Source organism: Salinigranum rubrum (genome assembly GCF_002906575.1).
GTDB classification, from domain to species: domain Archaea; phylum Halobacteriota; class Halobacteria; order Halobacteriales; family Haloferacaceae; genus Salinigranum; species Salinigranum rubrum.
The window spans coordinates 1,984,067-2,438,863 of sequence record NZ_CP026309.1 but is presented as its reverse complement, the minus strand read 5'-3'; the positions used below and the strand labels follow the sequence as shown (position 1 = coordinate 2,438,863).

Genomic DNA, 454,797 nt, shown 5'->3' with positions numbered 1-454,797 from the left:
TCGGAGGTGATGTCGACGTTGTCGAAGTGCCAGCGGTCCTCGCTCGACGACCCCTCCTGTCGGAAGCGGAAGCGGAAGTCCTCGTGCATCGCGTCGGGGTCCGTGATGGTGAAGCTCCGCGTTCCCTCGGTTCCGGGGTCACGCTCGGATTCGCCGAGTCGACGCGGTCGACCTCGACCCACGAGCCGCTCACGTCCCGGTACTCGACGATGAGGTCCTCGTTCTGACTCGACTCGGGCGGTCGGTCGGCGTCCATCTGCCACCAGAACGAGACGTCGATGGAGACCGACCCGCTCGTGTTCATCGTCGGCGAGGTGACCGTCCCGTGCGAGTCGAGGTAGCCCGACTCGGGACCCGGAGCCGTCGTGCCGTCGTGGCTGCCGTCGACGCCCGCCTCGGCGGCGTTTTCGGTCCACGCGCCGAACGACCCGCCCTCGAAGTCGGTGTCGAGTTCCTGCGCCAGCGCGCCCAGGTCCAGTTCGTCTTCGAGCAGCGCGCGCCAGTCGTCCTCCGGGAGGTTGGTCGGAATCGTCAGCGTGACCGGGTCGCCGCCGTCGGTCACCGAGACGGACCGGGTGGAGCCGCTCACGACGTCGAGGTCGACCGACGTCGCCTTCGTCTGCGCCGCCTGGTACGAGCCGTTGACCACGACCACCGTCACCTGCGTCCCGTCGACGAGCACCTGACCGGTCTGTGCGACGGCGTTGTCCTCGCCGTAGCTGTCGTACAGCACGGAGTGTTCGTACCGCGTCGTCGGGGGGTTCTGCAGTTCCGTGTAGCTCGGCTCGTAGACCACGTCGCTCGTGACGAACGAGCGGTTCGTCCCGTTCCAGTAGTCGCCGGTCTCGCCCGCGGCGGTCGCTCCGCCGACGACGACCGGACCGAGCGACGTCGTCCGGAGGCGTCCGCTCGCCGGCGGCGGGCTGACGAACATCGTCCGCTGTGGGTACGCCGTCCCCAGCGTCACCTCCGTCGACCGGTCCGTGTCCGTGAGCGCCGAACTGAGAACGGCGTTCCGAAGCCGCTTCAGTTCGTTCTCGACGTCGGTCTGGTGTTCGAACTCGACCGCCCGGTTCTCCTGTGGGACGACGAACGACTGGTGAAACGACATCGAGACGATTATCATCCCGAAGAGGAGAATCGCCCCCACCTGGACGGTCGCCCCCCGCGTATCCGCACTGAACATACAATCGAGTGTACCGAGGTGTACGTGCGCATATATACGTTAGTCTTACATTCTCTACAACGATAACGAATCGCACGCGGACCGTCGACGGAGACGCGGGACCGAGACGACTACTCGGACGTCCGGGCGTCGAAACGCCGGGCGAGCGCGCCGACGACGTCGCCGAGGTACGCGGTGCCCCAGACGGCGACGAGGACGCCGCCGATCGTGTTGAACACGAGGTCCAAGAGGGTGTCCCCGAGGCCGTACTGGGTGAGGACGGCGTCCCCGCCGACGAGGGAAGCGAGGCCGCCGACGGCGAACTCGATGACCTCCCAGAGGACGCCGAAGGCGACGACGAAAAGCAGGATGAAGACGAAGGTGAACTTCGGGGGGAGGTACACCTGTTCGGTGTGGAGGTCGATGGCGCGGACGGTGGCGTAGCCGGCCGCCGCGACGACCGACGCCGAGAGCGCGTGGGTGAGGTGGTCCCACCACCAGAGCGTCTGGTAGAAGCTGAGTTGCGACCCCGGGAGGCCGACGGTGCCGAGCGCGTGGAGGAACACCGCCGTGGTGATCCACAGCGTCAGGCCGGCGTCCATCGGGATGTGGTAGTCGCGTTCGAGCGTCGCCGGCAGGTACGTCACCCCGAGCGCGATGGCGCTGTTGGCGATGATACCGACGTTCCCGCGGTCGAGGCCGATGAACACCAGGCCGACGAGGACGACCTGCATCGCCCGCGAGAGGCGGCGCTGGGTCGTCACGCCGATGCGAAGTCGGTCGCGGAGTCTCATCCCTCGACCACCTCTTCGAGGGGGGCACGGACGCGCTCTCGCCGGCGGAAGTAGTACTCGAAGAGGACCCCCGCGAACAGTCCGGCGACCGTCGCGGCGACGAAGTCCCACATGAGTTCACGCTCGATGACCGCCTCCGGCCGCCCATCGAGGAGCAGCGACGTCCCGAGGAAGAGGTCGGCCGTCCACTGCGTGACGGCCCAGACGCCCGCGGCGGCCGTCGTCGTGACGACGACGAACAGCAGCGCGAACGCCTCGTTCATTCGGACGGGAGTGAACACGTCGAGTTCGACGGCGATGACGAGCGCCACGGCGGCGACGGCCAGGTACGTCGTCACCCGACCGGTGAGCGTGAACTCGCCGACGCGCTGGCCGACGATGAACGTCCGCCCCACGACTGGAAGCGACGCCAGGAGCAGGACCTCCCACGGCAGCATCGCGGCCGGGTTCCCGTAGCGCACGGCGGGTATCACCGCGAGCACGACGAGCACGGCGGTAAAGCCGGCCCAGACGACGTGCCCCTGGAGGGCGTTGACGGCGACGGCGGCGACGAGCAGGACGACGAGCGCCCACGCGAGCGCCGCGTTCAGCCGCGCGCTCTCGACGACCGGCCGCAGTCCACTGGGTCGCGACATACGTACGACAGGGGAGGAGTGGGACAAACCCCTTTCGACGACGGACGGTCGGCGACGCTCGAACGCGACTGCGGACGAGTCACACGACGAGGTAGGCCACCGCGTACGCCCCCCACGCGACGGTCACGGCCGCCAGCGCCGTGACGAACGCCGTGGTTCGGCTGGGAACGGACACCCGGCGTCGACGCGACTTCCGGAGGTGCAGGTGTGGAATGACGCCGATGGCGCCGACCGAGACGACGCTGAGGACGAACGGGTACGAGAGGTCGAGCGTCGGCGGCGGGATCAAGAAGACGCTCACGGCGTAGCCGACGGCGACGGCGACCCGCGGGGCGATCAGGTCGCGGACGCTCAGTTCGGAGCCGTCGACGAGGACGGAGAGGGCGAACCAGATAGTGAGCAGTTCCAGCGCGCCCGCCGCGAGGAGGTGAAGCGTCGGGTCGCCCGCGAGGGTGACGCGCTCCGAGACGAGTACGACGTCGAACGGGTAGAGGAACGCCGGCGGCGTTCCGGTGAACACGTCGCCGAAGGGGTGTGAGAGGAGGCCGAACGCGGCGGCGACCGCGACAGGACGGACGCCGAGGTCTGTCCGGCGCGCCGTCGCCCACGCCACGCCCACGGCGCTGGCGACGAACAGGGCGGTGACGGCCCCGCCGAGCGCGCCGGTGTCGAGTCCGACGCCGACGACGAGCGCGGTTCCGAGGCCGAGACTTCCGACGAGCGCACCCGTGCCGCGGGACGAGTGTCTCCTCCGGGTCCCGACGAACCACAGGAGGGCGACACAGCCGACGAGGAACGCGACGACGAGCGAGTGGGTCACGCCGCGGTGGACCACCGTGGAGGTCGACCAGAACGCGGAGGCCATCGCGAGCGCGTCGAGTCGCGCGCCGACGAGACCGACCGGTGCGTAGAGCATGTCGACGTCGGGAATCGCCGCGAACGCGGCCGCGACGAGGCCGACGAGGAGCGCCTGGCGGCGCTCGACCCGTCGGGCGGCGAGTCCGGCGACGACCGCGAACGCGAGGGCGGCGTGGCCGACGAACATACCTACTGTTCGCGTCTCCGACGCATAAATCGAGTGTGAGAACGAGTCTCGCGGCGGCGAGCGTTACGCCGACGCCGGCGCCGCCTCGGTCCCGTGGACGACGTCGTACTCCTCGGAGTCGTGGTCGACGCCGATGACCGCCCACTCACACTCCGGCGCCGCGCGCCGGAGGCAGTCGACGAGTTCCCCTGTTCGGTCCGTCCAGGTGACGAAGCACTGGAATCGATAGTCGGCCTCGCGGACGGACCCGCCGTCGGCGACGGCGTGCTCCGCGTCCCCGCCGAGTGCGGTTACGCGGACGGTCCGCCACTTGCGTTCGGCCAGCAGTTCCGGGCCATTCCCCGACACCTCGTACCCGAGACGTCGGAAGATGGCCCGTGCCTCCTCTACAGGCGGCATGGTAACAGGGGCCATGTGGGAATCGATACCACTCACGCCATGATAAATCTTGTCACCCGTCTCACAGGCTGAGAGAGGCCGCTGTCGGTCCGGCAGCGACCGCACGCCGTCGTGTGGGTGAAGCGAGACACGGTGACAGCGGCGCTGCCGGACCTCCGGCCCCGGTCACTCGTGGGCCGCGTCCCACTCCTCGGGTTTGCGGACGTTCCGGCAGTCGTTACACTCGATGCGCCCCATCGTGTCCATCGCGGTGTCGAGCGAGTCGCAGTTGCCACAGCGGTACCCCAGCGCGTCTCGCGGTCCGGCGTGACGTAGACGACGTAGAAGGGTCCCTTCGACCCCCGCTCGGGTTCGTCTTCGGCGACGTACACCGTGTCACCGGTCTTCGTCTGGGCGGCTTCGAGTTGCATACCCATCCACACGGTTCCGGTGGTTTATATCCTGTCGACGCTCAGGCGCGGTCGGTCAGCCGTCGTCGCTCAGCCGTCGTCGGTCACCGGGACGTCGACGAGCGCGGGGCCGTCGTGACCGAGCGCCCGTTCGAGGGTCGCGTCGAGTTCGGCCGGGTCGTCGACGCGCAGGCCCAGCGCGCCGTAGCTCTCGGCGCTCGCGACCAGGTCGGCCGGGGGGTCGAAGTCGACCCCCTCGTACTCGTAGTCGTCCGGTTCGCCCCCCATGAGCAGCGCCGTGTTCTCCTTCAGGATACGGTAGTTGCGGTTGTCGGGCACCACGACCGTGAGGTCGAGACCGTACCGCACCGCGGTGTAGATGGCCTGCGGGTAGTAGAGGTACGAGCCGTCGCCGACGTACGCGACCACCGAGCGGTCGCGGCCGGCCTCGCGTTCTGCGAGGGCGACGCCGGCCGCCGCGCCGACCCCGAAGCCGAGGCTGCCGCCCTTCTCGCCGACGAGTTGCGTCGGCTCGAACGGGAAGGTCGAGTGGAGGGCGGGGCTCGCCGTGATGCCCTCGTCGACGACGACTGCCTCGGGTGCGACGCGGGCGAGCGCCCGTGCGAGTCCGTGTTTCGTCGAGCGGCCGTCGGCGACGTCCGGGGGCTCGTTCCCCTCGGCCCCCCACGCGCGGACGGCGTCGAGTCGCCGGGCGCGTTCGTCCTCGTCGACCGCCTCTCGCACGCTGTCGGCGAGTTCCGAGAGCACCTGCGCGGGGTCGCCGAGCACCGCCACGTCGGCGGGCGCGTGCTTGCCGAGTTCCCAGCCGTCGTTCGTCACGTGGACGCAGGTGGCGTCGTCGGGGACCAGCGGCTCGGTCGGTCGGGAGACGGTCGTGTTCGTCGAACAGCCGACGAAGACGAGCGTGTCGGTGTCCATCGCCGTCGCCGTGTAGCCCGCCCGCGTCGACAGCGGGCCGCGCCACTGCTCGTGTTCGGATGGGAAGTTCACCTCGCCGGCGAGGATTTCGCCGTGAACGCGCGCGCCGGCGGCCTCCGCGAACTCGACTGCGGAGTCGACGCCGCCGCTCCGGGCCACCTCGTCGCCGAGGACGACCACCGGCTCTCTCGCCTCGGCGACGACCCGCGCCGCGTCGTCGATGGCCGCGCTGTCACCCCGCCCGGCGGTCGGAATCGGGCCCAGCCGCTGTGGTCCCTGGTCCGTTTCGGCCTGCTGGACGTCGACCGGCAGCGCGAGGAAGACGGGACCCGTCGGCGGCGTCAGCGCGGTCCGGACCGCCCGGCGAACCATCGTCGGCAGCGCCGCGACGTCCTTGACCTCCGCGGCCCACTTCGTGTACTGCTCGGCGAGCGACACCAGGTCGCCGGAGAGGATGGGCTCTTCCTGCTGGAAGTCGCGGTGGTGGTTGCCGGCGGTCACGAGCAGTGGCGCGCCCGAGAAGTCCGCGTTCAGGAGGTTACCGAGGCCGTGGCCGAGCCCCCCGGCGAGGTGGAGGTTCACGACGCCCAGCGGGAGCACTCCCGACTCTCTGTGGCTGTCGTAGCGGCGGGACGTCGCGTAGCCGCTCGCCGCGGCGACGGCCACGTCCTCGTGGAGGCCGAGGACGTACTCGACGTCGCTGTCGCCGATGGCCTGCATCAGCGGGAGTTCCGTCGTCCCCGGGTTACCGAACAGGCGGGTGACGCCGTACGATTCGAGGGCTTCGACGAAGAGGTCCGCACCCGTGGTCATGTCTGAGCGTCACGGGTGGCCGTGAAATAGGTTGGTCTTCGGGGCGAGAGCGAGCGGAGGTGAGAGGCCTACGTCCGGAACGACTCGCCGCAGCCGCACTCGCTGACGACGTTGGGGTTCTCGACGTGGAAGCCCGCCGCCTGGAGGCCGGCCTCGTAGTCGAGGGTGGAGCCGCCGATGTACTTCTGTGAGGCCGGGTCGACGAAGATTCGGAGGCCGTGGTGCTCGGTGACGGCGTCGTCCGGTTCCGGTTCGTCGTCGAACCGCATCCCGTACGAGAGCCCGGCGCAGCCGCCCTGCTGGACGAACAGTCGAAGGCCCGCGACGTCCGTGTCGAGGCCCTCGCCCTCCAGGAGCGACAGCGCCTCGGAGGCCGCGACCTCCGTCACTCTGACGGGAGCTTCCTCCCCGTTAGCCGCTTCTGCGCTCATACCCTTACTCACTCATCCAGCGAGTTAACGTTGACGCAGGGACCTGTGGTGGCCGGTGTCGTCCCGGTGTCAGGCGTCCGGACGGCCATCGACGGGGGCGACCCCGCCCTCGTTTCGCGTCAGCAGGTACAGCACGAACGACGAGAGCCAGTGCGCCCCGGCGTAGTCGTCGGTGAACGCCCGCTCCAGGCCCTCCACGGCGTGCCGTTCGGCGCTCCGCTCGAACGCCGTCGCGTACCGGTGGTCGCCGAGCGCCGAGCCCACACCCGCCAGACACCACGCCTTCGAGAGGTTCAGGCCGACCAGGTGGAGTTCGCTCCCGTCCGCGGATTCGGGGTCCACCTCGACCGGGTCGAGGGCCCCGTCGTACGGCGGTTCCGTCAGTTCGGGCAGGAACTCGTCGACCCAGGCCACGAACGCCTCACGGTCGAGCACGCGGCGCATCAGGTCCGCCTCCGCGAGCGCCGGCGAGAGGAAGTCGAACCCCATCGGCTCGTACTCGACGGGGTAGTTCCGGTCACCCTCGAAGAACGCCCGTGACCGCTCCCGGGCGGCGACGGCGAGGCCGTCCGCCCCTGTGACCGCCGCGTAGTCGAGAACGCACTGGAGCGCGAACGCGGAGTTGTGGTGCGTGCCGACGCGAATCGGCCGTTGCCGGGAGAGAAACCCGTCCCGCACGAGGTCAACGACCGACTGTTCGAGCGGTCGGAGGACGGCGCGCCACTCGTCCGCACGCTCGTCGTCCCAGAGGTGGAGTTCGGCGGCGAGTCGCAGGAGCCACGCCCAGCCGTACGGTCGCTCGAACGACGGATGGTCGTCGAGGTACTCGACTTCCCGCTCGACGTTCGCCGCGGTGAACCGCCCCGAGATGCTCCGGGTGACGGCGGCTTCGTCGGGGTGGTCCTCGAACAGTCGCAACTGACGGATCAGACACCAGTGGCTGTGGACGGCGGAGTGCCAGTCGAAACAGCCGTAGAAGACCGGGTGCTGTCGCTTCGGAGAGGGTGCCTCGCCCGAACCGCCGACGGCCCCGACGTAGTGGGGGTACTCGGTCTCCAGGCAGTCCAGCGGATGCCGCGAGAGCGCCGCTGCGTGGTCCGAGTCCATCCAGTCGCGTCGGCCCGAGAGGAGGGTCTCACGGTCGACTTCGTCGAACGGCACCATGCTCGCGGTGGACTCTCCGCTCGCGCTTTTAGTTACCGGCTTCGTCGTCCAGACGCGTCCGGACGCTCTCGGCGTGCGCCTCAAGCCCCTCGGCCTCCGCGAGCGTCGTGATGGTCTCCGAGAGCGCTCCGAGCGCCTCCTTCGACAAGCGCTGAACCGTCGACGACCGGAGGAACGTGTCGACCGAGAGCCCCCCGTGGAGGCGTGCGCCGCCTCCCGTGGGCAGGACGTGGTTGGTGCCCGAGGCGTAGTCGCCGGCCGCGACAGGCGTGTACGGGCCGAGGAAGACGCTGCCGGCGTTCGATATCCTGTCGAGGAGGGCCTCGTCGTCCGCTGCCTGAATCGAGAGGTGTTCGGCGGCGTACTCTTCGGCGAAGAGCACGGCCTCGGGCATCGACCGCGCGAGGAACACGCCGGACGCGTCGTTCTCGACGGCCTCCCGTGCGACCTCGCTGCGCTCGCGTGCGGGCAGGTGTTCACGCACCGCCCCGACGACCGCCTCCGCGACCCGCTCGGAGTCGGTGACGCAGACGACGGAGGCGTTCGGGTCGTGTTCGGCCTGGGCGAGCAGGTCCGCGGCGACGTACTCCGCTCGCGCCGAGTCGTCGGCGAGGACGAGAATCTCGGACGGGCCGGCGAGGAAGTCGATTTCCACCTCGCCCCGGACCTCGGCCTTCGCCGCCGTCACCCACCGGTTTCCGGGGCCGACGACCTTCTGGACGCGGTTCACCGTGTCGGTCCCGTACGCGAGGGCGGCGACGGCCTGCGCACCGCCGATGGCGTACACCCGGTCGGCGCCGGCCTCGTGGATGGCTGCGAGCGTGACCGGGTTCATCTCGTCGGCGGGCGGCGTGGCGACGGCGACGTGTTCGACGCCGGCGACGACGGCCGGAACGACGCCCATGATGGCGCTCGACGGATAGGCCGCCGCACCGCCGGGGACGTAGACGCCGACGCGCTCGATGGGGCGGAAGCGTCGCCCGAGTTCGCGGCCCGCTTCTTCCACACGCCAGTCCTCGGGCACCTGACGCTCGTGGAACGACCGGACGTTGTCGATGGCGGTCCGAATCGCTTCGAGGACTCGGTCGTCCACCTCCTCCACGGCACGCTCGGCCTGATCCGTCACGTCGATGTTGCCGACTTCGACGCCGTCGAACTCGCGGGAGAAGTCGCGGACGGCGACGTCGCCCTCGTCGCTGACGCGCGTCACGATGTCGCGGACGTCGCTCCGGATTTCGGCGACGCCGGCGTCGCGCGCGAACAGCGCCTCCCGCTCGGCCGGGCGGAGGTCGCCGACGGCGCGGACGTCGAGGTCGGGATCGAGAGTCATATCGGCGATACAGTCGGCGGGAGAAAAGACGTTCCGACTCGTCGGTCGTCGACGCCGTCGACGGGCACCTCCCGAAGCGTCGAGACGGCCGTCGACAGCGGCCTCCGGGCGGCGCTCCTCGACGACGGCTGCGTGCTGTGCGAGGCGACGGTCGAGACTGGCGACTTCACCAGCCCGGACGACTTCGAGGAGTGAGCCGACTGTCCGTCAGGGCGTGTCAGACGACTCCGCCGACTCCGTCCGGTCCGCGGCGTCGGCCGCGTCGGAGACGAACCCGTCGAACGGGGTCGAGCGGTCCCCGCGGATGAGTTCCTCCTCGCCGATGGTCAAGCCGAGTTCGACGAGTCGGCGGGCCGAATCCGTCAACTCCTCGGCGTCCGCGGCGACGACGGTGACCAGGACGTTCTCGGTCCCGGTGGCTATCTCGCGGACGTCGACCACCCCGGCGACGGTGAGCGCCTCGTCCGCGAGTCGCTCGCGCTCGGGGATCGGCGCGGTGCAGATGAGCACCATGTAGAGCGGGTAGCCGGCCCGCTCGTAGTCGACCGTGGCGTGGTAGCCGGTGATGATTCCCTCCGATTCGAGCCGCTGGATGCGCTTTCGGACGGTCGACGCGGAGACGTCCATTCGCTCTGCGATCTCGCCCGAAGAGGTGTGACGTGCGTCGCGCTGGAGCGCGCCGAGGATCGCTCGGTCCAGATCGTCGAGTCCCTCGAGAGTCATATCCGTCCTACCACGGGCCTGCCGCATGAACGTTACCGTTGCGGTGGTCGGGTCTCCGAGCGAGCACGTGAGGGTCGTGCGAGTTCCCACCCCACCCTGCGGATACGGTCCTGTGACCTGTCGGCGGGTGGACGGTATCGACGACGACCGACGCGGTGTTCGCCATCGGGCACGAGGTTCGCCGCGGCGGGGCGTCCGCGTGCGACGGATCGGCGCTCGTCGAGGTACTGACCGACGCCACCTCGGTGTAAGCCGATTCACGGCACCGTGGGACCCTTCAGCGGGTCGACCCGGCCGGTCGCCCGCTCGCCGAGTTTCGTGACCGACTGCTGGAGGCGGTCGCCGACGTCGAGGGCGCGCTTGGTCACGATGGCCGTCGCCGAGGCGCGCTCGGCAACGGTCTCTGGGATGGTCCCGGACGTGAACGTCTGGAACACGCCCTCCCGGGTCGCGCCGGTCCGCGCGGCGATGGCGCCGGCTGTCGAGAGGCGAGCGGACGAACGAGACGCCGAGACCGACGCGTCGAAACCGAAACGGCGCGCGACGGCGACCGAGACCGCCGCGACGGCGACCGAGACCGCCGCGACGGCGACCGAGACCGCCGCGACGCGGTCGCACCGACGAAATCAAAAGTACCATCACAGCCGGCCACACAGAAACCTCTACTCAGGTGGCTTCCGTGACAGAAAAACGCGAGTACACAGGCGACTATCCGGACAAGACGCTGTACATCCCCGGACCGACCGAAGTGCGAGAAGACGTCATCGAGGCGATGGCCCAGCCGATGTTCGGGCACCGGATGGACCGGATGACGGACCTCTACACGACCATCGTCGAGGACACGAAGACGTTCCTCGGCACCGACAACGACGTCATCGTGCTCACGGCGTCGGGGACGGAGTTCTGGGAGGCGGCGACGCTGAACCTCGTCGACGACGACGTCCTCGTCGCGACGTGCGGCAGTTTCTCCGAACGGTTCGCCAACGTCGCCGAGCGCCTCGGTAAGGACGTCGACCGACTGGAGTACGAGTGGGGGGAGGCGGTCAAGCCCGAGGACGTCCGTGAGGCGCTCGAAGCGAGCGACGAGGGCTACGACGTGGTGGGCTGTGTGATGAACGAGAGTTCGACGGGCGTGAGAAACCCCATCGAGGAGATCGGCGACGTCGTCAGCGAGTACCCCGACACGTACTTCGTCGTCGACGCGGTTTCGTCGCTCGGCGGCGACTACGTCGACATCGACGCACACGGCATCGACGTGCTCTTCGCCTCGTCGCAGAAGGCGTTCGCGATGCCGCCGGGTCTTGCCATCTGTGTCGTGAGCGACGAGGCGTACCAGCGGGAACTCGACAAGGAGTCGGCGTCGTGGTACGGCGGTTTCCAGCGGTGTCTCGACTACTACGACCGGAAGGGTCAGACCCACTCGACGCCGGCGATTCCGATCATGCTCGCCTATCGACAACAGATGAAACACATGCTCGATGAGGGCCACGAGGGGCGGAGCGAACGGCACCGCGAGATGGCCGAGTACACCCGCGAGTGGGCGGACGACCACTTCGACATGTTCCCCGAGGAGGGGTACGAGTCACAGACGGTCGCCTGCATCGAGAACACCCAGGGCATCGACGTGGCCGCGACCATCGAGGAGGTGTCGGAGACGTACGACATGGTCTTCTCGAACGGCTACGGGTCGGCTCTGGGAGAGAAGACGTTCCGCATCGGCCACATGGGCGAACACGACGTCGAGTCGGTCGAGCGACTGACCGACGCCATCGAGGACGTCGCCGGACTGTGAACACGACCGGTCGGTGAACGCCCGGGCACTTCACCTCACGTCGCCTCCGACTATCTCACCTCGCGTCGTCTCCGACCGCCGAACGGACGAGCGGTGGCTCCCGTCCGACACTGTCAACCGAGCGGAGCGTCGGGACATGGAGACGCGGTATGGCAGACGGCCAACCGACGGTCGACGGGTCACGGACCCACTTACCTCGACGAACGTGACGCACGTTCTCGCCGGTTACTATGTCAGAGGTTCGATATAAGTTATCCCCACGCTGGCGGAACGGGAGAACGTGATGTGTGAAGACGCAGAACGCGAGAGACAGTCGAGTCGAGAGGCTCGGTCGGAACCAGTCGGCACCGACAACTCTTTCGAGCGGGTCCGGCCCGCGCGACGTCCAGTCGCCCGCTGGGGAGGTGGCCGGTGAACCGCTCCGACGCGACCCGTTCGGCGGGCCCACGAACCGTGGCGGTTCTCCTGTCGGTCGTCCTCGTGTCCTCGGTACTGACCGGCGTCGTGGCCGCCGCGACGCCCGAAGAACAGGTCATCGGCCGGCCCGACCTCGACGTCTCGGCGCCGGACAACCGACTCGCACCGAGCGAACGCGGCAGCCTGACGGTCGTGCTCTCGAACGGCGGCGAGGTCCGCCAGGGCGGCCCGGCAGCGCTGACCGAACGGGTGACCACCGCGCGGAACGTCCGAGTGTCCGTGCTCGAATCGCGCGTCGACGCGCCCATCGAGTTCAAGAGCGGCGACGTGGTGCTCGGCTCGGTCGGGACCGACCGTCCGGCGACGGCGACGTTCGAGGTCGAGACGGGCGAGGCGTTGCAGCCGGGGACCTACCGGATCCCGATTCGGCTCTCGTACGACTATACGCGACTCGTCACGTACGAACCGACGCAGTCCCCGCCGGGGTACGGGAACCCCGACTTTTCGGACTCGTTCCGCGAGCGCGTTGTGTCCGTCGACGTCGTCGTCGATAGCGAGCCGCGCTTTCGCGTGGAATCGGACGGGGCAGAGAACCTCTTCGCCGGCGACACCGGGTCGGTGACGATGACGGTCACCAACGCGGGGTGGCAGACGGCGCGGGACGCCACGGTCGAACTCTCCTCGAAGTCGCCGTCGGTGTACTTCGGTCCGCAGTCGAACCCACAGCCGTCGGCGACGACGTTCGTCGCCGAACTCGCGCCCGGCGCCTCGACCACGGCGACGTTCGAGGTCGGCGCCACCTCCGAGACGACACCGGGAACGTACCCCATCGAGGCGCGCGTGACGTACGAGAACGACAACGGCGTCCGCACGGTGTCGGACCCGCTCTCGACCGAGGTTACCGTCGGTGCCGAGCGACGGTTCTCGGTAGAGAACCTGCAGACCGAACGGCTCCGCGTCGGCGAGGACGACGTCGTCGTCACGGGCGACGTCGTCAACCACGGCCCCGCGCCGGCGACGAACGCCGTCGTCAGACTGGCCGTCGGGAGCAGTGGCTCCGTGCTCGGCGACTCGCCGGGGGGCGCCGGTGGACAGGCTAGGGGGGCGGGCGCACCAGCGTCGAGCGGCGGCCCCGGACCCGTCGTCGTGACGAGTGCCGAGTCGAGCGTCGGCACCCTCGCGCCCGGTGAGTCGCGGCCGGTGACGTTCAGATTGGCCGTCTCCGAGGACGCCGAACCCGGGTCGCAGACGCTGCGCTTCCTCGTGGAGTACGAGAACGCCGACGGCGACCTCCGCCGGTCGACGACTCCCGTCCGACGCAGCGTCGAGGTCGGCCCGGAGCGAGACGCGTTCGCAGTCGTCGGCGTCGAGACGTCCGTCAGAGCCGGCGGCTCGGCGACGCTGCGGGTGACCGTCGAGAACACCGGCGACAGCCCCGTGACCGACGCGAACGCGAAACTGTTCGTGAACGACCCGCTCAGCGCACCGGACAACGGCGCGTTCGTCGGTCGGCTCGAACCCGGTGAGCGGACGACGCTGACGTTCGGGGTCGCCGCCGCCGACAGTGCTCGGGCGAAGGCGTACGCCGGGAGCGTCGAGATCAGATACGAGGACCAAGACGGCGATACGGCGCTCGCGGACGACCTCCGAATCGGCGTTCCGGTGTCGCCGTCGTCCGGCGGACTGCCGCTGACGTACGTCGGTTTCGGACTCGGTGTTGCGGTCCTCGCCGGCGGCGTCTACATCTGGCGCAGGGACTGACGATGAGCCGACTCGAACCGCCGTTCCGCGCCGTCGGCCGGCAGATTCAGGCGCGGCCGGTCGCGACGCTACTGTTCGCCGTGTTGCTCGTCGGCGCCGCCGTCGTCGGGGCGACGGGGCTACAGACCGTCTCGGGGACGGCGGCGTTCACGCCCGCGGACCGGACGTACGCCGCGTACCAGGACGACTTCCAGCGCGGGTCTCTCGTGGTGTTGATACGCGGCGACGTCACCGACCCGGCGACGATGCGCGCCATCGACCGGTTCGACCGCCGGATGTCCGACGTCAGAGAGGTCACGGACGTCGTGACGCCCGCAGACGAGGTCCGCGCCCGGTACGGGTACGTTCCGGGCTCGAGCGCACGCATCGAAGCGGCGGTCGGCACGCCGGAGTCGACGATCATCACCATCGTCCCGACGACCGACACGAGCCAGGCGGAGGAGACGGTCATCTACGACGCCGCGGTCGAGGCCGTCGCGTGGGCGTCGTTCCCGGCCGGCGTCGACCCGGTCGTCACCGGGTCACCGGCGTTCACGGCCCAACTCACGCGCGTCATCCAGGAGTCGACGCGGACGCTCCTCGGACTGGCGGTCGGGCTGATGGTCGTCGCGTTGCTCGTCCTCTTCCGGGGCGTCCCCCTCCGACTGCTCCCCATCGTCGCCGTCTTCGTCGGCATCGTCTACACGCTGGGGGCGATGGGCTACCTCGGGGTTCCGAACTCCACGCTGACGTCAGCGGTGTTCCCCATCCTCGTCGGTCTCGGTATCGACTACTCCGTCCAGTTCCACCAGCGCTACACGGAGGAACTCGAATCCGCGCCCCCACGCGAGGCGCTCCCGAGGGCGCTCGCCGGTATCGGCCCGGCGGTGACGGTTGCGATGCTCGCGGCGGCGCTCGGCTTCGCCGCCACCTGGCTCACGACCAGCGAGAGTCCGGCGTTCGTCTGGTTCGCCCAAGCGTCCATCGTCGGCGTCCTGCTGACGTTCGCGACAGCGATCCTCGTCCTGCTGCCGCTTCTCACCCTGTACGCCCGGCGGCAGGGGTCGAGCGGTTCGACGAAGGAGTCGACCGCGAACGACCGGCCGCCGCGGGCGGACGCACGTCCCGAGACGGACGACGGACTCATCGCGAGCCTGCTCGGCCCCCTCGCGGTCACCACCGCCAGCAACCCGGCGGCCGTCCTCCTCGTTGCAGGCCTCCTGATGACCGGCGGCCTCTACGCGAGCGAGGACCTCGACGTCCTCGCCGACAGCGAGGAGTTCTCCCCGCCGGACCTGCCCGCGCGGCTCGACCTCGACGCCTTCCGCGCCGAGACCGGCGGCGGTAGCGACGTCCGGTTCAGCGTCTACGTGAGCGGGAGCGACCTCACCCACCCGACGACGCTGCGCTGGATGGAAGAGTTCGATGCGGCCGCCACCGGAATCGACGAGGTTCGGGACGTCCAGACGCCCGCGGAGGCAGTCCGTCGGGCGAACGGGGGCGAACTCCCGCGCACCGAGGCCGGCGTCGAACGCGTGCTCGACCGAGTGCCGGACGAACAGCGGGTACAGTTCTACAACGACGGCGCGGCGAGAATCGTCGTCGTCTCCGAGCGCGACCTCTCGACCGAGCGGCTGCTCGCCTTCGGGGAGAACGTTCAGGAGGCCGTCGCCCTGAGCCGGCCACCACCCGGTGTCGAAGCCGAACTCACCGGCGACGCTGTCCTCTCCCAGCGGCTGACCTACGGGCAGGTGACCAGCCGCGACCGTATCACGGGGCTCGGGCTCGCGTTCGTCTTCGGCCTGCTCCTCGTCTACTACCGGCATCCGGTGAAGGCGACCGCGCCGCTGGTCCCGATGCTGTTCGTCGTCGGCTGGCAGGGACTGTTCATGGCGGGCTTCGACGTCCCCGTCTCACCGCTCGGAGCGTCGCTCGGGGCGCTCACGGTCGGCATCGGCGCGGAGTACACCGTCGTCGTGATGGAGCGGTACTACGAGGAGCGCGAGCGCGGCGCCTCGCCCGTCGAGGCGGCCGACGTCGCCTCGCGACGCGTCGGGTCGGCCATCACCGTCTCCGGACTCACCACCGTGTTCGGCTTCTCCGCGCTCGTGCTCTCGCCGTTCCCGATCCTCAGCGACTTCGGCTACCTGACGGTCGGGGTCATCCTGCTGACGCTCGTCGCGTCGGTGCTCACGCTCCCGCCGACGCTCGTCGTCCTCGACGAGGCGTGGGGTGCGGTCCACGGGCGCTGGGGACGTGACGACCGTGTGAACGCTTCCGCCGGCGGCGACTGACGTCACCACCGCTCGGCGGTCACACATCCGTTCGGTGTGGCCCGATGGTTCCGTTCCGTTCCGTCGGGCCGTGAGATTCGAGCGAGGCCCGCGAAGCGCAGACAAGATATAACCCCGTTCCATCCCTTGTCCCATCGAGGATGAGCAGGGACCGAGAGTTCGTCTTCGACCCAGCGATTCACGGCGACTCCGTCGTCGCGGAGGTCATCGAACTCATCAGTCGCAAGTGGACGCGGGTCATCATCGAGCACCTGCTGTTCCACGACTCGATGCGGTACAGCGAACTGAGCGAGGAAATCGACGGCATCTCCGACAAGATGCTCTCGGAATCGCTGCAGAACCTGGAGGCGTGTCACCTCGTCGACCGCCGCGTCGTCGACGACAGGCCCGTCAGGGTCGAGTACTCCCTGACCGAACCCGGGAGGGAACTGAAGCACGTCATGGACGCCGTCGCCGACTGGACCGAACGGTACGCCGAAGCGGTCGAGACGGCTGAAGACGCCGGGAAGGACCGCTAGCCGAGTGGTCACCGCCGAGCGAGGCGGACAGTCGGTGTGACCGATTCAGCCGGCAGCATCCCGAGTCCGTCCGACCGCAACGAAGTATCCGTTCACTCGGCATCGGTATCGGGCGAATTCTGTGAGATCTGTGCCTAACCTCGGCGAATCCGTATGCCCCGATTGCGCGACGAGACGCCCGTACGAACTCACGTCGACCACCACGAAACCGCTGGTCACCGGCTTGCCGTCCGGCGTCGTCCCGTACGTCGGTATCCTCGGCGCACTCGCATCGACGTCCGTCCCCCTCTCACTGACACCGGTGGTGCTGCAGTTCACCTCCACGCGGGGGACCCCGTTCGTCCTCGCAGGGCTGGGATTCCTCGGTGGAATCGCGGCCTACCTCACGAAGTACTGGCGCCGCGAGTTCTACCTCATCGCCATCCCCTTCGCGCTCGCGACGTGGAGGCATCGCCCGGGACACTACCGGACGGGAATCTACTAGTAGGCTCGGTGGAACTGAAGCCGGTTGGCCTGATCTCTAAACCGTAACACACTAAGTCCGCTGCATTCGATACTCGTCGGCAGAAACCAGTTGCTGGAGACTGGGTTGAGCGAGTGTCAGTACTTCTGTCGAACGATGCTGCCGGTGAGAGTAACTCGACAGACGATACAGCCAAATCGAGGGGTGTGGTCGCCAAACCGATTGGCGTTCAACTGCCGAAGCCAGACGAGTGAGTTCCTGCAACCCGACTCTCCTGCCCGTTCTCTTTCCGACGACTCACCGTCACGCAATCTGGGGAGCAGCACGTTCATTTTAATTCACCACGAACCTCCACTCATGTCTGCCAACGTTCTCGTCGCCTTCGACGGCTCTCCGCTTTCGGAGCGGGCGCTCACATACGCTATCGAGACCTTCCCGGACGCACCCATCACATCGATTTACGTCATCAATCCGGTGGACTCGGTTATCGACGTAGAGGCTGGCGGCTTACCAGTCGCCGACGACTGGTTCGAGAACGCGAAAGAAGAAGCAACCAGAATCCACACGATGGCCACGGACCTCGCGGCGGAACGGAATACCGAACTCCATACCGTCACGGAGGTCGGTAAACCGGCACGAGCGATCCTTGAATACGCCGACGGCCACGACATCCATCAGATCGTCATGGGCAGCCACGGCCGCTCAGGATTCGACCGTACGCTCCTCGGGAGCGTCGCGGAGACAGTCACCCGCCGAGCACGGATTCCGGTGACGATCATCAGTTGAGTCGTTCGACCCGGAGGGACGGGAAGGCGCCCCAGAGTATCGCGGACCCGCTCTCGCATGCAGTCAGACGAGGACACAGTGAGGGACCCACAATGCAAAATCAACACACACGGTACGGAGAGGTCGCGTGACCGTTACTGAATCACCTCCGTTATCGACGTGTACCGTCCAGATCAAACGGCGAGGCGGTCGCGGCGAAGCGGGAGCGCGAGCACTTGAACGACAGCTGCGTGACACACCCGGCGTCCACGACGTCGATGTCTCGTTCCGAACGGGGAGCGTTCGAATCACCTACGACGAGAGCATCACCTCAGAGGAAGGGCTTCGAGACGCGGTCCGCGACCGGAACGTCTCGATCCAAGGCGAGCGCGACACCGATGCCGACGAGGTGACCACCCGCTCGGAACTCAGACGGGAGGTAGTGTTCGTCGGACTGACGCTGGTCGGCATGGTGACCGGCTTGGCGACAGGGTGGCTCAACGGACCGCCGCTCCTCGTGTGGGCCAGCTACGGCGTCGCGTACGTCTTCGGTGGGTGGTACGGGCTCAAGGGGGCCATCCAGACGCTCCGCCACCGTGCGGTCGATATCGACCTGTTGATGATCGTCGCCGCACTCGGCGCGCTCTCGATTGGGGCCCCGTTCGAGGGTGCGATGCTCCTCTTCCTGTTCTCGCTCTCGAACACGCTCCAACACTACGCTATCGGCCGCTCGCGCCGGGCGATCAAGTCCCTCGTCGAGATGCGACCGGACGAAGCGCAGGTGCTTCGTGACGGCGAAGAAGTCACTGTGCCCATCGACGACGTCGCCGTCGGTGACGTGTTCGTCGTCCGCCCCGGTGATCGGATTCCGCTCGACGGCGTCGTTACGTCCGGTGAGGGAACGGTCGATCAGGCTTCGCTCACCGGCGAGTCCGTCCCCGTCCCGAAGGAACCTGGCGACGAGGTGTTCGGCGGCACGATCAACGAGAGCGGAAGTCTCGAAATCGAAGTCACACGGCAGGCCCACGAATCGGCGATTAGCCGCCTCATCCACATGGTCGAACGCGCCCAGAGCGAAAAGGCCCCAACACAGCGACTCATCGACCGGCTCGAACAACCGTACGTCCTCGGCGTGTTCGTACTCACAATCGCAGCCATCGCACTCCCGGTCGCACTCGGGAGCGAATTCACGGGGACGTTCTACCGCGCGATGACACTCATGGTAGCCGCCTCGCCGTGTGCAGTCATCATCTCGACGCCCGCGGCAGTCCTCTCGGCGATCGCCTCCGGGGGCCGGCAGGGCGTGCTGTTCAAAGGCGGCGAACACGTCGAGACCGCAGCACGCATCGACGCGGTCGCCTTCGACAAGACCGGTACACTCACACGGGGCGACACGCAGTTGACCGACGTATTCGTCCGTGACGGGACGGCGGACGACACACTGACCGAGGACGCCCTGCTCTCCATCGCGGCCGCAGTGCAGGCTCGCTCGGAGCATCACCTCGCTCGTGCGACCGTGCGGGCGGCAGCCGCCCGGTCACTCGACGTCGCTGACGCCGAGCGGTTTCAGTCAGTCGCCGGGAAAGGGGTCAAAGCCGACGTCGACGGCCAAACTACCCACATTGGGAACCGTAGTTACTTCCAGACCGTTCTCGGGGACGCGGTAATCGACGGTCTCGAACCGGGCCTTGACCGCCTCGAAACGTTAGAGGAAGACGGGAAAACGAGCGTCCTCGTCGCCAGAGAGCGTCGCGGCGACGTCAGCGTCCTGGGGTGGCTCGCCTTCATCGACACCGTTCGCCCCGACGCCGCCGAGATGATCGACGACCTCCGCTCGCTGGGCGTGAAACACATCGTCATGCTGACGGGCGACAACGAACGCGTCGCACGGCGAATCGCCGACGAAGTCGGCATCGACGAAGTGCAAGCGGAACTGCTGCCGGAGGAAAAGGTGGCGACCATCGAGGAACTGGTCGAGCGACACGAGCACGTGGCGATGGTCGGCGACGGCGTCAACGACGCCCCAGCGCTCGCCACAGCAACCCTCGGCATAGCGATGGGCGGCGCGGGAACCGACGTCGCGCTCGACACTGCTGACGTGGTACTGATGGGCGACGACCTCAGCAAGATTCCCTACGTGCTCGGCCTCGGACGCAGGACCCGCCGGACACTCACGATCAATCTCGCCATCGCTTTCGGCGCGATTGCTCTCATGGTCGGCACAATCCTCCTTCGAGGCATCCCGCTCCCACTCGCGGTGGTCGGCCACGAGGGCTCGACGGTTCTCGTCTCGCTAAACGGCCTACGGTTGCTCGGCTTTCGCGGGTCGTCGACCCACGACTGAAGTCGGGGGCTCGTCCGTGGACTTCCGGCCTGCCGACGAAACGTCGGAGGCGGTGTGAGAATCCACTCCTCTGGATACGAACTGAGGATTCAATTCTGGGTCACGGGCGTGGCGTCACGACTAACCCAGCGGCTACACCTGAAAGTATCCGCAACATCGCAAAAAGGCATGAATGAGAAGTCGAATAATCGTATCAAAAGAGTAGCGTCCGTGTCGCACTTTCCGACTCTTCGGCGAAGCCGTCTGCGTAGAACTGGCCGACTTGCGCCCTGTGTTCAGCACTGACAGCAAACTTAATCGAAAGACAGTGCCCCCGGCAGGAATCAGGTAACCGCACTCACACCGGAAACACTCCCACCACACCGGCTATCGCCAATAACACACCGACAGCTCCGAGGAGCCCGAGATACTTCAGTTCCTCTCGGTAGTACCGGAAGTACGAGAAGAAGCCGAAGAAACCGAAATAGAACAATCAGAGCGGTTCGTTCAGGGCGAAGGCCTGCAGGCCGGTCAGCCGAACAAGCCGAAGAGTCCGATTCGCCAGTCCTGTACTTTCTCTGCCATTATGTACCTTCCAAGAGTTCAGTCAGGCTCAGAACCCTCTCGAATCCGTACGTGAACCCGAAGAACAGTACCACGAATACAACCCACCGAAACACGTCGAACGTGCCCGTGATGGCCAAGACGTTGAAAACGTACGATAACGACGCACCGACAAACGCAGAGACGTAGAGATTCCGCCTGAGGCCCATGGATACGTGTTGTTATCCAGACAGCATTAATCCGTGCCCGAAGCAGGAACTTCCAGTTTGGCCGGTCTGAGAAGGCGATGCGTGGTCACCACGGGTGAGTGATCGTCTCCTCTGTTCGCTGGTGGGGGAGAGAAAGATTTCGAGAGAGGTTACCGTCTCGCCTCGTCGATGGTCCCGACGAGTTCCTCGGTGCGTTGTGACCCGATGAGAACTCCACGCCCGGTCGTCCGCTCGATCCAGACTCCCCGATTACCACTGACGTTGTACGCGATCTTTCCGGGTGCCCAGCGGATGCCCCAGCCACCGAACTCACGAAGTGGTCCGTACCGTTTGGATTCGTAGCGCTCTATCTCGGCCCACGAGATTCGGCGAAACGACCGATGAAAGGGCCACATTTTGAAATAGATGCCGTCGACCCTCACTTCGGTTTCGAGACGGAGACCGTAGAGGAGTGCAGCGGTCGCACCGACGACCACGAGCCCCGGCCATGAGATGGGTCCTAACACGAGCGTGAACAAGGCGATTCCCCCGAGCAGTGCCCAGAGCCACGGCTGACGAAATCGCTGTACTTCACGGAATACGGGGTCTGGCTCCATGAGTGAGTCGTCTGAAATTGTCGCTGCGCAGTAATGGATTCTCCGGACACCGAGATGCGGTCGTGGTAGAGACGCATCGCGTATTCAGTCCGGACGGACTTGACAGAAATACTCCTCCCGACAGATCTCATTCCAGGCTGGTCATCATCGGGTAGTACCGAGATTTCGGTGATAAAGGACCGACTGCGGGTGATTTTACTCCGCGCTCAAAATGTACGCCCGGAACACTACCGAGCGAGTTTCTACTAGTCGGCCCGGTGGAACTGAAATCAAACGAATTGGTCGTAAACGCCGAAGATACGGCACAATAGTCGGAACGTGGCACATACAATCTCCTTCTATTATCATCCCGGTGCGGATGGATTACGAGTCGCTGACGTTGAGGTCCGCTATACACGTCGTCAGAAATCCCCCTGCCGAATACAGAAGTGGAGTTCAGCAACGGCTCGAACTAATCTCTTGTACTCCCCGTACTGATTCGATTTTTCCGGATTACGTTATCACTGCGAGTGCCGCTCCTGAACCTACAATCAATCGAAGGTATCGGCCGACGTGGGCTTACAGCAGGATACGGCTCCCGTATGTGGGTAGGCACCCGGTTTCTGCCTTTCGTCGGGTGAACGGGCGACTCAGCGAAGCTGGACACAAACCGTGTCAGTTAGTGTGACATCCAAAACCGCTGTGGTCATGAGAAACTATTTATTTAGAGGTGTCAAAATATATGTTATGGTGTCTCCAAAATTCGAAGATTGCCTGAAGGCGATATACCGTCTGCAGGACGGAGACACCCCGGCCGCGTCGTCTGAAATTGCGTCCGCGATAGGGGTCAAACCACCAACCGTGACGACGATGTTGCAACGAATGGACGAGGAGAGTCTCGTACACTACGAGAGTTATCAGGGCGCTCGTCTCACCGAGCGTGGTGAGAGGGGGGCACTCAAAGTGCTCCGCAACCACCGACTACTCGAACTCTTCCTGACCGAGGAGCTCGGATACGATTGGGCAGCGGTACACGCTGAAGCAGACGTACTCGAACATCACCTGAGCGAGACGCTAGTCGAACGAATCGAGGTGCTCCTTGGGTTGCCTGCGGTAGACCCACATGGAGAACCGATTCCTACAGCTGACCTCGAAATTCGCGAGTGCGAGACACAGCAGTTGTTAGCGGAATGTCAAGAGGGAACGGTCGCGGTCGTTTCTGAGGTGCGAGAAAGCAGCACAGACGTTCTGTCGTATCTTTCGAACGCTGGGATATCGCTTGGAACGGAACTCGAAGTGGTCGAAATCGCACCATTCGGGATGGTCACGTGCGAAGTGAGGGCGGCAGAGAACCCGCTCTCGCTCCCAACTGGGGTCGCTGCAGAGATCTACGTATCACGGCCTGCTGAACGGGCTGAAAACGAACGCAGACAGCACAACGAGGCGTAACACATGCCTTCACAAGATTACTCACAAGCAGCAAAGTTGTCAGAGAGATTGGAGCAACGGTTAGTTGATTCGATCGAATCGGATTTCAAGACCACTCGACGGGCAGTTCTCGGGGGACTTGGTCTCGCAGGGAGCGCCGTTCTCACTGGGATCGGACGGGCAGATAGCGACGAGTCCCATGGTCCAGGAGATGACTCACACGGGAATTTCGGTGCGGCCGGAGAATATCGCGACACGGACTTCGACCCACACGAGTTCCTCTACCAGTTCAACACGGGCCGTGGCGAACAGGAGAACGTCCCGCAGGACATCTACGAGGAGAACGGTCGAACTGTCCGTGAGTTCACCTTTCAGGCGGTCGATACCACCGTCACTATCGCCCCCGGCATCGAATTCCCGGCATGGGCCTACAACGGTCAAGTACCCGGCCCGACCATTCGTGCCGTCGAGGGGGATCTCATCCGCGTCACGTTCGAGAACCTCGGACGGCACGCCCACACCATCCACCCACACCTCAGGAACCTCAATCCGAACATGGATGGGGTCCCAACCAATGGACCGGGCGTCCTCAACACCGGTGACTCGTTCACCTACGAATGGATCGCCCAACCGGCAGGTAGCCATTTCTACCACTGCCACTCGCTCCCCCTGAAAGAGCACATCCATCGGGGGTTGTACGGAGCTATCGTCATCGACCCCGACCCGGAGCGCGTCGCCGAAAAACCAGAGGAGTACTGTGAGTTCCACCGCTCACAGATCACCGACGAACTCCGTGCAGACCTCGTCGCAGAGGCGAAGAGCCGGAACCACGAGTATCCCGAGAACGACGCCGTCAACGAGATGGTGATGGTGATGAACGGCTTCGACACTAACTTCGACGGCGACAACGAGGTGTACGCCGTCAACACGCGGGCATTCGCCTACGGCGTCGGCCAGACTGACGGGAAGGGCAACTGGCAAGCGGGCGAGACAAAGCGGCCGATTCAGATCGACAAGAACCAACGTCATCGGGTATATCTCATCAACGCCATCGAGTTCGACCTCATCAACTCGTTCCACACCCACTCGCAGTTCTTCGATTATTACGACCACGGGACGACCCTGCTCCCCACGAACAGGACCGTCGACACGGTCATGCAGTGTCAGGCACAGCGCGGCATTATCGAACTCGACTACTCCAACCACGACTCGGGACTCTACATGTTCCACGCCCACCAGTCCGAGTTCGCCGAACTAGGCTGGATGAGCTTCTTCGAGGTGGTCTAAATGAGCAAACCGAACACCGACGGCGGAGCGAACGTCACTCGGACAGAGCGCCCACTCGGACTTCCCAGATGGGTAGCAGCACTCCTCCCGATTCTCCTCTTGGGTCTCATCGTGGGTGGCTTCTTCGCGGCGACGCCGTTCGCGTCGCTCGACACCGGCGGGGAACCACTCCCAGACGTCTCGGTAACGCACACGACATTGCCGAACGACGAGACAGTTATCCTTCACGTCACGAATAACGGACCACGTGAAGTGACGATCTCACAGGTTCTCGTCGCCGACGCCTACTGGAATTTCGAGGTACAGGGAGCAGGGGGTGATAACACCCTTGCACCGCGTGAGAGCGCACGGGTCGTCATCCCGTATCACTGGAACCCCGGCTGGGACCTCGGCGTTGCGCTGATGCTCTCGGATGGCGCTACGGTCCACCACACTATCGTAGCACCGAGCCAGTCACCGGGTCTGACGGGTGACCTCTTGCTGACGATGGCCATCATTGGCCTGTTCGTCGGTGTCATCCCCGTCGCGCTCGGGATGCTGTGGTTCCCGTTCCTGCAGTCGATGAGCGACCGGTGGCTCCACGCTATCCTCGCCTTCTCGGCTGGGATCCTCGCGTTTCTCGCCATCGACGCCGGGTTCGAGGCGTTCGAACTCGGTGAACAGGTGCCGGGCGCGTTCGAGGGAACTGCCCTGGTTGCGCTGGGAATCATCGGTGCACTCCTCGCCGTGCAAGCCGTCAGTGCATGGCGGAAGGGTCGGGCTGCTGCGGGCGACGCTCGCGCACAGAGTGGTCTGTGGATTGCGTACTTGGTTGCACTTGGTATCGGTCTGCACAACCTCGCCGAAGGACTTGCCATCGGGAGTTCGTTCGCACTCGGGCAGGTCTCGCTTGGTGCGTTCCTCGTCATCGGCTTCATGCTCCACAACGTGACCGAGGGACCCGCTGTTGTCGCACCCGTGGCTCGTGGTGAGCGCCCGAGCGTCCTGCACTTCCTCGCGCTCGGCTTCCTCGCCGGCGCACCCGTGATCCTCGGTGGCTGGCTCGGGAGCCTCGCGTTCTCGCCGACGCTCGGAGCGTTCTTCCTCGCTATCGGCGTGGGCGCAATCCTGCAGGTCATCTGGGAACTGTGGGGGATGATGGGCCGGAATGGACGGGCAGCGTCTGCACTGAACCTCGTCATGTTCCTCGTGGGTCTCGTCGTGATGTACGCCACCGACCTCTTCGTCGCACTCTAATCCCCCTCGGCCAACAGTCACGTAACCTATGAACCGACGACAGGTACTCCGACTCTGTGGGGGAACACTCGCAGCGACGGTTTCTGCGGGCTGCTCAGCCACCGGTGAGTCAGGCGCTGTGAAGCGCGTCTCGATGACCGAAGACTTCGAATTCGACCCGAAGCGGTTCACGATCAGCGCTGGCACCACTGTGAGATGGACGAACGACAGTGAAGTCGGACACACAGTGACCGCTTACGACGATCGGATTCCACCCGACGCGACGTACTTCGCCAGTGGTGGTTTCGAGTCGGAGACGGCTGCGCGAAACGGCATCAGTGGTGGACTGCTCGATTCAGGAGACGCGTACGAACACACCTTCGAGGTCCCCGGACCCTACGAGTACGTGTGTGTCCCACACGAGAGTTCAGGGATGACTGGCACGATTGTCGTCGAGTAGTGGGTCCCCCCATACTCCGCGTACGGGGCAGTCATAGGTAATACCACAGTCAAATATCATTAATTCCACATGTTCATCTGCCGAGCGCCTCGGGGAAAGTCCGTCGTCTGTATCTACCACTCAGCACAACCGGTGGTAGCGAGCGATAGCCCATACGCGTCCCTTCAGCACGGTCATCCAGCGCTGACAGATGTCAGTACTCCCGGGAGACTTCATTCCAGGCTCGCCATCATCGACTGTTTCGAAAACTCGGTGGGAAGAGCGGTTACTATGGACGGGGAGAGTTTCAACGGTAGATCGTGTCTGGAATGATGTGTATTATTTATAGACAATTCTAATATCATACTCAAAATGTACGCCCGGAACACTAACGACCGGTCTCATCCCGTGGCGGCGTGCCGCGTCGACCGGGAAACCCTCGTGCCGGGCGGCCCACGTTCGGTCGGGTGACCAGGAGGGGCGGTCCCGTCTGTCCCACACCGGGGTTCTCCGCGCGTCATCGCGCCCTCGTGGGCGTGCTCGGGCGGGGACTGCGGTGTGTACCCGAAGGAGGGGACGGAGGCGTAAACAGATTACGTCCCGCTCGCGGCCCGGAGGCGTCAGGCCGAGCGGTACTCGTCCTCGCGGATCTGAACGTACTTGCCGTTTCGGAACTTGAACTTGCGTTTCTTGTACGTGCCGACGAGCCTGGCTGCGCTCACGCCCGCGCTCATCTTCGAGACGCTCAGGGAACGGTACCCTCCCTCCTCGGTCTGGAGTTTTCGCGCCGTCTTGAACGCCCGGTCCCAGTCGTCGGGGCCGTAGTCGTGGACGATGTCAGCCATCGCCACGTTCCGGAGTATCTCGTCGTTGATCGCCCCCTTCCACGCGCGGTTGTACGTCGAGAGGTCGCCCTCGCCGGCGAGTCGGCCGGCGATGGCGCCCGTCCGAACGGCGACGTGGTCGCCGCCCTCGTGGAACGCCGAGGTTGCACCCATCGCGCCGCCGGCGACGGCGATTCCCGACGAGACCGGCGAGTCGATGGGGCGTGTCGAGGAGATGGGGTACGTCTCGGTCCCCTTCGTCTTGCCCCGCTCTTCGACGAGCGGGAAGTCGGACTCGACGTCGTACTCGTCGCCGTACTCGCGTTCGAGGAGGCGACGGATGTACACCTTCCCCTGGGGAATCCGCTCGTCGTCCGGTTCGAGGAGTTTGTACTTGTCGCGCGCTTTTACCTCCGAGAGATCGAGACCGATGGGCATCGTCAGCCCGACACGGCACACGCGGTCGTCGTTCGGGAAGATCCACGGGTAGGCGGTGTGGCCCGGCATGTACCCCCACCAGAACTTGATGGCGCCGGAGACCTCCTCGTACACCTCCTCGGGGAAGCGGCGGTGTTCCTGGTAGGCGATGTGGTTCGCCCTCGTGGAGGCGAGACGGTCGGTGATGTCGAAGTCGACGAGACGATCGAGCACTCTGTTGGTTACCGTCCGCTGTGGGCCGTCGGCGAGCACGAGGAAGTCCGCGCCGACGGTCGCACCGTCGGCGGTGGTGACGACGTGTCGGGGGTCGGTTTCACCGCCGTTCGCGTCACCATCGGTCTCGACGTTACGGACGGAGACGCCGACGCGGTACTCCGCACCCTCCGCTTCGGCGCGGTCGCGGAGGAAGTCGTCGAAGCGCGCCCGGTTGAAACAGTAGCCGAAGTGGTCGTACGACGACTCGATTCCCGTCGAGCGCATCGTCACCGACTCGTTCGGGCCGATGAACTCCGCGCGGTCGAGGTGATGCAGGAGCACCCCCTCGGGGAACTCGTCGGGATGGATGCCCATGATGTCGACCCAGTAGTCGAGGATGCCCGCGGCGTCCGTCGAGTCCGGTCCCAGCCGCTCGGGGCGGTCCGCCCGCGGCACCCCCTTCTCCAGCACGAGGGCCGACGCCCCGACTTCGGCGGCGGCGTGTGCTGCCGCCGACCCCGCCGGACCACCGCCGACGATAGCCACGTCCACGCGTTCCATACTCGGTTTCGTCGATGCGGCGGTATTAAATTCCATTCTTTACCGACGGTCGGCCGTCCCCGCGGTCAGTCGTCGTCGAGAGGAGCGTCGGGACGGGAGACGGCGACCCCTGCCGCCTCGGACGAACTCTTGGTCACCCCTGTCGAAGCCAGCGTATGACCGACACACCACCCGACGTTGCGGTCCTTCGACAGAAGGTACACGGGATGCCCGCCAGCGAGTACGTCGCGGCGCTCCGCGAACGACTCCCCGACCACGAGGTCGTTCTGGCACGAACGCCCGCGGAAGAACAGGAGGCGTTCGCCGCGCGCGTCGTCACCGGCCACCGCGTCGACCCCGCCCGCGTCGAGGACGGGTTGGAGGTGTTCGCCTGCACCTACGCGGGGACAGACCACCTCCCGACAGACGAACTCGCCGAGGCGGGCGTCGCCGTGACGAACGCGGCCGGCGTCCACGGTCCGAACGTCGCCGAGCACGTGGTCGGCGCGATGCTCGCGTTCACCCGGCGGTTCGACACCGCCTGGCAGCGACAGCAGGCGCGCGAGTGGCGCTCCTTCCAGGCGTCCGAACTCCAGGGCTCGACGGTGACGGTGGTCGGTCTCGGCGCCATCGGCGAGGCCGTCGTCGACCGACTCGAAGGCTTCGGCGTCGACACCATCGGGGTCCGGTACACGCCCGAGAAGGGCGGCCCGACGGACGAAGTAGTCGGCTTCGACGCCGTCCACGACGCGTTCTCGGAGAGCGACTACCTCGTCCTCGCCTGCCCGCTCACCGACACGACCGAGGGACTCGTCGACCACGAGGCGCTCGAAACGCTCCCGCCCGATGCCGTCGTCGTGAACGTCGCGCGCGGTCCCGTCGTCGACACGGACGCGCTCGTCCGGTCGCTCCGGCGCAATCACATCCGGGGTGCGGCCCTCGACGTGACCGATCCCGAACCGCTTCCCGAAGAGCACCCGCTGTGGAACTTCGGGAACGTCCTCATCACCCCGCACAACGCCGGTCACACGCCCCGATACTACGAACGCCTCGCCGACATCGTCGCCGAGAACGTGAGACGGCTCGACGACGGCGACGACGACCTCCGGAATCGCGTGGTCTAACCCCTCTTCCCCGGTCAATCCCGGGAGTCAGGTGGTTCAGTCCCGTCGAACCTGATATGGCAGGTAGTGTCTTTTTTCACATTCACAAATAACAGAGTGTACGTCTGGGAGACACGTCCTCGTGCAGACGGCCGGGGGACCTGGCACCGTGCCAGCTGTCTGTACACTCACGTCGGAGTGACGCGCCGGCGGGAGCGGGTCGTCTCCGACAGCGAACTCGCTACGCTCGAGAAGACCTGCGAACTCTGTCTCGGCGGCGAGTGACGACGGCAGCCGCTCCGGTGGTCGACGGGCGAGCGCCGGCGGGCTACCACTCGCTCGCGTCGACGACTTCGTTGCGGAGCGTCCCGACGCCCTCGTAGGTAATTTCGACGGAATCACCGGGTTCGATGAGCCCCGGATTCGCGGGGCTGCCGAACGCGACCACGTCACCCGGCTGGAGGGTGAACCGCCGGGAGAGGAACGAGACGACTTCGTGCGGACCGAACAGCATCAGTTCGGTGTTCGCGTCCTGCCGGCGCTCGCCCGAGACGTCGGTGTGCATGTCGATGGCCGTCGGGTCGACGTCCGTCTCGACCCACGGCCCGAGCGGTCCCGACCCGCGAAACGCCTTCCGAGCCGTCCGTCCCTGCTGGTCGAGCGCGTCGACGTCGTTCATCACGGTGTAGCCGCGCACGACGTCGGGAACGTCCGCGGGCGCGACGTCGCGACACTCGACGTCGACGACAGCCGCGAGTTCGCCAGCGTAGGTCAGTTCCTCCGTGAACGGCGGGTACGCGACGGGGTCCTCGTGGCCGAGAAGCGACGCCGGCGGCTTGATGAAGAAGTCCGGCTCCTCGGGCCGTTCGTATTCCATCTGCTCCAGCGTCGCCGCGTAGTTCCGCCCGACGCAGTACAGCGCGGTCGGTTCACACGGGGGGAGCAGTTCGTGCTCGTCGACCGCGTACTCGTCGCCGCCGGTCACGAGCGTCCCGTCCCGATACTCGCCCGGGACGACACCGTCGTCCGTCCGTGCCCTCGCCAGTCGCATGCCTCCCTTTCGAGGGTTCCGTGTCGAAAGCCTGTCGCTTCCCGCCGACTGTGCGCGTCGGAGGCCACCCACGGCTCACCGCTTTCGAGAACAGGTGCGAACAGGCGGTACGCCGTCGCTCCGGACGCGGCGTACCGCGCACCCGCGAGACGCGTCCGGCCGGTGAGTCGGGGACACCGGCAGGTGGCCGCGTCATCCGTTTTGAAGCTTCGGACCGGGTGGTCAGTCGAGCGACTCGACGAGTTCGACGACGTGGCCGTCGGGGTCTTCGAAGAAGACGACGCGCGCGCCGGCCTGCTCGACGTCCATCGGTCCGTTCACGATGCCGTGGTGTTCGATCCGTTCGAGTTCGTCGTCCACGGAGTCGACGCCGAGCGCGAGGTGGTCCCACGCGTCGCCGACCTCGACCTCGTCGACCGCGGGGTCGTCTTTTAGCTGGAGTTCGATGCCGTTCTCGTCGGCGACGTAACGGTTCTCCGCCCCGCCGAGTTCGAACGAGCGCGTGTACTCGAAGCCGAACTGTTCGTAGAAGGCCTGGCTCTCGTCGGCGTCCGCCACGTTCAGACACAGGTGGATGAACGGTGCCATGCGGCTACTCTCTGAGAGGGCGGCATAAATCCGCCCGGTATCGTCCGCCCCGTCTACTCCGCCCGATGACTACAGTTCCTCTCCGCCGGTGACGTTGAGTCGCTCGCCCTCCTTGTGCTCGGTGATGCCGAACTCGGTGGTGGCGTCGCCGCGGACCGTCCGGAACTCGTGTCGGTCGCCCGCATCCGTCTCGCGGACGCGGTACAGGAGAACGTACCACTTCTCGTTGTCGTCGTCGTACGCCGCTTCGAGCGGGCTCCAGGTGACGTTGCTCATGGAGAGAAGAACGCGCCGTAGGACGATAAGTTTGTCAGGCACGTGACTCGACGGACGGCACTGGAACGTGTTACCACAGCTTTATCATGAACTACTCTAACGGATTCGTCATGGCTGTCGACGACCCGACATCCGAGCCGCCGCCGGAGACATCGGCGGCGACGCTCGGACACGACCGGCCGGACGTCGAGGAGTATCGCGCCCTCGCGAGCGACCTGCGCGACGCCGTCGACGGGGGCGTCGAGTTCGACGAGTACGCACAGGTGTTGTACGCCACGGACGGGAGTATCTACGGGGCGCGTCCCGCCGGAGTGGTGTTCCCGACGGACGTCGAGGACGTCCAGCGGGCCGTCGACGTGGCCACGAGCCACGGCGTCCCCGTCCTCCCGCGGGGTGCCGGGTCGTCGCTCGCAGGACAGGCGGTCGGTCCGGGCTGTGTCGTGCTCGACCTCTCGCGGCACCTCGATTCGATACTCGACATCGACTCCGAGGCCCGCCGAGCGACGGTCCAGCCGGGTGTCGTGCAGGACCACTTCGACACCGCGCTCGAACCGCACGGGCTGAAGTTCGCACCCGACCCCGCCTCGTCGGCGCGGGCGACCGTCGGCGGCGGCATCGGCAACAACTCCACCGGGGCGCACTCCGTCCGATACGGGATCACCGACGCCTACACCGAGGAACTGAAAGTCGTCCTCGCGGACGGTTCGCTCATCCACACCCGGGAGGTCGTCATCGACTCCGAGGAGTACGAGGACATCGTCGAACAGGGCGGCCTCGAATCACACATCTACCGCATCGTTCGGGGCGTCGTCGAGGACAACGAGGCGGAGATAGAGGAACGCTACCCCACCCTGAAGCGATGCGTCTCGGGGTACAACCTCCACAAGGTCGTCTACGAGAACGACGCCGGCGAGCGCTGTATCAACCTCTCGAAGCTCCTCGTGGGCGCGGAGGGGACGCTGGGCGTGGTCGTCGAGGCGACGGTGAGTCTCGTCACCCGCCCGGAGGAGACGGCGCTCGTGCTCTACTGCTTCGACGACCTCGTCGACGCGATGCGAGCCGTCCCCGAGGCGCTCGACTACGGCGCGTCCGCGGTGGAGTTGATGGACGACGAGGTGTTCAGACTGGCGGCGGAGTCGACCGAGTACGCCCAGTACGTCGAAGGCATCCCCGAGGAGACGAAGGCGGCGCTCATGCTGGAGTTCGACTCGGAGCTCCACGGCGACTTCCAGGACGCAATCGCCGAGACGAACGCACACTTCCTGGAGGAAGAGGCCGACTTGCTCGGCGAGGTGCGGACGCACAGCGGTAAGACCGACGGCGGCGCGACGGCGGGGCAGGCACCGACGCCCGCCGCGGCGACTGCCTTCGCGGCTATCGAGGCGTACACGCCCGAGGCGCAAGAACGGATCTGGAAGCTCCGCAAGGCCGCGATTCCCCTCCTCATGTCGATGGAGGGCGACCCGAAGCCGTACCCGTTCATCGAGGACGCCTCGGTTCCCCCGGAGGAACTCGCCGAGTACGTCCAGCAGTTCGAGCAGGTGCTGGAGGAGAACGGCACGTCGGCGGCGTACTTCGCACACGCGGGCGTCGGCACGCTCCACATCCGGCCCATCCTCTCGCTGAAGGAGGAACAGGGCATCGAGACGATGCACGCCATCGCCGACGCCGTGACGGACCTCGTCTTAGAACACCACGGGGCCTTCTCGGGCGAGCACGGTGACGGCCTCGCGCGGACGGAGTTCAACCCCAAGATGTACGGCGAGGAGCTCTGGACGGCGTTCAAGCAGGTGAAGACGGCGTTCGACCCCGACTGGCTCATGAACCCCGGGAAGGTCGTCTTCCGCGACGACGACCCGACGGACATGCGCGAGCACCTCCGCTACGGCGCGGAGTACGCCTCCCTGGAACCACAGACGGCGCTGGACTTCTCCGACGAGGGCGGCTTCTCGCACCTGGTCGAACTCTGCAACGGCTGTGGCACCTGCCGACAGACCCGTTCGGACGTCATGTGTCCCACCTACCGGGCGTCGAAGGAGGAGATTCAGACGACCCGGGGCAGAGCGAACATGCTCCGGGCGGCCATCAGCGGCGACCTCCCCGAGGAGGAACTGTACTCCGAGCGCTTCCAGGAGGAGATTCTGGACCTCTGTGTCGGCTGTAAGGGCTGCAAGTCCGACTGCCCGACCGGCGTCGACATGGCGAAGCTCAAGACCGAGGTGAAACACCAGTACCACCAGCGGGAGGGGTCGTCGCGGCGGGAACGGCTGTTCGCCGACATCGACTCGTGGTCCCGTCGGGGGAGCGCCCTGGCTCCGGTCTCGAACTGGGCGACGAAGCTGCCCGGTGCGCGAACGGTGATGGAGTCCGTCTTCGGTATCGCAAAGGACCGCGAACTCCCGACGTTCACCCGCGAGACGCTCGTCGACTGGTTCGAGGCGCGCGGGGGCCCGCAGGTCCCCGAGTCCGACGCCGACCACCGCGTCCTCCTCTTCGCAGACACCTACACGAACTACTCGTACCCCGAACCGGGGAAGGCCGCCGTCCGGGTGCTGGAGGCGGCGGGCGTTCACGTACAGGTCCCGACCGACCTCGAACCGTCCGGACGGGCGGCGTACTCGAAGGGCTTTCTCGACACGTCCCGCGAGCGCGCGCAGGCGAACGTCGAGCGTCTCCGAGAGCGAGTCGGCGAGGGCTTTTCGGTCGTGTTCGTCGAACCCTCCGACGCCGTGATGTTCCAGGACGAGTACCGCGACCTGCTCTCTGGACCGGGGGTCGAACAGGTCTCCGACGCCGCCTTCGGCGTGTGCGAGTACCTCGACGTCCACCGCCTGGACGAGGCGCTGGAGACGCCGCCGGCCGAGTCGAGTGAGACGCTCACGTACCACGGCCACTGCAACCAGAAGGCGACCAACAAGGACCACCACGCCGTCGGCCTGCTCAGGAGAGTCGGCTACGCGGTCGACCCGCTCGACTCGGGGTGCTGTGGGATGGCCGGGTCGTTCGGCTACGAGAGCGAACACTTCGCGCTCTCGAAAGCCATCGGTCGCATCCTCTTCGACCAGGTCGACGCCAGCGAGGGGACGCAGGTGACGGCTCCCGGCGCGTCGTGTCGGTCACAACTCGGGGACAGAGACGACGGGTCGGAGCACCCGCCCCACCCCATCGAACTGGTCGCGCGCGCCCTCCGGTGAGATGGCCGACCTCCGAATCACGGTCGGTGACGGCACCCGCGAAATCTGCCTCGCAGCCGACTGGACGGACGACGCGCCGCGAACGAGGGAGAAAATCGCCGACGCCCTCCCCGTCGCGGGCGAGGCGGCGCGGTGGGGCGACGAACTGTACGTCTCGGTTCCCATCGACGCCGGACCCGAGAACGCCCGGTCCGTGGTCGACGTGGGGAGCCTCGCGTACTGGCCGGCGGGCGCGAAACTCTGTCTGTTCTGGGGACCGACGCCGGCCTCTGAAGGTGGGGAACCGCGGGCGGCGTCGCCGGTGAACGTCGTCGCTCGCGTCGCGGACGTGTCGGCGCTCTCGGACGTCGAAGGGGCGGCACACGTCCGGGTCGAACGCGGATAACACAGGGATTCGAGAGTCACCCGCGGACGTAGACGCCGGCGAACGCGCCGACCGTCACGCCGATGAGGTGTGCGTACTCGGCCGAGCCAGTGGTCGAGACGAAGTCGCTGAGGAGCAGCGCGAGCATTCCGATCCCTCCCGCGAGACCGACCGCGTACGCGAGCGTCGAGCGCGTCGAGGGACCGTCGCGGACGGTTCGGACGGCCACGAACGAGACCAGCGCGACGACGCCCGCGCTCGCGCCGACGGCCCCGCCCTCGACGCCCGTGAGGAGGTAGCTCCACACCTGCGCGGCGGTCCCGGCGAGCGCGCTGGTGGCGAAGAGCCAGTACCAGGTCGGCGCCGAGAGGTCGGCCTCCGCGAGCGACCCGAACACGACGAGAAAGAGGAGGTTCCCGAGGAGGTGGCCGACCGACTGGTGGGCGAGCGGGGCGAGAACCCACCCCGGGGAAGGGGTCGCGCTCGCGGCGAACCAGAACGTCATGGTCGGGAAACCGAACAGCCACCAGACGAGCGACTCGACGACGAACGCCGCCGCGAGGACCGCGACGAGCGTTGTCGTCGCCGGCCGCGTCGCTCGCCACGCGTGGAGTCGCGTACGAGCGTCGGTGACGCGTCCGTCCTCGACCATCACTCTCGTCCGAGGCTCGGGACGGCACCGAGAAAAGCGTTCTCTCGACTCAGACCCAGCCCTCTTCGACGAGCAGTTCGCCGTTGAGGAGCGAGGCGCCCGCGGCGCCGCGAATCGTGTTGTGCGCGAGGCAGTTGTACTTCACGCCGTGGGTCGTCTCCTGGATACCGCCGGCACAGACGGCCATTCCGTTCTCGCGGTCGCGGTCGAGCCGTGGCTGCGGACGCGACGGGTCGTCGAAGACGTGGATGAGTTGCTCGGGCGCGCTCGGCAGGTCGATACCGGGGAACTCGCGCATGGCCCGAGCGACCTCGTCGACCGACGGCTCATCGGCGAGGTCGGCGAAGACGCTCTCGAGGTGGCCGTCGAGCGTCGGAATCCGGTTACAGGAGGCGGCGACCTCCATCCCGTGGAGCGTCACCTCGCTTCCGTCGAACGCTCCCAGGAGCTTTCTGGACTCCGTTTCCATCTTCGACTCCTCGCCGCCGATGTGGGGGAGGGCGTTGTCGATTATCTCCATCGAGGTCACGCCGGAGTAGCCCGCGCCCGACACCGCCTGGAGCGTGGTGACGTTGACGCGTTCGAGGCCGAACTCGTCGAGGGCGGCGAGCGTCGGCACCATCGTGATGGTCGAGCAGTTGGGGTTCTTCACGAGGGCGCCGTCCCAGCCGCGCTCCTCGCGCTGGATCTCGATGAGGTCCAGGTGGCCGGGGTTGATCTCGGGGATGGTCAGCGGAACGTCCTCGGCCATCCGGTCGTTCGAGGAGTTCGACGAGACGACGTACCCCTCGTCGAGGAAGAGCGGTTCGACCTCCGCAGCCACCGAGGAGGGAAGCGAGGAGAAGAGCAGGTCGACGTCGTCGGCGACGTCGTCGGGGTGGGTTCGACCGACGGTCATCGACGCCACGTCGTCGGGGATGGGCGTGTTGACGCGCCACTTCGCGGCCTCGCGGTAGGACTTGCCCGCCGACTCCTCGCTCGCGGTCAGCGCCGCGAGTTCGAACGTCGGGTGGTCGTCGAGCAGTTGGATGAATCGTTGGCCGACCGCACCGGTTGCACCGAGGATACCGACTCGCACATTCATTGCCGTGTGCTTGTGTGGCACTCACATAAGACGCTTCGGAATCGGGCTAGATATCACAATCGTTCACTCACGAGCCGGTCGACGCAAAACTACTGGACGTTCGTCGGCTTATTTTCCATATCGGACGATCCTGTTCAGATACTGAGCGGGGGGAGCTGTCAGTCGTTCACTCGTCTCCGAGTGAGCACTCCGGACGCGCGCTCCTCTCGGTCCGGTGATACGAGTGAAGAACCGATAGAAACACGTGGGCCTTCCGAGAAGTACGGCCCAAATGTTCAGCAAGGTACTGGTGGCGAACCGCGGGGAGATCGCGGTCCGGGTGATGCGAGCCTGCGAGGAACTGGGCGTCCGGACGGTCGCCGTCTACAGCGACGCGGACAAACACGCGGGACACGTCCGGTACGCGGACGAGGCGTACAACATCGGCCCGGCGCGGGCGGCGGACTCGTACCTCGACCACGAGGCGGTCATCGACGCGGCGCGCAAGGCGGGCGCGGACGCCATCCACCCCGGTTACGGCTTCCTCGCGGAGAACGCGGAGTTCGCGCGGAAGGTCGAAGAGAGCGAGGTGACGTGGGTCGGCCCCACGAGCGACGCGATGGAGCGACTCGGCGAGAAGACCAAGGCCCGGAAGGTGATGAACGAGGCCGGCGTCCCCATCGTCCCCGGGACGACCGACCCCGTCGACTCACCCGAAGACGTCCACGAGTTCGGCGAGGAGTACGGCTACCCCATCGCGATCAAGGCCGAAGGCGGCGGCGGCGGCCGCGGGATGAAGATCGTCCGCGACCCCGACGAGGCGGAGGAGAAACTACAGAGCGCCAAGCGCGAGGGTGAGGCGTACTTCGACAATCCGTCGGTCTACCTGGAGCGCTATCTGGAAAAGCCCCGGCACATCGAGGTCCAGATCCTCGCCGACCACCACGGCAACGTCCGCCACCTCGGCGAGCGGGACTGTTCGCTCCAGCGCCGACACCAGAAGGTCATCGAGGAGGGCCCCAGCCCCGCACTCACCGACGAACTGCGGGAGAAGATCGGCGAGGCCGCCCGTCGCGGCGCCGACGCCGCCGACTACTACAACGCCGGCACCTTCGAGTTCCTCGTCGAGGAAGAACAGAGGGGAGACGACGAACTTCTCGGATCCGATGCGAACTTCTACTTCCTCGAAGTGAACACCCGCATCCAGGTCGAACACACCGTCACCGAGGAGATCACGGGTATCGACATCGTCAAGTGGCAACTCCGGGTCGCCGCCGACGAGGAACTCGACTTCGCGCAGGACGACGTCGAGATAGACGGTCACGCCGTCGAGTATCGGATCAACGCCGAGAACCCCGCCAACGAGTTCGCCCCGGCGACGGGCGGTTCCTTCGAGACGTACGACCCGCCGGGCGGCATCGGCGTCCGACTCGACGACGCCATCCGGCAGGGCGACGACCTCGTGACGGACTACGACTCGATGGTGGCGAAACTGATCGTCCACGCGAGCGACCGCGAGGAGTGTCTGGCGCGCTCCGAGCGCGCGCTCCGTGAGTACCAGATCGAGGGCTTCCACACCATCATTCCGTTCCATCGACTGATGATCTCCGACGAGGCGTTCCGCGCGGGGACGCACACGACGAAGTACCTCGACGAGGAACTCGACCGCTCGCGCATCGAGGCGGCCGTCGAACGCTGGGGGCCGGCAGAGGGGTCGGCCGAGGAAGACGACGAGGAGGTCACCGAACGCGAGTTCACCGTCGAAGTGAACGGGAAACGGTTCCAGGTGTCGCTCGAAGAGCGCGGCGCGCCCGCCATCGAACTCCCCGCCGGCGGCGGGGGTGGCGGCGGTCGGAGCCGTCCCGACGTCGCCACGGGGGACGACGACGGCGGTGCGGTCGCCGCCGACGGCGCGCGGGTCGAAGCCGAGATGCAGGGGACCATCCTCTCGGTCGAAGTCGAAGCGGGCGACGAGGTCGAGGCGGGCGACGTCGTCTGCGTCCTCGAAGCGATGAAGATGGAGAACGACGTCACCACCGAGGCCGGCGGCACCGTCGCGCAGGTGCTCGTCGGCGAGGGCGACTCGGTCGACATGGGCGACGTCCTCATCGTCATCGAGTAGTCGCCGGTCGGTTCTCTCTCGTCTCGCCACACGCCCTCCGCGTCCGGCGACGACAACCCCAACGTCAACAACGACAGCCTCGACGCCGGCACTGACGACGGTCCCGACGCCGACGCTGGCGGCGGTCCCGATGCCGACGATGCGCGCTACGCGAATGAGGAGGCCGTCGACGACCTCGCGACGGCGGTGAAAACCGTCGTCTGAGGGGTCGTGCTGCCCGTCATCGCGCTGTTCGGAGGCGCGCTCGGACGCGGGGGTGGTCAGGTCGCCCTGTTCCTGTTCGTCGGCGGGGTAGTGCTCGTCGCGCTCGGCTACTGGTCGCTCCCGGAGGTGTGAGCCGTCGCCTTCATACCCGGCTCGCGTCTTCTCCTCGCATGAACGAGACACGGCGCGCGCTGTTGGCAGAGTTGGCGAGCGGTCCCGTCTCCGGACCGGCGCTCGCCGAGCGCCTCGACGTCTCGCGGGCGGCCGTCTGGAAGCAGGTCGAAGCGCTCCGCGACGAGGGGTTCGTGGTCGAGTCGACGGACGCGGGTTACGTCGTCAGCGAGGTGCCGGAGTTCGGCGCGGGAGCCGTCGAGTACGGCCTCGACACCGGCTATCGAATCGAGTACCACGACAGCGTCGGGAGTACGAACGACCGCGGGCGTGAACTGGCGAAGGCGGGCGAGCGCGACATCGTGATTCTCGCCGACGAACAGACCGGGAGCAGGGGGCGACTCCGCCGGGCGTGGAGCGCGCCATCGGGCGGCGTCTGGCTGAGCATCGTCTTCCAGCCCGACTGTCCACCGGCGCACGCGCCCGTCTACACGCTCGCCGCGGCCGTGGCGACGACGCGGGCGGCACGGGAGGCAGGCGTCGATGCGAGCATCAAGTGGCCGAACGACGTCCTCGTGGTCTCCACGGACACCCCCGACGGTGGAACCGACCGCGGGGGCCGCAAACTGGCGGGTATCCTCACCGAGATGGAAGGGGAGGCGAACCGCGTCTCGTGGGTCCTCGTCGGCATCGGCGTCAACGCCAACATCGACGCCTCCGAACTCCCAGCAGGTGCGACGAGCATCCGGGACGAGGCGGGCGACGTCGAGCGACGGCTGTTCGTCCAGCGGCTACTGGAAGTCTTCGACGACCTCCGCGACGACCCCGACGCGATTCTGGACGCGTGGCGCGAGTACGCGGACACGCTCGGTCGTCGGGTGCGGATCGAGACGCCGACCGAGACTATCGAGGGCGAGGCCGTCGACGTCGAGTTCCCCGGCGCCCTCGTGGTTCGAACGTCCGAGGGGGACCGGGTGGTTCACACCGGAGACTGCGAGCACCTGCGGCCGGTGTGAGACGGTCTCTGTTCACGACCCGCTCAGCGGATCACGCGCTTCACGTCCGCCTGCCCGGCCCGCCGAACCACCGCCCGGACGGGGTCGTGCGCGCCGGCGAGGTTGTCGGAGTCGCCGTCGAGGACGAGCAGTTTCGCCGGCTTGCCCTCCCTGACGACGCCGTAGTCCAGTCCCGCGAGGTCGGCGCCGTTGACCGTCGCCATTCGAAGGACTTCCTCGGCCGAGACGTCCGAGAGCTTCGCGGCGAACTCCATCTCGCGGAACATCGACGGGGAGTTCAACATGACGTTGTCCGTCCCGAGCGCGACGGTCGTCGCCTCGGCGAGGCGTCGAATCGGCGGCGCGCCGACGTTCGTGACGAGGTTCGAGCGGGGGCAGACGGCGATGGGAATCTCCCTTTCCCTGACGCGGTCGAGATGCGCGGTGGTCGCGTGGACCATGTGCACCAGGAAGTCGGGGTCGAGGTCGATGGCGGCGTCCACGTCGTCGGCGTCGCGCTCGCCGGCGTGGATGCCGAACAGTTTCGCTGCCTCCCGGGTGGCCTCCCGAACCGCGGCGAAGTCGCCGTCGCGCGCGCCGCTCGCCCCGAAGCCGTCGCTCGCCTGCATCGCCTCTTGTGTCTCCCGACCGAGGAGAACCGCGTCGATGTCGAGGCCCTCTCTCGCCCGTTCGAACGCCTCGACGCCGGGGACGCCCCCCTCGCGGAACTCGACGCAGGCGGCGGTGCCGGTCGCCTCCATGAACCGGAGCGAGCGGCGCATCGCGGCGGCCTTCTCCTCGGCGGAGGCCGCGCGGAGGAGCCGGTGTTTGAGGCCGTCCGGCGGCGCGACGAGGTCGTCGAGCGACAGTCCCGCGCCGGCCTCCTTGGCGATGGAGTCGCCGATGTGCGTGTGAGCGTTGACGAACGCCGGGCAGACGAGGTCCGTTGAGTCGGTCTCCCGCCTTTCGACGGCTTCGATCCGTCCGTCCTCGACGACGACCCGTCCCTCGACGGGTTCGAAGTCGCGGCCGACGAGGATGGTCCCCTCTACGTGCATCGGTTCGCCCTGGGGCTGGCACGTCCTTGAAGCTGTAGGTTCGTCGAACACGAGTACCGGGGTCGCCGCTCACACCGTCGCGACGCCGCGGAACTCGAACCGTGCCCCGCCGCCGTCTGCCTCGGTGAGTCGGACGTCCCACCCGTGCGCCTCCGCGATCTCCCGGACGATGCTCAGCCCGAAGCCGGTCCCATCGGGGTTCGTCGAGTAGCCGGCCTCGAACACCTGGTCGCGCTCTTCGGGGGAACGCCCGGGCCGTCGTCCGCGACGAAGAAGCCGTCCGGCAGGTCGCCGACGGTCACCGTCACCCCGCTCTCGCCGTTCGCGTCGGCGTCGTCCGTCGGTCGACCGTCGGGGGAGACGTGTTCGACCGAATCGCCGGCCTGTGGACGGTTCTCCGTGGGACCGTGTTCCACGCAGTTCCGAAACAGGTTTTCGAGGAGCCGCTGGAGTCGGCTCTCGTCCGCGTGGAGGGTCGCCTCCGTCTCGACGACGAGCCTCGCGCCCGACTGCTCGATCGAGTGCCAGCAGCGCTCGGCGAGCGCCGGGAGCGCCACCGTCGTCAGGTCGAGGGTGCCCTCGCCCTGTCGCGCCAGCGTGAGCAGGTCGTCTATCAGCGACCACATCCGGTCGTGTGCGCGCTCGACGCTCGCGAGGTGCTCGCTGTCGTGTTCTTGTCGCGCCAGTTCGAGCCGGCCCTGCGCGACGTTCAGCGGGTTGCGCAGGTCGTGGCTGACGATGGCCGCGAACTCCTCGAGGCGGTCGTTCTGTCGCTGGAGCCGTCGCTCGCGCTCTGCCCGCTCGGTGACGTCGCGGATTATCCCGACCCGCGAGAACCCGAACCGGTCGTCGCCGACCCGTGTGAACCGAATCTCGGCCGGGAACCGCGCCCCCTCGCCGGTCACGAACTCGTACTCGATGGCTCCGACGTCGCGGGTGCCGGCGTCGAGTTCCCGGCGCAGTTCGTCGGCCCGGTCGACCGTCTCGTCGGCGATCCAGTCGTCCACGTCGGTGCCGAGCAGGTCGTCTCGGGGAACGCCCTTCATCGTCACGTACGCCTCGTTGGCGTACGCGATGGTCCCGTCGGTCTCGATGGCGTAGACGGCGTCCGGAAGCGCTTCGAGGACGGTTCGGTACCAGTCGCGCCCCCGGCCGGAGCGGCCGGCGGCCTCGCGGCCGACGCAGACGACGTATCCGTCGCGCTCGTCGTCCGAGTCGTCCGAGTCGTCCGAACCGTCGGCGTCACCGTGGGTCGTGACGGCGAACTCGTAGTCGAGTCGGTCGCCGTCGGCGGTGAGGACCGTCACGTCGAACGGCCCTTCGCCCGCGTCGGCGTCGGCGATTCGCTGGCGGACGGATGCGGCGTCGACGAACAGGTCGTCGGTCGATAGCGACGACAGCGCCTCGTCCGTGTGACCGGTCGCCTCGGTCACCGCCCGGTTCCACTGCGTGAACTCACCGGCCGCGTCGAAGACGACGAACAGGTCGGAGACGGAGTCGAGGAGGTCACAGGAGAAGGTCGCCGCGACCGGAGAGCTATCGCGGTCCACTCGACCTGTTACTGCCCGGCGGCGCATAAGCGTTGGTGCGGGCGACGCTCACTGGAACTCGTCGAGTGTGGCGTTCAGCCCCGCGCGCACGTCGCTCACGAGCGCCCCCTCGATGTCGAGGCCGAGGACGTCGACGGCCGCGCGGCCGACCCCGTCGGTCTCCGAGCGGGGACAGTAGACGCCCAGCCGCCACTGCTGTTCCTGCGCCGTGCGGAGCGCCGACACCAGCGGCGAGGCCTTCCCCAACTCCCGAATGTCGCCGTTGACGACCACGCGCGACGTCGACTCCGTCATCGACGGCGGGGAGGGGACGTCGACCACGACGTTCTCCGCCGGGAGGTCAGCGCGGTCGGCAATCTCGCGCTCGAACGCCTGCAGTTCCGCGTGCGAGGCGGCCAGGAGGGAGGGGGGAACGTCGCCGTGTTCGGCCCACACCGCGCGCTTGAACAGCCGTCGGGTGTCGAGTCGCTCGGCGTACGTGCTCGTCTCGGGCGTCATCCGGAGCGCCGAGACGAAGTCGTAGTCGTCCATCCGCCGGAGGTCGTCGGCGGAGATGTCGGGCGTCTCCAGCAGCCGTTCTGCGGCCCGCCGGAGCATCGCCTTCGAGATGCGCGCGACGGGGTGTGCGTAGACGGTGGGGTTCATCAGCGCCCGTGCCAGGAGGAGCGACTCCGCCGTCTGGACGTTTCCCTCCCGCAGCACGAGTTCGCCGTCGACGAACGCCAGTTCGCGGACGAGTCGCTCGTGGTCGATGGTGCCGTACGGAACGCCGGTGTGGTGGGCGTCCCGCACGAGGTAGTCCATGCGGTCGACGTCGAGTTCGCCCGAGACGAGTTGGCCGTACCGACCCTCGCCACGGACGAGTCCGGCCACCTCCTTCGGGTCGATGTCGTGGTCGACGAGGACGCGTCCCACCGCTCCGGTGGTGACCAGGTCTTCGACGTCGTCGTGGTACTTGCCGGTGTGACGGTAAACGACGCTCTCGACGTTGTGGCTGAAGGGGCCGTGGCCGACGTCGTGTAAGAGCGCTGCCGCGCGGATTCGCTCGGCCGTGACGCCCTCGACGCCGAGGTTGTCGAGCGCGCGCGTGGCGAGGTGGTAGACGCCGAGCGAGTGCTCGAACCGGGTGTGGTTTGCGGAGGGGTAGACGTACTTCACGGTACCCAGTTGGGTGACGCGGCGGAGTCGCTGGACGGCCGGCGTGTCGATGAGCGCCTCGGCAACGCCCCCGACCTCGATGTGGTCGTGGACGCTGTCCTTGATAGCCAGCATGGCGGGTGGTGGGTCGGCATCGGACAAAAACCGTCGGGTGGGTGGTGCGTCCGGAAGACGTCGTCGTGATCGCTGGAGACGTCGTTCAGCGGGGGTGAGACACGTATCACCGAGTACGGGGCGGTGTCGTCGAAGTCGACGGCGGTCCGAGGGTCGTCGTGACTGATGGTCCGAGGGTCGTCGTGACTGATGGTCCGATGGTCGTCGTGACCGATGGTCCGGGGTTCGTCGTGACCGATGGTCCGAGCGTGAACACCGCGCGACGCACGGGCGCGGTGGACCGCTGCCTCTCGCCTCCCCACCCGGGTGCTCGCGCCCGGAGGCGCGAGCGGCCCCTCGCGCGTTCGCTCGTTTCACTCGCTCTCACGCGCCGACCGCCTCAACGGAGCGGTCGCACGTGGCGTCGCGGCTCCGCGTCCGTTCCCGTGAGTGAAACGAACGGGAGCCGACGAGACCAGCGGGCTCGCCAGACGAGCCGCGCGCGAGGTCTGTCAGTAAAACGAGTGACGGCTCGGTGAAACGACGTTGCTCCGGTGGTGTGGGGTCACCGCGCCCGTGTTCCGCGCCGTCACCGGTCCACTTCCCGACCACCGAGCGGACACTCACGGCACGTCCATCCACAGCCTCTCGCGTCTCTCTGGTCGCGAATCGCAAACGGTCAGAAGCGCGTGAACGCACCGTTCGTCGCCCGAGCCAGCGCGTCCGCCTCGGTCTCAGTCGTCCGTGCTCGCGGGGTCGACGACGTCCCCGTCTTCGATGTCGTCGACGACGTCCCTGTGCGTCAGGTCGGCGTCGCGCCACGTCCCCTGCTTGTACCAGATGACCGCGACGGCGGCGCCGACGATGTTCGAGACGACGAACGACCACCAAATGCCGCTCGGTCCGAACTCCTGGGCGCCGAACCACGCGACGGGCAAGCGCACGACACCGAGCGCGAAGATGGCGACGGCGGCCGATATCATCGTCTTGCCGGCCCCGCGGAAGCTCCCGCTGTACGCCCGCAGGACACCGAGGAGACCGAACGTCGGGGCCACGGTGCGGAGGAAGTTCGCACCCTCCCTGACGACCTCGGGGTCGGTCGTGAAGACGGCGACGATGGGTTCGGTGAAGAAGAAGACGACGACGCCCATCGCCGAGAGGATGACGAACATCGTCTTCGCGGCGAAGTCCGCGGTCGCCTCGGCACGGTCGGGTTTCCCGGCGCCGATGTTCTGGCCCGACATCGTCTCGACCGCCTGTGCGACCGCGATGGCGGGGAGGAAGATGACCGAGAACACGCGGGTGCCGATGCCGAACGCGGCGACGACAGTCGTCGAGAAGAGGCCGACGACCACGAGGAGGAAGTTCACGGAGAGGGCTCTCCCGGTGACCTCCACCGAGGCGGGCCCGCCCAGCGCGGCGATGCGCCGGAAGTAGTCGAGGTCGGGGAACATCTCCCGCGGGCGGATGCGTACGCCGCGGGTCCCCTTGAGCATGATTGCGAGGCCGACGAACAGCGCCAGCGAGCGGGAGAACACCGTCGCGTACGCCGCGCCGGCGACGCCGAGTTCGGGGAACACCCACCAGCCGAAGATGAGGAACGGGTCGAGGACGACGTTGATGCCGACGGAGCCGAACATGACGAGCATCGGGGTGATGGTGTCGCCGTAGCCGCGCATCAGCGAGATGAACACGAGGAAGCCGAAGAGGAAGACGATACCGAGCGAGATGACCTGCATGTACGCCGTCGCGCCCGGGAGCACCTCGGGGAGGCGCCCAGCAGTCGAAGGACGTCCTCGACGAAGAAGTAGCCGCCCGCGCCGAGGACAACGGACGCGAGGACGGCGAACGTCATCGTCTGTGAGGCGGCGTACTCGGCTTCGGCCTCCTCGCCGGCGCCGACGTACTGCGCGACGAGGACGCTCCCGGCGATGGAGATACCGAAGCCGAAGGAGATGAGCAAGAAGACGAGGGGGAAGCCGAACGAGATGGCCGCCAGCGCCTCCGTCGAGTACTGGCCGAGCCAGAAGGTGTCGGCGAGGTTGTACGCGGTCTGGAGGAGGTTCGTGATGACGATGGGGAGCGCCAGGTAAAAGAGGGGCTTGCCGATACCGCCGCTGGTCAGGTCGAACTCCTCCTTGCTCTTGAACAGCCCCGACAGGCGGTCGAGGACGCTCATTCGGCGGCCTCCCGCCGGGGGTCGCCCTCGCCGCCCTCGCGCCCCTGAGCCATGAGGTGGTCGTCGACGTAGGCGTCGAGCAGCGCGCGCGTCTCTTCGAGCGGGTGTCCGACGGCGACGTTCCGGGTGTACGCGCCGACGATGACGTCGACGACGAACGAGGCGGTCGCTTCGGGGTCGACGTCGCGGAAGACGCCCTCCTCGATGCCCGTCTCGATGAGCGTCTCGATACGCGAGCGGACGACGTCGTCGACCGCCGTGAGGCGCTCGCGGTACGCCTCCTCGTAGGGTGCCTGCGCCTTCACTTCGAGCATCGCCGTGTGGAAGGCGGGGTAGTCGGCCTCGTCGTCCTCCGCGGAGAGACACTCGTCGAACAGCGCGTGAAGCCGCTCGGCGGCGTCGGCCCCCGGGAGTTCGTCCAGTCGGCCCTCGTACCACGACGCGAGCGAGTCGAGGAACGTCGTGAGGAGGTCGCGCTTGGTGTCGTAGTGGTAGTGGAGGGCGGCTTTGCTCAGGTCCGTCTCGTCGGCGATGTCCTGCATCGTCAGGTTCGCGTAGCCGTGCGCACAGAGGGCGCGGCACGTCGCGCGAACAACCGTCTCGCGGGGCTCGTCTGACATTCGGTGTTCGAACTGACTAACTGGTCAGTCAAGTATCCACGGATTCGCGCGCGAGGCTGTCGGGGCCTCTCCTGGGACGGCTGCGCACACCCCGGACGGCCGCCGCCGCGCGTCGATGCAGGAAGCTTCAAACCGCCGCTCCACAAAGCAGGGCTCTATGGTGACGTTCCTCGCCGGTGGGACGGGGACGCCCAAACTCCTCGACGGCCTCGGTCCCGATGGGCCCGTCGCGCCGAGCGACGTGACCGTCGTCGGGAACACCGGCGACGACGTCGAACTCGGCGGTCACCTCGTCTGCCCCGACGTCGACACGGTGCTGTTTCACGGCGGCGACGTCCTCGACCGCGACCGGTGGTGGGGCATCGCCGGTGACACCACCGAGACGCACGACGAACTCCACCGACTCGCGGACGCGGCCGGACTCGGCGACGGCCCGCGGTACCTCCCCGACGACGCCCAGGTCGCGGGGAGAGAGATCGCCCGCTGGCGGCGCTTCTCGGGCGTGGCGGAGTTCATGGAGATCGGCGACCGCGACAGGGCCGTGCACCTCACCCGGACGAGCCTCCTCGACGAAGGGAGGTCGCTGACAGAGGTGACGCGGACGCTCGCCGAGGCGTTCGGTCTCGACGTCGACCTCGTGCCGATGAGCGACGACCCCGTCGCGACCATCGTCCACACCGTCGAGGGCGAGATGCATTTTCAGGAGTACTGGGTGAGTCGGCGCGCCGAGCCCCAGGTAGAGGAAGTGGAGTTCCGCGGGGCCGACGACGCCGAACCGACCGCCGAAGTGCTCGACGCCCTCACCGACCCGGTCGTCGTCGGTCCCTCGAACCCCGTGACGAGCATCGGTCCCGTCCTCGCACTGTCGGGCGTCGAGGCGGCGCTGGCCGAGACGCCGGTCGTCGTCGTCTCGCCGTTCGTCGGCCGCGAGGTGTTCTCCGGCCCGGCGGCGCAATTGATGGAGGGCGTCGGCCTCGACCCCTCGACCGCGGGCGTCGCCGACGCGTACCCCTTCGCCGACGCGTTCGTCCTCGACACCGCGGACGGGACAGAACTAGGTCGCCCCGTCGTTCGAACGGACACCCGCATCGACGGCCCCGGTGACGCGGGGCGCGTCCTCGACGCGGTCTGGGAGGCGCTCGACCGAGTCGCCGGACCCGAGGGGCCGAGATGACGCGCGAGTCGTCGCCGCGACTCGTCCTCGCGAGCCTCTCGGGGGAAGCGGACGCCGGGTGGGCGTGCGACGGGAGCCTGTGGGCGGACCTCGCGATGCTCGGCGGCATCTCCCTCGACGGGAAATCGAGAGACGCCGCCCGGGCGCTCGTGGCCCGCGACCGCTCGGAGTTCCTCCCGCCGGACCCGCTCGTCTTCGTCGACTTTCAGCTCGCCGTCCTCGCCGACACGCCCGTCTGCGCGGGGGTGAACGTCCGCAGTGCGACCGTCGCCCCCGTCCGGGAAGTCGCGCGGCTGTGTGCGGCACACGACGCGGCCGTCGAGATAAACGCCCACTGCCGCCAGGCGGAACTGTGTCGCGTCGGCTGCGGCGAGTCGCTTCTCCGGGACACCGACCGGCTCTGTGAGTACGTTACCGCGGCGGCCGAACAGGGAGCGGAGGTGAGCGTGAAGGTCCGCGCGGAGGTCGACGGCGTCGACCTCGCGGAGACGGCCCGTCGGGTCGAGGAGGCGGGGGCGACCGTCTTTCACGTCGACGCCATGGACTCCGAGGACGTCGTCGCGAGCGTGGCCGACGCGGCGCCCGACCTCTACCTCGTCGCCAACAACGGCGTCCGCGACCGCCGGACGGTGAGCGAGTACCTCGATTACGGTGCGGACGCCGTCAGCGTCGGCCGGCCGAGCACCGACCCGCGCGTCCTCCAGCGCGTCCGCGAGGCCATCGACGGCTGGTTCGACGCGCGGGACGGGTCGAGGCCCGTGTCGGATGACCGCCGGACCGCCTCCGACGCCGACGCCCGCTGACTCCCCGACAGCGACCGCCCGGCCGTCGACGGTGACGCCGTCGTCGCCGGCGCGCCCGAGTGCCTCAAGGAGCAGTTCGCACTGGTGATGGACGGCGCTACAGTCGAGGCTCCGAGCAGTGGCGAGGTCGTCGGCCCACGCGTCACTGCCACTGTCGGCCGCGTCGCTGTCGGTTCGGGAACGAGAGAGCACGGGGCAGCGACGTCTCGGTGTGCGCGCCGCGAGTACGGAGAGGGAGGCGGTCGCTCAGGGCCCGGGTCGGTCGTGCGCAGTGTCGGGAGGAGAGTTACGCCGAGGCGGCCTGGCTGCTGGATTTCTTGCGGGTGATGTAGCCGGCGATGCGGTTGCGGACGCCCTTCGACTCGACGTTCGTGAGCTTCATGACGCTGTCCTTGTTCGTCTCGAAGTCCGTGTTGAACGCCTGCGGGTACCGCTCCAGGAGCATGTTCCCGAGCTGTTTGACGTACTTGGGCTTGATGGCCATACCCGACGGTTGCTCGCTGGCGCACAAAAACGATTCGTTACGCGTCGTCGGCCGCCCGGGGAACCCACACGACCGGAGCCGACTCACTCACCGGCGGACGTGCCGACGCACGCCGAGCGCGACGACGACGAGCGCGGCGACGAACGCGCCGACGCCGAAGCCGGGGACGGCCCCGCCGGTCGAGCCGCCGCCTTCGGCAGTGGCGTTGGCGGTGCCGTTCGCGCTCGCGTTCGTTCCTCCGTCGCCGCTCGCGTTCGTTTCGGTCGCGTTCGCGCTCGCGGTTGCGTTCGCGCTCGCGTCCCCTCCAATCGCGCCCCCGACCGTCTCGTTCGCGGCTTCGAGCCCCGCGGTCCCGTTCGCGAGCGCCGCACCGGTCACGTCCTCGACGGTCTCGCGGGCGTCGTCGACCGCGTCCGACTCGGCCGAAACCGGGGTCTCGGCGGGCGTCTCGGTCGGCGTCGTCTCCTCGCTGACGACGATGACGGTCGTCGAGGCGCGCGAGGCACCGTCGGCGGCGAACAGCGTGTACGACCCGGGTTCGACCCCCACGAGGTCGAGGTCGACCTCCCACGTGCCGCTCGCGGCGTCGACGTCGGCCTCGGCGGTCGTGACGGTCCGCCCGCTGGCGTCGGCGAGGTCGACGAAGACGGCCGCTCCGTCGCCGCGGTTCGCCGTCCCCGTCACCGTGACGACGTCGTCCCCGACGAGCGTCCCGTCCGCGGAGACCGGGTCGATGCTGAGCCGTGGCGTCGCCCCGCGGAGCGACAGTTCGATCACCTCGTCGCCGCCGTAGGCCGCTCTCACGAGGTCGACCGCCTGCCGCTGGGTCACGCCCGTGGGGAGGGCGTCGCGGCCGAGCGTCGTCGTCGACGCGAAGCGCCCGTCCGCGCGCGGGCTGACGACGAGGAGCCGGTACGTCCCGCGCCGAGTGAACGACTCGTACGTCGCGGTGAACGCGCCCCCCGAGACGCGTTCGGTCTCCATGTCGCCCGCCGCCCCGTCCTCTCCGAGGAACCGTCCGCGGGGGCCGACGAGGTAGAGGCGGACGTCGCCCGAGTCGAACGTCGTGGCCCCCGTAATCTCGACGCTGTCACCGACGCCCGCGGCGACCGTCCCGGGCGACGCCGTGGCGTTCACCGAGGTGCCGCGTGCGTCTTCGACGTCGGTCAGTGGTTCGGCGGCCGCCGAGGGGGGAGTCGTCGCCCCGGCGACGACGCCCGGCACCGCGGCGCTCACGACGAGCCACCAGACGATCAGTGCGGTCACGACTCGGCGCGCGCTGTGGCTTCGGTGGGGGTTCGGTCGTCGCATCGTCTCTCGTATCGACCGGGACCACTGCGAGCGACGGTATCACTGTTCGGGTCGGGAAATCACGGCTGATACTGGTCGACGCGTCAACGTCGCGTCAGCGCCGCTCGTGCCAGCCGGTTTCGGCCGAGAGCCGCGCGAACGCCTCTCTCTCTCGGGTCCCCCCGCACCGCTCGACCACGCGCTCGAAGTACGCGAGGCGGTCGAGGAGGACGTCGGTGTCGTAGTCAGAGACGTCGAGGCGCGAGGCGGCGACGGTGGCGTCGACGACGGCGTAGAAGCCGCGGTTGACGGTGAACGGGCGCTCGCGTTCGACCCCGCTCTCGCCGGGCGTGAGCCGCCACCGCTCCCAGCGGGTGTCGTCCTCGCGGCCCTCGTCTGTCCGCTCGGCCCGGACGCGGACCCACGCGTCGGCCGAGTCCAGCACCGGCTCTTCCTCCTCGCGAATCGTGAGCGCCGCGTCGACGAAGTCGTGGGCGTCGGCGACGAACTGGACGACGCCCCCGCCCTGTCGGTGGAAGTTCCGGCGCGTTCGCGTGTTCCCCCACGTCACGGCCTCGACCGGGGTTCGCGCCCCGGCGTCGACACCCGCGTCGGGCGCGTGGAGGCCGAGCGCCGCGACGTTCCACAGTCCGTTCGGCCCGAGCGTGGTCACGACTGACTCCGTCACCCCGTCGAGTGCGACCGGCCAGGCGCGCTCGTCCGTCTCGACGTCGTTGATTTCGTCCGACTCGTTCGATTCGTCCGTCCCGTCGACCGCGTTCGACTCGTTCCCCGAGGGCACGGACGTCACACCTCCCAGCCCCGTTCGAGCGCGATGAAGACCGCGGCCGCAGTGAGGTCGGCGGTCGTCCCCGGGTTGATGTCCCGCTCGACGTACTTCTCGGCGAGGGCGGCGGCGGCGTCGAGGTCCGTCCCCACGTCGGTCGCGCTCTCCTGTACCTCGCGGGCGACCCGTTCGCCGTGCTGGGTTCGAACGAGGCTGTCGGGTTCCTCGGCCAGTAGCCGGAGGAACGCCCGGGCGACCCGTTCGGTCGCGGGGCCGTCGTCGTCGAGGATTCCCTCGCTGGCGGCGAACGAGCGCGGGAACCCCTCGACCCACTCGCGGGCGTTCGCGTCTATGGGTGAGGAGCGATCCATGACGTCCCAGAGCGTCAGCCCTCGCTCGCGCACCGTCGGCGTGGCGTCGGCGGCGAGGCCGACGTCGGGGAGGTCGATATCGGAGGGGAGGGCGCCGACGGCGACGTCGACGTACTCGAACGCGCGGTAGAACCCACAGGCGTCTTCCACCGTGGTCGCGGCACACACCCCGCGAACCGACTCGGGGGTGAGCGGTCCGTCGGCGGCCGCCCGCACGAGCGGTACGAGGTCCAACAGACAGCCGAACTGGGTGTTCCCGCCCCGCTGGTGGCGCATGCCCTCGACGCTCTCTTCGAACGCGGCGCCGAGTTCGCCACCGGCCTCGGCGGTGCGGAGTCCCGAACCGGCACCGACCGCCCCCGCGAGGAAGTGCTCGAACCGGAGGTCCTCGTACTCGCGGTGGCGGTCGACGTTCCCCGGTTTCGGGGTTCCGGACGCTTCGAGGAGAAGCGCTAGCAGGGCGTTGTCCGCCGGGGTTCGCATACTCGTCCGTAGTCGAGCGAGTGGTAAAGACGCTGCGCGTCGGCGTCGGACAGTGTGCAGGAAAACAGAGGACCACCCGAGGGGGAGGTGAGGGGGGAGAACTCGGGGCCTCTACTCGATTGAAATAGCCGGACGCACTTCAACTCGTTCACACGTTTCGCCCGTTTCTTTCAGTTGTCGAAGCCGTTCGCGATGGGGGGTCAGAACCGCTCGGCTCTGCTCGCGGCGACCCACGCGTTCGTCGGCGTGCCGTCGGGGACGCGCGTGGTGCGGCCCTGGAGCGCGTCGACGCGGCCGGCGAACGTCCACTTCCTGTCCTGCCACGTCTCCTCCGTGTCGGATGCGGCGGCCGCCGCTGCGACCTCCTGGTCGCGCAGGTGTGCCGAGAGGACGGCCGCGATGGCCGCCGCCTCGTCCTCGCTCGCGTCGTCGGGAATCGAGAGCTCCATGTCAGATGGGGAGGTTGCCGTGTTTCTTGTCGGGCTGGTCGCCGCGTTTCGTCTTCAGCATCTTCAGGTCCTCGACGAGTCTGGCTCTGGTTTCGGCGGGCTCGATGACGTCGTCGACGAAGCCGCGGTCCGCCGCCGTGTAGGGGTTGGCGAACTCCTCGCGGTACTCGTCGATGAGTTCCTGTCTGCGCGCGTCGGGGTCGTCGGCGGCTTCGAGTTCGCTGCTGTAGAGGATGTTCACCGCTCCCTGGGGCCCCATGACCGCGATTTCGGAGGTGGGCCACGCGTAGTTGACGTCGCCGCCGATGTGTTTCGAGGCCATGACGCAGTACGCCCCGCCGTAGGCCTTGCGGGTGATGACCGTCAGCAGCGGGACCGTCGCCTCGGAGTAAGCGTACAGCAGTTTCGCCCCGTGGCGGATGATGCCGCGGTGCTCCTGGTCGGTGCCGGGCATGTACCCCGGAACGTCGACGAAAGTGAGGATGGGGATGTTGAACGCGTCGCAGAAGCGGATGAAGCGCGAGCCCTTCATCGAGGCGTCGACGGTGAGGGTGCCGGCGTTCGAGCGGGGCTGGTTCGCGACGACGCCCACCGAGTGACCGTCGAGGCGGCCGAAGCCGACGACGATGTTGCGCGCCCAGCCGTCGTGGACCTCGAAGAACGAGCCCTCGTCGACGACGCTGTCGACGACGTCGGTCATGTCGTAGGGTTTCTGCGGCTTGTCCGGGACGACGTCCGTGAGTTCGGTCGTCTCACGAGCGGGGTCGTCCCACGGCTCCACCCGCGGTGGGTCCTCGACGTTGTTCTGGGGGACGTACGAGAGTAGCCGCCGAATGTTGTCGAGCGCCTCCTCCTCGCTGTTGAACGCCTTGTGAGCGACCCCCGTCTTCTGGGCGTGGGTCTTCGCGCCGCCCAACTCCTCGAAGCTCACCTCCTCGCCCGTGACCGTCTTGATGACGTCCGGGCCGGTGATGAACATGTGGGAGGTGTCCTGCACCATGAAGATGAAGTCGGTGATGGCGGGCGAGTACACCGCGCCGCCGGCACACGGCCCCATGATGGACGAAATCTGTGGGACCACGCCGGACGCCTGCTGGTTGCGGTGGAAGATGTCCGCGAAACCGGCCAGCGACTTCACGCCCTCTTGAATCCTCGCCCCGGCGGAGTCGTTCAGGCCGACGATGGGTGCGCCGACCTCCATCGCCTTGTCCATCACCTTGCAGATCTTCTGAGCCATCACCTCACCGAGGGAACCGCCGAAGACGGTGAAGTCGTGGGCGAAGACGAACACCGTCCGGCCGTCGACCTCGCCGTAGCCCGTGACGACGCCGTCGCCGGGAAGCTTCTTCTCTTCCATCCCGAACTTCGACGTTCTGTGGGTCCGGAACTTGTCGAACTCGTTGAACGTGTCGTCGTCGAGGAAGTAGTCGATCCGCTCGCGGGCGGTCATCTTCCCCTTGTCGTGCTGCTTGTCGATGCGGTCTTGCCCGCCGCCCAACAGCGCACGCTCGCGCTTCTCGCGGAGTTCGTCGATCCGGTCCTCCATCGTCATGTCGGACCACCCAGTATCATTGGCGGAACGTGTACGACCCGGTGCAAAAGGATTCCGGGATATCGAGGCGCGGGGGTGTGGTCGCTTTCAGAGACGACGTATCGATGCGTCGGGTGCTCGAAGCGCTCGGGGCTGGCGACGGGCGTCGTGGCTGGGCGCGGAGCGTGTAGTTCGTGTGGGGCTAGGGGTGGTCGGGAGATGAGAGCCGTATGCGACCCTCGCGCAGTCGCTCACTCGTCCGAAGCGTTCTCACCGACCAGTTCGTCGAGGCGGTCGAGATACTCCTCCCGCGGGACCTGATACAGGTCCCGGTAGTCGACGCCGCCTCGAACGAATCGGGCGGCGAGGTCAGTCGCCCCGGCGACGGCCTCGGCGCGGGAGTCGTACCGCTCGGCGGGGGCCTCCACTTCGGGCTCTAAGAAGAGCGACACGTGCCAGGTGTCGGTGGGGACCTGTGACGCCCCGGGACGTCGCTTCCGCGACCCGTTCGTGACGTAGATGGTCGGCATGCAGGGGGCGGGGAAGTCCTTCGTGTTGAACACGTCCGGGCGGTACGCGAGGACGCTCCGTCCCTCGTGTTCGTCGGCCCACACCTGCCACCCCGCCGGCAGGTCGTCGTAGCTCATGGGCGAGTGGAGGGCTTCCCGCCTGAAGAGCGCGACGGTCCGGTTCAGTCCCCTCGGGTCGGCGCCGTGCATCGAAAACATGGCGCTCATATCACATTTTAGGGGAAGGTTTATCTGCGTCGGAATCTCACCACTCAAGTAGCCTCGGATATCGGCCCGAGTCGCCGCCCCCGTGCACTGTCAGCTGGCTACGTCGTTCTCGCAGAAACCGCCGAAGACCTGTGTCGCCGCGCGGAACGGGTGGTATGAACACGCATGCCACGAACAGACCCCCCACTCCCACTGACGGTCGCATTCGACGTTTGTCGCGCACAGTCCGTCCCCGTTCTCGGCGCACCCGGTCCAGAAACTCCGACACCGAACAATGAGCAGTGAACTCGAGACACTAGAAGACCTGAGCAAGCATTATCAAGACTCCGTGCCCGCGGACCTCCGCGAGGCGAAGAGCTTCGACTGGTACCTCTCGGAGGTGTACGACGACCCGAAGGTCGCCCGCAACGCCCACCAGCGCGTCGCGGACATGTTCGACCACTACGGGACCACCTACGACGAGGACGCCGGCATCGTGGAGTACCTCATGGCCTCCGAAGACCCGCTGCACGACGGCGAGAACGTCTTCTACGGACGAGAGGTCCACGAGTCCATCCACGAGTTCGTCAACAAGGTGAAGTCGGGCGCTCGCGGACTCGGTCCCGAGAAACGCATCAAACTCCTCTTGGGGCCGGTCGGCTCCGGGAAGTCCCACTTCGACTGGATGGTCCGGCGGTACTTCGAGGACTACACGATGCGCGACGACGGCCGGATGTACACCTTCCGGTGGACCAACCTGGGCGACGTCATCCGCGACCAGGACCCCGCCGACGACACGGTCACCTCGCCGATGCACCAAGACCCCATCGTCCTGCTCCCCCAGGAGCAGCGCGACATCGTCCTCGAACGCCTGAACGGGTCGCTCGACGCGCCGTACACCGTCCGCAACGAGCAGTCGCTCGACCCCGCCAGCGAGTTCTACATGGACAAGCTACTGGCGCACTACGACGACGATCTCCAGTCGGTGATGGAGAACCACATCGAGATTGTTCGACTGGTGGCGTCGGAGAACAAACGCCAGTGCATCGAGACGTTCGAGCCGAAGGACAAGAAGAACCAAGACGAGACCGAACTCACTGGAGACGTCAACTACTCGAAGCTCGCCGTCTACGGCGAGAGCGACCCGAGAGCGTTCGACTACTCCGGCGCGTTCTGCAACGCGAACAGAGGGCTGTTCTCCGGCGAGGAACTGCTCAAACTCCAGCGGGAGTTCCTCTACGACTTCCTGCACGCGTCGCAGGAGCAGACGATCAAGCCGAAGAACAACCCGCGAATCGACATCGACCAGGTCATCGTCGGCCGGACGAACATGCCCGAGTACCGGGACAAGAAGGGCGACGAGAAGATGGAGGCCTTCAACGACCGCACGAAGCGCATCGACTTCCCCTACGTGCTGGAGTACGAGCAGGAGGCCGAAATCTACCGCAAGATGCTCCGGAACGCCGATGTGCCCGACATGCACATCGAGCCACACGCGATGGAGATGGCGGGGCTGTTCGGCGTCCTCACCAGGATAACGGAACCCGACGGTGGCAACGTGACCCTGGTCCAGAAGGCGAAAGCATACAACGGAGAAGTCGACGACGGCGACGACCTCGACGTGAAGAAACTGCGGGAAGAAGGCGAGGCGAAGGCCGACATCGCCGAGGGAATGGACGGCGTCTCGGCGCGGTTCATCGGCGACGAAATCGCCGAGGCCATCATGGACTCCACCCACCGGGGTCGAGACTACCTCTCTCCGCTCACCGTCTTCAACCACTTCGAGCGCAACCTCGAATCGCACGGCTCCATCTTGGAGGAGAACATCGAGCGGTACCACCGCTACCTCGAGATGGTGCGCGAGGAGTACAAAGAGCGCGCCATCGAGGACGTCCGCCACGCGCTCGCGTACGACCTCGACGAGATTCAGCGGCAGGGCGAGAAGTACATGGACCACGTCATGGCGTACATCGACGACGCGACCGTCGAGGACGAACTCACGGGCAGGGAGCAGGAACCCGACGAGAAGTTCCTCCGCTCCGTCGAGGAGAAACTCTCCATCCCCGAGGACAGAAAGGACGACTTCCGACAGGAGGTCTCCAACTGGGTCTCGCGGCGCGCCCGGGAAGGCACCTCGTTCAACCCCCAGGACAACGACCGCCTCCGCCGCGCCTTAGAGCGAAAGCTCTGGGAGGACAAGAAGCACAACATCAACTTCTCGGCGCTGGTGAGCGCGAACGAACTGGACGACGACGAGCGCAACGCGTGGATCGACGCCTTGGTCGACCAGGGGTACTCCCGGGAGGGCGCACGGGAAGTCCTCGAGTTCGCCGGGGCCGAGGTGGCCAAGAGCGAACTCGAGAAGGAGTGATCTGAAGCGAATGCGCCAGAACACGCCGGCCGAGCGGCCCGACTTCATCCGTGCCGCCGACGAGGAACTCCGGGGGACGTACGAGGAGCCGATGAGCCTCGAAACGTACCTCGACCGCGCGTTCGAGCGTCCCTCCATCGCCTCGCACGCCTCGAAGTACCTCTTGGAGGCGATCGAATCGATGGGCACGCGCACCGTGGTCGAGGAGGGCGAAGAGCGCGAGCGCTACCGGTTCTTCGACGACCCCGCGAACGACGGCGAGCACGCCGTCCTCGGGAACACGGAGATCCTGAACGACTTCGTCGACGACCTCCGAACCATCGCCGCCGACAGGGGCAAAGCGGAGAAACTCATCTGGTTCGACGGCCCCACGGCCACGGGAAAATCCGAACTGAAGCGGTGTCTCGTCAACGGCCTCCGCGAGTACTCGAAGACCGACGCCGGTCGCCGGTACACGGTCGAGTGGAACATCGCGAACGTCTCCGACACGCGGGGGCTGTCGTACGGTGACGAACTCGACCACGAGGAGGACTGGTACGAGTCGCCGGTGCAGTCACACCCGCTCACCGTCTTCCCGCTGGAGGTGCGCCGTGACGTGGTCGGGGCGCTCAACGACGCCTCGGGCGACCACATCCCCCTCTCGGTCGACGAGGACCTCGACCCGTTCTGTCGGGAGGCGTACCACCACCTCGAAGAGCAGTACCGCCGCGCGGGCAAGCAGAACCTCTTCAGCGAGGTCACGGACGACAGACACCTGCGGGTGAAGAACTACGTCGTCGACGTGGGACGGGGAATCGGCATCCTCCACTCCGAGGACGACGGCTCGCCGAAAGAACGGCTCGTCGGCTCGTGGATGCCCGGGATGTTGCGCGAACTCGACTCACGGGGGAGAAAGAACCCGCAGGCGTTCTCGTACGACGGGGTGCTCTCGCAGGGCAACAGCCTGTTGACCATCGTCGAGGACGCCACCCAGCACGCCGACCTGCTCCAGAAGCTGCTGAACGTCCCCGACGAGGGGCACGTCAAACTGGACAAGGGAATCGGGATGGACATCGATACGCAGTTGGTGATCATCTCGAACCCCGACCTCGACGCCGAACTCGACAAGTACGCCGACCGTAACGGACGGGACCCGTTGAAGGCGCTCAAACGCAGGCTGAACAAACACGAGTTCCGCTACCTGACGAACTACTCGCTGGAGGCGGAACTCATCCGCCGCGAGTTGACGAACGAGACGTCGGTGTGGGACAGCGAGTCCGACGCGGAGGTCGACGACCGCATTCGCGCGGGTCTCGTCATCGAGGTGCGCGACAGCGCCGGCGAACTCACCGACCGCGAACTCGCCCCGCACGCGGTCGAGGCGGCGGCGATGTACTCCGTCGTCTCCCGGCTGGACGGCGAGGACCTCTCGGCGGGGTTGAGCCTCGTCGACAAGGCGCTCCTGTACGACCAGGGCTACCTCCAGCAGGGCGACGAGCGGGTCGACGCCGACGAGTTCGACTTCGTCGGGACGGGCGACGGCACCCACGGCATCCCGGTCACGTTCACGCGCGACGTCATCGCCGACCTGCTCCACGAGGACACGGGGAGACGACACGAGTCGCTCCCAGTCGAACGCGTCATCACGTCGATGGACGTCCTCGACGCGATGGCGAGCGAACTCGCCGACGCGCCCGTCTTCTCGCGCGCGGAGGTCACGGAGTACGAGTCGCGGCTGGCCATCGTCAAGGACCACGTCTACGAGCGCCAGGAGACGGACGTGCTGGACGCGCTTCTCGCCGAGAAGGGCGTCGAGGCCGAGACGGTCGAGGAGTACATCGAGCACGTGTACGCGTGGGCCAGCGACGACCAACTGGAGACCGAACACGGCCCGGTCGACCCCGACCCGCTCCTGATGCGACTGTTCGAGACCGAACACCTCGGCCGCTTCCGCGAGGACGACTACGCGGGGAACGAACCGAACGAGGACGTGGTGGAGTTCCGACGCGAGCGCGTCATCAGCGCCTTGAACCGCTACGCGTGGGAGAACCGCGACGAGGACTTCTCCATCACGGACGTGGACTTCTCCGACATCCCCGTGATCCGCGCTGTGCTCGACACGCACGACTGGGAGGACGTCCAGCGACTGTTCCCCGACCTCGACCCGAGCCAGTGGGCCGACCCGCCGGCGAACACCGACACGGAGGAGATCAAAGCCCGGACCATCGAACACATGACTGAGAACGGATACACGCCGGCCTCGGCCGAACTGGTGAGCCGCGACGTGATGCGGGAGGTGAGCTACCAATGGGACTGAGAGACGACGTCGAACGCTTTCGAGAAGTCGGCGAGGAGCGCCGCGAGGACCTCAAGGAGTTCATCACCTACGGCGACCTGGGGGGAAGCGGCCCCAACAGTATAAAAATCCCAATCAAGGTCGTCGACCTTCCGTCGTTCGAGTACGACCAACTCGACAAGGGCGGCGTCGGTCAGGGGCAGGGCGGCACGCCCGACGTGGGTCAGCCGGTCGGCCAGCCACAGCCCCAGCCCGGTGACGGCGACGAGGAGGGCGACCCCGGCGAGGAGGGCGCAGAGCACGAGTACTACGAGATGGACCCCGAGGAGTTCGCCGAGGAACTCGACGAGGAACTCGGCCTCGAACTCGAACCCAAGGGGAAGCAGGTCATCGAGGAGATCGAGGGCGACTTCACGGACATCACGCGCTCGGGCCCCAACTCGACGCTGGACTTCGAGAAGCTGTTCAAGGAGGGACTCAAGCGGAAGCTCTCGATGGACTTCGACGAGGAGTTCGTCCGCGAGGCGTGCAAAGTCGCCGGGAAAGACGCCCGCGACGTCTTCCGGTGGTGCCGCGAACAGCACATCCTCGTCAGCCTCCCGTGGGTCGAGGAGGCCTTCGGTGAGATTCCGGAGGACGAACGCGGGACGTGGGCGTCGTTCGAGGAGATGGAAGCGAACGTCGAGCGGACCACCGCGATTCAGCGCATCCGCCGCGACGGGCTCAAAGAGGTGCCTTTCCGACGAGAAGACGAGCGCTACCGCCACCCCGAGATCATCGAGAAGAAGGAGAAGAACGTCGTCGTGGTGAACATCCGCGACGTCTCGGGGTCGATGCGCGAGAAGAAACGCGAACTGGTCGAGCGCACCTTCACGCCGCTCGATTGGTACCTGACCGGAAAGTACGACAACGCGGAGTTCGTCTACATCGCCCACGACGCGGAGGCGTGGCGGGTCGAGCGCGACGAGTTCTTCGGCATCCGCTCGGGCGGCGGGACCAAGATTTCGAGCGCGTACGAACTCGCGAAGGCGGTCTTAGAGGAGGAGTACCCCTGGAACGAGTGGAACCGCTACGTGTTCGCGGCGGGTGACTCGGAGAACTCGTCGAACGACACCACCGAGAACGTCATCCCACTGATGGAGGAGATACCCGCGAACCTCCACGCGTACGTCGAGACCCAGCCGGGAGGGACGGCCATCAACGCGACCCACGCCGAGGAGGTCGACCGCGCGCTCGGCGACACGGGCAACGTCGTCGTCACCTACGTCTCCTCGCCGGCCGACGTCGTCGACGCCATCTACGAGATACTCAGCACGGAGGACGGTCAATGAGCAACTCAGACAGAGTCGACAAGCAGCGAGAGGCCCAGGAACTCGAAGAACCGGTCCGCGAGGCCGGCAACCTCGCCCGGAAGCTCGGCTTGGAGCCCTATCCGGTGAACTACTGGATCGTCGACTACGACGAGATGAACGAGCTCATCGCCTACGGCGGGTTCCAGCGTCGCTACCCCCACTGGCGGTGGGGATGACGTACGACCGCCAGCGCAAGCAGGGGCAGTTCGGGATGGGCAAGGCGTTCGAAATCGTCAACAACGACAACCCCTCCCACGCCTTCCTCCAGCTGTCGAACACGCTCACGGACCAGAAGGCGGTCATCACCCACGTCGAGGCGCACGCGGACTTCTTCGCCAACAACGAGTGGTTCGGCCTCTTCCTCGGCGAGGGGGACGACCCCAACGCGGCGGCGATGCTCGAACGGCACGCCGACGCCATCGCGGCGTACATGAACGACCCCGAAATCGACCGCGAGGAGGTGGAGACGTTCATCGACGCCGTCCTCACCCTGGAGGACACCATCGACCAGCACCGCGCGTTCGAGGAGGCGGGCGAGGGTCGCACCCGGACGCAGCCCGAAGACCTCCGCAAGCGCCTCGATACGATGAACATCTCCGAGGAGGTGCGGCGACAGGTGTTCGACGACGAGTGGCTCGACACGCTCGCCGAAGCGGAAGAGCGCGCCGCGAAGCTCACCGAGCCCCGGAAGGACGTCGCGGCGTACCTCCGCGAACACGGCATGCAGTACGACGCGGAGGAGGGCCGCGCGGTGGAGATGGAGCCGTGGCAGAAGGACGTCCTCGACATGCTCCGGACGGAGTCGTACTACTTCGCCGCCCAGAAGATGACGAAGGTGATGAACGAGGGGTGGGCCGCCTACTGGGAGTCGCTGATGATGGGCGACGAACGGTTCGCCGGCACGGACGAGTTCGTCACCTACGCCGACCACCAGTCTCGGGTCCTCGGCTCGCCCGGGCTGAACCCCTACAAGCTCGGCAAGGAGCTGTGGGAGTACGTCGAGAACACCACCAACCGCCGAGAGGTGGCGGACAAACTCCTGCGCGTCAGGGGCATCACCTGGCGTAACTTCCGCGACGTCGTCGACTTCGACGAGGTTCAGGAACTGCTCCGACCGCACCCCGCCATCGACGCCGTCACGGCCGAGAACCTCGACGCGCTGAAAGAACTCGCCGACGCCGACGACCCGCGCGTCGACAGCGAGGCGGTGGAGAAGGCGCTCGCTGGCGAGATAGACGTCGAGAAGTACCCGTGGAAGGTCCTGACGTACGAGGGAATCGTCGAGCGACACTTCTCGCTCGTCAAACCACAGAACCGCGGGTTCTGCTCGCGGGTCCGCCGGTCGGACCTCGAACAGCTCTCGCGATACATGTTCGACGACGAGAAGTACGACACGGTCGCGGAGGCGCTCGACGACGTCGACCACGGCGCCGGCTGGGCGCGGATGCGCGAGGTGCGCGAGAGCCACAACGACGTGACGTTCCTCGACGAGTTCCTCACCCAGGAGTTCGTCACGGACAACCACTACTTCACGTACGAGTACACCCAGACGAGCGGCGACTTCCGCGTCACCTCGACCGAGTACGAGGACGTCAAGAAGAAGCTCCTCCTGCAGTTCACCAACTTCGGAAAGCCGACTATCGCCGTCTACGACGGCAACTTCGACAACCGGGGTGAACTCCTCTTGGGCCACCAGTACAACGGCATCATGCTCGACGTCCCGCAGGCGAAGTCGGTGCTCGAACGGGTGTATCACCTGTGGGGCCGTCCGGTCAATCTGATGACCATCGTCAAGGAGTACGACGACCACGACGTCGAAGTCGCGCGCCGGCGCAACCGCGAGCCGACGCCGGTCGAGGTGGGCAAGCGCATCCGGTACGACGGTGACGGCTTCCAGACGTACGACCTCGACCCCGAACTCGAAGAGCGCATCCAGGCGACCGACGTCGACTACGACACCAAACCCGAGGAGTGGCTCGCCTGACCGGCTTCGGACGCCACTGAGGAGTCCGGCCGGACTCGACGCGTCGTCTCGTCCGGCTTTCTATCCTGGCTTTATCGCACTCGTCCACCGGTTTCGTCGATTCCCTGTTCTCATGTTTGAGAAGATTCTAGCAGTAGAACGTGGCGGACAATATCGAGTTAGAGAATTACCGACCTAGTTTCATATATCGTCGTCCGTCAGAACCAGTTGGATGAATCCGGGTCCCGCCCAGACGCACCGTGAGTCCTCGCTCGCGGAGACAGAGATACACGACGTCCTTCGGAACGACCGGCGTCGGCTGGTTCTCGAGCGACTCGCCGAGACGGAGGAACGCCAGTCCGTGAGCGATCTCGCGGAGTACATCGCGGGTGTGGAGTCCGGCGAGCAACCGCCACCGCGCAACGTCCGACAGAGCGTCTACGTCTCCCTCCACCAGACGCACCTCCCGAAACTCGACGACCTCGGTATCGTCACGTACGACGCGAACGCGAAGACGGTCGAACGGGCCGAAAACGCCGACGACGTCGCCGTCTACATGGAGGTCGTCCCGAAGAACGCGCTCTCGTGGGCCTCGTACTACTTCACGGTGAGCCTCCTCGGCGTGCTGACGCTCTTCGCACACCGCGTCGGCGTTCCCGTTCTCTCGGAAGCCGACCCCGTGCTGCTCGGCGGGTCCCTCTTTGCGATCATCTGCGTCTCCGCGGCGTACCACCACCTCACCCAGCGCGACGCCGCCAACTGGCTTCGCGACTAACGCGGCGAGCAGGTTCAAGTCACCCCCTTCCCTAGCCCGGCCATGACGACTGCTCTCGTCTGGTTCCGGCGGGACCTCCGGCTTCACGACAACGAGGCGCTCTCGACCGCGGCGGCCGACTCCCTCCTCCCGGTGTACGTCTTCGACCCGCGCGACTACGGCGAGCGCCCCTACGGCGGCCGCGACTCGTTCCGATTCGAGAAGACGGGCGCTCACCGCGTGCGCTTCCGCTGTGAGTCGCTCGCGGACCTGCGCGGGTCGCTCCGCGAGCACGACTCGGACCTCGTCGTCCGCGAAGGCCTCCCCGAAGACGTACTCCCCGCTCTCGCGCGGGCGGTCGACGCCGACCTCGTCTCGATGCACACGTGGCCGACTCCGGAGGAGAGCGGGGCCGAGTCGGCGGTCACGGCTCGACTCCGCGAGGACGGCGTCGAGGTTCGTCGACGGTGGGGCCACACCCTCTACCACATCAACGACCTCCCGACCCCTTACACCGACATCCCGGACACGTACACCTCCTTTCGGAAGGCGGTCGAGCGCGAGGCGAGCGTCCGCGCGCAGGTCGAGACGCCGTCGCTGCCGCCGCTGCCCGAGTCGTTCGAGGGAGTCGAGCCGGGGGCCGTCCCGACACCCGCGGACCTCCTCGGCGACGCCGCGTCCCCGACCGACCCGGACGAGCGCGGCGTCCTCCCGTTCGACGGGGGCGAGTCGGCGGCGCTCGACCGGGTCGACTCCTACATCTGGGACGAAGACAGGTTGCGCGAGTACAAGGAGACGCGGAACGGGATGCTCGGGGAGGGTTACTCCTCGAAGCTCTCGCCGTGGCTCAACGAGGGCTGTCTCTCCCCGCGGTACGTCCACGACGAGGTGCGCCGGTACGAGTCGGAGAGAGTCGAGAACGATTCGACGTACTGGCTCCTCTTCGAGCTTCTGTGGCGGGATTTTTTTCAGTTTCAGGCGGCCAAACACGGCGGAACGATGTTCTCTCGGCCGGGCATACGCGAGCGTCACGACATCGACTGGCGGGAGGATAGTGCGGCGTTCGAGCGGTGGGCGCGGGGCGAGACGGGCGTTCCGTTCGTCGACGCGAACATGCGCGAACTGAACCGGACGGGATTCATGTCCAACCGGGGCAGACAGAACGTGGCCTCCTTTCTCGCGAACAACCTCCGCCTCGACTGGCGGCGGGGGGCGGCGTACTTCGAGACGCGACTCGTCGACTACGACCCCTGCTCGAACTACGGCAACTGGGCGTACATCGCGGGCGTCGGCAACGACTCGCGGGACAGATACTTCAACGTCGTCAAACAGGCCCGCAAGTACGACTCGGCCGCCGAGTACGTCACCCACTGGCTCCCCGCACTCGACCCGCTCCCCCCGAGTACGCCCACGAGCCGTGGACGCTGAGCGACGAGGAACAGGCGGAGTACGGCGTCGAACTGGGCGTCGACTACCCCGAGCCGATGGTCGACCTCGAACGGCCCTACGAGAAACTCCGCTGACCGGTCACAGCCACGGGTTCGCCGACTCCGTCTCCCCGCGTTCGAGCCGAGCGAGTCCTAATCCCAGGAGGGAGACGAGCGTGAACGCGAGCATCGAGAGCCGCGGAATCGTGAGGACGCCGCCGAGCATCGGGTACAACACCGCCGAACAGCCGCCGCCGATACTACACGACCCGGCCGCGGCCGGCGTCACCTGCAGGTAGACGTGGTACGCGGCGACCGCGAGGCCGCCGAGCGAGAGCGGGAGGACCGTTCTCCAGACGCCGACCCGTCGTTCGAGCGCCGCGACGCCGCCGACGACGACGAGCGGGTACATCAGGATTCGCTGGTACCAGCAGAGTTCACACGGGACGAGGCCGAGGCCGAGACTGAAGTAGAGGCTTCCGGCGGTCGCGACGCTCGCGACGAGCGTGAGCGCCGCGAGGAGCGTTCCGGGGAGTGAACGAGCGTCAGTCACGTCGACGGGTCGGTTTCTGGGTCCCAATCGAATCCACCGCGAGGACCAAGACTGGCGGGCCGTGTGCGTTCAGCGGCCATCGTGACTGTTCCCCCCGTCGGACGCGAGGTAGCTGTGGACCCCCGCGACCACGGCGAGGACGACGGAGACGACCCCGGCGATGGCGAGGTGGGGCACGGCCGCCGGCAGCAGGTCGACCGCGGCCAGGAGCGTCGCGACGGTCCCGACCGCGGCGATGGCGAGGTAGACCGAGTGCCACGGCGGTGCGGTCGACCCGTCGGTGTCGGCCGCGAGATACTCGTCGAGCACCGACGCCCGCGCGGTGAGCCTGACCGTCCCGCGGTCCCGGTCGTAGTCGACCACGCCCGCGTCGGCGAGCGCCGGGAGGTGCGTCTGGTGCAGCGAGGTGTACACGCGCTTTCGCTGTTTGTACGTCACCGCCTCTGGCGGGACGTCGTTCTCCCACGCCGCGAGTTGCTGGGAGAGTTCGCGGATGTCCGATCCCTCGTTCTCGTTCTCGTGGAGGTGTCTGAGGACGTGACGCCGTCGCTCGTTGCTCAACACCGAGAAGACGGTGTCCTGTGTCAGCTCGGTGGGCGTCGACTCGTCGTCGAATCGGCTGTGGGTGGCCATCCTGTGAGGCTCCTCCGGAGTACGTTCTGCCTAGGGGGCCGGCCGTATATACAACTATCTCACACTCTCACGAGCGGCGTCCGACGTCGTTCGCACGGGTGATAGCCGGACTCCGACCGGCGGCCACGGCCCTCGTTCACTCGGCAACGTCGCGGTAGCCGACCGCCATCCACGCGGTGATGGCGACGAGCCCCGCGACGACGACGAACGTCCAGAACGCCGTCCACGCGCCGGCGGCGAGGCTCTCGAACCGGAGCGCGACGACCGCTCCCGCGAGGCCCGCGGCGACGAACGGGACGAGAAAGGGGAGGTCCGTCCACCGCCCGCCGGCGTTGTAGTACTCGACGGCGTACCCCCAGACGTTGCCGACGGTGAACTGGAAGACGACGAGTCCGAACAGTCCGGAGAGGAGCGCGAGCGAGGCGGTTCGTGTGGTAAGGGCTCCGTTTCGCGCGAGCGACAGACCCGCGCCGAGGAGGAAGACGGCGAGCATCACGCCGTGCCACGGGCGGAGGCGGTCGTGGAGGACCATGGTCGACGCTCGGGGGACGTGACAAGAGGGTGACGACGAGGGACGAATGGGGATTTGAACGAGTTACTGCGGAGCAGCGCGTTTTCATGAGTTATCGATTGTCACGTCGAGAGGGTGGTTCCGTGTCGTACGTCCAACCCACGTCATGTTTCCACGACACGAGGTATCAATCATCATGTATATTTAATACTATCACGACTGATGTGTCTCAAAATGCGATTGAGAGTAGTCGTATTTGGACTCCTATACCTGACAATCGGTGGAATCGTAGCTCTCACGCGTATTTTTTCGTTCTCCACAGAAGTGACCGCTATTCTCGCTGTACTGGCGACAGCTAGCATTCCCTTCGCAAACCGGATTGAGAATATGTACGACGCGCGAAAGCGACAGAATCAGCGAGAAGATCTCATCCGAAATCTTGCATCACGATTTCGCGGGCGAATGAACGAGTTTGGACTGACACCTGCGGATAACGATGAGTTAGTTTCAGCGGTTCTTGAATCTAACACAGAACCGACCAAGGAAGCAATCTATCAGATAGGTGTATCACTGAGTTTTGATACTCTTCCGCAATCTCGTGAGAATATTATTGTCATCCTTCTATTATGTCGTGAAATATTCATTTCTGGAAAGGCCGTTGAGCAAGCCGAAATGAAGACACAAATAGATGATCTGATGACTAATTTTAATCTTGGAGAAATTGACGATGCGACGACCGAGTTCCTCGGTGCATTTGACGCGGCTCGGAACACAATTGAGGGAGTTGATGGAGAGCCACAGGAATTATTTGGACAAGAACCAGATGAGCCACGCGATCTGGCTCTAGAATTCGCTATCAAATTCGGGACGACACAACAGCTTGCTCTTGTTTTATTCAGTGACCGGGAGCGTTCAAGCGAACTCCGACGTACTCTTGGTCGGCTCGTTGCTCGTGGAAAGTTACATACCAAGACGATTAACCGTGAAACAGCTCAAGAAATTCAAAGAGAGATGGAGCGCATCGGAAATGAAGCTACCAAATTCTTGCTCTTCAGTCAGAAGATGCACTACAATGAGGAGGTAACACAGGCAATTGAGCGGTTCCCGCACACAAGAATAGGAAACAAGTACCCAGATAGAGGGTTCCCAGAGGAAGTCAAATACATGCGAATGTACGTGGTGTACCCTGACCACGACTACAGAACCGCCGAACGGTTTCTTGAGGAGGCAATCCAGCCCTCAATCCCTTCCGACCATGCTCGGGATGGCTTCATCGCTGTGATGCCTCTGGAGTTGGCTGATATGACCATTTATCCAGAAATCGAAGATGTGGACAGTTACCTCTCTGGTACGTATGAGGCCTTGAGCTTCCTCAAAACTGGGACTTCGGAAGATCTTTCAGAGGTGATCTCGGATCGGGTTATCAGTGAAATTGGAGTCTCTGAGCTTCTTTCTACGCTCCCGTTTAACGTGATTGAACCAAATATGAACGAACGAGAGAAAGAACTAGTCATCGATAACTATGATGAAATTAAAGATCGATTCAATATCGACGAATTATTTGATTGGGCTGATGTTGATCCAGAGCAACTTGGTAAGGTCCTTACCGAAATGGACTCCGGCGAGAATGGGGCACGATGGCGAGAATTGAGTGAGAGCATTGTAGAGAAAACTCAGGAATACTCGAAAGCAACCTATGGATAGCCGAGTCTATCTGACTCAGATTTCTCCCAATCTAAGTAGACACGCAGAGCGGTCGCTCGACGATAATTCGACGGAGAATACTCGGTATGGGATTTGAACCGGACCCGGACGTGCTCGCTGACGCTGCGCGCGACCGGCAGGGTTCAAATCCCCGACGCTGCGCGTGGTTCTTTCTCACTTCGTTCGTTCAGAAACATGCTCGGTAGGGGATTTGAACCCCTGTCCTCGGCTCGAAAGGCCAAGATGATTGGCCGGACTACACCAACCGAGCGGCACTCGATTGTGACCACGGGACCGATTTAAGGATTCCGTCTTCGGGTCGTCTCGGGTGCGAGAACTCCCCTCACGGGGACTCCTGTCACTCGCCGGTGAACTCCGGGTCGCGGTCGGAGTCGAACGCCGCGATTCCCTCGCTGGCGTCGTCGGTCCCGAAGACGTGGCCGAACGCCTGCGCTTCGAGTTCGAGCCCCGCGTCGGTGTCGTCGCGGCCGCGGAGCATCACGCGCTTCGTGTACGCCTGCGCGATGGGCGGCCCGGCCGCGAGGTCACGGGCGAGTTCGAGCGCCCGCTCGTCGAGCGAGTCGTTGGCGACCACCCTGTTGACGAAGCCGTAGTCGGCCATCGTCTCGGCGTCGTACCGCTCGGCGGTGAGGATAATCTCCTTCGCGCGACCCTCGCCGACGATGTGGCGGAGGCGCTGGGTGCCGCCCCAGCCGGGCATGATGCCGAGGTTGTGCTCGGGGAGGCCGAACGTCGAGCGCCGGGTGGCGATTCGGAGGTCCGCACAGGCCGCCAGTTCCAGCCCGCCGCCGAGGCAGAACCCGTCGACGGCCGCGACGACCGGGAGCGGCGAGGACTCGAACCGGCCGAACACCCGCTGGCCTTCCCGGGAGACGTCGACCACGGATCGAGAATCCAACTCGGCGGCGACCCGCTGGAAGTCCGCCCCGGCCGAGAACGCCCGGTCGCCCGCACCGGTCAGCAGGACCGTCCGCGTCTCGTCGTCCTCCTCGCACGCGGTGAGGGCGTCGTCGAGGTCGGTCAACAGGTCGACGTCGATACTGTTCAGCCGGTGCGGGCGGTCGATGACGAGGTGGGTCACGCCCCCGTCTCGGTCGACACTGAGCGTGTCGTACCCGACGTCGTCCGCCGCTTCGGCCTTCTCTTCGAGCAATCCTTCCTCGCTCGCGGCGAGGTCACGCAAGTGTTCGACGACCTCGTACCGCGCGGCGCCCGTCTTCGCGTGGCGCTCGTCGAGGCACGCGACGAGGGTATCCAGACCCACGTCGTCGGCCATCTTCGCCGGGCCGTCGGGGAAACCCGCGCCGAGTTGCAGCGCGCGGTCGACCGCCTCGGCGTCGGCGACGTCGTTCGAGACGAGACCGGCAACCTCGTTGGCCATCACCGCCAGGAGGCGTTCGCGGACCTCCTCTCGCACCTCGTCCGTCGGAATCTCGGCTCCTCTCGACTCGTAGTCGTAGAACCCGGCACCCGACTTCGTCCCGAGGTCACCGGCGGCGACTTTCTCTGCGAGGAGGGGACACGGCTCGTAGGCGTCGCCGAGTTGGTCGTGCATGTACTCGAGGACGTGCAGGGCGACGTCGATGCCGACCTGGTCGGCGAGTTCGAAGCTGCCCATCGGGAGTCCGAGGCCGTACTTGGTCGTGGAGTCGACTTCGGCGACGGTGGCCTCGCCGTCGTGGACGGCCCAGGCGGCCTCGTTCAACAGCGGGACGAGCACGCGGTTGACGACGAAGCCCGGGCTGTCCTTGTGGACCCGGACGGGCGTCTTCCCGAGGCGTTCGGCGAGCGCCTCGACGGTCGAGAGCGTCTCCTCCGTCGAGTCGGCCCCGGAAATGACCTCGACCAGTCGCATCCGGACGGGCGGGTTGAAGAAGTGCATCCCGCAGAACCGCTCGGGCCGGTCGGTCTCTCGACCGAGTTCGGTGATAGAGAGCGAGGAGGTGTTCGTCACGAACAACGCCCGGTCGGGGGCGTGTGCTTCGACCTCGGCGTAGACGTCCTTCTTCACCTCCATGCGCTCGGGGACGACTTCGACCACCACGTCGGCGTCGCCGACGGCGGCCGCGAGGTCGACGACCGGCGTGACGCGGTCGAGCGCGGCGTCGGCCTCGTCGTCGGAGATACGGTCCTTCTCGGCGAGTTTCCCGAGGCTCCACTCGATCCGGTCGTAGCCCGCCCGGACGAGGTCGTCGTCGATGTCGCGCAGGAAGACCTCGAAGCCCGCGAGCGCCGCGACCTCGGCGATGCCGTGACCCATGTTCCCCGCGCCGAGGACGGCGATGGTCGAGATGTCGTCGACGGAGCGAACCGCGTCGGTGGCGGTGTCAGGGTCGGCGTCCGTCTCCGCGGTCGTGTCGCTGTCGGCGTCGTCCATACGCGCTCGTCGGTAGGTCGTCGGTTGAAGCTTTCCCCGAGGCGAGTGCGACGGACGAGCCGATTGTCGGGGAGGAAGTCGGGTCGACGGCGGTGAGACCACGAACGCTGTCGTGCGGTGCACGGACGCGGTGAAGCGCGGTCGTGTTTACTACTCACGCAGTCGTGTTTACTACTCACCGCCACTGCATCGCACGGACGGCCGGACCCGACTGGACCGGCCGTCGGTGGACGGCCGGCGAAACCACTATCGCCGCGCGGACGTAGAGGAAAGCGTGACACAGACGGACAGTGACCCCCACGACCACCTCCGCGCCACCGACGAGGTGTTCGCGGCCCTCATCGACGAACACGGCGAACTCGACATCGACCCCGCGCCGGACCTCTTCGAGCGACTCGTCACTTCCATCCTCCGCCAGCAGGTGTCGATGGCGTCGGCCGCGGCGACCCGCGAGCGACTCTTCGACGCCGTCGAGATGACCCCCGAAGGCGTGCTCGCCGCGGACGAGACCACACTCAAGGAAGCGGGGCTCTCCCGGCAGAAGACCCGGTACGTGAAGAACGTCGCCGAGGCGTTCCTGGCGAACGACTACTCCCACGAGACGTTCGCCGGAATGGACGACGAGACGGTAATCGACGAACTCACGTCCATCACCGGCGTCGGGACGTGGACCGCCGAGATGCAGCTGATGTTCGCCCTCGGTCGGCAGGACGTCTTCCCCGTCGGCGACCTGGGTATCCGGAAGGGGATGCGGACGCTGTACGGCGACCTCTCCCGCGAGGAGATGGTGGAGCAGGCCGAGGCGTGGCGACCGTACCGGAGCTACGCGAGCCTCTACCTCTGGCGGGTGAAAGAGGACATCGCCGAGTCGGTGGCCGAAGTCGTCGAGGAGTAGTCGGGGTCGTCAGTCGTCCTCGTCGTCCGACATCACCCGAGCGCCGCACGCCGCACACCGGTACACCTTCCGCCAGCCCCCGCCGGTCTCGCGACGCTCGCGGATGTCGCGCGACCCACAGTGAGGGCATCGAGTCGGCCGTTCGTCGGGTGAGTCAGCCACGTCACTCCAGCCCGAACTCCTCTTCCTCCTCTTCGAGGTTGCGGTCCTCGCTGTCGGAGCGCCGACGGACGTCGACGCGGTAGTGTTCGAGGATGTCCCGCCCGAGGAGCACGGGGTAGTCCATGTGCGAGCGGTCCTCGACGCTCGCGGTGACGGTGTGCTGTCGCCCGCCGATGCCGATGACGAGGTCGACGACCGGGCGTGCTTTCCCACCCTTGACCGACCCGCTCTTCACGCGCGTCATGCTCTTGATGGGGCCGGCTCCGATTTCGGCGGCGAGCGACGTGTCGATGCTGGTCCGGGTCGCGCCCGTGTCGGACTTCGCGAGCGTCTGCGTGGAACCGCTGGTGCCCGAGACGACGACGTCCTCGATGTAGCCGATGATCGGGGTGTCCTCGGCCTTGGTCGCGGCGGAGCGCGGCTTGCACGAGGGCGTCGAGTCGTCGAGCGTCGACGAGAGCTCCTCCACGCGCTCGTCGTCGACCTCGCCGCCGGCGGTTTCGATGGCGAGCTTTGCGATGTAGGGGCCGGCGCTCTTCCCCGTCGCCTCGTGGAGGCCTTTGAACCCCGCCGTCGGGTTCACTTCGAGGACGAACCAGCCGTCCTCGCCCTCGACGAGGTCGACGCCGACGTAGTCGAGCCCCATGACGTCCGCGGCGTACAGCGCCGTCTCGCGCGCCTCGGTCGGCATCTCGTCGGTGGCGTCCTCGACCGCGCCGCCGAGCGCGACGTTCGTCCGCCAGTCGCCGTCGGGGGCGTAGCGGTACATCGCGCCGATGACGTTCCCGTCGACGATGTAGACGCGGAGGTCGCGGTGCCGGGACTCGTCGCGGTCGATGAGGTCCTGTAAGAACGCCTGTCGGTTCCCGACTTTCGGATTGACCGCGTCGGTGAGGTCGACCTTCCACGTTCCCCCGCCGTGCGTGCCGATGGCGGTCTTGTAGACGCCGACGTCGCCGAAGCGCTGGCGGCCCTGGTTGAGTCGCTCGTTCGAGAGCGCCAAGAGGGCGTCGGGCACCTGGATGTTCCAGTTCGCCAGCGTCGCCGCCGTGGCGAACTTGTGGATGGCGGTCAGGACGGCGTCGGGTTCGTTCAGCATCGGGCGGATGCGGTTGAACGTCGTCGCCAGCCCCAGCAGTTCCGCGGGCTCTTCGGTGTTCGAGAGCAGCAGGCGGTTGGCGATGATGTCGATGTCGGGTTCGACGGTCACCTCGCTCCCCTCGATGTTGACGGCGGTGTTCTCGCGGCGGAGCCACACCGGCGTGTGGCCCAGGTCCTCGACGGCGTTGAGAATCGCCTTCGTCTCCTTGCTGTTGTGGAGGCTGAGAACACCGACACGTACGTCGTCCTGTTCAGGCATGGCACTGGATTTCGGAGCGGGCGAAAAAGGGTTGACGGTTGGCCTCTCGCCTGCGTCAGTCTCACAGACACGAGCGGGATTCACACGGGCGACGGGGACCGACAGACCGTCACGAGGACCCCGATATCCGGTGGCTCACGATTTAAATACACGGGGGAACAGTACCGAACAATGACCACTGACGGGGCCTTCACGTACAACGGCGGGCGGGTCGACCCCGGGGAGACCCAGAACATCCGCTACGGGATCTCCGAGACGTATCTCGGCGACCCCGTCCGCATCCCGGTCACCATCATCAACGGCGAGCGGGAGGGACCGACGGTGTTTCTCACCGCCGCCGCCCACGGGGACGAACTCAACGGTATCGAGGTCGTCCGCGAGGTGGCCTTCGAGTGGGACCTCTCCGACCTGGCGGGGACGCTCGTCTGCATGCCCGTGCTGAACGTCCCCGCGTTCCTCGCACAGGAGCGGTACCTCCCCATCTACGACCGCGACCTGAACCGCTCGTTCCCCGGGCACGAGGACTCAACCTCGGCGAAGCGGATGGCGTACCGCATCTTCCAGAACTTCATCGAGCCGTGTGACCTCGGGCTGGATTTCCACACCTCGACGAGAGGGAGGACGAACATGCTCCACGTGCGCGCGGACATGAAGAACAAGCGCGTCGCCCGCCTCGCCCGGGCGTTCGGCTCGAACGTCATCATCGACGGCGAGGGGCCCGAGGGCACGCTCAGGGGCGAGGCGACCGACGCGGGCGTTCCCACCATCACCATCGAGATGGGCGAGGCGCACCGGTTCCAGCGGCGACTCATCGACGACGCGCTGGCGGGCGTCGAGTCGGTGTTCGCCGAGTACAGCCTCCGCGACGCGAGCCTCGTCCGGTGGCCCGGTTGGCGGACAGTCATCACGGACAACCAGGAGAAGACGTGGATTCGCGCCGACGTCGGCGGCATCGTCGACATGCACTACGAGGTGGGGTCGCTCGTCCACATCGGCGACCGCATCTGCACCATCACCAACCCGTTCAAGGACGACAACACCACCGTGAAAGCGCCCTTCACGGGCGTACTCGTCGGCGTCCTGGAGAACCCGGTGGTGTACCCGGGGAACCCGCTCTGTCACCTGGTGGAACTGGACGAGAAGACGCTGGGCGTCGTCGAACAGCAGCAGTCGCCCGCCCGACACACGCACGTGTGAGCCGTCGGTGCAGTCGTTCGATACGCTACGTGCACACGGTGAACGATAAACGGTCACGCGTCGAACAGCACGGAAGCCCCGCGGTCGCTAGGGCGCTGCTCGCTCTCACGCGCCGACCGCACTGAGGCGGTGGCGCGACGGTCGCGGTCTTCGCGTTGCTCACCGGCAGCGTGTGTCGGCTCCCGACGGAGACGGCACCCACCGAATCGACTCCCGCACCCCTTCACTCCCGGACGCAAACGCGTAACTTCTATACCACCCCGGTACCCAGCCACACAGGAGCATGAGTAAGTATCACAGTCGAGGCCTCGTCGAGGACTTCGGCCGGTGGCGGGAGTTCTCCGCCGGGATGTGGGCCTGGGTGTTCCACAAGTTCACGGGCTGGGTGCTCGTGGGATACCTCTTCACCCACATCGCGGTCCTCTCGACCGCGCTATCGGGTGACGCGGCGTACACCAACACCATCCAGGCGCTGGAGAGCCTCCTCGTCGTTCGCATCCTCGAAGTGGGGCTCCTCGCGGTGGCGGTGTTCCACATCCTCAACGGGTTGCGTCTGCTCCTCGTCGACCTCGGCGTCGGGCTGGAGGCACAGGACAAGAGCTTCTACGCGTCGCTCGTTCTGACGGGCGCCATCGTCGTCGCGAGCGTGCCGACGTTCATGGCAGGGGTGTTCTGAGATGGCGGAACGCTACTCCTCGTTCAAGCCGGGCGGTCGGCGGTGGCTCTGGCAGCGCATCACGGCGGCGTTCCTCGTCATCGTGTTGGCCTTCCACTTCTTCCTGCTTCACTTCGTCAACCACGCCGACGAGGTGACGTTCGCCATGTCCTCCGCGCGGATGGAACAGCTCTCGTACTACTCGTTGATGGTCCTGTTCCTCGTGACGGCGACGTTCCACGGGGTCAACGGCGTCTACAACGCGCTCGTGAACCAGGGCCTCACGGGCACGAAACTTCAGGTCGTGAAGGGCGCGCTCGTGCTCGCCAGCGCGGTGCTCGTCATCCAGGGCATCCGCACGGCGAACGCGTGGGCGGGCTTCCCGACGTTCTAACACCATGAGTACGCAAGTCCCAGAGACCCAGGAAGCGGAACCGGAAGCCGAAGAACAGGCACCCTCGAAGGGCGACCAGCGCCGTGCCGAGCGCCGTCGCAAGGCAGCAGCGCGAGAACAGGAGCGGCAGGAGGAGGCGGCCGAGCGCGCGAAGGAGGCCGAGGACACCGTCGAGCTGAAGGTGTTCCGGTACGACCCCGAAGTCCCCGAGAAGGAGAAGCCGCGGTTCGACTCGTTCCACGTCCCCTTCGAGAAGGGGATGACGGTGCTCGACGCGCTGATGTACGCGCGGGACACCTACGACTCCTCGCTCACCTTCCGACACTCCTGCCGGCAGGCCATCTGTGGCTCCGACGCGCTGTTCGTCAACGGTCGACAGCGGCTGGGGTGTAAGACCCAGCTTTCGGACCTGGACGAGCCGGTTCGCGTCGAGCCGCTCCCCCACCAGGAGGTCGTGAAGGACCTCGTCGTGGACATGGAGCACTTCTACGACCAGATGGAGGCCGTCGAGCCGTACTTCCAGACGAACGAACTCCCCGACGGCGAACTGGACGAGCAGCGCCAGACGAGAGAGAACCGCGAGAAGATCAAGATGTCCACGCGGTGTATCTGGTGCGGCGCGTGTATGTCCTCGTGCAACATCGCGGCCGGCGACAACCAGTACCTCGGCCCGGCGGCGATCAACAAGGCGTACCGCTTCGCGATGGACGAACGGGAGGGCGAGGACATCAAACAGCAACGGCTCGAGATAATCGAGCAGGAACACGGCGTCTGGCGGTGTCAGACGCAGTTCTCCTGTACGGAGGTGTGCCCGAAGGACATCCCCCTCACCGAGCACATCCAGGAGCTCAAACGCGAGGCGGTCAAGAACAACCTGAAGTTCTGGTGAAGGCGGGGACGGGGGCGGAAACGCTCAAGTCAACCCAGTCCTAACCGCCATCCACGGACGAGCTTTAAAAAGGAACGCGGACACTCGCGGACACACGGACACTCATACAATGTACGAACACGACGTTATCGTGGTCGGCGCGGGCGGTGCGGGCCTGCGTGCGGCCATCGCAGCACAGGAAGAAGGAGCCGACGTGGCCATCGTCACGAAGCTCCACCCGGTCAGGAGCCACACGGGTGCGGCCGAAGGCGGCATCAACGCCGCCCTCCGCGAGGGCGACTCGTGGAAGGACCACGCCTACGACACGATGAAGGGCTCGGACTACCTGGGGGACGCCCCCGCAGTCGAGACCCTCTGTAAGGAGAGCCCCAGGGAGACGATGCAGCTCGAACACTGGGGGATGGCCTTCTCGCGCGACGAGGACGGCCGCGTCTCCCAGCGACCGTTCGGCGGCCTCTCGTTCCCGCGGACCACCTACGCCGGTGCCGAAACCGGCCACCAGTTGCTCCACACGATGTACGAGCAACTGGTCAAGCGCGGCATCGAGGTGTACGACGAGTGGTACGCCACCCGTCTCGCCGTGAGCGACGAGGAGCGGCCCGAAGACCGGAGGTGTCACGGCGTCGTCGCCTACGACATCCAGTCGGGCGAAATCGCCGGCTTCCGCGCCCGCAAGGGCGTCGTCCTCGCCACCGGCGGACCCGGGCAGGTGTACGACCACACCACCAACGCCGTCTCCAACACGGGGGACGGCGTGGCGATGGCCTACCGCGCCGGCGCACCCATCGAGGACATGGAGTTCATCCAGTTCCACCCCACGACGCTTCCCTCCACGGGCGTGCTCATCTCGGAGGGGGTCCGCGGCGAGGGTGGTATCCTCTACAACGAGAACGGCGAGCGGTTCATGTACGAACACGGCTACGCGAACAACGCCGGCGAACTCGCCTCCCGGGACGTCGTCTCCCGGGCCGAGTTGACCGAGGTGAACCAGGGTCGCGGTATCGAGGACGAGTACGTCCACCTCGACATGCGCCACCTCGGCGAGGAGCGCATCATCGACCGACTGGAGAACATCCTCCACCTCGCGGAGGACTTCGAGGGCGTCGACGGCCTCGAAGAGCCGATGCCGGTCAAGCCCGGCCAGCACTACGCGATGGGCGGGGTCGAGACGGACGAGAACGGCGAGACCTGTATCACGGGCCTGTACGCCGCCGGGGAGTGCGCCTGCGCCTCCGTCCACGGTGCCAACCGACTGGGCGGCAACGCGCTGCCCGAACTCATCGTCTTCGGCAAGCGCGCCGGCCAGCACGCCGCCGGTCGTGACCTCGGTACGGCGCGCATCGAGACTGGCAAGCGCGGCGAGTACGAGGTCGGCGAAGTCGACACGCCGGTCCAGCCGGGCGAGGTCGGCGGGCCGGGCGACGTCGCCGCCGACGGCGGTACCGCTCCGGACGGTGGAGCGACGGCCGAACTCACCCCCGACGAGTGCGTCGAACGGGCGGTCACGGACGAGCGGACCCGCGTCGACGCGCTGATGTCGCGGGAGGGCACGAACCACGCGACCATCCGCGCGAAGGTGCAGAAGTCCATGACGCGGTTCGTCAACGTCTTCCGCGAGGAGGACGGTCTCAAGCAGGCGCTCCGCGACATCCGCGAGGCTCGCGAGGCGTACCAGGACGTCGCCGTCTCCGACCCGTCGCGGACGTTCAACACGGACCTCATCCAGACCATCGAGACGCGGAACATCCTCGATCTGGCCGAAGCCATCACCCTCGGCGCGCTCGTCCGCGACGAGTTCCGCGGCGCTCACTGGCGGGCCGAACACCAAGAGCGCAAGGACGAGAACTGGCTGAAGCACACGATGCTCTCGTGGAACGAGGGCACGCCCGAGGTGTGGTTCCGTCCCGTCATCCTCGAGGGCGAGGACAAGACGTACGAGCCGAAGATCCGGAGCTACTGAACGCGCTCGCGCTCTCGTCCGCGTTCCCCCCGCTTCTTTCTCGCGTCCCGTCGTCACGTCGTCCCCACCGGCCCCGTCGGTCGTTCCCGCGCGCTCGCTACCCTGCCCCGCCGCCCCGCCATCAACGAGTATTTGCTTCCGCCCCGACTACGAGTGGGTGGAAGGGTGGCTCAGTGGTAGAGCACACCGGGTCCGACACCTGTCGCCCGGTGAATTTGGCTTCGCGTGGTTCGACTCCCGCCCCTTCCACTTCTCTCTCGCCGCTCCGCCGCGTGACCGGTCGTTCTTTCCCTTCATTTCGACGATCGTTGAATCAGGGTTTTAGTATCGTCGAATCCTACCGGTCGAGCGATGTCCACGCAGTCGACACCCATCGAGGTTCCACCGGACGTGCAGTCGCCGCGGGCGAAACTCGTCTATCTCGCGCTCGGGTGGGCGGGGCGGCCACCGTCGAAGAACTGCAGGCCGCGCTGTCGATGACGAAGTTGGCGTTGTACGGCGTCCTTCGGACGCTCACCGAACGGGGACTCGTGAGAGAAGTGGAGGGGCGGTACGCGATCAGTTCGTGTTTCTCGGAGAACGGGCCTTCCTGACGTCCGCGCCGTCGCGGACCATGTCTTCACAACTCGGGCAGACGCGAGGGTTCTCGACACCATCGGGGGTGAAGACGCGAGCATACGCGGGGGTGACGAAAGAACCGCAGTTCTGGCACTCCGGCATAACGTGACGGAAATATGAGACACGTATTATAAACTTTTCCCCGGTTGTCAGACGCGGGGCAGACACCGGGGGTGGGCGGACACCCGTGTGTCAGAGGAAACTGAGGACGACGCCCACGAGGATGAGGACGAATACGAGCACCGAGACGACGAGGAAGAACAGGTCTGCACCGTCCATGCGTTGAGTTACGTTCGATGACACATAAATCCCGTCGCCGCTTTCCCTTCGTCGTGCTCCCTCGCGTTCGCTCACACCCCGTCGGCGAGACACGCCCGGACGTGGAGGTACGCCGAGAGCGTCTGAAGCGCCACGGCACACAGGAGCGCGACGATGGCGACGAAGCCGACGGTGACGCCGAGCGTCGAGGGCTCGAACGGGTTCCCGCCGCCGGCGGCGAGGAACGCGCTCAGGAGGTCCCGACCGCCGAACCCCAGGAGGACGAGCGCGTACGTCGAGGCGGTCGCGAGGCCCCCCGTGCCGAACCCGAGCATCGAACAGAGGCTCTCGAACGTCACCAGTTCGCGGGCCTGTCGCTCGTCGAGCGGACCGCGTTCGACTCGGACGTACTCGACGAGCGCGTGGCCGACGCCGGTGCCGGCGACGAAGACGACTGCGACGAGGGCGACGAACGCGAGTTTCGGGCTGCTCGATGCGACCGTCGGGAGGTACGTCCGTCGGACGGCAGTGGGGAGGACGGAGAGGACGGGGAGGAGGCCGGCGAGCGCGAAGAGCAGGTAGCTCTGCCAGGCGAGTTTGCGGTCGATGGGCTGTACGAAGTAGCTGAGCTGTCGGGCGCGGAGCCGTTCGTACGGGGAGTCGCTCAGGAGTTTCTCGGCGATGGGGTCGTCGAACGACACGGGACATCGTCGGCCGTTTTCCCGTATAACGGTATCGTCCCGAGTGTGCAGTTCTGATACCGTGAACTGTCGGACGCGCCAGAGTGTTTGAGGCGACCGGTCACCGGCGCGTCGATGGTCGTGACACGCGGTCTCTCGAATCGTCTCTCGGCGTCGCACGGCCCGCGCCGTTCGTACAACGTTTAAGCCAGCGCCACCCATTCCACCGGACGAGCATGTGTGGTGTCCGTCGCGCCGGCGTCTTTCTCCTCGTCACGCTCGCGGTCGTCGGCGTCGTCGCGGGCGCTGCCGGCGCAACGGAGCACGCACCGGCCCCTGGAGCAGCGCAACTCGGCGACGAGGGAATCGAGCCCGACGGCGTCCTGTTGCGCGCGGATCTGCGCTCGAACGGCGACGCCCGCTGGACGGTCGAGTACCGGGTGCGGTTGAACGACGAGAACACCACGGCGGCGTTCGAGTCGCTCCGGACGGACGTCGAGGCCAACGAGACGGCGTACACGTCGACGTTCGCGGAGCGGATGGGTGCGACGGCCCGGGCGGCCGAGAACGCGACCGGTCGGGAGATGCGGGTGGAGAACGTCTCGGTCCGCGCGACGCGCCAACAGCTCCCGCAGGAGTACGGCGTCGTCACCTACCGGTTCGACTGGACGGGCTTCGCCGTCGCGAGCGGGGAGACCCTCGAAGCCGGGGACGCGCTCGCGGGGCTGTTCCTCGACCGCCAGACCACGTTCGTCGTGGCGTGGCCCGACGGGTACGCGACGACGGCCGTCCAGCCGACCCCGGACGAACGGCGCGACGACGCCGTGGTGTGGATCGGACCGACGGACTTCGCCGACGGGGAGCCGGTCGTCTCCCTGTCGCCGACAGCCTCGGAAGCCGAGGGGGGCGGAAGCGCGACCGGTGCGACCGGCGGCAACGGTGACGGCGGCGACGGGGAGGGCGGAGACGACACCACCGACGGCGGACCGTCGGTGCTCGTCGTCGCTGGCGGGGCGCTTCTCCTCGTGATTGCTGTGCTCGGGGTCGTGCTGTGGCGGCGCTCACAGGAGACGAGTCGCGCAGATAGCGATGCCGACAGTGGCTCCGTCCCCCCGGCCGGGAGCGGGGACGGTTCCGAGGCGGCTGCGGAGGCGACGGCGACCGGTGCCGAGAGCGTCGACGCCGACACGGGAGACGACGGGACCGTCGAAGCCGCCGAGGACGCTGGACCCGCCGAGGCCGAGGCTGACGAGGGCACTCCCGATCCCTGGGAGGACGAACTCCTCAGCAACGAGGAACGGGTGCTGGCGCTTCTCGAACACAACGCTGGTCGGATGAAACAGCAGGCGGTCGCCGCCGAACTCGACTGGTCGGACGCGAAGACGAGTCAGGTCATCGGGAAGCTCCGCGACGCAGAGGAGATCGAAACGTTCCGAATCGGGCGGGAGAACGTGGTCGCCCTCCCCGGAAGCGGCCTCTCGTGACGAGTCGGAACCGCCCGACTGCACGGCGGTGAACCCGCGTGAATCGGGGTTAATTCGGCGTGACGATTGTGGACGTATAAGGAGAGTCCGTTCGAAGAGGAAGAGGAGATGAGACGAATCGGGGCCGTACTCGTGGTCGTCCTCACCGTGCTCGCCGGAGTCGCGCTCCCGGTGGTCGGGACGGGGACGGCGTCGACGGCTGGTGTCGGCGGGGAGACGACCCTGGGGCAGACCGAGTCGCCCGACGCGACCAACGGGACGGCAGCGGCCGCACCCGGCACCCGACTGGCCGGCTCGGTCGGGGTGCAGGGCGCAGAACTCGGCGGCGAACTCGAGACTCGGTCGTTTAACCACCAGTTTAACGGCTCTAGCTCGGACGCGTCGAAGGCACAGGTCGTCGCTCGCCAGGCGAACCAGAGTCGAGACCGACTGGCGGCGCTCCGGACCCAGAAAGCACAACTCGAGACGGCCCGTGAGAACGGGACGATCAGCGAGAGCGAGTACCGAATCCGGGCGGCGCAGTTGAGCGCGCGGACGACCGCCCTCCGGCACGTGACCGACCGGACCGCACAGCGGGCACGAACGCTCCCGGCGGAGACGCTCAGACGGAACGGGGTGAACGTGACCGCGCTCGAGACGCTCCGGACGGAGGCCGACGAACTCACCGGACCGGAGGTCGCCGCCATCGCGCGGACCCTCGCGGGACCGAGCGCGACACGAGGGAGCGGCTTCGGACCGCCGGAGAACACCAGTACGGGTGGCCCCGACTCGTCGGGTCCGCCCGCCGACCCGCCCGGACAGAGCGAGTCCCGCGCGAACGACTCGAACGGATCCCGCGGACAGGGACAAGAACAGGGACAGGGAGCGACTGGCACCGACCAGTCGGGGAACGAAACGTCGACCGCCCCGGGCGAGCGAAACGAGTCCGCCGGCGAGTCGGGACAGAACCCCGGTGAGGGGAACGGCCCTGGTGAGGGGAACGGCCCCGGTGGCAACGACAACGGCAACAACGGCAACGCCGGTGGCAACAGCGGTGAGAACCCCGGTGGCAACGGTTCCACGAACGCGACGGAACCGGGTCGTTCCGGGTCCCGTGGTGGTGGGAACTGAGCCACCCCCGCTCGCGGCCGCTCTGTCAACGGCACGAAACATGTCCAAAATCGTGTCACTCTGCCTCTCAGATACAATTATACCCCCGCCTCCCGTATCAAACACCGATGCAGTCTGCGTTCGCAGTGGTCGCACTCCCCGTTGGACTCGTCCTCGTGGCGGTGAGTGTGGTCACTGCGGCGCTGTACACCCCGTACACGACATCGCGCATCGACACCACCATCACGGCGTTCATCGGCGTGACGCTGCAACTCGGGAGCCTCGTCGCGACGTCGTCGACCGTTCTCTTCGTCTTCGGGACGCTGGAGATAGCCGGCCTCGCCGTTCCGCTGCTCGTCCAGGTCGTCCTCGCGTACGCGGCGAGCCACCTGACGATATACGTCGCCTGCCTCAAGGTCACCGAACTCCAGGAGCGTCCGCTGGATCCGGACGTCGTGTTACAGTCGGGGCCCCTCCGGTTCGTCTCACGGCGCGCTGGCTCCGGTGAAACGACCACCGAGAACTCGTGAACGGGAGACGGCGTCAGACGCACGTCTGTCACAAAGTATTTACTTGCGTCGTCGGTACGTGTGGGTAGACCGAGGAGGTCCAGCGGCAGACTGCGGGTAGGGGTACACGCATCTGACGCTGACTCCCGGCGCATTATCGAGGCACTAACTCCCGAGAGAGCCATCAGACTCCCCGGACGCTCACGACGATAGATACTTCTCGGAATACCTCATAATCGATCATGGGGGAGACACATGAGTACGACACCACTCGTTCACTGCCCAGGCTGTGGCTGGACCGGCGACGCGCTCGAACTGGACGACACTCACGGCGGTCCGAACTGCCCGACCTGCGGCGACCGGGTCAGAATCCGCTGAGACGTCACGTCCTGGAACGACGGCGGTGAACGACGGAGCCGCCGTCGCCGCGCCGCGGACAGCCGCTCGCCTGTCCGGAAGCGCGAACCGCAGAGCCGAGCACACACCGGCCGTCAGCGGCGACGACGTTTTTTCCGGCGCCGCCCTCTAGTCACCGGTATGGTACGTGTCCGCACCCTCCTGACCACCCTCCTCGTCGCCCTCCTCCTCGTGGGAACGGTCGCCGCCGTGTCGAGTCCCCGAACGCAACCGGCCGACACGAGCCCGCCGGTCCGCGTCTTCGTCGGTGAGACGCTCGACGTTTCGGCCGTGCAGTTGACCGGTGGTGGGACCGTCGGTTCGGGGTCCGTGACGCTCGTCGGCGTCGCGGGCGACGCCGAGGGCACGAGCGAGTCGGTCGACGCGACGGACGCCGACTTCGGCGGCTTCGAGACCGGCGGCTACGACGTCGCCGCCGACGGCGACGACCGCGCGGAGTTCGTCGTCGCCGAACCGCGCGTGACGAGCGTCGTCGTCCGGAACCAAAACGGCGCGAACGTGACCAACGGCTGGGAGCCGACGGGTGAAGACCTCACCGTGACCGTCGAGTACAACTTCGCCGATGCCGACCGTCTCGACCTGACCGTCGAGAGCCCGGACGGTCTGGACGTTACGTCGCGGGTCACCGCCATCGACCGTATCACTCGGAGCGGGGGGAGCGTCACCCTGGACCTCTCGGACGAGCCGGTGGGGACGTTCGAGATTACGGTCGAAGGGAGCGACCTCGACCAGGCTACGCGGACGGTGACCGTCCGGACGGGCCCACGCGGGACGGCGACACCGCTCCCGACGGCCACGCCGACGCCCGAGCCGTCGACCCCGACCCCGACCGACACCCCGACGGCGACGGTCACGGGCCCGCTGACCGAGCGACCGACGGAGACACCCACGGAGACGACGTCGCCGCCGACACCCACGGCGACGGAGACGACGACCCCGACCCCGACCGAGTCGCCGACGCCTCCGGAGACGACCGCCACGTCGACACCGGGGTTCGGGCCGGGCGTCGCGCTGGTCGCGCTGGTGGTGTCCTTCGTGGTCCTCGGACGGCGCCGATGAGGTCGTAACCGCCCGCGGCGATGGAGCGCCGGAGACGGGGATCGATCACAGCCGTTCCGCCCGGTGTTCTCGTCGGCGTCCGGTTCGAAACAGCCTGAGACCGCTCGACACACTCGCTACTCGGCAGGGAGGTCGGCCGGCCGCCACCTGCCGGACTGCTTGCACCACCGACGACAGGACAGAAAGCACTTACCACCCTGTCCAAATGGACTGGGTATGAAAGGGTACGAACCCTCCAACCAGCTCTGTCCGGTCTGCCGCGCGACCCTCCTCGCGAGCGTCACCACCGAAGGTGAACTGGTCTGTCCGAACTGCGAAGACTGGCAACGCAAGGCGGCCAGAGTCGAGTAAGCGCGCGTCGTACGCGCCGCTCGAACCGCGAGGACAGGGTGGCGCGCCCGCGTCAGACACGTCCGCGTCCGGCCGTCCCATGGGCCGGCACCGACTCGAAAGACGCCCGCTACCGGCGGGTTCGTTACACTCGTCTGAACTCTCTCGCTCGCGCACCCTGAATTCTCAAGGGACACCCCCGCGGGTTCTCATCCCAGATATCCGGGACCGAGGTATTATGTACGGCGGTGGGTCTGCCCAGCCATACCCGCGCTATGAGAGACGTTCGCAACCCCACCGTCCACGTCCCGCTGTCGACCGACATCGACCCTGTCTTCCACAGCACGGATCGATGCCCCCGGCTTCCGACCGCGACCGAGGTGGTGAGCCGACTGGCCGCCCGACGGCAGGGACTGACGGAGTGTACCGACTGTTACGAACACCGACGCCGGTCACAGGAACGCGCGCTCGCGGTCGACCTCTCGTCGACCCCGACCGCGTCGCTGTCGGCGTCGTCCGAGTCGGGCTTTTCGGGGTTCAGAATCGAGTGACTCATCGGTGAATGAACCTGTTGTATTGTAGTGTCGGTGCTTGTCAGCTAGGAACTCTAAAACATGATAGGCCGGGGACGGGATATCGAACCGGAGCGAGACGGTCACCTCGCTTCGCTCGGTGCTGCGTCTCGCAGGGTTCGAATCCCTCTGTCGGCAATCGGTCCTCGCTGTCGCCCGGACAGAAGAGCCAGGGACGGGATTCGAACCCGTGAAGTCTCGATTACAAGTCGAGTGCATGAACCGCCCATGCTCCCCTGGCGCGGGTGCGACTTACCCGTCCTCCTTTGAGTGTGTATCGCTTTGGGCCGATTTCTCCAGTTCCACGCGGTGGGGTCGGTAGCCGTGTCGCTCGTAGAAGCGCCGCGCGTCGGCGTTGGTCGCCATCGCTTCGAGCGCGAAGGCGTCGGCGCCGAACTCCACCAATCCCTCCTCCGCTCGCACGAGGAGCGCGCTTCCGATGCCCTCCCCACGCCGGTCCGGGGCGACGAAGAGGTCGTGAACGATGCCGCGGGTGACCGTCTGCGCGTAGTCGCCCTGTTCGAGTCCGAACATGGCGAACCCGACGAGGACTCGGTCCTCCTCGTCGTCACCCTCCCCCGTCGCCCGCGCGACGACCACCCCGTCGCCGACGACGTGCTGAGCGAGCGACTCCCGAATCGTGGTCCTGTTCTCGTCGGCAAGCAGGTGCGAGTCGTACGTCCGCTGACCGCGCGCGAGACTGACCCACAGGTCGGCGAGTGCGTCCACGTCCGCGAGGACTGCGGATTCGATGGAGACCTCCGGGTGTTCAGAGGACATAATCGCACATTGAATCCCCGATAGTTGGATATTCCGACGAATACACACAACGTCAAGCCTCGATAATTATCACGGGTTGACAAATTTGGTCCTGGGAAGAAAGGTTTATGCGTGTTTCACGACCGCACACCCATGAGGACAGTTATCATCATGGGCATCGCTGATACCTATTCCCGCGGCCGAAAGATCGCGATCGAGCGCCCCGGAGTGCTCCTGGTCGCGTTGGTCGCCGTTGTGCTGGTCGCCGACCTCGCTCGGCAGTTCAGCACCGGCGACGTACAGGTCCACGACATCGGGTCACTCGTCTGGGACGGCCTGATGCGTGGACTCGTCATCGGTCTCGCCGGAATCGGTCTGTCGATGACGTACAGCATTCTGAACTTCGCGAACTTTTCACACGGTGATTACATCACCGCCGGCGCGTTCTCCGGGTGGGCGACGACGTACCTCATCGCCGGCCTCGCCCGTCCCAACGCCGACCTCGGGTCGCTCCTGTTGGTCGGTGCGGGCGGGTCGGTGTTCGGCGGTGCGCTGGGTATCGGCGTGTTGGGGACGCCGCTGGCCGTGGTTCTCGGCCTCGTGATCGCCGGCGCGTTCACCATCGTGCTCTCGCTCGGCGTCGACCGGTTCATCTACAAACCGATCCGCGACGAGGACGGCATCACGCTCCTCATCACCAGTATCGGCGTCGCGTTCGCGCTCCGGTACCTGATGCAGTTCGTCTTCGGCTCCGACGTTCGGGGGACGACGGCGCAGCCGCCACAGATCGGGCCGTACCTCTGGGACGGCCAGGTGTTCATCTCGGCGCACGACATCGCCTTGGTCGTCGTCGCCGGCGGCCTGATGCTCGGCGTCCACGTCCTCTTGCAGACGACGAAGCTCGGGAAGGCGATGCGTGCGATGGCCGACAACGAGGACCTCGCGCGTATCACGGGCATTCCGACCGAACGGGTCGTCCGCTCGGTGTGGATCATCGGCGGCGGACTCACCGGGGTCGCCGGCTACATGTTCGTCCTCTGGAAGGGGACGCTCGGGTTCAACGACGGCTGGCTCCTCTTACTTCTCATCTTCGCGGCGGTCATCCTCGGCGGCATCGGCTCCATCTACGGCGCCATCGCCGGCGGACTGGTCATCGGCCTCACCGCGTCGCTGTCGGTCATCTGGATCCCCTCCGCGTTCGCACGCGCGGCGGCGTTCCTCGTCATGATCGTCATCCTGCTCGTCAAGCCACAGGGCATCTTCGCCGGGAGGTCCACCGCATGAGCGTCGACGTCGACCGGTTCACCGAGCGCATCCCGGGCGGCGACGCGGGACTCATCGTCCTCCTGCTCGCCGTGCTCTACGCCGCGTACATCGTCAGCGGCGTCATCCTCGGCTTCTCCCTGCGGGGACAGTTGAACTCGCTCGCCGTCTTGACCTTCTTCATCGGCGTCTTCGCCATGCTGGCGCTCGCGCTGAACCTCCACTGGGGGTACACCGGGCTGTTCAACATCGGCATCGTCGGGTTCATGGCGGTCGGTATCTACGTCATGGCGTTGGTCTCGAAGCCCCTCTACGAGCCCGGTAGCGCCGCTCAGGTCGGCGGACTCGGCCTCCCGCTCATCGTCGGTATCATCGCGGGGATGGTCGCCTCCGCCCTCCTGGGCCTGGTCGTCGCGCTTCCCGCGCTCAGACTTCGGGCGGACTACCTCGCCATCGTCACCATCGCGATGTCGGAGATCGTCCGATTCTCGTTCCTCTCCTCGCAGTTCCAGCAGTTCCAGCTCTTCGGCAGACGAGTGGGCTTCGGCGGCGGCTCCGGCGTCATCCTCAACTACACGGACCCGCTCCAGGCGTTCTTCGAGGCGTTCGGCCTCTGGGGTGCCTATCAGGGGCTCATCGAAGCGTCGACGGCGATCATCCCGACCAATCCGAAGCCGGTCATCGACGGCCTCGTCTACGGGGCGATGTTGCTGTTCTTCGTCGCCGTGTACTTCTGGCTCCTGAAGCGCACGGGTGAGTCCCCCTTCGGTCGCGTCCTCAAGGCGATCCGCGAGGACGAGGACGTCGCCAACTCGCTCGGCAAGGACACCAACGGCTTCAAGATCAAGTCGTTCATGCTCGGCTGTGCGCTCATGGGGCTGGCGGGCATCCTCTGGTTCATGACTCAGGGTGCGGTGACGCCGAACACCTTCAGACCGAGGATCACGTTCTTCGTCTGGATCGCGCTCATCATCGGCGGCGCCGGCTCGAACACCGGGAGCATCGTCGGCGGCGCGATGTTCGCGGCCCTCCTCTATCAGGGTCCGCGCTACCTCAAGAACGTCATCGAGGAGATCCTCCCCACCGCGAGCGCGCCGAGTTCGTTCGGGCCGGCCATCTCGCCGCTCCTCTCGGAGGCCGACCCCTTGCCGTTCATCTTCTACACGCTCGACAGCGTCCGCCAGCTCCAACTCGTCATCATGGGACTCGTGCTCGTCTGGCTGATGCACAACCGTCCCGACGGACTGCTCGGCCACCGCAAGGAGACGGCGGCGAGCATCGACCTGACGGCACGGCGGGGCCGTGCCGTCGCGGCGGACGGAGGTGACGAGGATGAGTGAAGCAACCGACACTGGCGGCGGACAGGGTGCGCCCGACGACGTGGAGACGGGCGCGGAGGCGCTCTCGGCGACGAGCGACGTCGGCATCGAACACGAGTACCCGCTCCGGGTCGAGGGGCTGGAGAAGTCCTTCGGCGGCATCACGGCGGTCGACGGGGCGACGTTCCAGGTCGAACAGGGCTCGTTGACGGGGCTCATCGGGCCGAACGGCGCCGGCAAGTCGACCACGTTCAACCTCATCACGGGCATGTACCGCCCCGACGCGGGCAGTGTGACGTTCAACGGCGAGGACATCACCGGCATGGAGCCGTACACCATCGCCAACCGCGGCCTCGTCCGGACGTTCCAGATCGCTCGCGAACTCAAGGACATGACCGTCCTCGAGAACATGATGCTCGCCCCGAAGGGACAGGTCGGCGAGAGCCTCTGGCGCTCTGTCACCCCCGGCGTCCGCGGGCAGGTCATCGAACAGGAGGAGCAGTTGCTCGAACGGGCGTGGGAGACGCTCGAGTTCTTCGAGATCGATCACATCGCCGAGGAGTACGCCGGGAACCTCTCGGGCGGTCAGCGGAAGCTGCTGGAGATGGCGCGCGCGCTCCTCACCGACCCGGACATGCTCCTCCTCGACGAGCCGTTCGCCGGCGTCAACCCCTCGCTGGAGAAACGGCTCCTCGAACACATCCACGAACTCCGCGAGCAGGGGTACACGTTCCTGCTCGTCGAGCACGACATGGACCTCATCATGAACAACTGTGAACACGTCATCGTCCTCCACCAGGGGACGGTGCTCACGGAGGGAACGCCGGCCGATATCAAGTCGAACGAGGAAGTCATCGAGGCGTACCTCGGGGGAACGTATGAGCGCGACGACCGACGCGGAGACGGAACCGGACCGGACGCCGGGGACGAGCCTCCTCGAAGTCGAGAACCTCGACGCGGGCTACGGCGACCTCCAGATCCTCACCGACGTGGACATGTTCGTCGACAGTGGCGAGTACGTCACCATCGTCGGACCCAACGGGGCGGGGAAGTCGACGCTAATGAAGAGCGTCTTCGGGCTCACCAGTCACATGGGAGGGGTCGTGACGTTCGCCGACGAGGACATCACCGGCCTCATCCCCGAGGAGATCATCCACAAGGGCATCGGCTACGTCCCCCAGAACGACAACGTCTTCGCCTCCCTGTCGGTGCAGGAGAACCTCGAGATGGGCGCGTACATCCTCGACGAAGTACCACAGGACGCGCTCGAAGCCGTCTTCGATCGCTTCCCCATCCTCCGCGAGCGGAAAGAGCAGAAGGCCGGCACCATGTCCGGCGGCCAGCAGCAGATGCTCGCGATGGGCCGGGCGCTCATGCTGGAACCGGACCTGCTCCTCCTCGACGAGCCCTCGGCCGGGCTAGCGCCCGACCTCGTCGACGACATGTTCGACCGCATCGACGCCATCAACGACGACGGCACCGCGGTCCTGATGGTCGAGCAGAACGCCAAAGAGGCGCTCCGTCGCTGCAACAGGGGGTACGTCCTCGCCAACGGGAAGAACCGCTACGTCGACACCGGCGACGCCCTCTTGAACGACCCGCAGGTTCGACAGGACTTCCTCGGCGGCTGAGCCCCGCCGGGCCTCGGGGACACCCGTTCGTCGCCACCCTCCCCGTGGAGCGTCTCACGACGAGTCCGAAGCGGCGCGTTCAAGGCCACGCCGTCTTTTCTCCTCGGTATGACCGTCGTCTGCGTGCTCTGCGACCCGCCGCGACCCGGACTGGTGCTCTCCGACCTCGTCGAGAACGGGCCGCTCACGGGCGAGGAAGCCGCCGACCTGTACGCCGCAATGCTGAAGGACACGTTCGTCGCCGTCGAGCGCTCCGGGGGCGACCTCCTCGTCAACTACCGGCCCGAGGAACACCTCCCCGAAGAACATCGACGCGACGAGGGTGATGCGGAGGCGGCGGTCCGCGCGCTCGCGGCCGACGCCCTGTCGGACCTCGACGACGTCCGGTTCGAGGTACAGGTCGGCTCGTCGTACGCTGCCCGCGCCGGGAACACGGCGACGCACCTCCTCCGCGAGGAGGACGCGGATTCCGTCGCTGTCGTCCGCGGGACGGCCCCGTTCCTGACGCGAGCCACGGTCGATTCGGCGGCGATGAAGCTCCGCTCGACGCCGGTCGTCCTCGGCCCCGCACCCGAGGGGAGAGTGTTCTACGCGGCGTTCACCGAGCCCATCGATTTCGCCGACGCCTTCGCCGCGCCGGAGGTCTCGACGCTCGCCGCCCGGGGTGACGAGGCCGACCTCGGCGTCGACTTCCTCCCGATGCAACCGGTGCTCCGGACGCCCGCCGACTTCGACACCGTCCTCCCGCTCCTCGCCGCACGCCGGGACGCCGGACGGATCGTCCCGAGGGAGACGGCACCGCTCATCGCCGAACTGGGACTGCTCGACTGAGGACGGGGAGTTCGCGCGGGTCGCACCGAGGTCGACTGTTCCCCTCGACTCCTCGATGTTGGCGCTGTCCCCGATATTCGACGATTATCCCACCGAAATCGGACGACGATTGAACCGTTCTAACCGGCTATTTTTAAATAATATTGGCTGCAACGAATACCGTGTGACCGGTGGCCGCTCGCGGCGAGTGGCCCCTCGCCGTCCGTGGAACGAGCCAGATGACACCACCCACTACCCCGAACCAGTCGTCCAACGCCGAGCGCGCCGCAGTGGTGAACCGACACGTCACGAAGCGGATCGAGGCGGTGAACGAGTGCGACCCGAGCGACGACCCGGGCGCGTTCGACTTCGTCGTCGAGGGGGACTCCTTCGACGAACCGGCGCTCGGACTTCTCGCGAGCTATCTCGGCGCCGCCGCCACGCACCACTCCACCGCGCTCGACATCGCCGTCGACGTGCGTCGCGTGGTCGTCGAGGTGGAAGGCGGGATGACACGGTTCGACGGTGGCGCCGTCGAACCGCCCGGCGAGAACGACCTCTGGCGTGCCACGCCCACGGAGCAGAGCCGCGTCCGCGCGCTGATCGAGGCACACACCGACGATTCGGCCGACCGCCTCGCGGTGTGGCGCGACCGACTCGTCGGCGACGACGTCCCGTTCTCGATGGTGCCCGGACTCGTCGGCGTCGACCTCCTCGTCACGCCCCGGGCGGCCCTCCGTGACGTGACGGACGACTGAGCCCTGACCCGACTGCCCATAGACTCATATAGTTCGGCAGTATCTTTCGTGATAGAATGTCCTGTACCAATGTGGATTTCTCGTGACTGACCGTTCGTCGGCCCCGGAGCACGCGCCGTCGCCCATGGCTCTCGCCGCGGACACCCATCGGGTCGAAGCGGTGAACGCCGTCGACGCGGCCGCCCGTCGCAGCGAAGACCGTGGAGATGCCGCCGCTCCGGCCCACACGCGCGACTCCTTCGACTTCCGGTTGACTCGTTCGGTGGACGCGCCAACGGCGGCCGGGACGGTACTCGAACTGTTCGCGAGCTACCTCGTCGCGGCGAGTCACAGCCTCGTCGACCCGCTCACAGGACGCGTCGACGTCGTGCGGGTCGTCGTCGACGGGACCGTCCCGACGGACGCGGATGCGGCACCGGGCTTCCGGACGGCGGTAGCGTCGATGTCGGCGACGCTGCACGTCGAGACGCCCGCGGACGACGCGGCCCTCGAAGACTGGCGGCGGACGCTGCGCGACGCCGAGCCGACACAGGAGGCCGTCCCGACCGACGTGACGGTGTCGCTCGCGGTCGTTCGCACGTCTCGCGTGTCGGGCGACACCCGATAGCGACCGACAGCGTAACGGCTTTGAGGTGCCCTCCCAACCGTCCCGTATGGACTGGCCACACGACCCCGACGGAGAACAGGGGAGCGAGGGCCGACGGAAGTACGGCCACGCGATCATCGCCAAGAAGATCGACGAGGAGGAGGACTTCCCGCTCTCGCGCGACGAGTTCGTCGCCGAGTACGGCGACGACCCCGTCCGGATCGACTACGAGCGCGTCGTCTCGCTCCGGGAGGTGTTCGAGGGCGTCGAGGAGGAGGAGTTCGCCGACTTCGTCGAACTCCACCAGGCGCTCGGCCGCGCGATGCGCGCGAACGACCTCTGGTTCTACGAGGGCGCCGACGAGTTCGTCCGCGAGCGCGCCTAGTCGCGGTCGTCGTACTCGGCGTCGAGTTCGAGTTCGACCGGGCTGCGCTCCCACGTCCGGGGTGCGTTGCCGGTGACCTCCGCGCGCACCTTCTCTTCGATGAGGTTCACCGCGACGCTGTTTGCCCCCTCGGGGATGATGAGGTCCGCGTTCCGCTTCGTCGGCTCGATGAACTGCTCGTGCATGGGCTTGACCGTCGAGAGGTACTGCTCGATGACGCCCTCGAGTTCCCGCCCGCGCTCGATGACGTCGCGCCGGATGCGCCGGAGGATGCGGACGTCGGCGTCCGTCTCGACGTACAGCCGCAGGTCCATCATCTCGTTGACCGCGTCGTCGTGCAGCGCCAGAATCCCTTCGAGGATGATGACGTCGGTCGGCTCGACGGTCGTCCGCTCGGGTTTCCGGTTGTGCTCGGAGAAGTCGTACTGGGGCATCTCGACCGCCCGCCCCTCCAAGAGGGCGCTCATCTGCTCGCGGAGGAGGTCCCACTCGAACGCCGAGGGGTGGTCGTAGTTCCGAGCCCTCCGCTCTTCGAAGCCGAGGTGGCTCAGATCCTCGTAGTAGTTGTCGATCGGGATCCGAGTCACCGAGTCGCCGACGTTCTCCGTGATGAGCCGTGCGACCGTCGTCTTCCCGGCGCCGGTCCCCCCGCGATTCCGATGACGAACGACGGGATGGCCATTGGTGTAGAGAGGGCCGGGCAGCCAGTTTCAACGTGTTGGTTTCGACCATCGTCGTCGGGCGAGACACGCCCCGCGGAGCGCGCGGTCTCCCGTGAGACGTCTGTAGCGTTCCTATCCGACCGCGATATATTCATTCATCCGCGAAAAACGTCGAATAAATCATAAAGGACACAACGGAGTAGACATATGTGTTCAGTTCACAAGGGTAGATTTATAAGCGGCTGTACCTATCGACGGAATATGGTCCGTGATATCGACCGACGTAAGTTCCTGAAAGGAGCCGGCGCAGCCGGTGTTGCTGGTCTCGCCGGCTGTATCGGTGGGGGCGGAAACGGTGGCGGCGAATCCGGTGGCGAGTCCGGCGGTGAAAGCACCGAATCCGGCGGTTCGGAGATGACCGAGACCGAGAGCGGTGGTTCGGAGATGACCGAGACCGAGAGCGAGGGCACCAGTTCGAGCGGGAGTATGAGCGGTCCCGACGGCCTCGTCATCATCGGCTATCCGGAGTCCGGTATCCAACTGTTCCGCGACTACTACAGCCAGACTGACGGGAGCCACGCCATCCTCATCCCCGACGGTCTCCGCGACGGGGCGCTCCCCGCACAGGTGGGTAATCCGATGGAGAACGTCACCGGGACGGCCCCGGCCGCCGGCGGCCCGAATCAGGAAGCGTTCACCAGCCTCTTCGAAGAGCAGTACGGCTCCGCGCCCGGCGTGTTCACGTCGCAGTCGTTCGACTCCGCGGCCATCGGCATCCTCGCCAACGCGGCAGCGGGCGAGAACAGCGGTCCCGCCGTCAAGGACCAGATGCGCCGCATCGCCAACCCCGGTGGGATGGAGGTCGGCCCGCAGAACTTCGTCGAGGGCGTCGAAGCCGCGGCGAACGGCGACGACATCAACTACCAGGGTGCCTCCTCGGCGACGAACTTCGACCAGAACGGCGACCCCGCCTCGGCGGCGTACGCCATCTGGGAGTTCGAGGGCGTCGAGTCGCAGTCGACGACCACCCTCGAAACCCAGTCGTTCTCCGGGCAGAACCCCGACGGGAGCGGCCCGTCGGCCGACAGCGGCCCCGGCGGCAGCGACCGGGAGGTCTCGCTCGGAATCCTCCTGCCGGAGACGGGTGACCTCGCGTCGACCGGCCAGCCGATGATTCAGGCCGCACAGATCCCGGGGACGCTCGTCAACGAGAGCAACCCGGCCGGCCTCTCCGTGAGCGCCCAGGTCGAGGACACGCAGACCTCACCCAGCGCGGGCGTCGCGGCCGGTCAGTCGCTCGCCAGCGCCGGCGTCCCGTTCGTCTGTGGCACCGCCTCCTCTGGCGTGAACGTCCCGTTCTCCCAGCAGGTCGCCATCCCGAACGAAATCGTCGGCTGCTCGCCCTCGTCGACGGCGCTGTCGGTGACGAATCTGGAGGACAACGACTTCATCTTCCGGACCGCACCCTCGGACCGCCTGCAGGGTCGTGTGATGGCGCAGGTCATGGCCGAGCGCCTCGGTGCCTCCTCGGTGTCGACGCTGTACGTCAACAACGACTACGGCCAGCAGCTATCGAACCGGTTCTCCAGCGTGTTCGAGGACAGCTTCGACGGCGAGGTCATGACGCAGGTCGCGTTCAACATCGGCGAGTCGTCGTACTCGTCGGTCATCGAGAGCGCGCTCTCGGGCGGCGGCAACTGAGCCCGCGTACGACTTCGACTTCTCCGTTTTTTCACCGGCGAACAGATGCATCGCGACACCGCGGGCACGTCGTTCGAACGTGAGGGTCGTCAGTTCGACAGAGGGAGTACGCTGCTCGCTTCCCGACGGGTCCGTGTCGTCGAGTGTGAGTCACGGTCGGCGCGGTGGCCCGTCGGTGCGGGCGCGGGCCGTCGGCGGTCTCTTCGGCCTCGACTCAGCGACTCCGTCGTCCCTTCGTCTGGCGGTAGTCGCGCCCGAAGACGTTCTCGACGACGTGTTCGACGAACGCGTCGGTGTCGGCGTCGGTCTGGGACTCCAGGGACCGCATCGGGACCAACTCGAACCCTCTCCCGCGGATGGTCGTCGCGTGCGCCGCCTCGATGTCGAAGCTCTCGGGCGGGCGGGTGGTGTACTCCACGGCGAGGGTTCGGAGCGCCCGTTCCCCGACGGGCACGATGATGTGGGGGTTTATCATCCGAATCTCGGCCGTCAGGAACGGGTCGCAGTTCGTCACCTCGGCCTCGGTGGCGGGTCGGTCGGGGTGGCGACACCGCGCCAGGTAGGTGAGAAAGACGTTCTGGAGGTCGGGTTCGGTCGCGTCGGGCGGCGACCGCGAGAAGCCCAGTTCGCCGAGGATGCCCTGGAGTCGCTCGCCGACCCCGTCACCCGTGAAGGGGACGCCCGTGCGGTCGGCCGCCCGGGAGGGGGAGTCGCCGACGAAGAGGAACTCCGCGCCCACGTCGCCGTAGCCGTGGACGACCTGCGTCCGCGTCTCGGGTAACGCGTCGCAGTTCGTACACGCTTCGTCCATGTTGAAGGGGTTCCGGAGGCGGTCTTGTTCTGCGTCCACAGTGGGGTGTCGGGACGAGCGGGGAAAACCTCCGGGGTCTCGTCGGGGGTGTTCAGTGCGGTGAGTCCGTGTGAGCGAGTGGGCGGGGAGCCACGACGGGGGGAGATCAGTGGACTCGGCAGACCGCGCGACACACGGGCGCGGTGAAGCCACGCCCTCCCCAGCCGATTGCGGTACTCGACACTCGCTTTGCTCGTGTCCTGCGTTCCTCATCCACCGGCGCAACAGCGTTGCTCCGAGCCGTTCGTTCGGTTCCCTCCGGTCGCCCGTGGAGACACCGGTTGCGGAGGAACGAGGCTGCGGTTCACCGCACCGTCGCTCTCCCGTCTGTCGTCGATGGGTACGGAGTGAAAGTAAAACAGGGCGACTCCACGACGAGAGCGCTCGAATCGACCACGGGCAGCGAGAGCGACGCGGAGCAGCCGGTGAAAGTGGTTCGCGGGTCGACCCCTGTCAGCTAGCGGCCCAGACCGCCTCGCTCCTTCACTTCGAGGATGAAGCGGATGTTCCGGTAAATCTCCTCGGGCGTCGTCTCCTCCGCCTCGTCGTAGAGGTCGCTCACGCGGTAGAGCACGGCGGCGAGTTGCTGGCTCTCCGACGACTCACCCCGGAGGTCGTCGGCCATCTCGCGGAGGAGTCGCATCCGTTCGGGGTCCGGTCCGAACTCGTCCCCGGCGGGTGAACTCATCGCGAGACGCGCCGTCGGTGGACGATGCCGACGTTGTTCGCGACGTTCTCGGTCATCACCCGGAGCGCGTCGGCGGTTTCGTTCCCCTCTGCTAAGACCATCGGCTTCCCGCTGTCACCGCCCTCCCTGACGGCGGGGTCGAGGGGGACCGACCCGAGGAAGGGGAGTTCGTTCTCGTCGGCGAAGGCGCGGCCACCACCGGCACCGAAGACGTCGTGGAGGGTTCCGCAGTCCGGACAGCGGAAGCCGGCCATGTTCTCGACGATGCCCAGCACGTTGGTGTCGTGCTTGCCGAACATCCGCAGCCCCTTCCGTGCGTCGTCGAGCGCGACCTCCTGGGGCGTGGTGACGATGACGGCTCCGGTGAGGGGGAGCGTCTGAAGGATGGTGAGCTGCGTGTCGCCGGTCCCCGGCGGGAGGTCGAGCACCATGTAGTCCAGCGCGCCCCACTCGACGTCCTCGACCAGTTGTGTCAGGACCTTGTGGACCATCGGGCCGCGCCAGATGACGGGGTCGTCCTCGCCGACGAGGAAGGCCATGCTCATGAGCTTCATCCCGAACTTCTCCGGCGGGACGATGGTCTCCTGTGAGGTGGCCTGGGGGTGTTCGTCCGCGTCGACCATCCGCGGCACGTTCGGGCCGTAGACGTCGGCGTCGAACAGGCCGACGCGAGCGCCGAGCTTCGAGAGGCCGGCCGCGAGGTTGACGGCGATGGTCGACTTGCCCACGCCGCCCTTCCCCGACGCGACGGCGACGATGTTCTTCACGCCGGGGAGCACCTCGTCGCCCGACTGGTCGGGGAGTTTCGCCGTCAGGTCCGCGTCGAGGCCTGCGTCGGCCAGTACTTCCCGAACACGCCGGGCGATGGCCGACTCCTGTGGCGAGTACGGCGCCCCGAGCGCGAGCGACACGCGGGCGGTCTCGCCGTCCAGTTCGACGGCGTTGACGAGTCCCAGCGAGACGATGTCGTCACCGAGTGCCGGGTCGTCGACCCCTGCCAACAGCTCGCGTACGTCCGCTTCGTCCATGCGGTGTCTTCCGTCTGTGCGGCGAATAAGGGTTGTGAAGGGTGAGTGTGCGACACCGCCACTGCGCCGATGGTCACGCCGAGAGCCTCTTGGGAACCGACCGTCGAACTCCCCGCCGACTCGACGACCACCGTTATGTCGGACACGACATTACGTACGGTCACGTTCGTCCGCAGGATGTAATGACAACCGGTTACGCTCGCCCCGAATTGACCCGGCAAGTTAAGACTCCACACACCCACGACTCTCCCATATGCTCGAGGACGACTTCGGTCGGGAGGTGACAGGGGTCCGGGTCTCGCTGACGGACCGGTGTAACTTCGACTGCGTCTACTGTCACAACGAGGGGCTGGGCGACACGCGCGGCCCGATGGAGCCGGGAGACAGCGAGATGTCGACCGACGACGTCGTGCGCTTCCTCGAAGTCGTCGAGGAGTACGACGTCCGCAAGGTGAAGTTCACCGGGGGCGAGCCCATGCTCCGGCAGGACCTCGAAGAGATCATCCGGCGGACCCCCGACTCGATGGAGACCTCCCTCACCACCAACGGGACCTTCCTCCCCGGGCGGGCCGAGGCGCTGAAGGAGGCGGGGCTGGCGCGGGTGAACGTCTCCCAGGACGCGCTCGACCCCCAGGCGTTCGCCGAGATCACGAAGTCGGGCGCGTACGACAAAGTGATGGAGGGCGTCCGGGCCGCCGTCGACGCCGGCCTCACGCCGGTGAAGCTGAACATGGTCGTCTTCGAACACACCGCGGGCTACGTCGAGGAGATGGTCGAGCACGTCGCCGAGAACGAGGGGCTCCAGCTCCAGCTCATCGAGTACATGCCCGAACTCACGGGCAAGCCCGAGTGGAACATCGACATCGACCGCGTCCACACCTGGCTCGCCGACATCGCCGACCGCGTCGAGCGCCGCGAGATGCACGGCCGCCGGCGCTACTTCGTTAACAGCGATGCCGCGTCGGACGGGTCCGACGGCGGCATGGTCGAGATCGTCGACCCCGTCGAGAACGAGTCGTTCTGCGCGAACTGCCACCGCGTGCGCGTCACGCACGAGGGATACCTCAAGGGGTGTCTCAACCGCAACGACGACCTCCGACCGATGGGCGAGATGACCCGCGCGGAGATCCGCGAGGCGTTCGAGGCCACGGTCGCCAACCGAGTGCCCTACTACGGCGAGTACCTCGTCAAGGACGACGGCGAGTGGGTCGTCAACGACGAGTACCTGGGCGTCGACCTCGACCCGGTCACGGCGGACGACTGAACCCGTTCGCTCTTCTCCGAGCCGCCCGATCACCCGGCGTGACGGCCGTGTCGACCTCCTGCACGCGGCGAGCCTTTCGTGACGTTTAAGTGCGCTCTTCGAGTTGTATCGACTGCACACACTGTAGGGGCACCGGGTCCCGAGTCCGCCGGTATGGGCGACAGTGAATCAGAACGCGGGTTGCGGTAGCCAAGCCTGGCCCAAGGCGCAGGGTTGCTAACTCTGTGGCGTCAAGCCTCCGGGGTTCGAATCCCCGCCGCAACGCTCACCAAATTAGTCATGAGTGCAGAAGAACCACAGGACGACTCTGCCGAAGACGACGACCTTCGGTACTTCGTCAGAATCGGTCAGACCGACCTCGACGGGACGAAGAGCGTCGAGCGAAGCCTGTCCGACATGGACGGAATCGGCAAGCGTACAGCGCGAATCGTCGCCGACGCGGCCGACGTCGACCGAATGGCGACGTTCGGCCGCCTCGACGACGACGACATCGACGCCGTGATAGAGGTCGTCGAGAGCCTCGAAGACCACATCCCGGCGTGGATGGCGAACCGCCAGCGCGACTTCTACACCGGGGAGACGAGCCACATCGTCGGCTCGGACCTCGGTCAGAAGCGCACCCACGACATCAACCGGATGAAGATGATCAACTGCTACAAAGGGGTGCGCCACAAGCGCGGGCAGAAGGTCCGCGGACAGCGAACGAAGTCCACCGGTCGCTCCGAGGGCACCATCGGTGTCAACGTCGAAGCGATCAAGGAGGACATGGCTGAGGAAGCAGCGGGTGAAGACGAATGACGACCGGCAAGAACACCAAGTTCTACGAGACGCCGAACCACCCGTTCCAGGGCGAGCGCATCGCCCAGGAGGGAGGTCTGCTCGGCGACTACGGCCTGAAGAACAAGGAGGAGCTCTGGCGCGCCCAGTCGCAGCTTCGTGACATCCGTCGCGAGGCCCGACGCCTCCTCGGTGAGGCACAGGGCGACGTCGAGGACGCAGAGGTCGCCGGTGCGGAGTTCCTGAACCGGCTTCGCCGACTCGGCATCCTCTCCGAGGAGGACGACCTCTCTCAGGTGCTCAGTCTGGACGTCACGGACCTGCTCGAACGGCGTCTGCAGACCGTCGTCTACCGCAAGGGGCTGGCGAACACGCCGAACCAGGCGCGTCAGTTCGTCACCCACGGCCACATCACGGTCGACGGCGCCCGCGTCACGGTGCCGTCGCGGAAGGTCGAGGTCGACGAGGCGGACCTCGTCGCCTTCGACGCGAACAGCCCGCTCGACGACGACCTTCACCCGGCCCGGGCGGAGGCACAGGAGTAACACCATGAGTGAATCAGACGAAGACCGCTGGGGCATCGCCCACATTCACGCGTCGTTCAACAACACGCTGATGACCGTCACCGACCAGACCGGCGCCGAAACCGTCGCCAAGTCCTCTGGCGGGTCGGTCGTGAAGCAGAACCGCGACGAAGCGTCGCCGTACGCCGCCATGCAGATGGCCGACGCCATCGCCGAGGAAGTGAAGGCGGCGGGCATCACGAAGCTGCACGTCCGCATCCGCGGACCCGGCGGCAACCGGACGAAGTCGCCCGGTCCCGGCGCGCAGGCGGCCATCCGCGCGCTCGCCCGCGCCGGCATCGAAATCGGTCGTATCGAGGACGTCACGCCGCTGCCGCACGACGGCACCCGAGCGCCCAAGAACCGACGGTTCTAAGATGACAGCCAATTTCGAAGTCGAGTTCATCGAACGCTCCGACCGGAAGGCGCGCTTCGTCGCGCGCGGACTGACGCCGGCGTTCGCCAACGGCATCCGCCGGGCGATGATCGCCGACGTCCCGACGTTCTCCATCGACGACGTGCGGTTCGTGGAGAACTCCTCGGTGATGTTCGACGAGATGATCGGCCTCCGTCTGGGGCTGGTCCCGCTGACGACGCCGCTCGACGACTTCGAGGTCGGAGAGAGCGTCACGCTGGCGCTCGACGTCGAAGGCCCGGCGACGGCGTACTCCGGCGACATCGAGACGTCGGATGCGCTCGTCGAACCCGCGGACCGGAACGTCCCCATCATCGAACTCAAGAACGGACAGCGGCTCGAACTCGAAGCCGACGCGGTCCTCGAAACGGGGAAGAGCCACGCCAAACAGCAGGGCGGCGTGGCCGTCGGCTACCGACACCTCCAGCGCGTGGAGGTCGTCGGTGACGACCCCGACGCCGAGTTCGACGAGCAGGAGCCCAACATCCTGCGCGGCGTCATCGAGGACGAGGGCGAACTCGTCCCGACAGAGGAGTTCGACAACGACCTCACGAACCGCTACCCCGGCAAGGAAGTCGAGGTCCACGACGTTCCGGGCGCGTTCGTCTTCCACGTGGAGACGGACGGGTCGTTCAGCGTCGAGGAACTGGTGACGCGCGCGGTCGACTCCATCGAATCGCGCGCGGCCGAACTCGAAGAGAAGGTCGCGATCTAACCACAGGACAGCACAGATGCGCCCCCGAAACCCCACACCCACGACGGCTCGCTCGCCCGCCTGGCCAGCAGAGCGGCCCGAGGTTCCAATCGAAAGCGGTTTCAAGGGGCACGCAGTAGCGGAGTATGCACGCAGGGATAGCCAAGTCTGGCCAACGGCGCAGCGTTCAGGGCGCTGTCCCATAGGGGTCCGCAGGTTCGAATCCTGCTCCCTGCATCCTCCGATTTCTCTCCCCGATTACAGACCATGAGTAAGACGAATCCGAGACTCGCAAGTCTCATCGCCGAGCTGAAGGCGGTCTCGCGCGACTCCGGCGCCAACGTCTGGGCCGACGTCGCCGACCGCTTAGAGAAGCCACGGCGCACCCACGCAGAGGTAAACCTCGGACGCATCGAACGGTACGCCCGCGAGGACGAGACCGTCGTCGTCCCCGGCAAGGTGCTGGGCAGTGGTGTGCTGCAGAAGAACGTCACCGTCGCCGCCGTCGACTTCTCGTCGACCGCTCGCACGAAGATCGAGCGGGTCGGCGACGCCGTGACGCTGGAACAGCTAGCCGAACAGAACCCCGACGGGTCGAACGTACGGGTGATTCGATGAGCGTGGCCGAGTTCGACGCGGACGTCGTCGTCGACGCCCGCGACTGTATCCTCGGTCGCGTCGCCAGCGAGGTTGCACAGAAGGCGCTCGCCGGCGAGTCGGTCGCCGTCGTCAACGCCGAAGACGCGGTCATCACCGGCTCCGAAGAGGACGTCATGAGCGTCTACCGCAAGCGCGTCGACGTCGGCTCCGACCGGGGGCCGTACTACCCGAAGCGTCCCGACCGCATCTTCAAGCGCGCCGTCCGCGGCATGCTCCCGTACAAGAAGCCGCGCGGCCGCGAGGCGCTCGAACGCGTCCGCATCTACGTCGGCAACCCGTACGACGACGAGGGCGAAGTGCTCGAAGGGACGTCGCTGGACCGCCTGTCGAACATCAAGTTCATCTCGCTCGGCGAAGTGAGCGAGAATCTGGGGGCTAACGTCACATGGTAACCAACACGTCTGGCAAGAAGAAGACGGCCGTCGCCCGTGCTACGGTCAGGGACGGCGAGGGTCGCGTGCGCATCAACTCCCGACCGGTCGAACTGGTCGAACCGGAGATGGCCCGCCTGAAGATGCTGGAGCCGTTCCGCATCGCCGGCGACGACCTCCGTTCGCAGGTCGACCTCGACATCTCCGTTTCGGGCGGGGGCGTGAGCGGACAGGCCGACGCCGTCCGCACCGCCATCGCGCGCGGTATCGTCCAGCACCTCAACGACGCCGAACTCCGCGACGCGTTCATGGAGTTCGACCGCTCGCTGCTGGTGAACGACGTCCGCCAGTCCGAGCCCAAGAAGTGGGGCGGACCGGGCGCACGAGCACGCTACCAGAAGTCCTACCGCTAGGTGACCGAACCATGATGATTCCCGTCCGGTGCTTCACGTGCGGCAACGTCGTGGGTGAGCACTGGGACGACTTCAAGCGACGCACGGAGGCGGGCGAAGACCCCGCCGAGGTCCTCGACGACCTCGGGGTCACCCGCCACTGCTGCCGTCGGATGATCGTCTCGCACAAGGACCTCGTCGACGTGGTGGCTCCCTACCAATGAAACAGCGCTACAACCGCTACGAGAAGGCACGCATCCTGGGCGCGAGAGCCCTGCAAGTGTCGTACGGCGCGCCGGTGCTCATCGATTCCGAGCAGTCCGAGCCCATCCTCATCGCCGCCGAGGAGTACGACGCGGGCGTGCTGCCGTTCACCGTCAAACGGGAGGGCAACTGACATGACGCTGCCCATCGCAGGTGGAGGTGACGCATGACGCTCATCAGCTCCGTCTCGCTCCGCCGTGTGCTCGACTCGCGTGGAAACCCGACCGTCGAGGCCGACGTCCTCACCGAATCCGGCGGGTTCGGCCGTGCCGCCGCCCCCTCGGGGGCGAGTACCGGCGAGTACGAGGCTATCGAGCTTCCGCCCTCGGAGGCCATCGCGGCCGCCCGCCGACTGGCCATTCCCCGACTGGAGGGCGAGGTACACACCGGCGACCAGCGCGCGGTCGACACGACGCTTCGGGCCGCCGACGGCACGGAGAACTTCTCCGAAATCGGCGCGAACTCGGCAGTCGCCATCTCGATGGCCGCGGCGAAAGCCGGGGCCGACACCCTCGGTCTGCCGCTGTACCAGCACCTCGGAGGAGCGTTCCGCGGCGACAACTTCCCCATCCCCCTCGGCAACGTCATCGGGGGCGGCGAGCACGCCAAGGAGGCGACTCACATCCAAGAGTTCCTCGCCGCACCCGTCGGTGCACCCTCCGTCGCGGAGGCCGTCTTCGCCAACGCGAAGGTCCACGGCCGCGCCTCCGAACTCCTCGACGAGCGGGACGTCCCCGCCGCGAAGGGAGACGAGGGCGCGTGGGCGCCACCCATCTCCGACGCGGAGGCGTTCGAGGTGATGGAAGAGGCCGTCGAGGACGTCGCGGACGACCTCGGCTTCGAGATCAAGTTCGGCCTCGACGTCGCCGCGAGCGAACTCCACTCCGAGGAGGGCTACGACTTCGGCGACGAGGTCAAATCGACGGCGGAGATGATCGCCTACATCGCCGAGATGGTCGACGAGTACGACCTCGCCTACGTCGAGGACCCCCTCGACGAGAACGACTACGAGGGCTTCGCCGAACTCACCGACGAGGTGGGCGACCGGACGCTCATCTGCGGCGACGACCTGTTCGTCACGAACACGTCGCGTCTCCAGGATGGCATCGACGCCGGCGCCGGCAACTCCATCCTCATCAAGCCGAACCAGATCGGCTCCTTGACCGACGCGTTCGACGCCATCGAACTCGCGACCGAGCACGGGTACGACTCGGTCATCTCCCACCGCTCGGGCGAGACCGAGGACACCACCATCGCACACCTCGCCGTCGCCACCGACGCGCCGTTCATCAAGACCGGCACGGTGCAGGGCGAGCGAACCGCCAAGCTGAACGAACTCATCAGAATCGCGGACGACGCAGTCTAACGAATGAGCGACAACGACAACGACGCGGTCGAGGTCGTCGACGAGGAGGAGGCCGCCGAGGCCCCCGACGTCGAGACCGAGGCCGAAAACGACACCGAAGAAGCCGCCGAGGCCCCCAGCGAGGAGGCCGAGGTCGAAGAGACAGCCGCGGCCGACGAGGCCGCCCCGGCGACCGAGGCGGACGTCGAGGTCGCGGAACCCGACGCCGAGGAGGCCGACGACGCGCCGACCTTCGACGAGGACGTCATGCCGGACGAGGAGGCCGACCTCCTCATCCCGGTCGAGGACTACCTCTCCGCTGGGGTCCACATCGGTACCCAGCAGAAGACGAAGGACATGGAGCGGTTCATCCACCGCGTCCGCGACGACGGCCTCTACGTCCTCGACGTGAGCCAGACCGACTCTCGGATCCGGACGGCCGCGGACTTCCTCGCGAACTACGCGCCCGAGCAGATCCTGGTCACCTCGTCCCGGCAGTACGGGCGGTTCCCGGCGAAGAAGTTCGCCGACGCCGTCGGTGCCCGCGCTCGCACCGGGAGATTCATCCCGGGGACGCTGACCAACCCGGACTACGCCGGGTACATCGAACCGGACGTCGTCGTGGTGACCGACCCCATCGGCGACGCTCAGGCGGTGAAGGAGGCAATCACCGTCGGTATCCCGGTCATCGCGATGTGTGACTCGAACAACCAGACGTCGAACGTCGACCTCGTCGTCCCGACGAACAACAAGGGTCGACGCGCCCTGAGCGTGGTGTACTGGCTGCTCGCCAACGAGACGCTCGACCGCCGCGGCACCGATCAGGTGTACGCCCTCGACGAGTTCGAGGAAGTCTAGCGCGAGAGTTTTCGCACAGCGCCTTCGTTTCCCGACCGTCCGACGCCGAGAGCCGACGCCGTGGGTCGGATTCGACGAACGCCGTCCGAGCTACTCCAACGGTCCTCGCTGCTGAGCCAGCGCCATCGAGTTCGTGACGTTCCACACCTCGACTACTTCTCCTCCTCGTCGTGGACGGAGCACTCCGCGAACACGCCACGAATCGTCTCGGCGTGCCCCCGGACGGAGTCACAGTCGTACTCAGATTGTTCCGGCGAGCGGTCGACGGTCGACCGAACTCGGTCCCGTCCACGAGCAGTTTTCGTCGCGGCCGGCGAACCTGCTCCCGATGCTGTTCATGATCATCGAGCGATTCCGCGAAGGGGACGCCGAAGCGGTGTACCGTCGGCTCGACAGCGAGGGCCGGAGGATGCCCGACGAACTCGAATACCTGGGGAGCTGGGTCTCAGCCGACCTCGGTCGGTGTTTCCAACTCGTCGAGTGCGACGACGTCGCCCTCGTCCAGGAGTGGGTGGTCGCGTGGCGGGACTTGGTCGAGTTCGAGGTGGTTCCGGTCACGGAGGGCGCGGCGACGGCGGAGGCGGTGAGTTCGGCGACCGAGCGCGAGTGACAGCGTCACTCGACGATGCCGACGCGCCCCCTGAGGAGGTCGTGGTCGAACCACGCCAGGCGACGGCCGCCCCACTCGACGGTCGGCGTGAGTTCGTACGCCGTGCGCGCCGCACCGAGGTCGTCGGTCCCGAGAAGGACGGCGACGGGGCGCGCGCCGAGGCCGTCGAGTCGTGACTCGCTCGCCGGGACGAACGCGACAGGCGCGCCGGGGACGACGCTCGCGTCGCCGTCGACGGCGCCGGTGTCGATGGGCGTCGGCCCGGCCGTCCGATAGCGGCGGTCGAACAGCGCCGCCGCGTCGTCGGTGCTCCTGACGCCGAGGACGACCGTATCCAGTCCGGTGAGCGCGGTCACGTCCGCTGTTTCCGCGACGCGCCAGTGACGGGGAGTCCGGTCGACGATGGGAAACGGCAGGAGCCACCGGTCCGGCGAATCGACGCGTTCGAACACCTGGTCCCACTCGACGCGGCGGCCGTCGGGGCGGTCCCGGCTGCCGTGGATGGGGCCTTCGATGCAGAATCCCGCGTCGATGGCGCGCTTGGCCTCGCGGACGATATCCTCCACCCGTACACACCACGCGGCCGGTCCCGCCCTCGCGGCGAGCGCCTCGGGCCAAAAGCCCGCGTCGACGGGGTCGGTTCCCTCGGTCGGGGCGATGTATTCGAGGTACGAGCCGTCCGCGAACCCCGTCAGCGCCATGTGTGTCGTCCCGTCGGCGTGCGTCCCGCCGTGGTCGAACGGGAGGCCGACGTGGTCGAGCGCGTCACGGACCGGCGTGAGGTCGTCCCACCCGAAGGCGACGTGGTCGAGTTGCATACGGGTGGGTCGACGCCGGCGGACAAAAGCCACGCGTCTCCGTTCGGGACCGTCGCCGGCAGAACAGGGCAGTACGTCCCTTCGGACCCCGCGCTTGCCGGTCCGAAGGGTTTTGTCGGTACCTCACCCACTGTGTGGTATGAACCTGTACCGGAGCGTCCGGGCGGTCGCCGAGTCCACCGGCGACGGCTCCGGAGCGATCGATTGGGACGCGGTCGCCGAGGCGGCGCAGGCCTCCGTCGAACCGGGGTCGCTCTCTCTGACACCGGCGGAGCGCGAGGGGTACGCCACCGACGTGCGGGACGCCCGACGACGACTTCGCTCGGTCGGCGAAGTCGAGTTCGAGGTCCCCCCGACCATCGAGATTCAGAACCGTCACCACTGGATCGACGCCAACATCGAGACGTTCGAGCGGGTGATGCGCCCCATCGAGGAGCACGGAACGACGGTCCTGCCCGGGGTGACCCGCGTCGTCAACACCGGGACGATGGCGTTCGTCCTCTCGTTCCTCGCGAAGCACGTCCTCGGGCAGTACGACCCGCTCCTCCTCGCCGACGGCGACGAGGACCACGGCCTCTATTTCGTCCACCCGAACATCGTCCGCGTTTCGGAACTCTTAGACGTCGACTACCCTCGCTTCCGCCGGTGGATCGCGTTCCACGAGGTGGCCCACGCCGCCGAGTTCGGCGCCGCGCCGTGGCTCTCCGGGCACCTCGAGAGCCGGATGGAACGCGGTCTCGACGCCCTCGCCGCGGGCGATCTCGACCGGGAGGCGTTCTCGGACCTCGACGTGGCGATGACCGCCGTGGAGGGCTACGCCGAACTCCTGATGGACCGGGCGTTCGACGACGAGTACGCGGACCTTCGCGCCAAACTCGACGCCCGGAGACAGGGCGGCGGCCCGCTCGCCCGACTGGTCCGTCGGCTCCTCGGCCTCGGTCTGAAGCGCCGACAGTACGAGCGCGGTGCCCGATTCTTCCGCGTGGTCGCCGATGCTCGTGGCGTCGGGGCCGCCAGCCGGGTGTGGGACCGCCCCGAGAACCTCCCGACCAGCGCCGAACTCGACGACCCCTCCCGGTGGCTCCGCCGCGTCGACCCGTAGCGCCTCGCAGAACGCCTCCGACTCGTCGTCGACCTCAGACTCATCACCCACATCGAGGACGGACTCGTCGCTCGTTCCCTCTCCGAGTACGCCAGCGCCTCGGGCTGTGACTCCCGGCAGCGTCACGAGATCGATACGGGGGGTTTCAGGACGGTTCGCCGAGGTGACGGCGAGCCTTCCGACATCTTTCCCTCGATAGTGAATCGAACCTGTCAGCGACGCGGTCGACGTCGGTTGGTCTCGCGGCGGAACTGCGCCGACCAGCGCCGGAGCCAGTAGAGCAAAACGCCGCCGAGGACGAGCCCCGCGACGACCGCGGCACCGATCTGAAGGGGCGTGGCGCCGCCCTGTATCGCGACGAGCCCAGCCGAGATGCCGACGAGGACGACGAAGCCGACCTGGAGCCGGGTGTTCGCGACCCGTCGCTCGTCGTCGGTGATGCTCGGACCGACCATTATCGGGCGTCCGTCGCGGGCTGGTGGGGTGCGGAGACGTGCATGGTGGCGAACACCCACTCGCGGGCGTCACCGTCACCGCGGGGTTCGAGCACGCCGCTCCACCGCGTCTCGAACGCGTACGACGTCTCCCGCTCCGTGTCGCGCCACGCGAGGTCCACCCGGTCGGTGAACCATCCCGGTTCGTCTCCCTGGGGCTCTTCCACGCGGAGGTCCTGGCTCTCGACGGTCCACGCCTCCGTCGTTCGGGTCTGTTCGCGGAGGGCTTCGGCAATCGCGTCGAACCCGACGGTTCGTGAGAACACACCCACCTTGACGACGTCCGGCCGCTCCGCGAAGTACGCCTCCAGCGGCTCCCCACGACGGAGTGCCTCGTAGTAGTCGAGGACGGTCTCCCGAGCGCTCATACGCGTCGGAAGGGAGCGGAGGGATTTGAAACCGATGGACGGGGGCAACTAGGCGAACCCGCGTCCGATGTCGTCGTCGTCGATCAGGTCTTCGAGTTCGGCTTCGAGCAGTTCCTCGCTCTCCTCGAACGTCGACGAGAGGTCGTCGAGGCGGTCGGGCCGACCGGTGAACTCGTACTCCATCGGGCCGAACGCCGGGCTCTCGATGGCCTCCATGAGGTCCTCGAAGAAGTCCTCGGGCGACGTCGGCGCCTCGCTGTGGACCCGGAGCGTCTCCTGGAGCCGGGTACCCATCGTCTTCGCGTGCTCTTCGTCGTCCGGCGGTTGCTGAACGGCGAACCGGCCCTGGTCCTCGTTCGAGGGCAAGAGCGGGTCGATGTCGCCGTCGACCTTCCGCGCGACCTGCGTGCCGACGCCCTTCAGTTCGTAGGGGTTCTTCGCGTACGTCTTGAGGTGGTAGACGCCTCTCGACGGGTGGCCGAAGTAGAGGTCCTCACCCACGCCCTCGCGCCGCTGGCCGGCGACCGCACGCCAGCCCGACGGGTCGGTCGACTCCGACGAAACCTCGGCGAGAATGTCCTTCCAATCACGGACGCGCATGGGTAGGTGTAGCGACAGTACACACGTTAGCGTGTCGGTCACGGCTCACAGCATCAACGCCGAGAACGGCGGGGGGAGATTCATATCGGACGACGAGAACGTGTCTCTATGCCAGACATCTCGGTCACGGACGACCAGCGCGAGCGACTCGACCGCGTCCGGGCGCATCTCGCCGAGGACGTCGCGTACGGCCACGTCAGGCCGCGTGACGCCCTCGAATACCTGCTCGACCGGTTCGAGGCGGAGTCGGACACGGACGTGAGCGTCGAACTGCCGGCGTCCGAAACTGCGTCGTCGGACGACGACGGGAGCGACCAGAACGCCGACGCCGAGTTCCAGGTCAGAAACGGCGGGCCGCCGACGAGCGTGGAGGCGACGGACGACGGAGACGCCGACGACGAGACGGCGGACGCGACAGCGACTCCGTCGGGGGACGACTCGGAAGGCGACGCGCGACTGAGTTCGGTGATGAGCCTGCTCGACGACAACGACGACGTGTGGCGCGAGGCCAGCGGCGGCGAGGAGAAGTACGAGGTCGACCTGCCCGACGGCGGGACGGAGCGCGCGCGGACGAAGGACGACGTCCGGGCGGTCCTGTTCAAACACTACCGGTGAGCCACGTGAGAGACAGCACGACGGACCGGGACTCGGGGTGAGGCGAGGGTGTCGTCAGACAGCAACGCACGGGACGAGGCCGTCGACGAGGAACACGGCTTCGTGTGGGGGGCCACGGTCGACGCGGACCGTTCCCCTTCGAAGGCCACGGACGCCGCCGAGCCCCCATCCGAGACGGGTGTGAACTCGACGCGTAATGCGGGCGGCTTCGAGTGGTGTGACCCCGTGGCTGACGCCGACTCGGATTCGGACTCGGACTCGGATGCGGATTCGGACTCAAAGGTGGAACTTCGCCTCGACCCGTCGCTCACGACGGAGACCCGACTCGACGGCACGGACGACGAGGCCGTCGCGCTCCTCGCCTCCCTCCGGCGTGACCCGACGTACGGCCGCTGGCGACAGGTGGAGACGGAACTCGACGAGGAGCCGGATGGGAACTGAGAGCCACCCTAGCGACGGACGAGATACAGTCCGAGCCCGGACGCGACGACGGCGATGGCCGCGAGGACAACGAACAGTTCGGCGGGCGCGGCGTACGTGAGGACGACGCCCGCGACGGTCCCGCCGAGCGCCCCGACGCCGAACACGCCGAGGTAGGTGTAGCCGTACGAGAGGCCGCGGGCGTTCGCCGGGGTGTACTCCGCGACGGTCGCCTGGTAGAACGGCTGGACGAAGAAGAGGAAGAAACCGATGAGCGCGCCGAGGGCGACGAGGGGAGCGATACCCACGGACGCGACGGGGAAGAAGACGAGTGCGAGGAGCGCGAGCGTCCCGAAGCCGACGACGATGCCCTTTTCGACCTCGATCCGATCCGAGAGCTTCCCGCCGGCGTACTGGCCGAAGACGCCGACGACGAGGAGGCCGGCGTAGAAGTACCGCTCGGGGCGGACGAGCTGTGACCCCCCCGCCGATGGCCCGGGCGATATCGGCCGGAAGCACCGTCGAGAGCGGGAACGGCTCGAAGCCGGGCACCGACTCCAGAACGCCGGGGAGGAACGTCAGGAAGCCCCGGTAGTAGAGTCCAGAACAGAGCGCGACGACGAACACGAGAACGAACCCGCCGGTGAAGAGGCGCAGCGACTCCGAGCGGAACTCCGCGAAGGAGTCGACGCCGGACGACGCCTTCGACCCGCCGTCGGCGGCCGCTTCCTCGCCGGAGTCGTCGTCGGAACGCTCACCGCCGTCAGAGGGTGCTGACGAGGCTCGCGTTCCATCGGAACGCTCACCGCCGTCCGTCGTGGCGACCGCCGCCGTCTCGTCGAACTCCGCGCGCGAGGCGTACAGCCCCGCGACGAGCGCGGGGACGGCCAGAAGCGCCGCGACGACCGTCCAGTCGAAAAAGAGGAGCAGGAGCGTCGTCGCGAGCGGGCCACCGCCTTGTCCGATGTTTCCGGCGATACCGTGGTACGCGAAGCCCGTCCCGCGCTCTTCGACGCCTTTCGACAGGAGGGCCAGCCCCGCGGGGTGGTAGACCGACGCCGCGAGCCCCCAGACGAGGAGGGCGACGGTCACGGCGACGAGTCCGGGAGCCATCGCCAAGAGGAGGAACGACGCGGCCATGCCGAAGAGACAGACGCGGATGAGCCGCCGCGACCCCACGCGGTCGACGAGGACGCCGCTCGGGAGCGCGCCCGCGCCGAACAGTCCGTATCCGGCCGTGACGACGACGCCGAGCGTCGCCGTCGTGACGCCGACCTGCGTGAAGCCGAGGTCGACCGCCGAGAACTCGACGAGCCAGATGGAGACGAAGATCGGAATCGACAGCTCGTAGGTGTGGACCATCCCGTGGGCGAGGCTCACCAGCGCGACGATAGAGCGGTCGTTCCGATTCACACGTGAGTGCAGAGCGCCGGGTGATTTACCCCTTCGGGTCTGCGCAGACGGTGTCAGGATACGCACCTGTCGACGAGAGGGTAGAACACTCGATTCCTCCCGCTCGGCGTTCTACCGTCCGCTGAGGGCGATATATTCCTATAACTTATGAAAAACACACACAAGAAATATAAAATTCCTACCGGTGGGCCATGGCAAAGAATTATATGGGGTGCAAACATAGTATGAGTTGTATTATGGCTGGATATTACGACTACGTGCTCGGTATCATTCCGCTGACCCTCCTCGGACTCACGGCCGCCTTGGTCGTCGTAGGTCTGGAGCTGACGACGGCCGTTCCGCTCGGTGCCGGCGTGTCGGGGCTCGTCGTCGGCCACGCGCTGTTCGTCAACGGACCCGCCGCCCCGACGGAGACGGTCACGCCGCCGACGCAGACGTCGACGGACCCCGCGGACGCCAACGCCCCGCTCCCCGAGCAGGCCTGAGACGGTACCCAGCACGTCTTTCTCTCTCCTTCTCTTTCTCGCTCGCTTTCCTACTCCGCTCTGTCTCGCCGTCCTCCTTCCGCTCGTGCACCCACACCGACGAGCGGTCGCCTCATCCCCCACGGTTTTGCCGCTCGACACCCTCTCGACGGATATGACCGAGACGCTGTTCCTCTCGAGCGACGAACTGGCCGGACTCGCGACGCCCGACGAGTACGTCGACGCGGTCCGCGAAGGATACCGTCAGCGCGGCGAGGGGGCGCCCGCGGAGCCGCGGACGAAGTTCCTCCCCGACGACCCGCCGGGAATGCTCACCACGTACGGGGCGGTGCTGCCCGAGACGGGCGCGATGGGCGGTTACATGTACAGCGCCGGCTTCGGCGCGCGCGACGCCTGGTTCGTCACCCCGCTGTTCGATTCGGAGTCGGGCGAGCTGCTCGCCGTCCTCGACGGGGCCCACATGAACCCCTACAAGACGGGGGCCGCCGGAGCGGTCGGCGCGGACGCGCTGGCTCGCGAGGACGCCAACTCCGTCGCGCTCATCGGCAGCGGCGCACAGGCTCGGGGCCAACTCCGCGCGCTCGCGACCGTCCGCGACCTCGACACCGCGTGGGTCTACTCGCCCACGAAGGAACACCGAGAGAAGTTCGCGGGCGAGATGGACCGCGAACTCGACGCGAGCGTCGCGGCCGTCGCCTCCCCCTCCGCGGCTGTCGAGGACGCCGACATCGTGGTCACGGCGACCACCGCGAGCGAACCGGTGTTCGACGGCGACGAACTCGATGCCGGCACCCACGTCACTGCGATGGGTCAGTACCACGCCGAGAAGCGCGAACTCGACGCGCGGACCATCGAACGGGCGACGTACGTCCCGGACCTCCGCAAGCGGGCGACCACCGATGCGGGATCGTTCCTCCTCGCGATGGAGGAGGGCGTCGTCGACGAGTCGCACATCCACGCCGAACTGGGCGAGGTCGTCGCCGGCAGCGAGGAGGGGCGCACTACCGAGGAGGAGATAACCGTCTTCGACTCCGGCGGGACGGGCATCGAGACTGTCGCCGCCGCGTACCTGCTGTACGAACGCGCCAGCGAGAAGGGACTCGGGACCACGGTCGACTTCTCGCCCGCGAGCGAGGCGTTCTGACCCGGCGTGCTACCGATAGCGGTTCCACAGTTCGAACCCGCAGAGACCGAGCGAGACGCCCACGGCGACGGCGAATCCGAGACCGAGCCCCCCGCCGAGGCTCCCGGATCGGAGCGTCCCCACGACGACCGCTAACACGGTGGCGGCGACGACGTACGCGACCGCTCGGACGACAGGGTGGAGGGCACGTGACATACGCGGTCGTGACACACCCGGGCCACGTAACCCTTGTCCGCGTCGGCGGGCTCTCACGGTATCACGCCCACGCGGGCCGGGTCTTCGCCAGGCGCTCGAACCGCGAGAGGAGCCACGGGAACGGGAGGAGGACGAGTACCGACACGACGACCGGGACGCCGACACCGGGCCACGGCGACCCCGTCGCCAACTGGGCCTGCACGCCGACGTACGTCGCCATCCCGACGACGACACCGTAGTACGCCGCACGAACCGGGAGCGTCCCGAGATGTCCGGGTTTCGGCCACCAACCCACGTCGACGTAGCCGCCCCGGAGGGTCCCAACGACCACCGAGGCGGCCGCGAGCGTCGTCATCGCGGAGAGGGAGACCTCGACGGGGTGTGCCGCGACCAGAAGCAGCCACAGCACGGGAATCACCAGCACGTTCACCTCCATCGCGGCGAAGAACGTGTAGTCGAGGAAGCGGTCGACCCGCTCGATCAGCGTCCGTTTCGGTCCCCCAGCCACGGTCGTACTCGGGCTTCGAGGGAGTAAACGGTTACTGCCGGTCGCGTTGGTGGCTCGTATCCGGTTCTGACGGGTCCGTGCTCGACAGAGAGCGTGTGCTGCGACGACCCTCCCGACGCGGCGGTTGCCGTTACAAGCAGTCGAGATTTGCGTGGCGGGTCGTGAGACGTACTCGATGCCCGACAATCCAGAGAAGCAGCGGAGCGACGAGGTCGACGAGAACCAGCTTCAGCAGTCCCGAACCGAGGGAGAAGCCTACCTGACATCGGTCACGTACATGGCCACGACCGTCGCCAACGACGGGGGGACGACGGCTGCGGGGGACTACGTCGTCGGCTACGCACAGGAGGAGGCCGAACCGATGTACCGACTCGTCGACGAAGGGGAGTTCGAACTCGACGAACCCGACGAGGAGAACTGTCATCTCGAAGTCGTCGTCGCCGACCGCGAGGACCACCGGTTCGTCCCACACTGCGGCGTCACGGTCTCGCTCGAACGAGCGGGCGAGGAGTTCGGTCCCTTCGACCTCTCGTTCCTGTGGCACCCCGGCGTCTATCACTACGGGTCGAACGTCGAGGTCCCGGAGTCGGGAACCTACGACATGCACGTGACGGTCGAACCGCCCGAGTTCCACCGTCACGACGAGCAGAACGGCGACCGGTACGGCGAAACCGTCGAAGTCACCTTCGAGGAAATCGACGTCGAGACCGGGCAGGACTGACCGGTCGACTGACGCGCCGTCCGGCACACCGCTATCGGTAGCGTCCCCACCGCCGGCAGCGTCGTGTCGTGGCGTCGGACCCGTTCCCACCGACTCACTCGGCGACGTGGGTCCGTGCGCTTCGGCTCACTGGAGCCGATACCGCAACAGCGCCGCGATGCCGCCGAGGTTCTTCAACTGCTGGCCGGGGGCGAACTCGGCCGAGAAGACGGTCACGTCGCCGCCCTTCTGTTCGACCGTCTCGATGACGTCGTTCACGTCGACGTCCCAGTCGCCCTCGCCCTGGCGTTCGTCTCTCAGCCGCGAATCGAGGACGAGCAGGTGTTCGACCGCGCCGAACTCGGCGGCCTCGGCCGTCTCCTCGATGCCGTACGCGATTTTAGCCCCCTCGGCGATACCGTCCATCAGGTCGTCGATGAGCCGCGACTCCTCGGCGATGCGCGTCTGCTCCTGCACGTCGTCGACGGCGCCGCGTTTGAGCACCTCGTGGACGCCCCGGTCGCCCACGCCCGAGGTGTCGACCGTCTTGATTATCTTCTCGGTCGCGTCCGGGTATTCGTTCGAGATGTAGTCGCGGGCGTCGTTCTTCGTGAAACCCGGGCCGGCGAGGATGACCGCGTCGACGTCCAAGTGCGACAGCGCCTTCCCCACCTCGTCGAACAACTCGGTTCGGGGACGGGCGTAGTCGCCCTTTCCGGTCGGCCGGGTGAACGAGGCGTACTCCTCGGTACCGTACTGGGCGACGGTGTGGATGTACGCTTCGCCCTCCTCGACGGTGACGATGGCGACGTCGGGGTTCTCGGTCGCCTGTTCGGCCGCTTCGATTCTGTCGACCTGATCGGGCTTGAAGCGTTTCTCGACCGTGATCTCGGAGCGCTCCTCGACGTTCAGCGTGTGATGGTGGCCGAGTTGGTCCTCGCGGGAGCAGCCGACGATTTCGCCCCCCACGCGGAGCCGGTTGGCGAAGCGGGCGAACTCGACGTCCTCCACCGACAGGGTGACGTGGAGGTGTTCGCGCTCGCCGCCCGTGTCCCGCATCTGTTCGTCGTTGCGCTGGATGCGTCGGGTGGTGTCGCCCGAGACGAGGTCGCCCGGTTCGAGCACGTACGAGAGGTGCCAGAGGTCGTCGACGTTCTCGGGGACGAGCGTCATCCGCTCGCGTCCCTCCTCGCCGCGACCCCGGCTCACGATGCGCATATCCGTTCTCCGCGGGCGGGGATTACGTGTCTTTTGAATCCGTCGACCGAGCCGACGCTCGGAACGGCCCCCTGGCGCGGTCGTCCGCCCGACTCGCGGTCGGACGCCCTCACCACTCGACGAGCACCCCGTCGCAGACGGGGCAGGTGAAGAACGCGGCGGTCCCCATCTGGCCGAGATACACGCGGTCCCCGTGCGGGTGGTCACAGGCGTCGTCTCCACCGACTCGGGCGCGACTCCCGTCGGACGAATCGAACGGATCGAGGTCGTAAAGCGTCACGTCTCGCACGACGGGGGCGACGAGCATCAGGGAACGACCTGCTATAGACGGGGCCGGACCGCTCCCGGACACAGCAGGGGGTGCGGTTATGGCCCGTGCACACCACGGACACGCATGCGCGCATGCGACGCGCCGCCCTCGACGGCGGACGCCCTTCGGCTCACGCTGGAGGTGTGGCATCCCGACTGCTGGGTCCTCCAGACCACGCGGCAGGCAGCGGTCGGCCTCCTCAGCTACGGCGTCTTCACCCGAACTGACGGCTGTGCGACCACGCTGTTCACCCTCTATGGGGACACGACGTCCGCACTCGACGACGGCGTCTCGGCCATCCGTTCGGCGTCGGCCGTGTTCGACGTCGCCAGTATGACTCGTGACCACCGCGGACGCGGGCAGACGCACGGTCGGCTTCAGGCGGGCAACGCGACCCGTGAACTCCTCGTCGATCACGACGGGACCACGCAGATCAGCGAGGCGTTCACCGACCGCGGCTTCGTCCCCGCCGAGGCGGTGGACGCCAGGGACGACACGGAGCACTGGACGCTGCTCACGCAGCACGATCGGGAGACGGTCGAGCGGCTCCTCGACGAGGTGCGTGCGGGGTGGGACGCGACCATCGCTGTGACCAGCATCACGCGCGGGATACGGGCGAGCGAGCGCCCGCCACTGCCGCTCGACCGCCTGTCGAGCCGACAGCGCGAGGTGTTTCGCTACGCCCGGGCGAACGGCTACTACGAACACCCGCGCGAGACGGACGTGAGCGCGATCGCGACGGCGCTGGGGCTGAGCAGTTCGACCGTCCACGAGCACCTGCGGAAGGCCGAGGCCGCTCTGCTCGGCACGAGGTTCGACTGAGGGCGTCGTCGTCGAACACGGTCAGGGCTCGGCCCACCGCTTCTTCGACAGGCCGGCGGCGAACCCCCGTCCCACGAGGTAGTACAAGATCACCTGGACGTAGAAGAGGACGAAGAACCCGACGACGACCGCCGAGAGCGCGGAGCCGACGAGACCCCCCACGATGCCGACGACGAGCGCGAGCAGCCACGCGACGGCGTAGTCGCCCGTGAACGCCCCCGACGCGATGGTCCGCAGGGCGAACGCCGCGCCGAGGTTCCCCTCGATGGCGAAGTTCGCCAGCGCCGCCGGGAGGAGATACGCGAGCAGGAGGCCGGTGACGGCGACGACCACGACGAGGAGGACGAGGACGACGAGTCCACCCGCACCGCCCGACGGCGGCGAGGGGGTCGCCCCCGGCTCCATCGGAACCGGTTCGCCGGGGACGACGATGAACAGGCCTCCGAGGAGCAGGGCGAGCGGAATCAGCACGACGAGTCCGTAGACGAGGTTCACGACGAACATCTTCAGCCCGTCGACGAGGAGCGATCCCCACTGGGTGAACGACGGCGGGGTGTGTTCGCCACGGGCGGCGTGGTCGAGCACCCGGACGAGATACCCCTGCAGGACGAACGCGGGGAGGATCAGGAACGAGAGGACGGTCAGGATACCACCGACGAGGAGGGTCGACAGCCAGTCGTCGCCTCCACGGGGGAACGACAGTGCATCGGAGAGCATCACCCGCCCGGTGTCCGGGCGCGGAGTTAGTTCTTGTGTGTAGCACGCTCCGCTCGTCGGGGCAAAAACGGGAGGGAGGGCACTTCGATCTGGGGGCGAGTCAGCCGTAGCGGCTCAGATGGCAGGCTGCTGGCCGGGCATCTCGTCCTCCTCGTGGAGGTCGACGGGGTGGACGTCGGCCCAGGTGTGGCCGATGACGTAGAACGCCGCGACCGCCGCGTAGAACGTCACGAAGACGCCGATGACGGTCCCGATGATGGGGACGATGCTCAGGACGGAGGTGAGGATACCCGCACCCAGGAGCAGCGCGAACGCCGTCAGCCAGCCCATCGCGTACGCCTTGGTCGTGATGACGTCACGGATCTCGCCGAAGGCGAACCCGGCCATCACGTCGTCCTTCTCGACGAAGTTCGCGAGCGCGGCCGGCACGACGTACGCCGCCGCGAGACCGAGGACGAGCGCGACGAGGAAGCCCACGAGGGCGACCAGTCCGCCGACGACGCCCGCAGCGCCCGAGTTACCGGCGACGGCGCCGCCGACACCGACGAACGCGATGACCGCGCCGATGATGCCGGGGATGAGCCCGTAGACGAGGTAGATGGCGAAGCCCTTCAGCCCATCCATGAGCATCTCGCCCCAGTCGTCGAACACCGGCGGCTCGCTCTCGTCGTGCATCGTACCGCGGAGAACGCGGACGTAGTAGCCCACCACGATGAACAGGGGGATGATGAGGATACCGAAGAGGGTCAGTACGCCCCCGATGAGGACGGTCTTGATCCACTCTTCGCTGCTGCGTAGATATCGGAGTGATTCTTCGATCATGAGTTGTCACCGAGCCTGCCGCCACGGGCGAACCGGTCGCTGTAGCCTGCAGTTGCTCTGCAACACCCACGCTATCTGAGGTATTATGTATGGCCTCCCTTCCGCCGGATAAACAGAACGTTATGGGAGCCGTAACGAGTCGCCCGCGTCGACCCGTGATGGTTCGAGCGCGAGTCGTGCTCACACGTCCCGCAGTTCGCTTCCGCCCGGGGGGAGGAACTCCTGAATCCGGTCCGGACTGGCGACCTTCCGGAGGAACGACTGGTCCGCAAAGCGCTCTTTGAACTCGCGGTAACACATCTTCGCCGCGTCGTTCTGGGCGTAGCGGCCGGGTTCGAGGGTGATGGTCGTTTCGGCCTGTGGCTCGATGGCCGACGGCGGTCCGCCGATGACGCGCGTCTCGCCCTCACAGCGGATGCCGACCGCGACTCGCGCCTCGCAGTCGCGGAAGTAGGTGCGGTCGCCGCGAATGACGAACCCCCCTTTTTCGAGGTACTCTCCGCTTTCGGGGGTCTTCGACACCTGGTCCGGCGTCACCATGTACGCGTCGCCCGCGTGGCGGCCGTCCTTCCACACCGACGAGTACGCGACGGCGAACTGTGCGGTCTCCTCCAGAGTAGAATCGGGGAAGTCCACCGGATTCGACGGCTCCGACGGCCGTGAGGCCTTCAGAACCGTCACCGGTCCGCCGTACGCCTGTGCGTGGAAGAACCGGTCGTGCTTCGAGAGGTACTTCTTCACGAGGTCCTCGTTCTGGTCGGCGTTCCGTCCTCCCACGACCAGGAAGCCGTCCGACGTCTCGAACCACCGGAACCGCTCGTACCAGTGCTCCGGTTGACGGATGGGGATGGACCGCCGCGAGAGCCAGTCGATCTCCTCTCTCTCCTCGTCGTCCTCCGCGTCCTCGTCGTCGTCGGCCTCCCAGGCGTCGCGTCGCTTCTTCACCGCCTCCAGTTCCTCGCGGGTGTTCTCGATGGCCGCCAGCGCGCCCTCCTTCTTCTCCTCGATGCGCTTGGCCTCGGTGTAGAGGCGGTCGGCGTTCTTCTCGACGCCCATCGAGACGTCGACGGTCACGCGCGTCCCGTCGAGGGCTATCGTCACGGTCCCCTCCGCGGAGTCGACGCCGACGACCGCCTCGGCGGCGGGGATACCCTGGTCGGCCCCGGCGTCGAGTTTCTCCTCGATGTCGGCCCACGGGACGCCCTGCTCGCGGGCACCCCGGACGGTCGAGAGCACCTCGTCGACGAGGTCGTACCGCGCGTAGAGCGTCTCGGCCTTCTCGCGCTCGGCCTGGGCCTGCTCCTCGAAGCCCTCGATAGCGCCCTCTTGCTGTTCGATGATGCGCTTCTGCTTGGCGATTTCCTCCTCGAAGTCCGGTCGGTCGTCGCCCTTCTCCCCCTCCTCTTCGTCCGCGAACTCGACTCGGTAGAAGTACGCGTCGAGCGCCTCGTTGAACGTGTCGTACGCCTCCTCGTCCAGTCCTTCGCGCTCTCGTTCGCGGAGGGGAAAGGGCGTCGCGTCCACGACGCGGTCGTCGTCGAGGTACACCCGGGGGTCGAAATCTCCGGACTTCAACTGAGCCGCGAGGTCGGCGATAGCGTCGTGAATCGCCCGGTACTCCGATTCGCCGGCCTCGGGATGGCGAGCGTCTTCTCGACGCCCGCGCGGGTGCAGAGTTCCTCGGCGTACAGCCCACCCAGATTCAACTGGGTCGCGAGGGTCCGCACGACGTCGGTGTCGGAGTCGGCCATCTGTCGACGGAACGTGTCGAACCCGACTGTCAGGGGGTTCAGCCGCGAGGAGGGGAACTCGTACTGCGCGCCGGGCGCGACAGTGCGGGACTTCAGGCGCACCGTTTCGAGGCTGCGGATCACCTCGTCCGTCTCGTCGAGGACGGCGATGTTCCCCTGGCCGAACAGTTCGGCGACGACCTTCGTGCGCTCGTCGCCGCGCTCGAACTCGAAGACGAGGATGCGGTCGAACTCGTACTGCTCGGCGCCGACGAAGTCGGCGTTGGCGATTCGGTTTCGAAGCATCATCGCGAAGTTCGGCGGCCGGCCGGGGGCGTCGGGGACGTGTTCGGGGGCAGCGACGTGCGCCCGCTTCACCTCGCCGACCTCGACGAGGAGTTCGACGCGGCCGCGGTCGAAGTCGCGCATGCGGAGGCGCAGGAGGTCCTCTCCGTACAGATAGGCCTTGTCGACCTTCGCGCCCTCGTATCGGTTGAGTTCCGTGACGAGGGCCGCGAGGTCGACGCTCGAAAGCTCCTGCTTCGGGTCCATGTCCTCTCGATACTAGCGGGTGCCGAAAAGGGGTGTCGGTGTGTCCGCGCCACGCGCGGTGGTCGTCCGCGTCGTCGACGCCGGCGAACGCGAGGCGATTAACTCGACGCGACCACGACGTCGACGGGTTCGTCGACCGGTTCGTCGCCGGTGTAGCCGTACCCGACGGCCACGACGGTGTAGGTCTCACCGGGCAGCAACGTCAGCGGGTCGCCGAACAGGAAGGGGTCGTCGGCCGGGATGGCGTCTTCGGTCTCGCGCCGTAGCTGGAACGTGTACGGCCCGCTTGGAACCTTGAGGTAGTCGCTCGCCGACGCGTACTCGACGCCGTTGAACAGCGTGAGGCGCACGAGTATCTCCGGAACGTCGGCGAGGAACTGGAACAGTCCCGGGGTCTGGACCCGGTTACGGACGAACTGCGGGATGTATCCGCCAGCCGTCCCCTTGAACAGGTCGATGAGAGAGAGGAGGTCGCTCCTCACTCTGTTCGGTACGTCGGCCTCGCGGTCCGTGTTCGCCGTACTCACCGTGACCGTGATGTCGACGTCCTCCTCGTCCGGGACGGCGTGGACGACCCGGGCGAGGGCGCTCGAACCGGAGAACCGCCCGCCGACGCTCGTCTCGTCGGAGAACTGTTTTATCTCGACCGTTCCCTCGGACAGTTCGCCGAGGACGACGAGCGTGTAACTCTCCCCGCCCTCGAACGTCAGATCCCAACTCGCGACGGCCGCACCCGGCCCCGAACCCGTCGGCGTGACGCTGAACGACGTCGCCCCCGAGGGGAGCGTCAGAGAGGTGATATCCTTGAACGCGACGTCCTCGGCGACGAGTTCGTCGTCCGCGTAGATGTCGACCGCTGGCGCGTCCGGGACCGCGTGGATCGCCTGGATCTGTGCGACGTGGTTGTCCGCGGCGACACCGTTCGACGACGCCAGTCCAGCCAGTCCTGCGGTTCCAGCGCCGATCGCTTTCAGTGCCGTCCGACGTAACATATTTGACATATATTGAGTTCCTCGACTGTTGGCTCGAAGCCCACATGTAAAAGTATTGACTTCAACCAATCACAGTGTATGTACGCATTTCGAGTACGTTCGGACGGATTACTATCATGAACGTATCTGACGATTTTCGTATCGCCCGCTGCGAACCGATCACCCCGGAGGCGTGAGCGACAGATGTCGTGTCGCTGAAATAGTTGTGACACGAGAAACGCCTATGGTCGAGCGCACGTCCCGGGTCGTCCGCGCCGGGTCGACAGCGGAACTCGCGGACGCCCTCGCCGTCCGCCGGGCAGTCTTCGTCGACGAGCAGGACGTCCCACCCGAACTGGAGGTCGACGAGTTCGACGAACTCGGCGCGGCGACGCACTTCGTCGCGTACGACGGGAGCGAAGCGGTCGGCGCGGCCCGTCTCCGTCCGTCCGACGAGGGACGCGCGAAAATCGAGCGCGTGGCCGTCTTGAAAACGCGTCGTGGCGAGGGAATCGGCGGTCGACTGATGGACGCTCTCGAAGCCGAGGCCCGAGAGCGAGGATTCGAGTCGCTCGTCCTCCACGCGCAGACCCCCGTCGAGGGATTCTACGCCGAGCGGGGCTACCAGTCGGTCGGCGAGGTGTTCGAAGAGGCTGGTATCCCACACATCGAGATGGTTCGAGACGTCTGACCGTCCGACCGTTCGAGCGATACGACGTGTCGATTGGACGCCGAAACGACGTCGTACCGACGGACTGTCCGATCCGACGACGTGTGACGACCGCCCGCCGAGGGCTCCGGTGGTCTCACCGACGCACTGGACGCGACGAGCGGGCGAGTGGCCCCCTCGGGGTCGACCCCTGATACGGCCGGTATCAGTCGGTTTCGGCTGTCGCCGCCCCCGGAGGCGGCGACGGCCGGGATACAGTGACGCCAAATCGTATAACTCTCGTCGCGGCGACGAACACGACGAGACCCACCACCGAACCGAGCGCCGCAGTCGGGGACCAGAGTCCGACGAGGAGGAGGGTAGAGAGCGTCAGCGAGGACGTCAGGGAGGGCGGCGCACGGGAGGCGCCGTCGGCGTGAGACGGTGGCTGGTACTGCATGGTTCGCGGGCTGAGGACCCGGTCTGTCGTCGGGCCGGGGAGCCCATAAGTGATTTCTGAAGGACATTTCTGTAATCGAACGGACTGAAGATCTCTTCACCGCTCTCGTCGGTGGAAAACACGACGCGGGCGCCGGGGTAGGTTCTTTGTCCCGCTCTCCGTAGCCCGAGCCATGACGAGCGAGGAACTGGCACCCGCGAAGGCCTTCGGGAGGCTCGCGGACGCGACTCGACTGGACGTCCTGTGCGCGCTCGACGCGGCACGGGGCCGTTCGGTCTCGTTCTCGGACCTCAGAGCGCGGGTCGGCGTCGACGACAGCGGTCAGTTCAACTACCACCTCTCGCGGCTGCGACCACACTTCGTCGAGAAGAGCGACGACGGCTATCGGCTCACGGCGGCCGGCCGACAGGTGGTCCGCGCCGTCGCCGCCGGTCGGTTCACGGCCGACGTCAGCTTCGAGGCGTTCGAACACGAGAGCCGGTGTCACCGGTGTGAGACCCCGCTCAGGGTGTCGTACCGGGACGAACGCCTTCGGTTCCGGTGCCCCGCCTGCGCCCGCGAGGTTCTCGACGTGGGGTTTCCCGCCAGCGGCGCCCGTGAGCGGACGCCCCCACAGGTCGTCGACGCCTTCGCTCGCTTCTCGTATCATCGCGTCGCCGGCGTTCGCGACGGCGTCTGCCCGGACTGCTGGGGCTCCACGGAGGGGTGGGTGACCGACGAGGTCCCGTCCGCCGTCGACGAACCGGCCGCGGTCGTCTTCGAGTGTGCCGTCTGCGAGGGCGTCGTCGTCGTCTCCTTCGGCGGCCTCGCCATCTACGACGAGCGGGTTCGGCGATTCCACCGCGACCACGGCGTCGACCCCGACGACGGCTACTACTGGGAGCGCCCGCAGTGTCTCTCCGGCGAGTTCACGACCGTCGAGTCGACCGACCCGTGGCGGGTGCGGGTCGACTTCCCGCTCGACGACGTGGTCTGTCGAGCGCGGTTCGAGGGGCCGAACCTCGTCGACGTGAACGTCGGCTGAACGCCACGAGGGGAACTGGCTCGCTCCGGGTTCCCGTCGCGGTGACTCCCGACCGCACTGGCACTCCGCTCCCGTGTCACGAGAGCCACCCTCCGACGTGGTGGGCGAGACGGTGACGTTCGTCTTCGACCTGCGGAACCGCTCGCTCGCGCTGTTCGCTCGCGCAAAACCTGGAGCAAAACCCCGTTACAACCGCTTCGACACGTACGGTCCGTCCTGCCGATAGCCGAGCTTCTCGCGGTAGTACTGGCGGACGCCGATGCCGGAGATGACCGCGAGCTTCGAGAAGCCGTCCTCGCTGGCCCGGCGTTCGGCCTCCCCGATGAGCCGCTTGCCGTAGCCGCGGTGCTGCCAGTCGCCCTCGCCGCCGAGACCGACCTCGCTCCCGTAGACGTGGAGTTCGCGGACGATGGCGGCGTCTCGCAGTTCTTCCCGAACCGGGTCGGCGTCGGGGCGGTCCCCGTAGGGGGAGTGCGAGGGGTACCGGAGCCGACAGAAGCCGATGAGGAGGTCCTCTTCGGGGTCCTCGAACGCGAGGAACTGTTCGCGTCCGCCGGCCGCGTCGTACGTTCGGGTCGACAAAGCGACCCGGTCGGGGTCGGGGTCGGCGTCGTTCATCCCGACCTCGCGGGCGCGGATGTCCCGGGGTTCGATGCCCCTCTCGGCTGCGCGCTGCTCGGCCAACTGTCGGAGGTTCGACTTCCAGACGCCGGCGTCGATGAAGTCCGCGGGGATGTCGCGCTGGACGCGCTGGAGTCGGGTGTACTCGGGGACGAGCCCCATCGCCTCCGAGACGACGTCGGCCGCCTCCTCGTTCGTGAGCGGCGAGAACTCCTCGCGCCGCCACTGGTCGTACACTCTCGTTCCTCTCACCACCAGCGTCGGGTAGATTTTGAGGTAGTCGGGCCGCCACTTCGGGTTGTCTCGCAGTTGCCGGAAGTCCTCGACGCACATCTCGCGGGTCATCCCCGGCTGGCCGGGCATCATGTGGAAGCCGACCTTGAACCCCGCGTCCCGCAACCGACGGTTGGCGTCGACCGACGCCTGGGTGCCGTGGCCGCGGTGCATCTCGCGGTTGATCCGTTCGTAGGTCGTCTGGACGCCCACCTCGACCTTCGTCCCGCCCAGGCGGAGCATCCTGTCTACCTGCTCGGGGTCACACCAGTCGGGCTTCGTCTCGAACGTCATCCCGACACAGCGGACGTCGGCCGTCTCGTTCTCGGAGATGACGTCCTCGACGTAGCGGAACTCGTACTCCTCGGGGTCCTGTGCGAACGACCGTCCCTCGGCGGGGTTCGGTTCGGCGTCTAAGTCGTACTCGTTCATCGCCTGCAGCGCGCGCTTGACGAACCACTCCTGATAGTCGTGGCTCCGTGCGGTCATCGTCCCGCCCATCAGGATGAGTTCGGCCTTGTCGACGGGGTGACCGATGTGCCGCAGTTGTTCGAGACGGAGCGTCACCTGCCCGTAGGGGTCGTAGTCGTTCTGCTCGCCGCGGGCGGCGGCGGGTTCGTGTCCCGTGTACGACTGCGAGGAGTCGAACTCCGAGGCCGGCCCGCCGGGACAGTACAGACATTTCCCGTGCGGGCACATGTGCGGCGAGGTCATGATGGCGACCGGCGAGACGCCCGACGCCGTCCTGACGGGCTTGCGGCGCACGACTTCCACGACGTCCTCTCGTCTATCCTCGGGCGCGTACTGGAGGATGTCCGTGTTCTTCGGCACCTTCGGCGAGGAGTGTTCCGAACACGCCTGAAGCTTCGCCCCTTCGAGCGAGTCGGCGTCGATTTCGCCGTCGAGAATGCGCTCGACGAGCGTCTCACACGTCCGTCGAAACGCCTCTGTCTCCTCGGGCGCGGCGTCGACGGTGCCCTCGGCGGTGCCGGTCATCGTCAATGAGTGGTCGATTCGGCCGAATAAGCGTGTCGCTCCGACGACTCGGCCGCGACTCTCATCTCCCACCTCGCTGCAAGCAACAGACATATGCGGCGGAGTCCGCAACGGACAGAACATGTCAGACGAAAGCGAGCAGGCCGACGAAGCGGCCGACACCGAGGCGGACGTCACCGACCGAGAGCCAGCGGTCGTCGACAGCGAGGGTCACGGCGTCGACGTCGAGGGCGGCGGCGACGCGGGCGCGTCCGCTCCCGAGGAGTCCGACGAGGTGGACGCCGACTTCGAGAACGAGAAACCCGACGAGGAGGACGAACGCCGCGAGGAGGAGGCCGCCGACCAGAAGAACGTCGACAACCACCGCGACGAGGAGCCGTTCGAGTCCTGAGACCGTCCGCTGGCGGCCCGTACCGACTTCAGTACTGCGAGGGTGCCGACCACACCCCGAACGGACTCGACTCGTTTTTCACGAAGACACCGCCACCACGGCGAGTCGCCTCCCGATCAGTACGGGATGACGCGGAACCCTTCCGGGAGGAAGAGGCCGAAGATCAGAAACAGCGTCGCGGCGAGACCGGCGGTGATGAGCGCGTAGGGTATCTGGGTGCGGACGTGGACCATGTGGTCGCTCCCGGAAGTCGAGGAGGCCAGCACCGTCGTGTCGCTGATGGGCGAGGTGTGATCGCCGAAGATGCCGCCGCTGAAGACGGCCCCGAGCACGAGCGGGAGGTTCGCCCCCGTCGCGAACGCCAGCGGCACCGCGATGGGGAACATGATGCCGTAGGTCGACCACGAGGAACCGTCGGAGAAGCTGACGAAGCTCGTCGTGGCGAAGACGGCCAGCGGCACGATAAAGGCCGGGACGCCGCCGAACGTCTCGGTGACGAACGACGAGATTCCTAACAGGGAGACGGCGTTCTGGATCGAACTGGCGAACATCAGGATGACCGCCGCGAGCAGAATGCCCTTGAACCCGACCATCATGGCGTCGGTCGCGTCCTTGTTCGAGGGACGTCGCCTCGCCAGCGATAGAGCGCGAACGCGACGACGAGCGCCGTGACGGAGGCCACGCCGAGTTGGACCCCGCCGATGTTGAACGACCACGGGCCGCTGGGGGGTAAGACGAGCGCCCACTGGCCGAGTTCGAAGAGCGTGTTCCCGGTCGCCCCCTCGACGTAAACGACGGGGCTCCCGCGCCAGAACATCGCGCCGAGGCCGACGACGATCATCGTCAGGATGGGGACGACGAAGTTCCGCCAGTCCGGGGTCGCGCCCTCGTAGACGGTGTACTCGTCCATCTCCTCGGAGATCATCGGGTCGTGGTCCTCGCCGACGACGCCCTCGCCGGCGCGGGCACGCTGTTCCTCCTCGGCCATCCCGCGGATGTTCGGGAACACCTGCCAGGCGACCAGGGCGGCGAGACCGAGGGCGATCCACGAGTAAAAGCCCGTAAAGAGCGTGTTGAAGAAGAGCGGCCAGATGGCGCCGGTGACCGCCTCGCCGCTGGAGTTGACGAACTCGGACATCCGCTGGGGGAGCGAGCCCTGGCTGGCCGCCTGTTCGATGCCGCCGCCGATGAAGCCGACCATCGCCGCACCCCACGTCGAGTAGAAGGCCAGCCGGGCCGCCGGCGACCCCGCGGAGTCGACGTAGTAGGCGAGTTTCGCCCGCGAGACGTTGAACTGGTCCGTCAGCGGACGCATCATCGAGCCGACCACGAGACAGTTGAAGTAGTCGTCGATGTGGATGGCGATGCCGGCCAGGAACGCTGCTTTCTCCGAGTCGGCCGGCGAGTCGACGCGGGCGGCCAGCGCCTCCAGCACACCCTGGATAGCCCCCGACCGGATCATCAACCCGATCATCCCGCCGATAGCGAATATCGCGAGTAACACGTTCTCGACGTACCACGGGCCGAACAGCGGTGCCGTCGCGATGATCTCCGGGGCGACCTTCACCCCGAAGACGGCTCCCAGGAGAACGCCGCCAGCCCCCACCGACCACGACTCGGCGTCCTCCGCCTGTGGATTCACCGTCGTCACCTCCGGCCCGGCGGCGATCAGGTCCGCCGGGACGCCGACGTACGCGGGGTTCAACGCTCCGTACGCGACTGCTGCGGTCACCACGCCGACGAACAGGCCGATGAGCGCGTCGCGCGTGTACCACGCCAGCGCGATGGCGACCAGTGCCGGCACGACCGAAATCGCTCCCGCTTGAATGCCGTCCACCATGCGACGAGGTACCACGATACTGGCTGATAAAGGTGTGGAAACTTCCCGGCAACGACACGTCGAACCGTGGCCTGACCCCGACCGCTGTCGGCCGAAGGGCGATGAAACCGCTGTGACGCCCGTCCGGCGGACGCAAGGACGCCGCTTATCCGTCCGGGTGGCGTCGTGAAGAACAGATCGATGACTGGAATCAACAGACGGTCGGCGAACACACTGGGTATCGCTACGACGCTCGTGGACGCGCTTCTCGCGTTCCGTCGTGGTCAGCACAAGAGCGGCCTCCTCCTCCTCGGCGCGGCCGCGCTCTCGAAGCGCGTCAACGGACTCGGCACCGCGACGTCGGTGCTCCTCCGACTGATTCGAAAGTTCAAATAACGCTGCCGTCGCGCCCTCGTCCAGCCGAGCGGTTCTGACGAGGCCGCGGAGCATCTGTCCTCTCGGAACCGTACCCCGGAGAAAAATCCACCCGCTCAGTCGGCCTCGAACGCCTCTGTCGGGGGACTCCCTACCGCCTGCCCGGTCGTGACGAGCGCCACGCCGACCGCGCCTGCGACGACCGCCGCCGCGAGCAACAGCGGCCGGTACCCTGCGACAGTGGCGACGCCGGCGAACGCGACCGGTCCCGCCGCACGGCCGAGGAATGTCGTGCTGTTACGCAGACTGACCGCGCCCGCGCGGACCGCGTCGGAGACCGCTTCGGTCACGCCCGCGTCCACCGACGGGAGGACGATTCCCGTCCCCGCGCCGACGGCCAGCATCGCCGCGACGAACGCGAGGAGCGACGAGGCGGCGAAGAGGCCCGCGAAGCCGACGGCGAGACAGGCGAACCCGTACGCGACGAGCGTCCGGTTCGAGACCCGGCGAGCGAGTCGGCCGTTCGCCGCCGAGGCGACGATTGCGGCACCCTCCGCGACCAACAGCACGACACCGATTACCAGCGGTGTGAGCCCCTCGCTCGTGAGGAGGAACGGCGCGGCGGTGAAGACCACGCCGAACAGCAGGAACTCCGCGGCGAACGTCGCGCCGTAGAACGCCCGCGTCCCGCGGGCCGTGACCGCACGCCCGGCGGTTCGGAGATACGCGACGCCGGGCATCGAGCGGCGTTCGTAGTCGGGTTCGCGGACGAGGTACCACGCCACGCCCGCGACGGGCAGGGCGACGAGGTACGCCCCGAACGGGGCCGACCAGCCGAAACCGACGAGGTACCCGCCGACGACCGGGAAGACCGCGGCACCCGTCGAGAGGGCCGCGAACGTCACGCCGAGGACGGCGTTCCGCTGGACGCCCTCGAACGTGTCGCCCACGAGCGCGACGGTCGAGACGAAGATGCCGGCCGCGGCCGTCCCCTGGGCGACGCGGAGCGCGAGGACGGTCCCGAACGAGGGCGCGAGGACGGTCGCACCGCCGGCCAGTCCGAAGACGAGGAGGCTTCCCGCGAGGACGCGCCGGCGACCGATCCGGTCGGCGAGCGCGCCGACGAACGGCGAGAGGACGATGCCAGTGACGAAGTACGCGCTCACGAGCAGGCTCGCGGCTGCATCGTTCACGCCGAACGCGTCGCGGATGGTCGGGAGCGCCGGACTGACGAGCGGAACGCCCAGGGGCGCGAGAAACGTCGCCAGCAGGACGACCCGAACGGTCGGCGAGTCCCACGGCACGCGGTCGACCCTCGACGGACTTTCACTCATGGTTCGAGCCTCGATTCAGGGAGTCAACCGGTAGAACCGGAAGAACTCGTTCTCGATGGGGAGCACCTCGATGGCGGAGAATCCGGCCTCTTCGGCGTACCCGCGGAGGGTGGATTCGCGCATCACCGTTCCGGTGCCGACGCCGTCATCGACCATGCCCACCGGGAGGCAGTGGAAGACGCTGTACCCGTACATGAACTCCTCGACGGGGCCGGCCGCGGGTGAGAACGTCTCGCCGACGCGTTCGTCCATGACGAAGACTGTCCCGTCCGGCAGGGCCAGCGAGCGCATCGTCGACAGCACGGCCACGGGGTCGGACATGTCGTGGACGCACTCGAACGCGGTGACGAGGTCGTACGACCCGTCGACGTCGGCGGCGTCGGCGTGGGTGAACGAGAGGCGGTCGCCCGCGTCGTACGCGGCGGCGTTCGCTCGCGCTCGTTCGACGGAGGCCGCGTCGGCGTCGATTCCGCGGACCGTCGCGTCGGGGTACGCCCGGGCGATGCCGATGCTCGACCAGCCGTGTCCACAGCCCACGTCGGCGACTCGGCCCCCCTCTGTGAGTCGGGCGTCGACGTCTTCGAGGGTCGGGAGCCACTCGGTTCCGAGTTCGTTGACGAACAGCGGGCGGTTCATCGCGGCGATACCCTCGTGCATGTCCTCGCCGAACGCGTGGTACTCGATCCCCTCGCCGGTGCGGTAGGCGTCGACGAGTTCCTGGACGGGCGACAGCGTCCCCACGAGCGACTGTGGAATCCCCGCGAGGTAGTCGAGGCTCTCCGGTTCGGTGAGAACGGCCGCGTGGGCCGGCGGCAGGTCGAAGCGTCGCTCGGATGCCGGGGCCTCGGGGTTCTCACACGCCAGGACGCCCGAGACGACCCCCTGTTCGAGCCACTCGCGGGTGTACCGCTCGCTCGTTCCGGTCGCCGCTGCGAGTTCGACCGGGGTCGACGGCCCCTCGGCGGCGAGCACGTCGTAGTACCCCAGTCGCGACCCGAGATAGAGCGCGTAGGTCGTGAAGGCCCCGAGGGCAGCCTCGAAGACCCGTTCCTGAAACGATTCGATGTCGGTGCGGTCGGTTGTCGACTGGCTGGTTGCCATGGCCGGAGGGAGGAGTCGCAACCGGCTATAGTTAATTTCCGAGACGTGTGTCGGAGACAGAAACCCGTCAGCCGGCGCGATACCGGTGTCGGCCGCCGACGGGGTGTTCGCCCAGTGACTCCCGTCTCACCGACCGAGACGCGGACCTGTCGTCTCACCTGAGACACAGTTATTCCCCCGGGGAGCGTCGGTTACGCCACGCACCCTGGAGGGGGAGACACCACATGACCGGCGCAGACCCGAAAATACTCGACGAACTCCTGCAGAACACGCTGGAACTCCAGGCGCTCGACCTCCGCGAGGAACCCTCGGAGGACCGCCTCTCGACCGACGACCTGCTGGACGTGCTCCGCCACCGCGACCTGTTCGAAGCGCTCCTCGTGACGCCGCTCGACCGCCGCGACCTGGAGGACTCGCTGGAGGTTTCCCGCGCGACGAGCCACCGCTTCACCCGCTGGCTCGAACAGAAGGAGTACGCCGAACGGGTCGACGGGACCTATCACCTCACCGGCGAAGGGGAAATCGTCGCCGAGGCCGTGGTCCAGTTCGAGCGCAAGATACGGACCGCCAACCGGCTCTCGCCGCTTCTCGACGCTATCTGCGAGGACCACCGCGAGTTCGTCGTCGAACCGTTCGAGAGCGCCACCGTCACCGTCGCGACGCCGGCGGAACCGTACGCGCCCGTGACGCGTTTCCTCACGCTCCTGCGCGACTGTGAGCGGTTCCGCGGCTTCAACACCACCCACATGGTCCCGCCGGGGCTGGCCGACGTCTACGGCGACCCGTTCGCCGACTGCGAGGTGGAACTCATCTACCTCCCGGACGTGGTGGACACCCTGGAGAAGAGCGACGACGGCTTCCGGCGGGCGCTCGACGGGGAGCACCTGAAACTGCGGACACGCGACGCGCTCCCGTACGGACTGGCGCTGTTCGACGACCGCGTCGGCATCGGCGGCTACGACGAGGAGACCGGCACGATGCGGGTGTTCGTCGACACGGACACGGCCATCGCGCGGGCGTGGGCCGAGCGCGTTTACGACACCTTCAGAGCGGACTCGACGCCGCTCGAAGCGGAGTGATCGGTACGAGGAGGAGGTCCCGACGGGGATGACAAACGGGGGCGTTCAGGAGAGGAACGGGTGATGTGCAACGAATCAACGCCGAGTTGGCCGGTGAAACCGAGGCGTTCGTGCGGTACACGGACGCGGTGTGAGACCTCAACCCATCCCAGCCGACTCGCTCGCCTCCGCTCGCTCCCCGACGCCGACCGCGACGGCGGCGGTGGCGCGTGACGAGACGCTCTCGGTGAGCACGCTTTTTGAGTAGAAACGTCCCTCCTCGACGAACCGTGCCTGCCGACGACCGCGGGTTCAGATCTGCTCGGCGATGGCGGCGACGACGGCGTTGAGCACGTCCTCGCGCATCCCCGAGAGGAACTCGATGCGACCGTCGCGGATGCCGAAGGCGGTGACGCCGGCGCCGGGGACGGTCTCGCGTGCCGCGGCCGCCACGGCGCGGATGTCGACGGGCGCCGTGCTCCGGATGTGGAGTTCGTCGGTGCCGACGCCGACGGTCACGAACGGGGCGTCGTCGACCCGGTTCCGACGGTGGATCTCGTCCAAGAGGAGCGTCGTCGGCGGGAAGTCGAAGCGGTGGGTGTACGAGTCGGTGTCCAGCACCGCGAAGTGAGCGCCGCCCGCCTCGCGCGTTTCGAGGTTCGCCTCCGCGGTGTCGACCTCGGCGTCGAGCTTGATGCGGAACTGTTCGGAGACGTGCCCCGCGAGCCCACCGCCGTCCTCGAACAGGAGGTCGGTGATGAGTTCGCGCTTGTCCTGATACGACTGGTAGTACGCTTCGAGCGCGACGGCCTCGCGCATCTCGCGGACGCGGTCGGCGTCGTAGCCCGCCTCGGCGGCGGCCTCGACGTACGCCGTCGGCGTCTGCTCCCAGTAGCTGACGGCCGGGAGGTGCAGCAGGTCGTCGCGGACCTCGGCGTTGACCGCGGCGGCGACGTTCGCGGCGAGCGCGCCGGTCGAGAGCTCTCCCGACTCGCCCCCGTCGACGAGCACCTCACTCACGTCGGCGACTTCCTCGTCGGCGGTGGCCGCGTCGAGGACGACCCGGCGAGCGCCGTAGACGCCGAGGAGACCGAGGCCGTCGGTCGACTCCACCGTCGAGCCCGTCCCCACGAGGAGGACGAGCGGGAGCTTCTCGTCGTGGCGGTCCTGTCCCTGGAGCATCCGCGTCACGTCGTTCGTCGCGGCGTCCATCCCGTACATCGGCTCGTCGAGCGGACGGCGGGTGAAGTAGTGGTACTCGGCGTCGGACGTCGAGTACTCCTCGCGGATGAGCGGGAGGACTGCCCGCTCGATGGCCGCGCCGGCGACGTAGCCGTCGGCCGTCGCGGCGTGGCGAACGACGATGGGGCGGGCGTCGAACACCGCCCGGCGGATGGCTTCGGCGGCGTCCGCCACCTCGTCGACGAGCGCCTCGAGCGCGGCGTGTTCGGCGAGCGGTTCGACCGAGTCGGGGCGGGCGCGCGAGGTCATCGCGTCGTCGAGTCGACCCTGGACCGCAGCGGCCTCCTCGTCGTCGAGCACGTCGAGCGCCTCGGTCTCGATCTGAAGTTCGCCGCGACGGAGTTCGACCTCGCCGGCCAGGCGGACGGCGTCACCGTCTTCGACCTCGGGGTACGCGCGGACGCCCGCTTCGACGAAGGCGGCGCACTCGACGGTCCCGGTCTCGTCGCGCACCTCGAACACCGTGGGACCGGACGTCTGGTAGACGTCGACGACGAACCCCTCGACGCTCACGTCGTCGCCGACGCGGTCGTCGAGGTCACCGATCGCCACGCGCGGGAACGCGTCCGCGTCGACCGGTTCGTCCTCGTCTCCCGAGGCCGCAGCCTCGGGTTCAGGTTCAGGTTCGGGCTCGTGTCCACCCTCGTCTCTAGCGCCGTCGTCGGCCTCGGCGACACGACCGTTCGCCGCGTCACCGTCCGTGGCGGTCAGGTCGGAGTCGTCGTCGTTCGACGACTCGTTCTCGGCGTTTCCTTTCGGGCGCGTCTTCACGGGTTTCGAGGACTCGCGCTCTTCGACCTCGAGCGGTTCGCCTTCGGGGTCACCGTCGGGGTCGTCGATGCGGGCGCCGCGGAACTCGCTCTCGGACTGGCGAATGGACCAGCCGAGGTCGACGTTGCCGTTGTCGCGGATGTTCTTCACCTGGACGAACACGGTGTCGCCGCGGTCCCAGTCGAGGCTTTCGAGACGGCGGTCGAGTTCGCTTCGGTGCAGGAGGCCGGTCACGCTCGGCGAGAGGTCGACGAAGACGCCGAACTCGGCGAACCCGTCGACGGTGCCGCGGTAGAAACGACCGGCAGTCAGTTGGTCGGGGCGCTCTCCTCTGAAATCGAACCAGACGTCTTCTTCGTGGGTGATCCAATCCATGGTGTGTCACTTAGATGGGAAAGGACCCGCCGCGGTCCGGCGGGTCACGTCCGTTGCCCGAAGAAAACGTCCGCCGCCTAAAACGATTGTCGATACGTCTCTGTCGGTCACAGCCTCGGTCACGCGCGGCCCGGGTCGACGACGACCCGCCCCGCGTCGACAGCGGCGACGGCCCTCACCCGGGCGGCCAACCCGGTCCCGACGACTCTCTCACAGCGCCTCGGCGTCCGCGAGGAGCGACTCGACCTGGTCGGGGTCGAGCGCCACCTCGACGTGGTTTCCCTCCCCGTCGTCGAAGACCAGTTTGACCTGGTCGCCGAACTCGCGGGCCTCCGTCTCGGTGACGTGGTACAGTTTGACGGTCGCGCCTTTCGTCTTGGTGCCGACGTGTTTCACCGTTCCCTCGTCGAGTTCTACCATGAAGTCCGACAGGTCGAGCGTGAGCATGAACGACGTAACGAGGGGAGCCCAGTCAAATCAAATCAGCGCCCACGCCCGCGCGACGGAGACGACGGCGCCGAAGCCGCCGAACGCGTAGCCGAACACGAGTGCCCCCGGGACGGCCGCGGCGACGGCCGCTCTCACGAGCGAGGTGTCGTGGACCTCCGACAGGCCGACGGCGAGGAGGAACGCCCCGTAGGCCGCACACAGGGCACGAAGCTCGGGAACTGGAATCCCGGCGAGCGCACAGGGTGCGGTCGCGTACGCGACGGTCTGGACCGTCTCGCTCACCCCCGCCCTGTCCGTCACGAGCGCCATGAGGAGGAGCGTCTGAATCGCCGCGGTGAGATGCAGCGTCGCGGGCGCGATGAGCAGACAGACCGCCAGCAGCGCGAGCGTCGCCGAGAGCACCGGCCCGCCCTGGATGGCAGGGACCGAACCGGGCACGAGGAGGAAACGCGTGGCGACGAAGGCGAAGGCGACGACGACGGCGAAGACCAGTCCCGGCGCCTGGTCGCCGGGGACCACCCCGTTGCGGAAGAACCCGCGCGGACGGACGAGGACATCGACCCACGCCCGACCGATGCCGACCGGCCCCCGCTCGCGGCCCTCGCCGGGCGTTTCGACCCACGTAGTCACGTTCTCTCCTAGGCGCGCCGGAGCGTATGACAGTTCCGACATCGCGCCTCGTACGACTCCTCGGCGCCGACGAGCACCGTCGGGTCGTCGACGTGTGCGGGCTCGCCGTCGACGAGCCGTTGGGTCCGCGTGGCCGGTTCGCCACAGACAGAACAGATCGCCCGCAGTTTCTCGACGTACTCCGCGACGGCCATCAGGTGCGGCATCGGCTCGAACGGCTCTCCTCGGAACGTCGTGTCGAGTCCGCAGACGACGACGCGGTAGCCGTCGTCCGCCAGCGACTCGGCGACGTCGACCAGTTCCGGACCGAAGAAGTTGCCCTCGTCGACGGCGACGACGTTGACGTTCTCGTCCCGGGCCGCGAGGTGGTCGTAGATGGCCCAGGCGCCGTCGCTGCCGTCGCCGGCGTCGTCACCGCTCTCGTCCTCGATTGCGCTTTCACCCTCGTCTCCGCTGTCGTCCTCGCCTCCGCCGTCGTTCCCGACTACCGTCGCCTCCCACGTCCGGCCGTCGTGCGACCCGACGGTGGTCTTCCCGTAACGGTCGTCGACGGCGGGGCTGAAGACGGCCACCTCCTGACCCGCAATCTCCGCCCGGCGCAACCGCCGCAGCAACTCCTCGGTCTTCCCGGAGAACATCGACCCGGTGACCACCTCGACCCACCCACTCTTCGTGATGGCGTGCATGCTTCGAGAGCGACAGTGGGAGCGTCAAAACGGTTCCGGCCTCGCCTCAGGGGCCTCAGAACAGCGCGCGGAACACCGCGAGCATGTCGACGGAGTACCCCAGCGCCTCGACACCCCTGAAACCGAGGTAGAGACCGACGATACCCACGACACCGGCGACGTTCGGCGGCGCGGGGATGGGCACTTCGAGCGCGGCGAAGATCGCACCGGCGACGATGCCCGTCACGAGCGCCAGGAGGACCTGTCCGTTCACGTCAGTCCCCCGCACCGACGTTCTCGCCCGCCTCGAACGTCGCCGGGTCGGGTTCGATGGTCGCGTACTCGACCACGCGACGGCCGAGGACGCGGACCCGCTCGTCGAGCGTCTCGTCGGTGAGATGGCCTCCATCTTCCTCGTGCACCACGTGGTTGTACGCTCGGGGAACCGCCGCCTGGTGCGGGAGCACCCAGCAGTTGAGCGCGCGGCAGACCGAGCGGAGGTGGTCGAGCGCGGTGACGGGGAACGACCCCCCGGCCACTCCCAGGAGTCCGACCGTCTTCCCCTCGAACTCGTCGAACCCGCAGTAGTCGAGCGCGTTCTTCAGCACGCCCGAGTACGAGCCGTGGTACACCGGCGTGCCGAGGAGGAGCGCGTCGGCGTCGTCGACCGCGGCGAGCAGGCGTCGCCCGTCGCCCTGTTCCTCGGCGTCGAAGTCGGCGTCGAGCGGCGGCAGGTCGAACTCACGGAGGTCGAGGAGTTCCGTCGACGCGCCCGCCGACGCCGCCTCTTCGAGCGCCACGGAGAGCGCGACCCGGGTCGCGCTCTCGTCGCGGAGGCTTCCACAGAGAGCGAGTACGTGTGTCATGTACGAGGCGAGGCGGGTCGGGGAGAAAGACCCCACGGTCCCTGCCGAATGCGTCGGTCGTCGCCGCTGTCACACGTCGCGCCACGCGGGACGGGAGGAGTCGAACAGTGAAGGCCGGGTCGGCCGGCGCGACGTCGGCACGTACTGAAGTCACCCGGCACCGTCGAGGGTGGCATGGACGCCGTCTTCCACCTCTCCAGTGGGCACGTCACCGACTGGGCGCACGCCCTCGCCAACGTCGAGAACCTCCTCGCGGACTCCTCGCGTCGGTCGGACCAGGCTCGCGCATCGGTCCACGCGACCCACGGACGCGGTCAGGTCCGGGGCGGACGGTCGACGCGAATACCTCAACTACGGGTAGCGGGGCGAACCAGTCCTGCCCCGACTCGACCGTGGCATCCCGATGGGTGCCGTCCGGCTCTATGAATGGGCGCGTGAAAAACCTTCACCAGATGGTCAATCACGGTCGAGCGAGGCTGGACGTGACGAGCAGAACCGCATCGCCAAGAGTTTTACTGACTGGTCAACGACGTGCTGTCATGAGTCGGCGAGACGACGTGACCCGTGTGCGAGCCGACCCGTCCGACGACGCCGAGGGCGACCCGCTCGCGGACACGGAGGGCGGGACCGTTGCCGAGTTCACCGGGCCGGATCTGACACCTGCGGACGTGTTCTCCCTCCTCGGGAACGACACGCGCCTCGACATCCTCCGGGCGCTCCTGGAACTGGGCGCGGGGGAGGAACCGGTCAGCTTCACCGACCTCTTCGAGCGGGTCGACGTGGCCGACAGCGCGAACTTCAGCTACCACCTCCAGCGGCTGACCGGCCACTTCGTCAAACAGACCGACGACGGCTATCGGTTCCGTCACCCCGGGCGGAAGGTCATCAGCGCCATCTTCGCCGGCACGCTCACCGACCGCGCCCAACTCGGGTTCTTCGCCGTCGAGGGACGGTGTTACGACTGCGGCGGCGCGCTCCACGGCTGGTACGTCGACGACACGCTCACCGTCGGCTGTACCGACTGTGCGGCGATTCAGGTGAGCTACCCCTTCCCGTCGGGCGGGCTCGACGACCGGACGACCGAGGAGGTGATGGACGCGTTCCACCACTACGTGCGTCACCACTACTGTCTGGCCGCCGACGGCGTCTGCCCGGAGTGTACTGGTGAAACCGAGACGGCCGTCGCCCGGGCGGGAGACGACACCGACCTCGACGTCGCCGTCCGATACACCTGCCGCCGCTGTGGCTACCGTCTCCGGTCGCCGGTCGGCGTCGCGCTCCTCGACGACGCCGACGTGCTCACGTTCCACGCGGAACACGGCGTCGACCTGGGCACGGAGCGGTTCTGGACGTTCGACTGGTGCGTCAGCGACGAGCGAACGACCGTGCTCTCGGCCGACCCGCTTCGCGTCCGTGTCGACATCCCCTGCGGCGACGACGAACTCCGCGTCGTCGTCGACGACGAGTTGTCGACTGTCGACGCGACCGTCGCGAACCGCCTCGGTCAGTAACCGGGTGACTGTTGCTACTCGTCGCTCCTGGTGGGTTCGTGAGTCCGCGGGTCCGCGGGTGCAAAAAACGGGAGAGGGTGGACGACGTCGTCGCTCTGCGTTACTCGAAGAGGTCGACGGCTTGTTCGTAGCGGGCGGTGGGTTCGTTCCAGTCGACGACGTCGAAGAACGCCGAGACGAAGTCGCCGCGCTTGGGGCCGTAGTCGTAGTAGTACGAGTGTTCCCACACGTCGAGTGCGAGAATCGGGTGCGAGCCCCACAGCGCGCCCTGGTCGTGCTTGTCGACCACGACGTTGCGCAGTTGGTTCGAGAACGAGTCGTACACCAACAGCGCCCAGCCGCTGGCCGCTCCCGCAGCGGCCTCGAACTCGCCCTTCCACGCCTCGTACGAACCGAAGTCCTCTTCGATGCGGTCGGCCAGCGCGCCCGAAGGCTCGGAGCCGCCCTCGGGCGACATGCACTGCCAGAACAGGTCGTGGAGGATGTGTCCACAGCCGTTGTGGGTGACGCTGCGGATCGCGCCCGCCGACGAGGAGAAATCCCCGTTCTCGCGGTTCTCGGCGAGGGTCTCCTCCGCGGAGTTCCACCCGTTGACGTAGCCCTGGTGGTGGGTGTCGTGGTGCCACGTCAGCACCTGCTCGGAAATGCTCCCTTCCAGCGCGTCGTACTCGTACGGTAATGGGTCGAGTTCGTAGCTCATAATTGAACCTCCAGTACATGGGTGGCGCGGAACGCTGTTAAACTTTGAGGAAGAGTATGTTAACAGTATACATACACTTTCGGCGGGGAGGCGTCGTGCGGTTTCACGCCACGGAGTCGGAGGGCACTTGTGCCCCCTCCGCGGAGTCTCGGACGTGACGTGGCGAGGTGTCGGCGTCGTGAGCGGCTGGCAGGTAACGGCGAGTCTCTGTTTCTACGCCATCTTCGCGGCGACGGCCTTCGTCAGGGAGAGCTTCGGCGTCTCGCGCACGCTCGTCGGCGTCTCGCTCACGGCGACGCTGGCCGGCTACACCGCTTTTCTCTTTCTCACCGGTGCAGCCGTCGACGGCTACGGCGAGCGACCGGTGATGGTCGCCGGACTCGCCGCACTGGCCGCGGGGATGGTCGGAGTCTCGCTCGCGCCCTCCTTTCCGCTCTTGCTCCTCGCGCTGGCCGTCGTCGGCTGTGCGTACGCGACGGCGATGCCGTCGACGAACCGAGCCGTGCTGGTCGTCGCCCCCGAGGGCCGGAGAAATCTGGCGATGAACGTCAAACAGGTCGGCGTCACCGTCGGCAGCGGCCTCGGCGCGCTCCTCGTCACCACGGCCGCCGGAACCCGGTACGGCTGGCGGGTCGGCTTCGGCGTCGCGGCCGTCCTCGCCGTGTGTGTCGCCGTCGTCTTCGCGCTCACCTACCGGGGCCGGGAGGGGTCGGGCGTGCTGGCCCCGCCGGACGTTCGCGGCCTCGCCGGACTCGACGGCTACCGCCCGCTCGTCGCCGCCGGCTTCTTCTTCGGCGCGGCGGTGTTCACGACGACGGGCTACGTCGTCCTCCACCTCACCGAGTCGGTCGGGGCGGCCGCCGCGTTCGGCGGACTGGTGCTCGCGTCGGTGCAGGTGACGGGGAGCGTCGGCCGGCTCGTCGGGGGCAGTGTCGCGGACTGGCTCTCGGGCGGCGACGCGCGTTCGTCGGCGCAGGTACTCGTCGCTCAGGCGCTCTGTGCCGTCGTCGCCTTCGGCGGTGTCGTCGCGGCCGGCTCCCCTTCGGCCGCCGGTGTCGCCTTCGCCGTGCTGGGGCTGTTCATCCTCGGCTTTCCCGGCGTCTACTACGCGTGTCTCACCGCGCTCGTCCCCGACGACCAGGTCGGCGCGGCCACCGCGGGCGGACAGACGGCCCTCAACCTCGGCGGACTCGCCACGCCGCCCGTCTTCGGCTACCTCGCCGACACCCTCTCGTACGACGCGGGCTGGACGCTCCTCGCCGGATGTACCCTCGTCGCCGGTGCCTTACTCGTCGGCCTCGCCCGCGACAAACACGCGTGAGGGGTCCGCGTCGTACTCCAACTCCGTTGCGACGCGCTCGGCGACGTCGGTCCCACAGTACCGCCGTACCAGATGCAGCGCGAGGTCCAGCCCCGAGGTGATGCCGCCGGCGGTGAGCACGTCGCCGTCGTCGACGACGCGCGCGTCGACCACGTCAGCGTCGGTGGCCCGGAGGTCGTCGAGCGCGCTCGCGTGCGTGACGGCCGGTCGCCCGTCGAGGATACCGGCCTCGGCGAGGAGCATCCCTCCCGTGCAGACGGCCGCGACGGTCACGCCCTCGTCGGCGAGGCCACGAATCGCCTCGGGGATCGCTCCCCGTTCGGCCTCGCGACGCGCACCGGGGCGGTCGTCCCCGGCGTTCCACCCGCCGCCGGGGACGACGAGCAGGTCGGGCGTGCCGAGGGTCCCGTCGACGCCGATACGGAGCCCGTGACTCGCAGTCACCCACTCCCGCCCGTCGAGCGTCACCGTCCGGACCCTGATTCCGCCGTCGCCCTCCGCGACGAACGCCCCGGCCGTCTCGAACACCTCGTACGGCCCCACCCCGTCGAGTTCGTCGAACCCGTCGTAAAGCACCACCTCGACGTCGACCGCGTCGCCTGACGCTGACGTTCGTGTCATACGGCGTGAAGCGTCGCGCCCACCGCGCAAAACGTTTGTCACCACCCTCGATGGTGTTCACCGCCCAGAGGCGTCCGCCGACCTCGACGAGACCGCCCCCGACGGTCGGATTCGGCGGGTCACGAGGGCTCGGCGTGTCTCCGTCTTTCACGGGGGGACCTTTCATCTGACTTATAAAAGCGACACGTTATTATCCACTGCTGTCGAAGATGAGTGAATACTCAACGAGTCATGGCTCCCACACGCTCACTCCTCGCCGTCGTCTTCGCCCTCCTCGTCGTCCTCTCGGCCGTCCCGCTCGCGGCCGCCGCGGAGAATCAGGTCATCGGCCGGCCCGACCTCTCGCTGTCGGTGCCGGACAACCGGGTGGTCCCCGGCGAGGCGACGACCATCCAAGTGCTCGTCGTCAACGACGGCGTCCTGGTCCGTGGCGGCCCCGAGCGGTTCACGACGCGGGTCACGACCGCCCGGGCGACGACGCTCGACATCGGCGACGTGCCGGGACTCGACATCGAGACGGAGAGCGTCGCCGTCGGGCAGATTCCCGAGGGCGTCGTCGGCCCCGTCGACATCGACGTCACCGTCCCGGAGGGCGTTCCGCCGGGGCGATACGAACTCCCGGTGACCGTCTCCTACACGTACACCGGGGTGGTGACGTACGACGAGGAGGCGCCGAACGACAACCCGCGGTTCAACGACCGTTCCGTGACACGTCGGCTCTCCGTTCCGGTCGTCGTCGAGGAACGGGCGCGGTTCCGCGTCGTCGACGTCGAAACCGGCGTCCAGATCGGTGACAACGGGACCATGGCCGTCGCGGTGACGAACGTGGGGACCGAACTCGCCCGCGAGTCGAGCGTCCAACTCACCTCGGCCAACGGCGACCTCAGCTTCGGCGGGGTCGCCACCGCGGAGAGCTTCGTCGGGTCGTGGCGCCCCGGCGAGACGAAGACGGCGACCTTCCCCGTCAATCTCGTCGACGACGCCGAACTCCGCGACTACACGCTCACCGGGGCGGTGACGTACACCGACACCGACGGCATCGCCCGGACGTCGAACGAACTCCGGACGAGCGTCCGTCCCCTCGCCGAGCAGTCCTTTTCGCTCTCGGACGTCTCCTCGACCCTGCGTGTCAACTACGAGGGCCGCGTCGAGGGAACGGTGACGAACGACGGCCCCGCGTCGATTTCCGACGCCGTCGTCGTCTTCGAGCCGACGAGCGCCAACTTCGACGCGGGCGAGACGGAGTTCGCCATCCCCGACCTCGCCGCCGGCGACTCGGCCGAGTTCTCGTTCGACGTCGAGGTGTCGAGCGCCGCCGACCCCGGGTCGCGACAGCTGTCGTTCGCGGTCCAGTACGAGAACGAGGACGGCGACGTCCGCACGAGCGACCCGCTCACCGCCCGCATCGACGTCGCCCCCGAGCGCGACCCGTTCACCGTCGAGGCGAGCGAGTCGACGCTCGGCGCCGGCGACTCCGGCCGACTGACCCTCACGGTGACGAACGCCGAGGAGGAGACCCTCTCGGACATCTCCGCGAAACTGTTCGTCGACGACCCCATCTCCTCCAGCGACGACGAGGCGTTCATCGACTCGCTCGAACCCGGCGAGTCGGCGGAGGTCACCTTCCAGATCAGCACCGGTGGCTCGACGTTCGCCAAGGACTACCCGGTCTCGGTCGACTTCGAGTACGACCGCGAGGACGGCACGACCCAGGTCTCGGACTCGTTCAGACTGCCCGTAACGGTCGAGGAGTCGTCGGGCGGGGGCCTCCCGTTCGGTCTCATCGTCGGCGTCGGTGCCGTCGTCCTCCTCAGTGCCGCCGTGGTCGTCGTCCGCCGGAGGTAAGGTGCGGCCGTGCCAGCGAAACTCGACTACCAGCGGTTCATCGACGCGGCCGACGGGTGGATCACGGGCCGACCGGGGACCGTCGTCCTCGTCTTCTTCGTCCTGACCGCCGGGTTCGCCGTCGGCCTCCCGTCGGTGTCGACCGAGTCCGGGACCGAACAGTTCTCCGAGGAGGTCCCGGCGGAGCAGGCGCTGCAGGACGTCAACGACAAGTTCTCCGACCCGTTCGCCCCCGACGAGGGGTCGACACAGCTCATCCAGCGCGAGGAGAACGTCCTCTCGAAGCAGGGTCTCCTCCGGATGCTCCGCGTGCAAGAGCGAATGGCCGACGACCCCGACATGCGCGTGGTCTCCACCGAGAGCGCCGCCCGCATCGTCGCCCGGCAACTCGACCCGTCGGCGGCGACCCTGGAGGAGGAAATCGACGCCGTCGAGCGCGCGACACCGAGTGAAATCCGGGTCGCCGTCGGCACGCTCGCGCGGGAGAACCCCGGCTTCGCCTCGCTTCTGAGCGACGACTTCAACCCGACGGCGGCGTACGCCTCGGCGACGGTGGGCATCGTCCGCCACGAGGTGCCGACCGGCATCTCCAGCGGGTCGGGTCAGGGCGGGGCCAGCCCGCTCGAACCCATCCAGCTCGAAGCGGTGTACGTGGCCGATGCGGCCGGCGGCGACATCGTCGTCTTCGGCTCCGGCGTCATCTCTCAGGAGTTCGGCACCGTCATCGGCGACTCGCTGCTCATCGTCGTCCCCGCGGCCGTGTTCTTCATCATCCTCTTTCTCGTCGTCGCCTACCGCGACCTGGTCGACCTCGTCTTGGGGACCCTCGCGCTCGGGATGGCAATTATCTGGACGTTCGGCTTCATGGGCTTCGCCGGCATCGCCTTCTCGCAGATTCTCATCGCCGTTCCTCCTCTCTTACTCGCGGTCGGCATCGACTTCGGCATCCACGCCATCAACCGCTACCGCGAGGAACGACTGGTCGAGGACGACCCCGTCCGGGCGATGCGCACCACGACCGACCAGCTTCTCGTCGCCTTCTTCATCGTCACCGCCACGACGGTCATCGGCTTCTCGTCGAACCTCGTCAGCGGGTTGCTCCCCATCCGGGAGTTCGGCGTCGTCGCCGCCATCGGCATCGTCTTCACCTTCCTCGTCTTCGGCGTCTTCCTCCCCGCGCTGAAGCTGTACACCGACGACCTCCGCGAGCGCTACCCCATCCCGACGCTCTCGCAGTCGCCCATCGGCTCGGAGGGGTCGTCGCTCGGCGGCGTCCTCTCGGTCGGCGTCTCTCTCGCCAAGCGCATTCCCGTGTTGCTCCTCCTCGTCGCAGTCGTCTCGTCGGGATACGCCGCGTACTACGCGTCCGGCATCGACACCAGTTTCTCACAGGAGCAGTTCCTCCCGCCCGAGGAGACGGCCGACTTCTACGACGTCCTGCCGGAGCCGTTCAAGCCCGGCGAGTACACCATCACCGCGACGATCAACTTCCTCGAAGACAACTTCGAGTCGAGCGAGGACGACGAGACCGTGATATTCGTCGAGGGACCGATGGAGCGGAACTCGGCGCTGGAGTCGATGTGGAAGGCCGGCGAGGACCCGCCCGACACGTTCGTGCGCGACGGTCGTCACGCCCGCGAGACGTCCATCGTGACCGTCATCCTCGCCTACCAGGAGCGCGACCCCGCGTTCGACGCCCTCGTGGCCCGAAACGACCGGAACGCCAACGGCATCCCCGACCAGAACCTCGACGAGGTGTACGACTACCTCTTTACCTCCCCGGCGCGCGGACAGACGCTCGAATACCTCACCGAGGACCGCCGGAACGCTCGCGTGGTCTACGCGGTGAAGGCGGACGAGTCGGACGCCGACGTCACCGACGACACCCGCGCCGTCGCCGAGCGCTACCGGATGGGCGCGACAGCGACGGGAAGTATCGTCGTCTTCAAGGCCATCTCGGACATCATCTTCGAGTCCGCCATCGTCAGCCTCGGGCTCGCCATCGCCGGCACCGCCGCCTTCCTCGTGTTCATCTACTGGGTCCTCGAAGGGAGAGCGACGCTCGGCATCGCCAACCTCGTCCCCATCGTCGTCACCGTCGCGTTCGTCGCCGGGTCGATGCGCTATCTGGGCTTCTCGCTCAACGCCTTCACCGCGACGGTGCTGGCGATGACCATCGGCCTCGGCATCGACTACTCCGTCCACCTCACCCACCGCTACATCGACGAGCGGGAGCTCCAGCCGACCGTGCTCTCGGCGCTCTCGCGCACCGTCTACGGGACCGGCGGGGCGCTCCTCGGCAGCGTGCTCACGACCATGTTCGGCATCGGCGTGCTCGTGCTCTCCGTCTTCCCCGCTATCGGGGACTTCGGGCTCATCGCGGCTCTGTCGGTGTTCTACGCGTTCGTGGCGTCGCTCGTCGTCCTGCCGTCGGCGCTGGTCGTCTGGGAGCGGCTCTTCGGCGCGGGCGGCGTCGACGCCGCCACGCCCGGTGCCGACCGCTCCGGCGGCGTCTCGGGACCGACGACCACGACCGACTAGTCCCGGTCAGTCGTCGCCGCGCGCCCGCTCGAACATCGAGAGCGCCGCCTCCCGACGCTCGGAGTGGTCGACGACCGGGTCGGGGTAGTCGGGCGCGGCCTCGCGCCGCGCCTCGCTCGACAGTTCGTGCCACGAGTGGATGACGTCGGGGTCGACGCCTTCGAGTTCGGGAACGTACTCCGTAACGTATCCGGCGTCGGGGTCGTACCGCTCGCCCTGCGTCATCGGGTTGAAGATGCGGAAGTACGGCTGTGCGTCGGTGCCCGTCGAGGCCGCCCACTGCCAGCCGCCGTTGTCGTTCTGCGTGTCGTGGTCGACCAGCAGGTCCCGGAAGTGCGCGTAGCCGTGCCGCCAGTCACACAGCAGGTCCTTCGTGAGGAAGGAGGCGACGATCATTCGGACGCGGTTGTGCATGTACGCTTCCTCCTTGAGTTGGCGCATCCCCGCGTCGACGATGGGGTAGCCCGTCTCCCCCTCGCGCCACGCCTCTCGCTCCGCCTCGTCGTCGCGCCACTCGATGTCGTGCTCGTACGTCTTGTAGTTCTCCGTGACCACTTCGGGATTGAAGAAGAGGACGTGCGTGTAGAACTCCCGCCACGCCAACTGGGACTGGAACTCCTCGACCGACTCCGTCTCCTCCCCGTCGGCCGCCGCCATCGCCGACTCCGTGGCGGCGTACACCTCACGCACCCCCAGCGTCCCCCACTTGAGGTCCGCCGAGAGCCGCGAGACGGCCTCCCTCGTGGGGTAGTCCCTGTCGGATTCGTACCGGAAGATGCCGTCGTCACAGAACCGGTCGAGCCGTTCGCGTGCGGGGTCGGCTCCCGCCTCCGGAACCGTCGCGTTCGGTTCCGCGAAACCGAGGTCCTCGATGGTGGGGAGGGAGCCGGCGTCGTCGACGACGTCCGGGTCGGCGAGACCGTCGCCCGACGGCTCGGGATACGGCTCCGCTTTGTCGCGGTCGCGCCACTTCTTCCAGAAGTAGGTGTACACCGAGTACGGCTCGCCCGCGTTGGTCGTGATGGAGCCGGGCTCGTGGTGGAGGTGGTCGTGGACGCTCTCGCGGGCGATATCGGCGTCGTCGAGCGCCCGCCGGACGGCCGTGTCGCGCTCGCGGGCGAGCCCCGAGTAGTCCTTGTTCCAGCCGACGCGCTCGGCTCCGACGTCCGACGCGACCGCCGGGACGACCTCGCGGGGGTCGCCGCGGCGGACGACGAGGTCCGAGCCGAGCGCCCGATACCGCGCCCGCAGCGCGTCCAGCGCGTCGAGCATGTAGCGGACCCGCGCCGAGCCCGCGTGTTCGAGGACGGCGTCGTCGAAGACGAAAAGCGGGACGACCGGGCCGGCGTCGGCGGCGGTCGCGAGCCCCCGGTTGTCCGCGGTCCGGAGGTCGCGCCGGTGCCAATGAAGCTGCATACCGACCGCAAGGGGAGGGCAGAGGAGAAACTACCGGCCTCTCCCGCTCGGGTCGAGCGAGACGCCGTCGTTGGGGTCCCGATACCCGGACTTCCCGAAAGACGTGAGAATTAACGCCGCGATACATGTGCCATTTGATACGTTTCGTCTGACTTATTCACCGATTCCGACCGGTTCAGGGGTCCCTACCGTCGCGAATCCCCTCATAACTGGACAGTATTCGGCCCATACCTAACCATGGGGAATACGATACACGGATACAGACGCCCCTTCCCGGGCCGTACCACAGATGAATCTCGTCGCGCTCGTCTCGTCCCTCAGGCATCCGTCGTACACGGGACGGGCCCGCGAACCGGGGTTCGTCGTCGCCAACGTCCTCGTGGTGAGCCTCCTCGCCGTCGGCGTCGAACGACTCGTCCCGCTGGCCGGAACGCTCCTCATCGGTGTGAGTGTGGTGCTTCTGGTCCTCCGTGGGTACGCCGTCCCGGGGACGCCCGCGCTCGTCCGCGCGGTCACCGAGTGGTCCGCGTCCGCAGGCACTCCCGACCCGGTGCCGCAGGACGAACAGGAACTCCTCCGGGCGGGAGTGCTAGCGCGTGCGAACGGGGGGTTCCAGCCGACGGCGTCGTTCCTCGCCGCGTGGCGCGCGCGCGTCCGCTCGGCCGGCCCGCGCGAGGACGACGCTCGCGCGCTCTCTGAGGCGCTCGGCGTCGACCCCGAGCGCGTCACCCTCCGGTGGCGGGCGGGTGTCCTGTTCGCCGAGGTGTCCGGTACTCCGCTCGGGGCGTGGCTCTCGCGTGCCGCGCTGGTCGCCGACACGGCGAGCATCCACGAACTCCGTCGTCGGTACCCCCAGTGGGACCTCTCTTCCCCGCAGCGGCGCGGCGCGATGCTCTCGACGCTCCGGCTCTATCTGGACGTCTGTCCCGCCTGCGACGGGACGACGGTGCTCGACCGTGCAGCAAGCCGCGTGCCCGGCGCGCTCGGGCGGACCGTCGCGGTGACCTGTGCGGACTGCGACGCCCGCCTCTTCGAGAGCGCCTTCAGCGCCAGCGTCGCCGTCGTCGGCGACGACACCTCTCCATCCGTCGTCGGTCGGTGACCGCCCTGGCGCGTCAGAGCGACTCTCTGTGCCCGTCGAGGACGGCGAAGCGGTCGTCACGGCGCGATTCGAGCCAGGTGAGCAGTCGCGCCGCCCACCGGAGCTTCTTCGCTTTCGTCGGCTCGACGCTCGAATCTTCGAAGTCCCAGCCGACGAAGACGAGCGCGTCGGCTCCGAGGTGGTCGGCGAGGAACGCCGCCCGGTCGCCGTCGGTGAAGCCGCCGAAGTTCGTCACCGGCGGGGCGGGCGCGGCCTGGGTCGTCGGGAGCGTCGCCTCGGATGCGAAGCGGGGGAGCCACGTCCGGAGGAGGGGGATATTGTCGCCGTGGGCGTGTGCTGCGACGGGCGTCCCCTCGCGGGTGAGGTCGACGGCCGTCTCGGGGTTCTTGTCGAGGTCCGTCACCATCAGGTCGACGTCGACGCCGTGGTCGAGACAGACGTCCGCCGCCGTCGACGCGGCGAAGACGTGGTCGGCGTCGGCCGCCCGGTCGACCTCCCGTTCCAGCGACGGCGCGGCACCGACGACGGCGACGCTGCTCCCCGCGACGTCGTCACGGAGGCTCTCGACGTCGAAGGCGGCGTCGAGGAGTGACCGGCAGACGTCCCTGGCTCGTTCGTCCCCAGCGCGGTCGAACCCGAAGTCCGCGAGGATGCGCTCGTAGACGGGTTCCCACTCGTCGAAGTTCATACCCACCGCTCCGTGTCGTACCTCGCTCGCCGATAAATAGGGGACGAACCGCACGAGCCGGAGTGGCAGCGTGTACCCCTACCCGCGTGCCCTTCCGGCTTCCGCGTGGTCGGTTTACGATGATCCTGCATAAGTTTTCTCGTACGTGAATATCGGGTTCGGGGGAGGTTCACGCCGTCGGAAGCCGTTCGAGCGCCGCGTCGAGCGTCCCGTCCGGGTCGTCGACGGCCGCCCGAAGTCGGGCGAACCCGCCGGGCGTCCCGAGGAGCAGGAGTCGGTCACGGTCGCTCCCCACCACGAACGTCACGCCGGCCTCCCGGGCCACGGTGTCCAGTGTGGCACGCTCCTCGTCGCTCACGCCCGTGAGTTCGACGGTCCGGACGACGCTCTCCGCGGCGGGTTCGGTGTCCGCACCGAGTCGGTCGAGGTGTCGGGCCGCGTCGCCGGCCGTCGTCACGTCGAGTTCCTCGATAGCGATGTCACCCGTCTCGCGGACGCGCTCGCGGGTGAACTCCCGGCCGATGAGCGCCGCGTCGCGCGTCTCGGCGACGTCGTGGGTCCGGACGACGTGCGCCCCGCGCTCGACGGCCATGGCCGTCGCCGCGAGCGACACCGAGAGCGCCTCCTCGGTCGACCGTCCCGCGACGTCGCGGAGGAAGTTCTTACGGTTGATCGAAACGAGGATGGGGCGGCCGTATCCCCGAAACTCCCGGAGTCGGTGGAACGTCTCGCGGTCGTCTTCGAGCGTCTTCTCCTCGGACCACCCGCCGAAGGCGGGGTCGACGATGGTCTTGTCGGTGAAGCCGTTCAGTTCGAGGGCGTCGTAGATGTCGTCGACCCGCTCGACGGCGCCCGGGCGTTCGAGGTCGGGGGGAGAGGCCATCTTCGCGACGGCGACGTCGTACTCCTCACAGACGCGCGGCATCTCGGGGTCGGCGAAGCCGCAGATGTCGTTCACCATGTCGAACCCGCCCTCGATGGCCGCCTCCGCCACCTCGTGGTACCGCGTCTCGATGGAGAACACGGCGTCGCCGGAGACGCTCTCTACGACGGCGAGGGCGGTTTCGAGCCGGTCGAGTTCGTCTTCTGCCGACAGGACCTCGAACTTCTTGTTCGCCGATTCGAGGCCGATGTCGACGATGTCCGCCCCCTGGTCGATGAGTTCGGTGTCGACGTACTCGGCGGCCTCGGCGGAGTCGTTGAAGACGCTCGGCTTGTACGGCGATTCCTTCGAGACGTTCAACACGCCCATGATGCGCGGAGGCGCGTCGTCGCCGATGGCCAGGCCGGCTGCGTTGACCGTTCGCATACTCGCGCTGAGGACTCTGTCGTAATATGCCGACCGGTCGCGGTGACGGACGGGCAACGACCCACGACGATGGGAGACGGTGACACCGCCGGTCCCGTGAGCCGCGCGGACGGACCGAAGGCAGTCGACCGGGACGGCCGCGAGTCACGCTCTTTTTGTCCGTCCCGAGGGTAGAGATGGTATGTCGAAGGTCAGCATCGGACTTCGCGGCTGGCGGTTCGAAGAGCGCGAAGTGTTCACCGAGGAGGGGGAGTTCCGCCCGCTCACGGAGATTCCCAAGGAGACCCGACACCGACTCGTCCGCCTGTCGCTCATCGTCGAACGCCCCTGCGACGCCTGTTATCTCGTCCACGGGGAGAGCGAGAAGGATCGGTGCCGACAGGCGACCATCGTCTACGGCGAACCGCTCGACGAGGTGCTGCTCTGTGACGCTCACGAGGCCGACTTCCTCTACTGGTTCCGCGAGGGCGGTGGGAGAGGCCTCGCGGGCGACGAGGAGTTCCGCGACGCGTTCCACGAGTGGTTCGCCGCGGGCGGTCGTGCGCCCGAGGGGTACGCCGGCTTAGAACACGTCGAGACCGACCCCGACACGCTGCCGGACCCGCCGGACGCACAGGAGGTACAGCGCCGTCTGGAGGAGACGAACGAGTTCGAGGGCGAGCAGATCGACCTCCGCGAGGGGACGCCGTTCGACCGCCCCGCGAAACTCGACGGCGAGAGCGAGGAGACCGACGACGAGGACGGAGACGAGGCGGCCGACACCGACGCCGACGCCGACGACGCTGACCTCGACCTCGGCGCGGACTACCCGACGCGATGAGTTCGGAGGCCCCCGTAGTCGTCGTGGTCGAACCAGAGACGCCGGGAAACGTCGGGACCATCGCCCGCGCGATGAAGAACTTCGGCTTCTCGGACCTGAAGCTGGTGAACCCGCCCGCAATCGACCGTGAGAGCGAGGCGTACGGCTTCGCCGGGCACGCGCGGGAGGACGTCCTCCCCGACGCCGAGGAGGTGACCTTCGACTTCGTCGTGGAGAACTTCCACACGGTCGGGTTCACCGCTATCACCAACGAGGACGCCCGCCGGCACGTCCGCTTTCCGTTCACGACCCCCCGACAGTTGGCCGACTCGCTCGCCCGCGTCGAGACGCGGACGGCGCTCGTCTTCGGGCGGGAGGGGACCGGGCTGTCGAACGCGGAGTTAGAGCGACTCGACGAGGTGTGTTCCATCCCGGCCTCGGAGGAGTATCCGGTCCTCAACCTCGGACAGGCGGCGACCGTCGCGCTGTACGAACTGCGGACGCTCACGCTCGGGCGGGGCGTCGAGGACACCCAGTTGCCGGACGTCGAGCGCGAACGCGCCGCCGAAGCCGACATCGACCGCTTCTACGACTTCTTCGAGTCGTTCCTCTCGCAGATCGAACACCGCGACCACAAGCGCGAGAAGACGATGCGGATGCTCAGGCGTCTCGTGGGGAGAGCGCACCCGACCGAGCGGGAGATCACGACGCTGACCGGGCTCTTCCGGAAGGCCTCCGAGCGCGTGCAACCGCCCGAGAAACAACAGTAGTCGACGGCCGGCGGTCGACAGAGAAGGGGCGCTCCGTTCGGCGGGTTCAGCAGTCCGCGACAGCCCACCGCGAGCGGAGGAGACAGCGGACCACGTCGCGCTTGAGGAGGGCGAAGCCGACGAAGACGACGGCGAAGCCCGCGACGGTGGTCGCGTCGATCACCTGTCCGAGGACGGCCCAACTGACGACCGCTGCGACGACCGGGGTGACGTAGTTGACCAGGTTGAGGTCGGACGGACCGACCCTCCCGAGAAGCTCGAAGTACAGCAGGAAGCCCAGGACCCCCGAACCGAGCGCGAGATACACGAACGCCACGAGGACCGAGGGCGTCCACGCGCCCGCGACGAACGGTTCGCCGCGGACGACGCTGGCGGCGTGCAGAACCGCCGACCCGAAGAGCATCGTCCAGCCCTGTTGGGCGACGACCGGGAGAGTAGAGGTCGACGACCGGGTGATGACGCTCCCGAGGCCGAACGCGACCGCCGCGAGGAAGACGAGTCCGACCCCGAAGAGCGACTCGGAGCCGACCGCGCCCGGCGTGGGGCTGGCGACGACGGCGACGCCGACGATGCCGAACCCGAACCCCGCCCCGCCGACGGGGTCGAGGCGCCGCTCGCCGAGGAGCGTGTGGTCGAACACCGCCGTCAGCAGGGGAACGAGACTGATCACGACGGCGGCGACGGCGCCCGAGACGGAGCCTTGCCCGAGGTACAAGAGGGCGTGGAAGGCAGCGATGAGGAGGACGCCGCCGAGTGCGATTGGGACCCAGTCCGCCCGTCCGCGGGGGAGCCACCGCTCGTAGGTGAGCGCCGCGTACGCGAGAACTACCACGCCGGCCACGTCGTACCGCAACGCGGCGAAGAGAAGCGGTGGGACGCGTTCGAGGCCGACCTCGATAGCGACGAACGAGGAGCCCCAGACGATGGCGAGCAGAACGAACAGCACGGGGATTGATTGTATTTTTGTCTTTATGGAGGGCATCTTATCGGATTCGATTCAGACTCAAGGGCCTGATGTTGTTAAATCCTTCTACTAAATTCTCAATTTTTATTCCACGTTAATCTCGTATTTTCGTGAGAGTTCGCTCCCAATTCGACCGGGGAGCACGTCCATGGCATGGAGTTCAAGTCCCCGTTACGGCTATACCCCGCTATGGACGAGCGCGACATCACGCTCCTGAAAGCCATCTCCGACCTCGGGACGGGCAGCCCCGAGAAACTCCACGAGGAGACGGGAATCCCCGTCTCGACGATTCACTACCGCCTGAACAACCTCCGCGAGGCGGGGGTCATCGAGAACGACCTCTACGACGTCGACCTCGACGCCTTCGGACTGGGCGTGACGGTCATCGTCGAGGTGCTCGCGAGTTACGACCGGTACGAGGACATCTCCGAGCGACTGCTCGACATCGAGGGCGTCACCCAGTTGTACTTCACGATGGGCGAGACCGACTTCGTGGTCGTCGCGCGCCTTCCCGACAGCGACGACGTGGAGCGACTCATCCGCGACTTCGAGTCGGTTCCGGAGGTCGAACGGACGAACTCGACGTTCGTCATTTCGAGCCTCCGCGACAGCACCCGTCCCCTCGAAAGCTACAGCCTCGACACGCTCCTCTCCGAACTGATCGACGACTAGGGCCGCACGTGGCGGCTGGAGACGGCGGCCCGGCGGTCAGTCGTGCGGACTCAGCCGTCGAGCGGAACGTCGATGAGCCGCTGGTCGTCGCTCCCGACGGCGTCGTCGATTGCCGCCGTGAACCCCGCGAGGGAACTGACGCGCTCCGCCCGGACGCCGAAGCTCTCCGCGAACGCGACCAGGTCGGGGTTGCCGAGGCCGGTCCCGAACGACTCGCCGCGGTGTTCGGTCTGTTTCTCCGAGATGAGCCCGTAGTCGTCGTCGCGGAACACGACCGTGGTGAACGAGCAGTCAAGCCGGCGGGCGGTCTCCAGTTCGGCCGCGTTCATCAGGAATCCCCCGTCGCCGGTGGCCACGACCACCTCGTCGTCGACAGCGAGGTCGGCCGCGACACCCCCCGGAACGGCGATACCCATCGACGCGAGGCCGTTGGATATCACACAGCGGCCGGGCTCGAAGACGGGGAAGCGCTTGGCGATGGCCATCTTGTGGCTCCCGACGTCGGAGATCAGAACGTCCGAGTCGGCCATGGCCGACCGGAGTGCCGGGAGCGTGTTCGCCACCGTCACCGGGTCGTCGGGGTCTGGCTCACTCGTCGCGTGTCCGTACACCCGCTCGCGGGCGTCGGCACACCAGACGTCCCACTCGCGGTCGAGCGCGTCGGCGAGACGGTCCAGCGCACGCGAGGGGTCCGCGATGACCTCCACCTCGGGGTTGTAGTGGGCGTACACCTCGGCCGGTTCGCTGTCGAGGTGAATCACGGTCTTCTCGCGGGTGGGGTTCCAGCCGGCGGGGTCGTGCTCGGCGATGTCGTACCCGACGGCGAGCACGCAGTCAGCCGCCTCGACCGCTCCGCCCGCGGCCTCCTCCGGCCCCGAATCGAGCGTCATCAGCGACCGCTCGTCGCGGTCCGACAGCGCGCCTTTCCCCATGTACGTCGACACCACGGGCACGCCCGTCGCGTCGACGAACGCCGCCAGCGACGCGGCGGCGTCCGCCCGGACCGCGCCGTTGCCGGCGAGGACGAGCGGCTGTTCGGCTTCGGCGAGCGCGTCGGCCGCGTCCGCGAGCGCATCCCGGTTCGCGGCGGGCCGTGCGACCGACGGGCGGACGGGGAGCGGTTCGTCGTCCGTCTCCGCCGCGGCGACGTCCTCGGGGAGTTCGAGGTGGGTCGCGCCGGGCTTCTCGTACTCGGCGACCTTGAACGCCTTCCGCATCGACTCCGCGACGCCCGCGGGGTCCGAGAGCTGCGCGTTCCACTTCACGACGGGTTCGACGACGTCGACGACGTCGAGGTTCTGGTGGCTCTCCTTGTTCAGCCGTTCGCGGCTCCCCTGGCCGGTGAGCGCGACCAGCGGCGCCTTGTCGAGGTGGGCGTCCGCGACGCCCGTGAGGAGGTTCGTCGCGCCGGGACCGAGGGTCGCGAGACAGACCCCCGCCTCCCCGGTGAGACGCCCGTGGACGTCGGCCATGAAGGCGGCCCCCTGTTCGTGACGGACGGGGACGAACGTCACGTCGGAGTCGCGAATCGAAAACAGCAGGTCCTCCAGTTCCTCGCCGGGGAGGCCGAACACGTACTCGACGCCTTCGGCCGCCAGACAGTCCACGACGAGGTCCGAGACCCGCGTCATCGCTCCTCTCGCGCCTTCGAGACGTCGGCGTCCGTGCCGGTGAGCATCGCTCGGCTCACGACTCGCTCTCGTCCACGGCGTCTCCTTCCCATCCCTCGCTGTGAATCCGGTCGTCCGGGGCGCCGAGTTCACGCAGTCTCTCCTTCGTGTCGACGACCATCTCCGGCACGCCGCAGACGTAGAAGTCGGTCCGCTCGAAGTCGTCGAACGTCGATTCGAGGTGCTCTTGGACGTAGCCGGCCCGCCCCGTCCACTCCCAGTTCGGGTCCGACAGCGTGAACGCCACGTCGAGGCGGTCGTGCTCGACGGCGAGGTCGTTCAGCGTCCCCCGGTGGATGAGAGAGGACTCGTCTTGCTCGCCGAAGAGGAACGTCGCGTCGCCGGTGCCCACTCGGAGGTACTGGCGGAGCATCGCGAGCATGGGAGTGATGCCGGCGCCCGTCGAGAGGAACGCCACGTCGCGGTCGGTGTCCGCGAGGCTCAGGTTCCCGTCGAGTTCGCCGATGGTCACCTCGTCGCCCGGGCGCTTCGTGTGCATGTACGAGGAGGCGAGGCCGTCGTCGTAGCGCTTGATGGCGAGCGAGAGCTGATCGGTGCCCGGGAGGTTCGTCGGCGTGTACGGCCGGACGACCTCTTCGTCGCCGGACTCGAACCGAACCGTCGTGTGCTGACCGGGCTCGTAGTCGAACGTGTGGCCCGGAACCCGCAGCCGGAAGCCGTTCACGCGGGGCGTGAGAGGATACGTGTCCTCGATGATTGCTGTGTGCGTCATGTGAGTGAGAATCGACATTTGGTCCAGTGACCGGACGGTGATAAGCGACCGGCACGGCTCTGCAAGGCGGCCGTCGACACCGACGAGACTGCGCTGTCCTCGCGAACGCGACACCGAGCGCGACTCACTTCGGCGGTCGGAGCCGGTAGTACCGGCGGTTGAGGTCGTACATGTAGCCCTCGCGCATCGTCTTCAACACCGCGTAGGCGACGACGCTCGCGACGGGCGGGAGGAGAAACGTCAGATCGAACAGCAGGTCGACGTTCATCGGGACGAGGTTCTTCGCGGAGTAGACGCTGATGGTGAAAGCGAACACGACGCCGCCGACGCCGACCGCAGACCAGAACGGCTGCTCGACTGGACGACGGGCCGACCCCTTGTTCAAGAACGGGACGAGCGTGATGACGCCGACGACCACCAGGTTCGCGAGCACGCCGTACGGGCGGTCCCCGAGCAGTTTCTCCCCGCCGAGGACGGTCAGTTCGGGGTTGAGCGGGCCGAGTTTCAGCAGACCGAACGACCAGTAGAGATACCAGTCAGGGAGGATGACCGCCGGCGTCGTCGACCCGTCGGCGGGAGGGCCGATGTGCGGCGGCATCGTCGCCGCGAGAAACAGGACCATCCCGACGAAGAACGACGCGATGGAGAGGTTCCGGATCACCTCGTGCGGCCAGGTCGGAAAACCCAGGACGTCCCGCTCGACGTACGTCGACTCCCGTCTGAGTGCCTCGTCCTCGTGACGGGCGCGCTCGAAGTACTCGTACGTGAGCCGAGGGAGGCCGACCCGTCGCGCCTTCCGTTCCTCCCAGGCCGGCGCCTCGGCGTCCGGTGCGACGACGCCAGCACCGTCGGTGCGGGCTTTCTCGTCCGCGTCCTCGTCCTCGTCTCCGTCCGGCGTCTCGTTCGTCGACTGGTCGTCGGGACCGGGCGTCCGATGGGAGGAGGGCCGGTCTGCGGACGTCGAGGACTGCTTCGTCTCCATGTCTTCACCGACGGGAGTGAGGGCCAACGGGCTTCTGGCGGTCATCCACGCCGTTTTAAGTCGGGCGCTCGGGTAGGTGCCGGTATGCGGTACGTGACGCTCCGGCTCTCCCCGTCCCGGGGTGAGGGGTTCCACCCGCTCGGGAGACGACTGTCCGAAGAGCCGTCGATTCGACGAGAGGCCATTCACCACGTCGAACTGCTCGACGACGGGACGGTTTTGTTGCTGGCGGAGGGGTCGGGCGACCGTGACCGATACGAGGAGATAATGTCCTCGTCACCCTCGGTGATCGACTACATGGCCTCGGGAACGGACCGCTGGATGGCGGTGAGCCACCTCGACACGTCCGAAGCAGTCCGACAGGTCATGGAGTGGCAGCGGGACGCAGAGGTGGTCATCGAGACGCCGATGCTGTTTCAGTCGGACGGCTCACAGCGTATGACACTCCTCGGGGACCAGCGGGCGTTCAAGCGCCTGTTCGAACGGGCGACGGCGCTGGAGTCGTTCTCGTTCGAAGTCGTCGAGAGCGGCGAGTACGAGCCGAGCGCCGAGCGGTTCATGCGCTCGCTGACCGCTCGGCAGCAGGAGATACTGACGACCGCCGTCGACCTCGGATACTATCGGGCGCCCCGACAGGCGACGCACGAGGACATCGCCGCGGCCGTCGACCTAGCCCCGTCGACCGTCGGCGACCACCTCCGGAAGATAGAAGAGCGCGTCTTCGAGTCGATGACGCCCTCCTGACGGCGAGTGGCTCCCGGCGACCGGCGTTCCGTTCGCTTCGAGTTCAGCACGACGTCCGGAGCGCGAAGCGTAGAAGAGTGACCCGGGAGTCGCTCCGGTCGTTGCAGGCGCGGCTCCGAGATTTCAGGCCCGTTTCTGAATCTCCTCGCGCAGGACGTCGCTCACCTGACCGCCGTCGGCCTTCCCTCTGAGCGCGCCCATCGCTTCGCCCATGAGCGCCGAGAACGCGCCCATGCCCTGCTCGTCGATCTGATCGGCGTTGCGCTCGACGACTTCGACGACGGCCGCTCTGACCTCCTCGTCGCCGACGCCGGCGAGGCCGGCCTCCTCGACCGCCTCCTCGGCCGAGAGGTCGGGGTTCTCCGCGAGCACCGAGAGGACGTCGCCGACGCCCTCCTTCGCCAGGTCGCCGCCCTCGACGAGCAGGAGGAGTTCCATCAGGTGGTCGTCGGTGAGATTCTCGACCGGGACGTCGTCGCGGCGGAGTTCGGTCAGCGTCGACTCCAGCGTGTTCGCGGCGAGCGTCGGGTCGACGCCTTCCTCCACGGCGGCCTCGAAGAGGGTGAACCGCCGGCCGTACGCCACCTGCTCGGCGAGGCCGGCGCCGAGGCCGTACGCCTCCTGGTAGCGCTCGGTCTTCTCGGTGAGGAGTTCGGGCACCTCCACCTCGGAGGGGTCGGGTTCGACCGGCGGGACGTCCGTCTCGGGGTACATCCGCGCCGCGCCGGGGAGCGGGCGGAGGTAGCGCGTGGTGCCGTCTTCCAGGGCGTCGCGCGTCTCCTCGGGGACGCCCTCGACGGCCGTGCGCGCGCGCTCGGCGACGGCTTCGAGAGACAGGTCAACCGTCTCGGGGGCGTCGGCGACGAGGACGACGGCGTCCTCGGGACCAGCGTCCACAGCCTCGCGCAGCGACTCGACCTCCGCTTCGGTCACGCCGTAGGCGGGTAGTTCGTCGGTGTGGAAGACGCCGCCCGCGCCGTGGCGCTTCGCGTGGTCCGAGAGTTCGGTGCCGAACCGGCGGTCGGGCTGGAGTTCGTGGCCGACGAGGCCGTCGAAGCCGTCGAGGCGAAGGGCGCCGACCGTGCCTCCCGACGAGAGCGCGCCGGCGATGACGCTCGAGTCGGTGTCTTCGAACACGTCGGAGACGTCCCGTGGCTCCCCGACCGCGGCGTCGCGTTCCCGCAAGGAGTCGCGGATGGCGAGGAGTTCGACCTGTCGCCGCACTTCGAGCCGGACGATTTCGTCGATCTGATCGAGCGCCTGAACGCCCTTGATCTCGACGCGCGCGCCGTCGGCGATGGAGACGTTGACGTCCTGGCGGATGGTGCCGAGGCCGCGTTTCACCTTCCCCGTGGAGCGCAGCAGCATGCCGATAGTCTCGGCGGCCTCGCGGGCCTGCTCCGGCGAGGAGATGTCCGGGCCGGTGCCGATTTCCACGAGGGGAATCCCGAGGCGGTCGAGCGACCACCGCACTCCCTTCTCCGTGGCTTCGACGCGCTGGGCCGACTCCTCTTCGAGGAGGAGGTCCTCGACGGAGACCGGTCCCTCGGTGGTCGAAATCTCCCCCGCCTGCGCGACGAGCGTGGTGCGCTGGAAGCCCGACGTGTTCGAGCCGTCGATGACGAGCTTTCGCATGACGTGCGCCTGGTCGACCGCCTCCATGTCGAGGAGGGCGGCTATCTGCATCGTCACGTCGAGCGCCTCCCGCGAGAGCCGGGAGGGTGGCTCGTCGTCCTCCTCGACCAGGCAGGTGGTGTCGAAGCCGAGGTACTCGAACTCGCGGTCGACGCGGCTCTCTTCGAGGGCGGCGTCGTCGAGTTCGCCGAGTTCGCTCTTCGTCGGGTGGAGATACCGGGTGAGCCGACGGTGAGACTCCTCGGGTTCGCGGCGCTCGGTCGGACACTCGCAGAACAGTTTGCGCGAGGTGTCCAGTTGCTGGTGGATCTCGAGCCCCGCGACGAGCCCGAGGTCCTCGTAGTCGTACGCGCTCATTGGTCCCCTCTCCGAACGGCGGGCGTAAAAAAGGCTCCAGTTCCGTCACGACGTGCCGTGGTCACCGCGTCGGCTCCGCCCGACAACGGCCCGAACATCGAGAACGGAGGAGCGAGTTGAAGTGGCCGCTCCGCGTACGCGCCAGTAATGTCCCCGCCACGGACGCGTGCGCTGTCGCTCCTCGTGCTCACGCTCGTGGTCGGGTCGGTCGCCTGCTCGGTGCCGGGCGTCGCCGCCGTGGTCGCCGGAGCGTCGCCCGCTCCCGTCGAACCGCCGCCCGCACCCGCCGGGTCGACGGAGGTGAGCGACGCCGACCCACCCGCCCCGTCGAGCGTCGCGGCTCCCGGTGGCGACCAGATGACGCTCCCGTCACGACACGAGCCACGGATCCGCGAGCGCCAGACGTTCGCGCGCGGCGAGGCTCGCGGGACGGTCCGGCTCGAACTGGCGTACGAGATTCCGACCGGGGTGACGGACCTCCGGGTCAGACTACCGGACCTCGCCGGTCCGTCCATCTCGGTCGTCGACAGCGAGGGGTTCGACAGGCGAGGCGAGACGGCGTTCGAGTGGACCCGGTCGACGTCCGCGCCGACCCTCGCGCTCGAACTCGACGTGTCGACCGACGAGATATCGACCGACGAGTGGGGGGTCGAACGCGACGACTGGGCGTTCGCGACGGTGCCGCCGACCGGTCTCGACGTCACGTACACCGGCACGCGCCCCCGCCTCGTCTCGGAGACGCGGGTCGAAGAGACGGGCTACGCGACCGACCGCATGGCGTTCATGGGACCGTACGACACGGTCGAGGTGAGCGAGTCGACCGAGACGATCCGATTCGTCGTCGGCAGCGGAACCACCGAGGGGAACGTCTCGGCCGCCCGGGCGTTCCTCGAACGGGCCCAGGGACGGTTCGACTTCGGGGTCCGCCGCGACCGCCTCGTCGTCTTCGTGCTCCCCTACGAGGGCCGCGTCGAGACGGAGGAGGCGACCGTGACCGGGGAAGCGTTCGGTGACGCCTTCTGGGTGACCGCGGACGCGACCCACGTCTCGGGGGCCGAGAACGCGTTCGCCCACGAGTACGTCCACTCGCGCCTCGAGAGCGTCGGCAACGGGTCGGCGGCGTGGCTCACCGAGGCCACCGCCGAGTACTACGGATCGCTCGCGGTGGTGAACGTCGGCGGCACGTCCTACGAGGCGTTCTACCGGTCGGTGCGAGCCGACTCGTTCGCCCCGAACCGGACGGCTGTCGTCCTCTCCGAACCGGAGAGTTGGCGCGGGACGCTCGCGGACTACGAGAAGGGCGCGCACGTCCTCGCCGCGCTCGACGCCGAAATCCGTGCGCGGACCGACGCGACGCTGTACGACGTCTTCGTCGCCAACGCGTCGTTCGACGACTACGCGGCCTTCCGGGCGGCGGTCGTCGAGACGACCGGCGACGAGACGCTCGGACCGTGGCTCGACCGCTACGTCACGACCGACGCGCTCCCGCCGCTTCCCGACGACCCCGCACGCTACGTTCAGGGGGACGATTTGGACCCCGACGGCGACGGCCTCACCAGCGAGGAGGAGGTGACGGCGACGCCCGCGACGAACCCGTTCGTCGCGGACACCGACGGCGACACGCTCTCGGACTCCCACGAGCGCGAGGCGCGGACCGACCCGACGCGGGCGGACACCGACGGCGACGGCACGAACGACGCGCTCGACGCGTATCCGACCGACCCGGCGGCCCAGCGGGCCACGAGCGAGTCGACGGAGACGAAAACACCGACGCCGTCGGCGACTGCCGAGGAGCGGGAGACGGCGACGTCGACGGAAGAAACGCGCGAACAGGTGACCGAGACCCGAACCGAGACGCCCGGGTTCGGCGTCGGCGTGACGCTCTGGGGAATCGGACTCGGAGTCGCGGCGGGAGCCCTCAGGGGGATGCGATGTCGTCGGGAGAATCGAGCCTCGTCTTAGAGCCGCCGGAGCCCCTCACCGATACCTTCCGCCTCGCCACACTCGGGGCACTCGTAGTGCCACCCGTCCTTGGTAGCACGCCCCTCGGGGAACTCTGCGGCACACTTTCGGCATACGAGCATGTCTCGACCGGACTGCTTTGTGATCTGCATCCCCGCCATAGTGACAAGGACACTTGCATGTAGCTTCAAGATGTCGCTTCTCTTCGGTTTCAGGAGAAGTTCACGCGCAAGAAATCCGCTCGCGTGACCCGTCGACCGCTTCGAACCACTCGGGCGATTGTCAATTCGGTGTCAGACGGACGGCTGACGACGGATCAGTGAACTGGTGTGTCCAGTGACGCACACTGTTGTGGTGTACACCCCACCTCTGTGAGTCCGCGTCCGCGGCGGCTCCGCGTGGGAACGAAGGGTCAGTCGTCGCCGAGGATGCCGCGGCGGGTCATCGCCATCGGGTCGAGCACCTCGTCGGCCTCCTCTTCGGTGAGGTAACCCTCCTCGACGGCGACTTCGCGGACGGTCTTGTCCTCCGCGAGCGCCTGTTTGGCGACCTTCGAGGCCTTGTCGTAGCCGATGGCGGGGTTCAGCGCGGTGGCGAGCGCCATCGAGCGTTCGACCTGGTCGGCGCAGTGGTCCTCGTTGGCCTCGAGTTTCGCGACGAACCGCTCGGCGAACACCTCGGCCGAATTCGAGAGGAGGTTCGCCGATTCGAGGAAGTTGTGCGCGAGGACCGGTTTGTAGAGGTTGAGGTCGATCTGTCCCTCGCTCGCGCCCGCGGCGACGGCCGCGTCGTTGCCGACCACCTGCTTGTGGACCTGGTTGACCGCTTCGGCGACGACCGGGTTGATCTTCCCCGGCATAATCGAGGACCCGGGCTGGTTCTCGGGCTGTTCGAGCTCGCCGAGTCCGTTTCGCGGCCCCGACGCGAGGAGTCGAAGGTCGTTCGCGATTTTGTTCATCGATCCGGCGACCGTCCGGAGAGCGCCGTGGGCCTCGCCCATGGCGTCGTGGGCCGCCTGCGCCTCGAAGTGGCTGTCGGCCTCGCGGAACTCGATGCCCGTCTCCTCGGAGATGTACTCGGCGGCGAGTTCGGGAAAGTCGGGGTCGGTGTTCAGGCCGGTCCCGACGGCGGTACCACCGAGCGCGAGTTCCGCGAGGTGCGACCGTGTGTTCTCCACGCGCGCGACGCCCTTCTCGATCTGAGTCCGGTAGCCCTCGAACTCCTGGCCCAGGGTGATGGGCGTGGCGTCCTGCAGGTGGGTCCGGCCGGTCTTGACGACGTTCTCGAACTCCGCTTCTTTCGCGCCGAGCGCTTCGGCGAGCGCTTCGAGCGCGGGGACGAGGTCCTTCTCGACCGCCTCCAGGGCCGAGACGTGCATCGCGGTCGGGATGACGTCGTTCGACGACTGGCCGTAGTTGACGTGGTCGTTCGGGTGGACGGCGCGGTCGCCGATCTCCTCCCCGAGGAGTTCGGCGGCGCGGTTCGCGATGACCTCGTTGGCGTTCATGTTCGAGGAGGTACCCGACCCGGTCTGGAAGACGTCGACGGGGAACTGGTCGTCGTGGTCGCCCGCGATGACCTCGTCGGCGGCCTCGACGATGGCCTCGGCGGTCTCGTCGTCGAGGTGGTCGAGGTCGCGGTTCGCCTGCGCGGCGGCCTTCTTCACCACGCCCAGCGCCCGGACGAACCGGCGGCTGAACGTGATACCCGAGATGGGGAAGTTCTCCACCGCGCGCTGCGTCTGTGCGCCCCAGTACGCCTCCGCCGGCACCTGCATCTCGCCGAGACTGTCCCGTTCGGTGCGGTAGTCGTCGCTCATGTCCGGGTGGACGCAACGGGGTCGCCTAAAAGCTACTCTTGCGGCACGGCCCCACCAAGTGATCGGGGGCGAGACACGACGGTCCAGCCGACACGGTTCGAGTGGTGACTCACCCTCCGACCGGCCACGACGATCCGAGTAACTTGTCAACATTCACCATGAGTTTCTTTCACAGCGGTGAAAATTATTATTTCACGCTGTATATCGCTTACGTCGACCGAAAATAATCTATCACATTATAGATGGATAATTTTTGACTCGGAATATAGTAAACTTGGAAACCTTTATGATGTTCGTCCCACAGGATATGAGTGCCTCTGACGAGGAGGAAAAACCATGGACGATAACGAACGAATGTCACGGAGGACGTACGTCACGCTCGCAGGGCTCACCAGTGCAGGGATGGCCGGTCTCGCCGGCTGTTCCGGTGGTGGTGGCGGTGGCGGCGACTCCGGCGGCGACGGTGGCGGTAGCTCCGGCGACGGTGGTGGCGGCGACTCCGGCGGTGATAGCTCCGGCGACGGCGGTGGGTCCGGTGGGTCGAGCGCCCCGCTCGAAGTCCTCCACGGGTGGACCGGCGGCGACGGCGCACGGGCCGCGGAGGCGCTTTCGAGCGCGTTCAGCGAGGCCTACCCGGATATCAGCGCCGAGTTCAACCCCATCGGTGGTGGCGGCAACGAGAACCTCGACGCCGTCGTCGCCAACCGACTCCAGAGCGGCGACCCGCCGAGTTCGTTCGCGAACTGGCCGGGCAAGAACCTCCAGCGGTACGAGGGCGCGCTGGGCACCGTCGACGACGTCTGGTCGGAGAACAACTTCTCCGAGGTGATGGTCCAAGAGGCGGTCGACCTCCACCAACTGGGCGGGAGCTTCCGCGCCGTCCCGCTCGGTTCGCACCGTCTGAACTGCCTGTTCTACAACACCTCCGTCGTCGAGGAGGCCGGTGTCGACCCCGACTCGCTCGACAGCGTCGAGGCGCTCCTCGAAGCGCTCGATACGGTCTCGACCGAGACGGACAAGATCCCGATGACCCAGGCGATGTCCGGCACGTGGACGATCACCCAGCTCTGGGCCGCCGTGATGCTCGGGGCGAACGGGTACCAGGCCTACATGGACTTCATCGAGGGCAACGGTTCCGAGGACGCCGTCCGCACGGCCTTCGAGCACCTGGCGACGATCCACGAGAACTACATCTCGGAGGACGCCTCCTCCATCGGACTGACCGAGTCCAACCAGAACATCATCAACGGCAACGCGGCGTTCATCCACCAGGGCAACTGGGCCGCCGGTGCGTACCGCAACGCCGAGGACTTCACCTACAACGAGGACTGGGGCTTCAAGACCTTCCCGGGCACCGAGGGCATGTACACGCTGCACTTCGACTCGTTCCTCTACCCGTCGAACAACCCGACGCCCGAGAAGGCGAAGACGTACCTCGGGTTCGTCGGCAGTCCCGAGGCACAGATCGCGTTCAATCAGTACAAGGGCTCCATCCCGACCCGGACCGACGTCAGCATGGAGCAGTTCGGACCGTACCTCCAGGAGACGGCGGAGGACTTCGCGAACGCCGAGCAGCGGCCGCCGACGCTCCAGCACGGCCTCGCGGTCACGCGTGAGAAGATGACCGCGCTCAACGAGGTCATCTCCTCGGAGTTCACCGGACCGTACAACGTCGACGCCGCGACGCAGGGCTTCCTCGACGCGGTCTCGAACTAACAGAGGAGTTCACACGGATTCATGTCCCGAATTTTTCGCAGGCTTCGACGGATACTCCCGGGTGAACGGTCGGAGAGCGACGACGAGGCTTGGAGCGCGACGAGCGAGACCTCGTCGGGAGCAGCGCGAACGGACGGCGGGGTCGTGTCCGACTCGTCGACGCGGGGCGGTACAGTCGACCGACTCACCGGCGCGGTCGACGACCGACTCGGCCAGGACTTCGTCGAGTCGCTCCCGTTCTGGCTCCCGGCGTTCCTCCTCGTCGGGTTGTTCGTCTACGGCGCCATCTTCTGGAACCTCCTCATCTCCCTCACGGACTACGAGGGGTTCGCACAGGCGCCGAACTACGGCAACCTCGACTTCGAGATGTACGTCCGGGCGGCGACCGACTCCGGTGCGGTCACCGCCGCGGTGAACACGGTCATCCTGCTTCTCGCGTTCACGCTCGCGACGCTCGCTCTGGGCCTCGCGCTGGCTATCCTCATCGACAGGGGAATCCGGTTCGAGAACACGTTCCGAACGATCTACCTCCTGCCGATGAGCCTCTCGTTCGTCGTCACCGCGCAGTTCTGGCTGTGGATGTACAACTACAACAACGGTGTCGTCAACATCCTCCTCGGCACCTTCGGGGTCGGGCCCATCGACTGGATCGGCAACCAGCAGATCGTCCTGTGGGCGGTCATCTTCGCGCTGATGTGGCAGTTCTCGGGCTACGCGATGGTCGTCTACCTCGCCGGACTCCGAGCGATTCCCACCGAACACTACGAGGCCGCGAAGGTCGACGGCGCCTCCACCCTGAAGATGTACTGGCGAGTCATCGTTCCCCAACTGAAGAGCGCGACTATCGGCGCGGCCGTCGTGCTGATGGTGTTTGCTTTGAAAGCGTTCGACTTCCTCTACTCGCTGAACGCCAACTACCGCCCGCCGAACGGCGCGGACATCCTGGCGACGAAGATGGTCCGTGAGGCGTACTCGAACCAGAACTGGGCGTACGGAGCGGCGCTGGCCATCATCCTCTTCGCCATGGCGCTGTCGGTCATCGGCCCGTACCTCGCCTACCAGTTCCGGAGGGGGAACCTATGAGCACCGAAACCGGTGGCGGAATCGGGAACGTCGACCCCTACCGGGTCGGCCTGTACGCCGTCCTCGTCGGGATGGCGGCCTTCTACCTGACGCCCATCGAATCGGGGCTCGTCACCTCGTTCAAGACGAACACCGCCGTCGTCGAGACGGCACCGTTCGCCCCTCCAGGGGGGAGCGGTCTCACGACGGAGAAGTGGCAGGCTGCGGTCGACGCCCTCCTGCGAGGGATGGGCAACAGCCTCCTCTACGCGGTGCCCGCGACGATCCTCTCGGCCTTCTTCGGGAGCATCACCGCCTACGGGCTCACCATCACGAACTGGCGGATGCGGTACAAAGCGCCGCTCCTGGCGCTGTTCGTCGCCGGCATCTTCATTCCGTACCAGGCCGTGTTGGTCCCGCTGAGTCAGTTCTGGGCGCAGATCGCTCCGCTGGAGGAGTGGCTGTCGTTCCTCTGGGCCGCGGGCATCAACAACGACTACGTCGGCATCCTCGAACTCATCGTCACCCACGTCGCGTACGGCATCCCCATCTGCACCATCCTGTTCCGCTCGTACTACAAGAACATCAGCACGGAGATGGTCGAGTCCGCGCGACTCGACGGGGCAACTCTTCGAAGAGTGTACCGGCGCATCGTCTTCCCGCTGTCGACGCCGATGTTCGCGGTCGTCCTCATCTACCAGTTCACCCAGATCTGGAACGACCTGCTCTTCACGCTCATCCTCGTCGCCACGGAGTCGAGCGCCGCCGCGCCGGTCGTGTTGATTCTGGCCGGCCTGGGCCAGTCGCTCGAAGGGCAGGACTTCGGGCTCCGGATGGCCGGGGCGTTCTTCGCGGCGCTCCCGACCCTCGCGGTGTACATCATGTTCGGCGAGGAGTTCGCCGAAGGGGTGGCGACGTGACGTCTCGCGCTCGCATCCGCGCGTCCGGCGCGCCGATAACTCCAGTAGCGTCGACAGACAACAGGAGGCAATAACCAATGGCAGCACTCGAACTCGATTCGCTCACGAAGGTGTATCAGGACGGAGATTCGGAGGTCGTCGCGGTCGACGACGTGACGGTATCCATCGAGGACGGCGAGTTCCTCGTCGTCGTCGGCCCCTCCGGCTGTGGGAAGTCGACGACGCTCCGGATGGTCGCCGGCCTCGAAACCGTTTCGAGCGGCACCATCAGCCTCGACGGGAGGGTCATCAACGACGTCAAACCGCAGGACCGCGACATCGCGATGGTGTTCCAGTCGTACGCGCTCTACCCGCACATGAGCGTCCGGCAGAACATGTCGTTCGGCCTCGAAGAGAGCACGGATCTCTCGGACGCCGAGATCAAAGACCGCGTCGAGGAGACGGCCGACCTGCTAGACATGTCGCCGCTCCTCGACCGGAAACCCCGTGACCTCTCCGGCGGACAACAACAGCGCGTCGCCCTCGGTCGCGCAATCGTTCGGGACCCCGAGGTGTTCTTGATGGACGAACCGCTGTCGAACCTCGACGCCAAACTCCGCGCACAGATGCGGACCGAACTCCAGCGTCTGCAGGAGGACCTCGGCGTCACCACGATGTACGTGACGCACGACCAGACGGAGGCGATGACGATGGGCGACCGCATCGCTATTCTCGACGGGGGCGAACTCCAGCAGGTGGCGACCCCGCTCGAATGCTATCACGAACCCGCCAACGTCTTCGTGGCGGGCTTCCTCGGCGAGCCGTCGATGAACTTCTTCGACGCCGACTTCGACGGCGAGAAACTCGTCGCCGACTCCTTCGAGTACCCCATCTCCGAGGAGACCGCGGCAGACCTGGGAGGAGAGACCGACCTCGTCTTCGGTATCCGTCCGGAGGCCATCGAACTCGTCGGAGAGCCGTCGGGCCCCCACGACTTCGAGACCGAGGTCGACGTCGTCGAGCCGATGGGCGACGAGAACACCGTGTATCTGACGTTCGGGGACCGAGACCCGGACGATGCGGTCGTCGCGACGACGAGCAGCATGCGACAGTTCAGCCGCGGCCAGAGCGTCGTGGTGCGCTTCCCCGAAGAGGCCATCCACGTCTTCGACCGGCGTTCCGGAGGAGCGCTCCACAACCGGACCATCGTCGACGAGGACGCGCTCGCCGACGCGCCGTCGAACTGACCGTTTTTCCCCTTCCTCTCGCGTTTCCCGGCTACGCCGGCTCCCACCGGCTCCGGTCGAGCCCTTCGCCGACCAGTCGCGCGGCGACCACGTGCACGTACGCGAAGACGACGGAGAGGGCCACGGCGGCGGGCGTCGCTAGTCGGACGGCCGTGAGGAGGCTCCACGTGCTGACGACGAGCGACGTCCCGACGGTCCACGCGAAGAAGTACGACCCGCTGGCGAGACCGCCGAGCGACGCGCGTCTGAAGCCCGACCGGAGGCCGTTCCTCCCGGCGGCGGCCACCGCAGCGGGGAGGAGGTAGCAGGCCGCGACGGTCACGAGGAGCGCGAGGGTGGGCGCGAGCGTCAGCAACATCCCGCCACCGCCGAGAACGACGAACGCGGTGAGCGCGAGCGCCAGCGCGGCGGGGAAGAGGTAGACGGCGGCGACGACGACGACCCGAACGCCGAGGCGGACGCTCCGCATCGACCACGAGAAGGGCGTCGACGACGGCCGTCCCCCGGTGTCGACGACCCGGCCGAGGTAGCCGGCGAACAGCACGGTCGGGACGAGGGCGAACACGATCGGGAAGAGGGCGAGCAGGTCGGGCCACAGCGCGCGCGCCGCGCGGAGCAACAGCAGGGCGACCAAAACGAGACCCGTGCAGGTCGCCGTGGCGTCACGGGCGTCCCCGTCCCGAAGCGGGTACCGGAACGAGTCGGCGAGCATCAGTTCTGCCCGAGGGGTCGGGGTCGGTCGCTGGAGCGGGACACGTCAGGTCGCCGCTTCTCCGTGCCGGCGGAAAACCGTGTCGTCATCCGACAGGCGCGTGAGCGACGCGACCGGTCCTCCGCGGACGAGACGCCGGAAAGAGTGCGGGGAGGCCCGCCGAGAGTCGGTTCCGCTACTCCCCGCCGGCGTACTCCTCGTACTCCTCGGGCGTGTAGGTCTTCATCTCCAGGGCGTGGATGTCGGTCGTCATGTGCCCGTCGAGGGCGTCGTACACCAGCTGGTGCTGCTGGACGAGCGACTTTCCCGCGAACGCGGGCGAGACGACGACCGCCGCGAAGTGTGCGTCTTCGAACTCCTGGTCCGGGTTCCGGGGCGTCGTCACGGTGGCCTCGGCGTCCTCGATACCCGATTCGATGAGCCGCTCGACTTCGTCGGTGTTCATACCGTGCGTGGGGAGCCGTGAGGTGAAAAGTCGACGGGTTGAGTCCCCCCCTCCGACTCAGCACTGAGAGTCGGGGGGTAACCGTCAAGTACCGGCGGCGGTCCGCTCGCACACCGAGTTCAGACGTGATAGTCGGGGACAAAAGGTCATATTCTCCGGTCGCCGTCGCCCGGATATGTGGACCCGACGAACCCTCCTCACGAGCGCCGGGGTCTCCCTGTGCTCGCTCACCGTGGCGGGGCAACTACAGAGCGAACGGACGGGCGTCGGCGAGCGGTACGTCGCCGACCTCCGCATCGACGAACGACACCACGACGCCGACGCCGACGACGAGTCCGAGCGACTCGTGCGGGTGCGATTCGCCCCGATGCGTCCGCTCGTCGCCGTCCGACTCGAACACCGTGTCGACGACGCCACCGACCCCGAGTTCGCCCGGACCCTCGACGACGACGGTGACGGCTGGTACGTCGTCGCCCGCCGGATCGGACTGGGGTACGACGAGCGCGGGGTCGACCAGTTCCTCTCGGCGCCCCGCAGTCGACACACGGCCGTCGGGGAACACTGGCTCGCGGAGAGCCAGGGGTTCCAGCCGGGTCGAAGCGCCCAGACCGACGTCCGGGGCTTCGCGACGGGCGACGTCCTCCGAGTCGTCGCCATTCCCCCCGACGAGGACCTCATCGTGGTGACCGAACACGTCGTCGGCGTCGAAAGCGCACCTGCCGCGGACGCGGACGAGTAGTCGGACGACCCGACGGTACGTTATTTTACGATGGGCCGACTACGCGGCGCTGTGACCGCCGTCGACACGGCCGCCCTGCGGGAGTACCTCCTCACCGACCACGAAGCCATCGTCGAGACGGTTCGCGCGTGCGCGGAGACGGCGGCCGAAGCGGGAACGGCCGACGGCCACAGCGACACGAGCGCGGTCCGACGGGGAACCGAGGCTGGACTGCGCGAACTGGGCGTCTGGGAGCGACTCCCTCGGGTGCTGGCAGGTTGCGTCGCGGAACTGGGGAAGACGCTCAGGGCACCGCCGGTCGCCGCCCCGCCCTACGTCGCGGCGACGGCGACGGGAGTCGTCCTGCGGGCGACGCTCGATGGTGGACGCCTGGTCGTCTCCATCGAGGCGCTCTCGGTGGAGCGCCGGGATGGAAGGGTCCTGCTGCGTCCGCGCGACGTCTCGGCGGAGGAACTCGTCCGCGTCGAGTGGCGGTGATGTCGGTGTGAGTAGCGGGTCGCGGTACTCCGGGAACCGCACGACGTCTTCGTCGTCGAGTCCGCGGTGGTGGTGAGCGGAACCGATTCGTGTCGCCGCTGTGCGTCTCAGCGTCAGCCGAGGGCGAGGAGAGAATCGAGAGAGTATGCGCGCAGACAGCGACTGCGCGGGACACGGACACGGTGAGACCACAGCCTCCCCACCCGACTGCGGTGCTCGCCGCCCACTCCGTTCGCGGCTGTGCTCCTCGTCCACTGACGCGACTTCGTCGCTTCAAGCCTTCACTCACTCCGTTCGTGAAGATACACAGTTGCGGGGACGCTCACGGACGACACGAATCGCGTCCAATCGCTCCATCCACGTCCCGTACTCAGCCGAAGAGGGCCGTCACATCTGATAGCGGCGCTCGTCGTCGCGCTGGGGGTACTGGTCGGCGCCGGTCATCTCGTCGTAGGTCATCCCCGCGAGGTACTCGTCGTAGGTGACGTCGTACCCCTGTCGGAGGTGGAAGTCGAGGTCGCCCGTGTCGACGGTGGACCGAAAGAGCGCGTGAATCCCCCGCCGAACCAACTCGTCCACGTCGGCGTCGAAGACGGCCGTGAGCATCGCCAGTTCGTTCTTCGTCTCGCGGTCGAGGCCGACGGCGTGTTCGTCGTTCAGTCCGCTGTAGACCGCCTTCACGTCGTCGTCGAGGTCGTCGAGTGACATTGCGGGCAAAACGCCGGGCGGAGGGATACGACTTTTCGTTTGGCGTCGTCAACACCGCGTATGAGGTACACGTACACCGGAGACGCCCACCGCGCGCTGGGCGCGTCGCTCCGCGCCGACGAGGAACCGTTCCCCACGCGCACCGACCTCGAGTTCCCCCGCCGCGACCACCTGCGCGACGAAATCGGTGTGTTGGAACGGCTCTTCTTCCCTCGGTGCTGGAACGCGGGGTCGCTCGTCGAAGACGGCGACGCGCTCGCCGACAGCGTCGAGCGGTTCGGCCGACTCTGCTACCGGGGAATCGACCCCTACGTCGACGGCGACCCGGCCCCGCTGGTCGACGGGATGCTCGAAGCCCTGCCCGACATCCGCGAGACGCTCAAGCGGGACGTCGACGCCGCCTACCGGGGCGACCCGGCCGCGAAGAGCTACATCGAGGTCATCCGGTCGTATCCGAGCGTCCAGGCGCTCGTGGTCCACCGGGTCGCACACGCCCTCTACGAGGCCGGTGCGCCGGAGTACGCCCGGGAACTCGCCGAGTACGCGAAGACCGAGACCGGCATCGACGTCCACCCCGGGGCGACCATCGGCGACTACTGCTTCATCGACCACGGGACCGGCGTCGTCATCGGGGAGACGGCCACCGTCGGCGAGTGGGCGCGCATCTACCAGAACGTGACGCTGGGCGCGCTCCACTTCGAGGAACAGGAGGACGACGAGCACACGCTGAAGAAGGACTACAAGCGCCACCCGACATCGGCGCCCACGTGGTCATCGGCGCCGGGACGAACGTGCTCGGCCCCGTCGACGTGGGGGACCACGTGAGCATCGGCGCGAACTCGTGGATCACCGACGACATCCCGGACCACACGAGCGTCTTCGTCGCCGAACATCCCCGACAGGAGCGGAAGCAGAACGACTGACCCAAGGCCTATGCCGATGGCCCCGGGGACCCGAACGTATGCGACAGCCCTCCCGCCGTGACGTGGTGCGTTCGCTCGCCGCCCTGAGTCCGAGCGGCCTCGCCAGTTGTCTCGGTGGCGACCAGGGGGCTGCCACGGAGCGACCGTCAACAGCAGAGACCGACTGTACGACGGTCGAGACGGCCCGGCAGACCGCAACGGCCGACGACCCCACGGTGACGATTTCTGACGACTGCACCGCCGCCGAAGTGCCACGACCGACCGACGCCGCGACGTCGCCTCGCGCGTACCCGGCGGCACCGGACGACCTGGCCACGTCGAGCGTCCGGACGTTCGTGGAGGCGTACGAGACGGCCTACCAGTACAACCGGCACCTCGCGGACAACCCGCGAAAGATCGGTCGACTCAACGGTCTCTCGGTTCACGTCGCCGAGAGCCAGGTGACCGTCGAGTCCGAGGCGGAGCCACGACTCGTCTCCGTCGTCGTGAGCGGGCAGGCATCGACGCACATCACCGGCGACGCCGGTCCGGGGTCGTCCACACCCGAGACGCCCACGGTGACGCCGCTCCCGGCGGGTCACTGGCCGTTCGAGTCCTCGTATCTCGTCTCCGAACGAGGGCTCCGCCGCGGTGGACTGGTCGTCGAGTGCTGGTGACCGCGGGCAAGAGGGGGAGACGACGCGACTGAAACGGAAGCGAGAACCACCACGCCTTTACACCCGAGTACCCTCCCTCCGTCGATGAGCGACGACGCCGAGGGAGACCCGCTCGACGACGTGGACGTAGCGGCCGTTCGAGCGGCGCTCGTCGAGTGGTACGAGTCGGACCACCGCGACTTCCCCTGGCGGCGGACCACCGACCCCTACGCCATCCTCGTCTCGGAGGTGATGAGCCAACAGACCCAGTTGGGGAGAGTCGTTCCGGCGTGGGAGGACTTTCTCGACGAGTGGCCGACGGTCGAGGACCTCGCCGGAGCGGACCGCGCCGACGTCGTCCGCTTCTGGTCGGACCACTCGCTCGGCTACAACAACCGCGCGAAGTACCTCCACGAGGCCGCACGGCAGGTGATCGAGGAGTTCGGCGGCGACTTTCCCGACAGTCCCGAGGAACTGGAGGAACTGATGGGCGTCGGGCCGTACACGGCGAACGCCGTCGCCTCCTTCGCGTTCGACAACGGCGACGCCGTCGTCGACACCAACGTCAAACGGGTGCTCTACCGCGCGTTCGACGTCTCGGACGACGACAGCGAGTTCGAGCGGGCGGCCCGGGGACTGATGCCCGACGGCGAGTCCCGCGTGTGGAACAACGCCGTCATGGAACTCGGCGGCGTCGCCTGCGGGAAGACCCCGCGCTGTGACGAGGCGGGGTGTCCGTGGCGTCGCTGGTGTCACGCCTACGAAACCGGCGACTTCACCGCGCCCGACGTGCCGACCCAGCCGAGTTTCGAAGGGTCGCGCCGGCAGTTCCGAGGGCGCGTGGTCCGCGTCCTCGGCGAGTACGACGACCTCTCGCTGGACGAACTCGGTCCGCGGGTGAGGGTCGATTACGGACCGAACTCCCGCGAGTGGCTCCGTGGGCTGGTCGACGACCTCGCTGCGGACGGTCTCGTGGAGGTCACGGAGGAGGGCGACGACACCGTCGCGCGACTCCGGCAGTGACTCTCGCGGTTCCGAGACGACACGGCGCTGCGGCCGGGGGTTCAAGCCGGTCGGCCCTGTCGACAGCGTATGGTCGCGGAAACCGGGAACCTGCTGCCGTTCTTGGCCGGGCTGACTCTCGTGCTCGTCGTCGCACACACGCTCGGAGCCGTTGCCGACAGACTGGGGTTCGCGCCGGTCGTCGGCGAACTCCTCACGGGACTCGTGCTCGGTCCGTCCCTGTTGGGCCTCGTCGCCCCCGGTCTGACGTCACTTCTCGTTCCGGTTCCCGAGCGTCTGGCGGCGCTCGCGGCGCTCGGGCTCGTCCTCCTGCTCGTTCTGGCGGGCACAGAGGTCGACGCGGCTGCCGTCCGCCGGTTCGTCCGTCCGACCGTCGCGCTCGCAACCGGCGCGTTCGTCGTGCCGTTTCTCGCCGGCTTCGCGCTGGGGTGGGTCCTCCCCGCTCGCTATCTCGTGACGCCCGCACAACGGCTCCCGTTCTCCCTCTTCCTGGCGACCGCACTGAGCATCTCGGCCGTTCCCGTCGCGGTGCGTGTCCTCATCGACCTCGACGCGATGGACCGTCCCGTCGGACAGCTCACCCTCACCGCGGCTGTCGTCGTCGACGCGTCGGGCTGGCTCGCCCTGACCTTCGTCGCTGACTTCACTCGCGCCGGGCGGTTCGACGCCGTCGGTCTCGGTGGCACGCTCGTCGTCCTCGTCGGGTTCGTCCTCTTCGTCGTCGCCGTCGGTCCGCGAGTCGTGGACACGCTGTTCGACCTCACGAATCACGTCCGGTCACCCGTGCTGACCGGGTTCTCCATCGTCGTCGTGCTCGGAGTCGGGCTGGCCGGGTCGGCGGTCGCGCTCGAACTCGAGGCGGTTCTCGGCGCGTTCCTCGCGGGCATCCTCGTGAAGCGCCGTCTCGACGGGGAGACCGAACGGGTCTTCGAGATGGTGACGCTCGGCCTCTTCGCGCCGCTGTTCTTCGCGACGGCGGGGCTGCAAGCCGACCTGAGCGGACTGCTCGTCCCCGGGACGCTCCTCGTTACGGGACTCACCCTGGTCGTCGCCGTCCTCGGCAAGTTTGTCGGTGTCGCCGTCGGGGCGGCGTTCACCGACCTCTCCCGCCCGGAGACGGTCTGTCTCGCCATCGGGCTGAACGCACGCGGAGCGATGGAGATTGTCGTCGCAGCGCTCGGGCTGAGCATCGGTATCCTCACGCCGACCGTGTACGTGGTCGTCGTGCTGGTCGCTATCGCCACTTCCGTCATGACGCCGCCGCTGCTTCGGCGTGCGCTCGCGCGCCTTCCGAACCCGACGGCATGACCCCGTCTCGAACGACAGCACCGCACCGTGTGACGCGGGCGGGGGACGGACGGGGGACAGACGGGCGTGGCCTCACGGGCCGCGTTCAGTCTCGAAGCCGACGGCCCGTTCGAACTCGAAGACCGATCAGCGGAGGTCGTATGGCTCCGTCGGTGATAGTCGGTCGCTCGGACAGCAGAGACGGGGACGGAACCGGAATCGGGGTGGCTACAACACGAACGGGCCCCGTTGTCTGATCTCCTCGCCGTGTGGTTGCCCGGAGACGACGACGACGCGGAGGTCCTCGTCGCTCCGGAGTTCGAGCGGTCTCGTCTCGCGCATCGGCAGGACGTCTCCCTGACCGAAGCCGTCGCCGTCGACGGTCCCCTCGCCGGAGACGCCGTAGACGAACCCGGCCCAGCCGTCTCGTCCGTCCCAGGTCCACGACCCCTCCACGCGGACGTCGAGGTACTCCATCGGCGTCTGTAAACCGAGCGGCGAGCCCTCGCCGACGACGGTCGTGACGCTCGTTCCGCCCTCTTCGACGGTCGGCAGTTCCTCGGCGTCGGCGTCCGCGTAGTCGGCGTCGATTTCCTTCTTCGTCCGCGGGAGGTTCACCCATAGCTGGAGACCGCTACAGCCCCCTTCCCCCGCGGGGAACTCGGAGTGACGGATGCCGGAGCCCGCCGTGATACGCATCGCGTCGCCCACGGAGGCCGTGTGTGCGACGCCGAGCGAGTCCGCGTGCTCCATCCCGCCGTCGAGCATGTACGAGACGATTTCGAACCCCCGGTGTGGGTGCATCGGGAACCCCGTGTCGGGGTCGATGTAGAAGCGCTCGAACAGGACGAACGGGTCCAGGTTCGACCGGTACGCGTCGGTCGGAAACGCACGGTTCGAGTTCACGCCCGTGCCGTGCTGGACTGGTTGGCCCGGAACCGGTCCGTCCACCGCGTCCCGTGTGGCTTCGTCTCGACTCATATCGCCACGGATGGCACCGTCGCCGATAACCGTCTCGCAAGCGGAAGTCGAATTCTATCAGAGATAGAGTACTATTTTCAGAAAAACCCGAAAGAAGCCAGGAAAAACAAATGAACGAAGAGTACCCATATAACAAGGAATCTACTAAAACGGGCTACAGAGAAACTTCATACTCGGCCCGTCCCTACACTCGGATGTCGATATGAGCTACGAACTCGACCCATTACCGTACGAGTACGACGCGCTGGAAGGGAGCATTTCCGAGCAGGTGCTGACGTGGCACCACGACACCCACCACCAGGGCTACGTCAACGGGTGGAACTCCGCGGAGGAGACCCTCGCCGAGAACCGCGAGAGCGGGGATTTCTCCTCGTCGGCGGGCGCGATCCGCAGCGTCACCCACAACGGCTGTGGACACATCCTCCACGACCTGTTCTGGCAGTGCATGTCGCCCGAGGGCGGCTCCGAGCCTTCGGGCGCGCTGGCCGACCGCATCGAAGAGGACTTCGGTTCGTACGAGGCGTGGAAGGGCGAGTTCGAGGCCGCTGCGGGGGCTGCGAGCGGCTGGGCGCTGTTGGTGTACGACTCGTTCTCGAACCAACTGCGCAACGTCGTGGTCGACAAGCACGACCAGGGCGCGCTGTGGGGCTCGCACCCGATTCTCGCCCTCGACGTGTGGGAACACTCGTACTACTACGACTACGGCCCCAAGCGCGGCGACTTCGTCTCGGCGTTCTTCGACGTCGTCGACTGGAACGAACCCGCCGCCCGCTACGAACAGGCCGTCGACCTCTTCGAGTAACACAGAGCGACGACACCGTCCACCCTCTCACGTTTTTTGCACCGCGGACTCACGGACCCACGAACCCACCAAGAGCGACACGACTAAGACGGTGCTGTCGGTCGGTCGACCTATGACTGGTGAGAGCCTCGTCGGGTTCATCGAGGAGTGGCAGACGGGCTTCTTCCTCGTCCTCGGGAGCGCCGTCGTCGGTATCGTCGCGGGGCTGGCCGTCCGGTCGGTCGCCGGACCGCCGGGGTTCTTCGCGGGCTTTCTCGTCGGCGTCCTCGCGGCGTTCCTCGGGTACTCGTATCTCCGGTACGGCCGGTGAGGTCGGGCCATCGGCGCCGAGAGGACACACGTTTACCGTCCCCGTTCGAATCTCCCGGCATGCCCCGTCCCAAAGAAGACTTCGACGTCCTGTACCCGTACCAGATGTACACGCCCGCGGAGGTGCTGGAGCCCGATCTGATGTACACGGTCCCCGAAATCGGCCGGCGACTGCAGGACCTCGCGCCCGACACGCAGTTGGAAGAAGAGACCGAGGCACGCATCATCGCCTGGACCATCCCGTGGCTCATCTACCACCAGGAGGACATGGTCATCAACGACCCCGAGGGCGACGACCCGGGCTACTTCGGCGTGAGCGACGAGGCGGTCGCGGCGCTCGACGAGGACTGAGTCTCGATCGGTTCAGGCGCTCAGTCGAGCCGCCCGCAGCGACTGTTCCAGCGCGTCGAGCGGGTCGTCGACCACGCTCGGCCCGTGGCCGGTGTGGAGCGCCTGGAGGTTTCCCTCGACCGTTCCGACGACGCGCTCGATGCTCTCGACGAGCGTCTTCCCGTCGCCGCCGGGCAGGTCCGTCCGCCCGAAGCTCCCGCCGGCGAAGACGAGGTCGCCGGCGAACAGCACGCCCGCGTCGGGCGCGTACAGACAGAGGTGGTCGACGGCGTGGCCGGGCGTGTGGAGCGCGCGGTACTCCTCGGTGCCGATGCGAACCGTCTCGCCGTCCTCGATCCGATTGTCGACCGCGTCGTGTGAGGTGTCGAACCCCCACGTCTCGACACCGAATCGAGTTCTGACGGCGTCGACGTTGCCGACGTGGTCCGGGTGGGTGTGGGTTATGACGACGGCGTCGAGGTGGTCGACGTCCCCCGCGAGATGCGAGACGGCGTCGAAGTTCGCGCCGGTGTCGACGAGGACCGTTCTCCCGCTCGCCCCGTGTTCGCCGCGAGCCCCCGGCGCGACGAGGAACGCGTTGCTCGTGAACGCCTGGACGCCCTGGGCGATGTTGTGGATCATGTGAGGAGTGAGCGCTCGGAGTACTTCGGCGTTTCCCGACCGGGCGGTGGATGCGACCGGTCGGATGGTCGATGCGACGGCTCAGGTCGCCACGCGCGTTCGCGTCGACTCGGCGACAGACAGCGCCGCGTCGACGACGGGTTCGAGGTCGCCGCGGATGGATCGGAGCAACGCGCCGAAGTGACCCGTCTCCCAGGTCGTCCGGTTCTCCTCGGGGACGCCCCACGCGTCGAGCGTCGCCGTGAACGTGTGAGGGGGAACGACGGTGTCGCGCCGGCCGAAGACCGGGAAGACCCGCTCGGGCGCGAGTCCACACGAGTCGGGCGGGTTCAGGAGGGGACCGAGTTCGTGTAGGCGAGCGTACCAGCCCGCCGCGCGGAGGGCGTCGTCGAGGTCCACGAGCGGAGAGAGGTCGCCCTCGACGAGGACGGCGTCGACGTCTCCGGTCGCCGCCACGGGGACGACGCTCTCGGGCCGTGCCGATTCGGGCCACGACCCACAGCGGCCCGCGACGTGCATCGCGACGATGCCGCCGAGACTGATCCCACCGAGACCGACGCCCGACCCCTCCGTGTGCGCCCAGTCGACGAAGGTCCCGGCCTCGACGACGGCCGCCGCGTACAGTTGGAGCGTCGACTCCGGCGCGCGTGCGAGATACGGTTCGCCGCTGTATCTCCCTTCGCGTTCGCGGCGTCCGTGCCACGGGGCGTCGGGGAGAACGACGCGGACGCCCTCGGGGGCGAGCGCACGCCCGAGATACGCCTCCTCGGGCCAGTAGGCGGCGCAGTCGTTCACCATGCCCATCCCGCCGTAGAACACGAGCGTCGGGAGGTCGTCGCCGGCGTCGACCGGTTCGTACACGCGCGCCGTGGCGTCGTCCGAGACGTACGGCGACGGGGAGGGAAACCGGAGCCAGTACTCGACGGTATCGGGACCGGGGACCCAGTCCGACCGCTCGACCCGCGGAGAGCGTTCGGGGACACGGTACACCGGGTCGGGCGTGACGAGGTCGGTGTGGTACTTCGACAGGACCGTCTCTGGGTCGGGGATCGAATAATCGACCGGTGGCACGAGGTGGTCGTCGACGAGGAAGCCGAAGACGTCCGCGACGTCGCGCCGGCGGTGTTCGGCCCGGCGGCGCTCGCGCTCGGCGTCGAGACGCTCCTCGACCGACGACGCCGGGTCCCACAGGACGTCCTCCCAGCGCTCGTTCGCGTCGAACGCGGCCTCCCGTCGCGATGCGTAGCGCGCGAGCGCCGCCTCGATTCGGTCCGAGAGATGTGGTGCGGGCGGCGCACCGACAGCCTGGAGGTACGCCCGCGGCGACGCGCCGACGGCGACGTCCGCGGCGGCCCGGGCGCGCTGGACGGCGAACTCGCGGCGGAGCGACCGCGTTTTCAGTCGGTCGAACCAGTCGGCGTCGAGCGCACGGCCGACCGGGGAGGCCAGGAGTCGGTGGACGCGAGGGGTCGCGAGGTGGTCCATACCGTCGAATGGCACGACGACGTCTTGACAGTTCGTGTGAGACTGTCGCGCACCGAGCGGGCGATTCATACGGGTTTTTCACCGAGGACGCGTGAGTGGTCGTATGGAGAAAGCACCAGACGTAGGCGAGTTGACACCCCCGGACCGGACCCTGATGGGCCCGGGCCCGAGCGACGTCCATCCCCGCGTCCTTCGCGCGATGAGCACGCCCCTCGTGGGGCACCTCGACCCCTCGTTCGTCGAGATCATGAACGAGGTGCAGGAACTCCTTCGATACACGTTCCGGACCGACAACCAGTGGACCATCCCCGTCTCGGGCACGGGGTCGGCGTCGATGGAGGCCGCCATCGGCAACCTCGTCGAACCCGGCGACACCGCACTGGTGCCGACGAACGGCTACTTCGGCGGGCGCATGCAGTCGATGGCCGAGCGCGCGGGCGGCGAAGTCGTCCACGTCGACGCGCCGTGGGGCGAACCGCTCGACCCCGCCGACGTCGAGGCGGCCTTCGACGAGCATTCGATAGACGTCTTCGGGTTCGTCCACGCCGAGACCTCTACGGGCGTGAAACAGCCCGGGGTGTCGGAACTCACCGACATCGCTCACAGTCACGACGCGTACGTCATCGCCGACACCGTCACGTCGCTGGGCGGGGTCGAACTCCGCGTCGACGAGTGGGATATCGACGTCGCCTACTCGGGGCCGCAGAAGTGTCTCTCCTGCCCGCCGGGTGCGTCGCCCCTGACGCTGAACGACCGCGCGATGGACAAGGTGCTCTCCCGGGAGGAGGAGCCGCGGTCGTGGTATCTCGACCTCTCGCTTTTAGAGGGGTACTGGGGCGAGGAGCGCGCGTACCACCACACCGCCCCGGTCACGAACGTCTACGCGCTCCGGGAGGCACTCCGCCTCGTCGCGGAGGAGGGTATCGAAGCGCGCTGGGAGCGCCACCTCGACGTCGCGGGCGAACTCAAATCCGGACTGGAGGCGATGGGCCTGGAGATGAACGCCCCCGACGAGTACTGGCTCCCCTCGCTGAACGCGGTGCGCGTGCCCAGCGGTGTCGACGACGGCGCGGTCATCGCTCACCTGCTGGACGAGTACGACCTCGAAATCGCCTCGGGGCTCGGTGACCTCTCCGGCGAGATTTGGCGCATCGGCTGCATGGGCTACTCCGCGCGACCGAAGAACGTCGAGTACGTCCTCTCGGCGCTCGCGGACGCGCTCGAAGCAGAGGGCTACGACACCGAGCAGGTCACGGCCGCTCCCTCGGACGACTGAGGCGCGACACGCCGCTCGCTCACGTCTTCTCTCCTTCTCGACTCACCCGTAGTGGGCGAACTCCACGAGGTTGCCGTCGGGGTCTCTGACGTAGACCGACTCCATCTCACCGCGGGCGCCGGTCCGGGTACCAGAGCCTTCGACGATCGATACGCCGGCGTCCTCGATGCGCTCGACGACGGTCGGAATCGGTTCGTCGACGACGAGGCAGAAGTCGGCCGACCCCGGTGCCGGATCGACCGCGTGTGGATCGTACTCGTCGCCGGCGGGGTGGAGGTTGAGCTTCGTGCTGCCGAACGAGAGCGCGACGCGCCCGCCACCGAACGTCTCGACGTCAGCCACGCCGAGCGTCTCCGCGTAGAACTCGCAGGTCTCTTCGATGTCGGTCGCGTACAGCACGAGGTGGTCGATGCCGGTGACGTGCATGGGCGTGGAAGGGGTGGCGACCGACAAACCGTTACCGGCCCCGCGTCCGCCCGCGACCGACCCCCGCTACCACTCCGAGAGCGCACGCGGGCCGTGACTGACCGCGAGCGTCCCGACGAAGGCCACGACCCCGGTGAGCGCGAACGCGCCGCCGACGTAGAACACCCACGCCATGCCGACTTCGGTCATGAGCCACCCGCCCAAAAGAGGTGCGGCGATGCTGCCGGGCCGCCAGAGCAGGTCGCGGACGCCGAAACTGGAGGCGACACCTCCCGAGTCGGTCCCCTCGTCGGCGAACAGCGCCATGCTCGCGGGTTCGCGGAGGCTGTCCGCCACGCCCAGGAGTCCGCTCAGCCCGACGAGCGGGACGAACGCGGGCGAGAGCGGCCCGAGGAGGGGCAGCGCCGCGGGCAGGCCGAGCGCGACGCCCATCTGTGGAGAAAAGGGAACCGCGAGGGCGATGAGTCCGTAGAGCGCGCCGCCGCAGGCGACGAACGCCGCGCGGCCGTACCTGTCCGAGAGGCGGCCCATCGTCGGCTGAGAGAGCATGTTGGTGAACTTCTCGGCGACGACGGTGAGGCTCACCGCGAGGCCGCCGTACGCGAGGCCGCCGGTCGCGGCGGAGACGCCCGCGAAGATGGGGACCCACGTCCGGACCAGGGTGACGGCGACGGCGTACTGGGTTCGAAAGGTTGCGATGGTGAGGATGCGCTCGTTGAGCGCGAGGTCCGAGAACGGGAACTCCTCGACGACGGTGTCGTCCGAGGGAAGCAACCACCAGACGAGGACGGTCGTGACGACGAAGACGAGGGTGACGACGGTGAAGACGGGACCGAAGCCGAAGCGGTCGTACAGCACCCCGGCGCTGAGGCTCCCGACGATGGAGGCGGCGAACGCCCACGAGTTGGCCTTCCCGATGTAGTTCGCTCTGGTTCCCGTCGTCGCCAGTTGTCCCACGAGGCCGAGCGACATGAGCGAGAGGGCGACGAAGACGACGCCCTGGACGACGCGGAGGAGGATGAACCCGAGGCTCGACTCGACGAACGGATACGCCGCGTAGACCCCCACGCCCAGCACGAGGCCGGCGAGCAGGACGCGTCGCTTGTCGCCGCGGTCGCCCCACCAGGCGATGGGGACGACGGCGAGCCCCGACGAGAGCGTGAAGCCGGTGGTGAACAGGCCGATGACGAGGCCCGCGGAGACCGTCAGTCCCAGCACGGTCACCGCCGAGGGGTCGAGCGCCTCGATGTACTTCGGGAGGAGCGTTGCGAGGGTGATGAAGCCGAAGCCGCTGGCGAACCGCGAGCAGTAGAGGGCGAAGAAGGGCGGGAGCGAGGGACGGTTCACACCGAGGGTCGGCGGAGTGGGGTGAAACTGGTTTCGATACGCCGGTCACTCGGTGGCGCCGACCCCGCCGTGGCCGACTTCGTCGAGCGCCCACGCCGCGCGGCCCCGGACCCGCTCGTCGCCGTCGTCAGTCCGAACGCGTTCGAGGACCGGACGGGCCGTGCGGGCGTCGTCGCGGAGGTAGCCGAGCGTCCAGCAGACGTTCTCGCGGACGAGCGCGTCGGTGTCGTCGAGCGCGTCGACGAGTCGGTCGACGTGTGGTGCGACCGTCTCGGGAAACTCGCGGGCGACGCGGGCGAGTGCCGTCGACCCGTTCGCCCGTGCGACGCTGTCGTCGTCGTCGAGACACGCGAGGAGCGCGTCGACGTGCCGCCGGACCGCGACGGCGTGGGTCGTCGCGACATCGCCGACGACGCCGGCCGCGTTGGCTCGAATCCCCGAATCGCCGTCCCCGAGCGCGCCGACGAACGTCGGAAGGTGTTCGACGACGGCGTCGGGCCACTCGCCGGCGACCCGGCCGACCGCACACGTCGCGTTCAACCGGGCCGCCGTCCGCTCCGTCTCGTCGCCCACCACGCGAGCGAGGCTGGCGACGTCGGGCCGGACAACCTCGGGCGCGACGACGGCGACGCGTCCGAGCGCGAACGCGGCGTGTATCCGGACGGTCGGGTCGGCTGCCGTCATCAGTCTCACGAGTCGGTCGGTGGCGTCGATGACCGACTCGGGGTCCCCGGACGCGACGTGTGAGACGCAGGTAACCGCCGCCGTCACGACGGTCGAGTCCGACGATTCGAGCCCGGAGAAGGTGCTCTCGACGTGCGGGGCGACCTCCTCTGGACAGGCGGCGGCGAGCGCCGCCAGACACGTGAGCGCCGCGGCGTGGACCGCGTGGTCCGTCGGGTCGGTAACGAGCGCGTGGACGGATGGAATCGCCGCCACGCAGTCGTCGGGTCGGTCGGCCGCGAGCGTCGAGAGACACCCCAGCGCGTCCGTGAGGGCCGGGACGTCCTCGGTCGTAGACGTGAGTAGGCAGAGGACGACGCTGACGTCGACGAGTTCGGGCGCGTGCGCGGCGAGCCCCCGAAGCAGTGCCGCCCGTCGAGATGGGTCGTCCGGGAGCGCTGCTGTCGCCGACGCGGCAGTCGGAAGCGGACGAACCGCGTCGACCGCTGCCAGTGGAACCGGCGGGGCGACCGGTCGGTCCGCTTCGACGCTCCGGACGTCGACAGTGGAGCCGTCGTCGGGTGGTGTCGGATCGACGTCGAACGCGAACGTGGTTCGCCGGTCGTCACCGTCCCACCACCACAGGGCGACGACCGCGGCGTCCGTCGATTCGACGAGTACGACGAGCTCCCTGGCGCTCTCCGGAACGATGTCCGGGGTCGCACCGTCTTCGACCCATCGGTCGTCCTCGCTCACCCGTGGTCCTCCCCGTTCGGCCCGCGCCTGTTCACGGTCACTACCTTCGATTCGTGACCACCCCTCTTGAAATCATCCCCCGCATCGAACAGTGGCGCGGTCGCTGTGAGTGGATGCCCGATCCGGTCGGAACCGAAACTGGACGTTCGTCATCCGGACTCGCGTTGGAATCGGACGACTCCGACGGCACCCGCGTCGCCTCTTGGTTAGCGGCGTTACCACTCGCGGTGGGTGGCGTCGCGAAGAAATGAAACCGCACCGTGTGACCGGTTTCGCCGGTCAGTCGTGGTTAGTTAGTCGCGACGGACTGCGACCAGCGCCGCGGCGATGAGCGCGATGAGCGCGACGATGACACCGAAGCCGGGCGTCGACGTGGACGTCTCAGTCGGCGTCGATTCGTCGGTCGTCGGCTCTTCGGTCGGCGTCGATTCGTCGGTCGTCGGCTCTTCGGTCGGCGTCGGCTCGTCAGTCGACGGTTCTTCGGTCGGCGTCGGCTCCTCGGTCGGCGTGCTCACCGACTCGACGAGCTCGAACTCGAGCGAGGCCGAAGCCTCGTCGTCGTCAGCACGCAGCGTGTACGTGCCCGTCTCGACGTCCGACATGTCGATCGTGGTCGACCATTCGCCGGTCGAACCGTTGACCTCAGCCTCGTCCGAGGCGATCACGTTCTCGTTCTGGCCGAGGACCTCGATGAAGACGGTCGTGCCGTCCTCGCGGTTCGAGGTACCCGAGACGGTGACCTCGCCCTGGGCGACCTCACCGTTCGTGGTGAAGTCGTCGATCGAGAGCTGCGGGTTCTCCGCAGAGACGGTCATTTCGACGATCTGGTCGTCAACGCCAGCACCCGTGTACTCGTCGTTGACGATCGCGACTGCCTGCTGCGGCGTGAGGTCCGACTGCAGGGCGTCGCCACCGAAGCCGTAGTCAGACGCGTAGTCACCGTCGCGGCCCTGGCCGACGACGATGAACGTGTACTGACCGCGGTTACTGAACGCGGCGTAGTCCTCTTCGAACTCTTCCTCGTCGATGTCGATCTCCTCGGCGGCCTGCGAGGCCCCGCTGGCGTCGAGGAAGTTCCCGCGCGGACCGATCAGGTAGACGCGGACCGAGTCACCCTGGCCGAGCGCGGTGCCCGACAGCGTGACCTCGTCACCGACGTTCGCGGCGATGCTCTGCGACGAGACCTGTGCCGTGAGGTCGCCCTCGACGGTGCGGACGGTCGTCGTCGTCTTCGTGTCGAACTCGCTGTAGGTGTCCGAGTCGATCTCGTTGTCCTGGTTACCTGCGCTCAGGTAGTTCGTGCCGTCGTCGTCGACGGGGTCAGCGACGACCGCGATGCGGTACGAGTCGGGCAGGCTGATGTTGCTGCTCGAGTCGATGTCGAGCGAGAACTCGCCGTTCGAGTCGACGTCGTCCTCGGCCCAGTCGCCGTCCTCGTCAACGAGCGGGACGTAGTTCTGGTCGATGCGCGCGTACGCCTTCACCTCGTCCGACTCGGCGGCAGTTCCCTCGATGGTGAACTCCTCACCGATGCGGACGACGCTCGGGGCGGACGAGATGTTGATCGACTGCTCTTCGACCGTCAGCTCCGCGGAGTCGTCAGCGCTCGCGTTGAACGCTGTCTGGAGCGTGCCGGGGTTGGTGTCCGCGCTGTCCATCTCGACGAACTCGACGTCGAGCGTCGTCGTGTCGAGGCTGTCCGTCTGGATACGGACCTGCGCTTCACCTTCGTCGTCCATGTCGACGACAGCGCCGACGTAGTCCTCGTCCTGGTCGCCAGCGAGGTCGTCAGTGCCGAAGCGGCCCTGGACGTCGCCGGTGTTGGCGAAGACCTGGCTCGCGTTCGCGTCGCCAGCTTCGAGGTCGTCGGTGTCACCCTGCTCGATGCGGAGGAGACCGTACGTTCCGGGCGTGCCGGTGACCGTGGCGACGACGTTGTCGCCCTGCGTGGCGCTCGACTGGCCCAGCGAGATGCTCTGCGATTCGTCGCGGATGGTGAACGTCGCGCTGCGCGACGCGCCGTCGAGGTCGTCCTCGCCCTCGACCGTGACGGTGTACTCGCCCGTGTCGAGGTCGGTGACGTCCGAGAGTTCGACGTTGCCACCGGACTCACCGATCTCGAGGAGACCGGTGTTCGAGGTGAGCTGCGACTGGACCTCGAGGCCGTCCTCGTCCTCGATGGTGATCGAGACGTTCTCGGCCTCGTCGAAGTTCCAGTCGGCCTCGACGGTGATGGTGTCCGTGTCGGTGACGATCGAACCGTCCGTGACGTCCGCGCCACCCGTACCGGCGCCGGAGTAGATCGTCAGGTCAGTGACCTGCGGTTCAACGACGAAGAAGTTGGCGGTGCCGTCGGAGTTACCCGAGGTGTTGTAGCCGCCGGTCTCGAAGTTGTTCGCTTCCGTGATGTCGGCGGCGAGCGGGTCGCCAACGGACGCCGTCGAACCGTCGGCGTCGCCGCTGACACCCGTGAAGGTAGCCGAACTACCGGCGGAGACACCACTGATCTGCGTCAGGTCGACGTCGCTCTCACCGAGGTAGACCGTACCACCGTTGTTGATGGTGCGGCTGGAGCTCTCGAGCGTGAGCGTGTCGACCGTTCCACCGTCAGTCTCGAGAGTACCGTCGTTGTTCGAGTCGACGTCGGCGGTCACGGGGAAGTTACCCGTTGCAGACGGCGCCCCGACGTCGGCATCGAAGCTGACTCGGACGGTGTCACCGATAGAACCACTGTTGTCGGCGACGGTGAGGTTGATGTAGTCCTGCCCGTCGTTCACGGAGACATCGCTGTCGGTGAACGAGGCGGAACCGGCGTCAACACTCGCGCCCGTGACGCTGGGCGACGAGAGGTCGGTGCCGCTAGGCATCGAGATGTTGACGACAGCAGGAGTGGTGTCACTCGTGTCTGCGTCGAACTCTACTACGAACGTGTGCGTGTTGGTCGTTCCCGCATCAACAGTAGTCGGAGAGATACTGCTGTTGCCGGGGTTGAGGGTCGCACTCGCTGTACCCGCGAACGCGATGGTCCCCGCAAAGACGGAGAGGACCATCAGCGCCGCAAGCACAACAGCGCGAATCTTGTTATTTGTGTCTGACATAGTTTCGGAGGGTCGCAATCGCAACCGCAATCGGGGACAACACCTTTCTCGCGTGAATTCGCGCGGCGTGCGGCGATCACGCATACTCGCTGCTGCCACCTGGGTAGGGGTACGTGTCAGAACTGCACCCATTTACATAAGTACCTTGTGTTACGAAAATAATCAGATCTCTTATATATAGAAAACATTTAAGTGTTGAACTTCGCGCTGGTAAGAACGCCGAGAGACGGGTGACACGACGTGAGGTCCTCCGGATCGATGCCGGGCACGCGTGCGTAGTAGTATGAACGCCTCGTTTGCCCAGAAACCGGGCCAGGCGGGAGTTGCACCACCTGAACGTCGCTCACTCCGTTCGTTCCGTAGTTCACATCCTCCGTTGCCGCATCGCTCGTCACGTACGTTCCTTGCAGAAGCGGGCCGGGAGGGAGTTGAACCCCCGACCGACGGATTAAGAGTCCGTCGCTCTCCCTGACTGAGCTACCGGCCCTCACTCACACCTTACTGAGGTACGTTAAAAGGCGTTTCCATTCAGTCGACGGACGTCACGGCGTGACAGCCCGAAGCCGGCCTCGGTTCTTGCTCCGGTAAAGAGTGGGTGTTAAGTGTGGTCCACCGGTTACTCAACGTACGAATGAGTACTGGGGTCACCGTCTCCTCGATGTCCACATACGCCATCCTCGGGTGTGGGAGCGTCGGCCACGCGGTGGCGGAAGAACTCGCCGAAGAGGGCAAGCACGTCCTGATCCTCGACAAGGACGCCGACCGTGTCGAGGCGCTGCGCGACCAGGACCTCAACGCCCAGCAGACGGACATCATGGACGCGTCCGTGAGTGCGGCGGTCGAGGACCGCGACGTTATTCTCATCCTCGCGTCCGACGTGGAGGCCAACAAGGCGGCCGTCTCGACGATTCGCGAGGGAGGCGGTGACCAGTTCATCGTCGTCCGTGCGTCGGACCCCGTCTCGAAGGACGAACTCCTCGACCTGGGCGCCGACGTCGTCATCAACCCCTCGGAGGTCATCGCGGACTCGGCGCTCCGGGCGCTCGAAACCGGTGAGCTGGAGTACAAAGCGCGTCAACTCGCCGACCTCCTCGGGGAGACCGACGGCAAGTTGGCCATCCTCACCCACGACAACCCCGACCCCGACTCCATCGCCAGCGCCGTCGCGCTCCAGGCCATCGCGGAGGAGTACGACGTGGAGGCCGACATCGTCTACGACGGCGACATCGGCCACCAGGAGAACCGCGCGTTCGTCAACCTCCTCGGCATCGAACTCATCCACCAGTCGGAGACTTCCCTCGACGAGTACAGCGCCGTCGCGCTCGTCGACCACATGAAGTCGGGAGCGCTCACCGCCGACGTCGAGGTCGACATCTTCATCGACCACTTCGAGCCCGACGAGGGCATCGACGCGGACTTCACGGACGTCCGCCCGAACGTCTCCTCCACCTCGACCATCCTGACGAAGTACATCCAGGAGTTCGACCTCTCCCCCTCGGAGGCGGTCGCCACGGCCCTGCTCTACGGAATCCGCGCGGAAACGATGGACTTCAAGCGGGAGACGACGCCCGCCGACCTCACCGCGGCTGCCTACCTCTACCCCTTCGCGAACCACGACACGCTCGAACAGGTCGAGTCGCCGTCGATGTCGCCCGAGACGCTCGACGTCCTCGCGGAGGCGATCCAGAACCGCGAGGTACAGGGGAGCCACCTCGTGTCGAACGCGGGTTTCATCAGGGATAGAGAGGCGCTCACGCAGGCCGCCCAACACCTCCTCAACCTCGAAGGCATCACCACCACCGCCGTTTTCGGCATCGCCGACGACAAGATCTACCTCGCCGCCCGCTCGAAGGACATCCGCATCAACATCGGCAACGCACTGGAGGACGCCTTCGCGGGCATCGGCGAGGCCGCCGGCCACTCGACGCAGGGCAGCGTCGAGATTCCGCTCGGCATCTTCACGGGCATCGAGAGCGGCGACGGCAACCGCGACACGCTGCTGCAACTCACCGAGGAAGCCGTCAGACGAAAGCTGTTCCAGGCGCTCGGCGTCGACTCCTCGTCTCCCTCGACCGGCGAGAGCGCGAACGGCTCTTGACGCGCTCGAAGGGCACCCGACGCGTCGCTGGCCGAGTTGGACTCGCTCGCGAGCCGAAAAAGGGCCGTCTCGCCGTCGTGAGGACGGTGACGGCGATCCGACAGCAGTGTCAGGCGATGGCTTTCTCTTCTTCTTCCTCTTTGTACCGCTCGACGACGTCGTTGATGAGGATGACGTCGCCGACCGCGCGGACCCATCGGTACGGAACCATCACGCCCTTGCCGGGGTCGATACGACCGTGGAACAGTTCGTTGTTGAGGTCCTGTAGTGCGAGTTCGGTGACGGTCTGACGCTCGAAGTCGAGGTGGACGTCGCGCACTTCGCCGACGAACACGCCGTTGTTCGAGTACACCTCGCGGCCGACTAGGTTCGTGATCTCCTGGGGCGTCCCATCCATACGCCAGGCGACGAATCCCTCCCTCTTAATTACGTATCAGACGCGCGTCAGACGGTGGTCAGACCGGCCGAGACGGGCAGGTCGAACCCGGGAAGATACCGCGGGTAGATCGCACCCGAGTGACGGGGTGCCGGGCCGCTGCGCGTCACGGGTCCGGACGTGCGAGGAACTGCGCGTTCCCCTCACTGCCGACGACCTCGCCGTCCTCGTAGACGACTTCACCGCGCGACATCGTGAGCCGGGGGAAGACGAACTCGCGCCCCTCGAACGGGGTGAAGTCCGACTGGTCGAGCATCTCCTCGGCCCGGACGACTGTACGCACGTCGGGGTCGACGAGGACGAGGTCGGCGTCCGCACCCGGCCAGAGACCGCCCTTCCGGGGGGTGAGTCCGTAGTGCACCGCCGGGTTGTACGACGTCACCTCCACGAGTTTCGGCAGTGAGATCTGCCCCCCGTCGAGGACCGCTGTCAGAACGGAGGGGAACCACGTCTGCAGGTGTGGGATCCCGACGGTGGCGTCCCAGACGTTCGGTTTGTGCTCGCGCGCACAGGGGGCGTGATCGGAGTCGAGGATGCGGATGTCGCCGCGACGGACGCCCTCCCAGAGCGCGTCGTGTTCTGCACGCGTCCGAATCGGGGGGTTCACCTTGGCGAGGTGGTCGTGGTCACGGGCGTCTTCGGTCAGGTACTGGACCTGTGCCTCGGCGGTGACAGTCGCGCGGGTGTGCGCCTGGTTCCGCTGGAACGCCCGGAGGCCCTTCTCGGAGCTCATGTGGACGAAGTGGAGCGGACAGTTCGTCTCGTCGGCGAAGAGCATCAGCCGGTTGATGGCGTCCGCTTCGAGGAAGTCAGGGCGGACCTGGTTCCACGTGTTGACGCTTTCGACCTCCTCGCTCTCGGCTCGCATCGCCTCCTTGAACTTGAACGCGGGTTCGACGTTCTCGGGTGGACGAGGACGCGTGCGCCGTACGCGTCGTCGATGGCCGCGACCGTCTCCATGAGCTTGTAGACGATGCCGTCGTCGATACCGACGAGCGGTTCGACCACCTCCTCGCCGCGGTACGGCAAGAAGAGCTTGAACGACGTCAGCCCCTCCTCCTCGACGAACCTCGGCACCTTCCGGACCTGTTCCATCGTGAACACCGCGACGTGAAAGGAGAAGTCGCCGATGAAGTGCGTCTCCATCGCTTCGCGGAACGCCGCGTAGTTGGTTTCGAGTTCTCCCGGCGGGCCGATGAGGAAATTGATGACGCTCGTGACACCGCCAGCCGCGGCCGCACGGCCGCCGTGTCTGGCGGCGAGGTCGTACTCCCAGCCCGGCCACTCGACGTGGACGTGGGGGTCGATGACGCCGGGAAGCACCAAGAGACCGGAGGCGTCGATTCGGTGCTCGGCGTCGAGGTGAGACAGGTCCGTACCGACCTCCACGACGGTCCCGTCGTCGATAGCGATGTCCGCATCCGTCCGCGCCTGCGCAGTCACGACCGTTCCGCCGTGGACGACACACTCTACCATGCACTGGTCGCACCGCGGGACGACATAGCCGTTCCGTTGCCGACAGTGAGCGCGAGTGAAACGCGTCCCGCGCTCAGAGCCGCTCGGGCGCGACGAGTTCGACCGGATGCTGTGACGGTCGTGCCAACATCGAGTCGAGCTGTTCCAGACACGACGTCCCGGAGGCGACGACGCGGCGCTCGCGCGTCTCCGGCGTGGAGAACTGCGCTTCGAGTTCGCTCCCGACGTCCATCGAGAGTTCGTAGTACTCGGACTTGTAGCCGAACGACCCGGCCATCCCACAGCACTCGACCTCCGAGGTGGCGACGTCGTAGCCGAGACGGTCGAGGACCGCTTCCGTGTAGCCTTCCAGCCCCAGGGTTCGTTGCTGGCAGTGTGAGTGGTACGCGACCCCGCTGTCGTTCGCGCCGGGAGCGCGGAGCGTTTTCGGGTCGCCGCCGTTCTCCAGCAGACCGTAGACGTACTCCATCACCTCGTAGCTCGCATCCGAGAGCCGCTCCTGGGACCTCGGGGCGAGGAACTTCCCGTACTCGCGGTCGAACATCGCGAGGTCCGACGGTTCGATGACGACGACGTCGCGCTCGGCGTCGATGTGTTCCGCGAGCGCGGCGTAGAGGGCGTGGGCCTTCTCCTCGGCCGTCGTGATCATCCCCTGCGAGAGCGGCGCGCGGCCCGACGCGGGGAGGTCGGGGACGCGGACGTGGACGCCGAGCGCTTCGAGCGCCCGCACGGCGGCCTTCCCGCGCTCGACCATCGCGTGGTTGGTGTAGACGTCGGGGTAGACGACGGCCTCGCGCTCGGCCTCGGTCGGTGAGACCCGCGGCCCCCGTGCCGCGAACCAGTCGACGAGCGTCTCCCGCTCGAACGACGGGAGGTCGCGGCGGGCGTCGACGCCGATGGTCGACTCCATCAGCCGCCGGGAGAGGTCGGTCCCGGCGACCCAGTTCGACAGCGGCGCGAGGGCGCTGCCGACCGTCGCCACCGTCGAGAAGTTGCCGAAGAACCGCTTCTGCAGGCTGAGCCCTCCCTCCTCGGCGTCGGGGGTCAGCCCGTCGACGAGCCAGTCGAACTCGTGGTCGGTCCCGCGGTTGATTCTATCCCTCACGACCGTGTTGATCCACGGGATGTCGATGTTGACGGGGCAGGCGTCGACACAGCGCGAACAGCCCGTACAGAGGTCGTTGAACTCCGCGGCCGTGTCGAGCCCTTCGATGCCGGCCTCCCACCCGGTGGCGATTCCCCCCGAGTACGTCTCGCCGCCGAAGCCGTGCCCTCCCACCGACTGGAAGTTCGCACAGACGTTCGAACACGCCGAACACCGGATGCAGTACAGCGTCTCTTTCAACTCGCTGTCCTCGCGCATCGCCATCCGGCCGTTGTCGATGAGGACGAGGTGGAAGTCGCGGTCGTTCTCTCCGCTCGCGAGCGGCGTGTCGGACGCGTCGAAGTCGACGACCGGCGACTCGACGGGCGGCGTCAGCAGCGAGATGTACGAGGTGATGTCCTGTCCCGTCCCGGAACGACCGATGAGTTCGACGAACGGCTGGAGGCTTTCGACCGAGGGAACCACCTTCTCGACGCCCGCGACGGCGACGTGGGTGTCCGGAACCACCGCCGACTTCCGGGCGTTGCCCTCGCTCGTGACGAGCGCCAGGGTCCCGGTGTCGGCGGTGATGAAGTTCGCCCCGGTCATGCCGACGTCCGCGCCTTTGATCTCTTCGAGCAGTCGCTCGCGGGCGAACATCGTCAGTTCCTCCGCGGTTTCGAGTTTCTCTTCGGGCTGGAACGTCTCGTTGAACAGCTCTGCGATGCCCTCGCGGGACTTGTGGATGGCAGGGGCGACGATGTGGGAGGGGGCCTCGTCGGCGACCTGCAACACCCACTCGCCGAGGTCTGTCTCGACGACGTCCACGCCGTCTTCCTCCAAGAACTCGTTCACCTCGATTTCCTCGGAGGTCATCGACTTCGACTTCACGACGCGCTCGGCCTCCTTGTCCCGGCAGACCTCCCGGACGTAGCGGTTGGCGTCCGCGGCGTCGTCGGCGAAGTAGACCGTGCCGCCGTTGGCCTCGACCGTCGCTTCCACCCGGTCGAGGAGTTCCGGCAGGCGGTCGATGGCGTCCGCTTTTATTTCGCGGGCACGGGCGCGGAGTTCCTCGTACGACTCCAGTTTCGCGACGGAGTCGTACCGGCCCTGATTGAAGCCCTTCGTGTTGGCTTTGACCGCGTCGCCCTCGGTTTCGAGGAGATAGCGGATGCGTGCGGCCTTCGCCTCTCGGGACGTGCTCTTACTCATCGAGCATCACCACGTGGACGTCTTTCGGGCCGTGTGCACCCTTCACCAGCGCCCCCATGTCGGCCGTCGCGCTCGGACCGGTCGCGATAATCGCCGACGAGTGGGTGCCGTCGCGGAACTCCTCACCCAGGAAGTCGAACGCCTCGGCCATCCCCGGAACGACGTCCCCGGTCCGGAGGACGGCGACGTGGAGGTCGGGGAAGAGCGACACCGGTTCGGTCCCCTCGGGCGTCGACGGGAGGACGACGCTCCCGTAGTCCGCGATACCGAGTCCGGCGGCGGTGATACCCGTCGTCGCCGTCTCCAGTTCGTCCGGGGTCGGCTCCGTGTTCACCCACGCGGGCAGGGAGACGTCGAACGGGAGCGGCGTGCCCACCGCCGGCTCCGTCGACACCTCCCGGAGAACGTCCGCCAACCCGTCGTGCGTCGTATGCGTCCAGTCGACGTCGAGGCGGTCCAGTGACGCCTCGAACGTCGTGACCGTGCCAGTCGCCATGTGTCACCTTACGACAGGGGTTTCAAGTTTCTTTGCTTTCGGCCGTCCATCGCCGGGTCACGACCGGCCCCGAACGGCGACGAAAACCGACAGGAGGAGCGCGGACGACCCGACGTATCGGACGCGCGCGACCCGGGTTTCGAACGCGCTCGCGGTCCGTGAGACGCCCGCGCGCTGGCGTCGACGGCCACGTGGCACCGTCCGTCCACGGATAACGCGCCGAAATAGGTCGAAATACGCTCTTCTCGCCGTTTAGACTCCCTTTCAGCTCGTCGTTTAGAGTGATTAAATACTGTTCACACGTGTATAGAGGCGTGTATACACGTGTACACTGGATAGAACACACGTGTGTAGAGGGACGCCGGTAGCGGCTGACGTGCGTCGTCGCCGACGCCGTGAGAATTACTGCAGCAGAGAATAACGGTTTTGAGCCGGTCTCTGAGGCATGTTATCCACAACACTCGAACGAACAGGTATCGAGAGAGGTCCGCCGCTGACCGTCCGAGTTCTCGCAATCGGGGGAGAAGCGATAGATATATCATGACAGACTCGGCTCCACTCGACCATGCCACGAGGCATCGAGCACAGCACTGGCATGGTTCGGGGCGGTTCGAGACGTATCGACCGAGGTGAGACCGATGGTTAGCGCCGTGGACGCGCTCGTCGCGCTCGCGCCGCTGGCGACCATCGCGTTCCTGATGGTCGGCCGGTACTGGCCCGCGACGCGGGCGATGCCCGTCGCCTGGCTCGTCGCGGTCGGCGCGGGCGTCGTCGGCTGGGGAATGTCCGCGCGGTGGATCGCCGCGTCGTCGATTGTCGGCTTTATCACCGCCGCGAACATCCTCTACATCGTCTTCGGCGCCATCCTCCTCCTCTACACGCTGAAACGCACGGGCGCCTTCGACGCCATCAATCAGGGCTTCGCCTCCGTGAGCGAGGACCGCCGCGTTCAGGTCGTCCTGCTCGTATTCTTGATGGGGTCGTTCATCGAGGCCGCGGCCGGCTTCGGGACGCCCGCGGCCATCGTCGGTCCGCTCCTCGTGGGGCTCGGTTTCCCGCCGATGGCGGCCGTCGTCGTCGCGCTCACGGGGAACCTGATGGCCATCACGTTCGGCGCGGTCGGGACGCCGCTCATCATCGGGATGATCGACATCTTCGGCTCCGTCGAGAGCATCCAGACCGCGGTGGTCGCGAACGGCCCGTACGCGAGCGTCGCCGCGTGGGTCGGCGACATTGCGATGTGGGCCGCGACGTACCACGTCATCGTCGGCGTCGCACTGCCCTTCATCGGCGTGGCGATGATGACCCGCTTCTTCGGCGAGGAACGCTCGATCAAGCCCGCGCTGGAGGTCCTCCCGCTCACGCTGTTCGCGTGGGCCTCCTTCTCGGTCCCGTACTGGCTCACGGCGTACTTCCTCGGGCCGGAGTTCCCCGGCCTCATCGGGGCGATGGTCGGCCTGTTCGTCACCGTCGGTGCGCTGAAGGCCGGCTTCTTCCACCCCGACGACGAGTGGGACTTCGCGCCTCAGGAGCAGTGGCCCGACCACTGGGTCGGCGACATCCAGCCCGGCGAGGGCGGCGTCGGCGCGGGCACCTCCCGCGAGGGGACGGTGACGGCCGACGGCGGGCACGTCCGGATGCCGCTGTGGAAGGCGTGGACGCCCTACGCGCTCGTCGCCGTTCTCCTCGTCGTCACCCGCGTCGTCGACCCCGTGAACGCGTTCGTCACGATGGACCTGTTCACGCTCGCGTGGACCGACATCCTCGGGACGGGACTGAGCGACAGTTTCGCCGTCCTCTACCTGCCGGGGGCGGTGTTCGTCGCGGTCCACCTGCTCACCATCCCGCTGCACGACATGCGGACCGACGAGATCACGGCGGCGTGGTCCGAGACGGTCGAGAAGGTGATGCCCGCGGTCGTCGCCCTGCTGTTCGCGGTGGCGACGGTCCAGATCATGCTGCAGTCGGGCTCCGCGACGGGGACCGACAGCATGCTCATCGTCCTCTCGGACGGCATGGCCTCGGTCGCGGGCGGCGTCTACCCGTTCTTCGCCGCGTACGTCGGCGCGTTCGGGGCGTTCCTCGCCGGGTCGAACACCGTGTCGGACATCCTCTTCGGCACGTTCCAGTACGGCGTCGCCGACCAGATCGGGACGCCGCGGACGCTGATGCTGGCCGCACAGGCCGTCGGCGGCGCCATCGGCAACCTCATCGCCATCCACAACGTCGTCGCGGCGCTGGCCGTCGTCGGCCTCGTCGGCGAGGAGGGTCGCGTCATCCGGCTGGAACTCATCCCGCTCGTCTACTACGGGACCGCCACCGGCCTCGTGACGCTGCTGTTCAGCTACGTCCTCTTCCCGGGCGTCTTCTGACGGGGTCCGTCGTCCCCGTCTCCCGGGAGTCGCCGCCCCCGGTGTCGGCGACATCCGGGACGGGCGTCCGACAGCCCTCGTGACACCGATCCCGGTTCGAGGGGCGCAGGAGAATCGCCAGTCGACGACGCCTCCGGACGGCGTAACCTCCGGATTTTATTAGCGACGACTCAAAGGACTGACTATCAATGGCAAGCAACACGGACGACCTGGGGTCGCGGGCCGACGACCCACGTGACGGGGCGAACTTCGACTACGTCTCGGACGACGTCGCCCGCCCGGCGCTCGTCGACGACCTCGAAGGACTGGTCGACGGCGACGTTCGCTTCGACACCTACACGAGGGAACTGTACGCGACCGACGCGTCCGCGTACGAACGGACGCCCATCGGCGTGGTGATGCCGACGTCGACCGACGACGTCGCCGCGGTGGTGCAGTACTGCGCTCGCCGTGAGATTCCCGTCCTCCCCCGCGGCGGCGGCACGTCGCTGGCGGGACAGACCGTGAACGAGGCGGTCGTCCTCGACTTCACGCGCTACATGGACTCGGTCGTGGACGTCGACCCCGACGCGGCGACGGCCCGGGCGGAGGCCGGGACGTACCTCGGCGACCTCAACCGCGAGTTGAAACCGCACGGGCTGAAGTTCGCGCCCGACCCCGCCTGGGGCGACAAGAGCGCGCTCGGCGGGGCCATCGGCAACAACTCCACCGGCGCGCACTCGCTGAAGTACGGCAAGACCGACTACTACATCGAGGAGTGTGAGGCCGTCCTCGCCGACGGGAGCGTCGAACGCTTCGGCGAGGTCGAGGTCGAGGAACTCCGCGCCCGCGCCGACCCCGACAGCGACGACATACTCCCCCGGGTGTACGCCCAGGTGGTCCGCATCCTCGACGAGGAGGCAGAGGAGGTCGAAGAGCGGTACCCCGAACTCAAGCGGAACGTCTCGGGGTACAACCTCGACATGCTCGTCGACGAGGCCCGAGGCGAGCGACGGACGCCCGACGACAAGGGACTCGACCCGGATGCGGAGGCGGGCACGGTCAACCTCGCCCGCCTGCTCGCGGGGAGCGAGGGGACGTTAGCCATCGTCACCGAGGCGACCGTCTCGCTCGAACCCATCCCGAACACGGCGAGCGTCGCCCTCCTCACCTACGACAGCGTCGTCGACGCGATGGAGGACGTCGCGCCCATCCTCGAACACGACCCGGCGGCCGTCGAGGTGATGGACGACGTCCTCCTCGACCTCGCCCGAGAGACCGCGGAGTTCCGCGGCGTCGTCGGGATGCTCCCCGAGGGGACGAGCGCCGTCTTGCTCGTGGAGTTCTACGCCGATGACGACCAGCACGGTAAAGAGCAGGTCGCAGACCTCATCGCCGACCGGGTCACCGACGGAGACAGCCAGGTCGAACCCTCCGTGGCTGCCGTGGAGACGACCGACAAGCCACACACGGCGGTCGGGTCGATGGAAGCTCACGACGCGGAGACGCGCGCGAAGTTCTGGAAGATGCGCAAGTCCGGCCTCCCCATCCTGCTCGGGCGGACCACGGACGAGAAGCACATCGCCTACATCGAGGACACCGCCATCCCCGCGGAGAACCTCCCGGCGTACGTCTCCGACTTCCAGGACATCCTCGAGAAGCACGACACGTTCGCGAGCTACTACGCCCACGCCGGCCCCGGGGTGTTGCACATCCGGCCGCTCGTCAACACCAAGACGGTCGAGGGGCTGGAGACGTTCGAGGCCATCGCGGACGAGGTGACGGACCTCGTCGTGAAGTACGGCGGCAGCGTCTCGGGCGAGCACGGCGACGGCCGCGCCCGGACCCAGTGGAACCGGAAGCTCTACGGCGACCACCTCTGGGGGGTGTTTCGGGACCTGAAGTCCGCGTACGACCCCGACTGGCTCCTCAACCCCGGAAACATCTGCGGCGACCACGACATGACCGAACACCTCCGGTTCTCCCCGGATTACGAGTTCGAGGAGGGGTTCGAGCCGTCGCTGAACTGGGACAACGACAACGGCTTCCAGGGGATGGCCGAACTCTGTCACGGCTGTGCGGGCTGTCGTGGGCCACAGGAGACGACCGGCGGCGTGATGTGTCCCACGTTCCGCGCGGCCGAAGAGGAGATACAGTCCACCCGCGGCCGGGCGAACATGCTCCGGCAGGCGATGTCCGGGTCGTTCGACGAGGAGGAGATGTTCACCGACGAGTTCGTCCACGAGGTGCTCGACCTCTGTATCGGCTGTAAGGGCTGTACCAAGGACTGTCCGAGCGAGGTCGACATGGCGAAGATGAAAGCCGAGGTGACCCACGAGTACCACCAGCGCAACGGTTCGAGTCTCAGAGACAGGATGTTCGCCAACATCGACAGCCTCTCCAGCGTGGGCAGTTCGCTCGCTCCGCTGTCGAACCTCGCGACGAAACTCCCGGGGTCGGGGTGGGTCATGGAGAAGACGCTGGGCATCGCCTCCGAGCGGACGCTGCCCTCGTTCGCCTCCCAGTCCCTGACCGAGTGGTTCGAGGCGCGCGGCGGGTCGACCGTCGACGAGAGCGAGGCGGTCCGTCGAGCCCTGCTCTTCCCCGACACCTACACCACCTACAACCACCCCGAAGCGGGGAAGGCCGCGGTGCGGGCGCTCGAAGCCGCCGGCGTCCACGTTCGGATTCCCGACGACGTCGCCGGCAGCGGTCGCCCGCCACACTCGAAGGGCTTCCTCGACAGGGCGCGCGCCGAGGCCGAGCAGAACGTCGAGACGCTGGTTCCGAACGTCGAAGCGGGCTGGGACGTCGTCGTCGTCGAACCGTCCGACGCCGTGATGTTCCAGTCGGACTACCTCGACTTGCTCTCGGGACCCGAGGTGGAGACGTTCGCCGCGAACAGCTACGGCGTGATGGAGTACGTCGACACGTTCGACCTGTTCGGCGACCGCGAGTTCCAGCGGAGGGAGGAGTCGCTGACGTACCACGGCCACTGCCACCAGAAGTCGACGAACAAGGACCACCACACCGTGTCGGTGCTGGGACGGGTCGGGTACGACGTCGACCCGCTCGACTCGACCTGCTGTGGGATGGCTGGCTCGTTCGGCTACGAGGCCGAACACTACTCGATGTCGAAGGCCATCGCCTCCATCCTCTACGACCAGGTGGACGCGAGCGACGGCGACACGGTGGTCGCGCCCGGCGCCTCCTGTCGGTCACAACTCGGCGACCACGAGGGCGAGGAGCCGCCCCACCCGGTCGAGAAGCTGGCGGCCGTCGTCGCCTGACTCGTGGCGGACGACGGCGGAGGCGACAGAGACGACGGCGATGACGTGAACGCGACGCCGGACGACGGTGTGGACACGGGCACGACGCCGGACGCGAACTCGTTCGAGACACCTGTCCGTCGCGGGAGCGTCGACCTCCGGACCCGCGACGGCGAAGCCGTCCACCACGACGAGGCGTTCGTTCGATACGAGCGGGAGGCGTTCGTCGTCAGCACCGACGGCTCGTTCGCGGGGGAGCGGACCGAGCGCTACCCGAAGTCGGTCGTCGCGTGGATACAGGTGCGACACCCGCGGCGGTAGTCGTCTCCCGGAGAGCGTCGGTCCGCGGCGACCGAACGCGACGACGACCGACGGACAGCCGACGACCTCAGAACAACCCCGTCGACTCCACGTGGTCGAACCGGACCGAGTCGCCGACGACGGCGCGCAGAGAGTCGGCGAGCGACGCGGTGTCGACGCCGTGGAGACGGACGCTTCGGGAGGGAGCCTCGCCACGCGTCTCGACCGTCAGTTTCGGCCGGGTGAACCGACCGCCGTCGTGGAGCGCGACGCGCGCGACGGTCTCCCAGGCGAGCCACGTGGTCGTGTCGGCGACGGCGAGCAGGCCGTCGAGGCCCTGCTCGTCGTACACCGTGTCGAGGGCCGCCGCCCGTCGGGTGTGTCTCCCGGTCGTGAGGCCGAACAGCGGCGTGAACGCCCCGCAGTCGAGCACGTAACAGCCCGCGGGTTCGAAGACGAACTCGTACAGTTGGAGCGGGACCGACCCCGCCATGCCGTAGTGGACGCGAACGCGAGCGGTGTCGGTCGCGCCGGCGTCGGTGTCTGTCACGTCCTCCTCCGTGTCGCGGCGCGGAAGAAGAAGAGTCCGCCGAGGACGAACAGGAAGCCACCGACGGGGTTCACCTCGGCGACGACGAACGCGCCGACGGCGACGCCCGCGACGGCGAGGGCGACCACCAGCGTCCGTGTCTCCGTCTCGGCGCGTCCGTGGAGTTCCGCGAGGTAGGTGGTACACATGAGGGTGAGAGCGAGGACGAACACGGGCGTCCGCGTCCACGTCGGAGCGAACGCCCTGACGAGGACGACGACGCCCAGTCCGCCGAGGTAAATCGGGTACCGGCGGGCGGCGAGGGAGGCGAACAGCCGTTCGACCGTACCGGCGGCACGGTCTTCCCTCTCGGTCACGAGAGCCACCCGCGGTCGACTTCGGCTCCGTGGAAACCCTCGGCGCCGCGTCGTTTCGCGCGGAGGCTCACCGCGACCGTGTACGTCTGCACGACGAGGTAGCCGAGCCAGAGCACGTAGCCACCGGGGGCGCTTCCGACGATTTCGGGGGCCGTCGCGAAGACGGCGACGCCGAAGTCCCGCGCGAGCGTCCGTCCGACGAGGAGCGTGCTGAAGTAGCCGAAGAAGCCCGTCGCCCACCACATCGCCACGACGCGGATCCAACCGGGCTGGAGGTGAGCGGGGAGCCGGGTGGTGTTGATGACGAGCGTGAGCGCGATGTAGGGCCACATCATCACGCCCGACATCGCCGCGCCGACGACGAGCAGGAAGAACGGCTGCTCGAAGGGGAGGAGGATGATGACGACGCCCCAGAGGGTGAAGGCCGTGAGGGTGACGAGGAAGATGGTCGGCAGCGACCAGCCGGCCTGCCGGCCGTGGGTCTCGTAGACGATGTCGGCGCTGTTGCGGACGAACGACTCGACGATGGCGTACTCGGTGGTGAAGAGCGCGACGAACAGCACGAGCGGGACGAGCGCCGCGCCCGCCCCGGACAACTGGGGGACGACGACCTGGAGCCACATGTCGATGCCTTCGACGCTCGTCCCGGCCGCGAACTTCGCGGCGACCGTCATCAACACCGTCGCCACGACGAGCAGGCCGACGACGAACGTCAGGAGGTGTTCGAGCTGGACGACCCGCCACCACCCCCGCCAGCGGAGGAGGTTCTCCTCCGTCGGCTCGAACGTGAACCCGTCTTCCTGAACGGGCTCGGGTTCGTCGCCGATGAGCGGGTTCTTCAGCCGACCCTGGTAGTTGCCCATGCCGTAGCCCTTCTCGCGGACCCACAGCGACTGCGAGAGGTTGAGGTAGCCGCCCGCGCCGGCGAACGCGAGGCCGCCGAGGAAGACCGCGAGGTCCGTCCCCGCGGGAATCGTCCCGAGAGAGAGGGCGCCGGCCGGGAGGTTCGCGAGCTGGTCCGTCGACCCGGTCACGACCGCGAGCGCGACCGCACAGAGGACCGAGACGACGACGAGGACGAACTGGGCGCCCTCGACGACGTTGTACATGACGGGCGAAAGCTGGTAGGAGACGAAGATGAGCAGCATGAGCCCGATACCGAGCGGTTTCCAGTCACCGATCCCGACGGCCCACGCCCCGACCTGCGCGGCGCCGGCCGCCCATCCGGGCCAGCCGAGGCTCACGAACCCCGCGAGCAGAAAGAACAGCGGCCAGAACCGACTCACGCGGTCGAACGCTCGGAAGACGCTCTCGCCCGTGGCGACGGTCCAGCGCTGGAGCTCCGTGTTGACGAAGAACTGGGTGAGGACGCCGATCCAGAACGCCCAGTAGAGCGCCCACCCGCCCTGCGCGATGAGGATGGGCCAGAAGACCGTCTCGCCGCTCCCGAGACTCGCCCCGAGCATGATGGCCGAGGGGCCGACGACGTGGCTCAGCTTCGGTACGCGGGGGAGATCGAGGAGCTTGAACGACCCGCCCTCGCCGCGGTCGGGGTACTCGTCCGCGTCGGGTGCCTCGGTGAGGTCGTCGTACGGCATCGGCATGTACGACGTTCCGCGGTACTGGCGGCCTTCGACCTCGGACGCGTAGACGTCGGGCTCGTCGTCGTCGGCGGCGTCGCCGGGCGGTTCTCGTGAGTCCATAGCACCGTCTGTGGTGTCGCTACGACACCTCAACCGGGCCGTGCGAGCGACATAAATCTGTACGTCTCGGCCCCCTCTCGTCTGTGGGTATCGGGACCGATTGCCCTCGACGCTGTCCTCCGGTCGGCCGGTACCCGGCCGCCGCAGTCCGCTCAGTCCCCGCCGAGGTAGTGCCAGATGTGCCCGCGCTCCTTCGGCGGGTCGACACCGGGGAGTTCGCGCAGCGCGGGCTGTATCGCGTTCCACCACCCCTCCGCCGACTCGAACTCCGCGCGGTGCTCGGGGAAGACGTCGCGCAGGAAGTCCGCTTTCTTCGCCTCCGGATGCTCGCTCAGGTAGTCGTACGCCGCGAGGAGGGCCCGTCGACGCCGTTCGAGAATCTCCCCGGTGCCCGGCAGTTCGGCGTCGTGGGCCGCGTCCGTGACCGCGTGACTGCGGGACGGGTCGGGCGCCTCCGCGTCGTCGCCTTCGATCGGTATCCACCAGACACGACTGCGCGCGCCGACCTTCCGCGTTCGGACGACGCCCCGGTCGGTGAGTTCGCCCAGCTTGTTGTGCGCCGTCCGCCGCGAACAGTCGAGCGCGTCGGCGACGTCGCCGGCCGTCACTGGACGGGCACGGTCCTCGCGTGCCTCGAACACCGCGAGCGCCTCCTCCGGCGGGATGCGGTCGGCGAACTGGCCGTGCTCGTTCCTGTCTCGGTTCCCGGGGGAGCCATCTCGTACGCGTACTGTGGCGTCGCTCGTCATAAACCTGTATTCACGTGTGAACCGACGACCGACGCCCGGACTGCCGACGACCCGGTGCACTCTCGTCGGACGGGGCGTCGACGAGAGCGGACGTTACGTTCGTCCCTGCGGAACGCGGCTCGTCGGGCACTCGCTGTCGATGAGACCGTCCTAACGACCGCTCGTCACGACGTGTCATTTACTCATCTGTTCGTCGGTGAGGAACGACAAGCGTTTTTATATTTAAATATTCGAACTATTTATATATGTGGTTCCACATACTGACCGATGGCACAGGGAATGAGGTAAAGTCCCCTTGCGTGGTACGAACGTACGCCGGGGTGCCTCTGACCAGTCGACCACCGGAATCACCCGGCTTCCGGACGGACGAGAATCGTCCGAACGGTCGGCACTCTTGAACGCGGTGGAGATGCCCATCCCGCCGCGTTCGAACGGGGGGAGAGACGCCTTGCGGGGACCTCCCTTTGTCCGACGAACTCACGGCGAGCCGTCGCGTTCGACGGCTGTCCGAACCGCGTTCTCGACCGCCTCACGTCCGACCAGTGACAGGTGTGAGCGACAGCCACAGTCCGAGGAACCGAACCCGCCCAGCGGGCCCGGGGGGAGCCTCCGCGCCACCGCACACTCGACCGCCCGCTCGGGCACGAGATGTGCGGCGACGAACGACGTCTCGGGCCGTGTCGTGAGGGCGTCGACGTGCCAGTGGACGGTATCGCCCTCCCCGCCGAGTTTCCGTCGGTGTCGTTCGGTACGACCGAACCCTCCGGGGCCGAGCGCGCTCCCCACGTACGCGTAGTCGCCCGCGGGGAACGTGCAGGCGCCGAGCGCGCCCACCTCGACGCGTGCGGACGAGGCGAGTTCGAAGACGAGGACGTACGTTCCGCCGACTCCCGGGTCGTCGACGACGCGCGCGAGTTCGTCGTCGGGCCCGACGCGGACCACGCGTGAGTTCGGGACCGCCTCGTTCGCGTCCTCCGGCATCTCAGGCGGGGGTCGCAGCCTCGCTGGTGGCGCGCCCGGCGAGGTCGTCGAACAGCGCCGCCGCGTCCTCGGTGAGCGGGTACACGTCGTGGTAGTCGTCGGGGTCGCGGTCGCGCCCGCTGGCGACGCCGACGGCCCAGGCGATTTCGTCGTAGCGGTCGCGGACGAGCGAACTGACGACGTCGGGCGCTCCGGCGCGCTCTGCGACCTCCTCGGCGGCGGAGCGACCGGCGTAGACCCGGCCCTGTCGTCGGTCGACGAGGACCACCGCGAACGGCGTCTCGCCGAACTGTGCGCGGAGGAGTTCCTGGGCCGTCTCGTCGTACCACGAGACGGTCGCGACGCCGCGGAGTCGACGGAGCGTGCGCGCCGTGAGAGAGCAGTAGGGACACTCGCCGTCGTACACGAGCACCGCATCGTGCTGCGACTGAGTCATGGCGGCGCTAGGGACGAGGCGACCAAAACCCTGCTGGCGTTCGAACCGCGGTGACCAGAACCGTTAGGGCCGACGCCTCCCCAGAGGAGGCGTGGACGACCTCATCGAGTGGCTCCGGAACCGGCCCTGGTACCAGGGACAGATCCGCGAGCAGCGGCGCGTCCCCGGCCGCGACCCCTCCTTTTCGGCTGTCGACCTCGAACCGCGGCTCGAATCGGCGCTCTCGAAGGCGGGGATCGACCGCCTGTACGACCACCAGGCGCGGGCCATCGACGCCGTCCGCGGCGGGAAGAACGTCGTGCTCGCCACCCAGACGGCGTCGGGCAAGAGCCTCGCGTACACCGTCCCGGCGTTCGAGAAGGCGATGGACCACGGCGGCCGCACCCTCTATCTCGGCCCGCAGAACGCGCTCGTCGCCGACCAGACCGAGACGCTGTCGGACCTCGCACACGGCCTCGGGTTCGGCTCGCGCGTCTCCGTCGACCAGTACACCGGACGGCTCTCCAAGTCCGAAAAGCGAGAGGTCCGCGACCGGATGCCGACGTTCCTGCTCTCGAACCCCGACATGGTTCATTATGCCTTGCTCCCGCACGCCGGCCGACTGTGGGAGTGGTTCTTCTCCGCTCTGGAACTGGTCGTCGTCGACGAGGTCCACCAGTACCGCGGCGTCTTCGGGAGCCACGTCGCGCTCGTCCTCCGCCGACTGGCCCGGACCTGCGAGCAGTTCGGGTCGTCCCCCCAGTTCGTCTGCTGTTCGGCGACCATCGGCAACCCCGTCGAGCACGCCGCGCGGGTGACCGGTCGGCCCGAGGGAACGTACGAACTCGTCGACGAGGACACGTCGGGGACCGGCCCGCGCCACTGGCTCTTTTGGAACCCGCCGGAGTACGAGGGCGAGGAGGGGAGCGGTCGACGGCGGTCGTCGCACGTCGAGACGAAGAACCTCCTCGTCGACCTCGTCTCGAAGGGGTACCAGACGCTCGCGTTCACCCGAGCGCGACAGACGGCCGAGCGGTACGCCACCGAAACCGCCTCGGAACTCAGAGAGCGCGGCGAGCACGAGGTGGCGGGGCAGGTGGCGGCGTACCAGGCGGCGCTCACCCACGACCGCCGCCGGCGTCTCGAAGCCGACCTCCACGCGGGCGAACTCAGGGGCGTGTGGTCGACGAACGCCCTGGAAGTGGGCGTCGACGTCGGCGGCCTCGACGCGGTGGTGCTCGACGGCTACCCGGGCACCCGGATGTCGACCCACCAGCGCGCGGGACGGGCGGGCCGCGGCGACGACCCCGCGCTCGTCGTGCTGGTGGGCGGGGAGGACCAACTCGACCAGTACCTGATGAGCAGCCCCGGCGACTTCTTCGACGGCGACCCCGAGAAGGCGGTGACCGACCCCGAGAACGACTACCTCCTCCCCAGCCACGTCGCCTGCGCCGCCGCGGAGCGGTGGCTCTCGCCGGAGGATGAGGAGGTGTTCGGCGAGTCGTTTCCGGACGTCGTCGCCGACCTGACCGAGGAAGGGACGCTAGAGCGACGAGGGACGCCGCAGGGGATGCGATGGATCCACGCGGGAGGCGGAAGCCCCCAGCACGAGATGAGCCTCCGGACCATCGCCGACCGCGAGGTCGACCTCCTCGACTCGCGCTCGAACGAAGTCGTCGCCTCCCTGGCGTTCGACGACGCCCTCCGGGACGCGCACCCGGGCGCCATCTACCACCACCAGGGGACGACGTACGAGGTGTCGGAACTCGACCTCGACCGCGACGTCGCCACCCTCGAACGGACGTGGGCGGACTACTACACCCGCGTCTTGCACGACAAACAGGTGACGGTCGAGCGCGACCTCACCTCGAAGCCGCTCAGCGCCAGACCGGACACGGAGGTGCGCTTCGCGGAGATAACGATGCGGAAGCAGATCACGGGCTACGAGCGGCGCGACGCCCGTCGGGGGTCGACACTCGGTCGGGAGTCGCTCGACCTCCCCGAGACGACGCTTCGAACCAGGGCGCTGTACTTCACCGTCCCGCTCGACGTCGAAGAGGAGATGCGCGAACTCGGGGTGAGACGGGGTTCAACGGCGGTATCCACGCCGCCGAGCACGGGATGATATCGCTGTTCCCCCTCCACCTCCTCTGTGACCGCGCGGACATCGGCGGCCTGTCGACGCCTTACCATCCGCACACCGACCGGTCGACGATATTCGTCTACGACGGCCACCCCGGCGGCGTCGGCCTCACCGAGAGCGGCTACGAGTCGGTGGAGGAACTCATGACGCGGACGGCCCGACTCGTCGACGACTGTGCCTGTCACGACGGCTGCCCGGCCTGCGTGCAGTCGCCACACTGCGGCAACGCGAACGAACCGTTGACGAAGGAGACGGCGGTTCTCCTCTTGGAGTCGCTGACGGGGTCACGGTAGCCCGAGGCGCCGAGTCACGGGTGCCCGGCCTCACCGGGAGGGTAAGCAGGAACGGTTCTCGAACACGTAGACGTCGTTGTCGCGGTCGACGAGTTCGAATCCGAGGTCGGCGAGTCGGTCGACGCCCGTCTCGGCCGTCTCGTCGCCCATCGCGTGGAACTCGACGACGAGCAGGTCGACGTGGGCGCGGAGGACGTCGCCCTCGTGGGCGAGGAGGTCGTGTTCGGCACCCTCGACGTCGGCGACGACGGCGACCCGGTCGAGCGCGTACGCCGCGCAGAGGTTGGCGAGCGAGACGGCGGGGACGCTGTCGGCGTCGAGCGAGGAGCGCTCGGCGCGGATGGAGTTCTGGGTGAACCGCTCCTGGCGGTAGAACGTGACCAGGTCGCCGACGGGGGCGTAGGCCGCGGGGCGAACGACGAACCCCGCGCCGTTCGCCTCGCGGGTCGCTTCGAGGACCGGGCGGACCGCCCGGTCCGCCTCGACGACCACGTGCGTCCGGCCGGGAGCGAGCAGTCGGTCGATGCGGCAGGCGACGTAGCCCATCCCGCCGCCGAGTTCGACGACGTCGCAGTCGCGGCCGGCGAGGTGTTTCTCGACCAATCGGGCCTCGGGCGTCTCGTACTCGCCGCGGACGAGCCACGAGCGGACCTGGTCGTCGAAGTGGGGGTGGTCGACCCGCAGGCGGACGCCGTCGTGGACGACGCTCTTTTCGCCTCGCGACGCGCGGAACCGATACGAGAGGACGTTGCGTGCCCGGGTCAGATGGTTCGAGAGATACGTCCGGGCCGCGGTGAGGGTGGCGCGTGGCCCGTCGTGGGCCGTCTTCGTGACGACGCGAAGCGGGAGCGAGCGAACGTTCATCGAATCTGACTCGTCTCCGGCCGGCGTAGGTATGTGGTGAGTAACGGCGGTAGGCGGGGCCTACGACGGGACTTCTCGATTCCTCACTGCGTCGGGGCGCTCCGCGCGCTGGTGGGCGTCTCCGAGCCGAACCGGGTGGAAGGGGCCGGGGTGGTCCGGACCTCGAACCGGGCCCCGCCCGTCTCGCTCTCGGTGGCCGAGACCACCCAGCCGTGTGCCTCGACGATGGTGCGGACGATGGCGAGGCCGAACCCCGTCCCGGCGTTCGTCGTCGAGAAGCCGTGTGAGAACACCGTCTCGCGTTCGTCGGGGGAATCCCGACGCCGTCGTCGGCGACGAAGAACCCCTCGGCGTCGTCGAGGCGGCCGACGGTGACGTTCGCCTCGCCCCCGCCGTGTTCCACCGCGTTCGAGAAGAGGTTCTCCAGCGCCTGTCGCAACCGCTCTCGGTCCGCCTGGACCGTCCCGAGGTCGTCGCCCGTCGACAGCGTCGCGTCCGCCGTGTCGACGGTGTCCCACGCCACGCGAACCACGGCGGCGAGGGAAACCGCCTCCGTCTCGCCGACGGTCTGTCCCTGCCGCGCGAGTTCCAAGAGCCCCTCGATGAGGCGTTCGATACGGTCGAGCGCCCCATCGACGCGCGCGAAGTGCTCGTCAGCCCCGGTCTCGTGGGCGAGTTCGAGATAGCCCTGTGCGACGCCGAGAGGGTTCCGGACGTCGTGTGAGACCACGGAGGCGAACTCGTCGAGCCGGTCGTTCTGCCGTTCGAGTTCGAGTTCGTGACGCTTCCGGCTGGTGATGTCGCGGACGATACAGACCACCCCGTGGCCGCTGTCGGCGTCGACCGCGAGCCGCGACGCCGAGAACAACACGGGGACCGACTCGCCCGTCGCCGTCACCACGCGGGCCTCACCGTTCCGTTCGAGCGGGACGTCCGCGCCGTCGAACGGGCGGGTCCCGTCCGCGAACAGGTCGCCGACCGGCCGGCCGACGATACCCTCGCGCGGGCGGCCGACCAGCGCCGTCGCGGCGGGGTTGACCCGCTCGACAGTCCCGTCCTGGGCGACGACGAGCAGCGCCTCGCCCATCGAGTCGAGCACGTCGTCGAGGAAGCACGTCGTCTCGATGAGCCGACCGATGCTCCGGTCGCTCGCCCGGACGACGAGCAGGACGAAGACCGCCCCGAGGAAGAACACGGCTCCCGTCACAGGTATCAGCGCCGCCGTGTCGCCGACGCCGACGAGGACGACAGCGCCGAGGTAGCCCAGCACGAAAAAGAGCATCAGTCCGAACAGCAGTCGCCACGTCCGCTCGACGCCGTGGCCGCCGAGCGACTGGAGGAGCCACCGAGTGCGGACCGCCGAGTAACCCATGACGACAGCGCCGGCGAGGAGCAGGGCGACTGTCGCCACGGCCAGGGCGTCGAGACCCGCAACGTCGAGGAGGTCTGACTGGAGGACGGTCGCTCCCCACGCCGACGTGTTCCCGCTGCCCGGACGAAGCCCGCTCACACGCGGCGGCTTCGTCCGTCGCAACTTAAGCGGTGGTGTGCGAATATCATCGGTGAGAGCGGTCGACGACGCCGACGCCCGCGCGCACGCGTTCCAACAAGTATTTTAGGCCGGCCTAAATCATTGCGGGCATGAGTCGAGAGATCTGTGTCGTCGTGCCGACCATTCGCGAGTACGAGTGCATCCGGGCGTACGTCGAGAACGCCCGGTCACACGGGTTCGAGACCGACCGTCTCTTCTTCGTACTCGTGACGGAGGACTTCTGCGACAGCGCGGCGATGCGGGAGATGCTGTCTGACCTCGGCGTCGACGGGGAGGTGTTCGACGGGAGTAGACGCGAGGCGTGGTTCGAGGCCCACGACGTCTCGGAGTTCTCACACCTCGTCCCGGCGGCGAGCCACGCCCAGACGAGTTTCGGGCTGTTGTACCTGTGGGCGAACGACTTCGAGTACGGCTTCTTCATCGACGACGACACGCTCCCCCACGCGGAGTGGGACTTCTTCGGCCGCCACATGGCGAACCTCGCGTTCGAGGGCGAGACGGAGTCGGTGCGGTCGGACGAGCGCTGGGTGAACGTGCTGTATCAGGCGTTCGACGAGCACGGCCTCTACCCCCGCGGCTACCCCTACGCCGCGATGGACGAGAGCGTCGAGACCGGCGTGAAGGACGTAGAGCACGTCGTCGCCTCGCAGGGGCTGTGGACCAACGTCCCCGACCTGGACGCGGTCCGCATCCTGATGGACGGCGACCTCCGGGGACAGGCGCAGACCCGGACGACGAGAGAGCACTTCACGAACGACTTCGTCGCCGACGAGGGGCAGTACCTCACGGTGTGCTCGATGAATCTCGCCTTCCGCCGCGAAGTCGTCCCCGCCTTCTACCAGCTTCCGATGGACGACAACGCCTGGGACGTCGGCCGGTTCGACGACATCTGGTCGGGGGTCTTCCTGAAGCGCGCGGCCGACCTGCTCGGCCACGACGTGGTTTCGGGCTTCCCGCTCTGTGAGCACAACAAGGCGCCCCGGCCGACGTTCGACGACCTGAACAACGAGGTTCCCGGCCTCGAACTCAACGAACACCTCTGGGAGTACGTCGACGAGGTCGGCGCCGGGTCGGAGACGTACGCCGAGGCCTTCCGCGCGATGGCCGACCGCCTCGCCGAGGGCGACTTCTCCGACCTGAACAACGGCGCGTTCCTCACCCACTGCGGCGAGTACATGCGTGACTGGCTCGACTGCCTCGACGCGCTGACGCCCGTCGACCCCCAGCCGGTCCCCGCGGACGACTGAGACGGTCCGTCGTGACTGTGACCCCCGGTCGTCGCCGTCTCCGGGGACAGCGGCGGCCGGTACCGGCTCACGACAGCGTTCGTGACGAACGACACGAACCGGTAGGTATTTACGTTTTAGGCAGGCCTAAATCAACGTATGAGCGACGATTCTGACGCGGCCAGCAGCCGGCGTCGATTCCTCGCGGCCGCCTCGACCGTCGGCGTCGCGTCGGTCGCCGGCTGTAACGGACTGCTCGGTGGAAATACGACCAGCGGAGAGGGGACCGGGACGGAGAGCGGCAGCAACGAGGGCGGCACCGCCAGCAGCAGTGACGGCGGCGGTACCGTCGGACAGATCGGCTCCGGACGGTCCCCGTTCGGCGACCGCCAGCTCTCCGGCGGCGTCTCGATGAGCGAGATGCCCGACCTCTCGGGCGAACTCACCCTCTACTCCGGTCGCGGCGAGGCCCTCGTCGGCGAACTCATCAGTTTCATCGAGGACCTATACCCCGACTTTACCGTTCGCCCCCGCTACAACTCCGCGGCGGACCTCGTGAATCAGATCCAGACCGAGGGACAGAACTCCCCGGCCGACGCCTTCTTCTCGGTGAACGCCGGCGCGCTCGGCGCGCTGAAGGACGCCGGACGGACCGTCGAACTCCCCCAGGAGGTGCTCGACATGGTCCGCGCGGAGTTCCACGACCCCGACGGGCAGTGGGTCGGGACCTCCGGTCGCGCCCGGACCGTCCCGTACAACACCGACACGTTCTCCGAGTCGGACATCCCCGACGACATCTTCGCCTTCCCCGACACCGAGGCCTTCGAGGGCTCCATCGGCTGGGCGCCGACGTACTCGTCGTTCCAGGCGTTCATCACCGCGATGCGAGTCCTCAACGGGGAAGAGGAGACGAGAGCCTGGTTGGAGGGAATGCAGGAACTCGGCGTGCAGGAGTTCTCCGACGAGTTCCTCGTCTCGCAAGCGGTCGCCGACGGTGAGATAGACGCCGGCTTCGCGAACCACTACTACATCCAGCGCGTCCTCGCCGGCCGACCGAACGCCCCCATCGCGACGGCGTTCACCGAGGGCGACGCGGGCGCTATCTTCAACGTCGCCGGCGCGCTCGTGCTCGACACCGCCGAGGACCGGACGCTCGCGTCGAACTTCGTCCGGCACCTCCTCTCGGCGGAGGCGCAGGACTACTTCGCACGGACGACGTTCGAGTACCCGCTCGTCCCCGGAGTCGACCCCATCGGGGAGTTACCGAGTATCGACGAATTGAACCCCCCCCAGGGGTTAGACCTGACACAACTCTCCGACCTCGAAGGCACCGTCCGACTGCTGCGGGACACCGGGGTGCTGTGAGGACAGGACGAAACCATGGCGACAGACCAGGGAACCACACCGGAGACGGCTGACGACCCGCTCCCCCTCGGCCTCACGGTCGCGGCGGCGGGCGTGGCAGCAGCCGTGCTCTTGCCCCTGGTCTGGCTCTTTCGGACGGCGCTCGGCGTCGGAACGACCGAGGCGGTCGCGCTCCTCGCCCGCCCGACGACCCTCGAAGTGTTCGTCAACAGCGCGTTGTTGGTCGCCGGGGTCACGGGCGCGTCGATTCTGCTGGGGGTCCCGCTGGCGTACCTCACCGTCCGGACGGACCTCCCGTTCGCGCGCTTCTGGACGGTCGTCGTCTCGCTTCCCCTGGTGATTCCGAGCTACATCGGCGCGTTCGCGTTCGTCTCGGCCTTTGGACCGAGAGGCGCGTTCCAGCGCCTCCTCGCGCCGCTGGGTGTGGAGTCGCTGCCCGAGATATACGGCTTTCACGGCGCCGTGTTGGTTCTCACGCTGTACACCTACCCGTACGTGTACATCACGACGCGGGCGGCGCTGAAGTCGCTCGACACGACGCTCATCGACGCCGCACGCACCCTGCGGCACGACCGACGCGAGGCGTTCCGCCACGTCACCCTCCCTCACATCCGCCCGGCGGTCGCCGCGGGCGCACTGCTGGTGGCGCTGTACACCCTCTCGGACTTCGGCACCCCCGCCATCATGCAGTTCGACGCCTTCACTCGGGTGATTTACGTGGAGTTCAACGCCTTCGGGCGCGACACGGCGACGCTGCTCTCGCTCCAACTCGTGGGACTGACGGTGTTCATCCTCGCGCTGGAGTCGAAAGTCAGCGGGGACGAGCGCACGGCGGCCGGCGGCCGGTCGAGCGACGTCGTCCCGCTGGGTCGGTGGAAACTCCCAGCGCTCTGTCTCTGTGCGGGCGTGGCCGGCCTCGCGCTCGTCGTCCCGCTGGGCATCCTGCTCACGTGGCTCGGCGACACCTCGGGAATCGGGCAGGGGCTCGCGTTCCGCGCCGAGTACGCGCTGAACTCGGTCGGGGTTTCGGCCGCCGCGGCGCTCGTGGCGACGCTCGCCGGCCTGCCGGTGGCGTACCTCGCCGCGAAGCGCGACTCGATTGTCGGAACGCTCGCCGAGCGAGCGACCTACGTCGGCTACGCGGTGCCCGGCGTCGTCCTCGGCCTCGCCTTGGTGTTCCTCGGAACCACCGTGGCGACGCCCATCTACCAGACCACCTTCCTCTTGGTGTTCGCGTACGTCGTCCGCTTCTTACCGCAGGCGGTGGGGTCGCTCCGGGCGTCCTTCCTCCGAGTGGACCCCGCGCTCCCCGAGGCCGCGAGGACGCTCGGACGGACGCCCGTCGGCGCGTTCCGCTCGGTGACGCTCCCGCTCGTCGCTCCCGGGCTACTGGGCGGGGCAGCGCTCGTCTTCTTGACGACGATGAAGGAACTCCCGGCGACGCTCCTGCTCAGGCCGTCGGGGTTCAAGACGCTCGTCGTCCACATCTGGACCGCCTACGCGTCCGGATACTTCGGTCAGGCCGCGGTCCCCGCGCTGATCCTCCTCGGCGTGTCGGGGCTGTCGATGCTGGTCATCCTCTCACAGGAGGGATACGATGTCAGATAGTGTACTCTCGAACTCGAACTCGAACTCGAACCTGGACTCGAACCGCGACGGGCGGGAACTGAACGCACAGGACGCGGGCGCAGAGACGCCCGTGCTGACGCTCGAAGACCTCTCGAAACGCTACGGCTCCGAGCCCGTCATCGAGGACCTGTCGCTGTCGGTCACCGAGGGCGAAATCCTGACCCTCCTCGGACCCTCGGGCTGTGGCAAGACCACCACCCTGCGGCTCATCGCGGGGCTGGACCGCCCCGACTCCGGGACGATTCGCCTCAACGGCGAACCCGTCTCGGGCGAGGGCTCGTTCGTCGCGCCCGAAGAGCGCGGCGTCGGCGTCGTCTTCCAGGAGTTCGCGCTCTTTCCCCACCTCACGGCCGCCGAGAACGTCGCGTTCGGGCTTCAGGACCTCTCGGCCGAAGAGACCGACCGGCGCGTCGAGGGGCTCCTCGACCTCGTGGGGCTCGAAGCGCAGGCCGACTCGTACCCGGACGAACTGTCTGGCGGTCAGCAACAGCGCGTCGCACTCGCGCGGTCGCTCGCGCCCGAACCCGAGATTCTGCTCCTCGACGAGCCGTTCTCGAATCTCGACGTCGACCTCCGCGTGGCGATGCGCGAGGAGGTCCGCGACATCATCAAGGAGGCGGGCGTCACCGCCATCTCCGTCACGCACGACCAGGAGGAGGCGATGAGTATCTCGGATCGAGTCGCCGTGGTGAACGACGGCCGCATCGAACAGATCGGCGAACCCGAGAACGTCTTCCAGCACCCCGAGTCGCGCTTTGTCGCCGGCTTCCTGGGCTACGCCTCGTTCATCCCCGGCCGCGTCCGGGGAGACGTCGTCGAAACCGACGTCGGAGCCGTCCCCCGCGGACAGATCCACGGCCTCGCCCCCGAGTACGACGACACCTGCATCGACATCCTCGTCCGCCCCGACGACGTCTACGCGAAACCGATTCCCGTCGCCGACGGCGACGGTGCCGTCATCGAAGCGGACGGGAGTGACCGCGACGGCGACGGGCGTGTCGGCAACGCCGAGGTGAAGGCGAAGCGCTACCTCGGGCCGACCATCCTCTACGAGGTGGCGCTCGACGACGGGACCCGGGTCCAGTGTATGCACAACCACGACGAACAGGTCGCCCTCGACTCGCGCGTCGACCTGACCCTCCAGGCCGACCACGAACTCGCGTGGTTCCCCTGTGAGCAGCGCCCCGCCATCGAGAACCGCGAGGACCAACTCCGCCACGGCGCCGACGACTGACCGACTGTGGATTCGGACTCGGACTCGGACTCGGACTCGGTTCCTGCGAGCTTCGCCGGACGGAGCCGTCGCTGGTTTCGAGACCTGCACCCGCTCGACGCCGTCGCCGTCGTCCTCGCCGCGGCGGTCGGCGTCCTCGTCTTCGCCGTCGCGACGGACCTCTTCGCGTACCACTCGGTGAACGACGACGAGGGCGTCTACCTCCTGCAGGCGGCGATGCTCCTCGACGGGAAGCTCTTCTTGTCACCGCTCCCCGAACTCGCCGACCTCGTCCATCCGTGGTTCTTCGTCGAGAAGTCGACGCCGACCGGGCCGCTGCTGTATCCGAAGTACGCGCCCGTCCCGGCGGCGATGTTCGCGGTCGGCACAGCACTCGGAGAGCCGCGACTCACGCTCGGGGCCGTCGCCGCCGGGTCCGGGTACCTGCTGTACCTGCTCGGTCGCCACGTGGCCGACCGCCCGACCGGACTCGTCGCCGTCTGTCTCCTGGTGACGGCTCCGCTCTTTTTGCTCTCCTCGGCCGTGTTCCTCCCTTACGCGCCCACGACGCTGTGGAACCTCGCGTTCGCCGTCGCGTATCTCCGTGCCGTCCAGCGGGACTCCCTCCCGTACGCCGTCGCCGCGGGCCTCGCCATCGGCGTCGCGTTCTTCGCCCGGCCCTACACCGCCGTGGTGTTCGCCGCACCGTTCGTCGCGCACACGCTGTGGCGACTGTGGACGGGCGTCCGGGGAGAGCGCGCTCTGCGCGAGCGCGTCGAATCGACGGTCGCCATCGCGCTCCCGGGGCTGTGCTTCGTCGCCCTCACGCTGGCGTACAACGCCGTCGTGACCGGTTCGCCGACGACGTTCCCGTACGAGGCGTTCGCCCCGCGCGACGGCCTCGGGTTCGGCGAGCGGGAGATTCTGGGCTACACCGAGACGTACACCCCCGAACTCGCGTTCGAGTCGACGACGGAGGCGCTCTCCCTGTTCTTCACGACGTTCGCACCGCTGGGTGTGCTCGGCGGTCTGCTCGCGCTCGCCGGCGTGTGGGTCGCGTTTCGCTCACCCCGCGTCGACCGGGAGGCGAGCGCGCTCCTCGCCGGTCTCTCTCTCTCCGTCGTGCTCGGCAACGCCTACTTCTGGGGGACGCTCAACGGCCTCCGGAACGACCTCATCGACCTCCTGGGGCCGTTCTACCACTTCGACCTCCTCGTCCCCGTGTCGCTGTTCGCCGCCGTCGGTCTCGTCACGCTCGCCCGTCGCCTCCACGCGGCGGTCTCCACCCGCCTCAACCCCGTCCTCGCCCGCACGGTCCTCGCGCTCCTCCTCGTCTCTGCGGCCCCCGTCGTCGTGAGCGCGGAGCAGGCGGCGCTGTCGGGACCCTGGGAGGAGAACCGCCAGCGCACCGAGAGCCTCGCGGCGACCTACGACCCGTTTCGAACCCACCAGTTCGAGAACGCGCTCGTCTACACGCCCGACCCGTACGGCGACTGGCAGCAACACCCGTTCCAGTATCTCCGCAACGACCCCGGTTTCGACGGAAACGCGCTCTACGTCCTCGACGAGGGGCCCGACGCCGACGTCCGCGCGCTCGACGCGACGAACCGGACGCCGTACCGGTTTACGTATCGAGGCGAGTGGACCGGCGCCGTCACTCCCGTCGAGTCGGAACTGACACGACTCCGGGTCCTGGAGGGCGAGCGCATCTCGGCCGTCTCGCGCTTCGGCGCGCCCGTCGAGGCGACGGCCGCCTCGATTCGAATCGAGACCGAGTCGGACGCCGCCCGCTACCGCGTCGAGTCCGTGAGTAGCGAGGTCCGGGTCGAGTGGGACCTCACCCCGGCGGGCGCCGCGGTGACGAACCACCGACAGGCAGCGGGCCCGTCGCGGGTACCGCTACCGGACGGGGCGAGCGAAGTCGACATCGTCGTCCGCTTCGCCACCGTCGGAGGGGCGTCCGTCACCTACCGACAGGAGGCGACGGTCGACTCGGGGGGACCCTCCGCGTCCTCTGGCCGCCCGAGACGCGGGTGTGTCGGCTCCGACCTGAGTGTGGGACGGAAGGAACGTGGGTCGGTCCCGACGGCGAGTACCTCACCGGCGTCTCCGTCGAGACGGAGGCGCGGGTGGTCGAGCAGGCGTCCTGAGCGGGGCTTCACCCCGAACGACCCGAGTCGTGTGGGGCGAGAGCAAACCACATGTCGGCGGGTCTCGTAGGGGCCCCATGCACATCCATCCGGTCCGGACGGGGACGATCCGGCTGAAACGCCGGTACGTCGCCACGCGGTGGCGACGCCGACCGCTTCGACTCCTCGACGCCGTCCTCGACCGCCGGTGGACCGAACCGCTTCCCATCTACGCCTGGCTCGTCGACCACCCCGAGGGCCCCATCGTCGTCGACGCGGGCGCGACGGTGGCCTGCTACGACCGGTCGCGGCGCGGTCGACTCGCCCGACAGGTCGACCGACGCACCGAGTGGTTCGACGTCGCTCCGGAGGAGGAAATCGGTCCGCAACTCCGGTCGATGGGCGTCGAACCGGACGACGTCCGCTGGGTGGTACAGACGCACCTCGCGCCCGACCACGCCGACGGCGTGCCGTACTTCCGGAACGCCGAAGTCGTCGTCGCGCGGCGGGAGTGGGAGGCGTCCGACGAGTCCGGGACGTGGCCGTCGTGGGTCCGTCGTCACCTCGTCGACTACGACGGTCCCTTCGAATCGTTCCCCGAGAGTCACGTCCTCACGGAGGGAATCGTCGTGGTCGCCACGCCGGGTCCCACGCCCGGTCACCAGTCCGTGATCTGCCTCAACGACGAGTGTGCGGCGTTCATCGCCGGCGACGCGACGTTCACGCAGGCGGGACTGCTGACGGGGACGGTCGGCGGGGGCGTCTCCGACTACGAGGCGGCCGAGACGTCCGTCGAGCGCATCCGCGCGTTCGCCGCCGAGACGCCGACGGTCTACCTCCCCTCGCACGACCCCGAGGCGCCACACCGCCTCCGTCGGCGTGAACCGGTCCCGCTCGCACGCACCGGAGACGCGCCGATGGACGCGCCGCCGGCCTGACCTGTCGCTCGCCCGCCCCGCGGCGACCACAACGACTACCTCGCGCGCTTCGAATACCCACCCATGCCCGAGTACGTCTGTGAACACTGCGGCGAGTCCGCGAGCTTCGAACGGCAGTCAGTCACCGTCTGGGAGGGCGAGATGCCCGTCGGCAACGCGCTCGTTCTGACCTGCTCCGAGTGCGGCGTCCTCCAGGAGGTGCTGTCGGCACCGACCGGGAACTGACGCTCGACAGCGGTCGGGCGTGGGGCCGCCTTCTTGTCAGTGCGTCTCGTACCGGGGGCCGTGCCCGGGCCAGTGTTCCTCGCCGGCGGCCGCGTCTCCCTCCGCCCCATCGAGGAGGCGGACCTCGACTTCCTCCACGAACACATCAACGACGCGCGGGTCTGGCGTTCGCTCGCCGAGTCGCTGCCGCGCAATCGTGACCAGGAACGCGAGTGGTTCGAGGCGGTCGTCTGCGACGACGAGTCGGTACACCTCCTCGTGACCGCGGATTCGACTCCGCTCGGAACCGTCGGCCTCGACCCGGTCGACTGGGCGGACGGGTCGGCGGAACTCGGCTACTGGGTCGCGCCGGACCACCAGGGGCAGGGGTACGGCACCGAAGCGGTCGAACTCGTGGTCGGGTACGCCTTCGACCAGTTGGGGCTCCGCAGGCTCTCGGCGCGGGTCATGGCGTTCAACGAGCCCTCCGTCCGACTCCTCGAACGGGTCGGGTTCGTCCGCGAGGGGACCCGCCGCGAGACGGCTTTCGTCGACGGCGAGTACCACGACACCTACTGGTACGGACTGTTAGAAGCCGAGTGGCGCGACCGAGACTAAGGCTCGCGCCGCCAGACGATGCCCTGGGCGTTGTCGAGTTCGACTTCCTCTCCCTCCCGGACGTCGGGTGCCGCGAGCGCAACCTCCCAGCCGTCGGTCGGAATCGAGGGCATCTCCTCGCGCAGGAGTTCGGGCGACACCTCGACAGGAACGCCCTCCATGTTCGCCGCGAACAGCAGTTGCTCGTCGCCGGTTGGCGAGACGCGGAAGCCGTAGTACAGCACCGTCCCCTCCGTGGGGTGGCGGTAGCCGTAGTACTCCTCGCCCTCGAAGTCGACATCCCCTCGCAGCCAGGGCCGTTCCTGACGGAACCGGCGTACAGCGAGGTCGAAGGCGGTGCGCTCGTCGTCCTGAGAGTCGTGCCAGTGGGCGAGGTTGGCGAAGTCGTGGATGTCCTGCATCCACGCGTAGGCGTACTCCTCTAAGTCTTCGGCGGAGAGGTCGTCACCGAGCGGTTGGTCCATCGCCGACAGCATGTCGGCCATCACGTCGAGGTCGTAATCGGTCGATTTGACGGCTGCCGAGAGCGCGTTCATGAACGTCAGGAGTTCCGCTCTGTCCGCGAAGCCGAGGTCCTTGATACGCCGGAAGTGTTCGGGACGCTGGAACTGTTCGTCGTGCACCTGCCAGTAGATGAACTTCGACTCGTCGGAGACGACCTTCACGTTCCAAATCGAATCCGTATCGCGGATGAACCCCCACGGGGCGCGCATGTTGGCGTGGACGAAGTCCATCGGCACCCCGGGGGCGAAGCAGTAGAAGAACATCGACGACGCGGGGTTGTTGTACGCCGCGTCGAGCGTCTCGGGGTAGTCCTCACCCAGATAGGGGTTGACCGGCGACTGGTTGAACTCGACCGTGGGGTCGATCTGCGTCCCCCGCCTGATGGTGTCGTGGTTCGCCACGCCCGTCAGCCACTGACTGCCGAACTCACAGACCTCCTTGACGCGCCACCACTTCGTCGCCCAGAACGTCAAGAGCGCGGGCGTGTTGTGCGCGAAGGTGATGGGCGACCACTGGAACGAGTGGGGGTGCTGGTCGATCAGTGCGCGATACGAGGAGGCGAGTTCCCAGTCCTCACGGGGCCACGGCCGGCCGTCCTCGTATATCATCCACGGACGGTACTCGGTGCCCGCCACCTCCTGGGTGACGCGGTCCATCTCCGCGAGGAACTCGTCGTCGTGGACGTTCTCTTCGAGTTCGAGGTCGTAGTACGTGAAGTCCTGCGCGCCGTCGACGCGGATGCCGTCGGCGCCGTAGTCCATCCGGCGGCGCTGCAGTTCGAGGAGAATAGCACGGACGGTCGGATGCTGGTAGTGGAGGTGCTTGCCGTACATCCCCGGTCCCTCGAAGTAGCGGTCGTTCAGGAGTTCGGCGCCGCGGTTGTCGGCGTGCCCGAGCGCGACGTCGAACACGACCTTGATGGGTTCGGGTTGGTTGTGACACGCGGCGATGAAGTCGACGAGTTCGTCGGGGCGTCCGGTCTCTAACACCCCCGGGTTCGTCGCCGAGTACGCCGAGACGACGATGTCGTAGCCCCAGTTTATCATGTCGGGACGGTCGAGTCCCACGGTGAGGCCTTCCTCGTCTCCTCCCTGCTCGCGCCAGTAGTCTTCGAACTCCCGGTTCTCGGTGAGCGGTTCGACGGGCATCAACTGGATACCGTCGTAGCCGACGAAGTTGCGTTCGGCGGGCGTGAGGTCCTCGCCGGCTTCGAGTTTGTCGCCGATGGACTCGTACTGGCGGGCCAGGCCGCCGAGGGTTCCGTCTCCCGTGGCGGTTCCCGGGTGGATTTCGACCATCGCGTTCGCGGGGTCGACGCGGGGGAGGCCGTCGTCCTCGCTCGTCGAGACGCGCTCTTCTTCCGTACCGAGTTGCTCGAAGTACTCGCGGTCCGCGCGCGAGACGTCGAGCGACTCCCAGTCGTACAGTTCGGGGGGCGCGAACGCGCCGAACGGCGTCGAGTACGCGAGCGGGTCGGTGAGCGTCTCCTCCCCCTCGTCGGTCTCGTAGACGAGGCGGTAGAACGCGCCGAACTTGTCGCGGGTGCCCGCGCGGACGTTCTCGACGGCGACCCAGTGGTACTCGCCGGCCCGTTCGACGGGCAGGCGGTCGCGGTGCAAGTCGACTTCGAGCCCACCCTCGTCGGCGGCCTCGTAGTCGAGTTTCTCTGTAGGCGTCAGCAGTTCGAGGGCGACGTCCTCCACGGAGACGCCCTCGTCGAGGAGTTCTGGCGTCCAGAAGCCGAACGTCGCGACGCCACTGTCAGGGTCGTAGTGGGCACCCAGGCGCGTGACGAGTTCCTTCGCGGCCGCGAAGTCGTCGTCGTGCTCGGCGACGCGTGCCTCGTGCCACTCGACGAGGTCCGCCGTCGCCGCGTCGTCGCGGGTGGGTTGGGTGTACGTGACCTGACTCATCGCTCCTCCAGCACCGCGACGCTCTCGACCTCGACCGTGCCCTCGTCGACGACGCGCTCGCCGCTGACGAGGTTCGTCCCGTCGACGTCGGCGTCGATTTCGACGTACCCCGGCGCGTCGCCGAAGTTGAGGACGACGACGACCGATTGGCCCTTCGACTCGCGGCGGAACGCCGTCACCCGGTCGGAGTCTGCCTCGTAGTCGATGCGGTCGATGCCGCCTCTGAAGTCGAGCGCCGGCGTCTCCGAGCGCATCTCGATGAGGTGGCGGTAGTGTTCCTGTATCTCCTCGCGCGCGTGGTCCCACGCGAGCGCGTCGCGGCGGCCGCGCTGGCCGAGTTCCTGCCCGCCGTACAGCATCGGCACGCCGGGGAGAGTGAAGAGCGCGCCCGCGCTCGCAAAGGCGGCCTCGTCGCCGCACTCGACGATGTAGCGCGTCTCGTCGTGGTTCTCCTGGTAGAGCATGAACGACGCGTGGTCGGGGAAGCCAACCTGGGTCCGCTGCTCGATGGCGTCGAGGATGGCGTCGGCGGACTGGTGGCCGTTACCGACCTGTCTGAGCGTGAAGTACAGCGTCGTGTCGAAGTGCATGTCGAACATCCCCTCGTGGAAGTCCGGGATGTAGGGGATGGTCTCGTCTAAGAGGAGGAAGTCGGGGTCCTGAGACTTGACGCGGTCGCGTAGCTCCTGCCAGAAGGTGAAGGGGACGGCCCACGCCATGTCACAGCGGAAGCCGTCGACCACCTCGAACCACTGCTGGACCGCGTCCAGAAGGTAGCGGCGGACCTCCAGGTTGTGGTAGTCGAAGTTGGCGATGTACTCCCAGTCGAAGTACGTGCCCGGTTCGCCGTTCTCCTGCCACTCGTACCAGTCGTAGTACTCGGAATCGGGGTTCTTGTACGCGTCCTGGAAGAACGGATGCTGCCGCGCCGAGTGGTTCAACACGAGGTCGAACAGCACCTTCATGCCGTGGTCGTGGGCGGTGTCGACGAACTCCTGGTACGCCTCCATGTCACCGAGGTCCTCGGCGATGTCGTAGAAGTCGACGATGTTGTAGCCGTGGGGCGCGTGGTCGTTCTCCAACACGGGCGTGAGCCAGAGGCAGTCGACGCCGAGGTCCTGGAGGTAATCGAGGCGCTTCTCGATGGCCTCGAACGTGTTCGCGGCCTCGTCGTCGTCGGAGGCAAAACCGCGGACGTATATCTCGTAGAGGGTGACGTCCTTCGACCACTCCGGCGGCTCGTACAGCCGGCCGGTCTCGACCTGTTTCGTCCCGCTCTCGGCGGCGACCCCACCGTCAGACCGAATCTGCCGTGCTCCCGCACGTGGTGCGTGACCCCCGTCGGTACGCACGCCCTCGCCGAAGTCGACGGTGGTTCCCTTCACGCGAATCTCGATGGCGTCCGCGACGGAGTACTCCGAGTCGATGGAGACGGCGTGGACGCGCGTCTTCTCCTCGAAGGCGTCCACCGGCAGCGTGAGCGTCCAGCCGTCGACGTCGACCTTCGAGCGGTCGACCGGCCAGCGGTCGTCGACGAGGAACTCGACGTCGAGGGCCTCCCGCGGGGTGGTGCTGTTCGGATTGGGCTGAGGGTCGGCCTCGACGACGACGGTGTCGCCCTCGACGCGACCGCTGAGGCGGATGCGCGGGCGGCCGCCGCCGGTACCCTCGCGCTTGGGGCCGAGTGCCCCGCTGCCGGAGCCAGAGACGCCGGACATCCCCGACATCCCGGAGACGCCCGAGACGCCGGACACTCCCGACACTCCCGACATCCCGGAGACGCCCGACTGTCCCGAGGAGCCTGCGCCGCGTCCTCCCGGGGCGAGTTCGCCGGGGAACACGCGGACGGTGAGTTCGTCGACGCCGAGCGGCCCCGTGAGTTCGAGGACGAACGTCCCCGCCGCGTCGGGGGTGAAGTCGACGACGGGGTCGTCGCCGAGCGAGAGTTGACTCGAGACCGGCGCGCTCTTGACGCGCCAGGTGTACTCCGCTTCGGGGTCTGGGTCACGCGGAGCGACCTGTACCGTTTCGCCGACGGCCATGAACTGGGGCGGACCTGGGTGGTTCATACCGGCTAGTGCAGAGACCAGCCACTTTGGTTTTGCGAAAACGACGAATCATTGACTACAGGTGTAGTGGATAGTGTGGTAATGTTTATGTGCGTGGGGAGACGCACTCTCGTTCAACGCTGTGCCACAGGACTCTCCGGTTCGGCAGGAACGGGTAGCCCCCGGTACGAGCGGCGTTTCCGGTAGCTCGCGGGGGATTCCGTCAACACTTATGTACCACGACTGTACCATCACGCCATGAGACTGAGAACCGCACTCAACGAATACAAACGGGACCGCGGGGAGCGCTTCCCCGAGGAGTCCCCGACGGCTGCGGGCGCGTTCTCCGGACACGGGGATCGACTCGTGTACGTCGACCCCTCCGGCTCTATCCGAGACTACTCATCGTCGCTCTCCGGGCTCTACGGCATCGACCGGTCGCGCTTCGGTATCGAGACGGACGACGGGACGCGGTGGTTCGACGACCTCGAACCGGTGCGTCAACACTACTACCGCGAGACGACGCTCGTCGAGACCGAGTACGACGCCGGCGAGTACACCGTCCACCAGTACGACCTGACGCTCGGCCGCGCGCACGTCACCCACGTCGAACTCCGGGGTGCCATCCCGACCGACGCCCACCTGACCGCGTTCCTCACGTTCGCGCCCGAGGGCCGCGAGACGCGCGTCGGCCGCCTCATCCACGAGGAGGGCGGCCCCGACGGCACGAAGGCCGTCGAGGTCTTCCATCGAACGGAACACGACTACGTCACCGCCTCCACCGGGCTGAACGACGTCCGCGGACAGATCCCCGAGCGCTTCGACGAGATTCTCTCCGACGGCACGTTCGAGTTCCCGCGCGAGGCCGTCCTCGAACGGTACGAGGACACCCACCTCAGCGGCGACGTGGTCGTCAGCGCCCCGCTCGAACGGGAGGGCCGAGCCGCACAGACGACGCTCGTCACACAGCTGTCGGACCACTCGGAGGTCGCTCGGGAAGACGCCCTCGCCGACCTCCGCCACTGTGCTCGCAACCACGCTACCGCCGACGAACTCCGGGCGGGTGCGCGCGAACGCGCGGAGGTCTACGTCCCCGAGGACACGCCCCGCGAGGAGATCTGTCGCGCCGACCTCCGCGCGCTGTCGCTTTTGAAGGCGCCGTCGGGCGCACACATCGCCGGCCCCGAGTTCGACCCCTTCTACGCGCACTCGGGCGGCTACGGCTACACCTGGTTCCGCGACGACAGCGAGGTCGCACGCCACCTGCTGGAGGCCGACCGGGAGTTCGACCTCGACGTCCGCGACCAGCTCACCACCAGCGCGGAGTTCTTCGTCGATACGCAGCTCGACGACGGCGCGTGGTCACACCGCGCGTGGGCGACCGACGGCTCGCTCGCCCCCGGCTGGGCGCACGCCCGCGTCGAGAAGTCGAAGAAACCCGAGTACCAGGCCGACCAGACCGCGTCGGTGCTCACCTACCTCTCGACGCTCCTCCGCACGCGCCGAGACGACCTCGACGACGAACTCGCCGGTGAGATCCAGCGCGCGCTCTCGGACGGCGTCGAGGCGCTCGACGACACGCTCGACGACTACGGGCTGCCCGAGGTGTGTCAGAACCTCTGGGAGAACATGGTCGGGCAGTTCACCCACACGACGGCGACGTACCTGCAGGCGTACTCGGCGGTCGCCCGCGCGCCGGTCCGAGACGAACTCCGCGAACACGCCGCCGCACAGGCCGATTTCGTGTTCGAGGGGCTCGAAGAGCTGTGGAGCTCCAAGGCCGAGACGTACGCCCTCCGCCTCCGCGGCAACGACTTCGACTCCCGGCTCGATTCGGGGACGTTCGCGCTCGTCGACGCGTTCGCCGAGTACGACGCCGTCTCGGACCTGTCGGAGAAACACGTCGACCGCCTCGCCTCTCACGTCGAACAGACGCTGGAGGGCCTCTACCGCGAGTCGCCCCACGGCAACGTCGAGGGGCTCGTCCGATTCGAGGAGGACTACTGGCGCTCGGCCGAACAGCACGACGAGAAGATCTGGTCGGTCTCGACCGCCTGGGGCGCCAGCGCGGCCGCCCGCCTCGGCGCGTTCCTGACCGAACGGGACCGAGAGGAGGACGCCGAGCCGTTCTTCGACGAGGCCGCGAAGCTCTACCGCTGTATGGACCCCGACAGCGGACTCGTCACGCCCGCGGGCTATCTCGCGGAGCAGGTGTTCGACGACGGCACGTACGACTCGGCGGCGCCGCTGGGGTGGCCCCACGCGGTCCGTCTCCAGACGACCTCGCTCCTCGCGAAGTACGACGCGCTCCCCTCGCCGAAGGCCGCACCGTCCGGCCCCGGGAACCTGCCCCGGTGGACCACCGGCGAGAAGTACGGCGTCGGAACCGTCGCCGACCACCGCGCCGAGGACTCCTCGCGCGTGTGGTTCACGCTCACCGAGGGCGCGCTGACGGAACTCCGGTTCCCGCGCGTCGACCTGATGAACCTCCGGACGCTCGACCTCCTGGTGGTGGACGCCGACGAGGGCTCGACCTACACGGCGCGGACGCACAACGAGACCCGTCGCGACGACCACGCCGACACCATCGACCGGTACGCGGAGATGACCGAGGACGACGCGCTGCTGTTCCGACACGTCATCACCGAGACCGGCGACGGCCGCGGTCACGAGTGGAAGCTCACCGTCGAGTACACGACCGACCCCGAACACGACGCCCTCCTCGCGGACGTGCGGTTCGAGGCGGCCGACGACAACGAGTACGAACTCTACGCCGTCGCGAACACCGCCCTCGTCAACACCGGTTCGCAGGACCGCGGGATCAGACTGGGCCAGATGGGCGGTTACCACCTCGTCGCCCGCGACGCCGAAGCGTACGACGTCGGCGAGGCCGGCGAACCGCTCCTCATCGACGAGAACGGCGACGAGTACTCGGTGGCGGTGGCGCTCACCTCGGCCGGGAGATTCGACTGGGCGACCGTCGGCGTCGCCGGGTCGTCGCACCTCGCGGGGCTGTTCTCGGAGGGCGAACTCCCGACGTCCCAAGAGCGTGCGGACAACGAGAACGTCGTCCTCATCGGTCGGATGGGGGCGGGCGCCTCGGTCACGGAGACGCTCGCGCTCGGCTTCGCCGAGAACGCCGACACCGCGGCGGCGCTCGGGGAGGCGGCCGGCGCGCTCACCCGCGGCTACGAGACCGTCCGAAGCGCCTACGCCGACACCTGGGAGGCGTTCCTCGCGGACAAACCGGTGCCGAACTCGGTCTCCGACGACGACGCACTGCTCGCGCAGTACAAGGCGGCGCTGATGTGTCTCCGTGCCGTGGAGGACAAGACGTTCCAGGGTGCGGGGCTGGCCTCCCCGTCGGTGCCGTGGGGCGAGGCCGTCACCGCCGATGAGGCGAAGGGGTACGGCTACAACTTCACCTGGTCGCGCGACCTCTACCAGGTGTTCACCGTGTTCGAGGCCGTCGGTGACATCGAAACGGCCATCGACAACCTGTCGTACATCTACAACTACCAGCAGGACGACCGCGGCTTCATCCCGCAGAACACCTACCTGAACGGGAGAACGCGGTGGGGCGGCGAGCAGATGGACAACATCTCCTTCCCGCAGGTGATGGCGTACATGCTCGCCGAGAACGGCGTCACCTTCGACGACGTCGACTACTCCTACCAGAACGTCAAGGCGTCCGCCGACTACGTCGCCCGCAACGGGCCGCCTACCGCCCAGGAACGCTGGGAGGAGGAGGCGGGATACTCGCCGTCGTCCATCGCGGCCGAAATCGCGGGGCTGGCGTGTGGCGCGGCCGTCGCGCTCGACGAGGGTCGCACGGAGGACGCGCTCATCTGGCTCGCCCTCGCCGACGACTGGACCGAGAACGTCGAGTCGTGGACCGCGACGGAGACCGGGACCGACCGCCACACCAACACGCCGTACTACGTCCGCATCACCCGCGACGGCGACCCCGAGGCGGGCCACCTCCGGACGCTGGCGAACAACGGCCCGACGCTCGACGAGCGTGAGATCATCGACGGCGGCTTCCTCGAACTCACTCGGCTCGGAATCAAGCCGTGGGACGACGAGGTCATCACGAACACCATCGAGGAGGTCGACTCCACCATCCGCGTGGACACGCCGCACGGCCCCGCCTTCTACCGGTACAACGGCGACGGCTACGGCGAGCGCGAACGCGGCGAGGAGGGCGCGCCGTGGTCGGTCGAGGCGAAGGGGAAGGGCCGACTGTGGCCCATCTTCACCGGCGAGCGCGGCGAGTACGAACTCCTCAACGAGACGCGAGCGGAGGACGCGCTCGACCCGCAGAACCTCCTCGAGACGATGCAGAAGTTCGCCAACTCCGGGCGGATGATCTCCGAGCAGGTGTGGGACCGCGAGTACACGACGGCGTACAACTGGGAGTTCGGCGAGGGGACGGGCGCGGCGACGCCGCTGGCGTGGTCGATGGCCCAGTACGTCCGCCTCGCCCACAGCATCGACGTCGGCGAACCGGTCGAGATGCCCGAGTTCGTCCGCGACCGTTACCTCGAAACCGACCTGCCCGAGGGACCGGAACTGCGCGTGAACACCCGGTTCGAGGGCGACAACCTCGTCATCTCGGGGACGACCGACGGCGTCGTCGTCTCGGTGAAGACGCCGAGCGAGACGCGCCTCGTCGAACCCGACGCGGAGGGCGAGTTCTCGGCCAAACTGGGTATCGAGTACGGCGAGAACCAGGTCACGGTCGCCAGCGCCACCGACGAGAACCTCACCGCCGCCGGCACGACGGTCACCCGCTTCACCCTCTGAGGCGGGCTGCCATCCGACCCAGTTCTGAGCGCTCGTCGACAGGATCGGACACGAGTCGACAGGCCCGCCCACTGGCGCTCGATTCCGCCCCTGTCGTTCGATATCACGCCTGAAACAGGTTTTTGACGATGGGTTTCGAGAGGCCGAATAGGTGGCATCGCTGACACGTGCCACTCGGTCGGTGACACCATGACCAGTATCCTCCCACTCCACTGACGACCGCCCTCCCGCTCGCCGGGAGTGTCGAGGCGCGCAGGCGGCCCGGCCGCCTCGCTCCTCGTGCTCCCGTTCGTTCCGTCGGCGTCGACCGACGGTCTCTCGACGGCTGTCGGACCGACGCGTTCCCGTCGGCAGCCGTGGTGTCCGTGAACGGACGCCAAGACGACGCTTCGGCCCGCTCCATCCCCTCGTCGTCGGTCGCCCCGACGTGAACCGCCCCAAGACGCTGTCCCCGATGGTACAACACATCGTTCCACCGCACACCCCGCTCGAATCGAACGCAGACAGACGTGACGCCGTCAGACGCCGGGCGACTTCGGCCCTCGTCTCGACCGGTATCGTCCTGATCGCCCTCGTGGCCGTCGCCCTCTGGACGTATCCGGTCGTGGGGTCGCTCGTGCTCTCGACGTTCTGCGTCGGCGTCGTCCTCGGCCGTCGGCTGTGAGCGCGCCCGCGTGACGACGCTGCCGTGACCGGTCCGACCGTCGCGCCGTCCGTGACCACGACGACCGGTGACCCTTTCCGCCCGACCCCCTATTCGACGGTATGGCGAGATACCAGCGGCGGACCCGCGTCGCCGCACCGCTCGAAGACGTGTGGGCGTTTCACTCTCGCATCGAGGGGCTCGAAGCGCTCACCCCCGGCTGGATGAACCTCCGCGTCGAGGCCGTTCGCGGGCCCGACGGCGAGGACGACCCCGAGGTCCTCGAAGTCGGCACCCGGATTCGGCTCTCGACCCGACCGTTCGGCGTCGGGCCTCGCCAGTCGTTCGTCTCCCGCATCGTCGACCGCGAGGAGGGCGACGGGACGGCGCGGTTCGTCGACGACATGACGGACGGCCCCTTCCGGGAGTGGCGACACACCCACCGCTTCTTCGCCGACGGCGACGAGACCATCGTCGAGGACGACGTCGAGTACGCCTTCCCCCTCGGCGACGAGATTCTGGGGCCGCTGTCGGTCGTCGGCTTCGAGCCCATGTTCCGATACCGCCACCGGAAGACGCGCGAACTCCTCGAATAGCGACTCGACTCCGCGACGCTGGACGCGCCGCGTCCGACGGTTCACTCACGCCGCGCACGGACGAACAGCGCGGTGCTCCCGAGGGGGTCGTCGACGTGACGCTCCCACTCGACCGAGAAGCCGGCGGCTTCGAGTTGGTCTTTCGTCGTCTCGGGCCCGGGCGTGCTCCAGAACATCGCGTGACCGCTCCCGAGCCAGTTTCGTCGTATCGACTCGGAACGCCCCGTCCCGACGGTCGTGAGGACGTACCCACCGGGGCGGAGGACGCGCGCGAACTCGGCGTACACCGTCGGGTGCTCGGCGCGCGGAACGTGGAAGACGCTGTGGTAGGCGGTCACCGCGTCGACCGTTTCGTCCGAGAACGGGAGCCCTGTCATATCAGCCTGCACCAGCGTCGCGGCCGGGACCGCTGCGCGGGCGAGGCCGAGTTGGACCCGGGAGAAGTCGAGGCCCACCACGTCGAGCGTCGGGTCCGCGTCGAGGAGCGTCTCGACGGTCCGGCGGCCGTCGCCACAGCCGACGTCGAGCACCCGCGCCCCCTCGGGGAGGGCGGCGGCGAGGTCGACGAGCAGGTCGGTGTCGGGACCGTCGTGACGGCGGGCGGCGGCGTAGTCGTCGGCGACGGCGTCCCAGGCGCTGCGGACCTGCGTTCGTCGGGTGAGGTCGTCCGTCATAGGTGTCGTAGGGAGGGGTCGCGCCTGAGCGTTGCGGCCGGTGAGCGTCGTTTCGTGGGGTGACTGTCCCCCTCGGGTTCCGGGGGAACGGAGTCGGGTGCACACGAGAGGGGACCGCGACCGCGCGGCACACGGACGCGGTGAGTCCACCTCCTCCCCAGCCGATTCGTTCGGTCACTCGCGGTGCTCGTTCCCTCACTCATCCCTCGCGTGTGAGGCGCGGACCGACGTCCGCGCCGTCACGCGCCACCGCACCGCGTCGGCGGTCGGCGCGCGGGAGCGAACGAAGTGAGTGACTCGCGCGAGGGCCGCGGCCGGGCTCCGTCCCGGCCGCACCGGTTGGGGAGGTTCGAGGGTGCGGTTCACCGCGCCCGTGTCCCGTGCGGTCATCGTGTTCTCGTCGACACCGTCATCGACGACACCCTCCGAGACACCGTCGTCGACGACTCCACACTCGTTCACCGGTACATCCGTTCAGTGTACTTCTCGCGGACTCCACCACACGAGCGGCGACACGGTTTTTCGCCCCAGACCCGAACTTCCCGCTATGCCCTCGAACACCAGCGACTCACCCATCGACCTCCCGGTCGTCGACCTCGACCACGTGGCGCTCCGCGTCGCCGACCTCGACCGCGCGCTCGGCTTCTACCACGACCTGCTCGGCCTCCCTGTCAGGGACCGCGAGCGGTACGAGGCGGGAGAGGTGCCGTACGTGGCGGTCGCCGCCGGCGGGCGACACCTCCATCTCGTCCCCGACGAGGGGTTCGAGAGCGCCGACGTCGGCGGCGAGCACGTCTGTCTCCTCTTCCGGTCGAACGAGATGGACTCGCGGGAGGAACTCGAAGAACTGCTCGCGGACCTGGATGCGGCGGGCGTCACGGTCGAACCCGACGAACCGAAGAAACGCTACGGTGCGTACGGACGCGCCTGGGCCGCGTACGTCCGCGACCCCGACGGGAGGCGCGTCGAACTCAAGGTCCACTGACGGTCTCAAGATCCACTGACGGTCGGCCCTCGTCGCCGTTCAATCGGGACACTCGGCGTCGGATCGGGGCGGTCGACGCTCCGGCGTCGGGTCAGCCGTCGAAACCTCGAACCGCGCGCCGCCGCTGGTCCCAGTGGCGACGTCGATCTCCCAGCCGTGGGCGTGAACGACGTTCGAGACGATGGCGAGTCCCAGCCCCGATCCGTCGCTGTCGGTCGAGTATCCCTCCTCGAAGACGGTCTCGCGGTCGTCGGGCGGGATGCCGGGGCCGTCGTCCTCGACGTAGAAACCGCCCGTTTCGAGCCGTCCGACGCGGACCTCGCTGCCCGCGTGCTCAGTCGAATCGCCGCCCCGCGGTCGGTTGCTCGTGGAACCGTGTTCGGCCGAGTTCCGGAAGAGGTTCTCGAACACGGTCAACAGGCGGGTGCGGTCGGCCGAGACCGTCCCGAGGTCGTCCGTCGAATAGGCGAGCGTCGCGTCTCCCGTCTCGACCGCGAGCCACGCCTCCTCGACGACCGATCCGAGGCGGACGGTCGTCGCCTCGCCAACCGTCCTCCCCTCCCGTGCGAGCGCGAGCACGTCCGTGATGAGCGCCTCCATCCGGTCGACCGCCGCCGCCGCCCGGTCGAGATGTGAGACGTCGTCCGTCTCCTGGGCCAGGTCGACGAAGCCCGCGACGACGCTCAGCGGGTTGCGCAGGTCATGCGACACCGCCGCGGCGAACGTGTCGAGCCGTTCGTTCTGTCGCTGTAGCGCCTCCTCGCGCCGTCGGCGTTCGAGCGTGTGCGCGATGGTGTCCGCGACGGTCCGCAGGACGGATATCTCCGTCTCGGACCACTCACGAGCCCCGTCGGTCGTCTCGAACCCGACGAACCCCCGGAACTGCCAGTTCGAGACGAGCGGCACCACCACGGCCGTCCCGCGCTCGGTGAACAGGGCTCGAGCGAGCGGCCGGTTCGGGAGGTCCGCCGTGTCGGGGACGTGGACGTTCTCGAACCGGTCGAGACGGTCGACGAGAGGGCTGTCGAACCCGTGTCGTTCTACGACATCCGCCCGGGGCGGAGCGACCCCGTCGCGACTCCACTCGTGGCTGAGACGGAGTGGGTCGGCGCCGTCGGTACCGAAGACGTAACAGCGGTCGACGCCGGTGAACTCACCGACGCTCTGGAGCGTCCACCGGACCTTCGTCGCTATCTCGTCGCGTTCCGCGCTCATCAGCGAGGCCGACGCGTCGAGGACGACGTTCTGGAACTCGACGAGGTACTGTCGGTCGACCCCGTCCGTCCCCGACGGCGTCCCGTTCTGTGGTGTCTCGCCGTTGGTGTACGACCGCCAGACTGCGCTCACGACACGACTCGCCGGGTCGACGGCTCCCCCCGACGACGAGGACGACGCGGTGGACGAGCGTGAGCGCGGACACGAAGACGTCCGGACGTACTCGGTCGCTCCGACGCGGAAGGCGTCGTGGGGAGACACCTCGGCGTCGTTCCCCGCGAGGACCACCAGGGGGAGCGCCGACCACTCGCTGCTGACCGCTTCGACGAAATCGAGGACGGCCATGTCCGGAGGGTCGTCGACGACGACACAGTCGACCTCGGAACGGTTCGTGACGAGGGAGCCGAGGGCTGCGCTCGCCGCATCGACGTTCCTGACGTCGGCACCCGCTCGTTCGAGCGGTGCGGTGAGGCTGGCCCCGAGCGCGTCAGTCCCGACAGAGAGGACGACGAGGCGCTGCCCGACGGCATCCATATGGGTGCAATCGACTTGCGCCTCTTGAGACTACCTCCAGAAGAATCGCATTTGATATCCGAGTTGTATAAATTCGTAATATCGCTTGAATACCGTGGAAGGTCCGTGTGAATCAGCGACTGGGGTATCAACAGAGATATCGAACGCTCCGCAGTCGGGTTCGTTACGTGCGCAAACTCGTCAACTACCCTTCATTTCCTCCGCGGGTGCGCCCGTCGTGGTAACCGCGATGCCGAGCAGCACGACCGCCCCGCCGACGACTGTCGGGAGGCTCGGCACCTCGCCGGGGAGCAAGGCGAGCGCGAGGAGCGTCGACCCGATGGGTTCGCCCAGCAGCGAGACGCTCACGACCGAGGAGTCGACGTGGGCGAGGACCCAGTTGATGACCGTGTGGCCGAACAGCCCCGGTCCGACGGCCATCGCGGCGAAGAGCAGCCACTCGCGCGGCGGGTAGCCGACGAGCGCGTGGTCCTCCCAGAGTGCGAGCGCGAGGAGAGTGACCGCACAGGCGGCGTAGACGATGGTCACGTAAGGGACGAGTGAGACGCGCTGGCGAACGGAGCGGCCGGCGAGGACGTATCCCGCGGCCGCGACTGCACCGAGGACGGCGAGCGCGTTACCGTACAGCGGCCGTTGGCCCGCGAGCGCGACTCCGGAGAGGAAGTCGCCGAGCGACATCGCCACCATACCGGCGACGGCGACGAGGATGCCGACGGCGCGTCGCCGGGTGACGCGTTCGTTCAGGAGCGCCCACGCGCCGATAGCGACGAACAGCGGCTGTGACTGGACCAGCGTGACCGACGCCGCGACCGAGGTCCAGTCGAGGCTCTCGAACCACGCCGCGAAGTGAACGGCGAGCGCGACTCCGGTGACGCCGGCGACGAGCGCGTCCCGCGGGCGGAGGCGCCGGAAGTCCGCCCGGTAGCGAGTGAGCGCCCACGGTAAGAGGAGACCGATGGTGAACACCACCCGGTAAAGAGCTTTTATCGCCGCGGGAGCGGCCGACCACCGGACGAGAATGGCGCTCGTCGAGACGGCGACGACGGCGACGGCGAGGGCGACGAGCGGCGGGGTCCGGCGTTCGAGCGCGGCGAAACTCACGTCGGGTGCCACGACGTCTGCCGGTTTACGTCTACCGTTCGGCCTTCCGAGGTCAGGGAGGCGGCGAGCCTGCTCAGCCTGAACAGCCGATTCGGGACGACGAACCGCCGCGTCACTCAGCCGAGATGTCGAGGCCAGCGTGAGTCGGGTCCCGGTGCTCGCTCGTCAGTTCGTCGCTCGGAGCCGCCGTTCGCCCTGTGGGGCGAGAAGTGCTTGCCCTCGGCAAACGTCGGAACTTGGGGACTCAGACGCCGTCGGAGCGGTCGCGGGCGGCAGCGACTACCTCGCGCCACTCGTCGGGGACCTCGATTGGCTCGCCCGCCTCGTCGACGGCGACCTGGACAGTCTCGGCAGTCGCGACGACTTCGTCGGCGTACCGGAGTTCGTACCCCATCGTGAAACTCGTCCGTCCGAAGCCGGTGATACCGACGGCGATGGTGACGTCGCCGACGTCGGGAATCGCGTTCCGATAGTCGAGTTCCGCGCGTGCGACGACGAAGCTGATGTCGTGGACGCCGAGGTCGAACAGGTCACGGAAGTAGTCGACGCGGGCCTCCTCACAGAGCGTGGCGTAGACGGCGTTGTTGACGTGGCCGAACGTGTCGAGGTCCGAGTAACGTATCTCGACGGCGCTCTCGTAGTGGAGGTCTGGCTGGTCCATACCACGACCTTTCGGGGGAAGTCGAAAACGGCGTCGTTCTCGGCAGTACCTGAACCTCGGACGCTTCGGAGGGACGCGACGCCGCGGGCAGTCGTGTCGGCTACTCGGGACGCGGGGGTTGACACGGCGGTCCGACGGCTCCGGCGCTCCCGGGAGACCGACCGCGCGCCAGACGTTCGAACGGCTCCCGACACGGGTCATCCGAATCGGCAGCGTCGTTCCGGCGGGGAGCGCGCTGAGGACGTCGCGGATGCGGTCGGAACCGTACTCGACGAGATACCGCGTCTCGTTCGTCTCCCCCAGTTCGACGGTCACCGTCCCGTGGTCGTTCATCGACTGTCGGATCGTGGCCGAGACCGTGACCGGAGTCGTCGCCGCGTGGGGTACCATGGTGGTTCCTTCGGATGCCACCCGCTTAACTCGTAGTATTTCTGGTATGTACTGGTATTTGTCGCTCGATATCCGAACGAACTGGAGTATTCATGGCCGATACGTTCAATGTCCACGGATTATACATTTGGATGTGAACTGCCGAGGTGCGAGGAAGTGACCCACTCGCAACGGTGTCGGGGCGTCGGCGGAACGTGACCCGCCCGGATGGACGGGCGGCCGATGCCGCCGAAGTGAGCGAGAGCAACTGCGGAAGCCACGCGGACGAGGAGCGAGAACGAGCAGACCACGACGGGGAACGGGTGTCCCTGGTCGTGCGCCACGCCGACGGCGAGACGGTCATCGACGCGCTGCCCGGCCGGACGCTCCGTGACGTCCTCCGCGAGCACGGTCTCTCGCCGTACACCCGACTGACCGAACGCGCGAACTGTGGCGGGCGCGGCCTCTGTGCGACCTGTGGGGTCCGGATACGGGAGGGCCCGGGGCCGGACCACTGGCACGACAGACTCGCCGACCGGTTCGGCTATCCGCGCCTGTCGTGTCAGGTCGACGTCAGGGCGGGGATGGTCGTCGAACTCGACGAGGAGAAGGTCGTGTGGGGGAGGCGGGAGTCGGAGCGAGTCGAGTGAAGCCGTGACGATGGGAGCGACAAGCACTCCGGCGACGTTCCTCGCGGCGGAGTGAAGCCACTACCCACGACCGAGCAGAACGTGTAAACGATACACAATGTTATGTGGCTCGGAGTCCATAACCACTCACTATGCAGGCACAACGGCGTCCGTCGTTCGATACCGAGGAGAGCGAGCGGCTGTACGAGTACGTCGAGCAGAACGCTCCGGTCGAGCGCGACGAACTGGAGGCGGAGCTCTCGATGGACCCGGAACTCATCGACCAGGAGGTGACGATGCTCATCCAGGAGGGGTACCTCGAAGACTGGGGCGGCACCTTGCAACTCGCAATCGACTACGGCCACGAGGTGTCGTACGAGACGGACGGGATGGAGGTGACCATCCGGCCGGCCGCCCAGAGCGACCTCGACGGGCTCGTGAGAGTGATGCGGGAGGTCACCCAGGAGGAGGCGTACCTGACCGCCGAATCGGTCGTGGAACTGCTGGACGACGAGGAGGTCGTCCTCCGGAACGACAAGCGCGAGTTCCGGATGTTCTTCGTCGCCACCGTCGACGATAGGGTAGTCGGCTGGGTCCACCTCCGCTCGCCGAACTTCGCGAAACTGCGCCACACCGCGGAGCTGACGATGGGCGTCGAGAAGGAGTACCGCGGTCACGGCATCGGCAGCCGCCTCATGGAACACGGGCTCGAATGGGCCGAAGCGAACGGCTACGAGAAGGTGTATCAGAGCCTCCCGGCGACGAACCAGGACGCGGTCCGATTTCTGGAACGGCACCGCTGGGAGACCGAGGCCATCCGAAAGGCTCACTTCAAAATCGGCGACGAGTACGTCGCCGAACAGCAGATGGCCGTTATGCTCCGAGACCCCGTTCTGGAGTGAGGCGTTCGAGCCGCAAGCAGGCACCCTATCCGGCTTCGGGGTGTACGTCTCGTCGATATGGGTGACGTCGGCAATCCCGCTGGCTTCGACATCGCGACGGTCCTGACCGGGTCGGGTCTCACACTCCTGTTGTCCGCGGGGATCATGAGATACGGCGACCGGTTTCCCTACTCGGCAGCGGAACTCTACGGGCTAGGAGGTGGCGTGCTCGTCGTCCTCGGTGTCGTGTTCGGGATTGCTCTCGTGGCGGCGGGTCACCGGTAGGTGCGACGGCCCGAGCGTATTCGGAACCGGTGCCGACTCGCACCGTCGGCGACTTCGAGAAACTCGGTGTTGAGGTCGAGACGTACTGATTCGAGTAACGTTTCGCTGTTCGGCGTCGCTCGTAGGAGACGTCCTTCACACACATCACCGCTCGCTCCGCTCGCAGGAGATGAGGTTCAGTCCGCTCTCCCCGCGGGCGAAGCACCCCTAGCCCTGGAGAGGTTCACTGTAACACCTCCAGCGTCTGCCGGCGCTGTTCCATCCTCTCGCGGGGTGTCCGCTCGTCGTAGTAGTCCTCGATGACCTCCTGCGTCGCGTTCACCCTCTTTGACACCACACGGGCCGGGATATCGAGACTCCGCATGTGCATGATGGCCGCCGAACGAACATCGTGTGGAGCGCGACTCGACGGACACCGAGACCCTAGACCGGGCTCCATCGCCTCACAGCTCTCCGGGTCGCGGTCGTGCGGGCACTCACCGTACCCACAGGGACGGGTCATCCGATACACGATATCCCGCATGGCCGAGACGGTCATCCGACCGTACCGAGAGGTAATCAGGGGCTCGCGACCGTCGTCGTCTGTCACGTCGTGCCTGTTCACCTGGCGGTAGTCCTCGACGATCTCGACGACGTCCTCACTGAGCGCAATTGGACGCTCCCCGTTCACGTCGTTCTTCAGGGGCGTCTCCGGTTCACGGTGAACGAACTCTAAGTACTGCTCGTCAGGATGGTAGTCCCTCAGGTCGACAGCATGGAGCGCACCGATACGACACCCGATGTGGAAGAGGAGTTCGAGGATGACGTGATGACGACTCGCGTACTCGAACTGCCGGTAGTGTTCGAGGATGCTCTGAATCCGCTCCGGTCGGAGGTCGTGGTTGCGCGAGAGTTGGTGCTTGTCGAGTTCTGGAATCAGCACCTTCTCACCGAGGCCGTCCGGAACCGCCTCGATAGCCTCGCAGTACTGCAGGTACGCCCGGTACGTGTAAGAGTTCCCTCGAATCGTCGTCTCGCTGATGCCGCTCTTGCGGCGGTATTGGAAGAATCGTTCGACAGTACGGCCGGACAGGTCGTTGAGGTTCGTGATGCCCTCGTCGTCCAGCCACTCGACGAACTGCTTGAGACGGTAGTGGTGGGACTGGATCGTTCGCTCGTGGAGACTCCCGCGTCGGTGGTCGAGATACATCTCGACGCCCTCACAGGGCGTCATCGGTTCGAGGTCGTCGCTCACTGCTCTAGCACCTGCTCGACGTTTTCGAGAGGCACCCACGAGCCGATACCACCACACAGCCTAACGTAGTCCTCGTACAGCTCAACGCGGCCCTCGTGACAGACCTGCGAGCCGTCTTCGCTGTAGTAGGCCACGGCGTTCGGAAACACCGCTATTGGGAAGGTGTGGACCATCACGCGCCTTTACCCCGAGAACGTCGCCACGCTTACTAGGCGCGAAGGCGTTTTCGGAGACGAGGGCTTGCTCGGGATCCAATCGTGCTGGCCCTCGTTTCATGCTTCTACCATGTCCCCTGAGACGATGAACGGCGAGTTCTCCGCCTCGCGGATGAGTTCGCGGATGTACTGACTCCGCGACTTGTTGCCTTTCGCGTCGTCGATCTCGTCCACCATCTCCGGCGGCATCGAGACCGTGACGTTCACTGATAGCGCCATTGTTGCGTGCCTCAATAATTCAGCTTTCGTTAAATGTGTTATGGTCACCGCGTGTAATACAACGCACACACATCGTGGCGTAACTATTAGTGTTACGCAGCACCCAATTATTCAATAATGGGACAAGCCAGTTTCCGCCTCGATGACGATATCGAGAACTGGATCGAGAGCCGCCTCATCGCAGGACAGAACAAGAGTGTCTGGTACCGTCATGCAGTCGAGACTATGATGTATATCGATCCCGTTCTTGACGAAATCTACGAACCGTATCAGTACGACGAGCGGCAAGAGTTGATTGAAGCGGCGATTCAGAAAGAGGTTGAGCGGAGGAAGAACGGGGTGAATAATCCGAACGGAAACTGACTACATCGGGTGTTCAGAACGGCTCTCTGATTTAGAGGCCTTTTGAGTTCAAGAATGATTACATTAATTGTATCCGACAAGCTCTCTGAGAAGTTTGATTCAGATCCGATAGAATACAGCGGTGGCGATATTTTTGTCAGGGGTTGGGAATTCCTCTTAGAGAACGACCCCGCCTGTGATGTATTAGTATTAGACTTAGATCTCGAATCAAGAGTGGATTCACGAAGATTCGGAAGAGAATTTGCAACAAAAGTAGGCCACGGTGAAATCAACAATCACAGTGTTGAATTTATCGAATGCTTTGATTCCCTTTGCGAGGACATACCTACTTTGCTTCGCTCTGGGTCAGTTGTTATTACCCTTCATTCAAACGGGGTAATAGCTCGTGACCGGTCCAGGCATGGACCAGACTCGTCCTCGGTTGGCAGCAGTACTAATTGGCTGAATGGATTAGATGTCGCTGATTCAATCACATCCTCAAAAGAGGGCAATTTTGAATTGGTATCTGAAATTTCGGCGGTGCGTGATTATTATGCCTGGGTTGGACGGGGAATATCAGTCGAGCTCAATACGGATGTTGTGACTGAGCCCACTATATTGGCTGAAGTCAGCGGCGAGATCGGAGGAGTCGCAGTAAGGGAATTCAGAGATTGGCACGGTGAACGGGTGGATGCGACCGGTAGTCTAGTTATTCTTCCACAACCTCGAAGCTTAGCTAGACCATTTAGTTTAGCAAAGTCCTTGGCTGGAATTGGACAAGCCTTCCACTTGGGTTCAGATCATCAAAACACACGGGTAGTCCAATCCGAACTCCCAATTGATTCGCTCGACGATGAGTTACAAGCTCGATGTGCGGACAAGTTTGATCGAGGTGAGTACGCGGACGCGGTTCGAGCTGCGGGACAGCTCTTGGAGGAGCGACTAAAACAGTACTCACCAGATGAGGTGGGTGACCGAGATGGATACGACCTAATTTCTCACTTGTTCAGTGAAGATGGTGGACCGTTATCTTTTGGCAGGACTGGAAGTGAACGGAAGGGGATCTATTTCATGTATGCTGGTGCATATCTTGCCCTCAGAAACCCTCTGAGTCACAGATCACCGGATGGGGAGGATGATGAGTATCTCGGCACAATCTCACCTGAAGAAGCCCATCATGCTATCTGTTATGTGGATTTACTTTTGAAATTCCTCGATAAATACAATTAAATTGTTGTTTCTGGTTATAGCCACTCCACTTTCTGCCGTTCCCTCTCTTGCGCCTCGGGCGAGTACGTTCCCCTGTAGTGGTCGAGGAACGTCTCCAAATCGTTCCATCCTCCCCAGTCGCAGACCAACAACGCATCGACGTCCGCACTCGCTAGCGCCGTCGCCCACGTCCGCCGGAGATCGTGGTAGGAGAGGTGCCGCCATGCGGGGTCGTCGCCCTCAAGTGTTCCAGCTGCACGGGTGACCCACCGCCGGAGCGTCCGGGTCGAGTTCGTCTCAACGAGCGGTGCGCTCTCAGATTTTTCGCGCACGTCCGCGACCGTTCGGATCGTCGTCGCCAAGTCACGCGGCACGGGCGTCTCTCGGTACTTGTCTCCCTTCCCGGCGTAGACTCGAAGCATCGTTCCGGCGTCGGTGTCGACGACGTGCTCGGGTGCGACGTCGAGCGTCTCGTGCGACCGGAGCCCACAGCGTGCTCCGAGGGCGAAGGCGAGTCGTTGCTCGGTGTCGGCCGCAGCCTCCAGGAGATCGTCGACCTCGCTCTGACTGAGCCACACCTTCATGTCGTCCCGCTTCTCGTGCTCTCGTAGATTCATCGTGTGTCCGGCTACCTCGTATCCCGGACAAAGTCGGCCACCCATCTAGTCTTTTCGGGGGTCACAGAGGCGAATACGGGGCTTATTCTGTCCGACTTTGCCCTGTTTCTCGGTCAATTTTGGCTCTGCTGAAGTACTCAGAATCGGACACAAACTCCGTGCTGCATATAGAGGGTGAGTTCAGCAGAGTGCTATGCTTTCTTTCGCCACCTCAATGCAGAATCAGCTACACACTTAGCCTGCGCTATGACTGACAGGAACGACGAGACCCACACAAGTTATTGATACAGGAGCCCGAATTTCACATCAACGCGATGAATCTGAATCCTCTCATACTGCTTTTCTCCATCATCGGTGCCCTGTTTTCTTTCTTGATTTGGCGAAGTAGCGAATCCAGAGATCTCAACTCACAGCAAGAAATCATCCGAAACGAGCATCTGATGGATGAAGATGATGACCCGATAACAATTCCGTTCCTCGTCAACAGCACCTATCTGCATTTGATGATTTCAATAGATTACATCAAGTGCTACGAACCTGAACCAACCCGTCTCTATCAACTCAAGAGACTTATTTACGGCAGCAATGGTAATACCGCAATCAAACTATCACTCAAATGGGAAGAATTCCCCGACGTGATGCCCGAACTAGGTGGTCTAAATCTGGAACGAGCCATTAGTCGGTTGGACAACGCCCAAGAATTCGACGGAAAGATATCCCACTCTGGATTCGGTAAACAGAACATAGAGATATTCTCAACTCGACCAAGGAAGATTGATAGAGAACTAAATACCTTCTTCAATTTAGTCGAGGAAGCGGTCGAACAGGAGATTGAGGAACACCAAACCACAGAAAATGCCGAAGCAAGAAATCCGTAACTCCGGCCCAACGGTCTTCCCTGCAAGACTTGCGCTGTGTATTCAGCACGACTGCTGAAACCTATCACCGATAGAGTGTTCAACAAGGTCCTCTTGTCCGACTTTGCCCATCTTGTCGGACGTGGTTTCGGACCTCTATCGCAGTCGCCTGTCGAATTAGCCGAGATAGATAAAACCGTAGGCGACAAATGTTTGTCAACGATATGGACGACGATCGTGATTCAAAGAAACCTGAGGCAGCTCCATATCCCCCTTCTGATGAGGCTGAGCAGCGGGCAGTAAATATTCTTGAGGATATTCTAGACCCAAGGGTGAAATCGCATATCGATTCTCGCGATAAAACACCAAACCACGACGGGCATCTAGAATTAGTTAATGACGATGGTGTACCGGAGGGACGGGTCGTAGTTCAAATTAAAAAGCTGCATGATGACAATCGGGACGATCCCAAAGTGAAAATGGAGACTAGACATCTCGCATATTGTTTCACTTCCAACGAACCCTTCATTATCATATTGGTAGACACGACGGAGAGAGCTGCTTATTGGTCACTGATAACCGAAACCTGGTATGAGCAGGAAGGTCTTTCGCAGCAGCAATATAAGGTAGTCAGACCCGACAGTCGCAATCTGATTAGTAGGACTACTGATGAATACGTTGATGAATGGCTAAAATATGCAAATCAGTACAAATCATCACACTTCAAACTTGACAAACCTCCCGCGGGTGTCCTCAACTGGGGTCATCGCCTAAATATGAATTTCGAGAAGATTGGAGGCTATATCAATGATTTCGGCACTAAGCTAGGCATCTCAGGATTAGGAGACTATGAAAAGATAGAACAGGGGATGGTATATTGGCATATTCCAGTCAATGACAATTTTGAGAAAATAGAAAACGAAGTCACTCAATTGGCAAAAATGGTTAATGTAGATCACGTCGGTGATTATCGACAACCAAGCAAAGGGCAACTAGACTGGCACTATCCACTAAACTACAATTTTTTCAAAATCGAAATGGATTTGGAGTCATTAGCAGAAGCAATTCGAGACCAGCCTCAGTGATACATGGTTTAATAGTCAGAACAGTTTGCCAAAGTGTAGTTTGTGTTGACGGCTCTTTCTTTTCCTGTGACCTGCTTGGTTCCACTCTCCATCAACGATCTCCGTCACCGTTGAGGGTTTCATCCGTCGAACCTCCACAACCTCACCTGTCTCACTCAACAGCACGAACACGTACCATGCCGTTACCTGTCCATCTGAGACCGTCAACGAACGGTGTTGGTCCTCCCACAACCGGAACCGACCTGAAGCTCCACTAGCAAGCGTCTCGTGCGTACTCTTCACCTCGTACTTCGTCCCGGTCCGCGGGTTCACGCAGTCGTACCAGTCCGCCTCGTCCGGTCGATGCTCGAGGTCGTAGCGATCGGCGACGAGCTGCTCCGTGAACGCACCTTGTTCTTCGTTCGCTCGACGTCGACGAGTCACGCCGTCGCACCTCCAGACTCGGACGGCCGCCCACAGATGGGACACTCGCCGTCCTCGGCGTAGAACTGAACCCGACAGTACGGACAGAGGGTCATGCGTACACCTCGTTCGTCTCACCCTCGTACACGACACGCGGCGGGTCCGACGGCCGGATGACGACGTACTGGAATCGCTCGTCGGGCAGATCGTCGACGTCGATGCTGTAGTATCGCCGAAACCCACGGTGGAACGTCGACGGCGGACCGCACCACACTAGCCACTTACACTGCTTCAGCGGCGGGTAGTAGAAGTCCGTCGGGTCCTGTGAGGCGAGGACGACCTTCACTCCCTTGTCCCGATCCTCGTGCAGCATTGCGGCGAGCGTGTTGTTCTTCGCGCTTGATTTCTTCTCCGAGTCGGGGAGGTGTCGGTGCGCCTCGTCGATGATCACCTGGATAGGATAGCCGGTACGCTCGTGGTAGTCGTGAGCGACCGCGCGGATGTCGTCGATTTCCTCCATCGCGTCGTCACAGACCCACCGCAGGCGAGAGGAGGACGCTCGACGCGCGGCGCTCGCGGAGCGCACTGTCGCGGCGTCGTCGAGGTCGCTTCCGCTCACCCCGCCGATGTCGGTGTCGTCGACGATGATCGAGAGCCCAGGGAAACGGTCGTGACACTCGCGGAGGTACGTCGACTTGCCCGAACCGGAGTCGCCAACGACCGCGGAGTGGTAGCGGTCCAACTCAGACCACCCCCTCCTCCGTGTCGAACTCTGGTTGGTTGTCGCCCTCCTGTTGGCTGTCCGTAGCTGCGGCGTCGAGGTCGAACTCCGTCACGAACTCGGCTATCCCCACGCCGATGTCGAGCACTGCAGGGAGGCCGCTCGCACCCATCATTTTCTGAAAGCCACGGTACACGCGGTTCAGCCCCCCGCGCTCGGGGTCCCACGGTGATTCAATCGCGTCGAGTCTGTGCTCGGGCTCTGTCGAGAGCAGCATCTCCCGTAGCGCCGAAGATGACCCGACGTCGCTCTCTGCCTCTGCTCCTTCTGCAGCGGCGTGGCTGGCTGTCACCGGGTCCTCGTCGAACGACTCGCCCGGCGCGGGGATGTCGTCGTTCATGCGAGCACCACCTTCCCTCGGCACTCGGTGCAGCGGTACGTCTTCCCGGCTTTGACGTCGTCCTCTGACGCGCCGGTGTCGGCTCCGCAGGCCGGACAGTCCAGCGTGTCCGGTTCCTCGCCCGCGTCGCTCTCGCCACCGCCCTGCACGCTCTCGCGCGCCTCTGGTTCGGGTCCGTCGAACGCGGGGTTCCCGCCGTCGGTCGCTGGCTCCGGATCTGGTAGAGGGGACTCAGCCCCCGACACATCGGGCTCAGTATCCGTCACTTCGACGTCCGGCGATTCCTCTTGTGTCGATGGCTCAGTGGTGCGGGCTTCGACCGGGTCATCGAGCGGCTGTACTCTCGCGTCGATGTGTTCGAGCGGACACGAACGCTGGTGGTTGTGAACCCCCTGTGCTGAGAAGTACAGCCCACAGTGCTCACACTGCTGTTCTCGCGGGTTCTCTGGTTCGAGCGTTCCACCCTTCATGCGACAGCCCCCACCACCCACTGAGTGAAGTGGGCGATACTCGCACCGGCCGCATCAGTCCAGTACACTACGCCGTCGAGCGCGCCCGACATGCCTGCGAGTCCGAGGAGGAACGCACCGACCACGAACGAGCGCGACTCCGGAGACGCCCGAAGATACGCGGCGACACAGGCGATTACGAGTGTCGGGTACCCAAAGATAGGCATAGGATACTGTGATAGTCACGTCTAGTTAAAATTCGAGGCAGTAGAGGGGGCTAAATTATTGATTCACTCAGTGTAGCACACTACATTTCCAACTTTTCCAATCCGGGCGTTACGTGAGTCCGCAGATGGCACTCGAAGAGGCAAACACGATCTACCTCCCGTTCGTGGGAGAGTACGAAGTCGAGTCCGCGATGGGGATGATTCTCCTCGTCGCGGGTCTCATCGGTGGCGCGACCGTCTGGAACATGGCGGACGGCATCGGTCAGAACTTCGCTACTAAGGTGAACAGTACGCTCGGAAGCATCCTCGGAACGAACCCGGCCACCGGCCAGGAAGAGGGAGCTGATCTCCTGTGAGTCGCGACCTCATGCCGAACTACCAGTTCGGCCGCGCGGTTTCCCCCAAGCGAGTCGACGAGGCGGACATCAACGACCGCGCGCTCCAGGCGGGCGAGGAAATCACAATCTGGTCGACTCCGGTACCCGCCGATAAGGCGTACGTGTGGGGTTACGGCCAGGACCACCGCGAAGCCGGCGACGCGAACTACATCTACGCCGAGTTCCTCGAGGACGGCTCGGGCTCCGGCACCGACGGCAACACGATTCGTGACGCCGAGGTAGTGGTCGCCGTCACCGACTCCACTCAGGAGGATACACTCGCGAAGACCACGCTCGGGCCCGATGCAGGCGACCTCGCGGACGCCAAGGCGGACAACCGCACCGAGCGACCGCTCTTCCCCGAGCACTCTCCCGGAGCGACCGAGGACAAGCATCTCCAGCTGCGCCTTCGCGCTCGCTCGGGCGCGGACGGTGTGGTCGTCGGCAACGACTCCGACGTTCACATCGGCTACGGCGTGGTCGGCTGAGGAGGCTCTCAGATGACCCAATTTATTCAGACCAACCCGCAGAGCGACGGCATCCGAGGTGAGACTCGGTGACGGCACAGAACGTTCCCGGCGACGAGTGGGTCGAACTCGTCCCGTCGAACTTCGAGGACGACTACAGCGTCGTCGTCGAGGACGCGCCGATCTACCTCTACCCCGGCGACAAGCCGAACCGACCAGTCGCGGGACTCCCGCTGCGCGCCGACGCGATTCAGTCCGGACAGGTCGACCGAGGTGTCGCCCTGTGGGGTCGGTCGCAGACCGACGTCGACGCGAGCGTGCGCGTCGTCCCGAACATCCGAATCGACGGGAGCAACGAGCGCGCGGTCACCGTCTCGACGTCGGTCCAGACGGACACCTACGACCGCGGAGACGACTTCGACACGGCGAGCGACGGCTACCCGGTCGACCTCTCCCCCGACGAGACGATCCAGCATCTCCTGTTGTCCATCGTCGAGGGAGAGATCGACGTCGAGCTTACCACGACCGATGGCGACGTCGTCACCATCCCCGTCGACGGGAAGGCGAGCATCGACTCGTACTCGGTCGAGTCGGTGAGTATCAGTGACCCGGGCAGCGCGCCACGAATCGCCGGGGGGTGGGCCGGCGAATGAGCGAGTTCTCAATCAACACCGAGGTACCAGAGACGTACGTGTTAGGCGGTTACACGACGTTCGACACGACTCCCTCTGGAGTCTCAGACGGCGTCGGCGGGACCGCAGGAGTGGACGAGTGGAGCGACGGCTCGCGTCACACGTACGACATCGAGAGCGGAGCACCCATCGTCGCAGACGGCGTTTACGTCCGGTACAATTCGAGCGATTCATCACTCTCACTTGATGTCGAAATCCAGACTCCATCGGATTTCTACGATGTGATTCAGGGGGCTAGTGAGGGCTCCACAGGAGGTGGATTCGTCACTGAAGGAACGTTCGAGATGGCGGAAGTCGAGGCAGTCGCAATCGACCCCTCAGCTCACAACATCGACATAGTCGAAATCAAACTGCACACCCCCACAGTCGGACCACACGGACACTCAGCATGACGACCAGAGAACAACTCACGTTCGAGCGGACACAGGCCCTCTTGAGACAGTTAGAGGCTCTTCAGAATCAGCAGGAGTTTCGAGCCATCCGAGAGGCAGCAGAGTTAGGCGAGGCAGAGCAGGCCGTCACACAGCGGGACAAAGCCATCGACGAGATCGTAACCGACTACCAGTCGGCGCGCTCGTCCTTCGATACCGCTGTGGCCGACTACGGAGCGGCCGGCGACACGGCGACCAGGATGTCGGCTGTCGCGACGGCGGTCCAGGCCCAACAGAGCCAAATCGACGAGATCGTGGAGTACCTCGTGCTCACGAGTGATTCGCTGTGAGCGCCGGCCAGCGCATCGCGGCCGTCCTGGAGGACAATCGCCTCACCCGCGACGAACTCGACACCTACGACGCCGTCACCGTCGCCACGGCGCTCGAACGCCTCGGCGTCGTCCGGGACGCACAGGCGTCTGCGTTCGGGAACAACGACTTCTTCGAGGCTGACGGCCTCGGCCGCGTCAAGGACACTAACCGCCAGCAGTTTCGGGAGAAGTGGCGCGGACTCTTCGAGTCCGTCGTCTTCCCGCTCGTGGAGGGTGACAAAATCGCGTCGTCGGGGCTCGTCACCGAGGAGGACCGGAATCGGGTGCGCTTTGGAGAGTCCGACTCCGCGGACGTCGTCAACGATGTCCAGCAGCACAACGAATCAGTCACCGCTGAGAACAACGCCGTGACGTCCTCGTCGGGCGTCTCGACGGGGTTACTCGCGGTTCTCGCGGGCGCTGTGGCGCTCGCCTTCGCGGTTCTCGGAGGTCAATGACATGCCAGACTACCTATCCGACCCAGACAGTGCAACGAACGGAATCCCGAACTTCGCGGACGACGCGAGTTTCGGAGGTTCAGGAGACGACTACGTCGTAACCGGGAGTGACGGCGCGCCGCTCCTCGCGAACACAGGCAACGCCCGAGACTGGCTCCGTGACACGCTCGCGGGCCGGTCGTCCGTCGACGAGGAGGATTTCGGCGGCACGTTCACCGACCCGACTCAGGACGGCGAGAGCGTCGACATCCCGCTGCGGGACACCGGGTCGTCGGGCGGGTCGGGCTCGACGACGTCGCCCACCGGCGGGTCACAGACGAGCTTCGACGTCGACGCGTTGCAGCAGGCGCTCGCCTCGATGCCGTCGCCCTCGCCGGCGTCCTCGTCGGGCGGCGGGCTTCTCGGCGGATCCGCCGGGCTGATCGCCGTCGTGAGCGGCGCGGTCGCCCTGGTGCTCTCGCTCGCGTCGTCAAGCGGGAGTGAGTAAGATGGGAATCTTCGGTGACGCGTACGGAGCCGTCGCCGGCGTCGCCGACCACGCCACAGGCTCCGTCGACGAGTCCATCGGCCGGCAGTTCGACGACACGCCCGGTGGTGGGTTCTTCGAGGCCGGTCCGAACACCGACGATGAGACGGAGAGTGTCGCGGGGTTCGACCCGTGGGGCGACTCCCAGAGCAACCCTCTCTTAGAGGTCGGACCGGCACGGACGGCCTACGACGTCGTGTTCTCCTACGACGAGACACTGAACGGACAAGAGGACACGGCGGACGTCCTCGGTCCGACCGTCGGAGGCGTCGTCGACGCGGTCGTCACCGTCGACGGCGAAGAAGTCGGGAGTGAGGAACGGAAGGGACGGACTTTCCTTCTTCTGGTCGGAGCGGCCATCGCGCTGTACTTGCTCGCTCCCTTGTTCGAGGTCGTTGCGGCGTTCGGGGGTGACGATGGGTGAGCGAACTGACGGACATCATCATTCAGGCGACGGATCCGGTGACTGCGCTGCTCGTCATCGCCATCGGTTACGAGATATGGTCGGTCAAGAAAGACCTCCAACAGGACGTCGAGGTCGTACGTCAGCGCGTACGACGAATCGAGTCTGCATTCATCGAGACGGACGGAGGTGGTGACGATGGTGAGCGGTGAGGTTGTCCTCAGTCCTGTGGAGTTGCTCGGCGTCGCCGCGCTCCCGCTCTCCGCGATCTCCGGCGCGCTCAAAACCTTCATCCAACGACGATTCGGTGGACCACGAAGAAAAGAGAGCGACGAGTAGGCTACTCGTCGAGGGGCTTCACCGCGAACGTCCCCCACTTCGGTGCGAGGTAACCGAGCGTCTCTAGCTTCCGCGTGACAGAGGTTCGGACCACGGCTTTGTTCATGCCGAGTTCCTGAGCGAGCAGATTCTCGGCGACGTCGACGTCGATGCGATTGTCGAACGTACTGTTCCGTTCGAGGAGCCGGTACGCTCGTGCGAGACGGTCGTCTTCCGGTACGTTGGCTCCCTCCGTCGCTCGGCCAGCTGCATCGCGGATGTGCTCGCGGAGGTCGTCGCTCATCGAGTCGACGCTCGACTTGTAGCGGTCTTTCAAGTCCTCGTCGACTCGCACCGTGATTCGAACGGAGTTCGACCGGTCGGACTGCATTCGGCTCATCGCTTTACCCCCTGGTTGTGCACACAACTCGGCCGGGCGTCATACGCAGACAGCGCCGGGAAACCCAGTGTGGGCACACACCCCCCTGGGGGTGTGTGCGAGAGGGCCTCGCGTGCGGACGTGTGCGCGCGTGGCGTCATGCCTGACCACCTCGTCGGTACTTCACCCAGAGACGCGCGTTCTCGGCTTCGACAGGCTCGCTCACGTCAGCGACCTCGATCTCCTGGCGGACGTACCGCTGGTACATCGCGGCGACGTGAGTGCACCACCCTCGATTCTTGTACCCGAGACAGTCGCACTCGCCGACGGGCTTCCCTCCGTCGAGGGCGAACACGACTCGGTGAAGCGCACCGTTGCCGACACGAACCATCCACTCAACGCGGTTGACGGGAGAGACATCGGCGTCCTCTCTTTCTGCTCGCTCCCACGACGTCGAGGAGGCGAAGCCGTCAGGCAGCTCGACGTCGGGGTAGCCCCCGAGCGGTTCGCTGCTCATCGGAGCGTCCCCCCGTGGCACTCAGGACAGATACGACGCGGAATACCGCCTCGTGTCGTCTCTGTCTTGAGACGTGACCCACAGCGTGGGCACCAACGGTTCACGACGAACACCCCCAGAAATCGACTGACAGACGGCGAAGGGGGCGACTTAATTTCGAGTCCGCTCTCCCCGATTTGAACGGGGGGCAAGCCGATCTACAGTCGGCTGCTCTACCAGGCTGAGCTAAGAGCGGTCATCGTATCGTAGTCGCCCCTCGAAATTTAAGCGTTCTCATTCACACCCCGAGTGTCACGTCGACCCACGACGCTTACCTCCCTGTCTGCGTACCGTGGGGTATGCCGAACCACGAGGAGAGTGAGACGCGGGAGGAGTGGAACGCCGCCGACTACGACGACCAGTGTGCGTTCGTCTACGAGTACGGCGAGAGCGTCACCGAACTCCTCGACGTCGACGCGGGCGCGACCGTCCTCGACCTCGGCTGTGGGACGGGCCACCTCTCGCGGGAACTGGTCGACCGCGGCGCGAGCGTCGTCGGCGTCGACAACTCCCGCGAGATGGTCGCTCGGGCGCGCGACCGCTACGGCGACGTCGAAGGCCTCCGGTTCGTCCACGGCGACGCCCGAAGCCTCGTCGACGCGGTCGGAACCGACGACCCGTTCGACGCGGTGTTCTCCAACGCGGCGCTGCACTGGATTCCGGGGCCGGACCACGACGCCGTCCTCGACGGGGTGGCTCGCCTCCTGCGACCCGGCGGAGCGTTCGTCGCCGAACTCGGCGGCCGGGGCAACGTCGGGAGCATCGTCGAGGCCGTGGGGCGCGAACTCGACGCGCGCGGCTACGAGGCGGAGAACCCCTGGTACTTTCCGAGTGTTGGCGAGTACGCCCCTCGGCTCGAATCCCACGGCTTCGAGGTCCGCGACGCCCACCTGTTCGACCGGCCGACGACACTCGACGGGGGAGCGACAGGACTCCGCGACTGGCTCGCGATGTTCGGTGACGGCCTCCTCGCCCCGCTCCCGGAGGACGCTCTCGACGCGGTCGTCGAGGCGGTCGAGGACCGTCTCGAAGCCGAGTACTATCAGGAGGAGTCGTGGGTCGTCGACTACCGACGGTTGCGGTTCCGTGCCGTGCGCGTCTGAGTCGGGTGGGCGTCCCTGGCTTCGCGTTTCCTCGTCTCCCGAGCGCGCTACCGTTCGGCGAGGAACCGCGCGGCGGTCCGGTCGACCTCCTTCTGTATCTCGGCGAGTTCGGGGATGGTGAGGCGGTTGTACGCGCGCTTCGACCGGTCGACGTAGGCCGGAACGACCTCGTGCGCCCGACGCGAGAGCGCTGCGAGTCGCTCCTGTGTCCGGATTTCGTCCCACTCCGGGAGGTGAAGCGAGGAGACGACGGACTTCGAGAGGCCGGCCTTCCCGCCCGCGAGGTCCCGGAGACAGCGCTGGTACGGGTCGGCGTTCAGCAGCGCACAGAGGTAGTGGGCTTCGTTCGCGTCGTCACACGCGACGAACATGCAGTGGTCGCCGGGGACCACGGGCTTCCGGCCGAGTTCGGCGTCGTCGACGGTCGAGACGACCGCGAAGTGGGGGTTGAACCCCAATCGACACCAGACCACCTTGTACGGTGCCCAGGTGTACGGTCCGAGGCCGAATAGCGAGTAGAAGGGGCCACCGTCGAACCACGACGATTTGCGCCGTTCGAGCCGTTCGCGACGGGATTCGAGGTAGTCGTACGTCTTCGGTGTCTCTCGTCCCAGAGCGTCGGCGTTCGCCTCCCCGGCCTGTCGCTGCGGCACGAGGAACCGGTCGTGTCCGAACAGCCCCCACTTGACGACGTGCTTCGAGCGGAGGTACGGGTAGACGTGGGTCGGTTCGATTCGGGACAGGAGGTCGTCGTCGACGCTGAAGACGGCCTTCGCGTCGTCCTTCAGACCGTGACGGATGCGGTACGCACAGTCGCCGACCGGGGCCGTCTCCGCGTCGACTCGGTGCCAGGGACCCGCCGGGTCGTCCGTGTCGACGGGTGTGAGTCCCGTTCCGGTCCGCGCGAGCGTCGTCCGGAGCGTCGAGAGCGACTCGAACGTCGGGGTCGTTTCCACCGCGTCCGTCGCTCCCTCCGTGTTCGCCATGTCTGCTGTATCTACCGTGCTCGCTGTGTTCGCCGTGTCCGTCGCGTCGGCCGTATCCATCGCGTCCGTAGAGGCCGTCCCGTTCGCGACGCCGTCGCGCGGTTCCCACACCGTCGCGGGAACCGGGAAGTCGGGTTCTTCGCTGCCACCCACCCGGAACACGTAGAGCGCGGCCGCGACGCCGACCCCCTCGAACGGGTCCACCGAACCGAAGTCGTGGACGTGTTCGACCGCGAGGGGACGGGAGCCAACGCGACCGGAGCGGACGAGTCGACCCGCGGGTCCTCGGACGTGGTCGCGCTTGAGGACGAACGCGGCGACTCCGCCGTCGGCGAGAAAGCGGTCGAGACAGGTCCAGACGAACGGGAGCGAGAGGTCGTCGTTCGCGTGGCCCAGGCGCGCCGCCGCGCCGCGGTGGTCGAACAGGTCGAGTCGGTCGATGGGTCCGGCTTTGAGCCGCTCCTTCTGAACGTCGGGAAGCCGCTCCCACGGGATCCACGGCGGGTTCCCGACGAGTGCGGTCGCCCGTCCTTCGACTCCCGTCGTCGGCGTATCGTCGGCGAGGCCGAGCGCGTCGCCGAGGAAGACCGGTATCGAGACGCGGTCGACGCTGGCGTCGGCCATGGCGGGAAGGAGTGCGAGCAGACACGCCGTTCGCGCGGCGGCGACGGCGACCGGGTTGACGTCGACGCCGACGACGGTGGTCGAGAGGCGTTCGAGCGTCGCGGCCGGTCCGAGCGATTCGGCGCGTGCGGACCGCCGCTTCCGGCGGATAGCCGCGGTCAGAAACGCGCCCGCTCCACAGCCGGGGTCGACGACGACGCCCCGGTCGAAGCCGTCGGCCCGACTCGCCGCCTCCCTCACGCCGAGTTCGGCCAGGCCGGGTGGCGTGTAATACTCGCCGAAGACGCGCCGCGAGGTGGAGGGCACGGTCCGTTCGTACGCCCGGCGGAGGTCCTCGGCGTCGCAGGCGGCGAGCGAGTCGCGGGTGAGGTCGGCGTCGTCGTCGACGAGCGACACCTCGACGGCCTCGTGGACGGGGCGCAGGTCGAGCGCGTCGTCCGGGGTGTCGACCGTGACACCGAACGTCACCTCGACCTGCCTGTGGAGGGCGTCGACGACGGCGGCGAAGGTGAGCGTGTCGAGGAAGAGTCGGTGGGGGGGGACGGTGTTCGGGTCGCTCGATTTCGTCTCGGTCGTGAACTCGGTGCTGACTCTCTCGCCACCGTCCTCGTCCCCATCTCCGTCTCTATTTCCGATCCCCGGCGTCTCGAAGACCGCGCCGTGGTGGTCCCGGACGTACGCACACCACGCCTCGAAGACACGGGCGACGGTGGCGTCCGACTCCGACAGGCGGGCGGCCAGCCGTGACCGGTAGTCGTCGGTCGCCGTGAGGTCGACGCCGGGGAGGGTCACGAGTGGAGGTGGGCGACGAGCGGTAAAACCGTTCTCCTCGGATGGCTCGGCTCGCCGGTGTTCGTGGCTCCCGCGGCTTCGAGCGGCCCGTTCGGCGTCTCACACCGTCGCGTCGTCCTGAACTGCCCGCCGTCGCCGCGGCGGCCCGCTTCGAAGTCCCCGGGACGACGGATTATTATGTGAGATAATTTGAGGGTTGGATTTATGCCGGTGTCCGTGAGTCGTTCCCACGGACCAGGTTGTCTGACGGACGGCTGACGCTCCGCGGGCGAGACGCGTGTCGGCGACCCGTCCGTCGGGCACCACAGAGAGACCATGACCTCACTCACCCACCCTGCCGACCACTCGGTCGCCGAACTGAAGGACGCACTCGAAGACGTCGACGACGTCGAAGCGCTCGAACGACTCCTCGAAGCCGAACGAACGGGCGAAGAGCGCGTCACCGCCATCGACGCCATCGAGACGCGACTCGACGCGGTCGCTCCCGCCGAGACGAGCGATGACGCGGACGACGCGGGCGACGCCGACGCGGCCGAAGAGGTCGACGCGGCTCCCGACGGCGAACCGGTCGCCGACGATATGGCCGGCGGCGCGGACGACGGGCCCTCGACTCAAAACGGGTCCGCCGTCGTCGAAGAGGGCTGGAGCAAGGACACGGTGGTCGGCGTCGGCCGACCGGTCAGGGACGAGGCGGCGGCCACGAACGGAGACGCTCCGGTCGAGTCCTCTCGGCGCGACTCCCCGGTCGAGAACGGGGGGCGGTCGACAGAGTCCGGGATTCGAGCGGCTCAAAACGGGAAGACAGCGGTCGAGATACCGGACCGGCCCTCGAAGCGGGCGGAGGCGGCGTCGCTCTCGACGACCCTCTCCGGCGCGGACGAGGACGTCGGCGAACGACTCTTAGAGAACATCGAACGGATCCGACACACGTTCGAGCACTCGACCACCGAGAGCGGGCGAATGGAGGCCAGAGTCCGTCAGCTTCAGACGGAAGTCGGCGACCTGAAAGCCTACACGAACGCGCTCGAAGAGTTCCTCGACGAGGAAGGTACCGGACGGCAGGTGATCGAATCGGTCCGCAGCGACATCGCATCCCTCGAAACGAGCCTCTCGGAAGTCGAAAGCGACGTCGGAATCCACGGACGCAACCTCGGGAGCCTCTGGGACGTCGTCGAGGACGTCGAGGACGAACTCTCCCGACTTCACGAACGACTCGACGAGCAGCGCCGGGGCCTCGAAGACGACATCGAGGACGTCGAGGACGAACTCCGCGAGGTGCGCACGGCCGCGGACGAGCGGTTCGGAGAACACGCCCACCGGCTCGACTCGCTCGACGAGCGACACGAAGAACACGAGAGCCGGTTCGAGCGCGTCGACGGCCGGGTCGACGAACACGCCCACCGGTTGCAGTCACTCGACGAGCAGCACGCGGAGCACGACGAGCGGTTCGAGGCCACCGACGACCGACACGAAGCGCACGCGAACAGGCTCGACTCGCTCGGCGACCGGGTCGACGGCCACGAGAGCCGATTCGAGCGCGTCGGCGACCGGGTCGACGAGCACGCGAGCACGCTTTCGGGCGTCGACGAGACGCTCTCGACCCACGATGAGGCGCTCGACGGGCTGGACGATGCGGTCGACGTCGTCTCCGAGCGGGTAAACACCGTCTCTGAGGAGGTCGACGCTGTCGAGACGCGGGCCGACGACGCCGCGGCGGAGGTCCGGGAACTCGACAACGAGGTCACAGAAGGACTGGCCGACGGCTCCGAGGAACGGGCGAAGCTGGCGGAGCGAATCGAGGACAACGCCGCGGCCATCGAGTCGGTGCGCGCGACGGTCGACGACCTCGCCGCGACCGTCGAATCGCTCGAATCGCGACTGGGCGACTCGGGAAGCGTCGAGGGTCGGTTCGCGGACGTCGAAGCGGAACTCGAAGAGCTCAACGAGTGGCGCGAACAGCTGAGTTCGGTGCTCCTGAGCTCCGCCGGTGCCGACCCGAAGCCAGCCGAGCAGTAACGGGTTCCGGGCTCTTTTCACTCCCTCAGGATACGTCGTTCTCGCGGACGAGCACTCCTTTCTCGGCCAGGTGGCGGGTCTGTCGCTGCGCGAAGTCCTCCTCCGTGGTCCCGCGGGTCGCAAGGACGTACACGAGGGCGCTCCCCGCCGGCCGCATGGTTCGTCCGGCGCGCTGGGCGCCCTGTCGTCGTGAGCCACCCAGCCCCGAGGCGACGATGGCGAGTCCGGCGTTCGGGAGGTCGATACCCTCGTCGGCGACGCGGGAGACGACCAGCGTTCGGAGGTCGCCCTCGCGGAAGCGCTCGAACAGGCGTTCGCGCTCCCAGTGGGGCGTCTCCCCGTTGACGAACGGCACGTCGAGCGCCTCACTGATGTCTCGCCCCTGGTCCAGCCAGTCGACGAACACCAGCGCCTTCGCGTCGTCGTGCTGGGCGAGCAGGTATCTCACCTCGTCGACCTTGGCGGGGTTGGTCGCGGCGATGGTGTGGCGCTCGCGCCCGTCCGCCGAGGCGTACTCGTTCTGGGCCTCGTCGTCGCGCCAGGGGACGTACCGAATCTCGACCTCGGGTTCCTGGACGTAGCCCGCGTCGAACAGCTTCGTCCAGTCGGTGCCGATGGGCGGGCCGATGAGCGTGAATATCTCCTCCTCGTCGTCGGACTCTCGTACCGGTGTGGCCGACAGGCCGAGTCGGTGTTTGGTCTGGAGGTCGGCGCTTCTCCGGTAGACCCGCGAGGGGATGTGGTGGACCTCGTCGTAGACGATGAGTCCCCACCGCCGCGAGTCGAACAGCGAGCGGTGGCGGTCCATCCCGGCCGTCTGGTACGTGGCGATGGTGACGGGTCGAATCTGCTTGACGCCGCCGTGATACTCGCCGATCTGTTCGTCCGAGAGGGAGGTGTGCGTCAGGAGTTCCTCCCGCCACTGGACGGCGAGTTCGCGGCCCGGGACGAGTATCAGGGTCTCGCCGCCGACGGCTTCGAGCACGCCCATCGCCGCGACGGTCTTCCCGCTCCCCGGCGGGCCGACGAGGACGCCCGCCCTCTTCTCGACGAAGGCGTCGACCCACTCGCGCTGGTAGTCGCGGAGGTCGACGTGGAGGTCGACGTCGATGGGGTCGCCCGTCTCCAGGTCGCGCTCGTCGACGACGGGGTATCCGGCTTCCCAGAGGATGCGCTTGATGGCCGCCTCCGCACCGTCGCGCACCCACGACTCCGTGTCGGAGATGGGTGCGTGGAGGTGTTCCTCGTCGAGTTTCTGCCGGGCGACGTTGCCCATCAGGTTCTCCGAGGCCGCCGAGAGGACCGTGTACCCGTCCTCGTGGGTCGAGAGGGTGAACTGGTGGGCCCGGTTCCACTGGTCCGCCACCCAGTCTTCGAGCGGGTCCGACCGCCGCGGGAGAACCGAGCGCATCAGCGCGATGAGTTCGGAAAGCGAGTCGAACGGCGCGCTCCAGATGTCCTCTCGTCGGATGCGGTACAGGTAGCCCCTCGTCCCCGACTCGCGGTCGCCCGTCGTGTCCACGAGGTGGGCGAACTGCGCCATCCGCGCGCGGGTGTACTGCGTCGGCGCGTCGACGACGACCTCCCGGCGCTGTGGGAACAGAACGGCCCGCTCCCGTGTGGCGAGGTCGCCCCACTGGCTCGGAAACCACACCACGGGGTCCGACTCGACGTCGACCGACCGGACGGAGCCCTCGCGTTCGAGTCCGGCGAGCGCCTCGGTCACCGCCGCCTGCGAGCGGTCCGTCCGACGGGCGACCTCTCCCGCGGTGACGACGGGTCGACCCTCCCGCTCGACCGCACGGTAGAACTCTTCGAGGGTGAGCGGCCCCTCGCCTTCGGGAGAGGGCGGTGCCTCCTCGTCCAGTTCGTCGGGGGCGTCGTGGTCGTCCGGTTCGTCAGGAGCGCCGTCGTCCGGTTCGTCGGAGGCGTCGTCGCCGACCACACCGTCGCCGACGGCGTCCCCGTGCTCGCCCGACTCGTCTGTCATTGAGACGGGTAGCGGGTCCGCGAAGAAACGCGTTGTGTCTCGCCGGGCGAGAGGTGCGTCGCGTCCCTGTGGTCTCCTCGGGCACGACAACGGTTTGACGGTCCGGTCCGTATCCCTGGACGATGACCGACCGACTCCACGCCCTCGGCCGGGCGGCCTGTGAGGACCGCGGGTACGAGGTGACGACGCCGCGTAAGCCGTGGCTCCCGGTGTCTCTCGCCGAACCGACGGCCGACGCCTCCCCGTTCGTCCCGCGCGCGACGAACGGTCTCGTCGCCATCGAACCGCTCGCGAGCGACGAGACGACGCCCACGACGCTCCTCTCGCGGCTCCGGAACAACGCCGGGAACGACCGCTTCTCGCTGTTCGTCGTCGAGAGCGAGAGCGACGCCCACGAGGTGCACGAGGTGTTACGTCGGCCGCCGCTGGTCGCCGCCGAGGACGGCCACGGCCGACGAACGTTCTACAACGGCCCCGACCGCATCCCGCTCGCCGAGGGAGGGTACGCGGCGACCCGGACCGACACGGCACCGGACGACCTCGTCTGGCGCGAGAGCGGCGTGGGCGACGACCGCTCACTCATCCTCGTCGATCCCGGGAAGACCGCGAAGGACGAGGGCCGCGCGGGTGAGGAACGCGACGAACCAGTCGGTGCGGTCGTCGTGTGTTTCGACGGTGTCGACGACCTCGCCTGCCCGACCGCCGAGTCGTTCCCCTACGCGTACCACCGCGATGCCGACGACAAGCGGTTCCGGGTCCGGTCGCGCGACGACCGCACTGTCGGCGTCTACGACGGTGTGGCGGACATGCGTGCGAACGCGTACGTCCCGCTCCCGATGCCGCTCGTCCCCGAACACGTCTTCGACGGCGTCCCCTCGGTTCGGGACGAGTGGGCCGTACTCGTCGTCGACGGCAGTTCGGACCGGACGGACCCGGCGTCGACGACCCACCTCGTCAGTGCGGACTCGTCCGCCGAGTGAGAAGCGGACGTATCACGAATTGCCGCCGTCCACGACACCTCGTTTCCGGTGAACGGAGCGGTTTCTCGTACCCCCGTCTGCACCCGAAAGCGCCGTCAATAGGGTCCAAGACACACCACGTTTCCGGTGAACAGTCATCGCACGTTTCCGGTGAGCAGTCATCGGCGAACGGCCGCTGGTGAACACCCGTCTGCGAGCAGGGATGGCCGGTCCCGGAATCCCGACTAGACGAATCACCGCACCTGAGTTCCGGTGAGAGCGTCCGTTTTCGCTGAACACTGCGCATCCGGTGAACTGCTCGGTCCCCGGTGGACACCGTGTTTCCGGTGAATCGGCCGACGGAGGCCGCAGCCAGGACTCGGGCACACCACGTTTCCGGTGAAATCCTCCGGGAACGCCTCTCGACAGTCGGCGTGTGCGACACTCGCTGTGTACCGGTCCCGTGCATCGAAGGCTAATCCAGTATGGGCCGCTCGGTGAACCTCGGAGACACTACGCTCCGAACTTCGGTCTCGGAGACACCACGTTTCCGGTGAACAGGGGATGCCTGCAGCCAGCAGGGTGGTGCACACCTCGTTTCCGGTGAACTCGTGGACTGTCGGTGTCTCGGCTCGTCGTCGTCTCGCTTCGGCTGTCGGCCGAGTGTAGCTGATGAGCCGTGAGAAAGGGCGGGCGTGTGGGCCGCCGGACGGGTGGCGAGTTGGGACTCGGACACACCACGTTTCCGGTGAACCCGGCGGTGAGCCCCCACTGTGTCCGCAGTGTCCTCACTGCCGTTCGTCGACCCGCGAACAGAAACTTTAAATTAGTTAATCGTTTACTCTACCGTAGCCCGTTCAGCATTCACTACTAGATGTCCGTTCTGGACATCGTTCCACGGGAACCACCGAACTGCTTGTCGTGCCCGGCGGGCCGTTCACGAGGATACCCCCGACGACAACCGACGGTCGATGGCGTCTCATTCGCCGAAGTCGTCCCTCGACGAATCCCCGCTGACGGTCCTCATCCCCCTGATTCTGACGCTCAGTACGACTTGGCCCAGCCACTCGCTCGTGAGAGACACCGTGTTTCCGGTGAATCGAAACCGTGGCTTCAGGTGCACGAACCGCCCGCTCGAACCCCGTTTCACCGGAAACGTGGTGTGTGTCTCTCGGCGCGCGAATCACAACGCATTTCACCGGAAACCCGGTGTGGCCCAACATGCCTAACGCCGCCGACGACCTCTTCACGCGAGAGGACCCCATCTTCGCGAACAAGGAACTCCTCGAGATCAGTCACCTCCCCGGCGAGGGGCGCATCGTCGGCCGGGACGACGAGATATCGAACCTCGCAGCGGCGGTCAACCCGGCCATCTTCGGGCAGAGCCCGAGCAACGTACTCATCTACGGGAAGACCGGCACGGGAAAGTCACTGTGTGCCAAGTACGTCTCGCAACGACTGGTCGACACCGCCGGCGAGGAGTCGGTGACGGCCACCTTCGCGTACGTCGACTGCGCGCAGGATACGACCGAGACGCAGGCCGTCCAGACCATCGCCGAGAGCGTGAACCGTCCCGAGGTGACCGACATTCGCGTTCCGGACAAGGGGCTGTCCACGTCGACGTACTACAAGCGGCTCTGGCGGGTTCTCGACCGGCTGTACGACGTCGTGCTCATCATTCTCGACGAGATAGACAAGCTGAGCGACGACGACATTCTGATGCAACTGTCGCGCGCGGGCGAGGCCGGCAAAATCACCGAGTGTAAGCTCGGCGTCATCGGCATCTCGAACAAGATCCAGTACAAGGACCGGATGGACGAACGCGTCAAGTCCTCGCTGTGCGAACGGGAGTTCGTCTTCCCGCCGTACGACGCGAACCAGCTTCGCGCCATCATGGAGGCGCGGTCGGACGCCTTCCGTGACGGGGTGCTCGACCCTTCGACGGTTCCTCGTGCTGCCGCGTTGGCCGCGCGCGAACACGGTGACGCGAGGAAGGCGATCGACATTCTTCGCTATGCGGGAGAGATCGCGCAGTCGACCGGATCGACCACGGTGAAAGAGGAGTTCGTCACGCAAGCGCGCGAGCGCGCGGAGACCGACCGGTTCCGCGAACTCATCCGGGGGTCGACGCCGCACTCGCGGTACGTCCTCCAGGCGCTCGCGATGCTCTCGCTGTCGGCGCGACACGAGGACGGCTTCCGGACGAGCCGCGTCTACGACGTCTACGAGAACATCTGCGCCCAGCAGGGCTCGGACACGCTCTCGCTTCGACGGGTCCGGGACCTGCTGAAGGAGCACGCGTTCCTCGACATCATCGAACAGTCGAAACACAGCGGTGGGAGCGCCGAGGGGAGCTACACCAAACACCAACTCCTCGAAGACCCCGACGTGGTTCAGGAGGTGCTCTCCGAGGACGTGGACCCGTGACCGGCTGTCACGCCTCCGTTCGACCAGAACGGACGGTGACGACCCGCTCCCGACGCTTCACGAGGTCGAGACGTTCTCCGGCTCGACCTGTCGTGACCGCTCACGGAGGTCGTCGTAGCAGGCGTGTGCCCACTCGACGAACCGCTCGTCGTCGCCGTCGACGCTCGCGACGATGTTTCCGAAGTCGTCGTACGCAGCGACCCACACGTGGTCGTCGACGATGGTCAGCCCGTACTCGAGGTCCGTCGGGACGACCCAGAGCGTGAACTGGTCGAGTTCGAACGCCAACTCGAGCGCGTCCGGGAACTGCTCCCGTGAGGTTTTGAGGACGGACTCGTCGATGACGAGCTCCATGTGGGTCTCCGGGCCGATAGCCCCCTCCGCGGCCTCGTTGAACACTCGACTGACGATCGGCGTCACCCCGTAGTAGGCGTCGACGACGCCGTCGACGAGGTCGAGCCAGCGGTCGATCGGTCCGTGGGGGTTGTCCGGAGTGGAGGTCGTGACGGTCTGGGCTGCGAGCAGGTCGGTGTCGACCTCGTCGGCGACGTCGCCGATGTTGCTGAGAAAGACGTCGAGGTTCTTCGCGTTCTCCACCGACCGTTCGAGCTCCTCGTACCGGTCCAGTACCATCCCCCCGGCGACAGTGAGTCGGTACGAGCTGTTCTGTTTCTCCACCCAACCCCGGTCGGTGAAGCCCGCGAGGTTCCGCTGAGCCGTTTCGCGCGCGCACGAGACCTTGTCGGCCAGGCTACTCGGGCGGAGCGACTCCCCGCGGAGCACTCGGAGCGACTCGACGCGACACTTCGACCCGACGAGGAACGCGACGTCTTCTCGGGCTGTCATCGATCAACACCTCTGCCGACAGTCGTCTCACGCGGTTCGACGCCCGGACCCGCCGAGCACGTTCCCGCGGACGGCGGCTCTCTCACCCTCCGTCTTCTCATCCCAGCAGGCCGAGTCCCTCGATGCGGTCGACGATCTCCACCACGGCGGTCTCCGCGTCGCTCGTCTGTTTCCCGCCCGTGATGACGATCTTCCCGCTCCCGAACAGGAGGATGACGACCTTCGGCTCGTCCATTCGGTAGACGAGGCCGGGGAACTGCTCCGGTTCGTACTCGACGTCCTCGAGACCGAGGCCGATGGCGAGCGCGTTGAGGTTGAGGTTGTGGCCGAGGTCCGCGCTCGAGACGATGTTCTGGACGGTGATCTCGGGGTCCTCCTCGACGGGAATCTGGAGGTCACGGAGCTTCTGGAAGATGATCCCGAGCGCCTCGTGGACGTCGTCGATGCTCTTCGCCCCCGTGCATACGATCTTGCCCGAGCGGAAGATGAGCGCGGCGGCCTTCGGGTTCTGTGTCCGGTAGACGAGGCCGGGGAAGTTGTCCGGATTGAAGTCCGCGCCAGGGAGGTCCTCGGCGAGCGCTTCGAGGTCGAGTTCCTGACCGATACCGGTCGATGCAACGACGTTCTGAATCTCGATGGAGTCTGCCGGAGTACTCATGTGTCGTTTGTGTCTCCTCTGCCCGCACTTATAAACGGCACCCTTATAAAAGGTCTGCCCGTCTCGGCAACCTCCACCCTCGCTATCGACGTGTCCGGGGCGGGTCGGGGAGGTCGACCCGTACATGAGCGCCGCTAGATATGTCGTGCGACGCGTGAGACGAGACGGTCGCACGTCGTGTCGGCCGGCCCCGACGTCGTTCGACGGCGCGCTAGTCCGCGCGCCCTACCGTGGTATGTTGTCCCATTGCTTTATGAGACACGAACCCGTGAAACCGACTGACGTGGCCGACCTCGTTCGACGGCCTTTTATGTAACCCCGGCATTCGAGTGAATGCGAACGACGCGCCCGGGTCACTCCGGGCGTGTCAGCGTCACCCCCGACGCGTCACACGCACACTCACACTCCATCACGCTTCGATGGGGTTAAGTGCGACAGGCCGTTTCGATGTGATGCGAAGCACAACACAACGCACTGCGACTGCGGGCCGTTCAACCCGGCCCGCGCTCGCCTCGGACGCACCATCGAGCTTCGACGGGTTTATCCCTGTCACCCTCGTTGGTTCAGGTCCGAACCACTCGTGAGGATTCCCCCCTGCGGTCCGCCGTAAGACGGAATCTGATGTTAGCCCTGGTAGTTCGGTGACACCCGGACGGACTCTCTCGAACCGACTCACACCAGAGTCGATTCGACTCGATATCGAGTCCGTGTGCGCGTGTCACTGGACGGACCTTGCAATGCAGAACGGTGATTCGTGCTTTCACACCTGTGAAAGCGCAAATCCCGCCACCCCCTGTCTCTGACGAGACAGGAACATTCCGGTTGATCCTGCCGGAGGTCATTGCTATCGGGGTCCGATTTAGCCATGCTAGTTGTACGTCTAACGTAGCGAAAAGCTCCGTAACACGTGGCCAAACTACCCTGTGGAGGGCCATAACCTCGGGAAACTGAGGCTAATAGCCCATACGACGCCCACGCTGGAATGCCGGGCGGCCGAAATGCTCCGGCGCCACAGGATGTGGCTGCGGCTGATTAGGTAGACGGTGGGGTAACGGCCCACCGTGCCGATAATCAGTACGGGTTGTGAGAGCAAGAGCCCGGAGACGGAATCTGAGACAAGATTCCGGGCCCTACGGGGCGCAGCAGGCGCGAAACCTTTACACTGCACGCCAGTGCGATAAGGGGACCCCGAGTGCGAGGGCATACTAGCCCTCGCTTTTCACAACCGTAGGGAGGTTGTGGAACAAGAGCTGGGCAAGACCGGTGCCAGCCGCCGCGGTAATACCGGCAGCTCGAGTGATGACCGCTGTTATTGGGCCTAAAGCGTCCGTAGCTGGCCACGCAAGTCCGTCGGGAAATCCACTAGCTCAACTAGTGGGCGTCCGGCGGAAACTGCGTGGCTTGGGACCGGAAGGCTCGAGGGGTACGTCCGGGGTAGGAGTGAAATCCCGTAATCCTGGACGGACCACCGATGGCGAAAGCACCTCGAGAGAACGGATCCGACAGTGAGGGACGAAAGCTGGGGTCTCGAACCGGATTAGATACCCGGGTAGTCCCAGCCGTAAACGATGCCAGTTAGGTGTGGCAGAGGCTACGAGCCTCTGCTGTGCCGTAGGGAAGCCGAGAAACTGGCCGCCTGGGAAGTACGTCCGCAAGGATGAAACTTAAAGGAATTGGCGGGGGAGCACTACAACCGGAGGAGCCTGCGGTTTAATTGGACTCAACGCCGGACATCTCACCAGCTCCGACTACAGTGATGACGGTCAGGTTGATGACCTTACCACGACGCTGTAGAGAGGAGGTGCATGGCCGCCGTCAGCTCGTACCGTGAGGCGTCCTGTTAAGTCAGGCAACGAGCGAGACCCGCACTCTTAATTGCCAGCATCAGGTTTCCTGGATGGGTACATTAAGAGGACTGCCGCTGCTAAAGCGGAGGAAGGAACGGGCAACGGTAGGTCAGTATGCCCCGAATGAGCTGGGCTACACGCGGGCTACAATGGTCAGGACAATGGGTTCCAACCTCGAAAGAGGACGGTAATCTCCGAAACCTGGTCGTAGTTCGGATTGTGGGCTGAAACTCGCCCACATGAAGCTGGATTCGGTAGTAATCGCGTTTCAGCAGAGCGCGGTGAATACGTCCCTGCTCCTTGCACACACCGCCCGTCAAAGCACCCGAGTGGGGTCCGGATGAGGCCTGGCTCCCAGGTCGAATCTGGGCTCCGCAAGGGGGCTTAAGTCGTAACAAGGTAGCCGTAGGGGAATCTGCGGCTGGATCACCTCCTAACGAACGGGACTCACCTGTACGGTGAGCCCACTTTCACTGCACGCAAAGACCGTCCACTGACACCCACCCACGCACTCGACACAGTCCGAGTCCGCCCGGGCACCTAAGAACTACCAGGGCTAACCGGGCCCGTAGCTCAGCGGCAGAGCGCCTCCTTTGCAAGGAGGAAGCCCTGGGTTCAAATCCCAGCGGGTCCACTCCCGGGACTCATCCCGAACCGTGTTCCTTATAAGGACCACGGCGATACGATGAGTCCCGAACGAACCGATGCACCATCCCGCGAAAGCGCGGTTGGGAAGGGTCGAACGCGCCCGGCGTCACCGGGAGCGTAATGAGATCGTATGTACGTGCAATCCAGGCGTCCACTGGACTCGTTTCAGTTTATCGAGTCAAGTGCGCCCACACAACACAGTCACAACAGTCTGGCTACTGTACTGGCTGGTGAATGGCTCGGCTCGAGAGCCGACGAAGGACGTGCCAAGCTGCGAAAAGCCTGAGGGAGCCGCACGGAGGCGAAGAACTCAGGATCTCCGAATGGGAATCCCCACCGCAATTGCCTCGCGCAATGGGGAACGCTCCGAATTGAAACATCTCAGTAGGAGCAGGAAAAGAACGCAAAAGCGATGTCGTCAGTAACGGCGAGTAAACGCGACACAGTCCAAACCGAATCCCTCACGGGACATGTGGTGTTCGGACTGACTCTCACTATCCGACCATCGAACTGAAGTCTCCTGGAACGGAGCACGATACAGGGTGACAGTCCCGTAAGTTCGATCAGTACGATACGCGTCAGTTCCAGAGTAGCAGGGGTTGGATATCCCTTGTGAAGGTCCCAGGCATCAACTGGGAAGACTAAACACTCCTCGAGACCGATAGCGAACAAGTAGCGTGAGCGAACGCTGAAAAGCACCCCGAGAAGGGCGGTGCAATAGGGCCTGAAATCAGTCAGTGATGGAACGACGGGGCATACAAGGTCCCTCGACGAACGACCGACGCGCGAGCGTCCAGTAGGACTCGAGGGAAGCCGGTGTCGCGTCGTACGTTTTGAAAAACGAACCAGGGAGTGTGCCTGTCTGGCAAGTCTAACACGAGCATCGTGGAAGGCGTAGGGAAACCGATACGGCCGCAGTCTTCGGACCAGGGCCACCGTGTTCAAGCGCGGGGAGTCAGACGGGCACGACCCGAAACCGAGTGATCTACGCGAGGGCAGGGTGAAGCGTGGCGAAAGCCACGTGGAAGCCCGCTAGGGGTGGTGTCCTACAATACCCTCCCGTGACCCGCGCGTAGGGGTGAAAGGCCCATCGAACTCGGCAACAGCTGGTTCCAGTCGAAACATGTCGAAGCATGACCTCAGCAGAGATAGTACGCGAGGTAGAGCGACCGATTGGGAGACCCGCCTCCGAGAGGAGTCGGCCTCCCTGTCGAACTCCGAACTTGCGTACGTCGTAGAAGCTGGGAGTCCGGTGTCCCGGGGTAAGCTTGGGCACCGTGAGGGAGACAACCCAGAGGTAGGTTAAGGACCCCAAATGTGGATTAAGTGCGACCGAAGATTGTCTCGAGCCCTAAACAGCCGGGAGGTGAGCTTAGAAGCAGCTACCCTCTAAGAAAAGCGTAACAGCTTACCGGCCGAGGTTCGAGGCGTCGAAAATGATCGGGGCTCAAATCCACTTCCGAGACCTACCAGTCCTCACCAGAGGAACCTCGTAGACTGGCGTTCTGTACGGGTGGAAGCACGGGTGAGAACTCGTGTGGACCGCACAGAAACGAAAATCCTGGTCACAGTAGCAGCGAGAGTCGGGTGCGAACCCCGACGGCCTGAAGAGCAAGGGTTCCTCGGCACTGCCAATCAGCCGAGGGTTAGTCGGTCCTAAGTGTGACCGTAACTCGAATCACACAAATGGGAATCTGGTTAATATTCCAGAACCGTGTGCACTCAAAGTCGACGCTTTGGGGACCACCGAACCGGGCTTTCGCCCGGTCGAACTGAGGAAACTCGTGGAAGCCGTAATGGCACGAAGCGAGCGAAGCTCAGGACAGCGCAAGTCGGTGTTACCCAGAGCCCGTGAAAAGACGAGCACATCGTCCGTACCGAGATCCGACACAGGTGCTCTGGCAGAGCAAGCCAAGGCCTGTCGGGACCAACCGACGTTAGGGAATTCGGCAATTTAGTCCCGTACGTTCGCAATAAGGGATGCCTGCCTTTGACGAGGCAGGTCGCAGTGACTCGGACGCTCCGACTGTCTAGTAACAACACAGGTGACCGCAAATCCGCAAGGACTCGTACGGTCACTGAATCCTGCCCAGTGCGGGTATCTGAACACCAGGTACAACTGGACGAAGGACCCGTCAACGGCGGGGGTAACTATGACCCTCTTAAGGTAGCGTAGTACCTTGCCGCTTCAGTAGCGGCTTGCATGAATGGATCAACGAGAGCGTCGCTGTCCCAACGTTGGGCCCGGTGAACTGTACGTTCCAGTGCGGAGTCTGGAGACCCCCAAGGGGAAGCGAAGACCCTATAGAGCTTTACTGCAGGCTGTCGCTGAGACGTGGTCGCTGATGTGCAGGATAGGTAGGAGGCGTTACACAGGTACCCGCGCTAGCGGGCCACCGAGCCATCACTGAAATACTACCCGTCAGTGACTGCGACTCTCACTCCGGGAGGAGGACACCGGTAGCCGGGCAGTTTGACTGGGGCGGTACGCGCTCGAAAAGATATCGAGCGCGCCCGAAGATACCCTCACGCGGGTCGGAAACCCGCAGAAGAGTGCAAGAGCAAAAGGGTGTCTGACAGTGTTCTTCCTAACGAGGAACGCTGACGCGAAAGCGTGGTCTAGCGAACCTACGAGGTTCATTCATGGGACCCGTAGATGACAGAAAAGCTACCTTAGGGATAACAGAGTCGTCACCGGCAAGAGCACATATCGACCCGGTGGCTTGCTACCTCGATGTCGGTTCCCTCCATCCTGCCCGTGCAGAAGCGGGCAAGGGTGAGGTTGTTCGCCTATTAAAGGAGGTCGTGAGCTGGGTTTAGACCGTCGTGAGACAGGTCGGCTGCTATCTATTGGGGGTGTGAAGACACCTGACGGGAACGCTCGTATAGTACGAGAGGAACTACGAGTGGTGGCCACTGGTGTACCGGTTGTCCGAGAGGGCAGTTGCCGGGCAGCTACGCCACACGGGGTAAGAGCTGAACGCATCTAAGCTCGAAACCCACCTGAAAAAGAGGTGTCACCGAGGTCACTCGTAGAAGACGAGTTCGATAGACTCGGGGTGTACGCGACGAGGCAACGAGTCGTTCAGCCCGCGAGCACTAACAGACCAAGCCATACTCATCCACTGTCTGTGTGGACCGCACTGTGACTCGAATCAGAACTGAACCGAGTCCAGGCGCAAACTGGATTGCACGTACGTACGATCAGACCCGCTCTCACACAGAGAGCGCGACCGAAACGCTCGGTTCGTCTACCGACGTTGGACGCGACAGCGGTTCGATTCCGCTGGTCGGCATTGAGGCGGCCACAGCGGCGAGGTAACACCCGTACCCATCCCGAACACGGAAGTTAAGCTCGCCTGCGTATCGGCAAGTACTGGGGTGCGCGAGCCCCTGGGAACACCGATTCGCCGCCTCCCACTCATACTTCATACTCATATTCGTACTCGTACTGGTACGTACAGTCGTACTTTTAGTCGAACTCGTACCCACACTCGTCCTCGTACTCATACTCGGAGGCGGTTTCACACGCAGCGTGACGACTCGAACGCGACGCGTCCGTGTACCCGCCTCACCTTTCAGCCTCCCCCGCGTTTTTCATCACAGAGCCGCAGGCTCGACGAGCACACGCGCCCACGCGCGTTCGGGATGCAGAGCGAGTCGTCACTCGGCCTGTCGACGGACGGGCACCCTACGGCCATCGCAGTTGTCGTCCGCGTCCGAACACGGATCGGTCGCCGAACACCTCTCGTTTCCGGAATCGACCGTCTCGAACTGTCTTCCTCTCGATTAAGCCGGATAAATCCGGCTAAAACGGGGATGAACCGGCCCGAATCGGTGCTGAGCGAAGCCCTAGTTTAAGATATTGTGACTGTTCGTCGAACGTGAAATGCGCCGCAAACTCACAGCCATCCTCCTCACGGCGATGCTGGTGATGACCGCCTTCTCACCAGCGGCCGTCAGCGCACAGGAGACAGAGACGAGCCTCGGAGTATCGCTCGCGCAGGACCCCACGACGGGGAACGCCACCGTGACCGTCACTAGCGACGGCACACCCGTCGAGGACGCGACGGTAAACGTCACGTCGGGCGTTACCTACGCGGGCGAGGGAACGTACACGACCGACACCGAGGGGAGTATCGAACTGCCGAACCCCGATCAACCGGTCGACATCGAGGTCGAAGTGACGGCTAACGGCACCACGACGACCGAGACGTTCACCCTCGTCCCCGTCGAGGACTCCATCGACGTGACCCTCACGCAGGACGACGACGGGTCGGTCCACCTCGAAGCCACCCAGTACGGTGACGCGCTCGTGGGGGCCGAGGTCGACGTCACCTCGACGGTCGCCTACACGGGAGAGGGTACGTACACGACGGACGAGAACGGGAGCCTCGCGCTCCCCGAACCCGCCAGTGCGACCGAACTCACCGCCGTGGTGACCAGCGGTGACCTCGAAGCCATTCGGACGGACTCTGTCGAACCGATTGCGGAGTTCGAAGTCGCCGTCGAGGCGAACGACGACGGCACGGCGACTGTCACCGTGACGCGCGACGACGCGGCGGTGGACAACGCGACTGTCGCCGTCGAGTCGGACGCCCCGTACGCGGGCAACGGGACGGACGCGACGGACGAGAACGGGACGCTCGCGCTCCCCGAACCCGCCGAGACGGTGAACGTCACGGTGACGGCCGCCGACGGTGACGACGAGGCGACCACGGTCGCGGAACTGTCACCGGTCGACACCGGACTCGCCGTCGACGTCGTGCAGAACAGCGACGGGACGGCAACGGTGACCGTCACCGACGACGGTGCGGACGTCGAGAACGCGACGGTGAACGTCACCTCGGACGTGGCGTACGACGGGAACGGCACGTACGAGACGAGCAACGACGGGACGGTCGGCCTCCCGGCGCCCGATCAGAACCTCACCGTCACCGTGACGGCGATCAACGACAGCGAGGAAGCCACCGCGACGAGCGACCTCACGCTCGTCGAGAACGGCGGGTTCGCGAACTTCGGCCTGTGGGTCTCCTCGTACGTCCAGCAACTGAAGGACGGGGGGTACTTCGGGAAGGAGTTCGGGCAGAAGGTCTCCGAGTTCGCGACGGAGAACAACCCCGGTGCGGACAACAAGCCCGACCACGCTGGACCGCCCGAGCGCGGTGAGGAGAACGACGACGCGGATGGTGAGGCCGCCAGCGACGACGAAAAACGCCGTGGACCGCCGGAGCACGCGAACGACGACAAGGGTGCGGACGAGCAGGACGACGAGACTGAAGGGACCGAAGAGACGGCCGAGGACAGCGCGGCCGACTCGGACTGTGCGGCCGACTCGGACGAGGAGTCGTGTGAAGCCGACGACACGGGCGAAACCGACGACGAAGCCGAAGACGACGGAGACGACGCGCCCGGCAACAGCGGGAACAAGGGCAATCGCGGTGGCAACGGAAACGGCAACGGTCCGAAGAAGTAACTGACCGCTGTCGACTCTCTTCTCCCTGTCGAGTCTCGATGACGGGCGGTGATCCGTCGCGAAGCGCCGAACCGCTTCGGACTCACTCCTCCGGCGTCTCGACAGTCGCGTCGGCCTGCACACCGCCGAGATACGTGCGTCGGTACCACTGTTCGAGACGGCGGCGAATCGCCCCGACACGGCTCGCCGTGGTCGCCGCGTCGACGGCGAGGGTGACGGTGAACCGGTCCTCGAAGGCGATGTGGGCCACCTTCCCGTCGACGTGGTACCGTTCCGTGACGTCGACGTGGAACTCGTCGTCAGCGCCGACGCCGGGATCGACGCGGAGCGTCTGCGACAGCCAGTTCGAGTCACTCCCCATTGTCGGGTCCTCGCGGACCGCGACGAAGACGTACGCGTCGCCTTCGACTCCGAACAGCGTCGGCGTCGTCGTCTCCAGCGTCGACCGTGTGGTCATCGGTGCCGGACAGAGTCGGCTCTCGCGTTCGCTCGCGCGGGACGGTCCCCCCTCTCCCCCCTTCTCCCCACGCCGCTGGTGTCGAAGTCGTCCCCCCAGTGCCGGCGACACCACGTTTCGAGCACCGATTCGAGAGCGTCGACCCTCGGTGGCGACCGGAGGGTCGGGGTCGAAACGGTGACCGTCGCGGCGTCTCGCTGCGACGGGGCCCCGGACGCCTCGCGGTCGATCCGTCGCGTGACGTGGAGGACGAGTTCGTCGGGCGACCCGTCGCTCGGGTCGACACGGACCGAGAACTTCGTCAGGCCGTCTCTCGGCCCCGACTCGGTCACGGTGGTGAAGACGTACTCGTCGTCGACGCGCGTCGCGCCTGACGGTCCGGGGTGCTGTCCCGCCTCGTGTGGGCGTGGGCTAAACGTCGGCGTTCGGGTCATAGATAGATGGAGGTCGGCCGGCCCGGGCTGAACCCCGCGCGAAACAGGAGCTCATGGGCGCGGCAGGAAGCGCGTCGGGTGGTGCGCGAGGACGGCCCGGCGCGACCTCTACTCTCGGGAACGCACAGGAGTCAAAAGGGGTTTCTGACCGTTCTCTCCAAAAGGTCCCCCGACCGCCCAGGACTCGACACTGCACGTCGGCAGCGCCGCGACCAGCACTCGCCTCCGGTCGAGTCACCGGGGCCGATTACTCGACCGGAGCGGTGAGGACGGTTTCGGGGACGCCGGCCCGGGCCGCGACCCGTTCGGGCTGGACGTCGAACCAGCGGAGGGCGAGTCGGGCACCGCGTCTGATTGCGGGTCGCGCCGGGTCGTCGACCGGCCACGGGTCGAGCGTCGGAGCGCTCGTCGGTCCCGGAGCGGACGGTGAGGAGGGCGTGGACGCGCCACCCGCGCTGTCGAGGAACGGGACGACGGCCAGCGACACCAGCGCGGCCGGGAGCACTCCCTCGACGCTGGGGCCGGACTCGCTGACACTGGCCCCGCCGGTGGTATCGGCCTCCCCGCTCGTCGTCGGTTCCGCGTCGGGTTCCGTCTCGGCGTCGCGATAGCGGTCGAGGCTTCCGGCGAGCGCGAAGTACCGGCGTGCGTCGACGTCGTCGACGAGCGCCCGTTCGAGGGCGCGTCGCTGGACGAGACGCACCCACTCGCCGTCAGCCGTCACGGCTCTCCTCGCTCGGTGCCGACAGCGAGTGGTCGACGACGGTTCCGTCCGGCCGCAGCGTGACCGTCCCGAGCGTGACCGTCTCTCCCGACGACGTCGACGACGCGATGCCGCGGAGCGTCGCCTCCTGATCGAGGTGGTCCCAGACGACGCGCTCGACGAGACGCTGGAACTCCTCGGGGTCGGTCCAGCCCGAATCGATAGAAGAGGGGACGCGAACGACGAACTGGAGTTCCTCCCTGGTGACGTGGATGCCGACGCCGAAGGTGTCCGCGTCGGCCCGGTCGTCCGTCTCCGCCCGCTCGTGGTCCGGGTCGGCGTCGCTCATGGTACACGCTCGGAACGCGCGCGACAAATACTCCGTGGTACCCGCGTCGGTTGTGAACGGTCGGGCCCGAGACCGAACGACACCGCGTCGTCGGTGTGACAGGGGACGGCGTGGCACTGCCGACCCGGATAGCGGCGTTTTTGCCCGGCGGGTGGCGACCGGGACGTAATGAGCTATCGTATCGGCCTGGTCGGCAAACCCTCGGTGGGCAAGTCGACGTTCTTCAACGCGGCGACCATGAACGACGTTCCGGAGGGGGCGTACCCGTTCACGACCATCGATCCGTCCATCGGGGAGGCGTACGTCCGCGTCCCCTGTGCGGCCCCCGAGTTCGACGAGACGTGTACGCCATCGGTCGGTTTCTGCGACGACGGCACCCGATTCGTCCCCGTGAAACTCATCGACGTGGCCGGGCTCATCCCGGGCGCTCACGAGGGGAACGGTCTCGGGAACCAGTTCCTCACCGACCTCAACGAGGCGGACGTTCTCGTCCACGTGGTCGACTTCTCCGGGGAGACCGACATCGAGGGCGAACCGACCGAGGGGCACGACCCGCGCGAGGACATCGCCTTCTTGGAGGACGAACTCGACCAGTGGTACCTCGACGTTCTGGAGAAGGGGCTCGAACGCTACCGGACGGGCTACCACGGCGCTGAAGGCGACGTGGAGGCGGACCTCGCGACGCAGATGGACGCCTTTCGGACGTCGGAAGAAGAGATCAAGCAGGTCGTCCTCGGCCTCGGACTCTCCCTCGACCCCGACACCTGGAACGAGGGGGACAAACTCGACATCGCCCGCGAACTTCGCACCCGCACGAAGCCGATGGTCGTCGTCGCCAACAAGATGGACACCCCCGCGGCCCAGGAGAACTACGCGGAGATAACGGACGACCCCGACTACGACCACCTCACCGTCGTTCCCGCGTCGGCACACGCCGAGAAGGCGCTGAAACAGGGGGCGGAGGCGGGCGTCGTCGACTATCAGGCCGGCGACGATTCGTTCACCATCCAGGGCGACCTCTCCGAGGAACAGGAAGCGGGTCTCGAACGGATTCGAGACTTCGTCTCCGCGTACGACGGGACGGGCGTTCAGCGGGCGCTCGAAACCGCGCTGTTCGACGTCTTCGGCGCGCTCGCGGTCTTTCCCGGGAGCGCCAACGGCCGCTCGGACACGCAGGGCGTCTTCCGCGACTGCTTCGTCCTCCCCGACGGCGCGACGACGGAAGACTTCGCGTATCACATCCACTCCGACATCGGCGACGGCCTCCTCCACGGCATCGACTGCCGCTCGGGACGACAGATCGGCGGCGACCACGAACTCGCCCACCGCGACGTGGTCGAACTGGTCACCACGAGCTAACCCCGGTTCTCACTCGACTGGAACGTGCTGTCGGTTATTTGAATAGTCGGGCGGTCGATACGGGTGTGAAGGGAGATGTACGACGCTGTGCTCGTTCCGACGGACGGTAGTCCGGGTTCCGAACGCGCGGTTCGACACGCCGTCGACTTCGCCGAGACGTACGACGCCACGCTCCACGCGCTGTACGTCGTCGACGACGGGGGCGACGCCGACGCGGGTACCGACGAGGGGGACGACGAACCCACCGAACGGGGCAAGCAGGCCATCGACCTCGTCCGCGAACAGGCCGCGAAGACGACCGTTCCGCTGGTCGCCGACCTCCGCCGCGGCGACCCGGCGTCGGAGATTCTCCGCTACGTCGAGACGACCGGTATCGACCTCGTGGTGATGGGGACGCACGGACGGACCGGTATCGAACGGCACCTGCTCGGAAGCGTCGCGGAGCAGGTCGTCCGCGCCGCGTCGGTGCCGGTCGTCACTCTCAACCTCCGCGGGTCGTCCGACCGCGTCACCTCCGAGGAGGAGGCGCGGACGGTCGCCCGCGAGGCCGTCTTCGACGCGTTCCCGGTCGAGCAGAGCGACGTCAGCCTCGACCCGGGGGCGTACCGCGAACCGCACGCGTGGGTGTTCGAGGGGAGCGTCGCGGACCGACACGTGACCGTCTACGTCGACCGCGCGACGGGCGACCCCCACGTCGTGCGGGCACCGAACGGGTCGTGACCGAGTCGTAGCTACACCCCGCCGGCGGTGTCGGAGGTCGCCTCGGAATCGGTGACCTCCTCGACGGCTTCCAACAAGTCCGAGAGCGCTCGCGTCGCGCTCTGGGTTTTCACCTCCGCTCGCTTCCCCTCGAAGACGTACCGCTCGGCACGAGCGAACGAGTCGTCGCTCCCCCACGGCGCGGCGTAGGCGACGCCGACGAAGACGAGGCCGACCGGCTTGTCGGGGGTTCCTCCCGTCGGCCCCGCGATACCCGTCGTCGAGACGCCCCAGGTCGTTGCAGACACGTCTCGCACCCCCTGTGCCATCTCCCGGGCGACGGGTTCGGAGACGGCACCGTGGGCGTCGAGCGACTCCCGCGAGACGGCGAGCGCGTCGAGTTTGGCGTCGTTCGAGTAGGTGACGGCCCCGCGGTCGAGATAGTCGCTCGACCCGGGGACGTCGGTCAGCCGCGAGCAGACCAAACCACCCGTCAGCGATTCGGCGACGGCGACCGTTCCTCCCGTCTCCCGGAGCGCGTCGCCGACGCGGGCTTCGACCGCGTCGTCGGTCTCGTGCATAGGGGTTCGGTGAGGCCGAGAACACATGAACCCTCGCGCCGGCCGTCGCGCACGGACGGTCGGTCCCCCGCGCCGACGTGTAGTATCCCATCCCCGCCGAGTGTGGTATATCGGCACACACCGTTATAACGCCCCCCTTCGTTTTCGTAACCCAATGAGTACGGACGAGACGGCGAAGCGGGATTCGGAGCCGACGGGGACGACGTCCGGGAGCGGAACCGGCGTCGGGGCGAGCGTCAGGCGCGTGGAGGACCGGCGGTTCCTCACGGGGACGGCGCGGTACACCGACGACCTGCGGGTGCCGGACGCGGCCCACCTCGCAATCGTCCGAAGCCAGCACGCCCACGCCCGCGTCACCGACATCGATACGACCGCCGCCGAGGCGCTCGACGGCGTCCTCGCCGTCGTCACGCCCGAGACGATGGACGCGAGTCGTCTCCCGACACCGTCGCGTCTCCCCATCATCCCGGGGCCGGGCATCTCGACGGCCGAACACCTCAACTGCCCCGTCATCACCGACGGGACCGTCCGCCACCAGGGCGAACCGGTCGCGGTCGTCGTCGCCTCGGACCGCTACGCGGCGCGTGACGGCGTCTCCGCCGTCGACGTCTCCTACGAGAAACTCGACACGGCCGTCACCCTCGACGACGCGCTCGCGGACGACGCACCGGCGATTCACGACGGCACCCCCGACAACGTCGCGTTCGAGTGGGAGTACGGCGACGGCGACGCGATGGACGACGTCTTCGCCGCGGCCGCTCACACCGTCTCGGTCGACATCGGCAACCAGCGCATCGTCCAGAACCCCATCGAACCGCGGGCGGCTATCGCCGAGTTCGACCCCGGGACGGGCGAACTCCGCCTCCAGAGCACGACGCAGATTCCCCACAAACTCCGACGCGACCTGTCGGCGGCGCTCGACTATCCGGAATCGAAGATTTCCGTCGTCGCCCCGGACATGGGTGGCGGCTTCGGCAGTCGCTGCGTGCCCTACCCCGAGGAGGCGCTCGTCGCGTGGACCGCGATGCACCTCGAACGGCCGGTGCGCTGGCAGGGAACCCGGACGAGCAACTACGCGAGCGACATCCAGGGTCGCGGCGTCACCACGGAGGGAACGCTCGCCGTCGACGACGAGGGGCACATCCAGGGGTTCCGCGTCGACCTCGTCGACGACATGGGCGCGTACCTCTCGGCGTTCGCGCCCGGCATCGCCATCACGTGTCTGAACGTGATGACCGGCCAGTACGATATCCCCGCAGTTCACTACCACGTCCGGGGGGTGATGACCAACACGACGCCGTCGGACGCGTACCGCGGCGTCATCGAGACGGAACTCATCCACACGCTGGAGCGACTGGTCGACCGGGCCGCCGCCGCGGTCGGCGTCGACCCCGCCGAGTTCCGCCGGCGGAACTTCGTCCCGCCCGACGCGTTCCCGTACGAGACCGCCGCCGGCGGGACGTACGACAGCGGCGACTACGAACCCGCACTCGACGAGGCGCTCGACCTCGTCGACTACGAGGAACTCCGCGCTCGACAGGCGGAGTGGCGGGAGGAGGGACGGTACCTCGGCATCGGCATCGGCGCGTGGATCGAGAAGTGCGGCTTCGGTTGCGGCGGGAAGGTCGCCTCCTGGGAGTACAGCAACCTGCAGTGTCACCGCGACGGCGGTATCACGGTCCACGTCGGCACCTCGAACCACGGCCAGGGCCACGAGACGACGTACGCGCAGGTGGTCTCGGAGAAACTCGGCGTGCCCATCGACCGGATCGAAATCGTCGAGGACGACACCACCCGGGTCCGCGAGGGCGTCGGCACGTTCGCCAGTCGGTGCGCCATCACGGCGGGCGGGTCCATCGGCGAGAGCGCCGAGAAGGTCGTCGAGAAGGGAAGACACATCGCCGCCCACCGTCTCGAAGCCGCGGCCGAGGACGTCGTCTTCGAAGCGGGCGAGTTCTCCGTCGCCGGCGCGCCCGACCGCTCGATGTCGCTGGAGGCGGTGGCCGAGGTGGCGCACGTCGGCTACGACCTCCCCGAGGGCGTCGAGGCCGGCCTGGAGGCGACGTCGTACTTCGACCCCGACGACTACTCGTACCCCTTCGGCGTCCAGATTGCGGTCGTCGAGGTCGACCCCTCGACCGCGGAGGTGTCCTTCGAGACGTTCGTCTCGGTCGACGACTGCGGCGTCCAGATCAACCCGAAAATCGTCGAGGGACAGGTCCACGGCGGGACGGCACAGGGCATCGGCCAGGCGCTGTTCGAGGGCGCGATGTACGACGACAACGGGACGCTCGTCAGCGGCTCACACATGGACTACGCGCTCCCGAAATCGTACCACGTCCCGGATATGAAGACGGGCTTCACCGTGACGCCGTCGCCGCGGAACCCTCTCGGCGTGAAGGGCGTCGGCGAGTCCGGCGCGGTCGGTGGGCTCGCGGCGACCGTCAACGCGGTCGAGGACGCCCTCGCCCCGTTCGGAATCGGCGACCTCACCCCGCCGCTCACCGGGCAGACCATCTGGACCGCCCTCCGGGAGGCCCGCGGGGAGGCGGACTGACGGGACTCGGAGTCGGCGCAGTCGGTAGGTGTATTTACCCACGTGGTGTGTAGGCGTATCACATGCAAATCGCCGTCTCGGACACCGTCGGTCCGGCTACTGAGATCCGAAAGCAGGCCGAACTCGCGGCCGAACTCGACTACGACGCCTTCTGGACGCAGGAACTCATCGACACGAAGGACGGAATCACCACCGCGACGGCGCTCGGGGCGTGGGGTATCGACATCGACATCGTCGTCGGGTTGCCGAGTCCGTACACGCGTCACCCGGCGATGATCGCCACGGAGGTCTGCTCCGTCGACGACTACTCCGGGGGGCGGGTGCGCGGCCTCGCCGTGGCGACGAGCGCCCCGGAGGTCGTTCAGAAGTTGGGCGAGTCGCTCGACCGCCCTATCAAGCGGATGAGCGAGACGCACGACATCCTCCGGTCGATTATTCGAACCGGACGCTGCGACTACGAGGGCGACATCTACACGATTACGAACTGGAAGCTCCGCAGCGAGTTCAGTAGCGACATCCCGCTCTACCTGGCGGGGATGGGCCCGAAGATGCGCGAACTCGCCGCGGCGAAGTTCGACGGTCTCTGGCTGCCGTTCAACGCGACCGTCCCCTTCGTCGACGACGTCACCGACGAAGGTGACGACCTTCTCGTGACCCGGTTCGACCGCGACCCCGACGAGTTCCTCTACGCGCTCAACATCCCGACGGCCGTCGTCGACGAGGAGGACGAACTGAGCGTCGACGAGCAGGTCCGCGACGTGCTGGAGTTCACGGCGTGGCACTGCTGCAGCGACCACATCAAGCCGCTCGTCGAGCGCGCCGGCATCGACTACGACGTCGACGCATTGCGCGAGGCCGTCCGGAACAACGACTACGAGGCGATGAAAACCATCGTCGACCGCGACTTCCTGAACACGGTCGCGGCCGTCGGGTCGCCCGAGACGGTCCGCGACCGCTACCGCGAGTACGTCGACGCCGGCATCGACTGTCCGGTCATCTACAACTACGGGCCCGAGTCGGTGAAGCTCCGGAACGTCGAGGCGCTCGCGCCCAGCGCGTTCTGATCGTTATACACTCTCGCCGGCTCCGAACTCGCGCTCGACGGCCCCGCGGTCGATCTTTCCGACGTCGGTCTCCGGGAGCGACGCGACCACGGCGAGTCGTTCGGGCCGGCGGAAGACGGCCAGCCCCCGCTCGTCGAGGAAGGCCGTCACCTCGTCGAGCGTGAGCGACGCTGTGCCCCGCCGGAGTTCGACCGCCGCGCCGACCCGCTCGCCCAGCGCCTCGTCGGGGACGCCGACGACGGCCGCCTTGGCTATCTTCGGATGCTCGACGAGGACGTCCTCGATGGCCGGTGCGTAGATGGTCTCCCCGGCGCGGTTGATAGTGTCGTCGAGGCGCCCCCACACCTCGTACGTGCCGTCCGGACGCTGTGAGAAGACGTCGCCGGTGTAGAACCACCCGTCGTCGTCGAACGACGACTCGTTCGCGGCCTCGTTGCGGAAGTAGCCGGTGAACACCCCGGGGCCCCTGACGACGAGTTCGCCGAGTTCCCCCCGTGGGACCTCCCGGCCCTCGTCGACGATGCGAATCTCGTCGCCGGGACCGAGCGGTCGACCGACGGTCGTCGCCTGTACCTCCACCGGGTCGTCGGGTCGGGTGATGACCTGCGCCCCTTCGCCCATGCCGAAGACGTTGCAGAAGCCGGCGTCCCACTGGTCGGCGACCCGCCGGACGAGGTCGGGCGGGACCTTCTGTCCGCCGGAGCAGACGACGCGAAGCGTCGACAGCGTCGCGTCCGCCCCGGCGTCGAGGAAGTCGATGAGCTGTTTGGGGATGAGCGTGGTCACGTCGCCGTCGACCCGGTCGACGAGGGCGACGAGCGGGTCCGGCTTCAACGCCGGTTCGACCGCGACGGTCGCGCCCGCCCAGAGGCCCGCACCGAGGACGTACCCGAACGCGAAGCTGTGCGGAATCGGGAGTCCGGCGACGAGCGTCCAGTCCGCCTCGACGCCCATCGCCCGCGCGATGTGCTCCCAGAGGTAGACGTAGTCGTTGTGGGTCCGTGGAATCGCCTTCGGGAGACCGCTCGTCCCGCCCGAGAGCATGAACAGCCCGGGGTTGCAGGGGTTCACGTCGTCGCCGTCGACCTCCTCATCGTGGTCGCGCAGGGCCGTCAGGTCGTGCCATCCGGTCGGTGCATCGCTCCCGTCCCCGGCGACGGCGACGCACGCGTCGAGGTGCGCGTGGTCGTCGACGACACTGTCGACGAGTCCCACGTAGTCGAAGCCGAGGTCGTACCGGTCGCCCGCGGTGACGACGGCCTTCGACTCGGTGAGGGAGACGACGTGTCCCAGTTCCTGTTCTCGGTGCCGCGGGAGGACGAACGCCGGGACGACGCCGAGGCGCGAACACGCGAGGAACGCCTCGACGAACTCGACGCAGTTCGGCAACTGGAGGGTCACCGTGTCGTCGGCCCGGAGCCCCAGTTCGTCGCGGAACGCGCCCGCGAGCCGTCTGGAGTTTCGGGCGAGGTCGCCGTAACTCAGTTCGCGCTCCGGCCCGACGAGCGCTCGCCGCGACGGCGTGGCCTCGGCCACCCGGTCGACGACGGCGTGGAAGGTGAGGTCACGCCAGTCCCCCGCCTCGCGATACGCCCGGACCCGGTCGGCCGGAAACGGAACGTATCCCTCGATGTCGGTCGTCGCGTGGGCGGGCCCGTCGTGCATACCCTACGAACTTGGAGCCCGGATATATAGCTAGTCACCCCCAACAGTATATGCCACGCGCCGTCGAATCGGGAGGAATGACCTCCCCGACGTCCGAGACGACGATGCGCGCGGTCGGCTTCCACGAACACGGCGACATCGACCAGTTCGAGTTGCTCGACGTGCCGGTCCCCACCATCGAACCCGACGAGGTGCTCGTCGACGTTCGGGCGGCGTCGCTCAATCACCAGGACCTCTTCGCCGTCAGAGAACTCGAACACTACGTCCCCGAGTACCCGTTCTGGGGCGGCGGCGACATGGCGGGGACGGTCGCCGCCGTCGGCGACCGGGTGACGGGGTGGGACGTCGGTGCGCGCGTCGCCGTCGACCCGACGATTACGTGTGGGACGTGTCGGTTCTGCCTCGCGGGCGAACAGTCGATGTGCGAGCGGTACCAGGTGTTCGGCGAACACCGAAAGGGCGGATTCGCCGAGTACGCCGCCGTCCCCGCCGAGAACCTCGTCTCGGTTCCCGACTCGGTATCCTTCGAGACGGCCGCCGCCGCGCCGATGGTCACCGGAACCGCCTGGCGGGCGCTGGCGACGCGCGCCTCGCTCGAACCGTACGAGGATCTGCTCGTCGTCGGCGCGACCGGCGGACTCGGCCACATGGCCGTTCAACTCGCCCGCGAGGTGCTCAACGTCGACACCATCTACGCGACGACGAGCACCGAGGAGAAGGCGGCCTTCCTCCGTGACCTCGGCGTCGACCACGTCATCGACTACACCGAGGAGGAGTTCAGCGCGCGGGTGTGGGAGCTCACGGGCAAGCGCGGCGTCGACGTGGTGTACAACAACGTCGGCGGGGAGACGTGGGTGCCGTCGATGCGGGCGCTCAGGTCCGGGGGGCGGCTGGTCACCTCGGGGGCGACCGCCGGTCCCAACCCGCCGACCGAAGTCAGGCTGGTGTTCGTCCGCCAACTCGACGTGCTGGGGAGCACCGCACACAGCGCGACCGACCTCCGGCACGCCCTCCGGTACGTCTGGGACGGGACCGTCGAACCCGTCGTCCAGGAGACGTTCCCGCTGGAAGCGTACGCCGAGGCGTTCCGGACGATGGCCGACCGCCGGGCCTACGGCAAACTCGTCTTCACAGTCGACTGACCGGATACGCACATCCGGACTAAATACCGTAAATGATGCGGTAAAATATAAGGAGATATCCCATCCCTTCGTTATTCACACCGCACGACTCCCCGGAGTTTCCCGATACACTTATCAAATGTGGCCATGTGGGTTGAGAACGAGTAACAATGAGCGAGAGGCATACGTCCCGGAGGGCGAACCGTTCGAGCCGTCGGAGGTTCCTGAAACTCACGGGGGCGAGCGCGATGTTGGCGACCAGCCTCGCCGGCTGTGCGGGCACCGAAGGCGGCGGGTCGACCGCGACAGCGACCGACGCCCCGAGCGGTGGCGGAGCGACACAGACAGAGAGCGGCGGCGGCGGACAAACCTCGACGGGCACACCGACGTCGTCGGGTCCCGAGCGGGTCGTCTTCGGGCAGCCGGCGGGTATCTCGGGGAAGTGGGACTTCCTCCAGCCGGCGGTGTCGCAGGCGTCGGAGCTCGCGACACAGCAGATCAACGACGCCGGCGGCCCCCTCGACGCCGAGTTCGAACTCCTGCGGCGTGACACGGCGGTCAACCCACAGCAGGCCCGACAGGTGGTTCGACAGCTCGTCAACAACGACAGGGTCCCGGCGATCAACGGGCTCTTCTCGAGCGAGATCGTCCCGCTGTGGGACTTCATTCAGGAACTCGAAGTCCCGATCATCTCGCCGTGGCCGGGGTCGACGTTCCTCGACACCCGCGGGGGTGACCGGGGAACGCCCGAGGACCTGAGCGACGACGAGTGGCTCTGGCGGACGGTCATCGGCGACACGGTCCACACCGCCGGCGCGGCGAAAGCGATGATCGACAACGACTTCACGACGCTCGGGGTCCTCAACGGGACCAGCGCCGGGGAGCGGAGCTGGTCCGACTCGTTCATCGCCGCGTTCGAGGACCTCGGGGGGACGGTCGCCCAGCGCGTCGAGGTCTCGGAGGGGCAGTCCTCGTACCAGTCGTCGCTCGACCGGCTGTTCCAGACCGACTTCGACGCGTGGGCGCTCGCGGTGGCGCTCACCGACGCGACGACCGTCATCCGCGACTGGTCGAACGCGGGCTACGGGCGTCAACTCCTCCTCGAAGACGGGCTGATGGACGCCGACCTCATCGAGGCGGTCGGCGAGCAGGCCGAGGGCGCGTGGATTGCCGCCGGGAGCACGCAGGGACCGAACTACGACAGCTTCCTGCCGGCGTTTCAGGAACTGGGCGACGCCGACGTTCACACGTGGGGCGTCGCCTCCTACGACGCGACGAACGTCCTCGCGCTGGCGACCCACCGCGCGGGCGAGGCCACGCCGGAGGCCATCGAGCAGAGCATCGGTCCCGTCACCCGCGAGGGCGGGACGGCGGTCTCGAACTTCGCCGAGGGCAAGGAGGCGCTCGACGCCGGCGAGGAGATCAACTACGAGGGAGCGGTGACGCCGGTCGACTTCACCGAGTTCGGAAACGTCTGGGGGAACGTCGGCGTCTCGACGGTCACCCCCGACGGCTTCGAGGAGGAGTTCACCGTCGAGGCGGACACGCTGAAAGAATCTATCGCGGACTACTGACCACCCCCTCGATACATAAATGGCTCTCCCTCTCGTTCAGGAACTCATCTTCGGCCTGGTTCTCGGCTCGTTCATCGCGCTGGGAGCTATCGGCTTCACCCTGGTGTACGGCCTGGTGAACATGATCAACTTCGCCCACGGCGAGTTCGTCACGGTCGGAGCGTACGTCGGACTCATCGCCGCGCAGTTCCTCGGGCTCCCCTTCGCCGTCGCCGTCGTCGCCGCGCTCGCGGTCACCGCCGTCTTCGGCTGGGGCGTCGCGCAGGTGACGTTCGAGCCGCTGAACGACGCCGGGGCGGTCCCGCTGCTTTTGACCTCCATCGGCGTCGGGCTCATCCTCCGGAACGGGATTCGGCTGGCCGCGGGTGCGAGCCCGCAGTACATCGACACGACCCGGCCGACCCCTTACCGGTTCGAAGAGCTTGGCTTCTTCTTCACCGACCAGCAGGTGTTCATCGTCGCCATCACCGTCGTGGCAGTCGTCGCGCTCCACCTCTTCTTGAACCGGACGATGATCGGCGTGGCGATGCGAGCGACCTCCGACAACGAGGACCTGGCGCTCGTGACCGGTATCGACACGCGCCGCGTCCGCCACGTCGTCTGGCTCATCGCCTCGGCCTTCGCGGGCGTCGCGGGCATCCTCCTGGCCGTGAGCCGGTCGGCGAACCCGTCGCTCGGCTTCGGACAGCTCCTCTTGGTGTTGACCGCGGCCATCCTCGGCGGCGCCGGGAGCCCCTACGGGGCGGTCGTCGGCTCGTACATCCTCGGCATCGGCATCTCCCTCGCCATCGCCTTCCTCCCCACCGGCGTCTCCGAGTTCGGGACGACCATGGCGTTCGTCGTGCTCATCGTCGTCTTACTCGTTCGCCCCGGCGGCATCGTCAACCAGGAGGTCCGCCACTCGTGAGCGTTCTCGACGACCTCCCAGTGGACGCGGCCCGCGCCGGCGTCGTCCTCGTCGTGCTCGCCGTCGCGTTCCTCCTGAGCCCGTTCTTCATCGCGCCGCCGCGCGCGACGCTGTTGTTCTTCGAGGTCGGCATCATTTTCCTGGCGTACGTCCTCATCCTCGTCGGGGTGAACCTCCAGTTCGGCCACGCCGGCCTGGTCAACTTCGGTCCCGTCGCCTTCTTCGCCGTCGGCGGCTACACCGCGGCGATGATGACCGCCGACGGTCCGTTCGAGGGAATCGGCCTCGGCTTCCCGTGGCCCGTCGGACTCGTCGCCGGCGTCGTCGCCGCGGTGGCGCTCGGCGCGGTCCTCGGCGTCTCGACGCTCCGCCTCCGCGACGACTTCCTCGCCATCGTCACGCTCGCAGTCGCCGAAATCGTCCACGGCCTCGTCGGGACGTTCCAGTCCGTCACCGGCGGGAGCCTCGGCCTCGGAAACGTCCCACGTCCGTTCGCGGCGCTCACCAGCGACGGCGCACCCAACCTCTTCGCGACGGCGTTCCTGTTCGGCTCGCTGGCGCTTCTCGCCTACGGCGTGTTCCACCGGCTCGCCGAATCGCCGTACGGTCGCGTCCTCCACGCCATCCGCGCGGACGAGCAGGTCACCGAGACCCTCGGCAAGGACGTCTTCCGGTACAAACTGGTCGTCTTCGTCTACGGCGCCGCCCTCGCGGGCTTCGCGGGTGCGATGTTCGCCTTCCACCTGGGCGCGGTCTCGCCGGGCTTTTTCACCATCAACGTGACCGTCCTGGTCTGGATCGGCATGCTCATCGGCGGCGCGGCCAGCGACCGCGGCGTCATCGGCGGACTCGCCATCATCATGAGCTTCCAGCTCCTGACCCGCTTCCTGAACGACCAGATTCCGGCCGTCACCGCCGACCAGTTCGCCTCCATCCGTCTCATCCTCGTCGGTCTCCTGCTCGTGCTCATCGTCCGCTACCGACCCGAGGGCATCTGGGGCGACCCGAAGGAACTGGGGGTGGAGCGATGACGGAGGTGTCTCGATGACGCTCCTCGACGTCGCGGACCTCCGGCGGTCGTTCGGTTCGATCCGCGCGCTCGACGGCGCGAGCTTCACGGTCGAACGCGGCGAACTCGTCGGGGTGATCGGACCCAACGGCGCGGGGAAGACGACGCTGTTCAACTGCGTCTCGGGGGTCCTCGAGAGCGACGCCGGGACCGTCCGATTCGACGGCGAGGACGTCACGGACGTGGCCCCGTACGAACTCCCCCGCCGCGGGATGGTCCGGACGTTCCAGCAGACGCGGGAGTTTTCGACCATGTCGGTCGGCGCGAACATGCTGCTGCCGACGCCCGATCACCCCGGAGAGCGCGCCTACCACGCGGTGTTCCGGACCGACGCGGCGGCCGACCGCGAGCGGGCCGCACGCGACCAGGCGGAGGAACTGCTGGCGGTTTTCGACCTCGACACGATGGTCGACGAGTACGCGGGCTCGCTCTCCGGCGGTCAGCGGAAGCTGCTCGAACTCGCGCGGGCGCTGATGCTCGACCCGGACCTCCTGCTCCTCGACGAACCGTTCGCGGGCGTCAACCCGACGCTCACCCGCGACATCGCGGCCCACATCGAGGCGCTCAACGACGACGGGCTGACGCTGCTCATCATCGAACACGAACTCGAAACGCTCACCGACCTGGTCGACCGGCTCATCGTCATGACGAACGGCAGCGTCCTCACGACCGGCACGCCCGAAGAGATACTCGAAGACCAGCGCGTCATCGACGCGTACCTCGGAAACTGAACCAGTGAAACTTCGAAACACGAACCCATGACCGAACCGACGGCTAAGCCGACGACGGAGCGAGCGATTTCGAACGCTGGCGGTGGCTCTCGATGACGCTCCTCGCCGTCGACGACCTCGACGCGGGGTACGGCGACTTACAGATCCTCCACGGCGTCGACCTCGCTGTCGACGACGGGGAGTACGTCGCCATCGTCGGCCCGAACGGCGCCGGCAAGTCGACCGCGATGAAGACGGTCGTCGGGCTGACGACGTACATGGACGGGCGCATCGCCTTCGAGGGGCAGGACATCGCGGGGCTCGCCACCCAGAAGATCATCGACCGCGGCATCGGCTACGTGCCGCAGACGGGCAACGTCTTCGCGACGCTCACCGTCGAGGAGAACCTCCGGCTGGGCGGATACCTCGACGGCGGGGCGTCGGACGCGGCCCTCGAACGGGTGTACGAGCAGTTCCCGGTGCTCGAAGAGCGGACGAACCAGCGCGCCGGCAACCTCTCCGGTGGGCAACAGCAGATGCTCGCGATGGGACGGGCGCTCGTCCTCGACCCCTCGCTCCTCCTCTTGGACGAACCCTCCGCCGGACTGGCGCCCGACCTGGTCACGACCATGTTCGACCACATCGACCGCATCAACGCGGCCGGGACCGCCGTCCTCATCGTCGAACAGAACGCGAAGACGGCGCTCGACCGGTGCGAACGCGGATACGTCCTCGCGCAGGGTCAGAACCGCTACGCCGACACCGGCGACGCGCTCCTGGCCGACGAGGCGGTGCGACGGGACTTCCTCGGCGGGTAGCGGCCCGCTCGATGCGCCTGCGGGTCCGTCGGCCGCCTCAGTCGATGTGGATGGCGGGCTTGTCGGGCCGCGCCTTCCGGGCGAGGGCGTCGTCGGGGTCGTCGGTCGCTCCTCGGACGACGACCTCGGCCCCGAACTCCTCCTCGAAGAGCCAGGCGGCCTGTTCGAACAGCTCTCGTTCCGTTTCGGGGTCGAGGGCGGGTTCGAGGCCCGGCTTCGCCTCGGCGACGTCGGCGGCGAACTCGGCGGCGGCCTCGCCCTTCCCGCGTATCTCCTCGTCGGCCATGATCCGCCCGACGACCGCCGCGTCGGGGTCGGCCTCGCGGGCGACCTGGTACGCGCGGTACTTCCACTCCTGGGCGACCACGAGTTCGATCCGCTCCGGGGCGTCGATGCCGACGACGTCGGTGATGCCGCGGACGTCTTCGAGCGTTCGCCGGATCAGTTCCCGCTCGATGCGGTAGTCGGGGACCGCCTGGAGCGGTTCGGGCCAGCGCGCCTCCGCCACTACCCCTTCCTCGCCGAGCATGCTCCACAACTCCTCCGCGAGGAACGGCGTGATGGGCGCGATGAAGCGGGTCAGCGCCCGGAGGCCGCGTTCGTAGGGGTACTTGTACGGCGTCTGGTACGCCTGGTACCGACGGAGCAGTCGGACCAGTCCGTGAACCTCGCTCACCACGCGGTGGAAGCGGAACCGGTCGTAGTCCGCGGTGACGGCGGCGATGGTCCGGTCGAGTTCGCGTTCGAGGTAGGTGTCGTGCGGGGCGTGCTCGTCGCGGGCGGCGGTCTCGTCGCTCTCGACGTACGACCGCACTAGCCCGTAGACCTGCTGCTGGAGGTCGTACGACGTGGAGACCTTCTTGGCGGTCCACTCGAAGTCCTGTCGCGGGTGCGCCGCGCTCAGGACGAACAGCCGCGTCGTCTCCGCGCCGTACTCGTGGGGGGCGATGGCGTTGCCCTTCGACTTCGACATCTTCTGGCCGTCGTAGAGCACCGTCCCCTGATTGACGAGGCGGTCGATAGGCTCGCGGACGGCGAGGAGGCCGAGGTCACACAGCGCCCGGGTGAAGAAGCGGACGTACAGCAGGTGTAAGATGGCGTGTTCGTCGCCGCCGACGTAGACGTCGATGGGGAGGAGGTCGTTCGCCCGGTCGGTGTCGAACGGCGCCGTTTCGAGGTCCGGCGAGAGAAAGCGGAGGAAGTACCACGCGCTGTCGACGAACGTGTCCATCGTGTCCGTCTCTCGCCTCGCCTCTGCTCCGCAGTCGGGACAGGTCGTCTCGACGAACTCCTCGCTCGCGTCGAGCGGGTTGCCCGTCGTCTTGACGAACGGCGGCAGTTCGACCGGGAGGTCCTCGTCGGGGACGAGGACGTGCCCGCAGTCGTCGCAGTGGACGACCGGGATGGGCGTCCCCCAGTAGCGCTGTCGGGAGATGAGCCAGTCGCGCAGGCGGTAGGTGACGTGTTCCTCGACGGCGTCCTCGTCGAGGAGACGTTCGCGTGCGGCCGTGCTCGCGAGGCCGTCGTACTCGTCACTCGCGGTGAGCATGCCGTCCTCGGTGAAGGGCTCGTCCGGGAGGTTCGTCCCCGAGCCGTCGACCGGTTCGACCGCCTGGGTGAGCGGGAGATCGTGCGCCTCCGCGAAGGCGTGGTCGCGCTCGTTGTGCGCGGGGACGCCCATCACCGCCCCGGTTCCGACGTCGTCGAGGACGTACGCCGCGACGTATATCGGCAGGGAGTCGCCGGTGAGCGGGTGGGTCGCCCGGAGGCCGGTGTCGACGCCCGAGGTACCGTCTCCCTCCCCGCCACGAACCATGTCGACGTACTGGGCGAGGGTCTCGTCCTCGGCGACGAGTTCGCGCGTGAGGTCGTGCCCCGGCGAGAGCGCGACGAACGTCCCGCCGTACACCGTGTCCAGCCGCGTGGTGAACACGTCGACCGTGGTGTCGCGCCGCGGAACCTCGAACGTCACCGTCGCACCCTCGCGGCGGCCGATCCAGTTGCGCTGTCGTTCGCGGACGCCGTCGGACCATCCTTCCAAGTCGTCGAGGCCGTCGTGGAGTTCCTCGGCGTACTCGGTGATGCGGAAGAACCACTGGTCGAGGTCCCGCCGGCTCACCGGCGTCTCACACCGCCAGCAGACGTCGACCGTCTCCGCGGCAGCGTCGGTGTCGGAATCCCTCGCCTCGCCGGTGACGGCGATGTCGGTGGGACCGACCGCCCGTTCTTCGACCTGGGCGTCCGCGAGCACCGTCTCGCAGTCCGGACACCAGTTGACCGTCGCGGCCTTGTAGTCGACGAGACCCTCGTCGTAGAAGCGTTTGAACAGCCACTGGTTCCACCGGTAGTAGTCGGGGTCGCAGGTGGTGACCTCCCGGGACCAGTCGTAGCCGAACCCCATCGTCTCCATCTCCTCGCGCATCTGTCTGATGCACGTCTCGGTCCACGACCGGGGGTCGGTGTTGCGGTCGTAGGCGGCGTTCTCCGCCGGGAGGCCGAAGGCGTCCCACCCCATCGGGTGGAGCACGTCGTCGCCCTGCATCCGCCGGTAGCGGGCGTACGCGTCCGTGATGGTGTAGTTGCGGACGTGACCCATGTGGAGTTCGCCGGAGGTGTAGGGGAACATCCCCAGCACGTACGTCGGGTCCGGCGCGTCGCCGGCGCGGTAGACCCCTTCCCGTTCCCAGACAGACTGCCAGTACTCCTGCACCCGCCCGTGGCTGTAACCCTGAGACATGGTAGAACGATCTTAAAACCCATGCGGCACGGAGGGATATGATTGTTCGGGCGGGTGTGTCGGGGTGTGATTGAGGGAGAGGTACGGCTAAAGAAGGCGTCGAGAGCGGACAGGGACGGACATCGAGAGAGAGCGGGGGGCAGCGACTCCGCGGGACACGGACGCGGTGATGCCACTGCCTCCCCAGCCGACTTCCTTCGCTCGCTCGCTCGCTCCGCTCACGCCGCTCAGTCATCCCTCGCACGCGCGGGCCGCCGACCGGAGTCGACGGCGCCACGCGCCACCGCACCGTCCCGACCGAATCGACAATCCACACCGGCACGACGTCGGGGTCGAAGAGGGCCCTCTCCCGGATCGATACGGCCGATTGCCCTGCTGAACGCCGATAGATCCAAGATCAGCCCCCGTCTCCTCGAACCACATGTCCGAGTGGCGCGACGCGGTCCGCCGCGAACTCGAACGCTTTCGCCGCGACACCGGGTCGCCGTGCGTCTCCCGGCAGGAACTCCTCGACCAGGCGCTCCCGCGCTTCGAGCGGCAGTTCTCCGACGCGAAGACGCCCGAGCAGACGATGAGCCGCGTCCTTCAGGAACTCCGCGACCGCGACGAAATCGAGTTCGTCGACCGCGGTCTCTACGAGATTCACACGCTGTCGTACGAAGACGGTCGACCGACGTCCGACGTCGACGAGGGGAACGAGGCACCCTACCGCGCCGAGGAGTACGACACCGTCGTCGGGGCGCGGTCGCTCCCCGCGAGTTTCCGGCGGGCCGCGCTCGAACGGTACGAGCGGCGGTGTCCCGTCTCGGGCGTCGACCACGCGGCGCTGCTGGACGTCGCACACGTCCTCCCCTGGAGCGACTATCCCGCACACCGGCTGGACCCGACGAACGTCCTCGTCCTCGACCGGACCCACCACGCGGCGTTCGACCGCGGCCTGTTCACCCTCGACGCGAGCTTGACGCTCCGGACGAACCCGTCGCTCGATACTGCCTGTCGGACCCTGCGACGGACGCTTCTCGACGCCGAGGGGTCGACGGTTTCCCTCCCGTCGACTGCGACACTCGACACGTCGCACCTCACCGAGCGAAACGACTCACTCACGTGGTTCTCGGGCTGAGGGCCGTCCGCTCAGACGGTCGATGCCGAGGCGTCATCGCCGAGCACGTCCGCGAGGCCGCCCATCCGGTCGAGAACGTACGCTGGTGGGTCGACTTCGTTCCACCGCTCGTCCCACTCACCCCCGTCGGCGAACCAGGCGACGGGGATGCCTGCGCGCTGTGCGCCGACGACGTCGTGTTCGACGGAGTCGCCGACGTAGAGGGCGGAGTTCGACCGCACGTCGAGCGCGTCGAGCGCGTCCTCGAACGGGTCCGGGTAGGGTTTGCGCCGGGGCAGGTCGCCGGCGTAGACGACGACGTCGAACGCCTCCCCGATGCCGAGGGCGTCGAGTTTGACCCGCTGTCTCGACGACGGGCCGTTCGTGATCAGACCGACGGGGCCGTGCTCGCTGGCCGCGGCGAGCGCGCGCTCGGCCCCTGAGACGAACGAGACGGCGCGGTAGTCGACGGTCTCGCGGAACCCCTCCGCGAGGCGGCGGGCGTCGACGCTCACGCCGTACTGGTCGGAGACCCGCGCGAAGCCGTCGGCGAGGTAGTCGGTCGGGTCGTCCGGTGGCGGGTCGCCGTCGAGCGCCTCCCAGAGGTCGGAGGGGGTCCCGACGGGTTCGATGTCGGCACGTTCGAACGCGCCGAAGTAGATGGTCTCCGCCGACTGCTCGTGGCGACAGAGCGTGTTGTCGAGGTCGAACAGGACGGCGTCGAACGCGGGCACGGCTCACCTACGTTCGGCGCGGACAAAAGCGCAGTCGTCGCCGGCGCCGCCGCGCCACAGGTCGCCCCGTTCGGCGTGCCGGCAGACGCGGGGCATACGACTATGTGGGCGGCCCACGAACGCACGTCCGTGATGGGGGAGCCAACGAACACGGGGAGAGTCGAAGGGATCGACCAGGCTCGAAAGCGGTCCTACACGGCGTTGAGCGACGCTCGCTGCCGGCACATTCTCTCGGCACTCGACCGTGACGGGCCGATGTCCACGGAGACACTGGCCGTGACCGTCTCCGCCGACGAACGGGACGTCGCGGTCGACGCTGTCTCCGACGCCGACGTCGAGTCGGTCCTGATCGAACTGTACCACACCTGCCTCCCGCGACTGGAAGCGGCCGGACTCGTCTCACGGGACGAGGACGGCACGGTCCGGGCACGTCTCGATGGACACGAGGCCGTCCCGGACGTTCGAGCGTTCCTCGAAACCGACCGGCGTCACGCCGCGGCGTCTCTCGCTCACCTCGCCGTCCCCGAACGGCGAGCGGCACTCGTCGTTCTCGCCGGACGGAACGAACCGCTGGACCTGTCGACGCTCGTGGCAGAGATGAGGCGGCTGGACGACTTCGATTCGGGAGTCGACTCCGGGGACTCGCTCCAGGTCGCGCTCCACCACGTCCACCTCCCGCGGCTCGAAGCGGCCGGGTTCGTCCGATACGACTCCGACGCGAACGTCATCGAACCCAGGATACAGGTGGCGGACGAGCTAGCGGGCGAGACGGAGTGACCCTCCCCTGACGCTCACGCGCGCTGCCACAGCGACATGACTGCGCCGCCGCCGCCGAGGCTCATTCCGACGAGTCCGTACTCGATGTCGTCGGCGACGAACTGGTACGCCAGCGACGTCGCCAGCATCCCGCCCGACGCGCCGATGGGGTGGCCGAACGCGACGGCGCCGCCGTAGGGGTTCATCCGCTCGCGCGGAATCCCGAGCCGCTGCATCACGTAGACCGACTGCGCGGCGAACGCCTCGTTCACCCAGAACGCGCCGACGTCGTCGACCTCTACTTCGGCAGTGTCGAGTACGCGTTCGATGACGTCGCCGACGGCCTCGTTGAACTCGTCGGGCGCGCGGTAGACGAAGTCGTAGTCGACGAGTCGGGCCATCGGCTCCAGCCCCGCGTCCGCCGCGGCGTCGGCGTCGGCTACCAGGACGACCCCGGCACCGTCGGAGAGCTTCGAGGCGTTCGCGGGCGTGATGGTCCCCTCCGGTCGGAACGACGGCGAGAGCCGCGCGAGGTCGTCCATCGTCGAGTCGGGGCGCGGCCCCTCGTCGCGCTTTACGACGTCGCGTCCGGTGTCGACCGGGACCACTTCGGCGTCGAACCGCCCCTCGTCGATGGCGCGGGCGGCACGCCGGTGGCTCTCCAGCGCGTACTCGTCCTGCGCTCGTCTCGAAAGGTCGTACTCGTCGCCGAAGCGGTCGACGAGGCGCTCCGTGATCTCACCCATGTGGACGTCGAGGCTCACGTCCCAGAGCGCGTCCAGCAGCATCGAGTCCTTCAGCGTGACGTCGCCGTACCGTTTCCCGTCTCTGAGTCCGGGGAGGACCCACGGGGCACGCGTCATCGACTCGAAGCCGCCGGCAATCGCGAACGAGACCCGTCCCGAGGCGATGCGGTCCGCGGCGAGCGTGATGGCCCGCAGCCCCGACCCCGACGCCTCGTTGACCGTCGTCGTCGGCGTCGTCTCCGGGAGGACGGACTCGACGACGACCTGTCTCCCCGGCACCTGTCCGATGCCCGCCTGGATGGCGTTGCCGAGACAGACCCAGTCGACCGCCGCGGGGTTGAGGTCGATCCGTTCGGCGAGGCCGTCGACGGCGACCCGTCCGAGTTCGACGCTCTCGACGTCCGACAGCGAGCCGAGGAGGGTGCCGTGCGGGGTTCGCGCGCCGTCGACGAGGACGATATCGCTCATACCTCTACCCTCGTTGACAGACGCCATCAGTGTTGCCCGAGAGCGCGCGTCGGCGTCCCGAACGCTCTTGTCCGTCGGCTGTATCCGGCGGGTGCGAGAGCCGCCGGACGGCGTTCGGTGAGTCGGTGGGGACGAGTACGGGACGGGTCCGGATGAGCACGGTTAAGTACCGAACTGATAATCTCGGAGTATGCCCGGAAGAACACTCGAAGAACACCCCACCTCTCTCGCGTCGGATGCCGGCGAGCGGACGCTCCACGTCGGCCGCGACCGGCCGATTCGAATCAGTTCCGGCCACCGACTCCTCCACCACGACGGGAAGTGTTCGCGTCCCCACGGTCACAACTACGAGATATCGGTCACCGTGACCGGGACGCTCACCGAGGAGGGGTGGGTCGTCGACAAGGGCGACGTCACGAGCGTCGTCGACGAGTGGGACCACCGGTTCCTCCTCGAATCGGGCGACCCGCTCGTCCGAGCGTTCGAGCAGTCGGGCGACGGCGATGCCGTGGTCGTCCTCGACCACCCGCCGACGGCGGAGGTGATGGCGGTGGTCCTCGAACGGAAGTTGCTCGAACGGTTCGGCGAGAACGTCACCGACGTTTCGGTAGAAGTCGCCGAGACGAGCGAACTCTGCGCGTCGTTCTGATGCCCGTCAACACCGACGCGAGCGGGCTGGACGCCCCCGAGGAAGTCGACGAGTCGGCGCTCCCCATCAACGAGGTGTTTCACTCGCTGCAGGGCGAGGGGAGGCTGGCCGGCGTGCCGAGCACGTTCGTCCGTACCTCCGGATGCAACCTCCGGTGTTGGTTCTGCGACTCGTACCACACCTCGTGGGAACCCACTCACGGCTGGTTCGACGTGGCCGACGTGGTGGAGCAGGTGGAGACCCACGGCGGTGACCACGTCGTCGTCACCGGCGGCGAGCCGATGATCCACGACGCCGTCGCGGACCTGCTCTCGGAACTGTCGTCCAGAGGGTATCACACCACGGTCGAGACCAACGGAACGGTCTTTCGAGACACGGCAGTCGACCTCGCGTCCATCTCGCCGAAACTCGCCACCTCGACTCCGACGGCGGAGCGCCCGCCTGCGGGCGGGGACGCCGACGTCGGCGTGTGGGGGGACCGCCACGAGCGGGACCGACTCGACTACGACGCCCTCGCCTCGCTGGTCGAGGCGTACGACTTTCAGCTGAAGTTCGTCGTCACCTCCCGCGAGGACCTCGCGGAAATCGAATCGCTCGTCGACGAACTTCGAGCGGTGAGCAGCGCGCGGATTCGAGACGCCGACGTGCTGTTGATGCCCGAGGGAACGACCCCCGAGCGACTGGCGAAGACCCGCGGCCTCACGGCGGAACTGGCGCTCGAACACGGCTACCGGTACACGCCCCGGCTACACGTCGACCTCTGGAACGACGCGCCGGGGACCTGATGCGAGAGACGAACGACGGAGACACCACGACACGATGACAGAGCACGCAGTGATTCTGGTCAGCGGCGGGATGGACAGCGCGACGGCCGTCTACGAGGCGAGAGAGCGCGGGTACGAGCCCCTCTTCTTGCACACCTCCTACGGCCAGCGAACCGAGGACAAGGAGTTCGAGTCGGCCCGCACACTCGCGGACGCCGTCGGCGCCGCGGACTTCCTCCACGTCGAGACCGAACATCTCGCCCGCATCGGCGCCTCGTCGCTGACGGACGAGGACATCGACGTCGCGGACGCGGACTTCGAGAGCGACGAGATTCCGACGTCGTACGTGCCGTTCAGAAACGCGAACCTGCTGTCGATGGCGACGTCGTACGCCGAGGCACGGGGCGCGTCGGCGGTTTTTATCGGCGCACACTCGGAGGACTTCGCGGGCTACCCCGACTGCCGACCGGCGTTCTTCGAGGCGTTTCAGAACGTCATCGACGTGGGCACGAAACCCGGGACCGAAATCGGGCTCCACGCGCCGTTCGTCGAGTGGTCGAAGACCGATATCGCGAAGCGGGGGCTCGAACTCGGCGTCCCGTACGAACACACCTGGTCGTGTTACCGGGCCGAGGAACCGGCGTGTGGGACGTGTGACTCCTGTGCCTTTAGATTACAAGCGTTCCAGCGGTTGGGTGTCGAGGACCCTATCGAGTACGAAGAGCGGCCCGACTACACGGAGTGAGCGTTCGCCGCGCTTCGAGTTCTCGTGGTCGCGTCCGGGCAGTGAGGGATAGCGTCCGTTCGGACGAACGCCGAGCGAACGTCCGTATCGACCTCGCCTCTCTCGGGACTCTTGCCGAACGTGAGCAGCCAGGAGGGACTCTCGTCGGTAACTGGCTACATTCGGTGACGGCGGCAGGAAGGGATGCTCCGTCAGGGATTCGAACCCTGGTCCTTGCCGTGAGAGGGCAAGATGATTGGCCGGACTACACCAACGGAGCGCGTGACTTTGGATAACGCTGAGATACGTAAAACAGTTCCGTTTCAAGCCTGCTGTGTGCCGGTTTGACGCACAGTCGAGTCCGAGGAACCGAGACTCACGCTCAAGTAGTTCGCCCCTCCACACTCGGTATGCACGACCTCTCGACACGGTCGGTACTCGTCACGGGCGCGAGCGCGGGAATCGGTGAAGCGGCGGCGCACGCCTTCGCGGCAGAGGGCGCGTCGGTCGCGCTCGCGGCCCGCCGCGAGGAACGTCTCGAAGCGATTGCGGACGACCTCACAGCCGAGTACGGCGTCCGGACGGCGACGCTGCCGACGGACATCCGCGAGGAGGCGCAGGTCCAGCGGATGGTCGACGAGAGCGCGGACGCCTTCGGCGGGCTGGACGTGGTGGTGAACAACGCGGGACTGGGGAGAGGCTCGGACGTCGAGTCGCTCACGACCGAGGAGTACCGCCAGATGATGGCGACCAACACCGACGGCTCGTTTTTCACGACCCGGGCGGCCATCCCGCACCTCAAGGAGTCGAGGGGCAACCTACTCTTCGTCGGGAGCTTCGCGGGGCAGTACCCCCGGCGGTTCAACCCCGTCTACGCGGCGACGAAGTGGTGGCTCCGGGGCTTCGCACACAGCGTCGCCGCCGAACTGGGCGAGAGCGGCGTCGCCGTCACCGTCGTCAACCCGACCGAGGTCCGCACGGAGTTCGGGAGCGAGGACGGCGAGCCGCTCGAGGAACGCTTCGAAGCCGGCGAGGTGACCGAACCGGAGGAGATAGCCGACGCCCTCGTCTTCGCGGCCCGGCAGGACCGCTCGACGGTCCAGGAACTGGACCTCTACCGGCGCGACAAGTTCAGCGGGTTCTGACCTCAGCGGCGCTCGTCCGGCCGGCTCGGCTCGGGGTGGCGGTAGCGGTGACCGACACCGAGCGCGACGAGGTTCACCACGACTAGCGTGACGAACGCGGCGGTCTCGCCCGCTTCGAGCCCACCGAAGAGGAGCGCCAGTACGAGGAGCGGGGCGACGATGGCCACCCAGAACGCGATGGCGACGACCCCCGAGCGAGACGGTGAGCGAGGCGTCCGCCCGTGCGGACGACCGCCCTCCGTCCGGCGGTCCACGCGTGGACGACGGCCGCACGGCTCGACGGGGCCTCCGAACGATCTGACGCGCGTTCGAGCGCTCGGTCGAACACACCAGTAGGGACGACAGGGGCCGACAAAACTCACATCCGGTTCGGCGCGGGAGCCACACGACAGGGCGGTGCAACGGGCAGAACGAAACGAGTTCAGTCCCCGTCTGTCTCGTCCGCCGGGCGCGTCTCGCCGACCGAAACAGAGTCGCCGACGGACACCTTCTGCCCGCCGACGTCGGCCGCTCGGGTGTTGACCATCAGCCGGAAGGAGTGGTCGAACCAGTCGCCGCCGCTCCAGGGGGGCATCGTCGCCTCACGCCGCTCGATGAACCGCTCGCGGAATCCCGCGGTCCCCTCGCCGGTGTCGGGGTCCCGGCTCGGAACGACGCAGCGCTGACAGGGATTCACCCCGTCCAGTTCGACGTCACCGAGAGAGAAGGAGACGACGCTGTCGCGGTCGGCGAAGAGATGGTCCTCCCAGAACGGGGGAACGCCGCCGAGTTCGAGGTTCGCGCGAAGCCGACGACGCATTCCGGCCTCGTCGATGTCCTCGAACCACGACGCTACCTCCCGGATAGTCGCCGTCGAGATCAGGGTCGGCCCCGACGCCTCGGTGTCGTCGGGGAACCCGTCAACTCTGTCGTGACGGAGCGAGACGGGATACTCGAAGTACGCCGAGAGCCACTCGGAGAGCGCCTCGGCGTCCCGCGGTCGGTTCTCGTCGTCGAGCGAGAGGTCGAACGTCGTCGACTCGCGATCGGGTGCCGAGAGGTCGAGCCGCCGCGTCTCGACGTCGAACGAACTGCGGAGCCGGTGGACGGCCCGCTCGCGCTTCCCGTTGACGTACCGGCCCTCCTCGTCGACGAGCGCGTAGGTCCGGTCGTGTGCGAGCGCGCCGCCCGGGGTGAACGTCGCCCCGTCGCAGTCGACGCCGTCGAGCGACTTCACCGGGTAGACGGTGATGCGGGCGAGGTGCGGGTCTGGATCGGTGTCGGTCACTCCGCTACTCGTCTTCGCTCTCGTCGGCGTCGTCGGGTCGGACCTCCGCGAGAATCTCGTCGAGGTCCTCGGTCGGGAGCCGTCGGTATCCCTCGGCCGTGACGACGGCCACGCTCGCCTCCTCGCCGGTCAGCGAGTCGACACCTGCCAACAGGGCTTCGAGCGCGAGCGTCACCGCGTCGTCGGTCGAGAGTTCGGTGGACCAGCGCTCTTCGAGGTACTCCTGAATGTCCTCCCTGGAGCCCCCGATGGCGACCGCCTTCCACTCCTGGGGCGTGCCGGAGGGGTCCGTCGCGAACAGTCCGGGCTCGTCGCCGTCCATCCCGCCGATGAGAAGCGAAGCACCGTACGGGCGGGTGCCGCCGAACTGCGTGCTCTCTTGGATGTCGTCGGTGAGCGTCTTCGTGAGCGTTTCGAGGCCGATTGGCTCGCCGTAGCGCAGGCGGTTCACCTGACACTCCTGACGGGCGTCGTCGACGAGTTGCCGGGCGTCGGCGACGTGACCGGCGCTGGCCGCGCCGATGTGGTCGTCGAGCTTGTGGAGCTTCTCGACGCTCTCGGTCTCCATGAGCGACGAACCCGTCCGCGTCTGGGCGGCGAGGACGACGCCGTCCGACGCTCGAACGCCGACGGCGGGCGCGCCGCGCTTGACGGCTTCCCGCGCGTACTCGACCTGGTAGATGCGGCCGTCGGGCGAGAACAGCGACGTCCCCCGGTCGTACGCCTGCTGGTCGTTCCGTTTCATTACCACCCTTTCGTCGCTACGGACGGATAAAGGCTCCCGAGGCGGCCGTGGTTCCCGTCTCCGACGAGGTTTAATGTGCTCGTTGCCGCGAGAGCGTCGTCCGTTCGCGCCCGTTCACGGGCGTCGATTCACTCGTCGACGACGACCACGTCGGCACCGGGCGCGTTCTCCCTGACGCTCCGAAGCCCCTGTCGGGCTTTCTGGCGCGAGGCGTAGCCCTCGCCCGAATCGGCGATGACGTTCCCGTTGTCGTGGACGAGCCGCCAGCGGTGTTCGTCCGCGCGGTCGACGTAGAGCTCGAACGTTGCCTCGCTCATACCTCTCGGTCACGACCCGCGGACAAAAACGGTCCGGCGGGGTCGTCGTCGACACCCCGAACACCGGCTTCCCGTATCTCCAACCTCGTTCAGAAATTCTCACGACTCGTTCGATTATCAGGATACAGATACCGAATGCAGATAGGTTAATCCCCGCTCGGCGCCGAACTCTCGGTATGAGCACCCGCGAGGAGCGACACTTCAAGGAGGCTGACGCCCAGGCGCGCTTCGAGTTCAAGAAGGAACAGCGTGCGGCGTTCGTCGCCGAGAAGGGACTCACCGAGGAGACCGTGCGAGTGATCTCGGCGGACAAGGGCGAACCCGAATGGATGCTCCAGCGGCGACTCCGCGCGCTGAAGCAGTACCACGCCATGCCGATGCCGGCGGGGTGGGCGAACCAGCCCGACCTCTCCGAAGTCGACGTCGACGCCATCGTCCCGTACATCCGGCCCGACGTCGACGTGAGAGGCGGCGTCCGCGACTGGGACGACCTCCCCGAAGACATCCGCGACACGTTCGACAAACTGGGTATTCCGGAGGCCGAGCGCAACGCGCTCTCGGGAGTCGGCGCGCAGTACGAGTCCGAAATCGTCTACCAGAACATGCGCGAGGAGTGGGAGTCCCAGGGCGTGATATTCATGGACATGGACAAGGCCGTCCAGGAACACCCGGCCCTCGTCAAGCAGTACTTCATGACGAAGTGCGTTCCTCCCACCGACAACAAGTTCGCCGCGCTGCACGGCGCCATCTGGTCGGGCGGGTCGTTCGTCTACGTCCCCGAGGGGGTGACCCTCGACATGCCCATCCAGGCGTACTTCAGGATGAACTCGGCGGGGATGGGCCAGTTCGAGCACACGCTCATCGTCGCCGAGAAGGGCTCGGAGGTCCACTACATCGAGGGCTGTTCGGCCCCCAAGTACTCGGCGTTTAACCTCCACTCCGGCGGCGTCGAGGTGTTCGTCGGCGAGGACGCCCACGTCCAGTACTCGACGGTCCAGAACTGGTCGAAGAACACGTACAACCTGAACACCAAGCGCGCTATCGTCGACCGCGGCGGGAGAATGGAGTGGGTGTCGGGCTCGATGGGCTCGAAGGTCACGATGTTGTACCCCGCGACCGTCCTCAACGGACGGGGCGCCTCGGACAACCACATCACCATCGCCTTCGCCTCCCGGGGTCAGGACATCGACACCGGCGCGAAGGTGTACCACAACGCCCCCGAGACGAAATCGACCATCGTCTCGAAGTCCATCGCCCGCGAGGGCGGTCGCACGAACTACAGGGGCCTCGTCCGCATCGCCGACGGCGCCTACGATTCGTCGTGTACCGTCGAGTGTGACGCGCTGATGTTCGACAACGACTCCCTCTCGGACACGATGCCACACATCGAGATCATGGAGGACAGCGTCGACGTCGCCCACGAGGCGACCGTCGGAAAAATCGGCGACGAGGACGTCTTCTACCTCCAGTCCCGGGGACTGGGCGACGACGAGGCCAAGCAACTCATCGTCTCGGGCTTCATCGAGCCCATCACCCGTGAACTGCCCATCGAGTACGCCGTGGAACTGAACCGGCTGGTCGAACTGGAGATGGAGGGCAGTCTCGGCTGAGTCGATCGATCGATTGTCCTGCTCCGTGATTCGTCGTCAGCGCAACGAACTCCCGCGCGCGTACCGCGTAGACGTGCTCGTGACCGAGAGACAGTCGAGGCGTTGTCTGTGAGGAGCGGGTGGCGTGCAGTGCACGGACGCGGCGAAGCCACGTCCTCCCTAGCCGATTCGCTCGCACGTGTGTCGCGCGGCTCGCCTGCCGGACGTTCCCGTTCCGCCGCCGAACGTCCACACAACCACCGGGGAGTACATCCGTTCTACCGCCCGAACGGTTCCCCGCCGTCTACCGACGGAATCCCCCGGTCGACTCCCGACACAGTCTCCACTTATCCCCGAAGAACGCGTCGACGAGTTTCCCCTCGGCCGCGCGGAGGTGCTGGTGGTAGGTCGCCGGCGCCACCCCGAGCGCGACAGCGAGTTCCTGCGCGCTGCTGCCGCGACGGGGCCAGTCGTAGTAGCCGCCCGCGTGGGCCGCCCGGAGCGCGGCGAGTTGTTTCTCGGTGAGGTCCTGCTCCCGCTCGTCCGAAACCGGCGTGTGTCGGCCGCCGATGTAGCCCGCCCGCTCCGTGGACCGTCGTTCCGTGAGCTTCCGGACGAGCCTCGTGTCCGGGTAGTCCGCGACCAGTCCGGCGACGAGGCTTCTGACGTTCGACTCGGCGGGCACTTCGACGACGAGCGTCCCCTGCCCGTTCGTCACCGACACCGTTCTGACGTGCGTCCCCTGGCTCTCGAGAGCCAGCGCGGGCGACCCGCCGTCGGCGTGTACCTCCAGTCGGACCGCCTCTTCGACCGAGATGACGCGGCAGTCGTCGACCGCGTCCAGCGCCTCGACGGTTTCGCGGAGCGTCTCCTCGTCCCACGCGTCGGCGACCGCCCGCCCCTCGGCGGTGAGATAGCACGCGTGTCGACCGTCGGCCATCGGAACGAGTCCCGTCACGGTCACCGTCGCGTCCAGCCGCCGGCCCAGTTCGTTGAAGACGTCGTCGGCGTCGTCGACGGCGAACTCCAGGGTCACCACCTCGTCGGCGTGGAGCAGTCGACGGGCCGTGACGGCCGTTATCGCCTTTCCGACGGTCGACCCGAGGTCGTCGAGGAGAGATCCCTCCTCGCCGACGAGGACGGGCGTCTCCCCGCCCCGGTCCGCGCCGATGACCAACACCCCGTGGACCGTCCCGCCGTACGCGAGCGGGAAGCACCCGAACACGTCGGCGTCGACCGCCGAACGGACCTCGGGAGCGGGAGGCGCGATAACGGACGTGACGCGCCGCCCCGCGGTGATTAGCTCACGCTCGAACGCGGTGACGACCGCCTCGGCGGTCGCGGGCGAGAGGCCGGCCGCGGTGACGACCTCGAACCGCCCCCCGGCCGTCTCGCTCACGACGAGCGCGTGCTGGTAGACGTCGGCCGCGACGAGCCGTCGACAGACGCCGGAGAGTACCTCGCCCCGCGTGTCCGCGCCGACGATGGCTCGATTCACCTCTCGGACGAGCCGATTGATGCGGTTCAGGTGCGCCAGTTCGTCGCGCTGGACCTCCAGTTGCCGCTCGCGTTCGACCCGTTCGGTGACGTCCCGGAGCACCGAGAGGTGTTCGCCGGGACGGATGTTCGCGCGGGCCGTGAAGTCGGTGACGCGCGTGTCGCCGTCCGGGCGGACGAGTTCGAACTCGCCGCGCATCGACTCGGCGCCGAGGAAACCGTCCCAGGCAGCGTCGAAGTCGAACCCGGGCGCGGCGAAATCACCGACAGACCGCCCGACCAGTTCCGCGCGCGGCAGCCCGAACAGGTCGCACGCCGCCGGGTTGGCGTCGAGGTACGTCCCCTCGTCGTCGGCGAGGACGAGCGCGTCGAGCGTCCCCTCGAACAGGGTGCGGAACCGCCCCTCGCTCGCTTCGAGTTCTCGCTGGTCCTCGACGCGGCTGGTGACGTCGCGGAAGTACACCGACAGCCCGGTGTCGGACGGGAACACCTGCACCTCGTACCACCGATCCTGCGGTTCGAAGTACGTCTCGTACGACAGCGGCTCGCCGGTCTCCAGCGCTCGCGGGAAGAGCTCGAAGGCCTGGGTCGACTCGGGGTCGGGCGAGAACGACCACAGTTCGCGTCCGAGAACCTCCTCACGAGGCCGTCCGAACAACTCGACGGCGTGGTCGTTGAGCGAGGTGACGACGAACGTCGTGTCGAGCGCGACGAACGCGTCGCTGACCCGGTCGAACACCGCTTCCAGTTCGTCCTTCAGCCGCTCGACGTCGGTCACGTCGCGGCAGGCGTACACGAGCGCCTCGTCCTCGGCGTCGGTGTCGGTATCGGCGGCCCCGGACGCGCTGGCACCGTCGTCGTCGGTCAGCCGCGTGACCGTCACGAGGAAGCGGTGCGCGACGCCGTCGGCGTCCGTGACGGTTATCGGCTGGTTCTCGAGGCGTCGTTCCCCGAGGTCGAGCGGGTCGACGAGCGTCGGAGACAGGAGCGAGGCGACCGTCTCCGACTCGACGATGCTCGCCGGGGTCGGACCGAACACCGCCGCGACGTTCGCACAGACCCACTGTATCGTCCCGTCCCTGGACGCGACGAACACCGTGTCGGGGAGGGACTCCATGGCGAGGCGGTAGAAGCGCACCTCGGGAGTCCGCCTCGAACCGGATCCAGGGAATGTCGACATGATTCTCCTTCGAGACGGGACGATATACGTCTTCTACCGGCACATGTCGGCTGCTCACGGGACGACGGACGGTGACAGCGCGAGCCGTCAGAGCCCGTTCGTCAAGTACCGACACACCGGGTGAGCGGTTCAGGCCGGCGTCGTCGTTGCTGCTGTCGCCGTTGCCGTCGTCGACGTCTGTGTGGGTGTGTGTGTGGGTGTCGCGTTCGCCGTTCCGGGTACCGCAGTCGCGTTCTCGGCGGCCGTGGTCGCGTTCGCCGTCACGTTCGTCGCGTTCGTCTCCATCCCGTTCGTCGTTGCGTTCGTGGCCCCAACGCGCTCCTCGTACCACGCGGGCGGCGAAACCGTCGTCGTGCCGAAGTCGGTGTAACGGATGCTCACGGCGGCCGAGACGCCGTCGCTCCCGGGGTAGTCGTACTGTCGCCTGACCTCGTGGACGACGCCGTTCTCGTCGACGAGCGCGCTCCCCGTGGAGTTCTCGACGCCTGCGTACGTGTCGGCACCGAGACGCACCCAGTAGTACCGCGTGCCGTCGCGTTCGAAGCTGTCGACGACGTCCGACTCGGAGACCGAGAGGAACCAGCCGACGTACTGTTCGACCCGGTCGGCGTAGCGTCCCTCGCCGTTCCGCACGCCGGGGACGAGGTCGGAGCCGACCGTGTCGACCGTGTAGCTCCGGTCGAACTCGTCGGCAACGACGCGGCGCTCGTACCGCGTCTCCCCGTCGGCGAAGGCCTCGACTCTCGCGATAACGAGCGGTCCCCGTTCGAGGTTCCCCGCCCCGTCCAACTCGGTCCGATAGACCGTCGGCTCGGCGACGGAAACCGTCTCGCGGCGGTAGGCGGTCGGCCTCCCGTCGATGTACTCGCGGTGAGTGATGGTCAGCCGATACGACTGCCCGGTCACCGCGTGCGCGTGTGCGTCAGCGAGCGCGTCGTAGTCGGTGACCCCGTCCGGACCGAGCCCCGGCGGAAAGGAAGCCGACTCGAACGACTCGCTCCCCGCGTCGCTCGCGTTCTCCGGAGTCGGGTCGGGCGTCGTCGCGTCCGCCGGATCGGCCCCAACCGAGTCGGGCGCGCCGAACACCGGGTTCGTCCCCCCGTACAGTATCGGCCCCCCGAAGACGCTCGCGACGAGGAGCGTCAGTCCCACCAGGCCGACGACGAGCGACGCCGAGTGCTCGGGCGCGCGGGCCGTGACCGTCCCCGACGGCTCCCGTTCCTCGGCCAGTGACCGGTCGAAGAAGCGCCGACAGAGGTCGTCCGCCGCCGACCGCGGGACGGCGTACAACAGCATCGCGTGAACGTCGTCGCTGTCGAGAATTCGGCCCTCGAACGCGTCCGTCCCCCGGACCGCTGACACCGGACGCGAGAGGACGAGGGCGTCGACGCCGTCACACTCGGACGGGACCCGCCGTCCGGTGACGACCCGGAGCCGTCTCGTCTGCCCGCCGCGTCGTGCCTCGACGACGTTCGTCCCCGTGACGACGCGCGTCTCCGCCCCGCGGGCGTTCCAGAGCGCAGCCACGAACGCGACGAACCGCTCGTCGGAGAACCCGCGCAGACGCCGCCCCACCGCCTCGCTGGAGACGAGACCCATGGGGCTAGCTCACACCCGACCGAGTCAAACGTTTCGGTAGGGATCGTTCGGCGCGAAAGAAACGTCAGACGCGCTCGTACGTCACGAAGTCGAAGCCGTCGTGTGACTCCCGCTCGGCCTCGACCCACCGCTCCTCGTCGTACGCCGGAAACGCGGTGTCTCCCTCGTGCGCCTCGTCGAGTTCGGTGAGGACGAGTCGACTCGCGCGGGGGAGGAACTGCTCGTAGACGGTCGCGCCGCCGACGACGTACACCGTCTCGACGCCCATCCGCTCCGCCGCCGCTTCGGCCGCCCGCCGCGCCTCCTCGACGGAACCGACCACCTCCGCCCCCGCCGGCAGGTCGAGGTCCTGCGACGAGAGGACGACGCTGTGACGGTCGGGAAGCGGCCCGTCCAGGTGCGCCGCGATAGACTCGTACGTCCGCCGCCCCATCACGACGGGGTGGCCCGTCGTCGTCTCCTTGAAGTGTTTCAGGTCCGCGGGGAGGTGCCACGGCATCTCCCCGTCGCGCCCGATGACGCCGTTCCGTGCGACCGCCGCGACGAGCACGTACCGAACCATCATCTCACTCGGCGACGGCGAACCGGATGCCCGGTTCCGGGTCGTACTCGCTGAGGACGATGTCGTCGAAGGCGAGGTCGTCCAGCGGCTTGTCGGCGATGTCGAGCGTGGGCTTCGGCCCCGGTTCGCGCGAACACTGCTCCAGGAGGCCGGGGACGTGGTCGTACCGCTTCTCGCCCTCCCGCTCGGCCGGCGCCTCGCTCTCCAGCCACTCGCGGACCCCGCGGTACTCCTCCCGGGAGCCGACCGTCTCCAGCCGCGACTGCAGGCGGTCGAGGTTGTCCGCGTACCACGCGCCCCTGTCGCCGGTTCCGCAGTAGACGTGCGCGTCGACGACGGTGTGGCCGAACTCCCCGAGTTCGAAGCCCGTCTGCGCGGCGACGGCCTGCGCCAGCATCGCGTACGCCGCGATGTTGAACGGGACGCCGAGGGCGATGTCGCCCGACCGCTGGGTGAGGTGACAGTTCAGCCGGTCGCCCTGGACGTTGAACACGAACGTGTAGTGACACGGCGGGAGCGTCGAGACGGCGGCGTTCGCGGGGTGCCACGCGCTGACGACCAGTCGCCGCGAGTTGGGGTTCTCCTCTAAGGTATCGAGGACGTACTGTATCTGGTCGAACTCGCCCTCGGACACCCAGCGGTGGGCGTCGTCCGGCCACGATTCGCCCGGGAGCCGCTGGCTCCCGTCGGGGACGGGGAAGCGCCGCCAGAACCGCCCGTACGCCGTGTCCAGCCGCCCCTCGTCGTCGGCCCACGCGTCCCAGATGCCCGTCTCTTCGCTGAGCGAGCGGATGTGCTCCTCGCCCGAGAGGTACCACAGCACCTCGTGGACGAGCGAGTTCCAGCGGAAGCCCGAGAGGTCCTTCGTGGTGAGGAGCGGAAACCCCTCGCTCAGGTCGACCGTGTAGTGCTCGCTGAAGCCGGCGATGGTGTCGACGCCCGTCCGGTTCGGCTTGTACGTTCCCGCCGAGAGGACGCGTTCGACGAGGTTCAGGTACTGCTCCATGGCTCAGGCGAGGAAGTCGGGTTCGGCCCGCTTTTCGGACTCCTCGGTGCGGAGGTGCTCTCGGAACGTCTCGACGGAGACGCCCTGCCGCTCGCGCTCCTTGCGGTCGCGGACGGAGATGGTGCCCGCCTCCTCCTCGTCGCCGCCGACGACGAGCATGTACGGGACTCTGTCCTCTTGGGCCTCCCGTATCTTTCTCCCCAGGGTCCACGAGCGGTCCTCGATGTCGACGCGGAACTCGCCGAGATAGCGGTTCTTGATCTGCTTGGCGTACCCGATCTGGTCGTCGCTGATGGGGAGGATGCGGATCTGTTCGGGCGCGAGCCAGAACGGGAACTTCCCGTTGAAGTGCTCGGTGAGCATCATGAAGAAGCGCTCGTAGCTCCCGTACAGGGCGCGGTGGATCATCACCGGGCGGTGTTCCTCGTTGTCCTCGCCCGTGTAGGAGAGTTCGAACCGCTCGGGCATGGTGAAGTCCAGTTGGACCGTCGGGCCGTCCCAGTTTCTCCCCAGCGCGTCCTCGAACGCGAAGTCTATCTTCGGGCCGTAGAAGGCACCGTCGCCCGCCTCGATGTCGTAATCCATCCCCTGAGAGTCGAGCACCGCCTTCAGTTGGGACTCGGCTTGCTCCCAGATTTCGTCGCTCCCCACGCTCTTTTCGGGACGGGTCGCCAGCGCCACCCGCGCGTCGAGGTCGAACGTCTCGAACACCGTCAGGATGCTGTCGATGATGGTGTTGATCTCGTCTTCGATCTGGTCGGGGCGACAGAACAGGTGGCCGTCGTCGATGGTGAACGCCCACGTCCGCGACAGCCCCGACAGTTCGCCGCGCTGTTCTTTCCGATACACCTTCCCGTCCTCGAAGTAGCGCACCGGAAGGTCACGATACGACCAGTTCTTCTGCGCGAAGATGGTCGCGTGGCCCGGGCAGTTCATCGGCTTCAATCCGTACTCCTCGTCGTTCACGTCGAGGAGGAACATGTCGTCGACGTAGTTCTCGTAGTGACCCGAGCGCTTCCACAGTTCCGTCCGAAAGAGGTGTGGCGTCTCGACCGGGTCGTACCCCGATTCGAGGTTGAGCTCCTCGGCGTAGTTCGACAGCGCGTTGAGGACTCGTTTCCCGTTCGGGTGGTAGAGGGGTAAGCCGGGACCCGTCACTTCCGCGATGGAGAAGAGGTCGAGTTCCTGACCGATCTTGCGGTGGTCGCGTTCTTTCGCTTCCTCGCGCATCTGGAGGAACTCCTCCAGTTCGGACTCGCGCTCGAAGGCCGTCCCGTACACGCGCGTCAGTTGCTCCTTGTCCTCGTCGCCGCGCCAGTACGCGGAGGAGATGTTCAGGAGCTTGAACGCGCCGATCTCTCCGGTCGACGCCACGTGAGGTCCCTTGCAGAGGTCCTGCCAGTCGTCCTGTACGTAGAAGGAGAGGGTGTCGTCGTCGGCCGCTTCCGTGTTCAGAACGTCCTGCTTGTACGGGTTGTCCTCGTAGAGCTCGAAGGCTTCCTCCCGCGACCGCTCGACGCGCTCGATGTCGTAGTCGGCGTCGACGATGGCCTGCATCTCGCTCTCGATGTCGGCGAAGTCGCCTTCGTCGAGGTCGACGCCCGTGACGTCGTAGTAGAAGCCGTCGTCGGTCGGCGGGCCGATAGCGAGCTTCGCCTCGGGGTGGAGCCGCTGGAGCGCCTGCGCGAAGACGTGTGCGGCGGAGTGTCGGAGCACCCGTCGGTACTCGTCGGACTGGTCAGTGACGATGACGAGCCGCGCCCCGTCGTACAGTTCGTCCGCCTTGTCGACGAGTTCGCCGTCGACCACGCCCGCGACGGTGTCCTCGCCGAGTCCCGGGCCGATGGCGTACGCGGCGTCCTGCACCGTCGATCCCTCCTCCAGTTCCAGTTCGGAACCGTCCGGGAGGGTGACCACGATATCACTCATACGTCGCAGAAAACGAGGCCGGAGATTAAGTGTTGTTGGAACGCGCGCGGCGGGAACGATGTCCGACACCGGACACGCCCCGCGCCCGTGCGGTCGAGCACGCCTGCCCCTCTTCACGTGCGAGTCACTCTCTCACAAGCGCCGACGATTTATACCTCGCTCACCGTATCCCGGGCATGAACGCCCCGCTCGGTGGGGGACGCCGGTCCGGCCTCCTGGCGCTCCTCGTCGTGGTCGCGGCCGTCGTCTTCATCGGGTCGGTCCTCCCGCTCCCGACCACGGGTGGCGACACCGCTGTCGCCATCGCCGGTCCGTTCGGCGTCGGTGCCGACAAGGTCGTCCACGCCGCCAGCTACGCCGTCATCGCCGGGCTGGCCGTCTGGGGAACGCGCGTGCGAGACGCGGAGTACGGTCTCCTCGGTCTGGTCGTGATCGTTCTCGGGGTCGCGACGTTCGGCGCTGGCGTCGAAGTCGTCCAGTCGGTCGTCCCCGGACGGACGGCCTCCGGCGGCGACGCCGTCGCCAACACGGTCGGCGCCGTGGTCGGCGTCGCGGTCGCCCTGGGATGGTGGGTCCGCACCCGAAGCCGTCCGACCGACCGGCGCTGACCCCGCTCCCGACGGAATCCCGGGCGGCTCAGGGCACCGACGACATCGCCCGACGGAGGGCGACGCAGGCGACCGTCCCACCCTCGGGGGCGTCCTCGAACCAGACGCGACCGCCGTACGACTCGACGAGCCGTTTGACGAGCGAGAGGCCGAGTCCGTCGCCGGGGCTGTCGCCGCGTTTCGTCGACGGCTCGAACACCTGCTCCTTCCGGTCGTCGTCGATTCCGGGCCCGTTGTCGGTCACGCGGACGACGACCTCCCGCTGTTCGACGTCGACGCGGACCCCGATTTCGACCGTCTCGCTCTCGTTGTGGCGGACGGCGTTCGAGAGCAGGTTCGCGAACACCGAGGGAAGCATCCCGCCGGCGACGACTTTGACCGCCGGAACCGGTCGGAGGTCGACGGTCACCGCTTTCGTCGTCGACTCGTGGACGCGCCTGATGGCGTCGACTTCCGCCTGGAGAATCGGACCCAGCAGGACGGTCTCCGTTTCGAGGTCGTGACCGGCATCGATGAGCATCGTCAGGTCGCGGCTGTTCTCGACGATCTCCGTGATCCGTTGCCCGCCGCGGAGGATGCGTTCGAGCGCGTCCACTCCCTCGGGGGTGACGTTCTCGCGCAGCAACTCGCCCCAACCCGTGATGACCGTCGCGGCGTTCGCGATGTCGTGTCTGACCACCTGTGCGAGCAACGAGAGCTGGTCGTGACGCCGGTCGAGTTCCGACGCCATCCGTCGGAGGCTGAGGTACGCCCGGAGCCGTCGGTCGAGCAGCGTGGGGTCGACCGGCGTCGTGACGATGTCGTCGACGAGCACGCTCCGGTCGCGGGCGGCGGCCGAGGCGAAGAACCGGCGCGCCGCCGACTCCGAGGCGAGCAGGAGACACGGGAGCGGCAACGGCTTCTCGAGTTCGAGCCGCCGCCTGATCCATCCGGCGTTCGCCTCGAACGCGGTCACGTCGACGAGGATCAGGTCGATCGCCTCGGATTCGAGACGACCGAGCCGTCGGGGAACAGCGTGGTCTTCGCCCGCCTCAGCCCCCTCGGAGCGAGAGCGGTCCCCCGTCCCGTCCGGTGCGACACCGTCTCGGGTGTCGTCCACGTCTCGTTCGGTGTCCCCTCCCTGCTCGCCGGGGAGGACCGACACACCGTCGATCGCGTCGTACAGCGGATGCTCGTCGAACCAGTCGAGTAAGAGCGCGCGGTTCCGAGCGTGGGAGACGAGCAGGAGGACACGGTGCGGTTGCGCGGCGGTCACCGATGGCAGGAACGTCCCGCTGTCACGGGTGGGGAGGTCGTGCCCGAACCGGTCCGTTCCGTCGGATGGTGTCCACATGTCGTCGCCGTTATCCCCGCGTGGGCGTCCCCTCGCCTCCGGCGTGGACGCCTGACCGTCCTGCTTCCGCCGTTGGGTCACTCACAGCACCTCCTCCCGGTCGGACCCGACGCCCACCCACTGTGGGTCGCCGGTGAGGACGCCCGACAGTCCCGTGATCGGGTCGCCGATAACGACGCCTTCGTCGGTTATCTCGAACTGCCTGAGTCGGTGTTCGAAGTCGCTCGCTCGCTTCTTCAACACGCCGATAGCGCGGTGGAGTTCGCCGTTGAACTCGAGATACCGCATGAACACGATGTTGTCCGCGATGGCCGTCTCGCCCGACTTCGTCGGGCGGAAGTCGCCCGTGATGTTCGGCATCTCGTCGGTGAGAACCACCGTGATACCGCGGGCGGTCAGGTAACTCCGCAGCGCCGATAGCTCCTCGCGCTCGACGGAGAGGTTGGTGAGCTTCTCGAACCCCGAGACCCCGTCTATCATCACGAACGTCGTCTCGTCGGTGACGTTGCTTTGGACCTGCGCGAGGAACTCGCCGACGGTCAACAGCGAGGGCGTCACGCCGACGACTTCGAGCGCCTCCGATTCGAGCAGTTCCGTCACCGGCGTGCCGATTGCGGCACAGCGTTCGACGAACGTCGCCGGCTTCTCTTCCAGGTGGTAGAGGACCGAGTGGTCCCCCTGTCCGGCCGCTTCGACGAGAAAGAGGGCACCGACCGTCGTCTTGCCGATACCCGTCGGGCCGCTGAACAGCGTGGTGGTCCCCAGTTCGATCCCCCCGTGCAGGAGGTCGTCGAGCGCCGGGACGCCCGAGGACGCGAGCGTCCGGACGAACGGGCGCCCGTCGTGGTCGGGCACGACCCGCGGGTAGACGGTCATTCCCCCCTGGTCGAGCGTGACGGCGTGAGGTCCCGTGGCGACGCTTCCCCCGCGAAACTTCGGGACGTCGAGCACCCGGCCGCCGTTCGGACGCGACAGTTCGACGATTCCGTCGCCCATGAACTGCAGGTCGCTGTCGGGCGTCTCCGGACTCGCTTGCGAGGTGAAAAGCACCGTCGCTCTCTGCTCTGTCAGCAGGCCCATGAGCGAGAGGAGTTCCCGCCGGAACTGGTACTCGTCCGGCGCGAGATACCGCAGTTGCGTCACCGGGTCCAAAAGCACCCGCTTCGGCGACGCCTCGACCTGTGCGCGGACGCGGTCGGTCAGCGACTCGTACTCCACGGCGGACGGGGCGAAGACGTCGTAGCTGGCTCCCTCGGCGAACGACCGCGCCTCGGGGCTCATATCCAGGATGGTGACGCTGTCGAGGTCGATGCCGAGCGACGCGGCGTTCCGTCGGATCTTCTCGGGACACTCCTCGAACGTCACGTACAGCGCGTCCCCGCCGCCGTCGGCGACCAGGAAGTGCCAGCCGAGCACCGTCTTCCCCGCGCCGGGCGTCCCGCGGATCAGATAGTGATAGCCGCGCAGGAATCCGCCGCCGAGGACGGTATCGAACCCATCGATGCCGCTCGAAAGCCGCTCGATGACGCCCCGGTTGTCGTCGTCCACGCCTGTGTCGGTTCCACTGTCTGCGGGTTCGACCATGTACTCCTCTCCTCTCCAGTCCCAACGGGAGGACAATACTGTTTCTCAGGAACCCGTGAGTATCCTCCCGAGAGACAGTCTCTCTCACGGTTTCACCGCGGCCGCGCCCACTCACGACGGATGGTCGTCACGTTTCGGGTTCGCTCGCGCTCACCGCCGAAGCCCCACGCTTAATGTGTCACGCTGTCGAATCCGACGTATATGCGATTCCAGCGTCAGGGCGGCGTGTTCATGCACGTCACGTCGCTTCCGGGCCCACACGGTATCGGCGACCTCGGAGAGGGAGCGCGTGACTTCCTCGACTTCCTCGACCGCGCGAACCAGTCGCTCTGGCAGTTCTGTCCGCTCGGTCCCACCTCGCAGGCGCACGGCAACTCGCCGTACCAGTCGTTTTCGGCGTTCGCCGGCAACCCGCTCCTCGTCAGCCTCGACCGTCTCGCAGAGCGCGGCCTCCTCACCGAGGCGGAACTCACGGGCGAGTCGTTCGACGACCACCACGTCGACTACGGCCACGTCGCGTCCTTCAAGCGCGACCGTCTCCGGACGGCGTTCGAGCGCTTCGAACCCACGGACGAGTACGACGAGTTCTGCGAGCGCGAGGCCGCCTGGCTCGACGGCTACGCGCTGTTCATGGCGCTCAAACACGAGTTCGAGGGCGCGCTCTGGACGACGTGGCCCCACGAGGTGAAGACGCGCGACCCCGACGCGCTCGACCGGTACCGCGAGGAACTCGCCGAAGAGGTCGCCTTCCGGAAGTTCGCCCAGCACGCCTTCGACCGACAGTGGCGGGACCTCAGGGCGTACGCGAACGAGCGCGACATCCAGTTGGTCGGCGACCTGCCCATCTACGTCGCGCTCGACAGCGCGGACGTCTGGGCCGCCCCCGACGCCTTTCGATTGGACGAGAACAACGAACCGACGGTCGTCGCGGGGGTCCCCCCAATCCGCAGGACGACGGCCAGCGCTGGGGCAACCCGCTGTACGACTGGGACCACCTCCGCGAGAACGGCTACGACTGGTGGATCGACCGCCTGAATCGGCTGTTCGACCTCGTGGATATCACTCGTATCGACCACTTCAAGGGCTTCGACGAGTACTGGGCCATCGACGCCGAGTCCGACTGGGCCGGCGACGGCCAGTGGGTCGACGCCCCCGGTCACGACTTCTTCGAGACGGTCGAGCGCGAGTTCGGCGAACTCCCGTTCATCGTCGAGGACCTCGGCTTCCTCGACGAGGGCCTCGTCGAACTCCGCGACCGGTTCGAGTTCCCCGGGATGCGCGTCCCCCAGTACGCCGACTGGTGTGAGGCCGGCCACATGTACCAGCCGATGCACTACCCGGACAACGTCGTCGGCTACACCTCGACGCACGACACTGACACCGTCGTCGGTTACTACGGGAGCCTCGGGCCCCAACAGAGAGACTGCCTCCACTACAACCTCGGCGTCGACGGCTCGAACATCAACTGGTCGATGATCGAGGCCGTCTGGAACTCCGAGGCCGTGATGGCCTTTACCACGATGCAGGACCTCCTCGGACTGGACTCACACGCCCGCTTCAACACGCCCGGCACCGCGGAGGGGAACTGGGGCTGGCGCGTCACCCGCGACGGATTCGAAACCGGGGTCGCGGACGAACTCGCGAGTCTCACCGACATCTACATCCGCTGACTCGGGTCGTCCGTTCGCCGGCCCTCGTACCGTGCCCGTCTCGGAACCATATATCCGATTCGACGAACGTATTTAGTTCGTGAATTTATATTTTTATATCAGACACAATCCATAGTTAATTAGTTACTACATCCAATACTCGGCAACATACGTTTATATATCACGTTAATAATGATGACGTATGCACGCTGATCCAGCGCCCGACACCCACCGCATCGCCGTCCGGAGGCACCTCGAACAGGCACTCGTCGAGTCGAACGACCCCGAGACGCGGTTTCACATCCGGCAGGCGCTTCAGTTGACGGTCTGACGACCGCGGGCGGGTCCCGGCCCCCGTCGCTAGACCCGGAGCGGCGGTCGACACTGTTTTGCCGGGCCGACCCGACCTCCGCGCCGTGACGCGTCGACTGGGGTACTCCGCGCTCGTCGTCGCCGGCATCGCCGCACTCGCCGCCGGCTACATCCAGGCCACCGGACCCTTCCCCGACCCGTTCCCGACGACCGTCCTCTCGGGGAACGTGGTGCTCACGAAGGCGCTCCTCGTCGTCTCGACCGTCCTCGGCTTTTACGGCGTCTACGTCATCGTCCTCCGCGTGCTCGCCGCGCGCTTTACGAAACGCCGCGCCCACGACGTCCGCAACGTCCTCCGACTCCTCCTCGGGGGGACCGCGCTCATCTCGGTCCTCGGCGTCATCACCGAGCAGTGGGTCGGCGTCCTCCTCTCGCTCGGCGTCGTCGGGTTCGCCATCACGTTCGCGCTCCAACAGCCCCTCCTCTCGCTCTTGGGGTGGGTGTACATCATGCTGAAGCGGCCCTACGCCGTCGGGGACCGGGTGAAGATCGGCGACTCGAAGGGTGACGTCATCGAGGTCGACTTCCTCGTCACGACCCTCTGGGAGGTCAACGGCGACCTCGTCTCGACGCACCAGCCCTCCGGACGGGTCGTCACGGTGCCCAACAGCGTCGTCCTCAGTTCGCAGGTCGTCAACTACACGACGCTCGTCGACCACGTCTGGAACGAACTGTCGATTCAGGTGGCGTTCGAGACCGACCTCCGGTTCGCCCGCCAGACGATGATCGACGTCGCCGACGACTATCTCGGCGACGCGATGGCGCGCGAAATCGCCGACTACCGCGAGCGGCTCTCGGAGACCGCCGTCGAACTCGAAGTCCAGGACGGACCCACGGTGAACGTCGTCCAGACGGAGTCGTGGGTCGAACTCCGCCTCCGGTACCTGGTTCACCCCCGCGGGGCTCGAACCAGAAACGTCCTCTACGAGCGCATCCTCGAACGGTTCAACGCGGCCCCCGAGCGCGTGAAGTTCCCCGTCAGTCGGAACCGATGAGCGAGGAGAGGACCCCCCGATGGCACCGACCCCCGGGCCAGCGGTCCGTCGCGAGGACGACGTGCTCGCGTTCGACGAGCGAACTGAGCGAGGCGAGCGCCTCCCGTCCCTCGTCGCTCGTCTCGCCCGACAGCCGGCTTCGGTCGCGCGTATCGACCGCTAACTCCTCCCAGGCGGCGTTGTGCGCGCCCTCGGCGCAGAGCCCCTGCATCCGGAGGTCCCGACGGCGCCGTTCGAGCGTCTCGCGCGTCTCGGGCGAGAGCCCCAGTGCTGGATAGCTGGCGTCGACGCGGCGGTCGAACCGCCCCGGTGGCGAGTGCACGACCCCGACCCACACGGCGGCGTCTCCGGTGCGCTCGGTTCCGTCGGGGAGGGGACGCTCGCGGACCCGTCGTGCGTGAGCAGTCTCGACGGACACCACCGACTCTACGGCGGCCGAGGTTCTCACTCGTCGGCCTCCTGAACGGCCGGCGAACCGAGGCTATATCGCGTCACACCGCCTGAACATCCCAATGGCTGGTGGGAACCGACAGCTGTCGCTCCCGCACGCCCTCGGCGTCGTGGCCGGCGCGTTGCTCGGCGCGGGCGCGCTGTACATCCCCGAGCGCGTCGAGAACCTCGCCGGCCCGGCGACGCCGCTGAGCTTCCTCGTCGCGGCTGCTGGCGCGCTCGCGCTCGCGGTCGGTTACGCGACGTTCTGCTCGGGGCCGCTCGGCGACGACGGCGCGGGCGCGTACCTGCACCTCTCGCGGACGTGGCGCTCCCGGGCCGTCGGCTTCTTCTTCACGTGGCCCACGGTCGCCGCCTACGCCGCCCTACTCGCGCTCCTCGCACGGTACCTGGCCCGCCTCGCCCCCCTCGGACTCCCCGAGAACGTCGTCGCCCTCGGGACGCTCGGCGTTCTCCTCGCGCTTCACCTCGCCGGCCCGGTAGCCGTCGGTCGCGTCGGCCTCGTCCTTTCGGGGGTGTTCACGCTTTTCGTCCTCGTCCTGTCGGTCGCGGCCCTCTCGGTGGTCGTCCCAGGCAACTTCGTCCCGCTCTTTCCGACGCCCGTGCTCCGCGAGCAACCGGTGCTGTCCGTCGGTCGGGGCGCGGTCGTCGCGCTGTTCGGCTTCGTCGGGTTCGAGGCGTGCGCCGCGCTCGCCGGTTCGGTCCGGTTGCCGCGGGAGACGCTCCCCCGCGCGCTCGTCGGAGGAGTGGCGGGCGTGGGGGTGCTCGTGACGCTGCTGGCGTTCGTCACGCTCGGGGTGGTCCCGTGGGCGCGGATGATATTCGCCTCGGTCCCGTTCGTCGACGCGGCCGCCTCGGGCCTCTCCGTTCCCGCCAGCGCGCTCGTCGCTCCCGGCCTCGTCCTCGCCACGCTGGCCGCGCTCGTCGCCCTCTCGTGGGCTCCGACCCGGACGCTCGCGGGGCTTGGGGAGCTAGTGCCGCCCCTCGCTCACGCGAACCGGGGCGGCGCACCTGACGTCGCCAGCGTCGTCGTCTTCGCCCTCGCGGGCGCGCTCGTCTCCGTCGACGCCGTCTTCGTCGGCCTCTTTCTCGCCGTTCCGGGGCTGCTCGTCTGCTACGTCGCACACGGGCTGACGACGGCCGCCCTTCCCGTCGTGAACCCCGACCTTTACCGGACGTGCGAGTTCCGTCTCTCGCCGCGACTCCTGGCGCTGTGTGGGTTGAGCGGGGCCGGACTCGCGGGGCTGTTGCTCTGGCAGGCGCTCACCCTCGACCCCGCAATCGTCCTCGGGTACACCCGCGTGGGTCCGGCCGTGACGGGACCGGCGGCCGACCCGCTCGTCCGGTCACCGATGGAGAGCGCGATACCGGCGCTCGTCGGCTGGGAGACGCTCGGCGTGCTGGTGTACGTCGCCGCCCGGGACTACCGCGAGGAAGTCGGAGTCGAACTGGAGCCGCTGACGCGTTATTGAGCGGTTTCGGTACGGGGGTGCTGGGGTATCGGCTGTGATTCGAAGTGCCCGAGCGCGGAAGCCGACCGCGATGTGACGGACTCGCGACGGTCGTACGACCCACGACCGCTCCAGACTCACGACCGCTCACGTGCTCGTGCTGTACACGCGACACGCGACCCGAGACGCACGAAGGGAGACCGAAACCGACAATCCCCCGTAGTCCGTCCCTTCGTTCGATGAGCCGCGAGTCGACGACGCTGGAGTTCGAAACCGGCACCATCCCCCTCTCGGAGGTTGGCCCGTTCGACCTGCAGGCCACGCTGGAGAGCGGGCAGTCGTACCTCTGGGACCGCTCCGACGGACGGATGTACGACTCGCTGCACGCCCACGGCGGCGACGCCTGGTACGAGACGGCCGTCCCGGCCGTCGAGGGCGTCACCGAGGAGCAGTGCGTCGTCCGGGTCCGCCAGCGCGACGGGGTGTTGGAGTGGGAGTCGACCATCGACGCCGTGCCCCTCCTGACGCACCTCCTCCGCCTCGACGACGACCTCGACGCCATCCTCGACGCGACGCCCGACCTCCCGCTCTTACGGAGTGCCTACGAGCGGTACCGGGGGATGCGACTCGTGCGCGACCCGCCCTTTCCCTGTCTCGTCTCGTTCATCTGCTCGGCGCAGATGCGCGTCTCACGCATCCACGAGATGCAGCGGCGGCTGGCCCGCGAGTACGGCGACGCGGTCCAGGTGGGAGACGAGACGTACCACGCGTTCCCGACGCCGACCCAGCTCGCGGCGGCGACCGAGTCCGACCTCCGAGCACTGAAGCTCGGCTACCGCGCGCCGTACGTCCAGCGGACGGCGGCGATGGTCGCCGAGGGCGAGGCCCACCCGCGCGAGGCCCAGGGGAGAGAGTACGAGGCGGCCCGGGAGTACCTCACCCGGTTCGTCGGGGTCGGCGACAAGGTGGCCGACTGCGTGCTCCTCTTCTCGCTCGGTTACCTCGAAGCGGTCCCGCTCGACACGTGGATTCAGACCGCCATCGCCGACCACTACCCCGACTGCGACCGGGGGAGCTACCGGGAGACCTCCCGCGCCGTCCGCGAGCGGTTCGGCGGCACCTACGCCGGCTACGCACAGACGTACGTCTTCTACTACCTCCGCGCCGGCGGGGACGCGTAGACGGCCTCCTCGCCGCCGACAGGGCCCGGGAGAACCTTCTTGAAGACGGAACGACAAGTAACGGACATGGATTGCAGGGTCGTCGTCGAGGCTGCAGTTCCGGTGTACGACGTCGAGACGGAAGACGAGGCGATCCGTATCGCGATCTCGAAGACGGGGGAGATGCTGAACCCCGACCTCAACTACGTGGAGATCGAGATGGGCTCGCGGACCTCCCCGTCGGGGGAGGAACTCCTGCCCGCGTTCGTCGCGGCCGACGAGGCGCTCGTCGCACTCGAACTGGAGATGCGCGTGTTCAACGTCGAACAGGAAGAACACGCCGCTCGCATCGCCCGGAAGGAGATCGGCAAACGGCTCACCAACATCCCGCTGGAAGTCATTCTCGTCGAACCCATCCCCGAAGAGGGAGAGGAGGACGAGTCCTCGACCGACACGGACTCGTCGCGGTCGAGCGACGGCGGGCGCGCCCAGTCCGACGCGGACGACGACCTCATCCCCGAGTTCGAAGACCTCGTCGACGACGGCTGACCCGAGCGTCCGCTCCCCGCGTGCTGATCCACTGTCCCTGCCGCTCGCTTCGGCGCGCTACGCGTGCTCGCTCCGACGCGCGCCTCGCGTACCGGCGACTCTCTCGGTAGTCAGCGAGTCGCGGGGACTGCGAGAAGTAGTTCAGTCGGCCTTCGGGGCCAGGTGGTCGGTTTCCGCCTCTGCCTCCTTCATCGCCGTGGTGATCCCCTCGGCAATCTCGAAGACGGCTGCCTTGTGGTCCGTCTTCGAGCGGTGGATAGATGTCGGCCGGACCCCCATCGTCTCGTACTCGGAGAGGTCCAGTTCTTCGTCTTCCCAGGTCTCCATCTGCGTATGTACTTCTGACAGTAAGCCGTGCAGGTGGATGAGCTCCTGTTTCTTCATGAGCAAACCCACGTTACCACTGAGGGATTATATTATTATCTTGAGTCGCGTTAACATGCGCTTCGGGTGCGCTTAACATGAGTGTCATTTATCATTGAAAAAACGGGCTGACACGTCCACCGTCTCGCGGTCGTGAACGTTTTGTCCGAAGCCGCTCCAACGACCGGTGTATGGACTACGACGACGCACTCAACCGCGGGCTGGAGCGGGCCCCGGACATCGAGGAGGCTGACTCTCGGTACGAGGTGCCGGAGGCGTCCGTCCGCCCGGAGGGGAACGTCACCGTCTACCAGAACTTCCAGGCGACCGTCGACCACCTCGCCCGCGACGCCGAACACGTCCTGAAGTTCCTCCAGTCCGAACTCGGGACGGCCGCGAGAATCGACGAGGCGGGGCGCGCCCGCCTCACCGGGTCGTTCAAGCAGTCGCGCGTACAGAACGCGATGGAGTCGTACGCCGAGGGGTTCGTTCGCTGCTCGGAGTGTGGCCTCCCCGACACACGGCTGGTGACGGAGAACGGCGCGACGGTGCTCAAGTGCGACGCCTGCGGGGCGCTGTCGGCGGTCCCCGACGCGTGACACGGACTGCTGTCACTGGTTTCCGGCAGTCGCCGACGTCCGCGAGCAGCCGACAGCAGTCCGTCCGAACTTACTGCAACTGCTTCAGCGTCTTGAGGTCGTGTTCGGTCCGCATGAACTCCGCCAGCCGTCGCGTCGCGTGGCAGCCCGGACAGGAGAAGTTGTTCCGTGGACCGGGAAGTTCACTGGGTTTCGTCTCCCAGTCTTTCTTGCACTCCGGACACAACAGTCGGACGAAGGCCTCGACCATGGCTCTTCATGTCACAGTGGGGCCGAATAAAGCTTGTTGCGCGGGGGCGTTCGGAACGAGCGCGGCGGTCGAGAGCGTCAGGCCGTGAGGCCGGTGTCCTCGGCTTCGAGCAGTTCCTTGTAGCGGTTCCGGATCGTCACTTCGGAGATGTTCGCGACCTCGCTCACCTCCGACTGGGTGACCTTCTCGTTGGTCAGGAGGGCGGCCGCGTACACCGCGGCGGCCGCCAGTCCCACGGGGGACTTGCCCGAGTGGATGCCCGCCTCCTTCGCCGAGCGGAGGAGCTGTCGGGCGCGCCGTTCGGACTCGTCGGAGAGGTCGAGGTCCGAGGCGAATCGGGGGACGTACTGCTCGGGGTCCGCGGGCTGAATTTCGAGCTTGAGTTCCCGGACGATGTACCGGTACGTCCGGGTGAGCTCCATCTTGTCGACCCGGGAGACCGCGGCGATTTCGTCGAGCGAGCGGGGCGTGCCGGCCTGGCGGGCGGCGGCGTACAGTGCGCTGGTGGCGACGCCTTCGATGGACCGTCCAGGAAGGAGGTCGTCCTGGAGCGCGCGGCGGTAGATGACCGACGCGGTCTCGCGGACGGTCTCCGGGAGGCCCAGCGCCGAGGCCATGCGGTCGATTTCGCCGAGCGCCTGCTTGAGGTTTCGCTCCTTCGAGTCGCGGGTGCGGAAGCGCTCGTTCCAGGTGCGGAGACGCTGCATCTGCTCGCGCTGGCGCGACGAGAGCGAGTTGCCGTACGCGTCCTTGTTCTGCCAGCCGATGTTCGTCGACAGCCCTTTGTCGTGCATCATGTTCGTCGTGGGTGCGCCGACGCGGGACTTCTGGTCCTTCTCGCTGGCGTTGAACGCGCGCCACTCGGGCCGTGGTCGATGTTGGTGTCCTCGACGACGAGTCCGCACTCGGAACAGACGGTCTCGCCGTCGTCCGAGCGGAGGGCGCCCTCACACTCGGGGCAGACTCGTTCCTGTTCGTGTTCTTCGCCGTCGGTGCTGGTCCGGAGGTCCGTCTCGTGTTCGTTGCTGAACGTTCGGAGTTTGGTGTCGCTCATCATGTGGGTGGGTGGTGAGACGTGCGCGGCTGAGAGAGAGCGAGAAGACCGAGAACCCGACGCCGTCTCCTTACCATCAGTAAGTGCGAAACATATATAAATCTTTCGTGGCTGTGCAGCCGCGTAACCGACGTACTGCGGCGTGTCGAATGGGGTGCGCTCTCGTTTCACGGGATGGCGGGCCGAAGCGGAAGCGCAATATAGCTGTTTCGCCGCGTGGGGAACCCGGCTCAGGGGGGTCGGTGCGGTGCTGACAGCGTCGGGCTCGGGGGTCCCACTGCGCTTCCGAATGAGCGTTCGCTGTACCTCGGTAAGAGGATTTGCCGAACTTTCACCCAAATCTCTCCGAATTCGCCGACCGTCGCCCGTCAGAACGCCTCAGAGCCACCGCTGCTGTCGGAAGTACGCCACGAGAATCGCCGTGACCGACGCCATCCCGAACATCACCGCGGGGTAACCGAACCGCCAGCCGAGTTCGGGCATGTTGTACGGTCCGCCGGAGAAGTTCATACCGTAGATTCCGACGATGAACGTGAGTGGCAGGAGAATCGTCGCGACGACGGTCAGCGTCTTCATCACCTCGTTGGTCGACTGCGACAGCGAGTTGAGGTAGATGTCCCGCGCGCCGCGAGCGAGGTCGCGGTACGTCTCCGTCAGGTCGACGAGTTGGACGAGGTGGTCGTACACGTCGCGGTAGTACTTCTCGGTCGACGGCTGGACGTAGTCGGGGTCCCCACGCGCGAGAATCGCCGCCGCCTCCCTGGTCGGCCACAGCACCTTCCGCACCGAGAGGAGGTCGCGCCGGACGTCGTTCAGCGCGACGAGCACCTCCTCGCTCGGCCCCGCGAGGACGCCGTCTTCGATCTCTTCGATGAGGTCTTCGGTCTCGTCGAGGACGACGAAGTACTCGTCGACGATGCGGTCGATGACGCGGTAGGCGGCGAAGTCCGGGCCGAGCCGGAGCGTCCGTACGTCCCCGCGCTGGATGGACCGCCAGACGCTCTCGACGGCGTCGGTGCCGACGGTCGACATGGTCACGAGCCAGTCCCGACCGATGAAGAGGCCGATCTGTTGGGTCCGCAGTTCCTCGCGGAACGTCGTCTCGCCCGTCCGGAGCGAGGCGGTTTTCACGAGGACGAACGTGTGTGAGGAGAACTCCTCGGTCTTCGGCCGGATGTCTCGCTGGATGTCCTCCACTGAGAGGTGGTGGATGCCGAACACGGAGGCGACGCGGTCGAGTTCTCCCGGAGTGGCGTCCCACGCGCGGACCCACGTCGTCCCGTCGGCGTCGCGGGCCCGTTCGAGGTCGGCGCCGTCGTAGGTGTCGACCCCCGCCTCGGTGTAGACGACCGCACCGACCGTCATCGCGCAACCCCCCCGATGGAGAGGAACGTGAGGCCGACCATGACGCCCGTCACGCTGAACCCTCGTCCGGGGTACGGCGCGAACACGCCGACGACGTAGCCGACGACCCCCGCGACGGTGAGGGCGACGCCGACCGCCTGCAGGCTGTTCATGCCTGCTACCTCCGAGGGGCCACTAAAAAGCGTTGTCCGGGGTGTCCTGCCTCGACAGCGTCGTCAGGTGCTCACTCCCCCGACGCGGGGTGTTCGATCGCCCGGTACAGCGAGAGGACCTCCGACTCCTGGTCGAGTCGCTGGGGGTAGACGCCGATGCCGACGAGGAAGTCGTCCTCGTGGCGGACCTTCGTCACGTGGACGAACACGTCGATCTGCTGACCCTGAACCGTCGTCGTCGCCGAATATTTCGTCACCGTCGTCTGACTCCCGAGCACCGTGACCTGCCGTGAACCCACCTGCTCGACGTTCGAAAGCGACCCGAACCGGTTCGTCACCAACTGGACGAGCCGGTCGTTCGAGTAGTCCGCGACGGGGTTGAACGTCTGTCCGGCTATCTCGACGGCGGGGCTCGACACGATGCTGAACACGCCCAGCCGGGCCGACCCGAGGAGGGGAATCTCGAGGGTCTTCTCGTACGTCGTCACCTTGTTGACGACCCGAACCGTCTCCGAGACGCCATCGGGCCCGATTTCCCGGGTCACGACGCTGTCGCGCGTCCCGTTCTTCTCGAACCCGGTCTCAGAGGCGGCCGCGTCGTCGACGTCGGCGGGGTCGGCCTCGAACGTCGTCGCGTCCCCCGAGAGGACGCCGAGACAGCCGCTCGTCGCGAGGAGGAGGGCCAGTGCGACCGCGAGCGCCCGTCGTCGTACTCGTGGCATCGTCCGTTTTCGGCCGACCGGCCGGAAAAGACCGTCGGCTGCGGTTCCGTTCGGTGTAACCCGTCGCTGTCGGGGCCGCGTGAACGACGTGGGAGGGGGCACCGAGACGAGCGTCGTCACGACACGCCGACGTCGCGCTGGTCGTCGCCGTCGTCCGTTCGACTCTCGCTCGTTTCGTTCGCGTCGTCGAGTCCCTGGGCGCGCTTGCGGCGCTCGTTCTCCCGGCCGACGATGCGGCCGCTGTACAGGTAGTACGCCGGGGCGACGAGCGGGAAGACGACCGTCGCGGCGAACCAGAGGTGTCGGGAGAACCCCCAGTCGACCCCCTGCCTCCGGATGGACTTGATGTCCAGTCGGACCAGCCACGCGAGCGCCAGATGCGAGACGAGAAGCACCCAGGGGATGGTCGCGCCGGCCTGACTGAACAGCGACAGCACGAACAGGATGGCCAGTCCGACCCCCCAGACGACGACGATGACCGGCCGGTAGCGGGGGTTGACCCTCGGCTGTCGCTGTTGCCGCTTCTCCTCCGTGCGGCCGCGACTGTACTCGTCCCCGGTCGTGTTCGCGCTCACAGCCGTACCGAGATGCCCCCGCGAGAAAAGCCCTACTCACTCCGGCGGCCGAGGTACTTCACCTCGACCGTGTGGCGCTCCGAGTCGACGTCGAGTTCGAGTCGGTCGACGAGACCCTCCCGGACCGACTCGCGCCACGCGTCGACGGCCGAGCGGTGGAACTCGCGGTGTCGCTCGACGGAGTACTCCCCGCGCCGGCGGAGTTCGTCCTCCGTGTCGTCGACCGACGGAATCGGGGCGACCCCGGGGCCGACGAACGCTCCGGGGTGGATGTGCAGCGGCGCGGTGCCCCCGTCGTACCGTCCCTCGCCATCGACGACGTGCAGACGGGCGCGCATCCGCCCCGCGAACGGCGGTGTCACGCGGAGAACGGCCGGCCTGTCGGCGCGCTGGTGGGCTTCGAGCGCCGTCACCACGTCGTCGACGGTCACCGCGAGGCTCCGGATGGTCGTCGGGTCGTCACTCCCCCGTTCGCGTCGCCTGTCGAAGCCCGTGGTCATCACTCGACACTCACGGGCTCTGCCTCAAGGAAACTGTCGGTCGTGCGGTTCCGTCCCGGCGTGGAGACTCAGACCCCTTCGTCCCGTGCGGCCGGTGTTACTCCCTGCTCTCCGTACGCTTTCGGGCGGAGTTTGCCGCCGCACTCCGGGCAGAAAGCCCGGTACGAAGCCGACGTCACGGGAGTCTCACAGTCTCGGCACACGTAGGACGGCCGTTCTGACATCACTCGCCCGTAGGACCGATTCCCTGTTAAATGTTATCATGGGTACGGTACCCTATTCCGGATTCGCGTTCACGCGCCGAGGTCGAACAGTTCCGCCGCCTGCTCCATGTCCTTGTCACCCCGACCCGAGAGGTTGACGACGATGGTGTCGTGTTCCTCGGCGAGTTCCTTCGCGAGGGCGACTGCGTGGCTCGTCTCCAGCGCCGGGATGATGCCCTCCGTCTCCGAGAGCGTCCGGAAGGCGTCGAGCGCCTGGTCGTCCGTGACGCCGTGGTACTCACACCGGCCCACGGCGCGGAACATCGCGTGTTCGGGGCCGACGCCGGGGTAATCGAGACCAGCAGAGACCGAGTGGACCTCGACGTCGTCGTCGATGACCCGCGTCTGCATCCCGTGGATGACTCCCTCCTTTCCTTTCGCGAGCGGCGCCGCGTGTTTCTTCGAGTCGGACCCCTCGCCGCCGCCTTCGGCACCGTAGAAGGCGACGTCGTCGTCGCGGAACGCGTGGAAGAGTCCGATGGCGTTCGACCCGCCGCCGACGCAAGCGACACAGGCGTCCGGTAGCCCGCCCGTCTCCTCGATGACCTGCTCGCGTGCCTCCCGCCCGATGACCGACTGGAACTCCCTGACCATCCGCGGGAACGGGTCCGGGCCGACGGCGGAGCCGACGAGGTAGTGGGTGTCCTCCATGTTGTGCGCGAAGTCCTCCAAGGCGGCGTCGACGGCGTCGGCGAGGCCGGCGCCGCCCCTGGTGACTTCGTTCACCTCCGCGCCCATCAGTCGCATGCGGAAGACGTTCATCTTCTGCCGCTCGACGTCCTTCTTCCCCATGTATATCTCCGTGTCCATGTCGAACAGCGCGCCGACCATCGCCGTCGCCGTGCCGTGCTGACCCGCGCCGGTCTCGGCGATGAGCCTCGATTTGCCGGCCTTCGACGCCAAGAGCGCCTGCCCGACGGCGTTGTTGATCTTGTGCGCCCCGCCGTGGAGGAGGTCCTCCCGCTTGAGGTAGATGTCCGCGCCGTACGCTTCCGAAAGGTTCGCGGCGTGGTAGAGCGGAGTGGGCCGCCCCGCGTACGGTTCGAGGATGTCCCGGAACTCGGCGTGGAACTCCGGGGTCTGGACGATGTTCTCGAACGCCTCCGCCAGTTGCGCGAGCGGTTCTTCCATCATCTCGGGGACGTGTCGCCCGCCGAACTCGCCGAACTGTCCGTCGTCACCGGTGTCGAGGTTCTCGTGAGACATGCCCGTTCGTGTCTCGGTGTCGCACATATAGCTACCGCTCAGGCGGGTGAGGTGTCGCACGTATAGCTACCGCTCGGGCGGGTGAGTCGACCGTCGCGTCGGCAGTCGATCCGAGCGGTCGCGTCTGGCCGCCGCCACCCCGTGACAACTGAACACGCACCTCACGATATGGCACGAAACTGACCGTTCCACCGAAACGTCGCGTCGTGGGGTCAGAAACGAACGCGATACCGTCGTGACCTCATAGTAACGAACATTCGAGCATCTAAAAAAACGTTTTACGAAACAAAGTTTCGAAGTTCAGCTTATTTCTGAACGAATACACAAGACTTATCGGTCTGTCGGGTCATCGTTTAGTTGCAATGGCGAAAGGAAACGTTGATTTCTTCAACGACACTGGCGGCTACGGTTTCATCTCGACGGACGATGCGGACGACGACGTGTTCTTCCACATGGAGGACGTCGGCGGCCCGGACCTCGAAGAGGGACAGGAGGTCGAGTTCTCCATTCAGAGCTCGCCCAAGGGTCCCCGCGCTGCGAACCTCACGCGCCTGTAAGGTCGTCTCCGACGACTCGATTCGACTCTCGACTACTCGTGAGGGGCGCGGTGCCCACTGACGAGCGGACGCCCGTTTGTCCGGCATTTCCCGGCAGACGTCGTTTTTACTCACCCGCGAGCGGCCGCTGTCGGTGGTCCGTCCGTCGTCACCCGGTCGGTGTCCGTCTCAACCGCGAACGGTGTCCGTTGGCCCGGACCACGCGCGGGCACAGAAGACGACCCACGCGAGCGCGTAGAGAACGAGCGGACCGTTCCACGGCGTGTCGACTCGACCGAACGCGAACCACGTCACCGCGACCGAGAGCGCGAGCCCGACCGGGAGCGCGGCGACGAAGAGCCACGCGCTGAGCCGAGTGCTCGAGACGTCGTCGCTGCGGAGCATCGCGACGCCGAGGGCGAACGCGCCGAGCATCGCGACGAGCCAGGCGGGCACGAACACGAGTCCCGCCATCTCGGAGCCGAGCGCGAACAGCGCCATCGTCACGGCCGTGGCGACCCAACCGGCGGTCGTGAGCCAGAACCCGGCCGTCGCGAGCCGACCGAACCAGTGGCGCTCGTGCAGGTAGAACACGGGGAGCGCGGCCACCAGGAGGACCATCGCGACCGCACCGAGTGGGTTTGCGACCTCGAACTGCGCGTCCGTCAGCCCGGTGTGGATCACGAGCCCGAGGACCGCGAGGAGGACACCCCCGAGGAGACCGTTGGCTGTCCCGAACCGTATCCAGCGCGCCTGACCGCCGTGTCTCGTCTCTTGCGTTTCGTACTGTATCATCTCTCACTCTCCTCTCGTCGCAGTCGACGGTTCGACCCGCCCGAGAATCGCACCTGTAGTGGTGTTGTCAGATATTAAATACCGCTGGAACGCGCGATAGCACTGCTGCTGTTCCCAGCGCCGGGCACTCATCGGAGAGGCGAAACGGCCGTCGTCGTCGGGACGCCCGAGTCGACTGTTCCGGCGTCTGACAGCACACGCGAGAGCAGTGCGGTTGGGAACCCCCGTACCGGGAGGAATAAACAGCCTCGGTGACAGCGAGTGGTATGAACGACGGAACCGCTCCAGGGAGTCGGGGCTGGTTCGCGGATGTCGAACGTGAGGACCGCGACGGGGCCGCCGCCTCTATCGCCGACGGCGAGGCCGACACACCCCGCGACTGGCCGATGCTCGCGGTCGACGAGGGTGCTGTCGCCTCGACCGAGGCGTACTACGAGTGGCTCCACGAGGCGACCGTCCACGCCACGAAGGGGGCGGTCAACGCCCGCGAACGCGCCGACGATCAGCAACTGAAACACGCCGTCCGCGCCATGGACGACGCCGCGCGGACGGCGAACGAACTCGCCGAGCGCGTCGGGGAGTGGGCCGGTGCGCTCTTCGACGACGTCGGCTCGGGTATCGACGCCGCCCGTGCGGTCGCCGCCCGCGACCCGTCGGACCCCACCGAAGAACGTGTCGTGGCGCTGGCCTCGCAGGTCGTGGCGCTGGCTGACGAACGCGACGAGTTGCGGGCGTACCTCGAATCTCACGCCCCGACGGTGGTGCCGAACCTCGCCGAGATGGCCGGTCCGGTCCTGGCTTCCCGCTTGGTCGCGCTCGCGGGGGGGCTCGAACCGCTGGCGAAGATGCCCGCCGGGACGGTCCAGGTTCTCGGCGCGGAGGACGCGCTGTTCGCCCACCTGCGCGGGCACGCCCCCTCGCCCAAACACGGCGTCATCTTCACTCACGAGTTCGTCCGTGGCACCCGCCGCGAGGACAGGGGGTCGGCCGCCCGCGCGTTCGCAGCGAAACTCGCGCTGGCCGCCCGCGCGGACCACTACGCCGGCGAACGCCGCGAGCGACTGCACGCCGACCTCGCCGCGCGGATGGAGCGTATCCGAAGCCGCGCCGAGGGGGGGAGCGAAGGAGGTGACGAGGCGTGAGCCTCCCCGAGGGCGTCGAGCGCCGTACCGTCGACGGTCGGGAGCGGCTGGTCACGCGGGGCGACCCGGTGTACGGCGAACCGTCCGTCGATGGGTGGCGCGTCTGGGACGCCGGCCGGTCGAAGCTCGGGGCGATGCTCGAACTCGGGGTGGAGACGGGTATCGAGGGCGGAGACGCGGTCCTCTATCTCGGGGCGGCCTCGGGAACCACGGTGAGTCACGTCGCCGACGTCTGCGGGCCGACGTACGCCGTCGAGTTCGCCCCGCGACCGACCCGCGACCTCCTCGACGTGGCCGAGGACCGAGAGAACCTCTTCCCGCTGCTGAAGGACGCTCGTCGCCCGGAGACGTACGCCCACGTCGTCGAGTCGGGGCTCGACCTGCTCGTCCAGGACGTCGCGACCCGGGGACAGGCCGACGTCGCCCTCCGGAACCGACGGTTCCTCGCCGCCGACGGCCGGTTGCTCCTCGCGGTGAAGGCCCGGAGCGAGGACGTCACGGCCGCGCCGGAGGACGTCTTCGCGCGCGTCCGCGAGACGCTCTCGGAGGGGTACGACCTGCTGGAGACGCGGCGACTCGACCGGTACCACGCGGACCACCTCGCGGTCGTCGCCCGGCCCCGGTAGCGGCTGCCGTTCGCGGGGCCAGGGCCGGTCCACGGTTTATTTAACAGCCCGGAGCCAAGGCCGCGTCGATGGATATCGGCTCGTCGGAGGCGTTCTCACAGCTCGGGACGCTCGGCGTCGAGGAGGAGTTCTACATCGTCGACGAGGCCGGACGGCCGACATCGGGTATCGGTGACCTGGTGTACGGCGACTCGCCCCCGGAACTGCTCGAAGACCGCCTCGACCACGAACTGTTCAAGTTCACCATCGAGACGCAGACGCCGCTCATCGAGTCCGTCGGCGACGTCGACGAGACGGTGCGTGCGGTCCGCGAGGCGCTCTCCGAGCACGCCGAAACCCACGGCTACCGCATCGCGGCCGCGGGCCTCCACCCGGCCGCGAAGTGGCGCGAACTCGACCACGCCGAGAAGCCACGCTACCGCGCCCAGCTCGACCGGATTCAGTACCCCCAACACCGGAACACGACGGCCGGCCTGCACGTCCACGTCGGCGTCGACGACGCCGACAAGGCGACCTGGGTGGCGAACGAACTCCGGTGGTACCTTCCCCCACTCCTGGCGCTGTCGGCGAACTCGCCGTACTGGAACGGGTTCGACACCGGACTGTCCTCGGCCCGGGCGAAGGTCTTCGAGGGACTCCCCAACACGGGGATGCCGACCGCGTTCGACTCCTTCGACGACTACCTCCGGTTCGAGCGGCGGATGGTCGAGACCGGCTCGATCAACGACCGCGGAGAGCTGTGGTACGACGTCCGTCCCCACACCGGACACGGCACCGTCGAGGTGCGGACGCCCGACGCACAGACCGACCCCGCCCGGGTGACGGCGTTCACCGAGTACGTCCACGCGCTCGTGCTCGACCTCGCCGAACGGTACGAGGACGGCGAGTCGCGAACCCGGGTTCGGAGAGAACTCCTCGACGAGAACAAGTGGCGCGCGATGCGGCACGGTCGGGAGGCGTCGTTCGTCGCGCCCGACGGGGAGGACGTCGTCGGCCTCGGGACCCACGTCGACGCCGAGTGCGACCGACTCGACGTCACGGGACTGCGCGAGGTGCTCGACGCCGAATCCGGGGCGGCCCGTCAGCGTCGACTTCACGACGAGGAGGGCATGGACGCGCTCTGCCGGTCACTGTTCGTCTGATGCGGTCCGTTGCCCTGTAAGACCACCACTCCGGGAGCGACGACAGGTGCGAGCGACCGACGACAGGCCTCGTGAGCGCGTTCTCTCGCCGCAAGAGAAAATGATTAATAATTAACAAAAACTATTTGGGTCCGTGGTTTTGACCTTTTGACGGAAACACGATGGCGCCAGAGGACACCGACCCGACCGACGGAACGGACGACACGCACGACGAAGGGTCCGTGGCCGAGGACGGGCCCGAGGGGGAAGACGACTTTGACGACCTGATCGACGAGGAGGGGGACCCGTCACCGACCGCGAAGGCGAAGGCGGCACGGGAGCGGCTCGAGGCGGAGGCCGACCGCGCAGTCGAGGGGTTCGACGAGAACGTCGTCGACCTGCTGGCGTGGCTGCTCGACACCGAGACGCGCGCTCGCATCTACGTCTACCTCCGCCAGCACCCGGGGTCGACGAGCGAGGAGGTCGCCGACGGCACCGGTCTCTACCCGAGCACGGTTCGGGAAGCGCTCGCGGAACTCCACGAGGAGGAGAAGGTAACGCGGGACAAGCGCGAGAGCGCCGGGGCGGGCAACAACCCCTACGAGTACGAGGCCATCGCGCCCTCGGACCTCGTCAACGGCGTCGTCGACCAGGTCCAGCGACAGCTCAACACGGTGTTCAACCTCGACCGACGCCTCGGCGGTGCGGACGCGGCCGGCGACGAGTCGCCCGTCACCATCACCGTCGAGGACGAGCGCCGGACCGAGTGAGGAAAGCAGTCGATTTTAAGAGTCGGCGCCACTACGCCCGGTGTATGCACGTCGCGCTGGGCGGGACGTTCGACCCGGTCCACGACGGGCACCGTGCCCTCTTCGAGCGGGCGTTCGAGATCGGGGACGTCACCGTCGGCCTCACGAGCGACGACCTCGCCCCGAAGACGCGGAACGTCGACAGACACGTCCGTTCGTTCGAGGAGCGAAAGCGCGACCTCGAAGCGGAACTCGCCCCCTTAGCCGAACGGTACGACCGCGAGTTCACGGTTCGACGGCTCGACGAGCCGACCGGCATCGCGACCGAACCCGGTTTCGACGCGCTCGTGGTCTCTCCGGAGACGGAGGCGGGAGCCGAGGCGGTGAACGAAATCAGACGTGAACGCGGGCTCGACCCGCTCGAAGTCAGCGTCGTCGACCACGTCCCGGCCGACGACGGCGAGCGCATCTCCTCGACGCGCATCGTCCGCGGCGAAATCGACGAACACGGGAACCTCACGCCCGACCGCGACGGGCGCCCGCCCGCACGCGACCCGACGAACCGCTGACCGAACCCGCCGACCGGTCGAGTGGGCGAAACCTTCTCACACGTCGTTGGTGTATCACTCTCCATGCGCCCGAAGACGCTGGCCATCGCCGGGAGCCTCCTCGTCGGCCTCGCTACCTTCGCGTTCGTCGGCTTCGGCGTCACGCATCTCATCGCTCGGCGGGCCGCCATCGGCGCGACGACCGAGGCCTCCCCGCTCATCGGCGCGCCCGCCGGCGTCACGGCCGCCATCGTCAGCGGGCTCGTGACGTACTACGTGTTGTGGCGGCACTTCGGCGTCCGGACGGCCTGATCCGCGACCGACTCGCGGCTCACCACTCCGGCGGCTGAAACCCCGCGTCGCGGAGGAGGTCCTTCCAGCGGGTCTGGATCGAGAGGCGCGAAACCTCCATCGTCTCGGCGACGCGCGACTGGGAGCGTTCCTCGCCGACGATGAGACTCCCGGCGTAGAGGCTCGCCGCCGCGACGGCCGGCTTCGACCGCTCGGCGCTCGGAACGTGCGATAAGAAGAGGTCGACCGCGACCGACCGGGCGTCGGAACCGAGTTCGAGGCTGTCGGCGGCGCGGTCGATGCGAGCCAGCCACTCCTCGTTTTCGACCCTGTCGCTGGCCCGGTACATACTCGGGAGTCGGTGGGCGTGGATAAAAACCGTTTGTCGGGGCGAAGCGATGGGTTGAATTTTCGGGGGATGAAGCGTGAAACGCGCGTGGGTAGCCAAGCCAGGAAACGGCGCAGCGCTTAGGACGCTGTCTCATAGGAGTCCGCCGGTTCAAATCCGGTCCCACGCACTTCTCCGCTCGAACGAACGTGAGAGCGGGAAGTGCAGACGGCCGGTTTGAACCCCGCAAGCCGCGCGCAGCGAACGAAGTGAGCGAGCACGTCTTGCCCCGGTTCAAATCCGGTCCCACGCATTTTCTGTCCGAGCGACAGCGAGGACGAAAATCGTGACGAGTGGATTTGAATCAGAAGAGTCACAACCCGGGAAACGAGCGCAGCGAGCGACCCGGAACGTCTCGGCGAGGTTCAAATCCGGTCCCCCTGTCGATTTAAAGAGCGGCAAGGATCAACACAATCTGGAAACTCGTATTACACGAACAACCGGTTAGAGAAAGGATACGGACGTGTTCAGCGCACCGCCGCGTATCCGGCCGACGCCTCGACGACCTGCCCGGTCTGCGTGTTCTCGAACACGGTGCTGTGACACTCGGGGCAGCGGTCGAAGAGAACGGTCACGGACCCGCCGCGTTCGACGGCTCTGATGGGTTGTCCACAGCCGTGACAGCGGAGTACCACGGATACGGGAATCATCGGCCTACCCGTGACCGCGACGTTCGAGAGGCGACGCCTTGCGCTCGTGACTGACTGGTGGTGCAGTGCCGGGGAGAGGGCCAGTTCGTGTTTCGGCGCATGGAACAGATGTGGTCGTGGAGCTGACAAGTCTGTTGACCCCCATCAGTTGACCCCTTTACATGTCTCGGTGGTCGTCCTCCCCGTCGATACCGACACCGGTCGGTCCGCCGATGTTCAGGGAGTTGCTGATGAGATTCACCTGTCCCCGCCGGAGTCGTTCGGAGACGGACTTGGCGGTGATGCCGAGGGACTCGGCGACCTCGGTCTGCGTGGCCTCTCGGGGGATGTCGAAGTGACCCATCTCCAGCGCACGGACGAGCGCCTCCCGCTGTTTCTCCGTGACGTTGTACTGCCCGAGCTTCGGCTGCGTGAGGTCGTAGAGCCTGAGTATCTGGACGTCGATGCCGTTCGACTGGTAGAACGATCGGAAGTCACTGAGCGCCGAACGGTCCGGAAATCGGAACTTTATCGTCCACTCCCCATCCGTGGCCGACGCTTCGAGGACGGCCATGCTCTCGTGTGAGTCGGCCAGCCAGTCGAGAAACCGTCCTCGGCCCTCGTTCCATCTGAGGCGGTAGAGAGCGCCCTCGGAGAACGTCGCGATCTTCCAGACGCGGTCGACTGCGGGCTCCGAGACGAGGACCTCGCGGAACCTCTCGTCGCATCCGTCATCGGTCCAGAGGTAGGGGAGCGGCGAGTGGTTCGTCGGGACGAGTCGCTCCGCCTCGACGACGACGTCCGGGAACGCCTCGAGGACGCCCTCGAACGCGACGTCCGACGCGGGGATAGTGCATTCGAGGACGACGGCCGTGTCGCCTCGGTCGCGCTGTTCCTCGCTCGACTGGGGGTCCGTCCGCTCAGTGTCGTCTGGTACACTCATGTCTGTGTGTGGAATAGGGGACTCTGTGATGTGCCCCGCGTGACGACCACGCGAAGAGAACAGAGCGTCGCACGCCAGACCGGTAACCCGGCTCTCTCGGCGAGACACGGACACACAGTGCGTATGTCGTTCCCGCCCACACGTACGCGCCTCCGACATAAAGACCCCGGGACGTGACGGTTCGGACTGTCGTCACTCCGCCGCGACATTCAGTCACTCGCGGAAACCGCCGGCGTCAGATGTCGCACCGGAGGCGATATCACCCCCGCGGAGGGGCTGAAGTCGAGTATGGACGTCCGCCGCTGGCGGGTGAGCACCGGCGCCGCACGTCCTCCTCGGCGGGCGACTGCAGACGCGTCCTCGGCTCCCCTCCCCGATTTTGAATCCCCGTTCTCGGTCAACATGATTCGGCTCCAGTAGTTAACGGCTTTATTTCACCAGCAGATACGATGGACCCCACGAGGGAAGCCGAGTCCGTCTCCTCGGGGTGTAGGTGCGATCCGGATCAGAGTGCGAAGAGCTACCTTCGCCCCGTCACACGTCCCGGCAGAGTCAGCACCCACAGAAGTGCTCGACGTCTCGCAGCGTCTCCGCACAGCACACCGGAGAGTGGTGTTTTTCCGTTCACGCGGAGAGGGTCGGGTATGAGCGTCATCGCGGAGTTCAGCGTCGCGGCGGACGCGTTCTGTCTGGGGGACGCGCTCGAAGCCGTCCCGACAGCGACTGCGGAGTTGGACCGCATGGTCGCCCACAGTCCGAAACACGTCATCCCGTTCGTGTGGATTCTGGAGGCGGACCGGGACGTGTTCGACGAGGCCGTTACCGACGACTCGACGGTCGAAGACGCGGAAGTCACGGACTCCTTCGAGGACGCACACCTCTACCATTTCTACTGGGCCGACGTCGTGAGCGACCGTCTCCACGTCATCCTCGACCACGACGGTGTGGTTCTCGAAGCGCGAGGAACCGCTGCCGGGTGGCAACTCGAGGTGCGCTTCGGCTCGCGCGAACACTTCCACGAGTTTCGAGAACACTTCGAGGAGTTCGGAGCGGTGACGCTTCACAGAATAACCGCTCCCGAGACACCCGAGCAAGAGCACTACCGCGTCTCTCCCAAGCAACGTGAAGCCCTCCTCATCGCGTACGAGAGCGGCTACTACGATGCTCCGAAACGGGTGACCGGCGAGGACGTCGCTCGGGAGTTGGGAATCACACAACAGGCCGTCTCGCAACTCTTACAACGGGGGACCAAGGCACTGATCGAAGACACGTTGACACGATATCGTGGAGACGGAAACTGAAACGAGCTTGTTAAAACAACCAGTAAGCCCACTCACCCGACCAGTGATAGTGCGTCCGTGGATGCTCACTCGCCTACGTCGACGACGTCTTCGGTCCGTCACGGAACTCGGTTCGGTCCACAAGCGTGCAGAGATACCGCCGCCGGCGGACGGTCCCGAGTTCCCTGTCGAGTTATCGGCGGCGCTCCGTCTCGGTGGCGAACGTCCCGACGTCTGCTCCGGACGGCCCGTCAGATCCAACCGAACGAATGACTGAGCGAATCCCCGTGCTCTGTGAGAACTGCGGCCAGCCGTACTCCGCCCGTCTCGTCGACGACGAAGTCCTCGTCCCGACCTCCGACGGCAGATGCAACTGTGGATCCGAACGGTTCGCCGAGGCCGAGTACGAGGGGAGAATCGACGACCGGGAGACTGACTGAAACACACCCAGCCCCTTCGGCATCATCAACTGGTCAATACGATGGCTCGGGTGAACGCCCCGTCGGTCGGAGCCCGAACCCGTCCGACGACCGCATGACGACGACGTAAACCCTTATCCCGAAGGCGTCCGAGTTACGGAGCAATGGCGACCCTCTCGGACCTCCTCGATTACCTCATCACGGACGTCGACGGTGTGTTCCTCTTCTCACCGAACAGTTCGTTCTACGAACAGGTCGCAGGCAACGACGCCGAGACGAGGGTCGTGGTCGTCGCCCCGCAGAACGCGGTCGAAGCGGAGTCGTACGTCGAACTCCCCCTGGAGTTCAAGAACGTCCGCGACCGCATCCGGTTCGGCATCGAAGGCGCGATGGACCGGGGCCTCGTCGCCGAAGGGGACGACCTCGCCTGCTCCGTCGCGATTTTCGACGGCGACCCCGACTCGGTCGTACGCGTGCGCGTGGACGAGGCGATGCGCTCGGGGCTGTACGACCTCTTCACGCACTCGCGCGCGGAACCGGGGGTCATCCGCGACGTCTTCGAGGTGGCTATCGAACTCGGGAAGAAGGGACAGAAGGGCAAGCCCGTCGGCGCGCTGTTCGTGGTCGGCGACGCCGGCAAGGTGATGAACAAGTCGCGGCCGCTGTCGTACAACCCGTTCGAGAAGTCCCACGTCCACGTGGGCGACCCCATCGTGAACGTCATGCTGAAGGAGTTCTCGCGGCTGGACGGCGCCTTTATCATCTCGGACTCCGGGAAAATCGTCTCCGCCTATCGGTACCTGGAACCCTCCGCGGAGGGTGTCGACATCCCGAAGGGGCTCGGCGCGCGGCACATGGCCGGCGGCGCTATCACCCGTGACACGAACGCGACGGCCATCGTGCTCTCGGAGTCGGACGGACTGGTACGGGCGTTCAAGGGCGGGCAGCTCATCTTGGAGATCGATCCGGAGGACTACTGACGATGCAGACGGCTGTGGAGCTGCTCGACACGGTCCCGACACGCGTGTGGCTCGCCCTCGGTGTGGTCGTTCTCGGCGTCGTCTTGGGGTATCTGACGAGCCTGCTTCTCGTGCGCCTCCTCCAGCGTCTCGGCGTCCCCGACGCCATCGAGGGGACGTCGTTCGAGCGGACCGCCCGCGACTTCGGCACCTCGACCGTCGTCATCGTCTCGCGGCTCGCGCGCTACTTCGTCATCGTCCTCGGCGTCCTGGTCGCGCTCTCGCTCGTCGGTCTCAACTACGTCGACCAGTTCGGCAGTGCCGTCGCGGCCTTCTTCCCTCAGCTGTTCGCGGCGGTGCTCATCCTCATCGTCGGGCTGGTCGTCGCCGACAAGGTCGAACTGTTCGTAGCCGAACTTCTCCGCGGGGTCAAACTGGAGCGCGTCGACGTGGTCCCGCTCGGCGCGAAGTACAGCGTCCTCTTCCTGGCGGCGCTCATCGCCCTCTCGCAGGTCGGCGTGGCGACCGGAGCGCTGATCGTGTTACTCGCCGCGTACTTCTTCGCCCTCATCGTGCTCACCGTCGTCGCGTTCAAACAGATGCTGGCGTCGGGTGCGGCCGGCATCTACCTCCTCCTCAACCAGCCGTACGGAATCGGTGACGAGGTCCGTGTCGGCGAAACGCAGGGTATCGTTTCCGAGATGGACCTGTTCGTGACACACATCGAGTCCGACGAGGAGGAACTCATCCTCCCGAACGACAAAGTGTTCGAGCGCGGTATCGCTCGCATCCGTTAAGCTCGTCCGTACTCTGACGGCCGAATTACGCCCCCGTGTCTCGTTTCACGTCCGCTTAATCGACGCGGCCGTATCTTCATACGAGAATAATAAAGAAAATACGCAAAATAGTATATTCAATATATCTTGAATTTCATCTTAATATTGTATTTCTCACATTTTCAGCGGTGATAGTCGGTGAGTTGATGTTATATACATCCTCCCGAACTGAGAAAGTGACGACCCTGCGGCAGGGGTCGCTTGGCACGCGAACCACACACCATGTCCGAATCTTCGAACTCTCTGGCACGCGAACCCACGCGGACGACGACGGTCCGCAGCACCGACACGACGACCCCCCGAACCGGCTACGACGCCGACACGGTGGCCGAGACGCTCCTCCGCGCCTTCTACGCACAGGACGAACGCGAGGCCTGCATCCGCGCCGGCGACGCGGCCGGTGCGGCCGACGCGGCGAACGCCGCCCGCGACCTGATGGGCGAGGCGTTCGTCGCGGAGTTCCCCCACGTCCCCGAGGGCCAGGCACACCTCGCGGGCGTCCGCTTCGTGGAGGCGCTCTTCCTCCAGGACGAGGTCGAGAACCGCGACGAGTTCGCGGCGGCCGCCGCGGACGGACTCGACGAGGCGCTGTTCCTGACGGACACCGACCCCGCGACGGCCCGATGCTTGACGACCCCCGCTGGGAACTGGTCGAGTCGTACCTCGAAGAGGTCTGTGAGTACGCGGGCATCGACGCGGCGTACGCCGGCGCACAGACCCGCTTCTGGAAACTCCACGGCCAGCAGATGAACTGGATGGACGCGGCGGCGACCGCCCACCGTATCAAGGTCGAGTCGATGCTCGACGGGACCGAAGCCGCACCTGCAGAGATTGCTCGCCTCGCCGACTACTTCGTCGCCGGCGTCGCCGGCCACGACGAGTGGGACGACGACGAGGTGGAGGCCGTCGACGGCATCGTCGGCCTCGTCACCACCTACTACGACGAACTGTTCACCCTCCGCGAGCGATAATCACCCGACACCCACGAGACCCACCCACACAATATACGACACCACTCTACCCTCCCACCGCACGAGACCCACCTTCACGACACCCGCACGAGACCCTTTACGTCTTCACTCGCCGCCGCGTCCTGCCTGGCACGCACGGGACGAGGCGGCTCTCTTTCGTTCTCATCCACCACGACGGTTACCGGGATCAAAATTATATTTTCAAAATAACTTCTTCGAATCGTATATGTAGCACACGCATTAAGCTCTCTGAGCCAGTACGTGTGGTATCCCATATGTCCTCGCTGTCTCCCGCGGTCTACGTCGAAGCCTTCCACAGCGCGGATACGCCGATGCTCGTTTTCGACCTGAACTTCCTCGTTCGCGACGTCAACCGCGCGGGCCAGGCGTTCACCGGCTACACCCGTGACGAACTGGTCGACGAACCCGTCTCGGTCATCGCCGGCAACGACGACGTCGTCGACGAAATCGTCGAGACGCTCATCCGCGGAGAGCCCTGGCAGGGCGAGTTCGCCCTGCAGACCAAGTCCGGCACGCGCGTGTACGGCCGCGGGTCGACGGCACCGATCGTCGTCGACGGCAAGACGAAGGGGTACGTCGCCATCTTCGTCGACACGACGAAGCAGCGCCGGTACGCGAGCACCTCGCGCGTGCTGAGCCGACTGCTCCGACACGACCTCCGCAACGAACTGAACATCCTGTACGGTTACATCGACCGGGCCGCGGCGAGCGCCGACGACACCGAGGTGCTCGAGGCGCTCGAACAGGCCCGCGCACAGGTGATGCAGGTCGTCGGGCGCGCGGACCGCGTCCGAAAACTGCGCGACCTCCTCGAACAGTCGTACGACGCCGAGAGCGACCCGGTCCGCCTCGCCGAGGTGCTCGAAGAGCGCGTGAAAGCCGTCCAGAAACAGTTCCCCGACGCCGACATCTCGCTCGGACCGGTGCCCGGGGTTCGAGTGTACGCCGACGACCTCCTCCCGGCCGCGCTCGACGCGCTCTTAGAGAACGCGGTCGTCCACAACGACAAGGCGGTCGCCGAGGTGGAGGTCGACGTCATCGACCGTCAGACCGACGTCATCATCCGCATCTGTGACAACGGGCCGGGCGTCCCCTACGAACAGCGCGACCTCATCTTCGGCCGCGAGGACACCGACGTGGTCCACCACGGGACGGGGATCGGTCTGTTCCTCGTCGACAACATCGTCGACAACTACGACGGCGCCGTCTGGGTCGAGGAGAACGACCCCGAGGGCGCGGTGTTCGCCGTCCGCCTCCAGCACGCCTCGGAGGCCGTGATCGGACAGGACGCCGCGGGGTCGTGCGACGACGACTGATCTTCCACGTCACCGCGCTTCCGCGTCTCCCTCCCCACGGTCGCCCTCCTCGTCCGCCTCGGCCGCTTCGCCCGCTTCGTCGCCCCGGGAAACGACGCGCGCAGGGACGCCCGCGACGGTTGCCCCCGGTGGCACGTCTCTCTCCACTAGCGAGTTCGCGGCCACCTGCGCGTCCGCACCGATGTGTACGCCCGGGAGGACCACCGCGCCGGCACCGATCATCGCCCGCTCGCCCACGTGAACCTCGCCCGTCCGGTACTCCTCCTGGAGGAACTCGTGGCAGAGCAGCGTCGCGTCGTAGCCGACGATGGCGTCGTCCTCGACGGTGATGAGTTCGGGCCAGAAGACGTCCGGGGTCGACTCCAGTCCCCACGCGACGCCCTCCCCGACGGTCATCCCGAGCGCCCGAAAGAGGTGGTTCTTCAGCCGAAGGCTCGGCGACGCCCGGGCGACGAGGACGGTCGCGTAGTTCCGCGAGACGACGAGCGGGGACTTCGCGTCGGTCCACCGCATCAGGGAGTTGCCTCTCCCCCGAGTCGGGTGGCGAGTGAGGCGGTCGTGGCGGCGTCCCGTCGTCGACTCCTCGTCTCTGCTGTCCTCGTCTGGGGCGTCTGTCACGCCACGGGATTCGACAGCGATGTGTAAAAACCTCTGTCTCCACCGCTCGCTGGGGGAGGACTCGGTCGCTGGAGACGAACCGGGCCCCACGACGCGAGCGAGGGAGTCGGCCGGGGTGGGTGTGGCTGCGGTCTCACCGCGCCCGTGTCTCGGTCGTGTCGGCACTCACCGCGACTGCGCGATAGCTACACGCACACCGAGTCGTACAGCGCCGGTTCGCGTCACTCGCCGCGCAGTTCGTTCATGTGGTCGATGCGCTGGCGGAGCAGGTCGTGCGTGCCGATGTCGTGTCGGACACGGAGCCCCGCGCCCGCGGCGGCGAGCGCACCGTCGGCGATGCCCTCGGCCTTCTCGATGGTGTCGCCGAGGCCGACGACGGCGAACGACCGCGACGTGGTGGTGTAGATGCCGTCCTCGCGCTGGTCGACCGAGGCGTAAAACAGCAGCGCGTTCCCGACGCTCTCCTCGTCGACTTCGATTTTTGCCCCCGACGCGGGGTCGGTGGGGTACCCCTCGGGGACGGCGTACTTGCAGACGGTCGCCTGCTTCTCGAAGTGGAGGTCGGGCAGGGACTCGCCGTCGCGGGCGGCGGTCAGCACGTCGACGAACGGCGTGCGGAGCACGGGAAGCGTATTCATCGCCTCGGGGTCGCCGAAGCGGGCGTTGAACTCCACGACCTTCGGCCCTCCGCGGTGAGCATGAACTGTCCGTAGAGGACGCCCTTGTAGTCGGGCAGCGCGTCGACGACGCTTTCGATGACCTCGACGGCCGCGGCGTAGTCGCCCTCCTGCATGAACGGCAGGTCGAGCGAGGCGTTCGAGTACGACCCCATCCCGCCCGTGTTGGGACCCTCGTCGCCCTCGTACGCTCGCTTGTGGTCCTGCACGGCGGGCGTCACGCGGACGTCCCCGTTCGCCACCAGCGCCTGGACGGTGAACTCCTCGCCGACCAGTCGCTCTTCGAGAACGACTCGGTCGTATCCCTCCTCGCGGAGGTACGCCTTCGCCTCCTCTTCGGTGACCTGGTCGCCGATGACCTTGACGCCCTTCCCGCCGGTCAGCCCCGCGGGCTTCACCGCGAGGTCCCCCTCGAAGGAGTCGATGTAGTCGCAGGCGGCCCCGGTGTCGTCGAACACCTCGAACGCCGGACAGCCGGGCACGTCGTTCTCTTTCATGAATCGGCGCTGATACGCCTTGTCCGTCTCGATGCGCGCTTCTTCTTCTCGGGGACCGAACGTGTACACCCCCGCGTCGTCGAGGCCGTCCGCGACACCGGCTTCGAGCGCCGACTCGGGACCGATCACGGCCAGCGTCGCGCCGATTTCCTCGGCGTAAGCGACGATGTCGTCGACGGCGGTTTCGTCGATGGTCTCGACCGATTCGGCGAGCCGAGCGATGCCCGGGTTCCGGTTCGACGCACAGGCGTACAGCGCACAGTCGTCGGCGACGGCGCGGGCGATGGCGTGTTCGCGGCCGCCTCCTCCCACCAAGAGTACGGTCTCCGTCATTATCGGAGGAGTTCATCACGAGAGTGTAAAGGTTACCTTTCGTCCGAGGGAATCTGTACACGGATGTGTGTTCCTCCTCGACCGTCCGTACCCGTGCGGTGCGTGGCGTCTTTACGTCGCGGAGCCGATTCTCGACTATGGACCACGCCGGACGCAACCGCCTCGACGAGGAGGAGAGTCCCTACCTCAGCCAGCACGCCGACAACCCCGTCCACTGGCAGCCGTGGGACGAGCGGGCGTTGGCGGAGGCGCGCGAGCGCGACGTCCCCATCTTCCTCTCGGTCGGCTACTCCGCTTGCCACTGGTGTCACGTCATGGAGGAGGAGTCGTTCGCCGACGAGTCGGTCGCGGAGTTCCTCAACGAGCACTTCGTCCCCATCAAGGTCGACCGCGAGGAGCGACCCGACATCGACTCGATTTACATGACCATCTGCCAGCGGACCACCGGACGCGGCGGCTGGCCGCTGTCGGTGTGGCTCACGCCCGACGGCCGCCCGTTCTTCGTCGGGACGTACTTCCCCCCGACGGCGCGACAGGGGATGCCCGGATTCAGGGACGTGCTCGAACGACTCGCCGAGTCGTGGGAACAGGACCGAGACGAGATCGAGAACCGCGCCGACCAGTGGGGCGCCCTGCTCAGAAACGAACTGGAGGAGACGCCCGACACGGGGGGAGAGGTCTCCTCGGAGGCGCTGTCGAACGCGACGAGCGCCGCGCTCCGGAGCGCCGACCGCGAGTACGGCGGCTTCGGCTCTTCCGGACCGAAGTTCCCCCAGCCCTCGCGGCTGGAACTCCTCCTGCGGTCGCACGTCCGGACGGGTCGAGAGGAGCCCCTCCAGGTCGCCACGCGAACGTTAGACGCGATGGCCGACGGGGGGATGTACGACCACCTCGGCGGCGGCTTTCACCGCTACGCGACCGATCGAAAGTGGGTCGTCCCGCACTTCGAGAAGATGCTGTACGACAACGCCTTGCTCCCTCGTATCTACCTCGGCGCGTATCAGCTCACGGGCACAGAGCGGTACGCGCAGGTGGCGAGGGAGACGTTCGCGTTCCTCGACCGCGAACTCTCTCACCCGGAGGGCGGCTTCTACAGCACGCTCGACGCTCGGAGCGAGGGGGAGGAAGGGACGTTCTACGTCTGGACGCCCGAGGGAGTAGCCGACGTGCTGGACGACGAGGAACTGGTCGACCTCGTCTGCGACCGCTACGGCATCACCCCCGGCGGCAACTTCGAGGGCGGGTCGACGGTGTTGACCCTCGCGGCGAGCCTCTCGGACCTCGCCGACGAGTACGACCGCTCGGTCGAGGACGTGCGCGCCAGACTCGACGGCGCCCGCGAGCGCCTGTTCGAAGCCCGCACAGAGCGCGTTCGCCCGGCGCGGGACGAGAAGGTGCTCGCCTCGTGGAACGGGATGACCGTCTCCGCGCTAGCGCTTGGCGGGCGCGTCCTCGACGACTCGTACGCCGAGCGCGCCGAGAAGGCGCTCTCGTTCGTTCGTGAACGCCTGTGGGACGCGGAGGAGAGACGGCTCGCCCACCGCTACAAGGACGGGGACGTGAAGGGGCCGGGCTTCCTCGAAGACTACGCCTTTCTGGCTCGCGGCGCGTTCGACCTCTACCAGGTGTCGGGCGACGTCGACCACCTCGCGTTCGCGCTCGACCTCGCGCGGGCCGTCAAGGAGGAGTTCTGGGACCCGGAGGGAAAGACGCTGTACTTCACGCCCGCGAGCGGCGAAGGGCTGGTGACGCGCCCACAGGAGTTGTCGGACCAGTCGACGCCGTCGTCGCTGGGGGTGACGGTCGACCTCCTCTTCGCCCTCGACGGGTTCGCACCCGACGCCGACTTCTCGGAGGTGGCCCGGCAGGTGCTGGAGACGCACGCGAACCGCATCCAGGGCAACCCGATGGAGCACGTCACCCTCGCGCTCGCGGCCGACACGTACCACCAGGGGGTGCTCGAACTCACCCTCGCGGCGGACGAACTCCCGGAGGCGTGGCGCGAGACGCTCGCCACGCGCTACCTCCCGGCGGCCGTCGTGACCCGGCGACCGGCCACCGACGCGGCGTTGGGGACGTGGCTCGAACGGCTCGATATCGACGAGGCGCCGCCGGTCTGGGCCGGTCGGGAGGCGCGCGACGGACCGACGGTGTACGCCTGTGAGGGCTTCACCTGCTCGCCGCCGAAGTCTTCGGTCGAGGAGGCGCTTTCGTGGTTCGAGGGCGACGGCGAAAGCGGAGCAGACGGGGCGTGAGCGTGTCGACCTGAGCAGGCTGTCGGCGGTCGGGATGGCGGGTGCAGCGTACGTACCGCTCGGTCGCTGACTCCTCTCGCGTTCTCTCGATGCTGTCCCCAGCGACGCCTCTCGCTGAAACACACGACGCCGTGCTGAGCAGTTGATCCGTGCGGTCGTCGTCGAGAACGACCGTCGAAAGTCCGCAGGTTAGTCGTCGGCTTCGACGGCTTCGGCCCCGAGTTGCTCCGCGAGGTACACCGCGACCGGCACGTCCTCCTTCTCGACGAACCGCGCGACCTCTTCGCCGTCGCGCTCGACGACGACCGTCGGGATGAGTTCGATGCCGTACTCGTCGACCCGCGGCCCGACCTTCGAGCCGTCCTCTTCCTTCTCGACCGGGTAGTGGTGGACGCGCTCGACGGGGACGCCCGCGGCCGCCAGCGCGGCCCCGAAGTCGGGCAGTCGCGCCCGGCAGTCCTTGCACCAGTCGCCGCCCCACACCCTGAACGTGAGGCCCTCTCGTGAGAGAGCCTCGACGACCTCCGGGTAGGAGTCGGCGTCCCACGCGGGGTTCGGCTGCATCGTTTCGAGTCGCTCGGGTTCGCTCATTGTCCCCGCTTGGAAACGGAGGGATATATACTGCCTGCTGTCCGGCCACGACTCCGACCGTCCGGTCGTCAGGCCCTCGTTACCGCCGCCGGACCTGTCGGTTCCCCTCCTCGCCGGTGATGGCGACGTCGAACGGCTGGGTCATCGTTGCGACCGTCTGCTCGTCGTGGGCACCGGGGTCGATAGTCGCGACGAGGACCGCCTCTTCCCGGTCGATCCGGCCGCTGAGGACGTGAACGAATCTGAACGCGGCGTCGAGCGTGGTGTGCTGTAAGAGCGCGGTCAACGAGTCCAGTTCGACGAGCACGGGACCGTCGACGTCCTCGAACACGCGGGTGAGCGCCACGCCGTACTCGGTGAGGCTGTCGGGACCCCCGACCCGGTAGACGCGGTCGCTGTCGAAGCTGTCGGGGACGTTCGGCGCGACGAGGCGGGTGTCGTCGTCGTCATCGAACCCCGGCGGAAGCCGCCCGAACCGCACGTCGACCCGGGGGACGCGCTCGTCCCCGAGACGGGCGGTCAGATCGAGGGCTGGTCGGGGCGTGAAGGAGGGCCCGTGAACGAGTACCGACGACTCTTCGGCGTGGAGGGCGAACGGCCCGTCCGTCGACTCGGTCATGTTGTGTGCTTGAGACGTGATCCGGACATAAAAGTACATACCGATTACGTCCCCTCCCGGGTTCGTCATCGGTTTATTAGCGGCCGTGTAACCGGAGGTTATGGACCGGAGTATCCTCGGCACCGTCGGCTCTCCACTGGTACAGGTCTCCTCGCCCGACGGGACGACGGTGGCGGCGAAGGTCGAGTCGAAGAATCCGGGCGGGTCGGCGAAGGACCGCCCGGCGCTGGCGATGATCGAGGCCGCCGAAGACGCCGGCGAGATCAAACCGGGCGACGCGCTCGTGGAACCGACGAGCGGCAACACGGGCATCGGCCTCGCCGTCGTCGCCGCGGCGAAGGGGTACGACCTCACGGTCGTCATGCCCTCGTCGAAGTCGCCCGAACGCCGCGGCATCATGAAGGCGTACGGCGCGACCATCGAACTGGTCGACGGCGACATCTCGACGGCGAAAGACCGCGCGGACGAACTCGAAGCCGAAGGAATGCACCAACTTCGCCAGTTCGAGAACCCCGCGAACCCCGAGGCGCACTACCGGACGACCGGCCCCGAGATACTCGAACAGGTCGACGGGCGGGAGGTCGACGCGCTCGTCGCCGGCGTCGGCACCGGCGGCACCATCACGGGGACGGGCCGCAGACTCCGCGAGGAGTTCCCCGAGATGGAGATAATCGCCGTCGAACCCGCCGACAACGCCGTTCTCTCGGGTGGCGAACCCGGCATCGACGACTTCCAGGGGATGGGTCCGGGGTTCGTCTCGCCGAACCTCGACGTCGACCTCCTCGACGGCGTCGAGACCGTCACCATCGACGAGGCCGAGGCCGAATGTCGACGGCTGGCTCGGGAAGAGGGCATCCTCGTCGGTCAGTCCAGCGGCGCGTCGAACCTCGCCGCGAAGTGGACCGCCGAGCGTCTCCTCGAAGCGGGCGTCGACGACCCACTCGTCGTGACAGTGTACTGGGACAGCGGCGAGCGGTACATGTCGACCGGGATGTTCGACACGGAGTGAACGACAGGCCGTTGTCGTCTCTCACTGGCGGTCGGCAGCCTCGCCGACGGCGCCCGCCGGTAACTCGTCACGACGGCCCGAATCAGAGGTCGACGCCGTGGCGTTCCATCAGCGTCGGCACGCTCTCTGGGTCCATCTCCAGGTCGTGCCGGGCGCAGATTTCCCCGACGCGCGCCATCGTCTGCTCGTCGGGCGGTCCCCCCGAGAGGACGTCGGCCACCTCCTCGAAGTAGGCGGCGAACCCGCCGGGGGAGATGAACTCGAGGAACCGGAGCGGGTCGTCGCCGTCGTTCCAGAACGTGTGCCACACGTCCCGTTCCTTGACGACAATCTCGCCGGCTTCGACGGTCGACACCGTCTCCCCTTCCTGGACGCCGAGGGTCCCCTCCAGCACGAACGATATCTCGTCCTCGTGGCTGTGTCGGTGGAGGGGCGCCCCGAGCGTCTGCGGCGGGAGCGTATGCTCGACCACGGCGACGCCGCTCTCGCTCTCGTCGGGGGCGACGAGGAGTTTCGCACCCAGCGACTGGACCATCACGTCGTACTTCGTCCACGTCTCGCTCATGTCTCTGGACTGTTAACGAAGTGATATAACAGTGTGGGCCGTGCCGGGGCTGCGGTACTCTCACCCGGCGTCGAACTCCGCGGCCGTCAACCGGACGACAACGGTCCGCTGAACGTCGCGGAGGTCGTACTCCGGCAGGCCGCCCTCGACGCGCGAGGCGAACATCGGCTCGACCAACTGGCCGTCGACGACGCCGAAGACGGCCGCGTACTCGTCGGTCTCGTCGGGGTCAAGCCGGCCGTCTCTGACCTTCGCCGCGAGGTCACGCGAGAGCCACTCGTCGGGGTCGATGGAGGGGTCGAGCACGAGCGACCGGTCGGCGAAGCGGACGAGATACCAGTTCAGGTCGTTGAGGAGCGACACCGCCGCGCCGAGGCTCACCGTGTCGACGGCAACCGAGTTTGTGAACGGTTCGTCGAGGTCGTACGTCGACAGCGCCGCCCGAGACGTCTCTCTGGAGAGGAGTTCGTACCGGAGGTTCACGTCCTCGGAGCCGACGATGCAGACCCGCGTCACGTCCGCGGAGTCGCTACGGGCGAGTAAAGGGGTTGTGGTCGCTGCTCAGTGCGACCAGGCGTCGACGCACTCCTCGGAGCAGAAGACGAACCGCTCGCGCTCCAGCCCGAGCTTTCCTGTCGTGGGACGGTGGCGGAGGAGTTCCATCCCGTAGTGGTCGTCGTCGAGCGCGACGTCGACCCCGCAGTTCGCACAGTCGTCGACCCCCGCGCGCCAGTAGGCGTACGCCCTGACGTCGTGGACGACCCAGTCGGGACCGGGACGCGGTCGGGAGACGTGGCGTTTCGTGTGGGACATGGGCGAACGTACGGACTCCAGCAACCTAAATCCATTTTTGTGTGATTGTTCACGGTGTTTCAACGAACCCGTCGTGAAACAATGCAATCTGGCTATCTGAATGTCGAGTAATCCGTGTTCCAAATGTGGTTCTGCGTGTCTGTCGTCCGGTTCGGTTCCCGTGCGTCGACTCGTGTCCCGTCAGTCGACGCGTTCGGTCTCTTCGGCGCTCTCGACGACTACCACGTCGCGGGCGACGCGGGCGGCGTGGTCGAGCAGGTCGTCAGGTTCGGCGGCCTCGACCGCCGCGCGCGTCGCCGCCGTCTCGGGGTGCGCCGGAGCGATCCGCTCACAGCCGACGGGAAGGGTGGCGTCGTCGAACGTCCCCAGTTCGCGGGCGCAGGCGACGATGTCCGGCTTGTCCCGGGTCAAAAGCGGACGGTGGACTGGATAGCCGACCGCGGCGTCGGTCACGGCGAGGTTCGGACCGGTCTGGCTCGACTTCTGCCCGACGGCCTCGCCCGTTGCGAGCGCCTGGGCCCCCTCGCGCTCGGCGACGACGCTCGCCATCCGAAGCATCGCCCGCCGGAGCGAGAGCATCCGCGTGTCGTCGATTTCCTGCACGACGCGCTCGACGACCGGTCCGCCGTGGACGATTCGTAGTCGTCCGTCGACGTTGGGCGCGCGCCGGCGGAGCCGTTCGACGGTTTCGACGGCGCGCTCGCGGTGGTCGACGCCGCCGTACGCGCCCAAATCCACGTAGAGGGGAACGACCCGACACCCCCGCCGGAGGAGGTGCCACGCCGCGACCGGGGAGTCGATGCCACCGCTCACGAGCGCGACGACGGTCCCCTGCGTTCCGACCGGGAGGCCGCCCGGTCCGTCGTACTGGATGGCGCTCACGTACGCTTCCTCCCGGCACTCGGCGCGGTACACCCGGTCCGGGTCGTCGAGGTCGACGCGTCCGCCGACCCGGTCGAGTATCTCCCTTCCCCCGACGCGTTCGACGTCGCTCCCGCTGAACGTCCTGTCCTCGCCGGCGACCGAGGCGCGGACGGCGAACGTCTCCTCGGGTGGCCGTGCGAGCGCCAGGCCACACAGCGCCTCGACGACCGCGCCGATCGTCGGCTCACAGCGTCGCGCCGGCCGGGCCCAGACGGCGCCGGGCACCTCGCCGGCCGCCCGCGCACAGCGGTCGGGGTCGTCGCCGTCGACGTAGAGCCGCGCCCACGACCGCTCGACGGTCGCGTCGAGGCCGCGGTCGGCGAGCACGGCGTCGAGGTTTTCCGCGAGTCGGTCGAGCATCCGTCTCCGGACGGCGCTGCTCTTCGTTCCGATCTCCCCGTATCCGACTACGACGACGTCGGCCGCGTGAGCCACACTCTCTCTATCTGCTCGGCGGGCTTTGCGTTTCCGGCCGCGCGCGTCGTGTGGTCCGTACTCCTGGTCTCGAATATTGAGCCCACGGGAGAATTAATATAAACCGCTTTGTACGTCTCGGGCGAGAGTGCACCAGCGACCGATTTCGCCGACCGAACCTCCATCCTTCCCCAATGTCTGACCTGACCGACGGTTCACACGCCCACGCCGCCGCCCCACCAGTCGACCTCGACTTCGATGGCGACGACGACGAGCGGGCGGTCGACCTCGACGACACCGACCTGTATCTCAACCGCGAACTCTCCGAACTCGCCTTCCAGCGCCGCGTCCTGAACGAGGTGCTCGACGAGCGTAACCCCCTCTTGGAACGGATCCGCTTTCTCGCTATCGTCACGAAGAACCTCGACGAGTTCTTCATGAAACGCGTCGGGGGGCTGAAACAGCAGATGGACGCGGGCGTGACCGAGCGGGCGGTCGACGGCCGCACCCCCAGAGAGCAGTGGGAAGCCGTCCACGAGGCGGCCGGACCGATGTTCGAGCGGCAGGCCGCGTGCTACCGCGACGTGCTCAGACCGGCACTGGCCGAGGCGGGCATCGAAGTCGCGGACTACGACGACCTCACGGAGACGCAGGAGCGAAAGATGCGCTCGTACTTCGAGGAGTCGGTGTTGCCCACGCTCACCCCGCTGTCGTTCGACCCGGCGCACCCGTTCCCGTTCATCTCCAACCGCTCGCTCTCGCTCGCGGTCCTCACCCGGAAGCGCGGCGAGACCGACCCGACGTTCACCCGGGTGAAGATCCCACAGAACCGCCCGCGACTGGTCGAGGTCGAGACGCGCGGGAGCGGTCGGCGGTTCGTCCTCCTCGAAGAGGTCGTCCGCGCCAACCTCGACCTGCTGCTCCCGAACGTCGACATCGTCGACACCGCGCTGTTTCGCCTCACGCGGAACGCCGAAGTCCGGCGGAACGAGGAAGTCGCCGAGGACCTCATCGAGGCTATCCAGGAGGTGCTCGAACAGCGACGGTTCGCCTCCGCGGTCAGGATGGAACTCGAAGCGGGTACGCCGGACACCGTCCGCGACCTCCTGATGGAGGAACTCGACCTCTCGGAACGGGAGGTGTACGACCTGGAAGGTCCCATCGACTACCGCGAGTTCATGGACCTCACCGGCCACGACCGCCCGGACCTGAAACTCGACGACTGGTCGCCGCTTCCGCACCCGCGACTGTCGGTCGACGGTGGACTCCCCGAGTCGGCCGAAAGCCACGACGAGACAGTGTTCGACGCGATTCGCCGCGACGACATCCTCCTCCACCACCCGTACCACTCCTTCACCGACACGGTCCAGCGGTTCCTCGACGAGGCGGCCAACGACCCCGACGTCCTCGCCATCAAGGCGGCCATCTACCGGACCGCGTCGGACTCGAAGGTCATCCAGTCGCTCATCGACGCCGCCGACAACGGCAAGCAGGTCGCGGTGATGGTCGAACTGAAGGCCAGATTCGACGAGCAGAACAACCTCGAATGGGTGCGGACCCTCGAAGAGGAGGGTATCCACGTCGCGTACGGCACCGTCGGGCTGAAAACGCACACGAAGACGGCACTCGTGGTGCGAGAGGAGGACGACGGCGTCCAACTGTACTCGCACGTCGCCACCGGCAACTACCACTCCGAGACGGCGAAGGGCTACGTCGACCTCGGCCTCCTCACCGCCGACCGCGACATCGGCCAGGACCTCGTGAAGGTGTTCAACTTCTTCACCGGCCCCTCGCTGGACGAGGAGTTCCGCAAACTGCTCATCTCTCCGGTGACCATGCGCGAGCGGCTGACGGCGATGGTCCGCCGCGAGGCCGACCACGCCCGCGAGGGCCGCCGCGCCCGTATCGTCGTGAAGGCGAACGCCCTCGAAGACCCCGAGATGGTCGAAGAACTGTACCGCGCGTCGATGGCCGGCGTCGACATCGACCTCGTCATCCGCGACATCTGTCGGCTCCGTCCGGGCATCGAGGGCCTCAGCGAGACGGTCGACGTCTACAGCATCGTCGACCGCTTCCTCGAACACTCGCGGATCTTCTACTTCGAGAACGCGGGCGACCCCGAGTACTACCTCGGGAGCGCGGACTGGATGACGCGCAACCTCGACAACCGCGTCGAAGCTGTCGCGCCGGTCGACGACCCCGCCGTCCGCGAACAGCTCCGGTTCGTCCTCGAACTCTGCCTCCGCGACAACCGCTCGGCGTGGACGATGAACCCGGACGGGACGTACGATCAGCGCGTCCCCGAGGAGAACGAACCGACCGTCAACACCCAGGACGTCCTGATGGCGTGTAGCCGCGCCGCCCACGAGACGGGTGACGACCGCGGCATCGTCCCCGAACACCCCGCGGTCGAGACGGACCTCCTCCTCGACGGAACGCCGACGCCCACGCGGACGGACGGCGCGTCGGCACACCAGGAGGGGGCCGACAGTCCCGGCGAACGCGACGGCGACAGCGAGCCGACGACCGGGTCGACCGACGAACTGCCGGCGGTCCTCGACGCACACCCCGACCGGTGGTACGTCCCCGACAGCCAGCGGTACAGTTTCGCGGTCCGAACGCCGGACGGGGACCGCACGTACCGCAAGACGGTGGACGCGGCAGCGGCGCTGGTCGAGCGGTACTGGGCGGGCGAGGAGTGAGACCCGGTCAGAAAAGAGACGACGCGGTGTCGAGAGCTAGGAGAAGTCGGACATCGTCCGCGTCATCGACCAGTAGGCGGCCGTCTGGCGCGTGTGCGTCGAGCGGTCTCTCGTGCTGTGGTCGACGGCGGGGCCGGGGGCGGGTTCCGCGTCGGATGCGAGCGTGTCGGCGTGGGTTGCGTCGTCTGCTGACATTGTCAACTATGAAACGCGACTGGGTGTTAAACGTTGTCTACCATCGCGTATAAGGTGTGAATATTGTATCGAGAGCGGGTGAGAAACACACGATGCACCGGATCGCTCGTGAGCCCTATTGAGCGATCAGAACGTCCGGAGTTCGCCGTCGATGACGCGGTCGGTGATGTCGGTGACGGCGGCGAGTTCCCGGTCGACGATGGCCGCGATGTCCTCCTCGATGTCGCCGACCTCCACCTCTGATTCCGTGACGAGTTCGACGTCGGCGACGTGCGGCTGGTCGATGGGGCGGCCGATCTGACTCAGGAGGCGCACCCGGAGGTCACGGATACCGTCGACCTCGTCGACGACCGTGTGGGCGATTTCGGTCGAGAGGAGGTTGTAGATCTTCCCGATGTGGTTGACCGGGTTCTTCCCCGAGGTGGCCTCCATCGACATCGGGCGGTTCGGGGTGATGAGCCCGTTCGAGCGGTTCCCCCGACCGACGGAGCCGTCGTCGCCCATCTCGGCCGACGTCCCCGTGGTCGTGAGGTAGATGGCGCCCTCGTCGTAGTCGTCGGCGGTGTTGACCTCGACGTGGACCTCGCGGTCGGTGTACCCCTCGGCGAGGTCGGTGACGAACGTCTGGACGTCGTCGACCGCGCGCTGGTAGGCCGCCATGTCCTCGACGTAAGCGTCGACCATCGCGACGGCGACGGTGAGGTCGATGCGGTCGCCCTCGCGCTTTCCCATGATCTTGATGTCGGGGCCGACCTCGGGGTTCTTCGCGGCGTAGCGACCGTTGAGCGCCTGTTCGGCCTCGAGCACGATGCGTTCGGTCTCCGTGAGCGGGGCGTGACCGACGCCGAAGCTCGTGTCGTTCGCCATCGGCACCTGCCCGTCCTCGCCGAAGACGTCCTTGAGGTCGCCCGACCCCTCGCCGAGGCGGACGTCGATGACGATGTCCGTCCCGACCTCGAGTTCGGGGATGGTCTCGCGGAGGTAGTCGCGGGCGGCTTCGAGGGCGACGGAGTCGACCGGGAGGTCGTGCTCGATGCCGTCGTCGGTGACGTAGTGTTTGGTCGCCCGACCGACGATGAGCACGTAGATGGGTTCGAGCATCTCGCCGCCGCCGAACGCGGGCGCGGCCGAACCGGCCACCAGTTGCGTCTCGTCGGTGTTGTAGTGGAGGACGTCGCCGACGCGCTCGCGGTAGAGGTTCGAGAGCACGCGGGAGACGCTCTCGGCGATGCCGTCGCAGATGGAGTCGGGATGTCCGAGCCCTTTTCGCTCGACGATCTCTACCCCCTGGTCTTCCACGGCGAGTCGGCCGACGGACTCGATCTGGATGTTCCGCTCGGTCATTGTCTCCCGGTAGACTCGGCCCTCGCCTATAACTTGCGGAAAGTTTCCCGGGTGTGTGTATTACTCTCAGGAATCCCCCGACGAGGGCGCTCTGTCGGCCGTGACGCGCGCTCCGTCGTCGGCCCCGTCGAGGAGCAACCCGAGATACGAGGTCCTGATCTGGTCGTCGGGGTCGAGCCCGATGGTTTCGAGGAGTTCGAAGGCCCCCTCGCGCGCCGCGTCGACGTCCGCGGCGTCGGTCTCGACTTCGACGAACGTGCCGACGTCGGTCACGTCGTCCAGCGTGACGGTGTACTCGCCGACGCGGAAGCGCGCGCGCTCCTTCTCGACGACGGCCGCTGGCTCGAAGCCGAGCGCCCGGAGGATCGAATCCATCGTCTCGCCGTCGTCGACCCCCGTTTCGTGCTCACGCCGGGTCTTCGACGCGCTGTCGACGAGCGGTCCCTTGTAGGTGACGTGTGTCTCTCGGTCGCCGTTCTCGGCCTCGGTCCGACGGATACGAAGCGCCTCGTCCGTCTCGGCGAACCGACGGTGGGGGGCGTCGTAGTAGGTGTCGCGCTGGACGACGGTCCCCAGCGCGTCCGCGTCCACGTCCGAGAGTCGCGCCCGAACCGCCGCGTGGTCGGTGGGCACCTTGACCTCCACCTCGTACATACTGAGAGCCACGGCGAGGCCGGTGAAAAGCGTGGCCGTCTCCCGTCAGAGGGGCACGAGGGGCCGAGTGCCCATCGGTGACCTGTCTCCGATCCGGTCTGCGGCCTGAAACGTGATTCTTAAGAGTCGGACGACTCACCTTGGGGTATGACCGATGACCAGCAGGCGGAGTCGGTGGACGAACCGGACGCCGCCGAAACCGAGGAACCGGAAGCGACTGACACCGAGGAAGTCGAGGAGGAGAGCGGCCTCCAGCAGGGCGACTTCGTCCGCATCGCGTACACGATGCGCACCATCCCCGACGATGACGACGACGAGGAAGAGGGGATGGTCGTCGACACCACCGACCCCGAAGTCGCCGAGGAGGCCGACATCGACACCGACGAGTACGAGTTCGAGCCGCGCATCATCATCCTCGGCGAGGGCCACGTGTTCGAGGCCGTCGACGAGGCGCTCGTGGGCTCCGAAGCGGGCGATTCGGGCACCGTCACCATCCCCGCGGCCGAGGCGTTCGGCGAGGTCGACGAGGACGAGATTCGCACCGTGAGCGCCTCGAAGATCGACGAGGACGACCGTTACCCCGGCGCGCAGGTCCAGATCGACGGCGAACAGGGCCGCATCGAGACGATCATCGGCGGCCGCGCCCGCGTCAACTTCAACCACCCGCTCGCAGGCGAGGACCTCGAGTACGAGTACGAGATCCTCGAAGTCGTCGACGACCGCACGGAGCAGGCGAAGGGGCTCTTCGGACTCTACCTCCAGCAGACGCCCGACCTCTGGATCCAGACCGACGAGGTCGAAGAGGAGGTCGAGGTCGAGGTCGAATCCGACGACGACGACGAGGACGAGGACGGAGAGACAGAGACGGAAACCGAGACCAAGACGGTCGAGAAGGAGACGCTGTACATCGAGGCCACGCCGCAGATGACGATGAACCAGCAGTGGCTCTTCTCGAAGCAGCAGATCGCCCAGGACGTGATGAACCGCCTCGACCTCGACCGCGTCATCGTCCAGGAGACCATCGACGGGATGGGCGGGATGATGGGTGGAATGGGCGGGATGATGGGTGGAATGGGCGGTGCCGCGCCCGAAGACCTCGAAGAGGCCATGGACGACGTGGACCTCGACGACGTCGACGTCGACGCCGACGAGATCGCCGAGGAACTCGACGCCGACCTCGACGAGGAGTAGTTCTCCCCGACTCCGTACCGTATCCGTTATCCCGGTGGCCCACACCGTCGTTCGTATGGAGCTTCCCGAGAGCGTCCGTGACGACCTCCTCGTCGCCCTCGTCGCGGCGGGGTGCACCGTCGCGCTCACCGTCTCGTTACGGTTCGGTGCCGGCGTGCAGCCGCCGCTGCTCCCGCGACTCTCGCCGCTGGTCCCGTACTTCGGTTACCTGTTCTCGAAGCGGAGCGGACCGCTGTCGACGCTCTCGCCGCTCGACTGGATCGGTGCGACGGTCGTCGTGACGCTTCTGACGTTCGTCTACCTCTCCACGTGAGCGGTCTCCGGGCACGCCTCCGCCGCCTCCCGACTGTGACTGACCGGCTCTCTCGACCGCGGACGTCCGTTCGGACCCCCGGGCCCCCATGTGGTGACACCGGTGTCACTCGGGGGTTCTTGCGGATCGCGGCCCTACGACGGGTGATGTCAGGACAGACGCTCGACGTCGACCTCCCGCTCGAACACGTCTACCGCCCCCGGGGGACGACGCCGGCGACGACGCGCTCGTCGTCGTCCTCCACGGCAGGGGCGCGGACGAGACTGACCTCCTCCCCGTCGCCGACCGCCTCCCGCCGGCGCACGTGCTCAGCCTCCGCGCACCCGACCGTCTCATGGGCGGGTACACGTGGTACGAACTCGACATGCCCGACGGCGACCTCCACCGGAGCCAGCCCCACGCGGGGGAGTTCCGTCGGAGCCTCGACCTCGCCGCCGAGACGGTGGCGACCGCCCGCGAGGCGCTCGCGGTCGACACGGTCGGCCTCCTCGGCTTCTCGCAGGGGTCGATCACCAGCACGGCGCTCCTGGTCGAGTCGCCGGCCGACTACGACTGGGTCGTCGGGCTCCACGGGTATCTGGCGGCGTCACACGCCGATTTGGACGTAAATCTCGACGGAGCTCCGGTGTTCCTCGGCGCGGGGCGGGCGGATCAGATCATCCCCGAGTCGCGCGTCGCCGCGGCCGCAGAGCGCCTGCGCGAGATGGGCGCGACCGTCACCTACGAGGCGTACGACGTCGGCCACGGCATCGGAGGCGACGAACTCGCGGACGTGGTCGCGTTCGTCGAAGCGCGGTAGCCCATCGGCCACCGGCCGTCGCTTCACCGTCGCTCCCGGGTCGCGTTCGTCGCCGTCGCGTTCGTCGCCTCGTCGTACCAGCCGGGGGGTCGAGCCGTTGTGTCGCCGACGGCCGCGTACTCCAGACGGAAGCGGGCCGACCGGTCGTCCTCGTCTAAGCCCGCTTCCCGCGTGAACTCGACGGTCAGTTCCGAGACGAAGCCCGACTCGTCGACGAACGCCGTCGCGGTGTAGTTCGAGACTTCCCCCTCGATGGCGGTCGGTCGGCCCGTCGCGACGATTCGGTACTCGTCGGGACGCCACGAGACGCGGTCGACCTCGACGTCGGTCGTCGTGAGATACCGGACGACGTACCGACGGCTCCGGTCGGTGTGCGTCCCGAACCCGTCGTCCGCTGCGCGGAGCGGATACCGGTCGTACCGCGTCCCGTTCCGGGTGTCGGCGCGGCGGTAGACGAACTCGCCCTCCGTGTAGAGCGTGTACTGGACGAGGTCGGAGTCGTTCTCCCGCGACTCGTAGCCGACGACGGTGTGCAGCCACGTGTGCTCGTCCTCGACGACGGTGTGCTGCCAGACGCCGTCCCAGCGGCGGTTCCCGTCGAGCGCGTCGGTGTCGGACTGTCGGACGATGAGCCGGTACGACTGTCTCGAAACGGAGTCGGCGTGTGCACGCGAGAGAGCCACCGCGTCGAGGGAGTCCTCACCGACGCCCGGTGGATACCCCCCGACGACTCGGCGGTGCCCGCCGGCTGGACGCCCGCCCCGGTCAGAAGCGGCGGTGCCGCGTCCGCCAGCGGTTCGGGTTCGGGACCGGACGGTCCCCAGACCCCCGCAGCGCCCGCCGCGAGGACGAGACAGACCACGCCGACGACAGCCGCGAGAGCGGTCGGCGTCGCCAGTTTCGACTCCACCCCGTCGGACCGTCTCGACGACTCGGCGAGGAGCGCAGTCGTCGTTACCCCGAAGTACCGGGTCGTGAGCGCGTCGGCGTCCGCGCGCGAGACGCCGTACAGGAGGAGGTTCGCGAGCGCCGCCGGCCCGACGAACTGTGCGCCGTGTCGGTCGGCGAGACGTGACGCCCATCGGGCGTCGACGGGCGCGACGACGACGTCGACGTCGGTGTCCGTGTCGATGGTGAGTTCGGCGGCGGCCCCGCTCTCGTCAGTGCCCGCGGCGGGTCGCTCCAGCGGGAGGCGCCCTCGAAGCGTGGCGCCGAGTCGAGCGACGCGTCCCGGTGTCGACCGGGGGAGCACGACCAGGCGTTCGCCCCGCCGGCGGGCGACGAACCGGTCACCCGTCCGCCGCGTCTCGTATCCGCGGGCGCGCCAGAGCGCCGCGCAGAACCCGGCGAACGCGTCCGAGTCGAGCGCTCGCAGCCGCTCGGTGACGGCTCCCGCCCGCGCTGCCGTCCGAGTCGTTCCCACTCCCGTGTGAACGTCTCGCACGCACACGAAGCTTTCGCCCGGTCGACGGCGAGAGACCGCCGCAGTCGGCAAATTCAACTACGTGCTCTCCCAAGCGGGTACATGAGCGTCGAGACGACGAGCCTCGAACGGATGGGTCGTGACCTCGGTTCGGCTATCGCCGAAACCGACGAGTACCAGCGTTTCGAGGAGGCGAAGCAGGCCGTCGAGGCCGACGACGAGGCGCAGGCGCACATCCGCGAGTTCAACCAACTTCGCGAGGAGTTCATGCTCGCCCGCCAGACGGGCAACGCGACGCAGGAGGGCATGCAGAAGCTGCAGTCCAAACAGCAGGAGCTACACGGCCTGCCGGTGATGGCCGAGTATCTGGAGGCGCAAGCGGCACTCCAAGAGCGGCTCGAAGCCGTCAACGAGGCCATCTCCGAGCCGCTCGCGGTCGATTTCGGCGGCGAGGCCGGCGGCTGCTGTCAGGACTGAACGCTGCGTCCTGAGGTTCAAATACCATCGGGCAGCCAGCGGTAGCCATGCTCGCAGTCGCAGGCGGGAAGGGCGGATGCGGAAAGACGACGACGGCCCTCGGACTCGGCCGCGCCCTCGACGGGGAGACGGTCGTCGTCGACACCGACCGGGACATGCCGAACCTCCACGCGATGGCCGGCGTCGACCGCGAACCGATGGCCGCCCCCGGGGCTGAGCCGCAGCGGGTCGACGACGGCCTGTCGGTCCTCCCCGCGCCGTCGCCGACGACTCGCGACGCCGCCGTGACGACCATCCTCGACGGAGTCGCGAACCGGACGGACGCCCGGGTCGTCGTCGACTGTCCGGGTGGCGCAGGGCCGGATGCGGCCGCTCCGCTCGCGGCGGCGACGCGGGTCGTCCTCGTCTCGACCGCCTGTGCGCCCGCACTGCGCGACGCGACGAAGACCGGCGCGATGGCGCGGGCGCTCGGCTGTCACGTCGAGGGAGTGGTGCTGACGCGGACGCGCGTGACACCGCCCGGCGTCGAGGCGCTTTTCGACTGTCCGGTCCTCGGGACGGTGCCGGACGCCCCCGGACCCGTCCTCGACGCTAATCCCGTGCAAGCCGCGTACGCGGACGTGGTCGAAGCGCTCGAATCTGATACTCTCCAAACGCAGACAATGCGTCAGAAACGGCCATGAGATGGTTAAAAGCAGCAGTGAACGATTCCGAATATCAACACAGAGATTCCGGGGACAACCCATATGTGTGCCCACGCGGAACACCCGCCCATGTCGAAACGGCTTCCCACCGGTATCACCGTCCTCGACAGGCAACTCGACGGCGGCTTACCGGCAGGAAGCATCGTCTTCCTCGGCGCGCGGCCGGCGAGTCAGTCGGAGTTGATCCTCTACGAACTGACGGCGGCCCGCGGGACGCTCTATCTGACGACGGCCCGGTCGGTGGAGGCGGTCAGGGACGCGCTCGACCGTTCGTCGGTGCAGACGGGCAACCCGACGGTCCGCGACGTCGACGGCGACGGCCCCGTCGACCAGGCCCACCGGCTCATCCGGGGGCTGCCCGACGAAGCGAACCTCATCATCGACATCGTCGACGTGCTCGAACGGGTCGAACCCTCGCGGTACCGGATGTTCCTCAACGAGGTTCAGACGCACATGATAAACACCGGGGGAGTCACCGTCCTCCACGGGATGAAGACGGACGCGACGCCGGCGAACCGCGGACTCACGGAGCACATGGCCGACATCGTCTTCGACCTCGAAACGAACGTCAAGGGCTCCGAAATCGAGAACCGGCTGGCGATTCCGAAGTTCCGCGGCGGGCGCGCGCTCGACGAGACGATCAAACTCCGCCTCACCGAAGAGGTCGACGTCGACACGAGCCGCGACATCGCCTGACGGGAGTCGTCGGCGAAGAGTAATCCCGTAACGGTGTGCGGGTCGGCGCTACTCGTTCCCGCGTCTGCCGATTCCGAGCGGTTTCCGACAGCTCTTACAGAGGTAGAGGTTCCGCGTGGCCTCGCCGTAGCCGATGCCGCCGCGGGACCGCGTCTCTATCTCGGGCACCTCCTCCGCGTCCATCTCGTCGAGCGATTCGATCGTCGCACCGCACTCGGGGCAGTCGATGGTCTCCGTTGCCATAGCTTCTCGTCGTCGCGTCAACACTTAACGACATCACGCGAGTGTGGAGGCGACGCACGACGGGCGACCCCCGGCGAGTCGGTCGGTGAGGGTCGAGACCGTCGACCGCGTGACGCGAAACGCCGACGTTAAACGAGTCGACACGCAATAGCTCACAATGAGCAACGACGCCTACTCCGAGGGTGACCTCCGAAAGACGGGGATGGCCCTGAAGCACGACCGGGAGTGGGACTACGAACTCGACCGCATCGTCGACGCCATCGAGGAGCGCGACGCGACGACGGTCGGGCTCCAGTTCCCCGAGGGTCTCAAACGGCGCGCCCCGGCTGTCGCCGACGACCTCCGCGCGCTCACGGAGGACGTGACGTTCATGATATCGGGACAGCCCTGCTACGGTGCCTGCGACCTCGACACCTTCTTGATGCGCCGGTCGGACGTGTTCGTCCACTTCGGCCACTCGCCGATGAAGGAATCGGAGAAGATCATCTACGTACCCCTCTTCTCGAACGTCGATCCCTTCCCCATCCTCGAAGACGCGGTCGACGAACTCCAAGAGGGGGAAGTCGGCCTCGTCACCACCGCCCAGCACATGAACCGCTTCGGCGAGATGGTCGACTGGCTCGAAGAGCGGGGCTACGAGGTCCAGACGCGGAGAGGCGACGAACGGCTCACCCACGAGGGGCAGGTGCTCGGCTGTAACTACGCCTCCGCCGACCTCCCGGCCGACCAGGTGCTGTACGTCGGCGGCGGGAAGTTCCACCCGCTGGGGCTGGCGATGGAGCATCCCGAGAAGACCGTCGTCATCGCCGACCCGGTCAACAACGTCGTGACCATCGCCGACACGGAGAAGTTCATGAAACAGCGCTTCGGGGCCGTCCACCGCGCGATGGACGCGCGGACGTGGGGCGTCATCTTCTGTACGAAGATCGGACAGGGCCGGTGGGAACAGGCCGAGAAGATCCTCTCGGAGAACGACGACGCCTATCTCGTGACGATGGACGAGGTCACCCCGGACCGCCTCCGCAACTTCGACTTCGACGCGTTCGTCAACACCGGCTGTCCGCGCATCACGACCGACGACGGCCCGCGCTTCCACAAGCCGATGCTCACCCCCGGCGAGTACGAGATCGCCGTCGGGAACAAACCCCTCGAAGAGCTCTCGTTCGACACCTTCCACGGCACCTGGTGACTTTTGTCCTCCCGCGACACAGCGGGCGTATGCAGTGTGAGCCTATCGGCACGGTGTCGACGCCGTTCGAAACGACCAGCGACGCCCCCTCACAGGGGTTCCACGAGGACAGCGCGGGCGTCGTCCACGTCGACGAGGCGTACGCCGCGGGCCTCTCGGGATTCGACGCCGAGTCGGTCGTCGTCGTGTGGTGGGCCGACCGCGCCGACCGCTCGGTGCTGACGCTCGACCGCGACCCCTCCCGAGGTGTCTTCACCTCGCGGTCGCCCGCGCGGCCGAACCCGGTCTGTCTCACGGAGTGTCGCGTCGTCGACGTCGACCTCGACGCTCGACGTCTTTCGGTTCGAGGCGTCGACATGGCGGACGGATCGCCGGTGATCGACCTGAAGGCCTCGCTCCGCGAACGGGTCGACTGAGAGCCTCAGTCACGGCGACGCCACGCGAGCGCCGACAGGACGCACACGGCGAGGACAACCGTGAGAGGCGTGAATCCGGGGAACTGCGTCGACGTCGACGCCGCCGTCGGCGTTCCCTCTTCGGGTTCGACGACGGTGACGGTGGCCGTCTCGTCGTCGACCCGCGCGGTGTACGTTCCGGGGTTCGCGAACTCGAAGGCGAACTGGACGCTGGCGGTACTCTCCGCGGGCACGGTGACGTCCTGAGTCTTGACGAGCTGGCCCTCCAGTTCGAGTTCGACCGGGTGCGTGTCCGAGACCGTCTGCGGGTTCCGCACCGTCACTACGACGACGGCCTGCACGTTCGTCGAGATGCGGCTCGGCTCGAAGGAGACGTCGGTCACGACTGTCCCCGCGGGGGTGCGGGTCGACGCCTGAGTCGCCGTCGCAGCGGCCTCGGGTGTCGGCGTGGCGGTTGCCGTCGCCGAGGCGGCGGACGCGTCCGTGGTATCGTCGTCAACGAGGCTCGCGCCGCTCCCGCCCCCGCCACTGCTCCCCGCGCCTCCGCCGCCCCCGCCGCTACTTCCGTCGTCACCGTCGTCCTCCTCGTCGCTCACGTCGACCGCGTCGTTATCGCTGTCGTCGTCGTTGTCGCCGTCATCGCCGTCATCACCGTCGTCGTCCTCGTCGTCATTGGGTGCTGGTGCGCCGCCTCCACCGCCGCCTCCGCCGCCGTCACTGTCGTCCGAGTCGTCCAGTTCCGGAGTGGGTGACGGTGTGGCAGACGGCGTGGGAGTCGGTTCGACCACGACGTCGTGGGTGTACCGAAGGTCGACCGCTGGGGCCGGCGCGTCGTCCGACAGGGCCGACTCGTCGAGGTCGACAGCGACCGTGTTCGTCCCCTCTCGGACCCACGACGGGTCAGGTGTGAACGAGACCGTCTCCCCGTCGGCGAGCGTCCGGGAGGCGTTCAGCCGGTTCCCGTTCACCGAGACCGAAGGGTTCACCGACCCGGTTCGCTCCGTGTACGCCAGCGACCACTCGATCGTGTTGTCACCGGTGTAGTTCACGGTCAGTTCCGTCGCGTTCGTCGAGAGGTCGAGGGGCTGGGTCTTCGACGTCTCGTCGGTCCCGAAGCTCCCGAACGACACGTTCGTCCCGTCGTCGGCCGTCACGGAGACGTCTCTCGGTCCAGCGGAGACCACCTCTAGCGGGAGCGGCTTGGACAGGAGGTTTCCACTCCACGACGCCCGTGTCTGGCTGTCCCACTGCCGGCTGTCGACCGACGTCTCGAACGACGAGTTGATCGGCTCGACCGTGACGAACTCGACGGTGATCGTCGAACTGTTGGTGGCGTACTCGTCAATGTCGATGGTCTGCCACCCCTCGCGGTTCGGAACTTCCCAACCCTCTCTGACTAGCGTCCCTTCACCGTACGTTCTGTCGGGTCCCTCCTCGACGATGTAGACGTCCACCACCGCGCCGGACCCACCGCTCGTGCTGTGGTACGTACGGACCGAACCGATGGTCGACGGGGGCTGGGTGATGCGTATCTCGGAGTCCCATCGACCGTAGAGGCCGACCGTCTCGTCGCCCCCGCCGAACTCACTCGACACCGTTCGGGTCTCCGCCGTCAGGGTCAGTTCGGGCTCCCCGCCCGCCGGTCCCGTGGGCTCCATCGTCCCCGCGATGGAGACGGGAAGGGCCTCGCCGTCGCTCGTGACGGTCCCGCTGTCGACGTCGTCCTCGCGCGTCACGGAGCCGGTCAACTCGACGCTGAAGTTCTCGATTCGGTCGTACGCGCCGAGTTCGTACTCGAAGCTCGACCCGTCCGTCACGTTCGTCTCGACGAGTGAGACGGTCGAATTAGTCGACGCCTCCTGCTGCTGTGCCGTCGTCGCTGCGCCGGCCGTCTCCGTCTCGTTCGCGGGTGTCGCTGTCGTCGCCGCACCGACGGGTCCGGACGCGACGGGGGCGAACAGGAGTGCCAGCACGAGTCCGACGACGGCGAGGACGTGACGGGTTCGGTTCATGAGCGTATCGTGCCGTCGTGACGCAGCGGACGCATCCACGACAGCCCGTGTGCTCCTTCGGTGTCGCTTCGGAACCAAAACATGTTCTGACCTACACGGATATGTCACGAACCCGTGAACGAATGTGTCTGACGGCTGTCAGACGTGTGGCTGACATCGGGCTCTCGAGGGCCGCCCGCGACCGGTTGAAAGGGTCGGTTCGTGGGGGTGTGTAGCCCGCGCGCGCAATCCGCGACTCGCGCGCGCCGCTCACGACCGGGCTACGGTTCGCGTCCCCCGCGTCCCTCCCGTCCGCTCGACGCCTGCTCGACGTAGTCGACCGCTTCGGCGGGTGTCTCGCAGGCGTGGACACCGTCGACCGCGTGCGTCCCGAGCCCCGCGACGGGCCTGCCGAAGACGAACGCGAACCCGATCTCGGAGAGCGTTCCGCCGCTGCCGGCGACGGCCACGACCGCGTCGCCGTTCATCACGACGAGCGCGTTGCGCGCGTGACCCATCCCCGTTGCGACCGCCGTCTCGACGAAGTCGTTCGCCTCTTCGACCCGCTCGCCGGGCAGGATGCCGAGGGTGTGTCCGTCGGCACTGACGGCGCCCTCACACACGGCCCGCATGACGCCGCCGAGACCGCCACAGACGACGGTGTGGCCGCGTCCGGCCAGTCGGCGGCCGAGCGCCCGCGCGACCTCCTCGGTCGCGGCGTCGACGTCGCTCCCGCCGACGACGCTCACGCGCATCGGTGTCCGTCCCCAGCGGTCGCTATCGGTGTTCTCGCGGTCTTCGACGGCGGCTCTCCCCCCGTTGTCGATGTCGGTCGCACGCCTCCCCGGACGTGCCGCCCGCACTTGAGTCAGGCGGGCCGCGGCGCCACGTCGTCGTCGACGCCGACACCGAGCGTCCGCAGGGCTTCGGACATCTGTCCGAAGTGTGCCGTCCGACGCTGCTCGGATGGCATGGTGTTTCCTATATATCGGCTGAGAGTAAATATCTTTCTCCCAGAACGTCCACACGAACGTCGTCGTGACGACCCGAGCGGCGGCGAGAGCGGCGGGAACGACCCGGTCGGCCTCGTGCCGACGGTCGACGAGCGGTCCGGGTGACCCGTCGCGTCCCTCGCCCGGTCTCAGTAGACCAGTTCCCCGGAGATGAACTTGCGCGTCCGTTCGTCCGTCGGGTCCTCGAAGACCGTCTCGGTGGCTCCGACCTCACTGAAGCCGTCGCCCAGGAGGACGCCGACTCGGTCGGCGATGCGTTCGGCCTGGTGCATGTCGTGCGTGGCGACGACGACGCCGATGTCGCGGTCGCGTGCCTCCGAAACGGCCTCCTCGATCAGTCCCGTGTTGCGCGGGTCGAGGTCCGACGTCGGTTCGTCGAGCAGGAGGTAGGTCGGCTCGTACGCGAGCGCGCGGGCGAACGAGACGCGCTGTGCCTCGCCGCCCGAGAGCGAGCGGGCCTCCTGCCCGAGTTTGTCGTCGAGGCCGACGACGTCGAGCGCCTCCGCAACCGCCTCGGGCGTCCCGTTCGACCCGAGAACCGACCACAGTTGGTCGGAGAGCCGTTCGCCCCAGGACTGCCGCACCCGCAGTCCGTACTCGACGTTCCGAGCGACCGTGGCGTCGAACAGGCTTGCCTCCTGAAACACCATCCCGATCCGCCGACGGAGCGCCAGTCGGCGGCTCTCGTCGGCGGCCCACACGTCCTCGCCGTCCAGTTCGACCGTGCCCTCGCTCGGCCGGAGGAACAGCGCGAAGACCCGAAGCAGCGTCGTCTTCCCGACGCCCGAGGGGCCGATGACGGCGACCACCTCGCCGGGTTCGACCGAAAGGGAAACGTCCCTGAGGACGGGCTCGTCGCCGAACGTGAGGGAAACGTCGGAGAGCCGGATCATCGGTTCATCGCCCCCGTGTCGCCGATGCGAACGACGATGGCGTTGACCGTCAGCACGAGCGCGACCAACACCGCCCCGAGCACCATCGCGGTCTCGTACTGCCCCTGCCGGGCTTCGAGCTGAATCGCCGTCGTCAACGTCCGCGTCTTCGAGATTCCGTCCGACCCCGTGATGTTCCCGCCGACGATGAGGACGGAGCCGACCTCGCTGATGGCGCGGCCGAACCCGGCCAGGATCGCCGTCGCGATGCCGTAGCGCGCCTCCTTGATGACGACCAGCGCCACGTCGAGGCGCGTCCCGCCGAGGACGTGTGCGGCGTCGTGGACGTTCTCGTTCACGCTGGTGATCGCGGCGAGGCTGATCGCCGTGATGGGCGGCGTCGCGAGCACGAACTGTGAGATGATCATCGCCTCCTTGGTGAAGATGAGCTCCAGCGGCCCGAGCGGCCCCTGATTGGAGACGGCAAAGAGCACGAGCAGGCCGACGACGACGCTCGGAAAGCCCATCCCCGTGTTGATGACCGACTTCACGAACTGCTTGCCGGGGAACTCGGTGAAACCCATCGCGATGGCGACCGGGATGCTGAACAGCGTGCTCAGGGTGACGGCGAGGACGCTCACGTACAGCGAGACGTAGATGATACTCGAGACGTACCCCTCCCGGAACGGGAGGTCGACCACGACCGGCAGCTGTGTGACCGCTTCGAGCGACACGCTCACTCGTCGGAGGAGTCGCTACTCCACCCCTGCGGGACGTACTGCTGGAAGTCTGGGTTCTCCGAGACCGCCTCGGGGAAGAACAGCTGTTCCCCGTTGACCTGGTAGCTCGAAATCGCGTCCTGCGCACCAGGACTGGTGATCCAGCCGATGTACGCCATCGCGAGGTCGTAGTTCGCGTTGTCGTGGACGCCGGGGTTGACGGCCATGATACCGTACGGGTTCGCGAGGATCTCCGGACCGCCCTCGATGGGGCCCTGCACGAGGATGACGAGGTCGATCTCCGACCGCTGGGAGATGAACGTTCCCCGGTCCGAGAGGGTGTACGCGCCCTGCTGGTTGGCGACGTTCAGCGCCTCGCCCATCCCCGTTCCGGTCTCTTGGTACCAGTCGCCGCCGGGGTCGGTCCCCGCGGCCTCCCAGAGGTTGAGTTCCTTGGTGTGGGTGCCCGAGTTGTCTCCGCGAGAGACGAACGTCGCCTCCGACTCGGCGATGGCGGTGAGCGCCTCGGTCGCCGAGCCCATGCCTTCGATCCCCGCCGGGTCGCTCTCGGGTCCGACGATGACGAAGTCGTTGAACATGAGGTCGCGGCGGTTGACGCCGTAGCCGTTCCGCATGAACTCGTTCTCGAGCCCGCGGGCGTGGACCATCACCACGTCCGAGTCCCCGTTGCGAGCCGACTCGAGGGCCGCACCCGTCCCCTGTGCGACCGCGTCGACGGTCACGCCGTACATCTCCTCGAAGTCCGGGTGAATCTCGTCGAGCAGCCCCGTGTCGTACGTGCTCGTCGTCGTCGTGAGCGTCAGCGTCTCGCCGGCCACGCCCGCCTGTTGCTGTTGTTGCTGCTGTCCCGTTCCGTCGTTCCCTGTACAGCCAGCCAGGCTCGCGACCACCCCGACACCGACCGCCTTGATGAAGCCCCGACGTTGTATCGTCATAGATATATCGACTGGGCGCCCCGTAAAGTACGTTACGCTGTCACCGCGTCACGCCGTCGTACCGGAGGCTCATCGAGCGGGCGCCGAAGCGCGACGTCGTCGCGAGGGACGTCCACAGCGGCCAGTCGATGCGAGGGCCGAACGTCGTGTCCGTCCGCGCAGCGGACGCCGGCGGCCGCGATAGCTTTATTCGACGCCGCTCTCCCTCTCGGGTGTGGAGGGAATCCCGGACGCCACAGTCCGCATCGAATCCGGTGACGTCGCCTTCGACGCCCGCGACGCCGCACTGCTCAGAGCCGTCGACGACCACGGGTCGCTGAACGCCGCGGCGGATGCGCTCGGACGGTCGTTCGCCCACGCCCAGCGGCGCGTGGTCGAACTGGAGGAGGTGTTCGGCTCGCTGGTCGAACGGCGGCGCGGCGGCGCCGGTGGTGGCGGGAGCGAACTCACCGAGCGCGCGCGGGACCTGCTCGCGCGGTTCGACCGCCTCGGCGCCGAGTTCGCCGGCGTCGCCGACGCCACGCTTTCGGTGTTCCCCGGGAGGGTCGTCGCGGTGGACGGCGAACTCGCGACGGTCGAGGCGGCGCCCGGGCGCGTGCTGACGCTCGTGCCGAGCGGTGTCGAGGAGGGAGCGGACGTCGAGGTGTCCGTCCGCGCCGACGCGGTGACCATCGAACTCCCCGATGAAGCGCCTGCGCCCGACGCGACCAGCGCCCGGAACCGGTTCGAGGGGCGGGTGTCGGAGGTCGTCAGAGGCGAGTCGATCGGACGCGTCGTCGTCGATGTCGGCACCGAGACGCCGCTGTGGGCGCTCCTCACCATCGACAGCCTCGACCGGATGGCGCTCGACGAGGGCGCGCAGGTCGTCGTCTCGTTCAAGGCGACAGCGACGCGGGCGCTCTCGCGTTCGTGACTCGCGTTCGGGAGTGGAGTTCGGGAGTGAGAACACATCCACAACGCTTAGACCGGCCCCCGTCGAACGTGCTCGCATGTCGACATCCGACTGGAGCGACTGGCTTCCCCGCGCCGTCGCGGACGCGGAGCCCGACACCGTCGCCGTCTGGTACCTCGGCTGTAACGGCTTCTTCCTGAAAGGACACGAGGGGACGACGCTCGCCATCGACCCGTACGTCGGTCTCGGCGACCCACCGCGGACCGTTCGGATGGTTCCGGTGCCGTTCGACCCCGACGACGTCGAGGAGATGGACGCGCTGCTGGCGACGCACGAACACACCGACCACGTCCACGGGCCGAGCCAGGCGCCGATTCTGGCCAACACGGGGGCGACGCTCTTCGGACCGGACGACGCCATCGCCGTCGCCCGCGAGGAGGAGGCGTGGGCCGACGACTGGGACGTCGCCGCCGACCAGTTCTCGGAGGTCGAAGAGGGCGACACGTTCGAGGTGGGCGAGTTCACCGTCCACGTCGAACCCTCCAACGACCCCGACTCGACGCACCCGGTGACGTACGTCGTCGAACACGCGAGCGGGACGTTCTTCCACGGCGGCGACACCAAGCCCGCCGAGGAGTTCTCCGACATCGGCGAGCGGTACGACATCGACCTCGGCGTGTTGGCGTTCGGTGCCGAGGGCAACATCCCGGACAAGGAGACGGGCGAACCCGTCCACACCAAGTGGTACGCGAACGAGAACGAACTCGTCCGCGCGGCGAAGGACCTCCGGCTCACCCGCTGTCTCCCCTCTCACTGGGACATGTGGAAGGGAATGACGGCGGACCCGACCGTCCTCCACCACCACGCGGCCTCCTTCGCGTACCCCGAGCGGCTCGAAATCGTCGAAATCGGCGACCGCGTCGACCTCTGATTCGGCACCCACCCACGAAGGCGTCGAAACGGCGTCGCAGAACGCCCGGGCGGGAACGTTCTCGGCGCGTTGAAATTCTCTCGTTTGATAGAGGCCCCCACGCATTTTATGTAAGCGCTAGCGGTACCCCTTGCCATGAGTTCCGACCCCAGCGTCGAGGGGGCACGTTCGATCACGGAGGGGGCGGTGACGGTGACGAAGTCGTTCGAGGCCGACGAGTTCCCCGTTCCCGCAGTCAAGTTCGTAATCGAATCGGACGCCTCCGAGCCCGTGAGCATCAGACTGGTCGACTCCATCCCGGAGTCGTTCCCGATGGAGAACGTCGGCTTCCACCCCGACTTCGAGAAGGACAACTGGACCGCGTACAAGAGCCACCGCGTCGAGTACGACCGCACGCTCGACCCCGGCGAGTCGGCGACGACGGTGTACGGCATCCGACTCGACGACACGGGCTTGACGCCCGACGCGTTCCTGGCCGACCCGTCCCTGTCTATCCTGGACGCCGAGGACGTCGGTTCGGCCGACGACGCCATCGGCGACGTCCTCGGCGAGGACTCGAACCAACTCGTCCGTGACGTCCTCTCGGGCGAACGCGACGCGCTGCCCGGCCTGGGAGCCGACGACGGCGTCGACGCCCCCGACCTCACGGCGGACACGTCCGGCGGCGGCGACCCCCATCCCGAGGACGTCACGCTGGAACTGGACGACGACGCGGACGCGGTCGAAGCCGAGAGCGAGGGCGACGACGCGGCCGAATCGCCACGACCCGACGCGTTCGACGACTCGGGCGAGTCCGCGACCGAACCCGCCGGCCACGCCGTCGTCGCGGCGGTCGATGCGAGCGGGGCCGACGACGACGACGCGGCGGAAGACGGGGACAGCGTCACGCCGCAGGAGGACCTCGAACTCGAACTCAACCTGGACGAGCACGAGGAGGAGCCGGCGGTCGAGGAGGTGCCGGAAACGGACGCGGACGTGTCTGTCGACGCCGAGGAGCGCGAGGCGCCGAGCGGTCCGCGCGTGACCGCCGGAAGCGTCCTCGCGGCGCTCGCGACGGAGCTCCAACGCGAGGACGCCGACCCCGACGACGTGGACGCGCTCAGGGACGCGCTCGGCGCGAGCGCGGGGGAGAGCGACACGGGAGTTCCCCGGAGCGTCGACCTCCGCATCAAGCGGCTCCAGAATCAAGTAGAGGACCTCGCGGCGTACTCGACGGGGCTGGAAGCGTTCCTCGACGAGGAGGGAACCGCAGAGGAGCTCATCGAGGGCTTCCGCGCGGACGTCGCTGACCTCACCGAGGAGCTCGACGAGCTGTCGGCGGACGTCGCCGACGCTGAGGACGACCGCGGCCGCCTCCACGAGGACGTGGGCGACCTCCGGTCGGAGCTGTCCGGACTGGACGACCAGCTCGAAGCCGTCGAGGACCGCGTCGAGGGGGCGACCGAGCGGCTGGACGGGGTCGACGACCGGTTCGACGCCCTCGACGACCGCCTCGACGCCGTCGACGACAGGTTCGACGAGACCGCAGGGCGGCTGGAGGCCGTCGACGACCGGCTCGGAGAGACGACCGACCGCCTCGACGAGACGGCCGAGCGACTCGACGGCGTCGAGAGCCGATTCGACGCGGTCGACGAGCGACTCGACGAGGTGGCCGACCGGGCCGAGAGCGCCGACGACACCGCCGAGCGGCTCGACGACGAGATGGGCGAGGTGCGCGAGGAACTCGCGGAACTCGACGGCGACATCGCCGACGCGCGCGAGGCGCTCGAAACGGAGATGGAAGCGCTCCGCGAAACCGTCGAAGAGGAGGCCGCACCGGTGCGCGAGGACGTCTCGGCGCTCCGAGAGGACGTCGCGGACCTCGACGACACCGTCGAGGAGTTCCGAGCGTTCCGCGACCGGCTGAGCAACGCGCTCGGGCCGATGGTCGGTGGAAGCGCGGGCGCCGCCGCCGGTGCGGGGGGCGAAGCGACCGCGGAGGACGTCGAGGACGAGATGGACGCGGGAGACGGTGCGGACGCGGACGAGCACGCGGACGACGGCGACGAGGAAGAGAACGCCTAGTCTGTGGCTCGTTAGCCTGTGGAACGTTTTCGTAGCGCATAATCGAGCGACAGCGGCGAAGCGCAACCGGTTTATGACCGCTCGTCCACACTCAGACAATGACTCTGACGGTCCGCGTCGCCGTCCCGCGCAAGGGACGGCCGCTCGAGGCGGTGCTGGAACGCCTCGCGACGAACGTCGGCGTCGACGACCTGGCCGACGAAATCTCCTCGACGCTCCGGTACGAGAAGAGCGTCACCAAGGGACGGACCGACCCCGAACACGACGTGTACGAACGGCTGGCAGAGTACAGCGACCTCTCCGACCCGACGCGGCCGGAGTTCACCCTCCTGCGTGACGACCGCGACGGGATGCCGCGGCGGGTCGTCTTCGACTCCGTCGAGGTCGACGCCGGCGACGTCCGCCTCCACCTCGTGGGGCGCGAGGAACCGTTCCGCGCGCTCCGGACCCACGAGTTCGCGCTCGGCTTCGACAGCGCCGACCTCGTCTTAGAGGAGGTCGTCTCCCTCGACGAGGAGGGCATCGCGGACCTCGCGGACGTGAACGCGCGTATCGACCCGATGGAGTCCGACGTCCGGGTCGTCTCCGGCCTCGGCGACACGGTGTACCACACGCTGATGGCGACGCCCGAGACCCTGCCCCCGAAGGCCGACCTCGACCGAGACTTCGTCCGCGGCTACGAGGGACCGCTCTGTATCTCCCCCCGGTACGAACGTCTGGTCGAGGCCGTCCTCGGGACGGGCGTCCTCGACGGCGTCGACTTCGTCTACCCAACGGAGTCGGCGGAGGAGGAGGCCGCCATCGCCGAGGCGGGCCTCGGCGTCTACCTCACGGTTACGGGGTCGACCGCCCGCGAACACGGACTCGTCCTCGGCGACCACCTCTTCCCCAGCGAGACGGTCCTGATGGAGAACCGGGCCGAGACGACCACTGCGGAGGACGAGGCGAAGGAACTGCTCTCCGCACCGACCGACGAGACGCGGTTAGTCGTCTGACGGGTCGACTGGGGAAAAAGCGGTACCCGCTCCGAACCGCCGGAGGCGAAAGGCCCTCACTTCCCAGTCCCGTGGCTGGTGTATGGCCGACGACTCTGAGAACCGCGTGTGGACGCTCGCGCAGCGACCGACCGGAACGCCCGACGACGACTGCTTCGAACTGGAGACGCGCACGATTCCGACCCCTGCCGCCGGCGAAGCGCTCGTCCGGGCGCGCTATCTCTCCGTCGACCCGTACATGCGCGGCCGGATGCGCGCGGGCGAGTCGTACGCGGAGCCGTGGGAGGTCGGCGCGCCGCTCCAGGGCGGTGTCGTCGGCGAAGTCGCCGAACCGAACGGGACCGCGTTCGAGACCGGCGACCTCGTCGTCGGCAATCTGGCGTGGGCGGACTACGCCGCCGCCCCGGCCCACGAACTGACTCCCGTCGACGTTGGCGACCTGCCGGTCTCGACGGCGCTCGGCGCCCTCGGCATGCCGGGACGGACCGCCTACTTCGGCACGCGGGAGGTCGCAAAGCCACAACCGGGCGATACGATGGTGGTGAGCGCCGCCGCGGGCGCGGTTGGCTCCGTCGTCGGGCAACTGGCGAAGATGGCCGGCGCGCGCGTCGTCGGCACCGCCGGCTCCGAGGAGAAGGTCGAGTGGCTCCATGACCTGGGGTTCGACGCGGCAATCAACTACCGCGCACAGGACGACTACGACGCCGCGCTCGCCGACGTCGCGCCCGAGGGCGTCGACGTCTACTTCGACAACGTCGGTGGACCGATCACCGACGCCGTCTTCGACCACCTGAACACCGACGCCCGCGTCGCCGTCTGCGGGCAGATAGCGCTCTACAACGCCGAGGAACGACCCACTGGCCCCCGAAAGCTCGGGAAACTCGTCGAGACGCGAGCGCGCGTCGAGGGCTTTCTCGTCAGCGACTTCTCGGCCCGGTTCGAGGCGGCGACCGCGGACCTCCGCCGATGGGTGACGGACGGCGACCTCTCGTACCGCGAGACGGTGACGGAGGGCCTCGAACGGGCACCCGAGGCGTTCCTGGGGCTGTTCGAGGGCGAGAACGTCGGCAAGCAGGTCGTGAAGGTCTCGTAAGTGCCCTGACCCGCTACTCGCCGCCACGGCCCTGCCGCTGACGCATACTCTGTCGCGTGAACTGCGGCCTGACGCTGAGCCCCCGCCGTCGGCGGCGCATCGCCCGGACGAAGAAGAGGCCGACGGCGACGGTTCCGGCGGCGGTCGCCTGGGCGGCGACGATGTCGGAGAACGCGAGAAGGACGGTCGTCGAGAGCGCGCCGGCGGCGAAGAGCAGCCCCCAGACGACCCGACTCGCGAGGTGGTCGATCGCTTCGTTGCGCTCGACGAGGTCCACCTCGACGGTGACGCGTTCGCGGTCGACGTCGGCGAGCACCTCGTCGATGCCGACCGGAGCGCCGACGATGCCGCTCACGATTTCGCTCAGGCTCCCCTGGAACCGGTCGACGAGGGCCTGGACGTTCTCCTCGCTCCTCCCCTGTTCGCGGACGTAGTCGTTGACGACGGCGATGAAGTCGAACTCGTCGTCGAGGGTGCGACACACCCCTTCGAGAACGGTCGAAACTCGGACGATGAGCGCGAGGTTCTGCGGGAGTCGGAGCGGGAACTCATAAAGGGTTCCCTGGAACTCCGAGACGATCTGACGGACCTCGTACACCTCGACGCCGCCGCCTCGGAGGCTCTCGAAGACGAGTTCGAACACCTCGCGCATCCACCCGCGGTCGACGCTCGGGTCGAGCGCCCCGAGTTCGATGAACGTGTCGATGACCCGCTCGACGTCGTCGTTCGCGACGGCGACGTAGAAGTCGAACAGTTTCTCCTGGGTGTACGCGTCGAGCCGGCCGGTCACCCCGAAGTCGTAGAAGACGATGGTGCCGTCGGGCTGGACGGCGATGTTCCCGGGGTGGGGGTCCGCCTGGAAGAGGCCGTGGTCGATGATCATGTCGATGTAGGTCTCTTCGAGGCGGCGGACGAGCGCCTCCCGGTCGAGCCCCATCGCGTCGATGGCCTCGACGTCGTCGATCTTTACCCCGTCGACGAACTCCATGGTCAGCACGCGACCGGTGGAGTACTCGGGGAGCGCACGGGGGATTTTCACTCTCGGCTCGTCGGTGAAGTTCTCGCCGACGGCCGCCAGCATCTCGGCCTCGTGTTCGTAGTCGAGTTCCTCTCTGATCGTCGTCTCGAACTCGTCGGCGAGGTTCTCCATCGTGAACGCCTGCCCCGGGGGCGCCACGCTGAGGACGAGCGGGAGGAGCGTCTGCACCACGCGCAGGTCCGCCTCGACCCGCTCGACGATGCCCGGTCGGCGGACTTTGACCGCGACCCGTTCGCCGTCAGCCACGGCGGTGTACACCTGCCCGAGCGACGCCCCGCTGATGGGGTCGGTGTCGAACTCGTCGAACGTCTCGTTCACGGGGCCGAGGTCGGTCTCGACGACCGGACGTACCTCCTCCCAGGGGTCCGGCGGGACGCGGTCCTGCAGCCGAGAGAGCACGTCGATGTACGCCGGCGGGAGCACGTCCGGCCGGGTCGAGAGGATCTGCCCGATCTTGATGAACGTCGGGCCGAGGTCTAACAGCGCCTCCAGGAGGTACTCGGCGCGTCGCCGTCGGTCGGCCTCCGTAACGGTACGGGACGAACCGAAGAGGAGGAACCGACGCCTGTCGCGTGCGTGTGCGAGGACGAGCGGGAGGAACGACCACACCACGACCACGAACCGCCGGTACGAACGCAGCGTCACGCGGAGTCCCGACGGTGGGTCGACGCCCGCCTCCGTGTACCCTGACACGTCGGGTGGGAAGGGGTCGGTGTGGTTAAACGTGGTGACTGTCTCCGCCGGCAGACGACGACCGGACGGATCGTCGTCGGTCCGCGTGTCGGAACCACGAATTGACGACCGCTAAAACAAAATAATTTGGATGACAATTTCGAGAGATGCTCTACGAAGAGTAGAATATTCGATGTATGCGACTCTAGTCGATATTATTTTTGTTTTAGGGCCCATTTTACAATGTTTCAAAATTAAAATAGAGAATAATATCGAACTCAGTGATCGAAGTTTAATTTAATATGTTTACCAACCATTGTGGTAGCCCGTTATCCGCACGTTACGTTACAACACTATATGAGTAATGTAAAATCGCGCTGCCTGTACCGACACTCTCGGTGTGGCACTGAACCGGTCGGACCGTCGGTCAGTCGTCGGCTCGACAGCCGGGTCTCACTGTGGATACGCCAGGTTGAGTTCTATCTCGTTCGCCATGCCGAGCATCAGGTCGGGGACGTCCACTTCGAGCTTCTGGCCTTTCATCCGGTGAGAGGGTCCCGAGACGCTCAGCGCCCCGAGGACGTCCCCGCTCGCATCGTGCACCGGGACGCCGACGGCGTTGAGGCCGCGGAGGTTCTCCTCGCGGTTGAACGAGAACCCGCGCTCGCGGACGGCGGCGAGTTCGGCGAGGAGTTCCTCCTCGTCCGTGATCGTCATATCCGTGACGGCGGCGAGGCCGTGCTGGTCGACGATCTCGCGAACGCGCTCGTCGGGGAGGTTCGCGAGGATGGCTTTGCCCGCGGCCGTCGAGTGGAGGTGGATGCGGCGTCCGATGCCCGAGTCGGTCTGGACCGCGTGGCTTCCCGTCTCCCGGTAGATGTAGACGCCCTCGCCGTTCTCCTCGACGATGAACTGCGCCCGCTCGTCGAAGCGCTCCGCGAGCGTCTTCACGTGTCCCTGGATGAGTCGGAACTCAGAACGGTGGTTTCGGACCTCTTCTCCGAGTTCGAGAAAGCGCAGCCCGAGCCGGTAGTTGTCACCTTCGCGGACGATAAAGCCGAGATTCGTCAGCGTCGTCAGGTGCGCGTGGACCGTGCTCTTCGCCAGCCCGGTCTGGGTGGTTAACTCCGCCAGGCTCGCCGTTCGGCTCTCCCGAATACGCTCGATGATGCCGAACGATAGCTCCACCGAACGGATGTTGTCGTCCGAGTGAGCGATGGGGTCCATGGGTTTGAGCGAAGGTAGTCCGCCGCGAATCTTAACTCTACCTCCGGCCGATGCGGATGAAAGCCACGGACGTCGGCGCGCTCCCGGTAGCGGGGGGTTCAGCCCTGCCGAACACGCTGGTGGCCGCGTCGACGGCCTCGCGTCTCCGGAGCAGACGGACCGCCGTTCTCCCTCCCACGAGCGACACCCCGACTCGGTGTGGTGGTTTCGACCTTCTCATGTGTATTGTTCACGTGACTCTCGCCCGAGTAAATCGAGGGACGACCGTTCGTCAGTCACGAACGGATGGACCGCCTCCGCGACCGCTCGACACACGGACACGTCTGGCGGGAGAGGCTCTGACGGTGTCAGCACGAGCACTCGAAGCGGCTCGTCAGTACGACCGCGGGAGTCCGAGCACCTTCTCTCCGAGGTAGTTGAGCACCAGCTCCTGCGTGATCGGGACGAGGCGTGTCAGCCGCGCTTCGCGGAAGTAGCGCTCGACGTCGTACTCGGTGGCGACGCCGAACCCGCCGTGCGTCTGGACGGCGGCGTCCGCCGCGGCGAACGCCGCCTCGCTCGCGAGGTACTTCGCCATGTTCGCTCGGGCGCCCACGTCGGTTCCGGTCTGGGCGTCGACGACCGCCGCGGCGCTGTAGGTGAGCTGTTTCGCGGCCTGGACCTGCGCGTACGCTTTCGCCAGTGGGTGTTGGATGGCCTGATGCTGTCCGATGGGGCGGTCGAACACCTCGCGCTCGTTGGCGTACGCGACGGCCCGGTCGATGGCGAGTTCGCCGAGGCCGACGCACTCGGCAGCGATGACGAGCCGTTCCTCGTTGAGCCCGTCGAGCACCTGGTAGAACCCGGCCCCCTCCTCGCCGACGAGACGGTTCGCCGGGACTCTGAGGTCCTCGAACCAGAGCTCGAAGGCGTGGACCGCGGTGCTCGCCGATTTCGGGATGGACTTCATTTCCAAGCTCTCGGCCTCGACCGCCTCGTCGATGTCGACGAGGAACATCGAGATGCCCCGCGTCCGTTTCTCCACCTCGTCCAGAGGCGTCGTCCGGGCCACGAGGAGGATGTAGTCGCTCGCGTCGACGCGGGAGGTCCAGATCTTCTGGCCGTTCACCACGTAGTCGTCGCCGTCGCGCTCGGCGAACGTCTCGATGGCGGTCGAGTTCGAACCCGCGTTCGGCTCGGTCAACCCGAACGCCTGGATGGCTTCCTCCCCCGCCGCGACCGCCGGGAGGACCTCTCGCTTCAACGCCTCGCTCCCGTACCGGACGATGGGGACGGAGTTGTAGATGCCGCCGTGGACGGCCTGCGAGGCGGTGAACCCCCCGCCGGATCGGGCGATTTCCTCCATCATGACGACCGTCTCTGGCGTCCCCATCCCGGCGCCGCCGTACTCCTCGGGGACGAGGATGCCGAACCAGCCGTGTTCGCCGAGTTCGTCGACGAACGCCGTCGGATACGACTCCTCGCGGTCCCGTTCGCGCCAGTACTCGTCGTCGTACCCTTCACAGATCTCTCGAACGCTGTCTCGGACCAGCCGCTGCTGGTCGGACAGCTCGACGATGTCCGTCGCTCGGGTCATTCGCTCCGAGTAAGAGGGTCGGTGAGATAAACGTATACCCCTCGCCCGCCCCGAACATGACGCCGCGCGGACAGACGCCACACAACGCTTAACACCTCGTTCGGTGTTACTCACCTCGTGAAACGGAACCGCAGAGAGCAATCCGAGACGGCACCGTGGCGGGGACAATCGACTCACCCCGTCGATGGTTGACCACACGGTCACGACGCGGGTCGCCGACGGTCTCGAACCGGTCTCCCCGGAACGGGCCGCTGCCGAGATACCCGACGACGCGACGCTCGTCCTCAGCGGGTTCGGACGCGCGGGCTACCCGAAGGCCGTCCCGCTCGCGCTCGCCGAGAGCGGCCGGGACCTCTCGCTGACGGTCATCAGCGGCGGGAGCGTCGGGGACGAGGTCGACACCGCGCTCGTCGAGGCTGACGCCGTCGCCCGGCGGTTCCCGTTCCAGGCGACGGCGGCCGCCCGGTCCGCGATCAACGAGGGGAGGGTCGCGTTCCACGACCGTCACATCTCCCGACTCGGCGACGAGGTGGCGTTCGGTCACTACGGCACGCCCGACGTGGCGCTCGTCGAGGCGGTCGCCGTCGGCGACGACTGGCTCGTGCCGACAACCTCTATCGGGCACACGCCGACGTACGTCGCTTCTGCTGAGCGACTCGTCGTCGAGGTGAACCACGCCCAGCCGCTCTCCCTCCAGCACCTCCACGACGTGTACGACCGCGGGATGCCGCCGACGCGTCCCCCGATTCCCCTCTCGAACCCGGGGGAACGCATCGGCTCGCCACACATCGCGTTCGACCCGGACAAGCTCCTCGCGGTGGTCGAGACCGACCGCCCCGACGCGCCGTACTCCTTCAGGGAGCCGACGGCGGTCGACCGGCGCATCGCCGACAACCTCGTCTCGTTCCTCGCTCGTGAACTGGAGGAGAGCCCGACGTTCGAAGAGGCGCTGAACCTCCAGTTCGGCGTCGGCAGCCTCGGGAACGCGCTGATGGGGGCGTTCGCCGACGCCGACTTCGGCGACCGGGTCGTCTCGTACTACGGCGAGGTCATCCAGGACGGCCTCCTCGACATGCTCGACGCGGGGCGGCTCGAAAACGCCAGCGCCGCCTCGCTCGCGCTCTCCGCGGAGGGGCAGCGCCGGTTGTTCGCCGACCTGGAAGGCTACGCCGAGCGGGTCGTCGTCCGCAACGCCGACGTCTCGAACAACCCGACGCTCATCGACCGCTTCGGCGTCGTGGGCGTGAACAGCGCCCTCGAAGTCGACCTCTACGGCCACGTCAACTCGACGCATCTCGGCGGCACCCACGTCGTCAACGGCATCGGCGGGAGCGGCGACTTCACCCGGACCAGCACGCTGTCGGTCATCGCGCTCGGCTCGACGGCCAAGAACGGGACCATCCCACGAATCGTCCCGATGGTCCCGCACGTCGACCACACGGAACACGACGTGAACGTCGTGGTCACCGAACAGGGCGTCGCGGACCTCCGCGGCTGTTCCCCGCGCGAGCGGGCCGCCCGACTCGTCGACCACTGCGCGCACCCGGACTACCGCGCCGACCTGAACGCGTATCTCGACCGGGCCGCGGAGGGGAGCGGAAACGTCCCCCACGACCTCGACACGGCGTTCGACTGGCAGCGTGGGTGAGCGCACAGGTGAGCGGGGACCGGACCCAAACCTTCCTATAACTCGACGGCGTCACCCCGTTCGAAGATGACCGACGACGAGAGTTCGAAGCGACGGCTCGTGAGCGGGTGGCAAGGGCGGTACTACGAGGACTTCCAGGTCGGGGATATCTACAAACACCCCTACGGGAGGACCGTCACCGAGACGGACAACGTGTGGTTCACGAACGTGACGATGAACCTCAACCCGATGCACTTCAACGAGGCGTACGCCGCCGAGACTGAATTCGGCGAGCGCCTCGTCGACGGCACGTTCGTCATCGCCCTCGTGGTGGGGATGAGCGTCATCGACATCTCCGCCAACGCGACGGCGAACCTGGGGTACGACGATATCCGCCACCACGCGCCCGTCTACCACGGCGACACCCTCTTCGCCGAGAGCGAGGTGCTGGAGAAGCGCGAGTCCTCGTCGAGAGAGCACGTCGGCATCGTCACCACAGAACTGCGAGCGTACAACCAAGAGGACACCAAGGTCATCTCGCTGAAGCGCACCCCGATGGTGCTCAAACGCGAGCACGCCCAGCCCTCGGCGGCGAAGCCGACCGGGTGGCCGGAGGGAATCGGGACGCAACCGGAGGAGTTGGAGTAGGTCGCCACACCTCGGTTCCGGGGGTGGCGCGTGGCGTCGCGCTCCCTGTGAGCGCGACCCGCGCGCGAGGGATGACTGAGTGAGCGAACGGAAGTGAGCGAACGAAGGAATCGGCTGGGGAGGGTGTGGCCGCGGTCCACCGCGCCCGTGTGTCGCGGGTCGACCGTCGTCTCTTCGGCACTGTCGCTCGATGTCACTCTCCTTCGACACCGTCGCTCGATGGACACTACACGCGAATGACCACCACCGCAGAACACGCACTCTCATCCGAGCGAACTGCTTTATCCCCGCCACGCGACCTGCCACCGAGGAACACAGATGACCGACGACCACTCCCCAGCCATCCGAATCAAAGCCATCAATCCGAACACCACGCAGGCGATGACCGAGAACATCGGACGACAAGCGAACAGGTACACCGCCGATTCGACCAGTGTCACTGCGGTCTCGCCCGCTCGCGGCCCCGTGAGTATCGAGTCGTACTACGACGACTACCTCGCGGTTCCCGGACTCCTCGAAGAGATCATGAAAGACGACGACGCGTACGACGCGTTCATCGTCGCCTGCTGGGGCGACCCCGGCCTCGAAGCCTGCCGCGAAGTGACCGAGAAACCCGTCGTCGGCATCGCCGAGGCGTCGATGTACGTCGCCAACATGCTTGGGGCACGATGGTCCGTCGCGACCATCCTCCCCCGCGCGAAGCACTTCATCGAGGCCGCCGTGATCAAGACCGGTCTCTCCGACCGCTGCGCGTCGGTCCGCTGTACCGACCTGACCGTCGTCGAGACGGAGGAAGCCCGTGACGCGACGTTCGAGGGCCTGCTGGCGGTGAGCCGACTCGCCATCGAGGAGGACGGCGCGGAGGCCATCTGCCTCGGCTGTGCCGGGATGGGCGGCCTCGCCGAGCGACTGGAGGAGGAGCTTCCGGTCCCCGTCGTCGACAGCGTCGGGGCCGCCGCCGTCCTCGCGGAGTCGCTGGTCCAACTCGGAAAGACGACGAGCAAGGTCATGACCTACCGCCCCCCGGAACCGAAAGAGCAGAAGGGGTACGACGAAATCTACCAGTTCCGCGCCGACACGCCCGCGGCGGACGACTGACCCGACGCGCCTGGACCGATCCGACCAGAAGCACCTGGACCGATCCGACCAGAAGCACCTGGACCGATCCGACCAGAAGCACCTGGACCGATCCGACCAGACGCGTCCGCCGCCCCGAGACGCCTGACTGACACGCCCCCGCTGCCGAACCGAGCGCTACAACTAATAGCCCCCTGTGTGTGATTCTCAGTGATGCCCGATACGAGAGACATCGACCCGATCACCCTGTCGGTCGTCCAGGGTGGGCTGGAGACGGCCCAGCGGGAGATGACGACGACGATGATGCACACGGCGCGCTCTTCGGTTCTCAACATCGCCCGCGACTACTCGAACGCCCTCTTCGACAAGGACGGGCAGATGCTCATCCAGGGACAGGACATCCCCATCCACCTGGGGAGTCTCATGCCCGCGACGAAGGCCGTCATCGAACGCTTCCGCGACGACGTCGAACCCGGCGACGTCATGTACCACAACGACCCCGCGTGGAGTGGCAGTCACATCCTCGACTGCTGTATGTACAAGCCCGTCTTCATCCAGGGCTCCCTGGAGTTCTGGACGGTCTCGAAGGGCCACATGACCGACATCGGCGGCCCCGTTCCTTCGGGCTACAACCCCGAGGCGACCGAGATTTACGCCGAGGGGCTTCGCATCCCCCCGATCAAGCTCTGGGAGGGTGGCGACCTCCGCGAGGACGTCCGCGACCTCCTCCTCGCGAACGTCCGCTCCGCCGACGACTGGAAGGGGGATTTGAACGCACAGCACGGCGCCGTCCAGATCGGCGAACGCCACCTCCACCGACTCGTGGACAGATACGGGCTCGACACGGTGAGCACCTGTTTCGACCGTCTGCTCGACCGGGCGGAGGAGGCGATGCGCGATGAGATTTCGACGATTCCCGACGGCACCTACGAGGGGACCGTCCCCTTGGAGGACTCGGGCCACGGCCTCGGCGAGGTCGACATCACCGCACGGGTCACTATCGATGGCGACGAGGCGCACGTCGAACTCGACTCGCCCGAGCAACTGCCGTACTACATCAACTCCTACGCGGCGAACTCGGTGTCGGGCGTGTACCTCGGCTTCATGATGTTCATGCAACTCGACCCGCCGTACAACGAGGGGCTCTACCGACCCATCTCGGTAGACGTGGGCGAGTCGGGGACGATGACCAACGCCGAGGAACCGGCTCCGCACGTCAACTGCACGACGACGCCCTCCGAAACAATCACCGACGCCGTCCGAACCGCCCTGGAGAAGGCCGAACCCGAGCGCGCGGTCGCCTCGTGGGGCCACACCAGCGGCGTCAACATCGCCGGGGAGCGTCCCGACAGCGGAAACACGTACACGACGATGGTGCTCGCCTCTATCATCAGCGGGGCCGGCGCTTCCCACGACATGGACGGCTGGCACTCGCGCGGGCCGCTCTGTTGTTTCGGCGCGCTCTCCTCGGGTGACGTGGAGGTGATGGAACACATGTACCCCATCGTCCTCCACCGGTACTCGCTCAGGCCCGACAGCGGCGGTGCGGGCCGCCAGCGCGGCGGTTGCGGCACCGTCTGGGAGGTCGAGCCCCGCGACCACGACATGCAGGTCATCATGTGGGGAGAAGGGAGAAAGAACGAGACGCCCAACGCGCTGGGGTCGTACAACACCCTCTCGGAGCCGAAACTCGGCTCCGTCGAAGTCGAGCGTGCGGACGGGGCGAGAGAGGAGTTCCGCGAGAACGCCATCGTCACCGTCGGCCCGGGCGACCGCGCCCGCAACTACAACCCCGGGGGCGGCGGCGTCGGCGACCCGATGACGCGGCCGGTCGACGCCGTCCTCGAAGACGTGAAGAACGGCGTCGTCACCCACGAGGGCGCGGAGCAGGAGTACGGCGTCGTCGTCGTCGACGGCGAAGTCGACGAGCGTGCCACGGAGGAGGCGCGTGCGGCCCGCACCGACGGGGGAACGACCGCCACGCCACCGGGTGAACCGGGTGAGGCCGACGCGGACGAGGAGGCGGAACGGTGACGTACCGACTCGGCATCGACTCGGGCGGCACGTTCACCGACTTCGTGCTCGCCGGTGACGGCACCGTGGAGGTCCACAAGACGCCGTCGACGCCGTCGGACCCCTCCCAGGCCGTCCGCGACGGCCTCGAACTCGTCGCCCGCGAGCACGACACCGACGTCTCGGGGCTCTTAGACGAGATAGATATCATCATCCACGGGACGACGGTGGCGACGAACGCGCTCATCGAACACACGGGCGCGAAGACGGGCCTCATCTGCACCGCGGGTCACGAGGACTCTCTCGAAATCAGACTCGGCCACAAGGAGGACGGCCACCGCTACGACATGAACTACCCGATGGCCGAGATGCTCGTGCCCCGGCACCTCAGGATGCCCGTCCGCGGGCGGGTCCTCTCCGACGGCTCCGAGTACGCGCACCTGAACGAGGACGACGTCTACGAAGCGGTCGAACGCTTCCGCGAGGAGGGCGTCGACGCCGTCGCCGTCTCGCTCGTCTGGTCGTTCGAGAACCCCGCACACGAGGAGCGGATTCGGGCGATTCTCGACGAGGAACTCCCCGACGTGTTCACCTCCTTCTCGACGGACGTCCTCCCGCAGGTGCGCGAGTACACCCGGACGAGCACCACCGTCGTCAACGCGTACGTCAAGCCGACGCTCGACCGGTACGTCGCACGCGTCGACGCGTATCTCGACGAGAACGGTTTCTCGGGCGAGATACGGTACATCCAGGCGAACGGCGGTATCGCGAGCAGCGACTCCCTTCGGCGGCGACCGGCGTACGCCATCAACTCCGGACCGGCCGGCGGACCCGCTGCCGGCTTACACCTCGCCCGGACGTTCGGCTCCGAGGACGTCATCACCGTCGACATGGGCGGGACGAGCTTCGACGTGAGCCTCACGCGCGACGGAAGCACCGAGGTCCGGAAGGACTTCGACCTGATGCGCTACCGGATGGGCCTCCCCATGTTACACGTCGAGACCATCGGTGCCGGCGGCGGTTCCATCGCCTCTCTCGACAGAGGCGTCCTCCAGGTCGGCCCGCAGAGCGCGGGCGCCGAACCCGGTCCCGCCTGCTACGACCGCGGCGGGACGCGGCCGACCGTGACGGACGCGCTGATGGTGCTCGGTTATCTGAACCAGGAGGAACTCCTGGGTGGGAGAATGCCCATCGACAGCGACGCCTCCACCCGAGCCATCGAGGAGCACATCGCGAGCGCCTCGCAACTCGACGTCGAGACGGCCGCGGCGGGCATCCTCGAAATCGTCACGAAGAACATGGTCGACGGCATCCGGCAGGTGAGCATCGAGAAGGGCCACGACCCGCGCGACTTCACGATGGTCTGTGGCGGCGGCGCCGGGCCCGCCCACGCGACCGCGCTGGCCGACGAACTCGGCGTCGGGCGCGTGCTCGTCCCGAAGACGGCGAGCGTGCTCTGTGCGTACGGCGAAGTCGTCTCGAACTACAAGCACAACCAGTTGGCGTCGTACCCCTCACGCATCGAGGCGGTCGACGCCGCCGACCTGGAGGGCCGATTCGCCGCCCTCGAAGCCGAGGCGCGCGAGCGACTCGCGACGGAGGGCATCGCCGCGGACGACGTCGAACTCCAGCGGGTGTTCGAGATGCGCTACCGCAACCAGATCAAGGAGTGTGAGGTGACGATGCCGGCGGTCGAGATAACCGAGGAGTGGCTCGCGACCCTCAGAGAGGCGTTCGACCGCAGACACGAGGAGCTGTACACCTACGCCGAGCCCGAGACGCCGGTGGACGTCATCAACATCGAGAGCGTCGCCTACGGACACGTGACCCCGCCGGAGATCAGCGGTGGCCTCCCGACCGAGGGGAGCGTCGAAGACGCCCGCGCCGGCAGCCGCGAAGCGTACTTCGAGTCCGAAGGCGGCTTCGCCGAGACGCCGGTGTACGACGGGGCACGGATACCCGCGGGTTCGGAACTCGTCGGGCCGGCCATCGTCGAGGAGACCACGACCACGATGGTCGTCAACCCCGGGTGGCGGGCGCGCCTCGACGACGCGGGCGTCTACGAACTGACCGTCGAGGACTGACCGCGAGCCGAACGGCCGCGAGGCGATTTTTTTATCAGAAACTGAGGATGGGATTAGTCGAATGGTAACGTATAACGGTAGCACGCGATCCGTCGCTCAGCTGCGAGCGATCTTGCTGATGTCGACGAACCGGGTCAGGACGTAGACGATGGCGAAGATGATGACGAGCAGCGAGATGGAGAGCGCCGCGGCGTTCGGGTAGTTCAGACCGTTGTTCACCGCGAGGTAGATGAGCGTCGTGATGGTCCCTTTCCCGCCGGAGAGGAACTGCGGGACGGTGAAGTCACCGATGGAGAGGACGAACACGAAGATGACGCCGATGGCGACGCCGGGCATCGACAGCGGGAGGGTGATGTGTCTGAACGTCTCGATGGGGCCGCCGCGAAGCGTCTCCGACGCGTCCAGGAGGTCCTCGTCGATCTGTGACAGCGAGATGTAGATGGGTGCGGCCATGAACACCACGTAGGCGGCGAGGTAGCCGACGATCTGTGAGAACGGCGAGAACAGGAGGAAGTCGAGCGGCCCCCGATCACCCCGACCTGAATGAGGAGTTGGTTGATGATGCCCGTCCGGCCGAGGATGGGGTACCAGCCGATGGTCCGCACGACGGCGGAGGTCCAGAAGGGGATGACGAGGAACAAGAGCAGGAGGATACCGCCGTTCTGCGTCGTGTAGAAGCGGAGGTAGTACGCGAGCGGGTAGCCGAAGACGAGCGTCACGGCGGTGACGGCGACGCCGATGAGCAGCGACCGGAGGAACACGTCGTAGATGGTCGGCTCGAACACCGAGAGCCACGCGTTCAGCGTGAACTCGTTGATGACGTTGAAGCTGGAGTACGTCAGGAAGCTGTAGTAGAGGATGACCACGAGGGGTGCGAGGAGGAACACGACGAACCACGCGACCGTGGGCGTGACGAGGCCGGCGACCTCGCCGAACCCGAGTCGACTTCGGACCCCGGCACTGGCCGGGTCGTTCTGCTCGCTACTCGCCGAGTCGGTTGCCATAGTATCCGGCATGTGAGGTACTCTCAAAAAGTTATTGTCAGCCGATTCAGGCGCTGGTGAACTCCTGCCAGCGGTTGAGCATGTAGTCCGCGTTGCTCGGCCAGATCTGGAAGAAGCCCAGGCGGTCGATGCGCTGCTCGATGGGCCCGGAGTCACGAACCTTGCCGTCGGAGGCTGGCGAACCTTCCTCCATCGACCACTCGTACGTCTGTGGGTCGAACAGGCCGGGTTCGGCGACCGACTGGTAGGTCGCCGTGCCCTCGTACGCCCAGTCGTAGTACTCGGGGCCCATGCCCTGTCCGGACTCGTCGGAGCCGTCGCGGACGAGTTCCGTGTTCGGGTAGTGCGGGACCGAGTAGCCCCAGCCCTGAATGAAACCGGGGAACCACGCGCCGTAGTGAACGTCGTTGATGAGGGTGTGGACCTCGTCGACGTTGTTCCTCGAGGAGGCACCGGGGCTCGCGGGCGCGATACCGCCGTACCAGTAACGGTACCCCTGGACCCCGTCGCTCATGGTGGCGTAGGTACACGGTGTTCCCGCGCGGCGGACGTCGAGGCAGGCGGGCTGCCAGATGTCGCCGAGGATGGCCTCCTCGGAGGACATGAGGTTCACGGAGTTGCCGTATGCGACCCACGTCGACCGGAACTGGCCGGCCTCCTTCTCCTTGATGAGGAAGTCGACGGCGGCGTCGAGTTGGTCCTCCGTCGGGTCGTTCAGGTCACCCACGTCGGCGTCGATCATGCCGTTGTCGAGCAGGTGCATGAGCGCCTCGGGGATGGAGATGGCGGAGGTCGCTCCCATCGCGACCTGTCCGGAGTACTGGTCGTCGAACAGCGCCGACCACTTCGTGACGGCGTCGACGTCGACCAGTTTGGGGTTCAGCCCGATGGCGTCGAAGTTGTACACGTGCGGCGGGAACAGGAGTTCGGTCCGGTCCTCGTTGGCCCACAGTTCGTTCAACAGGGTGTCGGTCTGCGCGCCGAGGTATCCGACCCGCTCTCCGGGGTCGGTGAACAGCGGCGTGATGGTGCTCTCGTCCCACTTGTCGAGCGCGCTCGTCGGAACGGTGAGGCTCGCGTCGTTGTCCTGGGTGAGCGCACCCGCCCCGGAGGTGTCGAGCGAGAAGGCGTCGAACGTCTCGCGGTCGCCACTGAGGAGTTTCTGCTGAGTGGTCGGGATGTCGGCGGTCGTGATATCTATCTCGTTCCCCGTCATCTCGGTGAACTTGTCGCCCTGTCCACCGCGGACGGCCCACGCCGGGCCCATCCACTTCAGGGGGCGCGACCCGCTGCTGGCGTCGCCGCCGCCGTTCCCACCGCCACCATCGCCGCCGTTTCCACCGCTCCCACCGCCGCCACCACCACCGCCGCTGCCGCCGTTTCCACCGTCGTTACCGCCACCGGTACAGCCGGCGAGTCCGACTGCACCGGCGGTCACTCCTGCGTGCAACATGAAGTTGCGTCTGCTAATGCCACGGGACATGGTACCACATTCGTGGTAGGGTATATATAACTTCATGTGGGTTTGTGTATATACACGGTATACACGTCTTAATACTCGATACAATCCGAACCGATTCGAGAGAGAAACGACGCGCGTCCGAAAACCGGGCGAAAGAACTAATCCCCGCTTCGGAGTCTCCTCGGTATGGCACACGTCACGGTACTCGGGACCGGTGGAACCATCGCGAGCACGTCGAAGGAGTCGGGGGCGACGCCCGAACTCTCGGGTGAGGACCTCGTCGACGCCGTCCCGGCGCTCGAAACGTACGCGACGCTCTCGGTCAGGGAAGTCGCACAGGTCCCGAGTTTCGACATGGACTTCTCGACCGTCGCTCGGGTGGGGGAAGCGGCCGAAGGTGCGGTCGACGACGGGGCAACGGGCGTCGTCGTCACCCACGGCACCGACACGATGGAGGAGTCGGCGTACCTCCTCGATTCGACGCTCGACATCGACGCGCCCGTCGTGTTCACCGGGGCGCAGCGTCGCCCCGACCAGGTGAGTCCCGACGGTCCGTCGAACCTACTTACCGCTGTTCGGGCGGCCGTTCACGACCGACTGTCGGGGCAAGGGGGCGTCTACGTCGCGTTCAACGAGGAACTGCACGCCGCACGCGACGTCACGAAGACCCACACGAGCGCGCTGGAGACGTTCGCGTCTCCCAACAGCGGCCCGGTCGCCACGTTCCCGCCTGACGGCGCTCGCTTTTACCGCGAACCAGGCCGCCGCTGCTCACACGTCCCCGTGCGCGAACCGACCGCACGCGTCGAAGTCGTGACGACCGGCATCGGCGTCGACTCGCAGGCTCTCGACAGGGCGCTCGACGCCGGCGTGGACGGCCTCGTCCTCGAAGGGACCGGCCTCGGGAACACGACGAGCGCCCTGGGAGACGCGGTCGGTCGCGCCGTCGACGCGGGCGTCCCCGTCGTCGTCACCTCCCGCTGTGGCGCCGGCGGCGTGGCACCCGTGTACGGCACGCCCGGCGGCGGGGCGACGCTGGCCGACCACGGCGCCATCTCGGGCGGGGACCTCCCCGCGCAGAAGGCGCGCATCACGCTCGCGCTGGCGCTCACGGCCGTCGACCGGGTCGAAAACGCCGAGGCGGTGGCCGCGTACTTCCCCGCCTGACCCCTCCCATCCCCCGGCGATAACTACATCTCCCACCCCTGTGAGATACGCTCATGACACGCCTCGCCGAGAGCGTCGCGCTCGTCACGGGCGCCAGTTCGGGCATCGGAAACGCCATCGCATCCACCTTCGGAAGGGAAGGAGCGAACGTCGTCCTCGCGGACGTGAGACGCGACCCCAAACTCACCGAGGAGGAATCAGTGTTCGACCGACTCGACGCCACCGACGCCGAGTACACCTTCGTCGAGACGGACGTCACCGACGAGGGTCAGGTCGAGAACGCCGTCGACACGGCCGTCTCGGAGTTCGGCGGCCTCGACGTCCTGGTGAACAACGCCGGCATCTACTACCAGGCCCCCGCCGAGGAGGCCCCGATGGACGACTACGACGCCATCATGGACGTCAACGTCCGCGGGGTGTTCCTCTGCTCGAAACACGCGCTGCCGCACCTCCGGGCGCGCAAGGGGAAGATCGTCAACCTCGCGTCCATCTACGGCCTGGTCGGCGGGGGACAGAGCGCGGCCTACTGCGCCTCGAAGGGTGCCGTCGCCAACCTCACCCGCCAGATGGCGCTGGACTACGCCGAGGACGAGGTGAACGTCAACGCCCTCGCCCCCGGCATCATCGAGACGGCACAGAACGCCGAGTGGCGCGAGACCGACCCCGTTCTCCTCGAGGACTGGCAGCGGCGGACGCCGTGGCCGCGGTTCGGCACGCCGGAGGACGTCGCGAACGCGGCGCTCTTTCTCGCGAGCGACGAGTCGGACTTCGTCACCGGCACGATACTGAGCGTCGACGGGGGGTGGACCGCCCAATGACGACCGAACGGCTGGAATTCACTGTCGGTGCCGGCGACGAGCGCGAGACGTTTTCGGGCGACCTGCTCGTCGAGGAGGCACCCGCGTCGGTCGAGGCGCTGCGGTCGTTCCTCCCGCACGAGTCGGAGTTGATGCACGTCCGCTGGAGCGGCTACGCCGTCTGGGTGAACATCGACGAGGTCGAGTTGGGTGAGGTCCCCCGGGAGAACCACACGGTCTACCCCTCGCGGGGCGACGTACTGCTCTACCCCGGCTACAGAAACGAACAGGAGGTGCTTCTCGCCTGCGGGCCGACCTGTTTCAAGAGCCCCGCCGGGGAACTGGCGGGCAATCACGTCGCAACGCTCGACGCCTCCAGAGAGGAACTGGCGACGCTGGAGGTGAAGACGCTGGAAGCGGGCGTGCAACCGGTGACGATTCGGCTCACGGAGGACTGAACACCGGTCGGTGCGGTGGCGCGTGGCGTCGCGCGGTTTATGATCCGCGCGACCCGCGCGCGAGGGATCAGCGACTGACCACCGCGGGACGCGACGCGTCCCGCGAGCCGTGCGGCGCGGGCTCGGCCGCGCCGCAGACGCAGGGAAAGAGCGAATCGGGTTGGGGAGGCTCGTGGCATCAGCGCCCTGGCGACCGCTCGCACTGTGCTCGGCTTCCCGATGTCGTCAGACGCTCCTCGGACCCGGGAGAACGAGTAACCGAACACGCACCGAACGAATCAGAAAGACAGTCCGTCTAGCGGTTCTTCGCGCCGTAAAACACCATCAGCCCCGCGAACCCGAGCAACACCGTCGAGGCGATGGTGGTGATGCTGCCCAGAGCGAACAGGACGGGCGTCGCGCGGGTCGCAGAGGCGATAGAGAACACTTCCAGCGGCATGGTGTTCTGGTCGCCGAGGAGGAGCAGGCTGCGGGTGGCCTCGTTGTACGAGAGCGTAAAGGCGAACACCGCGGCACCGAGAACGGTCGGCGCGATCTGGGGGAGGATGATCTGGCGGAACACGGTCACCCGGTCGGCACCCATCACGCGGGCGGCCTCCTCGTTCTCCGCGAGGTTCGGCGGGAACCCCGCGAGGAGAACGATGACGGCGAAGGGGAGCGCCCAGACCACGTGGACGGGCACGGCGAGCCACAGACCCTTGTCCAGCCCCAGGAGTTCGTTCAGAAAGAGCGTCGCCCCGACGCCGTAGGTGATGCCGGGGGTGATGATGCCGAGGATGAGCAAGAAGAGTAGCGCCCGACCGCCGAGGAACTCGCGGCGGTACGCGAGCGCCGTCGCCGTCGCCAGGAGCGTCGTGATGACCATCACGACGATGGCGAGTTGGAGCGACCGGCTCACCGCCTCGACCATCGATTCGGTGTTGATGAGTTCGACGTACCACTCGGTCGTAAAGGAGACGAAGGGGAACGTCAGCCCGCCGGAGTTGAACGAGAAGCCGATGACCGAGAGGATGGGCGCGTAGATGTACAGCGCGATGAGCGCGGTGTAGACGAGAAGAACGTGTTTGACGCTGATTCGTTCGACGAGAGAGCTCAGCGCGGACGTCTCCGTCGCGCCACTCTCGCTCACGGTTTTCGTTGCCATCTACCACGGAGATTCCCGGGGGAGGATATAAATCCTCAGTTCGGAGGTAATACTCAGTGCATCGCGTCGCCGCCGTCGGGGCTCAGCGTCTGTCCCGTGTAGTAGCCGCTCTCGTCCGAGGCGAGAAACACCACCGTCGGCACGACGTCGTCGACCTGTCCCAGCCGTCCCATCGGGAGTTCGGCCTCCTTCGCGGCGCGCCACTCCTCGGAGATGTCGGCGAGGAGGTCCGTCTCGATGGGACCGGGCGCGATGGCGTTCACCCGCACCGTCGGCGACACCTCTCGGGCGAGCGCGCGCGTGAACGCGATGACGCCGCCCTTCGCCGCCGAGTAGTGGACGAGTTCCGGGGCCCCCTTGATGCCCAGTTGCGAGGCGGTGTTGACGATGCTGCCCCGCCCCGCGTCGAGCATTCCCGGCAACGCGAACCGGGTCGTGAGGAACACCCCGCGGAGGTTCACCTCGATCATTCCGTCCCACATCTCGACCGGCATCTCCGCGAGTTCCGACTGCGTGACGATGCCCGCGTTGTTACAGAGGACGTCGGGAGCACCGAAGCGTTCCTCGAACGCCGCGACCATCGACTCGATGCTCTCGGCGCTGCGCACGTCGCCTTCGAGCGCGAGCGCCGTCCCGCCGCCCGCTTCTATCTCGCTGACGACGGCCGCGGCCCGTTCCGACTCTCCTTCGAACGGCGGGTGGCTCACGCCGACCGCCGCGCCCGCCTCGGCGAGGCCGATGGCGATTCCGCGCCCGATGCCGCTGCTCGCACCCGTCACTAGCGCCGTCTTGCCGTCGAGTGATACCATGCCATCCGCTCGCAGTCGACCACGAAAAGTGTAGCTCCGAGCGTGAACGGGGCTGAAACAGTTATCGCCCTCGGCGTGGACTCGGGGGTATGGCCGACTCAGCTGACTCTCACGCGTCCGACGCGACGCAGGCCGTGTACGAACGCGCGAGCATGGACACTCGCGTGGGCTACGGCTCCGACCCGGTACTCGTCGTGGTCGACCTGCAGGTGGGCTTCACCGACCCCGAGAACCCCCTCGGCGGCGACCTCACGGGCGTGATAGAACGGACGAACGACCTCCTCGACGCTGCTCACGCGTCGGACGTGCCCGTGGTGTTCACCCGCATCGTCTCGACGCATCCCGACCACGCCGACTTCGGCATCTGGCAGGAGAAGATACCCCGCCTCGATACGCTCACCGCGGGCTCGAAGTGGGTCGACATCGACGAGCGTCTCTCCCTCGAAAACGGAGACCACGTCCTCGACAAGCGGCAGGCGAGCGCCTTCCACGAGACCGAACTCGGGTCGATGCTGGTCGCGTGGGGTGTCGACACCGTCGTCGTCACCGGCTGTACCACGAGCGGCTGTATCCGCGCGACCGTGGTCGACGCCTGCGCACACGGGTATCGGACGGTCGTTCCGGGTGAAGCCGTCGGCGACCGGGCGCCCGAACCGCACGAGTCGAACGTCTTCGACATGGACGCGAAGTACGCCGACGTTCGACCGACCGACGAAGTGGCCGAGTACCTCTCTGGCACCCTCGAATAAGACGAAGAAACCGCGTCTGCCGGGCGCTTACGCCGCGCGGAACTCCGCGAACGTGTCGATGACCTCCTCGACGTTCGGGCCGAGCGAGTACAGCGACGGCTCGGTACAGCCGGCGTCGCAGTAGTCGGCCACCCGCTGGACGCAGTCGTCGGGCGTCCCGGCGGCGACCACGTTCGTCACGATGTCGTCGGGGACGAGTCGGCTCGCCCGCTCGATGTCCTCCGCCTTCGCCGGCCACCCGCCGAGTTCCTCGCCGACCTGCTCGCCCACCTCGGGGTCGATGCCGGAGGCCTTCGTGATGTGTGGCTGCTGGCCGATGTACTGCGTGACCAGCCCGCGCGCGTTGTCGATGGCGACGTCTCGGTCCTCGTCCATCGAGACGGCGATGAGTTGCGGGCGGTCCACGTCGTCGATGCTCCCGCCCTGCTTTTCGACGCCCTCCTTCAGCTTCTCCATCGCCTTCTCGTTGTACTCGGGCGGGATGAGGTAGTTCATGTAGACGCCGTCGACGACCCCCTTGCCGACGAGTTCGCCGGTCATCTTGTTCATCGTCAGCCCCGTCGCGCCGATGTAGATGGGAACGTCGCGCGGGTCGGCGTTCGCCCGTACGAGGTCGAGTTCGATGCCCTCGACCTGGATGAACTGGCCGTCGTACGTGACGGTTTCGAGGTCGAGCAACCGGCTGAGCACGGTGCAGTACTCCCACATGTACCGCAGCGGGTTCTCGCGGTCGATGCCGACCTTGCTGGCGAGAGGGTCCCACCACGCACCGATACCGAGCATCGCCCGCCCGCCCGAGAGTTCGTGCAGCGTCGAGAACGTCTGCGCCATCAGCGCGACGTTGCGCGTGTAGCAGTTGGTGACGCCGGGGGCGAACTTGATCCGGTCGGTGACCTGCGTGTACGCGCCCATCACGGTCATCGCGTCGCGGACGAGTCGGGACTCGCCCTGCCACACCGTGTCGAACCCCCTCTCCTCGGCGTACTGCGCGTAGTGAATCTCGTCGTCGATGGAGGGTGACTCCCAGTTCCAGATGCCGAGGCGGTCGAACGTCGGGTCGGACATCTCAGTCGCTCCCAGCGATAGTCAGTGCGGCGTTCGCGATGGTCTGCGCCGCCGTGTAACAGTCGTCCCACGAGGTGTACTCGTCCTCGTTGTGGCTCTTACCGTTCTCGCTGACCGCGAACACCATCGCGGTGTCACAGATTCCGTGCATGTACGAGGCGTCGTGGCCGGCGCCGCTGAAGATGCGCATGCTGTCGTATCCGAGGTCGTCCGCCGCCGTCTGGACGGCGTCGACCGTGCGGTCGGCGAAGTGCACGGGCGAGACGCGCATCCGGTCTTCGAACTCCCACTCGATGCCCTCGCGCTCGGCGGCCCACTCCGCTTCTTTCAGGACCCGGGAACGGGCCTCCTCGATAATTTCCTCTTCGGGGTCGCGGAACCCCCACGTGAACGTCACCTCCTCGGGGATGATGTTGATGGAGTTCGGCTTGACGTCCATGTAGCCCGTCGTCCCGACGGTGCGCTCGCCCAGCGTGGAGGGGATGCGTCGGATCTGGGTGATGACGTCCGCCGCGGCCACGAGGGCGTCCTTCCGGTAGTGCATCGGCGTCGGTCCCGAGTGGTCCGCGTCGCCGTAGAAGGTGAACGCCCCCACGTGAAGCCGACGACGCCCGTGACGACGCCGACCTCCTTTCCGTTCTCTTCGAGGTACGGCCCCTGCTCGACGTGGAGTTCGAAGTACGCCTCGTACTCCTCGGGCGGTTCGCAGGGGACGTCGCCCTTGTAGCCGATTCGTTCGAGTTCCTCCTCGAACACGGCACCGTCGGCGTCGGTCTTGGCGTACTCCTCCTCGATGTCGAGGACGCCCGCCCAGACGCCGCTGCCCTGCATCGCCGGCTGGAAGCGCGACCCCTCCTCGTTGGTCCAGTTGACGATTTCGATGGGGTGGGTGGTCTCGATTCCCTCGTCGTTCAGCGTACGGACGAACTCCAGCGCCGCGATGACGCCCAGCGCGCCGTCGTAAATCCCGCCGAAGGGCTGGGAGTCGAGGTGTGAGCCGACCATCACCGGCTTCGCGTCGGGGTCGGTCCCCTCACGGCGGCCGAACATGTTGCCGAACGTGTCGACTCTGGTTTCGAGTCCCTCCTCTTCCATCCGTTCGGCGAACCAGTCGCGGATCGCTTTGTCCTCGTCGGAGAGCGTCAGCCGGTGGAGGCCGCCGCCGTCGGTACCGCCGATTTCAGCCTGTTCTTTCATCGTCGAGACGAACCGGTCCCGGTCGAGTGTCAGGTTCATATCCGTGACTCTCGTATCGGTGGCATAACTCTTTGTGTGCGTGTGAGTTCTCCGGTGGCTCGTCGTCGGTCGTGCGGGTCGAGCTGCGAAGTCGGGGTGGCCCGTCTGCGGAGTCGGTACGAACTGTCTGCGAAGGCGGGGTGACGTCGTAAGCGTTCCGCGCGGGACACGGGCGCGGTGGACGGCAGCCTCGTTCGCCGGAGCGACGACGTCGCTCCGAGCCGTTCGTTCACTGGCTTCACTCGCTCACGAAGACCGCCCCACCCGGTCTCTCCACGAGCGACCGGAGGAAGCGAGTGGATGGCTCGGCGGACTCGTCCGCCGGTGACACGAAAAACAATGGAGACGCGACGAACCGACTACTGCCCGAGGATGTCCTTCTCCAGGTCGATGTCGTCCAAGACGCTCGGCCGCTCTAAGAGAATCGTGTGCTCGGCGTCCCAGCCGACGGTGACCCGCTCGGAGTCGACCTCCAGTCTGTCCTCGGACTTCAACTGGAGTTCGACGGCCTCTCCCTCGTCGTCCTCCGCGGAGAGGATGACCTGCGTGCCCGTCCCCGACTGGTAGAGCACGTCCTCGACGGCGCAGTCGACGGTGTTGTCTATCTCCCCCTCGACGAGTCGGAGGAACTGCGGCCGCACGGCGAACGGCATCCGCTCGCCCACCACCTCGTGGGGGTCGGAGACGAGGTTGGCGGTGCTGACGGTGAACGTTCCCAGCCCGGTTTCCATCTCCGCCGTCTCGCCGTCGTCGCTCACGCCCACGAGTTCGCCGAAGAAGAGGTTCGAGTCGCCGACGAACGTCGCGACGAACGCCGTCTTCGGGCGGTTGTACACCTCCTCCACGGGCCCCGAATGTTCGACCTTTCCGCCGTTCATCACGATGATCTGGTCGGCCAGCCGCATCGCCTGCGTCTGGTCGTGCGTCACGTAGACGAACGTGGTGTCGAGTTCGCGGTGGATGCGGAGGAGTTCGCGCTCCATGCGCTTCTGGAGCTTGTAGTCCATGTCGCCCAGCGGCTCGTCGAGGAGGAGCAGTTTGGGTTCGAGGACGAGGCTCCGCGCGAGAGCGACCCGCTGTTTCTGCCCCGCCGACAGCTCTCGCGGCGCGCGGTCGCGGAGTTCGTCGAGTTGCATCATCTCCAGCACGTTCGACAGCCGCTCGTCGACGACGTCCGGGGAGGCGTTCATCCGCTTCAGGCCGTAGGTGATGTTCTCCTCGACGTTCAGGTGCGGGAAGAGTTGAAAGTCCTGGAAGACGAGCCCGATGTCGCGCTGGTACGTCGGCGTGTCGGTGATGTCGACGCCGTCGAGGATGACGCTCCCTTCGGTCGGGGGAATCTTCCCGACGAGCGAGTGCAGCGTCGTCGACTTTCCACAGCCGGAGGGGCCGATGATGACACAGAAGTCGCCCTCCTTGATGGCGAAGTCGATGTCGTCGACCGCGAGCGTCCCGTCGGGGTATATCTTCGTGAGTCCCTCGACGCGGAGGACGTCGTTCCGGTCGTCTGCCGTCTCGGGGGGTCGCTGGGTGAGGTTCGAATCGGACATCGTCACACCTCCATCAGGTCGTCGACGGTTACGGTGTCGCTCACGCTCAGCTTCGCGTAGGCCACGCCCTCGTCGGCGTCCCACCCGACCGTGGTCCGCGACTGCACCGCCTCCATCGGGACGTTCCCGCTCGTGACCGACTGGAAGTCCTCGACCTCCGCTCCGCCCTCCCGGAGCGAGACGGTGAACTCCGTCACCTCGCCGGTGTACGTTCGACCTCTGACGCTCCCGACGAACGTGTTGTCACAGCCCTCGGCCGCGTCGCCGAGTCGAACCGACTCGGGGCGGACGAGCACGACCACTTCGGCGCCGGGTTCGACGCCCTCGTCGCGCGTGACGGCCGTCACGTCCCCGACCGGCGTGTCGACCGTCAGCGTCGTGCCGTCGACGTCGGTGACGCTCCCCAAGAGCGGGTTCGAGTCGCCGACGAACCGGCCGACGAACGCCGTCGCCGGTTCGGCGTACACCTCGTCGGGGGTGCCGACCTGCTCGATGAGGCCCTGGTTGACGACGACGAGTTTGTCCGCGAGTTTGAGCGCCTGGTCCTGGTTGTGGGTGACGTAGACGAACGTGCTGCCGAGTTCCTCGTGGATCCGGCGCATCTCCAGTTCCATCCGTTTCTGGAGCTTGTAGTCGAGGTCGGCGAGGGGGTCGTCGAGCAACATCACGTCGCACTCGCGGACGAGTTGCCGGGCGAGTTCGACCCGCTGTTGCTGTCCGCCCGAGAGTTCGGAGGGGAGGCTGTCGCGCGTCTCGCCGATGGCGAGCAGCGTGAGCATCTCGTCGGTCTTCGTCTCGATTTCGGTCTCGCTGGCTCCCGCCTGCCGGAGCCCGAAGGCGACGTTCTCGGCGACGGTCATGTGCGGGAAGAGCCGCTCTTCGAAGTCCTGAAAGACGAACCCGATGTTCCGCTCGGGACCGAGAGGCCGCTCACGTCCCGTCCGTCGAGGGAGATGGAGCCGCGGTCGAACTCGACGAGGCCGGCGATACACTTCAGCAGGGTCGACTTCCCCGACCCCGACGGGCCGACGACGACACAGAACTCGCCGTCGTCGACGGTGAAATCGATGCCTCTGAGCACCTGCTCGTTCGCGAACGACTTCTCCAGCGAGGTTACGGATATGACACTCTCTACTTCGCGCGCAACGCTCATGCTCCTCTCAAGGATAACGGCGGTGTTAACGTTTTGGGGAACGGTAACGCGGAATTCGTCGACAGGTTACAGTTCTGCGCGGAAACGGTGCTGGGACCTGAACCCTCACCCCAGTTGGAACACGGTGCAGGGGACGTCGAGCGCGAGGAGGATGTCCTGGCTCGTACTCCCGAGAAGCGCCTTCCCGGTGGGTCGTCGCTTCCGCCCGCCGATGAAGACGTGGTCGATGCCGTGGTCGGTCACGTAGCTTGCGACCTCTTCGGCGGGCGTGCCGACCGTCCCGACCACGTCGAGGTCGAGGTCCGCCTCGCGGATGAGACTCGCCGCGTCACGCACTACGCCGTTTCGCTTCGCGATGTCGGTCGGATCCGCCGAATCGTACTCCAGTCCCTTGAGGAGTTCGTCGAACTCCGACTGGGTGTACACCTGCAGGAGCGTCACGGACGCGCCCAGCGCGCTCGCGATCTCGATGGCGTGTTCGGTGATATCCTCGATGTGCATCCGTTCCTCGCCGACCGCGATGAGTACGCGCTCGATCATCGTCTCTCAGTTCGAGCAAGTGCGATATAACTCTGTGCGCCCTCTCTTCGAACCGTCCGTGGGTGTGTGAGCCGTGGAGAGGACGCCTGAGACGCCATCGAAACCGGGGCGAGTGAGAGAAACCCGCACGGCGCACGGGCGCCGTGAGACCAGTCCTCCCCAACCGATTCGCTCTCTCCCTCGCTCCGCTCGGTCGTTCGTTCATCCACTGAAGCGACTTCGTCGCTCCGGTGGCCGTGGCCGGGCTCCGTCCCGGTCGCACCGGCTGGGGAGGACGAGGCTGCGGTCCGCCGCGTCCGTGTCCCGCGCGGTCTTCCCGCCATCACCGACCGGGTCGACAACGATTCCTCACCGACTCACTCTCCTCCCTCCGCCAAGTCCTTCTTGAACGTGTAACAGTAGCGCTCGTAGTCGACGTGTTCCTCGTAGAAACGGTGAGCGTCGTCGCGCCACAGCCCCGAGGCGAGTTCGACGACGGCGCAGTCGTGGTCGCGCGCCCACTCTTCGACGAACGCCAGGAGTTCGGCCCCGTGGCCCTCCGAGCGGCGGTCCTCGCGGGTGACGAGGTCGTACACCCACGCGTGACGGCCGTGGTACAGCGTCGTCGAGAGGCGGACGCCCGCGAGCGCCACCGGGTCGGCGACGTCCACGCGCTCGCCCCCTCCGTCGCCGCCGTCGTCGCCGCTCCCCTCGTACAGCCCGAACAGCCGGTACCCCTCGCCGGCCATCACGCGCACGTGGTCGAGAAACGTCTCGACGTCCAGCGGTCGAAGCTGGCTCATCACCGGATGGATCGCACGCCACTGTGCCTCGCTCGTCAGTTCGACGACGTGAGTCTCGGTCGTCATCGAGCGTCGAGACGCGGAGCCGACTAATAAGCGTGAACCGAGAGAGCCGACGAGTCAGTCGAGCAGGTCGCGCTTCGCCGCCGCGAACTCCTCGTCGGTGAGCAGGCCGCGCTCGTACAGTCCCGCGAGACGTTCCAGCGCCGAGACGGCGTCGTTCGCCCCGCCTTCCCGCCCGTCGAGGTACGCCGCCGCGGCTTCGACCTCTTCGGTGGGCGTCCCACTCGGGTACACCTCGTACCGTGCGTCGCCAGTGTCGATACCGAGCCGCGTCTCCTCGCCCGCGCGCTGGACGGTCGTGCCGTCGACGAGAGCGAGGGGAACCGTCTCGACGGCGAGGCGGTCGCGGTACTGGACGACGACGTGGACCGCCCGGTCGGTCACGAGCGTGAACGCGCTCCCCCCCGGCGTCGCCATCCGCCGGCTTCGCTCGCCGTCCTCGCGCACGCGGTCGGCCATGACGCCGTCGAGGAGGTACTGCGGTTTCTCGTCCGGTGCGAGGACGTCGAGGAGTCGCGCGGGGTCACCCTCGCCGACGAGTCGGTCCCGGAGTCGGTCGGCCGTCACCGACTCGCCCGGCGCGGCCGCAGCGAGCGTCGATGCTGCGTCGGCTTCGTCGTCGTCGCTCCCGACGTCCGCTTCCCTGTCGTCTGCGGACGGGTCACCCGGTCGTTCGGACATACCCTCCCGACGAGAGCGCGGCGGTTCAAGCTTCCCCTGGGACCCGTTGACACGAGGGAAACGGCTATAACGGCGACTCACGACTCTGGAGATAGGTATGGGAAGCCACAGCACCCGGCGACAGCCGCGCATCCGAATCGGCGTCGACGTCGGCGGGACGAACACCGACCTCGTCCTCGTGACGGACGAGGCGGAGTACAGCCACAAGACGCCGTCGACGGCGGACCCCTCCGAGTCGACGGTGACGGGAATCGTCGAGCTCTGTGACATCGCAGGCGTCGATCCCGGCGAGGTCGGACAGGTCCTCCACGGGACGACGGTGGCGACGAACGCGCTCATCGAACACGAGGGCGCGGAGACCGGGATGCTGACGACACGTGGCTTCCGCGACGTGCTTCACATCGGTCGGCACCGCAAGCCACACAGCTTCTCGCTCCAGCAGACCATCCCCTGGCAGGAGAACCCGGTCGTCAAGCGTCGCCACCGAAAGGAGGTGACAGAGCGGGTCTACCCCCCCGGAGAGGTGGTGACGCCGCTCGACGAGAGCGAGGTGCTCGACCGCACGGCCGAACTCGTCGATGCGGGCGTCGAGTCAATCGCCGTCTGTTACCTCCACTCGTATCTCAATCCGACACACGAGGAGCGGACGCGTGACCTCATCGCCGAGGAGTACCCCGACCTCCTCGTATCGACCTCTCACGAGGTCGTCGCGCAGTTCCGCGAGTTCGAGCGGTTCACCACGACGGCCATCAACGCTCGCCTCGAACCCGTGATGTCGACGTACCTCACTCGGTTACAGAAACGGCTCGCCGGCGTCGGCTGTGACGCGGAGGTGCTCATCATGCAGTCCAACGGTGGCATGGCGAGCGTCCGGAACGTCGCCTCTCGCCCCGTGACGACCCTCGTGTCGGGTCCCGCCGCCGGGGTGCTCTCGGCGCAGTTCGAGGGAAGCGCCCTCGACCGCTCGCACCTCATCGCGCTCGACATGGGCGGGACGTCGGCGGACATCTCGGTCCTCCCCGGGAGGGTCCTCGAACGCGACCCGCGCGACAGCAAGGTGGGCGGGTACCCGACCATCGTCCCGATGCTCGACATCGAGACCATCGGCGCCGGCGGCGGCTCAATCGCCTGGTTCGACGGGGCGATGGGCTTCAACGTCGGCCCGAAGTCGGCGGGCGCGGACCCCGGCCCCGCCTGCTACGGGCGCGGAAACGACCAGCCCACGACGACGGACGCACAGGTCGTGCTGGGGCGGATCGACCCCGACTCGTTCCTGGGAGGCGGCCTCGACCTCGACCCCGACCTCTCCCATCAGGCCATCCAGTCGAAACTGGTGGAGGCCACCGACCAGGAGCGGTTCGAAACGGTCGAACGCGCCGCGCTCGCCACCCTCGAAGTCGCGAACACGAACATGTACCGCGCGATCCGCGAGCAGACCGTCCAGCGCGGTTACGACCCCCGCGAGTACACCATCGTCGCCTTCGGCGGGGCCGGCCCGATGCACGCCGCAAGCATCGCCGAGGAACTGGAGGTCGACACCGTCCTCGTTCCGCCCGCACCCGGCATCGCCTCCGCGCGCGGCCTGTTGACTGGAAACGTCAAGTACGACGTCCAGCAGACGGTGAGCCAGCGGCTCGAAACCGTCGAGGGGGAGTACATCGACGAGGCGTTCGACCGCCTCGAATCGCGGGGGAGAGAACAGCTCACCCGCGACGAGGTCGACGAGTCGCGCTGGCGGTTCGAACGCACCGTCGACTGCCTCTACGAGGGGCAGGGCTACGAACTGAACGTCCCCTTCGAGGGGACCGACGGCGACTGGCACGCCCGCGTGAGGGAGGCGTTCGAGCGGAAACACGAGGCCGAGTACGGCCACTACTTCGAGGCCGACCCGGTCGAACTGCTCAACCTCCGCGTCACGGCGGTCGGAGAGATTCAGTCGTACACGCCCCAGTCGGTCGCCTCGGGCGACGAAGACCCCGCCGACGCCGCGACGACCGAATCCCGGGTCGTCTTCGGGACGAGCGTCGCCCCCGAACCGACGATGGTCACGCGGTACGACCGCGACCGACTGGCGCAGGGGAACGTCGTTGCCGGCCCCGCCGTCATCGACGAATTCGACAGCACCGTCGTCGTCCACCCCGGGTGGACGGCGACCGTGTTAGCGAACGGCGCAATCGAACTGAGGTTCGAACGATGAGTTCAGACACCACCGACACCACCGACACGAGGGCGGAAGAAGAGACCACCGCCGCGGACGTGCTCCGCGAGCGCGACATCGACCCGGTGACCATGCAGGTCATCGGCGGCGAACTCGACACCATCGCCCAGGAGATGGCGTACAAGCTCATCCGCTCCTCGTACTCGTCTATCATCCGCGAGTCCGAAGACATGGGCGCGGGCATCTTCACCACCGACTGCCGCGAACTCTGTGAGTCGGACTCGACGCCGATGCACGTCGGCTCCCTGATCGGATACCTCCAGGGGATGTACGACACCTTCGAGGAGCGCGGCGTCAGCCGAGAAGATGCCATCAACGAGGGCGACGTCTTCATCCACAACCACCCCCACTACGGGGCGAGCCACTCGCCCGACATCGCCGTCGCCGTGCCAATCTTCTACGAGGGCGAGCACATCGCGTGGGCCGCGAACACCGCACACCACCTCGACATCGGTTCGGCCACTCCCGGACTGGCGGTCGACTTGGAGGACATGTACGCCGAGGGGAGCCTCTTTCGGGCGACGAAGGTGTACTCGGAGGGCGAGCGCGTCGAGGAAATCTGGAACTTCATCCGCGACAACGTCCGAACCCCCAGGGAAGTCATCGGCGACCTCCAGGCGCAGGTCTCCTCCTGCAACGTCGGGAAGGAGCGCTACCTCGCGCTGGTCGAGAAGTACGGCCTCGACGAGATTCAGGCGACGGGCGAGGCGCTGATGGACTACGCCGAGGCCCTGCTCCGAAACGAGATCCGGAAAATCCCCGACGGCACCTACTACGCCGAGGACTACCTCGACGACGACGGGCGGAACAGGGGAGAGCGACTGAAAATCGCCGCCGAGGTCATCGTCGAGGGGTCGGACATCACGGTCGACATGTCGAAGTCGGCGGACCAGACGCCGACGGGGTACAACATCCCGTTCCACGGCTCGACGGACGTCTGCATCTACTTCACCATCCGCTCGATTCTGATGGACACGTTCGTCAGAGACGAGTACCTCCCGCAGAACTCGGGCACGTTCGCTCCGGTACACCCGAAGGCCCGACCCGGGTGCATGTTCAATCCAACGCCCCCCACCTCCGCGTTCGCCCGCATCAACCAGGTCGACAAGATGTCGGACCTCATCATCAAGGCGCTCGCGGAGGCCATCCCCGACAAGGTGTGCGCCGGCACCTGCGGGCAGGTGTACTTCGTCTCCTACGGGGGGACGAACGACGCGGGCGAGTACTGGGTCTACCTCGAAGTGAACGAGGGATCTTATGGGGGACGACCCGGTGCGGACGGCCTCGACGCGGTTGACGCGCTCGTCCACAACACGAAGAACCGGCCGGTCGAGGACATCGAACTCTCCCACCCGATGCGGGTCGAGCGGTACGCGCTGCGAGAGGACGGTCACGGGGCCGGACGGCACCGGGGCGGCATCGGCATCGTCCGCGAGTCGCGCTTTCTGACCGACGCCGTGATGACGATGGAGGGTGACGGAAACACTTATAAGCCACACGGGCTGTTTGGTGGTACAGACGGAACACACGGCGACCTGAAGCACGTCACCGCGGACGGAGAGGTCATCGACCTCAACTCGAAGGAGTCGGGCTACAAGTTCGCCGCGAACGACCGCGTCCTCATCAAGACGGCCAGCGGCGGCGGGTACGGCGACCCCCACGAGCGCTCGGCCGAACAGGTGTACGAGGACTACCTGGACGGCCTCCTCGACGAGGAACGGGCGCTCGACGCGTACGACGTCGTCATCACGGACGGCGACCTCGACACGGCGGCCACGGCCGAGCGTCGGGACGACCACTCCTGACGCCGGCGCCGACACGGACGACCGACACCGCATCGCGATGACCCCGTTGATACGGGCGAGCACGAGGTGACTCCCCGTGCTGTGAACCCGTTTCGGTGTTCGACAGCCCCCTATCCCCACCCGAGTCCACCTCGCGGACGGGGCGCGCGTGCATCCCCCACCCCCCACCCCGCACCGCGCCTCGTACTAACTTTCACTACGCCGACAGACGTGTTTATCCCGCCGGATTGCGAACGACGCCCATGCCACCCGTCGACGCGGAGCGACCCGAAGCGACGCTGGCGGCGTTCGTCGCCGACCTGACGTACGACGCTGTCCCCGAGGCCGCGCGGACGACCATCGAACGCGCCTTCGTCGACACCGTCGGGGTGACGCTCGCAGGAAGCGTCGCCGACGCGGGCGCGCGGGCGGTGCGGTTCGCAACGAGCCTCGGGTCGGGCGAGACCACCGTCCTCGGTACCGGTGAGACGGCGTCGCTCGCCGACGCCGTCCTCGCGAACGGCACCGCCGGGCACGCGCTCGACTACGACGACCTCTCGTGGGCGATGGACGGCCACCCGAGCGTCCCGCTCGTCGCTCCCGCGCTGGCAGTGGGCGAGCGCGTCGACGCCTCGGGGAGAGACCTCGTCACGGCGTTCGCCGCGGGCTTCGAGGCGGAGTGTTACGTCGGCGAACCCGTCTCCCCGACGCACTACGAGCAGGGCTGGCACCCCACGTCGACGTTCGGGACGTTCGGCGCGACGGCGACTGCCGCGTCGCTGCTCGACCTGGACGAAGAGACGACCGCACGGGCGCTGTCCATCGCGGCGTCGATGCCGTCGGGGCTGAAACGCAACTTCGGCACGATGACCAAGCCGCTGCACGCGGGACTGGCCGGCCGCTCCGGCGTGACCGCGGCGCTCTTGGCTCGGGACGGCTTCACCGCCGACGAGGCGGCGATCAGCGGCGACGGCGGCTTCTGGGAGCGCTACGCCGAGGGCGCCGAGCGCGTCGCCGACCCGCCGGGCGACCCGTGGCGACTCGTCGAAACCGGCATCAGCGTCAAGGCGTACCCGTGCTGTTACTTCACGCACACGAGCGTCGCGCTCGCGTCGCAGTTGAGCGAAGACCACGGCCTCGCTCCCGAGACCATCGAGCACATCGAGACGACGACGTCGCGCGGTGCCGGCGACGCGCTCGTTCACCCGGACCCCGAAACCGGGTTGGAGGCGAAGTTCTCGATGGAGTACGCGCTCGCGGCCGCCGTGGTCTTCGACCGCGTCGGGTTGACCGCGTTCGAACCCGCCGCCATCGAGGACCCCGAGGTCCAGCACGTCCGCGAGCGCGCGTCGTTCGCCGTCGACGACACGCTCGCGTACAAGTCGAACCACGCCCGGGTCGTCGTGGAGACGACGGACGGAGAGCGGTACGACGGGACGCTGGAGGAACCGCCGGGAACGCCCGCGAACCCCCTCTCCGAATCGGAGTTAGAAGCGAAGTTCCTCGAGTGTGCCACCGAGGTGCTGGACCGCCCGACCGCAGAGGCGACGTTCGCCGACCTCCGCGCGCTCCGCTCGTGTCCGAGCGTTCGAGAGTTGCTCGCTCCGCTCTGAGCGGGTCGAAAAACGGAGAAATCGGATGCTCTACGCGGGCGGGTTCGCCTCGCGCCACTCCTCGGCGACCGTGTCCATCAGTTTGAACTCGACGTCCGGCTTCGTCGACATGTGCTGGACGAGCGCTTCGAGGCGCATGATGCGGTGGGCCTGCCCCATCACCTGCGGGTGCATCGTGAGGATGAACACGCCGTCGTCGACGTTCTCGTACATCCAGTCGAACTGGTCGTACCAGCGCTGGAAGATGGAGTCCTCGGGGACGTAGCCCATCCGGTGCGGGCGCGCCCAGGTGAACGTCAGCGGCGGCCAGTCGTCGCGCTGCCACGAGACGGGGAGTTCGACGATGTCGGTCGGTTCGCCGCGCACGTACGGGCCGTCCGGGGGTGCCTCCCAGCCACCGTAGACGTAGTGGGGCGTGAAGTCCGACGCCATCTTCGAGGACTCCCAGCGGATGCCGATGTCGGCCAGGATGTCGAGCGTGTGCGCCGAGAAGTCCCACGCCGGGGAGCGATAGCCCGTCGGCTTCCGCCCGGTGAGGTCGACGATGTTGTCGACGGCGCGCTCGACGTCGGCCCGTTCGTCCTCCTCGGACTCGAACGTCGCCGGACCAGTGTGGCTCCAGCCGTGGTGCTGGACGTCGCCGCCGCGGTCCCACACCTCGCCACAGATCTCGGGGAAGCTCTCGATGGTGTGGCCGGGGATGAACCACGTCGCGGGGACGTCGTACTTGTCGTGGAGGTCCAACAGTCGGGGCGCGCCGACCTCCGCGCCGAACACCCCGCGCGAGTGGCGGGTGGGCTCGTCCCACGAGTCATACGACCAGAGCCAGGTCGATACTGCGTCGAAATCGTACGATAGACAGACGGTAGCTTTCGCCATGGGCACGTGAAAACTCTCGCCGACTCGGCTTAACTGTTGCTGGCGGTGAAGTCGGCGTTTCGGCCGATTCACCGGGACGAACCGCCGCAAAAAGAGGAACTCGCGACCGAGTTGTGTGTCTCGTCGCTCAGTCTCGGTCCCAGCGCGTCCCGGGGTTCTCCTCGAGCCAGTCGAGGTGGTTCTCCGCGCGGTCGTCGTAGATAGCGTCGTCGGGACCGAGCGGCTCATCAGAGAAGGTCGCGTCGATGGCGTCGTCGACGCGGAGGACGAGGTCGGCCACCTCACACGCCGCGACGATGCCCGTTCGGCGGTAGGCGACGGGGTCGAACACGCCGGCGTCGGTCGCGCTCTTCACCTCCCGTTCGGGGAGGACGAAGCCCGCGTCGAGGCCGCCGGCCGCGTGCGCCATCCGGAGGTCCGCGACAGCGTCGATGGGGTCCGCGCCCGCGTTCCGCGCGAGCGTCGCCACCACCGTCTCGAAGGCGTCGGCCATCCCCTCGACCGCCAGTTGCGCCTTCGTCGGGAGGTCCGTCGCCCGGGCGCGGACCGCGCGCGAGAGTTCCATCTCGATGGCACCCGCGCCGGGGACGACGCCGGGTCGGTGCCCGCCCTCGCCGCGGGCGACGGCGACGGCCGCGGCCATCTTTCTGACCCCCGTCGTCGCCTGCGTCGCGACGTGGCCCGAGACGCCGTGGAGGACGACGGCCACCGATCCGGGGTTCGGGCACTCGTCGAACACCGTCATGACGGTGTTCTTTCTCCGGCCTCGGCGGGGGTCGCCGCGGACCTCCTCGACGCTCCCCGCGAAGCCGAGGTCGTCGGGCGAGACGTCCTCGGGGTTGCGGACGAGGCTCGCGCCGGTCGCCCGCGCCAGTTGGCGCATGTCGAGGCGGTTCACGGCCCGAATCCCCATGATACCCGCGTCGGCGAGGAGTTTCTGGAACTCGGGGGTGATGCCGAGGCGGCAGACGACCACGTCGACGCCCATCTCCCGGTAGGAGTCGACGATGTCCTCGCGCCGGGCCGCGTAGAGGTCTTTCACCTCCCCGACCGACGACGACCGGAGGTCGAGCGTCGCCCGCTCGTCCCACTCGGGGTCCGTCAGTCCGCCCGTGGTGTGCCCGTCGAGGAGTAGGACCGTCGCGTCGGCCACCCGCCGGGGCATGTGCTCGTTCGCCCGGCCGTTGCGGTCGAGGACGGCCCCGCGGACGATTCGAGAGTCGCCCAGAGAACCGGTACTGAGCGTCCGGACGGCGAACGTCTCCTCGGTGGGCCGGGTGACGAGGTCGACCGCATCCACCACCGCGGGGCCCACCGCGCCGCGAGGCCGCCGACGTCGTTGCCGGTCGCCGCCGACCGCGCGACCCGCTCCTCGACCGCACGGGTGTCCGAAAACGACGGGAGACGGCGCGTCTCGGCGTCGAGCGTCGCGAGCGCGGCGTCGAGGCCGACCGCGTAGCCCGCGCGAACGTCGTGGGGGTGGACGCCGGTGTCGATGAGGTCGACCGCCTCGTCGAGGAGCGCCGAGAGGAGCACGACGGTCGAGGTCACGCCGTCGGGGATGTCCTGCCCGACCACGTCGGTGTCGCCCGGGCGCTCCGGGCCGAGGACGCGGCGGACGATGGGGGCGATGGGGTGAGTGACGGGGAGTTCTTCGAGGAGGGTCGCGCCGTCGCTCGTGACCACGAGGTCGTCGGCGGGGACGTCGCCGGGGTTCTCCGGTTCGGTCTCGCTCGCTAGCTGGTTGACGACGAGTTTGTCGTTCGAGAGCGGCCCGAAGGCGGTCGAGAGCACGTCGGCGAGCACGTCGACGGCGACGCAGTTAGCGTGGGGAAAGCGCGGGGTCGGTGGGTCGGCGTCGTCGACGGCGCGTGGCGACGCCTCGTGTACGCTGCTCATTACACATCTCGTGTACGTTCGGGCCTAAAAGGTTGTCTCCCGAATAGATACGCGGGGGCGTGTGGGCAGTCGTGGCGTTCTTCGTCCGGAACTGTTCGTCCGTCGAATCAGACGCTCCAATCGGGGAGTTCCCGCTCGACGAACCGGCCGTGGCCGGGGTCGGCGACGATTTCGCCGTCGTCGGCGACCAGTTCGCCGCGGACGAACGTCTGCTTCACCTTCCCGGTCACCTCCCGTCCCTCGTAGATGGAGAAGTCCGCCTTCGAGGCGTTGTCCGCCGCCGTGATGGTGTAGGACTCGGTCGGGTCGAAGAGGATCGCGTCGGCGTCGGTGCCGGGGTCGAGCGTCCCCTTCCCGGGGATACCGAACACCTGGGCGACGTTGGTGCTCATGACGCGGACCAGCCACGGGTAGGAGAAGCCGCGCTTGCCGACCGCTTCGTCGTGGACGATGGGGAGGCTGGCCTGGAGGCCGTTCGCGCCGAACGTCGACTCCCACCAGTTGTCCACCTGCTTCGATTCGAGCGAGTACCCGCAGTGGTCGGTGGAGACGATGTCGAGCGTCCCGTGTCTGAGGTGTTCGAACATGGCCTCCTGGTCGTCGGGTTTTCGAATCGGCGGGGCGATCATCGCCTGACAGCCGATATCCTCGTAGATGGAGTCGTCACAGACGAGGTAGTGCGTGCAGGTCTCCGCGCGGAGCAACGACCCGTCGCCGCGGAACCGCGCGAGTTCCTCGGCCGACTTCCGGCAACTGGTGTGGATGCCGTAGTACTTGGCTCCCGCCTCTTGGGCCATCCGGGCGGCGTCGTTCGCGGCCATCGCCTCCGCGTAGTCGGGCCGCGACTGCGGGTACCACGTCGGGTCGCCCTTCCCCTCCTCGATGAACAGTTCGGTGAGTTCGTCCGTCACGGAGGCGTCCTCGGTGTGGAATACCCCGACGGCGTCCAGGTCGGCGAGGCGTTCGAGGACGCGGTTCATGAAGCCGTAGCCGAGGCCGATTTCGTAGGCGGTGAACAGTTTGAACGACGTCACCCCCTCTTCGACCAGTGTCTCCAGTTCGTCCAGTACCTCCGGGTCCTCGCGGGTAATCGCGGCGTGGACGCTGTAGTCGATGAGCGCCTGCTCGCCCTTCCGCTGCTTCTCCGCGAGGCCGTCCATCAGCGTGCCGTCCTCGTCGTAGTTCGAGAGGTCGCCGACCCAGTGTTGCCACGCGAAGTCGATGTACGTCGTGATTCCCCGAGCGCGGCCGCCGCGGTCCCGGTCTCGTAGGTGTCTATCGAAAAGTGGTCCTCGATGTGGACGTGTGGGTCGATCATCCCGGGCATCACCAACAGCCCCGAGGCGTCGACCGTCTCCCTCGCGTCGGGCATCGACGCCTCGTCCCCGACCGCGACGATTTTCCCGTCGTCGAACGCGATGGCCCCTTCGAACGTGTCCTGGGCGGTGACGAGCGTCCCGCCAGTGATGACTGTGTCTACCGGCATGTCGTGTGAGACAACTCCAGTCGAGGCTATAAACGTTGACACCAACTGCGTGCCCGGCGGCGGCCGGCGTGTGCTCCCGGTGGCTCCGTCCACCAGCGCCGAGCGCGCGAGGGAACGCGCTCGGACCCCGTCCCGAGCACGCCGGTTGGAGCGGGAGAGGACTCACCGGGTCCGTGTGTCGTTGTCGCTCGTCTCCCCGCGCTCCCGTCCACGTCGGGGACTGCCTGCCGTCGTCGGCACGAAGCCGCTACCTCGACTGCCGAACCACGCGCCTCACTGTCGGGCTACCCGCTCCAGCGCCCGAGCGACCCGGAGCGCGACGTCGTCTTCGAACCGCGGCGCGACGGCCTGGGCGGCCACCGGGACGCCCGACATCTCGGCGACTGGCACCGTCACGGCGGGCGTCCCGGCGATGTTGAACGGCGCGGTGTTGCCGATGATGGGGACGAAGTCGGCGCGCGTCGTCGTCTCGCCGACGTTCGGCGGGAGGTCCCTGAGGGTCGGCATCACGAGCGCGTCCACCGACTCGAACGCCTCGTCGAGACGCTCCTCGAACGCGATTCCCTTCCGGCGGGCCCGGGCGTAGGTCCGTCCCTCGCTCCGGGCGTCGAGGAACGCCGGGGGGAGAATCCGGCGAGCGACGTGGTCACCCAGTCCTCGCTCGCGCGCGGCACGGAACGCGGCGCGGAGTTCCTCGCTGTAGCCCGAGCCGTGTCCGCGGACGACGCCGTCTTGCTCCAGAAGCCAGACGAACTCCGCGGAGCCGACGTTGAGGTAGGCGGCCTCCATCTCCCCGAGGTCGAGGGGAACTTCGCGAACGTCGACGCCGACGGCTTCGAGCCGCGTGGCGACCGAGCGGACCGCCTCGGCCACCACCGGTTCGGAACGCGAGAAGGGCGTCGACGGCAACCCGACGCGAAGCCCGTCCGCGTCGTCGAGGTCGTCGGTGAACGACCCGACCCGCCGCGCGCTCGACGTCGTCGGGTCGCGGCGGTCGGGACCGGCGATGCTCTCCAGCACCGTCGCGGCCGTCTCGACGTCCCGCGCGAGCGGGCCGATGGTGTCGAGCGAGGGGGCGAAGTCGACGAAGCCGTGTCGCGGCACGAGGGTGTGAGAGGGTTTCACCCCGACGACGCCGCAGCAGGCGGCCGGGATGCGGACGCTCCCGCCGGTGTCGGTCCCGAGCGCGACGTCGACGGTGCCGGCGGCGACGGCCGCGCCGCTCCCGCTGGAAGACCCGCCGGGCACTCGGTCCGCATCGACCGGGTTCGTCACGTGGCCGAAGTCGGAGAACTCCCCCGTCGGGCCCATCGCGAACGGCTCCATGTTCGCCTTGCCGACGACGCCCGCACCCTCCGCCAGCAGGCGTTCGACGACGCTCGCGTCGAACGACGGGACCACCGAGTACGCCTCGGAGCCGCAGGTCATCTCCAGGTCCGCGACGGCGATGTTGTCCTTGAGCGCCACCGTCGTTCCGACGAGGGTCCCGTGGCCGGACTCGACGCGCGGTTCGTCGTACACCGCCAGAAGCGCGTTCTCGTCGTCGTCAGCGCGGTGACCGCGGTCGTCGCCGGTCTCGGCCGGCGGTCGCTCCGCCGGTGCCGACCCGAGGGCGTCCGCGAGAATCTCGTCGAGGGTCGACTCCGACACGTCGAGGGCGAGCCGAGCGGCCTGACTCCGCATGAGTTCCCGGTCGGCCTCGGTCGGGTCGGACCCGGAGGACGTGTCCGTCATGGGTGCCACCGCGGTCGTCGACGCGCGGTGCGGTCACGTCTCGTGCGGCGGTCGTTCCCTCCGGCGGGCCGCAGTGCGAACGGCACGCGGAGACGGTCACGGTTCGACGATGGCTGTGGCTGCAGCAGGCGGCGCATGCGCTCTCGGTCACCGGCGAGTCACATAAAAATCTCCCTCGCTGTTCGCGCCTCAGTTCTCCATCGCGTCGTCGCTCACGCGGAGCGCCTCGTCGAGGATGGCGACCGCCTCGTCGACCTCGTCCTCGCTGATGACGACCGGCGGCGCGATGATGAGCGTGTTGATCATGTTCGCCAGATGCATCCCGTTCTTCCACGCGTGACCCGACACCTCGTCGACGACCGTCTTGCCCTTCGATATCTTGTCCTTTCGTTCGCCGAAGGGGACGCGCTCGCCCTCCTTCTTGGTGAGTTCCACGCCGCGGAACAGGCCCACGCCCCTCACTTCGCCGACGCTCGGGTGGTCGGCGGCGACTTTCTCCAGTTCGTCGCCGAGGTACTCGCCCATCTCGCGGGCGTGCGGGATGAGGTCGTCGTCGATGTACGTCTCCACCGCCGCGCGGCCGGCCGCAACGGCGACGGGATGCCCGGCGTAAGTGTGGCCGTGACAGAACATGTTGTCCTCGAAGTGTGCGGCGATTTCGGGGGTGACCGTCGTCGCCCCGAGCGGGGCGTAGGCTCCGGTGAGTCCCTTCGCCATCGTCATGATGTCGGGCGTGACGTCGAAGACGTCCGACCCGAACCACTCGCCACACCGGCCGAAGCCGGCCATCACCTCGTCGCAGATGAGTAGCGCGCCGTGGTCGTGGGCGATTTCCTTCAGGCGAGGGAGGTACTCCGTCGGCGGGACGAGGATGCCGTTCGAGCCGACGACCGGTTCGACGAGGACGGCGGCGACGGTGTCGCCTTCGAGCATGAGCATCTCGTCGATGTATTCGAGGCTCTCCATCGGCTCCAGCGTGGAGCCGTACGCGTAGGGGTCCGGTGCCTTGATGGTTCCCGGCAGGGCGGGTTCGGCCATCAGCCGTCGCGGGTCGCCCGTCACGGAGATGGAGCCGTAGGTCGCGCCGTGGTACGACCGGTACCGCGACATGATCTTGTGCTTGCCCGTGTAGAGGCGAGCGATCTTGATGGCGGCTTCGACCGCTTCGGTCCCCGAAGTGGAGAAGAACGTCTTCGAGAGGTCTCCCGGAGTGACCTCGGCGAGTAGCCGTCCCAACTCCGCGCGGTTCTCCGTCGTCAGCGACGGGGCGAAGTACGCGCCCGTCCGCGCCTGCTCGGCCATCGCGTCGGCCACGCGGTCGGCGGAGTGGCCGAGGTTCGAGCACATCAACTGCGCCGAGAAGTCCAGCCGGCGGTTGCCGCGCGCGTCGGTGAAGTAAACGCCGTCTCCGCCCACGATTTCGGTCGGGCTCACCTCGCTCTGGTACGCCCACGTCCCGAAGACGTACTCCTTGTCGGTCCGTTCGACGTCGTTCAGCCCCGCGTCCACGGTCTCTTGGTCTTCAGTGGCCATCGTATCAGTGCGGTTCGGGGGACGCCGAGATTAATCTTCCGTGCCGCCTCACCGCGCCGACACGAACCGGGTCCGACGGTCGGGTCAGTCGACCTGTGCCTCGATGGCCTCGACGACGATGTCCAGCCCGGTTTCGGCCTGCTCGTGCGTCATGACCAGCGAGGGGAGGAGTCGGAGGACAGTCCCCTGCCGACCGGCGGTCCACACCAGAACGCCGTGTTCGTAACAGTACGTCTGGACGTCTTTCACCATGGCCTTCGCCTCCTTCGAGGGCTGGCCCTCGCTGTCGACGAACTCCGCGCCGATGAACAGGCCCTTCCCACGCACCTCGGCGAGGTGGTCGCTGTCGGCCTCGCGGAGCCGTCCTCTGATGTACTCGCCCAGGTCGACGGCGTGGTCCAGCAGGCCGTGCGACTCGATGTAGTCGATTGCGGCGATGCCGCCGCGCATCGCGGGGATGTTCCCTCTGAACGTGCCGATGTGACCGCCCGGCCCCCACGTGTCGTACTCCTCGTGGTACATCATCGCGCCGAGCGGGATGCCGGCGCCGCCGATGCCCTTCGCCATCGTCATCGCGTCGGGGGTGACGCCGTGCCACTCTGAGGCCCACCACTCGCCGGTCCGGCCGAACCCGGACTGAATCTCGTCGAAGACGAGCATCACGTCGTTGTCGTCGGCGATGTCGCGCAGCCCCTGCAGGAAGCCCTCCGGGGGACGACGACGCCGCCCTCGCCCTGGATCGGTTCGACCCAGATGGCCGCGGGCTTCTCATGCCCGGCGTAGGGGTCTTCGACCGCGGCCTGGACGCGTTCGAGCGACCGGGCACACGAGAGGTCGCTACAGCAGTCGGACGTCGGACAGACCGCGCGGGCGTTCTCCGCGTCGGCGTCCCCTCGTTCGCGGAGCGGGTAGGGATAGGGAACGTGGCGGACGTCCGGAAGCAAGGGGTCGTACCCCTCCTTGTACTTGCGGCCGCCGGTGAGGCTCAGCGCCCCGGTGGTGCCGCCGTGGTACGAGCCCTCGAACGCCATCAGGGCGTCGCGACCGGTGTTGTGCTTGGCGAGTTTGATGGAGCCCTCGATGGCGTCCGAGCCGCTGGGTCCGCCGAAGACCACCTTGTTGTGGTCCTTCAGCCCGCCGGGCGCGATGTCGTTCAGCCGCTCGATGAACTCGATGCGCGCTTCGGTCGGGAAGTCGATGGTGTGGACGAGTTTCTCGGTCTGGGCGTTGACGGCCTCCAGCACGTAGGGGTTCGAGTGACCGACGTTGAGAACGCCGATACCGGCGAAGAAGTCGAGAAAGACGTTGCCGTCGACGTCTCGGATGGTGGCTCCTCGGCCCTCGTCGAGGGCGATGGGGACGCTTCGCGGGTAGGCGACCGCGCTCGTGTCGACCTCGCGCTGGCGGTCGAGCAGCCGCTTCGACTCGGGGCCGGGAATCGAGGTGTTCATCTGTGGTGCGTCGGCGAAGTGGACGTCTTCGATCGGTGGGCCGGCGGTCATACTCCTCACGTCGAAGAGCGCCATGAAATAGGTTTGGCTCAGGTGGCAGCCGGTTTCCACGTCTCCGCGAACACAACCGTTAATCCACGTCGTGTCAATCGGTGGCGTATGGCTCGAATCGACATCAACTGCGACATGGGCGAGAGCTTCGGCAACTACACCATGGGAAGGGATGGGGAGGTAATGCCGTACATCACGTCGGCGAACATCGCGGGCGGCTTCCACGCGGGCGACCCCCACGTCATGCGCGAGACGGTCGAACTGGCGGCCGAACACGACGTCGGCGTCGGCGTCCACCCCGGCCTCCCGGACATGATGGGCTTCGGGCGACGGACGATGGACGCCACGCCCGAAGAGGTGCGCGACTACGTGGTCTACCAGCTCGGGGCGCTCGACGCGTTCGCCGCCCGCCACGGGACGAGCGTCCAGCACGTCAAGCCCCACGGCGCGATGTACTCGATGCTCTCACAGAGCGAAGACCACGCGCGCGCCGTGATGGAAGGGATTCTCGAAGTGGATCCGGACCTCATCTACCTCGCGACCGACATGCACATCTACGAGGTGGCCCAGGAGTTCGACGACCTGCGGGCGGTGTTCGAGGGGTACGTCGACATCCTGTACCGGGAGGACAGGAGCCTCATCGTCGAGAAGCAGATGGAGCCCAAACCACCCGAGGAAGTGGTCGAACGGTTCGTCTCCATCGCCACCGAGGGGACCGTCGAGACGGCCACCGGAGAGACCATCGAAGTGCCGGCCGAGAGCATCTGCGTCCACGGCGACGGCCCGAACGCCGTCGAATACCTCGAAGCCATCCACGAGGCGGTCGACGAGTACGGCATCGAACTCGTCGGCCTCGACGACCTGGTCTGACGGGATCCGTCCCGCCTACTCCTCCCACGCGGGCACTGTCGACAGGTCGAACGACTCGTCGATGAACTTCGTCGTGTGCTCGTTGTTCCGGAAGCGCTCGTCGTCGAGCATCGTCCGGTGGAACGGAATCGTCGTCGGGATGCCCTCGACGGCGGCCTCCCGGAGCGCGCGTTTCGACCGACGGATCACTGCCTCCCTGTTCTCGGCGTGGACGATGAACTTCCCGACGAGCGAGTCGTAGAAGGGCGAGATACCGTCGCCCTCGTCGACGCCGTCGTCGACGCGGACGCCGATGCCGCGAGGTGGGCGATACGTCGTGAGTTCGCCCGGCCGCGGAGCGAAGTCGTTCGCGGCGTCCTCGGCGTTGATTCGGAACTCCATCGCCGCGCCGCGGGGCTCGACGCTCTCCTGGGAGAAGTCGAGTTCCTCGCCGGCGGCCACCCGGAGCTGCCACGCCACGAGGTCGATGCCGGTCGTAATCTCCGAGAGGGGGTGTTCGACCTGGATGCGAGTGTTCACTTCTAAGAAGTAAAAGTCGCCCTCGACGGCTTCGCCGTCTCCTCGCTGCGTCTCCGACGCAGCGCTCTCCTCGTAGAGGAACTCCACCGTGCCGGCGTTGGTGTAGCCGGCTTCCGCCATGCCGTGTCTCGCCGATTCACAGAGTTCCTCCCGGAGTTCGGGCGTGAGCGACGGCGAGGGCGTCTCCTCCAGCACTTTCTGTTGTCGGCGCTGGAGGGAGCAGTCCCGCTCGTAGAGGTGGCGGACTTGCCCGTGGGCATCGGCGATGACCTGCACCTCGATGTGTCTGGGGTTTTCGAGGAACTTCTCGACGTACATGTCGGGGTTGTCGAAGTACGCCTCGCCCTCGCGCTTCGCCGCCTGGAGCGCCTCGGGAATCGAGTCGTCGCTGTCGACGACCTTCAGCCCGCGCCCGCCGCCGCCGCCGTCGGCCTTGATGGCGATGGGGTAGCCGTGTTCCTCGGCGAAGGATTCGACTTCCGAAGCTTCGGTCACCGGGTCGGTCGTCCCCGGAACGATGGGGACACCGGCCGACTGCATCACCTTTCGAGACTTGGTCTTCTCGCCCAGTTGTTCCATCACGTCCGCCGACGGACCGACCCAGGTGAGGCCCTCGTCGACGACCCGTCGGGCGAACGTCGCGTTCTCCGCGAGGAAGCCGTAGCCGGGGTGGACCGCCTCGGCGCCCGACTCGTGAGCGGCGTCGACGAGCGCGTCCATATCGAGGTAGCTCTTCGACGCCATCGACCCGCCGACGTGGACCGCGAGGTCCGCGTGCCTGACGTGTTTCGCCGTCTCGTCGGCATCGCTGTACACCGCGACGGCTTCGACTCCCAACTCGTGGCAGGCGTTGATGACACGGATCGCTATCTCTCCCCGGTTGGCGACCAGGACGCGCTCGAACATGTCGCTGGGTATAGTGAGCACGGATATATATCCGGGGGTAAGTCGATTCGGCTCGCTCGAATCGGTGTGTGGGTGTGGGGTGAGTGAGAAGACCGGCCAGCGTGGCGTTGAGAGGGTACGGGAAGCCAGCACGACCGACGAGACAGCGACTGCACGGTAGACGGGCGCGGTGCGGCCACGAGCCTCCCCAGCCGACTCGTTCGCTCGCATGCTCGCTCACTCATCCCTCGCGCGGTGCCGACGCGACAGACAATCGCGCCAGCACGCGCCACCGCACCGGCTCGTCAGTGGCGGTCGGCGCGCGGAAGCGAGTGAGTGCAACGACCGAGCGGCGCGCGAGGGTCGGCTCGCGGCTCCGTCCGCGAGCGACCGGTTGGGGGGTCTGTCGCACGGTTTTCTCGCCCGTATCAGTCACCCTCCGGCCGATGTGAGGAGACATTCCCAGGCGGCCACTGATACCTCTACCGAACACCTGTCGTGCCGACTCACATGCCACGATGACCGTCACCTATAATTCGGTACCTGCTGACAATCCACTATCACCGATGTCCGCAGAACGCATCACCCCGACGGAGCTCCCCGAGCCGCGGTACGAACACGGCGCGGACGACTACGTGTTCGTCGAACTGAGCGAGGAGATGAGCTTCGACGCCAACTTCCAGGCGATGGCCATCACCCAGCAGATACGCGAGCGCGACCTCCCGGGCGTCGACGAGATCTGTCCGTCGAACGCGTCGTACCTCGTCCACTTCGATCCCGACGAGATCTCCCCGACAGACCTCGTCGCGGAACTGAAAGAGATCGCAAGCGAGACCGACCTCTCGGACTTCGAGTGGGACACCCGCATCGTCGACTTCCCCGTCCTCTACCAGGACGAGTGGACCCACGAGACGCTGATGCAGTTCCGAGACAACCACCAGGACCCCGACGCGACAGACCTGGAGTACTCGGCGCGCATCAACGGCTTCGACTCCGTCGAAGCGTTCATCGATGCCCACTCGGGTTCGCCGCACATGGTGACGATGGTCGGCTTCGTCCCCGGCTTGCCGTGGTGCTTCCAGATGGTACCCAAGGACCGACAGATCGAAGTTCCCAAGTACGTCCAGCCGCGGACCGCGACGCCGTCGCGCGCGGTCGGGTACGGGGGGGCGTTCACCGCGGTGTATCCCGTCAAAGGGGCCGGCGGCTACCAGTTGTACGGGCGAACCCCGGTCGAGGTGCTCGACGTCGACCAGGAGCTCCCCGACTTCACCGAGTCGATGGTGTTCCCCAACCCGGGTGACATCCTCAAATTCAGACAGATAGACCGCGCCGAGTACGACGCCATCCGCGAGGAGGTCGAAGCGGGGACGTTCGAGTTCACCACCGTCGACGTGGAGTTCTCCCCGAGGAGTTCTTCGCGGACCCGGATGGGTACAACGAGCGGTTGGTGGAGGTGCTGTACGAATGATCCGCGTTCTCGACGGCGGCCTCTCGACGACGGTCCAAGACGACGGACGCTTCGGCCACTACCACATCGGGATGCCTCCCTCGGGCGCGATGGACCAGTACTCACACACCGTCGCGAACTACCTCGTGGGCAACGACCCGTCGGACGCGACCCTCGAAATGACGTACAAGGGGTGTGACCTCCGGTTCGAGGAGGACACCGTCATCGCGCTCGCGGGCGCGACGATGGCCGGCGAACTCGCGGGCGAGTCGGTGCCGATGTGGGAGTCGGTCGAGGTCGAAGCGGGCGACGAACTCTCGATGCAGTTCGCGACCGAAGGGGCAAGGACGTATCTCGCTGTCGCCGGTGGCATCGACGTCGAACCCGTGATGGGAAGCCGGTCGACGTACACCTTGGTCGGTATCGGCGGCTACGACGGCCGAACGCTGGCGGAGGGCGACACCCTCGCGGTCGGCGACGCCGACACCGGGGGACTGACAGGCCGAACGACTCCCTCGAACGCCGTTCCCTCGTACGACGACAGCGACCCTATCCGCGTCGTCCTGGGGCTGTGTGACTACCGGCTCACCGACGAGAGCCGCGAGGAACTCTGCAGCGAACCGTGGAAGGTGAAGGCCGACGCCGACCGCGTCGGCTACCGCCTCGAAGGGGTCGACATCGAGTTCGAACCGCGCGACCAGCCGTTCGGTGCCGGGCCGGACCCCTCGAACGTGGTCGACCTGGGGTACCCCGTCGGCTCCATCCAGGTGTCGACGCTCCCCATCGTGTTGATGCGGGACGCGGTGACGGGAGGCGGGTACGCGACCGTCGGCACCGTCGTGAGCAGCGACCGGAACCTGCTCGGACAGCGACGCACTCACGAGGAGGTGTACTTCGAGTCGGTCACGGTCGACGAGGCACTCGACGCCCGACACGAGGAACAGGCGCTGCTCGACGAGGTCCGGGAGTCGCTCGCGTGACGCGTCCCCGACCCGAGGCAACGTTTATGACTGCGAACACTGTACGGTACGTCGATACCACGTTCCCTCACCTATGACGACATTCACCATCGAAGCCCCGATGCCGGGCGTGTTCTACCGCAGTCCAGACCCCGAAGACCCGCCGTTCGTCGAGGTCGGCGACAGCGTCTCCGCCGGCGACACCGTCGCCCTGGTCGGCGTGATGAAGAACTTCTACGACGTCACGAGCGAGAAAGACGGCGTAGTCAGCGAGATCATCGCCGAGAACGAGGCCGAGATCGAGGCCGGTGCCGGCCTCATCACGCTCGAACTCGACGACTGAGACGACTCTCGTTCCTGCGCTGACTGCGATTTCTTCGGTTCCCGAGCGTTCACGCCGCGGACTGTGGAGATGCTCTCCGCCGCTGAGGCCACCCTCTCTCGACCGGGCCGAGTCCTTCTCCACGGGCACGGATTGAATATAGCACTATGAAGTTTATCCGTCGTTCGACCGACGCCAGAATAATTAGATTACCAACATTTTCGACCGCCCGCTTCCAAGAAACACGGGGGTCGGACCCACGCTCAACACAGCGAGTAGACGTGCTGTTCGTACGTCTCTCGCACCCGGTCCCCCAGTTGTGGGTGTACGTGTCGATGATGTCTCCCGCGACGTCGCCGCGGAGGTACTTCACGATGCCCCGGTCGCCGGTTCGGTCGCGCATGTGGGTCGTGAAGAAGTGCCGGAAGTAGTGGGGGGTGACGTTCTCGTCGCTTCCCCCACCTGTTCGGTGCCACCCCGCCGCTTCCGCGTGAGCGACCACGATTCGGCGGGCCGCCTTCGCGGAGAGGCGGGCCCCCCAGTGGTCACGCGTCCGCACGAACAGCGGGTCCGCAGGGGAACGCGCGTCAGGACGGATCGCCAACCACTCCGTGAGGACGGTCGCGAGTTCGTCGTCGACGGGGACGACCGTCGAGCGCTTGCGCTTGTTCGAGTCCTCGCGGCGCTCGCCGTGGGTCACCTGCCCGCGAGTCGGTTTCGAGGAGACGAACAGCGAGTCCCCGCGCCCCTCTAGCTGTGGGCGGCCGGTCAAATCGTACGCCTCCGCGGCGCTACTGCCGGTCAGTCGCAGGTCGCGCAGGTCGAGGTTACAGAGTTCACCCACGCGGATACCCGTCTTCAGGAGCGTCACGACGACCGCTCGGTCCAGTGGATGCGAGATGCCGCGGACGAACGCCCGCATCTCCGCGACCGACACGTCGCGTCGCGTCGGGTTCGTCTCGATGCGTTCGTCGAGTTCCTCCATCACGAGCGTCATGGGGTTGGCCTCGAAGGCGTCGACCGAGTTCATGTAGGCGTAGAAGCGGTGGAGGTACGCCGCGTAAGTGGCGACGGTGCTCTCGGCCGCCTGGCCCCGTTGGCGGTGGATCCACGCCATGCAGTCGCGGTTCGTCGCCGCCTCGAACGTCGTCGACTGCGCGTCGAGAAACGACGCGAAATCCTCCAGAACGCGCTGGTACGCCTCGCGCGTTCGGTCCGACCGACCGTAGTACTCCATGTCCTGCAGGAAGTACGCTATCGGGTCCGTCGTCGTCTCACTCATCGGTCAGCACGTACCCCCCGTCGCGTCCGCTGTACTGGACCCGGTTCTCGCCCTGAAGTTCTGAGAGCGCCTCGTCGAGTCGGTCCTCGACGTCCGCGGTGAGGCGCGCGAGGAGTTGATCCCAGTCGAGCGCACCCTCGTTCGAGAGGGTCTCTACGACCGTGTTTTCGATGCCTGTACCCTGGGGGTTGGAGGCCGAAGACGCCCCTCCGGAATCGCCGTCTTTCTGACCCGGTTTTCCCGACAAAAACCCACGGCGACCCGCCTGGACCATCGTTCGAACGAACTCGCTCTGTGTCATCCCCAACTCATCGGCGTGCTCCTGCCAGACGTCTTTTTGATACGCCGGGACGTACGTCTGTACGCGCGTGCGCTCGGAATCGGGCGTGTCGGTCACACTTCTCCGCTCACGGCGGCGGTACATCAATCTAACCCTCATTCGGAGATAAAGTATATTATCCCCCATTCTAGTACCACAATAGCCGCCCATTTGATGTTCTATTCGACGATAACTAGAATCTGTGGGTCAGATCCAGTTATATATCGGAAGAGGTTGTGGTGTCTCGTTCGGTGATTACTGATCGGCTCACCAACGGCCACACTCGCGTGAGTCAAACGAGCGTTTGCCCCTCCACAAGAATCTCGGGGAGGAGCGGAATCGTCCGGTGGGATGTTCGTCGTCCTCGTCGGGTGGATCGTCGCACTCCTCGTCCTCGTGGATGGTGGCCTCGAAGTGGCCCGAGCAGTCGACGCCCCGCTCCCGAGACGACTCCGTAACCCGGGTCCGTCACTGATTCAGCGGCTCGGCGAACGGGTAGATACGCGGCCGGGGTTCGTGATCGGCGCGCTCGCGCTCGCGGTCGTATTGCTCCTGTACCCGTTCGTCGACAGCGCCCTGCGGCTCGCCGACGTCGCCGCGCCGTTCAGGTACTGGGACTTCGGCGCGTACACGGGCGCACTCGACCGGTGGCGAGCGGGCGAACCCCTCTACGTGCGGAACGAGGAGGGAGGGTACGGCGGGAGCTACCTCTACCCGCCCGTCTTCCTCCTCGTCGTCTGGCCCTTCGACCAGCTCTCGTTCGACACCGGCGCGTTGCTGTGGGAGCTCTGCTCCGTGCTGTTCCTGTGGGGGAGCCTCCAACTGCTGACGCGTGAACTCGGCCACAGACTCCGACTCTGGGAGCGTGGGCTCGTCCTGTGGGCGCTCGTCGGCTTTCACCCGCTCTTGTTCTCGGTGAAGCAGGGACAGATATCGGCGTTTCTGGCCGGTTTCCTCACGCTCTCCGTGGTCTGCTTGCTCGTCGCCGAGCGTGACTCTCCGAGCGCGTCTACCGTGGGATACGCGAGCGGCGCGTGCACGGGGTTCGTGGGCGTGGTCAAACTCGTCTACGCGCCCGTCGGGGCGCACCTCCTCACCGACCGCCGTCGGTTCCTCGGTGCTGTCGGAGCCGGTGTCGCCCTGACCGTCGTCTCCCTCGTCGCGTTCGGCGTCGAGGCACACGTGAGCTACCTCGACGTCATCCGATGGGGCAAATCCGAGCCGGTCCGGAGCCCGCTCCTCTGGATGGCACCGTACTTCAGACCGCTGTACGCGCTCGCCCCCTTTCGCTCCCGCTCAGGCTCCTCGGCAGCCTCGCCGTCGTCGGACTCGCGCTCGCAGCGAGAGGGGGTGCGGACCGCGAGACGTTCGCGCTGGGCGTCGCGGTGATGCCCCTCCTGGCACCACAGGCGTACAGCTACTACCTGACGGCGCTCGTGCCGAGCGTCGTGGTGATGCTGCAGGTCGAACTCACAGCCCACGGAAAACCGTGGCTCCCGCTCCTGGCACTGTTTTGCTTTCACGTCCACTCGTTCGGGCTCAGACTGGCCGTCGAGTTCCTGCCACCCGTCCTCCCGTATCGCGCGGCTTCCGTCCCCGGCCTCGACGCCACCGTGGCTGATGTCGTCGTCTCTGTCTTCCAGCCGGGCGTCTGGGGCGCGCTCCTGCTCGGACTGCTCGCCGCGAAACGCGTCGCAGACGCGGCCCGGGGAGCGTCAGCCAGTGCGTGACGCTCCGACACGTGTTTTGTACCCGGATTTCCCGGAGACGCCCGGTCTGGAGCGGTGGCCTGGAGTCCCCACGAATTCGAGGATCGTTCTCGGAATTTGTCCTCGAACATCCGATAGATACTCGTGGTCCTTGTCGTGCTGCGGACTCGTAAATCACATGTCGCTATACAAAATGTCGATCTTCGGTGACGCAGTGGAACACCGGCAGTTGGCTCGAAGACCCCGCTCTTCGGCGTCTGGACCGGAATCGCCATCACATCGCGTTCGAGTTCGGGATCGAGTTGGTCTCTCCTGGTCGCCGAACCGCCGCGGTCGGCGGAGCGCAGAGAAACGGTTACTCGGTCGCTTCGACGAGGTCGGGGCCGTCGTTCGCGGGACTGTTCACCCGTGTCGAGACGGGGTACGCGTGCCACCCCTCGGAGGGGGCGGGGTCGAGGAGCTCGAACGCCTCGTCGGCGTCGCCGCGGAGCCACGTCTCCTCCTCGTCCGGACTCAACACGACGGCCATCCGGTGGTGGAGGTCCGAAACGACCTCGTTCGGTTCGGTCGTCACGACGGTGAACGTCTCGACCGGCTCGGAGTCTCCCGACCCCTCGCCCCCGAACTCGCCGAGTCCGGTCTGTCGCGTCGGCGGGGTCCACCGCTCCCAGAGCCCTGCCATCGCGAAGGGACGGTCGTCCTCGTAGGCGACGCGATAGGGTTGTTTCCCCTCTCCTCGCTCGACCCACTCGTAGAAGCCGTCCGCCGGGACCAGACAGCGCCTGGATTCGAACGGCTCGGCGAAACTCCGCTTTTCTCTCACCGTCTCGGCACGGGCGTTGATGAACGACGTCGAACCGTCGTCGGCCCACGACGGGACGAGTCCCCACTTCTTGAACGAGAACTCCTCGGGCGCGTCGCCGGTCAGTACGGGGAGGTGCTGTCCCGGCGCGCAGTTGTACCGGGGTTCGATCTCCCGGGGGAACGACGCACCGAACCGCTCTTCCAACCGGGGCTGGGTGGTGAACAGCGTGTATCGGCCACACATACTGAGAGAGAGGCGTTCTCGGACCATAACCCCCCGGTTCGAGGGCTCAGATGGGGGCGACGCGACCCCGTCGGCGCACCGCGACGAACGTGACGACGAGACAGACTCCCGTGAGCGTCGCCAGCACCGGAAGGAGCGAGATCGCAGCCTCGATTCCGCGACGTTCGAGCATCACGCCCATCACCGGTGGGAAGACCGCGAGGCCGAAGTAAACCGACCCCGTCGTCACGGCGTTGGCCGGCCCGCCGTAGGACGGGACCGCCGACATCGCGTACGCCGTGAGCGTCGGAGACACTCCGGAGAGGAGGACGCCGAGGACGAAGACGGCGACCAGAAGCGGCGTCCCGGCGAGCGTCAGCACGCCCACGAGGACGACCGTTCCCCCGGCGGTGAGCGCAAGGACGAGCGGGAGGTAGCCGACGCGCTCGGCGACACGGCTGTAGACCAGCCGACCGGGGATGTACCCGAGAACGAGCACCGAGAGCGTGAGGCTCGCCGTCGAGGAGGGGAGGACGGTCCGCGCGTAGTACGGGAGCCAGGTGAACAGCCCCCCCTCGACGCCGCCGCTGACGAACAGCGCGACCGACGCGCCCGTGACTTCGGTCCGGCCGAGAACCCGCCGGACGTCCGCGAGCCTGAGCGGTCGCTCGACGCCGGAGAGTTCGGGGAAGTCGAGCCGCCAGAGCGCCACGGCGACGGGGACGAACCCGACCGCGAGGACGCCGTACGCGAGCCGCCAGGACCCAGCCGCGAGCGCGGCGACGACGAGCACCGGGCCGAGCGTCGCACCGACGGCCCACGCGAAGTCGTAGAGGTTGAACACGCGCCCGCGCGCGTCGGCGTAGAGGTGGCTCAACACCGGACGGTCGAGCGCGCGGAACACGCCCGTCGCGACGCCGCGAAGCACCAACACGCCGAGGTAGAGGGTGAAGGAGGGGACGAACGCGAGGAGGGCAACGCAGACGGCGACGGCGACCACCCCGACTCGCATCGCACGTCCGATGTCGAGGCGTCCGGCGACGCTACCCATGACGAGCAGGGTCGCGACGAACCCGACGGTTCCCGCGGGTGCGACGAGGCCGAGGAGCGCGGGAGAGGCACCGAACTCCGCTTCGAGTGAGGCCAACAGCGGACCACGGAGCTGGAGGCCGACGGCGTCGACGGCGACGAACCAGCAGATGACGACGAGCCAGGTTCCCCGCTCCGAGAGGCGGGAGGCGAACACGAATCGAGCCTCGTGCGTTCGGCGAAAAAGCGTTGGGTTGTTCGGTCCGAGGAGTTCCGTCGCTCGTGCGACTCGTAAACCCACAGCCGCGATACGAACGGTCGGTCCCGAAGGCGGGGGGATGACCGAACAATCGGTCGGGCGGGAGCGTTCCTCGCAGGAACCGACGTGTACAGAATTATCTGGTGTTCCGTCCTCGTTCCGGTATGAACCTCCGATATCTCATCTACGGCGTGCAGATTCTCCTCGGTCTGGCTCTCGCAATCACCGGGTTCATGCAGAACGACCCGCTTATGACAGTCGCGTGGTTGGTCGTCGCGGTCTCCGGTGCCGTTTTGTTCTGGCACGACCCAGGTGGGCCTCTCGAAGTGTGACGGCTCACTGAGAGGTCGAGTCTCCTTCTGTAGTCGACCAATTGTTTTGCCGCGCCTGCCTTCAGTCGGTCAGTCGCGGACCGCCGCCAACACCACGCTCACGTTGTCCCGCCCGCCGTGTGCGAGTGCCCGCTCGACGAGCGCCGCGGCGCGGTCAGCGACGGAGCCACCGCCTTCGAGCACCTCCCGTATCTCCTCGTCCGACAGTTCGTTCGTCAGACCGTCCGAGCAGAGCAGGAGCGTTTCGTCGAGCGGTTCGACGAACACGTCGGGGTCGACCCGGGCCTCGACACCGACCCACCGCGAGAGGACGTGCCCGTACCGCCCGCCGGCGTCCCGTTCTCGGCCGACGGTGTGGTCGGTGGTTACCTGCCGGAGGCCGCTCGACCCGCAGACGTACGCGCGACTGTCTCCCACGTTGAGAACGGTCACGGTCGGCAGGGAGTCCGAGTCGACGTCCACCACCGCCGCGACCAGCGTCGTGCCCGCCCCGCCGAACCCTTCGGCCGCGGCGTAGGCGGTGAACTCCTCCCGGGCGGCGGCGAGTCCCTCACGGAGGAGCGTCTCGGCGTCGCGTTCGCCGGCGTCCCGCAAGTGCTTCGCGTACGCGGCGAGTTCGGAGACGACGGCAGTGCTGGCTACCTCGCCGCCGTCGACGCCGCCGACCCCGTCGGCCACGGCGAGCAGCCACTGTCGACCCTCGTCGCCGTCGAGCGCGACGCGGAGGGTGCTGTCCTCGTTGTTCGTGCGGACGAGACCGGCGTCGCTCTCGACGGCGGTTTCGACGCGCGTCACGCCTCGACTCCGAGCGCTCTGGTGAGCGCGTCGCGCACCTGCACGACCTGCTCGTACCGCTCGGTCTGGTCGTACGCCAGCGCCTTCAGGAGCGTCGTATCGACCGACCCCGGGAGGTCCGGGTTCCGTTTACTGGGGGGGACGATGGCCTCGCGTGACCCGACCTCGAAGGGGTGCTCGCCCGTCAGGAGTTCGTACGCGAGGACGCCGTACTGGTAGACGTCGGTGCGGATGTCCCGCTCGCCGAGGCTCCGGTCCAGTTGCTCGGGCGCGGCGTACAGGAGACTGTGGCCGGTGCCGGTTATCGTCCCCTCGGTCATCACCTTCGACAGCCCCCAGTCGCCGAGTTTCGCGACGCCCTCGCCGTCGAACAGGACGTTCTCCGGCTTGATGTCGAGGTGAGCGATGCCTTTCGCGTTCGCGTACCCGAGCGCGTCGCCGACGGCCGCGAGGACGACGACCCGCTCGTCGAACGCCGCGCCGGCGTCGAGCCGCGCCCGGAGCGTCCCCTCGCACAGTTCGAGGAGGAGCCACGGGACGGGCTTCTCGCCGTACTGCAGGACGTCGACGACGTTCGGGTGGTTCGCGACGAGTTGCCAGTTCTCCGCCTCCGCGACGAACCGCCGGATCTTCGACTCCGGAATGGTCTCGTAGTCCGACACCCGGGGGATTTTCAGCGCCGCCCGTCCCGCCTCGCCGTTGACCACCCAGATGTCGGCGAAGCCGCCGCCGCCGAGTTGCTTGACGCGCGTGTATCCCGGGAGATATTCGAGCACCCGGTCGACGATGAGGTCGTCCTCGTCGCGGAGCGGGCCCCCGTGGGCGATCTCCTCGGTGGTCACGAGCGGTTCGGTCGAGTCGCTCTCGTAGATGGCTTTCCGGATGGCCTCGACGTTCAGTTCGCACGCGAGCACGACCCGCGAGAGTTCGTCCTCGACCTCCTCGGTGAGCGACGCCGACTCCGTCGCCGCGAGCGCCTCGACGCTCGCGCGGACCCGGCGGTACACTTCCCGCGCCTCGAAGAACTTCTCGCCCGCGTACAGTCGCTCCGCCCGCTCCATCTCGGCGAGTTGTCCGACCACCGCCTCGCGGAGCGTCTCGATGGCGACCCGCTCGCGGAGGCTCGCGACCCGGTCGTGGTGGTCGTCGGTGAACGCCTCGCTCTCCGCGGCTTCGAGGTCGTCGAGTCCGCGGCGCACACGGTCGAAAAGCCCGCGGCTCCCCCGGCGGCCCGTGGTCGTTTCGTCGCCAGTGCGTGTGGCCAGTTCCGCTTCGAGCGCCCCCAGGGTGGCGTCGACGACACCGCGCCGCGCGTGGCCCAGTGCGTCGTCGAGGTCGGTCGCGTCCTCGTCGTGTTCGCGCGCGACCGCACGGGCGGTTTCGAGCGCCTCGACCGCCTCAGCAAACGCCGCCTTCGCGCCGTCGTGGTCGCCGTCGTCCAGCGCCGCGCGCCCGCGGGCGAGCGCCTCGTCGGCGGTCGCCTCCGCGTGGACGCGGCGGGCCGTCGCGCGCTCGCGTTCCGTCTCGGTGACCTTCGCACGGAGTTCCTGTCGGAGCCGTCGGAGGTCGCCCGCGTCCTCCTCGGCGGCGACTTCGATGGCCCGGTCGTACACTGTCGCGGCCTCCGTCCACAGGTCGATTGCACCGTCGCGGTCACCGTCCGCGTACCGCTCGTCACCGCGGCGCGCGATGTCTCGCGCGCTGGCGAGGTACTCGTCCGCGGTCGCACTCTCGCGGACGCGCGTGACCGTCCGGTACTCCTCCTTCGCCCGTTCAAGATCGCTGCGGAGTGCGGAGTCGTCGACCGCGTAGCCGTCGACGAGTTCGACCGCCTTCGTGTACGCATCGACCGCCTCGCGGTACGCCGACGCCGCGTTCTCGTGGTCGTCGTTCCCCTGTGCCGTCTCGCCGTCCGCCATCCGGTCGCTGCCGCGCTCTCTCAGCCGCTTCGCCTTGCGATACAGCCGCGGCGGCAAGTCGGGGCGGTCCTCGTCGGGCGACTCGTTCTCCGGTGGGCTGACGAACGGCGGGTCGACGATGGGTGGCTGTGATTTTTCCGCCAGGCGCAGCGCTCGCCGGCGCGTCGACCCCAGGTACCACAGAACGGCGAACAGGAGCGGGAACTGGTAGTAGACGGCAGCCAAAATTCCCACCGGGACGACGAACACCGCCACGAGACCCGTGAGACCGCCGCCGATTCCGGTGACCCACGGTCCCAGGAGCCGCGAAGTGTCCACGACCTCCGGATTCCGATTCGCACGAGCCACCGCCCGCGTGTCGAGCCAGAAGAACAGGGCGAGGGGGCCGCTGGCGACGACGACACCGATCCAGAGCAGCATCCCGAGTTCGCCCGGGAAGAGGAAGTACGCGCTGTCGAGTGCGAGCACCGAGAGGCCGTACGCCACCGTCACGACGAGGAACAGCAGCGTGAGGTAGTACCACCGCTTGGTCGGCTCTCCACCGTCGCCCTCGCTCTCGGTCGCGGGCGGAGTGACCCCTCCTTCGGTTCCCGGGAGCGGGTCGCCGACCGTCACGTCGGCCACCATCAGACGGCCACCTCTCTGGTGTACAGCCGAACGACCCGGTGGGCCGCGCGGTCGATACGCGCGTGGTACTCGGGGTCGAGTTCGTCGCCCATCGACAGTTCGAGTCGGAGTTCGAGCCGTCCCTCGATGTCGTCGACCTCGTCGCAGAGGTCGTCGTACTCGCCGCTCTCGATGGGATGTTCCGAGAGGACCGTCCGGAGTTCGTGCGTGTACTTCAGACACTCGCTCGTCCCCTCCTCGCGCGCCTTCAACAGGAGTTCGACGACCGCCGGGACGTACGACGAGACCGGAACCCCGCCGAGGACCGCGCCCGACCGCCCGAGGTTGAGACCAGCGTGGTCGACGTACTCGCCGAGGGTGAGGCGGTCGTCGCGTTCCAGCGTGAGATGCAGCGCGGTCCCGCGCCGTCCGCCGACGGTGATGGTGCAGTGGCTGTCGACGAGCGTCGACTCGCCGCGGTCGAGCGTGTGCTCGCCGATGCCGGTGCGGACGTACACCGGGTTGGTGCTGCCGTCGTTGCGGACCGCGACGCCGTTCGTCGTCGGTTCGAGCACCACCGGCGGTCCGCCGGGGCGGAGACGCGAGACCGACTGGTCGGCGACGCCGAGGTCGACCACGTCGTCGCCCGTCGAGACGACGACTGCGGCGTCCTCCGCTCGCCGGTAGATACCGACGGACGACTCGACGACCACCCGGCGGACCTCGTCGCTGTCGGTGACGGGCGAGAGGTACGCGCGCATCAGGCGACCCCTTCGCCCGCGTCGCCACCGCCGTCGCTCGCGTCGTACTCGATGGTCGGCGGCGTCTCGCCGATGGCCGCCTCGATGTGCGTCTGTGAGATGTACACCGTCTCGTCGCGTTCGAGGCGCTCCTTGAGCGCCAGTCGAGCAGCGTTCTCCGCGACCAGTTCGATGTCGCTCCCGGAGTACCCTTCGGTGAGCGCGGCGACGCGGTCCCAGTCGACTTCCTTCAACAACACTGGGCGGTTCCGCAGGTGGATCTTCAGTATCTCGACGCGGGCGTCGGCGTCCGGCGGCGGCACCTCGATGCGCTCGTCGAACCGCCCCGAACGCTTCACCGCCGAGTCGAGGAGGTCGAGGTAGTTCGTCGCCGCGACCACGACGACGTCTTCGCCCTGGACGTCCGTGAGCGACTGCAGGAACTGGTTGACCATCTGCTTCTCCGAACTGGACATGTCCCCGCCGCGGTCGGAGGCGACGGCGTCGAACTCGTCGAAGAACACCATACACGGCTGGTTCGCCTTGGCGACGGCGAAGACGTCGCGGACGTTCTGGGCGGCCTCGCCGACGTACTTGCTGACGACGTCGGCCGTGGTGACGTTCATGAAGTTGTAGCCGAGTTTTCCCGCGAGCGCCCGCGCGATGAACGTCTTGCCCGTCCCCGGGGGCCCATAGAGGAGGATGCCGTTGACCACGCCGAGGTCGTACTCCTCGTACAGTTCCTTGCGTTCGAGGGGGTCGACGACGCGCTCGATGAGCAACTGCTTGAGGTCGTGCATCCCGCCGACGTCGTCGAAGGTGAGAGCCGGCGGCGCTTCGAGCAGGCGTGCCGCCTCCAGCGTCTCGTCACCTTCGGTCTGCTCCGCCGACTCGCCCTTTGTCCGGAGCGCGCCACGCCCCGACCCCTCTCCCTCGCTCGACGCGCTCCCCGCTTGCCGCGGCTGTGGCTGTGGCTCGCGCTCCAACTTCTCGGCCCACGAGCGGTAGCGCTCGGCGTCCGTCCGGTGACGCTTCTCCAGTTCGCCGTTCCGCTCGAGGTCAGCGAGTTCTGTCAGCCGCGACGCTGCCGCCCGGTAGTGACGAGCGGCGGCCGCTCGATTGCCGTTCTTGTACTGCTTCTCGGCGCGTTTTCGCTCCTTCGTGTACTGTTCTGTAACTATCTCTTTGAACGCACTCTCGTCGAACATCGCTGTCCCTCCGTTGTGTCTTCGCACGCGCTGTCAGCCGCTCTGTCACCGGTGAGTCTTCGAACTCGGCTCACCCGGCGGCTTCGTCGAAGTCGACGTCGGAGACATCCATCTCCGCGGGGTCGAACTCGGCGCCGAACTCGTCTTCGATGTCGAGTTCGTCCGCGCCTCGGTCGCCGGCGGCGATCCGTTCCATCGCCGTAATCTCGGCCGAGTCCTCGGTCACCTCGTCGCTGACGACGGGGATGTTGAGCGTGTCGACGAACTTCTCCATCGCCTCGTTGCGCACGCCCAGGTCGGTCATGCTGTCGAGCACCTGCGAGTGGATCTGTTGGGCCTCCGCGGCGGTGAACACGGTGTCGATGACGAGCCCGCCGTCCTGTGACTTCGCTCTGGCCATCTCGCGGGCCATCTCGAGGCTCATCACGGCGGCGAGTTTCGTGCTCATCATCGTGAACAGCTGTTTCTTCTGGTTGTAGCGCTGCTTCTCCATCCGCGCGCGCATCGCCAGGTTCTTGCGCTGGAGTTCGCCCGCTTCGGCACCCTCCTTGATGAGACGTTTGTACGACGCCGCGTGCTTGTTCATCTCCTGTTCGTACTGCGTCATCAGGATGTTCGCCTTGTGCTTGTCCCGGGATATCTCCTCGTCGGAGTACACCGTCGGGTCGAGCATCGTCTTGAAGTCCTTGCCGCCGAACACCCATTCTCTGAGTTTCATGTGTATCAGTTGTCGCTACCGGTCGTTGTTCGCTGTCGGTACACGTCCTTCGTGGTCGCCGTTAGCGACCAGCGGCCTTGCGGCGCTTGCGCGCGGCCCGCTCCTTGGGGTCGAGTTCGGGTTCGACCGCCAACACGACGCCGACGACGCCGACGACGGCACCGACCGCCGCCGCGAGGACGAGCAGTTTCATCTCGGCGACCGTGACGTTGAGCCACGTCTCGCCGAGCGTCGCCTGCGCGTAGATCAGCGCCGCGCCGACGAGAATCCCACCGGCAGCACCGAGGGTCACCCGCCGCTCCATGAACGCGAACACCCCGACGACCAACAGCGCGCCGAGGACGACGTTCAACAGGAGTACACCGCCGAGTTGCCAGAGTTCGAGAGTCATTGTCTACCTTGTTAGTGTAACGACACCGATACGACAGAGAAGGGGATAAAGACGTACGACAGGCCACCGGTATCTCAGGGTTACCGTACGTTACAGAACCGGGACAGTATTCGGGAAGACGTGCACGGCTCCCGAATCCCGACCCGCCGGCTCGAATGATATTCTATCTAACGAGATAATCAGACGAATCGTCTATCCCGTACTTATACTCGGGTGACATCATCTAACGGATAGCCACGGCTTCTGTTCGGGCGGCGGACGAAGGCACGTGCGGGTAGGTGTAAGAGTACAATGAGTTCCATCGATTCAGGCGACTGTGCGGACAGACTACGTGGACTCCTCCAGCTCCAGGAGGCGGTCATCGACGAGGACCTCGCGTCGCTCGGGCGGATGCCGACCGACTCGCGGGTCGAGCGGTACCGGCGGCTCGCTCGCGAGGAGGAGGAGTTCGTCTTCGACTACCCCGCCTCGTGTCCCGACCAGCTTACGAGCGCCGAGCGGGAGGAACTGCGGAGCCGGTTCCGCCTCGCCCGGCTGTTCGTCTACGCGAGCTTCGAGAACCGGAACGAGCCCGTTCCCACGGAACTGGACGGCGACTTCGCCCCCGTGGAAGTGCAGGCCGCCATCGACTTCGAGCGGTACAAGAGCTTCGACGCGCTCAGCGAGGAGGGAATCGAAGAGCGCATCCGGCGGATGGACGGCGAGGTGTACACCCTCGCAAAGGAGTACCACTCCACTCAACTCGACGACCTCGACGCGCTGCTGGACGACCCGACCGTCCAGCGGGACGTGCTGAAACAGCTCGTGAACCGCTACGACGCCCGGCTCGACAAGATCAAGCGCGCCGTCCAACTGTACGTCGAGATTCACAACCCTTCGGGACTGGTCGACTCCATCGAGCGGGCCATCACCGCCGTCGCCGACTCCGCGGACGAACGCGAGGCGATACGGGAAGCCATCGAGCGGGAGGTGCAGTCGGTGGCGGCCGACCTCGACCGGACGCTTTCGGAGCGGGAGGCCGCCGTCGACGCCAGGCTCCGGACGGTCGAGGCCGGCCTCGACGGCAGGGAGCTGTCGGACGGGGTGCGGGAGGAACTCGACGCGCTCCGCGCGCAGACGGCCGAACTCCAGCGGACACAGGAGCGGGCCGTTTCGGACCTCTCGGAGAGAATCGACCGCGCGAGTCAGCTCGACGGCCGGCTCACCGAACGCATCGGGGAACTCGAAACCGCTCACGAGAGGGCGCTAGCCGACGGCGGACGCCTGGGCGAGGAGACGGTCGCGCTCGTCTCACACGAACTCGACGCGCTCCGCGAACAGCACGACGCGGTGGCCGAGAGCATCGACGCGCTCAGACGGGAACGCCAGCGCATCGCCGACGCGGAGGCGCGCCTCGACGAGCGCGAGGCCGACCTGACGGCGCGCGTCGAGGCGCTGTCGACCGCTCTGTCCGAGACCACCGAACGAACCGGCGAGGGCGTCGTCACCACGGCCATGGCGCGGCTGTTCGAACTCGACTACCTCGGTCGGTTCGACATCAGCGTCCACGAGGCGGCGCGTCTCACCACTCCCGAGGGGGCCGTCGAGGTACCGCCGGCGGCGTGGGACGGCGCGGTCAGCCGCCGCGACGAGGTGCCTCGACTGCGCGACTACCTCGGAGCCGACGGCGACTTCGACGCGTTCCCCGCGAACCGGAGCGTCCGCTTCGAACTCGGGCGGTCGCGCTATCTCGGCCTCGGCCGGGAGCGACAACTCGTCCTCGAAGCGAGCGTGGTGAGCCACCTCGAAGCCTACGCGCACAACGGCTTCGACGCCCGGCCGGCGACGGTCGACGACCTCCTCGACGTCGTCACCCGCGCGGTCCGGACCATCGGTGACGACGACGCTCACACCGTGCTCGCGCTCGCGTCGCCGACCGGCTGGACCGACGACGTCGCCGACCGCCTGCTCGACGAGTCGTTCGCGCGGAACCGCTTCGACCGGCGGCTCCACCTCTACTTGGTGGACCTCCAGACCGGCGAACTCCGGTTCGACGCGTCCGACGACCTGCTCGCGGGCAACGCCGGCCTCTTCGACGTCGGGGTCGACGCCGAGCGCCTCCACGACTGCGTAGCGGTCGTCCGCGAACGCGCCGACGAGGGCGAACTGAACGTCCGCCTCGACGCGCTCACGGCCGAGGGGTACCCGGCCCACGTCGTCAAGCAGGCGTTCAACCGCCTCGAACGCGAGGGAGTCGGCCAGCAACTCCTCCTCGACGAACTCGGGCTGGTGCTCGCGTTCGAGTGAGCGGGGCCGGTGTGAGAGAAACAGACCGCGAACGAGGCTGGGAGCGAGAGCTTTAGGCCCGTCGGCCTCTCTCCTCCGCGCATGCGCGTCGAGAACTCCTTCATCCCGGTCCGCGGGGTGGGCGAGACGACGGAACGGCGGCTGTGGAACAACGGCGTCCGCGAGTGGGACGACTTTCACCGGGAAATCAAAGGCGTCGGCCCGACGACGGCCGAACGCATCGAGACGTTCATCGACGAGGCCCGCCCTCGACTGGACGCGCGCGACACGGCGTACTTCGCGCGGACGTTCCCGAGCAACGAGCGGTGGCGACTCTACGAGACGTTCCGCGACGACGCCTGCTTCTTCGACATCGAGACGACCGGCCTCGACCACAACCGAGACGAGGTGACGACCGTCTCGGTGCACAGAGACGGCGAGACGACGACGCTCGTCAACGGCGACGACCTCACCGCCGACGCGCTGGCGGACGTGTTCGCCGACGCGGGCCTGCTCGTGACGTTCAACGGCGCCCGGTTCGACGTCCCCTTCCTGGAGACGTCGTTCGACGTCGACCTCGACTACCCGCACCTGGACCTGATGTACGCCTGCCGCTCGGTCGGGCTCGCGGGCGGGCTCAAATCCATCGAACGGGAGGTCGGTATCGGCCGGGACCGCCCGGACCTCTCGGGGCGCGACGCCGTCAGGCTCTGGCGGCAGTACGAACGCGGGGACAGCGCGGCGCTGGACACGCTCGTCTCGTACAACCGCGAGGACACGGAGAACCTGTCGACGCTCGCCGACCACGTCACGACCCGTCTCGACGAGCGAGCGTTCGGCTCGCGCGAGGGAGAGGGCGAGTGATTTTTGTGCCGTCCGACGGAGGAGAGCGGTATGACCCTCGAACGCGCCGACGACGCGAACGACGGCACTGACTCCGACACGGACGCCGAGGACACCGACGCGGTCGACGCGGAGTCGGTCGGCGTCGACGACGCGGACGACGACCCCCACGGGGAAATCGAGAACACGACGCCCCCCGCACACGAGGCCGAACGGGAGGGCGACAACGGCGACGAGACGGTCCCGACGGTCGAACTCGACCTCTACGACCTCTCGGTCCGCGTCAGCGGCCAGTCGACGGACGACCTCGACGCGGTCGGCGACGCCGCCCGCGACATGATGGACTACCTCGTCGACCGCGCGAAGGAACTGGAGGACTCCCCCGACGACCGCGGGCTGAGTTAGCCCGCGAAGTACCGCTCGACGATTTTATCCGCGGTCCGGGCGGCCAGTGCCTGCCCCGTGTTCGTCGGATTCGCGCCGCCGACGCCGTTCGCCAGCGCGGAGTGGTCGGCGACGAACAGCCGACCGACGTCGTACGCCTCGCACGCCTCGTCGACCACCTTCCCCATCGCCATCGTGCTGTGGACGTGCAGCGCCGTCGGCGGCGAGTCAGAGCGATGGACGTGTGAGGCGCCGGCCGCTCGAAGGATCTCCGCGGCTATCTCGGCGAGTCGGTCGCGCCGCTGTCTGTCGCCCGTGCTCGGCTCGTAGTTCACGAGCGGGATGGGTCCGTGTTCGTCCTCGACGCCGGGAACGACGGTGACGCCGTTCCGTCGGTGGGGCCGGTCGTCGCTCACGACGAGGACCTGGAGGGTCCGGCGGTAGCCCGAGAGCAACCGCTTGAGTTCCGACCCGGCCAGCCTCCCGAGAGTGTCCCAGGGCGCGTCGTCCGGGTCGTTCTCGAAAGCAAAACCCGAGGCGCTCGACCCGAACCCCAGGATGGCCCCGATGCCCGGGGCGGTGCCGACGGTCTGGAGCATCCCGAGCCCCGGGTAGTCGAACCGGGCCGCGATGTCCTGCCCCTGGAACTGGTCGACGGTGTCCTGCCCGATGCTCGATTCGAGGTCGGCGGCGTCCCACAGCCCCATCACGTTGTCGCCGAAGTGGATGGTCATGCCGCGGCCGACCCACTCGTTCTTCGGGAGGTCGGCGTTCAACCACAGTCGCGGCGTCTCGATGGCGCCCGCGGCGAGGACGAGAACCTCGCAGTCCACCGATTCGACCCGCCCCGACCACGTGTCCCTGAACCGGACGCCCGTCGCCTCGGGGTGGTCGTTCCCGGCCGTCTCGGTTTCGATACTGGTCACGAAGGCGTTGGGTCGAACCGTGACGTTGCCCGTGCGGAGCGCCGCGGGGACGAAGCTGACGTTGCTCGCGCGCTTGGCCTTCTCCTCGTAGGGCGCGCCGCGCGGGAACGGGTGGCCGGCGATGCTCCCGAGCGCCAGCGTGTCGCCGTCGACCTCGGGATAGGTGAAGTCCCCGTCGTACCCCGCGTCGACGTGCAGCCGCGGGTCGGGCTGGCGGATGGCGTTGGGCTGGGGGCGGTAGCCCGGTTCGGTGACGTTCAGCCCGTCGATGAGGTCCCAGCCGGCGGCGGCCGCGCCGCGGAAGAACAGCTCCTCCTTCGCGGTGACGGGCGCGGGCGTCACCTCGCACATGGCCTCTATCTCCCGGTAGTAGGGAACGAGGTCGGCGTAGTCGACGGGCCAGTGGGGCTGTTCGTCGATGGAGGCGGGGTACGCGCGCGGGTGACAGCCCGTGTAGTGCAGCGTCGTCCCGCCGACGCCCGCACACTGCAAGATAGCCCCGTCGCCCGGGAACTTCCGGAGCCAGAACCCGCGCTCGTGGTCGGCGGGGCCGAACACGAGCTTCCGGATCATCTCCAACTCCCGCGTGGTGAACTGTTCGTCGAGCAGCCTCCCGCTCAGGTCGTCGACGCTCGACGACGACTCCGCTCCCGGCTGTTCGTTCGGCTTCGGCCACTGCTCGTTGCCGTAGAACGGCCCGGCCTCGAGAACCAGTACCGAGAGTCCGGCTTCGCCGAGTTTCCAGGCGGCCACGGGACCGTCTCCCCCGGCGCCGACGACGACCACGTCGTAGTGTGCGGCGACCATCGTCACTCACTCCGGGTAGGGTTCCTCGTACCCCGTGGTGTCGTAGTCGTTCTCGCGGAAGCTCCCCGACTCGCGGACGATGCTCACTCGCCCGTCGATATCCGTCCAGGTGTCGCCCGCGCCGAGCGGGCTGTCGTCCGTTCCGACGTAGCCGCGGAGGGCGGCGTAGCCGTCGGCGACCCCCGGGTAGCCGGTCTGCCGCCAGCTCTGAACCGCTGCGGGGTCGTTCGGGTGGGTGCGCTCGCTCGGGGGGAGCGAGAAGTCGTCGTACCCCTGCCACTCGCTGTAGTAGATCATCTCCGCGAAGCCGACGACGAGTTGGCCGACGAGGCCGGCGTCGAACTCGAACAGGCCGTGCCCGAACGGTGCGACCCGGAGTTCGAACTCGTCGAGGATGCCGAGCGCGCGCAGTCGGTCGCGCCGCGACAGCTTCGCGAACGTCCCCGCGACCCGTCTCACGCGACGGGCGGGCGGGTCGCCGGGACCGAGCAGCGCGACGACCCGCTCGACATCGGGTTCGGCCTCGTTGTCGCCGTGTGCGACGAGCGCGTCCGCCGCCGCGTCGAGGACCTCTACCAGCGGCGCCGACAGCGGGAGGTTCCCCCGCGTCCCGACGTGCGGGAAGCCGAACTGGAAGAGGTCGTCGACGAAGGTGACGAGGAACTCCTCCATCCCGACGGCGAGCCCTCCCGGGACGTGTTCGGGACCCAGTTCGTCGGCGAGTTCGGGCGTCTCGGGAACGACCGCGTCGACGACCGCTCGAAGCGTCACCTCGACGTACAGGTCGAGGTCCGACTCGTCGGGTTTCTCTCCCGTGAGAAGCGACTCCAGCCGCTCCCACACCTCCGACAGCCACCGCCGCACGTGTAGCACCATCGACTCTCCTCTACACGTCAATCGACGAACGTGATATTGATACTATCTGTCGCTCGCCCGGCGTCGGGGGCGAAACCTCGTCCAGCGCGTCCCCGGGCCAACGGTTATGTCAGTCGTCGACAAATACCAAGGGCCGAACTCCGAGCCCTGGGCCGTCGGACGCCGCGCTCGGTCGGCGACACATCATGACACCGAACACCGCCCTCACGCTCACCCGCGCCGCGCTGCGTTCCGCCCGGTCTCTGCTCGATGGGAGCGTCCGGTTTCCGCGCGGGCGACTCGGCGACGTCCTCGAATCCCCGAGCGGCGACGCGTTCATCGTCTACCGCGAGACGGCGCTCGCGGGACACGACGCGTCTTCCGACTGTGTCGTGCTCGTCTTCACGATGCAGGTGCGGGGACGAGAGGCGGGCGAGACGGTCCGCGGCGTCCTGTTCGACCCGCTCGCGAACGTCGCCACGCCCTTCTTCGCGGGGATGCCCGGGTTCAGACGAAAGCTGTGGCTGGCCGGCGAACGCCCGGGCGAGTTCCTCGAACTGTACGAGTGGGCGTCGCGCGCGGACGCGGAGGCGTTCGTCGACGTGCTGGAGTCGCTCCTCGCGCCGTTCGACTTCGCCGGGTCGGCCTCCTTCGAGGTGGTCGACGACGACTCGGTCGACGCGTACGTCGACGCGCGGGCGGTCGAGTGGCGCGACGCGGCGGATCGGCGTCGCTCTCACCGCCCGTCTTCCCGCCTGCTCGCTCTCGTCGGGACTGCCGCCCTCGTCGCAGCCGTCGCCCTCGGGTTGGGGTATCTCGTCGGGAAGCAGCGGTCGCCGGACGGGTCGACCCCAGCGGGCGTCGACGTCGAACTCGACGACACGTAGACTTACGACGACACAGTGTCATCTCGTTCATATGTTTCGCGCGTGGCTCGAACGGACCGAGTGGCTCTGGCTCATCATCGGCGGGTTCTACCTCGTGGCGTACCTCTACTGGTACATCCCGGTGCTGTGGGCGCTCCCCGGGAGCGTCCGCGACCCGCCGCCGCGTTTCCCGTGGCACTGGCCGCTCGACTTCGTGGCGACGGGCCTCGCGGGGGGCGTGCTCCTGTACCTCGGTTTCCGTCGGGCGACCGACCTCACCGCCGGGACGGAGACGTCGGCCTGAGTGGGGGGAGTAGGCGTTCCGGCTTGGTTTCGGCGAACCTAAACCTTCAAATCACTCCCCACGCAACCGAGGGGTAATGACCTACACCTTCGACGACGTCGCCGTCGTGATGGGCACCTACAACGAAGCAGAGGCAATCGAACACGTCCTCACCGACATCGAGGCGGTGACCGACGGGCGGGCGGCGGTCGTCTGCGTCGACGGCTCTTCCGACCGGACGCCGGATGTCGCCCGCGAGCACGGCGCTCGCGTCATCGAACAGGAGCCACAGGGGTACGGCGTGGCGGTCCGCGAGGCGGTCTTGGCCCCGGACCGACCGGTCGTCGTCACCACCGACTGCGACGACACCTATCCCATGGAGCGACTGCCGGACTTCCTCGACGCCATCAACGAGGGGTACGACGTCGTCTCCGGCGACCGACTCTCGCGGGGCGCGGAGACGATGCCGCGGTTCAACAGACTGGGGAACCAGGCGTTCGCGCTCGGCGCGTCGCTGCTGGCCGGGCGTCGCCTCAGCGACACGACGACCGGCATGCGCGCCTACCGAAAGGAGGTCATCGACGAGGTGACGTGGACGGAGAACACGGGGCTCTCCGCGGAACTGCTCCTCAGACCGGTGATGCGCGGCTACCGGGTGAAAGAGATAAAAATCGAGTACCGCGAACGCCGCGGCGAGACCACGCTCGACCCGCTCTCGGGTGGGGCGGAGATCGCGGGCTCTATCGTCCGCGTCGCCGCCGAGGAGCGCCTGCGACAGCTCTCTTCGGGCGTGTCGCGGGCGTCGGGTCGGTCGGTCTGACGTCGAATTCGAGGCGGAATTCGACTACGTCCGCAGGATGTCCTGGATGCGGCGGGGTTCGCCCGACAGGTGCGGGTTCTTCTCGACGATCTTCAGCACCTCGTGGTCGGTCACGTTCGGGTAGGATTTGCCGATGGCCTCCTCGATGAGGTCCCGTTCGAGCCGAAAATCGGTTCCCTGGTAGACGACGTCGACACCGTGTTCGTCGAACGAGAGGGCGGTCATGGAGGGAGGTACCTCTCGGGAGTATATAAACGCACGGCACCCGTCACGACGTTCCTTCTACGAGGCGCTCGGGGACGCTACGTTCCCCCGGAGACTGGTATGACCGATACGGACGGATATGTGTTCGATGTTCGACTATTATAAACGGATTTGTGAGCGCCTTCGAGAGAAACGCCCGATGTCGCACGAACGTACGGGTGACGCCGGTGGAAGCGCCACTAACTGGGAATCGACACGTCGGTCGTTCATGGGGGACTCGGCGCGGCCGCCGGGTTCGGCTGGTTCGGCGGGGCCGCACAGGTCAGTCCCCCTCCGGTCCTCTCGGGGGGCGGGTCCGTCTACTTCGTCCTCAAACGAGCGGGCGGCGGGTCGGCAGCCACGCAGTCGCAGGGGAACAGCACGGCCGCCGAGGGGCGCGGGGTCGCTGGCGACACGTACGTCGTCGTCGACGCGGGGGCCGGTGAGGTGGCGTTCAGCACCGACGGGACGGCCGACGAGGCGTTCCAGTACGCCTTCGACGACCTCACCGGCGGCGGGACCGTCGTCGCGGGCGCGAGCACGTTCCAGTTCGGCGCGCCAGCGACCATGGGAAGCGACACCACCCTGACGGGCGTGGGGGGAACCCGGTTCGTCGCCTCCCAGACCGGGACCGTCGAAACCGTCCTCCCGACCGAGGAGCAGGACGCTCGGGTCCCGGCGGGGCACGATATCGTCCGGCTCCGCGGCGACAACGTGGCCGTCACGAACGTCGAGTTCGACGCCGGCGGGACCCAGCGGGGCAACCAGGCGGTTCAGGCGGACGGGTGTCGCGGCGTCCTCATCGCCAACAACCGGACCGTCAACGGGTTCCAGATGGCGCTGTCGGTGACCCGGTGTACGAACGTGAGCGTCGTCGGCAACGAAGTCGTCGACCCGAACTGGTACGGCATCACCACCCGCGGCGCGCCCGCCGGGAGCGACAAGGACCTGCGGCAGTCGCGCAACGTCGTCATCGCGCGGAACCGGGTCTCCGGGATGAAGTTCAACAACATCGCCCCGTACAACACGAACGGCTTCCTCGTCACCGGCAACGTCGTCTTCGACGGCGGACACAGCCTCATCGCGTGCTCGCCGTCACAGAAGGGAGCTATCGTCGGGAACGTCTGCCGGAACCTCGACGAGTTCGCTCCCGACCCCGGCGGCGAGGCGGGTATCGAACTCGAGTACAAGGAGACCCACCTCCGCGACGAGGTGAAAGGGACGCAGGAGGCGCTCACGTACGACGTCACCGTCTCCGGCAACCAGGTCGACAACTGTCCGGTGGGCGTCCTCGTGCGGACGGTCCCCGCCGACGAGGGGAATCAGGGGGCACGCGAGACGAAGCGGCCGTTCGGCTTCTCCGTCACGGGGAACACGGTCAGCGAGACGGGGACCGGCATCCTGGTGCGCTCGGGTGCCGACGGCGTCGTCGCCACGAACACGCTGCGGGACAACGGAACCCACGTCGAGGAGGACGACGACTACACGACGGACATCGAGCGCGGACTGAACGTCACCCGGTGAGACGCCCCGACCGTTCGTGTTCGGACGGCCGTCCTGTGGGCCGTTTCAACGCTGTCGACACGTAGCCGTCTGACGCGCGTCGCACGAGAGTATATTACTCGTGACGTGCCATGAACGTCTGTGCCCGTGTCACTCGGAACCGACCCGCTCGACGCCCTCGAGATCCCCGACGGAACGACCGTCGAGGAGCACGACCTCGTCACCGACCGTGACGTGCTCGTCGGCGGGCAGAGTTCCGTGGAGTTCGGGGTCCGCGGCCGGAACGTGATGGCGGGCGAGCGCGTCCGCTTCGGCGGCGACATCGAGGCCGACGGCGACTGCCGTCTCGACGTCTGGTGTCAGGTGGCCGGAAACGTGCTCGTCGGCGAGGACGCCTATCTAGGAGAACGTGTCCACATCGAGGGCCGCCTGATGGTCTCGGGCGACCTGGACATCGGCGACGACGTCGACATCGACGAGGGGTTCGAAGCGAGCGGCTGGATCGTTATTCGGAACCCCATGCCGACGCTCGTCTTCTACTTCATCGTCCTCTCGCAGTTACTTCGAATCGGCGAGAAGGACGCCGCCGACGAGATGGCGCAGGCGCTCTCGTCCGATGGAGGCCAGACCCCACTGGTCATCCCCCGCGGCGCCGACGTCTCCGACGACGCCTGGCGCGTCTCCACGCCCGCACACGTCGGCTCCGACTGCCGCTTACATGGGAATATCCGCGCCGCGAGCATCGAGATGGGGTCGGGCAACAACGTGTTCGGCAGCCTCCGCGCGAAGGGCGACATCACCGTCGGCTCCGAGACCCGGATCCACGGCGACGTCACGACCCGCGGCGGTCACGTGACCATCGAAGAGGGTGCGCGCGTCCTCGGCGACGTCTCCTGTGGCGACCTCGCTCTCCACGAGCGCGCGACGGTCGACGGCACCGTCCGCGCCCGCGGCGAGATGCACATCCGCCGCGACGACACCTCCCGCGACGCGGAGTGAGACACCGCGACGGAGCGAACCGGTCGTGCGCTGTGCCCCTCGACCGAACGTCTCGGATAGTTATCATTTGTCAGACAAACTTTATTGCGATAGTTTCACTCTTGGGCGTATGAACGTGCGGGGGGAGGTAGACACGCGCGTCCTCTGGGTGGGGGTCGACGCCGATGTCGGGGAGAGCCCGGGGGAATTCGATGTTCGACGCGTCGCAACGGCCGCGGAAGCGTGCGCTCTCCTCGACGACACTCTCGCCGACTCGTGGTATCCCGACTGTGTCGTGGGCGGCGTCCTGTCGGGACGGGGAGACGACGGAGACGCCGATGGCGACGATACCGGCGACGACGGCCTCGGCTTCCTCCGGCGGGTCGACGAACACACCCACGGGGTCGCGACCGTCTTCGCTCCCGGGACCGAGGGGAGCGAGCGACTGGCGGCCCGGGCCGTCGCCGCCGGAATCACCGGCTACTGTCCCGCGGACGAGTCACTGGAGGAGGCAGTCCGGACGGCGCTCGAACGGGTCGATTCCGACCGAGGACAGGGGCACGACGTCGACCGCCGGTACCGAATGCTCGCGGAGAACCTGCCGAACGGCGCGGTCGCGCTGTACGACCGGGAACTCCGGTATCTCGTCGTCGGGGGGACCGTGTTCGACGACCTCCCGCTCGACCGGGACCACCTGGAGGGCGAGCGGTTCGAAGACGCACACTCGCCCGCCTTTGTCGAACGGTACGGCGCGCTGTACCGGGCGGCGCTCGACGGCGAACACTCCGATTTCGAGTTCACCTACGCGGGTCGCACCTTCCGCGGTCACACGGTTCCCGTCCGCGACCGGGCCGGCGCGGTCGTCGCCGGCATGGCGCTCACCCAAGACGTCACCACCGAACACGCACAGCGGGCCCGCCTCGAACGGCAGAACCGGCGGCTCGACCGCTTCGCGAGCATCGTGAGTCACGACCTTCGGACGCCGGTGAACGTCGTCGAGGGGTCGCTCGTGTTGCTCCGCGAGGCCGCACACGAGGGTGACGAGGCGACCGTCGACCAGAACGCCGAGCGCATCTCGCGGGCGTGTCGGCAGATGACCGACATCATCGACAACGTCCTGACGCTGGCCCGGCAACCGGACGCGGTCGACGATCCCGCCGACGTCGCGTTCGTCGAGACGGTACGGAGTGTGTGGACCCTCATCGACAGCCGCGGGACGGACCTCGTCGTCGACGCGGGCGAGGACGTCACCGTCCGCGCCGACGAGAGCGCGCTCCGAAGACTGCTCGAGAACCTCCTCTCGAACGCCGTCACGCACGGGAAGACGGACAGGGGCGACGAGGCGACCGTTCGCGTCGAGTGGTTCGACGGCGACGTCCCCGGGTTCGCCGTCTCCGACGACGGCCCGGGCCTCGCACCCGAAGAGCGCGACCGGGCCTTCGACTGGGGATACACGACGGACGAGGGGGGTGTCGGCTTCGGCCTCGGCATCGTTCAGGGGGTCGCGGAGGCACACGGATGGACCGTCTCGGCCGGCGAGAGCAGGAGCGGCGGCGCTCGATTCGAGGTGCGTGGCGTCGACCACGTCGCGCCGGCGGACGGTGCGGCCGCCGAACGGGAGCGGTGAGGCGGCGATGAGTGAAACCCCCTTTTGTCTCTAGCCAAGAGTTTTTGTGCTCCTTGTCGTTCGCACGGACATGAACCGACGCCGGCGACACACGGTCGTGACGGTCCTCGTGGTGCTTATGGCCGTCTTCGCGGGCTGTAACGGGGCAGCACAGAGCGGTGGGTCTGGTGGCGGTGACGGCGGCGCAGCCAGCACCGGTGCGGAGTACGACGCGGAAGCGACGGCGCAGGCCACCGAGATGGCCGCCGAATCGGGCGGGTCGGGTGACGACGCCTCGTCGATGCAGTCCATCGACTCGCGCGCGCTCATCCGGACCGGACACGTGACTCTCGAAGTGACGGACTTCGAGCGGGCCGAGCGGAACCTCACCCAACTGGTCGAGTCGCGCGGCGGCTTCGTCTCCGACACCCAACAACAACAGCGCCGCGTCGGCGAGCGGACGTACCTGATGGGGACCGTCGTCCTCCGGATCCCGAACGAGCGGTTCAGCGAGACGTTCAACGACGTCCAAGAGGAGGGTGAAGTCATCGAGTCGTCGACCTCGACCGAGGACGTCACCGAACAGTTGGTCGACATCGAGGCGCGACTGAACAACCTCCGCGCCCAGCGCGACCGCCTCCGGACGCTGTACGAGCAGGCGAACGACACCGAGTCAATCCTCCAGGTCGAGCGCCGACTCTCGGAAGTACAGACGGAAATCGAGCGACTGGAGGCGCGGAAGCAGGCGCTCGAACGCCGGGTGGCGTACTCGACCATCACCGTCGACATCCGGGAGGAACGGCCCGACCGCCTCGGCGTCGACGAGAAGTGGTACGACATCGGCTTCGTCGGCGCGTTCCTCGAATCGGTGAACGGTGTCGTCGTCGCCCTGCGTGCCGGCGTCGTCGTCCTCGGGTACGTCCTTCCGTACCTCATCGTCCTCGCGACGCCCATCGGCCTCGTCGGCGGTGCCCTCGCGTGGCGGCGCGGGTGGTGGCCCTTCCGGCGGGAAGAGAAGGTCGTCGAGGACGCGCCGCCGGCGGCCGAACCCGTCGAGGCGTCGGAGTCAGAGGCGTCGACGGCCGAATCGGAACCGGAGTCGGAGTCGACCGCTGACGACGCCGACGGGGAGCGGGACCGACCCGACGAGTGACGGTCGCGGGCCGGCGACGGCCGGCACTCACGACCGCGCGCACTCCACGACGACCGAAAGGCACTCTTTCGGTACGTGCGAGGAAGGGGATATGCTCTCTCTCGCGCTCGCTGGGAAGCCCAACGCGGGCAAGTCCACGTTCTACACGGCGGCCACGATGGCCGACGTCGACGTCGCCAACTACCCCTTCACGACCATCGACGCGAACCGGGGCATCACCTACGCCCGGGCGCGCTGTCCGTGTCTCGACCGCGACGAGCGGTGTGGCAACTGCGAGGACGGCAAACGGTACGTGGCCGTCGAACTGGTCGACGTCGCGGGGCTCGTCCCCGGGGCGCACGAGGGGCGAGGGCTGGGTAATCAGTTCCTCGACGAACTCACGAACGCCGACGCCATCCTCAACGTCGTCGACGCCTCCGGCGGCACGAACGAGGAGGGCGAACCCGTCGAGGTGGGGGCGTACGACCCCATAGCGGAAGTGGACTTCATCAGGGAGGAGATGGACCAGTGGCTGGCCGGCATCATCGACCGCAACTGGGAGGGGGTCGAGCGGAAGTCCCGGTCGCCCGACTTCGACATCGACGAGGCGCTCGCCGACCTCCTCACCGGGTTCGGCGCGTCGGAGTACGACGTCGCCGCCGCGCTCCGGACGCTCGATTACCCGACCGACCCCATCCAGTGGACCGACGCGGAGCGAGAGGCGCTCGCCCGAGAGATCCGCGAGCGGACCAAGCCGCTCGTCCTCGTGGCGAACAAGGCCGACATCGCACCGTCCGAAAACCTCCGGCGCATCGCCGAGCACGAGACGCTCTCGGTCGTGGCGACCGCCGACGGCGAACTCGCGCTCAGGCGAGGCGCGGAGGCGGGTATCGTCGAGTACGACCCCGGCGACGAGGAGTTCACCATCGTCGGCGACCTCACCGGCGGGCAGCGAAACGGACTCGAACAGATACGTGAGGTCATGGCCGAGTACGGCGGGACGGGCGTCCAGCAGGCCATCGACACCGCCGTCTACGACCTGCTCGACCACATCACCGTCTACCCCGTGCAGAACGAGTCGAAGTGGACCGACGGGCAGGGCGAGACCCTCCCCGACGCCTTCTTGGTACCGCGGGGGTCGACGCCGAAGGACCTCGCGTACGCCGTCCACTCCGACATCGGCGACGGCTACCTCCACGCCGTCGACGCCCGGTCGAACCGGCGGATCAGCGAGTCCTACGAGTTGGAAGAGGGCGACGTGATCAAGATCGTCAGTACGGCGACGTGAGCGGCGGGGCGACACGGAAGAGCAGGCCGGCGGTTCAGCCACGCCGCCACCGAAGCAGGTGATAGGCGGCGATGCCACAGACGAACGCGAGGCCGAGGTCGAAGAAGAGCCCACAGAGACCGACGGCGACCACCAGCGGGTAGTCGGTCGCCGCTTCGAGGCTCGTCCGACCGAGTTGGAGGGCCACGAGGACCAAGACGACGCCGAGCATCGAGACCGGATACGCGGCCACGAGTTCGACCGCGAGGACCGCCACGGCGAGGTAGCCGACGCCGAGCAGGAGGTTCGCCCCCGCGGTCCGCGCGCCGAAGGCGTACTTGCCGGCGACGCCGCCGCTCCCGTGGCACATCGGAAGCGCGCCGAGCGGGACGGCGACGAGGTTCATCACGCCCATGCTCGTCGCGAGTTCGTCCGGCGAGACGTCCCGGTCGAAGTAGTCACCGAGGAGGACGGCCGTCGCCAGCGCGGCGTTGCCGAGCGTCATCCCCAGTTGCGCGAGCGTCGCTTCGAGCGCCGGGACCGTCAGGTCGCTCATCCCCACTGGCACCGCCATCCCGACCGACGGGACGGTCGGCGACGGCAGTCCGACGGTGCTCGCCGCGACCATGCCACCGGCGAGCAACACGGCGAGCGCGCTCGTTCGCCAGTACCCCCCGACGACGAGGACGACCGCGATCAGACAGGCGAGACCCGCCAGCGTGGGGTTCGTGACGCTCAGGTCGACACCAGTCCGCACCAGGACGAGCGCGACCCCGAGTTGGATGCCGCGGACGACCGGCGACCCGACGACCCGCCCGAGTCGCGTGAGCGACCCTGTCGCTCCGGCGAGACACAGCACGACGCCGAGTAGTAAGCCGGCGACGAGGAGTTCGCCGGCCGTGATCGACCCGGCGATGACGAGCGCGGCGACTGCCTTCATCGGCTCGACGGAGACGGGAACGCCGTAGTAGAGACCCCAGACGAGCTGGAAGACGCCGAACCAGACGAGCATCGTCGACAGCGACAGGTCGGTGAGGACCGTGACGGCGACGACGACCGGGAGCACCGTAACCGAATCACCTATCGCCCCCGTCGCCTCGTTCCAGGAGAGGTCCACGTCGGAGACCCCTCGAAACGAGACGACTCTCCCCATCGGTAGGTGGGTTATCCCCGACAGATAAAACTCTCACGAGAAATCGAAGCCGGTTCTCCCACAGAACCGAAGAAATCGAATATGGTTACTGTTTCGCGTTGGAGAGCGCGTTCGTCCTCAGGCGACCGCGTCGTACGCCGCCGCCATCCGGTCGAGCGCCTCCTCCAGTTCCTCGACGTTCGTGGCGTAGGAGATGCGGGCGTACCCCGCCCCGTGCGAACCGAACGCCTCGCCGGGCACGAGGATGACGCCGCGCTCGATGCAGGCTTCGACGAAGCCGTCGGGTACCTTCGGCATCGCGTAGAACGCGCCGGTCGGCGTCGGGCACTCGATACCGATCTCCGCGAGCCCATCGAGGAGGAGGTCGCGCCGCCGTTTGAACGAGTCGGTCATCTCGTCGACGAGTTCCTGCGGGCCGGTGAGCGCCGCCTCGGCGGCGTACTGTGCGGGCGCGGAGGCACACGCCTGGACGTACTGGTGGACGCGGACCATCCGCTCGATTCGAGGAGAAGACGCGTGAACCCAGCCGACGCGCCACCCGGTCATCGAGAACAGCTTCGAGGCGGAGTTGACGACGACGACGTTGTCGCTCTCGGCGTACTCGACGGGCGAGACGTGCTCGCCGTCGAAGACGGTGTACTCGTACACCTCGTCGGAGATACAGAGCACGTCGTATGCGTCGGCGATGCGGGCGAACTCGCGGACGTCCGCCTCGCTCGACACGGCACCCGTCGGATTCCCGGGGGAGTTGACGACGAACGCGGCGGTGTCGTCGGTGATGGCCTCCTCCACCCGAGCGGGGTCGATGGTGAGGTCTTCCCTGAGGGGAACGGGAACGGGTTCGCCGTCGGCGAGTTTCGTGAGCGCGTCGTACGAGACGAAGCCGGGGTCGGGGATGATGACCTCCTCGCCGCTGTCGACGTGGGCTTCGAGGGCGATGTGGAGCGCCTCGCTCCCGCCGGCGGTGACGACGATGTCGTCGGGCGAGCGCTCGATACCCTGGTCGCGGGCGTGTTTCTCGGCGATTGCCTCGCGGAGCGACAGCATGCCCTTGTTCTCGGTGTACGCGTCCGCCTCGCCGGCCATGATGGCGTCGGCGGCCGCCCGCCGCGCGTGCTCGGGCGCCGCGAAGTCCGGTTGGCCGAGGCCGAGGTTGATCGCATCTTCGCCCGCGGCCTCGAACACTTCGCGGATGCCGCTGATGGAGATGCGTTCGACCCGGTCTGAGAAGCCTGTCATACTCTCACCCGCACCGCGGAGCGGATAGTTCTTTGCGAAACCGCGCCGTCTACCGACTCGACCGGTTGTGCGTCGCCGCTGGCAGACACCGACAGCCGCCGGGCGCGAACGCCCTCGGCCGCTGACGTGAACCTCGGCGGGTACGCAACGGTCTTGCCGGTTTCTACGACGCGAGGGCACAGGACGATTCTCCGGCAAAGGCCGCTGGAATCGGGGTACAGGGCGTCTCCCACCCTGAGTCGTATGTACCCTTCGAAACGGCTGCACACGACTCTTACCGCCTGCGAGCGGGGCATAAAGGACGCTCTCGTAGTTCGACCCATGTCAGAGCACACGCGCGGTGACGGGTTTGGGACGTCGAGGAGACGGTTCCTCGGTGCGGCCGGAGCGACGGGCGCGGCCGCCCTCGCTGGCTGTGCCGGAGCCGTCACGGGTGGCGGGGGCAGCGGCCTCTCCGAACTCGACGTCGCGTACATGCCCATCTACCCCGACATGCAGTACTTCGTCATGCGGGAGGAGGGGTATTTCGACGAACTCTCCGTCGACGTCTCGGGGAAGCTGTTCTCGGACGGGCCCTCCATCGTGCAGGCCTCGGCGAAGGGCGACTTCGACGTGATGATGTTCGGCATCGTCCCCGCGATGATCGTCATGGACAGGGGAATCCCCTCGAAGATCACCGCGGCGAACATCAGGGACGCGATGCAGATACTCGCGACCGACGAGTTCGCGGAACTGTGGGAAAAGCACGGAACGGAGGCCTTCTCCGTCTTCGAGGAGGAGAAGGGTCGCAAGTTCAAGTTCGGCACCTTCCCGCCGGGGTCGGTGCCCGACATCCTCCTTCGGTACTGGGTCGAGGAGGAACTCGGGCTCGACCCCGAAGAGGACGTCGAGATCACCGCACTCGGCGGTGCTGGACCGGTGCGACAGGCGCTCCTCTCGGAGAAGATCGACGGCACGTCCATCATGGAACCGGTCCCCACCGTCATCGAGGCGAACGACGCGCCCTTCTCGCCCATCGCGTGGGCCGGTGACTTCATGCCGGGCCAGCCCGCGGCGGTGACGCTGATGCACGACCGCCTGCGAGCGGAGAACCGCGAGGTCGCCACGGAGTTCGTCCGCCAGCACCAGCGCGCGACCGACTTCGCGCTGTCGAACCCCGACCGGGCCGCACAGCACGCCTCGACCGTCATCGGCGAGGAGGCGCTCCCGGTGGAGACGGCACAGCAGGCGATGGACTCGCGTGCGTCGGCGTTCATCACGAACCCCCACGAGATCGAATCCGGTGCCGAAATCTTCGCGCGGTACGCCGCCCGTCTCGGCAAGACCGAGTCGGAACTGAGCGTCGAGGACATGTTCGACTACGGCGTCTACGACAGCCTCTGAGATGGCGGTCGAAACCACGAGCGAGGCGGAGTCCGCACCCCTGCTGGAGAGCGTCGACGCGCGGCGGTTCGTCCTCGGTGCCGTCGGGACGGCCGGCTTCCTCCTCGCGTGGCAGGCGGCGGCGCTCGCCATCGGGCGGGCGTACCTCCTCCCCACCCCGCTGGCCGTCGCGAGCGCGTTCCTGAGGGAGTTGACGGCCGCCGAGACGCTGGCGCTCGGCTTCGGCGTCGAACTGCCCGCGACGCGGATGGTCGCGAAACTCGTCCAGAGCCTCTTTCACTACCTCCCGGGCCTCGTCGTCGGGTCGACGCTCGGCATCTCGCTCGGCATCGCGATGGGGTGGAACGAGACGCTCGACGACGCGCTGACGCCGGTCACCCGCGTCCTCAGACCGATCCCGCCGTTGGCGTGGATCGCGTTCGCCATCGTCTGGATCGGCATCAACCACAGCGGCGCGGCGTTCATCGTCGGCATCGGGGCGTTCTGGATCAACTTCTACAACGCCTACTCCGGCGTCGAGGGCGTCCCACGGCACCTGAAGGAGGTCGCCAGTTCGCTCGGTGTCGACTCCGACCTGGGGATGGTTCGGAAGGTCGTCGTCCCGGCGGCGTCGCCGTCGATCATGACCGGTATCCGGACGAGCATCGGGCAGTGCTGGATGATCGTCGTCGCCGCCGAACTGTTCGGCGCGCCGGGCGTCGGTTTCCAGATCATCAACGCGGCGCAGAACCTCCAGATGGACGTCTCCGTGGCGTACATGCTCGTCATCAGCGTCGTCTTCCTCGCGAGCGACGGGCTCTTCCGACGCGTGGAACGGAGGGTTCTCGAATGGCGCGCCTAGATGGGGACTCGATGAGCGACACGGACGTGGACGCGAGCGCGGACGCGGATGCGGAGGCCGGTGGGGGCTCGAACGCGGCGACGACGCGTGACGGCGGCGGCCCGTCGGGCGAGCGCGAGAAGGTCGTCGTCGACGGCCTGGGGAAACGGTACGACTCCGACCGCCAGACCGTCCAGGCGCTTTCCGGAGTAGAGTTCTCGGTCGGCACCGGCGAGTTCGTCTGCATCGTCGGCCCCTCGGGCTGTGGAAAGACCACGCTCTTCCGACTCATCGCCGGACTCGAAGAGCCGACCGCGGGGGAGGTCCGCCTCGATGGCGAGCGGGTCACCGGGCCCGGGACCGACAGGGGAATGGTGTTCCAGGAGTACGGCCTCTTCCCGTGGCGCACCGTGAGAGCGAACGTCGCGTTCGGCCTCGAAGAGCAGGGTGTCGAGGGCAAAGAGCGCGAGCGGCGGGTCGCGGAGATGATCGACCTCGTCGGCCTCTCGGGCTTCGCCGACGCCTACCCCAAGGAGCTCTCCGGGGGATGAAACAGCGCGTCGGCATCGCGCGGGCGCTCGCGGTCGACCCCGAACTCCTCCTGATGGACGAACCGTTCGGGAGCGTCGACGCACAGACGCGCGACATGCTCCACGAGGCGTTGCTGGAGGTGTGGGCCGAAACCCGGAAAACGGTGCTGTTCGTCACCCACGACGTCGAGGAGGCGGTAACGCTCGCGGACCGCGTCGTCGTGATGGAGGCGAACCCCGGCCGCGTCCGCGACGTCGTCTCGGTCGACCTCGCTCGTCCCAGACACCGGACCGACGCCGCCTTCGCCGAGTACGTCGAGCGCATCCGCGGACTCATCGGGGACTGACCCCATCTCTCGGACCGCCCGACACCCTAGTGTTATGTGGTAACACGCCTGGGGTAGTGTATGGCGGACACGAAGCGCGGACGAGAGGAGCAGGCGCGAAACGAGGCACGCCGCCAGCGGGAGCGGGAGATAGAGCAGGCCCGACAGCGCCGAGACGAACCCGAGCCCGAACCGCCGAGCGAGGGGGACGCCGAAGCGGCTGAGGGGGCCGCCGAGGTTCCCCAGCGCTGTCACCGGCGCGGCTGTGACGAACCCGCGGCGTTCCTCGTCCTCGAACGGTACCTCGAAGACACCGGGCACGGTCCGGTCGAGGCGACGGCCGCCCTGTGCCCGGAACACACCGCCGAGGAGGGGCCGACCCGTCTCGACGACGCCTTCGCGGGCTACGTCTTCCGGGTCGAGCCGTTGCCGGACACGGCGGAGACGGCCGAGACGTGAACCGGGTCGGCGTGTCACTGTCCGGACGCGCGGGGGACAGACGTGACGCCGAAACAACAATACTCCGGGGCCGAGAACTACGCGCGGGATGTCCACACAGCACAACCTCTCGGACTACGAGGACGTCTACGAGTCGTTCGAGTGGGGCGACGTGTACGCGGCGGCGGACTGGGACGCGCCCGAACGACTGAACATCGCCCACGAGACGGTCGACCGCCACGCGACCGACCGCTCGCGGGTGGCGCTGTACTACGCCGGGACCGACGGCGAGCGGGAGACGCTCACCTACTGGGAACTCTCGGAGCGGTCGAACCGGGTGGCGAACGTCCTCGACGACCTGGTCGAGCGGGGCGACCGCGTCTTCTCGTACATGCCGCGGATTCCCGAACACTACGTGGCGATGGTCGGGGCGTTAAAACGCGGGGCCGTGTGGGGGAGCGCGAACGAGCGGTTCGGCCCCGACGGCATCTCGTACCGCCTGAACGACTGCGACGCGAAGGTGGTGTTCACCACCGCCGAAAACCGCGAGACGGTCGCCCGGGCGCTCGAAGACGTACCTTCGGTCGAACACGTGGTCGTCGTCAGCGACGACGGGACCGGTCTCAGACGGGGCGACGTCAGTTACCACGCCGCCGTCGAGGACGCGTCTCGGGAGTACGACGTCGCGGAGACCGGCGGCGAGGACGACGCGCTCCTGTACTACACCAGCGGGACGACCGGCCTGGCGAAGGGGGTCCTCCACAAGCACCGCTGGGTGGCCGGCGTCGCCGCGACGCAGAAGTACAGCGTCGACCTCCAGGAGGGGGACCTCTACTGGAGCACGGGCGACCTGGGGTGGCTCACCGGCCCCATCAACACCCTCGGGGCGTGGTTCTGGGGGGCGACGCTCTTCACCTACGAGGGCGAGTTCGACCCCGAGACGTGGGCCTCACTGCTCGACGAGTACCCGATCACGGTGTTCTTCTCGGTGCCGACGGTGTTCCGGATGCTCCGCGCGAACGAGGAAGTCCTGAAGGGCGCGTCGCTCGACCTCCGCCACGCGCTCTCCATCGGCGAACCGCTCAGCGCGGGCGTCGTCGAGTGGGGCCGCGAGCGACTCGGCGTGACCGTCCTCGACACCTACGGGCAGACCGAGACGGGCAACATGGTCATCAACAACTACCCCGCGATGGAGGTCCGTCCCGGAAGCATGGGTAAGCCGCTCCCGGGCGTGACCGCCGACGTGGTCGACCCCGAGACGGGCGAACCGCTCGACGCGGGCGAGACGGGCGTCATCGCCGAGCGCGGCGACTTCCCGTGTTTCTTCGCGGAGTACTGGGAGAAGCCCGAGCAGACCGCGGAGTGTTTCGTCAACGACTGGTATCTCTCGGGCGACCTGGGGTACAGAGACGAGGACGGCTACTTCTGGTTCGAGGGACGCGCCGACGACGTCATCATCTCCTCCGGCTATCGCATCGGTCCGTTCGAGGTCGAGAGCGCGCTCGGCGAACACCCCGCCGTCGCCGAGTCGGCTGTCGTCCCCAAACCGGACGAGGAGCGCGGGAACATCGTGAAGGCGTACGTGGTGCTCACGGAGGGACACGAGCCGAGCGAGGACCTGAAGGCGGACATCCAGGCGCGGGTCAAAGAGGACCTGGCGGCCCACGAGTACCCCCGGGAGATAGAGTTCGTCGACGACCTCCCGAAGACCGTGACGGGGAAGATCCGTCGGACGGAACTCCGTGAGAGAGACGACTACTCCTCGTAGGTGTCTCGGAGTTCGGCGACGTGGTCGCCGAGACGCGAGAGCGCGGCGTCGGGGTCGAGGTAGCCCTCGTTGTACTCGTAGTATATCTGTTCGGCGGCGTCGATGAACTCCCTGACCGCCTCGGGCGGTTCGTCCGAGGGTTGGTCGTCTCCTGGTGTGTCGTCTTCGAGTTCGTCGGTCATACCCTCACTCTCGACGGCCGTCGTGTTGGTCCTTTCCTTCTATAGCTATGGGTGTGGTGTGGTCCGTTTCGGTCGTTGTCATCGGAGTTGGTGTCCGCGGCTATGTGTGAACGGAACGATGTGAGTGCACGGGCGCAGTCTCGTTCCGTACCGCTCGTCCCGTTCGTTCGCCCACCACCACGCAGCTACCGAACACCACTTCGTTCGGCAGCGACGATGCTCTCGTTCGACAGCGACGACGCTTTTAGGTCTCCCCCGACTACCCTCGCGCAGTGACCACGCTCTCGTTCGAGAACGGGACGATTCGCGTCGACGACCCGCCCGCCGGTCTCTCGCTCCCGTTCCTCGAAACAGACCCCCGCTCGGGAACCGGACGCGCCCCCGCGTTCCGCTACAGCGCGCTGAGGGACGTCCTCGACAGCCGAGACGACGCTTACGACGACCGCGTCGGCTCGTGGCCCGCTCTCTCGCTCTCGACGACGTACGACCTCCGCGAGTACCAGCGCGACGCCCTCGACGCCTGGCAGCGAGCGAACAGGCGAGGCGTCGTCGAACTCCCGACCGGTGCGGGCAAGACTGTCGTCGCCATCGCCGCGATGGTCTCTTTGGATCGACCGACGCTCGTCGTCGTCCCGACTATCGACCTCCTAGAGCAGTGGCGGCGCGAACTCGAAGCCGAGTTCGACGTCGAGGTCGGGCAGTTCGGCGGCGGCGAGCAACGTCAGGAAAGCGTCACGGTCTCGACGTACGACTCGGCGTACCTCCGCGCCGACGACGTCGGCGACCAGTTCGGCCTCGTCGTCTTCGACGAGGTCCACCACCTCGGAGGGGAGGGCTACCAGGACATCGCCCGCCTCCTCGCCGCCCCCGCCCGCCTCGGACTCACGGCGACGTTCGAGCGACCCGACGGCGCTCACCGAGCGATCGAAGAACTCGTCGGCCCGCGCGTCTACGCGCTCGACGTCGACGACCTCGCCGGCGAGCACCTGGCCGACTACGACATCAAACGAATCGAGGTCGCTCTCTCGGACGAGGAGCGTCGCCGGTACGACGCGGCGCAGGAGACGTTCGTCGACTACCTTCGAACTTCGAACCTCGACATGCGCTCGGGCGCGGACTACCAGAAACTGGTGATGCGGTCGGGGAACGACCCCCGCGCCCGCGAGGCGCTCCTGGCGAAGCAGCGCGCCCGCCGGGTGATGATGAACGCCGACGCGAAGGTGGACTCGCTCGCGTCCATCCTCGACCGCCACCGCGACGACCGCGTCATCGTCTTCACCGCCCACACCGACCTGGTCTACCGCCTCTCCGAGCGCTTTCTCCTCCCGGCGGTCACGAACGAGACCGGGGCCGCGGAGCGCCGGCAGATACTGGAGCGGTTCCGGGAGGGCACCTACTCGCGGGTGGTGACCGCGAACGTCCTCGACGAGGGGGTCGACGTCCCCGACGCGAACGTCGCCGTCGTCCTCTCGGGGTCGGGTTCGGAACGGGAGTTCACCCAGCGACTCGGACGAATACTCCGCCCCAAATCCGACGGCCGACGGGCGCTCCTGTACGAGGTCGTCACCGAGGAGACGACGGAGGAGAACGTCGCCGCACGACGGCGGGGGTAGCCCGCGGGAGACGGGAGTCGCCGGTGCTCCCCGTGTCACGTGGCAACAGCTATACCCGTCGTCGGTGAGAGGGACGTATCGACCGATGGAGGGCTGAGTATGCGACCGGACCGTATCCGCGTGCTTCACGTGGACGACGAGCGGGCGTTCGTGGAGATGGCGTCCGAGTTTCTCACCCGGGAGGGCGAGTCGTTCGATGTCGTCACGACCACCAGCGCCGAGCGGGGACTCGCACTCGTCGACGACCCCGAGGAGAGAATCGACTGCGTCGTCTCCGACTACGACATGCCCGACTGGACCGGCCTCGACTTTCTCGACGCGGTCCGAAAGCGACACCCCGAACTCCCGTTCATCCTGTTTACGGCGAAGGGGAGCGAGGAAATCGCGAGCCAGGCCATCTCCGCCGGCGTGACCGACTACCTCCAGAAACGAGGGAACGGGGAGCAGTACACCATCCTCGCGAACCGGATCGAGAACGCCGTTCACCGCTACGAGAGCGACCGGGAGTTGGCCCGCTACGAGCGAATCGTCGAGACCATCGACGAGGGCGTGTACGTCCTCGACGACGACCTGCGGTTCGTCTTCGTCAACCGGGCGATGGCCGACCTGACGGGGCGGTCGCGCGAGGAACTCGTCGGGTCGACGCTGTCGCGCGTCGTCGACACCGAGACGACGGCCGCGGGCCGGGAGGCTCGGGAGGCGCTCGTCACCGGCAGCGACACGGTCGGGACCGTCGAGGCGCCGCTCCGTCGAGTCGATGACGGCCCGATTCACTGTGAGTTCCGGTTCTCCGTCTTTCCGAGCGAGGCCGGGGTCCACACGGTCGGGACCGTCCGCGACGTCACGGACCGGAAGGCGTACCAGCTGAAGTTGGAGACGGTTCGCGACCGGATGGAGTTCGCGCTCGACGCCACCGACTCGGTCATCTACGAGGTCGACATCGCGACCGGGCGGCAGACGAG

The 454,797-nt window shown here is 67.1% G+C and carries 429 protein-coding genes, 10 tRNA genes, 3 rRNA genes and 24 pseudogenes (2 of these 466 only partly in view); 241 read left to right on the top strand and 225 right to left on the bottom strand.

The annotated features are described in order from the left end of the window. The 10 genes and pseudogenes from C2R22_RS26330 to hisD form a co-directional block, all read right to left on the bottom strand. Positions 1–1,186: the 5' portion of a hypothetical protein gene (locus C2R22_RS26330; protein WP_245902748.1), read on the bottom strand. The gene continues 74 nt to the left of window position 1, outside the view; 1,186 of the gene's 1,260 nt are visible here — the first part of the coding sequence; it begins with the start codon at positions 1,184–1,186; its stop codon lies off the left edge, out of view. A gap of 110 nt (positions 1,187–1,296) precedes the next feature. Continuing rightward, positions 1,297–1,959 (bottom strand): hypothetical protein, encoded by a 663-nt coding sequence (locus C2R22_RS11970; protein WP_103425958.1) that lies wholly within the window; start codon positions 1,957–1,959, stop codon positions 1,297–1,299. Next, complete coding sequence (locus C2R22_RS11965; protein WP_103425957.1) at positions 1,956–2,594, bottom strand: hypothetical protein; 639 nt, start codon at positions 2,592–2,594, stop codon at positions 1,956–1,958. Before C2R22_RS11965 ends, C2R22_RS11970 begins: the two co-directional genes overlap by 4 nt. 79 nt (positions 2,595–2,673) lie before the next feature. Beyond that, positions 2,674–3,639, bottom strand: a complete 966-nt coding sequence (locus tag C2R22_RS11960) for a metal-dependent hydrolase (protein WP_103425956.1) — start codon at positions 3,637–3,639, stop codon at positions 2,674–2,676. 63 nt (positions 3,640–3,702) lie between these two features. After that, entirely contained in the window at positions 3,703–4,053 is a 351-nt protein-coding gene (locus tag C2R22_RS11955; RefSeq protein ID WP_173862798.1) for a DUF7116 family protein, read from the bottom strand. Between the two features lie 150 nt (positions 4,054–4,203). After that, positions 4,204–4,454: pseudogene (locus tag C2R22_RS26325) on the bottom strand (DUF5816 domain-containing protein). A gap of 63 nt (positions 4,455–4,517) precedes the next feature. Then, positions 4,518–6,179: a thiamine pyrophosphate-binding protein gene (locus C2R22_RS11945; RefSeq protein ID WP_103425955.1), complete on the bottom strand. Its 1,662-nt coding sequence runs from the start codon at positions 6,177–6,179 to the stop codon at positions 4,518–4,520. A 68-nt stretch (positions 6,180–6,247) separates the two neighbouring features. Beyond that, entirely contained in the window at positions 6,248–6,610 is a 363-nt protein-coding gene (locus C2R22_RS11940) for a HesB/IscA family protein (protein WP_103425954.1), read from the bottom strand. A gap of 69 nt (positions 6,611–6,679) precedes the next feature. Further along, a complete protein-coding gene (locus C2R22_RS11935) occupies positions 6,680–7,774 on the bottom strand; it encodes a DUF2891 domain-containing protein (protein WP_103425953.1) in 1,095 nt (364 codons plus the stop codon). Between the two features lie 28 nt (positions 7,775–7,802). Next, entirely contained in the window at positions 7,803–9,104 is a 1,302-nt protein-coding gene (hisD, locus tag C2R22_RS11930; RefSeq protein ID WP_103425952.1) for a histidinol dehydrogenase, read from the bottom strand. On the opposite strand from hisD, the gene C2R22_RS27670 reads away from it, so the two are divergent. Further along, positions 9,093–9,299, top strand: a complete 207-nt coding sequence (locus C2R22_RS27670) for a DUF7560 family zinc ribbon protein (RefSeq protein WP_449329044.1) — start codon at positions 9,093–9,095, stop codon at positions 9,297–9,299. The two genes, hisD and C2R22_RS27670, sit on opposite strands and share 12 nt — an antisense overlap. 12 nt (positions 9,300–9,311) lie before the next feature. Here C2R22_RS27670 and C2R22_RS11925 read toward each other — a convergent pair whose 3' ends face one another. Together C2R22_RS11925 and C2R22_RS11920 are read right to left on the bottom strand one after the other, a co-directional pair. Then, a complete protein-coding gene (locus C2R22_RS11925) occupies positions 9,312–9,827 on the bottom strand; it encodes an Lrp/AsnC family transcriptional regulator (protein ID WP_103425951.1) in 516 nt (171 codons plus the stop codon). Positions 9,828–10,084: 257 nt separating this feature from the next. Beyond that, positions 10,085–10,264: a hypothetical protein gene (locus C2R22_RS11920; protein WP_103425950.1), complete on the bottom strand. Its 180-nt coding sequence runs from the start codon at positions 10,262–10,264 to the stop codon at positions 10,085–10,087. Positions 10,265–10,506: 242 nt separating this feature from the next. On the opposite strand from C2R22_RS11920, the gene C2R22_RS11915 reads away from it, so the two are divergent. From C2R22_RS11915 to C2R22_RS11885, 7 genes and pseudogenes are all read left to right on the top strand, one after another. Continuing rightward, on the top strand, positions 10,507–11,619 hold the full coding sequence (locus tag C2R22_RS11915; protein WP_103425949.1) for a pyridoxal-phosphate-dependent aminotransferase family protein: 1,113 nt from the start codon (positions 10,507–10,509) through the stop codon (positions 11,617–11,619). Positions 11,620–12,030: 411 nt separating this feature from the next. Next, the gene (locus C2R22_RS11910) at positions 12,031–13,797 is read left to right on the top strand and encodes a COG1361 S-layer family protein (RefSeq protein WP_162562469.1); all 1,767 of its coding nucleotides are present in this window, start codon (positions 12,031–12,033) and stop codon (positions 13,795–13,797) included. Positions 13,798–13,799: 2 nt separating this feature from the next. Further along, positions 13,800–16,070, top strand: a complete 2,271-nt coding sequence (locus C2R22_RS11905; protein WP_103425947.1) for an efflux RND transporter permease subunit — start codon at positions 13,800–13,802, stop codon at positions 16,068–16,070. A 140-nt stretch (positions 16,071–16,210) separates the two neighbouring features. Then, complete coding sequence (locus C2R22_RS11900; RefSeq protein WP_103425946.1) at positions 16,211–16,588, top strand: winged helix-turn-helix transcriptional regulator; 378 nt, start codon at positions 16,211–16,213, stop codon at positions 16,586–16,588. Positions 16,589–16,799: 211 nt separating this feature from the next. Next, positions 16,800–17,027, top strand: a pseudogene (locus C2R22_RS11895) (DUF7475 family protein); the annotation flags it as partial. 381 nt (positions 17,028–17,408) lie between these two features. Then, entirely contained in the window at positions 17,409–17,837 is a 429-nt protein-coding gene (locus C2R22_RS11890) for a universal stress protein (protein ID WP_103425944.1), read from the top strand. 127 nt (positions 17,838–17,964) lie between these two features. Then, on the top strand, positions 17,965–20,160 hold the full coding sequence (locus C2R22_RS11885; protein WP_103425943.1) for a heavy metal translocating P-type ATPase: 2,196 nt from the start codon (positions 17,965–17,967) through the stop codon (positions 20,158–20,160). A 901-nt stretch (positions 20,161–21,061) separates the two neighbouring features. Here the strand turns inward: C2R22_RS11885 and C2R22_RS11875 are convergent. Continuing rightward, positions 21,062–21,508, bottom strand: coding sequence for a hypothetical protein (locus C2R22_RS11875; RefSeq protein WP_103425941.1), 447 nt, complete (start codon positions 21,506–21,508; stop codon positions 21,062–21,064). 726 nt (positions 21,509–22,234) lie between these two features. On the opposite strand from C2R22_RS11875, the gene C2R22_RS11870 reads away from it, so the two are divergent. From C2R22_RS11870 to C2R22_RS11855, 4 genes are read left to right on the top strand one after another with little or no spacing between them, the layout of a single operon-like run. Then, the gene (locus C2R22_RS11870) at positions 22,235–22,936 is read left to right on the top strand and encodes a metal-dependent transcriptional regulator (protein ID WP_103425940.1); all 702 of its coding nucleotides are present in this window, start codon (positions 22,235–22,237) and stop codon (positions 22,934–22,936) included. Between the two features lie 3 nt (positions 22,937–22,939). Beyond that, on the top strand, positions 22,940–24,202 hold the full coding sequence (locus C2R22_RS11865) for a multicopper oxidase domain-containing protein (RefSeq protein WP_103425939.1): 1,263 nt from the start codon (positions 22,940–22,942) through the stop codon (positions 24,200–24,202). Further along, positions 24,203–25,438, top strand: coding sequence for a ZIP family metal transporter (locus tag C2R22_RS11860; RefSeq protein WP_103425938.1), 1,236 nt, complete (start codon positions 24,203–24,205; stop codon positions 25,436–25,438). It abuts the gene before it with no gap. A 28-nt stretch (positions 25,439–25,466) separates the two neighbouring features. Further along, complete coding sequence (locus C2R22_RS11855; protein WP_103425937.1) at positions 25,467–25,877, top strand: plastocyanin/azurin family copper-binding protein; 411 nt, start codon at positions 25,467–25,469, stop codon at positions 25,875–25,877. 599 nt (positions 25,878–26,476) lie between these two features. On the opposite strand, the gene C2R22_RS11850 is transcribed toward C2R22_RS11855, so the two are convergent. Next, complete coding sequence (locus C2R22_RS11850) at positions 26,477–27,874, bottom strand: NAD(P)/FAD-dependent oxidoreductase (RefSeq protein ID WP_103425936.1); 1,398 nt, start codon at positions 27,872–27,874, stop codon at positions 26,477–26,479. Positions 27,875–28,029: 155 nt separating this feature from the next. Between C2R22_RS11850 and C2R22_RS11845 the strand changes: the two genes are divergently transcribed. Further along, complete coding sequence (locus C2R22_RS11845; protein WP_103425935.1) at positions 28,030–28,977, top strand: D-2-hydroxyacid dehydrogenase; 948 nt, start codon at positions 28,030–28,032, stop codon at positions 28,975–28,977. 307 nt (positions 28,978–29,284) lie between these two features. Here C2R22_RS11845 and C2R22_RS11840 read toward each other — a convergent pair whose 3' ends face one another. The 3 genes from C2R22_RS11840 to C2R22_RS11830 all read right to left on the bottom strand — a co-directional run bounded on the left by C2R22_RS11840 (position 29,285) and on the right by C2R22_RS11830 (position 30,871). Beyond that, positions 29,285–30,007, bottom strand: a complete 723-nt coding sequence (locus C2R22_RS11840) for a fumarylacetoacetate hydrolase family protein (RefSeq protein ID WP_103425934.1) — start codon at positions 30,005–30,007, stop codon at positions 29,285–29,287. Positions 30,008–30,229: 222 nt separating this feature from the next. Then, complete coding sequence (locus tag C2R22_RS11835) at positions 30,230–30,595, bottom strand: VOC family protein (protein ID WP_103425933.1); 366 nt, start codon at positions 30,593–30,595, stop codon at positions 30,230–30,232. 69 nt (positions 30,596–30,664) lie between these two features. Continuing rightward, positions 30,665–30,871, bottom strand: coding sequence for a hypothetical protein (locus C2R22_RS11830; protein WP_103425932.1), 207 nt, complete (start codon positions 30,869–30,871; stop codon positions 30,665–30,667). A gap of 110 nt (positions 30,872–30,981) precedes the next feature. Here C2R22_RS11830 and C2R22_RS11825 point away from each other — a divergent pair, with 110 nt between their 5' ends. Together C2R22_RS11825 and C2R22_RS11820 are read left to right on the top strand one after the other, a co-directional pair. After that, the gene (locus C2R22_RS11825) at positions 30,982–34,065 is read left to right on the top strand and encodes an FAD-binding and (Fe-S)-binding domain-containing protein (RefSeq protein WP_103425931.1); all 3,084 of its coding nucleotides are present in this window, start codon (positions 30,982–30,984) and stop codon (positions 34,063–34,065) included. A 1-nt stretch (position 34,066) separates the two neighbouring features. Further along, a complete protein-coding gene (locus tag C2R22_RS11820) occupies positions 34,067–34,450 on the top strand; it encodes a cyclophilin-like family protein (protein ID WP_103425930.1) in 384 nt (127 codons plus the stop codon). Positions 34,451–34,466: 16 nt separating this feature from the next. On the opposite strand, the gene C2R22_RS11815 is transcribed toward C2R22_RS11820, so the two are convergent. Together C2R22_RS11815 and asd are read right to left on the bottom strand one after the other, a co-directional pair. Further along, positions 34,467–35,081, bottom strand: a complete 615-nt coding sequence (locus C2R22_RS11815) for a rhomboid family intramembrane serine protease (RefSeq protein ID WP_103425929.1) — start codon at positions 35,079–35,081, stop codon at positions 34,467–34,469. A 49-nt stretch (positions 35,082–35,130) separates the two neighbouring features. Continuing rightward, entirely contained in the window at positions 35,131–36,165 is a 1,035-nt protein-coding gene (asd, locus tag C2R22_RS11810; protein WP_103425928.1) for an aspartate-semialdehyde dehydrogenase, read from the bottom strand. Between the two features lie 271 nt (positions 36,166–36,436). Here asd and C2R22_RS11805 point away from each other — a divergent pair, with 271 nt between their 5' ends. The 3 genes from C2R22_RS11805 to C2R22_RS11800 all read left to right on the top strand — a co-directional run bounded on the left by C2R22_RS11805 (position 36,437) and on the right by C2R22_RS11800 (position 39,597). Further along, complete coding sequence (locus tag C2R22_RS11805) at positions 36,437–38,266, top strand: acetyl-CoA carboxylase biotin carboxylase subunit (protein WP_103425927.1); 1,830 nt, start codon at positions 36,437–36,439, stop codon at positions 38,264–38,266. Between the two features lie 210 nt (positions 38,267–38,476). After that, complete coding sequence (locus C2R22_RS26970) at positions 38,477–38,602, top strand: hypothetical protein (RefSeq protein WP_281259236.1); 126 nt, start codon at positions 38,477–38,479, stop codon at positions 38,600–38,602. A 38-nt stretch (positions 38,603–38,640) separates the two neighbouring features. Next, on the top strand, positions 38,641–39,597 hold the full coding sequence (locus C2R22_RS11800) for a biotin--[acetyl-CoA-carboxylase] ligase (RefSeq protein ID WP_103425926.1): 957 nt from the start codon (positions 38,641–38,643) through the stop codon (positions 39,595–39,597). A 23-nt stretch (positions 39,598–39,620) separates the two neighbouring features. Here C2R22_RS11800 and C2R22_RS11795 read toward each other — a convergent pair whose 3' ends face one another. The 6 genes and pseudogenes from C2R22_RS11795 to C2R22_RS11770 form a co-directional block, all read right to left on the bottom strand. Continuing rightward, positions 39,621–40,634, bottom strand: coding sequence for an amidohydrolase family protein (locus C2R22_RS11795; RefSeq protein WP_103425925.1), 1,014 nt, complete (start codon positions 40,632–40,634; stop codon positions 39,621–39,623). A gap of 69 nt (positions 40,635–40,703) precedes the next feature. After that, positions 40,704–40,859, bottom strand: coding sequence for an ATP-binding protein (locus tag C2R22_RS26320; protein WP_245902745.1), 156 nt, complete (start codon positions 40,857–40,859; stop codon positions 40,704–40,706). Then, positions 40,808–42,184, bottom strand: coding sequence for a sensor histidine kinase (locus C2R22_RS26315; RefSeq protein WP_245902744.1), 1,377 nt, complete (start codon positions 42,182–42,184; stop codon positions 40,808–40,810). The genes C2R22_RS26320 and C2R22_RS26315 overlap by 52 nt, the downstream gene beginning before the upstream one ends. 48 nt (positions 42,185–42,232) lie before the next feature. After that, positions 42,233–43,456, bottom strand: a complete 1,224-nt coding sequence (locus C2R22_RS11780; protein WP_103425924.1) for an HD domain-containing protein — start codon at positions 43,454–43,456, stop codon at positions 42,233–42,235. 713 nt (positions 43,457–44,169) lie between these two features. Next, a pseudogene (locus tag C2R22_RS11775) lies at positions 44,170–45,614 on the bottom strand (MATE family efflux transporter). After that, positions 45,611–46,234, bottom strand: a complete 624-nt coding sequence (locus tag C2R22_RS11770) for a TetR/AcrR family transcriptional regulator (RefSeq protein WP_103425923.1) — start codon at positions 46,232–46,234, stop codon at positions 45,611–45,613. The pseudogene C2R22_RS11775 and the gene C2R22_RS11770 overlap by 4 nt, the downstream one beginning before the upstream one ends. Positions 46,235–46,391: 157 nt before the next feature. On the opposite strand from C2R22_RS11770, the gene cofD reads away from it, so the two are divergent. Together cofD and C2R22_RS11760 are read left to right on the top strand one after the other, a co-directional pair. After that, positions 46,392–47,408 carry a 2-phospho-L-lactate transferase gene (gene cofD, locus C2R22_RS11765; RefSeq protein WP_103425922.1) on the top strand — a complete coding sequence of 339 codons (1,017 nt, stop codon included), beginning with the start codon at positions 46,392–46,394 and terminating at the stop codon, positions 47,406–47,408. Continuing rightward, positions 47,405–48,211: a tRNA-dihydrouridine synthase gene (locus C2R22_RS11760; RefSeq protein ID WP_103425921.1), complete on the top strand. Its 807-nt coding sequence runs from the start codon at positions 47,405–47,407 to the stop codon at positions 48,209–48,211. Before cofD ends, C2R22_RS11760 begins: the two co-directional genes overlap by 4 nt. Positions 48,212–48,497: 286 nt before the next feature. Here the strand turns inward: C2R22_RS11760 and C2R22_RS11755 are convergent, their stop codons facing one another. The 7 genes from C2R22_RS11755 to C2R22_RS11725 form a co-directional block, all read right to left on the bottom strand. After that, on the bottom strand, positions 48,498–48,695 hold the full coding sequence (locus C2R22_RS11755; RefSeq protein WP_103425920.1) for a 30S ribosomal protein S17e: 198 nt from the start codon (positions 48,693–48,695) through the stop codon (positions 48,498–48,500). Between the two features lie 87 nt (positions 48,696–48,782). Then, a complete protein-coding gene (locus tag C2R22_RS11750) occupies positions 48,783–49,961 on the bottom strand; it encodes a hypothetical protein (RefSeq protein ID WP_162562468.1) in 1,179 nt (392 codons plus the stop codon). A 139-nt stretch (positions 49,962–50,100) separates the two neighbouring features. Beyond that, positions 50,101–50,787 carry a DUF447 domain-containing protein gene (locus C2R22_RS11745; protein ID WP_394342360.1) on the bottom strand — a complete coding sequence of 229 codons (687 nt, stop codon included), beginning with the start codon at positions 50,785–50,787 and terminating at the stop codon, positions 50,101–50,103. A 5-nt stretch (positions 50,788–50,792) separates the two neighbouring features. Continuing rightward, positions 50,793–51,626 (bottom strand): triphosphoribosyl-dephospho-CoA synthase, encoded by an 834-nt coding sequence (locus tag C2R22_RS11740; protein ID WP_103425918.1) that lies wholly within the window; start codon positions 51,624–51,626, stop codon positions 50,793–50,795. Positions 51,627–51,826: 200 nt separating this feature from the next. Then, positions 51,827–52,075, bottom strand: a complete 249-nt coding sequence (locus tag C2R22_RS11735) for an acc operon protein (protein ID WP_103425917.1) — start codon at positions 52,073–52,075, stop codon at positions 51,827–51,829. A 1-nt stretch (position 52,076) separates the two neighbouring features. Next, complete coding sequence (locus C2R22_RS11730) at positions 52,077–53,621, bottom strand: acyl-CoA carboxylase subunit beta (RefSeq protein WP_103427656.1); 1,545 nt, start codon at positions 53,619–53,621, stop codon at positions 52,077–52,079. Positions 53,622–53,857: 236 nt separating this feature from the next. Then, the gene (locus tag C2R22_RS11725; RefSeq protein ID WP_103427655.1) at positions 53,858–54,253 is read right to left on the bottom strand and encodes a DUF5820 family protein; all 396 of its coding nucleotides are present in this window, start codon (positions 54,251–54,253) and stop codon (positions 53,858–53,860) included. Between the two features lie 364 nt (positions 54,254–54,617). Here C2R22_RS11725 and C2R22_RS11720 point away from each other — a divergent pair, with 364 nt between their 5' ends. The 6 genes and pseudogenes from C2R22_RS11720 (at position 54,618) to C2R22_RS11695 (ending at position 64,560) form a co-directional block, all read left to right on the top strand. Then, entirely contained in the window at positions 54,618–56,693 is a 2,076-nt protein-coding gene (locus C2R22_RS11720) for a PrkA family serine protein kinase (protein ID WP_103425916.1), read from the top strand. Positions 56,694–56,703: 10 nt separating this feature from the next. Continuing rightward, positions 56,704–58,989 carry a PrkA family serine protein kinase gene (locus C2R22_RS11715; RefSeq protein WP_103425915.1) on the top strand — a complete coding sequence of 762 codons (2,286 nt, stop codon included), beginning with the start codon at positions 56,704–56,706 and terminating at the stop codon, positions 58,987–58,989. Continuing rightward, on the top strand, positions 58,980–60,299 hold the full coding sequence (locus tag C2R22_RS11710; RefSeq protein WP_103425914.1) for a YeaH/YhbH family protein: 1,320 nt from the start codon (positions 58,980–58,982) through the stop codon (positions 60,297–60,299). Before C2R22_RS11715 ends, C2R22_RS11710 begins: the two co-directional genes overlap by 10 nt. Beyond that, a pseudogene (locus C2R22_RS11705) lies at positions 60,296–62,304 on the top strand (SpoVR family protein). Before C2R22_RS11710 ends, C2R22_RS11705 begins: the two are co-directional and overlap by 4 nt. 211 nt (positions 62,305–62,515) lie before the next feature. After that, entirely contained in the window at positions 62,516–63,058 is a 543-nt protein-coding gene (locus tag C2R22_RS11700) for a DUF7344 domain-containing protein (RefSeq protein ID WP_103425913.1), read from the top strand. A gap of 42 nt (positions 63,059–63,100) precedes the next feature. Continuing rightward, positions 63,101–64,560, top strand: a pseudogene (locus C2R22_RS11695) (DASH family cryptochrome). A 4-nt stretch (positions 64,561–64,564) separates the two neighbouring features. Here the strand turns inward: C2R22_RS11695 and C2R22_RS11690 are convergent. The 3 genes from C2R22_RS11690 to C2R22_RS11680 form a co-directional block, all read right to left on the bottom strand. Further along, positions 64,565–65,017: a disulfide bond formation protein B gene (locus tag C2R22_RS11690; protein ID WP_103425912.1), complete on the bottom strand. Its 453-nt coding sequence runs from the start codon at positions 65,015–65,017 to the stop codon at positions 64,565–64,567. A gap of 69 nt (positions 65,018–65,086) precedes the next feature. Further along, complete coding sequence (locus C2R22_RS11685) at positions 65,087–65,650, bottom strand: DUF7344 domain-containing protein (protein WP_103425911.1); 564 nt, start codon at positions 65,648–65,650, stop codon at positions 65,087–65,089. 136 nt (positions 65,651–65,786) lie between these two features. Further along, positions 65,787–66,182, bottom strand: coding sequence for a hypothetical protein (locus C2R22_RS11680; protein WP_245902743.1), 396 nt, complete (start codon positions 66,180–66,182; stop codon positions 65,787–65,789). Between the two features lie 441 nt (positions 66,183–66,623). Between C2R22_RS11680 and C2R22_RS25060 the strand changes: the two genes are divergently transcribed. Beyond that, positions 66,624–67,865: a hypothetical protein gene (locus C2R22_RS25060; RefSeq protein WP_162562467.1), complete on the top strand. Its 1,242-nt coding sequence runs from the start codon at positions 66,624–66,626 to the stop codon at positions 67,863–67,865. A 196-nt stretch (positions 67,866–68,061) separates the two neighbouring features. Here C2R22_RS25060 and C2R22_RS11670 read toward each other — a convergent pair. Together C2R22_RS11670 and C2R22_RS11665 are read right to left on the bottom strand one after the other, a co-directional pair. Continuing rightward, a tRNA-Glu gene (locus C2R22_RS11670) sits at positions 68,062–68,136 on the bottom strand. A gap of 87 nt (positions 68,137–68,223) precedes the next feature. Further along, the gene (locus tag C2R22_RS11665) at positions 68,224–70,146 is read right to left on the bottom strand and encodes a 3-hydroxyacyl-CoA dehydrogenase/enoyl-CoA hydratase family protein (protein ID WP_245903017.1); all 1,923 of its coding nucleotides are present in this window, start codon (positions 70,144–70,146) and stop codon (positions 68,224–68,226) included. Positions 70,147–70,537: 391 nt separating this feature from the next. Between C2R22_RS11665 and C2R22_RS11660 the strand changes: the two genes are divergently transcribed. After that, positions 70,538–71,158, top strand: coding sequence for a DNA-3-methyladenine glycosylase family protein (locus tag C2R22_RS11660; protein WP_103425908.1), 621 nt, complete (start codon positions 70,538–70,540; stop codon positions 71,156–71,158). A 9-nt stretch (positions 71,159–71,167) separates the two neighbouring features. Here C2R22_RS11660 and C2R22_RS25630 read toward each other — a convergent pair whose 3' ends face one another. Together C2R22_RS25630 and C2R22_RS11655 are read right to left on the bottom strand one after the other, a co-directional pair. Continuing rightward, positions 71,168–71,320 (bottom strand): transposase, encoded by a 153-nt coding sequence (locus C2R22_RS25630; RefSeq protein WP_173862797.1) that lies wholly within the window; start codon positions 71,318–71,320, stop codon positions 71,168–71,170. Between the two features lies 1 nt (position 71,321). Continuing rightward, on the bottom strand, positions 71,322–72,680 hold the full coding sequence (locus C2R22_RS11655; protein ID WP_103425907.1) for a putative ATP-dependent zinc protease: 1,359 nt from the start codon (positions 72,678–72,680) through the stop codon (positions 71,322–71,324). A 171-nt stretch (positions 72,681–72,851) separates the two neighbouring features. On the opposite strand from C2R22_RS11655, the gene C2R22_RS11650 reads away from it, so the two are divergent. The 8 genes from C2R22_RS11650 to C2R22_RS11620 all read left to right on the top strand — a co-directional run bounded on the left by C2R22_RS11650 (position 72,852) and on the right by C2R22_RS11620 (position 78,368). Continuing rightward, positions 72,852–73,877, top strand: a complete 1,026-nt coding sequence (locus C2R22_RS11650; RefSeq protein ID WP_103425906.1) for a succinylglutamate desuccinylase/aspartoacylase family protein — start codon at positions 72,852–72,854, stop codon at positions 73,875–73,877. Positions 73,878–74,160: 283 nt separating this feature from the next. Next, a complete protein-coding gene (gene sdhC / locus C2R22_RS11645) occupies positions 74,161–74,553 on the top strand; it encodes a succinate dehydrogenase, cytochrome b556 subunit (RefSeq protein WP_103425905.1) in 393 nt (130 codons plus the stop codon). 1 nt (position 74,554) lies between these two features. Beyond that, the gene (locus C2R22_RS11640; protein WP_103425904.1) at positions 74,555–74,926 is read left to right on the top strand and encodes a succinate dehydrogenase hydrophobic membrane anchor subunit; all 372 of its coding nucleotides are present in this window, start codon (positions 74,555–74,557) and stop codon (positions 74,924–74,926) included. Between the two features lie 4 nt (positions 74,927–74,930). Next, positions 74,931–75,815: a succinate dehydrogenase/fumarate reductase iron-sulfur subunit gene (locus tag C2R22_RS11635; protein ID WP_103425903.1), complete on the top strand. Its 885-nt coding sequence runs from the start codon at positions 74,931–74,933 to the stop codon at positions 75,813–75,815. Positions 75,816–75,924: 109 nt separating this feature from the next. Next, the gene (locus C2R22_RS11630; RefSeq protein ID WP_103425902.1) at positions 75,925–77,775 is read left to right on the top strand and encodes an FAD-binding protein; all 1,851 of its coding nucleotides are present in this window, start codon (positions 75,925–75,927) and stop codon (positions 77,773–77,775) included. 159 nt (positions 77,776–77,934) lie between these two features. Next, positions 77,935–78,024, top strand: a tRNA-Arg gene (locus C2R22_RS11625). Between the two features lie 102 nt (positions 78,025–78,126). Then, a complete protein-coding gene (locus tag C2R22_RS26965; RefSeq protein WP_281259235.1) occupies positions 78,127–78,255 on the top strand; it encodes a hypothetical protein in 129 nt (42 codons plus the stop codon). Continuing rightward, positions 78,207–78,368, top strand: coding sequence for a hypothetical protein (locus C2R22_RS11620; RefSeq protein WP_245903052.1), 162 nt, complete (start codon positions 78,207–78,209; stop codon positions 78,366–78,368). The genes C2R22_RS26965 and C2R22_RS11620 overlap by 49 nt, the downstream gene beginning before the upstream one ends. Here the strand turns inward: C2R22_RS11620 and C2R22_RS27665 are convergent. From C2R22_RS27665 to C2R22_RS11615, 3 genes are all read right to left on the bottom strand, one after another. Continuing rightward, positions 78,334–78,495 (bottom strand): DUF7563 family protein, encoded by a 162-nt coding sequence (locus tag C2R22_RS27665; protein WP_449329024.1) that lies wholly within the window; start codon positions 78,493–78,495, stop codon positions 78,334–78,336. The two genes, C2R22_RS11620 and C2R22_RS27665, sit on opposite strands and share 35 nt — an antisense overlap. A 90-nt stretch (positions 78,496–78,585) precedes the next feature. Further along, complete coding sequence (locus C2R22_RS25055) at positions 78,586–78,747, bottom strand: hypothetical protein (RefSeq protein WP_162562466.1); 162 nt, start codon at positions 78,745–78,747, stop codon at positions 78,586–78,588. Beyond that, positions 78,744–79,352: a hypothetical protein gene (locus C2R22_RS11615; protein WP_103425901.1), complete on the bottom strand. Its 609-nt coding sequence runs from the start codon at positions 79,350–79,352 to the stop codon at positions 78,744–78,746. Before C2R22_RS11615 ends, C2R22_RS25055 begins: the two co-directional genes overlap by 4 nt. Positions 79,353–79,567: 215 nt before the next feature. Here C2R22_RS11615 and C2R22_RS11610 point away from each other — a divergent pair, with 215 nt between their 5' ends. The 7 genes from C2R22_RS11610 (at position 79,568) to C2R22_RS11590 (ending at position 84,770) form a co-directional block, all read left to right on the top strand. Further along, positions 79,568–80,815, top strand: coding sequence for a DUF7345 domain-containing protein (locus C2R22_RS11610; protein WP_103425900.1), 1,248 nt, complete (start codon positions 79,568–79,570; stop codon positions 80,813–80,815). A 108-nt stretch (positions 80,816–80,923) separates the two neighbouring features. Next, on the top strand, positions 80,924–81,925 hold the full coding sequence (locus tag C2R22_RS11605; RefSeq protein ID WP_162562465.1) for a hypothetical protein: 1,002 nt from the start codon (positions 80,924–80,926) through the stop codon (positions 81,923–81,925). 107 nt (positions 81,926–82,032) lie between these two features. Further along, positions 82,033–82,434 (top strand): hypothetical protein, encoded by a 402-nt coding sequence (locus tag C2R22_RS11600; RefSeq protein WP_103425898.1) that lies wholly within the window; start codon positions 82,033–82,035, stop codon positions 82,432–82,434. A 234-nt stretch (positions 82,435–82,668) separates the two neighbouring features. Beyond that, complete coding sequence (locus tag C2R22_RS26960; protein WP_281259234.1) at positions 82,669–82,791, top strand: hypothetical protein; 123 nt, start codon at positions 82,669–82,671, stop codon at positions 82,789–82,791. A gap of 159 nt (positions 82,792–82,950) precedes the next feature. Further along, positions 82,951–83,889, top strand: a complete 939-nt coding sequence (locus tag C2R22_RS25880; RefSeq protein ID WP_216824722.1) for a PGF-CTERM sorting domain-containing protein — start codon at positions 82,951–82,953, stop codon at positions 83,887–83,889. A 216-nt stretch (positions 83,890–84,105) separates the two neighbouring features. Next, positions 84,106–84,240 (top strand): Trm112 family protein, encoded by a 135-nt coding sequence (locus tag C2R22_RS25875; protein WP_216824721.1) that lies wholly within the window; start codon positions 84,106–84,108, stop codon positions 84,238–84,240. Between the two features lie 254 nt (positions 84,241–84,494). Further along, positions 84,495–84,770, top strand: coding sequence for a hypothetical protein (locus C2R22_RS11590; protein WP_103425897.1), 276 nt, complete (start codon positions 84,495–84,497; stop codon positions 84,768–84,770). Between the two features lie 188 nt (positions 84,771–84,958). On the opposite strand, the gene C2R22_RS11585 is transcribed toward C2R22_RS11590, so the two are convergent. Together C2R22_RS11585 and C2R22_RS11580 are read right to left on the bottom strand one after the other, a co-directional pair. Then, positions 84,959–85,032, bottom strand: a tRNA-Thr gene (locus tag C2R22_RS11585). Between the two features lie 11 nt (positions 85,033–85,043). Next, complete coding sequence (locus tag C2R22_RS11580) at positions 85,044–85,571, bottom strand: GNAT family N-acetyltransferase (protein WP_103425896.1); 528 nt, start codon at positions 85,569–85,571, stop codon at positions 85,044–85,046. Between the two features lie 318 nt (positions 85,572–85,889). Between C2R22_RS11580 and C2R22_RS11575 the strand changes: the two genes are divergently transcribed. The 8 genes and pseudogenes from C2R22_RS11575 to C2R22_RS11540 all read left to right on the top strand — a co-directional run bounded on the left by C2R22_RS11575 (position 85,890) and on the right by C2R22_RS11540 (position 92,302). After that, complete coding sequence (locus C2R22_RS11575) at positions 85,890–86,834, top strand: branched-chain amino acid ABC transporter permease (RefSeq protein ID WP_245903013.1); 945 nt, start codon at positions 85,890–85,892, stop codon at positions 86,832–86,834. Next, a complete protein-coding gene (locus tag C2R22_RS11570) occupies positions 86,831–88,153 on the top strand; it encodes a branched-chain amino acid ABC transporter permease (protein WP_103425894.1) in 1,323 nt (440 codons plus the stop codon). Before C2R22_RS11575 ends, C2R22_RS11570 begins: the two co-directional genes overlap by 4 nt. Next, positions 88,146–89,006: pseudogene (locus tag C2R22_RS11565) on the top strand (ABC transporter ATP-binding protein); the annotation flags it as partial. The gene C2R22_RS11570 and the pseudogene C2R22_RS11565, both read left to right, overlap by 8 nt. A gap of 4 nt (positions 89,007–89,010) precedes the next feature. Beyond that, a complete protein-coding gene (locus tag C2R22_RS11560; protein WP_103425893.1) occupies positions 89,011–89,763 on the top strand; it encodes an ABC transporter ATP-binding protein in 753 nt (250 codons plus the stop codon). Positions 89,764–89,871: 108 nt separating this feature from the next. Continuing rightward, on the top strand, positions 89,872–90,594 hold the full coding sequence (locus C2R22_RS11555; RefSeq protein ID WP_103425892.1) for a hypothetical protein: 723 nt from the start codon (positions 89,872–89,874) through the stop codon (positions 90,592–90,594). 218 nt (positions 90,595–90,812) lie between these two features. After that, entirely contained in the window at positions 90,813–91,331 is a 519-nt protein-coding gene (locus tag C2R22_RS11550) for a hypothetical protein (protein ID WP_162562464.1), read from the top strand. A 124-nt stretch (positions 91,332–91,455) separates the two neighbouring features. Then, positions 91,456–91,938 (top strand): hypothetical protein, encoded by a 483-nt coding sequence (locus C2R22_RS11545; RefSeq protein ID WP_103425890.1) that lies wholly within the window; start codon positions 91,456–91,458, stop codon positions 91,936–91,938. A 46-nt stretch (positions 91,939–91,984) separates the two neighbouring features. After that, positions 91,985–92,302, top strand: a complete 318-nt coding sequence (locus C2R22_RS11540; protein ID WP_103425889.1) for a DUF5785 family protein — start codon at positions 91,985–91,987, stop codon at positions 92,300–92,302. Here C2R22_RS11540 and udk read toward each other — a convergent pair. Beyond that, positions 92,299–92,984 (bottom strand): annotated as a pseudogene (udk, locus tag C2R22_RS11535) (uridine kinase). The gene C2R22_RS11540 and the pseudogene udk overlap by 4 nt on opposite strands. A 241-nt stretch (positions 92,985–93,225) precedes the next feature. On the opposite strand from udk, the gene C2R22_RS11530 reads away from it, so the two are divergent. After that, entirely contained in the window at positions 93,226–94,665 is a 1,440-nt protein-coding gene (locus C2R22_RS11530) for an ABC transporter substrate-binding protein (RefSeq protein ID WP_109745695.1), read from the top strand. 214 nt (positions 94,666–94,879) lie between these two features. On the opposite strand, the gene C2R22_RS11525 is transcribed toward C2R22_RS11530, so the two are convergent. From C2R22_RS11525 to C2R22_RS11515, 3 genes are all read right to left on the bottom strand, one after another. Next, on the bottom strand, positions 94,880–95,515 hold the full coding sequence (locus C2R22_RS11525; protein WP_103425888.1) for a uracil-DNA glycosylase: 636 nt from the start codon (positions 95,513–95,515) through the stop codon (positions 94,880–94,882). A gap of 457 nt (positions 95,516–95,972) precedes the next feature. After that, the gene (locus C2R22_RS11520; protein WP_103425887.1) at positions 95,973–96,203 is read right to left on the bottom strand and encodes a hypothetical protein; all 231 of its coding nucleotides are present in this window, start codon (positions 96,201–96,203) and stop codon (positions 95,973–95,975) included. Then, positions 96,200–97,231, bottom strand: a complete 1,032-nt coding sequence (locus C2R22_RS11515; protein ID WP_103425886.1) for an Mrp/NBP35 family ATP-binding protein — start codon at positions 97,229–97,231, stop codon at positions 96,200–96,202. The genes C2R22_RS11520 and C2R22_RS11515 overlap by 4 nt, the downstream gene beginning before the upstream one ends. Before the next feature lie 253 nt (positions 97,232–97,484). Here C2R22_RS11515 and moaA point away from each other — a divergent pair, with 253 nt between their 5' ends. The 15 genes from moaA to C2R22_RS11440 all read left to right on the top strand — a co-directional run bounded on the left by moaA (position 97,485) and on the right by C2R22_RS11440 (position 105,444). Beyond that, entirely contained in the window at positions 97,485–98,495 is a 1,011-nt protein-coding gene (gene moaA / locus C2R22_RS11510; RefSeq protein WP_103425885.1) for a GTP 3',8-cyclase MoaA, read from the top strand. Between the two features lie 179 nt (positions 98,496–98,674). Beyond that, positions 98,675–98,759 (top strand) — tRNA-Ser (locus tag C2R22_RS11505). A gap of 15 nt (positions 98,760–98,774) precedes the next feature. Then, positions 98,775–99,293 (top strand): 30S ribosomal protein S13, encoded by a 519-nt coding sequence (locus C2R22_RS11500; RefSeq protein ID WP_103425884.1) that lies wholly within the window; start codon positions 98,775–98,777, stop codon positions 99,291–99,293. Then, positions 99,290–99,817 carry a 30S ribosomal protein S4 gene (locus C2R22_RS11495; protein WP_103425883.1) on the top strand — a complete coding sequence of 176 codons (528 nt, stop codon included), beginning with the start codon at positions 99,290–99,292 and terminating at the stop codon, positions 99,815–99,817. The genes C2R22_RS11500 and C2R22_RS11495 overlap by 4 nt, the downstream gene beginning before the upstream one ends. Positions 99,818–99,821: 4 nt before the next feature. Continuing rightward, a complete protein-coding gene (locus C2R22_RS11490; RefSeq protein WP_103425882.1) occupies positions 99,822–100,211 on the top strand; it encodes a 30S ribosomal protein S11 in 390 nt (129 codons plus the stop codon). Between the two features lies 1 nt (position 100,212). Next, a complete protein-coding gene (locus C2R22_RS11485; RefSeq protein WP_103425881.1) occupies positions 100,213–100,965 on the top strand; it encodes a DNA-directed RNA polymerase subunit D in 753 nt (250 codons plus the stop codon). Positions 100,966–101,096: 131 nt separating this feature from the next. Then, a tRNA-Leu gene (locus C2R22_RS11480) sits at positions 101,097–101,181 on the top strand. Positions 101,182–101,211: 30 nt separating this feature from the next. After that, a complete protein-coding gene (locus C2R22_RS11475; protein WP_103425880.1) occupies positions 101,212–101,562 on the top strand; it encodes a 50S ribosomal protein L18e in 351 nt (116 codons plus the stop codon). After that, positions 101,559–101,996 carry a 50S ribosomal protein L13 gene (locus tag C2R22_RS11470; protein WP_103425879.1) on the top strand — a complete coding sequence of 146 codons (438 nt, stop codon included), beginning with the start codon at positions 101,559–101,561 and terminating at the stop codon, positions 101,994–101,996. Before C2R22_RS11475 ends, C2R22_RS11470 begins: the two co-directional genes overlap by 4 nt. Beyond that, positions 101,990–102,388: a 30S ribosomal protein S9 gene (locus tag C2R22_RS11465; protein WP_103425878.1), complete on the top strand. Its 399-nt coding sequence runs from the start codon at positions 101,990–101,992 to the stop codon at positions 102,386–102,388. Before C2R22_RS11470 ends, C2R22_RS11465 begins: the two co-directional genes overlap by 7 nt. An 11-nt stretch (positions 102,389–102,399) precedes the next feature. Beyond that, positions 102,400–102,591, top strand: coding sequence for a DNA-directed RNA polymerase subunit N (locus C2R22_RS11460; protein ID WP_103425877.1), 192 nt, complete (start codon positions 102,400–102,402; stop codon positions 102,589–102,591). Then, positions 102,588–102,764 (top strand): DNA-directed RNA polymerase subunit K, encoded by a 177-nt coding sequence (locus tag C2R22_RS11455; protein ID WP_103425876.1) that lies wholly within the window; start codon positions 102,588–102,590, stop codon positions 102,762–102,764. The genes C2R22_RS11460 and C2R22_RS11455 overlap by 4 nt, the downstream gene beginning before the upstream one ends. Before the next feature lie 33 nt (positions 102,765–102,797). Beyond that, positions 102,798–103,997: a phosphopyruvate hydratase gene (eno, locus tag C2R22_RS11450; protein ID WP_103425875.1), complete on the top strand. Its 1,200-nt coding sequence runs from the start codon at positions 102,798–102,800 to the stop codon at positions 103,995–103,997. 3 nt (positions 103,998–104,000) lie between these two features. Then, positions 104,001–104,834 carry a 30S ribosomal protein S2 gene (gene rpsB, locus C2R22_RS11445; protein WP_103425874.1) on the top strand — a complete coding sequence of 278 codons (834 nt, stop codon included), beginning with the start codon at positions 104,001–104,003 and terminating at the stop codon, positions 104,832–104,834. Positions 104,835–105,162: 328 nt separating this feature from the next. Further along, positions 105,163–105,444, top strand: coding sequence for a DUF3303 domain-containing protein (locus C2R22_RS11440; protein ID WP_103425873.1), 282 nt, complete (start codon positions 105,163–105,165; stop codon positions 105,442–105,444). A gap of 5 nt (positions 105,445–105,449) precedes the next feature. Here the strand turns inward: C2R22_RS11440 and C2R22_RS11435 are convergent, their stop codons facing one another. Beyond that, positions 105,450–106,262 (bottom strand): VOC family protein, encoded by an 813-nt coding sequence (locus C2R22_RS11435; RefSeq protein ID WP_103425872.1) that lies wholly within the window; start codon positions 106,260–106,262, stop codon positions 105,450–105,452. Between the two features lie 139 nt (positions 106,263–106,401). Here C2R22_RS11435 and C2R22_RS11430 point away from each other — a divergent pair, with 139 nt between their 5' ends. Then, positions 106,402–107,364 (top strand): zinc-dependent metalloprotease, encoded by a 963-nt coding sequence (locus tag C2R22_RS11430; RefSeq protein ID WP_103425871.1) that lies wholly within the window; start codon positions 106,402–106,404, stop codon positions 107,362–107,364. A 212-nt stretch (positions 107,365–107,576) separates the two neighbouring features. Here the strand turns inward: C2R22_RS11430 and C2R22_RS11425 are convergent, their stop codons facing one another. The 3 genes from C2R22_RS11425 to C2R22_RS11415 are packed head-to-tail and all read right to left on the bottom strand — an operon-like array spanning position 107,577 to position 108,826. Beyond that, positions 107,577–107,819 (bottom strand): hypothetical protein, encoded by a 243-nt coding sequence (locus C2R22_RS11425; protein WP_103425870.1) that lies wholly within the window; start codon positions 107,817–107,819, stop codon positions 107,577–107,579. Next, positions 107,819–108,226 carry a nuclear transport factor 2 family protein gene (locus C2R22_RS11420; protein WP_103425869.1) on the bottom strand — a complete coding sequence of 136 codons (408 nt, stop codon included), beginning with the start codon at positions 108,224–108,226 and terminating at the stop codon, positions 107,819–107,821. Before C2R22_RS11420 ends, C2R22_RS11425 begins: the two co-directional genes overlap by 1 nt. 48 nt (positions 108,227–108,274) lie before the next feature. Continuing rightward, positions 108,275–108,826 carry a hypothetical protein gene (locus C2R22_RS11415; RefSeq protein WP_103425868.1) on the bottom strand — a complete coding sequence of 184 codons (552 nt, stop codon included), beginning with the start codon at positions 108,824–108,826 and terminating at the stop codon, positions 108,275–108,277. A 108-nt stretch (positions 108,827–108,934) separates the two neighbouring features. On the opposite strand from C2R22_RS11415, the gene C2R22_RS11410 reads away from it, so the two are divergent. Together C2R22_RS11410 and C2R22_RS11405 are read left to right on the top strand one after the other, a co-directional pair. Continuing rightward, a complete protein-coding gene (locus C2R22_RS11410) occupies positions 108,935–109,441 on the top strand; it encodes a hypothetical protein (RefSeq protein ID WP_103425867.1) in 507 nt (168 codons plus the stop codon). 48 nt (positions 109,442–109,489) lie between these two features. Next, positions 109,490–109,882, top strand: coding sequence for a hypothetical protein (locus C2R22_RS11405; RefSeq protein ID WP_103425866.1), 393 nt, complete (start codon positions 109,490–109,492; stop codon positions 109,880–109,882). 8 nt (positions 109,883–109,890) lie between these two features. Here C2R22_RS11405 and C2R22_RS27450 read toward each other — a convergent pair whose 3' ends face one another. Then, the gene (locus tag C2R22_RS27450; RefSeq protein ID WP_394342392.1) at positions 109,891–110,247 is read right to left on the bottom strand and encodes a hypothetical protein; all 357 of its coding nucleotides are present in this window, start codon (positions 110,245–110,247) and stop codon (positions 109,891–109,893) included. A 91-nt stretch (positions 110,248–110,338) separates the two neighbouring features. Further along, a pseudogene (locus C2R22_RS11400) lies at positions 110,339–111,223 on the bottom strand (MFS transporter); the annotation flags it as partial. A 287-nt stretch (positions 111,224–111,510) separates the two neighbouring features. On the opposite strand from C2R22_RS11400, the gene C2R22_RS11395 reads away from it, so the two are divergent. Together C2R22_RS11395 and C2R22_RS11390 are read left to right on the top strand one after the other, a co-directional pair. Next, positions 111,511–111,759 (top strand): hypothetical protein, encoded by a 249-nt coding sequence (locus C2R22_RS11395; protein WP_103425865.1) that lies wholly within the window; start codon positions 111,511–111,513, stop codon positions 111,757–111,759. Between the two features lie 154 nt (positions 111,760–111,913). Beyond that, entirely contained in the window at positions 111,914–112,903 is a 990-nt protein-coding gene (locus C2R22_RS11390) for an ornithine cyclodeaminase family protein (protein ID WP_103425864.1), read from the top strand. Positions 112,904–112,912: 9 nt separating this feature from the next. Here the strand turns inward: C2R22_RS11390 and C2R22_RS11385 are convergent, their stop codons facing one another. Together C2R22_RS11385 and C2R22_RS11380 are read right to left on the bottom strand one after the other, a co-directional pair. Then, on the bottom strand, positions 112,913–113,098 hold the full coding sequence (locus tag C2R22_RS11385; protein ID WP_103425863.1) for a hypothetical protein: 186 nt from the start codon (positions 113,096–113,098) through the stop codon (positions 112,913–112,915). A 61-nt stretch (positions 113,099–113,159) separates the two neighbouring features. Beyond that, entirely contained in the window at positions 113,160–113,606 is a 447-nt protein-coding gene (locus tag C2R22_RS11380) for a hypothetical protein (protein ID WP_245902742.1), read from the bottom strand. Positions 113,607–113,781: 175 nt separating this feature from the next. Here C2R22_RS11380 and C2R22_RS11375 point away from each other — a divergent pair, with 175 nt between their 5' ends. Beyond that, positions 113,782–114,327, top strand: a complete 546-nt coding sequence (locus tag C2R22_RS11375) for an iron transporter (protein WP_103425862.1) — start codon at positions 113,782–113,784, stop codon at positions 114,325–114,327. A 126-nt stretch (positions 114,328–114,453) separates the two neighbouring features. On the opposite strand, the gene C2R22_RS11370 is transcribed toward C2R22_RS11375, so the two are convergent. Beyond that, positions 114,454–115,524, bottom strand: a complete 1,071-nt coding sequence (locus tag C2R22_RS11370) for an mRNA surveillance protein pelota (RefSeq protein ID WP_103425861.1) — start codon at positions 115,522–115,524, stop codon at positions 114,454–114,456. Positions 115,525–115,633: 109 nt separating this feature from the next. Beyond that, on the bottom strand, positions 115,634–115,831 hold the full coding sequence (locus C2R22_RS11365; protein ID WP_103425860.1) for a hypothetical protein: 198 nt from the start codon (positions 115,829–115,831) through the stop codon (positions 115,634–115,636). 87 nt (positions 115,832–115,918) lie between these two features. Here C2R22_RS11365 and C2R22_RS11360 point away from each other — a divergent pair, with 87 nt between their 5' ends. Then, positions 115,919–116,656 (top strand): helix-turn-helix domain-containing protein, encoded by a 738-nt coding sequence (locus C2R22_RS11360; protein ID WP_103425859.1) that lies wholly within the window; start codon positions 115,919–115,921, stop codon positions 116,654–116,656. Between the two features lie 21 nt (positions 116,657–116,677). Here the strand turns inward: C2R22_RS11360 and C2R22_RS11355 are convergent, their stop codons facing one another. The 4 genes and pseudogenes from C2R22_RS11355 to C2R22_RS11340 form a co-directional block, all read right to left on the bottom strand. Next, the gene (locus C2R22_RS11355) at positions 116,678–117,373 is read right to left on the bottom strand and encodes a DUF4013 domain-containing protein (protein WP_103425858.1); all 696 of its coding nucleotides are present in this window, start codon (positions 117,371–117,373) and stop codon (positions 116,678–116,680) included. A 114-nt stretch (positions 117,374–117,487) separates the two neighbouring features. Next, positions 117,488–118,195 carry a DUF4013 domain-containing protein gene (locus C2R22_RS11350; RefSeq protein ID WP_103425857.1) on the bottom strand — a complete coding sequence of 236 codons (708 nt, stop codon included), beginning with the start codon at positions 118,193–118,195 and terminating at the stop codon, positions 117,488–117,490. Between the two features lie 180 nt (positions 118,196–118,375). Then, positions 118,376–120,477: pseudogene (gene rqcH, locus C2R22_RS11345) on the bottom strand (ribosome rescue protein RqcH). A 98-nt stretch (positions 120,478–120,575) separates the two neighbouring features. Next, entirely contained in the window at positions 120,576–121,478 is a 903-nt protein-coding gene (locus C2R22_RS11340; protein WP_103425856.1) for a DUF4397 domain-containing protein, read from the bottom strand. A gap of 214 nt (positions 121,479–121,692) precedes the next feature. Between C2R22_RS11340 and C2R22_RS11335 the strand changes: the two genes are divergently transcribed. Next, positions 121,693–122,139 carry a GNAT family N-acetyltransferase gene (locus C2R22_RS11335; protein WP_103425855.1) on the top strand — a complete coding sequence of 149 codons (447 nt, stop codon included), beginning with the start codon at positions 121,693–121,695 and terminating at the stop codon, positions 122,137–122,139. 590 nt (positions 122,140–122,729) lie between these two features. Then, a complete protein-coding gene (locus tag C2R22_RS25050) occupies positions 122,730–123,581 on the top strand; it encodes a DUF7351 domain-containing protein (protein WP_162562463.1) in 852 nt (283 codons plus the stop codon). A 186-nt stretch (positions 123,582–123,767) separates the two neighbouring features. On the opposite strand, the gene C2R22_RS11325 is transcribed toward C2R22_RS25050, so the two are convergent. Further along, positions 123,768–125,471, bottom strand: a complete 1,704-nt coding sequence (locus tag C2R22_RS11325) for a tRNA uridine(34) 5-carboxymethylaminomethyl modification radical SAM/GNAT enzyme Elp3 (RefSeq protein WP_103425854.1) — start codon at positions 125,469–125,471, stop codon at positions 123,768–123,770. Between the two features lie 121 nt (positions 125,472–125,592). Between C2R22_RS11325 and C2R22_RS11320 the strand changes: the two genes are divergently transcribed. Beyond that, positions 125,593–125,862, top strand: a complete 270-nt coding sequence (locus tag C2R22_RS11320) for a hypothetical protein (protein WP_103425853.1) — start codon at positions 125,593–125,595, stop codon at positions 125,860–125,862. Positions 125,863–125,978: 116 nt separating this feature from the next. Here the strand turns inward: C2R22_RS11320 and C2R22_RS11315 are convergent. Then, positions 125,979–127,702, bottom strand: a pseudogene (locus tag C2R22_RS11315) (Na+/H+ antiporter NhaC family protein). A gap of 180 nt (positions 127,703–127,882) precedes the next feature. Here C2R22_RS11315 and C2R22_RS11310 point away from each other — a divergent pair. Beyond that, the gene (locus C2R22_RS11310) at positions 127,883–128,077 is read left to right on the top strand and encodes a hypothetical protein (RefSeq protein ID WP_103425852.1); all 195 of its coding nucleotides are present in this window, start codon (positions 127,883–127,885) and stop codon (positions 128,075–128,077) included. Positions 128,078–128,172: 95 nt separating this feature from the next. Here C2R22_RS11310 and C2R22_RS11305 read toward each other — a convergent pair whose 3' ends face one another. Further along, positions 128,173–129,390: an MFS transporter gene (locus tag C2R22_RS11305; protein WP_103425851.1), complete on the bottom strand. Its 1,218-nt coding sequence runs from the start codon at positions 129,388–129,390 to the stop codon at positions 128,173–128,175. 15 nt (positions 129,391–129,405) lie between these two features. After that, positions 129,406–130,491, bottom strand: coding sequence for a class I SAM-dependent methyltransferase (locus C2R22_RS11300; RefSeq protein ID WP_103425850.1), 1,086 nt, complete (start codon positions 130,489–130,491; stop codon positions 129,406–129,408). Positions 130,492–130,715: 224 nt separating this feature from the next. Between C2R22_RS11300 and C2R22_RS11295 the strand changes: the two genes are divergently transcribed. Beyond that, complete coding sequence (locus tag C2R22_RS11295) at positions 130,716–131,570, top strand: helix-turn-helix transcriptional regulator (RefSeq protein WP_103425849.1); 855 nt, start codon at positions 130,716–130,718, stop codon at positions 131,568–131,570. A 291-nt stretch (positions 131,571–131,861) separates the two neighbouring features. Here the strand turns inward: C2R22_RS11295 and C2R22_RS11290 are convergent, their stop codons facing one another. The 6 genes from C2R22_RS11290 to C2R22_RS11265 form a co-directional block, all read right to left on the bottom strand. Then, a complete protein-coding gene (locus C2R22_RS11290; RefSeq protein WP_103425848.1) occupies positions 131,862–133,937 on the bottom strand; it encodes a DHH family phosphoesterase in 2,076 nt (691 codons plus the stop codon). A 210-nt stretch (positions 133,938–134,147) separates the two neighbouring features. Further along, positions 134,148–134,384: a hypothetical protein gene (locus C2R22_RS11285; protein WP_103425847.1), complete on the bottom strand. Its 237-nt coding sequence runs from the start codon at positions 134,382–134,384 to the stop codon at positions 134,148–134,150. 30 nt (positions 134,385–134,414) lie between these two features. Continuing rightward, on the bottom strand, positions 134,415–135,017 hold the full coding sequence (locus tag C2R22_RS11280; protein ID WP_103425846.1) for a YIP1 family protein: 603 nt from the start codon (positions 135,015–135,017) through the stop codon (positions 134,415–134,417). Positions 135,018–135,025: 8 nt separating this feature from the next. After that, on the bottom strand, positions 135,026–135,703 hold the full coding sequence (locus C2R22_RS11275) for a thymidine kinase (RefSeq protein WP_103425845.1): 678 nt from the start codon (positions 135,701–135,703) through the stop codon (positions 135,026–135,028). Between the two features lie 55 nt (positions 135,704–135,758). Beyond that, complete coding sequence (locus C2R22_RS11270) at positions 135,759–135,971, bottom strand: XapX domain-containing protein (protein ID WP_394342358.1); 213 nt, start codon at positions 135,969–135,971, stop codon at positions 135,759–135,761. Continuing rightward, on the bottom strand, positions 135,958–136,548 hold the full coding sequence (locus tag C2R22_RS11265; RefSeq protein WP_103425843.1) for an NADPH-dependent FMN reductase: 591 nt from the start codon (positions 136,546–136,548) through the stop codon (positions 135,958–135,960). The genes C2R22_RS11270 and C2R22_RS11265 overlap by 14 nt, the downstream gene beginning before the upstream one ends. A gap of 539 nt (positions 136,549–137,087) precedes the next feature. On the opposite strand from C2R22_RS11265, the gene C2R22_RS11255 reads away from it, so the two are divergent. After that, a complete protein-coding gene (locus tag C2R22_RS11255) occupies positions 137,088–138,059 on the top strand; it encodes an ArsR/SmtB family transcription factor (protein WP_103425841.1) in 972 nt (323 codons plus the stop codon). A 100-nt stretch (positions 138,060–138,159) separates the two neighbouring features. On the opposite strand, the gene sod (C2R22_RS11250) is transcribed toward C2R22_RS11255, so the two are convergent. After that, complete coding sequence (gene sod, locus C2R22_RS11250; RefSeq protein ID WP_103425840.1) at positions 138,160–138,759, bottom strand: superoxide dismutase; 600 nt, start codon at positions 138,757–138,759, stop codon at positions 138,160–138,162. Between the two features lie 154 nt (positions 138,760–138,913). On the opposite strand from sod (C2R22_RS11250), the gene C2R22_RS11245 reads away from it, so the two are divergent. Continuing rightward, positions 138,914–140,080, top strand: coding sequence for an MFS transporter (locus C2R22_RS11245; RefSeq protein WP_103425839.1), 1,167 nt, complete (start codon positions 138,914–138,916; stop codon positions 140,078–140,080). On the opposite strand, the gene C2R22_RS11240 is transcribed toward C2R22_RS11245, so the two are convergent. Beyond that, positions 140,045–140,701, bottom strand: coding sequence for a DJ-1/PfpI family protein (locus C2R22_RS11240; RefSeq protein WP_103425838.1), 657 nt, complete (start codon positions 140,699–140,701; stop codon positions 140,045–140,047). The two genes, C2R22_RS11245 and C2R22_RS11240, sit on opposite strands and share 36 nt — an antisense overlap. Before the next feature lie 231 nt (positions 140,702–140,932). Here C2R22_RS11240 and C2R22_RS11235 point away from each other — a divergent pair, with 231 nt between their 5' ends. Both C2R22_RS11235 and C2R22_RS11230 read left to right on the top strand, forming a co-directional pair. Continuing rightward, entirely contained in the window at positions 140,933–142,546 is a 1,614-nt protein-coding gene (locus tag C2R22_RS11235) for a COG1361 S-layer family protein (RefSeq protein WP_103425837.1), read from the top strand. 9 nt (positions 142,547–142,555) lie between these two features. Continuing rightward, positions 142,556–145,087, top strand: coding sequence for an efflux RND transporter permease subunit (locus C2R22_RS11230; protein ID WP_103425836.1), 2,532 nt, complete (start codon positions 142,556–142,558; stop codon positions 145,085–145,087). A gap of 6 nt (positions 145,088–145,093) precedes the next feature. Here C2R22_RS11230 and C2R22_RS11225 read toward each other — a convergent pair whose 3' ends face one another. Beyond that, positions 145,094–146,503 carry a cryptochrome/photolyase family protein gene (locus tag C2R22_RS11225; RefSeq protein ID WP_103425835.1) on the bottom strand — a complete coding sequence of 470 codons (1,410 nt, stop codon included), beginning with the start codon at positions 146,501–146,503 and terminating at the stop codon, positions 145,094–145,096. A 289-nt stretch (positions 146,504–146,792) separates the two neighbouring features. Here C2R22_RS11225 and C2R22_RS11220 point away from each other — a divergent pair, with 289 nt between their 5' ends. Then, a complete protein-coding gene (locus C2R22_RS11220) occupies positions 146,793–147,605 on the top strand; it encodes a hypothetical protein (protein ID WP_103425834.1) in 813 nt (270 codons plus the stop codon). Positions 147,606–147,618: 13 nt separating this feature from the next. Here C2R22_RS11220 and C2R22_RS11215 read toward each other — a convergent pair whose 3' ends face one another. Next, entirely contained in the window at positions 147,619–148,293 is a 675-nt protein-coding gene (locus tag C2R22_RS11215; RefSeq protein WP_103425833.1) for a 6-hydroxymethylpterin diphosphokinase MptE-like protein, read from the bottom strand. A 169-nt stretch (positions 148,294–148,462) separates the two neighbouring features. Further along, a complete protein-coding gene (locus C2R22_RS11210) occupies positions 148,463–149,602 on the bottom strand; it encodes a dihydropteroate synthase (RefSeq protein WP_103425832.1) in 1,140 nt (379 codons plus the stop codon). A 181-nt stretch (positions 149,603–149,783) separates the two neighbouring features. On the opposite strand from C2R22_RS11210, the gene C2R22_RS11205 reads away from it, so the two are divergent. Beyond that, positions 149,784–150,422 (top strand): hypothetical protein, encoded by a 639-nt coding sequence (locus tag C2R22_RS11205; protein WP_103425831.1) that lies wholly within the window; start codon positions 149,784–149,786, stop codon positions 150,420–150,422. After that, positions 150,419–151,171 (top strand): RNA methyltransferase, encoded by a 753-nt coding sequence (locus C2R22_RS11200; protein WP_103425830.1) that lies wholly within the window; start codon positions 150,419–150,421, stop codon positions 151,169–151,171. The genes C2R22_RS11205 and C2R22_RS11200 overlap by 4 nt, the downstream gene beginning before the upstream one ends. 46 nt (positions 151,172–151,217) lie before the next feature. On the opposite strand, the gene C2R22_RS11195 is transcribed toward C2R22_RS11200, so the two are convergent. Then, positions 151,218–152,117 carry a DMT family transporter gene (locus C2R22_RS11195; RefSeq protein ID WP_245902741.1) on the bottom strand — a complete coding sequence of 300 codons (900 nt, stop codon included), beginning with the start codon at positions 152,115–152,117 and terminating at the stop codon, positions 151,218–151,220. Positions 152,118–152,324: 207 nt separating this feature from the next. Between C2R22_RS11195 and C2R22_RS11190 the strand changes: the two genes are divergently transcribed. After that, on the top strand, positions 152,325–152,807 hold the full coding sequence (locus C2R22_RS11190; protein WP_103425828.1) for an Lrp/AsnC family transcriptional regulator: 483 nt from the start codon (positions 152,325–152,327) through the stop codon (positions 152,805–152,807). 50 nt (positions 152,808–152,857) lie between these two features. On the opposite strand, the gene C2R22_RS11185 is transcribed toward C2R22_RS11190, so the two are convergent. From C2R22_RS11185 to C2R22_RS11175, 3 genes are all read right to left on the bottom strand, one after another. Further along, on the bottom strand, positions 152,858–154,438 hold the full coding sequence (locus tag C2R22_RS11185; RefSeq protein WP_103425827.1) for an acetolactate synthase large subunit: 1,581 nt from the start codon (positions 154,436–154,438) through the stop codon (positions 152,858–152,860). A gap of 55 nt (positions 154,439–154,493) precedes the next feature. Further along, on the bottom strand, positions 154,494–155,210 hold the full coding sequence (locus tag C2R22_RS11180; RefSeq protein ID WP_103427650.1) for a ferredoxin--NADP reductase: 717 nt from the start codon (positions 155,208–155,210) through the stop codon (positions 154,494–154,496). A 124-nt stretch (positions 155,211–155,334) separates the two neighbouring features. Beyond that, positions 155,335–156,237 (bottom strand): cytochrome b family protein, encoded by a 903-nt coding sequence (locus C2R22_RS11175; protein WP_245902740.1) that lies wholly within the window; start codon positions 156,235–156,237, stop codon positions 155,335–155,337. 39 nt (positions 156,238–156,276) lie between these two features. On the opposite strand from C2R22_RS11175, the gene C2R22_RS11170 reads away from it, so the two are divergent. Then, entirely contained in the window at positions 156,277–156,936 is a 660-nt protein-coding gene (locus tag C2R22_RS11170) for a helix-turn-helix domain-containing protein (protein WP_103425826.1), read from the top strand. 123 nt (positions 156,937–157,059) lie between these two features. Here C2R22_RS11170 and gatE read toward each other — a convergent pair whose 3' ends face one another. Next, entirely contained in the window at positions 157,060–158,928 is a 1,869-nt protein-coding gene (gene gatE / locus C2R22_RS11165; protein ID WP_103425825.1) for a Glu-tRNA(Gln) amidotransferase subunit GatE, read from the bottom strand. Between the two features lie 147 nt (positions 158,929–159,075). Here gatE and C2R22_RS11160 point away from each other — a divergent pair, with 147 nt between their 5' ends. Then, complete coding sequence (locus C2R22_RS11160; protein WP_103425824.1) at positions 159,076–160,890, top strand: hypothetical protein; 1,815 nt, start codon at positions 159,076–159,078, stop codon at positions 160,888–160,890. Here C2R22_RS11160 and C2R22_RS27110 read toward each other — a convergent pair. Together C2R22_RS27110 and C2R22_RS11155 are read right to left on the bottom strand one after the other, a co-directional pair. After that, on the bottom strand, positions 160,887–161,042 hold the full coding sequence (locus C2R22_RS27110) for an HVO_2901 family zinc finger protein (protein ID WP_303645100.1): 156 nt from the start codon (positions 161,040–161,042) through the stop codon (positions 160,887–160,889). The genes C2R22_RS11160 and C2R22_RS27110 overlap by 4 nt on opposite strands. A 260-nt stretch (positions 161,043–161,302) precedes the next feature. Continuing rightward, positions 161,303–162,709 (bottom strand): class II fumarate hydratase, encoded by a 1,407-nt coding sequence (locus C2R22_RS11155; RefSeq protein ID WP_103425823.1) that lies wholly within the window; start codon positions 162,707–162,709, stop codon positions 161,303–161,305. Positions 162,710–163,063: 354 nt separating this feature from the next. On the opposite strand from C2R22_RS11155, the gene C2R22_RS11150 reads away from it, so the two are divergent. The 4 genes from C2R22_RS11150 (at position 163,064) to C2R22_RS11135 (ending at position 167,633) form a co-directional block, all read left to right on the top strand. Further along, positions 163,064–164,425 carry an ABC transporter substrate-binding protein gene (locus tag C2R22_RS11150; protein ID WP_245903012.1) on the top strand — a complete coding sequence of 454 codons (1,362 nt, stop codon included), beginning with the start codon at positions 163,064–163,066 and terminating at the stop codon, positions 164,423–164,425. 21 nt (positions 164,426–164,446) lie between these two features. After that, complete coding sequence (locus tag C2R22_RS11145) at positions 164,447–165,508, top strand: carbohydrate ABC transporter permease (protein WP_103425821.1); 1,062 nt, start codon at positions 164,447–164,449, stop codon at positions 165,506–165,508. Continuing rightward, a complete protein-coding gene (locus C2R22_RS11140) occupies positions 165,505–166,407 on the top strand; it encodes a carbohydrate ABC transporter permease (protein WP_103425820.1) in 903 nt (300 codons plus the stop codon). The genes C2R22_RS11145 and C2R22_RS11140 overlap by 4 nt, the downstream gene beginning before the upstream one ends. Before the next feature lie 77 nt (positions 166,408–166,484). Then, positions 166,485–167,633, top strand: a complete 1,149-nt coding sequence (locus tag C2R22_RS11135) for an ABC transporter ATP-binding protein (protein WP_103425819.1) — start codon at positions 166,485–166,487, stop codon at positions 167,631–167,633. A gap of 31 nt (positions 167,634–167,664) precedes the next feature. Here the strand turns inward: C2R22_RS11135 and C2R22_RS11130 are convergent, their stop codons facing one another. Both C2R22_RS11130 and C2R22_RS11125 read right to left on the bottom strand, forming a co-directional pair. After that, positions 167,665–168,345, bottom strand: coding sequence for a DUF4013 domain-containing protein (locus tag C2R22_RS11130; protein WP_103425818.1), 681 nt, complete (start codon positions 168,343–168,345; stop codon positions 167,665–167,667). Between the two features lie 175 nt (positions 168,346–168,520). Beyond that, positions 168,521–168,790 carry a BolA family protein gene (locus tag C2R22_RS11125; RefSeq protein WP_103425817.1) on the bottom strand — a complete coding sequence of 90 codons (270 nt, stop codon included), beginning with the start codon at positions 168,788–168,790 and terminating at the stop codon, positions 168,521–168,523. Between the two features lie 175 nt (positions 168,791–168,965). On the opposite strand from C2R22_RS11125, the gene C2R22_RS11120 reads away from it, so the two are divergent. Together C2R22_RS11120 and C2R22_RS11115 are read left to right on the top strand one after the other, a co-directional pair. Beyond that, positions 168,966–169,529 (top strand): hypothetical protein, encoded by a 564-nt coding sequence (locus C2R22_RS11120; RefSeq protein ID WP_103425816.1) that lies wholly within the window; start codon positions 168,966–168,968, stop codon positions 169,527–169,529. 51 nt (positions 169,530–169,580) lie between these two features. Continuing rightward, complete coding sequence (locus C2R22_RS11115; RefSeq protein WP_103425815.1) at positions 169,581–170,006, top strand: hypothetical protein; 426 nt, start codon at positions 169,581–169,583, stop codon at positions 170,004–170,006. Between the two features lie 387 nt (positions 170,007–170,393). Here the strand turns inward: C2R22_RS11115 and C2R22_RS11110 are convergent, their stop codons facing one another. Then, entirely contained in the window at positions 170,394–170,714 is a 321-nt protein-coding gene (locus C2R22_RS11110; RefSeq protein WP_103425814.1) for a hypothetical protein, read from the bottom strand. A 60-nt stretch (positions 170,715–170,774) separates the two neighbouring features. Between C2R22_RS11110 and epsC the strand changes: the two are divergent. From epsC to C2R22_RS11090, 4 genes and pseudogenes are all read left to right on the top strand, one after another. Beyond that, positions 170,775–171,637, top strand: a pseudogene (gene epsC, locus C2R22_RS11105) (serine O-acetyltransferase EpsC). A gap of 38 nt (positions 171,638–171,675) precedes the next feature. Further along, complete coding sequence (locus C2R22_RS11100) at positions 171,676–172,293, top strand: hypothetical protein (RefSeq protein WP_103425813.1); 618 nt, start codon at positions 171,676–171,678, stop codon at positions 172,291–172,293. An 84-nt stretch (positions 172,294–172,377) separates the two neighbouring features. Further along, the gene (locus C2R22_RS11095) at positions 172,378–173,295 is read left to right on the top strand and encodes an HhH-GPD family protein (RefSeq protein WP_103425812.1); all 918 of its coding nucleotides are present in this window, start codon (positions 172,378–172,380) and stop codon (positions 173,293–173,295) included. Positions 173,296–173,364: 69 nt separating this feature from the next. After that, complete coding sequence (locus C2R22_RS11090; RefSeq protein ID WP_103425811.1) at positions 173,365–174,603, top strand: cation:proton antiporter; 1,239 nt, start codon at positions 173,365–173,367, stop codon at positions 174,601–174,603. A gap of 207 nt (positions 174,604–174,810) precedes the next feature. Here C2R22_RS11090 and C2R22_RS11085 read toward each other — a convergent pair whose 3' ends face one another. Further along, positions 174,811–175,563, bottom strand: a complete 753-nt coding sequence (locus C2R22_RS11085; RefSeq protein ID WP_103425810.1) for a pirin family protein — start codon at positions 175,561–175,563, stop codon at positions 174,811–174,813. Between the two features lie 202 nt (positions 175,564–175,765). Between C2R22_RS11085 and sod (C2R22_RS11080) the strand changes: the two genes are divergently transcribed. From sod (C2R22_RS11080) to C2R22_RS11070, 3 genes are all read left to right on the top strand, one after another. After that, complete coding sequence (sod, locus tag C2R22_RS11080; RefSeq protein WP_103425809.1) at positions 175,766–176,365, top strand: superoxide dismutase; 600 nt, start codon at positions 175,766–175,768, stop codon at positions 176,363–176,365. A 112-nt stretch (positions 176,366–176,477) separates the two neighbouring features. Then, the gene (locus tag C2R22_RS11075) at positions 176,478–176,675 is read left to right on the top strand and encodes a hypothetical protein (protein ID WP_103425808.1); all 198 of its coding nucleotides are present in this window, start codon (positions 176,478–176,480) and stop codon (positions 176,673–176,675) included. 59 nt (positions 176,676–176,734) lie between these two features. Beyond that, positions 176,735–177,025 (top strand): DUF5827 family protein, encoded by a 291-nt coding sequence (locus C2R22_RS11070; protein ID WP_103425807.1) that lies wholly within the window; start codon positions 176,735–176,737, stop codon positions 177,023–177,025. Between the two features lie 12 nt (positions 177,026–177,037). On the opposite strand, the gene C2R22_RS11065 is transcribed toward C2R22_RS11070, so the two are convergent. Both C2R22_RS11065 and C2R22_RS11060 read right to left on the bottom strand, forming a co-directional pair. Beyond that, positions 177,038–177,646, bottom strand: coding sequence for an MBL fold metallo-hydrolase (locus C2R22_RS11065; protein ID WP_103425806.1), 609 nt, complete (start codon positions 177,644–177,646; stop codon positions 177,038–177,040). A gap of 81 nt (positions 177,647–177,727) precedes the next feature. Beyond that, the gene (locus C2R22_RS11060) at positions 177,728–179,131 is read right to left on the bottom strand and encodes an alpha/beta hydrolase family protein (protein ID WP_103427648.1); all 1,404 of its coding nucleotides are present in this window, start codon (positions 179,129–179,131) and stop codon (positions 177,728–177,730) included. Positions 179,132–179,234: 103 nt separating this feature from the next. Here C2R22_RS11060 and C2R22_RS11055 point away from each other — a divergent pair, with 103 nt between their 5' ends. Beyond that, positions 179,235–180,407 carry a pyridoxal-phosphate-dependent aminotransferase family protein gene (locus C2R22_RS11055; protein ID WP_103425805.1) on the top strand — a complete coding sequence of 391 codons (1,173 nt, stop codon included), beginning with the start codon at positions 179,235–179,237 and terminating at the stop codon, positions 180,405–180,407. Between the two features lie 42 nt (positions 180,408–180,449). Here the strand turns inward: C2R22_RS11055 and C2R22_RS11050 are convergent, their stop codons facing one another. The 5 genes from C2R22_RS11050 to C2R22_RS11025 all read right to left on the bottom strand — a co-directional run bounded on the left by C2R22_RS11050 (position 180,450) and on the right by C2R22_RS11025 (position 187,184). After that, positions 180,450–180,833 carry a VOC family protein gene (locus C2R22_RS11050; protein ID WP_103425804.1) on the bottom strand — a complete coding sequence of 128 codons (384 nt, stop codon included), beginning with the start codon at positions 180,831–180,833 and terminating at the stop codon, positions 180,450–180,452. A gap of 66 nt (positions 180,834–180,899) precedes the next feature. After that, on the bottom strand, positions 180,900–182,180 hold the full coding sequence (locus C2R22_RS11045) for an MFS transporter (RefSeq protein ID WP_103425803.1): 1,281 nt from the start codon (positions 182,178–182,180) through the stop codon (positions 180,900–180,902). A 45-nt stretch (positions 182,181–182,225) separates the two neighbouring features. Next, positions 182,226–183,599: a HEAT repeat domain-containing protein gene (locus C2R22_RS11040; RefSeq protein ID WP_103425802.1), complete on the bottom strand. Its 1,374-nt coding sequence runs from the start codon at positions 183,597–183,599 to the stop codon at positions 182,226–182,228. A gap of 293 nt (positions 183,600–183,892) precedes the next feature. After that, positions 183,893–186,697, bottom strand: coding sequence for a PGF-CTERM sorting domain-containing protein (locus C2R22_RS25045; RefSeq protein ID WP_162562462.1), 2,805 nt, complete (start codon positions 186,695–186,697; stop codon positions 183,893–183,895). A gap of 413 nt (positions 186,698–187,110) precedes the next feature. Further along, positions 187,111–187,184: transfer RNA gene (locus C2R22_RS11025), tRNA-Lys, on the bottom strand. A 144-nt stretch (positions 187,185–187,328) separates the two neighbouring features. Between C2R22_RS11025 and C2R22_RS11020 the strand changes: the two genes are divergently transcribed. Further along, positions 187,329–188,795, top strand: a complete 1,467-nt coding sequence (locus tag C2R22_RS11020; protein WP_103427646.1) for a DHH family phosphoesterase — start codon at positions 187,329–187,331, stop codon at positions 188,793–188,795. Positions 188,796–188,904: 109 nt separating this feature from the next. On the opposite strand, the gene C2R22_RS11015 is transcribed toward C2R22_RS11020, so the two are convergent. From C2R22_RS11015 to C2R22_RS10995, 5 genes are all read right to left on the bottom strand, one after another. Next, positions 188,905–189,192 (bottom strand): PRC-barrel domain-containing protein, encoded by a 288-nt coding sequence (locus tag C2R22_RS11015; protein ID WP_103425801.1) that lies wholly within the window; start codon positions 189,190–189,192, stop codon positions 188,905–188,907. Between the two features lie 145 nt (positions 189,193–189,337). After that, positions 189,338–190,099, bottom strand: coding sequence for a dihydroorotase (locus tag C2R22_RS11010; RefSeq protein ID WP_103425800.1), 762 nt, complete (start codon positions 190,097–190,099; stop codon positions 189,338–189,340). After that, on the bottom strand, positions 190,009–190,707 hold the full coding sequence (locus C2R22_RS11005; protein WP_103425799.1) for an amidohydrolase family protein: 699 nt from the start codon (positions 190,705–190,707) through the stop codon (positions 190,009–190,011). Before C2R22_RS11005 ends, C2R22_RS11010 begins: the two co-directional genes overlap by 91 nt. 73 nt (positions 190,708–190,780) lie before the next feature. Beyond that, positions 190,781–193,003, bottom strand: coding sequence for an LUD domain-containing protein (locus tag C2R22_RS11000; protein WP_103425798.1), 2,223 nt, complete (start codon positions 193,001–193,003; stop codon positions 190,781–190,783). Further along, positions 192,996–193,499 carry an LUD domain-containing protein gene (locus tag C2R22_RS10995; protein WP_103425797.1) on the bottom strand — a complete coding sequence of 168 codons (504 nt, stop codon included), beginning with the start codon at positions 193,497–193,499 and terminating at the stop codon, positions 192,996–192,998. The genes C2R22_RS11000 and C2R22_RS10995 overlap by 8 nt, the downstream gene beginning before the upstream one ends. A gap of 638 nt (positions 193,500–194,137) precedes the next feature. Here C2R22_RS10995 and C2R22_RS10990 point away from each other — a divergent pair. The 3 genes from C2R22_RS10990 (at position 194,138) to C2R22_RS10980 (ending at position 199,440) form a co-directional block, all read left to right on the top strand. After that, complete coding sequence (locus C2R22_RS10990; protein WP_103425796.1) at positions 194,138–195,871, top strand: L-lactate permease; 1,734 nt, start codon at positions 194,138–194,140, stop codon at positions 195,869–195,871. Positions 195,872–196,059: 188 nt separating this feature from the next. Beyond that, positions 196,060–199,140, top strand: coding sequence for an FAD-binding and (Fe-S)-binding domain-containing protein (locus tag C2R22_RS10985; RefSeq protein ID WP_103425795.1), 3,081 nt, complete (start codon positions 196,060–196,062; stop codon positions 199,138–199,140). Between the two features lie 3 nt (positions 199,141–199,143). Further along, on the top strand, positions 199,144–199,440 hold the full coding sequence (locus C2R22_RS10980) for a hypothetical protein (protein WP_103425794.1): 297 nt from the start codon (positions 199,144–199,146) through the stop codon (positions 199,438–199,440). A gap of 67 nt (positions 199,441–199,507) precedes the next feature. On the opposite strand, the gene C2R22_RS10975 is transcribed toward C2R22_RS10980, so the two are convergent. The 6 genes from C2R22_RS10975 to C2R22_RS10950 all read right to left on the bottom strand — a co-directional run bounded on the left by C2R22_RS10975 (position 199,508) and on the right by C2R22_RS10950 (position 204,194). Continuing rightward, positions 199,508–199,969 (bottom strand): hypothetical protein, encoded by a 462-nt coding sequence (locus C2R22_RS10975; RefSeq protein ID WP_103425793.1) that lies wholly within the window; start codon positions 199,967–199,969, stop codon positions 199,508–199,510. Further along, positions 199,966–200,325: a hypothetical protein gene (locus C2R22_RS10970; protein ID WP_162562461.1), complete on the bottom strand. Its 360-nt coding sequence runs from the start codon at positions 200,323–200,325 to the stop codon at positions 199,966–199,968. The genes C2R22_RS10975 and C2R22_RS10970 overlap by 4 nt, the downstream gene beginning before the upstream one ends. Further along, on the bottom strand, positions 200,322–202,028 hold the full coding sequence (locus C2R22_RS10965; protein WP_103425791.1) for an Nramp family divalent metal transporter: 1,707 nt from the start codon (positions 202,026–202,028) through the stop codon (positions 200,322–200,324). Before C2R22_RS10965 ends, C2R22_RS10970 begins: the two co-directional genes overlap by 4 nt. 152 nt (positions 202,029–202,180) lie before the next feature. Then, on the bottom strand, positions 202,181–202,777 hold the full coding sequence (locus tag C2R22_RS10960) for a winged helix-turn-helix domain-containing protein (protein WP_103425790.1): 597 nt from the start codon (positions 202,775–202,777) through the stop codon (positions 202,181–202,183). Positions 202,778–203,254: 477 nt separating this feature from the next. Then, entirely contained in the window at positions 203,255–203,758 is a 504-nt protein-coding gene (locus C2R22_RS10955; protein ID WP_103425789.1) for a GIY-YIG nuclease family protein, read from the bottom strand. 1 nt (position 203,759) lies between these two features. Beyond that, positions 203,760–204,194 (bottom strand): DCC1-like thiol-disulfide oxidoreductase family protein, encoded by a 435-nt coding sequence (locus C2R22_RS10950; protein ID WP_103425788.1) that lies wholly within the window; start codon positions 204,192–204,194, stop codon positions 203,760–203,762. 91 nt (positions 204,195–204,285) lie between these two features. Between C2R22_RS10950 and C2R22_RS10945 the strand changes: the two are divergent. Next, positions 204,286–206,609: pseudogene (locus C2R22_RS10945) on the top strand (DEAD/DEAH box helicase). 30 nt (positions 206,610–206,639) lie between these two features. Here the strand turns inward: C2R22_RS10945 and C2R22_RS10940 are convergent. From C2R22_RS10940 to C2R22_RS27445, 3 genes and pseudogenes are all read right to left on the bottom strand, one after another. Further along, positions 206,640–207,473 (bottom strand): FkbM family methyltransferase, encoded by an 834-nt coding sequence (locus C2R22_RS10940; protein ID WP_103425787.1) that lies wholly within the window; start codon positions 207,471–207,473, stop codon positions 206,640–206,642. Positions 207,474–207,556: 83 nt separating this feature from the next. Beyond that, positions 207,557–207,766: a sensor histidine kinase gene (locus tag C2R22_RS26305; RefSeq protein WP_245902737.1), complete on the bottom strand. Its 210-nt coding sequence runs from the start codon at positions 207,764–207,766 to the stop codon at positions 207,557–207,559. Between the two features lie 89 nt (positions 207,767–207,855). Beyond that, positions 207,856–208,560 (bottom strand): annotated as a pseudogene (locus C2R22_RS27445) (histidine kinase dimerization/phospho-acceptor domain-containing protein); the annotation flags it as partial. A 554-nt stretch (positions 208,561–209,114) separates the two neighbouring features. On the opposite strand from C2R22_RS27445, the gene C2R22_RS10930 reads away from it, so the two are divergent. The 8 genes from C2R22_RS10930 to C2R22_RS10900 all read left to right on the top strand — a co-directional run bounded on the left by C2R22_RS10930 (position 209,115) and on the right by C2R22_RS10900 (position 218,347). After that, positions 209,115–210,272 carry an alpha-1 4-glucan-protein synthase gene (locus C2R22_RS10930; RefSeq protein ID WP_103425786.1) on the top strand — a complete coding sequence of 386 codons (1,158 nt, stop codon included), beginning with the start codon at positions 209,115–209,117 and terminating at the stop codon, positions 210,270–210,272. Between the two features lie 138 nt (positions 210,273–210,410). Beyond that, entirely contained in the window at positions 210,411–211,616 is a 1,206-nt protein-coding gene (locus C2R22_RS10925; RefSeq protein WP_103425785.1) for an iron ABC transporter substrate-binding protein, read from the top strand. Positions 211,617–211,631: 15 nt separating this feature from the next. Then, complete coding sequence (locus C2R22_RS10920; protein WP_103425784.1) at positions 211,632–213,224, top strand: ABC transporter permease; 1,593 nt, start codon at positions 211,632–211,634, stop codon at positions 213,222–213,224. Next, complete coding sequence (locus C2R22_RS10915; RefSeq protein ID WP_103425783.1) at positions 213,214–214,479, top strand: ABC transporter ATP-binding protein; 1,266 nt, start codon at positions 213,214–213,216, stop codon at positions 214,477–214,479. Before C2R22_RS10920 ends, C2R22_RS10915 begins: the two co-directional genes overlap by 11 nt. A 6-nt stretch (positions 214,480–214,485) precedes the next feature. Next, positions 214,486–216,678: a DUF7846 domain-containing protein gene (locus C2R22_RS10910; protein WP_245902736.1), complete on the top strand. Its 2,193-nt coding sequence runs from the start codon at positions 214,486–214,488 to the stop codon at positions 216,676–216,678. Positions 216,679–216,685: 7 nt separating this feature from the next. Continuing rightward, positions 216,686–217,525, top strand: a complete 840-nt coding sequence (locus tag C2R22_RS10905; protein ID WP_103425782.1) for an N-acyl homoserine lactonase family protein — start codon at positions 216,686–216,688, stop codon at positions 217,523–217,525. Positions 217,526–217,588: 63 nt separating this feature from the next. Next, entirely contained in the window at positions 217,589–217,750 is a 162-nt protein-coding gene (locus C2R22_RS25040; RefSeq protein WP_162562460.1) for a hypothetical protein, read from the top strand. Positions 217,751–217,810: 60 nt separating this feature from the next. Beyond that, positions 217,811–218,347, top strand: coding sequence for a GNAT family N-acetyltransferase (locus C2R22_RS10900; protein WP_103425781.1), 537 nt, complete (start codon positions 217,811–217,813; stop codon positions 218,345–218,347). Here the strand turns inward: C2R22_RS10900 and gghA are convergent. Both gghA and malA read right to left on the bottom strand, forming a co-directional pair. Continuing rightward, on the bottom strand, positions 218,344–220,764 hold the full coding sequence (gene gghA / locus C2R22_RS10895) for a glucosylglycerol hydrolase (protein WP_103425780.1): 2,421 nt from the start codon (positions 220,762–220,764) through the stop codon (positions 218,344–218,346). The two genes, C2R22_RS10900 and gghA, sit on opposite strands and share 4 nt — an antisense overlap. Then, the gene (malA, locus tag C2R22_RS10890) at positions 220,761–222,833 is read right to left on the bottom strand and encodes an alpha-amylase MalA (protein ID WP_245902735.1); all 2,073 of its coding nucleotides are present in this window, start codon (positions 222,831–222,833) and stop codon (positions 220,761–220,763) included. The genes gghA and malA overlap by 4 nt, the downstream gene beginning before the upstream one ends. A 237-nt stretch (positions 222,834–223,070) precedes the next feature. On the opposite strand from malA, the gene C2R22_RS10885 reads away from it, so the two are divergent. The 3 genes from C2R22_RS10885 to C2R22_RS10875 all read left to right on the top strand — a co-directional run bounded on the left by C2R22_RS10885 (position 223,071) and on the right by C2R22_RS10875 (position 228,857). Continuing rightward, complete coding sequence (locus C2R22_RS10885) at positions 223,071–227,618, top strand: glycoside hydrolase family 15 protein (protein ID WP_103425778.1); 4,548 nt, start codon at positions 223,071–223,073, stop codon at positions 227,616–227,618. A 427-nt stretch (positions 227,619–228,045) separates the two neighbouring features. Next, positions 228,046–228,282, top strand: a complete 237-nt coding sequence (locus C2R22_RS10880) for a hypothetical protein (protein WP_216824717.1) — start codon at positions 228,046–228,048, stop codon at positions 228,280–228,282. 101 nt (positions 228,283–228,383) lie between these two features. Then, on the top strand, positions 228,384–228,857 hold the full coding sequence (locus C2R22_RS10875; RefSeq protein WP_103425776.1) for an SRPBCC family protein: 474 nt from the start codon (positions 228,384–228,386) through the stop codon (positions 228,855–228,857). A 41-nt stretch (positions 228,858–228,898) separates the two neighbouring features. On the opposite strand, the gene C2R22_RS10870 is transcribed toward C2R22_RS10875, so the two are convergent. Both C2R22_RS10870 and C2R22_RS10865 read right to left on the bottom strand, forming a co-directional pair. Next, entirely contained in the window at positions 228,899–229,531 is a 633-nt protein-coding gene (locus C2R22_RS10870) for a class I SAM-dependent methyltransferase (protein ID WP_103425775.1), read from the bottom strand. Positions 229,532–229,726: 195 nt separating this feature from the next. Continuing rightward, positions 229,727–229,993, bottom strand: coding sequence for a hypothetical protein (locus tag C2R22_RS10865; protein ID WP_103425774.1), 267 nt, complete (start codon positions 229,991–229,993; stop codon positions 229,727–229,729). Positions 229,994–230,078: 85 nt separating this feature from the next. Here C2R22_RS10865 and C2R22_RS10860 point away from each other — a divergent pair, with 85 nt between their 5' ends. Continuing rightward, on the top strand, positions 230,079–230,516 hold the full coding sequence (locus C2R22_RS10860) for a VOC family protein (RefSeq protein WP_103425773.1): 438 nt from the start codon (positions 230,079–230,081) through the stop codon (positions 230,514–230,516). 39 nt (positions 230,517–230,555) lie between these two features. Here the strand turns inward: C2R22_RS10860 and C2R22_RS10855 are convergent, their stop codons facing one another. The 3 genes from C2R22_RS10855 to C2R22_RS27440 all read right to left on the bottom strand — a co-directional run bounded on the left by C2R22_RS10855 (position 230,556) and on the right by C2R22_RS27440 (position 234,417). Next, the gene (locus C2R22_RS10855; protein WP_103425772.1) at positions 230,556–232,265 is read right to left on the bottom strand and encodes an ATP-binding response regulator; all 1,710 of its coding nucleotides are present in this window, start codon (positions 232,263–232,265) and stop codon (positions 230,556–230,558) included. A 180-nt stretch (positions 232,266–232,445) separates the two neighbouring features. Continuing rightward, entirely contained in the window at positions 232,446–233,366 is a 921-nt protein-coding gene (locus C2R22_RS10850; protein WP_103427645.1) for a DMT family transporter, read from the bottom strand. Between the two features lie 244 nt (positions 233,367–233,610). Then, complete coding sequence (locus tag C2R22_RS27440; RefSeq protein ID WP_394342357.1) at positions 233,611–234,417, bottom strand: acyl-CoA thioesterase; 807 nt, start codon at positions 234,415–234,417, stop codon at positions 233,611–233,613. 302 nt (positions 234,418–234,719) lie between these two features. Here C2R22_RS27440 and C2R22_RS10840 point away from each other — a divergent pair, with 302 nt between their 5' ends. The 3 genes from C2R22_RS10840 (at position 234,720) to C2R22_RS10830 (ending at position 236,191) form a co-directional block, all read left to right on the top strand. Further along, a complete protein-coding gene (locus C2R22_RS10840) occupies positions 234,720–235,046 on the top strand; it encodes a 2Fe-2S iron-sulfur cluster-binding protein (RefSeq protein ID WP_103427643.1) in 327 nt (108 codons plus the stop codon). Positions 235,047–235,177: 131 nt separating this feature from the next. Continuing rightward, positions 235,178–235,927: a GNAT family N-acetyltransferase gene (locus C2R22_RS10835; RefSeq protein WP_103425771.1), complete on the top strand. Its 750-nt coding sequence runs from the start codon at positions 235,178–235,180 to the stop codon at positions 235,925–235,927. Between the two features lie 57 nt (positions 235,928–235,984). Beyond that, positions 235,985–236,191, top strand: a complete 207-nt coding sequence (locus C2R22_RS10830; protein ID WP_103425770.1) for a hypothetical protein — start codon at positions 235,985–235,987, stop codon at positions 236,189–236,191. 223 nt (positions 236,192–236,414) lie between these two features. Here the strand turns inward: C2R22_RS10830 and C2R22_RS10825 are convergent, their stop codons facing one another. From C2R22_RS10825 to C2R22_RS10820, 3 genes are all read right to left on the bottom strand, one after another. Further along, on the bottom strand, positions 236,415–237,425 hold the full coding sequence (locus tag C2R22_RS10825; RefSeq protein ID WP_103425769.1) for a tyrosine-type recombinase/integrase: 1,011 nt from the start codon (positions 237,423–237,425) through the stop codon (positions 236,415–236,417). After that, complete coding sequence (locus C2R22_RS25620) at positions 237,422–237,598, bottom strand: hypothetical protein (protein WP_173862796.1); 177 nt, start codon at positions 237,596–237,598, stop codon at positions 237,422–237,424. Before C2R22_RS25620 ends, C2R22_RS10825 begins: the two co-directional genes overlap by 4 nt. A 99-nt stretch (positions 237,599–237,697) precedes the next feature. Then, entirely contained in the window at positions 237,698–237,859 is a 162-nt protein-coding gene (locus tag C2R22_RS10820) for a ribbon-helix-helix domain-containing protein (protein ID WP_103425768.1), read from the bottom strand. Between the two features lie 117 nt (positions 237,860–237,976). Here C2R22_RS10820 and C2R22_RS10815 point away from each other — a divergent pair, with 117 nt between their 5' ends. Continuing rightward, complete coding sequence (locus C2R22_RS10815) at positions 237,977–238,222, top strand: hypothetical protein (protein ID WP_103425767.1); 246 nt, start codon at positions 237,977–237,979, stop codon at positions 238,220–238,222. A 54-nt stretch (positions 238,223–238,276) separates the two neighbouring features. Beyond that, entirely contained in the window at positions 238,277–239,431 is a 1,155-nt protein-coding gene (locus C2R22_RS10810; protein ID WP_103425766.1) for a TIGR02391 family protein, read from the top strand. Between the two features lie 14 nt (positions 239,432–239,445). On the opposite strand, the gene C2R22_RS10805 is transcribed toward C2R22_RS10810, so the two are convergent. Continuing rightward, positions 239,446–240,027: a tyrosine-type recombinase/integrase gene (locus C2R22_RS10805; RefSeq protein ID WP_103425765.1), complete on the bottom strand. Its 582-nt coding sequence runs from the start codon at positions 240,025–240,027 to the stop codon at positions 239,446–239,448. Positions 240,028–240,467: 440 nt separating this feature from the next. On the opposite strand from C2R22_RS10805, the gene C2R22_RS25035 reads away from it, so the two are divergent. Then, positions 240,468–240,905 carry a hypothetical protein gene (locus C2R22_RS25035; RefSeq protein WP_162562459.1) on the top strand — a complete coding sequence of 146 codons (438 nt, stop codon included), beginning with the start codon at positions 240,468–240,470 and terminating at the stop codon, positions 240,903–240,905. A 203-nt stretch (positions 240,906–241,108) separates the two neighbouring features. After that, positions 241,109–241,969: a DUF4365 domain-containing protein gene (locus C2R22_RS10800; RefSeq protein ID WP_162562458.1), complete on the top strand. Its 861-nt coding sequence runs from the start codon at positions 241,109–241,111 to the stop codon at positions 241,967–241,969. A gap of 15 nt (positions 241,970–241,984) precedes the next feature. Here the strand turns inward: C2R22_RS10800 and C2R22_RS25030 are convergent, their stop codons facing one another. From C2R22_RS25030 to C2R22_RS10780, 5 genes are read right to left on the bottom strand one after another with little or no spacing between them, the layout of a single operon-like run. Beyond that, positions 241,985–242,437, bottom strand: a complete 453-nt coding sequence (locus C2R22_RS25030; RefSeq protein WP_162562457.1) for a hypothetical protein — start codon at positions 242,435–242,437, stop codon at positions 241,985–241,987. Between the two features lie 46 nt (positions 242,438–242,483). Next, positions 242,484–243,113, bottom strand: coding sequence for an ATP-binding protein (locus C2R22_RS10795; protein WP_103425763.1), 630 nt, complete (start codon positions 243,111–243,113; stop codon positions 242,484–242,486). 1 nt (position 243,114) lies between these two features. Next, complete coding sequence (locus C2R22_RS10790; RefSeq protein WP_162562456.1) at positions 243,115–243,492, bottom strand: hypothetical protein; 378 nt, start codon at positions 243,490–243,492, stop codon at positions 243,115–243,117. Continuing rightward, complete coding sequence (locus C2R22_RS10785) at positions 243,489–243,962, bottom strand: hypothetical protein (RefSeq protein ID WP_103425761.1); 474 nt, start codon at positions 243,960–243,962, stop codon at positions 243,489–243,491. The genes C2R22_RS10790 and C2R22_RS10785 overlap by 4 nt, the downstream gene beginning before the upstream one ends. After that, on the bottom strand, positions 243,959–244,168 hold the full coding sequence (locus tag C2R22_RS10780; protein ID WP_245902734.1) for a hypothetical protein: 210 nt from the start codon (positions 244,166–244,168) through the stop codon (positions 243,959–243,961). Before C2R22_RS10780 ends, C2R22_RS10785 begins: the two co-directional genes overlap by 4 nt. 125 nt (positions 244,169–244,293) lie before the next feature. Between C2R22_RS10780 and C2R22_RS10775 the strand changes: the two genes are divergently transcribed. From C2R22_RS10775 to C2R22_RS25025, 10 genes are all read left to right on the top strand, one after another. After that, on the top strand, positions 244,294–244,524 hold the full coding sequence (locus tag C2R22_RS10775) for a hypothetical protein (RefSeq protein WP_103425760.1): 231 nt from the start codon (positions 244,294–244,296) through the stop codon (positions 244,522–244,524). Beyond that, positions 244,521–245,033, top strand: a complete 513-nt coding sequence (locus tag C2R22_RS10770; RefSeq protein ID WP_103425759.1) for a hypothetical protein — start codon at positions 244,521–244,523, stop codon at positions 245,031–245,033. The genes C2R22_RS10775 and C2R22_RS10770 overlap by 4 nt, the downstream gene beginning before the upstream one ends. A 68-nt stretch (positions 245,034–245,101) precedes the next feature. Continuing rightward, positions 245,102–245,665 carry a hypothetical protein gene (locus C2R22_RS10765; protein WP_103425758.1) on the top strand — a complete coding sequence of 188 codons (564 nt, stop codon included), beginning with the start codon at positions 245,102–245,104 and terminating at the stop codon, positions 245,663–245,665. Then, positions 245,662–246,096: a hypothetical protein gene (locus C2R22_RS10760; RefSeq protein WP_103425757.1), complete on the top strand. Its 435-nt coding sequence runs from the start codon at positions 245,662–245,664 to the stop codon at positions 246,094–246,096. Before C2R22_RS10765 ends, C2R22_RS10760 begins: the two co-directional genes overlap by 4 nt. Continuing rightward, complete coding sequence (locus tag C2R22_RS10755) at positions 246,093–246,425, top strand: hypothetical protein (RefSeq protein WP_103425756.1); 333 nt, start codon at positions 246,093–246,095, stop codon at positions 246,423–246,425. The genes C2R22_RS10760 and C2R22_RS10755 overlap by 4 nt, the downstream gene beginning before the upstream one ends. Further along, positions 246,422–246,904: a hypothetical protein gene (locus C2R22_RS10750; RefSeq protein WP_103425755.1), complete on the top strand. Its 483-nt coding sequence runs from the start codon at positions 246,422–246,424 to the stop codon at positions 246,902–246,904. The genes C2R22_RS10755 and C2R22_RS10750 overlap by 4 nt, the downstream gene beginning before the upstream one ends. A 1-nt stretch (position 246,905) precedes the next feature. Continuing rightward, positions 246,906–247,391 (top strand): hypothetical protein, encoded by a 486-nt coding sequence (locus C2R22_RS10745; protein WP_103425754.1) that lies wholly within the window; start codon positions 246,906–246,908, stop codon positions 247,389–247,391. 1 nt (position 247,392) lies between these two features. Beyond that, positions 247,393–247,854, top strand: a complete 462-nt coding sequence (locus C2R22_RS10740; protein ID WP_103425753.1) for a hypothetical protein — start codon at positions 247,393–247,395, stop codon at positions 247,852–247,854. Further along, positions 247,851–248,045: a hypothetical protein gene (locus tag C2R22_RS10735; protein WP_103425752.1), complete on the top strand. Its 195-nt coding sequence runs from the start codon at positions 247,851–247,853 to the stop codon at positions 248,043–248,045. Before C2R22_RS10740 ends, C2R22_RS10735 begins: the two co-directional genes overlap by 4 nt. Next, the gene (locus C2R22_RS25025; protein ID WP_162562306.1) at positions 248,032–248,172 is read left to right on the top strand and encodes a hypothetical protein; all 141 of its coding nucleotides are present in this window, start codon (positions 248,032–248,034) and stop codon (positions 248,170–248,172) included. Before C2R22_RS10735 ends, C2R22_RS25025 begins: the two co-directional genes overlap by 14 nt. 1 nt (position 248,173) lies before the next feature. Here C2R22_RS25025 and C2R22_RS10730 read toward each other — a convergent pair whose 3' ends face one another. The 4 genes from C2R22_RS10730 to C2R22_RS10715 all read right to left on the bottom strand — a co-directional run bounded on the left by C2R22_RS10730 (position 248,174) and on the right by C2R22_RS10715 (position 249,282). Beyond that, positions 248,174–248,551, bottom strand: a complete 378-nt coding sequence (locus C2R22_RS10730; RefSeq protein WP_103425751.1) for a hypothetical protein — start codon at positions 248,549–248,551, stop codon at positions 248,174–248,176. Positions 248,552–248,687: 136 nt separating this feature from the next. Further along, positions 248,688–249,047: a hypothetical protein gene (locus tag C2R22_RS10725; protein WP_103425750.1), complete on the bottom strand. Its 360-nt coding sequence runs from the start codon at positions 249,045–249,047 to the stop codon at positions 248,688–248,690. After that, positions 249,044–249,151, bottom strand: a complete 108-nt coding sequence (locus tag C2R22_RS27435; RefSeq protein ID WP_394342391.1) for a zf-TFIIB domain-containing protein — start codon at positions 249,149–249,151, stop codon at positions 249,044–249,046. The genes C2R22_RS10725 and C2R22_RS27435 overlap by 4 nt, the downstream gene beginning before the upstream one ends. A gap of 57 nt (positions 249,152–249,208) precedes the next feature. After that, positions 249,209–249,282 (bottom strand) — tRNA-Tyr (locus C2R22_RS10715). A gap of 103 nt (positions 249,283–249,385) precedes the next feature. Between C2R22_RS10715 and C2R22_RS10710 the strand changes: the two genes are divergently transcribed. Further along, positions 249,386–250,189: a class I SAM-dependent methyltransferase gene (locus C2R22_RS10710; protein WP_103425748.1), complete on the top strand. Its 804-nt coding sequence runs from the start codon at positions 249,386–249,388 to the stop codon at positions 250,187–250,189. 47 nt (positions 250,190–250,236) lie between these two features. Here C2R22_RS10710 and C2R22_RS10705 read toward each other — a convergent pair whose 3' ends face one another. Beyond that, entirely contained in the window at positions 250,237–252,591 is a 2,355-nt protein-coding gene (locus C2R22_RS10705) for an N-6 DNA methylase (protein WP_103425747.1), read from the bottom strand. A gap of 315 nt (positions 252,592–252,906) precedes the next feature. Here C2R22_RS10705 and C2R22_RS10700 point away from each other — a divergent pair, with 315 nt between their 5' ends. Further along, complete coding sequence (locus C2R22_RS10700) at positions 252,907–254,607, top strand: coiled-coil domain-containing protein (protein WP_103425746.1); 1,701 nt, start codon at positions 252,907–252,909, stop codon at positions 254,605–254,607. Between the two features lie 25 nt (positions 254,608–254,632). Here the strand turns inward: C2R22_RS10700 and C2R22_RS10695 are convergent, their stop codons facing one another. Then, positions 254,633–256,597 carry a DEAD/DEAH box helicase gene (locus C2R22_RS10695; protein ID WP_103425745.1) on the bottom strand — a complete coding sequence of 655 codons (1,965 nt, stop codon included), beginning with the start codon at positions 256,595–256,597 and terminating at the stop codon, positions 254,633–254,635. 122 nt (positions 256,598–256,719) lie between these two features. Here C2R22_RS10695 and C2R22_RS10690 point away from each other — a divergent pair, with 122 nt between their 5' ends. Beyond that, on the top strand, positions 256,720–257,577 hold the full coding sequence (locus tag C2R22_RS10690) for a hypothetical protein (protein WP_103425744.1): 858 nt from the start codon (positions 256,720–256,722) through the stop codon (positions 257,575–257,577). 1,200 nt (positions 257,578–258,777) lie between these two features. After that, positions 258,778–259,983 (top strand): Cdc6/Cdc18 family protein, encoded by a 1,206-nt coding sequence (locus tag C2R22_RS10685; RefSeq protein ID WP_103425743.1) that lies wholly within the window; start codon positions 258,778–258,780, stop codon positions 259,981–259,983. Positions 259,984–260,040: 57 nt separating this feature from the next. Here C2R22_RS10685 and C2R22_RS10680 read toward each other — a convergent pair whose 3' ends face one another. Together C2R22_RS10680 and C2R22_RS10675 are read right to left on the bottom strand one after the other, a co-directional pair. Beyond that, the gene (locus tag C2R22_RS10680; RefSeq protein WP_245902733.1) at positions 260,041–260,829 is read right to left on the bottom strand and encodes a helix-turn-helix transcriptional regulator; all 789 of its coding nucleotides are present in this window, start codon (positions 260,827–260,829) and stop codon (positions 260,041–260,043) included. A 97-nt stretch (positions 260,830–260,926) separates the two neighbouring features. After that, complete coding sequence (locus C2R22_RS10675; RefSeq protein ID WP_103425742.1) at positions 260,927–261,487, bottom strand: TATA-box-binding protein; 561 nt, start codon at positions 261,485–261,487, stop codon at positions 260,927–260,929. Positions 261,488–262,302: 815 nt separating this feature from the next. Here C2R22_RS10675 and C2R22_RS10670 point away from each other — a divergent pair. The 5 genes from C2R22_RS10670 (at position 262,303) to C2R22_RS25015 (ending at position 269,458) form a co-directional block, all read left to right on the top strand. Beyond that, positions 262,303–263,769, top strand: a 16S ribosomal RNA gene (locus tag C2R22_RS10670). Between the two features lie 127 nt (positions 263,770–263,896). Further along, positions 263,897–263,968 (top strand) — tRNA-Ala (locus C2R22_RS10665). 220 nt (positions 263,969–264,188) lie between these two features. Then, a 23S ribosomal RNA gene (locus C2R22_RS10660) occupies positions 264,189–267,103 on the top strand. A gap of 176 nt (positions 267,104–267,279) precedes the next feature. Beyond that, positions 267,280–267,401: ribosomal RNA gene (gene rrf / locus C2R22_RS10655) — 5S ribosomal RNA — on the top strand. The 16S, 23S and 5S rRNA genes sit together here with 1 tRNA gene alongside, the layout of an rRNA operon. A gap of 470 nt (positions 267,402–267,871) precedes the next feature. Beyond that, positions 267,872–269,458, top strand: a complete 1,587-nt coding sequence (locus tag C2R22_RS25015) for a hypothetical protein (protein ID WP_162562454.1) — start codon at positions 267,872–267,874, stop codon at positions 269,456–269,458. A gap of 82 nt (positions 269,459–269,540) precedes the next feature. On the opposite strand, the gene C2R22_RS10645 is transcribed toward C2R22_RS25015, so the two are convergent. From C2R22_RS10645 to C2R22_RS10630, 4 genes are all read right to left on the bottom strand, one after another. Continuing rightward, positions 269,541–269,915, bottom strand: coding sequence for a hypothetical protein (locus C2R22_RS10645; RefSeq protein WP_103425741.1), 375 nt, complete (start codon positions 269,913–269,915; stop codon positions 269,541–269,543). Next, positions 269,912–270,349: a hypothetical protein gene (locus C2R22_RS10640; protein WP_103425740.1), complete on the bottom strand. Its 438-nt coding sequence runs from the start codon at positions 270,347–270,349 to the stop codon at positions 269,912–269,914. Before C2R22_RS10640 ends, C2R22_RS10645 begins: the two co-directional genes overlap by 4 nt. 247 nt (positions 270,350–270,596) lie before the next feature. Further along, positions 270,597–271,073 carry a hypothetical protein gene (locus tag C2R22_RS10635; protein WP_103425739.1) on the bottom strand — a complete coding sequence of 159 codons (477 nt, stop codon included), beginning with the start codon at positions 271,071–271,073 and terminating at the stop codon, positions 270,597–270,599. Then, on the bottom strand, positions 271,063–271,401 hold the full coding sequence (locus tag C2R22_RS10630) for a hypothetical protein (RefSeq protein WP_103425738.1): 339 nt from the start codon (positions 271,399–271,401) through the stop codon (positions 271,063–271,065). Before C2R22_RS10630 ends, C2R22_RS10635 begins: the two co-directional genes overlap by 11 nt. A 168-nt stretch (positions 271,402–271,569) precedes the next feature. Here C2R22_RS10630 and C2R22_RS10625 point away from each other — a divergent pair, with 168 nt between their 5' ends. Then, the gene (locus C2R22_RS10625) at positions 271,570–272,760 is read left to right on the top strand and encodes a redox-regulated ATPase YchF (protein ID WP_103425737.1); all 1,191 of its coding nucleotides are present in this window, start codon (positions 271,570–271,572) and stop codon (positions 272,758–272,760) included. 75 nt (positions 272,761–272,835) lie between these two features. Then, a complete protein-coding gene (locus C2R22_RS10620; RefSeq protein ID WP_103425736.1) occupies positions 272,836–273,480 on the top strand; it encodes a universal stress protein in 645 nt (214 codons plus the stop codon). A gap of 11 nt (positions 273,481–273,491) precedes the next feature. Here the strand turns inward: C2R22_RS10620 and C2R22_RS10615 are convergent, their stop codons facing one another. Continuing rightward, on the bottom strand, positions 273,492–274,040 hold the full coding sequence (locus tag C2R22_RS10615; protein WP_103425735.1) for a CinA family protein: 549 nt from the start codon (positions 274,038–274,040) through the stop codon (positions 273,492–273,494). A gap of 154 nt (positions 274,041–274,194) precedes the next feature. Between C2R22_RS10615 and C2R22_RS10610 the strand changes: the two genes are divergently transcribed. Both C2R22_RS10610 and C2R22_RS10605 read left to right on the top strand, forming a co-directional pair. Then, positions 274,195–276,597: a xanthine dehydrogenase family protein molybdopterin-binding subunit gene (locus C2R22_RS10610; protein WP_103425734.1), complete on the top strand. Its 2,403-nt coding sequence runs from the start codon at positions 274,195–274,197 to the stop codon at positions 276,595–276,597. A 62-nt stretch (positions 276,598–276,659) separates the two neighbouring features. Continuing rightward, on the top strand, positions 276,660–277,661 hold the full coding sequence (locus tag C2R22_RS10605; protein ID WP_103425733.1) for an LLM class flavin-dependent oxidoreductase: 1,002 nt from the start codon (positions 276,660–276,662) through the stop codon (positions 277,659–277,661). A gap of 3 nt (positions 277,662–277,664) precedes the next feature. On the opposite strand, the gene C2R22_RS10600 is transcribed toward C2R22_RS10605, so the two are convergent. After that, positions 277,665–279,326 (bottom strand): (2,3-dihydroxybenzoyl)adenylate synthase, encoded by a 1,662-nt coding sequence (locus C2R22_RS10600; protein ID WP_103425732.1) that lies wholly within the window; start codon positions 279,324–279,326, stop codon positions 277,665–277,667. 77 nt (positions 279,327–279,403) lie between these two features. Here C2R22_RS10600 and C2R22_RS10595 point away from each other — a divergent pair, with 77 nt between their 5' ends. From C2R22_RS10595 to C2R22_RS10570, 6 genes are all read left to right on the top strand, one after another. Continuing rightward, entirely contained in the window at positions 279,404–280,468 is a 1,065-nt protein-coding gene (locus tag C2R22_RS10595) for an alcohol dehydrogenase catalytic domain-containing protein (protein ID WP_162562453.1), read from the top strand. A gap of 227 nt (positions 280,469–280,695) precedes the next feature. Beyond that, on the top strand, positions 280,696–282,021 hold the full coding sequence (locus C2R22_RS10590; protein WP_245902732.1) for an ABC transporter substrate-binding protein: 1,326 nt from the start codon (positions 280,696–280,698) through the stop codon (positions 282,019–282,021). Between the two features lie 19 nt (positions 282,022–282,040). After that, the gene (locus tag C2R22_RS10585; RefSeq protein WP_103425729.1) at positions 282,041–282,928 is read left to right on the top strand and encodes a branched-chain amino acid ABC transporter permease; all 888 of its coding nucleotides are present in this window, start codon (positions 282,041–282,043) and stop codon (positions 282,926–282,928) included. Then, complete coding sequence (locus tag C2R22_RS10580) at positions 282,925–283,959, top strand: branched-chain amino acid ABC transporter permease (protein WP_103425728.1); 1,035 nt, start codon at positions 282,925–282,927, stop codon at positions 283,957–283,959. The genes C2R22_RS10585 and C2R22_RS10580 overlap by 4 nt, the downstream gene beginning before the upstream one ends. Before the next feature lie 13 nt (positions 283,960–283,972). Continuing rightward, positions 283,973–284,728 (top strand): ABC transporter ATP-binding protein, encoded by a 756-nt coding sequence (locus C2R22_RS10575; protein ID WP_103425727.1) that lies wholly within the window; start codon positions 283,973–283,975, stop codon positions 284,726–284,728. 92 nt (positions 284,729–284,820) lie between these two features. Next, the gene (locus C2R22_RS10570; RefSeq protein WP_103425726.1) at positions 284,821–285,525 is read left to right on the top strand and encodes an ABC transporter ATP-binding protein; all 705 of its coding nucleotides are present in this window, start codon (positions 284,821–284,823) and stop codon (positions 285,523–285,525) included. A 37-nt stretch (positions 285,526–285,562) separates the two neighbouring features. Here C2R22_RS10570 and leuS read toward each other — a convergent pair whose 3' ends face one another. Next, positions 285,563–288,262 (bottom strand): leucine--tRNA ligase, encoded by a 2,700-nt coding sequence (gene leuS / locus C2R22_RS10565; protein WP_103425725.1) that lies wholly within the window; start codon positions 288,260–288,262, stop codon positions 285,563–285,565. A 421-nt stretch (positions 288,263–288,683) separates the two neighbouring features. On the opposite strand from leuS, the gene C2R22_RS10560 reads away from it, so the two are divergent. Next, complete coding sequence (locus C2R22_RS10560; protein ID WP_103425724.1) at positions 288,684–289,382, top strand: HNH endonuclease; 699 nt, start codon at positions 288,684–288,686, stop codon at positions 289,380–289,382. An 11-nt stretch (positions 289,383–289,393) separates the two neighbouring features. On the opposite strand, the gene C2R22_RS10555 is transcribed toward C2R22_RS10560, so the two are convergent. Next, positions 289,394–290,095, bottom strand: coding sequence for an HAD family hydrolase (locus C2R22_RS10555; RefSeq protein WP_103425723.1), 702 nt, complete (start codon positions 290,093–290,095; stop codon positions 289,394–289,396). Positions 290,096–290,197: 102 nt separating this feature from the next. Between C2R22_RS10555 and C2R22_RS10550 the strand changes: the two genes are divergently transcribed. Then, entirely contained in the window at positions 290,198–290,872 is a 675-nt protein-coding gene (locus tag C2R22_RS10550) for a DUF7344 domain-containing protein (RefSeq protein WP_449329037.1), read from the top strand. Positions 290,873–290,886: 14 nt separating this feature from the next. Here the strand turns inward: C2R22_RS10550 and C2R22_RS10545 are convergent, their stop codons facing one another. Then, positions 290,887–292,065, bottom strand: coding sequence for a thiolase family protein (locus C2R22_RS10545; protein ID WP_103425721.1), 1,179 nt, complete (start codon positions 292,063–292,065; stop codon positions 290,887–290,889). A gap of 190 nt (positions 292,066–292,255) precedes the next feature. Between C2R22_RS10545 and C2R22_RS10540 the strand changes: the two genes are divergently transcribed. Genes C2R22_RS10540 through queC form a run of 3 tightly spaced genes read left to right on the top strand, consistent with a single transcriptional unit; the run spans position 292,256 to position 294,223 of the window. Then, positions 292,256–292,714, top strand: coding sequence for a 6-pyruvoyl trahydropterin synthase family protein (locus tag C2R22_RS10540; RefSeq protein WP_103425720.1), 459 nt, complete (start codon positions 292,256–292,258; stop codon positions 292,712–292,714). Next, positions 292,714–293,499 carry a 7-carboxy-7-deazaguanine synthase QueE gene (locus C2R22_RS10535; protein ID WP_103425719.1) on the top strand — a complete coding sequence of 262 codons (786 nt, stop codon included), beginning with the start codon at positions 292,714–292,716 and terminating at the stop codon, positions 293,497–293,499. Before C2R22_RS10540 ends, C2R22_RS10535 begins: the two co-directional genes overlap by 1 nt. Positions 293,500–293,533: 34 nt before the next feature. Then, positions 293,534–294,223 carry a 7-cyano-7-deazaguanine synthase QueC gene (gene queC / locus C2R22_RS10530; protein ID WP_103425718.1) on the top strand — a complete coding sequence of 230 codons (690 nt, stop codon included), beginning with the start codon at positions 293,534–293,536 and terminating at the stop codon, positions 294,221–294,223. A 184-nt stretch (positions 294,224–294,407) separates the two neighbouring features. Here queC and C2R22_RS10525 read toward each other — a convergent pair. Then, a tRNA-Glu gene (locus C2R22_RS10525) sits at positions 294,408–294,482 on the bottom strand. A gap of 130 nt (positions 294,483–294,612) precedes the next feature. On the opposite strand from C2R22_RS10525, the gene C2R22_RS10520 reads away from it, so the two are divergent. Then, entirely contained in the window at positions 294,613–295,347 is a 735-nt protein-coding gene (locus C2R22_RS10520) for an SDR family oxidoreductase (RefSeq protein ID WP_103425717.1), read from the top strand. A gap of 2 nt (positions 295,348–295,349) precedes the next feature. Here C2R22_RS10520 and C2R22_RS10515 read toward each other — a convergent pair whose 3' ends face one another. The 4 genes from C2R22_RS10515 to C2R22_RS10500 form a co-directional block, all read right to left on the bottom strand. After that, positions 295,350–295,601, bottom strand: coding sequence for a hypothetical protein (locus tag C2R22_RS10515; RefSeq protein ID WP_103425716.1), 252 nt, complete (start codon positions 295,599–295,601; stop codon positions 295,350–295,352). Positions 295,602–295,768: 167 nt separating this feature from the next. Beyond that, complete coding sequence (locus C2R22_RS10510) at positions 295,769–296,614, bottom strand: MOSC domain-containing protein (protein WP_103425715.1); 846 nt, start codon at positions 296,612–296,614, stop codon at positions 295,769–295,771. A 4-nt stretch (positions 296,615–296,618) separates the two neighbouring features. Further along, positions 296,619–297,359 (bottom strand): archaeal proteasome endopeptidase complex subunit alpha, encoded by a 741-nt coding sequence (gene psmA, locus C2R22_RS10505; RefSeq protein ID WP_103425714.1) that lies wholly within the window; start codon positions 297,357–297,359, stop codon positions 296,619–296,621. A 128-nt stretch (positions 297,360–297,487) separates the two neighbouring features. After that, a complete protein-coding gene (locus C2R22_RS10500; RefSeq protein WP_103425713.1) occupies positions 297,488–297,676 on the bottom strand; it encodes an HVO_2922 family protein in 189 nt (62 codons plus the stop codon). 176 nt (positions 297,677–297,852) lie between these two features. Between C2R22_RS10500 and sufB the strand changes: the two genes are divergently transcribed. Then, positions 297,853–299,286 carry a Fe-S cluster assembly protein SufB gene (gene sufB, locus C2R22_RS10495; protein WP_103425712.1) on the top strand — a complete coding sequence of 478 codons (1,434 nt, stop codon included), beginning with the start codon at positions 297,853–297,855 and terminating at the stop codon, positions 299,284–299,286. Between the two features lie 283 nt (positions 299,287–299,569). Here the strand turns inward: sufB and C2R22_RS10490 are convergent, their stop codons facing one another. Further along, on the bottom strand, positions 299,570–301,942 hold the full coding sequence (locus C2R22_RS10490; protein ID WP_162562451.1) for a bacterio-opsin activator domain-containing protein: 2,373 nt from the start codon (positions 301,940–301,942) through the stop codon (positions 299,570–299,572). On the opposite strand from C2R22_RS10490, the gene C2R22_RS26955 reads away from it, so the two are divergent. After that, positions 301,941–302,066, top strand: coding sequence for a hypothetical protein (locus C2R22_RS26955; protein WP_281259233.1), 126 nt, complete (start codon positions 301,941–301,943; stop codon positions 302,064–302,066). The genes C2R22_RS10490 and C2R22_RS26955 overlap by 2 nt on opposite strands. A gap of 5 nt (positions 302,067–302,071) precedes the next feature. Here C2R22_RS26955 and C2R22_RS10485 read toward each other — a convergent pair whose 3' ends face one another. From C2R22_RS10485 to thrS, 4 genes are all read right to left on the bottom strand, one after another. Then, positions 302,072–303,541, bottom strand: coding sequence for a hypothetical protein (locus C2R22_RS10485; RefSeq protein ID WP_103425710.1), 1,470 nt, complete (start codon positions 303,539–303,541; stop codon positions 302,072–302,074). A gap of 64 nt (positions 303,542–303,605) precedes the next feature. Continuing rightward, positions 303,606–304,106 carry a dihydrofolate reductase gene (locus tag C2R22_RS10480; protein WP_103425709.1) on the bottom strand — a complete coding sequence of 167 codons (501 nt, stop codon included), beginning with the start codon at positions 304,104–304,106 and terminating at the stop codon, positions 303,606–303,608. A 1-nt stretch (position 304,107) separates the two neighbouring features. Then, on the bottom strand, positions 304,108–305,109 hold the full coding sequence (gene thyA / locus C2R22_RS10475; protein ID WP_103425708.1) for a thymidylate synthase: 1,002 nt from the start codon (positions 305,107–305,109) through the stop codon (positions 304,108–304,110). A gap of 3 nt (positions 305,110–305,112) precedes the next feature. After that, a complete protein-coding gene (gene thrS, locus C2R22_RS10470; RefSeq protein WP_103425707.1) occupies positions 305,113–307,038 on the bottom strand; it encodes a threonine--tRNA ligase in 1,926 nt (641 codons plus the stop codon). 176 nt (positions 307,039–307,214) lie between these two features. Here thrS and C2R22_RS10465 point away from each other — a divergent pair, with 176 nt between their 5' ends. Beyond that, positions 307,215–307,646, top strand: coding sequence for a VanZ family protein (locus C2R22_RS10465; protein ID WP_103425706.1), 432 nt, complete (start codon positions 307,215–307,217; stop codon positions 307,644–307,646). A 28-nt stretch (positions 307,647–307,674) separates the two neighbouring features. Here C2R22_RS10465 and C2R22_RS10460 read toward each other — a convergent pair whose 3' ends face one another. Then, positions 307,675–309,060 (bottom strand): sensor histidine kinase, encoded by a 1,386-nt coding sequence (locus tag C2R22_RS10460; protein ID WP_162562450.1) that lies wholly within the window; start codon positions 309,058–309,060, stop codon positions 307,675–307,677. After that, a complete protein-coding gene (locus tag C2R22_RS10455) occupies positions 309,061–310,563 on the bottom strand; it encodes an ATPase domain-containing protein (protein WP_216824716.1) in 1,503 nt (500 codons plus the stop codon). It abuts the gene before it with no gap. Between the two features lie 201 nt (positions 310,564–310,764). On the opposite strand from C2R22_RS10455, the pseudogene malQ reads away from it, so the two are divergent. The 3 genes and pseudogenes from malQ (at position 310,765) to C2R22_RS10445 (ending at position 313,579) form a co-directional block, all read left to right on the top strand. Next, positions 310,765–312,233: pseudogene (gene malQ / locus C2R22_RS10450) on the top strand (4-alpha-glucanotransferase). A gap of 181 nt (positions 312,234–312,414) precedes the next feature. Beyond that, positions 312,415–312,543 carry a hypothetical protein gene (locus tag C2R22_RS26950; RefSeq protein ID WP_281259232.1) on the top strand — a complete coding sequence of 43 codons (129 nt, stop codon included), beginning with the start codon at positions 312,415–312,417 and terminating at the stop codon, positions 312,541–312,543. 85 nt (positions 312,544–312,628) lie between these two features. Further along, positions 312,629–313,579 carry a mechanosensitive ion channel family protein gene (locus C2R22_RS10445; protein WP_103425704.1) on the top strand — a complete coding sequence of 317 codons (951 nt, stop codon included), beginning with the start codon at positions 312,629–312,631 and terminating at the stop codon, positions 313,577–313,579. Here C2R22_RS10445 and C2R22_RS10440 read toward each other — a convergent pair. Beyond that, entirely contained in the window at positions 313,563–314,027 is a 465-nt protein-coding gene (locus C2R22_RS10440) for a hypothetical protein (protein ID WP_103425703.1), read from the bottom strand. The two genes, C2R22_RS10445 and C2R22_RS10440, sit on opposite strands and share 17 nt — an antisense overlap. A 64-nt stretch (positions 314,028–314,091) precedes the next feature. Here C2R22_RS10440 and C2R22_RS10435 point away from each other — a divergent pair, with 64 nt between their 5' ends. The 3 genes from C2R22_RS10435 (at position 314,092) to C2R22_RS10425 (ending at position 317,189) form a co-directional block, all read left to right on the top strand. Continuing rightward, complete coding sequence (locus tag C2R22_RS10435; RefSeq protein WP_103425702.1) at positions 314,092–315,501, top strand: amino acid permease; 1,410 nt, start codon at positions 314,092–314,094, stop codon at positions 315,499–315,501. 218 nt (positions 315,502–315,719) lie between these two features. Then, positions 315,720–316,661 carry a DNA-3-methyladenine glycosylase family protein gene (locus C2R22_RS10430; protein WP_103425701.1) on the top strand — a complete coding sequence of 314 codons (942 nt, stop codon included), beginning with the start codon at positions 315,720–315,722 and terminating at the stop codon, positions 316,659–316,661. 66 nt (positions 316,662–316,727) lie between these two features. Further along, entirely contained in the window at positions 316,728–317,189 is a 462-nt protein-coding gene (locus C2R22_RS10425) for a DUF555 domain-containing protein (protein WP_103425700.1), read from the top strand. A gap of 141 nt (positions 317,190–317,330) precedes the next feature. Here the strand turns inward: C2R22_RS10425 and C2R22_RS10420 are convergent, their stop codons facing one another. After that, a complete protein-coding gene (locus tag C2R22_RS10420) occupies positions 317,331–317,573 on the bottom strand; it encodes a UPF0058 family protein (RefSeq protein ID WP_103425699.1) in 243 nt (80 codons plus the stop codon). A gap of 170 nt (positions 317,574–317,743) precedes the next feature. On the opposite strand from C2R22_RS10420, the gene C2R22_RS10415 reads away from it, so the two are divergent. Next, complete coding sequence (locus C2R22_RS10415) at positions 317,744–318,151, top strand: translation initiation factor IF-2 subunit beta (RefSeq protein WP_103425698.1); 408 nt, start codon at positions 317,744–317,746, stop codon at positions 318,149–318,151. Between the two features lie 70 nt (positions 318,152–318,221). On the opposite strand, the gene C2R22_RS10410 is transcribed toward C2R22_RS10415, so the two are convergent. The 8 genes and pseudogenes from C2R22_RS10410 to trpB all read right to left on the bottom strand — a co-directional run bounded on the left by C2R22_RS10410 (position 318,222) and on the right by trpB (position 324,238). Continuing rightward, positions 318,222–318,401, bottom strand: a complete 180-nt coding sequence (locus tag C2R22_RS10410; RefSeq protein WP_103425697.1) for a DUF7836 family putative zinc-binding protein — start codon at positions 318,399–318,401, stop codon at positions 318,222–318,224. Between the two features lie 77 nt (positions 318,402–318,478). Continuing rightward, a pseudogene (locus tag C2R22_RS10405) lies at positions 318,479–319,455 on the bottom strand (transcription initiation factor IIB). Positions 319,456–319,833: 378 nt separating this feature from the next. Further along, the gene (gene corA / locus C2R22_RS10400) at positions 319,834–320,820 is read right to left on the bottom strand and encodes a magnesium/cobalt transporter CorA (protein ID WP_103425696.1); all 987 of its coding nucleotides are present in this window, start codon (positions 320,818–320,820) and stop codon (positions 319,834–319,836) included. Beyond that, a complete protein-coding gene (locus C2R22_RS25615; protein ID WP_173862795.1) occupies positions 320,817–320,972 on the bottom strand; it encodes a hypothetical protein in 156 nt (51 codons plus the stop codon). Before C2R22_RS25615 ends, corA begins: the two co-directional genes overlap by 4 nt. Positions 320,973–321,043: 71 nt before the next feature. Next, entirely contained in the window at positions 321,044–321,694 is a 651-nt protein-coding gene (locus C2R22_RS10395; protein ID WP_103425695.1) for a DUF6517 family protein, read from the bottom strand. A 116-nt stretch (positions 321,695–321,810) separates the two neighbouring features. Next, positions 321,811–322,269 carry a hypothetical protein gene (locus C2R22_RS10390; RefSeq protein WP_216824823.1) on the bottom strand — a complete coding sequence of 153 codons (459 nt, stop codon included), beginning with the start codon at positions 322,267–322,269 and terminating at the stop codon, positions 321,811–321,813. A gap of 32 nt (positions 322,270–322,301) precedes the next feature. Beyond that, positions 322,302–322,769 (bottom strand): hypothetical protein, encoded by a 468-nt coding sequence (locus tag C2R22_RS10385; RefSeq protein ID WP_103425694.1) that lies wholly within the window; start codon positions 322,767–322,769, stop codon positions 322,302–322,304. A gap of 293 nt (positions 322,770–323,062) precedes the next feature. Then, positions 323,063–324,238, bottom strand: a complete 1,176-nt coding sequence (gene trpB, locus C2R22_RS10380; protein WP_103425693.1) for a tryptophan synthase subunit beta — start codon at positions 324,236–324,238, stop codon at positions 323,063–323,065. A 362-nt stretch (positions 324,239–324,600) separates the two neighbouring features. On the opposite strand from trpB, the gene C2R22_RS10375 reads away from it, so the two are divergent. Further along, the gene (locus C2R22_RS10375; protein ID WP_103425692.1) at positions 324,601–324,795 is read left to right on the top strand and encodes a cold-shock protein; all 195 of its coding nucleotides are present in this window, start codon (positions 324,601–324,603) and stop codon (positions 324,793–324,795) included. 168 nt (positions 324,796–324,963) lie between these two features. On the opposite strand, the gene C2R22_RS10370 is transcribed toward C2R22_RS10375, so the two are convergent. Then, on the bottom strand, positions 324,964–325,569 hold the full coding sequence (locus C2R22_RS10370; protein WP_103425691.1) for a hypothetical protein: 606 nt from the start codon (positions 325,567–325,569) through the stop codon (positions 324,964–324,966). Positions 325,570–325,835: 266 nt separating this feature from the next. Here C2R22_RS10370 and C2R22_RS10365 point away from each other — a divergent pair, with 266 nt between their 5' ends. From C2R22_RS10365 to C2R22_RS10340, 6 genes are all read left to right on the top strand, one after another. After that, complete coding sequence (locus C2R22_RS10365; RefSeq protein ID WP_103425690.1) at positions 325,836–326,711, top strand: NOP5/NOP56 family protein; 876 nt, start codon at positions 325,836–325,838, stop codon at positions 326,709–326,711. Next, positions 326,708–327,337 (top strand): fibrillarin-like rRNA/tRNA 2'-O-methyltransferase, encoded by a 630-nt coding sequence (locus tag C2R22_RS10360; protein WP_103425689.1) that lies wholly within the window; start codon positions 326,708–326,710, stop codon positions 327,335–327,337. The genes C2R22_RS10365 and C2R22_RS10360 overlap by 4 nt, the downstream gene beginning before the upstream one ends. 68 nt (positions 327,338–327,405) lie before the next feature. After that, positions 327,406–328,479 (top strand): glutamate--cysteine ligase, encoded by a 1,074-nt coding sequence (locus tag C2R22_RS10355; protein ID WP_103425688.1) that lies wholly within the window; start codon positions 327,406–327,408, stop codon positions 328,477–328,479. A gap of 161 nt (positions 328,480–328,640) precedes the next feature. After that, positions 328,641–329,228: a winged helix-turn-helix transcriptional regulator gene (locus C2R22_RS10350; RefSeq protein ID WP_103425687.1), complete on the top strand. Its 588-nt coding sequence runs from the start codon at positions 328,641–328,643 to the stop codon at positions 329,226–329,228. Positions 329,229–329,272: 44 nt separating this feature from the next. After that, positions 329,273–329,776 (top strand): phosphopantetheine adenylyltransferase, encoded by a 504-nt coding sequence (locus C2R22_RS10345; RefSeq protein WP_103425686.1) that lies wholly within the window; start codon positions 329,273–329,275, stop codon positions 329,774–329,776. Between the two features lie 63 nt (positions 329,777–329,839). Beyond that, positions 329,840–330,067 carry a hypothetical protein gene (locus C2R22_RS10340; RefSeq protein WP_103425685.1) on the top strand — a complete coding sequence of 76 codons (228 nt, stop codon included), beginning with the start codon at positions 329,840–329,842 and terminating at the stop codon, positions 330,065–330,067. Between the two features lie 19 nt (positions 330,068–330,086). On the opposite strand, the gene C2R22_RS10335 is transcribed toward C2R22_RS10340, so the two are convergent. Continuing rightward, a complete protein-coding gene (locus C2R22_RS10335) occupies positions 330,087–330,395 on the bottom strand; it encodes a cyclin family protein (RefSeq protein WP_103425684.1) in 309 nt (102 codons plus the stop codon). 85 nt (positions 330,396–330,480) lie between these two features. Between C2R22_RS10335 and C2R22_RS10330 the strand changes: the two genes are divergently transcribed. After that, positions 330,481–330,564: transfer RNA gene (locus tag C2R22_RS10330), tRNA-Leu, on the top strand. A gap of 337 nt (positions 330,565–330,901) precedes the next feature. Here C2R22_RS10330 and C2R22_RS10325 read toward each other — a convergent pair. Next, on the bottom strand, positions 330,902–331,084 hold the full coding sequence (locus C2R22_RS10325) for a TFIIB-type zinc ribbon-containing protein (RefSeq protein ID WP_103425683.1): 183 nt from the start codon (positions 331,082–331,084) through the stop codon (positions 330,902–330,904). A gap of 157 nt (positions 331,085–331,241) precedes the next feature. Next, positions 331,242–332,006 carry a helix-turn-helix domain-containing protein gene (locus C2R22_RS10320; RefSeq protein ID WP_162562449.1) on the bottom strand — a complete coding sequence of 255 codons (765 nt, stop codon included), beginning with the start codon at positions 332,004–332,006 and terminating at the stop codon, positions 331,242–331,244. 644 nt (positions 332,007–332,650) lie between these two features. On the opposite strand from C2R22_RS10320, the gene C2R22_RS10315 reads away from it, so the two are divergent. The 7 genes from C2R22_RS10315 to C2R22_RS10285 all read left to right on the top strand — a co-directional run bounded on the left by C2R22_RS10315 (position 332,651) and on the right by C2R22_RS10285 (position 337,808). Then, a complete protein-coding gene (locus C2R22_RS10315) occupies positions 332,651–333,307 on the top strand; it encodes a helix-turn-helix domain-containing protein (protein ID WP_162562448.1) in 657 nt (218 codons plus the stop codon). Between the two features lie 248 nt (positions 333,308–333,555). Further along, the gene (locus C2R22_RS10310) at positions 333,556–333,726 is read left to right on the top strand and encodes a hypothetical protein (RefSeq protein WP_162562447.1); all 171 of its coding nucleotides are present in this window, start codon (positions 333,556–333,558) and stop codon (positions 333,724–333,726) included. Between the two features lie 143 nt (positions 333,727–333,869). Continuing rightward, on the top strand, positions 333,870–334,685 hold the full coding sequence (gene dacZ / locus C2R22_RS10305; protein ID WP_103425679.1) for a diadenylate cyclase: 816 nt from the start codon (positions 333,870–333,872) through the stop codon (positions 334,683–334,685). Between the two features lie 2 nt (positions 334,686–334,687). Then, entirely contained in the window at positions 334,688–335,461 is a 774-nt protein-coding gene (locus C2R22_RS10300) for a mechanosensitive ion channel domain-containing protein (protein ID WP_103425678.1), read from the top strand. Positions 335,462–335,722: 261 nt separating this feature from the next. Continuing rightward, the gene (locus tag C2R22_RS10295; RefSeq protein WP_103425677.1) at positions 335,723–336,250 is read left to right on the top strand and encodes a hypothetical protein; all 528 of its coding nucleotides are present in this window, start codon (positions 335,723–335,725) and stop codon (positions 336,248–336,250) included. Next, the gene (locus tag C2R22_RS10290; RefSeq protein ID WP_162562446.1) at positions 336,247–336,471 is read left to right on the top strand and encodes a hypothetical protein; all 225 of its coding nucleotides are present in this window, start codon (positions 336,247–336,249) and stop codon (positions 336,469–336,471) included. Before C2R22_RS10295 ends, C2R22_RS10290 begins: the two co-directional genes overlap by 4 nt. Before the next feature lie 275 nt (positions 336,472–336,746). Beyond that, entirely contained in the window at positions 336,747–337,808 is a 1,062-nt protein-coding gene (locus C2R22_RS10285) for an ATP-binding protein (protein ID WP_103425675.1), read from the top strand. Positions 337,809–337,817: 9 nt separating this feature from the next. Here the strand turns inward: C2R22_RS10285 and C2R22_RS10280 are convergent, their stop codons facing one another. Together C2R22_RS10280 and purD are read right to left on the bottom strand one after the other, a co-directional pair. Then, positions 337,818–338,426, bottom strand: coding sequence for an acyltransferase (locus tag C2R22_RS10280; RefSeq protein ID WP_103425674.1), 609 nt, complete (start codon positions 338,424–338,426; stop codon positions 337,818–337,820). Between the two features lie 221 nt (positions 338,427–338,647). Further along, positions 338,648–339,933: pseudogene (purD, locus tag C2R22_RS10275) on the bottom strand (phosphoribosylamine--glycine ligase). Positions 339,934–340,070: 137 nt separating this feature from the next. On the opposite strand from purD, the gene C2R22_RS10270 reads away from it, so the two are divergent. Continuing rightward, positions 340,071–342,188, top strand: a complete 2,118-nt coding sequence (locus tag C2R22_RS10270) for a thioredoxin domain-containing protein (protein ID WP_103425673.1) — start codon at positions 340,071–340,073, stop codon at positions 342,186–342,188. 189 nt (positions 342,189–342,377) lie between these two features. Here the strand turns inward: C2R22_RS10270 and C2R22_RS10265 are convergent, their stop codons facing one another. Then, positions 342,378–342,779, bottom strand: coding sequence for a thioredoxin family protein (locus C2R22_RS10265; RefSeq protein WP_103425672.1), 402 nt, complete (start codon positions 342,777–342,779; stop codon positions 342,378–342,380). A 79-nt stretch (positions 342,780–342,858) separates the two neighbouring features. Next, complete coding sequence (locus C2R22_RS10260; protein ID WP_103425671.1) at positions 342,859–343,398, bottom strand: DUF7504 family protein; 540 nt, start codon at positions 343,396–343,398, stop codon at positions 342,859–342,861. Positions 343,399–343,498: 100 nt separating this feature from the next. Here C2R22_RS10260 and C2R22_RS10255 point away from each other — a divergent pair, with 100 nt between their 5' ends. Continuing rightward, entirely contained in the window at positions 343,499–344,407 is a 909-nt protein-coding gene (locus C2R22_RS10255; protein ID WP_103425670.1) for a PLP-dependent cysteine synthase family protein, read from the top strand. Between the two features lie 82 nt (positions 344,408–344,489). On the opposite strand, the gene C2R22_RS10250 is transcribed toward C2R22_RS10255, so the two are convergent. The 4 genes from C2R22_RS10250 to C2R22_RS10235 all read right to left on the bottom strand — a co-directional run bounded on the left by C2R22_RS10250 (position 344,490) and on the right by C2R22_RS10235 (position 347,144). Continuing rightward, positions 344,490–344,972, bottom strand: a complete 483-nt coding sequence (locus tag C2R22_RS10250; RefSeq protein ID WP_103425669.1) for a cupin domain-containing protein — start codon at positions 344,970–344,972, stop codon at positions 344,490–344,492. 60 nt (positions 344,973–345,032) lie between these two features. Next, positions 345,033–345,488, bottom strand: coding sequence for a DUF5804 family protein (locus tag C2R22_RS10245; RefSeq protein ID WP_103425668.1), 456 nt, complete (start codon positions 345,486–345,488; stop codon positions 345,033–345,035). A gap of 45 nt (positions 345,489–345,533) precedes the next feature. Continuing rightward, positions 345,534–345,785 (bottom strand): hypothetical protein, encoded by a 252-nt coding sequence (locus tag C2R22_RS10240; RefSeq protein WP_103425667.1) that lies wholly within the window; start codon positions 345,783–345,785, stop codon positions 345,534–345,536. Between the two features lie 180 nt (positions 345,786–345,965). After that, a complete protein-coding gene (locus C2R22_RS10235; RefSeq protein ID WP_103425666.1) occupies positions 345,966–347,144 on the bottom strand; it encodes a tRNA sulfurtransferase in 1,179 nt (392 codons plus the stop codon). A 173-nt stretch (positions 347,145–347,317) separates the two neighbouring features. On the opposite strand from C2R22_RS10235, the gene ppk1 reads away from it, so the two are divergent. After that, positions 347,318–349,825 (top strand): polyphosphate kinase 1, encoded by a 2,508-nt coding sequence (gene ppk1, locus C2R22_RS10230; RefSeq protein ID WP_103425665.1) that lies wholly within the window; start codon positions 347,318–347,320, stop codon positions 349,823–349,825. Positions 349,826–349,861: 36 nt separating this feature from the next. On the opposite strand, the gene C2R22_RS25010 is transcribed toward ppk1, so the two are convergent. The 3 genes from C2R22_RS25010 to cyaB all read right to left on the bottom strand — a co-directional run bounded on the left by C2R22_RS25010 (position 349,862) and on the right by cyaB (position 352,018). Continuing rightward, positions 349,862–350,020 carry a hypothetical protein gene (locus C2R22_RS25010; protein WP_162562445.1) on the bottom strand — a complete coding sequence of 53 codons (159 nt, stop codon included), beginning with the start codon at positions 350,018–350,020 and terminating at the stop codon, positions 349,862–349,864. 126 nt (positions 350,021–350,146) lie between these two features. Next, a complete protein-coding gene (locus C2R22_RS10225; RefSeq protein WP_103425664.1) occupies positions 350,147–351,364 on the bottom strand; it encodes a methionine adenosyltransferase in 1,218 nt (405 codons plus the stop codon). 66 nt (positions 351,365–351,430) lie between these two features. After that, positions 351,431–352,018 (bottom strand): class IV adenylate cyclase, encoded by a 588-nt coding sequence (gene cyaB, locus C2R22_RS10220; protein WP_103425663.1) that lies wholly within the window; start codon positions 352,016–352,018, stop codon positions 351,431–351,433. 147 nt (positions 352,019–352,165) lie between these two features. Here cyaB and C2R22_RS10215 point away from each other — a divergent pair, with 147 nt between their 5' ends. The 3 genes and pseudogenes from C2R22_RS10215 to C2R22_RS10205 all read left to right on the top strand — a co-directional run. Further along, on the top strand, positions 352,166–353,209 hold the full coding sequence (locus C2R22_RS10215) for an FKBP-type peptidyl-prolyl cis-trans isomerase (RefSeq protein WP_103425662.1): 1,044 nt from the start codon (positions 352,166–352,168) through the stop codon (positions 353,207–353,209). A gap of 55 nt (positions 353,210–353,264) precedes the next feature. Continuing rightward, a complete protein-coding gene (locus C2R22_RS10210; protein WP_103425661.1) occupies positions 353,265–353,522 on the top strand; it encodes a hypothetical protein in 258 nt (85 codons plus the stop codon). A 280-nt stretch (positions 353,523–353,802) separates the two neighbouring features. Further along, positions 353,803–354,321: pseudogene (locus C2R22_RS10205) on the top strand (alpha/beta hydrolase); the annotation flags it as partial. A 23-nt stretch (positions 354,322–354,344) separates the two neighbouring features. On the opposite strand, the gene C2R22_RS10200 reads toward C2R22_RS10205, so the two are convergent. Beyond that, positions 354,345–355,004 (bottom strand): hypothetical protein, encoded by a 660-nt coding sequence (locus C2R22_RS10200; RefSeq protein WP_103425660.1) that lies wholly within the window; start codon positions 355,002–355,004, stop codon positions 354,345–354,347. Between the two features lie 29 nt (positions 355,005–355,033). Between C2R22_RS10200 and C2R22_RS10195 the strand changes: the two genes are divergently transcribed. The 4 genes from C2R22_RS10195 (at position 355,034) to C2R22_RS10180 (ending at position 357,621) form a co-directional block, all read left to right on the top strand. Beyond that, the gene (locus C2R22_RS10195) at positions 355,034–355,396 is read left to right on the top strand and encodes a hypothetical protein (RefSeq protein WP_103425659.1); all 363 of its coding nucleotides are present in this window, start codon (positions 355,034–355,036) and stop codon (positions 355,394–355,396) included. Positions 355,397–355,846: 450 nt separating this feature from the next. Next, complete coding sequence (locus tag C2R22_RS10190) at positions 355,847–356,221, top strand: YlbF family regulator (RefSeq protein ID WP_103425658.1); 375 nt, start codon at positions 355,847–355,849, stop codon at positions 356,219–356,221. Between the two features lie 47 nt (positions 356,222–356,268). Beyond that, positions 356,269–356,904: a MinD/ParA family ATP-binding protein gene (locus C2R22_RS10185; protein ID WP_103425657.1), complete on the top strand. Its 636-nt coding sequence runs from the start codon at positions 356,269–356,271 to the stop codon at positions 356,902–356,904. Positions 356,905–356,994: 90 nt separating this feature from the next. Next, entirely contained in the window at positions 356,995–357,621 is a 627-nt protein-coding gene (locus C2R22_RS10180) for an RAD55 family ATPase (RefSeq protein ID WP_103425656.1), read from the top strand. A 48-nt stretch (positions 357,622–357,669) separates the two neighbouring features. Here the strand turns inward: C2R22_RS10180 and C2R22_RS10175 are convergent, their stop codons facing one another. Further along, positions 357,670–357,864, bottom strand: coding sequence for a hypothetical protein (locus C2R22_RS10175; RefSeq protein WP_103425655.1), 195 nt, complete (start codon positions 357,862–357,864; stop codon positions 357,670–357,672). Positions 357,865–358,021: 157 nt separating this feature from the next. On the opposite strand from C2R22_RS10175, the gene dph2 reads away from it, so the two are divergent. Next, positions 358,022–359,053, top strand: a complete 1,032-nt coding sequence (gene dph2, locus C2R22_RS10170; protein ID WP_103425654.1) for a diphthamide biosynthesis enzyme Dph2 — start codon at positions 358,022–358,024, stop codon at positions 359,051–359,053. Between the two features lie 29 nt (positions 359,054–359,082). Further along, on the top strand, positions 359,083–359,469 hold the full coding sequence (locus C2R22_RS10165; protein WP_103425653.1) for a TrmO family methyltransferase domain-containing protein: 387 nt from the start codon (positions 359,083–359,085) through the stop codon (positions 359,467–359,469). A 5-nt stretch (positions 359,470–359,474) separates the two neighbouring features. Here C2R22_RS10165 and C2R22_RS10160 read toward each other — a convergent pair whose 3' ends face one another. The 5 genes from C2R22_RS10160 to C2R22_RS10140 form a co-directional block, all read right to left on the bottom strand. Beyond that, positions 359,475–361,481: a hypothetical protein gene (locus C2R22_RS10160; protein WP_103425652.1), complete on the bottom strand. Its 2,007-nt coding sequence runs from the start codon at positions 361,479–361,481 to the stop codon at positions 359,475–359,477. A 260-nt stretch (positions 361,482–361,741) separates the two neighbouring features. Beyond that, complete coding sequence (locus tag C2R22_RS10155; RefSeq protein WP_103427639.1) at positions 361,742–362,215, bottom strand: TIGR00725 family protein; 474 nt, start codon at positions 362,213–362,215, stop codon at positions 361,742–361,744. A 386-nt stretch (positions 362,216–362,601) separates the two neighbouring features. Continuing rightward, positions 362,602–363,366, bottom strand: a complete 765-nt coding sequence (locus C2R22_RS10150; protein WP_103425651.1) for an amino acid ABC transporter ATP-binding protein — start codon at positions 363,364–363,366, stop codon at positions 362,602–362,604. Beyond that, a complete protein-coding gene (locus C2R22_RS10145; protein WP_103425650.1) occupies positions 363,363–364,085 on the bottom strand; it encodes an ABC transporter permease in 723 nt (240 codons plus the stop codon). Before C2R22_RS10145 ends, C2R22_RS10150 begins: the two co-directional genes overlap by 4 nt. Continuing rightward, positions 364,082–365,020, bottom strand: a complete 939-nt coding sequence (locus C2R22_RS10140; protein ID WP_103425649.1) for a substrate-binding domain-containing protein — start codon at positions 365,018–365,020, stop codon at positions 364,082–364,084. Before C2R22_RS10140 ends, C2R22_RS10145 begins: the two co-directional genes overlap by 4 nt. Positions 365,021–365,234: 214 nt before the next feature. Here C2R22_RS10140 and C2R22_RS10135 point away from each other — a divergent pair, with 214 nt between their 5' ends. The 5 genes from C2R22_RS10135 (at position 365,235) to C2R22_RS10115 (ending at position 370,995) form a co-directional block, all read left to right on the top strand. Further along, the gene (locus tag C2R22_RS10135) at positions 365,235–365,933 is read left to right on the top strand and encodes a TOBE domain-containing protein (protein ID WP_103425648.1); all 699 of its coding nucleotides are present in this window, start codon (positions 365,235–365,237) and stop codon (positions 365,931–365,933) included. Positions 365,934–366,009: 76 nt separating this feature from the next. After that, on the top strand, positions 366,010–366,843 hold the full coding sequence (locus C2R22_RS10130; RefSeq protein WP_103425647.1) for an MBL fold metallo-hydrolase: 834 nt from the start codon (positions 366,010–366,012) through the stop codon (positions 366,841–366,843). A gap of 135 nt (positions 366,844–366,978) precedes the next feature. Beyond that, the gene (locus C2R22_RS10125) at positions 366,979–368,907 is read left to right on the top strand and encodes a hypothetical protein (RefSeq protein WP_103425646.1); all 1,929 of its coding nucleotides are present in this window, start codon (positions 366,979–366,981) and stop codon (positions 368,905–368,907) included. Positions 368,908–369,005: 98 nt separating this feature from the next. Continuing rightward, entirely contained in the window at positions 369,006–369,902 is an 897-nt protein-coding gene (locus C2R22_RS10120) for a hypothetical protein (RefSeq protein ID WP_103425645.1), read from the top strand. An 82-nt stretch (positions 369,903–369,984) separates the two neighbouring features. After that, complete coding sequence (locus C2R22_RS10115) at positions 369,985–370,995, top strand: NADP-dependent oxidoreductase (protein ID WP_103425644.1); 1,011 nt, start codon at positions 369,985–369,987, stop codon at positions 370,993–370,995. A gap of 13 nt (positions 370,996–371,008) precedes the next feature. Here C2R22_RS10115 and C2R22_RS10110 read toward each other — a convergent pair whose 3' ends face one another. The 3 genes from C2R22_RS10110 to C2R22_RS10100 form a co-directional block, all read right to left on the bottom strand. Beyond that, positions 371,009–372,727, bottom strand: coding sequence for an ABC1 kinase family protein (locus C2R22_RS10110; protein WP_103425643.1), 1,719 nt, complete (start codon positions 372,725–372,727; stop codon positions 371,009–371,011). Between the two features lie 432 nt (positions 372,728–373,159). Further along, complete coding sequence (locus C2R22_RS10105; protein WP_103425642.1) at positions 373,160–373,933, bottom strand: IclR family transcriptional regulator; 774 nt, start codon at positions 373,931–373,933, stop codon at positions 373,160–373,162. A 373-nt stretch (positions 373,934–374,306) separates the two neighbouring features. After that, positions 374,307–375,509: an acyl-CoA dehydrogenase family protein gene (locus C2R22_RS10100; RefSeq protein ID WP_103425641.1), complete on the bottom strand. Its 1,203-nt coding sequence runs from the start codon at positions 375,507–375,509 to the stop codon at positions 374,307–374,309. A gap of 184 nt (positions 375,510–375,693) precedes the next feature. Here C2R22_RS10100 and C2R22_RS10095 point away from each other — a divergent pair, with 184 nt between their 5' ends. The 5 genes from C2R22_RS10095 to capA all read left to right on the top strand — a co-directional run bounded on the left by C2R22_RS10095 (position 375,694) and on the right by capA (position 382,958). Then, a complete protein-coding gene (locus tag C2R22_RS10095) occupies positions 375,694–377,157 on the top strand; it encodes an acetyl-CoA hydrolase/transferase C-terminal domain-containing protein (RefSeq protein ID WP_103425640.1) in 1,464 nt (487 codons plus the stop codon). 66 nt (positions 377,158–377,223) lie between these two features. Continuing rightward, complete coding sequence (locus C2R22_RS10090) at positions 377,224–377,784, top strand: MaoC family dehydratase (RefSeq protein ID WP_103425639.1); 561 nt, start codon at positions 377,224–377,226, stop codon at positions 377,782–377,784. Between the two features lie 318 nt (positions 377,785–378,102). Continuing rightward, positions 378,103–378,882, top strand: coding sequence for an aspartate/glutamate racemase family protein (locus C2R22_RS10085; RefSeq protein WP_216824821.1), 780 nt, complete (start codon positions 378,103–378,105; stop codon positions 378,880–378,882). Between the two features lie 192 nt (positions 378,883–379,074). Then, positions 379,075–380,895: a caprolactamase subunit beta gene (capB, locus tag C2R22_RS10080; protein WP_103425638.1), complete on the top strand. Its 1,821-nt coding sequence runs from the start codon at positions 379,075–379,077 to the stop codon at positions 380,893–380,895. Beyond that, positions 380,892–382,958: a caprolactamase subunit alpha gene (capA, locus tag C2R22_RS10075; RefSeq protein ID WP_103425637.1), complete on the top strand. Its 2,067-nt coding sequence runs from the start codon at positions 380,892–380,894 to the stop codon at positions 382,956–382,958. The genes capB and capA overlap by 4 nt, the downstream gene beginning before the upstream one ends. A 96-nt stretch (positions 382,959–383,054) precedes the next feature. Here the strand turns inward: capA and C2R22_RS26295 are convergent, their stop codons facing one another. Further along, positions 383,055–383,411, bottom strand: a complete 357-nt coding sequence (locus C2R22_RS26295) for an ABC transporter permease (RefSeq protein ID WP_245902964.1) — start codon at positions 383,409–383,411, stop codon at positions 383,055–383,057. A gap of 597 nt (positions 383,412–384,008) precedes the next feature. Beyond that, on the bottom strand, positions 384,009–385,445 hold the full coding sequence (locus tag C2R22_RS10065) for an extracellular solute-binding protein (protein WP_109745694.1): 1,437 nt from the start codon (positions 385,443–385,445) through the stop codon (positions 384,009–384,011). A gap of 165 nt (positions 385,446–385,610) precedes the next feature. Between C2R22_RS10065 and C2R22_RS10060 the strand changes: the two genes are divergently transcribed. Genes C2R22_RS10060 through C2R22_RS10050 form a run of 3 tightly spaced genes read left to right on the top strand, consistent with a single transcriptional unit; the run spans position 385,611 to position 387,846 of the window. Continuing rightward, on the top strand, positions 385,611–386,591 hold the full coding sequence (locus C2R22_RS10060) for an asparaginase (RefSeq protein WP_103425635.1): 981 nt from the start codon (positions 385,611–385,613) through the stop codon (positions 386,589–386,591). A gap of 53 nt (positions 386,592–386,644) precedes the next feature. Beyond that, the gene (locus C2R22_RS10055; RefSeq protein ID WP_103425634.1) at positions 386,645–387,409 is read left to right on the top strand and encodes an SDR family NAD(P)-dependent oxidoreductase; all 765 of its coding nucleotides are present in this window, start codon (positions 386,645–386,647) and stop codon (positions 387,407–387,409) included. Next, the gene (locus C2R22_RS10050; RefSeq protein WP_103425633.1) at positions 387,406–387,846 is read left to right on the top strand and encodes a DUF3830 family protein; all 441 of its coding nucleotides are present in this window, start codon (positions 387,406–387,408) and stop codon (positions 387,844–387,846) included. Before C2R22_RS10055 ends, C2R22_RS10050 begins: the two co-directional genes overlap by 4 nt. 295 nt (positions 387,847–388,141) lie before the next feature. Here the strand turns inward: C2R22_RS10050 and C2R22_RS10045 are convergent, their stop codons facing one another. Continuing rightward, positions 388,142–388,990: an ABC transporter permease gene (locus C2R22_RS10045; RefSeq protein ID WP_103425632.1), complete on the bottom strand. Its 849-nt coding sequence runs from the start codon at positions 388,988–388,990 to the stop codon at positions 388,142–388,144. Between the two features lie 53 nt (positions 388,991–389,043). Further along, on the bottom strand, positions 389,044–389,799 hold the full coding sequence (locus C2R22_RS10040; RefSeq protein WP_103425631.1) for an SDR family NAD(P)-dependent oxidoreductase: 756 nt from the start codon (positions 389,797–389,799) through the stop codon (positions 389,044–389,046). Between the two features lie 89 nt (positions 389,800–389,888). On the opposite strand from C2R22_RS10040, the gene C2R22_RS10035 reads away from it, so the two are divergent. Beyond that, complete coding sequence (locus tag C2R22_RS10035; protein WP_103425630.1) at positions 389,889–390,548, top strand: isochorismatase family protein; 660 nt, start codon at positions 389,889–389,891, stop codon at positions 390,546–390,548. A 27-nt stretch (positions 390,549–390,575) separates the two neighbouring features. On the opposite strand, the gene C2R22_RS10030 is transcribed toward C2R22_RS10035, so the two are convergent. The 8 genes and pseudogenes from C2R22_RS10030 to C2R22_RS10000 form a co-directional block, all read right to left on the bottom strand. Beyond that, on the bottom strand, positions 390,576–391,613 hold the full coding sequence (locus C2R22_RS10030) for an LLM class flavin-dependent oxidoreductase (RefSeq protein ID WP_103425629.1): 1,038 nt from the start codon (positions 391,611–391,613) through the stop codon (positions 390,576–390,578). A gap of 1 nt (position 391,614) precedes the next feature. Continuing rightward, positions 391,615–392,810, bottom strand: a pseudogene (locus C2R22_RS27430) (allantoate amidohydrolase). 398 nt (positions 392,811–393,208) lie between these two features. Next, the gene (locus tag C2R22_RS10020) at positions 393,209–394,399 is read right to left on the bottom strand and encodes an ABC transporter ATP-binding protein (RefSeq protein ID WP_103425628.1); all 1,191 of its coding nucleotides are present in this window, start codon (positions 394,397–394,399) and stop codon (positions 393,209–393,211) included. Positions 394,400–394,401: 2 nt separating this feature from the next. After that, on the bottom strand, positions 394,402–395,259 hold the full coding sequence (locus C2R22_RS26290) for an ABC transporter ATP-binding protein (protein WP_281259285.1): 858 nt from the start codon (positions 395,257–395,259) through the stop codon (positions 394,402–394,404). Beyond that, positions 395,256–395,552: an ATP-binding cassette domain-containing protein gene (locus C2R22_RS26285; protein WP_281259284.1), complete on the bottom strand. Its 297-nt coding sequence runs from the start codon at positions 395,550–395,552 to the stop codon at positions 395,256–395,258. Before C2R22_RS26285 ends, C2R22_RS26290 begins: the two co-directional genes overlap by 4 nt. 105 nt (positions 395,553–395,657) lie before the next feature. Then, on the bottom strand, positions 395,658–396,092 hold the full coding sequence (locus C2R22_RS10010) for a universal stress protein (protein ID WP_103425627.1): 435 nt from the start codon (positions 396,090–396,092) through the stop codon (positions 395,658–395,660). Positions 396,093–396,448: 356 nt separating this feature from the next. Then, the gene (locus C2R22_RS10005; RefSeq protein WP_103425626.1) at positions 396,449–396,940 is read right to left on the bottom strand and encodes a GNAT family N-acetyltransferase; all 492 of its coding nucleotides are present in this window, start codon (positions 396,938–396,940) and stop codon (positions 396,449–396,451) included. A 54-nt stretch (positions 396,941–396,994) separates the two neighbouring features. After that, a complete protein-coding gene (locus C2R22_RS10000) occupies positions 396,995–397,618 on the bottom strand; it encodes an SHOCT domain-containing protein (protein WP_216824820.1) in 624 nt (207 codons plus the stop codon). Between the two features lie 97 nt (positions 397,619–397,715). Here C2R22_RS10000 and C2R22_RS09995 point away from each other — a divergent pair, with 97 nt between their 5' ends. From C2R22_RS09995 to C2R22_RS09985, 3 genes are all read left to right on the top strand, one after another. Beyond that, entirely contained in the window at positions 397,716–399,815 is a 2,100-nt protein-coding gene (locus C2R22_RS09995; RefSeq protein WP_103425625.1) for a hydantoinase/oxoprolinase family protein, read from the top strand. Then, a complete protein-coding gene (locus C2R22_RS09990; protein ID WP_103425624.1) occupies positions 399,812–401,641 on the top strand; it encodes a hydantoinase B/oxoprolinase family protein in 1,830 nt (609 codons plus the stop codon). The genes C2R22_RS09995 and C2R22_RS09990 overlap by 4 nt, the downstream gene beginning before the upstream one ends. 242 nt (positions 401,642–401,883) lie before the next feature. Then, positions 401,884–403,233, top strand: a complete 1,350-nt coding sequence (locus C2R22_RS09985) for an MmgE/PrpD family protein (protein ID WP_103425623.1) — start codon at positions 401,884–401,886, stop codon at positions 403,231–403,233. 30 nt (positions 403,234–403,263) lie between these two features. On the opposite strand, the gene C2R22_RS09980 is transcribed toward C2R22_RS09985, so the two are convergent. From C2R22_RS09980 to C2R22_RS09955, 7 genes and pseudogenes are all read right to left on the bottom strand, one after another. Next, entirely contained in the window at positions 403,264–404,112 is an 849-nt protein-coding gene (locus C2R22_RS09980; RefSeq protein ID WP_103425622.1) for a polysaccharide deacetylase family protein, read from the bottom strand. A gap of 127 nt (positions 404,113–404,239) precedes the next feature. Continuing rightward, the gene (locus C2R22_RS09975; protein ID WP_281259283.1) at positions 404,240–405,415 is read right to left on the bottom strand and encodes a TCP-1/cpn60 chaperonin family protein; all 1,176 of its coding nucleotides are present in this window, start codon (positions 405,413–405,415) and stop codon (positions 404,240–404,242) included. Positions 405,416–405,510: 95 nt separating this feature from the next. After that, positions 405,511–406,011 (bottom strand): annotated as a pseudogene (locus C2R22_RS26935) (TCP-1/cpn60 chaperonin family protein); the annotation flags it as partial. A gap of 107 nt (positions 406,012–406,118) precedes the next feature. After that, a pseudogene (locus C2R22_RS09970) lies at positions 406,119–407,497 on the bottom strand (dihydroorotase). Between the two features lie 273 nt (positions 407,498–407,770). Further along, complete coding sequence (locus tag C2R22_RS09965; RefSeq protein ID WP_103425621.1) at positions 407,771–409,231, bottom strand: amidase; 1,461 nt, start codon at positions 409,229–409,231, stop codon at positions 407,771–407,773. 189 nt (positions 409,232–409,420) lie between these two features. Beyond that, entirely contained in the window at positions 409,421–410,764 is a 1,344-nt protein-coding gene (locus C2R22_RS09960) for an aminotransferase family protein (protein WP_103425620.1), read from the bottom strand. Positions 410,765–410,848: 84 nt separating this feature from the next. After that, a pseudogene (locus tag C2R22_RS09955) lies at positions 410,849–412,266 on the bottom strand (aspartate aminotransferase family protein). 108 nt (positions 412,267–412,374) lie between these two features. On the opposite strand from C2R22_RS09955, the gene C2R22_RS09950 reads away from it, so the two are divergent. Then, entirely contained in the window at positions 412,375–413,136 is a 762-nt protein-coding gene (locus tag C2R22_RS09950; RefSeq protein WP_103425619.1) for a LamB/YcsF family protein, read from the top strand. A gap of 15 nt (positions 413,137–413,151) precedes the next feature. Here C2R22_RS09950 and C2R22_RS09945 read toward each other — a convergent pair whose 3' ends face one another. Beyond that, a complete protein-coding gene (locus C2R22_RS09945; protein WP_103425618.1) occupies positions 413,152–414,561 on the bottom strand; it encodes an acetyl-CoA carboxylase biotin carboxylase subunit in 1,410 nt (469 codons plus the stop codon). A gap of 545 nt (positions 414,562–415,106) precedes the next feature. Here C2R22_RS09945 and C2R22_RS26275 point away from each other — a divergent pair. The 3 genes and pseudogenes from C2R22_RS26275 (at position 415,107) to C2R22_RS09930 (ending at position 417,292) form a co-directional block, all read left to right on the top strand. After that, a pseudogene (locus tag C2R22_RS26275) lies at positions 415,107–416,011 on the top strand (5-oxoprolinase subunit B family protein). Next, entirely contained in the window at positions 416,008–416,970 is a 963-nt protein-coding gene (locus C2R22_RS09935) for a 5-oxoprolinase subunit C family protein (protein ID WP_103425617.1), read from the top strand. Before C2R22_RS26275 ends, C2R22_RS09935 begins: the two are co-directional and overlap by 4 nt. A 73-nt stretch (positions 416,971–417,043) precedes the next feature. Beyond that, positions 417,044–417,292, top strand: coding sequence for an acetyl-CoA carboxylase (locus tag C2R22_RS09930; protein WP_103425616.1), 249 nt, complete (start codon positions 417,044–417,046; stop codon positions 417,290–417,292). 242 nt (positions 417,293–417,534) lie between these two features. Here the strand turns inward: C2R22_RS09930 and C2R22_RS09925 are convergent. Together C2R22_RS09925 and C2R22_RS09920 are read right to left on the bottom strand one after the other, a co-directional pair. Beyond that, a pseudogene (locus C2R22_RS09925) lies at positions 417,535–418,553 on the bottom strand (tyrosine-type recombinase/integrase). Beyond that, a complete protein-coding gene (locus tag C2R22_RS09920) occupies positions 418,546–418,950 on the bottom strand; it encodes a DUF5805 domain-containing protein (RefSeq protein WP_103427636.1) in 405 nt (134 codons plus the stop codon). Before C2R22_RS09920 ends, C2R22_RS09925 begins: the two are co-directional and overlap by 8 nt. A 273-nt stretch (positions 418,951–419,223) precedes the next feature. Here C2R22_RS09920 and C2R22_RS09915 point away from each other — a divergent pair, with 273 nt between their 5' ends. Next, complete coding sequence (locus C2R22_RS09915) at positions 419,224–420,261, top strand: glycosyltransferase family 87 protein (RefSeq protein WP_103425615.1); 1,038 nt, start codon at positions 419,224–419,226, stop codon at positions 420,259–420,261. Next, complete coding sequence (locus C2R22_RS09910; protein WP_103425614.1) at positions 420,261–420,602, top strand: hypothetical protein; 342 nt, start codon at positions 420,261–420,263, stop codon at positions 420,600–420,602. Before C2R22_RS09915 ends, C2R22_RS09910 begins: the two co-directional genes overlap by 1 nt. A gap of 334 nt (positions 420,603–420,936) precedes the next feature. Here the strand turns inward: C2R22_RS09910 and C2R22_RS09905 are convergent, their stop codons facing one another. Both C2R22_RS09905 and C2R22_RS09900 read right to left on the bottom strand, forming a co-directional pair. Beyond that, positions 420,937–421,629: an SOS response-associated peptidase gene (locus tag C2R22_RS09905; protein WP_103425613.1), complete on the bottom strand. Its 693-nt coding sequence runs from the start codon at positions 421,627–421,629 to the stop codon at positions 420,937–420,939. A 46-nt stretch (positions 421,630–421,675) separates the two neighbouring features. Next, complete coding sequence (locus C2R22_RS09900; RefSeq protein ID WP_162562444.1) at positions 421,676–422,854, bottom strand: MFS transporter; 1,179 nt, start codon at positions 422,852–422,854, stop codon at positions 421,676–421,678. Between the two features lie 206 nt (positions 422,855–423,060). On the opposite strand from C2R22_RS09900, the gene C2R22_RS25005 reads away from it, so the two are divergent. Continuing rightward, positions 423,061–423,228, top strand: coding sequence for an NAD(P)(+) transhydrogenase (Re/Si-specific) subunit beta (locus C2R22_RS25005; RefSeq protein WP_162562443.1), 168 nt, complete (start codon positions 423,061–423,063; stop codon positions 423,226–423,228). 69 nt (positions 423,229–423,297) lie between these two features. On the opposite strand, the gene C2R22_RS09895 is transcribed toward C2R22_RS25005, so the two are convergent. The 6 genes from C2R22_RS09895 to C2R22_RS09870 all read right to left on the bottom strand — a co-directional run bounded on the left by C2R22_RS09895 (position 423,298) and on the right by C2R22_RS09870 (position 429,605). Beyond that, the gene (locus tag C2R22_RS09895) at positions 423,298–424,023 is read right to left on the bottom strand and encodes a PP2C family protein-serine/threonine phosphatase (RefSeq protein ID WP_103425611.1); all 726 of its coding nucleotides are present in this window, start codon (positions 424,021–424,023) and stop codon (positions 423,298–423,300) included. Continuing rightward, the gene (locus C2R22_RS09890) at positions 424,020–426,569 is read right to left on the bottom strand and encodes a protein kinase domain-containing protein (protein ID WP_103425610.1); all 2,550 of its coding nucleotides are present in this window, start codon (positions 426,567–426,569) and stop codon (positions 424,020–424,022) included. The genes C2R22_RS09895 and C2R22_RS09890 overlap by 4 nt, the downstream gene beginning before the upstream one ends. Beyond that, entirely contained in the window at positions 426,569–427,309 is a 741-nt protein-coding gene (locus C2R22_RS09885; RefSeq protein WP_103425609.1) for a hypothetical protein, read from the bottom strand. The genes C2R22_RS09890 and C2R22_RS09885 overlap by 1 nt, the downstream gene beginning before the upstream one ends. After that, positions 427,309–428,496: an ATP-binding protein gene (locus tag C2R22_RS09880; RefSeq protein ID WP_103425608.1), complete on the bottom strand. Its 1,188-nt coding sequence runs from the start codon at positions 428,494–428,496 to the stop codon at positions 427,309–427,311. The genes C2R22_RS09885 and C2R22_RS09880 overlap by 1 nt, the downstream gene beginning before the upstream one ends. Before the next feature lie 70 nt (positions 428,497–428,566). After that, positions 428,567–429,214 (bottom strand): hypothetical protein, encoded by a 648-nt coding sequence (locus C2R22_RS09875; RefSeq protein ID WP_103425607.1) that lies wholly within the window; start codon positions 429,212–429,214, stop codon positions 428,567–428,569. A gap of 61 nt (positions 429,215–429,275) precedes the next feature. Next, positions 429,276–429,605, bottom strand: a complete 330-nt coding sequence (locus tag C2R22_RS09870; protein WP_103425606.1) for a hypothetical protein — start codon at positions 429,603–429,605, stop codon at positions 429,276–429,278. A 291-nt stretch (positions 429,606–429,896) separates the two neighbouring features. Between C2R22_RS09870 and C2R22_RS09865 the strand changes: the two genes are divergently transcribed. From C2R22_RS09865 to C2R22_RS09855, 3 genes are all read left to right on the top strand, one after another. Next, positions 429,897–431,891 (top strand): hypothetical protein, encoded by a 1,995-nt coding sequence (locus C2R22_RS09865; RefSeq protein ID WP_103425605.1) that lies wholly within the window; start codon positions 429,897–429,899, stop codon positions 431,889–431,891. An 81-nt stretch (positions 431,892–431,972) separates the two neighbouring features. Beyond that, on the top strand, positions 431,973–432,734 hold the full coding sequence (locus tag C2R22_RS09860; protein ID WP_103425604.1) for a ribonuclease H-like domain-containing protein: 762 nt from the start codon (positions 431,973–431,975) through the stop codon (positions 432,732–432,734). A 30-nt stretch (positions 432,735–432,764) separates the two neighbouring features. Continuing rightward, positions 432,765–433,118 (top strand): hypothetical protein, encoded by a 354-nt coding sequence (locus C2R22_RS09855; RefSeq protein WP_103425603.1) that lies wholly within the window; start codon positions 432,765–432,767, stop codon positions 433,116–433,118. On the opposite strand, the gene C2R22_RS09850 is transcribed toward C2R22_RS09855, so the two are convergent. Both C2R22_RS09850 and C2R22_RS09845 read right to left on the bottom strand, forming a co-directional pair. After that, the gene (locus tag C2R22_RS09850; protein ID WP_103425602.1) at positions 433,115–434,830 is read right to left on the bottom strand and encodes a GMC oxidoreductase; all 1,716 of its coding nucleotides are present in this window, start codon (positions 434,828–434,830) and stop codon (positions 433,115–433,117) included. The two genes, C2R22_RS09855 and C2R22_RS09850, sit on opposite strands and share 4 nt — an antisense overlap. 6 nt (positions 434,831–434,836) lie before the next feature. After that, positions 434,837–435,706, bottom strand: coding sequence for a hypothetical protein (locus C2R22_RS09845; protein WP_103425601.1), 870 nt, complete (start codon positions 435,704–435,706; stop codon positions 434,837–434,839). A gap of 185 nt (positions 435,707–435,891) precedes the next feature. On the opposite strand from C2R22_RS09845, the gene C2R22_RS09840 reads away from it, so the two are divergent. The 3 genes from C2R22_RS09840 (at position 435,892) to C2R22_RS09830 (ending at position 437,654) form a co-directional block, all read left to right on the top strand. After that, on the top strand, positions 435,892–436,572 hold the full coding sequence (locus C2R22_RS09840; RefSeq protein ID WP_103425600.1) for a hypothetical protein: 681 nt from the start codon (positions 435,892–435,894) through the stop codon (positions 436,570–436,572). A 31-nt stretch (positions 436,573–436,603) separates the two neighbouring features. Next, positions 436,604–436,855 carry a hypothetical protein gene (locus C2R22_RS09835; protein WP_103425599.1) on the top strand — a complete coding sequence of 84 codons (252 nt, stop codon included), beginning with the start codon at positions 436,604–436,606 and terminating at the stop codon, positions 436,853–436,855. 76 nt (positions 436,856–436,931) lie between these two features. Continuing rightward, complete coding sequence (locus C2R22_RS09830; RefSeq protein WP_103425598.1) at positions 436,932–437,654, top strand: dolichyl-phosphate hexose transferase; 723 nt, start codon at positions 436,932–436,934, stop codon at positions 437,652–437,654. 24 nt (positions 437,655–437,678) lie between these two features. Here C2R22_RS09830 and C2R22_RS09825 read toward each other — a convergent pair whose 3' ends face one another. Next, positions 437,679–437,879: a DUF5800 family protein gene (locus C2R22_RS09825; RefSeq protein ID WP_103425597.1), complete on the bottom strand. Its 201-nt coding sequence runs from the start codon at positions 437,877–437,879 to the stop codon at positions 437,679–437,681. 465 nt (positions 437,880–438,344) lie between these two features. On the opposite strand from C2R22_RS09825, the gene C2R22_RS09820 reads away from it, so the two are divergent. The 5 genes from C2R22_RS09820 to C2R22_RS09800 all read left to right on the top strand — a co-directional run bounded on the left by C2R22_RS09820 (position 438,345) and on the right by C2R22_RS09800 (position 444,404). Then, positions 438,345–439,421 (top strand): NosD domain-containing protein, encoded by a 1,077-nt coding sequence (locus tag C2R22_RS09820; protein WP_245902960.1) that lies wholly within the window; start codon positions 438,345–438,347, stop codon positions 439,419–439,421. Positions 439,422–439,547: 126 nt separating this feature from the next. Continuing rightward, on the top strand, positions 439,548–440,399 hold the full coding sequence (locus C2R22_RS09815; protein ID WP_103427635.1) for a polymer-forming cytoskeletal protein: 852 nt from the start codon (positions 439,548–439,550) through the stop codon (positions 440,397–440,399). 109 nt (positions 440,400–440,508) lie between these two features. Beyond that, a complete protein-coding gene (locus C2R22_RS09810) occupies positions 440,509–442,005 on the top strand; it encodes a sensor histidine kinase (RefSeq protein WP_103425595.1) in 1,497 nt (498 codons plus the stop codon). 70 nt (positions 442,006–442,075) lie between these two features. Continuing rightward, the gene (locus C2R22_RS09805; RefSeq protein WP_103425594.1) at positions 442,076–443,137 is read left to right on the top strand and encodes a DUF4349 domain-containing protein; all 1,062 of its coding nucleotides are present in this window, start codon (positions 442,076–442,078) and stop codon (positions 443,135–443,137) included. Between the two features lie 91 nt (positions 443,138–443,228). Continuing rightward, a complete protein-coding gene (locus C2R22_RS09800) occupies positions 443,229–444,404 on the top strand; it encodes a redox-regulated ATPase YchF (protein ID WP_103425593.1) in 1,176 nt (391 codons plus the stop codon). A gap of 34 nt (positions 444,405–444,438) precedes the next feature. Here C2R22_RS09800 and C2R22_RS09795 read toward each other — a convergent pair whose 3' ends face one another. After that, positions 444,439–445,536: a putative sulfate/molybdate transporter gene (locus C2R22_RS09795; protein WP_103425592.1), complete on the bottom strand. Its 1,098-nt coding sequence runs from the start codon at positions 445,534–445,536 to the stop codon at positions 444,439–444,441. A gap of 117 nt (positions 445,537–445,653) precedes the next feature. After that, positions 445,654–446,775 (bottom strand): pyridoxal phosphate-dependent aminotransferase, encoded by a 1,122-nt coding sequence (locus tag C2R22_RS09790; RefSeq protein WP_103425591.1) that lies wholly within the window; start codon positions 446,773–446,775, stop codon positions 445,654–445,656. A 321-nt stretch (positions 446,776–447,096) separates the two neighbouring features. On the opposite strand from C2R22_RS09790, the gene C2R22_RS09785 reads away from it, so the two are divergent. The 5 genes and pseudogenes from C2R22_RS09785 to C2R22_RS09765 all read left to right on the top strand — a co-directional run bounded on the left by C2R22_RS09785 (position 447,097) and on the right by C2R22_RS09765 (position 452,040). After that, complete coding sequence (locus C2R22_RS09785) at positions 447,097–448,158, top strand: ABC transporter substrate-binding protein (RefSeq protein WP_103425590.1); 1,062 nt, start codon at positions 447,097–447,099, stop codon at positions 448,156–448,158. Between the two features lies 1 nt (position 448,159). Beyond that, entirely contained in the window at positions 448,160–448,999 is an 840-nt protein-coding gene (locus C2R22_RS09780) for an ABC transporter permease (RefSeq protein WP_103425589.1), read from the top strand. 11 nt (positions 449,000–449,010) lie between these two features. Continuing rightward, positions 449,011–449,855, top strand: a pseudogene (locus C2R22_RS09775) (ABC transporter ATP-binding protein). 60 nt (positions 449,856–449,915) lie between these two features. Further along, entirely contained in the window at positions 449,916–450,293 is a 378-nt protein-coding gene (locus C2R22_RS09770; protein ID WP_103425588.1) for a hypothetical protein, read from the top strand. An 88-nt stretch (positions 450,294–450,381) separates the two neighbouring features. After that, the gene (locus C2R22_RS09765) at positions 450,382–452,040 is read left to right on the top strand and encodes an acyl-CoA synthetase (RefSeq protein WP_103425587.1); all 1,659 of its coding nucleotides are present in this window, start codon (positions 450,382–450,384) and stop codon (positions 452,038–452,040) included. Here C2R22_RS09765 and C2R22_RS09760 read toward each other — a convergent pair. After that, a complete protein-coding gene (locus tag C2R22_RS09760; protein WP_103425586.1) occupies positions 452,028–452,222 on the bottom strand; it encodes a hypothetical protein in 195 nt (64 codons plus the stop codon). The two genes, C2R22_RS09765 and C2R22_RS09760, sit on opposite strands and share 13 nt — an antisense overlap. A gap of 272 nt (positions 452,223–452,494) precedes the next feature. On the opposite strand from C2R22_RS09760, the gene C2R22_RS09755 reads away from it, so the two are divergent. Continuing rightward, positions 452,495–453,835 (top strand): DEAD/DEAH box helicase family protein, encoded by a 1,341-nt coding sequence (locus tag C2R22_RS09755; RefSeq protein WP_103425585.1) that lies wholly within the window; start codon positions 452,495–452,497, stop codon positions 453,833–453,835. 99 nt (positions 453,836–453,934) lie between these two features. Further along, positions 453,935–454,797 carry the 5' end (the start) of a hybrid sensor histidine kinase/response regulator gene (locus C2R22_RS09750; RefSeq protein WP_103425584.1) on the top strand. It continues 994 nt past the right edge of the window, so the window shows 863 of its 1,857 coding nt (coding positions 1–863); it begins with the start codon at positions 453,935–453,937; the stop codon falls past the right edge of the window.

Bases quoted from the DNA above. Each gene is read 5' to 3' on its own strand.
- C2R22_RS10345 (WP_103425686.1), top strand. From the start codon at position 329,273: ATGCACGTCGCGCTGGGCGGGACGTTCGACCCGGTCCACGACGGGCAC.
- C2R22_RS11890 (WP_103425944.1), top strand. From the start codon at position 17,409: ATGTCTGCCAACGTTCTCGTCGCCTTCGACGGCTCTCCGCTTTCGGAG.
- C2R22_RS11725 (WP_103427655.1), bottom strand. From the start codon at position 54,253: ATGAGCTACGACGACCTGCCGGCGGGGTGGCAGGTGTGGGCCGACGAA.
- C2R22_RS11065 (WP_103425806.1), bottom strand. From the start codon at position 177,646: ATGATCCACAACATCGCCCAGGGCGTCCAGGCGTTCACGAGCAACGCG.
- C2R22_RS10780 (WP_245902734.1), bottom strand. From the start codon at position 244,168: ATGCCTATCTTTGGGTACCCGACACTCGTAATCGCCTGTGTCGCCGCG.
- sufB (WP_103425712.1), top strand. From the start codon at position 297,853: ATGAGCACCCGCGAGGAGCGACACTTCAAGGAGGCTGACGCCCAGGCG.
- C2R22_RS11090 (WP_103425811.1), top strand. From the start codon at position 173,365: ATGGTCGCGGAAACCGGGAACCTGCTGCCGTTCTTGGCCGGGCTGACT.
- C2R22_RS11160 (WP_103425824.1), top strand. From the start codon at position 159,076: ATGTCCCCGCCACGGACGCGTGCGCTGTCGCTCCTCGTGCTCACGCTC.
- C2R22_RS11050 (WP_103425804.1), bottom strand. From the start codon at position 180,833: ATGCACGTCACCGGCATCGACCACCTCGTGCTGTACGCGACCGACATC.
- C2R22_RS10105 (WP_103425642.1), bottom strand. From the start codon at position 373,933: ATGGACCCCATCGCTCACTCGGACGACAACATCCGTTCGGTGGAGCTA.
- C2R22_RS26285 (WP_281259284.1), bottom strand. From the start codon at position 395,552: ATGAGCGTTGCGCGCGAAGTAGAGAGTGTCATATCCGTAACCTCGCTG.
- C2R22_RS11940 (WP_103425954.1), bottom strand. From the start codon at position 6,610: ATGAGCGCAGAAGCGGCTAACGGGGAGGAAGCTCCCGTCAGAGTGACG.
- C2R22_RS10630 (WP_103425738.1), bottom strand. From the start codon at position 271,401: ATGAGCGACGCCGACCCGGACCACGAGCGGGCGGAGACGGACGACCGG.
- C2R22_RS25875 (WP_216824721.1), top strand. From the start codon at position 84,106: ATGAAAGGGTACGAACCCTCCAACCAGCTCTGTCCGGTCTGCCGCGCG.
- C2R22_RS11290 (WP_103425848.1), bottom strand. From the start codon at position 133,937: ATGGATTGGATCACCCACGAAGAAGACGTCTGGTTCGATTTCAGAGGA.
- C2R22_RS10810 (WP_103425766.1), top strand. From the start codon at position 238,277: ATGATTACATTAATTGTATCCGACAAGCTCTCTGAGAAGTTTGATTCA.
- C2R22_RS10265 (WP_103425672.1), bottom strand. From the start codon at position 342,779: ATGAGCGAACCCGAGCGACTCGAAACGATGCAGCCGAACCCCGCGTGG.
- C2R22_RS10860 (WP_103425773.1), top strand. From the start codon at position 230,079: ATGCCCTCGAACACCAGCGACTCACCCATCGACCTCCCGGTCGTCGAC.
- C2R22_RS11795 (WP_103425925.1), bottom strand. From the start codon at position 40,634: ATGCACGTAGAGGGGACCATCCTCGTCGGCCGCGACTTCGAACCCGTC.
- thyA (WP_103425708.1), bottom strand. From the start codon at position 305,109: ATGGAGCAGTACCTGAACCTCGTCGAACGCGTCCTCTCGGCGGGAACG.
- C2R22_RS10985 (WP_103425795.1), top strand. From the start codon at position 196,060: ATGGCAAGCAACACGGACGACCTGGGGTCGCGGGCCGACGACCCACGT.
- moaA (WP_103425885.1), top strand. From the start codon at position 97,485: ATGCTCGAGGACGACTTCGGTCGGGAGGTGACAGGGGTCCGGGTCTCG.
- C2R22_RS10050 (WP_103425633.1), top strand. From the start codon at position 387,406: ATGACGACCGAACGGCTGGAATTCACTGTCGGTGCCGGCGACGAGCGC.
- C2R22_RS11855 (WP_103425937.1), top strand. From the start codon at position 25,467: ATGAACCGACGACAGGTACTCCGACTCTGTGGGGGAACACTCGCAGCG.
- C2R22_RS09765 (WP_103425587.1), top strand. From the start codon at position 450,382: ATGTCCACACAGCACAACCTCTCGGACTACGAGGACGTCTACGAGTCG.
- C2R22_RS09760 (WP_103425586.1), bottom strand. From the start codon at position 452,222: ATGACCGACGAACTCGAAGACGACACACCAGGAGACGACCAACCCTCG.
- C2R22_RS10090 (WP_103425639.1), top strand. From the start codon at position 377,224: ATGACCGACGACGAGAGTTCGAAGCGACGGCTCGTGAGCGGGTGGCAA.
- C2R22_RS11740 (WP_103425918.1), bottom strand. From the start codon at position 51,626: ATGCGAACCCCGGCGGACAACGCCCTGCTAGCGCTTCTCCTCGAAGCG.
- C2R22_RS10010 (WP_103425627.1), bottom strand. From the start codon at position 396,092: ATGATCGAGCGCGTACTCATCGCGGTCGGCGAGGAACGGATGCACATC.
- C2R22_RS11590 (WP_103425897.1), top strand. From the start codon at position 84,495: ATGAGAGACGTTCGCAACCCCACCGTCCACGTCCCGCTGTCGACCGAC.
- sod (WP_103425840.1), bottom strand. From the start codon at position 138,759: ATGAGCTACGAACTCGACCCATTACCGTACGAGTACGACGCGCTGGAA.
- C2R22_RS11580 (WP_103425896.1), bottom strand. From the start codon at position 85,571: ATGTCCTCTGAACACCCGGAGGTCTCCATCGAATCCGCAGTCCTCGCG.
- C2R22_RS10595 (WP_162562453.1), top strand. From the start codon at position 279,404: ATGACCTCCCCGACGTCCGAGACGACGATGCGCGCGGTCGGCTTCCAC.
- C2R22_RS11720 (WP_103425916.1), top strand. From the start codon at position 54,618: ATGAGCAGTGAACTCGAGACACTAGAAGACCTGAGCAAGCATTATCAA.
- C2R22_RS10355 (WP_103425688.1), top strand. From the start codon at position 327,406: ATGGATATCGGCTCGTCGGAGGCGTTCTCACAGCTCGGGACGCTCGGC.
- C2R22_RS10350 (WP_103425687.1), top strand. From the start codon at position 328,641: ATGGCGCCAGAGGACACCGACCCGACCGACGGAACGGACGACACGCAC.
- C2R22_RS10385 (WP_103425694.1), bottom strand. From the start codon at position 322,769: ATGACCACGGGCTTCGACAGGCGACGCGAACGGGGGAGTGACGACCCG.
- C2R22_RS10310 (WP_162562447.1), top strand. From the start codon at position 333,556: ATGACTGAGCGAATCCCCGTGCTCTGTGAGAACTGCGGCCAGCCGTAC.
- C2R22_RS11605 (WP_162562465.1), top strand. From the start codon at position 80,924: ATGAGACGAATCGGGGCCGTACTCGTGGTCGTCCTCACCGTGCTCGCC.
- C2R22_RS11865 (WP_103425939.1), top strand. From the start codon at position 22,940: ATGCCTTCACAAGATTACTCACAAGCAGCAAAGTTGTCAGAGAGATTG.
- C2R22_RS25060 (WP_162562467.1), top strand. From the start codon at position 66,624: ATGAACGAGTTTGGACTGACACCTGCGGATAACGATGAGTTAGTTTCA.
- C2R22_RS10255 (WP_103425670.1), top strand. From the start codon at position 343,499: ATGGACCGGAGTATCCTCGGCACCGTCGGCTCTCCACTGGTACAGGTC.
- C2R22_RS10420 (WP_103425699.1), bottom strand. From the start codon at position 317,573: ATGAAGAAACAGGAGCTCATCCACCTGCACGGCTTACTGTCAGAAGTA.
- C2R22_RS10500 (WP_103425713.1), bottom strand. From the start codon at position 297,676: ATGAGCGAGGCAACGTTCGAGCTCTACGTCGACCGCGCGGACGAACAC.
- C2R22_RS09880 (WP_103425608.1), bottom strand. From the start codon at position 428,496: ATGTTCGACGAGAGTGCGTTCAAAGAGATAGTTACAGAACAGTACACG.
- C2R22_RS11735 (WP_103425917.1), bottom strand. From the start codon at position 52,075: ATGGAGCTCTCGATTCCCGACGACGCGAGCGAGGACGAGGCGGCGGCC.
- C2R22_RS11305 (WP_103425851.1), bottom strand. From the start codon at position 129,390: ATGAGTGAAAGTCCGTCGAGGGTCGACCGCGTGCCGTGGGACTCGCCG.
- C2R22_RS10605 (WP_103425733.1), top strand. From the start codon at position 276,660: ATGCAAATCGCCGTCTCGGACACCGTCGGTCCGGCTACTGAGATCCGA.
- C2R22_RS11100 (WP_103425813.1), top strand. From the start codon at position 171,676: ATGCGACAGCCCTCCCGCCGTGACGTGGTGCGTTCGCTCGCCGCCCTG.
- sdhC (WP_103425905.1), top strand. From the start codon at position 74,161: ATGAGTAAGTATCACAGTCGAGGCCTCGTCGAGGACTTCGGCCGGTGG.
- C2R22_RS10000 (WP_216824820.1), bottom strand. From the start codon at position 397,618: ATGTCCGAACGACCGGGTGACCCGTCCGCAGACGACAGGGAAGCGGAC.
- C2R22_RS10315 (WP_162562448.1), top strand. From the start codon at position 332,651: ATGAGCGTCATCGCGGAGTTCAGCGTCGCGGCGGACGCGTTCTGTCTG.
- C2R22_RS10730 (WP_103425751.1), bottom strand. From the start codon at position 248,551: ATGAGCCGAATGCAGTCCGACCGGTCGAACTCCGTTCGAATCACGGTG.
- C2R22_RS09805 (WP_103425594.1), top strand. From the start codon at position 442,076: ATGAACCGACGCCGGCGACACACGGTCGTGACGGTCCTCGTGGTGCTT.
- C2R22_RS11265 (WP_103425843.1), bottom strand. From the start codon at position 136,548: ATGACACACGTACTCGCTCTCTGTGGAAGCCTCCGCGACGAGAGCGCG.
- C2R22_RS10885 (WP_103425778.1), top strand. From the start codon at position 223,071: ATGAGACTGAGAACCGCACTCAACGAATACAAACGGGACCGCGGGGAG.
- C2R22_RS10130 (WP_103425647.1), top strand. From the start codon at position 366,010: ATGTCGACATCCGACTGGAGCGACTGGCTTCCCCGCGCCGTCGCGGAC.
- C2R22_RS09770 (WP_103425588.1), top strand. From the start codon at position 449,916: ATGGCGGACACGAAGCGCGGACGAGAGGAGCAGGCGCGAAACGAGGCA.
- C2R22_RS10320 (WP_162562449.1), bottom strand. From the start codon at position 332,006: ATGAGTGTACCAGACGACACTGAGCGGACGGACCCCCAGTCGAGCGAG.
- C2R22_RS09935 (WP_103425617.1), top strand. From the start codon at position 416,008: ATGATCCGCGTTCTCGACGGCGGCCTCTCGACGACGGTCCAAGACGAC.
- C2R22_RS11085 (WP_103425810.1), bottom strand. From the start codon at position 175,563: ATGAGTCGAGACGAAGCCACACGGGACGCGGTGGACGGACCGGTTCCG.
- C2R22_RS11835 (WP_103425933.1), bottom strand. From the start codon at position 30,595: ATGGCACCGTTCATCCACCTGTGTCTGAACGTGGCGGACGCCGACGAG.
- C2R22_RS25615 (WP_173862795.1), bottom strand. From the start codon at position 320,972: ATGAACAGCCTGCAGGCGGTCGGCGTCGCCCTCACCGTCGCGGGGGTC.
- C2R22_RS10455 (WP_216824716.1), bottom strand. From the start codon at position 310,563: ATGGTCGAACCCGCAGACAGTGGAACCGACACAGGCGTGGACGACGAC.
- C2R22_RS11550 (WP_162562464.1), top strand. From the start codon at position 90,813: ATGACACCACCCACTACCCCGAACCAGTCGTCCAACGCCGAGCGCGCC.
- C2R22_RS11440 (WP_103425873.1), top strand. From the start codon at position 105,163: ATGCTGTTCATGATCATCGAGCGATTCCGCGAAGGGGACGCCGAAGCG.
- C2R22_RS11215 (WP_103425833.1), bottom strand. From the start codon at position 148,293: ATGAACTTCGACGAGTGGGAACCCGTCTACGAGCGCATCCTCGCGGAC.
- C2R22_RS11665 (WP_245903017.1), bottom strand. From the start codon at position 70,146: ATGGGTCACGGCATCGCCGAGGTCGCGGCGCTCGCGGGCTTCGAGGTC.
- C2R22_RS11490 (WP_103425882.1), top strand. From the start codon at position 99,822: ATGAGTGAATCAGACGAAGACCGCTGGGGCATCGCCCACATTCACGCG.
- C2R22_RS26950 (WP_281259232.1), top strand. From the start codon at position 312,415: ATGCACGCTGATCCAGCGCCCGACACCCACCGCATCGCCGTCCGGAGG.
- C2R22_RS09850 (WP_103425602.1), bottom strand. From the start codon at position 434,830: ATGGTCGCCGCACACTACGACGTGGTCGTCGTCGGCGCCGGGGGAGAC.
- C2R22_RS11470 (WP_103425879.1), top strand. From the start codon at position 101,559: ATGAGCGTGGCCGAGTTCGACGCGGACGTCGTCGTCGACGCCCGCGAC.
- C2R22_RS10820 (WP_103425768.1), bottom strand. From the start codon at position 237,859: ATGGCGCTATCAGTGAACGTCACGGTCTCGATGCCGCCGGAGATGGTG.
- C2R22_RS11425 (WP_103425870.1), bottom strand. From the start codon at position 107,819: ATGGTCGGTCCGAGCATCACCGACGACGAGCGACGGGTCGCGAACACC.
- C2R22_RS10955 (WP_103425789.1), bottom strand. From the start codon at position 203,758: ATGCCGGAGGACGCGAACGAGGCGGTCCCGAACTCACGCGTGGTCCGC.
- C2R22_RS10165 (WP_103425653.1), top strand. From the start codon at position 359,083: ATGCAGTGTGAGCCTATCGGCACGGTGTCGACGCCGTTCGAAACGACC.
- C2R22_RS11970 (WP_103425958.1), bottom strand. From the start codon at position 1,959: ATGAGACTCCGCGACCGACTTCGCATCGGCGTGACGACCCAGCGCCGC.
- C2R22_RS10065 (WP_109745694.1), bottom strand. From the start codon at position 385,445: ATGTCCCGTGGCATTAGCAGACGCAACTTCATGTTGCACGCAGGAGTG.
- C2R22_RS11095 (WP_103425812.1), top strand. From the start codon at position 172,378: ATGAGCGACGACGCCGAGGGAGACCCGCTCGACGACGTGGACGTAGCG.
- C2R22_RS09810 (WP_103425595.1), top strand. From the start codon at position 440,509: ATGAACGTGCGGGGGGAGGTAGACACGCGCGTCCTCTGGGTGGGGGTC.
- C2R22_RS11640 (WP_103425904.1), top strand. From the start codon at position 74,555: ATGGCGGAACGCTACTCCTCGTTCAAGCCGGGCGGTCGGCGGTGGCTC.
- C2R22_RS10520 (WP_103425717.1), top strand. From the start codon at position 294,613: ATGCACGACCTCTCGACACGGTCGGTACTCGTCACGGGCGCGAGCGCG.
- C2R22_RS10185 (WP_103425657.1), top strand. From the start codon at position 356,269: ATGCTCGCAGTCGCAGGCGGGAAGGGCGGATGCGGAAAGACGACGACG.
- C2R22_RS11875 (WP_103425941.1), bottom strand. From the start codon at position 21,508: ATGGAGCCAGACCCCGTATTCCGTGAAGTACAGCGATTTCGTCAGCCG.
- gatE (WP_103425825.1), bottom strand. From the start codon at position 158,928: ATGAGCGCGTACGACTACGAGGACCTCGGGCTCGTCGCGGGGCTCGAG.
- C2R22_RS09840 (WP_103425600.1), top strand. From the start codon at position 435,892: ATGACACCGAACACCGCCCTCACGCTCACCCGCGCCGCGCTGCGTTCC.
- gghA (WP_103425780.1), bottom strand. From the start codon at position 220,764: ATGAGTCAGGTCACGTACACCCAACCCACCCGCGACGACGCGGCGACG.
- C2R22_RS09960 (WP_103425620.1), bottom strand. From the start codon at position 410,764: ATGGCCACTGAAGACCAAGAGACCGTGGACGCGGGGCTGAACGACGTC.
- C2R22_RS11210 (WP_103425832.1), bottom strand. From the start codon at position 149,602: ATGCGAACGGTCAACGCAGCCGGCCTGGCCATCGGCGACGACGCGCCT.
- C2R22_RS10325 (WP_103425683.1), bottom strand. From the start codon at position 331,084: ATGATTCCCGTATCCGTGGTACTCCGCTGTCACGGCTGTGGACAACCC.
- C2R22_RS11545 (WP_103425890.1), top strand. From the start codon at position 91,456: ATGGCTCTCGCCGCGGACACCCATCGGGTCGAAGCGGTGAACGCCGTC.
- trpB (WP_103425693.1), bottom strand. From the start codon at position 324,238: ATGTCTCACGAGAACCTCGACACCGGTGACGACGGACAGTTCGGCGAG.
- C2R22_RS11150 (WP_245903012.1), top strand. From the start codon at position 163,064: ATGTCACGGAGGACGTACGTCACGCTCGCAGGGCTCACCAGTGCAGGG.
- C2R22_RS11125 (WP_103425817.1), bottom strand. From the start codon at position 168,790: ATGAACACCGACGAAGTCGAGCGGCTCATCGAATCGGGTATCGAGGAC.
- C2R22_RS11485 (WP_103425881.1), top strand. From the start codon at position 100,213: ATGACAGCCAATTTCGAAGTCGAGTTCATCGAACGCTCCGACCGGAAG.
- C2R22_RS10055 (WP_103425634.1), top strand. From the start codon at position 386,645: ATGACACGCCTCGCCGAGAGCGTCGCGCTCGTCACGGGCGCCAGTTCG.
- C2R22_RS10250 (WP_103425669.1), bottom strand. From the start codon at position 344,972: ATGAGCGAGACGTGGACGAAGTACGACGTGATGGTCCAGTCGCTGGGT.
- C2R22_RS11110 (WP_103425814.1), bottom strand. From the start codon at position 170,714: ATGTCACTCGACGACCTCGACGACGACGTGAAGGCGGTCTACAGCGGA.
- C2R22_RS10160 (WP_103425652.1), bottom strand. From the start codon at position 361,481: ATGAACCGAACCCGTCACGTCCTCGCCGTCGTCGGACTCGTGCTGGCA.
- C2R22_RS09930 (WP_103425616.1), top strand. From the start codon at position 417,044: ATGACGACATTCACCATCGAAGCCCCGATGCCGGGCGTGTTCTACCGC.
- C2R22_RS11155 (WP_103425823.1), bottom strand. From the start codon at position 162,709: ATGAGCGACGACTACCGCACCGAACGGGACAGTCTCGGCGAGATGCAG.
- C2R22_RS11715 (WP_103425915.1), top strand. From the start codon at position 56,704: ATGCGCCAGAACACGCCGGCCGAGCGGCCCGACTTCATCCGTGCCGCC.
- C2R22_RS10925 (WP_103425785.1), top strand. From the start codon at position 210,411: ATGAGCGACGATTCTGACGCGGCCAGCAGCCGGCGTCGATTCCTCGCG.
- C2R22_RS11780 (WP_103425924.1), bottom strand. From the start codon at position 43,456: ATGCTGGCTATCAAGGACAGCGTCCACGACCACATCGAGGTCGGGGGC.
- C2R22_RS10485 (WP_103425710.1), bottom strand. From the start codon at position 303,541: ATGGGTCTCGTCTCCAGCGAGGCGGTGGGGCGGCGTCTGCGCGGGTTC.
- C2R22_RS11460 (WP_103425877.1), top strand. From the start codon at position 102,400: ATGATGATTCCCGTCCGGTGCTTCACGTGCGGCAACGTCGTGGGTGAG.
- C2R22_RS11390 (WP_103425864.1), top strand. From the start codon at position 111,914: ATGACCGAGACGCTGTTCCTCTCGAGCGACGAACTGGCCGGACTCGCG.
- C2R22_RS11635 (WP_103425903.1), top strand. From the start codon at position 74,931: ATGAGTACGCAAGTCCCAGAGACCCAGGAAGCGGAACCGGAAGCCGAA.
- C2R22_RS10870 (WP_103425775.1), bottom strand. From the start codon at position 229,531: ATGACGGACGACCTCACCCGACGAACGCAGGTCCGCAGCGCCTGGGAC.
- C2R22_RS10150 (WP_103425651.1), bottom strand. From the start codon at position 363,366: ATGATCCGGCTCTCCGACGTTTCCCTCACGTTCGGCGACGAGCCCGTC.
- C2R22_RS11415 (WP_103425868.1), bottom strand. From the start codon at position 108,826: ATGCGCGTCCGTGATTGGAAGGACATTCTCGCCGAGGTTTCGTCGGAG.
- C2R22_RS10375 (WP_103425692.1), top strand. From the start codon at position 324,601: ATGGCGAAAGGAAACGTTGATTTCTTCAACGACACTGGCGGCTACGGT.
- psmA (WP_103425714.1), bottom strand. From the start codon at position 297,359: ATGAAACGGAACGACCAGCAGGCGTACGACCGGGGGACGTCGCTGTTC.
- C2R22_RS11435 (WP_103425872.1), bottom strand. From the start codon at position 106,262: ATGCAACTCGACCACGTCGCCTTCGGGTGGGACGACCTCACGCCGGTC.
- C2R22_RS11205 (WP_103425831.1), top strand. From the start codon at position 149,784: ATGTCGAAGGTCAGCATCGGACTTCGCGGCTGGCGGTTCGAAGAGCGC.
- C2R22_RS09855 (WP_103425603.1), top strand. From the start codon at position 432,765: ATGACCCTCGAACGCGCCGACGACGCGAACGACGGCACTGACTCCGAC.
- C2R22_RS11120 (WP_103425816.1), top strand. From the start codon at position 168,966: ATGTGGACCCGACGAACCCTCCTCACGAGCGCCGGGGTCTCCCTGTGC.
- C2R22_RS10115 (WP_103425644.1), top strand. From the start codon at position 369,985: ATGGCCGACGACTCTGAGAACCGCGTGTGGACGCTCGCGCAGCGACCG.
- C2R22_RS10540 (WP_103425720.1), top strand. From the start codon at position 292,256: ATGCCCGGAAGAACACTCGAAGAACACCCCACCTCTCTCGCGTCGGAT.
- C2R22_RS11310 (WP_103425852.1), top strand. From the start codon at position 127,883: ATGACTGGAATCAACAGACGGTCGGCGAACACACTGGGTATCGCTACG.
- C2R22_RS11815 (WP_103425929.1), bottom strand. From the start codon at position 35,081: ATGGTCGAGGACGGACGCGTCACCGACGCTCGTACGCGACTCCACGCG.
- C2R22_RS11825 (WP_103425931.1), top strand. From the start codon at position 30,982: ATGGCTGTCGACGACCCGACATCCGAGCCGCCGCCGGAGACATCGGCG.
- C2R22_RS10180 (WP_103425656.1), top strand. From the start codon at position 356,995: ATGTCGAAACGGCTTCCCACCGGTATCACCGTCCTCGACAGGCAACTC.
- C2R22_RS10875 (WP_103425776.1), top strand. From the start codon at position 228,384: ATGGCGAGATACCAGCGGCGGACCCGCGTCGCCGCACCGCTCGAAGAC.
- C2R22_RS09870 (WP_103425606.1), bottom strand. From the start codon at position 429,605: ATGACTCTCGAACTCTGGCAACTCGGCGGTGTACTCCTGTTGAACGTC.
- C2R22_RS10610 (WP_103425734.1), top strand. From the start codon at position 274,195: ATGAGTACGGACGAGACGGCGAAGCGGGATTCGGAGCCGACGGGGACG.
- C2R22_RS09785 (WP_103425590.1), top strand. From the start codon at position 447,097: ATGTCAGAGCACACGCGCGGTGACGGGTTTGGGACGTCGAGGAGACGG.
- malA (WP_245902735.1), bottom strand. From the start codon at position 222,833: ATGAACCACCCAGGTCCGCCCCAGTTCATGGCCGTCGGCGAAACGGTA.
- C2R22_RS10815 (WP_103425767.1), top strand. From the start codon at position 237,977: ATGGGACAAGCCAGTTTCCGCCTCGATGACGATATCGAGAACTGGATC.
- C2R22_RS09845 (WP_103425601.1), bottom strand. From the start codon at position 435,706: ATGGTGCTACACGTGCGGCGGTGGCTGTCGGAGGTGTGGGAGCGGCTG.
- C2R22_RS09780 (WP_103425589.1), top strand. From the start codon at position 448,160: ATGGCGGTCGAAACCACGAGCGAGGCGGAGTCCGCACCCCTGCTGGAG.
- C2R22_RS11685 (WP_103425911.1), bottom strand. From the start codon at position 65,650: ATGGCCACCCACAGCCGATTCGACGACGAGTCGACGCCCACCGAGCTG.
- C2R22_RS11180 (WP_103427650.1), bottom strand. From the start codon at position 155,210: ATGACGCACACAGCAATCATCGAGGACACGTATCCTCTCACGCCCCGC.
- C2R22_RS10700 (WP_103425746.1), top strand. From the start codon at position 252,907: ATGACCTCACTCACCCACCCTGCCGACCACTCGGTCGCCGAACTGAAG.
- C2R22_RS25010 (WP_162562445.1), bottom strand. From the start codon at position 350,020: ATGTCAGCAGACGACGCAACCCACGCCGACACGCTCGCATCCGACGCG.
- hisD (WP_103425952.1), bottom strand. From the start codon at position 9,104: ATGACTCTCGATCCCGACCTCGACGTCCGCGCCGTCGGCGACCTCCGC.
- C2R22_RS26960 (WP_281259234.1), top strand. From the start codon at position 82,669: ATGAGTACGACACCACTCGTTCACTGCCCAGGCTGTGGCTGGACCGGC.
- C2R22_RS11355 (WP_103425858.1), bottom strand. From the start codon at position 117,373: ATGCTCTCCGATGCACTGTCGTTCCCCCGTGGAGGCGACGACTGGCTG.
- C2R22_RS10225 (WP_103425664.1), bottom strand. From the start codon at position 351,364: ATGACCGAGCGGAACATCCAGATCGAGTCCGTCGGCCGACTCGCCGTG.
- corA (WP_103425696.1), bottom strand. From the start codon at position 320,820: ATGACGGTCGGTGCGGTCGTCTACACCGAGGCGGGGGTCGACACCTAC.
- C2R22_RS11820 (WP_103425930.1), top strand. From the start codon at position 34,067: ATGGCCGACCTCCGAATCACGGTCGGTGACGGCACCCGCGAAATCTGC.
- C2R22_RS09990 (WP_103425624.1), top strand. From the start codon at position 399,812: ATGAGTTCAGACACCACCGACACCACCGACACGAGGGCGGAAGAAGAG.
- dacZ (WP_103425679.1), top strand. From the start codon at position 333,870: ATGGCGACCCTCTCGGACCTCCTCGATTACCTCATCACGGACGTCGAC.
- C2R22_RS10120 (WP_103425645.1), top strand. From the start codon at position 369,006: ATGACTCTGACGGTCCGCGTCGCCGTCCCGCGCAAGGGACGGCCGCTC.
- C2R22_RS11600 (WP_103425898.1), top strand. From the start codon at position 82,033: ATGCAGTCTGCGTTCGCAGTGGTCGCACTCCCCGTTGGACTCGTCCTC.
- C2R22_RS11700 (WP_103425913.1), top strand. From the start codon at position 62,516: ATGAATCCGGGTCCCGCCCAGACGCACCGTGAGTCCTCGCTCGCGGAG.
- C2R22_RS11130 (WP_103425818.1), bottom strand. From the start codon at position 168,345: ATGCTCGCCGACTCGTTCCGGTACCCGCTTCGGGACGGGGACGCCCGT.
- C2R22_RS10690 (WP_103425744.1), top strand. From the start codon at position 256,720: ATGACCGACCGACTCCACGCCCTCGGCCGGGCGGCCTGTGAGGACCGC.
- C2R22_RS10335 (WP_103425684.1), bottom strand. From the start codon at position 330,395: ATGTACCGGGCCAGCGACAGGGTCGAAAACGAGGAGTGGCTGGCTCGC.
- C2R22_RS11285 (WP_103425847.1), bottom strand. From the start codon at position 134,384: ATGCTCACGCTCGACCTGTCGGACTTCATGGTAGAACTCGACGAGGGA.
- C2R22_RS11135 (WP_103425819.1), top strand. From the start codon at position 166,485: ATGGCAGCACTCGAACTCGATTCGCTCACGAAGGTGTATCAGGACGGA.
- C2R22_RS11905 (WP_103425947.1), top strand. From the start codon at position 13,800: ATGAGCCGACTCGAACCGCCGTTCCGCGCCGTCGGCCGGCAGATTCAG.
- C2R22_RS11935 (WP_103425953.1), bottom strand. From the start codon at position 7,774: ATGGTGCCGTTCGACGAAGTCGACCGTGAGACCCTCCTCTCGGGCCGA.
- C2R22_RS10365 (WP_103425690.1), top strand. From the start codon at position 325,836: ATGAACGACGGAACCGCTCCAGGGAGTCGGGGCTGGTTCGCGGATGTC.
- C2R22_RS10905 (WP_103425782.1), top strand. From the start codon at position 216,686: ATGCACATCCATCCGGTCCGGACGGGGACGATCCGGCTGAAACGCCGG.
- C2R22_RS11955 (WP_173862798.1), bottom strand. From the start codon at position 4,053: ATGGCCCCTGTTACCATGCCGCCTGTAGAGGAGGCACGGGCCATCTTC.
- C2R22_RS27440 (WP_394342357.1), bottom strand. From the start codon at position 234,417: ATGGTACCCCACGCGGCGACGACTCCGGTCACGGTCTCGGCCACGATC.
- C2R22_RS25050 (WP_162562463.1), top strand. From the start codon at position 122,730: ATGACGAGCGAGGAACTGGCACCCGCGAAGGCCTTCGGGAGGCTCGCG.
- C2R22_RS26965 (WP_281259235.1), top strand. From the start codon at position 78,127: ATGTCCACGCAGTCGACACCCATCGAGGTTCCACCGGACGTGCAGTCG.
- C2R22_RS09980 (WP_103425622.1), bottom strand. From the start codon at position 404,112: ATGGCGAAAGCTACCGTCTGTCTATCGTACGATTTCGACGCAGTATCG.
- C2R22_RS26290 (WP_281259285.1), bottom strand. From the start codon at position 395,259: ATGACCGTCGCCGAGAACGTCGCCTTCGGGCTCCGGCAGGCGGGAGCC.
- C2R22_RS11275 (WP_103425845.1), bottom strand. From the start codon at position 135,703: ATGCACGCCATCACGAAGAGTGGGTGGGTCGAGGTGGTCACCGGGTCG.
- C2R22_RS11055 (WP_103425805.1), top strand. From the start codon at position 179,235: ATGGAGAAAGCACCAGACGTAGGCGAGTTGACACCCCCGGACCGGACC.
- C2R22_RS11630 (WP_103425902.1), top strand. From the start codon at position 75,925: ATGTACGAACACGACGTTATCGTGGTCGGCGCGGGCGGTGCGGGCCTG.
- C2R22_RS10465 (WP_103425706.1), top strand. From the start codon at position 307,215: ATGAACGCCCCGCTCGGTGGGGGACGCCGGTCCGGCCTCCTGGCGCTC.
- C2R22_RS11360 (WP_103425859.1), top strand. From the start codon at position 115,919: ATGCGCGCATGCGACGCGCCGCCCTCGACGGCGGACGCCCTTCGGCTC.
- C2R22_RS10140 (WP_103425649.1), bottom strand. From the start codon at position 365,020: ATGACGATACAACGTCGGGGCTTCATCAAGGCGGTCGGTGTCGGGGTG.
- C2R22_RS10060 (WP_103425635.1), top strand. From the start codon at position 385,611: ATGGCACACGTCACGGTACTCGGGACCGGTGGAACCATCGCGAGCACG.
- C2R22_RS25035 (WP_162562459.1), top strand. From the start codon at position 240,468: ATGGATGAAGATGATGACCCGATAACAATTCCGTTCCTCGTCAACAGC.
- C2R22_RS10695 (WP_103425745.1), bottom strand. From the start codon at position 256,597: ATGACAGACGAGTCGGGCGAGCACGGGGACGCCGTCGGCGACGGTGTG.
- C2R22_RS11225 (WP_103425835.1), bottom strand. From the start codon at position 146,503: ATGCAGCTTCATTGGCACCGGCGCGACCTCCGGACCGCGGACAACCGG.
- C2R22_RS09825 (WP_103425597.1), bottom strand. From the start codon at position 437,879: ATGACCGCCCTCTCGTTCGACGAACACGGTGTCGACGTCGTCTACCAG.
- C2R22_RS09830 (WP_103425598.1), top strand. From the start codon at position 436,932: ATGACCTACACCTTCGACGACGTCGCCGTCGTGATGGGCACCTACAAC.
- C2R22_RS10425 (WP_103425700.1), top strand. From the start codon at position 316,728: ATGGATTGCAGGGTCGTCGTCGAGGCTGCAGTTCCGGTGTACGACGTC.
- C2R22_RS11335 (WP_103425855.1), top strand. From the start codon at position 121,693: ATGGTCGAGCGCACGTCCCGGGTCGTCCGCGCCGGGTCGACAGCGGAA.
- C2R22_RS10480 (WP_103425709.1), bottom strand. From the start codon at position 304,106: ATGATGGTTCGGTACGTGCTCGTCGCGGCGGTCGCACGGAACGGCGTC.
- C2R22_RS10045 (WP_103425632.1), bottom strand. From the start codon at position 388,990: ATGGCAACGAAAACCGTGAGCGAGAGTGGCGCGACGGAGACGTCCGCG.
- C2R22_RS10590 (WP_245902732.1), top strand. From the start codon at position 280,696: ATGTTGGCGACCAGCCTCGCCGGCTGTGCGGGCACCGAAGGCGGCGGG.
- C2R22_RS11945 (WP_103425955.1), bottom strand. From the start codon at position 6,179: ATGACCACGGGTGCGGACCTCTTCGTCGAAGCCCTCGAATCGTACGGC.
- C2R22_RS10755 (WP_103425756.1), top strand. From the start codon at position 246,093: ATGACGACCAGAGAACAACTCACGTTCGAGCGGACACAGGCCCTCTTG.
- C2R22_RS11020 (WP_103427646.1), top strand. From the start codon at position 187,329: ATGAGTACTGGGGTCACCGTCTCCTCGATGTCCACATACGCCATCCTC.
- C2R22_RS11200 (WP_103425830.1), top strand. From the start codon at position 150,419: ATGAGTTCGGAGGCCCCCGTAGTCGTCGTGGTCGAACCAGAGACGCCG.
- C2R22_RS11870 (WP_103425940.1), top strand. From the start codon at position 22,235: ATGGTGTCTCCAAAATTCGAAGATTGCCTGAAGGCGATATACCGTCTG.
- C2R22_RS27110 (WP_303645100.1), bottom strand. From the start codon at position 161,042: ATGCAGATCACAAAGCAGTCCGGTCGAGACATGCTCGTATGCCGAAAG.
- C2R22_RS09865 (WP_103425605.1), top strand. From the start codon at position 429,897: ATGAGTTCCATCGATTCAGGCGACTGTGCGGACAGACTACGTGGACTC.
- C2R22_RS25040 (WP_162562460.1), top strand. From the start codon at position 217,589: ATGCCCGAGTACGTCTGTGAACACTGCGGCGAGTCCGCGAGCTTCGAA.
- dph2 (WP_103425654.1), top strand. From the start codon at position 358,022: ATGAGCAACGACGCCTACTCCGAGGGTGACCTCCGAAAGACGGGGATG.
- C2R22_RS11000 (WP_103425798.1), bottom strand. From the start codon at position 193,003: ATGAGTAAGAGCACGTCCCGAGAGGCGAAGGCCGCACGCATCCGCTAT.
- C2R22_RS11495 (WP_103425883.1), top strand. From the start codon at position 99,290: ATGACGACCGGCAAGAACACCAAGTTCTACGAGACGCCGAACCACCCG.
- C2R22_RS11530 (WP_109745695.1), top strand. From the start codon at position 93,226: ATGGTCCGTGATATCGACCGACGTAAGTTCCTGAAAGGAGCCGGCGCA.
- C2R22_RS11235 (WP_103425837.1), top strand. From the start codon at position 140,933: ATGGCTCCCACACGCTCACTCCTCGCCGTCGTCTTCGCCCTCCTCGTC.
- C2R22_RS10370 (WP_103425691.1), bottom strand. From the start codon at position 325,569: ATGATACAGTACGAAACGCAAGAGACGAGACACGGCGGTCAGGCGCGC.
- C2R22_RS10920 (WP_103425784.1), top strand. From the start codon at position 211,632: ATGGCGACAGACCAGGGAACCACACCGGAGACGGCTGACGACCCGCTC.
- C2R22_RS10560 (WP_103425724.1), top strand. From the start codon at position 288,684: ATGTCCGAGTGGCGCGACGCGGTCCGCCGCGAACTCGAACGCTTTCGC.
- C2R22_RS09910 (WP_103425614.1), top strand. From the start codon at position 420,261: ATGCCCCTCCTGGCACCACAGGCGTACAGCTACTACCTGACGGCGCTC.
- C2R22_RS10435 (WP_103425702.1), top strand. From the start codon at position 314,092: ATGGCTGGTGGGAACCGACAGCTGTCGCTCCCGCACGCCCTCGGCGTC.
- C2R22_RS11520 (WP_103425887.1), bottom strand. From the start codon at position 96,203: ATGAGTTCACCCGCCGGGGACGAGTTCGGACCGGACCCCGAACGGATG.
- C2R22_RS11430 (WP_103425871.1), top strand. From the start codon at position 106,402: ATGAACCTGTACCGGAGCGTCCGGGCGGTCGCCGAGTCCACCGGCGAC.
- C2R22_RS09800 (WP_103425593.1), top strand. From the start codon at position 443,229: ATGCTCTCTCTCGCGCTCGCTGGGAAGCCCAACGCGGGCAAGTCCACG.
- C2R22_RS10285 (WP_103425675.1), top strand. From the start codon at position 336,747: ATGTCCTCGCTGTCTCCCGCGGTCTACGTCGAAGCCTTCCACAGCGCG.
- C2R22_RS11325 (WP_103425854.1), bottom strand. From the start codon at position 125,471: ATGACCGGCACCGCCGAGGGCACCGTCGACGCCGCGCCCGAGGAGACA.
- C2R22_RS09915 (WP_103425615.1), top strand. From the start codon at position 419,224: ATGTTCGTCGTCCTCGTCGGGTGGATCGTCGCACTCCTCGTCCTCGTG.
- C2R22_RS11015 (WP_103425801.1), bottom strand. From the start codon at position 189,192: ATGGATGGGACGCCCCAGGAGATCACGAACCTAGTCGGCCGCGAGGTG.
- C2R22_RS11420 (WP_103425869.1), bottom strand. From the start codon at position 108,226: ATGAGCGCTCGGGAGACCGTCCTCGACTACTACGAGGCACTCCGTCGT.
- C2R22_RS11145 (WP_103425821.1), top strand. From the start codon at position 164,447: ATGTCCCGAATTTTTCGCAGGCTTCGACGGATACTCCCGGGTGAACGG.
- thrS (WP_103425707.1), bottom strand. From the start codon at position 307,038: ATGAGTGATATCGTGGTCACCCTCCCGGACGGTTCCGAACTGGAACTG.
- C2R22_RS10620 (WP_103425736.1), top strand. From the start codon at position 272,836: ATGTACGACGCTGTGCTCGTTCCGACGGACGGTAGTCCGGGTTCCGAA.
- C2R22_RS11560 (WP_103425893.1), top strand. From the start codon at position 89,011: ATGAGCGCGACGACCGACGCGGAGACGGAACCGGACCGGACGCCGGGG.
- C2R22_RS10790 (WP_162562456.1), bottom strand. From the start codon at position 243,492: ATGAACGACGACATCCCCGCGCCGGGCGAGTCGTTCGACGAGGACCCG.
- C2R22_RS10760 (WP_103425757.1), top strand. From the start codon at position 245,662: ATGAGCGAGTTCTCAATCAACACCGAGGTACCAGAGACGTACGTGTTA.
- C2R22_RS10785 (WP_103425761.1), bottom strand. From the start codon at position 243,962: ATGAAGGGTGGAACGCTCGAACCAGAGAACCCGCGAGAACAGCAGTGT.
- C2R22_RS10300 (WP_103425678.1), top strand. From the start codon at position 334,688: ATGCAGACGGCTGTGGAGCTGCTCGACACGGTCCCGACACGCGTGTGG.
- C2R22_RS10615 (WP_103425735.1), bottom strand. From the start codon at position 274,040: ATGCACGAGACCGACGACGCGGTCGAAGCCCGCGTCGGCGACGCGCTC.
- C2R22_RS27665 (WP_449329024.1), bottom strand. From the start codon at position 78,495: ATGCCGGAGTGCCAGAACTGCGGTTCTTTCGTCACCCCCGCGTATGCT.
- C2R22_RS11840 (WP_103425934.1), bottom strand. From the start codon at position 30,007: ATGCGACTGGCGAGGGCACGGACGGACGACGGTGTCGTCCCGGGCGAG.
- C2R22_RS10030 (WP_103425629.1), bottom strand. From the start codon at position 391,613: ATGTCCGACCCGACGTTCGACCGCCTCGGCATCTGGAACTGGGAGTCA.
- C2R22_RS10585 (WP_103425729.1), top strand. From the start codon at position 282,041: ATGGCTCTCCCTCTCGTTCAGGAACTCATCTTCGGCCTGGTTCTCGGC.
- C2R22_RS11010 (WP_103425800.1), bottom strand. From the start codon at position 190,099: ATGCGAGCCGAGAGCGAGGAGGTCGAAAGCGTCAACACGTGGAACCAG.
- C2R22_RS11140 (WP_103425820.1), top strand. From the start codon at position 165,505: ATGAGCACCGAAACCGGTGGCGGAATCGGGAACGTCGACCCCTACCGG.
- C2R22_RS11295 (WP_103425849.1), top strand. From the start codon at position 130,716: ATGACCGGCGCAGACCCGAAAATACTCGACGAACTCCTGCAGAACACG.
- C2R22_RS10855 (WP_103425772.1), bottom strand. From the start codon at position 232,265: ATGGATGCCGTCGGGCAGCGCCTCGTCGTCCTCTCTGTCGGGACTGAC.
- C2R22_RS09860 (WP_103425604.1), top strand. From the start codon at position 431,973: ATGCGCGTCGAGAACTCCTTCATCCCGGTCCGCGGGGTGGGCGAGACG.
- C2R22_RS09885 (WP_103425609.1), bottom strand. From the start codon at position 427,309: ATGCGCGCGTACCTCTCGCCCGTCACCGACAGCGACGAGGTCCGCCGG.
- C2R22_RS11610 (WP_103425900.1), top strand. From the start codon at position 79,568: ATGTGTGGTGTCCGTCGCGCCGGCGTCTTTCTCCTCGTCACGCTCGCG.
- C2R22_RS11800 (WP_103425926.1), top strand. From the start codon at position 38,641: ATGAACGAGACACGGCGCGCGCTGTTGGCAGAGTTGGCGAGCGGTCCC.
- C2R22_RS11170 (WP_103425826.1), top strand. From the start codon at position 156,277: ATGCGGTACGTGACGCTCCGGCTCTCCCCGTCCCGGGGTGAGGGGTTC.
- C2R22_RS11830 (WP_103425932.1), bottom strand. From the start codon at position 30,871: ATGAGCAACGTCACCTGGAGCCCGCTCGAAGCGGCGTACGACGACGAC.
- C2R22_RS10940 (WP_103425787.1), bottom strand. From the start codon at position 207,473: ATGAACGTTCGCTCGCTCCCGCTTCGCGTCGTCACGAAGACGGCCCAC.
- C2R22_RS25045 (WP_162562462.1), bottom strand. From the start codon at position 186,697: ATGTCAGACACAAATAACAAGATTCGCGCTGTTGTGCTTGCGGCGCTG.
- C2R22_RS09985 (WP_103425623.1), top strand. From the start codon at position 401,884: ATGCCACCCGTCGACGCGGAGCGACCCGAAGCGACGCTGGCGGCGTTC.
- C2R22_RS10775 (WP_103425760.1), top strand. From the start codon at position 244,294: ATGGCACTCGAAGAGGCAAACACGATCTACCTCCCGTTCGTGGGAGAG.
- leuS (WP_103425725.1), bottom strand. From the start codon at position 288,262: ATGTCTCAGGGTTACAGCCACGGGCGGGTGCAGGAGTACTGGCAGTCT.
- C2R22_RS10085 (WP_216824821.1), top strand. From the start codon at position 378,103: ATGACCGACGACCACTCCCCAGCCATCCGAATCAAAGCCATCAATCCG.
- C2R22_RS10260 (WP_103425671.1), bottom strand. From the start codon at position 343,398: ATGACCGAGTCGACGGACGGGCCGTTCGCCCTCCACGCCGAAGAGTCG.
- C2R22_RS09950 (WP_103425619.1), top strand. From the start codon at position 412,375: ATGGCTCGAATCGACATCAACTGCGACATGGGCGAGAGCTTCGGCAAC.
- C2R22_RS11555 (WP_103425892.1), top strand. From the start codon at position 89,872: ATGACCGTCGTCTGCGTGCTCTGCGACCCGCCGCGACCCGGACTGGTG.
- C2R22_RS11340 (WP_103425856.1), bottom strand. From the start codon at position 121,478: ATGTCAAATATGTTACGTCGGACGGCACTGAAAGCGATCGGCGCTGGA.
- C2R22_RS10710 (WP_103425748.1), top strand. From the start codon at position 249,386: ATGCCGAACCACGAGGAGAGTGAGACGCGGGAGGAGTGGAACGCCGCC.
- C2R22_RS11540 (WP_103425889.1), top strand. From the start codon at position 91,985: ATGGACTGGCCACACGACCCCGACGGAGAACAGGGGAGCGAGGGCCGA.
- C2R22_RS11350 (WP_103425857.1), bottom strand. From the start codon at position 118,195: ATGATCGAAGAATCACTCCGATATCTACGCAGCAGCGAAGAGTGGATC.
- ppk1 (WP_103425665.1), top strand. From the start codon at position 347,318: ATGTCTGACCTGACCGACGGTTCACACGCCCACGCCGCCGCCCCACCA.
- C2R22_RS10155 (WP_103427639.1), bottom strand. From the start codon at position 362,215: ATGCGCGTGAGCGTCGTCGGCGGGAGCGACGTCGACGCCGCGACCGAG.
- C2R22_RS11755 (WP_103425920.1), bottom strand. From the start codon at position 48,695: ATGGCCATCAAGCCCAAGTACGTCAAACAGCTCGGGAACATGCTCCTG.
- C2R22_RS09835 (WP_103425599.1), top strand. From the start codon at position 436,604: ATGTTTCGCGCGTGGCTCGAACGGACCGAGTGGCTCTGGCTCATCATC.
- C2R22_RS11860 (WP_103425938.1), top strand. From the start codon at position 24,203: ATGAGCAAACCGAACACCGACGGCGGAGCGAACGTCACTCGGACAGAG.
- C2R22_RS10960 (WP_103425790.1), bottom strand. From the start codon at position 202,777: ATGACGAGCGACGCCACAGTACGCGTACGAGATGGCTCCCCCGGGAAC.
- C2R22_RS11320 (WP_103425853.1), top strand. From the start codon at position 125,593: ATGTCAGACGAAAGCGAGCAGGCCGACGAAGCGGCCGACACCGAGGCG.
- cyaB (WP_103425663.1), bottom strand. From the start codon at position 352,018: ATGTACGAGGTGGAGGTCAAGGTGCCCACCGACCACGCGGCGGTTCGG.
- C2R22_RS11240 (WP_103425838.1), bottom strand. From the start codon at position 140,701: ATGACACGAACGTCAGCGTCAGGCGACGCGGTCGACGTCGAGGTGGTG.
- C2R22_RS11190 (WP_103425828.1), top strand. From the start codon at position 152,325: ATGGACGAGCGCGACATCACGCTCCTGAAAGCCATCTCCGACCTCGGG.
- C2R22_RS10175 (WP_103425655.1), bottom strand. From the start codon at position 357,864: ATGGCAACGGAGACCATCGACTGCCCCGAGTGCGGTGCGACGATCGAA.
- C2R22_RS11845 (WP_103425935.1), top strand. From the start codon at position 28,030: ATGACCGACACACCACCCGACGTTGCGGTCCTTCGACAGAAGGTACAC.
- C2R22_RS10125 (WP_103425646.1), top strand. From the start codon at position 366,979: ATGAGTTCCGACCCCAGCGTCGAGGGGGCACGTTCGATCACGGAGGGG.
- C2R22_RS11515 (WP_103425886.1), bottom strand. From the start codon at position 97,231: ATGGACGAAGCGGACGTACGCGAGCTGTTGGCAGGGGTCGACGACCCG.
- C2R22_RS11455 (WP_103425876.1), top strand. From the start codon at position 102,588: ATGAAACAGCGCTACAACCGCTACGAGAAGGCACGCATCCTGGGCGCG.
- C2R22_RS25005 (WP_162562443.1), top strand. From the start codon at position 423,061: ATGAACCTCCGATATCTCATCTACGGCGTGCAGATTCTCCTCGGTCTG.
- C2R22_RS11960 (WP_103425956.1), bottom strand. From the start codon at position 3,639: ATGTTCGTCGGCCACGCCGCCCTCGCGTTCGCGGTCGTCGCCGGACTC.
- C2R22_RS09995 (WP_103425625.1), top strand. From the start codon at position 397,716: ATGGGAAGCCACAGCACCCGGCGACAGCCGCGCATCCGAATCGGCGTC.
- C2R22_RS11770 (WP_103425923.1), bottom strand. From the start codon at position 46,234: ATGTCAGACGAGCCCCGCGAGACGGTTGTTCGCGCGACGTGCCGCGCC.
- C2R22_RS10830 (WP_103425770.1), top strand. From the start codon at position 235,985: ATGGGTGACGTCGGCAATCCCGCTGGCTTCGACATCGCGACGGTCCTG.
- C2R22_RS10100 (WP_103425641.1), bottom strand. From the start codon at position 375,509: ATGACCCGAGCGACGGACATCGTCGAGCTGTCCGACCAGCAGCGGCTG.
- C2R22_RS10040 (WP_103425631.1), bottom strand. From the start codon at position 389,799: ATGGTATCACTCGACGGCAAGACGGCGCTAGTGACGGGTGCGAGCAGC.
- C2R22_RS09795 (WP_103425592.1), bottom strand. From the start codon at position 445,536: ATGGGGAGAGTCGTCTCGTTTCGAGGGGTCTCCGACGTGGACCTCTCC.
- C2R22_RS11255 (WP_103425841.1), top strand. From the start codon at position 137,088: ATGAGTCGGCGAGACGACGTGACCCGTGTGCGAGCCGACCCGTCCGAC.
- C2R22_RS09790 (WP_103425591.1), bottom strand. From the start codon at position 446,775: ATGACAGGCTTCTCAGACCGGGTCGAACGCATCTCCATCAGCGGCATC.
- C2R22_RS10020 (WP_103425628.1), bottom strand. From the start codon at position 394,399: ATGTCCGATTCGAACCTCACCCAGCGACCCCCCGAGACGGCAGACGAC.
- sod (WP_103425809.1), top strand. From the start codon at position 175,766: ATGAGCTACGAACTCGACCCATTACCGTACGAGTACGACGCGCTGGAA.
- C2R22_RS10915 (WP_103425783.1), top strand. From the start codon at position 213,214: ATGTCAGATAGTGTACTCTCGAACTCGAACTCGAACTCGAACCTGGAC.
- C2R22_RS09965 (WP_103425621.1), bottom strand. From the start codon at position 409,231: ATGACGGACACGTCCTCCGGGTCCGACCCGACCGAGGCCGACCGGGAA.
- rpsB (WP_103425874.1), top strand. From the start codon at position 104,001: ATGAGCGACAACGACAACGACGCGGTCGAGGTCGTCGACGAGGAGGAG.
- C2R22_RS10950 (WP_103425788.1), bottom strand. From the start codon at position 204,194: ATGACTCAGTCGCAGCACGATGCGGTGCTCGTGTACGACGGCGAGTGT.
- C2R22_RS11760 (WP_103425921.1), top strand. From the start codon at position 47,405: ATGACGCGCGAGTCGTCGCCGCGACTCGTCCTCGCGAGCCTCTCGGGG.
- C2R22_RS09905 (WP_103425613.1), bottom strand. From the start codon at position 421,629: ATGTGTGGCCGATACACGCTGTTCACCACCCAGCCCCGGTTGGAAGAG.
- C2R22_RS10745 (WP_103425754.1), top strand. From the start codon at position 246,906: ATGCCAGACTACCTATCCGACCCAGACAGTGCAACGAACGGAATCCCG.
- cofD (WP_103425922.1), top strand. From the start codon at position 46,392: ATGGTGACGTTCCTCGCCGGTGGGACGGGGACGCCCAAACTCCTCGAC.
- C2R22_RS11185 (WP_103425827.1), bottom strand. From the start codon at position 154,438: ATGACGCGGGTCTCGGACCTCGTCGTGGACTGTCTGGCGGCCGAAGGC.
- C2R22_RS10430 (WP_103425701.1), top strand. From the start codon at position 315,720: ATGAGCCGCGAGTCGACGACGCTGGAGTTCGAAACCGGCACCATCCCC.
- C2R22_RS10600 (WP_103425732.1), bottom strand. From the start codon at position 279,326: ATGCACGACGGGCCCGCCCACGCGACGACCGACATCGAGGGATACGTT.
- C2R22_RS11500 (WP_103425884.1), top strand. From the start codon at position 98,775: ATGAGTGCAGAAGAACCACAGGACGACTCTGCCGAAGACGACGACCTT.
- C2R22_RS11220 (WP_103425834.1), top strand. From the start codon at position 146,793: ATGAATCTCGTCGCGCTCGTCTCGTCCCTCAGGCATCCGTCGTACACG.
- C2R22_RS10740 (WP_103425753.1), top strand. From the start codon at position 247,393: ATGGGAATCTTCGGTGACGCGTACGGAGCCGTCGCCGGCGTCGCCGAC.
- C2R22_RS10190 (WP_103425658.1), top strand. From the start codon at position 355,847: ATGAGCGTCGAGACGACGAGCCTCGAACGGATGGGTCGTGACCTCGGT.
- C2R22_RS09875 (WP_103425607.1), bottom strand. From the start codon at position 429,214: ATGAAACTCAGAGAATGGGTGTTCGGCGGCAAGGACTTCAAGACGATG.
- C2R22_RS11410 (WP_103425867.1), top strand. From the start codon at position 108,935: ATGCCAGACATCTCGGTCACGGACGACCAGCGCGAGCGACTCGACCGC.
- C2R22_RS10640 (WP_103425740.1), bottom strand. From the start codon at position 270,349: ATGACCCGAACGCCGACGTTTAGCCCACGCCCACACGAGGCGGGACAG.
- C2R22_RS11570 (WP_103425894.1), top strand. From the start codon at position 86,831: ATGAGCGTCGACGTCGACCGGTTCACCGAGCGCATCCCGGGCGGCGAC.
- C2R22_RS11005 (WP_103425799.1), bottom strand. From the start codon at position 190,707: ATGGTAGAGTGTGTCGTCCACGGCGGAACGGTCGTGACTGCGCAGGCG.
- C2R22_RS25025 (WP_162562306.1), top strand. From the start codon at position 248,032: ATGGTGAGCGGTGAGGTTGTCCTCAGTCCTGTGGAGTTGCTCGGCGTC.
- C2R22_RS10800 (WP_162562458.1), top strand. From the start codon at position 241,109: ATGGACGACGATCGTGATTCAAAGAAACCTGAGGCAGCTCCATATCCC.
- C2R22_RS10410 (WP_103425697.1), bottom strand. From the start codon at position 318,401: ATGGTCGAGGCCTTCGTCCGACTGTTGTGTCCGGAGTGCAAGAAAGAC.
- C2R22_RS11730 (WP_103427656.1), bottom strand. From the start codon at position 53,621: ATGGAGGACCGGATCGACGAACTCCGCGAGAAGCGCGAGCGTGCGCTG.
- C2R22_RS10210 (WP_103425661.1), top strand. From the start codon at position 353,265: ATGGAGCTTCCCGAGAGCGTCCGTGACGACCTCCTCGTCGCCCTCGTC.
- C2R22_RS11475 (WP_103425880.1), top strand. From the start codon at position 101,212: ATGAGTAAGACGAATCCGAGACTCGCAAGTCTCATCGCCGAGCTGAAG.
- C2R22_RS10395 (WP_103425695.1), bottom strand. From the start codon at position 321,694: ATGCCACGAGTACGACGACGGGCGCTCGCGGTCGCACTGGCCCTCCTC.
- C2R22_RS10290 (WP_162562446.1), top strand. From the start codon at position 336,247: ATGAACTGGATGGACGCGGCGGCGACCGCCCACCGTATCAAGGTCGAG.
- C2R22_RS10680 (WP_245902733.1), bottom strand. From the start codon at position 260,829: ATGACAGCCCGAGAAGACGTCGCGTTCCTCGTCGGGTCGAAGTGTCGC.
- C2R22_RS11175 (WP_245902740.1), bottom strand. From the start codon at position 156,237: ATGACCGCCAGAAGCCCGTTGGCCCTCACTCCCGTCGGTGAAGACATG.
- eno (WP_103425875.1), top strand. From the start codon at position 102,798: ATGACGCTCATCAGCTCCGTCTCGCTCCGCCGTGTGCTCGACTCGCGT.
- C2R22_RS10645 (WP_103425741.1), bottom strand. From the start codon at position 269,915: ATGACCACACGGTCGACGCTGGAGACGACGACGCCGACGCTGTTCGGA.
- C2R22_RS10685 (WP_103425743.1), top strand. From the start codon at position 258,778: ATGCCTAACGCCGCCGACGACCTCTTCACGCGAGAGGACCCCATCTTC.
- C2R22_RS11925 (WP_103425951.1), bottom strand. From the start codon at position 9,827: ATGACTCTCGAGGGACTCGACGATCTGGACCGAGCGATCCTCGGCGCG.
- asd (WP_103425928.1), bottom strand. From the start codon at position 36,165: ATGAATGTGCGAGTCGGTATCCTCGGTGCAACCGGTGCGGTCGGCCAA.
- C2R22_RS25620 (WP_173862796.1), bottom strand. From the start codon at position 237,598: ATGGTCCACACCTTCCCAATAGCGGTGTTTCCGAACGCCGTGGCCTAC.
- queC (WP_103425718.1), top strand. From the start codon at position 293,534: ATGACAGAGCACGCAGTGATTCTGGTCAGCGGCGGGATGGACAGCGCG.
- C2R22_RS11680 (WP_245902743.1), bottom strand. From the start codon at position 66,182: ATGGTCCTCCACGACCGCCTCCGCCCGTGGCACGGCGTGATGCTCGCC.
- C2R22_RS10215 (WP_103425662.1), top strand. From the start codon at position 352,166: ATGACCGATGACCAGCAGGCGGAGTCGGTGGACGAACCGGACGCCGCC.
- C2R22_RS10570 (WP_103425726.1), top strand. From the start codon at position 284,821: ATGACGCTCCTCGCCGTCGACGACCTCGACGCGGGGTACGGCGACTTA.
- C2R22_RS11900 (WP_103425946.1), top strand. From the start codon at position 16,211: ATGAGCAGGGACCGAGAGTTCGTCTTCGACCCAGCGATTCACGGCGAC.
- C2R22_RS09890 (WP_103425610.1), bottom strand. From the start codon at position 426,569: ATGGTGGCCGACGTGACGGTCGGCGACCCGCTCCCGGGAACCGAAGGA.
- C2R22_RS10835 (WP_103425771.1), top strand. From the start codon at position 235,178: ATGCAGGCACAACGGCGTCCGTCGTTCGATACCGAGGAGAGCGAGCGG.
- C2R22_RS11385 (WP_103425863.1), bottom strand. From the start codon at position 113,098: ATGTCACGTGCCCTCCACCCTGTCGTCCGAGCGGTCGCGTACGTCGTC.
- C2R22_RS10535 (WP_103425719.1), top strand. From the start codon at position 292,714: ATGCCCGTCAACACCGACGCGAGCGGGCTGGACGCCCCCGAGGAAGTC.
- C2R22_RS11370 (WP_103425861.1), bottom strand. From the start codon at position 115,524: ATGCGCATCGTGAGCCGGGGTCGCGGCGAGGAGGGACGCGAGCGGATG.
- C2R22_RS11575 (WP_245903013.1), top strand. From the start codon at position 85,890: ATGCGTGGACTCGTCATCGGTCTCGCCGGAATCGGTCTGTCGATGACG.
- C2R22_RS10415 (WP_103425698.1), top strand. From the start codon at position 317,744: ATGGACTACGACGACGCACTCAACCGCGGGCTGGAGCGGGCCCCGGAC.
- C2R22_RS11395 (WP_103425865.1), top strand. From the start codon at position 111,511: ATGGCTGGATATTACGACTACGTGCTCGGTATCATTCCGCTGACCCTC.
- C2R22_RS11650 (WP_103425906.1), top strand. From the start codon at position 72,852: ATGACCACTGACGGGGCCTTCACGTACAACGGCGGGCGGGTCGACCCC.
- C2R22_RS10295 (WP_103425677.1), top strand. From the start codon at position 335,723: ATGTCCGAATCTTCGAACTCTCTGGCACGCGAACCCACGCGGACGACG.
- C2R22_RS10270 (WP_103425673.1), top strand. From the start codon at position 340,071: ATGGACCACGCCGGACGCAACCGCCTCGACGAGGAGGAGAGTCCCTAC.
- C2R22_RS10035 (WP_103425630.1), top strand. From the start codon at position 389,889: ATGGCCGACTCAGCTGACTCTCACGCGTCCGACGCGACGCAGGCCGTG.
- C2R22_RS11850 (WP_103425936.1), bottom strand. From the start codon at position 27,874: ATGGAACGCGTGGACGTGGCTATCGTCGGCGGTGGTCCGGCGGGGTCG.
- C2R22_RS11075 (WP_103425808.1), top strand. From the start codon at position 176,478: ATGACTGGTGAGAGCCTCGTCGGGTTCATCGAGGAGTGGCAGACGGGC.
- C2R22_RS10965 (WP_103425791.1), bottom strand. From the start codon at position 202,028: ATGGACTCACGAGAACCGCCCGGCGACGCCGCCGACGACGACGAGCCC.
- C2R22_RS10005 (WP_103425626.1), bottom strand. From the start codon at position 396,940: ATGACGACCGAGACTCACGTCGTCGAACTGACGAGCGAGGCACAGTGG.
- C2R22_RS11365 (WP_103425860.1), bottom strand. From the start codon at position 115,831: ATGCTCGTCGCCCCCGTCGTGCGAGACGTGACGCTTTACGACCTCGAT.
- C2R22_RS10490 (WP_162562451.1), bottom strand. From the start codon at position 301,942: ATGTCGACATTCCCTGGATCCGGTTCGAGGCGGACTCCCGAGGTGCGC.
- C2R22_RS11805 (WP_103425927.1), top strand. From the start codon at position 36,437: ATGTTCAGCAAGGTACTGGTGGCGAACCGCGGGGAGATCGCGGTCCGG.
- C2R22_RS10240 (WP_103425667.1), bottom strand. From the start codon at position 345,785: ATGTCCCACACGAAACGCCACGTCTCCCGACCGCGTCCCGGTCCCGAC.
- C2R22_RS10805 (WP_103425765.1), bottom strand. From the start codon at position 240,027: ATGAATCTACGAGAGCACGAGAAGCGGGACGACATGAAGGTGTGGCTC.
- C2R22_RS10545 (WP_103425721.1), bottom strand. From the start codon at position 292,065: ATGAGCGATATCGTCCTCGTCGACGGCGCGCGAACCCCGCACGGCACC.
- C2R22_RS11060 (WP_103427648.1), bottom strand. From the start codon at position 179,131: ATGGACCACCTCGCGACCCCTCGCGTCCACCGACTCCTGGCCTCCCCG.
- C2R22_RS25015 (WP_162562454.1), top strand. From the start codon at position 267,872: ATGCGCCGCAAACTCACAGCCATCCTCCTCACGGCGATGCTGGTGATG.
- C2R22_RS11465 (WP_103425878.1), top strand. From the start codon at position 101,990: ATGGTAACCAACACGTCTGGCAAGAAGAAGACGGCCGTCGCCCGTGCT.
- C2R22_RS10340 (WP_103425685.1), top strand. From the start codon at position 329,840: ATGCGCCCGAAGACGCTGGCCATCGCCGGGAGCCTCCTCGTCGGCCTC.
- C2R22_RS10990 (WP_103425796.1), top strand. From the start codon at position 194,138: ATGGTTAGCGCCGTGGACGCGCTCGTCGCGCTCGCGCCGCTGGCGACC.
- C2R22_RS10625 (WP_103425737.1), top strand. From the start codon at position 271,570: ATGAGCTATCGTATCGGCCTGGTCGGCAAACCCTCGGTGGGCAAGTCG.
- C2R22_RS10095 (WP_103425640.1), top strand. From the start codon at position 375,694: ATGGTTGACCACACGGTCACGACGCGGGTCGCCGACGGTCTCGAACCG.
- capB (WP_103425638.1), top strand. From the start codon at position 379,075: ATGCCCGATACGAGAGACATCGACCCGATCACCCTGTCGGTCGTCCAG.
- C2R22_RS10550 (WP_449329037.1), top strand. From the start codon at position 290,198: ATGTGGGCGGCCCACGAACGCACGTCCGTGATGGGGGAGCCAACGAAC.
- C2R22_RS26955 (WP_281259233.1), top strand. From the start codon at position 301,941: ATGATTCTCCTTCGAGACGGGACGATATACGTCTTCTACCGGCACATG.
- C2R22_RS11300 (WP_103425850.1), bottom strand. From the start codon at position 130,491: ATGGCAACCAGCCAGTCGACAACCGACCGCACCGACATCGAATCGTTT.
- C2R22_RS09945 (WP_103425618.1), bottom strand. From the start codon at position 414,561: ATGTTCGAGCGCGTCCTGGTCGCCAACCGGGGAGAGATAGCGATCCGT.
- C2R22_RS25880 (WP_216824722.1), top strand. From the start codon at position 82,951: ATGGTACGTGTCCGCACCCTCCTGACCACCCTCCTCGTCGCCCTCCTC.
- C2R22_RS11070 (WP_103425807.1), top strand. From the start codon at position 176,735: ATGCCCCGTCCCAAAGAAGACTTCGACGTCCTGTACCCGTACCAGATG.
- C2R22_RS11710 (WP_103425914.1), top strand. From the start codon at position 58,980: ATGGGACTGAGAGACGACGTCGAACGCTTTCGAGAAGTCGGCGAGGAG.
- C2R22_RS10725 (WP_103425750.1), bottom strand. From the start codon at position 249,047: ATGAGCAGCGAACCGCTCGGGGGCTACCCCGACGTCGAGCTGCCTGAC.
- C2R22_RS10675 (WP_103425742.1), bottom strand. From the start codon at position 261,487: ATGAGTACTCCGGCAGACTCCATCGAGATTCAGAACGTCGTTGCATCG.
- C2R22_RS11655 (WP_103425907.1), bottom strand. From the start codon at position 72,680: ATGCCTGAACAGGACGACGTACGTGTCGGTGTTCTCAGCCTCCACAAC.
- C2R22_RS10575 (WP_103425727.1), top strand. From the start codon at position 283,973: ATGACGCTCCTCGACGTCGCGGACCTCCGGCGGTCGTTCGGTTCGATC.
- C2R22_RS10995 (WP_103425797.1), bottom strand. From the start codon at position 193,499: ATGGCGACTGGCACGGTCACGACGTTCGAGGCGTCACTGGACCGCCTC.
- C2R22_RS10930 (WP_103425786.1), top strand. From the start codon at position 209,115: ATGAGTCGAGAGATCTGTGTCGTCGTGCCGACCATTCGCGAGTACGAG.
- C2R22_RS26295 (WP_245902964.1), bottom strand. From the start codon at position 383,411: ATGGCCGCACCCATCTACATCTCGCTGTCACAGATCGACGAGGACCTC.
- C2R22_RS11965 (WP_103425957.1), bottom strand. From the start codon at position 2,594: ATGTCGCGACCCAGTGGACTGCGGCCGGTCGTCGAGAGCGCGCGGCTG.
- C2R22_RS11375 (WP_103425862.1), top strand. From the start codon at position 113,782: ATGCCCGACAATCCAGAGAAGCAGCGGAGCGACGAGGTCGACGAGAAC.